This window comes from Neobacillus massiliamazoniensis (assembly GCF_001048695.1).
Lineage (GTDB): Bacteria > Bacillota > Bacilli > Bacillales > Cytobacillaceae > Neobacillus > Neobacillus massiliamazoniensis.
Window position 1 is genome coordinate 1 of the sequence record NZ_CVRB01000002.1, and the last position, 461,373, is coordinate 461,373.

The window sequence follows — 461,373 nt, forward strand, 5'->3', positions numbered from 1 at the left end:
CGTCCTGAGCCAGGATCAAACTCTCCAAGAAAGTTGATTTAGCTCGAAATTTACGTTGGCTTCACATCATTAAATGAAGTGAATTATTATTGTTTGTTGACGTTTTTGTTTGTTTAGTTTTCAAAGAACAATTTCGTTTGTCGCTCCGAAGCGACTTTCTTACTATATCACGAAGTGAATCGTGATGTCAATTACTTTTTTTTGAAACCGTCACTTACGAAAGCTTTTTTAATTTGTTTCGCAGCGACGGTTATTAATATACCAAGTATTTTAAAAAAGGTCAATATGTTTTTTGCTTTTTTACGATAATTTTTTCGTTGCACGATAGTTTCGATGAAATACGCCATGACCTTTCGTTTCAATATTAACGACTTCAACCAAATGTTTTTCGATCAAATATTCAAGCAGTACTGCCATATCAACGGAATATAAACTTAATTCTTTTTCACTCATGATCTCATTGAAAGACCAATATTCTTTTTCGTTTAGAACGTCCAATATATGTGATGCTCCAATATTTGTTCTGGAATGAATCAGGAATTCACTGGCCAAAAATAAAAGTTCGAGCCTCTTTTCAATCGTTTCTTCACTACAAATAAGCTCTTCATATAATTTAAATATTTCAGGCTCAATTTGTTTAACTTGGTGCCAAACCGTTAGTTCAGGATGGAGACCATTCTCAATTACAGCCAATCTAGCTAGGTGATGCAACGAATGAACAACATGATTATATGCATCTAAAAATTGGCGGTTTTCAAATAATGCTTTCCCATCAACATACCGTCGTATTAATTTGGCAAACTCTAAACCCATTTTGATTTTCCGCCCATTAAAAGGAAACTCCCGCAATTCTACTTTCAAATTTTCTACGTAATCGTTCCGGTCAAATAATACTTTTGCATCTTGAATCCATTCAAATATTTTTCGATTGGTACCTAACAAAATCCATTCCTGTAATTGCGTTTGAGTAATAATATGCATGGCAGCCTTTTTGTCATGATAAGAATAATGCTTAATAAATAGTGGTTGCTCTGCTTCTTTTACAATAATCAATAAAATATCATCAAAAGAATCAGTTGAATAACCAGACTTTTGTTTTTTTTCCACCATCAATACTCCGAGAGTAATTGCTTGACTTGCCCTTTCTTGATAGATGGGGCGAAGGATGTCTTCCATTCATCATTCCTCCATTTTTTTCGTTAGACTATATGTTCGACAGTTACGATTAATTTCCTTCTTTCATTTAAGACAAATTTCGACATTTTTTGAATATAGCATTTTTTCCCGGATATGATATAGTTTTTCTAGGAGGGAAACAAATGCCTAAATATTCAAGTAAAATAAATAAGATCCGTTCGTTTGCGCTTGCATTAATTTTTATTGGTTTTTTTGTTATGTACGGTGGAATTTATTTTAGAACCTCACCACTTATTATGTCCATCTTCATGCTTTTGGGTCTACTTTTTATTATTGCAAGTACGGTTGTTTATTTTTGGATTGGAATGTTATCGACAAAATCTATTCAAGTAAAATGTCCAAGCTGTGGTAAGGCCACTAAAATGCTTGGAAGAGTCGATATGTGCATGCATTGCCGTGAACCATTAACCCTCGACCCAATTCTTGAGGGAAAAGAATTTGATGAGAGCTATAATAAAAAATCGAGTAAATAAAAAAAGCCGGTTCCAAAGAATCGGCTCTTACATTAATGTACTTCTTTACTGGAACATTCCGGACAGGAACCGTAAATTTCCATCCGGTGGTTGTCAACTTTAAATCCTGTTACATGTGAAGCAAGCTGTTCCACTTCATCTAAACCAGGGTAGTAAAAATCAACTATTTTTCCACAGTTCTCACAAATTACATGATAATGATTTGTTGTCACAAAATCAAAGCGACTTGATGCATCACCATACGTTAATTCTTTAACTAAACCCACTTCACGAAATACTCGCAAATTATTGTAAACTGTTGCCACACTCATATTAGGGAATTTTCCCTCTAGTGCTTTATATATTTCATCTGCTGTAGGATGTGACATCGAGTTTATTAAATACTCAAGTATCGCATGACGTTGTGGGGTGATTCTTACCCCCGTTTCTTTTAGGGTATCCAACGCTTCTTTTAATTGATTCATCGCCATGCACCTCTTTTCCAAAAATATTCTTAGATTATAATTGTTATAATTAGTTTACTAACTCAATAATACCTTTGTCAATATTGTGAACTCATAAACAGAAGGTTTTATTGATGTAACCCTTGTTCTTTATAGCCCAGTTGATCGTTAACATAGCGTGCCGCTACAAATAATAAATCCGAGAGTCGGTTTAAATAGGCAAGAACGAGAGGATTCACCTCTTCCCCAAGTTCAACTGCACATCTTTCAGCTCTTCTGGCAATTGTCCGTGCTACATGAAAGGCTGCACCGGCTGAATGTCCACCTGGTAAAATAAAATTTGTTAATTCAGGAAGAGATTCGTTCCAATTGTCGATATGTTTTTCCATTTCCTCAATATCTGAAGAAGTTAACGACCACTTTACTTCCTTTCCTTTTGGTGTAGCCAGCTCTGCTCCTACATGGAAAAGGGTTGTTTGTATTTTATGAAATAGTTCCTCAATTATTTCTTTTCCTTGAAAGTTCTCTTCAGTTAAATAGCTTAGAGCGAGTCCGATCATTGAATTGGTTTCGTCACAGGTACCATAGGCTTCAACACGAGCATCCGTCTTGGGTACCCTTTGCCCGTATAGTAAAGAAGTCGTACCCTTATCACCTGTTTTTGTATATATTTTCATTTCTAATCCCCCCAGAGATATTTATTCCGACAATTTACACTATTATTATCATGATATCACCTGTATTAGCCTTTAAGAAACTTAAAATGTTCTCAAGGCATAAAAAAAAGGGTCGATGAACGACCCAAACGTTTTATCTGAGGAGGTATGCCCTAATAAAATGATATTCAAGATGGCTATTATTGCATTGGACAAATGCCTTTGGTGAAAAAAATAGGCTGTAGTGGGCCGAAGCGGTTATTGGATATGATCTTTTATATACATTAACGCTTCTTCCACATGCCCTTTTACCTTAACCTTTCTCCACTCTCTCACGAGTTTTCCATCTTTATCAAGAATAAAAGTAGATCGTTCAATACCCATATATTCTTTCCCAAAGTTCTTCTTTAACTTCCAAACACCATATACATCTGCTGCTTTATGCTCCGTATCAGCGAGCAGCAAAAACGGTAAGCCATATTTTTCAGTGAATTGTTGATGACGATTAATCGGATCCGGGCTTACCCCTAATATTACAGCATTGACTTCTTCAAATTGTTGGATTTGGTCACGAAAATCACATGCCTCTGTCGTACAGCCTGGGGTCATATCCTTTGGATAAAAGTAAAGTACTACATTCTTTCCCCGAAAATCAGATAATTTGACTGTCTCACCATTACTTGCCTCTAATGTAAAATCCGGTGCTAACATTCCTGTTTCAACTGCCATCAATATACACCTCTTTGTTAAATTTGCCTTTATTTCATCTTAGCCTAAATAATCTTGACATCGCAAACGCCAACCTTATTTTTCACGATTTAACATCGCCTTAGCAACGAAGGCGGCCGGCATGGTATAACCAATCAATGCCTCGGTCACAGCGACAAACCTGCCAATACCATTTGGGATCACATCCCCATTCCCTACTGAAAAAAGGGTCATCGCACTAAAATAAAAGCTTGTTTCAAATATATTATTCCGAGTTTGTTCATTCATTTCAATTAAGATCGATTTCCCGATTAAATCAAAAAGAAGATAAATTAGACCATATCCGATAATGACTGTTAAATATACCGTCCCTAAATATAGGAAATTTTCAACCGAAACTAATTTTCCTCTAAGTGTGTTCGGAGTAAAAAGTGTTCTCAAGCTCATAAAGATACAAAATATAACGACGGGCATAAGGAAATAGAACAGCATGAAACCACCTCAAAATTCTACTCATGATATTCTATTTCTATGCATGCTTGGCCGCCAAAATATCAAAAAATAAATGCTAATTCCCTGCACCTCGGTATTTTTTCACACCATGGTTCCATAAAAATACTGAAAGAGTAAAAAAGATGATTCCTATCAATGGTGTAAGAAATGCATATCCAAACCATTCTTTTTTTCCAAGAAAAAAGGAAGCAGGGTACACACCAACAAAGGCAAACGGCAAGATCCATGTTAACACAAAGCGAATGACAGAATTATAAATATCTACTGGGTAGCGGCCATAGTTGCTGATATTATACATCATTGGCATGATAGATGTTCTCGCGTCAGCCCAGAAGCTAATACAGGCAATCATTACGAAAACACCACCATAAACAAGGGCTCCGCCGAAAACAAAGACAAGAAACAGAAAAGGATCGTACCAAGTGATTTTAATCCCTAGTCGACTTCCAGCATAAAACATTACGGCTATTCCAGTGATGGCTCCTACTAACGATTCAAGTTCCATTCTCTCAAGTATGATCTGAAAGAGGCTATGAATAGGCCTTGTTAATATTCGGTCCAGTTCCCCTTTTACGATATATCTTTCATTGAAATCCCAAATATTAAAGAAAGCCGAAAACAAAGCATAGGGAACAAGAAAAAATCCATAGATAAAAATAATTTCATCTTTATTCCATCCGTGTAGCAAGCTAGTGTGTCCAAAAACAATCAATATAAATACAAGGTTTATAGCCTGTGAGAATAAATCCGAGAAAAATTCAACAAATAAATCAGCCCGATACTGAAAGCGTGTTTTTAAATATTGAGCAATATATTGAAAAAACATGGATGTATAAAACAACATCTTACCCCCCTTGAATAATCAATTGCTTTTTGGCAAAATACCATAGCAACTGAATAGGCAGAATAAGAATGATAACCCAAATAAACTGCCCACCAATCGCAGCTACTGCCTGCTCATGGGAAAATCCTTTTGTAAAAATCATACTGGGGATATAGCTAATTCCTTGAAAAGGCAGATATTTCATTGCTGCTTGCGCCCACCCCGGAAAGAAGCTAATAGGAAGAAGCAAGCCCGAAAACAGATCAATTACAACACGCTTCGCTCGAATTAATCCCGCATTATTATATAAGAAGAAAGTGGTGATTCCCGTTAATAAATTTAACTGGGTATTGATAAAAAAGCTGAATAAAATGGAAATGGAAAATAACCCCCATACACTGGGATCCCAGCTTATTTTCACGGGGAAAATAAACGATACAATCACAAAACCAGGTACAGAAAAAAGGAAAAGCCGAAAAATTCCTTCACCAAATCCCTGCATCGTTTTCATAACAAGATAGTTGTAAGGTCTTATTAATTCGGTTGCTACCTTCCCTTCCATAATTTCGAGCGCCATTTCTCGGTCAAGGTTATTAAAATAAAACGCTCGAGCCATCCAGGAAATCGCGACATAAGTAGTCATTTGTGCGACTGAAAGCCCGACTATTTGCTGCTTCTCCCCATAGATCGCTGTCCACAAAAAATAATAAGCTCCGATATTAATACTATAAATAATGATACCTGTATAATAATTAGTCCGATAGGCGAGCATCATTAAAAAGCGGATTCTAATCATTTCTAAATATTTATCCACGCTAGTCTCACCCCTTTATGCCAAACCCTTTTCATAAATATTGCGAATGATTTCTTCAGTAGATATTTCCTTCATTTTAATGTCCTTTATTTTAAATGAAGACACAACTCTTGCAATCACTTGCGAGACAAGCACATCGCTATCCTCTATGGAAGCAACAAATATTTGCTCTTTTTCATCCACTTCCCACTTAACAGGCAAACTGCCGGTTATTGCGACTAGTGAGTTAACATGAACTGGATCAAGAAATTGGAACTGCAGTTCTTTTCCTTCGCCCCATTTCTCTTTTAATTGATGCAATGCCCCATCATAAATAATTTTCCCTTCATCAAGCATAATCACGCGGTCACATAACGCTTCAATGTCAGATAAATCATGGGTTGTCAGTAAGATAGTCGTATTATATTTCTCGTTTATTTCTTTTAGGAATTCACGTATCTTCAATTTAACTAAAACATCTAATCCAATTGTTGGCTCATCCAAAAACAAGAGCGGCGGATTGTGAATCAAAGCAGCAGCAAGTTCGCATCTCATTCTTTGACCAAGTGATAATTTTCGGACAGGTTTATCTAATAGCGGTTCAATATCCAATGTTTTAATCACATGGCCCATATGACTGTTATAATCTGCGTCGGAAACTTTATATACTTTTTTCAAAAGACGAAATGATTCTTGGACGGCAATATCCCACCATAATTGTGACCTCTGTCCAAACACAACACCAATTGTTTGTACAAATTTCTCCCGCTCTTTATGGGGATTCATGCTATTAACCGAGATTTCCCCCGATGTTGGCGTCAAAATTCCTGTCAGCATTTTAATCGTCGTTGATTTCCCTGCTCCATTTTCACCAATATAACCAACCATTTCCCCTTGCCGCACTGAGAAATTAATATCATTCACCGCAGGTACAATCTTATAATTTCGGGTAAAAAGGTCGCGAAACGCCCCCTTTAAGCCTTTTCGGCTTGAATAGGCCTTAAATTCCTTGCGAAGATCTTTCACTTCGATTGCATTTGTCATTCTTATTCCTCCTGAAGCATATCCTAAAGAAATAGTTTAGCTAAATAGTGCTGGTAAAACAAATTTTCTGCATATAATCCATTTTCTCAAATTTTAAAAAAAGAAATTAGCATAATAATAGTGTTAAAATAAGAAAGAACAAAACTTAAGGAGGAAAGATTATGCAGTTTTCTAATTCCGAGTCATTACATAATGAAGCACTTCAGCACATCGTTGGGGGGGTCAACAGTCCTTCCCGCTCTTATAAAGCAGTAGGAGGCGGCTCTCCAGTTGCCATGGAACGAGGACAAGGAGCCTACTTCTGGGACGTCGACGGCAATCAATATATCGATTATCTTGCTGCCTACGGTCCGATTATCACCGGCCATGCCCATCCGCATATTACAAAAGCGATTGTAAAGGCAGCTGAAACTGGTGTTCTCTATGGCACACCTACACCACACGAGGTCAAATTTGCGAAAATGTTAAAAGAAGCAATTCCATCACTTGATAAAGTTCGCTTTATGAACTCCGGAACAGAAGCCGTCATGACAACGATTCGTGTCGCTCGTGCATATACTGGGAGAGATAAAATTATTAAGTTTGCCGGCTGCTATCACGGGCATTCCGACCTTGTCCTAGTAGCTGCAGGATCAGGTCCTTCAACCCTTGGAACCCCTGACTCTGCCGGTGTTCCTAAAAGTATTGCTCAAGAAGTCATCACGGTTCCTTTTAATGATATTGAACCATTTAAAGAGGCCCTTGAGAAATGGGGAGACCAAGTAGCTGGAGTATTAGTGGAACCTATTGTTGGTAACTTTGGTATTGTTGAGCCAAAACCGGGCTTCCTTCAGCAAGTAAATGATCTTACCCATGCAGCAGGCGCACTGGTAATTTACGATGAAGTAATAACTGCTTTCCGTTTTATGTATGGCGGTGCTCAAGATTTGCTTGGTATTAAGCCGGATTTAACTGCGCTAGGAAAAATTATCGGCGGCGGTCTGCCAATTGGCGCATATGGCGGACGGAAAGAGATCATGGAAAAGGTTGCACCACTCGGCCCAGCCTATCAAGCGGGAACGATGGCTGGAAATCCTGCCTCCATCCTTGCCGGTATTGCCTGCCTTGAAGTCTTAAAGCAGGACGGCGTTTACGATTATTTGGACCGATTAGGTGCAATGCTTGAGGAAGGGATTCTATCTTCCGCAAAAGAACATGGTATTGATATTACCATTAATCGCTTAAAAGGTGCTTTAACGGTTTACTTCACAAAAGAAACAATCGAAAATTACGATCAGGCTCTAAACACGGATGGAGAAATGTTTGCTAAATTCTTCAAGCTAATGCTCCACCAAGGTATTAATCTTGCTCCATCAAAATACGAAGCATGGTTTTTGACTATCGCCCATACAGAAGAAGATGTCGAAGCGACTCTTCATGCAGTTAACAATGCATTTTCATCACTTAAATCTGAATAAATATTCAATATTTATACAATAAAAGGGAGTGAATTTTACTCCCTTTTATTTTACGTTTCACTTGAAAACGTTTACAAAATAGTTTTTCTTCATTTTTTCACCGTAATTTACCAGCGCATTTTTTATCCAAAACATTGCATATTTATTTGATTTCTGAAAATTCATATGATACTATTAAATTATTATTTTTATTTTATCCCTTTAACTTGATGCCCCATTAAAGTAATATCCACCATAACAAAAAGTTGCCTATTCCAATAGTTTAATAGGAGGTGAAGCGGCTTAAGAGGTCTTCCTTCTTAGCCGTAAAAATGACACAAAAATGGACCCCTTCCCTTTTCAAAGATTTCCATAAACATGAGCACGATGCCTGTGGAATCGTTGCTTGTCTCGAGAAAAAGAAGCAGCCAACGAGAAAAAATATCTTCAATTGTATTCATGCACTTGTCACAATGAATCACCGCGCAGGCTTTATCGATGGTGAAGGTGATGGTGTTGGGATTCATATTGATATTCCAAGAAAGCTTTGGAAAGAAAAATTACGGACTGCAGGTATTGATACTACCATTGTTGATCATGAAGGCTTTGCAGTTGGTCATATTTTCATCAGCCAAAAAGCAAACTGGAATGAAACAAAAAAAGAATTACTTACAAAACTGGAGAAAAATCATTTTGAACTCGTATTAGAAACGAATCATGTGACAAATCCTTCTGCCCTAGGTCCGATCGCCATTCAGGAAAATCCGGTATTTTGGCAATTTGCCATTCTTTCAGCAAAAAAAGGGCAAGAACTAACAAAAGCACTTTTTGAATGCTTAGTTGATTTTGAAACAAACGAACAAGTCCATGTAGCTTCACTCAGTCAAAATCACGCTGTCTATAAGGTTATGGGAGCAGGCGATATTCTTCCACGCTACTATCAGGATTTAGCAAGCCCACTTGTAGCATCGACAATGACACTTGGACACAATCGCTATTCAACCAATACTCTTTCGAGCTTTTTTCGTGTGCAGCCATTTAGTGTGCTTGGGCATAATGGAGAAATTAATACGATAGCAAAGCTTCGTGATGAAGCCAAAATGATTGGAGTACCGCTTGTAAAAGATGGCAGTGACTCACAGGATTTAAGCAGAACTATAGAAACGTTGATCTGTCGGGATGGCTATTCCTTATTCGAAGCAATGGATGTTCTATTTCCGCCGATTATCAATGAAATAAAGGCCTATCCTGCTCATTTACAAGATTTATATACGTATCTTCGAGAAAGCTGGGGGCATTTTGCACAAGGACCTGCCGGAATTATTTCAAGATTCGGAGATGAAGCCGTATTTAGTGTGGATGCACTAGGCTTACGCCCACTGTGGATGCTTGAGACAGAAAGCTCTTATTTGTTCTCCTCTGAGCCGGGAATTATACCATCAAGTGAATACATGAATGATCCGAAACCGCTTGCACCTGGTGAAAAAGTCGGATTTAAATGGAACGGAGAAGAATTAGTAGTTTATGAGCAAAACCACTACCAGAATGAAGTATATCAGCGTTTTTCCAAGCGAGTAAATCTCCATGAAGCAAGACTCAGACTACAGGTCCCTACCTTAAATAAAGTGATAACGATGAATTATCCTGATAAAATTCATAACGGTCAATATAAAGCATTTGGCTGGGAACGCGATCACATTCAATTAATCGAACAAATGGCTGAAAAAGGTGTCGAGCCGATTCGATCACTTGGGCATGATGCTCCACTTGCGGCTCTTAATCCAGAACGAATCAATCTAGCGGATTACTTAAAAGAAAGTGTTGCGGTTGTTACGAATCCTGCGATTGACCGCGACAGGGAAACTGAACATTTTTCAACACGTGTTATTATTGGAAAAAGACCAACACTGTTCCAAAATGAACCAACTAACACGGTGATTGAACTACTTACTCCCCTTCTGTTGGAAGGAAAAGCCGGATTTAGCTGTTATGAAACGTTGGGACAGCCAAGCTTCGATCAAGTCATTCACTATTTTCAAGAGCAAAAATTAACTGCGTTTATTTCGACTACTTTTAGTAAAAGGGAAACAATTACTGAAGCACTCGAAAGGCTTGCTAAGGAAGCCGTTCAAGCAGTAAAGTCGGGAAAAACGATTCTTGTTCTTGATGATGCTAAAGCTCACCACGAGGATTCTTATTGGATGGATCCGCACCTTGCCACATCAGCGATTGACCAAGCATTAGTCAAAGCTGAATTGCGGCGAGATTGTTCATTAGTTTTACGCTCAGCAGCTATCCGATCACTCCATGACATTGTAACTGTTTTTGGCTTGGGAGCAGATTTGATTAGCCCTTATTATATGTTCATGACTGTGCTCGATGAATCGATGTCACCACTGCTCAATTTGTATAGTGCAGTATCGAAAGGGCTTGAAAAAGTCATTTCTACAATTGGAATTCATGAGTTACGCGGCTATGGCCGACTCTTCTCCAGTATCGGCTTACACGAGGAAGTTGCCGATGTGTTAAATATCGTAAACTTTTTTGGATCAAAAGATATAGCAGCTGATTTTGAAGCCATGAAACAAGATGCATTATCAAGAGCAGAGGATTACCATAACGTAAAAGAAAGGGTAGGGAAAACCTTCCACCTCTTTCCCCGTATTTGGAAGTCGATTAGCGAGGTTGCGGCAACAGGTGATTACAGTGTTTATCGCGATAAAATTACTGAACAAGAGAGGGATAATCCCATCACGATTCGTCACCTGATTCAATTAAAGAAAGGTAATCAATCCATCTCTCCTGAATTGGTTGATATTCGAGTCGGAGAGCATGATTTACCGTTCGTGATTTCTTCGATGTCATTTGGTTCGCAAAATGAAACAGCCTTCAGAGCCTATGCTAAAGGGGCTGATCGCTTGAACATGGTCAGCCTCAATGGTGAAGGCGGAGAGATTAAGGATATGCTTGGAAAGTATCCGAAAACAAGAGGTCAGCAAATTGCCTCCGGCCGTTTCGGAGTTAATGCAGAGCTCTTAAACTCCTCTAATCTGCTTGAAATTAAAATTGGGCAGGGGGCAAAGCCTGGTGAAGGCGGGCATCTTCCTGGCTCAAAGGTAACAGCAAAGGTTGCGGCAGCCCGTAATGCCACACTGGGCTCTGATTTGATCTCACCATCAAATAACCATGATATTTATTCCATCGAAGATTTAGCTCAAATGATTCAGGAATTAAAGACAGCAAATGATCAGGCAAAAATTGCAGTTAAGGTACCGGTCGTTCCTAATATCGGAACCATTGCAGTTGGTATAGCCAAAGCAGGTGCAGACATTATTACTCTCAGCGGCTTTGATGGCGGGACCGGTGCGGCAAGAATTCATGCTCTTCAGCATGTCGGACTTCCGGTTGAGATTGGCGTAAAAGCGGCTCATAATGCCTTGTTAGAAAGCGAGCTTCGCCATAAAGTAGAATTATGGGCCGACGGTGGAATGAAGAGCGCAGTAGACGTCATTAAGGTTATGCTGCTTGGTGCGAATCGAATTGGTTTTGGAACCTTATCCATGCTCGCAATCGGCTGTACGACATGCCGTGGCTGCCATTTAGACACATGCCATGTGGGAATCGCTACCCAAATAGAATCAGAAGCCCAAGCAAAAGAGCATGGACTGCGTCGTTTTGTACCGAGACAATTAGAATTAGCAGTTCAAGGAATTATGAACCTTTATACTGCATTTGGAAACGAAGTAAAGGCGCTAGCAGCATCTTTAGGAATTCGGAACTTACAGGAGGCTGTTGGCCGATCAGATTTATTAGAACAAGTTAATGGTCAGAATCTGCTTGATCTCTCCTACCTGATTAAAACACTGGAAGTTAGCCAGCTATCTAAACCAAAAGGATCAAAAGCGACTGAAGAGGTCCAAATGCAAGTAGCAGTTGGAGCAGAGTATCTCGATGCAAGTATCGAACAATTACATTCCTCACGTGAATTTGTTAGTGTAACATCAGAACAGCGGGTTTTAGGCAGCCGTGTATCCTGTCACCGTGTCCGCGGCAGACTGGACGGCTCCTACATGCAGCTTCCGCATGTTCAGCTTAAATACAAGGAAGGCTCCATCCCTGGAAACGGCTTAGGCGCCTATAATAGTGAAGGAATTGACATCACAGTTACCGGTGGTGGTCAAGACGGTGTTGGAAAAACTTCCTTCGGCGGTACTATTCATATCCTTAAGTCTAAAGGAAAAAATGGTCACTATTACAACGGCTCCGTTGGAAAAGGTTTCGGTTACGGAGCACAAAAAGGTCTCTTAGTCGCACAGGGCAATGCCGATGCCCGTGCAGGAATTCGACTTTCAGGGGCGGATCTGATTATCGGCGGATCTGTGAAAAAACCGATCCCGCATCAAGAATTTGGCAACATTGGCGCTAATGCTAATATTAAAGGATTTGCCTTTGAATACATGACAAACGGCCGCGGCCTCGTATTGGGCGACCCTGGACCATGGATTTGTGCCGGAATGACTGGCGGAGTGGTATACATCCGTCATCAGCCAGAAGTCGGCATGACAAAGGATGCGATTAGAAGAAGGATTGCAAAAGGAGCAAACGTTTCTGTCCTTAACCTAAACGATAAAGGTAAAAAGGATCTAGTCGAGCTATTAAGCAGGTATACTGACTTACTCGAAAAAAGTGGTCAGTCTGAAGAAGCAAGCGAGCTCCGAACCCTTCTAAGCAATCCAGAGGAACACTTTGTGCAAATTCTGCCTGTCAAAGAGCAGGCAGACCCATCCGTTTCAACGGAATAAAAAGAAAAGCGGAAGCGCCTTGATCAGCCCCGACAAGCATAAGACGCTTCCAAAAAGAAGGCGTTTTTTGCCTTCATTTTGGAAGTGGCTTATGACCTCGAGGGGCTAGGCGCTGGAGCTGGACAAACAGAAAAGCGCCTCGGTCGGACAATTTTCGATGTCAAATTATCTCTTTAAAAAGACGTCCACTTTCATTGATGGACGTTTTTTTATTCTTTTTTTAATAAATTGTTCATATAATTATCCTTGATATTATAATTTAATCACTGTATAGTACATTATTATTATTTATGAACATACATAATAAAATTACATTTTCGAAAGGAAATTATTTAATATGAAGCTAGGTGCCCGAATCTTAAAAACGGGAATAGCCCTTGTATTATCCCTTTATTTAGCGCAACTGCTACATTCACCTTCACCTGTATTTGCAGGTATTGCAGCGATATTTGCCATTCAACCGACCATTTATCGGTCCTATTTAACAATTATTGAACAAATTCAAGGAAATATCATCGGTGCAGTGCTAGCCGTCATTTTTGTTCTTCTCTTAGGAAATCATTTTATCGTTATCGGAATAGCTGCTATCATCGCCATTATCATAAATCTTAAGCTTAAACTTGAAAATACGATTGGACTTTCACTTGTTACGTTAGTGTCGATTATGGAAACACAAGGCGGAAATTTTATTCAGTTTGCCGAAATCCGTTTCTCGACAATCATGGTTGGGGTTTTTTCTGCCTTTATTGTCAATCTCTTTTTTATGCCTCCAAAATATGAAAAGAAGCTTTTTTTCAGCATTTCTAGCACAACCGAAGAAATGATTCGTTGGATTCGTATGAGTACTCGCCATGATTTTGGTCATCAAAACCTTAAAAGGGATATTGAAAAATTAAAAAATAATATCAATAAAATGGGGCAGTTTTACATGATGTATAAGGAGGAACGAATTTATTTTAAAAAAAACACTGTGGATAAATCACGGAAGCTTGTTATATATCGACAAATGATTACGGCCAATAAAAAAGGACTGGATACGCTAAGACGATTGCATCGATTTGAAAATGAAATACTACACCTTCCTGAAAAATTTCAGCTTTCAATACAGGAGCAATTAGATTGCCTTATCTATCATCAGGAACATCTTATATTACGATTTAGTGGTAAGATTCCAAATCCACCTGTTGCCGGAGAGGGTATTGTTTGTTTAAATAAAAAAGAATTATTTGACCTCTTCTTAATTCATCAAAAAGAATTCTCAGAACATGAAAACCCGAGCTTGTACCATATGATGCAAATCGTCGCATCCATCATTGATTATGGCGAACAGGTAGAACATCTTGAAACATTGATTTCTAGCTTTCATTCTTTTCATCAAAAGGAAGTATTAATTAAGAAAGATTCTGTGCAATAAATAGACAAAAACCGAAGCAATGATTCTGCTTCGGTTTTCTTTTACTCTAGCCAACGACCCACATCCTCTACCTAACGTCTGTAGGTTAAATACCGCTCATACCAAATATCGATAAAATCGGGTGCGAATGGGCCATTGCGCTGACGAATCCAGCGAATCAGTATGTCCACATTTCGTTTAAGAATTTGGTCGATGACCTCCGGATAGTTCATTTCACGACGATGCCGTTCATACTCATCCTCATCTAATAAATTAAATGTCATGTCCGGAAACACCTTAATATCTAAATCATAATCAATATACTTTAGTGCTTCCCCATCAAAAATAAATGGTGAACTAATATTGCAATAATAATATATGCCATCCTCACGAATCATTCCAATCACATTAAACCAATATTGTGAATGGAAGTAACAAATGGCTGGCTCCCTTGTTACCCACGTTCTTCCATCTGATTCCGTCACAATCGTCCGATCATTTCCACCTATCACTAAATTCTGAGATCCTTTTAATACGGTTGTTTCTTCCCAGACGCGATGGATGTGCCCATTGTGTTTATAGCTATGTATTTGTACTGGTTCACCTTCTAAGGGTACGCCCATGATTCTCCCCTGCCTTTATTCCTGAACGCTTTGCAACCTATCCTAAACATAAATAAACGACAAAAGGCAACAAAGTACAATTCCTATTTTCTATTATTATAACGGTTGAGAGCAGAATTTAAAACAAAAGAGCCATTATTTACATGACTCTTTGTAAAAATTTGCGTATATTTAGTCAAAAAATCTACCTTTTCCAGCTTATAATGATGCTGATAAATTCACATCCCGGTATGAATTAATAACTTCTTCTGTTTGTCGTTCAAAAATCAACTGGATTTCCCTCAACTCTTTTTTCATCTGTTGGATATCATCTTGGATACTTTCAAGGTCGGTTGCATTCTGTAATTTTCTCAGCTCATCTTCAATTTCTTGGCACCGTTCCAGCTCTGCTTGAATGTACAATAATTTTTCCATTGTCTTCATTTGTTCGGAAACTAATCGGTTAAATTGATTCATTTCCCTCACCGCCTTATTATTTTGCTTCACTGAATAGTGACATTACTTCTAAATAAAAAATATTTCTTTACATACTATGTATTCTTTTTACGAACATGATTTTCCTTTGACTACTTATGTAAAAAAAATAGAAGTTTTGACGAAAATGAAAAGCGGTAGCGCCTTCGGAACAAGCACAGCTTGTTTCTGCGAGGAAGAGCTTCGTTTATATATTTCGAAGCTCATTTTCACCTAGAAAAAAAACGGATATGTGCCGTTTTTCGGATTTATGTGCCGTTTTTCGGATTTATGTGCCATTTTTCAAATATATGTGCCGTTTCTCGATTTTATGTGCCGTTTTTAACTTTTATGTGCCATTTGATCCCGAGCACCTTTTTTCACCCTTGAAAAGTGCTCTTTTTATAAATTCCAGAGCTCATTTTCTGGATTTTCACCTAGAAAAAACGGATATGTGCCATTTTTAATTTTTATGTGCCGTTTTTTGGATTTATGTGCCATTTTTCAAATATATGTGCCGTTTCTCGATTTTATGTGCCGTTTTTAACTTTTATGTGCCATTTGATCCCGAGCACCTATTTTCACCATTGAAAAGAGCTCTTTTTATAAATCCCAGAGCTCATTTTCTAGATCTTCCCCTAGAAAAAACGGATATGTGCCGTTTTTCAAATATTGGTTTTATTATTTTAGTAAAAAATCAACAATGAACTTTAACCGAATAAAAAGAAGGCACTCTATATTTGAGTGCCTTCTACATTCCATATGATTAGCTTTGTCCAAATTGGCCTGCGCCTTGGTTTTTTTTAGCTTCTGATTGTTGATTTTGTTGTTTTACCTCTTGCGCATTTGTCTCGCTGCCAAATTCAGTTCCATATTGGCCAGCTGCACCTACAGCTCCTGCACCAGTACCAGCTGATTGAGCGTTTTGTTGTTTTACTTCCTGAATATTTGTTCCAGCAGAAGTTTTGTTAGCTTGTTGATTCATTTTTGCCATCGTCATATCACCTCCACGTGCTTAATGTAACCATGTGCAGTGGAAATTATCCAAAAAATTTTTTAGAAATAAACTATACTAGTAAGGAAATACCACCATCAACAATAATGGTTTGTCCCCTAATCATACTGGATTCATCGGAAATAAGGAACATGATACAGTTTACCATATCATCAATTTCCACCATTTTTCCAGCTGGTGTTTTGTCCTTTGCCTCCTGAAGAATTTCTTCCCGATTTGGAAAATGCTTCAAGGCTTCCGTATCGACAGCACCGCCAGATACCGCATTTACTACAATATTTTTTTGTGACAGTTCAACGGCCAAATATCTTGTTAAGGCTTCAAGAGCTGCTTTTGAAACACCGACTGCCGTGTAATTTTTTAAATAGCGGATGGCACCGAGAGAACTGATGCTGACAATTTTCCCTCCACCATTTTTCTCCATCAGCTTCGCAGCTTCTTGAGCACAAAACAACAGGGCTTTACTATTAATGTTTAACGTCCAGTCCCAATGTGACTCCTCAAGCTCCATTATCGGACGTTGAACGCCGGAAGCAGCATTATTGACAAAAACATCCAAACGACCAAATTCCTCGTCTATTTTCGTAAACATTTCTTTAATTTTATTAACATCACCAACATTGGCTTTCACAATTAACGCTTTTCTGCCTAAAGCCTCTATTTGTTCGGCTGTTTCGAGGGCACCGGACTTACTTCTCGCATAATTTATGACAATATCATACCCAGCTTCTGCCAAGCGCAATGCGGCTGCTTTCCCTATCCCCCTGCTTGAGCCTGTAATCAGTGCTACTTTTTGTGTCATGATTCCCAATCCCTTCTATTTCGAGTAATGTTACCATTTTATCCGTTCCCTGAATAGAAGACAATCAAGAACCATATACTAATGGAAAATTTATCGTTGAAAGGAAGAAAAAAATGTATTCAGGACGGGATATGACAGAGCTTTCGATGATGGCAAAAGCGGATTGGGATAACAATGAATTGAGTTTTTTCCATCAATCCCTTCAGCAAATAGCACCCTATTTAAATAGTGAAGGTCAGACAATCCATCGAGAAATCATTGAAGAAATTGAAAATAGGGGCGGAGTTAAATCAATGAATAAAAATGAACGCCTTTTTTAATGGCGTTCATTTTTTTCCTTATACATTTTAAAGACTTTTTGATAGGGAACCGGAAACGCATAATTCTCCATTTCTTCTAATGAAGCAAGCTTCCATTCCCCATTTCCCGGTTGATGGAATGTCCTTATTTTTCCAGTGTAAACCTTTATGTTCCAGACTAGATGGGAAAATACATGTTCAATTTGACCAATTGCTTTCTCAATCTCGATATCTAGATGATGGGAATCCATGAATAAATCTGCAATTTTCTCCCGTTCAGTTTGCATTGGATGATGAATTTCTATATTCGGACACTCCCACAAATTTGCAAGTAAACCATTGTCAGGACGTTTATGAATTAAAAATTTTCCGCTGTCATCGGTAAGAACCACTGTAGCAAGCTCAATTACCCGTTGTTTATTTTTTTTCGTTTTTACTGGAAGATCATTTTGTACTCCTTCAGAAAACGCTTGGCAATGATCACGTACTGGGCATAATAAGCATGAAGGCGATGTTGGCGTGCAGACCAACGCACCTAATTCCATTAATGCCTGATTAAACTCCGAGGGTTCTTCATGGGAAATGAGTTCACGAACGGCTTTTTCAAAAACCTTCCTGGAAGAAGGCTTAGCAATATCTTCCCAGATGGAAAGAATTCTTGATAAAACCCTCATGACATTTCCGTCGACTGCCGGTTCGGGAAGTCCGTAAGCTATGCTTAAAATCGCTCCTGCCGTGTAGGGACCGACCCCTTTAAGCTTGGCAATTTCATCAGGGGTATTGGGTACTTTCCCCATGTATTTCTCTTTTACTTCTTTAACAGCGGACTGTAAATTTCTAACGCGAGAATAATATCCGAGGCCTTCCCATGCTTTCAATACTTTATCTTCATCAGCGTCGGCCAGTGATTCGATAGTTGGAAACCATTCAATAAAACGATTAAAATAAGGGATAACGGTATCTACTCTTGTTTGCTGAAGCATGATTTCTGAGACCCAAACTTTATAAGGATCCTGATCTTTTCGCCATGGTAAATCCCGCTGCTCCTGTTTAAACCAGGCGATTAAATCTCGTTGAAATTTATTAATATTGATTTTTTCTATTGTTTTTAGTTCAATTAACATTGTAAAGATGCCTCCGTTTTTGCAACAATAACGATTTTGGGAATATAATAAGAACAACTTTTTGTTTTACGATAATCCAACTTTACTTTTTTGACAAGAATTTATTAAAGGAGGTTCCTCCGATTGGATACTGGAACTCATGTTGTGATGGGAATTGCATTAGGAGGTCTTGCTACTTTAGACCCTGTTGTGGCAACGAACCATGCTGTTGCCTCTAGTGTCTTAATAGGCACGATCGCTGGTTCCCAAATACCTGATATTGATACGTTATTAAAATTAAGAAACAATGCAATTTATATTCGGAATCATCGTGGGATTACCCACTCAATTCCAGCTGTCATCTTATGGCCGCTTGTCCTTAGCGCTATTATCTTTCCATTTTTTCCTGGTGCCAATCTTTTTCATTTATGGGCCTGGACATTCTTAGCTGTATTTATCCACGTGTTTGTTGATATTTTTAATGCCTATGGAACACAGGCTTTACGACCTTTTTCTAATAAGTGGGTTGCGCTAGGAGTAATTAATACCTTTGATCCATTTATTTTCGGGATTCACATTCTGGGGATTTTCATTTGGATGGCCGGTGCAAACCCTGGCTACACCTTTTTGGTCATGTATGCCATCATCATTGCTTATTACTTCAAGCGATTTTCCTTGAAGCGCAGTGTACACTTGAAGGTAAAAGCCATGATTCCGGATGCAACAGAAATTATTATCGCACCAACGATGCGGTTTCATCAATGGAGAATTGCTGCCATGAATGAAAAGCAATTTTTCGTGGGAAAGGCTGTTAAAAATCAAGTGGAAATTCTTGATCGCTTTAACCGTGTACCAGTACCTTCAACTCCGGTCATTGAAGCCGCAAAAACAGACAAAAATCTATCCGCGTTTCTTTCCTTTTCCCCTGTTTACCGCTGGGAATTGGATGAATATGATGATTTTTACGAGGTACGGTTTATTGATTTACGTTATCGTAGCAACGGTCATTATCCATTCGTTGCCGTAGTCCAATTGGATTGTGATTTAAAACGAATCAGTTCCTATACTGGCTGGGTTTTCAGCGAGCAAAAATTGCGAAAAAAATTGAGCATCATCCCAAGTTAAAAGAGCATGACTCGTTCATGCTCTTTTCTTAATTCCCATTTTCTTTTAACATAACTAAACCTTTATCATCAAATACTAATTGTACGTGATAAGCATTGAGAAATGCTTGGTTGATCACGGTTTCTCATTTTCCATATTGGAGGTACAACATGAGAAATAAGGAAACGAATTTCCCGAATCAGAATAATAATAAGCTTGAGGGTGAGCCACGAGCAAAAGCTGAGTATGCTTCAAAGCGGGCAGATGGCTCCACCAATACGCATCCACAAGAGCGAATGCGTGCATCTGGTATGCGTGAAAATAATACTCAAAAATAAACTTTTGAGGAGGAAGCATATGGGAAAAAAAATGTTTTTTGAAAACCGTCCATTTTCAACACCATGGGCCAACCCGAAACATGCTCATTCTCAGGTAAATGGCGAGTCCAAGCTTACCCAGGACCTCATCATATTAAAGCACATGACCAGAAAGCAGTCGTAAAAAAAGGGAGGGTGTCAGGCACCATGGTGCCTGACACCCTCCTTTCTTCTCTTATCGAGCTAAACAATTTTCAAAATCAAATACTTTCCTTCTTTAACCCTTTCAAAATGGAAATAGGTACCGCTTCCTCTTTGCCGTCACCTTTTAGGCGATAGCCCCAAGCAAACACCCCATTAAGGTATTCAATTTTAAAATATTGTCCAGGGTCTCCTTCAAGCTCGTATATTTCTCCCGGTATAAATGAATCAGGATTGAGTAGGTAAGCTTGAGCCATTAATACCTTTCTCTCCAAGACCGCAAACTCATTAACCATTCCTAACTGCTCCGCCTTTCTTGCTTGCTCACGGAGCTTGGCAATTTCCTGACGTAATTCATGTTCTGTCAATTGACTATACCGTTTCTCTTGCTGCATTGTAATCCACTCCCTATCGTTCGGTTTTTATCGCTTATTTTAGTATAATGATTATTGAAAAATTAATAAAGAAAAAGGAGGCCCTTTAATGAAAGCAGTGATGATCACAGGTGCTGGTTCGGGGTTAGGGAAGGAATTGGCGTTTTTATTTTCAAAGCAGGGCTATCAGCTATTGTTAATTGGCAGAACGGTGGAAAAATTAACTGCCATCAAAAAAGATATTGAAGCTCTCGGAGGCAATGCAACTATTGTTCCAATCGATATCCGCAATGGCGAACAGGTGAAAGAGAAGATAGAAGAACTTAGCCAAACATATCAACTAATTGGACTGGTAAATAACGCGGGAGTCGGACATTTTGGACCTTTTGAAGAAATCGATGAACAAGAAATTTCATCAATGTTAGATACGAATATTTTAGGCACGATTCTTATGACGAAGGCTGCTTTACCACATTTACTAAAAACCGATGAAGCTAGGATAATGAATATTATTTCAACTGCCGGCTTACGAGGAAAAGTAAATGAAGCCGTATATTGTGCAAGCAAATTTGCGGTAAGAGGCTTTACCGAAAGCCTGCAGAAAGAATATGAAAAAAGTAATATAAAAATCACCGGAATTTATATGGGCGGGATGGACACGCCTTTCTGGGCTGGCACTGACCATATTAAGAACCCTTCTGCGCTTAGGTCACCCAAAGAGGTTGCTGAAATCATTTTTGAGCAGCTTGACCAAGAGTCCATTATCATTGAGTCCAAAAAATCATGACCGATTGGTCATGATTTTTCAATTTCTTGTAAATACTTTTCAATTAAATCAAAGGAAAAACCTTTCTGATATAAAGCTTGTTTCATTTTTTGCTCAAATTCAAAACCGCTGAATTTACTATATTTACGCTGAATTTTGTCACCCTGATAGCGAATAGCTTCCATTTCTTCATCCACATTTTTGATCATGTCCGTTTCATTTATGGCCATATGGATTACTTCATAAGAATATCCTTTTCTCATTAACAGGCTTTCTAATTTTTGTTTCAAGATTCTTGTTGAGTCCCGAGAATTCTTTTGAATAAACTTGTCAGCTATTTTGGCCGCCTTTTCTACTTGAAGCTCTAGTGAATATTCCACAAGGGCAGGTTTAAGGATTCCTTCTCCTATTCCCCTTTCCTTTAATTCTATTCGAATTAATTCCGGTCCCTTATCTGTCGTATTGATTTGCGTCCTTACATATGCATGAGCATATTCCTCATCATTGATATATTTTTGGTCATTTAGTTTATGGATTACTTCCTGGATAACCGGCTCTTCAATTTCTTTTTTGCTTAAGTAATCCCTAATTTCTTTTTCAGACCGCATTCTTTTAGCTAAAAATTGAATAGCTAATTGATACGATTTCCGAATATCATCATGATAGTGGACCTCCATCAATGAAAATTCATCTAGCTCCATTCCTTTTTTTAGATGGAACTTAATGAGGACATCACTATCGACGCTAAAAGCGAATTCTTCCCCTTTACCGTAATCCATAAAAATATTAAAGCGATCCTGATTTTTTTGTTGCGTGGTGATTTTTGTTATTATAGCCATATCGTTCACCTCAACACTACTCTACCATAATCTTCATGTTAAAATAAAAAGAAAAGGGAGGTTTTGAGATGAAAATTGCAGTTGCAGGCGGAACAGGATTTGTCGGAAAAGCACTTGTGAACGAATTAGTAAAAAATCATCATGATGTAGTTATTTTAACTAGGAAAAAAATGATGAACCGTGAAAGCAACAATCAGATTCAATATGTCCAATGGTTAGCTGAAACCTCCAATCCAAGCAAATTTCTCCAGGAAACAGATATATTTATCAACCTTGCCGGTGAATCCATCAATAGCGGCAGATGGACTGCGCAAAGGAAAAAGACAATTCTAGAAAGCAGGCTTGTGGCTGTTAATGAAATGTTGAAGATCCTTAAGGGATTAAACCGGATGCCAAAAGCTTGGATTAATGCAAGTGCAATTGGGTTTTATGGAACATCTGAAGAAGATACTTTTACAGAGGAAGATAAAGGACATAGTAACGATTTCTTATCCGATACAGTCAAGCAATGGGAAAAAGAAGCAGACAAAGCCACGTTGCTCGGGATTCGGACTGTTTTTTGTAGATTTGGCATCATTCTTGATAAAAATGAAGGGGCTTTACCCAAAATTGCATTCCCATATAAAGCATTTATTGGCGGAAATATTGGACATGGGCGTCAATGGATGTCCTGGATTCATATTGAGGATGTCGTAAAAGGAATAATGTTTGTCATTAATAATGAAAATATTTCTGGACCGGTAAATTTTACTGCACCACACCCTGTTTCCATGAAGGAGTTCGGCAAAACTCTGTCACCTATATTACACCGTCCCCATTGGCTTTCAGCCCCAAGCTTTGCACTCAGTTTACTATTAGGTGAAATGAGTACATTAGTACTGGAGGGACAAAAGGTACTCCCGCAAAAATTATTAGAAAACGACTTCCAATTCAACTACCCTGATTTAAACCGCGCATTAAAAAATATATATGCCTAACAAAGTATCATTCCTTTCTCAATAGGTAAAAATGGAATTGTGCTGTCATTTACCATTAGCTTGATGACGATTAACAAAAAAGTTGAAAGGAATGAGCAACATGGCAAATAAAAAGAAAAAGGATACAGACAGAGGCAAATACACCTTAACAAGTATGCAAGAGGTTTCTTACCAGCGCGAATTTAAAATGGCGGACCGCGCCGGCGGTTTTCACGACAAAAAAACTAGGCTGTAAAGATTTTTTTTCCATTCATGGATCCCTTTCGAATGGTAAAAGGTAAGAAGGGAGCACTTGTCTCCCAAAGCGAACTTTCGAAAGGGGTTTTTGGTAATGGGCCGTTCTCGTGGACATAATAATCGTGATAAAAATAAAGCATCGCTTCCACAAGTACCAAAGAATTTGAAAACGGATGGAATTGATGAAGAATATTCTGCTGAACTCGCCGATCAGGCAGATCTTGAGGCACAGGCGAGAGCAAATGCAGCCAACCAACGGGTAAAAAATATAAAACTCTAATGATAAGAAAGAAGAAGCGGGATCTCTTGCTTCTTCTTTTTTGGATACGTTAACCTGTTTAATTTGACCGGGTCGGCGATCTCTCTTCTTTTTTGGGCACGTTAACCTGTTTAATTTGACAGGATCGGCGTTCTTTCTTCATTTTCGGGCACGTTAACCTGTTTAATTTGACCGGGTCGGCGTTCTTTCTTCATTTTCGGGCACGTTAACCTGTATAAAAAAATTATGTGCCCGAAATTTATAAAGCCGCTAATGCTTCTGCTTTATTTTTATTCTTCGTTTCGTAATCACCTAAAATCGAAAAAAAACGAATTGATTCATGTTTAGCAGCAAGCTGTTCCAATTCTTGTTTTGTCGCTTGAATAATAATCGCTTCCTCTGTAATTTGGTCAATCCACGTTATCTGTGAGTTGATCATATTTTCTTTCAATCCGTGAACGAACCACAGCTCCTTTGCATCATCTATTTTCTGTAAATCATGATCATTGTCAGCATGGTACAATTTTAAATTTGAATGTTGATTCTGAACAACATAAACCAAATCTTCAATTACAGCACTTGCAGTTGGAAACATGCCTGCTCCTGGCCCCTGTAATGAAATCCTCCCAACGATGTCCGTTTGCACGCATACTGCATTGTCTACCCCTTCGACATGGTAAAAAGGATGGGATTTCGTAACAAGAGCTGGTTTAACCGACCCAACTAAATGGCTGCCTTCCCTGTTTAGACTGGCAATATGTTTAAACCTTAAACCAAGTTTTTCAGCTGCCTCAATATGATCAATCGAGATAGAAGTAATCCCTTCCCGCTCTACTTCCTCCCAATTTGGCTCAATACCAAAGGCAATTTTGCTTAAGATCATCGTTTTGTAAAATGCATCAAAACCCTCAACATCGTTTGTCGGATCGGCTTCCGCATAGCCATTTTCCTGAGCCTGGACTAAGGCAGCCGCAAATGAATGCTTCTTTTCTCTCATTTCTGTAAGAATAAAGTTCGAGGTCCCGTTAAGGATTCCTTGGATTTGTCGGACTTGGTTGATTTTTAATAACTGCCTGATTGTTTGTATGATGGGGATGCCCCCTGCAACTGTGGCCTCAAATCCAACAGAAACATTATTTTTTTTCGCAAGTTCGAGCAGCTCTTTTCCATGGTGGGCAAACATCTCTTTATTTGCTGTAATGATATGACAGCCTTTAGAAATTGCTTTTTTTAAAAAGGTAAAGGTCGGTTCCTTACCGACAATCGCTTCGACCACGACATCAAGCTGTGGAAGGCTTAAAATTTCTTCAAAATCCGTTGTAATCAGGATATTTTCGCTAATATTTCTTTGCTTCTGCTTGTTTTTGATGAGGACAGCTGCAACCTCTACTTTCTTCCCTAGCACTGCTGTAAGCTCCTCTTCATGGGAATGAATTGTTCGATAAACTCCCTCTCCCACCGTTCCAAAACCCAAAATTGCGACCTTAATGTCAGCCATGTTTTCACCCTCCATTTTATGTTCCATAAAAAAGGAAAACCCTCTTCATAAGAAGAGGGCAGGTTTCCTCCTCTTATCTGTCAGGTTAAAAAACCTGCAGGAATTAGCACCTTTTCAAGAATAATCTTGAAGGTTGCCGGGCTTCATCGGGCCTAGTCCCTCCGCCACTCTGGATAAGAGATTTATTTATGTTTGTATTATTTTCCACAATATAAAATGAATTGTAGCTGACACATTATAAAATGTCAATATTTTTTGAAAATTTATATTATCGTTGCAATTTCGCTTCTGCAAGCTTAATTTGCTCAATAACCTGCTCTGGCGATGTTCCGCCAAAGCTATTTCGAACCGCTACAACATGCTCTGGGGATAGAACCTCATAAATATCTTCAGTAAATAATGGGCTGAAGTCTTTATATTCCTCTAAGCTCAAATCTAATAAAAATTTTCCCATCTGAATTGCATGCAAGACTATTTTTCCAATAATTTCATGGGCTTCACGGAACGGGAGCCCCTTTCGAACCAAGTAGTCTGCAATATCGGTGGCATTGGAAAAGTCGTTGTTGATGGCTTTTCTCATAACATCTTTCTTCACTGTCATTGTCTCAGTCATTGGTGCTAGTAGTTTCAGCGAACCTTCAAGCGTTTCGACCGTATCAAACATTCCTTCTTTATCTTCCTGTAAGTCCTTGTTGTAGGCGAGCGGCAGCCCCTTTAGTACTGTTAACAATCCGATTAAATTACCATAGACACGTCCCGTTTTACCGCGAAGAAGTTCCGGAACATCAGGATTTTTCTTTTGCGGCATAATGCTCGATCCGGTACAGAACGAATCATCGAGCTCTACAAATTGAAACTCTTGACTTGACCAAAGCACGAGCTCTTCGGAAAATCTGGAGATATGGGTCATGATAATCGATGCAGCTGCCAAAAACTCGAGGATAAAATCCCTGTCACTAACGGCATCCATACTGTTAGGATAAATCGTCTCAAAGCCTAATAAATCCGCTACCCGCTCACGATTGATAGGAAAGGTCGTTCCGGCTAAAGCGCCTGCCCCAAGTGGAAGCCAGTTCACCCGCTTCAAGCTATCAGTCAATCTTTCTTTATCCCGTTCAAACATCCAGAAGTAAGCCATTAAATGATGAGCGAATGATACTGGCTGGGCACGCTGCAAGTGCGTGTAGCCAGGAATCAGCGTCTCTACATTCTTCTTCGCCTGCTCTACTAATGCCTGCTGGACATTCTCAATCAATACAATAAGCTCTGTAGTTTTCGTCCGTAAATAAAGATGCATATCGGTCGCTACTTGGTCATTACGGCTCCGGCCTGTATGGAGCTTGCCGCCGACAGGACCGATTTTTTCAATTAAAAGCTTTTCAATATTCATGTGGATGTCTTCATCCTCGACAGCAAACACGACTTCGTTCGCATCGACCATCTTTTTTATTTCAAGCAGGCCATTCTTAATTTTATCAGCATCCTCAATTGGAATGATCCCGCATTCGCCTAACATTTTAACATGGGACAGGCTTCCGGTAATATCCTCTTTCGCCAGCTTTTGATCAAAGGAAATCGAAGCCGTAAACTCTTCCACCAGCTTGTTCGTTTCCTTTGTAAACCGTCCGCCCCAAAGCTTTGACATGATTGAACTCCTCCTTTAACCTAAGAAGATTGCCCTCGAATAATTTCGAGGGCACACCAATTTATTTTTGGCCTTTTCTAAAAGTTTGTTGCTTTTTTCAATCGGAAACGGCTTTTCGCAACTTAAAGTAGCTTATCCGCAACTTTCTCCACTTTAAACGCAACTAAAGTGTGCTTATCCGCAACTTTCCCAACCGAACTTATCTATTTATCATTAACTTCTAATAATTCCTTTTTATTTACCTCTGAATATACCTTTGTAGGCAATCCCCAAATTTTAATAAAACCTACAGCGGCATTGTGGTCAAAGGCATCACCTTTTGAATACGTCGCTAGCTCTTCACTGTAGAGGCTATGCACCGATTTACGACCGACAACCGTATGTGAACCTTTGTGGAGCTTGACACGAATGGTGCCTGACACCACTTTCTGCGTCTCATCAATGAAGGCATCAAGCGCCGCTTTCAATGGTGAATACCAAAGTCCTTCGTATATAATTTTTGCCATTTGCTGCTCTACCTGTGTTTTGAACTGGGTTACCTCACGAGGCAATGTCAAAAATTCCAATTCCTTATGGGCATTGATTAAAATTAACGCCGCTGGATTTTCATACACTTCACGTGATTTAATTCCAACTAATCGGTTTTCGATATGGTCGATTCGGCCGACACCATGCTTGCCGCCAAGTTGATTAAGAGTTTCAATCAACTGCACCAATGGCAGCTTCTCACCATTAAGGGCCACAGGTACACCTTGTTCAAATTCAATTTCAATATACTCCGCAGCATCCGGTGTTGATTCAATTGGGTTCGTCCAGTCAAATGCCGCTTCAGGTGCTTCTGCCCAAGGGTTCTCGAGAACCCCTGCCTCACAGGCACGACCCCAAATATTCGCATCAATAGAAAATGGATTGTCTAAATCAACCGGAATCGGAATTCCATTTTTCTCGGCATACTCGATTTCTTCATCACGAGTCATTCCCCATTCACGGACAGGTGCCACCACTTTCAGATTTGGATTTAATGCTTGGATCGAAACTTCAAAGCGAACTTGGTCGTTTCCTTTTCCCGTGCATCCATGAGCAACAGCAGCAGCTCCTTCTTTTTCCGCAATCTCAACTAATAGTTTTGATATTAAAGGTCGAGAAAGTGCTGAGGATAATGGGTATTTTCCTTCATATAAGCAATTGGCCTTCAAAGCTGGTAAAATATAATCTTTGGCTAGCATTTCTTTTGCATCTACTATATATGCTTTTATCGCCCCAACGTTAAGGGCCTTATTTTTAATAGCCTCTAAATCCTTGCCTTCACCAACATCAAGTCCCATGGCAATGACATCATAGCCGTATTTTTCTTGAATCCATTTCACTGATACGGATGTATCTAAACCGCCTGAATAAGCTAAAACAATTTTTTCTTTTGCCACGTGTATTCTCCTCACATTCCGATGTATTTAAATTCATTCAATAGAATTATTATACATCCTTTCGTAAAAAAATAGCTACTATTTTATTAGTAATTCTTTTAAAATAGCTTTTTGGGCATGGAGACGGTTCTCAGCCTCATCAAAAACAACAGAATGAGGTCCGTCAATAATCTCCGCAGTTACTTCTTCGCCGCGATGGGCTGGAAGACAATGCAAAAAGATAAAGTCGCTTTTTGCATGTTTACAAAGTTCCTTGTTCACCTGGAAGGATTGAAGGGCCTTTATTCTCGCTTCTGTTTCCTCTTCCTGTCCCATACTGGTCCAGACATCTGTCACAACGACATCAGCATCGAGAATCCCTTCTTTTGGATCATTTGTTATCATAATTGTACTTCCCGTTTGGGCTCCGATCTTGATGGCTTTTTCAGTTATTTTTCCATCCGGCATATATCCGGAAGGACTAGCAATGCTGATATGCATTCCTACTTTGGCAGCCCCTTCCATTAATGAATGAGCCATATTATTATTTCCGTCGCCGAGATAGCACAGCTTTAATCCTGCCAATTTCCCTTTATGTTCAAGTATGGTTAGCAGGTCTGCCATCACTTGGCAAGGATGTTGCAAATCGGTTAAACCATTAATGACAGGAACGGTTGCATGGTGGGCAAATTCCTCAATGCCGTTATGCGAAAAAGTCCGGATCATCAAGCAATCGACATAGCGTGACAACACCTTTGCCGTATCAGAAATCGTTTCTCCGCGGCCAAGCTGGATGTCTTTCGAGCTCAAGAAGATTGCTTGACCACCGAGCTGCATCATCCCCACTTCAAAGGATACTCTTGTCCGGGTTGAGGATTTTTCAAAAATCATCCCTAGTATTTTACCACTTAAATAGTGGTGAGGTTTCCCATGCTTTTGCAATGCTTTCAGTTCTTTAGCAACATCTAACAGATAAAGAATTTCATCTGTAGTAAAATCGGAAAGCTGTAAAAAGTCCCTTCCGGTTAAGCTCCCTTGGAAAGAATCATCGGGTTGACTCCATTTAATAGCTTCTAACATTTCCTTACACCTCCAAGTAATTTATAAAATTCACTTACCGTTCGTACATTTGAATGAGAAGAAGATGGACTTTTCCTGATGAAAACCGCCTCTGCCGTGTCTAGGTGAGTAAACACTGGCACTTTGTAACGGACGGCTTGTTCTCGTAGAGTAAAACCGAACCTTTGTTTATTACGACCTTGATTAGGAATATTGATGACTGCCTTCACTTTCTCATTTCGAAATAGATGGTTTACGTCATGAGAATCCTTCACGACTTTTTCCACATGTATTCCATTATTTTGCAGAAATAACGCCGTTCCTTCTGTAGCCGCAAGCTTACAGGATGCTTGCATTAAATGCTGAATAACGGAAAGACTCTTCAGCTTCTCTCGATCCGAAATGGATAGAAAAATAAAGCTGTCACGATCAATTGAAAGAGAAGGAAGCGCCTTATCAAGTGCCTCTTGGAACGTGACCCCCATTCCTAATACTTCACCAGTTGATTTCATCTCAGGACCAAGCACATGGTCGACACCTTTCAATTTGCTTGAAGAAAACACCGGTGTCTTTACTGAAAAATAATGAGGTTCGTCTAATAACCCGAGTTTTGGTGATAAATCCGTTAAATCAACACCTAATTGAACTTTGGTGGCCCACTCAATCATCGGAATCCCTGTCACTTTACTCATAATGGGCACCGTTCGGGATGAGCGTGGATTCACCTCAAGGACATAGACCTGGTTTTCATAAATAACAAATTGAATATTCATGATGCCGATTATCGGCGTTGCTGTTGCGATTTTATTTGCATAATCCATTAGTGTTTCTTTCTGGTCATCTGACAAGGTAATCGGTGGAAAAACTGAAATACTGTCACCGGAGTGTACACCTGCTTTTTCGATATGCTCAAAAATGCCAGGAACGACAATATTGTTTCCATCGCTTATGATGTCAATTTCACATTCCAGCCCGGGTAAGAAACGATCCACTAATAACGGCCACATCGTGTCGTGTGAATTTTCTTCAAGCTGGTTTATATAAAATTTTAGTTCTTCTTCAGAAAAAATCGTAAACATCGCCTGGCCGCCAATAACGTAGGATGGCCTTACTAGAACGGGATAGCCGAGCTTTCCTGCAGCTTCAAGCAGTTCATCAGTATGGCTGACGGTCTTGCCAGCTATATGAGGGATCTTTAGATCTTCAAGAAGCTGATAAAATTCTTTCCGATCCTCTAAGCGGTCTACATTTTCAACTGTAGTTCCTAAAATAGAAACTCCCTCTTCCTGCAATGCATGAGCTAGATTAATCGCCGTTTGGCCGCCAAATTGAATCAGTACGCCTTCGACTTTCTCTTTTTCAATAACCCGGAGAACATCCTCCGCAGCTAGAGGTTCAAAATACAGACGATCGGCCACGGAATAATCGGTGCTAACCGTTTCCGGATTATTATTTATGACTACTGCTTCATACCCCATTTTCTTAATGGCTTTCGCCGCATGTACAGAACAGTAATCAAACTCGATACCCTGACCAATGCGGATTGGTCCGGAACCTATCACAAGAATCTTTTTCTTATTAGTAACCTCAACTTCATCAAAGCCGTTCCAAGTAGAATAGTAGTATGGCGTGATCGCATCGAATTCAGCAGAACATGTATCGACCATTTTATAGCCTGGTTTCCAATTCAGCTCTTTCCATTTTTGACGAATATTCATCTCTGGAATGTTATACATTTTCGAGATCAATTTGTCGGAAATATTATTTCTCTTCGCTTGTTTTAACAATGGACCGGGCACGGTAGCCCAAGTATAGGTTGACAATTCTGTTTCAAGCTGAACAATGGCCGCTATTTTGTATAAAAACCATTGATCAATCTGTGTCAACTGCCGTATTTTTTCAAGCGATATTCCCCTTCTGATCGCTTCCGCTATTACAAACAACCGTTGATCGTTCGCCTGCTCAAGTTTCTCACATAAGCGATTTGTATCCAGCGATTTCATTTTTTCCATACATAATCCGTAAGTTGATGTTTCCATTGAACGAATAGCTTTATTTAGGGCCCCTTCAAAGGTTCGGTCAATCGCCATGACCTCGCCAGTCGCTTTCATCTGCGTTCCAAGCGTTCGGTCTGCCTCGGGAAATTTGTCAAATGGGAAGCGGGGCAGCTTGACAACAATATAATCAATCGCCGGTTCAAAGGAAGCAAAGGTATAACCTGTTATTGGGTTCATAATCTCATCGAGATGATAACCAATCGCACATTTCGCTGCCATCCTAGCAATCGGATATCCCGTTGCTTTCGAAGCAAGTGCTGACGACCGGCTTACCCTTGGATTTACCTCGATGATGTAATACTGATTGGATTCCGGGTGAAGTGCAAATTGGATATTACAACCGCCAATAATCTCTAACTCTCTAATTACTTTTATGGAAACGTCACGGAGCATTTGATATTGAACATCTGTTAAAGTTTGCGACGGGGCGACGACAATCGAATCACCTGTATGGACACCGACCGGGTCCATATTTTCCATGTTACAAACGATAATGCACGTATCATTTGCATCCCTCATGACCTCATATTCAATTTCCTTCCAGCCTTTGATGCTTCTTTCGACAAGCACTTGATGAATCGGGCTGGCTGCTAATCCCTTTTTCAGAACGGTTTCAAGTTCTTCTAACGTTTGGGCGAAACCGCCGCCATCTCCCCCTAATGTATAAGCGGGACGAATGATGACCGGAAAGCCAATTCCATTGACAAATTGTACGCCTTCTTCAAAGCTGTGAATAATCGCTGAATTAGGAATGGGCTCGCCGATCTCAAGCATTAAATTGCGGAATCGTTCGCGGTCCTCGCCTTTTTTAATCGATTCCACCGATGTTCCTAACAAAACTACACCGTACTTTTGCAAAACTTTGTGTTCATATAGCTCAACGGTTAAGTTTAAGCCTGTTTGTCCTCCAAGAGTTCCAATTATTCCATCCGGTCTTTCTTTTGCGATGATATTTTCGATTGTTTCGACCGTAAGCGGTTCAATATACACCCTATCTGCAACGGATTCATCCGTCATGATCGTTGCAGGGTTATTATTGATTAAGACGACTTCAATTCCCTCTTCTTTCAGGGCGATACAAGCCTGAGTTCCAGCATAATCAAACTCAGCTGCCTGACCGATCACAATCGGTCCTGATCCAATCACAAGTACTTTTTTCAGTTTTTTATTTAGCGGCATATAGTGACTCTCCCAATGAAGTGATCTCGTTCACAAACTCTTTTAAAATATGAGCGGTATCGCTTGGTCCCGGGTGGGCCTCCGGATGAAATTGAACCGTCTGGATAGGATAGACTTTATGCTTCAAGCCTTCGATGGATTGATCATTTACATTTCGGTAAGTGACATCAAATGTAGTGCAGTCAATGCTTTCATCTACTACAACATATCCATGGTTCTGAGCTGTGATTTTTACTTTACCTGTTAATAATTCCTTGACTGGATGATTGCCGCCGCGGTGGCCGAACTTTAGTTTTTCTGTTTTTGCCCCGTAAGCCAAGGCGATTAATTGGTGCCCAAGGCAAATCCCGAGTGTTGGATAGTTCTGGCTGATTTTTTTAATTTCAGGAAACCATCTTGAAAGATCCATTGGATCGCCTGGTCCGTTGCTAAATAGAACACCATCCGGATTTAATGCCTTTATTTTTTCATATGGAGTATGATAGGGCACAATTGTTACCGCACAATTTTCCGCTAAAAGAGCGGTTAGAATCGACTTTTTAAAACCATAATCGATTAACACGATATGAGGTCCGTTATTTTTGTAAAATTGCGTCTTTTTCGTTGACACTTGGTCCACCCATAAAGGTTTTTTTCCCTGAGTGGTGACTTTTTTAACGTCAGGATTGGCACTGATGACCCCATTGACTGTACCATGGCTGCGGATTGTCTTAACTAAAAGACGTGTATCAACCCCGGCAAGTCCAGGCACACCTGCACTTTTTAGTTTTTCAGAAAACTTATAAATAGATTGATAATGGCTCGGGATTTCACATAAATCCCCAATAATGACACCAGATAATGAAGGAGTTATACTTTCATCATCCATGGCATTAATTCCATAATTTCCGATAATCGGATAGCAAAACGTGATGATTTGACCAGCATAGGAGGGGTCCGTGATAATTTCTTGGTACCCCGTCATGCTAGTATTAAAAACAACTTCCCCGATAGAATCATTTTCTGCACCTATCAGTACCCCTTCAAACACTTCTCCGGTTTCCAAAGTAAGGTATCCAGTCCCCAAAAAAACTCACTCCATTCTTCATTTACTTTGGAAGGTTTTCTCCAATTTCTCTTTAAATTCGTTTATTTCTTCCTTCGTAGCTGTTAATGGCGGTAAAATTCTTAAGACATTAGGTCCTGCAGTTAATATTAGCAGCTTGTTGCCAATGGCCTTTTTGACAATTTCAGGGGCATCTCCTTCGACGACTAATCCTTTAAGGAGCCCTTTCCCGCGAACTTCTTTTATTAATGGAAACTTTTCCTTTAATTCTTGTAACTGTAAATCGAGGTACTCTGTGATTTCTTTAACGTGAGATAATAGGTTACTTTCCACAATATGGCTGATTGTTGCGACTCCTGCGGCAGAGGCGAGTGGATTTCCGCCAAACGTACTACCGTGGCTGCCCGGATCGAAACCCTTGGCTGCTTTTTCTTTGGCAATGATCGCTCCAATCGGAAAGCCCGAACCAAGTCCTTTTGCGACACTGATAACATCTGGTTCGATTCCGTAGTGCTCGTAAGCAAACAATGTACCGGTCCTGCCAATTCCTGTCTGGACTTCGTCAACCATTAGGAGAATATCGTTCTCCTGACAGATTTGCGCCATTTTTGATACCCAATCCGGATCTGCTGGAATGACTCCGCCTTCACCTTGAACAAGTTCGAGGAGAACGGCAGCCGGCTTGCGGATAGCAAGCTCATTGAGTGCATCAAAGTCATTAAACGGCAAATAGCTAAAACCGGGAACAAGCGGAGCAAATCCCTGCTGGATTTTTTCCTGGCCTGTTGCTGATAATGTGGCTAATGTTCTGCCGTGGAAGGATTGCTTAAAGGTAATTACCTCATAGGATCCTTCGCCTTTTACTTTGCTTGTGTATCTTCTTGCGAGTTTAATTGCTGCCTCATTTGCTTCCGCCCCGCTGTTGCAAAAGAAAACCTGATCACCGCAGCTGTTGGCTGTCAGCAATGCTGCAAGCTTTTCTTGGTTTGGAATATGGTAGAGATTTGAACAATGCCAAATATTTTGCAATTGCTCTTCAAGTTTTTCTTTTACCACATTTGGAACATGACCTAAGTTACATGTGGCAATTCCAGAAGTGAAATCTAAAAATTGATTGCCCTGGTCATCCCATACATAGCTTCCTTTCCCTTTGACAAGTGCTACAGGGAAACGACTGTAGGTAGACATGACAGATGAGATTTGTGAAGTATTTGTTACCATTACGCCGACACCTCTTCTAAAACAATTTTCGTACCAATTATTTTTCCGTTTGAATAATCTATTAAGCTATTTTTTTCGAAGCCATTGATGATGCCCACTTCGGGGATATGATGAACAAGTCCATCAATTGCTGCCGTTACTTTTGGAATCATTCCCCCATATATGGTTTGATTCGCGATTAATTCTTCCACCTCTGCCTTTGAAACTTTATCAAGCTTTGTTTTCTGACCATTTTTTTCAGCTAAAATCCCCGGTATATCACTAATAAAACATAGGTTTGCTTCTAAAGATTTAGCAATCGCACTCGCTGCGACATCACCGTTTATATTGTATCTTTGACCATGCTCATCAATGCCGATTGGCGAGATGACAGGTATATAGCCTTGATTAACAATTCCTTCGATTACTTTACGATTGACAGCTGTCACTTCTCCAACAAACCCTAAAACATCTGAAGCATTGGTTGGTCTTGCTTTTAAGAGGCTGCCATCCACACCACTGATGCCATATGCGCTGCCACCAGCCTCAATTAAGTTTCGGACTACTAGCTTATTAACAGAGCCGCTTAATACCATTTCCACGACATCGAGTACCTGATTGTCTGTTACCCTTAGACCATTTACAAACTTCGTTTCGATATTTAAGTTTTTTAATAGTGATGTAATTAATGGACCGCCGCCATGAACAATTATAGGTGTCCATACTCCGGTTTGATGAAGCGAAATGATGTCCTCATAAAAGGATCTTGGCAAATTATCTAACACACTTCCGCCGCACTTAATTACAATGTATTTCATCTAGTAGGCCTCCTCACGTGCGGTAGGATGCGTTGATTTTTATATAATCATAGGTTAAATCGCATCCATATGCGGTTACGGTGGACTCGCCTTGATGAAGGTCAACAATAATTTTGATCGTGTCGAGCTCTAAATACTCTTTTACTTCTGCTTCATCAAACGGAATAGGTAAACCATTTGCAAACACAGGGTAAGGTCCAATCGCTACTTCTAATGCGTAAGGCTCAACAGCTACACCACTGTAGCCAATCGCTGTCACAATTCTCCCCCAGTTGGCATCTGTTCCGAAAATTGCTGTTTTGACGAGATTAGAAGAAATTATCGACTTACCAACTGCCCTTGCCGCCTCTAGGTTATCGGCGCCATTCACTTGTACTTCAATGAGCTTTGTTGCCCCTTCGCCGTCTCTAGCGATTTTTTTTGCTAGGGATTCACAGACAATCTTTAGTCCATCCACGAACAAATTCCAATCTGGGTGATCCTTTGTAAGCATCTCGTTTTCTGCTAACCCGTTTGCCATAACGAGCACCATGTCGTTAGTGCTTGTATCACCGTCAACCGTAATCATATTAAAGGTTTTGTTGGTTACATCCTTCAGTGCAAAAAGAAGGTCTTCATGGGCAATATTCGCATCTGTTGTAACAAAGCCTAGCATTGTCGCCATATTAGGATGAATCATTCCAGAACCCTTTGCTGCACCACCGATACTGACTGTTTTTCCATCTATTTTTATTTGAACAGCCATTTGTTTGGTACATAGGTCGGTTGTTAAAATGGCTTGCTTGAAATTGGCTTCGATTTCATATTCTGGTTGAAGGATTTGTTTAATCCCGGTGTTGATTTTTTCCATTGGTAAAAGCTCACCGATCACACCTGTTGAGGTGACAGCAACGAGGTGATCCTTAATCCCAAGCTCTGCTGCAAAGCTTTTTTGCATTTCAAAAGCGTCTAATAACCCTTGTTCTCCGGTACAAGCATTGGCATTTCCGGAATTTACAAGGATCGCTTGAATTTTATTCTCTTTCGCGATGCTCTCTTGTGTTACTATTAGTGGCGCTGCTTGAAAAATATTAGTTGTATACACACCAGCAGCGGTTGCTGGAACTTCGGAAACAATAAAGCCCAAGTCTAGCTTTTTCTTTTTCACACCACAGTGGATGCCGCCAGCTTTGTATCCTTTTGGTATCGTGACACTTCCCTCTTCAAGAACAACTATTTTATTACTGAAAGTTGCTTGTATCAATTAAATTTCCCCCTTATAAATCCCGTTCGTTCGTAAAATTTTTTTACGGATATAGTGGTATATCTTGAAGCCCCGTCCATTCGTCCCAGCCATTCATTAAATTAACATTTTGGATCGCCTGGCCCGCAGCCCCTTTGACTAAATTGTCGATAACAGAAATAATCGTTAGACGATTCGTTCTTGTGTCTACATGCAAACCAATATCACAAAAATTGCTTCCTAGTACCTCTTTAGTTGCTGGTACTTTTCCTTCCGGTCTGACTCTGACAAACGATTTATTTTTATAAAATTCGCTGTATATTTCCTGCACTTCTTTTGTAGTCACATTTTCTACTAATTTGACATACGTCGTGCACATAATTCCCCTCGTCATCGGGACTAAGTGAGTAGTGAAAGTAATAGTAATTGGTCTATCACTCTCATCTGATAGGACTTGCTCGATTTCAGGGATATGCTGGTGTTGTCCAAGCTTATAAGCTCTTATGTTTTCATTTATTTCTGCATAGTGAGATGATAAAGATAATCCTCTTCCCGCACCGGAAACCCCTGACTTTGCATCAATAATAATAGACTCGTAATCTGCCAAACTCGTTTTAAGAATTGGCAACAGTCCAAGGGATGCTGCTGTCGGGTAGCAGCCTGGATTGGCGATCAACTTCGCTGATTTTATTTTTTCAGGGTAGATTTCGCTTAGTCCATATGTGGCCTGCTTTAGATATTGATCATCCGCAGGTGAATGCTTATACCAAGATTCATATTCAGTAGCTGACCTTAGCCGAAAATCCCCGGAAAGGTCGATACACTTGATGCCAACTTCCATTAGCTGAGGGATAAGATTGCTGCTTACCCCCGATGGAGTTGCTAAAAATACAACATCATTTTTTTCAGATAAACTTTTCGCATCGAATTTTTCCAAAGGTTGTTCGATGATTTCCGAAAGGTGTGGATAAGATTCACTAATAGAGTTCCCAGCCTGGGAGTTGGATACAACCGAACCAATTTCTAAATAGGGATGTTTATGGAGTATCCTTATCAGCTCAATTGCACCGTATCCTGTACCACCAATGATTGCAGCTTTCATTTCCTTTATCCCCCATGTTTATTACTATTGAATCATTATACATTGGAGTTAATATTTATTCAACAGTTAATTCACCCATTTTTTAATAATTTTAAATTTATCCGCTATTTACCCTGTAAGCGTTTACATTAAACTGGTTTGATATTGAATTTAAATACATTTTATTGCATACAAATACTACTTTTTTTCATCGAGCTAATTCCCGCCCCAAAAAAAAGCTCTTGCAGTTGCAAGAACTAAAATTTTTATAGAAGAATAGCTATAGATTCGAATGTAGAATATCTAAAACCGCTCTTAATTCTTTAACAGCTACCTGACCAGGAGCAGAACCTTTCTTCCCAGCTCCAAACGTCAAGGCTGAGCCAAAAATCTCACCACTCAGCCGGGTAATTACCCCCATCCCCGCCATGGACATCGTAATAATGGGCCGATCTGCAAATTGTTCATTCATAGTATGTGTCGCATCTAAAAGTGTAAAAACGTCAGCAGTATTTTTGGGCATGACAGCAATCTTTGGTAGATCCGCACCTAATTCCTGTGCCCTACATAATCGAGCAATAATTTCCTCTTTTGTTGGAGTCTTATCAAAGTCATGATTGGAAATGATAACAAATATACCTTTAGAATGAGCCTCTTCTACTAATGTTTTAACAGTGTTTTCTTCATTAAATAATTCAACATCGATGATATCCACCTGGCCAGTTTCGATCATCGCTGTATTTAATTTTATGTAAAATTCCGTGCTGACTTCCTTTTGCCCTCCTTCCTTTTTACTTCTAAATGTAAATAGAAGAGGTATATTTGTAAGGATTTCACGAATTTCACTGAGAGCTTCTCTTACCTTTTCAACTTCCTCCACATGTTCAAAAAAATCAACCCGCCACTCAACAACATCCAAATCTAAAGTTTTAAGAAAAATCGCTTCTTCAATTAATTCCTTTACTGTACACCCAACTAGCGGGACACATATTTTAGGGACCCCTTCACCAATGATGACGTCCTTCACTTTTACTACTTTTTTCAAATGTCCCCCTCCTCTGTATGCACTAGGTTTTGAAGTCTCCTGTTCTCGAGTAACTTAATAATTTGATCAGCGATGTCTTCAACTTCCTTGTTATCAGTGTCTATTTTTATATGATGATTTGAATAGATTTCCTGCCGCTTATAAAAAAGTTCCTTCATTTCTTCTATCGACTTGCCATTTAAAACAGGACGACTTTCAATGATTAAATTTATTCGTTCTCTCCATTTTTCGAAGGTCAAGTCTAGAAAAATAACAATGCAGGAAGCTAAGCAAGCATTTCTAATTTCTTCTTGTAAAAATGCCCCGCCGCCTAAGGATACAACTAAATTTTTTTGCTTACATAAGCTGATAATCAAGCTCATTTCTTTTTCTCTAAAAACTTTTTCACCGAATTTCTTAAATATCTCAGATGTAGCTATGCCATATTCTTTTTCAATTTCTTCATCAGTATCAATAAATTTTCGATTCAATTTTTGGGCAACAAGTTGTCCGACCGTCGTTTTCCCTACGCCCATGAATCCTATAAAAATAATGTTTCGATCGTTCAAATTCACTCTCTCCTTAAAAACAAAAGGTCCTAGGACATTTCTGAATTTTTAACAATTATAAGTCAAAAGTCTAAACTTTTAAACATAAAAAATAAGAGACCCTCGAAGGAGTCTCTTGATCATTGCTTCATTTTCGGATCCAGAGCATCTCTCAGTCCGTCTCCCATTAAATTGAATCCAAGCACGGTCAGCATTATGGCGATCCCTGGGAAAAGTAATGTCCATGGGGCTTGTACAAGGTATTGCTTTGAATCAGCCAACATTTTGCCCCATTCAGGAGACGGCGGCTGTGCTCCCAAGCCTAGGAAGCCTAATGCTGCTGCTTCAATGATTGCTGTTGCAATGGCGAGTGTTGCCTGTACAATAACCGGGGAAATACTATTCGGTAAAATATGATGAAAGAGAATACGAGCATCTTTCATCCCAACCGCCCGAGCAGCCATGATAAATTCTTCTTGCTTTACGCTTAACACTCTTGAGCGAACAAGCCGGCCAAAGTTCGGAATGTTGATAACTGCAATGGCGATCAATGCATTTTGTAAAGATGGACCTAGAATGGAAACAACAGCAATGGCTAAAAGGATGCTTGGAAAGGCAAGCATAATATCAAAAATCCTCGATATTATCGCATCTACCCAGCGGCCGTAGTATCCAGCGACTATACCAAGCACCGTCCCAATCACAACTGATCCTAATACGGAGAAAAACCCTACCCATAATGAAATTCTTGCCCCATAAAGGATACGGGTAAAAATATCGCGCCCAAAGTCGTCTGTCCCGAACCAATGTTTAGACGATGGTGGCTGCATTCGTTCTGTCAATATCTGTTCTTTATAACTGTAGGGGGCAATCCAAGGTGCAATGATGGCAATAAAGATAAATAGGACAACAATTCCAAGTCCTGCTAAAGCTAATCGATTTTTATAAAATGCTAGCCATGCTTCCTTCCAAGGCGGTGTCAGCTCTTCTTCAGCAGCCATTACCGGAATGTCTACCGTGTTTTTTACAATTTCCGCCACATTAATTCCTCCTCTCTATTTCGTATATTTAATTCTTGGATCTATAAATACGTATAATAAATCCACAATTAAATTAATCAGTACAAAGATGGAAGCAATAATCAATATTCCGGACTGAATGACTGGATAATCACGGTATGTGATTGCATCATACAAATATCGTCCTATCCCCGGCCAGCCGAAAATCGTTTCCGTTAAAATGGCTCCTCCCAATAGAAGCCCCGTTTGCAGTCCAATAACAGTAAGAACAGGAATAATTGCATTTTTTAGTGAATGCTTATAAACAACCCAAAACATTCTAAGTCCTTTGGCTTTTGCTGTTCGAATGTAATCAGCCTTCATAACCTCGAGCATTGTGGCACGGGTCATCCTTGCGATAATCGCCATCGGAATCGTTGCCAGCGCCATACTTGGTAGAATTAAATGACGAAGCACCACCCCGAATTGGTCAAACCTTCCTTGCATTAGTGTGTCAAGTAAATAAAGATTAGTGATAGCTGAAACAGGATCCCTGACATCCTCTCTTCCTGTTGTTGGGAACCAGCCCAAGTTAATCGAAAATGCCCATTGCTCCATTAATCCAAGCCAGAAAATCGGCAGTGACACACCGATAAGTGCTAGGATCATAGCAACATAATCAAACCAAGAATTAGAAAACCAAGCACTTATAATTCCCGCGTTTACTCCAATGATAACCGCAATTAACATCGCAACTATCGTTAATTCGGCAGTTGCTGCCAAATAAGGCCATATTTCTTCGTTAATCGGACCTCTCGTCCGCAGGGAAATTCCTAAGTCCCCATGTAGTAATGCTTTAATATACTCAAAGTATTGTATGTACCAAGGCCTGTCTAATCCTAATTGTTGCGTTAACGCTGCGACGGCCTCTTTTGTAGCTCTTTGGCCAAGGATTACTTGTGCGGGATTCCCAGGAATCGCATGTATGATGGCAAAAACAACGAGCGTCATTCCTATCAATACGGGTATTAACGAAAAAATCCGTCGGAACGAATAAGTTAGCATTCTGCTTCACCTCTTTTATTAAAAAATTTTCACCTATGCTTACTACACATTTTTTGGATTTAATCGGAAATCACAACCTATTTCCGAACAATTACTACATAAATTTTTGCATTTACTACATAATTTCAGTGATTTACGACATATTTTCCTTCAATTACTACATTTTTTAGAATAAATTGGTAATCTCAACCTATTTCTGAACACTGACTACATATTTTTTGAAAAAAATAAGAAACTGCAACTTATATCTAACTACTTACGTAATATTTTTATTAACACGAAAAAATTATTCCCAAATCTTTTAACAAAAAGGGAGGCAAAGTTACCTCCCCTCATACCGATTATTACTTAAATTCCACTTTACTTAGAACTTCTGAACCAGTTGGATGCGGAATGTAGTTTAGCACGTCTTTAGATGCAGCCAATAGCGGTGTTGAATGAACAAGTGGAACCCATGGAGCATCATCGTGAATGATGACCTGAGCCTGCTTGTAAAGGTCATTACGCTTTGATTGGTCAGGTTCTTGCTGTGCTTTAATTAAAAGGTCATGCACTTGATCATTGCTATAATAAGAATTGTTATTGCTTCCGATGCTGTCTTTGTCTAAAAGTGCATATAAGAAGTTGTCGGCATCCCCGTTATCGCCTGTCCAACCAAGCATGAAAGCGTCAAATTCACCCTTTTTCGCTTTATCCAAATAAGTTGCCCAATCAACAGATTGGATTTTGGCTGTTACGCCGATTTTTCTCAAGTTCTCCTGGATTACCTCTGCCACCTTTTGGGCCTCAGGCATATATGGACGGGCAACAGGCATTGCCCATAAATCCATTGTGAATCCATTTGGATAACCTGCTTGTGCTAATAATTGTTTCGCTTTTTCTAAGTCAAAAGGATAGTCTTGAACGGCATCGTTATATCCTTCAATCGATGGAGGCATTGGGTTTTTGGCCATGACTGCCTGACCTCCGTAGAATGAGTTAATAATTGATTTTTTATCAATGGCATAGTTCATTGCTTGGCGAACAAGCTTATTATCAAATGGTTTACGGGTTACGGTTAAGCCAATATATCCGATGTTCATAGATGGACGTTTGATGATTTGCAGCTTGTCATTCGCTTTAACAGTAGCCTCGTCAGAATTGTTTAAACCATCCATAACATCGATTTCTCCATTTGCAAGGGCGTTAAGACGGGCAGTATTCTCCGGAATCACCCGGAAAATAACTTTGTTTAACTTCGGCAAACCTTTTTGCCAATAGTCTGGATTCTTTTCCACAGTAATCCGGTCGTTCTGTTTCCAATCAACGAATTTAAATGGTCCTGTTCCAACTGGATGTTCTCTATATTTGTCTCCCCATTTCTTAACGGCAGCCGGGCTAGAAATTCCAAATGGAGACATCGCTAAGTTTTTAAGGAACGGAGCTTGAGGTCTTTTTAATACGAATTGAACCGTATTTTCATCTACCGCTTTTACTTCTTTAATAACGTGTCCATCGTCCTTTTTAAAACCACCAAACATTGTGTAGTAAGGGAATTGCTTTTCATCACCGTTCATCCAGCGATCAAAGTTGAAGACAACAGCATCCGCATTAAATGGGGTTCCGTCCTGGAATTTTACCCCTTTTTGAAGATGGAAGGTGTAAGTTAAACCATCTGGAGAAACATCCCACTTTTCAGCAAGTCCTGGATGTAAAGTTGTATCCTGCACTCCGTAGTTTACTAGTGTTTCAAAAATGTTTTGGGTAACCTTGAAGGCTTCCCCTTCTGTAGTAGTGATTGGATCTAAAGAAGTAGAATCGCCACCACGGCCGTAAACAAGTGTATCTTTTTTCGTAGTTTTGCTGCCATTTGAATTGTCATTACTTACATTCTTACTGGTCTGACTATTACATCCAACAAGAAACATACTGATGGCCAAGATTGAAATCACAAGCAATTTCATTCTTTTCTTCATGAATTCTCCCCCATTTTCTTTAAAAATTTATATCATAAACGCTGCATCTTACTCGTTATACAAGTGACATGCCACGTAATGACCATTTAGATTCCGTTCTATAGGTCTTGTCGCTTTGCAAATATCCATAGACTGTGTGCATCTTGTATGAAAGGCGCATCCTGATGGTGGGTTTGCCGGGCTCGGAAGCTCGCCTTCAATGATGATCGTTTTCTTTTTCACATCCGGATCAGGAATGGGAATGGCAGAAAGCAATGCCTGGGTATACGGATGCTTTGGGTTATCATAAAGCTCTTCACCGGCGGCCAGTTCGATTATTCTTCCTAAATACATCACTCCGACGCGGTCGCTAATATGACGGACCACTCCTAAATCATGGGAGATAAATATGTAGGTAAGCTGAAACTCTTTTTGGATATCCTTCATAAGGTTAAGGACCTGTGCCTGAATCGAGACATCGAGTGCCGATACAGGCTCATCAGCAATAATGAGCTTTGGTTTTGTCATTAATGCCTTCGCAATCCCAATCCGCTGGCGCTGTCCTCCACTGAATTGGTGCGGATAACGCTTCGCATGATAGCTGCATAAGCCTACCACCTCGAGCATCTCCTTTACTCGCTTCCTTCTTTCCTCTCTTGTGCCGATTCCGTGGACAATGAGAGGCTCCTCTAAGATTTGTTCGATTGAATGTCTGGGATTCAATGAAGCATACGGATCCTGGAACACCATCTGGATATCTCGGCGAATTTTTCTTAACTCCGATGTTGACAGACTCGTAATCTCTTTATCTTCAAAAACAATTCTTCCGTCACTAGCGTCAATTAAACGCATTAAGAGCCTGCCGGTTGTCGATTTCCCGCAGCCGCTTTCTCCAACAATCCCCAATGTTTCTCCTTTTTTTACATAAAAAGAAACATCGTCGACCGCTTTGACTTCTCCTTTTTCCCTCCCGAAAACGCCACCTGTTATAGGAAAATATTTTTTTAGACTGTTTACTTCAAGAAGAAATTCCGACATGTTTGTCACTCCTTTCCTTCACTGTATGAAGAAAGCATCGGACTTCATGTCCATCTTTTTCAGTTTTCGCTAATTCCGGTTCTTCTACTAGGCATTGACCGAACACTTGAGAACATCTCGGTGCAAACCTGCAGCCCTTTTGAACGGTTCCGGGAGGAGGGACCGTTCCTGGTATACTGTAAAGTCGATCTTTTATATTGGTTAAATTAGGGACAGACTTTAACAATCCCTTCGTATAAGGATGCTTCGGGTCTTTTAAGATCGTTCGAACATCACCTTGTTCGACGATTTGACCAGCATACATCACAATAACCCGTTCACAGATTTCGGCTACTACACCTAAATCGTGAGTGATCAAAATGATAGATGTATTTGTTTTTTCATTTAAATCCTTCATCAATGCCAGAATTTGAGCTTGAATCGTTACATCAAGGGCGGTTGTAGGCTCGTCCGCAATCAACACCTTCGGATTACATGCCATAGCCATGGCAATCATCACTCTCTGTCTCATACCGCCTGATAGCTGGTGAGGGTGCTCTTTAAGAATTCCTTCTGCCCTTGGGATGCCCACGAGTTTCAATAAATCAATACTTCGTGCTCTTGCTTCAGCCTTAGAAAGCTTCGTATGTAATCTAATTGCTTCAATAAGTTGATTACCAATCGTAAATAATGGATTCAATGATGTCATGGGTTCCTGAAATATCATTGAAATCTTATTGCCACGGATTTTCCGCCATTCCATCTCAGAGATATTAGCTAAATTTTTTCCATCGAAAATAATTTCGCCTTTCTCCATTTTTCCTGGTGGGGATGGAATGAGCCCCATTGTAGCTAAGGAAGTGACACTTTTCCCGCTCCCCGATTCCCCTACAATCCCAAGAATTTCACCATGTTTTAATTCAAAGGTAATGCCCTCAACTGCTGGTAAAAGCTTTTTCCCGGATTGAAAGGATACTTTTAAGTCATTGATTTGAAGAATGGGTTCACCGCTCACATTAACACCTGCCTATCTCTATATTGTACCTTTGATTCTTTCTAAAATATTATAATATAATGAATTTTAAGATTATTATGACATAAAAACCAATGATTACGCCATATAAATTTTGACAATTTTGAAATAAAATTATTAATCTGGTGTCAGGCACCCAAAAAAAGAGGTCCAACTCATCACGCTAACGAATTAACGTTTTAGAGACAGACCTCAGATTGGTGTCAGGCACCACACTTTTTATCCGATTTCAGTTAATGCTACTTTCTGGAATGTTTTAAAGAAGGAGTCGCAAAAGGCGTCCCATTCGACTGCCGCTTCCATCGACTCTTTGCTTACTTCTCCTAGAACGGGGCTTTGTAATAACTCTTTAAGTTTCTCGGAAAATAGCCTGATTGTTTCTGGTGAAGCACCTTCAAGCACGCTTTCGACAAAATCGGCTGGGGGATACCATTCTGCTACTCTTTGTAGATCGCGAAAAATTTGGGTTAACAATAGATTCCGTGGGCCTTCCCATTGTTCATTAACTACAACATCACGGAAAATCCTTGGTAACGCAGAAAATTCCTCCATTACACCATGACCCGCAAACACGGAGATGGCCTCCCTTAATATTTCAGCCCCCTCATTGGTGGCACAAATTTTTTGTAATAAAATAAGTTCTCTTAAATTGAATAATCTCTTTCTAATTTCAATTGGTTGGTCTGCATTAATTCCCGGATTAAGCGGTTTTTCAAGCTTTAGGAAAAGATCATAAATTTTAAATGCAGCCGCTGTCGTACGCTGGGCAGCATTTTCAATTCGTTTTAACTTGCTCGCAGCAAGCGGATAATCATTTATTTTTTTACCAAAAACTGTCCGGAAATCACCATAAAGATTTGCTTCTCTAGATGCCCTAAGCATGAATCCTGCACAGGCAATACCAATTTCCAGCCTGGATAATGTAAGAACAATTCCCACTGCAACGGCTATCCCCTTATCCTTTGGCCCGATTGGATAGGCAAGTGCTCCTTTATATTGAATTTCTGCTGTTGGCAGCTCGGCAGTCCCAAGCTTCCATTTAATCCGATTTATTTCGTACCCGTTCCTCTTTTCCTTCTCCTTATCACCCGGGAGCCAGGATGGAACAATAAATGTGGACACCTTGTCAGTACCGGCTATTTTCGCCGTCACTACAGAATAATCAGCATGGGCAGCCGAGCAGAAAAACTTATTCCCGAATAATCGATAGTACTTCCCATCCGGAACCGCTTCCAAAACATTGGCTGGTAAGTCGGAACCACCCTGTATCTCTGACATAAACTGTGCTCCAATGGCAAACTCACCGTTTACCCCCTCTTTTGTGTGCATTAAAATATCACGGAGTTCCGGATACTCTTCATTCGGATACTGGTCAAGGAGGGCAATTAATCCATGCGTACAGGTTAAAGGGCAAGTAACACCTGCTTCACCGATTTGATGGATTAACATTCTTTTCACCAAGCTTTCCCAAGCTGGCATTTTGCTAGAAAAAAGACCTTCACCAAATACTTCACTCTCTAATTGATGGACCTCCATTGGACGTACGATGCGATCAATTCGATGATTAAAGGCATCGTAATGCAGCATGTATGGACGGGCTTCCGGACGAGCAATCTTTTCCGCTAGTTTATTCCATTTAATAGAAACAGTAGGCGAGAAACAGCGTAGCTTTTCATGGAGCTCCTCATAATGATGATGACCAGTAAATTTCTTCATCACTTTTTGCAAAAAGGGCTCATCAAGATACCAATCAAGGTTTTCACGTTTTGCAAGGAATTCCTCAAAGGAATATGTGTTTTCACCTCTTGTTTTCGTCTCTTGGGAAGCTAGGTTCATAGAATAATCACTCCCTGTCAAATTAATTCATAATATTCAGATTTATTTTAAGTTTAAAAGGTATTGACGTCAAATTGCTTTCACTTCATAATTTTAAGGATTCAGAATATAATGGGTGTTGTATTATTTTTTTACTTTCTTAAGGAGGTCATAACTATGTCATTACGACTTAATTATCGCGAGGCTAACCCTGAGTCATTTGAAACCATGATTAAATTTGAATCCTTTATGGCGAAAAGCGGCCTAGATAAAAAGCTTTACGAACTGATTAAAATTCGCGCGTCTCAAATCAATGGCTGTGCATTTTGTTTGGATATGCATACAAAGGATTTACGCAAATTGGGAGAAACCGAGCAACGCGTTCATTTAATCAGCGTTTGGCGAGAAACAAATGATCTTTTTACGGAAGAAGAGAAAGCCGTACTCGAACTGACTGAGGCAGTGACTCTTATTGCAAATAATGGCGTCCCTCAAGAGTTATATGAGAAGGTTCGTACCTTTTTTAATGAAAAGCAATATGTTGATATCGTTATGGCGATTAACACCATCAATAGCTGGAACCGCATAGCTATTTCAACGGGCATGTATCCTGGCTGCTTGTAATCATATAAGAAAAGCGCAAGCGCCTTGTCCAGCCCCGACAGGCATAAGACGATCCCAAAAAGAAGGCGCTTTTTGCCTTCATTTTGGGAGTGGCTTATGACCCGAGGGGCTAGGCGCTGGAGCTAGACAATTCTCAAAGTCAAATTTTATACTTTCTTATCTTTTAAAAATAACGGCAGGAGACCTAAAATCTCCTGCCGTTTTTCAATTTATAAAGAAGAAAACTAACCGTAAGTGTGATTAACGAAAAAAGGATTGCAATGCTTGAAAACGCCAGAACATAAGCATTATATTCTGCGAGTTGACCAATCAACTTATAACTGTCGATATTTAGAAATTTAGCAGCGATGTTAAATAAAACAAGCAAAATGAAAATCATTTGCAGCCCTTTGGCGGAATTTTGGATATCTGCTTTACTTAAAGCAATATGTGAAGAAATCCCGATAGCAAGGATCAGATAAATCCAAAAGGTAGGAGTTTCTAGATTTTGAACGGTAAACAGACTTTTTCCTATTACCATAAGCGCATCTCCAAAATTCTTTAACACGTTCAAATCTAATTTTTCGAATGAAACATGCTGCTGAATTTGAAGTTTAAAGGTTGCAAAGGATTGAGGAACTAGTAGATACAGCCCCAGAATTAATGACCCGATTCCACTGAAAATTGGGCCTAACCCGATAAAAAAATTTCCCACCTGCTGGTAAATACTATTTCGGTTATAAGCATGCTCGACAAACCCCAAGGTTCCATCTGTACTATTTAGCTGCAATAGCTTTATTCTAGTCACCCTATGTCCCCAAAGAAAACACATCAACAAATGACCGATCTCATGAATCGGGGTCCCAATCCATGCTGTTAAAAGAACCCCACGAGGCCCCAAAGCACCATATAAAAATCGATTTGAATACCTTTCCAGCAATCCTAAAAGAAAACCAATAGCAATGATGATACCCAAGAGGTAAAGAAGTTCTACAAAACTTAATAAAATGGTATTGAAAAAAGATAGTAGGATCTCCATCCCTATTTATGTTTCCTTTCGTTATTTTCTGGTGTCAGGCACCATGATAAGAGATTTTTTTATTTTATGACTTTCGGTAAGGTTCGTCCACCATTTTGCATACAGTTTAATAGGGGGGAAATGGATATGTATACATCTTTCAAACTGATACGTTATGTAGTGGCCTATGTATTTATAACTTCCGGATTTATGAAATTAACTAGTCCTGGATTAGCCAGTTCTTTTATTAAGTTAGGATTGCCATATCCACATCTTTTAATAAACGTTGTCATCCTTCTTGAAATAGTTTGTGGGATATTCATTTTATTCAATAAAGGAGTTCAAAATGCTGCAATCCCATTAATAGTAATCATGATTGCGGCAATCATATTAACAAAAGTCCCAACACTACAGGCAGGTCTCCTTTCATTTGCCTTCAACGCCAGACTAGACTTTGTTATGCTCACACTCCTAATCATTCTCTACAACCATGGTGTCAGGCACCGGTAGTTATGTTAACTTCAATGATAGACTAATCCATCGCTTTGTTGATAAAATAAAAGGGAGAATTTTGTAGAAAATTAACAAAAGAGAAATGACTTTAATCATTCATCCTCTGTTTGGTAAATATGGGAAGGAGGTTTTCAAGTGAGAATTAAAAAAGTATTGAATAACAATGCCGCTGTGGTCATTGACCACAATGAAGAAAAAATTGCCGTTGGAGCTGGAGTTGCTTTTCAAAAAAAGAAAAATGACATCATCAATGTGAACAAAATTGAAAAGCTTTTTGTCATGAAAGAAAATGAGAAATTCCAACAACTCCTTCTCAAAATCCCTGAGGAACACTTTACCCTATCTGAAGAGATTATTACCTATGCCGAGGAATACCTTGGTGCCAAATTAAATGAACATATACATATCGCACTTACTGACCATCTATCCTTTGCCATAGAAAGAGTGGAGGATGGCATGAAACTAAATAATAAACTTTTTCACGAGATTAAAGTGCTTTATAAAAATGAATTCGAAATCGGAATGTGGGCCATCAGGCATATTGAAAAGAAAACGCAAATCAAAATACCTGTTGATGAAGCGGCCTATATTGCCCTTCACATCCATACGGCTAAAATTCAAGGCGGGGATATGAAACAAACTCTTCGTCAGACTTCCATTATTGGTGACATGGTCCAAACGATAAAGGAATACCTTAACATAGAGATTGAAGAAGATGATATTTCGTATCAACGATTGATCACCCATCTTCGTTTTGCGATTTCACGAATAAGCGAAAATAAAGGTGACATCATGGATCAAGACATGTTGAAATTGTTAAAAGAGAAGTTCTCTCCATCTTATAACTGTGCAAAAAAAGTCGCCTTAGTACTTTCTCGAAATCACGGGATCCATCTTCCTGAAGAGGAACTTGGTTACATAACCCTTCATATTGAGAGATTGAGGCAGCGGTAATGCAATGAGGTAATCATGTTCTATTGAAAAAACGCTCGGCACTGAAGTGCCCCCATAAAGTTAGACAGGTTATTTAGTTAGGCAGCCTTGAGGGCATGAGTTCTGTATTGCACCGGACTCATGCCTTTAAATTTTGCCTTTATCCTTTTGTGATTGTAATATTCGATATAATTTGCTAATTCTCGTTTAAATTGTTCAATACTTTCAAACTCTTGTGTATATAAAAATTCCGATTTTAAGATGCCAAAGAAGTTCTCCATTACAGCGTTATCATAACAGTTTCCTTTTCGCGACATACTTTGCGTAATGTTATGTTCTTTAAGGGCATGTTGGTATTGGGGCATCCGATAATGCCAGCCTTGATCGGAGTGGATAAGCAACTTGTCCTCATCTGTTAGTCGTTCAAATGCCTGGTCTAACATTGTTTTAACAAGAGAATACTTCGGTCTTGAATCAATAGAATACGCGATAATTTCCCCGTTAAATAAATCTAACATAGGTGATAAATAAAGCTTTTCCCCAAATAATTTAAACTCTGAAATATCCGTTACCCATTTTTCATTCGGCTTTTCTGCGTGGAAATTGCGATTCAAAATATTGGGTGCAGTCTTCCCAATATCCCCCTTATATGAACGATACTTTTTCATACGAACAGTACTTTTTAAGCCTAACTCATTCATTAATCGCTGAACCTTTTTATGGGTTTCCCTATGCCCTTGATTCTGTAGTTCATCCTTAATTCGACGGTATCCGTAACGCCCTTTATGCTCATGATAAATGGTCTCTATTAATCTTTTTAATTCGGTATCTTTGTCTGGACGATCAAATGTATTTACCCAATAATAATAAGTACTTTTTGGAATGCAAGCTAGTTTCAGTAACGCTCTTACTGGAAATTCTAACCTTAGTTCAAAAACTACTTTCACTTTGTCTTGCTTTGTAATTTTTCCTTGCTTTGAACTAAGGCATTCAACTTTTTTAAATAAGCATTCTCCATACGTAAACGTTCTAATTCTGCTTGTAGTGCTTCAACTGATCCTTCAACGGGTGTTGATTTCTTAGTTTCCTTCTTCATAGCTGGACGCCCCTCTTTCTTTGATTCAAGGGCGTCAATACCTTGTGATTCAAACTGAATTCTCCATTTTCGGATTAAAGCAGGAGAAGTTATGTTAAATATCATAGCTGTTTCATTTGGAGACGTCCCATGATTATTCATATAATTAAGTACGTCTAGTTTAAACTGTGAGGAATAACTTGCATAGGATTTTTTAAACAAAGCTTCTACACCATTATGCTCGTATAGCATAACCCAGTTTCTAACCACGCTGTCAGATGTACCAATGGATTCCCCAATCGAAAGATAACTCTCTCCACCTTTTAAATAACGTTGAATAGCTGCTAATTTATCTTCTTCAGTAAATTTAACCATAGAAAAACTGCACCCCTCATTGTCGGATTGATGTCCAACAATTGGGGTGCAGTTCATACTACGCAAAGCGTTTTTCCTTTTAAAGCGATAAAAAAGTATAAATTTTGACTTAGAGAATTGTCCAGCTCCAGCGCCTAGCCCCTCGAGGTCATAAGCCACTCCCAAAATGAAGGCAAAAAACGCCTTCTTTTTGGGAGAGTCTTATGCTTGTCGGGGCTGACCACTAAGGAACCTTCTAAGAATAATCCTCGCAGGAACAAGCTGTGCTTGTTCCGAAGGCGCTTCCGCTTTTCTTATTATTTTTTATTACGAATTTTAACAACTTCGTCAGCGACGAATTGAACATTCGTCCCAACAATTACTTGAATGCTTTGTGGTCCAACAACATTGATTCCTGGCACTCCAGTAGATTTAATTTTCTTTTGGTCTACTACATTCATATCTTTAACTTCTATTCTTAAGCGTGTAATGCAATTGTCAACAGAAGTTACGTTTGCATCGCCGCCTAAACCTTCATAAATTCTTGCTGCCATGACAGCAAATTTATTATCTTCGACTTTTGTTGCAGCTGCTTCTGCAACTGCATCGTCTTCAGAATCGTCTTCACGACCAGGAGTCATGAGGTTGAATTTTACAATCAAGAAACGGAATAAGAAGTAGTAAATAACAGCAAAGACAAGACCTTGTACCAGTAACATATAAGGATGGTTTGCAAGAGGAAGTCTTGAACTTAAAACAAAGTCGACTAAACCAGCACTAAACCCAAAGCCTGCAGTCCAATGGAATGCGGCTGCGATTGCTAATGAAAGACCAGTTAAAGCCGCATGTACCACAAAAAGCAGAGGTGCAACAAACATGAAAGCAAACTCAATTGGTTCTGTTACCCCAGTGAAGAAGGAAGCAAATCCTGCTGCCAACATCAAGGAGGCAACTTGTTTTTTCTTACTGTCTTTTGCCGTATGATACATCGCTAGTGCGGCAGCTGGTAAACCGAACATCATGATAGGGAAGAATCCTGCTTGGTACATACCAGTAGTACCTTTTACTCCCTGACCTGACCAGAATTTACCGATATCATCAATACCTGCGACATTGAACCAGAATACTGAGTTTAGTGCATGGTGCAATCCTGTTGGAATTAACAAACGGTTAAAGAATCCATATAAACCTGCACCAACAGCTCCTAATGTAGAAATACCTTTACCAAATGAAACTAACCCTGTAAAGATAACCGGCCATACGAAGAATAATACTCCCGAAATCACTAACATCGAAACTGCAGTCATAATCGGAACAAGTCGTTTACCACTAAAGAATGCTAATGCATCAGGTAATTTCACATGGCTAAAACGATTAAACATTACAGAAGCGACAATACCTGAAAGAATACCGATAAATGCGTTACCGATTTTTGCGAACGCTGGGTCAACATTTTTTGGGTCTACCCCTTGTAGCAAGGCAACGGTGTTAGTTGATAGCAAAGTTGTAACAACAAGATAGGCAACCAAACCACTTAGTGCAGCAGAGCCGTCTTTTTCTTTTGCCATTCCTAATGCAATACCAAGTGCAAATAGCATTGGAATATTATCAATAATAGAAGATCCTGCTTTAATTAAGAAGGCTGCAACAGCACTATGTGAACCCCAACCGGAAGGGTCAATCCAATAACCGATACCCATTAAAATTGCTGCAGCTGGCAATACAGCAACAGGCAGCATCAATGAGCGGCCAATTCTCTGTAAATATTTCTTCATCTTTTTAAACCCCCTAAAAAAATAGATTGTTTTTTTCCATTTTCTTTTCCTTCTATATAGTCAAGAAGAAAATGGAAGTTCGCGGTCGAATAACCAATTCTTCCTGCTCCAATACTCCTATTCAATGTTTTGGGTTAAAAAAGACTAAATAATAAGTTCTAATATATATTGAAAAGGATTATGAACAGTAAAAATTAGAAATCTCCCTCCACCTGCTAGAAAAAAGGTAAAATCAGTAGAACTATTACCCTTATAAGTTAAACTTCGTTTTAAGCATCACCTCCCTTAATAATAAGAGTATTATTTTGCTTCCGCAGTCATGATAACAGTTTTTCCTGCGATTCCTTCTTTTTCCTCTGATACGGTATATTTTTTAGTGCCTTCATTACTATTTGTGATAACTATTGGCGTAACAATGCTTTTTGCATGTGTACGAATATATTCTAGATCAACCTCAACTAAGATCTGACCAACCGTGATCTTATCACCTGTTTGAACGCAAACGTTAAAGCCTTCTCCTTTTAAGGAAACGGTCTCTAAGCCAATATGAATGAGAATTTCTGTGCCATCCTCAGCTAGAATACCAACCGCATGCTTTGTTGGAGCAACTTGAATAATTGTTCCATTAACAGGAGCATGAATCGTTCCTTCTGTTGGAATGACAGCTATTCCTTCTCCCATCATCTTTTCACTGAAAACGGGATCTGGCACATTCTCAATTGGGATTAATTCTCCATTTGCTGGTGAATAGACTTGTAGTTTAGCTTTTTTAAAAAGATTTTTAAACATTTCTAAAAACTCCTTATTTTATAAAGTAGGGCAACCCATAGAAGTACATAAAAAAAGGCATGGGGGCAGAATAAAAGGTTGAAAAACCTTCTTCTTACCACCATGCCTGATCGTATCAGTAACATGTGATCCTTATTAAATATGCTTTCATAATATCATAAAAAAAATAAGATGTAAACGGTAACATTTATTCCAATACGGAATCCTAAGTCTTTCTTCACTATATGATAAAATAATAGTATATGTCGATTTAGCAACGGGGTTAGTTTACATGAATTTAAAAGAAAAAGTTAAAAACCTCCCCCTATCCCCTGGGGTTTACTTGATGAAAGATTCTCATGGATCGATTATTTATGTGGGGAAGGCAAAGAATCTAAAAAGAAGAGTAGAATCATATTTTCGGACCTCAAAAGCAGATACCGAAAAGGTAAAAAAGTTGAAAAATAGCATTCGTGATTTTGAGTTTTTCCTTACTGATACCGAATTCGAGGCTTTCATGCTGGAATGTAAACTAATCAAAGAAATAAAGCCTTTTTTTAATAAAAAATTGAAAAGCCCTCAAGCCTATTCATTTATCGTATTTCGAATGAATGATGGAATCAGAAGAATGGAGATTTCTAACACCATTGTTGAAAACGACGGTAATCTTTATTTCGGCCCATTCACGAACAAACATACAATAGAAAAAGCGCTGCAAGGACTAAAGGAACTTTTCAAAATTGACTGCTGTAACCATTCCAACAGCAAGACACCATGCTTAAACTACTCTTTAGATTTATGCATCGGCATGTGTTTTAGCAGGGAAGCTCTTGATCATTATCATCAAATTATCAACCAAATCATTGGACTCTTTCAAGGCAGGAATACAGGGATTCTGGAAAAAATAGAGCAAAAAATGGTAACAGCTTCGGAAAAATTTGATTTTGAAACAGCAGCACGAAATCGAGATTATATAGATGCACTTCAGCTCCTTTTAAATAGAGAAAAGGTGATTGATTTCACTGAAGGAAATCGAAATATCGCCACCATCGAAGCCTTAAGTGACAACAACTTTAAACTTTTTCTTATAAAAAGGAACAAAATTCTTTTCAGTGAAATATTTAAGCTTGAGGACCTGGAACAACAATGCAGAATGATTAAAAATCATATATTGACTTACTTTAATTCTGATGGACCTTATGAAAATAAAAAAGTTAGTAAAGACGAAATTGATGAGGCCCAAATCATTTACAGCTTTTTAAAAGGCAGCGGCTCTAGCTATACGGTTTTTCCGGTGAACTGGCTTAAGACTGGGGACAATGCTCTTCTTGAAGATACAATCAATCAATTATTGAAGCAAAATGGAGCCAACTGAGGGCTCCATTTTTATTTATTAAAAATATGCTTTACTGAGTAAACAGGGTGATACAGCAGCATCCACGGGCCGACGTAACGCATTACAGATTTGATTTTTTGGCGATATTCTGGTTTATAGCAATGGACAGAACAGTTGGAGCAGGCGGTTTTCTCTTCCCCAAAACGGCAGTGAGAGAGTCTTTTTAATGCATAGTCTTTTAAGTCCTGACATTCTTCACAAAGTTCATGACGATGATGTTTCTTCAGACAGTACAGCTCAATCATTTTTGTAACGGTCTCTTTTTCCTTTTGAACAACTGGACCTGTGTTTAGTACCTTTTCCATGATTGTAAACCCCTTTTCATAAAAACAGATTTACTTACTTCCTATCATTACGATAACACAGGAATCACAGGAAAAATCTTAACAATTTTCGAACAAATTGGTTTGATGAAACCCATATAAAATTCAACTAGCCGACCTCCGGAACTAGAGGTCGGCTAGTTATCTTTAGTGCTTAGTATACTTCGATGATTCTGCCCCCGGCTGTCTTTGAGGTGCTTTCGCTTTTAAATTGGAAGCCCAAGAAACCCGAGATTCATATCTTTGGGTATATTCCTTGTTGACCAGGTTCTGTAAACGATCTTTGTTCTTCTCAAGGGATTCCTCAATGGATTGCATGCGGCGGTTTGGAAATGGCAGCCCTGCTAGAATGGTTGTTATGGTAGGGTCCGAATCTGTGATATACGTTCCTTCAAATAATTCCAGTGGCTCTCCAATCCTTTCAAAGATGGACGGGACATTAATGAGCTTAGACATATTCTCAGGTCCTTCATAAATGAGACCGGCTCTAATGACACCTGTTGTTTCCACAGGACAGAAAATACTGTTTGCCCATGATTGTTGAATCTTACTGGATACTTCTGAGGTAGTCTTTGCATCTGTGATCGCGGCTGAAGAGATCATCGTTACTCCTCTTGTGCCCAGAATATTCATAAGATCTGTCTCATCAAAGTTGCCATAAAAAGAACTCTTTTTCGTTACTTGAAGTACATTGTTAATGGCCTCCATGACTTGATGATTGGATGAAAGATAGATTTGATGTTTGCTTGATTGCGGGCTAAACTTACGCATTTGATCATTATCTACAAGGAACACTGATGAGATTCCGTCAATTTTGGAAATCTCTTCGATGCACTCAGCTGCATTGATTCGGTTACCCGCTAGCACATTACGATCCGGTACAATTGCAATAGCTCCTACGTTGATTTCAGAAAGTTTGTCTAATAAAAGATCAATTAATAACGGGCTCATACCGGATCCCGTACCACCATCAGTAGAGAAGGCCACCAATAAAAGTTTTATGTTCTTAAAAGATTTCTTTACAAAGTCGATAATTTCCCGATAATGATCTTGAACAGCTTTTATTCCTATTGATCGATCTTGTCCGGCACCATTAAATCCCGGAACAAAATACTTCTTTTCCACCTTCGTGTTCACAAAACCATCACGTTGGTTCGTATTAATTAGTGCAGCTTGAAAGCCGATGTTAGATGCTGCTTCAGCAATATTACCGCCCGCTTGGCCTATGCCTAGTATTCCAATCGATTTCACCAGATCGCCTCCCTTTCTTACTATGATAATACTCATGTTTTATGAAATTAGACTTTTTCATTATAATAATTTTTAATTAACAGTTTCCTTTTCAATCCACAATGGTTCTTTGGATAGTTTGTACCATATGTGTTAACGTTGAAATCGTCTGGTCTTTGGGATGGACGAATCGGATTAATGTTAAACTTGTTCTTAGGTTTGATTGAAATTTCACATACTGATAGAATAATTTGAAACAATATAATGATGAAACTTAATTGAGAAAAAACCATTGTTAAATTTGATGGAATGCAAATAAATGTATGATCATTGTCTGAAATTAAAAAATTCCCACAAGCAGGTGCTGATATGGATATCAAACATTTACATTATTTTATTGAGGTAGCCAATTTTAATAGTTTTTCCCGTGCGGCCGATCATTTGTTTATCACACAGCCAACCATCAGTAAAATGATTAAAAACCTTGAGGAGGAGTTAGGTGTTGCACTTTTTGATCGCTCTCGAAAGCAGTTAACCCTTACTGATGCTGGAAAGATTATCTTCGAGCAGGCAAAACTGATTGATAAAGCATTTAATAATTTAGAAACAGAATTAGATAACCTTTTAGGGTTGAAAAAAGGGCATATTCGTATTGGGCTGCCGCCTATTTTTAATGCCCATTTTTTCTTTAAAATAGTTGGTAGCTTTCACGAAAAATACCCTGGGATAACTTTCGAATTAGTTGAGGACGGATCCAAGAAAATAGAAGAGGATGTCGAAAACAACCTTCTTGATGTGGGTGTTATTGTTCTTCCAACCAGGAAGGACCTTTTCGAATATTTTTCCTTTTTGGAAGAAGACCTTAAGCTCCTACTTCCTCTCTCACATCCATTTGCACATAGAGAGGAAGTTAATTTAGCTGAATTAGCAAATGAATCCTTTATTTTGTTTAATAAAGATTTTGTCTTAAACGATCGAATTATTCTTTCATGTAATAGTGTGGGCTTTGATCCACACATCGTATCAGAAAGTTCACAGCCTGCTTTTATAGAAGAAATGGTTGCGTGGGGGCTTGGCGTTTCCCTATTGCCAGAAAGTATGTGCAATCAATTAAAGGAAGATGTAAAGTCTGTTAAGATTGTTAACCCTCCCATTAGATGGAAACTAGCCATTATTTGGAGCAAAAATCAATACCTATCCTATGCAGCAAAAGAATGGCTGAATTTCACAAAAGAGCATCTAAGCACGGAATAAAGATAAATATACTTTTTCGAAAAAACGATTCATATTAATTGAATCGTTTTTTCAAAATTCAACTATATACACACTGCATAATTGAAAGCATTTACATAGATAGAAGCTATGATATAGATAAAATATAACCATTTTACTTAATTATCAATGCGGCTTACACTTTTATAGGTAAGAAAAACACTTTATTAACATGAGAATAGTATTTCTCATCAAGACTCCAACATGAAAGGAAATACAATATGGAAGCAAAAAAAATGAAAGATAGCCGCATCGTTAATACAGCTCAAGTATTATCATGCGATTTAAATAACTATAATACACTTTTTGGCGGAATATTAATGAAAAAGTTGGATGACGCCGCAACTTTATCTGCACGTAGACATTCAAGAGTAAAAGAATGTGTAACTGCATCTACAGATTCAATCGATTTCTTGTGTCCTATTCATCAAACTGATTCAGTTTGTGTCGAATCGTTTGTAACTTATACTGGTAGAACATCAATGGAGATTTTTTGCAAAGTCATTGCAGAAGATATAATGACTGGCGAAAGAAGAGCTGCTGCTACAGCTTTTTTGACATTTGTAGCCTTAGATAGTAATAAACGTCCTGTGGAAGTTCCTAGTGTCATTCCGGAAACAGAGGAAGAGAAATTCCTCTACAATACTGGTAAAGAAAGAGCAGAAATACGTAAATTTAGGAGAAATAAAAGTAAAGAACTAGCTGAATATATTGCTCTAGAAAAACCTTGGGACAAATAAGAGGAGGCAGAACCTTATGATAACAACAGTATCTAGTATTGATGATTTAAAAGCCACTAATAATGCCATTGCAAATTTAAAAAAAGACTATCCAAAACTTTTTGAAACACTGTTAGAAATGGTTAATCTTACACGGGCGTTTCATTTCAAATATCATTTTATGGGATGCTTAATTATGGAAGAAGATCCTGGAGAATCTACTCCGAATGTGTATGGTTCTGTACTACGCTTGTATAAAAAAGAAATGCAAAAATTAAAAGATGATCAAGATTTTCAAGTATTGCAACAATTGTTTTCTGATTTCAAAGGTACCAGCTATCCAAAAATCTGTCTTTTAGTACTTGGTATGACACCTGAATCTTTAGTTGGTCTATCTTATATTAAGTAAATATAACAAACATTTTTAGAATAGTGTAAAACACTACAAAATTTTCAGAATGGTATCTGGCAACACATGGGGCGCTGTTAAAATTCACGAGATTGACTCCCCCCTTTACGGTTAATTGTAAAAATTAACCTTTATTTTATGCCATTACCATTTCTGGAATCATTGTTTTTTTGGTCAGCTACCACTAATACATCCATATGGCGTACTTCCCTTAACAATCGTTGTGTGACGGAGCCCTTTACGATCTCCTCCCAACGGGTACGAGCTGATTGACCAATAACCACTTGTGTGGCTTTTTTTTTATTCATCTGGCTAACTAATTTTCTAAAGACATTCCTACGATCAGTTGTCTCATACGTTTCAAAAATACCACCAAGCCGTTCAGTCAATTGTTGAATTTTAGTTAAAGTTTGTTTCTCTTCAGCCGTTAATGGATGGTCTTTTACAAAAGAAACATACCAAGAAGCTTTTAAACGATAAGCAATACGAAATCCGCGCCGAATAAGCCTTTCGCTGTCAGGTCTCAAATTTGTACAAACAAAAATAACCTCCTGCTGCCTCCAAGGGCCTCTTAATGTCCTTTTTCTCTCCCACGCCTCTAGCCGTTCATCAACATCATCTGCAACTTCTCTTAAAGCCAACTCACGAAGTGCAATGAGATTACCTGTCTTAAAGAAATGATTTAAAGCCTGATTTACTTTTTCAGCAGCATAAATCCTTCCTTCCGTCATCCGATCGCGCAATGCTTTAGGTGAGATATCAATCAATTCAATTTCATCTGCTGTTCGTAGAATCTGATCGGGAACAGTTTCACGTACTCTCACCCCAGTTATTTGTTCTACGCTATCATTTAGACTTTCTAAATGTTGAATATTCATGGTAGCAATCACCGAGATGCCTGCTTCTAAAAGTATTTCTACATCTTCAAATCGTTTGTGGTACTTGCTGCCTGGCACATTTGTATGTGCTAATTCATCGACTAAGACTACTTCTGGATTACGCTTAATAATCATTTCGGTATCCATTTCTTCTAAAGTTGTTCCCTTATAGAAAATCTTTTTTCGAGGAATAATTTCCAATGATCCTATTTGTTCAAACGTCTCTTTCCTTCCGTGGGTTTCCAATAACCCAATGGCAATATCAATCCCCTTTTTCTTTAGTTCATTCGCTTCTCTTAACATTGTGTAGGTTTTTCCTACCCCAGGTGCTGCACCAATATATACTTTTAACGTACCACGTCGAATTTTATCCATTTCGTTTTCCAATTCTTGAATCGTGAGACGGCGATAAGGATTTGTAGCTTCTTCCTTCCTTTGTTTTGTTGGAATAATACGTTCTCCATCCTTTTCAGCTCGATCCGCCACAATAAATACATCTATATTGCGTGTTTTCCGCAGGATTTTATTGATAATAGAACCATAAACTATTTCCTCCCAACGAGTTCGCTTCGATTGCCCCATCACAATCCTGGTGACATTATGCTCTGTTGCATATTTTACAATTTGATCAGCAACCGAATCGTCTTCCATTGGTAATTCTTCAAAATCTCCTTCCACTTTCTCTACCAGCTTAATAATCGAACGTTTAAAGGTTTGTTCATTCTTAGATAAATTTTTATTGGCAAAGCAAACAACAAGCAATTCTCCTCCTAATCTCTTTGCAATTTGCTGCCCACGTCGAATAAGAATGGACCCATTCCAATGGTATTGTACAGTTACTAAAATTTTTTCAGTTGCTCCCGAGGGACCAATCATTCCATGCTTTTCTCGATATTCATCGAGGGCATCATTTACTTCCCCAGCTAAAAAGCGGAGGGCAAGTTCACGGAGAACAGCTAGATTGCTTCGATGATAGAGGTTTTTTCTTCCACGCTTTTCCTCATGGCTAAGCTTGATCTCTCCTTCTTGGAGCCTGCTCAGGATCACTTCAGGTGTTACATCCAGCAGCCTTACTTCATCCGCTAAGACAAGCGTATCTTCCGGGACACTACAATTGACCCTTACCCTGCCATCTGTTAATTTATCAGCTATCCCTTTAACACCTTCAAGCTCATATATGTTAACTGTTGTGATCACACTGATTTTCTTATTTAATAGATAGTTAATATCATCCAATCGAGTGGACCTGGGAGCTTCCGGTCGATTTTGATGTGATAATTCATCGACTAAAACCACTTCTGGATTACGGGAAATGATTGCATCAACATCAAGATCGTATGTCATTTCCCCCTTGTTTATCCATTCAATAGAAGGAATCGTTTCTAGACAACCAATTTGCTCCATTGTTTTTGGACGGTTTGAAGTACTGACGATTCCAATGACAACATCTATCCCTCGTTTTTTTAAGATATTTCCCTCCTGCAGCATATGATAAGTTTTGCCAGTACCACTTACTGCACCTAAAATAATTTTAAAATGACCTTTTTCTATTTTTTGTATCGACTGCAGAATTTCCTCTGGCGACTTTCTGCGAAACTCCCCTTCCCCCATGAAAACCCCTCCTTTCACTTATTCATTACAGAACAGGAGAGAATAGACTCTCCCCTTTTTATTTTAATTGTTGTAATGCCATGTTTAGCTCTAGAACATTCACTCGTGGTTCACCAAAAATCCCCAATGAACGTCCTTTTGTATGTTCATTGATGAGTGTTTGTAATCGTTCTTCCGAAACACCCATTGCTTTAGCAATCCTTGGTACCTGCGCCATCGCTGCTTCCGGAGAAATATCTGGATCAAAACCAGAACCGGAAGTCGTAACTAAATCTGTAGGAATTGTATTACCTATATTTCCATTTTCCTTTTTTAGTTGATTCACATTGTCTTTTACGGTATTCACGTATTCATTTGATGCAACAGCTGCATTCGTAGCAGCAGAAGCTGTTGCATCATATTTTGCCGCAGAAGCTCTTGGATGAAACCATTGCGGTCCTTTAAAATCTTGAGCTAGAAGCTCTGATCCTTGGACTTTTCCGTTTGTAGTGACAAGACTACCTTCTGCTTGTTTGTGAAATAGTACCTGGGCAACTCCTGTTGTTGCCAAAGGGTAGATTAAACCACATAGTATCATTAAGAACAAAGAGGCTCGCAATGCAACCATAAATGACCTCATCATAATCTCCTCCACATTTCATGAATTAAGCTAAATGTAAAGCCGCTACAATCATATCTATGATTTTAATACCGATAAAAGGAACAACGACTCCACCAAACCCATAGATTAGAAGGTTACGGGTAAGGAGTTTATTTGCAGTCATCGCCTTATATTTTGCTCCCTTCATCGCAATCGGGATGAGGAGAGGAATAATGATGGCATTAAAAATCAAAGCAGACAGAATCGCTGATTTTGGTGATGCCAACCCCATAATATTAAGAGACTGCAATTGTGGTAGAGCGATAATAAACAACGCAGGAATAATCGCAAAATATTTGGCGATGTCATTAGAAATCGAGAAGGTTGTTAAAGCTCCACGGGTAATCAATAGTTGCTTCCCAATGGCAATGACAGATAATAGCTTAGTAGGATCTGAGTCCAAATCGATCATGTTGGCAGCTTCTTTTGCAGCCATTGTCCCTGAATTCATCGCTAATCCAACATCTGCCTGTGCCAGAGCAGGAGCATCATTCGTCCCGTCACCTGTCATCGCAACAAGTTTTCCTTCTTCCTGTTCCTTTTTAATTGCAGCAATCTTATCTTCAGGTTTTGCTTCCGCAATAAAGTCATCGACACCTGCTTCCTTAGCGATAGTAGCTGCCGTCAAGGGATTATCACCAGTACACATAACCGTTTTGATCCCCATTGCTCTTAATTCAGCAAAACGTTCTTTTAGCCCAGGTTTAACAGTATCTTTTAAATAAATGACACCGTAAATCTTATTATTAATTGCAACCGCTAAGGGAGTTCCTCCTGCCTTTGAGATAGTTGTAGCTTTCTCGTCAAGGTCAGCAGGAACACTTCCACTTTTTGCAGTAACATAATTTTTAATCGCATCTACAGCACCTTTTCTTATTTCCGTCCCATCCTTTAAGGTAAGTCCAGACATACGAGTTTCTGCCGTAAATTCGATACTCTCTGCCCCGTCGTATTCTTGTTGATCCCAATGTACGCCTTGTTTATGGGCTAATTCGACGACAGAACGTCCTTCAGGTGTTTCATCTTTTACCGATGCTTTTAAAGCAGCTAACGTAACCTCCTGTTCAGAAACATCGGCTACTGGTACAAATTCACTTGCCATTCTGTTTCCAAAGGTAATGGTTCCTGTTTTATCAAGGATCATAGTATCAATGTCACCGGCAGCTTCTACTGCTTTACCCGACATCGCTAAAACATTAAATTGCGTTACTCGGTTCATCCCAGCTATCCCAATGGCCGAAAGCAATCCCCCTATCGTAGTAGGAATTAAGCAAACGAGAAGCGCAATAAGTGTTGCCACATCTAAATGAACCTTTAAGTAGTCAGCAATCGGCACCAATGTCATAATGACAAATAAGAAAATAAGTGTTAAAACAGCCAAAAGAGTCGTTAAAGCCATTTCATTCGGCGTTTTTTGTCGAGAAGCACCTTCTACTAATGAAATCATCCGATCAAGGAACGATTCACCAGGATCTGTTAAGATTTTAACGATGATATAATCCGATACAACTCTTGTTCCTCCTGTAACGGATGAGAAGTCCCCACCTGCCTCTTTAATGACAGGCGCTGATTCACCTGTAATGGCTGATTCATCAATTGAAGCCAATCCTTCAATAATTTCTCCATCAGAAGGAATCATTTCACCAGTATCTACTCGAACAATATCGCCTTTGCGTAATGATGTAGATGCAATCTCTTTGTATGAACCATCTTTTTGTCTAACCTTGGCGATCGTTTCCGATTTTGTTTTTCGTAGTGTATCTGCCTGTGCCTTTCCCCGTCCCTCCGCTAGCGCTTCGGCAAAATTTGCAAACAGCACCGTAAAGAGAAGGATAAAAAATACGGCTACATTATACCCACGTCCAACAGTACTAACACCAAAAATATCTGGTTTTATTGAAAGAATCAATGTGATAAGTGTCCCTACTTCTACAACAAACATAACAGGATTCTTCATCATCACGAGCGGGTTTAACTTTTTAAATGAATCTGCGATGGCTTGAAAGATAAGATCTTTTGAAAGTGCTTTATTTTGAATGGCCATTTTACATCCCCCTTAATAATTCCCTTCACTACTATTGAAACATCCCAAGATGTTCTGCGATTGGACCTAATGCAAGTGCAGGGAAAAACGTTAATGCACCGATTACTACAATAATCACAATTAAGATCCCAGTGAATAGTGGTGTATCGGTACGAAACGTTCCCGAAGTTGCAGCTGCCACTTTTTTTGTAGCAAAGGATCCAGCTATCGCTAACATCGCAATGATAGAAATATATCGCCCTAACAACATGACTAAACCAATTGCGATATTGTAAAAGGTGGTATTCGCTGAAAGGCCTGCGAAAGCTGAGCCATTGTTTGCTGCTCCAGATGTAAAAGCATACAAGACCTCCGATAATCCATGAGACCCCGGATTTGCTATCGACGAAATAGCACTAGGTGTAACGAGGGCAATCGCTGTTGAGACTAGAATTAAGACAGGATGCACCAGCAAAGCGATCGACGCCAATTTGACTTCTTTCGATTCAATTTTCTTCCCTAAAAATTCAGGTGTTCTTCCTACCATTAAGCCGCAAATAAATACGGTTAAGATGACATAAAGCAATCCGTTTAATAATCCGACCCCTTTTCCGCCAAACACGTTATTTAACATCATTTCTCCAAGGGGAACAAGACCGCCAAGTGGTGTTAATGAATCGTGCATATTGTTAACGGATCCAGTTGTAGCAGCTGTCGTTACCGCCGTAAAAAGGGACGATTCTGATATTCCAAAGCGAACTTCTTTTCCTTCCATATTTCCATGAACACCAAGTGCATTTAATGCAGGTGTACCGTTATATTCAGCTACAAAGACTACGGAAAGAAACACTAAAAACATAATTCCCATCGCTGCGAAAATGGACCAGCCTTGGCGTTTGTTCTTAATCATCACTCCGAAGGCATAAACCAATGCTGTTGGCAGTAGCAGCATACAGAGAATCTCCATCAGGTTTGATAGTGGAGTTGGATTTTCAAATGGATGTGCAGAATTGGTACCAAAATACCCGCCACCATTTGTTCCAAGATGCTTAATCGATTCGAAGGATGCTACAGGGCCTCTTGTAATCGTTTGTTTAACACCTTCTAATGTTGTGGCATCCGCCGCACCATGTAATGTTTGAGGTACTCCTTGAAATACCAAAAATAATGCAACGATAAAAGACAATGGTAACAATACACGTGTAATGGTACGAACCAAGTCAACATAGAAATTTCCAAGATTGTCTCGACGTGCTACTAAACCGCGAATAAAGGCTATTGCCACGGCAAACCCTGTTGCTGCTGAAGTAAACATCGGGAATGTAATAGCAATCATTTGCGATAAATACGAGAGTGAATTTTCTCCGTTATATGCTTGCCAGTTTGTATTCGTAATAAATGAGGCTGCTGTATTAAATGCTAAAGCAGGAGACATATTATCGATCTTATCTGGATTTAAAGGCAAAAACTTTTGGATTCTGAAAATGATATACATTAGCATCATCATAATAAAGTTAGAGAGTAACATGGCAAAAACATATTTTTTCCAACCCATAGGCTCTTTTTCTCTAACCCCTATTAAACGGTAGATAAATCGTTCTACTGGTCCAAAAATCCGGTCTAAACCTGTTGTTTCATAATCGAAAACTTTCACTAGGTAGGTACCAACCGGTTTTACTAATAAAATAGCAATAAGTAATGTAACCACTACCTGTATTAACCCCATCGTCATTTGGATGTTCCCCCTATTTGTTTACATGATTAAAACTTTTCCGGTTTCATTAAGACGTAAGATAAATATATAATCAAAGCAACACCAATCAATCCCGGTATAAGCATCCTCGATATCCCCCTATGCTTTTTTAGTAAATAAAGTAAATCCCCAAAAAAGGGTAAAGGCTAAAATAAACAATCCAACTGTTAAAAAATCATTATTCATTTCAAGTCCCCCTTCTTTCCATAACGTAAAGATAAAAAAATAGACCAATGCATACTCCTTCCCCGTAAACCAATGACAACGAAAACCAAATAGAAATATCCTAAAAAAGATATTCTAAAAAGAAATTTCGCTGAATTGATCTAATCATGGAGAAAAAGTACTCATTGGTCTACCTAACGCCCAGCAAGCTTGATCGCTCTCTTTGCGTTCTGTCTTCCATATTCCTTTTTCTTATTAATAGGCATAATAAAAAGACCTACTATTCATCCTCAAGCTGCCTTCTTGCTGTACAAACAAAAAAGCCCCCTGAATTAGGCGGTCTCTAGACCTCCCTCGCTTTAGCCGACGAAGTTAGCTGACGGGTAGGATGGCGAAAGAGCTTCTCATCCCTTCTACAACTTGTAGAATTAACCCCAAAAAATTGGTTCCTCCGTTCCTGAGTTCCCTCAGGATTAAGCCGGTAGATTAAATTGGTAATTACGATGTAATTGTAAGCTTAAGCCATTATCTTGTAAATAGCTATATTTGGTTAAAAATAGTCTAAATTTAATATTTTATTTGAAAAACACGATCTTTTCGCTATTTTCCTAATCCATTCTCCTTTTTTTATATACCTTTACCTTGTTGACATAACTGTAAAGACATAAGTAATATTAGGTTCATATTTTAATCGGGGGTATTAAGATGGCTTTATCTAAAAAGAAGCTTGAGGCTGAAATTAGCTCATCATTTATAAAATTCCAAAGGGAATTAATTGGGCGAGGACCTCAAGAAGCAAAAACCTATATTGTTCAAGATATGGTAATCACTCGTTTCAAAGGAGTATTGACTACTGAGGAAAAGCATCTTGTAAACCATGATACAGGAAGAAAATTAGTGAAACAGATGCGACAAGTCCTTCGTGAAATGTACAGCCATGAATTTGAAAAAATTGTAGAAAATATTACGCATTGTAAAGTTCTTTCAAGTCACAGTGATATAAGCACGAAGACAGGCGAAAGAATAGAAGTATTTATTGTTGATAAAGATTTAGAAAAATTATTAGAGGATTAGCGATGATTGGAATTCCTCTGATTTCTGGAATGCAGAGTGACTCTTATTTCCCGAAAAATCGAGTTTTCCCCAATTTCAGGAATGTAGAAGCCTTCTAGTTTCCCGTAAAATTGAATTTTACCTGACTTCGGGAATGTAGAAGGCTTCTAGTTTCCCCAAATATTGAATTTTGCCTGATTTCCTGAATGTAGAAGGCCCCTAGTTTCCCCACAAATTGAATTTTGCCTGATTTCCGGAATGTAGAAGGCCCCTAGTTTCCCCCAAAATTGAATTTTGCCTGATTTCCTGAATGTAGAAGGCCCCTAGTTTCCCCACAAATTGAATTTTGCCTGATTTCAGGAATGTAGAAGGCCCCTAGTTTCCCGTAAAATTGAATTTTGCCTGATTTCAAGAATGTAGAAGGCCCCTAGTTTCCTCAATAATTGAATTTTGCCTGATTTCAAGAATGTAGAAGCTTCTTGTTTCGCTCCTAAAACTAAAATTTCCAGATTGGGATAATGTATGTTCTCTTTGAGTAAATCTTTTATTTATTCATAATACATCCCTTATAAATTGAAATTAAAAACAAATACTAAATCCTGACATGTATGAAAACAACTTAGAAATAACAAAAGGAGAAAAAATGCATGAGAAGTGGGAAATGGGCAATTTTCATCTTTGTTTCCTGTGTCATAACCATTGTTTTAACCATTAGTTTACTAAAAGAAAGAAACACAGAAGCTAGGAGATCTGATGAAATATGTTCGCAAACCCAGGATACGAAGTTGATAGATAAACCAGCTTATGATCTCTGGGGTCGCATGATATCTCAAAAAGAGGCTGAAAAGTTAATGAAAATAGAGGAAGGACATGCATTATTAGATCCGAAAAACGGTGCGATTAAAATTGATGAAAACCTGTTGAGATTAGGAAAACAAGCTTTTCGAGAAGAGACCTTTGGTAATGAAGTTTTTTTAACGGATATTTTAGGTTTCGTTAATGGACCAATAACGGTAGAAAAATTGAAAAAAGCGATTAAAGAATTAAATGGAGAAGGTACAACCAACTTAAAGGTTGAATTGGCAAAAACGGTAACAATCGGTGATAAGACATTTATAAAGGGAGAAAAAGTTGATACAGGACTGGATGTTGAAAAAGGTTCAAATAAAATCTTAGGCGTGCCATTTATAGAATCTGAAGGAAAAACAAAAGTGGGAGTTAGTTGTATAGCGTGTCATGCTACAGTTGATCCGAAAACCGGAACGATGATGGAAGGCGCTATAAATACGGATGCAAACTTTGGGCTTCTTTTAGCTTTGAGTTCCAATACAACAGCTTATTTTGCACGAACTGAAATTGAATCTATAAAAAAATTTATTAATGAAAGCAGTAAATCAGTTGTGACAAGTGAAGGAAAAGAAGAAAAATTGCCAATCGCTGAGGCGCTTGAAGCAAAGGTTGATGAAAGTGTTATCAAATGGCCAAAGGGAAACTTTGATATCACAAATGATTTTAAGAATAACCCTGCCCAAATCCCAGATTCATTTACTTTAGGGGATCACCCATACAGTTGGAGTGGTTTTGCTATGGCAGGACCTTTTAAAGGATTAAGTGTCATCAATAACGGTGTTAATATACTCGGTTCAGATTTAACAACACTAGCTGATGCAAGCCCAGCATTGCTAGGAATCGATAAGGAAGTTTATATAGGAACAATTCTTCAAAATGCAGCGAATCCAAAATACCGTTTCGACCCGAATAGTGGAAAAAAACCATCCCAATTTTTTGCTGAAATCGATCCAACTCCTGAAGCACCAGGCATAAACGAAATCGTGAAATTACCGACATATCCAAGGCCTTCTCTAATTTCACCAAACGGGCTACTCGTAAGTTCGCCAGGAACAAAAGTGGGAGAACAAAATAATGGTATGGCGGCCTACCAAAATACACTTGTTCCACCTAAACCTCCTGTAAAAGTCGAGGATAAAGTATTTGGACTTGGAGAAAGAGTTTTTCAACGTGCAGGATGCATTTCTTGCCATGCTGGAACGTATTATACCAATAACAAAATCATTTCTGTGAATGAAATTAAAACGGAGCCAACAAGGGCTAATGGATTAGAGAAAGTTGGGAATTACTTGGTACCGTCAGTCATATATTCACCTGATACACCTGTGCCAATTTCCGGTGATGCACGGCAATTAAAGGTTCCTACCAAACAATTGGATCCTGAACAAATTAAATTGGCATTCGGAAGCGGTATTTCACCAGGTGGATACAAAGTACCGAGTTTATTGGGTCTTTATTGGTCTGCTCCTTACTTGCATGATGGAGGGGTAGCTGTTGGTCCTAATCTGAAAACACAACTAGGTATTCCAGGAACTCTTGATAAAGGTATTCTCCCTGATCCTGTAAACAGCTTGTATGCGTTAATAGATAAAGAAATGAGAGAAAAAGTTATCATAGCGAATCAACCACGAAAGGATGTTCACGTAACTGGTGAAGGTCATGAATTTTGGGTTGATAAATCAACAGGATATTCAAAAAATGAACAGGAAGCCTTGATTAAGTATTTACTTACATTGGAATAAAATTAACATAAAAAAAGCAGGAGAAATTCTCCCGCTTTTTTTAATGTAAAACTTCTTGCTAAAATATGATACTTTCTTTATGTCGATTGTGCTTTAGAACTATAAAATCGGTGAAATAAGCCTAATTATGGATTCCATAATTCTCACAGTCAATGGTCTTTTTATAAACTCTTCTTTAGTTATTTCTCTACAATACTTTATATCCTCTTTAAAGGTATCCTCCAGAACTCTCGTAAATTCACTATTGTATATAAAACTATTAACCTCAAAGTTTAATTTAAAGCTTCTAATGTCCATATTGGCTGTACCAATGCTGCATACAGCGCCATCTGCCATGATCGTTTTAGCATGAATAAATCCTCTTTCATATAAATATACCTTTATATTTACATTTAAAAGCTCCATTATATAAGAATTAGCAGCCCAACCCATAAATTTATGATCTGGGTTTCCTGGTATCATAATTCTCACATCTACGCCCGATAATGCTGAAAGCTTTAAGGATTCTAACAATGTATCATCTGGCACAAAATATGGAGATTGTAAAAATAAATTTTCTTTTGCATTATTTATTATTTTTATATAACCATTTCTTATATACTGTTCTGTATGATCTGGTCCACTTGTAACGATTTGCATTCCTATTTTACTATCCACGAAGTTTTCTTGTTTTGGAAAATATTTCGCTACATCTTTTATCTCACAATTCTTAGCATGGCTCCAATCTAGTAAAAACCTTTCCTCTAGTGAATATACTGCATCTCCAATAATTTTCAGATGAGTATCTCTCCAATAGCCTACTTTTTTGTCTTTACCTAAATACTCATCACCAATATTGAACCCGCCAACAAAACCTATTTCTCCATCTACTATTACTATTTTTCTATGATTTCTAAAATTGACCCTTCTATTTATTAATGGCAGGATCCCTGGAAAAAAAGCTGCATATTCAACTCCTGCACTATTCAATTCATGTAAATGCTTCTTAGTATTTAAGGTATGTGACCCCATTGCATCAAATAAAAACCTTACCTCAACACCTTTTTTAGCTTTACTCATTAAAATATTTAATATCTTTTTCCCTATATCATCTGGACGAAATATATAATATTCAATATGAATAAATTTCTTTGCACTTTCTAAAGCTTTAATAAGAGCATCAAATTTTTCATTTCCTTCAGTATATAAAGTTAAATCATTATTTTGTGTGTACATTGCACCTGAATGCTTATAATTCATCATAATTAAATCTCTATGCTCATATGATGATAAATCATATTTGTACTCTTCCCTAACATGCTCTAAAAATCTCTTTTTAGTTCCATCAGTTAAAATCTTCTTATTAAAAATCTTCTGCCTACTCATGTTCCTTCCAAATAATAAATAGATTAAAAATCCTCCAACTGGAATAATCATAATAATCAATAACCAAGCCCATGTAGTCGATGGATTTCTTCTTTCAAAAAATATCAATACGATAGCTAATAATATGTTTAAAATTAAAACGATCGTGGATACAATTTCTACAGTGTCCAAGCTTTCTCCTCCGTTCAATATATATATATATGACAGATTAATAAATAAATTTCAGTATACGTTTTTTAGAAATCATATTTCTATGAACATCCTTTAAATATATCCCATTATCTTACTTTTTTCATCATATTTTTTTATAAAGAATTTTCCATACTTAAGCTGGCTCTAAATTCTTCTATCTTCTCTTCATTATTATTTACTCTAACTAATTTCTACTTTCTCCATTATTTTAAATATTCTATCTCATAAAAATTAAAGCCTATCATATTTTTTATAACTGCAAAATTTAAATATGATATCTCTAATATTTAATAATTTACATTAATGCATTTTTATTTCTTTATATACTACTACAGTCATAGGGAATTCCTTCATTTTGGATATGGAAATTAGTCCAAAACAATCTAATTTCGACTTTTTATAACAAATATGGACAAAAAAACATACAAAAGACCGAATAGTACAAATGGGGGGGGATTATGGTGTTAGCTTGCATCTAGTAAAAAAGAACGATTTAAGTGTCAACTACAAGTTTGCAGTATAATTATATTCTTGATGGTAATCGTATTATTAAAAATTTTAATGAAGGAATAGGAAAAGATTATTATGACAAAAGAATTATTTGTAAATGATGAATTAACACTTAGTAGGAAAGAAACTTACGGAAAAAGCAAGCAATCAAAGAGTGTACCAGTTTTTACTTCAAGGATGGAAAAACGCGACTATTATAAAGGCGTTAATCATTTTGATATTCGAAATGTAATAGATGTCAAAGGATTCCTGAAAGATATTCGTGAAAATTGGAATACATACGTTTCACATGTTCATCAATGGATTCAAAGAAATCCAGTAAAAAAACTTATCGTGACTGGTATTTTTACCGTTGTTATTGGCGGCTATCTTACAAGCACTGCGAATGCAGCATTTCTTCAAGAATACACATATCAGGTGAAAAATGGTGAAAAAATTGAAAATATCGCTAAGGAACATGGTGTAACCCCACAAGAAATATTACATGCTAATGGGCTAACTTCTATTGACGGAAAAAAAATTCTACTACCAAAAGTAGAAGACAGAACAGTTACTGCCTCAATACTAAATGTTCGGTTAAATCCAAACACTAAAAGTAGCATTATAGCAAAATATAAAAAAGGGGATATTGTTAAAGTTGCATACATAGAAAACGGATGGGCTGGCATTCTAATTAACGGGCAAGTTTGTTTTGTGAGTGCTGATTATCTTGCACCAAAACAAGTAGGTTCACCAACACCAAGCCACCCTACTACAATAGCTAAATCTCAAGTAAAAACAATGTATGTAACTACGTCATCGTTGCGAGTTAGAGAAAAGGCTTCTATGAGCAGTGCTGTATTAGGTTCATTAAAATTAAACAGTAGCGTATCTGTAACATCAACTATGAATGGTTGGGCTCAGATTCAGTTCAATGGCAAAACAGCATTTGTTAGTGAAGCATTTTTAACTAATAACAAACCTACAAACAATGAGCCATTAAAAAACGACAGTACAATAACAAGTTCATCTGTGTATGTGATAAAGAGCGGTGATACTATTACAAAAATCAGTAAAGCATTAGGTGTCTCTGTCTCATCTATTCAAGCACTAAATCCAACAGTAGACCCATCAAAGTTGAAAATTGGACAAACAATCAAAGTCCCTACCACACCTGCATCTACTACTAATCAAATACAAGTAGTAGCTCAACTAGGAGGGGTAGACTCGCAAGGAACCTTTCGTTTTATCACGTCTGATGGAAGCACTTATGCTGCAAAAGCATCAGGTAACATGTTAAATGAATTATATAAACATCAAGGGAAACAAGTAACATTAACACTTGAAGGAAATAGGGGTCAACAAATGACCTTAATATCTCTTCAATAAATCGAAACAATAATATTATTAGCCTCCTTGTGAGGCTTTTTTTGCTAGCTAGATATTTGACATTTTTGGAGTTTCACTGGCACTTAGACAAAAATGAATGAACGGCAGAGGTTTATCCTCTACCGTTCAGTGAAAATCATTTCAATACTCTTATTTTACAGCTTCCGCTCCTACTCTACTTGTTGGAAGAACACTTTCAACTTCAGCGTGTGGACGTGGTATCACATGAACTGAAATCAGTTCACCTACACGTTCAGCTGCAGCTGCTCCAGCGTCAGTTGCTGCCTTTACAGCACCTACGTCCCCTCTTACCATTACGGTTACAAGACCGCCGCCAACATGTTCTTTACCAATGAGATAAACATTTGCTGCTTTTACCATTGCATCTGCAGCCTCAATTGCTCCAACTAAACCCCTTGTTTCAATCATTCCTAATGCATCATATTTCATTTTTCATACCTCCAAAGTTTATTTTTAAAAGTAATAACGGAACGGGAAGAGGTGATCCTCTTCCGTTCAGGGGGAAAGTCAACTCAATGTTTTGTAAATTTAATTATTCCTTTGCTGCACTGCTTGCAGGAAGAACCGTTTCAACCTCAGCATGTGGACGTGGGATTACGTGAACGGAGATTAGTTCACCTACACGCTGTGCTGCAGCGGCTCCAGCGTCAGTTGCTGCCTTTACAGCACCTACATCCCCTCTTACCATCACAGTTACTAGACCGCCACCAACAAGTTCTTTACCCACAAGGTTTACATTTGCTGCTTTAACCATTGCATCTGCAGCCTCAATTGCTCCAACTAAACCTTTTGTTTCAATCATTCCTAATGCATCATATTTCATTTTTCGTACCTCCTAAATGATTATTTTATTAATTTTATTTTTGTTGACGAATTAACACCCATAGCATTTGCTTCTTCAATGTCAATATGGCATTCGAGTATAGAGGCATCATTTGCTCTTATTGCAACATTGTTGAGAATGCCACCGCGTGGACCATTAATTTCGATTGACACGATCTGTCCATCGTGAACACCGAAATGCTTTGCATCTTCTGGTCCCATGTGTATATGCCTTTGTGCAACAATTAGACCTTCGTTTATCTGAACAGAGCCCTTTGGACCAATTAGGGTGATTCCAGGTGTCCCTTGTAAATCGCCTGACATTCTTGTCTGAGTTCCTCGACCAAGCTTAAAGCCATCTCCTTCAAGAATTTCCACCTGTGTCTTACTACGTACTGGGCCAAGAATTCTTACCTTTTCAATGGCACCTTTAGGTCCGCAAATGGTTACTGTTTCCTTACATGCATATTGTCCAGGCTGTAACAAGTCTTTAAGCTTCGTCATCTGATAGCCTTCTCCAAACAGACGGTTTACATCTTCTTGGGATAGATGGATATGCCGATTCGAAACTCCAACCGGAATTTCATATGTATCCTTTTTAACTTCTGTTGGAGTGAGATTCGCTTGTAACGCCTCGATCAAAAGTTTCAGTACATCCTCATGTTTGTCCATTTCTGCTTACCCCCTCTTCATTGCATCGACTAACTCATTGATTAGCTTTAAAAGCTGTTCATTATTAGAGCCGTTTAACATCGATGTTAATGAAGAAGTATTTTCATTGCCACTTCCTATACCATTTTGGCTATCACAGCTATTGCATGTAAGCTCGGGATAGTTGAACGTCGGATCTGAAGATGCTAATGTGCTGCAATCTCTCAATCCGTAAGCCACTCTCTTAACATTAATCAAATGAACCGGGCTAACATTTTCAGAAACAGAGCTTCCGCCCCAAGTTCCGCATCCTAATGTAAATGAAGGCATTAGTCCAGTGCTTCCTCCAGTAGCCCCTTGAGTACTGCCTGTATTCACTAAAATACGGGCCGCCGGTTTCTTAGCAAATTTCATCACCATATCTCTACTCTCAGTATGAATGCTCATACTGTGGCCAATACCGTTCTGAAGCAGCTTAATGCAAAGTTCGCAAGCTTCTTGCCAATCTTTCACTGTATAAAAAGCGAGTACGGTTGTCAGCTTTTCAAAGGATAATGGATAATCAGGACCTACACCTTGCTGTTCCCCAATCAAAACCTTTGTTCCTTCCGGAATGGAAAACCCTGCTGCGGCTGCAATAACCTGCGGCGATCTTCCAACAAACTTGGCATTCATGGCATGGCCATTTTTAAACAACAATCCGCAGACTTTTGCTGTTTCTTCCGGACTCATAAAATAGCCGCCTTGCTGTTTAAGTTCAGCGATTATTTGATCCCGGTTACATTCTTCCACTACCATGGACTGCTCAGATGCGCAAATGGTGCCATAATCAAAGGTTTTACTGGCTAAAATATTCGTTACAGCTTGCTTAACATTGGCAGTTCTCTCAATATAAGACGGACAGTTTCCAGCGCCAACCCCTAATGCAGGTTTACCTGCACTGTATGAGGCTTTCACAAGGCCAGGTCCTCCGGTTGCAATAATCATCTTCACTTCTTTGCTTTTCATCAACTCATTTGTTGCACCCATTGTAGGCATTGAAATGCAACCTACTATGTTGGCAGGACCCCCCGCCTCTTCAGCCGCTTTGTTCATAAGTTCTGCAGCCTTCAAAGTACATTTGGCCGCAGATGGATGCGGAGAAAATACAATGGCATTACGGGATTTAATGGCAATCATTGATTTATAAATAGCTGTTGAGGTCGGGTTTGTCGATGGGATAATCCCCATAATCAAACCAACCGGCTCTGCAACATCCATTACTTTCTCTGCTTCGTTTTCATGAATCACACCAATGGTTTTCATATCTTTTATTGATTTATACAAAATAGTAGAAGCCAAATGATTTTTATAGGTCTTATCGGCAACTTTACCAAAACCAGTCTCTTCCACAGCCATTTTGGCAAGAAGAACTGCATTTTCCGTAGCCACTTTTACCATATTGCGTAAGATTCTATCAATTTGTTCTTCCGTATATTCAGCAATCTGATCAGCCGCAGCCTTACCCATACGGGCGAGGTCTCTTACTTCTTGTATAGATCGTAAATCATAATCAAAATTCTCCATTAGATGATTACTCCCTTCTGTCTATTCATCTAATTTTTTGTTGCTATAATAGTCATTAAACTCTGTAAGCAACGTTTTCTTATCTGCCTTGGAAATCATTCTTCCGGCAATCCCTAACTGTTCATATTCACGAGCTAGATTTCGAAGCTTGGTCACTTTAAAGCTGTTCAGAAGCTCAAGGACTTCTTCTAAACCATGATCAAGAACCTTTTGATCCAGCATAAATTTATTGATTTCTTCAGAATCTAGTTCAATTGAAATCGTTCTTTTGTCTTCAACTACTGAAGTTTCTTCTTTAGGTTCCACTTTTATAGACTTCAAAGTTTGTAGTTTAGCAACCTCCAGTGGTTTTACTGACCCAATCATGTCATCCAATTCCTCGTGAGGACGGGGAATGACATGCTTAGAAACTAGCAATTCACTATTTATTTGTCTCACTGCGGCTGTGCCAGCTTCAACAGCTGCTGTAACGGCGCCTACATCACCGGTTACAGCGATTGAAACAAGACCGCCTCCGACATAGGTCTTTTCAACAAGGGTAACTTCTGCCGCCTTAAGCATTACATCTGCACTCTCAACAGCTGCAAGGAGTCCTCTTGTTTCAATTAACCCAAGTGCTTGCATTTTCCCCTCTCCTTAACTCTACATAAGGTCAGCCCAATTGGCAGGATATGTAGTATAGAATAGTTTAGCCTTATCAGGAGAACCCCAAATTACCTTAGAGCCTGACGGTACATAAATCACATCTCCAGGATATGCAGTAAAGGTTTTTCCATTAATGGTGATTGTTAAAGTGCCTTCAATGATATAATCAATTTCCTCATAGCTTAGTTCCCATTCAAAATTGGATTTTTCTATCGTTAAAAATCCGGCACTCATGGAAGAGTCATTTTTACTAATTAATTCTTGATAAAAAACTTTATTGTTTGGGTTTCCTGTATCAAATGCATCAAACTTTACCGAATTACCACGAACTACCTTTAATCCTCCATCACCGTGTTCAGCAAGATATGGTTCAGTATGGAAGGTATCAAACAATCCTTTTAGAAGTCCTTTATCTACCATTGCTTTGAGCACAGTGTAGATCATATTACTGTCTATTTCACCGCCACAGGGATTTACTGGTTCAGAAGGTTTCACCTCAAAGCTATTATTCTTAAAAGAAAACTCTATTCCGCTAACGATAGCTTCATCCTTAGCTGCAGGAGTAATAATCGTATTGCTATCAATAATCACTACTTTCTGTTCTTGTTTCTTAAAAGCTTCAACATCTTTTACGGATATCAATTTCTTCATCCCTTCACCTCCTCTCAGTGTGAGATAAAAGAGTTTAGTATAAACATGGGATCAGTCTGTCGGATACCGATGCGATAACCTCTGCATTTACGAGCAAACCTTTTTCTTCAGCGATTCCTTTTCCCGCTTCCATACTTGTTTTAACGGCAGCCACATCACCGGTAAAAGTGAAGAATGCCTTTCCTCCCAGTCCATTCCCTAAACGAAGTTCAAGTGCTTGGACATTAGCAGTTTTAAGAATGGCATCCGCAGCTAAGATCATCGTTGCTAAGGAGAAAGACTCTATTATTCCCAACGCCTGAATTCTATCAGGCATTGTGGTTCCTGCAATGGCGGGAAATACTGCAGGACTAACATTAGGGATAATGAGAGAATCAACAAAATATTCTTCCGCCAGCCTTTCACCTATTCCTACTGAATCCTGAACTGCCGCAACATCACCATGAACAATAGCAATATACTTCCCAGGGCAAGTAGAACTAGCTGTAACGATTTCCACATCAGAAATCTTTACCATCTGATCTGCTGCGAAAATACCACGGGCAATGCTTGTAAATTCTACTACTCCTATCGCATTCGCCATTTTAGTCCCTCCTTATTGCAATAAAATCATTTTCTGTTTCTACAACCGTTCCAGAAATGCTTGCATGAATGGCAGCCCCTAAACTGTTTTCAGGAATTTTTCCAATCAGCTGCCCGGCGCTTACATGATCACCAACTGAAACAACTGGTATAGCAGGAGCCCCTACATGCTGGCTTTTTTTAACATAAACAATCTCTGGATTTAGAGTAATCTCTGTCATTGGAGCCGGTTGGTCAAAATGATACAAACCCAATTTGGCAATAAGACGCTTACTAGGGACTAAACGATATTCACGGTTTTTGCGGGCATTGAATGCTGGCTGCGCCGACTGAAAGCGAATATTTTTATCCATTAATTTCTGTTTAATATAGAGATTGTTTGACTTCGGATAAAGTCCAATCGGACATGAGAATAATTCACATAAATTGCACTGGGAGCAAAGATAGGCACTCTTTTGTTCCTCGACAGCATCCAATGCATAGTTTGTTACTCTCATCATCTTATGCGGCTGTAAGTTGTGCCCCAGCAAATAACGCGGACACATGTCGGTACACATACGACATTGCTCACAGGCCTTATTTACTCTCCTTGCCTGTTCCATACTAGTCGTTTTTCTTCTAATCAGATAATGTTGCTTTTTTAATATAATTAACCCCTTTGTTTTCTTTGTAACAAATCCATTTAAATTGCTCATGATAGGTCCCATCATTGGGCCACCATCAATAACGGCATAGTCATCAAAACTCTGTAAACCGCTTAGCTTTAACACATCGATAATCGGTGTCCCCACTGGAACCTTTACAGTTAAGCGGTTAGGGATATCACCGGCAACAGTGATAAATTTTTCTGTAACTGGCACATTCATGGAGGCCTGGTAAATGTTTAAGGCAGTTTCTGAATTTATGACTACACATCCAACTTGAATGGGAATGCCTGCCTCTGGAACCACTCTACCCGTCAGTTCGTACACCAAAATCTGTTCGTCACCTGCCGGATACGCATCCTCCAGTTCTTTTACCTCAACGAAGCCGCCCACCTGAAGTGCTTCAATTCGCTCTTTCAGAATGGAAACCACTTTTTTATGTTTTCCTTTAATACCTATCAGTGCTTTATTTGCGCCCACAAGCTTTCTAGCAGCTTCAAACCCTTTAATGATTTCATCTGGAAAGAGCTCCATCAATTGCTGATCCACTCTTAATAGTGGTTCACATTCAGCACCGTTAAGAAGTATATATTCTGCCTTTGCTTCTAGTTTCACATGAGTAGGGAAGCCTGCCCCTCCTGCACCAACAATACCAGCTTCTTTGACCATTTCTAGAAGACTCAATTTTCCATCACCCTAATCACTTAAACTTACAATCTTCATCTATGATACCGACAACACACGCATCAACCGGAATCGAATCATCACCAAGCATCCTGCGAGCCGATGAGCCAGTAGTAATAATAACCCTATCTCCTATACCTGCACTTATGATGTCTACAACAATCAGGCGCTGTCCCTCATTGCTGCCCCCAATTACTTCTGCAAGCATAAACTTTAACCCGTTAAGTGATTCAGCCTTTCTTGTTGCCCATACCGTATCAATCAGTTTTGCCGTTATCATATGACTATGCCTTCTTCCGACTTGCGTTTAATCTGTTGCATTGCTGCTTCAACAGATGCTGTATCACCAAAAATGGCGATTAAAATCATGTTCTGAGGACAGCTGCCTCTAACATCGGCAACCGTAACACCAACTGCCTTTTCGGCTATATCTGCTGCATAAATCATTTCAATCATTCTCCCCTGCACCAGACCAACCGCATCAGAGCAATCCATTTTTTTATTTGTCCCAAGCCCTATGCGCCGCATAAGAATATCGATTGTACCCTCAGACGGAGATTTAATTATTCGAAATTCCATATTTGCCCCCCGCCTATTCTATAATTTTCTGCCCGCAGCTAAGTGCAATTCCTAAAGGAGTAACAAACATTGGATTTTGCGGCTTATGCGTATATATTCCTGTCTTCTTCTCAATTATTTCTTCAATCCCACTTAAGCAACAGGTTCCCCCAACCAAAGATATTTCCTTTACGTCATAATCTTTAATATGTCTATTGATAATGGATGAAATTTTTTCAACGACAGGCTTTAGTACCGGCAGCAATTCTTTGTGATTCATTGGATCACGTTTATACTTTTCTGCATCTGCAAATGGCAGTTTGTATGCACCGGAAATTACTAGTGAAAAGTGAGTTCCGCCTGTAGGATCATCTGCCACATAAACCACTTTTCCATCCTTCAGAATCGAAATACCTGTCGTGCCTCCACCTATGTCTACAACGGCACCGTTTTCCATTTTGAGGACGCCATTCGCAGCAGTAGATTCATCCAGTAAGTTGGTTAATTCAAAGCCTGCTGCTTGAACAACATTCTTTACTGCTCCTGAATCCAATGCATCTGTTCCAGGTGGAATAGCAGCAGCTGCATACAGCAATTCAGTTCCTAATTTCTCCTCAAGCTCCTGCTTCAATTCTCTAACTATATTAATCGCACCGATGTAATCTACTACCATACCGTCGCGAACGACATCTGCATACCGGTAAGCTCCCGCAACTGGCTTATAGTTTTCATCCAATACAGCTAAAACAACAAATGCTGTTCCTAAATCGACTCCTGTATAGTAAACAGAAGATTTACCCACAATAGGATGTTCGACTGCTTTTTCAAAATCTTTTACAAGTTGATCACAGTATTCAAAAGTCAATTTATTCTTTGACATTTTCCCCCTCCTACCGCTGAGTGAATTAATTGCGAAAGACAGTTAATAATCTGATTAACCTTACCAATCATTTCTTCATACCAGATTTGCTCTTCATTACTGCTGTCACAAAGTTCCAGCATTAGCGGTTCCATTTCCTGCAGAGCACAGCGAAGTCGATGTAATATAACGATCTCCCTGCCCTTTTCGAGCTGCATGTGAAAATCTGTGATTTCAAAACAATCTCCTAAATTACTAGAAAAATTATTTTCGTTAATCCCTGCACATTCATTGCAGCTAAGGTTTTCGACAGGACTATGGTTCTTCACTGCATTTTTTAAAGCAGAGAATTGTTTATAGAGCTTTACTACCATATGTGCCAAACAAACATCTTTCCTCAGCAGCTCTTCTCCTGTTAGAAGAAACAATGCTTCTATTGACTTCATCTTGCTTTGAAACTGCAGATTTTTCCAATTATTCTTGCTCTCAGACTCTTCAGTTTGTTGCTTAGTACTTCCAGTTTTCTTGTTATCGCTGGAATCTACCATTTTGATTCCGCGATCCGTAAGAAACTGGCGTCCTCCAGGTGTAAGTCTTGCTTTCGCTCCTAGTTCATAAGCAGTAAAGGGTTCTTTTTTATATAAATCCCGCAAGTAACTTTCGGTAATAAATTTCATTTTCATTACCTAACTTTCTTTTCAAATAGAAATTCTTTTAATGCGCTAATACCTTCACCACTCGGTACGCTGATTTTAAAATAAGGGTCTGCAGCTCCAATTTTCTTAAGTTGGCGAATGCACAAGTCCTCATTTTCCGGCATTAAATCAATTTTTGTAATCACACCAATAACAGGACACCGAAATACTTTTGCAAAACCGGGTGAATAAACATCGGCGATTTTTGATTGATCAACTAATATCAAAACATGTGATGCATCCTGTACGGCTGATATTAAATATTTGTACATCCAAGTATTTTCAATATAAGAACCCGGAACATCAATGGTATTCTTTCCATAAATTAAATTCTGTGTTTTTCGAATAGGTCCATCCTCATCATTTAAGGCATGAACCAAAGTGGTCTTTCCGCAATTAGTTGGTCCGATGACCATGATTCGTTTTTTTCTCATGTCCGTGTTATTGGGGTTGCCACAAAACCCAGCATATTTTTCAACGTATCATTTACTGCTTCGAGAGCAGTTTCGACACTTTGCACATCACCGCTAATTACAACCGAGCCCGTAAAACGGTCAAGAAATCCAATTTCCACATCAGCCGTCTTTGTGGCAATATCTGCGGCAATGATGGCCGTCTCGTAAGGTGTTAGCGTAAGAATTCCGATTGCTCCTTTTTCATCTATCCCCAACCGTTCATATATATCCGGCATGGGGGAAGCAATGACATGGGCAATCGTCACTTGTTTTCCCGGTACCGATTCCTGGATAATCCGCTCTATCTCTTTTTCACCAAATGCTCCCATCATCATGACCTCAATCTATATTCTTTCGAAACGATTAGTGATTCACTACCTTAACTGGGAAATCATATTTTTTAAACGCATACTCAATCCTTAGCATTTCTTCATCTGTCAGGCTTGGATCTCCGTTGATTTGATAATCTTTCCCGAGCTGATTGTACTTATTGACTCCGAATTTATGATAGGGCAATAAATCGATCCCTTTAAAATTTTTATATTCCCGGTAAGATAATAAAAATTGAATGACTTGATCCATTTCATCCTGACTATCATTGATTCCTTTTAGTAGCGGCATTCTGATTTTCACGTTATATCTGCGTTTAAGAAGCTCTGTCAAATTGTTTAAAATGCGCTCATTACGAACTCCTGTTAATTCAAAATGCCTATCGGAATCCATGTGCTTAATATCAAAAAGGAATAAATCCGTAAACTCAGCCACTTGAAGGACAGCCTCCAATTTTGCATAGCCACTTGTTTCAATTGCCGTATTGATTCCTTCTTTTTTACATGCCATCAGCAGATTTGCGGCTGCCTCAGGCTGCATCAATACTTCACCACCGCCCAAGGTAATACCCCCGCCGGACATTTCATAAAAGGTTCGATCCTCTTCAATGATTCCCAGAAGCTCGGATATCGTTTTGGTTTCTCCCGCAATCGATAAGGCAGATTCAGGACAAACATCGATACATTTACGGCAGCCAATACAGTCCATATCGCGAGTTATCTCAAGTTTAGAGGTTTCTTTTGAAAGATTGAGTATTCCAACCGGGCAGACAGAAACACAGGCACCGCAATCTGTACATAAGCTTCTTTTTAACATGACTTGAACTTTTCGTTCTAATCCTTCAGGATTGGCACACCATTTACAACGTAATGGGCAGCCTTTAAAAAACACGATGGTTCTTACTCCTGGTCCATCGAACATATTGTATTTCTGTACGTTGAAAATGAGTGCTTTTCTTTCAATCATTCCTGCTCTTGTATTGCCCATACCCTTCATTCTCCTGTTTGATTCAACATATTTATGGAAATGGTTTTTCTGCTGCTTGTCCTAAAGGACCATAAAGTCATTCCAACAAGCAGCAAAAAATCGCGTTAAAATGGTAATTACAAGTGATTCAGCATGGTTCTGCTGATAATTTCGTCTTGAACATCCTTACAAAGTTCAACAAAGAATGCACTGTAACCGGCTACACGGACAATTAAGTCACGATAGCGCTCAGGATGTTTCTGCGCTTCAATCAATGTATTGTTATCGAGATAGTTGAACTGCATCTCTCCATTTCCAAGTACGGAAGCAGTCCGTAAAAGGGTAATAATCCCTTCTTCCCCTTCTGGAGTATCAAGTAATCCTGACATTAATTTGAAATTATGAACCATACCGATGTTCATACTATCCGAAGCCATTTTTGAAACGGACTTGATAATTGCTGTCGGACCTTTTACATCAGCCCCTTGAGTCGGACTGATTCCATCGGATAATGGCAGCCAGGCACGGCGCCCGTTGGCAGAAGCACCGGTCATTTGTCCAAATGGCGTGTTGTTTGAAATGGATAAAGTACCATGACTTAAAACAGAGTATAAAGTTTTGTACTTACGATGTTCCATTTCTGTAAAATTAACCAAGTCAGTAGCAATCAAATCTGCATAGTCATCGTCATTACCATACTTAGGAGCATTCAAGCAGTCCGTTCTAATTTGCTCATAACCTTCAAAGTCCGCTTTTAATGCTTCATTAAGCTGCTGTAACGTATATTTCTTCTCTTCGAATACTAATTTTTTGATTGCGGCCATGGAGTCTGTATAGGTTGCTAAGCCGGACCATACAACACCTGGGCCGAAGTTATACATGGCACCGCCTGCAGAAACATCCCTGCCATTTTCCATACAGCCTTCATACATAATTGACATTAGAGACTTAGGTGCGAGCTCTCTGTGAATTCGCTGCGAAATCACGGTAGCAACACTTGACCATTTTGTAATATATTTGATTTGCTCTCTCACAGCATTCTCAAATTCTTCATATGTTTTATATTGGCTAACATCACCCATATCAGGGGTCACTTGTTTGCCATACCAAAGCGGAACACCATGGTTGAGAACCAGCTCAATACAGATTGGCCATTGGGTATAGGCAGTGGAAGTCCACTGATAGAGACGGCCAGACTTCTGCGGTTCAACACAGCCCATTAAACAATAGTCTCGAGCATCTTCAATCGAAACCCCTTTTGCCAGCATCATCTTAATATGTGAATCATCAAAATGACAGGCAGGGAAACCCATACCGGAACGAATAACCTCAACAATTTTCTTTAAGTATTTCTGGGGTGATTTATTATGGATCCTTGCAGCTAGAGAAGGCTGATAAATCTTCACATGACGAACAGCATCCATAAGCAGATAGGTAAGACCATTTGTTGCATCTCGGCCGTCCCTTGTAACGCCCCCAACGCACATATTGACAAATGGCTGATAACCGGCAAAGAACTTAGAACCGCCTTCACTTGTAATCCACATCATTTCAGACATTTTGATTAACATACAGCCGGCAAGCTCAAATGCTTCATAGTCTGTCATTCGGCCAGATTCTTTATCTGCCTTATAGAACGGATACATGTACTGGTCAACACGGCCGATTGACATCCCTGTCTGATTCTCTTCCACAACTAGGAGCGATTCAATTGTCCAAACAGCCTGAATGGCTTCCCAGAAATTCTGCGGTTTATGTGCAGGTACTCTTGCATTCACTTCGGAAATCTTCTGTAATTCAGCTTTACGCTTTGGATTCGTTTCCTTTGCGGCAAGTTCTGCTGCATACTCGGATAAACGCTTGGCATAAATCATGACACCTTCTGTCGTATCAATGACAGATTTATAGAAATAAATTTTTTCAATATCATCAGGGTTTTCGTAATTGAGCTTTGCCAGATGATCCTTTGCCTCCTGCTGAATATCCAGCATCCCCTTCTTCATCAGGATGACATCATAGCCAGGATTGGAATCACCGCCGCCATTTAGTGCATGGTAAGAACAGTCTGAAACGAATGACTCACCCGAAAGTTCCCAGAGACCCGCTTCCCGATATTGATCTTCACAGTACTCATCAACGGATTTACCTTCCCAGAATGGGAACAGTTCTTCTCGCATAATTCTTTTATCTTCTTCAGAAATATAAAATGGATCCTGTGGACGTGTGCCAATCGTATCAATTTCATTCACCATCCATCTCCAGGCAATATCAGGTGAAAATGCTCCAGCACGAGGTGCTCCGTTCGGTGCTCCGACAATCAATTCATCATCTTGGATCACGAGTGGTGCGGTCTCGCAGCAATAGCGGAAACATTTAGCCCGCAGCATAATCTTTGGCATGCCAGGGTTTTCCTTCGCAATCTTCGTAATGGCTCTGGCACGGTAGGTAGTAATGGAAGGAACATATTTCAAATAGTTTTCTTTCAGCCTCTTTAGACGGTCCGTCATCCCATTCGGAATGCCGCCATTATGACTGCATTCCTCAGTAAATTGTTTAGGCTCTTCTTTTGCCATATTCATTGAAACGCCTTCAAATAACTTAATTAAAGACTTTTGCTCTGCTTCAGACATGTTTTTCGTCGCTTCTGCTAATTTGATTGAGAAATCACGAATATCCAAATTTCCTTACCTCTCCTTCTTATAGACTCTAAATCTATCTTTTTATGGGATTTCTTGATACTCCCGTAAAACGATTACACTATCAAAGTCCTTGAATAACATTTTTCAAAATTTGCTGCAGCATCTGCAGATCTTCTAGCTTGTATGTCGGAGACAGTGAGGTATCTCCTGTTGAAGATGGTTTCTCTGCTAACACTCCATTGGCGATTTCTTCTGCCTTGCGTACTCCATAGCCAACTTTGCGAATATAAATGAGATTCATAGGGGACACATTATCAGTCGTGATCCCCACACCCGCTGATCCGCTGCCGAGTGTCATGGCAGGGAATAAATTGGTTGTTGCACCCATACTCCCAAATACAGCAGGGGTATTCACTAGGACTCTGCCTACAGGTTTTTTCAAAGCAAACTGGCGAATTACCGCTTCATCTGTTGAGTGAATGACAAGGGTATGCCCGTTCTTTTCACTAATCAACAGCTCAATACATTTTTCGCATGCATTCATCCAATCGTCTTCTATGTAATAAGCAAAAACGGGACAAAGCGTTTCTTTCGTGAATGGATTCATATCGGATACATATTTTTGCTCTGAAACCAAAACTCTCACGCTGTCCGGTACAGAAAATCCAGCACGTTTGGCCAATTGTTGTGCGGATTTACCAACCATTTCAGATTCAACACTGCCATCTATTCGAAAAAGCTGAGAACTGAGCTTTTGTGATTCTTCTTCTGTCATAAAATAGGCTCCGTTTTCCTGGAACTCGTGTTTTACTTCAGCAGCTATACAGCGATCGACAACAACAGAATGTTCTGCAGCAGATACAACACCGTTATCAAATGTTTTACTCGCCATAATATCCTGCACCGCCTGCTTTATGTCGGCTGTACGTTCAATAAATGCCGGGCCATTTCCATTTCCCCCATAAATGACGGGCTTCCCGGAATTGTTTGCCGCTTTCAGCATACTTGGTACACCGGTATTCATAATTAAAGCAGTGGCAGGATGATTCATTAGTTCAAATGTTCCGCTTGGAGTCACAGTGTGCAAGTAGGCAAGTGCCCCCTCAGGCAAACCGTGTTCTTCAGCTGTACGAATCATAATGTCTAGTGTCTTGCCAATGGTTTTCTTCGCTCTTGGATGCGGTGAAAAAATAATGGCATTGCCAGACTTTATCGCAATCAATGCCTTGTATATAGTAGTTGAAACCGGGCTTGTTGCTGGACAAAGGGCAATAATGACACCAATCGGAACACCGATATCCATCGTCTTGTTTTGTTGATCTTGACTGATCATTCCTACACAAGTCATACCTCTAAGTCTTTCAGGCAAATACTTACAAACGAAACGATTTTTAATATATTTATCTTCCGATTTGCCATAATCGGTTTCATCACTAGACATCATTGCAAGTTCATGTGCATGCTTGTCAATTTCCTCTGCAATAAGTTCAACAATCTCATCCAGCTTTTCCTGTGGAAAAGAGGCGAGCTTTTTTTGTGCTTCGCGGGCATTTTCCACGAGAATTCGCGCTTCTTGGATGGAGAGCAAATCATTATCAATAATATTCATTTCTGACTCTCCTTTTCATTCCAGCCACACATTAACCTAGCAAGTTATCTATGGAATAACGTGCAATGATTTTTTCAATATCTTGATGTGGCCTTGCAATAACGACTGAGCTATAAACTTGAGCACCCATATCTTCTACCGCTTTTACACCGGTCTCTACTGCTGTTTTACATGCCCCGACATCGCCACGGACCAGAACAGAAATGTATCCAGAAGCTACGTTTTCAAACCCAAGCAATTCCACATCCGCTGCTTTACACATGGCATCTGCTGCCTCTAAAACATAAACAATTCCAAATGTTTCAATTAACCCCAAAGCTTCATATCTATTCATTTAGTTAGTCTCCTAACTTATTTTTATTTATCAATGTCATATAATGAAACGATGTCACCAACACTCTTTATCGGCCGAGGCATAACATTTTGTGCTGTTAATTTCCCAATTGCCGCCGCAGCAGCAGCTCCTGCCTCCACAGAAGCTTTTACTGCCGCTACATCCCCCTTTACCATGATAGTAACGAGCGTGGAGCCAACGTTTTCATAAGATACTAGTTCAACATTAGCAGCCTTTAACATTTTATCCGCTGCCTCAATGGCTGGAACCATCCCCACTGTTTCAACAAGCCCCAATGCTTCTTCTCCTTGATACCTCATTGAATTTCCACCTCCTCTTGAAAAAAACAATTAGTCTTTAATGTAGTTATTAATGGTATTTGCACCATCTTCGTGGGCATGATAGTAGATCCTTAAGTCGCCTGCCCGATCCATTTCAAATCTTGATTCTTCAAGAAGACCATTGGCTTCTGCCGTCATTAAAGCTGAAATGACATCTTTTCTATTAAGTGCCTTGAACTTTCCATATTCACCTTTTAAAGTTTCTATAACGTCCTCTGCACAAGCTTCTTTCACTTTTGTAAAGTGTTTTAAAATAGCATAGTTAAGCGGTTTCAAAAAGTCCTCCTCCAATTCCAATGGCTTTTTTAGCTTGCTATTTTTTGTTCTCCTTGCCCTCGGCCTTTTCTGAATAAGTCTAGTGGATTCATCGCGATAATTAAGATACCGAATACCATCATGACAGCAGCAATCCAAACAATCGGAGGTAATGCCCAACCTTTCATACCGGCGAATACCCCAAGGACAATCCAGCAGCAAAATGGTCCCCAAAATGAGTAAGTTCCATTACAAGCCATACCAAGAGCGGCACCACACATACTGTTACCTCTATACCAGCTCATATAGGAAATGAATGCACAAAATCCGGCTATTGCAATCCAAATCATTGCAGGACCACTTGTAAATGCCTGAGTAGCAAGATTAGCTGAAAGGCCAATATTGCCAGCCATTAAAGCAAAAATAGGAAGTAAAATAAGTAAGTTTGAAAGACCAGATATGACCTGACGAATTGTAATCCCAATCTCATAATCAATCATGGATGTACCATAACCAGCTACACATCCTTCAAAGCCCCAGCCAAGTGCAGCGATGAAAGCAATACAAATACCTAGGAACATACCTTTTGGTGCATCACCGGCAATGCTTGTGCTGCCGATCATAAAACTGGAAAGAACACAAATAGCTATACCTAACATCATTCGTTTGTTTAATTGTTGTTTAAAAAGAAGTCTGCCTAGAATCGCACCAATTGCTGGGCAAAGTGCCGTAATTGGTATAACGATGGAACCAGCCATTTGAAGTCCAACAACATAGGCTGTGCTAGAGATAGGACCACCTACAAGAGCTGCTAAAATCATCACACGGCCAGGTTTCGATTTAATTGTTCTAAAGAAATCACCAAGTTTTCCTTTAATGCCTACATTCAGTAAGGCCCAGCCAGCACTGCAAGTATCATTTACCGCACTACCTAGTGCTCCAAGTAAGTAGGTAATTACAAAAGCAGATAAAGCGGCTTTGTTCACACCATACCAATCTGCCCAAACCCCTTTGGACATCCCTAATGTCAAGAATGCTGAATAAAATCCGTACATAACACCTGAAAATAAAGCGATTACAATTCCCTTTTTAAAAAATTGTGATGTTAACTTCTTTTTAGCAGCAACCGCTGATGGATTAGCTACCCTCGCCTCATCGTTCATAGCAGTACTCCTTTCTTTAAATTCATTTTTTTAAACTATATTGAGTGCATTTTCATCATAACTTGTTTAAAGGATTTTATTTGGCACCTTCGGATGTTTTTACTGGATAATATCCTTTAGTTTTTTTATGATATTGTACTTTCGTTACTTTTTTTCCATTGTTTACAGCTTATTTATTTTTTCAGTTGGACTATTAACATAGAAAAATATCCATTTACAAAATGGAAGACGCCTTGATTTCTCAAAGCGTCTTTATTCAATCGTATATATCTATCTATTTCGTTACCATATCGGCAATGGAATAATCTGATGAAAAGGTGATTTCCTTGATATTCTTTCGAAAACGTTCGTATCTAAAGTAGCAGTAGTCGAGAAAATCGTCGCCATGGTAGTGTCGAATCAATGCCCATACCGTCCAAAGCAAATCCTGTGCCAGCATATAGCCTTTTATTTTTAAAACTTCTTCAGGCACAGGTATTTGGCCATAGTAGTCTAAAAGAAAAAAGTTAATGGATTCTTCTGTCAGTTTGGATTCAAGAATATAAGCAGCTATATCCCAGCTTGGATCATTCATTCCGGAATATTCCCAATCTATTAGATAAGCTTTTCCCCTGTCATTCAGGATAAAGTTTTCTGGCACTGTATCGTTGTGACAAGGAAGATAACAAGTATTTTTGATATTTTTGTTTACAAAATCAAGCAACTTTTCCTTCAAAACATCATAATCAAAGAAAAAATCGCCATTAAGCTCTTTAACAATATGTTCATACTTATTTAACTCTGTCTTCCAATCAAAGAAATTAGGAAAATGTTTAGTGCTCGAGTGGGTTTTTTTCAACAGGCTAGCAACTGCTCTCAAGTTTTCGGAACTACATGGATTGGAAACCGCTACATTTTTGCTGTTTTTAATATATGCACTGATTTTAATCCCGCTAATTTCATCGAAATAAACACACTCTGAATTCAAACCGAGCTCTGAGGCGATGCTATTGTTGACTTTTTCAATTCCTCTGTCAATAATCTGATTGGTCATACCTCCCGGTTGCCGGATGATATAATCTGCTCCCTTAATGTTCATTATGTAATTGTAATTCGTCAGTCCGCCTGCAAAACGGGATTTGTCAAAAATAATACTGTCATCATTGAAAATGAGACGCAGTTTTTTTTGTACTAATTCTTCCATTGCCATTCGTAACCCCACCAATGCACATTAAAATAGTTAACGAACTTCAACTGCAGTATAATTCCATTAAATTTACAGGTCAATATACAGAAGTGAATAAACTAGTAATTTTTCCATTTCAAATAACTATTGTCCAAGAAAAAAAAGATTATATACAATGTTAAATTTTATCAGGATACGATAGTCCTATATTATATGGAAAACCTTCAATGATTTGATTATTTTGTATGCTATCTTAAATTTGCACCATTTTTTAAAAACCAAAGCTAATCAAAAAACAAGACAAAAGAGTTGTTTTTAAGCAGCACTAGCTTAAGAATGGGAGGTAAAGATCATAGAAGACCAATTTATCCTGAAAACCAAGGTTTATTGTAGCATTCAATCACTAAAATATTTAAAAAAAATTACCGGTACCCGAGCATTCATAGTCTCGGATTCCATTATGGAATCTCTGGGATATCTACAAGAAGTAGTAGATTACTTGAAAGAAGCAGGGATAAGCTCAACCGTCTTCACTGGTGTTCGCCCTGATCCGGATGTGCAGATAATTGCAAACGGGCTAAAACTTTACAGGGAAAGTGGTGCAGATGTCCTAGTTGCAATTGGCGGAGGCTCTACCATCGATTCTGCTAAAGGAATCCTTTATTTTGCCTGGAAGTTCGGCAGCTTAGAGGGGGCACAAATAAAAAAACCGCTCTTTATCGCGATACCTTCCACAAGTGGAACTGGCTCTGAAGTAACGGACTTTTCCGTCATTACCTCCGAAGGCGAAAAGGTTTGCATCATAGATGAGTTTATTGCACCAGACATCGCCATACTAGACTCAACTTGTATTAAACATGTTCCCGAACGTGTGGTTGCTGATACGGGAATAGATGTTTTGGTTCATGCGATCGAGGCATATGTCTCCTCAAAGGCAACTGATTTTACGGATGCTCTCGCAGAAAAAGCAATCAAACTAATTTTTGAAAATCTTGAGATTCTCTACAAGGACACAAAGAATGACCATGCAAGAGATCGTGTCATGAATGCTTCCTGTTTAGCTGGGATAGCCTTTACAAATACAGGTCTTGGCATCAATCATAGCCTTGCCCATGCCTTTGGCGGGACTTTTCACATTTCACACGGTCGCTCAAATGCACTTCTCCTTAATGCGGTGATTGAATTCAATGCCGAATTAACAGGGAGTGCCAACGGATATGCTGCCGAGCGCTACGCTAAACTGGCAGAGGTTCTGAAGCTTCCAGCCAGGACAAGTCGTGAAGGAACTGTAAATTTAATGACGGCAATAAGCAAACTGAAAAAATCGCTGGGAATCGAAGAGCATATTGGTGCCCTTGGAATTAATCAGGATGAGTTTGAAAAAGAACTTGAACAAATGGCTGAAACCGCGATGATCGATCGGTGCACCCCTACTAATCCTAGACAGCCTTCCAAGGAAGAGTTGATTCGAATTTTTCAAAAATGTTATTAATATAGAAGAAACTTCCCCACCAAAAATAAAGAGAGAGGTGGGGATTTTATATTGACATTAACATTCAACACTAATCTTACAAGTTGAATCATTCTCATTTAAAACATGAGCATATTTTCTATACGTTTGGGGCGTCATGTTCATTTTCGCACAGAATACCCTGTTAAAATAAGACGGGTCTGCGAAGCCGCATTCATATGAAATCCGGTATGCTTGATAATTGGTCGTTTCCAATAATCTACAGGCATATTGTATTCTCAGTTGAATGATATAATCAGTAAAGGCGATACCCATCTCCTTCTTAAACACATGGCTGAAATATTTGGGATTCACAAAAACCTTTGATGCTACCATTTCTAAAGTTAATTTTTCCCTGTAATTCTCTTCGATATATTTTATGGATTCCTCGATAAAGTAGTGGCGGTCATCCTTCGAGTTCATGCTCACAACCTCAGGCTTTTCCTCGACCAAGACATGACCGTTAGATACAGATTTCAACATTTTCCCAAATATCTCTTTAAGGTGATTAGGTTTGATAGGCTTTAGGAGATATTCAAAAACTTGAAGACTGATAGCCTTCTGAGCAAATGAAAAGTCTGAATAGGCGGTCAAAATGGTGATACATGAGTTAGGAAGGAATTTTCTAATCTCCTGTATGGCGTTCAAACCATCCATTTCAGAAATCATCAAATCCATGAAAATAATATTGGGCCGATACTGCTTTGCCAGCTTAACGGCCTCAACCCCGCTTTCACAAGAAAGCAGCATATCCTCCGGATGAAGCTCGTCACGCACTACCATTGTAAGAAATTCTCGTTCAAGCATTTCATCTTCCACAATCAAGACAACATTCATTCCTAGCACCTCCCTATTGGCTGGGTTGGAATCTTGATGGCTACCGTACTACCACTAAAGTCAGATTTCACGATTTCCAATCCGTAACATTCTCCATAGGATCGTTTTAAACGTTTGTCTGTACTTCGAAACCCGAGACCGGACTTATTTTCTGACTGCTGTATTTTATCTAGAACATCCTTTGAGAAACCGTTTCCATTGTCTTCAATCGAAATAACAATTTCCTTTTCAAATTCTTCTGCGTAGATATTAATTTTACCTCCATCACGTTTTGGAGTAATTCCGTGTATGAGAGCGTTCTCAACAATGGGTTGAATAACCATATTAGGGATTCTATATGCCTTAATTTTTTCAGGGACGTCGATGTTATAATCCAATCGGTTTTTAAATCGGACCTTCTGTATGTAAAGATATTTCTCGATGTTATCAATTTCAGAAGCGATGGTGTGCAGCTGATCATTCTGCTTTAAATTGTATCGTAGCAAATCGGAAAGGCAGTAAATAAGCTCCTCTGTTGTATGAGAATGTTCAAAATAAGCAATGCGGGCAATACAGTTCAAGGTATTAAACAAAAAATGCGGATTGATGACCAGCGACATATTTTTAGCTTCAAGTTCGATAATCTTTTTCTCAAGCATTTCCTTCTCAATAGACAGCCTTGCCACATCTGAATCGACATGACTAACACTTTCGGCCAAGTCAATCGAAATATTCTTGGCAATGTGACCGCATATTTGTTCATGTATTTTCATTTTATTTGCTTCTACGGTTTTCAGCGAAGCAATAGACTTGGCGATAAACTCCAATTCTGCATTTTTTTCTTTTTTTAGAGACTGAACATCAATCATATATTTTTGATATTCTGTCTCTTGAGAATATACCTGCATGCCGGCTATGTATCCCAATGTCTCATCATGAAGCTTAATCGGCAAAAAAATGTTTTCGAGGCCATATCGGCAGACAAAACTGCCCTCCTCTTCCGATTTAAATCGACATATGTACTCGGAGCATACCTTGTCTCCCCTTTCCCGGCATATATGGGTGCAAAAATCGGGGGATGGGATTAACTCATGCAAAACATGACCATTTGTATCTACCAAAAACAAGGGAATATCTGATAGGGATAAAATCCCGCTATAGCGGGCATATATATTGGAAGCTATTAATTTATTAAGAGGATTATCTTTTTTTTTCATCCTAATTGTACACCTTCCGATATGCAATTAATGTTGAGTTTTATATATTTTCATGTAATCATCTTGGAAATTCTTTTGAATTTCTTTATTCTTTCAATAATCTTTAACCACTCTTTTAAACATTCTTCCGAAAATTCCTCGATCCACTCTCTCATATTTTTATAATCAATAAGAACATATCAATTCTATTATACAAATTCGTACTTCCTTTTTTTGTTTTAAATAAGAAAATTTTGTGTATTTGCTATACATATACTGTTTTAGTTATTTTCAAAAAACTATTTAAATAACTAAAAATGACGTACCCTCTGCCAAAATGCTCAAAAGATAAGAAGTTCTTATTTCTTGGGTCTCACCAAAAAAACTATCTTACCAGAACTTTATTTTAATGTCTTAGTGTTTTTATGTTGAAACAGAATATTCAAATATTTTCGGACATACAAATTAATTGCAACAACAAGTAAATAATTGTTGCCTAATACAATTTTGAGGAGGACATACTTATGAGTTTACCGCCTCTGCCACAGGGAAAAACAACAAATCAAGAAGGCCCTCAGCTCTCTCATAATGCTATCGGCTTAAAGGAAGTTGTGTTCCAATCTATTACTGGGATGGCACCAGCTGGGGCAGTGGCATTCGCTCTCACATATGTAGCTTCAGCTGCTGGGGGAGCATTACCGCTTGCTTTGATTTTAGCTATGATCCCAAGCTTAATGGTCGCTAGTACTGTTGCACAATTTGCTAAAAAGCTTCCCTCAGCTGGGGGTTATTACACTTATACCTCCCGTGGGCTAAACACGAATGCGGGTTTTATTACCGCTTGGTTTTTCTTGTTTTATGAACCACTTATGCCAGCCACCGTATTCGCTGTAGTTGGATTTCTTGTCCAAACCACTTTTCCAACCGTATTTGGCCTAGCAATCCCCTGGTATGTGTGGTCTATTGTTGGAATCCTGTTGCTTCATTGGATTACCTATAGAAACATTCATGCTTCTACAAGAGTAGCAAATATCCTTGGATTAATTGAAATAGGGGTTTTTTTAGCATTAGCTATTACAATTCTTTTTAATACACCTCACACCCCTGGAATCGTCCCCTTTACCCCTTCTGCTTCATTGAACCATAGTTGGTCAGGTGTGTTGTTAGGAATGGTATTCGGGATATTTACCTTCTGTGGCTTTGAAACGGCAGCCCCGTTAGGGGAAGAGGCACGCAATCCAAGAAAAACCGTCGGAAAGGCTGTTATGCTTGCAGCTTTTATTATTGGTGTCTTTTATATGATCTGTGCATACGCTGGGGTTACAGGTTGGGGACTTAATAAAATGAGTGGTTATGCAGTATCAGACAATCCTTGGAATATCCTAGCAAAACACTATTGGGGCTGGGGCTGGATACTTATTTTCCTCGCACTTATGAATAGCCAAATGGGAAATGGAATTGCGTCTCAAACAGCCTGTACCCGTGTATTATATGCGATGGGGCGGATTGGGGTAATGCCGAAAAAACTATCGACAATCCATCATAAACATAAAATTCCTTCTGTAGCACTAAATGTTCAAACCACGGCTACATTAGTCCTCACGCTTGGGACTGGTTTCTTATTTGGCCCTTTTATGGCAAGCCAGCTAATTGCTGAAATCCTAACTCTTTCCATCATTATGGTATATATTTTGGGTAATATCGCATTAGTTCGTTTTTATCGAAGGGAATATCCAAGTGAATTTTCATTTTGGCTACACGGAGTATTTCCTATTGTTTCGAGTCTATTTCTCGTTGTTGCACTGATCGGTTCCATCTTCCCAGTTCCTTCCTACCCATTAAATTTGAGTCCATATATTGTGTTAGTGTGGATTATAATTGGATTTTCAGTGCTGACCTATCTTCGTCGTAAGCGTCCAGATACCATTGAAGCCGCCAAGCTCATATTTACAGACGACGTAAATAATTTGTAAAAAAAAGAGAGGGACTTCAGCATGCCAACTATTTTTTTAAACTCAAACATTTCCCTTTTTTACGAAACTGCTGGATCCGGGATCCCTGTTGTCTTCCTACATGGAGTGCTCGGGAGCAGCGAATATTTCTTTAAACAAAAAAATAATCCCCTTAAGGGAGCAGCATCGATTTTCCTAGATTTCCGCGGCCATGGAAAATCACAAGCTAGTGATTACGGGCACTCGGTTTCTCAATATGCTTGGGATGTACACGAAATCCTAAAAAAACTCAACATCTCTCGTTTTATACTTGTCGGATGGTCAATGGGAGCACTTGTCGCCTGGGAATATATCCATATTTTCGGCGAAAAAAATTTGGCTGGCTTAGTCATTGTTGATCAATCTCCAAGTGACTTTGCCTTTAAAGGGTGGCCATACGGAACGTTTACACTAAAAGATTTATTGGAAATTCAGAATTCCATATTTGAAAACCCGCAGAAATTAGCGGAAGAAAACGCTAAGAATATCTTCCATCAACCATTTGAAGAAAACCTATCACTTTCAGTTGCAGAATTCTTAAAAGTAGATCCAAAAGCCGCCCATAGTATTTTTACTGACCAAACATTTAGAGATTACAGGCATATTGCCTTAGAGGTTAGCTGCCCTGTCTTGCTTTGCTTCGGGCGCCATTCTACCATGGTACCAAATCAAGCGGGTACGTATCTGCATGAGCATTTGCAGGATTCTGAATTGGTAATATTTGAACATTCCAGCCATTGTCCATTCCTAGAGGAAGCAATAAAATTCAATCAAGTGGTTGAAGCATTTGTAATAAAATGCAGTTAAGGTAGAAAGTAATATCGAAATAAGGTCCAGTCCTCCAACACTTTATAGCGATGGAGGACTGTTCCTTAAACATGTTCTAAAAAATTTCCACTAGGACACCTTTGATTCATTTTTAGCTGCCTCTTTATTTGAGAATATCCAGCCCCCGGCAGCAATCATCACTAATACAAGGTAAAAACTTATCTTCCAAACAGTAGAATGTGCAAATTCTTCACTTATAATAGCAATTGCCGGATGTGATAAAGAATACACGGCAAGCTTGATCCCAACCCAACCTACAATCAAATAAGCGGCTGTTTCCAATCCTGGTTTTTTCTCCAACAGCTGAACAAACTTGTTTGCTGCAAAACGCATAATGACCAAACCAATGAATCCACCGGCAAAAATGACTAAGAATTTTCCCCCGTCAAGTCCGCCGATGTTAGGAAGCTTCGTTTCGGGAAGGACAACAGCCATAGCAACTGCAGCCAAAATTGAATCGATCGCAAACGCAATATCGGCCAATTCAACCTTTAAAACTGTTGTCCAAAAGCCACCTGCTTTCCGAACTGCCTCTTTCTTCTCTTTTCCCCCAGCTTTTCCTTTCAACATTTTTCGGAATAGGTGATTTCCTGCCATAAAGATAAGATAAACAGCCCCGATTGCTTGAATCTGCCAAACATCGATCAGGTAGGAAATGACAAACAATGACCCGAAGCGAAACATAAATGCACCTGCTAATCCGTAAAATAAGGCTTTTTTCCGATCATGTTCTGGAAGATTTTTAACCATCATCGCAAGCACCAATGCATTATCTGCAGCCAGCAACCCTTCTAGAGCAACTAAAACAACCAAAACCCATCCATATTCCAATAACAGTGATAAATCCATTAAAATTCCTCCTTCAAAAATGATTTTTATAATTAAAAAGACCTTTGCCATCAGCGGCAAAGGTCTATGAATATACAAAAAAGACCTTTACCGAAAATGTAAAGGTCTTGCTAACAACATGAATGTTGCCAACAAAGCCGGAGAACCTAGATTCTCGAAATGACGACTTTATTGTAGCAGCTACTCCCCTTTAAAAGGAAAATTTAATTAAATTTACTATATAATAGTTTGGTATATTTGTCAATTAAACACAAAATTATCGATCATCTCAACTTTCTAAAGCAGTAGTGAATGAACATTTTCTAAGAATACCTATACTTTTAAGGCAAGATTCTACTCCTTACCTAAAAATAAATTACGATATACTTGATAAAGAAATTATTCCTGAATATAATTTTATCAAGACTAATATGAATAATCAGTTATTTATTCATTTAAATAAAGGGGAATTTTGGATAAAAATAATATTTTGTTTACTAAACATAAATATTGAAAAAACGAAGAACCAATTGATATTTAACTGCCTAGTAGCTAACTGGTGAAGGGGAAATCGTAATGTATGAAGGTAAAATCATAAAGTTTTATCGAGAAAAATACAAACTAACTCAAGAACAGTTAGGGAAAGATATATGTTCCGTAACACATATTAGTAAAATCGAATGCGCCCAAACAACATACGCACATGATATCATCACTTTATTATCCAAACGCCTTGGTATAAATATGGAGTCCGAAGTAGAAAAACTTAAAAATATTAAACAACGATTATTCAATTGGAATGAAGCAATCATTATGCAATTATTTGACGAAATGGATCAAATTAATAATGAACTCGAGCATGAAGAATTAATTCAAATTTCAGAGTACAATAATATGTATCAGTTACTACGGGCTAGGTATTTATTAATGCAAAATAATTTCGATGAAGCATTTAAGCTCATAAAAAAAATTCAAAAAACAGAAAATAAATTAACACCTTATGATACCAATCTATTAAAACATATTTTAGGTATCTATTATATTTCAACCCATGATTACGTCACAGCCATTCAAATATTAAAAGAAATACAAAATGAGTTTTATCATAATCCAGAATATTACTATTACTTAGCAATGGCTTACCACACTTTAGAATTACCAGTATTAGCTTATTATTATGCTGAAAAATCCCATCAATTTTTTGAAAATATGAATAACTATCTTAGAGTAATTGATGCAGAAATGATTATGATTATTCAAATTAAAGATGGTAATGACTATGATGATATAATAAACCGGTTTAAAAAATTAATTAAAAGTTGTGAAATATGTAATGCCCCTGATCGAAAAGCCAAAGTATTACATAACCTAGCTTATGAATACTTGCGAAGAAAAAATTATGAACAAGCCAGTTTGTATTATAAAGAATCCATGTCTCTAAAAGAAAATGAGTCTCCTTACTACTTACTATCTTTGGAAGGTTATATACGAAGTTCATTTGAGGGCGGTCTTATTCCAAATGAGGAATTAATCCAATATGCACAAAAGGGATTAACTATTGCAATTAATACTAATCAATTATTATATATTCATTTATTTAAACTTTTTCTTTATTTATTAAAATCTAAAGAAAAAGAATATCATCAATATTTATCTAATAAAGCATTACCTATGTTTATTAAATGTGGTTATACTTATTTGATTCAGCGTTCTAAAAAGGAATTATTTAATTATTATTATAAAATGAAGTTAACGGATGAAGCATTAGAAATGGCACAATTATTAATCAACCCAGAAAAACTTCTTCCACAATGATTTTTTTATTATAAACGTGTTTTCTTTGTTAGGTCATAGAAAAACCCGAATAAAGGCACTTTATAAAGAAGCCAGAGTTGCAGCTATAATTTGCAACTCTGGCTTTTTCCTGACGTCCCTCATCCCTCAGGATGGTACCTGCTTAACTAGCTCGCTAATAACCAATAAACGCTGTTTGCTTGAAAACTTTGGATGACAGGTGATTAATGTTACAAGAGATTTATTCGGAATAGGGCGAATAGCTTTAATATCGGTTGGATCAATGATTTTCTTTTGTATTACCCTGTAAAAATAAACTTTATTTTGTGTGGAGATTGTCATCTCATCGCCACTGTCTAGTTCATCTAATCGACTGAAATATTGACCTGTAATATAATTCCTATGTCCTAGAACAACAAAATTATCTCCTATTTTCCCTAATTCCCCGCTTTGTTCTAAATGCCCAACTGCCACCCGAAGTATATCTTCAGAAGTCCCTTCAAAAATTGACTCCTTAAGATTAATTTTGGAAATCTCTAATTGCGGAATTCCATTTGTTTTCTGATTTTTCCCGGATGGGTTCTCTTTTAGCCCAGGAGTTGAAGGCTTATCTTGCAATTGTATTATTTGCTGAATCATTTTTACTTTTTCCTGATGGGCCGAGTACTGTTCGTACCCAATAAAACCAAAAAGAGAGATTCCTATAAAAATTAATACATTGGCAATAATTTTTATCATAAGCGATCCCGCCTAAAAAAGAAGGTAGAAAAACATCATTCTACCTTCCTTCTAAATTAATTCGATTCTTTTTCTCTTTTTCTTCTTCTAAAGAAGTGTAATAATGCACCCATTACTGTGATTATTCCAGCCAATTGAAGAAGAAGGTTTCTGTCCCAAATAGAGCCGGTTTTTGGTAATTGGCTCAGATTGGAAGGAGGCTGCTGTGTTCCCGTATTAGGAGGCTGCTGTGTTCCCGTATAAGGAGGAGGCTGTGTTCCCGTATTCGGCGCCGGGTTTACTTTAACCTTCACCGTAACAATAGCAGAACCGCCTTTTCCATCGGAAACTAACACCTTAAACTCATCGTCGCCTACAAAACCATCATTAGGTGTGTAACTCCAAGAACCATCTGAAGAAACTGTTACAGTACCATGCTGCGGATCCGTTGATTTTGTATACGTCAATGTATCATTGTCAGGGTCTTCGCCGGTTATTTTACCGCTTATAACAGTTTTTTCTGTAGTAGATACTTGAACATCATCCACAACAGGTGAATGATTTATTCCATTTACCGTTACTTTTGCAGAAGCACTTTCATTCCCCGCTGCATCCTTTACAAATACGGTTAACACGGTTCCTGCTTTTTGATTACTTATAGTAATTCGATATGTCCCGTTACTATCAGAAGTTCCTGTACCGATAATCGTATTATTACTCTTAACAAAAACGGTAACGTTTGCTTCAGTAGTACCTGTTACTAAAGTATCACTGTCACTAACACTATTAATGGTTGGAGCATTTGGAGCTGTTTTATCAATGGTGAATTCCACAGTTGTTACATTTCCGGCTTTATCCGTTACGATTAATGTGTAAGTTCCTTCATGACTTATAACTGTTCCACTTGTAAAGGCGTCACCATTTAATGTTGCAGTTCCTTCATTGAATGTAACTGTTACATCATGATTGTAGGAACCATCGTTCGATACTCCAGAAACAACAGGTGCCGTTTTATCAATGGTAAACTGAACAGTTGTTGCGTTCCCAGATGCGTCCGTTACCACTAATGTGTGGTCACCTTCGCTTGTAACCTTTGTTCCGCTTGTGAAATCTTTGCCATCTAGTGTAGCGGTTGATTCATTAAATGTAATGGTGACATCCTTGTTGTAAAGCCCATTGTTTTCTACACCCGCTGCCCATTTTGCGTACAGCCTTACATCACCTGTGACTTTATCTGTCGCAAAATTCCATGCTGTCTTACCTGCAGGATCTTTATACCAGCCAAGGAATGCATATCCTGGTCTAGTAGGTACAGCTGGAGCTGTCGTTGTTGTGTCATAATCTGCTGTCTTACTGTCTACTAAGCTTCCATCTTGATGATCGAACGTAACGCTGAACTTATGAAGTGTCCATTTCCCATAAAGTGTTCTGTCAGAATAGATGGAGTTTGTGAAATCCCAAGGAATTGTACGTGCCTCATCTGCGAACCAAGTTAAATCATAACCGTAAACAACCGGTTGTGTTATTCTGCGTGCTACAATTTGGTCTTTTACTTCAAAAGGAGCATTGCCTTGAACTACGAAATGTACATTATATCCATTGCCCACTTTTTGGATTACGGTTACATCCGCATAATCCTTTGCACTTATACTGATCGTGAAATCTCCTGCTTTTGTAAAAAGACTCTTATCTAACGTAATCGTGTGTGAAGACGTATCTACCTTGTATTTCGTTGCATCTACATTAGACCCGCCAACCGTGATGCCGGTAATGGCTTTTGCCCAGTCTGAATCACTGAAATCAAGTGTCATATCGTTACCAACTACGTTATCTGTCGAATCTGTTGTAACAAGAGATGCAGCTAAAGCATATTTTGCATAGAGTGTGATTGGACTTGTCACAATGCTTGTAAAATCAAATGGTTTCGTTAAAGCTTGATCTGTATACCAGCCGGTAAACTTATAGCCGACCTTAGTTGGATCTGCTGGCTTCGTTGCACTCCGATCGACGATTTGAGGCGCAATCGAATCACCGCCATTTGATTCAAATGTGACCAAATAACCGATCACTTGATCCTGAACGAGTGCATCCACATAACCTTCTGATTTAATCACTACATTTATCTTTTGCCCCGTTGTGAATAGAGAATGGTTAAGGGTGATCGCACCATCGGTAATGGTGTAATCCGTATTCGGAACTAATTTTTTCGAACCAATATCAATTTCTTTAATATTCTTTTGCCATGTTCCGTCATCTGTGAATCTTAACGTAATATCGCTGCCCACCGTGTTTCCAACCACTTGCTTAGAAATGGCAGGAGGGGTTTTAATCCAACATACATAGTACGTTGCATTATCATTTAGCATTACACCGTTCGTTTTTGAAATAGGTGATGCCATTCCACTTGTGCCTGCAGCATCCAGATATAGGGTTAGACTAGCGGATAAAAGTCCATTTGTTATATATTTTGAAGCTTGCGACATATCAGGTACATTGGCTTTTCCATTCACAAGAGTATCAGCAAATGTTAAGTCAGATGGATTTTTTAACGTTCCGCCGTTTAAGTCAATGTGACGTCGATATCCAAGTTTTACATTTGGAATGTCAGTATGTTCGCCCGTCGTCGATGTAACGGTTAACGTATATCCTCTGTAGTCTGGTGCTGCGCTAAAGGCATACTTATTCGTTGGATGTGCCGCTGCATAGCTTTCAGTCGCCGTAGTAAAGGAAAGCGTTCCGCTGCCGTCGCTGTTCGATGCCAAGTTATAGGTGCTTGGATCGATGAGTTCGGTTGTCGTTGTCGTTTCAGATGTTCCGTCACTCTTGAGTTTATAGTACGTTTTTTCGATTTTTGCAATTTTATCCTTGCCCGTTAACCAAGGAATATTCGTTAAATAATCTGGAATGCTGATGTTGAGATTCCCTTCACCAAGCACCCAGCCAATTCCGCTTACACTTCCATTCGTTCCGTCGAACTTCGCACCATTAGGTTTTGTTGCATCAACTGGCGAATAGTTTTGCGTAAAATTCATTTGCCATTTTGCATATACGGTTTGGTCTGAGTTTGCAGTAATTGATGGGTCCCACAAATTCGTACCTGCTTGGTCTTTATACCAACCAATGAATTTATATCCCGGTCTTGTTGTACTTGGATTAATTAAGTTTCCAACATTATTGTAAATATAATCCCCGTTATTATCGGATTTGTTTGGAATGTATCCAACCGATATTGGGGAAACAGGAGCACCACCTTGACTATCGAACGTAATACCGTATCCAACAGCTTGTCCAGCAGCGCCAATATGATTCAAGCCTATGGTTGTAGCCGGGTAAACCGTACCATCAGCACCTGTTGAGTTAATAACAAACTTATAGAGCTGAGGCAGCCAGTTTGTTCCGCCTGGATCTAACGTTGCATTATTATAAGTGGTTGATTTATTAGGATCTAGTGTTGAATTTGTTTTAAATAAATCTGCCTTGAATGTAATTTTTCCTGGTTGGCTTAAATCATAGTATAAGTTACCATTATTATCTTTCAAGGTAGTGATGTCTTTTCCTTTTGATGCCGGACCATTACCAGCCGTGTAAACAATGATATTATTGATACCATTACGCCAATTGGCATCATCTGTAAAGGTAAAGGTTAAATCATTCCCTACATGTGCTTTTGATGGGTCTGTAACCATTGGAATCACAGGCGTCTTAATTGGCGAATCCTTAACAGATAATGGTACCGTTACGTCCTGATAGCCAGAAGCCTTAATGGTAACCGTGTAATTACCGATTGCCGTGAATAAAGAACCAGGCAAGGTAATTTGAGAAGGATGATCTCCTGTTGCATCGGAATATCCTGGTTTGATCGTTACAGAATTTGTTACATCTGTTGAACCGATCAGAATATTCGTAATCGCTTTTCTCCAAACGACATCATCTAGAAATACAGTGCTAGTTGGTATTAATGTAATACTTGAACCATTTTGCAAGTCTTGTAAAGTTGGAAGGGTCCCAACTGAAGTCGTTTGTCTTGGACCTGCAAAATTAAGCTTTTGCATGACTTGCTGTAAGCCATCGCCAGCATTTAACGTAATGGTACCGCCATATTGCGTTGTTATGGTCGTATCCTGATCCACCGTAAGCTGTGGTGTCGGAACCGTCATACCTGCATCGATTGCACTTTGATTTTGTTTACCAAAGTTTTCGAAGAGGTAATAGAAGTCATTATAATCAATTCCATAACCAGCAGTTCCTGGTTTGATCCAAAAAATATCCGCATTTCTGTTGCTGTTAAGGAAAGCAGTTTTGTTTGCTAAAGTGTTGTCTGGATTGTTAAAATTACTAAGGTTCTTATATTGATAATAAGCATTGATTTCAGCTACAAGATCCTTCATGTCAATGACGTTATCCCCATTGACATCTCCACCTAATAGAATCGGAATCAGGTTCGGCATATCGTAGAATGTTCCCGATTGATAACCATAATGGTTATTACCAATCACAGGTGTTGTAGCATATCCCTTGAAATGCCCTGGCATCGATGTCACAACAGAGTATGGCTTGTCACTTACATCCATGGTTACTGCATATTTTCCTTTAAGAAACTGATAATCAACTGTGTTGTTTATAGTGGTTGATGGAGTATCAGTTATATAGGTTTTACCATTTGAATCGGTAACGGTTACCTTAGCACCTGTATCAACCGTCGTATTTGGAAAAGCATTGCCAACATTATTTCGTGCGAAAGCTTCAGCCGCCATACGACCTCGAAGCAAGGATGTTGACTGTCGTACATAAGGATCATTTGTTGGGAACGCCGCAACTTGAGTATCTGCACCTGACATCGTAAGGTTTGATTGTGTTACATCAAAGTTAAACGGTCCAACAATCGGATCACTGCTTGTATAGGTTACATCTGCTTCTAAAATATTCATATCCTTATCAAGCGCACCGGCCGCACCAATTCCAGATATCGTAATATCCGCGGAATTTTCCGTATAAGTACCTTGATCAACGACATGCTGCTGAACGGTTAAAACCTTAGAAGGGTCAATCCCTTTGCTGGTTAGATAGTTTTTATACTCATCTGAAAGCCTAATATTACTAAATGAGTAAACCTTACTATCGATCGTAAATTTACCGTCAGTCATTCCAATTGCATTTTTCGTTGCGATTGTAGTATTAAATGGTTTATTCGCATCCACAACAAGCTTATCTTGATTTCCCGGACCTGCATCCACACCTCCGGAAGCTGTATATGTTACATATGGAGTACCTTTTTTAATGAAATAATAATGTTGTTCACCGGTATTCTCATCCGCTTCACCAGAATAGTCGCTCGGATAGATCATAAAATGACTGCCCAGTGGATTGGTTAAGTCCTCAGGAGTAACTCCAAAATGGAAACGGCCTTTCGCATCTGTATGGAAGGTTACAGTTGGATAAGCATTATCTTGGTAACCCCAGACTATGTTCTGAGCTTGGTCAATCGGTACAGTTTTAAAACTGCTATCTAATAGCGAAGTTTCGCCATTTTTCTTCATGAAGTCGATATTCGAATCATAAACGGTACCATAAAACCCTTTAATCTCTTGTCCTGGTTGATAGCCTGTCGGGTCAATTTCATAAATTCCTGGCTTTGAATCACTGTCCATGGTCATGGTTGGTGCTGTTGTGTCGACATAGACGGTATCTTCTGCTGTGTAGCGTTTACCAGCTGCGTCCGTCGCAATTGCCTCAACGGAATAAGCACCTTCTTTTATAACCGTTAGATCCCCAAGTCCGGAATTATCAAGTGACCCGTTATATGGCTTTGTAAATGGATAATACTGTCCAAGGTAAAGCATTACCAGAGGACGGGATTGAACACCTGGAGCCCAAGTGCTGAGATTATAATAACTAATTAACCCCAAATAATTTCCTTTATTGTCTTTCAATAAAAGATACATGTTTTGCATTGAACTATTGACAGAGAAGGTAAAGCCAGAAGTATAAGCAGGTGTATCATCGTTCCTGTTTCCCGTTATAGTTTCTGGCAGTGTAAAAGCCTTCGTGAGGACTTTAAAATCAATTCCTTTTTCTGCAACAGTAATGGTGAACGGAATGCGGTAAGACTCGGATGAGTCAGCTGCATTTACAAGATAGATATACCCCTCGTACGTGCCATCTAATGAATTTGACGGAACCGAGATGGTGGCTGTTGCTTTAACGGTACTGCCTCCTCCAACATTAAGGGAAGTCACGTTTGAACCACCGGCAGTAAATTCAATCTTCACATCGTTTCCAGTTCCCGGTCCGACCGGATTGGATCCAGCAAATTTTGTTGAAATAAACTTCGTACTGATATTAAATGTTTTATTGCTCGTCCCTTGATTCGTTATGTTAAAGTCTTTTGATGAAACCACATCATCAGAGCCGTTCGTTGCGCCATCTCCTCTGCCTTTAAAACCGAAGAACATGCTTCCTGTAAGGTTATCTACTTGATGAATGGTGCTTGAATCATTTGGGTTATCATTGGTATAAGCCTTATCTAAAACTTGAATTTTAACATCTGCATTAATGGCACGAACAGGATCAACACGTCCAGCACCGACTTGATATACGCTGTACTTATTTGAATCTGTGTTGATATCCTTCGCGGTATTCATTAACGCCGCCTTGACATCTGCAGGAGTATAATCTGGGTGGGCAGCTAAAATCAATGCGGAAATTCCTGCAACGTGAGGCGTTGCCATGGAAGTACCGGACATATTCATATACGAATATTTATAATCGTGTGTTGCAGTGTCTTGTGGATCGTAAACATCATATGGAACCGTGGACATAATGTCTACGCCAGGAGCGACAACATCCGGCTTAATCGTCCAATCTTTAACCGGTCCTGTTGAGCTAAAGTCTGCTAAGGTATCCCCAGCCTTCACGACTGGCGCATCAAGTGTAGACGGGAATGTGATGGTTGCGTTTTTTGGATCTTTCGCAATCGAATCTGAAAGCGCCTGCCCTTGTGCTTGAGTCAAAGAGACAGCATAAATATTGTCCATGCTTATGCCTAAGAAGCTATTGATATATCCTTGGTTCGCACTATCGTCCTGATTATCCCAAATAATCATACCAGCGGCACCTGCATTTTTCGCATTTGCCATTTTTGTTGATAAGTAATCAACGCCACGGTGAACGAGAGCAATTTTACCCGTCATATCATGTCCAATGTAATCTGCAGCACTGCCTAAACCGACATCTACAATTGGAAATGTTTTTCCTTTATAGGTATCATCTGCTTGTGCGAAGTTTTTGCCGAACAAACGAGCTTGAAAGGAACCTGAGCCACCCTTTAATGTCATGACAGCAAGGGTTTCCGGAATGGTGCTTGCACCAACGGTGATGGCTAGCGCCGCCGTTCCTGGAGAACCAACCGTGGCTTTGCCAGGACCAGCATTTCCTGCTGCTACCGCACAGGTCACACCTTGGATTGTAGCATTGTTGATGGCGACACTCGTTGGGTACAACGGATCATTCACCGTTGCTCCAAGAGAAAGATTGATGACATCCATATGATCTTTCACTGCCTGGTCAATACCATTTAACACAGCGGCTGATGTACCGTGTCCACCTGGTCCTAAAACACGATATCCATAAAGATGAACATTTGGCGCTACGCCATTTGCTGAAAAGATTGCATTATTATCTGTTGTGTTTGCCGCAATCGTCCCTGAAACGTGTGATCCATGTTCCGTGATATATTGCTTGTAGTCCGCAGGAGGCGGACCTGCAATTGGATCTGGATGGTCTTTAGCCGCTACCCAATCCGCATAAGTGGTTTCCATTGGGTCATGGTCATCCACAAAATTGATATTGCCGTCCGCATCGACACCTGTATTATTGACAAAGTCATGTCCTCCCCATAGTTGACCAGTAGCTTGGTCATGTGTAGCTTTGTATAAATCAGGGTGATTGTAGTCAATACCGGTATCCACTACACCGACCTTAATTGCTTGGCCAGCACGAGGACCAGTTTTAATAATACCTGTATTGCCATCGGCTTGAAGTTTATCAATACCCAAGTAAGATAGCGCTGATGTAGGCTTTCCGACAGAACCACTTGTATCTGAAGTCTGTGCTGAGCTTTTTTGTTCAGATGCCTCGTATTTTACTTCAGACCAAACAGAAGCAACTTCAGGATTATTTGCAACTGTTTCAACTTGGTTTGCAGGTAAAGATAAAGCTACTCCATTAAATGCATCTGTATATTCTCTAGTAATCCCGATACTAGGTTTAACAGATTTTCCGCCAATGATTTGCTTTGTAGGTTGCGTATTCACAAAACTTTTAAATTTAGCGTGAGAATCTGCAACTTTTTTTTGTGCGTCCGAATATTCGGCAGCAAAAGCTTGGCTATTTAATGTTGCACCGCCTTTAGCCAAAGATTGCTTAATGATTTGTATTTTAGCTGGATCAACATTAAATTGAACGATAACATTAATTTTTCCTGCACTACGCAAATCTTTTTTATCCACATGGATTTTTTGCGTATTATCTGCTCCAGTAAGATTATTAATGTTTGCTTTTTGCTCAGGAGTAAGACCGTCAAGAATACGGTTTACTTCATCTGCATTAAAAGTTCCACTGGACGAACTTTGCTTATTTGGCTTAGCAGCAGCATGTACGAGTGTTACATTCTGAGCTAGTACAATGTTTAAAAACATTGCAATCAACAAAGAGATAGATAACATTCTCTTTATAGGTTTTTTCCTTACCTTCATAATTTCCCCCCTGGTTGAGCAGTTTACTAGATGCTCAAAATCATTTTTATATTTAAGTAGTTACAATTTTCTAAATACTTAAATATATTTAAATAGTAATTGAGATTATTAAATTCGTAAATTGGGGGAAAATATGCCCTTTTTATTTGACGAATTTCGACAAACTTAAAAATAATCACCCATTTTTCTACTAAAAATGTAAACATTTATAATAAAAATCGATTAAATTGCAGGGTATATCCATTTAAAATGGAAATAGATTACTATTTCCACTTGGGGGAATTTTAAAGAATATACAAAAAAATATTATATGAATTTTGGTTGTACTATTATTAATAATCTAGTTATTAGGACAAATTTTGCAGTGAATTAGTAATTGGTTACTAGATACCAAATGTTATTCCAAATTAATCCTAATAAAGGAATATTAACCGATTTAATTTCTTAATAATTAGGATGTGTTAAACTTGCCTGTTGATTTGCGCTCCAGGCGCTTCGCTTTCCGCGGGCGGTTCGTGGAGCCTCCTAGGCGCTTAACTGTGGGGTCTCCCCTGCCCCGTACTCCCGCAGGACGTTGAATTAGCATCCTCGAATCAACACCGCACGAAGGAAATGCGATAGCATTTTCGAGGATCTTGCGCCTTCCGCTCCAATCAACATATTTTTAAAAATCAACAATGACCTTTAACACAGCCAATAATTTAGAAAAAAGGCCTTTTTTAATTAATCTTATAAAAGAGGCTGACTCAAATTAGTCGTTATTTAACGACCATTTGAGTCAGCCTCGATTTCTTGTACTTTAGGGAACTTTATTTTTGCTCATGACGATAAGCTCAGTTTATCTTACATTATTCATGGGAAGCTCTTATAGAAATAGGTAAAGTGATATCGACGACTGTACCCTTGTTGATTTCACTTGTGATGTTGATACTACCTTGATGATCTTTAATAATTTTGTTACTCACAAGTAAACCTAATCCTGTTCCCTTCTCTTTTGTGGTGTAAAAAGGTTCCCCAAGTCTTGGCAGTAGCTCCTTTGAAATGCCACATCCGTTATCAGAAAAGCGAATAAGGACTTGGTTGTCACTTAGAAGTTTTGTTTGAATCCTGATTTCGCCATTCGCTGAGGTGGCATCAAGGGAATTCTTAATAATGTTGATAAATACTTGTTTGAATTGATTTTCTTCACAATTGATCACTATGGATGTGTTTCCGAATTCTTTTATAATTTCAATATTTTTTAAATTAGCTTCAGCTTTAAGCAATTTTTCAACATTATCAATGATACTGTGCAAAAGAATCGGTTTCACATGGAGATTTTGCGGCTTTGCCAAGACAAGCAACTCACCCATGATAAAGTTGATTCGATCTAGCTCAGACAGCATAATATCAGTAAAAGCAGAATTCTCTGAAACCTCCGGTTGTAAGAGCTGAATAAAACCCTTTATTGTGGTAAGAGGATTTCTTATTTCGTGCGCTATACTTGCGGCCAATTCCCCGATGACAGACAGCTTTTCAGTTCTCCGTAAAAGGTCTTCGGTTTGTTTCCTCTCAGTAATATCACGTGTAACGTTGAAAAAGTATTGGCATTCGCCATCAGTGCTGAAAAAAGGAATTCCTCTCGATTCCAAATAAATCCAATTTCCGTTTTCAAGTTTGTAGCGATATTCACAGATAATAGGGGTTTTCGATTGAAGCATGTATGAAAATCGTTCACAGACGAGAGAAGCATAGTCAGGATGGATTTTTTCAAAGTAAATTCTATCAGTGCCTAACTTTTTCAGATGTGAAGGAGAGCTGTACGATACATCTCCATTCTTATCAATCACAGAAATGAAGTCTGCAGTATTTTCAGCAATGAACCTGTATTGTTCCTCGCTCTTCCGCAAAGCTTTTTCTGATTGTTTTCGTTCTGTGATATTACGTGAAACTATCAGATAGCTCTCTATCTCAGAGTTCTCAGATAAGATTGGGACACAACGCGACTCCAAATACACCCACGATCCATTTTTATGTTTTAACCTGACCTCAATTTGAACATTTTTTTTATGGATAGTAATCGATTGACGGAGATCAACTATTGTTTTTACATCATCAGGGTGAATAAAATCAAAAGTACCCGCCTGAAGATATTCATATTGAGTGTATCCCAAATGAAGCTCTATAGAAGGAGATACAAATATTTTTTTCATGTTCGAATCATATGTGCTTATAATGTCGTTCGTATTTTCTACTAGTATCCGGTATCTTGCTTCACTTTCTCGCAAAGCTTCTTCAGCCTTTTTGCGGTCTGTAATATCTCTGGCGATAACAGCAGTACCAAAGATATTCCCTTCTGTATCTCGTATCGGGGAAGCTGTTAGAATTACTTGGACAAGCGTACCATCTTTTCGTTCACGTACAGTCTCATATCCCGAAATTTTCTTTCCAAAGGATTTAATCGGATGAAATATTTCTTTCGTCTCGTTTATTAAATTTTCTGGTACAAGGCAGTAGGGGTCATTTAACAAGTCTTCGTATGTCCAGCCATAAATTTTTTCAAAGGCACTATTTACGAGAAGTATATTTCCATGCATGTCTCTAATAGAAATAGCGTTAGTCGTGGTTTCGACAAGAGACTTAAGCAGTTCTTTCATGTGGATATGCTCTTTACTTTGATTCGTTCGGAGAGTATCTATTTCCATAGAGTTATACCTGCCTTAAATAAAAATTATGATTATATATATATTCCATCTTTCTTGTAAAACTCCTTGAAATGTTCAGTAAAAAATCACTTCCGAACTCCCAGCCAAATCCGCATTCCAGCTTCCCTTTTTTCACGCTATTCCGAGTCAATAAAAAGTAATGGTAAGCCCCATTATCATTGTAAGAAAAGGAAGCTTACCATCTAAAAATTTTTCCAGTATTATGTTTAACCAAAATAAACTCCTCTAATTTCCTCACAAACCCATGAACGGTTACTAACTTATCCTAATTAAGATATTCATAGTAATCTTGAGAATGGTAGCTTCTAAATCCGCATGATTCATAGAGTCCAAGTGCATGTGTATTTTTTGCTTCTACCTCAAGAAAAATAGACAATCCTTTATGATCCTCTATTTTCACCACTTTTGATAGAGCTTTTCTTCCTATTCCTTTCCCTCGGAGTCCGGGAAAAACGACAAAACCATATATCCAAGCTTCACCATTCAATTCGGAAACACGCATTTTCCCGACTGTTTCCCCCTCTACTTCAATAATAAGTCTTTGATCACTGCTGTTTTCCCTAATCCTCCGATTCATCTCGCTTGCTTCACTTTCATTCAGTCCAAAACCTAAGACATCAAGTTGTATTTCCATTTCCAAATCATCATTTGAAAAAGACGATCTTATGGTAACTGAGGAATCCTCCGCCAATTCTGTTCTCTGCCATTTCATTTGATATTCCGCAAACGAAAATGCACATGGAATATTTCTCAAAAACCCCTTTGCAGTATGGGAGTCTGTTGGGGCATTTAATAAAATCGTCCTGATATTTCGCTTCTTTACCTCCTCTAGTCCCATTGTCAGCAGCCTAGAAAATACTCCCCTTCTTCGGTAATCCGGGTGCACCATTCCACAAAGCTCAACTTTATTTCCAAAATCATAACTTCCTAGAAAACCAACAAGCCTGCCATCTTCATAATGAAAGAAATCTTCCTTACAATCTTCTAAACGGTTTTCGAGCATTTCAAAATTCAGTTTCAGGTGAAATCCACCTTCTTTCTCGCAAGCTTCCTGAAGTTCTTTTATTTCAAACAATTCTTTCTCAGTTAACATCCATTTCCCCCCTTTGGCATACTCAAAAAATCACCCCACAAGTAATTTTTACTCTTAGCCTTTTCTTAAAATGTATTCCCTCGATAAAATTTTAATTCTATTATAAATAGTTTGCTGAACTGTTAGCAAACACTCAATAGTTTTTCTTCCATTTGCTGCCTAGGGAGATAGACGGGAAAAATGACATGGTCGACGGAAAATTTTTAAAATAAAATATATTGGGCCAATAATGACTCAATGTTGTTGAGAATACTTCCTATCATGGTATAATTTGTAATGGAGTTTATATGAGTATACAATATTAAAGAAATTTCTGAAATTTTATTTTGACACCTACCAACGGGTCAAACCGTTGATATACCCACATTTTATAAGGAGGAAAAAATTGAAAAAGCTTACAAAAAATCTATTAATCTTTCTATCTGTGTTTTATCTACTTTTCATGACAGGTTGTTCACTAAAATCTGCTCCAGCAAGCTCCAACGGAATTGATAAAAAAGAAAAAAGCAAAACGACGCAAACTTTAAATAAAAGTGACGAAAAGGCAGAGACAAGTAAAGAAAATACAAATGGAGATACGAAAACAGATACTAATTCCAGTGCTGAATCAAATAATACCACCACGAACAATCCAATTGAAATGAAAGATAATACGGAATCTATCCCCGTACTTACCTATCATTCCGTAGGAAATACAAATGGAAATCAGCTTATTATCTCTCCGGAGCTTTTGGACAAGGAGATGCAGTGGCTGAAAGATAACGGATATACCACTCTGACTTTAGCTGAAGCATATCGTTTCTTTTCAGAAAATAAGCCGGTTCCTAAAAAATCCGTAGTTTTGACCTTTGATGATGGATATGTAGACAACTATACGCATATGTACCCTATTCTCAAGAAATATGGATTTAAAGCCACCATCTTTGTCATAACAGATTCAGTGGACAAGAATTCAGCGTACCTTACGTCTACCCAATTAAAAGAATTAGAGTCCAATGGTATTGCGATTGAGAGTCATACTGTCGATCATAAAAAATTGGAAACTCTATCTTATCAGAATCAATTAGAAGAAATGAAAAATTCAAAGCTATTTCTTGAGGGCCTTCTAAAAAAGAAAGTGGATTATATTGCCTATCCATTTGGTACTTACAACGATGCGACCCTTCAGGCAGCAAAAGAAGCCGGTTATACGATGGCCTTAAGTATGGATCAGGGATGGTCCAATAAAAATAATGGAATATACAAACTGCACAGGGTATATATAAGCGCTTTTTATGATATGAATACCTTTGAAAAAAGGGTTACCAATCCTCAATATTAATGCAGAAAACCTTATGAGGAGAATAATGAAATGCGAAAACCTTTTTATTTGAGAATTTGTTTCACGATCGTTTTAACGGTATCAGTTCTTTCGATAGGTGTTTCTTGCAGCAGAAGTGAAGTAAGCACCCAAAGTCAGAACAATGCTAATAAGCAAATGACAACTCAAAATAATAAAAATAATACTAAACAAAAGGCAGAAGCCCTGGCAAAGCATACGGAAGTCCAAAATGCTGAGCAATCGCAAGGGACTGAAGATTCACAAAAGAAAGCAGAATTGGAAAAACAGCTTGAGGCTAAATATCAGGAAGGTTACAATGCCTTTAGAAGCCAGGAGTATTCTACGGCTATTCAAATTGAAGATGAAATTATTCAGCAGGACCCCGCCTTTTATAAGGCCTATAATGTAAAAGGCATTGCCGAATGCTTTTCAGGTAATTTTAATGGAGGCTTGGCAAACATCGATAAAAGTCTTCAATTGAAGCCTGACTATGGATATGCTTTATTTAATAAAGGACTAGCCTATGAACTGTTCGGATATTATGATGATGCCATCACATGGTATAATAAGGACCTTGAAATTGAAAACTATGTTTGGTCCTATTATGGTATTTCGAGTATTTATGGGCGGCGGGGGGACGTTGCCAATACCGTGAAATATTTAAAGCTTGCTCTGAACCTAGAGCCGGCAGTTAAAGACGTGGCAAAAACCGAGAAGGATTTTAACAACGTTCGAAACAGTAAGGAATTCCAGGCTTTAATTTCTAACTAAGTTCTACTGCAGCTTTCGGAGATAGTTGAAACAAATCATTGGTAAAAGGCGACAAATCCTTGGGGCGCCGGTAAGCCTGTTTAGTACAAAAAAAGTAACCGTTCATACTCTTTAAGTATGAGCGGTTACTTTTTTGTGTTATGTAACTTTTCCTTATTCGTCATGATTTCCCCTTTTTCAGCCAAAAGTTGTAGAAAAAGTTCAAGCTTTTTTCTGAGGGAGGTTTTGGAAGAAACCTGTATGCTTAAGACATCAAGTGATGAAGGGGAGATAAGAGATGGAAAATAAAGTAGTGATGATTACTGGGGCCTCCAAAGGTTTAGGAAGAGCGTTGGCATTAGCTTTTGCAAAGGAAGGCGCCAAGCTAGCCATTTGTGCAAGATCCTCGGAAATCCTATTAAAAGTCAAAGACGAAGTGGAGAGCTTAGGTGCAGAAGTATTGGCGGTTACTGCCGATATTTCGAATTCTAGAGATGTTGAACGGTTTGTTGCGATGTCTGAAGAGGCTTATGGTCATATTGATGTTCTGATAAATAATGCCTCTATACTAGGTCCAAGTCCGATGCCGCTGCTGCTCGATTATCCCGAGGAGGATTTTGCTGAAGTGCTAAGGGTAAATACGGTTTCAACCTTTCTCGTTACAAGAAGAGTGATTCCGGGAATGCTTGAACGAAATGTTGGATCAATCATCAATGTGACATCAGAAGCCGGCAACACCGGTTATGCAGGTTGGGGAGCATACGGGATTTCAAAATTTGCTGTTGAGGGTCTTACACAAACATGGGCAGATGAATTGAACGAAACCAATATCCGGGTCAACATGGTCGATCCCGGTGAAATGGACACAGACATGCATCAATTGGCCGTTCCAGATTGCAATTATCCATTAGCTAAGCCCGAAGATGTAGTTGATATATTTTTATACTTGGCATCAGATAAGGCTGTAGGCATTAACGGCCAGCGATTTGCGGCACAGTCCGAGGAGGTGTGAAATATGGCAATTAAAAAGTTGGATTTTTATCTTCCTAACGACCTGAATGCATCCCTTCCACCCGAAAAACGAGGTGTGCGAAGGGACCATGTTCGGATGATGGTTTTAGACCGTACTACTGGAGAAATCAACCATGACCATTTTTTTCACTTATCCCAGTACCTTCAGACTGGCGATCTTGTTATTTTAAATAATAGCCGAACCATCCCTGCAGTTTTACATGCTGAATGGGTCAGAAGCACCGCACAACTCGCACCTAAAGTGGAGGTAAGGCTGGCAAGGCGCCGCGGTGAAGGTACTTGGGAAGCGCTCATTGTCGCTAACCTTGTAAAAACAGGCGATCGTTTGCAGTTTTCCCCTGATTTATCTGCAATGGTACGGGCTGAAAAAGAGAATTCTCCTCTTAAGATCATTGAGTTTACAAAAAAGGGAACGGACCTTTTTAATATGATCTATGCCCTTGGTGAACCCATCCGTTATGAATATATTGAACAGCCATGGGATTTGGATTACTATCAAACAGTTTTTGCGTGCCACCCAGGTTCAGTGGAGATGCCCTCGGCTGGGAGGGCCTTCAGCTGGGAGCTCCTATTTAAATTGAAGTGCATGAACATTCAGCTAGATTTTATCCAGATGCATACTGGATTAAGCTATTTGCTTGATGATCAGTGGCACCAGAGACCTGAGGAGAATGAGGAAGAGTATCAAATAGCTGAAGGTACAATGGAAAAAATTCTTGAAACAAAGGCATCTGGTAAAAGAGTAATTGCAGTTGGGACGACTGTAGTCAGGGCACTTGAAACGGCAGCGATGAACGGAGCCCTATCAGGAATGACAAATTTATATATCGACAAACATTTTCCTTTAAAGATCGCTGATGGGATTATCACCGGTTTTCACGAACCAAAAGCCAGCCACCTCGATATGCTATCTGCCTTTATATCTGAATCACTATTGCTTAATGCATACGATCAAGCAATTAAAGCCGGTTATTTATGGCATGAGTTTGGAGATATGAATCTTATAATATGATAGGAGGCTACCTATGCGATTCCATCACTATGCCCTAGAAGTGAAAAATATAGAAGAGTCGGTCGCTTTTTATAAAAAATACTTGGGCTTTCAGGAAGAATCCAGAATGTATTTCATGGAGGAAGAAATTGTGTTTCTAACTTTGAAGGATTTCAGGTTGGAGTTACTCTCTGGTCATCAGAAAAATGAAAGATTGACTCATCTTTGTTTTGAAGTAAACCACATCCAAGATGTGATGCACCGGTTTGGTGACTATCGAAAAATAGAAGGTCCATATAAACTGGAGAATGGCTGGGAGACCGTTTTTTACGAAGGACCTAATCAAGAAATACTAGAATTTTTGCAGGTAGCCCCCCCTTTACAATAGCAGTCTGAAAATTATAAATAAGCTATAATAAAAATAGCAGCTTCATCGTGGAGGGGAAATGTTAATGTCTGTTGAATCTAGATTTGAGGAAATCGGCATTTTAAAAGAAATAGCAGAGCTTTTAAATGAAGGAACGGATACAAAGGACGTATTGGCGGGAGTTTTAAACAGACTTCTTCAGGTGACTGGACTACAAACAGGATGGATTTTTTTAATAGATGAAAGTGGGGCGTTTCAGCTCGCAGCCGATGAAGCTTTGCCGCCTGCCCTGGCAAGTGAGAATAAGTGGAGGATGTGCCAAGGGACGTGTTGGTGTGTCAATAAATACAACAATCACCAACTGAATAAGGCATCAAATATTATGGAATGTAAACGAATTGAAGAGGTTATTGAAGAGAAGGCTGGAGAAACATGCGGTCTGACTCATCATGCAACCGTCCCGCTCCGTGCCGGTAAGGAACGGTTCGGCATCCTAAATATCGGGTCACCTAACAAAACACATTTCGAGAAAAATGAACTCGCATTGCTTGAAGCAGTAGCCTATCAAATAGGAACGGCTTTAAAACGAATCAAACTGACTCAGCGGGAACAAGAGACCGCGCTTGTAGCCGAGCGGAACCGTCTTGCAAGGGACCTGCACGATTCCGTTAATCAGCTGTTATTTTCCTTAAGTCTTACCGCAAGAGCCGGCATGGAAATGACCAAAAATGATGAAATAAAACAAACCTTCAGCTATATGCAGGATTTGTCCCAGGAAGCGCTTGGTGAAATGCGTGCGCTAATTTGGCAGCTGCGGCCACTGGGATTAGAAAACGGTTTAGTAAGTGCGTTAAGAAGTTATGCGGATATGCTAGGTCTGTCGATTGAAACAAAAGTGACGGGAGCAGCCAACATCCCAGGAAAAGTAGAAGAAGCTTTGTGGCGCATCGGGCAAGAGGCGCTGGGCAATTGTAAAAAGCATTCCCAAGCCACAGAAGCATTTTTATTTTTCCATACTTCCAAAGATGGAGTTACCATGACGATTAAAGATAAGGGATGTGGGTTCCATTATGAAGAACATCTTGATATCCCCTCATTGGGATTAAAAAATATGAATTCACGAACAGCAGCGTTAAATGGAATATTTCAATTAAAAAGCAAACCAGGAAGCGGGACAGAAATCCAGATCCACATCCCGTTCTAGGAGGAAAAGCCGATGAATATTCGTTTATTAATCGTAGACGATCATCACGTTGTCAGAAGAGGCCTTGTCTTTTTTCTTCGTACACAAAAAGGTCTTGATATTATCGGGGAGGCTGCTAATGGGAAGGAAGCTGTTGAACTGGCAGAGTCACTCAAGCCTGATCTAATTCTCATGGATTTAGTGATGCCGGAAATGGACGGCATCGAGGCAACAAGGATCATTAAAAAAGCGCAACCTGACATCAAAATTATGATGTTGACCAGTTTTTCTGATCAAGATCATGTGATTCCTGCACTTGAAGCAGGTGCTTCAGGATTCCAGTTAAAGGACATCGATCCTGATGAACTTGTCTTTTCAATAAAAAAAATAATGAGCGGAGAAAATCAGCTCCATCCGAAAGCCACCTCCCATTTATTGGCTAATTTATCCAGTAAAAACAATCAGAAAAAAAATCTAATTGAGGAATTAACGAAACGAGAATTAGATGTCTTAAAAGAAATTGCAAAAGGGAAAAGCAATAAAGAAATCGCCTCCTCCCTCTTTATCACTGAAAAAACAGTTAAAACGCATGTCTCAAATCTTTTGGCTAAACTTGAGCTTGCCGATCGAACACAGGCCGCCCTTTATGCGGTGAAGAATCAATTAGTAGACTGAAATCAGCTCCCAAAAAGTTCCCTTACAGTAGGTAACTTTTTAGGAGCTGATTTTAAGAATAGTAATGGAAAAATGTGACCGAAACCATCAGGCTTCGTGAGTGCAAGACAGTTTTTTTTCAAACATTCAAGCAATCCTGCAGCTTAATTCACCTATTTGGAATTCTATTTTGCATTCTTATCTGGTTGATGAATTCCAAGTATATTCCCTTCGGTATCAATATAGTATCCTTGCCACGCCATTCCAGGCAGGGCGTATTTGGGCATTGCGACTTTGCCACCATTCTCCAAAATTTTAGTTTCCGTTAAATCGTAGTTTTCCACTCCCATTGTACAAACATATGCGTTTAACGCCTGATTTGTTTCTGGAGAAGCACTTTGACGCTGCATCAAAGCACCATTGATTCCTGGTTCGTTTTCGTTGCCAGTCACTGCTCCAAAGTAAGGCATTCCTGCATACTCACTCCAATCTTGAAATGACCATCCAAATACCTCTCCATAAAACTTCTTTGCCCGTTCCATGTCATTCACATGGATTTCGAAATGAACTAATCTTCCCATAATTACCTCCCAATTTTTTAAAAAATTTCTCCTTAAATCATCTTTTTTTTCGCTTCCAATTCCCTCACTATTATCGTTAGGGATATGGTAAAATATTCAATTATTATAATTATATATTATTTTTAGTTGCGATTACTAGCTTTGCTCTCTATATTGACGTGTGTTTTCTTTCGTCCCATTTATCTAAAACGATGTTTTTTTGGTAAAATATTATCAATAACAAAATAAGAGGTGTGTAAATGATGGAAAAATTGATGTTTATTGAAACAGGGATGGGAATTGATGTTCACGGTCAAAATATTACGAAAGCAGCTATTCGCGCAGTAAAAAATGCCATTCACTTTAATTCGATGCCTGGCATCCGATCTGTCCTTCCGGGAAATAGCTTAGACAATATGGTCGTAAATGTAAAACTGGCAGTTCCTTGTGATAAGGAAAAACTGGATATCGATGCTGTAAAAGAGGCTTTACCTTTTGGAAAAGTAACGGTGGAAGTTATGGACGGAGGAATGCTGACAACAAGCGGAATTGTCCTCGAGGAAAAAGGCGATAAAAATGATTTGATGTATGTCGTTGTCGCATCAGTCGAAGTTGGCTATTAATAGTTAAAAATCATTCAAAAGTCAACTTCTACAGGGGAGTGTCGGCCTACCGATTTAGTGGAATTACATCATCATCTTCAGTAATTTATTTTTAAAAAACTCCTGGTTATGAACTTTTTCTGTATCTCGTTATTGAACCACATAAGCAAACATGCTAGTATAATTAGTAATATTCCTTTTAAATCAGTCCAGAGAGACTGAAAAGGGCGAGTAATCTTGAAATAGGTTTAGTTTGCCCATGCCCTTTTGTCCTCTGTGACAAAAGGGCATTTTTAGTTTTGCGCAGTACTCTTTTTAACGTAGTCCTGTGAGGCTTGAAAAGAGAATGGAAGATTATTCAATTGAATTAACCGATCCATTCCCTTCAAAACATTTGAAAAAAACTGGAGGGCAAAAAATGAACTATCAGAAAAAAACAGTTGTCGCGTCGGTAACAGGTTTAACATTAGAAGGCATGGACATCATGTTTATCTCCTTCGCTATGTCGATGATCATTGCTAATTTTCACATTGACTTAGCTACCGGGGGACTCATTTCTTCTATTACAAATCTTGGAATGCTTGCTGGGGGAATCGTTTTTGGGATTTTAGCAGATAAATTTGGCAGAGTTCGTACTTTCACCTATAGCATTCTTTTCTTTGCCATCGGTACAGCGTTAACAGGGATGGCCACGAGTATTGGACAAGTCTACATTTTTAGATTTATTGCCGGGCTCGGTGCTGGTGGAGAATATGGAATAGGGATGACGCTTGTGGCAGAGGCGTGGCCAAAGGATAAGCAGGGCAGAGCCTCTTCTTATGTAAGTATCGGTGCTCAATTTGGTGTCATTATTGCAGCCGTGCTAAGTGCCATCATTCTTCCTGCCTTCGGATGGAGAGCGTTGTTCTTTGTTGGAATTATCCCTGTCATTTTTGCAATCATTGTATGTAGAAACTTAAATGAATCACCGGAATGGATGGCAGCACAAAAACGTAAAAAAACAGGTAAAGCACACGAGAAAGGTAAACTTCTTCAGTTGTTTGCTACCCCTAGAACATCGATAACAACGATCTCATTAGCCATTATGTCCACCGTTCAAATTGCCGGGTATAACGGTTTGATGATTTGGCTGCCTACCATGCTTCAAAAATCACAAGGACTATCGGTTTCAAGTTCTGCACTGTGGACCATTAGCACAGCTGTTGGGATGTTGATTGGTATGCTGACATTTGGGCAATTCATTGATCGGCTTGGGATGAAGCGTTCTTATGGAATCTTCTTGCTGGCCTCTGCCTCTGCGGTATTTTTATACTCGCAAGCAGCCGGAAGCGCAGCAGTACTTATTGGCGGTGCGATTGTTGGGTTTTTTTCGAATGGAATGTTTGCCGGATATGGTGCATTAATCAGCAGTTTTTATCCGGTCCAAGTTCGCAGTACTGCCACAAACGCGATTTTTAACTTTGGCCGGGCACTAGGAGGACTATCACCAATATTGATTGGCTACATTTTACAAAAATACGATATTACTATGGCAATGACATACCTTGCTGTTTTATACTGTGTATCCTTTATCGTTATGCTTAGTCTTAAGAAAAATCGGAAAGTAGAATCCGTAAAATTAAAGCGCGTTGTTTAAGGAAGCTTAAGAGGTTGTTAATGACATAGTGTTATTGCGTATAGCACGTATAATAGGGAAGCTGGTTACAAACCACGCTTCCCTTCTCATTTTTAACGAAAAGAAAAGGAACCCTCCGAGAAAAAGGGTTCCTTTTTTAAAAACTGCAAATCTATATACTTTACACCTTTAAATTTTAATACACATCACGTTGATAACGCCCTTGCTGTTGCATATCTTTAAGATACGCTTCGGCTGCATCGCGGGTCAGCGCGCCTTCTTTTTCAATCACGCTAATGAGCGCTTCGTTGACGTCTTTCGCCATATGTTCCTTATCTCCACAAACGTAGAAATAAGCCCCATTTTCCAGCCATTCAAATAATTCTTTGCTATTTTCAAGCATTTTATGCTGCACATAAACTTTTTGTGCCGAATCACGTGAGAATGCAGTATCTAGTTTTGTCAGTACTCCATCCTGTTGATATTTTTCCAATTCATTTTGATAAAGGAAATCCGACGCAGCATGCTGGTCTCCAAAGAATAGCCATGACCGGCCAGTTACTTTATTTACTGCACGTTCCTGGATAAAAGAACGGAATGGTGCAATGCCTGTCCCAGGACCAACCATAATAATATCTTTATCTTGGGACTCTGGCAAAAAGAAATGTTTATTAGCTTGAACAAAGACTGGAAGGGTATCTCCTTCTTGAACACGTTCAGCACATAAAACAGAACAAACCCCTTTACGATCGCGTCCATGCGCCGTGTAGCGTACAGCACCGATCGTTAGATGAACTTCATCTGGATTAGCGGTAAGGCTGCTTGCAATAGAATAGAGACGTGCCGTCATTTTTCTTAATAAAGAGACGATGTCTTGGGCAGAAGCCTTCCATGGACCAAAAGCACGTAACATATCAAGCAAATCTCGTCCATAGCAATATTCCTTTAGTTGGCTTGCATTTTCAATCATCACAAGCTTTTGCAGCTCTTCGTTTTCTGTGAATGCTGCTGCCTGTTGTAAAATCTTCTTCGTCAGAAGTGTAATTTCAAGGTAAGTTGTCAGCGCTTCCTTCAACGGCATTGTCTCGCCTTGCTTACCAACTGTTACAACCTCTTCTTCATCCCATTTCATTTCCTCAATAAGGGCAGCCACAAGTTCTGGATCATTTGCAGGGATAACGCCAAGTGCATCACCTGGGACATAAGAAAGGCCTGAACCTTTTAATGATAACTCAATATGTCTTGTTTCCTTGCTAGAGCTTGTCCCATTTAAATTAATATTTTTAAGAACCTTCGCTTGAAATGGATTAGTCCTTGAAAATGGTAGTTTGTCACTTTTGGTATTTTTATTATTTTCCAAAGTAAGTTGCATGTCTTGTAACCTCCAAAAGTAATATATAGCTAGGATAACACAACATTGGAAAATAAGAAGTGTATTTTGACACACAATGGACAATAATTTTTATCCTAGCTGTAAAATGGGGTCTGACTCCCCCAATGATGTAATTTTCATTCATTGCCTTTTCAATCTCTACATCAAGGAAACGATTTTCCATTGATGAAAAATATTGCTTAAACTTTTTCTAATACCTTTGTTTCTACATCCAAAGAATTAACTTGGTTTGGCAAGTTTTCACTTAGACCAAGCGCCAGCGCTGAAGAAGTATAAATTTCGTGGAATAGCTCTGGGCTTTCCACTAGTGACACGCCATAAGAAGGAATCATTTCCATTATTTTCGATTCCCACTCTTCAAAATGTTGTGGGAAGCATTTTTCTAATACCACAAGCATAACGTGAACGGCAGTAGAAGCACCCGGAGAAGCGCCGAGCAATGCAGCTATCGAGCCATCAGCGGCACTAACAACTTCCGTACCAAATTGAAGTGTTCCTTTACCTCCAGCCTCAGTATCTTTGATAACTTGCACACGTTGGCCCGCTACCACTATATCCCAATCCTCACTTTTGGCGTTCGGAACAAATTCTCGTAACTCTTCGATACGTTGTTCTTTCGATAACATAAGTTGTTGGATCAGGTATTTTGTTAATGGAATGTTTTTTGCACCTGCTGCTAACATAGTGAAAACATTATTCGGTTTTACAGAACCTAATAAATCCATATTTGAACCAGTCTTTAAGAATTTTGGTGAGAAGCCAGCAAACGGTCCAAATAGTAATGATTTTTTGTTGTCGATATATCGTGTATCAAGATGCGGCACAGACATTGGAGGAGCACCAACCTTAGCTTTACCGTATACTTTTCCATGATGCTGCGCTACAACTTCCGGATTGTTACATACCATAAATAGTCCGCTTACCGGGAATCCTCCAATATGTTTTGACTCAGGAATACCGGTTTTTTGTAGTAAATGCAGACTTCCGCCCCCACCGCCGATAAAGACGAATTTTGCAGTATGGTATTCGATTTTACCGCTATCGATATCATGCACTTTCACTTCCCACAAGCCGTCGCTAGTACGTTTAATATCCTTAACACTATGCTTGTAGTTTATCTCGACGTTTTTACTCTTTAAGTGGTCAAACAACATCCGTGTTAAAGCACCAAAGTTGACATCCGTTCCAGAGTCAATTTTTGTTGCAGCTACTGGTTCATTCAATGTACGGCCTTCCATGATAAGCGGAATCCATTCCATCAGTTTTTCAGGATCATCGGAAAATTCCATCCCTTGAAACAGAGGATTTTTCGAAAGCGCTTCAAAACGTTTTTTCAAAAACGCTACATTTTTTTCCCCTTGTACTAAACTCATATGAGGTATTGGCATGATAAAGTCCTGCGGATTACGAATCAAATTGTTGTTTACTAGATAAGACCAAAACTGTCTTGAAAGCTGAAATTGTTCATTAATTTTTATAGCTTTCGTAACATCTATAGATCCGTCAGATTTTTCGGATGTATAGTTAAGCTCGCACAATGCAGAATGACCTGTACCCGCATTATTCCATTCGTTAGAGCTTTCTATTCCTGCGTTTGCTAGTTTCTCAAACACTTTGATTTCCCATTCAGGTGCTAACTCTTTCAGTAGTGATCCTAAAGTTGCGCTCATGATTCCGGCACCAATTAAGATAACGTCTGTCTTAGTTTGTCTGTTACTCATTTTTACCATATCCTTTTACCCTAAGATTTGCAGAAAGGATGTAAGCGCTCCCGCGTAAGCATCACAGTAAGCCCAGACGGAACCTAGAAACACACCTTTTCTGTATCAATATATAACCTGATTATAGCATTTCTATATTATTTATAGTATTAATTATCTACTATTTCTTATTATACCATTATTAATCTATCAATTAAATCAAACATATTTTACACCCATATCCAAAGATATACAAAGAAAAAACCATACCTTTTACAGTACAGTATTATAAAAACCTTATTTACTTATGGTACGGTTCACCGTAACGGGCATAAAAGCGATATCCTACTAAACTAAAAAAATTAAAAAGTTCATTCGTAGGATGTTCAAATAGTTTTTCTACATGTTTATTATTCTTGCAGAATTTCGCTCGCAAAAATCACCAAACTAAAAGCTAACGCCCCACATTTTTAACAACTCATTTAAAAGTGGGGTGTTAGCTTATTATTAATCGTTGGAAATTAATTTTGTGACTTATCTTTGTCAATCCAAATATATTGAAGAGGATCTGGTAATACAGGACTAATATAGAAACCGTGTACCCAAGTTTGTGCAGCATAAGTAGTAACCGGATAATACAATGGAACCCAAGGCGCATCCTTCATGATTTGTTCGGTCGCCTGTTTATACAAGTCCATACGTTCTTGTTTATTGGGATCATTTTGCGCTTTATTTAACCACTCATCGACCTGCTTGTTCGTGTACATCGACGAGTTATTAGCAGGTTGTTGGTTAGAGTTAAACAATGTATTTAAAAAGTCAGAAGCATCCGGAAAATCTTCAATCCACGCAAGAGTGAAAACTCCTTGTGTATCTCCCTTTTCGTTTACCGTTAGGAAAGTGTTCCAATCGGTTGAGTTAACTTTTGTATCAAACCCAACAGCGTTCAGATCATTTTGAATAGATTGTGAAATTTTCATTGTATCTGGCTCATTATAGCTATAGAGGGTAATTTGTGTACCCGATTTGATACCAGCCTCTTGAAGCAGTTGCTTTGCTTTTTGTGGATCATACGAATATTGACTATCCGCTGCAAGATCCTTCACATAACCTTCAACTCCTGGTGGCAATGGCTGGTTTGCCACTTGCCCGCGGTCATTCAAGAGCTGTAGGATTTTCTTTTTATTAATGGCATATTCAATCGCTTGGCGTACTTTTGGATTATCAAAAGGAGCAATTTTGCTATTCAGTCCCAAATAGTTAACCGTATTCTGAGCTTGTGAATATACAGTCTTTTTCAGATTAGGATCCGATAAAAATTTTGGGTAAGATGCAGATGGAATACCAGCTGACCCAAATAGGTTACCGATAATCGCTGTTTTTCCCTGTTGGAAGTTCAACGCATCTAATTGACCATTTTTATTAATTCGCATCGTAATTTTATCGAGATACGGCAGTTGATTACCATCTTTATCTTTCATCCAATAACTTGTATTTTTCTTCAATACCATTTGGTTGGTATCGTAGGAATCAAGCTGGAACGGACCTGAGCCCATTGCGGTATTCGAATCGAACGATTTATTTCCAACTTTAGTAATATAAGCCTGGTCAACTGCAGAGAAGAAAGGCATTGCTAATACCTCAAGGAAGAACGGTTGAGGCTTTGTCAATTGTATGACTAGTGTATTGGCATCTGGTGTCGTAATTCCGGAAATCGTTTTGCTAGTGCCCTTGTTGTATTCTGTAGAGCCTTTTACGATTGGATCGATAAAGCCTTCACCTGGTGAAGCTACTTTCGGATCTAATACACGCTGGAATTCATCGACAAAGGATTGAGCAGTGACAGGATCCCCATTCCAGAATTTTACACCTTGACGGATTTTAAATGTATACGTGAGACCATCACTTGAAACAGTATAGCTTTCAGCCAACATCGGCTTTAAATTGGTAGTATTCTTGTCGTATGTGACCAGCTGATCATACATCTCTCCTACAGCTTCATACGATGTCGTGTCATACGAAAGAGCTGGATCCAGATCTTTAAAGTTTGAGACTGTATCCATTAAGATGTTTCCACCTTCGACCGGCTTATTGCTCGTTGTGTTCGAAGCTGTTGCACTTGTTGAAGTAGATTGTGAACTGCATCCAGCTAACACTACTCCCAATGCACTGATTACTGAAATCGCTGCCATCCCCAGTTTGGATTTTTTTTTATGCATTAATATTCCTCCTTAAATACATTTTATTTTGATTTATGCCAAAGTGTGGTGTAGCACACAAATTAGCTGTAGCGGATCCGTGGATCCACAAACGCATAAATAACATCGACAATCAGAGTAAAAACGACGACCACAAGTGCGGTTAATAAAACAGTACCCATGATAACAGGTATATCTGATTGTGGAATGGCTTCATATGACAATACACCGAGACCATTCCAGTTGAATGTATTCTCGATAAGAACAACACCAGTTAAAAGGTATCCAATATCGATACCACCGAATGTAACAACAGGAATTAACGCATTACGAACTACGTGTCGCCAAATAACTCGTCGTTCTGATGCACCCTTAGCTCTAGCTGTGCGTACATAGTCTTGACCCATTACTTCCAACATCGATGCTTTTAATAAACGGGTATAATAGGCAGCACCGGTTATCCCGTACGTCAGAGATGGTAAAATCAAGCTTTGAATTCCACCACTGCCACCAAGCGGAAAAATCGGAAGCTTATAACCAAGCCAATACAATAACAATAATCCTAACCAGTATACTGGTAATGAAATCCCGACAAGTGCAAGTGCACTGACAATATAGTCGCTTTTCTTTCTAGCTCGCCTTGCTGTGTAAATCCCTAGTGGTATGCCTATTACCAACTCGGCAATCCAACATCCAAGCGCTAATAATAACGTTGGTCCAATTCTCTGACTAATTAGAACCGCTACTGATTGGTTGTATATGTAGGACACACCAAAATTCCCATGTAACAGATTCCCTACATAATGAAGGTATTGTAACAACAAAGGTTGATCCAATCCCAGATTATGTCTTATTTGTGAAATTACTTGAGGCGATGCCTTTTGACCGGCAATCATACGTGCTGGGTCAGATGGGATAGCATAGACTAGTAGGAATGTTACGACTGAAATACCAAATACGACAATAAGTGCACCGCCCAAACGGCGAACAATATAGGAAGCCACTCTTATTCCTCCTTCAAACATAGTGCATGTACAGAAACGTTAATGTGTTACATTATGAGGATCTAAAATATCACGAAGTCCATCTCCTAATAAATTAAACCCGAGAACGGAAAGAAGCAGTGCGATTCCTGGATACCATAGAATCCAAGGAGCATACTGGTATGCCTGTAAACCTTCGTTGATCATGTTTCCCCAGCTAGGAGTTGGCGGTTGGATTCCAATTCCAAGATAACTAAGACCCGCTTCGGTTAAAATATTCAGTCCAACATTTAGCATAGACAAAACAATAACAGGCCCGATGACGTTTGGTAAGATTACTTTAAAAAGAATTCTACTATTCGATGCGCCCAAAGCACGTTCTGCTTGTACATAATCAAATTCTTTTAATGAAAGTACCTGACCACGTACCACTCGTGTCATGACTCCCCATCCTAGTATTCCAATTGCAATAAATACGTTGGTTATGCTTGGACTTAAGATGGCCACCAGAGCCATGTTAAAGATTAGAAATGGGAACGCCAACACGGTATCTGTCACTCGCATGATAATCGTATCTACAATTCCGCCGAAATATCCTGAAATAAGCCCCAGCGTTACACCAATCACTAAATTGATCACAGATGCCAAAATCCCGACTTCTAAGGAGACGCGACTGCCATATATGACCCTAGAAAACACGTCACGCCCTAAAGCATCCGCCCCCCAAATAAATTTATGATTGGGAGAAGTAGGCATCCCGTTAGCTGTAATTCCATCGGAAAACTGTTTGGCATACGGGTGAGGTGCAATCCATGGGGAAAACACAGCAAAAACAAATAGGATTAGCACAATGGCAGATCCGATGTAGATCATCGGAAATGTCCGAAATGATTTCCAAGCTCTTTTTCTTAGCGGTGGCTTTGCTTTAGGAACGATCACCACTGAAGAGGTTATGGGTTGAACATCAATCATCTTGCATACTCTCCTCTCTCATTCATATAAATGGCATGCTACATAATGATTTTGTTTTACTTCTTTCCATTCCGGTACCACTTGCGAACAATGCGCAGTTGCTTGCGGACAGCGGGTATGGAATGGGCATCCAGAAGGCGGATTCGCCGGGTTCGGAATATCCCCTTGCAGGAGGATTCGTTCCCTTTTGATATCCGGATCTGGAATGGGCACTGCAGACATGAGTGCTTGGGTATACGGATGAAGAGGTTCAGAGAAAAGAGATTCTACATCTGCCATTTCAGACATTTTTCCAAGATATAAAACCAACACGCGATCGCTGATATGACGGACAACACTTAAATCGTGTGCGATAAAAATGTATGCCAACTCAAACTCTGCTTGCAGATCGATCAGCAAATTCAATACTTGTGATTGAACAGAAACATCCAGCGCTGCCACTGGTTCATCCAAAATCATCAATTTAGGATTAAGAGCAAGTGCCCTTGCAATTCCAATTCGCTGGCGTTGACCACCTGAAAATTCATGCGGATAGCGCCCTGCGTAATCCGGATCCAGCCCGACACGCTCAAGAAGTTGACGGGCTTTTATGCTGCGTTCCTTCGGTGTATACAATTTGTGAATCTCCAGCGGGCTGGACAAAATTTCCTCAACTGAGAAACGTGGATTCAGGGAGGCGTACGGATCTTGAAAAACAATTTGCATTTGTCGGCGTATCACTTGTAGCTGATATTTCGGAAGCTTTAGGATATCCTGTTTATCAAATTCGATTGAACCACTTGTGGGTTCAATCAGGCGCAAAATGCTGCGGCCCATCGTAGATTTACCACAGCCTGATTCACCGACGACACCTAGGGTCTCGCCTTTATTGAGGGTAAAAGAAATCCCATTTACGGCCTGGACTTGCCCTACAACTCGCTGCAAAATGCCGCGCCGAATGGGAAACGATTTTTTTAATTGATTTACTCTAAGTAATGGCTCCGACATGTTAACTCTCCTTCTCATGCGTGTAACCAGCATTTGGCAGTATGTTCTGGTTCAATCTGAATGTGATTTGGCTGCTTTTTACAAACGTCTGTTGCATGTGGACAACGCTGTGCAAACCGACATCCTTCCGGCATATTACGAAGTGAGGGTACGTTTCCTTGGATGGGGGTTAGCCGTGTTTTGAGACCCGTCATCTTTGGAATGGAATTCAGCAGGCCAATGGTGTAAGGATGCTTCGGGTTTTTAAATATTTGGCGAACGGTACCTTGTTCTACAATCTCACCCGCATACATGACTACAACATAATCACACATTTCTGCAACAACGCCTAAATCATGCGTGATGAGAAGAATGGACATATCATTTTCTTTCGCCAGTTTGCGCATCAAATCTAAAATTTGCGCTTGAATCGTGACATCCAATGCCGTAGTTGGTTCATCCGCAATTAATAGCCTCGGATTACATGCCATTGCCATTGCAATCATGACTCTTTGGCGCATTCCACCGGAAAGCTGATGTGGATAATCATCTACGATCTGCTCAGCACGCGGGATCCCAACTATTTTCAGCAGTTCAATTGCCTTTGCTCTCGCCTGTTTTGGTGCAATATTGCTATGTAATATAAGGCTCTCAATAATCTGTACACCGATTTTATGAACTGGATTTAACGATGTCATCGGTTCCTGGAAAATCATGCTGATCTCATCACCACGAATTTTACGCATTTCCGGTTCTGATAAAGATACCAAATCTGTTCCATTCAGTCTGACTTCACCTGTTATGTTAGCGCTTTCTTGCAGCAATCTCATAATCGAAAGTGATGTAACACTTTTACCACACCCAGACTCACCCACGAGTCCTAACGTTTGCCCCTGTTTAATTTGGAATGATACGTTTTGAACAGCTCGATAATATTGTTCATCAATTTCGAATTCTATTTGTAGATCTCTAACATCAAGTAACGGTTCCATTACCTCACCTCATCTTACAATATCGTTCTCTTCTTTTTTCGATATCAATCTAGTAATTTAAACACTATTCTTCAATAATGTATTTTTAATAATATCTAAATCATCTGAATATTTCTTTAAATAATTCATTGAATTTTGTTATAATTCAATTAAAATTTGATTAAATAGTGCTTCAAACTTAAATTAAAAAGAAAATAAAAAAACAGAAGAAGGAATTTTTTCATTTCTTCTTCTGTTCCCTGTAATGATTTTACATAAATTAACTGATATTACCACGTAGTTACCATATAGATTAAAGAAAAATTTCGCTGTTACTTATGATAAGGTTCACCGTAATGTATCTAAATGAGATTTTTTAGATAAGAAAAAAAGTGAAGCCATATTGTGCTCCACTTCAATCTTTATCTTTTTGAGTTTTAAGGCTAACTTATTTTCTTTTGTTTCTGCTTTTCTTTATCATGTATTTTTTCATATTTGCTATACATTAACCAGGCAGCACCTGAGAAAATAACGGGTCCAGCCACACTCCAAATGGTTGTTTGGATATCCCCTTCTAAAGCTGGCTGTACGATACTAAAGAAATTTGCAAGTCCAACTGTTAGAACAACAATCCATGTCCAAAAATTTGCGCTCAATTGCGTTTTATATACGATAAACGGCTTATTGATTTCCACTTTTTTCTTAAAATACGGAAATGCAAGTGCTATAAATACATACGGTATTGTCAAAGCCACGTTAGTCATCGAAACGAGTATGTTAAAGAATGCGGCCATTGTGCTTCCACCGAAAGCGATTAGTGCGATCATTACACAAACAATAGCAGTTGGAATCCACATAGCAGTAACAGGTAGCCCATTCTTTGTTTCTCCGACTTTTCCGGGCCACAATCTCTTAGGCGTTCCTTCAATCATCTGCTTTAACGGTGAAAACATCAAGGTAAAGAACGCACCGGACAGTGCCAGGAACATTGAAAGTCCAATGTATCTTGCAACCCCAAATCCCAAAGCCGTAGCTGTAGCATGGCTTGCTCCAAAAGCGGTACCTATTGAGTAGCCTAAATTGGCCATAACTATATAACTTGCGTTTCCTAGGTTAACATTCGCAATACCCATTACAGATGCCCAGTTTGTGAATATTCCAATTAATAGTATTCCTAATGAATACCCAACAGAGATTATGGCTGCAGAAAAAAGAATTCCTTTCGGAAACGTTTTTTCTGGATTTTCTGTTACATCCACTAATCCGCCTACTGTTTCAATTCCGCCAAAAGCGAAGAGGGCATATACTACAAATGCTAACGAAGCAATAATATCTCCTGCATATTTAGGATTTGGTGTTTGAGTAAATGAATGTAACCCTGTAATCGGCTGCGCCAAATGTCCATGATTACCTATAAGTACTGCTATTGCACCAACCCAAAGAAATACATTCAATAACAAGACTGCAGTACCACCTAAAGAGGTTACTTTCTTAATCTTATCCAGACCCTTTGTTGATGTATAGGTTACTATAAGAATCCATACAATTCCTAAAACCCCAAGAACCTGAGGTCCTCGAAGATTAAATAAAGTCCAGTTTTGTGTTGTATCTTGTCCAAAGATAGCATTTGACACCGGAACCCACATACCGGATGCGACATTAACCATCCAAGTTACATAAGAAAAATACCACATGAACGTTCCTATAAATGCAAATTTTGGACCGATGGATTTTTCCATCCATGAGTAGATACCACCCTTTTCCTCTTTAAAGGCGGAACCAAATTCAGCTACCATTAATGCAAAAGGAACAAAGAAGGTTATAGCTGAAAATATATACCAAGGAATAGCGGCATAACCCATCTTATAAAATGATCTTGGAATGTTGTTGAATCCATAAACAGAAGTAAAAATCATTAATACTAGGGATACTAAAGTCAACTTTTTGGTTATGTTTGTGTTTGACATACATTTTCCCCCCCTAATTAAAGTTATCATATACCTTCAACATAGAATGTTTAATTAGTATTACATAAAATGTTTTTTAAATATCATTTTTGGGGACATGAGAAGGCACCAAAGTCAATTGTAAGCCCACTTCTGCAATTATGTCAGTATCAAAAATAATAGCAACCTCACAACCTATTTTTGTTAAAACTGATATATCGATTCCCCCCTTAATCATATACTTAATACTACTTTTAAAAATAGAGAAGCATTCCTAGCCAACGTAGGTAAACGATGAAATCGCTTTCTTCCCTTACTCTTTTATTATATTGGAATTTTTCTATAGCTACTATAATCCACTGTTACAATCATATGAACAATTTAAATGTTCAAACTGAGATGAAGGGGCTATTTCTAAAAAAATATCTTGGATAATTTCAAGCTCATTTAGGAGTGCAGATTCTCCTAAACGAACACATTCTAATACTAGTAACCTCCCCGAATTCCTTTATATAGGCTTAGCATTTTTTAATTCAACAATGATTTTGTCTTCCTGTTCTTCTCTCTTGACGTTGAAACTAGTCAATAAAAAAACCTCAATTACTTATGGTACGGTTCACCCCTCTTTATCCTAAACAATTTTAATTATCTCAGTAGTCCGACCATGATGATAACCAATGTTCTGTTCAGTGTTTTATTAATAAACATGTTAATAACCAAATAATCCCAATAACAAAAAAAGGCCATCAAATAAAATGGCCTTTTCGGTTTGCCGCCCCTACATTTGAATGGGGCAGGAAATCCTTAAATTTTTCCTGATTCTTCTTATAAAATTATCTACGAGACGTACTCCACATGACTTGACTGCTGATTGTAGAAAACAATTTTATTAAAGATGTAGGTTTGTTCACTTTTAATAATCTACATTTTGTGATCCTATTATTGGCCAATACCTATTCCAGTGTTAGATTTAACCAATACTTCTTCATATTTTTTCACATCAGCTTTTTGGCTGGAGAAAATGGTTCCGAGGTATCCGGCAATAAACCCGAGTGGTATCGAAATAATTCCTGGAGTTGAATATGGGAATATTGGGTTACCAACAAAAATGGCTTTTCCTGCTTCCGGACTAATAACACTCGGACTGATGAGAACCAAGCCGATTGCAGAAATAAGTCCAACTACCATTGCCCATACTGCACCAGTAGTATTAAAACGTCTCCAGTAAATGGTATAGATAATAACTGGCAGATTTGCGCTTGCAGCAACAGCAAAAGCAAGTGATACAAGGAAGGCTACGTTAAGTGTTTGCGCACCCAATGCAAGAATAATAGACACGACTGAAACTCCAATAGCTGCCAAGCGCGCCATTTTTAACTGCTCTTTTTCTGTTGCCTTCCCTTTGCGAAGGATTTCGTTGTAGAAATCGTGTGCAAAAGCAGAAGCAGCTGTCAAAACAAGTCCTGCAACAACAGCTAGGATCGTCGCAAATGCTACGGCAGAAATAAAGGCAAACAGCATGTCTCCACCTAGAGCCTTTGCTAATAGTGGAGCTGCCATGTTACCGGCGGGGTTTGCTGCTACTATCTGACTCGTACCTACAAATGCAGCAGCGCCAAAGCCAAGGAAGATCGTCATAACGTAAAAGATTCCAATAATCCACGTAGCATAAACCACTGACGAGCGTGCTGTTTTTGCATCCTTGACAGTAAAGAAACGAATAAGGATGTGTGGCAGCCCCGCTGTCCCAAGTACAAGTCCCATATTTAACGATATCGTATCAAGCGGGATCTTGTATTTAACACCTGGATTTAAAAATGCTTCTTTTAACGGTGTTGCTGTTTTCATTTGGTCAAACATTTCTGTAATGGACCAGTTAAACTTTGCTAAAACAACTAAGGAGATTGCAAAGGTACCGCCCATTAATAGGATGGCCTTAATGATTTGCACCCAGCTCGTTGCATGCATGCCCCCAAAGATAACGTAAACGGTCATTAAAACGCCAACTATTAAAACAGATGTAGTATAATCCAATCCTAATAATAGTTTGATAAGCGCGCCTGCCCCTACGAGCTGAGCAATCATATAAAAAATAGAAATAGCCATGGTATTCATTGCGGCAAATCCACGAATTTTCTTTGCATCAAATCTAGAAGCAATCATATCAGCAAATGTGTATTTCCCAAGGTTACGCAACGGTTCTGCAACTAAATAGAGAACTACAAGGTAGGCAACCAGGAAACCAATACTATAAAAGAAACCATCAAATCCTGTTAAAGCGACTGCTCCCGCTATTCCAAGAAATGATGCCGCAGACATATAATCTCCAGCGATGGCAAGTCCATTCTGCCAGCCTGTGAGGCCCCCGCCGGCGGTGTAAAATTCACTTGCATTTTTTGTGCGTTTTGAAGCGTAGAAAGTAATAATTAATGTTACAAATACGATACAGAGAAACATAATAAATGCAGTAGTGTTCATTAGTTCTTACCTCCTTCTTTTAAAACCTTTTTAGCTAATTCATCGAATTTGGCTGCCTTTTTGGAGTAAAGAACGCATAAAACCCAAGTCATGACAAATTGTAAAAATGCAAAAACCCATGCCCAAGTAATACTGCCAATAAATGTGTGATTTAATACTTCTGTGTAAGAGGTTAAAATAGGCAATGCAAAATAAAAACAGAAGAAGAAAATGGTGAAAGGTATGATAAATTTTTTCTTTGCTGAGAGTAATGTTTGAAACGAAGATGATTGAACAATCGAACTGTAATCGCTTTCGGAATTGACTTTAATTTCTTTTGTTTCCAAAAGATATTTCCCCCCCTCATAAAAACCGTAAAATATACATTCTAAGGATCAATAATAAAAGACTGAGTCAACCGTTTGTAAACCGAAAATAGTAAAAAGATTGAAATAGCGGATTAATATTAGAAGAAAAAAGGATAATTGAAATCAATCACCATCCTATAAAAATATTTTTCAGAATATTTTAAATTAACTGCTTTTATTATTATACAAATAACGATTTGGGTTTTGCAAGAAAAAATAGTAAAAAAAGGGAGAGATAAATGTTGCTTTATTTAATATGTTCCTCTTTATAAGTGAACTTCCTATTACTAACCTTAAATATTTAGTGAACTGATAAAGATTGGCTTCCATCTCTTGATGCTTCTTTAATTTCCTACAGGTTTGACAAGAGCTTGACCAATCTACCAGAAATACCATTAACAAATCAGCATCATTTTCCTTAAGTTATGATAATGTGAGTCATAAAACAAACGATTTTGACTTGGTTACAGTTCTAGATATTACGTGATTAATTGGGAAAGAAAAATTAACTGATAGAGTCCGTGGATGGAAAAGTGACATTTTTGGAAGAGTAGATTATTATCATTTGGATCTTTACCTATTAAATTGAAGAAAGAAGCTGCACCATCAAGGTACAGCTTCTTTTTCAGGTCTTTATAATTGGCCGGAGACGACTTTTCCTTTAAAAATGACGGCTTCACGTTTTGACGTTCTTGCCACAGCCTCAGCAGAGCATGAGGCATGAACAAGGACAAGGCTTGCTTCATCACCTGCAAGCGGCCAGGTGACCTTACCCTTCCTATTTAATGGTGTCGGTCCCCCAGTCGCATACTTCATTGCTTGGGCAAGCGACCGCTCATCGCTTTTTCTGTATAATTCACAATATTTCGTTACTTTTTCCAGCACATCTCCAGTGCCAAATGGAGCCCAGGAATCATAAAACCCGTCGCATCCCAAAAAAACCTTAACCCCTTTTTTATCCAACATCTCAATTGGCGGCAACGACTTTGTGATTGGAATCGTTGACATGATTGACATCCCAAGGGCGCTGAGCCGATCGGCAAGGTCTTCAGCCTGCTGCATAGGAACTTCACCCAAACTGAAGGCATGGCTGACAGCAGCACGGTTATGCCATTTTGCCTCTTCTACCATTTCCGCAAATTTATCTACCGTATAAAATCCTAAATGCCCGCCATCATGCAGATGAATATCGATATCCGCATTAAATTCTGTTGCCAGATTCATCGTTTCATAAAGTGATTTTTCAATATTACGGTCAATCCCAGCCGGGTCTAATCCGCCGACAAGGGTGGCACCTGATCTCATCGCTTCCTTCATTAACGGAATCACGTTTTCCGTTAACAATCCGTGCTGAGGAAAAGCAACGACTTCATATGTTAACCGATCAGAGTAATCTTCAAGCGCAGCCAAAACCCCCTCAAGATTTTTCAGACCGATATAGGGGTCTATATTTACATGGGTACGAATGTGGGTTGAACCGCTGGACAGAATCAGGTCAATCATCGCACTAGCTCTTTGCTTTGTTGTTGGTTCAAGCTCTTCCAGTTCTAATGCTTCTAAGTAAAGGCGTTCTTTAAGATTTTTAACCGGGATGCAAGATTTCCAGTCAATGGAAAGATAGGTTTTATCCAAGTGATTATGCATTTCTTTAAAGGTTGGGACAGCTAATAGTCCCTTGCCATCCACTTTCACTTCACCTGCTGGAATCTCTTCTCCGTTCTTATGGATTTCAACAATTTTTCCATCTTCTATTTTCAATTGATGCAGTTCGGTTTTTGTTTCATAGACTCCATTTTCATCCTTTATATATCCGGTTTCCAACCGAACATTCGTTAACCAATATACTGATCTCATTTTTATACCTCCCCGCTGTTAGTTTGCCAGTACCGTTTCCAGCTTGATTTCTACTTTTTTTCCTTTAAAATACAAAGCTTCGATGGCAGACCGCCTTGCAATCACTTCAGCAGAACATGTTGCATTTACCAGCATCATCGTTGCATCATCACCAACCTTAGGCCAGACCCGCTCGCCTCGTTCGTTTAATGGAGTAATTCCGCCGGTCCCATACTTTAGGGTTGATGCCAATGAAAATTCATCCACAAAGCGGAAGCGTTCAGCTAGAATGCTTAGTTTTTGGATTGTATTTCCTGTACCAAACGGAGACCAGTGATCGGTGATGCTGTCGTGGCCAGTGGAAACCGCAATTCCAAGCTTATCAAGCGCAGGGATTGGAATCGTTGGCCGATTAACAGGAACAGTTGTAGTAACGTCAATCTCCTGATCTTTTAAAATTGCCACTACTTCATTAAGTGCCTCTCCTTGTAAATCCCCGAGTGCGATTCCATGACTGATCGTGGCTTTCCCTTTCAGACCAGCCTCTTGTGTATAGTGGGCCATTCGCTCAAACGTAAACGCCCCCAATGTGTTCGGATCGTGCAAATGAATATCGACACTCTTGCCTGCTTCAACGGCAATGTCGAAAATCGTTTCAAGCGATTTTTCAATATCTCTGTCCACTGTGGCCGGATCGACACCGCCGACATGAGTCGCCCCGTTTTTCATGGCATCACGGATGAGTTGAACCGAATTACTTCTTAGCAAACCATGCTGCGGAAAGGCAACAATTTCAAAGGTAACCACATCTTTATATTTTTCAAGTGCATTCACGGTTGCTTCGAGGTTTTTCAAACCAATGACAGGATCAACATTACAGTGCGTCCGAATATGGGTATGCCCATTTTTCAGTAACAGCTCAATCATCTTCTCCGCCCGCTCCTGCGCTGTTGGCAAAAGCTTTGGTAGAAGTTCCTTTTCTTCTTCGAGCCGTGTAAAAATCCCTTTTGTCAGTGGAGTGCATGCTTTCCAAGGGCCGCCATAATACGTTTTATCAATGTGAATATGCATATCCCTTAATGAAGGTAAAAGTAGCCTTTCCCCGGCGTCTATCTGAGCTTCTTGGGGAGCAGGTGCCTGATTACTGATTTCCGCAATCTTGCCTTCAGCAATTTTCAGGTGGCAAATTTCCGTCTCCGTGCCGGTAATTCGGCCATTTTCATATTTAAAGCCCTTCTCTAAACGGACATTCTTGATCCAGAATGTGTTCATTCAAATATCCTCCTCTTATTTTTATCTAATGATGGCAAAGAGGCACCAACATGTGTTAAGTGCCTCTTATAAAAAACTTACTTAATAGTTACATCGTTAATCATGAGATAACTTACAGGATTTTCCCAGAAGCCTTCAATCTTTTTGTTGTAAGCAGCCAAGTTTTCATAGTTGCGGATCGGAACATAGACTGCATCTTCCAATTCAGTTTTCATTGCCTTCTCATAGAGCTGTTTGCGTTTTGTTTCATCTGTTTCCTGACGAGCAGCCTCGATGGTTTTGTCCACTACCGGATTGCTGTATCTGAAATTGTTCCCGGCCGGACCAATTGAGGCGGAGTGGAACAAATTGTACTGGTTATAATCGCCGTCACCGGTTGCATTACCCCAGCCGCCGATTTGCATGTCAAATTGGCCTTTACCAAGCGAATCAATATAGGCACCATATTCTGAAACCTGAACCTTCACGTCAATGCCAATTCCTTTTAATTGGGATTGGATAACTTCGGCCATGTTAACTCTTTCTTTACGATCACTGGTCAGCAATGTTAAACTTAAGCCCTTTTCATACCCGGCTTCTTTTAACAATTTCTTCGCTTCATTTAAATCATAATCATAAGGCTTCACATTTTTGCTGTAGCCGAATACTTTCGGGCTCATTGCTGAGTTTGCCAGTGTCCCAACATTGTTGTAAACACCTTTAATAATAGAAGCTCTCTCAATCGCATGGCTGATTGCTCTGCGTACTCTTACATCATCAAGTGGTTTTTTCGTTACATTAAAGCCCAGATATTCAACAGCAAGTCCATCCGTACGGTATAAGCCGATTTTATCGGAGGCATTGATTCTATCAATTTCTGTTACAGGAACTTGATTATTGATTTGGGCTTCACCGGTTTCAAGCATTGCCATACGGGTGGCATCTTCGGGAACAATCTTGAAAACAACACGGTCAATCTTTGCTTTTTTGCCCCAGTAGTTCACGTTTTTCGTTAGTGAAATTTCTTGACCGGATTTCCAAGCTTCAAAAACGAATGGGCCTGTTCCAACCGGATGCTGTGCAAGAGTTTGAGGGCTCTCCTTCAATGCTTTCGGGCTGATGATGCTGCCTTCCTGGCTTGCTAAAATCGATAAAAGCGGATACGGATATTTAAGTACGAATTGAACTGTATTATCATCGATAATTTTTACTTCGTTAATCATGGCAAACTTGGCACGGGATGGGGATCCGGTTTTTGGATCCAATAGACGATCAAAGGTAGCTTTTACTGCTTCTGCATTAAACGGAGCACCGTCTTGGAAGGTTACACCTTTTTTTAGTTTGAATTCCCATTTCGTACCGTCCACTTTCCAAGATTCAGCTAATAGCGGTTGAATCTTCATATCTTTATCCGGTACAACCAATGTTTCATAAACTTTTTCATAGATAATATCTGCAGACGGGATATCTGTAATAAATTGCGGATCGAGCTTCGTTGCATCCGAAGTACGAACGATGGTTAACGTTCCTCCCTCTTTTGCTTTCTCTGGTTTAGCTGCCGTATCCTTTCCAGCATTTGATTTAGTTGAACAAGCTTGTGCAATGACCAGCATTAATCCGATCAATACAAGCAAAATGCTGTTTTTAAATGCTCGTTTCTTCATTTTCTTCTCCCCCTTCTTTATGTTGTAATTAGCTCTAAGCTGTCCCTTTAGTGACTGCTTATCTGCATTATAGAAGATGAATTAATCGAATATTTACAGAATATTTACATCTTTTTAAAAAATATTGACATTCAATTCAAAAAATATTTTATATTGTCGATAATTTTGATAATTTGAACATACTTCTTGTATGCAAAAAAGAAGGAGGGACATTAAGGATTTACCACACTAAATCCTGCCTTATTTATATTGAAAAAATTTTAGGGGGAATTTTATGAACGCAGAAGTAAATGCCGAACAGCAGGTGGAATTGTCGAAAACGGTAAAATTACAAAAATCAGCAAAATGGAGGGAATCACTTTCCGTATTAATGGAAAATAAAGCAGCCATGGCTGGTGGACTTATCATTGTCTTTTATGTATTAATTGCCACATTTGCTCCGCTTATTGCTCCATACGATCCTTATAAGGTTGATTTAGCGAATAAACTCCTGACGCCATCAATGGAACACTGGATGGGGACGGATGATAAAGGAAGAGATATTTTAAGCAGAATTATTTACGGCAGCCGCCTTTCAATGGGCGTCGGATTCGCCGCCGTATTATTTGGCGCCTTTTTTGGAATCATCCTCGGACTGATTGCAGGTTATTACGGAAAATGGACTGATACAATTATTATGCGAACGATGGATGTTTTGCTAGCATTCCCGGGTATCCTGTTAGCTCTTGCGATTGTTAGTGCTCTTGGACCAAGTTTAATCAATGTAACCATCGCGGTTGGCATATTCTCTGTTCCTTTGTTTGCGAGAATCGTCAGGGGATCCACCCTTGAAGTAAAAAGGCTCGAGTATATTGACGCGATTCGCTCTCTAGGAGCAAATGACATTACGATTATTTTCAAACATATATTCCCAAATATTTTATCACCGATTATCGTTCAAGGAACATTGCGATTGGCCACGGCGATTCTTTCGGCTGCAGGCCTATCCTTCCTTGGTCTTGGGGCCCAGCCTCCTTCTCCAGAATGGGGGACGATGCTTAGCAACGGAAGAGATTTCATTTTTTCAGCGCCTTTTATGGCTCTCTTCCCAGGTTTGGCAATGTCCATTCTAGTACTCGGCTTTAATATTTTTGGCGATGGACTAAGGGATGTATTCGATCCTCGCATGAGAAAGTAATCCAGCATTTATAAGGAGGTTAAAAATCAATGTTAATGTTCATTATCCGTCGGCTCTTACAAACCATTCCTGTTATAGTCGGTGTAACCTTTGTTGTCTTTATTATTATGCATCTCGTTCCCGGTGATCCGGCTGTTTTAATGGCAGGGGAGGGTGCTTCGAAAGAAGCAATCCAATCGCTAAGGGAATCGCTTGGATTAGATCGTCCATTATATATTCAATATTTCGATTACTTGATTCATATTTTTCAAGGTGACTTTGGTGTCTCCTTAAAAAACAGCAAGCCGGTTCTCGATGAAATTTTGGTTAGACTACCGATTACAATGGAGCTGGCATTTTACAGTATTTTAATCACCATTGTATTAGGAATGATTGCAGGGATTATTTCAGCTGTTAAACAGTATACCTTGACAGATATCGGTGTTATGATTATTGCCCTGCTTGGTATTTCACTGCCAAGTTTCTGGTTTGGTTTAATGATGATGTATTTATTTTCTGTTAAGCTGCAAATCCTGCCAGTTGCTGGTTGGGAAAGCTGGCAAAATATCATACTTCCGGCTGTCACGCTTGGGGCAGGAGGAGCGGCAATCGTGGCGAGGATGACAAGGTCTAGCATGCTTGAAGTCATTCGTCAGGATTATGTCCGGACTGCAAGGGCCAAAGGGTTGCGCGAGCGGGTCATCATTTATAAACACGCCTTAAGAAATGCGCTTATCCCAGTTATTACCGTAGTTGGCTTACAGTTCGGGGCATTGCTTGGCGGAACCGTTATTGTTGAATCGATCTTTGCGATCAATGGGCTTGGAAGAATGATTGTTGACTCCATCAGAATGAGGGATTTACCGATGGTACAAGGCGGTGTCCTTGTTGCTTCCCTCATCTTTGTGATTGTGAATCTACTTGTTGATATTTTCTATCGCTTCTTTAATAAACGGATTGAATTAAATTAGAAGGTGGTGTTCATCTTGCATGTAAAACAAGAACCTATATTAGAGGTTAATGAGCTAAAAACCCATTTCAATACAAAACGTGGGATCAGCAAGGCAGTAGATGGAATCGATTTTGTCCTCCATAAAGGAGAAACTCTTGGAATCGTAGGTGAATCTGGCTGCGGAAAAAGTATGACCTCCCTTTCCATCTTACGCTTAATCCCGTCCCCGCCAGGCAAAATTGCCGGGGGGTCCATCCTTTATAAAGGAAAAGATTTAGTTACGATTTCAGAAGATGAAATGCGCAAAATTCGAGGAAACGAGATTTCAATGATTTTTCAGGAGCCCATGACTTCGCTCAATCCCGTCATTACCGTTGGCGAACAAATTGCCGAGGCACTGCGGCTGCATCAAAAAATGGGTAAAAAAGATGCGTGGAACAAAGCAGTGGAAATGCTGAAATTAGTCGGTATACCTTCCCCGGAAAAGCGGGCCAAACAAGAACCATTTCAGTTAAGCGGCGGGATGCGGCAACGGGTCATGATCGCGATGGCTCTGGCCTGTAACCCTGAAATATTAATTGCGGATGAACCGACAACAGCGCTGGACGTGACAATCCAGGCACAAATTTTGGAGTTGATCAAGGAACTTCAAATCAAGCTGGGAATGGGTGTGATCATGATCACTCATGACCTTGGAGTGGTTTCTGAAACATGTGATAATGTGGCTGTCATGTATGCAGGAAATATCGTTGAACATGCACCGACGGATAAGATTTTTTCAAATCCGCTTCATCCCTATACTCAAGGGTTGCTGAACTCGCTTCCTAAAATTCATGAAGACATGGACGAGCTCGAAACCATCGAGGGTACGGTGCCAAGCCCATACAATATGCCGGAAGGGTGCCGCTTTGCCTCCAGGTGTCCATTTCGACAGCCACTTTGCATTCAGAAGAAGCCAGACCTGATTGAACTGGACAAAAATGTGAAGGTCCGCTGCTGGAAATATACAGACCTATGGGAAGATCAACCCCAAAAAGAGGAGGTTGTCAAATAATGAAAACAAGTACAGAGAAGAAAGTCCTTTTGCAAGTTGAAAATTTAAAACAATATTTTCCTGTTAAAACCGAATCCTTGTTCCAACCGAAAACATATGTAAAAGCTGTCGATGATATTTCCTTTCACTTATTTGAAGGAGAAACGCTTAGCATCGTTGGTGAATCGGGTTGCGGAAAGTCCACTACGGGCAGGGCGATCTTAAGGCTAGATGAACCAACATCAGGAAAGGTTTATTTTTCCGATGAAAATATTCTTGAATTAAATAAAAGCCAGATGAGAAAATTACGCGGCGATCTTCAGGTAATTTTTCAGGATCCGTTTGCCTCCCTTAATCCGCGGCAAACGATCAAGCAAATTTTAAATGAAGCCATGGCCATTCAACAGGTTGTCCCAAAAGCAAAAAGAATGGATCGGATGCTTGAACTACTAGGGTATGTAGGATTGCCTGTGGAAGCATTGGATCGTTATCCACATGAATTCAGCGGCGGTCAGCGCCAAAGGATTGGAATTGCCAGGGCACTCGCGGTTAATCCGAAGTTAATTATCTGCGACGAAGCTGTCTCAGCATTGGACGTTTCAATCCAGGCACAAATTCTTAATCTATTGAAAAAACTACAAAAGCAGTTTCAGCTGACATTTCTCTTTATTTCTCATGATTTAAGTGTTGTCAGGCATATTTCGGATCGGGTTATGGTGATGTACCTAGGTAAGATCGTTGAAATAGCTGAGAAAAAGGCATTATTTGATTCACCGCTTCATCCCTATACCAACGCACTATTATCGGCTATCCCGGTTCCGAATCCTGAATTGAAAAGGGAGAGAATCTTACTGAAGGGTGACGTTCCTTCCCCACTGAACCCGCCAACTGGATGCCGTTTTCACACCCGCTGCCCGTTTGCTGCAGAGAAATGCAAGTTGGAGGAACCTCCTCTTCGGGAAATCGAGAATAAACATTTTGTCAGTTGCCATTTTGTAGAAAAGCTTTATTTGACTATCTCACATTAAAAAATATTAAAAAACATTTTTTTAAAATTAAAAATTTTGTAGAATAAAGGTAATAGTAATAAGGGGAGTTGAACAACTCTCTTTTTTATATATTTCAAGAGGGAGCGGCATATAATGTTTAGTTTGGACACCTTCTCCTTTTTCATTATGCTTTGCGTGCTGGCACCATTAATTGGGGCATTTATCCTGCTTTTTCTGTTTATTTTTGAAAAGCGGATTGACCTTCTTAATAATCAAAAGCGGGAGATCGCCCTTGAAAGAGAGCTAGAAACTGCAAAGTTTAATCAATTGAATCAAGAAATACAACCGCACTTCTTTTTTAATACACTGAATTCTATTTTAAGCCTGGCAAGACTCGATCGGAAGAAGGAATTAATTAGCTCGATTGAAACTTTATCCAAATTGCTTAAATTCAAGTACCAAAAAAGCGGCTCAATTGTACCGATAGTTGAAGAACTCGCCTACACGCGCTATTATTTGGAGATCCAGAAAATACGCTTCAGGGACAGGCTCCAATTTCAAATTACAATTGATTCTGAAGTGGAAGAAGCAGTGATTATTCCCTTTATGATCCAAACATTTGTTGAAAATGCCTTTAAGCACTCCTTTGAAAAAATTCCGGGAAAAGCAATTCTCAACATTGATATTAGCAAACAGGATCAGGATGTCCGTGTTTCCGTATGGAATAACTCCTCCGAAAGCTCCGTGCAACTTAGTACGGATTCAAGCGGACTTGGTCTGGAAAATCTCAAAAAACGTTTACGATTGTTGTTTCCAAATCAACACACATCCATCCAATTACTAGATGTAGATGGCGGAACCAATGCACTTGCCATCTTTCCATATACTTCAAATAGAAAGGTGGGAGAAAATGATGAACATTTTGCTCGTTGATGATGAGCCTTTGGAATTGGATCAACTAGAGTACCTTATTCATAAAAGATTCCCGGCCTGGGCGGTTTTCAGAGCTAGTGATGCATCTCAGGCACTCAAAATTGCCAGACAGACTACTATTTTTCTTGCATTTTTGGATATTCATCTTCCCGGTAAATCCGGTTTGGATTTGGCGGTAGAGCTCTTACGAAACCATAAAATGGATATTGTGATGGTAACCGCCTTTCAAAATTTCGAATATGCCCGGACATCGTTCAGACTCGGAGTGGTCGACTATATTACAAAACCTGTGATTGAAGATGAACTTAATGAAATTCTCACAAAATATGAACGGATTGCCGGCTTTTCAGAATTAATTAATCATGCGATTCAAATCATTCAAACCGAGTACAGTGAAAAACTAACCTTAAATTATTTGGCATCCAGAATTCATATAAATCCTGCTTACTTAAGTCGAAAATTCCAGGAAGAGGTAGGAATGGGATTTTCTGAATTTTTAAACAACATCCGCTTGAAAGCCGCACAAAAAATGTTAATTCAATATCCTGACATGAGCATCAGCGGTATCTCCGATAAATGCGGCTTTAACAGCCAGCATTACTTTAGTCAAATGTTTCGGAAAGTGACGGGAATATCGCCGCGCGATTATCGTTTAAAGGAGATTTATCATTGAAGAAAGGAAATTATCAATTTTACATGACAGGGGCTGTCAAGCTTGGAGTCGCCTATGGGGTGGTAAGTTTGATTGCCCGATGGGTAACGGGTAATACGATTCTGTCTTCGCCGGAAACGTTAATGAAATACGGACTTACCGGCGTAGTCGGTTATTCACTGATGGGGTCACTCGGGCTTATTTTGTTCGGATTATTAGCAAAAAAAATTCGTGCCGCATCGGATGAGCATCATACGATAGGCGATTTTCTTCATGCTAAATTGTCTATTGCAGGTTATTGGTATATGGTAACCATTCTAATGATCACGAGCCTCTATTCCCTCTTTATCCAAGTAATGGGGGCAGGTATTCTTTTACACCTTATCTATCCTGTTCCCGTTTTCTACGGCTTGTTCATCTTTTTGGCTATTTGTTTTGTAATCAGCGGCATTGGCGGTATGGGCTGGCTGAGCCGTATGGCCGGTGTAAATGTCACAATCATTTTTGGTGCGGTAATTATCATTCCTGTTTATTATTTTATCCATGAGGGTGTTCATCCCGTTTATGAAGGGATCAAGTTATATCATCCGTATTTGCTATTTTATAAAAATTACGACGCAGTCTGGTTTATTTTTACAGCAATTTTAATCGGATTCGGACAAGTGCTAATCGATTGTGCGACATGGCAAAGAGTTTATATTATCCGAAAGGAAAAAGTTCGTGCAACTTTTACACTAGCTGGGCTTATTTGGGCAACTATTCCTTTGGCATTGTCAACACTGGTCATGATTGTTCTCTTCGGGGGGGGCTTTAAAAACATCTATACTTTAATGTTTGAGTTGATTAATGAACTTCAGTCGAGTTTTTTAATTGTCCTATTTGCTCTATTCTGTTTAAGTACCATATCCTCTGCCGCAAGTTCAGAGCTTCATGCAGTAGCTGTGCTTGGAGTCAGGAATATGATCCAATTGTTCCGCATGTTGACGGAAAAGGAAAAATGGAACTGGACGTATTTAATGACAGGCACCATCTGCCTCGTACTACTGGTAATTGTCAGCAGTTTTTCGCCGGACCCGATGGAATTATTGTTTTTCTTCGGCAATATCTATGCCGCAATCATCATTCCAATGATATATATCATCCTCAGCAAAGGTTCCGTTCCAAACGCGATTTCATTCGCATCCCTGGCTGGGATAGCAGGCGGTTTTCTTGTCATCCCATTGATCGGAAGTATGCAATCGATTTGGGTCAGTTTTGCGCTTCCCGGATTGGTTTGTTTATTCTATAGGATTTATGTTCTTCTTTTTAATAGAAGACGTGTTTACCAGGAATAAGTACTGGTTAACAAAGAAAAAGGATTCTCAAAACGAGAGTCCTTTTTCCTTACCCGCTTTATTCAATTAATGAACCCGATACAAGATTACCTTTATAAAACACCGCTTGCCGCTTGGAGCGTCTTGCGACAGTTTCTGCTGAACAGCTTGCGTTTACCAGTACCATATCGGCATCATCCCCCGGCTTTGGCCAAACCTGTTTGCCATCCTTGTCCAAAGGTGTTTTCCCACTCGTAATATACCTTAGAGACTGAGATAAGGAAACCTCATTAGTCCACCTAAAAATTTCAACGAGACGCCCAGCTCTCTCCAAAATATCTCCGTTCCCTGTCGGCCACCATGTATCATAAATATTGTCATTCCCTACTGCTACTTCTAAACCATGCTTACTTAATAGATCAACAGGGGGGATTGCCCTGCCGATTGGGAGGCTCGTCACAATCGAAATGCCGGCATCTTTTAAAATCTCGGCCATTTCGGCTGCTTCCTCTTTCGAAACATCGCCGAGACCAAAGGCATGGCTGATGGCCACCCTTCCTTCCCAACCAGCCTGCTTTGTTAAATGGGCCAGTCGTCTCATTGTGAAAGTTCCCAAATGACCAGGGTCATGAAGATGCAAATCGATTCCGGCATTGCCTTCCACTGCCAGATCCATCAACTGTACCAAGGAAGCCTCAATGTTTTGATCCACCGTTGCCGGGTCGACTGATCCGACAAGTCCGGCACCATTTCGCACAGCTTCCCTAATCAGCTGTGCCGTTCCTTGACGAAGGAGGCCATGCTGTGCAAAGGCAACAATCTCCGAGCTTACCTTGTTGGAATAGTTTTCAAGGGCTTGCTTGACCCCTTCCAAATTTCGAATACCAGCCTCCGGATAAATATCGACATGCGTTCTAACATGAGTTGATCCGGAAGCAAGTAATACATCAAGCAAGTTTTGCGCCCGCTCCTGAGTGCTTAAAGGAATGGATGCCAAAATATTTTTTTCAATTTCACAGCGCTCAATGACACCTGATGCTGGAATACAGGCCCGCCACTTCTCACCCAAAAGATTTTTATCCAAATGAACATGCTTTTCGATAAAAGATGGGAGCAGCAGCAACCCTTTTGCATCTTCCACCGGAAAATCATTTGAAAGGGGTTCACTTTCTTTTACTATTTTTGCAATTTTTCCATCCTCAATCAATAAATGAAATAGCTCCGTTTCGGTGCCTGCTACCCTTTCATTTTCTTTTACGAAACCAACCTCCAAGCGTGCATTCTTAAGCCAATAAGTCTTGTTCATGTTAATTTTTCTCCCTTCTTGAAGTTAACAGACAAAAGGGGTTACCCTTTTGAGATATCCCTTTTGCCATCCTTTATTTAAACCGCACATAGTTTATTTCTAGATAGCCTGATGGGCTGATTGAAAAGCCTTCGATATCTTTGGTCGTGGCTGCGACGTTTTCAATCACCCGCACTGGAATATATGGAACATCCTTCATTTCCAATTCCTGCGCTTCTGCATAAAGTTTAATCCGTTTTTCCGAATCTTTTTCTTTACGTGCTTCATCTATTAAGCTGTCAACTTGTTTATTGCTGTAAAAGAACGTATTTCCTGCAGGCCCCTGTGATGCGGTATGGAATAAGTTGTACTGATTATAGTCGGCATCGCCGGTTGCATTTCTCCAGCTAAGGATGAACATTTCGGAATCGCCTTTATTAACCTGACTAACGAACGTACCGTATTCCATTACCTGCACATTCACCTTGATTCCAATTCCATTTAACTGCGATTGAATGACTTCAGCCAGATTCACCCTTTCCTTGTTGTCCATCGTCTTCAAGGTGATCTCTAAACCGTTTGGATAGCCTGCTTCAGCCAATAATTTCTTCGCTTCATTAAGATTATAGTTATAAGCCTTCAAATCGGCATCATAACCGAAAACCTTCGATCCCATCAATGAGTTTGCTTTTTTCCCGACATTATTATAGACACCTTTAATGATCGAATCCATTTCAATCGCGTGAGCAATCGCTTTACGAACACGGACATCGTTAAATGGTTTCTTTGTCACATTAAAGCCGATGTACTCTGTCCCGAACCCTTCACTTTGATAGACTTCCGCATTGGAAGAAGCTTTCACTGTATCCATTTGAGCTACAGAAAGCGGCTCGGCGATTTGTGCCTCACCTGATTGAAGCATCGAGATTCTAGTTGTTTCTTCCGGCACTACCTTAAACACAACCTTATCTACTTTCGGTTTTTCGCCCCAATAATTCTCATTTTTCGTTAATACAATTTCCTGCCCTGGAGTCCAGGATTTAAAGACAAATGGACCGGTTCCTGAAGGTTCTTGAATAATATTTTTACCATACTTCTCAATAGCTTTCGGACTGATTATTCCGCCTTCATGGTTAGCTAAAATGGATAGCAACGGCGAAAACGGCTCTTTTAAAATGAATTGAACGGTATAGTCATCGATAACTTTCACTTCTTTAACCATTTTAAAAACAACTGCTCTCGGAGAGGCTACATTCGGATCCAGCATCCTGTCAAAAGTTGCTTTTACTGCAGCAGCATTAAAGGGTGTACCATCATGGAATTTTACGCCTTTTCGGAGGTAAAATTCCCATGTCGTATCATCGAGCTGTTTCCACTTTTCAGCCAGCAGAGGCTGGATTTCGGAGTTTTTATCACGTCCGACAAGGCCTTCATAAATTTTCCGATGGGTGATACTCGCGGCATTAATCGTTGACATAAACTGATGGTCAAGATTCTCTGCATCTGATTGGCGGGCAATCACTAATGTGCCACCTTGTTTTCCAGCAGTTCCTTTTTTCTCCGTAATGGTGCCTGCATCCTTACTGGTAGAGCAGCCACTCATCACAATAGCTAAAATCAGGATGACAGTGACAAATTTCCATTTAACCTTCATAGAAACAACCCCCTGAATATTTTTTGCGTTTTTCTAATTATAAAAAATATTCAGACTATTAATTTCTAATATTTTTACCTAATTTTTAAAAATTTCTACTTTTTTATATAGACTCTACAATTCTAAAAGAAGGCGGAAGCAATTCGTTTTCCAGCAGTTGTTGGTAATCCCTTTCCAAATATCCTTTCCGCATTTTATTAAAATATTTTTGTCCCTTTGTCTTGATTTCGTCTAAATCGAGGTTCGGGATTTTTTGATCCTTCATGACCATCCTGCCGTTAATAATCGACAATTTCACATCTCTGCCCGTACCGCTTACCATCATCGTCCGAATTGGATCATCAATAACACCCATATGAAATCCATCAAGGTCAACCGCAATGAGATCTGCTTTCGCTCCCGGTGCAATTCTGCCTAGGTCGTCCCTTCCAAGGAATTCAGCCCCGCCAATAGTTGCGGCCCGATAAAGGTCTGCATATGTTGAATCCTCAACCTCTTTTTCCTGAAGTCTTGAAAGCATGCTGCCGGTTCGGATGTTCTGGAATATATCCGGCGGGAAGGTATCTGTACCGATTGCGAGATTGATACCTGAACGTTTATACTTTGCAAATGTCTCCATAGCAGAACCATGTCTTCCGATAATCAATGGACAATGAATAACGGTTGTTCCTGTTTCCTTTAAAAGGGAAATGTCATCTCCCTCTCCGCCTTCAGCCTCGTTGTATCCAGCAATAAAATGAGCGTGCGGGATTCCTGTCTTTCTGCCCAAAAATCCAAGATCGTATAAATAGCGAATCGGAGTTACACCATAGGTATTGAGTATTGAGTGATATTCAAAGCTCCCTTGGGCAGCATGAAGCTTAATCGGAACTCCCAATTTTTCACTGTAATATTTGGTCTGTTGCAGGCTTTCAGTTGTTTGACATTCAATACGTTCCGGGGCAAGCATCCCTCTAATCAGACCATTGTAAGCACCGTCGAATTCTTCAATAAACTTGACTGCCCGCTCCAATCCAGCTCTCCCGGCTTCTTCATCCCAATATAGTTTAATCGTTCCATCCGGGCAGACGACCCTGATTCCGGATTGATAGCTGGGTCCGACATACAATCTTAGGCCGAGATTTCCGGCATGATGAGCAGCAGCAGCAATTTCTTCGTATGTTTCCGCCCATTTTTTATAAAAAACAGACGTGATTGGCATCGCAGTAGTAATTCCGTGCAGAATGAGCTGGGAATAAGCATATAAAGATTTAAACGCTTCTTCCTCCGCCGTCATAACTTCTTGTTGACCTTTTTCTACATAGTTTGCTGACCAAAGTAAATTCTTAGACCTTTTCGTGCCTGCTTCCAGATGTAAAATATCGTGATCGATATCGCCAAGAGCATTCAAATCGATAAATCCCGGGCTAATGACGGCATTACCGGCATCCATCACTTCATCTACTTCACCTGGGAAACTTTTCCCTACATAGATAATTGTATCATTTTCGTATACGACTTCGGCATCATGGAGGATGACATGGTCGTAGCCATCAAAGCCGATCACATATCTGCCTTTAAGTTTTGTTTTCATTATCATTCCCCTTTCAATCTGGCATAATTGTAATCTTCCTCGGTCCAAAAAGACCATCTAATGCAGCAAACCCCTATTTACATTATAAGAAAAAGATGATTGCTATTATTTTTACAATTAATACTACTTTTTTTAATATTTTTACTATTTTTATGTATTTCAATTTATTAAAAAAAGACCAGGTTATTTGGTCAATGGAAGAAGCAGAAATATAGGAGCCCGCAAAATAAATCTAAACGCGATTCTTCCTATATATATATGCGACCAACATGGTACATGGATTCAGGAAATAACAGGTATTAATCCAACTATAATAAAGAGGATCTCCTCCAGTTTTGATCTATCTATCATATAACTATGGATTATCCGCCAACCTTATTGCTGCACGGGACTAAGGACACAGATGTACCTTAAGAACAATCTGTTTTTATGAGGGCTGCCCTCATAAAAGAAGAAGTAAAAACCAGGTTAATTACAATTCCTAATGTAGAGCATGTATTTGAAAAAGATTTTGATAACCCAATTGTTCAAGCTGCACTTTATCAGGTAAATGAATTTCCTCAAATTCATTTATCCGCATAAAGTGAAAACTTCAATCTCCTTTAAGGGACATACAAGCTCTTGGAAAGAAACATAATAACGCCATTCTACTGTGCTAAGTTCAGTAAGAATGGCGTTATTATATTTTCAAGACATATCTTCAAAGTATGATTTACTTTCTGATGTTCCGGATCTTTACCAAATAAGTTGTTAAGTAATCCCAACCGTCTTCCTTTCAATTTATCCTAAAAAAAATAAACTTTATAACCTAAGTTCTAATAATTTTTACTGGCTAAATTGCATTGCAGCCTTTGTAAATTTAAGAGTTTGCAACAGTGGCACGGATAACAAATAAATTACCTATACCATAGAACACGACTGTAGAGAGAATTCCAAAAATAGCTACTGAATAATTTGGGGCATAATAGTTGAGTAAAAGTGCGATAGCTGAAGCCAATGCCCAGGTAACAAATGGCAACGCTTTCCAACCAATTATAGTAGGGGATTGGCCCTTGAATTTACTGCGTAGAATGAATTGATCCATAATTAATATTGTTCCGATCGGTGGAACAATAACCCCTAGCAGAACTAGCCAGTTATAAAAAACATTATAAATTCCAGAAACAGCGATTATAATACCGATAATACCTATTATGATAGTCACCAATCTCATTTTTTTGCCGGTCATATGTGACCAGCCAACTGCGCCATTATACAAACAATGTGAACCTACAGATCCCAAATTGATAAAGACAAATAGGATAGCCAAGATCGTTAGTAACGGACCATGTCCTGATAATACTCTCATGAAATCCCCACCGTTACTTTGAGGATTTGGAATAACACCAGTGGCGACGACGATTCCACCTACAAGTTCTGCAATGAAATTTCCGATTGGAAAGGCAAAAATGGTTGATAGCAGCCCTTCACGGCCATTTTTTGACCAACGTGTAAAGTCGGCTGTCATCGTACCCGAATCCGCAAATCCAGCAAAAACCAAAGTGATTGCTGCTCCAAAAGACATGGTTCCCGCACCTGCACTAGGTTGATAGTCAAGAATATTTGAATTACCAGTCCTGAATGCGAGAACGATCGCAATAATCGCCATTAAAAAATACATAGGTGTGGCAATCCATCCCAAAATAGACAATGCTTTGATACCGATATAGGTTATGGCTATATACAGGATCCCTCCAATGAGTGTCATCAAGAACAGGTTAGCACCAAAGGATCCATGCATCGTTGCTCCGGTGAGCCCTATCTGAAGAGCAAACCACCCGACTACGACCGTAGAAAGCAATCCTGAAACAACATAATACCCTGAACGTCCAAATGACCTTTGAGCAATCATGGCAAAGTTCATTCCAGTACGGCCAGCTTCGTGGCTTAGTAAGCCTACTACAAGAAACAACAAGAGGTTACCAATCAGCATCGCTAGGGCACCTGCTTTAAATCCAATCGAAGCTGTGATAATTCCACCAATTACTGCACTTGTCAAAACCATCGGAAAACCAAACCAAACCGCTCCTACAGAAGATAAACTTTTTCGATACTCTTTTGGCACAGGAGAGTGTTCGAACTCCGGATCCAATAGTTTGTTATCAACATTATTGTTTGACATACATTTCCTCCTTATGGAATATATTTTTTAATCAAAACTATTTAGCTCTTAACCGTTAACAATGATATTAAATGAAAAATGAAGTCTGGTTTTCTAAAAACTAAAAAACAACTTTAGACATAATGTTGGCTGCTTTTCATAGTTGCTTTAATAAATTATTTAATAATATGAGTACCTGCGTTTTCGTTGATCGCATCTTTCAAGCTTTCTGGATTTGTAATAATGACTCTAGTTCCATTCTTTTCTAAGAAGTTTAGACTTGCCTCGATTTTAGGGAGCATACTTCCGGGAGCAAAGTGGTTTTCCAGGACATATTTTTTTGTTACCTCTACAGTAATTTCTTCTAATGCCTTTTGATCAGGTTTACCGAAGTTGATACAAACTCTTGAAACACCTGTCGTAATAATCAGAGTCTCAGCATTGACTTGTTCCGCTAAAAGGCTTGTAGCAAAATCTTTATCAATGACTGCGTCAATTCCTTCGTACGTGTTATTATCCTTTTTAACTACCGGAATTCCGCCGCCGCCTACAGCAATCACCACATAACCCTCATCAATCAATGACTTTACAGCATCTTTTTCAACGATATCAATTGGTTTTGGTGATGGAACAACTCTTCGATAACCACGGCCTGAATCTTCAATAAAAATCCAGTCTGGATGTTCCTTTTTCATCTCTTCAGCTTGCTCTAGCGTAAAGAATGAACCTACGGGTTTCGTCGGTTTTTTGAAATTAGGATCATCCATGCTAACTTCAACCTGTGTAATGACAGTAGCAACTTTTTTGTTGATTCCTCTTTTTGTAAATTCGTTCGTTAAGGCCTGTTGTATTTGGTAACCAATACCACCTTGGGTGTCCGCTACACAATTAACAAGTGGAATTGCAGGCATACCAGCTACTTCATTTGCAATTTCAGATCTTTGAAGCTCAAATCCGACCTGTGGCCCGTTTCCGTGTGTAACGACAACATTGTAGCCCTCTTGAACCATATCTGCGATATTTACTACCGTTTCTTGTACTGCTTCATATTGGTCTTGAATCGTGTTACGTCCATTTTCTCTTACCAATGAGTTACCACCAATAGCAACAATAACTAATTTCCCCATTATTTTACCTCCAATGTTGATGATTTTATGTTCTTACCTAGCAATTCAGATTGGTTCCTATGCAATTGATATAAAGGATTTGAAAGGGGGTTAATCCAGGGCCAAGACCTATTAATGAAACCGCATGCTGTAATGCATTGGACATTCGATTCTTTAACAGTTCACTAAAAAGCAGATTTGTCCTTTTTTCAAGCAGATTAGACATTTCTTTTTCAATGAGGCTCTGGGATAAAGCTTTCTTAATTCCGCCGCTTTTACCATGAATGTCAATATAACTCTTCATCTTATTTATATTAATTTTCAATATTTTCAAATTGAAAGGGTATTTTGGTAAAATACTCTTCCAATATTCAAACCTTTCTATTGAAATAGCCATTTTATCTGCAATATATAGAATGTGATTGTTACTGTATACCAAGTCGTTTGCCTCTAAATTCAGCTTTTCAAAACGATCTTCTTCTATTACGATCGTATAAGGCCTATTTACCATCTGGCTGCATGAAATGGTATATAGTTCACCATTTTCTCGGCAAAAAATATTAAACGTTCTGTTAAATGTACTATGGACAAATCCGCTTAATTTCGAATTTTTAACTCTTTGGATAAAATCAACATCACCAGATTTTGCAAATATCACTAGACACCTCTGATCTGGAATGAACGTAAATCAAATTCTTTTTTCAGCCATCGCTATTTTCCTAAAAACCCCCTCTTTTATGGAATAATATTTAAGTAAGGCGCAATTCCAACCTAATTTTACCTGTTTTATTATTTCAGGATTTGATATGTTCCGTTAGATTGTTACAATTAAAACAAGTAAAGAAAAGCATTTCTGGTATATTTACAGTTAAACGCTTACACTATATTTATTTTAGATTGAACGCATAATATCCGTCATTGTTTACCTAAACCAAAAAGGCTTAGAACTATTTAGGCTATATGCATAATTAATTTGTCAAAGGTGTGAATCGATTGCTGACAGTAAAAGACTTATTCGAAATAAAAGCATTAGATGGGTTAAAAATAGTGGCAGGTGATAAGGGAATAAATAACATTATTTCGTTTGTCAATATTATGGAGAATCCAGATACTTTCGACTGGCTTTCTCCCAATGAACTCCTTTTATCAACGGGGTATATTTTCAAGGATAATGAAGAATTACAAAATCAAATCATTAAGGAGCTTTCAGAAATTAACTGTTCCGGGCTGGTTATAAAGATGCAACGTTACTTCAAACAATTACCGCAAAACATGATCGACCAAGCCAATAAATATGGATTACCTCTTTTAGAATTGCCCTTCGAATATACTTTATCAAATGTAATTTCAATTATTAATGAAAAGGCATCTGGAAGATATGATTTATTGAACAGAAAAACATTAGATATGCATAATATCTTATTTAGAATCGCACTTGAGGGCGGAGGAATTGAACAGATTTCTTCAATGCTTTCTAAAACTGTAAATAACCCAATCCTTATTTTAGACCAAGATTGGAAGTTACTTCACTACACAGAGCATGTAGATAACAAAGTACCATTAGCTTATTACTTCGACCTAGTTAAAAATAGAACTGCCTTCCATAAAGAATTTATCGATTCGATTCCGATAAATATTAGTGGTATGAATAAGCCTATAAAACGGCTCTATAATTTAGAGAATTTAGATATAAAATGCCGGATTCTCCCGGCCGCAGCTGCAAACAGTATATATGGATATATTGTCGTTTGGGAAACTGTCAGTGAGTTAACAGGATTTAATTACATTGTACTTGAACAAGCTTCAACCATTATGGCCCTTGAAAGGATACGCGCAAAAGAAATTGAGGAAGTAAAGTTAAAAATACGTCAGGAATTTTTTGATGATTTACTAACAGGTAAAATAACATCAAGTGATACGATCCATACCCTTAGCGAAATTCATGGATTAAATTCAAGGTATATGTATTACTGCATTGTTATAAATATTGAATACCCCGAACTTGAACAATATAAGGACATGGTAGCTAGGAAATATAAATCGGAAAATACCGCAAGGAAATGTGTGGATTTAGTTTTTGAGCATGAATGTGAAGCAAGTGGAGAAATTACCTGCTTCCATAGAAATAATCGAATAATCATTTTAATTGGACAAAATGAAAACCGACCACCTATATCTAAAAATAATGCGAAGCATTTTGCAAATGAGGTTTATAAAGCTCTGGATAAACAACTTGATAATACAAGCTTTTTAGTAGGAATAGGCAGACAATACAAAACAATTGATTCCCTTCACAAGAGTTTCTCTGAAGCAAATGAATCCATTCGGTTAATGCAGAAAATGGATAAGAGAGGTGGAATATCTCATTATGAAGATCACACGGTTTATCATTTCTTGGACTCCAATATTAAAGACATGGAATTGGAAGAGTTTTTCATGAAACACTTAGGAAAAGTCTATGAGCATGATAAACTGCACAGGACAAGTTATATTTCCACTTTTGAGAACTATTTTATTAATAATCAAAATATAAGTGAAACAGCAAAAGCGATGTTTTTACACAGAAACACTCTTATTTATAGAATCGAGAAGATTAAGGAATTATTAAACACCGATTTGAAAAACTCAGAGGAATTACTACAAATACAATTGGCTTTAAAGATTTTTAGACTTTTAAATAAAAATCTCTAGGAACACGCGTGATGACTGGCATCTCAATAAACGTAAGAACAGACACCAGATTGGTGTCCTTTTTAAATCGTTCAGCAAACTCTAATAATATAGATAAGAGCACCTCAAAAATTATTTTTGAGGTGCTCTTATCTAAAGGTTTATCAATGTCACGATGCAACTTGTTCAGTCTTCTTTTTAGAAACACTATCATTCTTTGTTACCATACTTACAACAGTCATAACTACTACATTTATAATAAGTGCTATTATCCCTACATTTATATCCCTCACCCACTGAGGAAGTAAAGGAAACAGGGTTCCTAAAGTGCTTTTCGAAAGCGTAATGTATGCTACCGTTATTTCCCCCATAATGATTCCAGCAAATGCTCCTTGTTTCGTCACAAAATTCTTCTTCATTAAGCTAAATACCATAGGTGGAAACAACTGTGTAACCAAGCTAGATCCCATTAATAATAAAGCGACAATCGTACCACTTTTAAACGTAAAAAACAATGAAACAAGAGCAACGACAGGTACTAAATACTTAGCTAAATTTACAATCTGCTTATCAGTAGCAGAAGGCACAAATACACCATAGACATTTTTGGCCAGCAAGGTAGCCGCAGACATTAAGAGCATTGAACCCGGCACTAAAGCTGTAAGTACACCAGCAGCTCCAATCACTCCCATTACCCATGGATCAAAAGCTAGTTTAGATAGACGTAATAAAGATAAATCAACCTCATTCGCCTTCAAACCGGGAATTTGAAGGATAGCGGCAAAACCGGCAAAGAACACAAAGAGTAAGATAAGTTGATATAATGGCATAATGATTGTATTTTTGCGGAACGTTTTCTCGCTTTTTCCAGAATAAATAGCGCCGAATGCATGCGGATACATATAAAAACCAAGAGAAGTTAGCAATACCGTAGAAATAAACCATGATATGCTTAATCCCTGACTAGGCAAAGTTAAAAACCCTGGCTTCGCTTTATCGATCGCTTCAAACATGTGCTGATACCCACCATAATAATGAAGCGGTAAATATATACCTAAGAATACGGTAACTCCTAGGATCATAATATCTTTGACAACTGCTGTCCAAGCAGAACCATGGATTCCTGAGACCATCACATAAATTGTAAGAACAATAACTGCAATCCAAATTGCTACCGTAGGAGAAATCGCTCCGTAAGATGCCTCTGAAACAATACTCCCCAAACCTTTCAATTGAAGAACTAGATAGGGGATGACAGCGACTACACCCACAATTGACACAAGGACACCTAAATATGGACTATTATACTTACTAACGAAGAAGTCCGATTGTGACATAAGCTTCTTTTCTTTTGCATATCGCCAAATAGCTGGAACATACCAATACGACATAATTAATGCTAATGTACCATATATTAATATATAAAAAGTAGGGCCGCCTTTTCCATATGCCCAACCGCTTCCTCCTAAAAAGGTAAAAGTGGAATACGTTTCCCCCGCCATTAACAAAAAGATAAAAACCGTACCAAAACCACGACCTCCAACTGTCCACTGTTCAAGGTTCATATCTTTACCTTTACGCGCTCGAATACCAATGGCAAGTGCAAAAAATATAGATGCAATAATAATAAGAAGTGCTACATTCATGATACATTTCCCCCCCTATTTCTAGGATCTAGTTTAAATATAATAGCCATAATTCCTGATGTAATAACCACCCATAATACAATCCAAAAAAGAAAAAAGGGCATTCCTAAAACATAAGGGTTAACTTTATTAACAAATGGAATCCCGCCAAGAAATCCAATAAAAGGGATTATAGCTAAAATACAGATGAATTTCAAAGTAATTCCTCCTTTTATTCTCCTAAAATATTGTCAAAGCTTATTGATCAGATCTTTAATACGTAAGGCTATCTTTCGGGTCAATATTGATAGATATACACATCGGTATCATCCTCCTTTAACAGGAATCTAATAGCACTCTATCTTTTACTACCATTGATAACACTTTAAAATAAGCATAGAGCACTTATTTATTTTAATTATAAAAAATATTATGATAATTAATTTTTAAAATATTTACCTATATTTAAATTATCTTTACTATGTTAGGAAAGTAATTATATAAGTATTTGTGTATTTTTATGCATAATTTTAAATAAGCGATTGTTTGGAATAGTAATTTATGTGTCAACTGCTTTCTTCATTTAAAGTTTATAGGATATAAGATGGTTGTATTGTGCAGTACAAATAAAATGGTTTACTTTAGGTAAAGCAATACCGCATTTTTTCCGTTGAAAAATGATGCTGTTATAAAAATTGTTTCTAATTACAGGATAAGTTTCTTCGTTTTGTACGAATGTAGTAAATAATTATATATATCTATATAACTTGATCATTTACTCTTTTATTTTCTTTTGGGATTACTCCCTTCTTACTTCCTACCCACTTAACTGATACGAAGCTGCAAAGTGCTTCTTCAAGAAAGCTTTGCGGTCTTTTCATGTTTCTAAGCCTCGTGTCATAACCGTCGATAAAAATCCAGCGTATCAACAGATCATTAAATGCCCATTTTGGCAACTGACTAATTATTGTACATCATGCACAATTGAAACCGATTCTTTTTGGCACTGATATACAATGATGGTGATCCAACAATTCGTTAATATTAAGATTATAGCTATGAATATCAAGACAGGAGATACCTGCATGGATAGCAAAACTAGATATCAGATATTGTTTAACAAGATCAATCAATACAATTCCGGTGAAAAAGGTATTACCAGGATTGCCTATACAAATGAAGAGCAGACTTGTACACATGCTTTTATGCGTATGTGCAAAGTGGAAAATTTAGATATTCGAATGGACCAATGCGGGAACGTAATTGCCAGACGAGAAGGAAGAATGAAAGAGTTGCCGCCAGTTGTTATGGGTTCTCATTTGGATACCGTTTACCAGGGTGGACAGTATGATGGTGTTGTTGGTGTTACAGCTGCACTTGAAGTAATCAAACGTCTAAATGAGAAGAGCATTGTGACTGATCATCCTATTGAAATTATTTCATTTGCTTGTGAAGAGTCTTCTCGTTTTGGTGTATCAACTGTTGGCAGTAAAGCAATGGCGGGTCTAATCGATAAGGAAAAATACAGATATTTAAAAGACCGTGATGGAATCACAATGGAGAAGGCATTTTCTCTTTGCGCTTTGGATTTTAATAGTATTGATGAAGCAAGTAGAGTTAACGAAGAGTTTAAAGCCTTTTTTGAATTACATGTTGAGCAAGGCCCAGTATTAAAAAACAATAACAAAAAGATTGGAATTGTTACAGGTATCGCTGCACCGGTAAGATTTCAGTTAAAAATAATAGGGAAAGCGTCACATTCTGGAACGACCCCAATGAATATGAGACAAGATGCTCTTCTTGGCGCTGCTGAGATCGCTTTGGAGCTTGAGAAGGCGGCAAAACGTGAACTTGAATATGAAACAGTAGCTACTGTTGGTGTTATAGACATCCATTCTGGGGCAATGAACGTGGTGCCAGGAGAGGTGGAAATTAAAATCGACATTCGATCTACTTCCATGGAATCAAGGCAGCGAGTGGTAAACCATTTATTCGAATCGATTTTAGCCGTAAAAAGGAATCGACAGGTTGAGATTGTAAGTGAAGAAATCAGTTCTGAGGAACCAATCTTGCTTTCTTCCGGACTGATGGATACTTTAAAAAATATTTGTATAGAAAAAGATCTATCTTTTCAATTGATGCAAAGCGGAGCAGGGCATGATGCTATGAATATGACGAAACTATGCCGAGTGGGTCTTATCTTTGTTCCTTCAGAAGACGGGCTTAGTCATCATCCCGACGAATATACTGAACTTGACGACATTTTAAATGGTATTGATGTATTAGAGGATGTAGTTCTACATTATTCAAAACTAGAGTAGTCACTTAATAACGGACGCAATCCTGGAACATGGATAAGCGCCATTTTTCATTTTAGGGCCGTTTTCTTGAATAAGATTTATGGTTCTGGTGCAAGAACTCCAAGATAATTGCAATGAATTTCTAAATCTTGGACATACTGATACTATCAGTCTAAAAAAGGATGTATATCAGTATGAAAAATTCAGTAGAATGTTATTGTTATGAAAAGAAATTGGGTTCTGGTGCAAATATGATTTGTTAGAAACATAGAACCTCAATATCCTTTTATCCATGAATTATGATGGTAATCCAAACAACTTATGTATGAACTCAACTTCATTTTGGGCAGACTTCACCCCTTGGTGAACTTGCCCTTTTTTCATCATATCCGTGGCTTCCATGCCACGTACTATTGAAGTAGCAGTTTCATACGTTTTGAATCCCAGCATGGAGCGTACTCTTTTCTTAATGAAACGATGATCTTGTTCTACGATATTATTGAGATATTTCACTTGTCTCATTTGGATGCCTTCAGGCATCTTTTGCTCGTCTTTTAGCTGTTGAATGGCTTGTTCATCATTCTGGTATACTTTATTTCGTTACGAGCGCAGAAATTCTCATATTACTTCTTTGACAGGCGGGAAAACAATAATGAAACATACAGCTATATATAAAAAAAATGACCTCTTTTCCATTAAGGCAGATTTCTATAAGACAAGCCATGACAATGCTCCAGTTGTCGTATATATTCATGGTGGCGGCCTGCTTTGGGGGTCTAGGGAGGACCTCACTGAAGAAATGATACACCTCTACACCAGCAATGGTTTTTCGCTGTTTTCTATCGACTATCGGTTGGCTCCTGAATCGAAACTGCCAGACATCCTTGAGGATGTCCAAGATGCACTTGATTGGTTAGAGAATGAAGGAACGAAACGTTTTTCGATCAACCCCAAAAGAATAGCGATCGTGGGGAGCTCAGCAGGCGGTTTTCTTGCACTTTGTGCAGGAACATTCAAACGAAAACCGAGTGCAATTGTCTCCTTTTATGGATACGGTGATATTAGTGCAAAATGGGCAACAGCTCCAAGCAATTTCTATTGCCAAAAAGACCATGTCCCGAAAGAAATTGCTATGAAGCTTATTTCTGATCAAATTATTATAGATGGAACAGTTGAACAACGCTTTCTCCTCTATTTATATGCAAGACAGACAGGCGAATGGATTGAAACCTTAACAGGGATTAATCCATCAGTAAATAAGGAGGAGCTTCTTAAGTTTTGTCCCATTCACAATATTACTAAAGATTACCCGCCGACATTATTATTACATGGAACTAAAGATGTGGATGTTCCTTATGAACAATCCGTTTTTATGCGAGCTGCCCTGATAAAGGAAGGGATAGAAACGAAGTTAATTACGATTCCTAATGGTGAGCATGTTTTTGACAAGGATTTTCATAACCCCTTCGTTCAAAATGCTCTAAATCAGGTGATAGATTTTCTTAAAAATCAACTAAGTATATAAAGGCTTTAGTGGACATTTGTCCTTAAAGCCTTTTTCTGTTTCCAAAATTGTTCAAGGATGATTGCAAAAAACGTACCTACAATTAAACCATTCCTCCCTAGATTTTGAATGATCGCCTTAAAATCATTGTTGCTTATCTATGAAATGTCAAAATCCGGCACTATAAAAATAGCACCGGATAAATATTTTGGATTTATCAGAAAAGATTTATTTCATTTCGTTTATTTTATGGAAATGCTCCCATAAGTAGTCGCAATCATCTCTATCTTTAACCTTGATCATTTTTAGAACACTTTCATCTTCTCCAGTTAAGTATTTTCGGAGGTGTAGGTCAGTAAAACCGTTTTCATGAGCATCGTCTTTTGTGCTGCAATAGTGTACTTCTTTAATGCCAGACCAAATAATAGCCCCTACACACATTGGACACGGTTCACAAGTCGCATAAATGACACAATCTGATAGATCCATTGTTCCTAATTTTTTGCAAGCTTCTCTGATCGCAACCATTTCTGCGTGTGCTGAAGGATCTGTATCTTTCATCATTGTATTACTTACAGCCACAAGTACTTCATCGTCGCGTACAATAGTTGCACCAAAAGGGCCGCCGTGTTTATTGTCCATACCTTCAATCGTAGCATCAACAGCCATTTTCATGTAATCCATAAAAAAATTCCTCCCCCTACTTTATGAAACTTTTTAAAATCAATTATTCTTGCATAATTAGAAGAACTTAACTTCTTAAACTTGAGATACTAGTTATTCGGTTTACTAAACCTTCCTAGAATACTATACAGGATAAAAGAAACAATCAATCCGCTAAAAAAGGCAAACTCATTCATTTTCACTAAAAATGGTACACTCTTTAAAAAGGCACCTGACATAGGAAGAATAAAGCTAATCCCTAATACCGCCATAGCTATTGGGTTGTACCCGTTTTTATATTCACCATGGCTGCCTTCAGGTACATAGATATTATCGAGATCCAGCTTTCTTTTGCGGTGAATATAGAAACTTGAAAGCATAATCCCAGCAATTGGTCCAAAGATGGAACCGATAAAGCTATAAAGGTAAAACAGTGTTGAAGCGCTTGATACAAGCTTCCATGGCAAAATTAAAGTTCCGACAATTGCAGTCAACACTCCAGCTTTCTTTACAGTAAATACTTTTGGGAATAATGCTGTCATTTGCAATCCTGATGGTAACAGGTTTGCAAATACAACGAATGCAGTAGCCCCTACGTTAAGAGCCAAAATTAATACAACAACAGAGAAAGTGTTTTCAATTTTATCAATTGCATGTACGATATTAAAAATTGGTTCGCCAAATGCAATTTCAGTGCCAGCGATTAAAGCAACGCATGTTATGGCAAACAGCACATATGATAAAATAAATCCTAATGGCAGTCCAATAATTACATCTCTTGGTGATTTAGCTCTTTGTGTAAAGTCTGCCATGTTAACAATTGGACCAGCCCAATTTGATACTAATGCACTTACGCAGGCAACGAATACCAGCGGGCTCGAATTAGGCTTCTTTGGCACGTATTCTAAAATTGGTCCAAATCCTCCTGCCATGTTGATCGCCCAAACTGCAGCCCCAATGATAAACACGTACACGACAGGGGAAGACCAATTGCCAAATCTGCTTAGTACATTCATTCCACCCAGGAATAATAAAACGGTAACAGTCCATAGAACTGCATATGAAATCATTGTTGGGACTGTTAATCCCAAAATATTAAAATCTCCACCTAGAGACATATAATTTGGAATAAATCTTGAGAAAATAACATTTAACGATTCAGCACCAACAACAGTTGTTGTTCCAAAGAAGACTAAACCCGCAACTAGTCCACGGCATAACGCAGGAATAATTGCGCCTTTTACCCCAAATGAATCACGAAGCAGCATTGCAAAGGGAAGCCCATATTTTGAAGCAGAATAGCCATTTAAAACATAAAAGGTTGAAACAATTACAGCTGAAAGCATGACCGCTAAAAGTACTTGCTTCGTGTTCAGCCCTAGGATAAAGAATCCTGCAACTGTCATATAAGACATAATATTATGGACAGCACCCATCCAAAGTGTGATGTAATTCGACATTCCCCAGTCTCTTTGATGAAGCTTTTTTGGCAGCAAATCTTCTAAGTAGCCGTATGAATCATATTGATCATACGACTGATCTATTTTCGCTTGTTCCATGGTAACACTCCTTGCCCGTTTAGGATGATTATCTTGTATTTTTTTGCCTAAAACGAGGATCCAACCGCTTTGGTGGCGTTTTCATTTTATTTCTTTCTAATTATCCGATTGAGTGAATTTTATAGTTTGCAAGATTCTAACTTGCAATAGCCTAAGTAGACTATTAAATTTGACAGCTGTCATTTGCCTTACAAGACTAGTTTAAACATCATGCATCACATCGTCATCATTTATACGAAACAATAAAAGGAGAAGGCAATTATGCATGATAAACAATAAATTGTGTATAATTTATGTCCATAATTTCACAAACAATTACAATAAACTTCATGTATTGCAATCTTATTTCAGCCAACCTCGGATAAAGGCTGGCTTATTTTTGTTATCGATACGTTCAGGCGCAAATAATATGGGTTCCTGCTTTTTCTATAATGGCATCTTTTAAGCTTTCTGGATTTGTAATAATAACTCTAGTACCGTTATTTTCCAAGAAGCTAAGGCTTGCCTCTATTTTTGGCAGCATACTTCCAGCAGGGAAATGGTTTTCAAAGACAAATTGTTTTGTTTCCTTAACGGTAATTTTCTCAAGCGCCTGTTGATTTGGTTTTCCAAAGTTGATGAAAACTCTTGAAACACCAGTCGTAATAATCAGTGTCTCTGCATTTATTTGTTCTGCTAATAGACTAGTAGCAAAATCCTTATCAATAACTGCATCAATACCTTCGTATGTGTTATTACCTGTTTTAACTACCGGTATTCCACCGCCTCCAACAGCGATTACTACGTAGCCGGCTTCAATCAATGACTTGATGGCATCTTTTTCAACAATATCAATTGGTTTAGGAGAAGGAACAACTCTTCTATATCCTCTGCCAGAGTCTTCAACGAAAATCCAATCTGGGTGTTCCTTTTTCATTTCTTCTGCTTGCTCTATTGTAAAGAAAGATCCTACAGGCTTGGTCGGATTTTTAAAATTGGGATCATCAATACTGACCTCAACTTGTGTAATTACTGTAGCCACTTTTTTGTTGATGCCCCTTTTTGCAAATTCATTTGTCAAAGCCTGTTGAATTTGATACCCAATGCCGCCTTGCGTATCTGCTACACAATTTACAAGCGGCAATGGCGCCATTCCTGCCACTTCACCCGCAATTTCAGATCTTCTAAGTCCAAAACCTACCTGTGGGCCGTTCCCATGTGTAACGACAACGTTGTAACCCTCTTGAACCATATCTGCAATATTTACTGCCGTTTCGCAAACAGCTTCATACTGGTCTTGAATCGTGTCGCGTCCATTTTCTCTTACTAAGGAGTTGCCTCCGATAGCAACGATGACTAGTTTTTCCACTGACTTTTCCCCTGCCTTTTATTTATGTGCGTTTTGTTCTATCAACTCAAGAGACTGTTTTTTATGCAATTGATATAAAGGATTTGTCGGGTCATTTTCGATTGCATTTTCAATTGCTTTTATCGCTTCTTTATGCTTACCTAGTGATCTTAAGCTGTTTGCCTTATGAAACGAAAAATCGTATCGGTTCGGCTGAAGCGCTAAGAGCTTATCCATTTCAATAACAGCTTCTTCGTGTCTGCCAAGTTCTCTTAAGTAATTTGATTTATGGTAACGGTAGAACGTCTCATTTGAATCTTGCTCGCATGCTTTATTATATTCGGCTAGTGCTTCCTCAGGCTTGTTCATTAATCTTAAGCAATTAGCTGTATAGAAATAAAAATCAAGGTCATTTGGATCAAGAGCTAATGCCTTTCTGTATTCTCCAAGTGCTTCTTCAAATTTCTTTAATTCCTGCAAACAATAGCCTTTATAGTAGTATAAATCAAGATTATTTTCGTCGATTGCAAGACCTTGATTGATCACAGTGATTGCCTGTTCATAGTGATGTCCTTTATAAAGTTCTTTTGCTGTTTTGATATGTTCATTGTTTTCTTGATATTCTTTATTTAGGATTTTTAAAACCTTTTGCTGATTTAATACTTTCGCATGCTGAATGGATGACTTTCCATCTCGATCAGCTAAATGAACATCCGCACCAGCATCAACAAGTATTTCTGTGATGTTAGAGTACAATCTTCCTCCATTACCTAAAATAACGGCCTCTAGAAGGGCTGACCACCCTAAATTGTTTACATGATTTACTGGAACTCCAGCATCTAAACAAATTTGAACAGTTTTTAAATATCCTTTTTCACTGGATGGCAATAAAGCAGTGCCGCCAAAACGATTTACACTTTTGAGATCTGCCCCAAACTTGAGCATTATGCTTAGGATTTCATGAAATCCGTTTGCTCCAGAGCAAATAAATGGAGTTAATTGCGTATTATCCTTAGTGTTTACGTCACCCCCAGCTTCCAGCAGCAATTTTGCTGCAGCGATTTGATTTTTTTGTGTCGCTGCCATTAAAGCCGTACGGTCGTCCTTATCTTTATAGTCCACGCTGGTACCATCTGCTAAAAGTTGTTTAACTGCTTCAGTATCTCCTCGTTCACTCGCAGAAATAAGTTTCAAATTTAAGGATTGATGATCCATATTGATTCTCTCCTTTAGAAGTTATCATTTTTTACAGAAAATCCTTCGATCCCGACTTTGCGAAGGAATTTTGACGGAAAATCCCTTCCCAGTAGTTTTGTAAACTGGCAGAATGACCAAAAAGTTACAGTAAATATAGATGGAGCACTAGGACCTGAAGGCAATGCCGTTACGTCTAATCTCCCTGTTTCTTTTGATAGCATACGTTCAAAAATAAAATAGCAGCAGCTTGCCGCAAAAATAGCGAGACCAAAACTTGGAACAATTTTTCCATATACATATTCTTTAGGAAAAACTACTACAAAAATTAGCAGTGATACCATAGTTAATAAATTGGTTAGATTGTTTGCGAGTAAGCCAAATTAAGCAGCCTAGTCGCCTTTTTTTCATAATCTTAATGTTTGGTCCATTACAATTCACTTCAAAAAGAGTAATGATGCTAAATTTAGGAATTTTTTATGCTGGTCCTGAAAAGATCAGAACCAGCTTTATTGGGCATTTGATCTGCTTTATTGAATGCTTTCGCTTAGAGCTAGAAGTGCTTTTTCTAATGCTTCAACTGGCGGATAAGTGATACCAGCTCCAATCATTCCAATGCCAGCTTCTTTATGTGCAATGGCAGTATTGATAATTGGCATAATGCCTGTTTGAATTACTTTTCGAACATCAATTCCTGTAGGAATCCCCATAAAGTTCAGCAACGGAATCGTTACATTTGGATTTTCGGTCGTTGTAATTTCTTTCATTTTTGTAGAGAAGCCGATTGCGTCTTCAACAGTTCCTCCTACAAGTGCAACAATTGCCGGAGCTGTTGCCATTGCGAAACCGCCAATCCCATATGTCTCCGTAATCGCACTATCTCCAATATCAAGCCCAGAATCTTCTGGTTTGTAGCCTGCAAACATCGGTCCAACTACTTTTTGTGCTGGTCCAGTAAACCATGTGTTTCCTTCCATGCCGCTTACACGAATGCCAAATTCTACTCCATTGCGTGCCATCGTTGTTACGATCGTACTGTTTTTAATTCCGTGTGCAGCATCAAGAGCGCATTTTGCAAGAGCCATCCATGTTGGACCAGAGAAATAGTCGCTGCTTGCTACAAAATCGAATACATCTTTCTTCTGCTCTGTTGTGAAGTTTGTTTGTAAAATGTACGGAGTCAATGCCTGAATTAAAAGAGTTGTTCCAGCAACATTCCGATTATGACACTCATCTCCCATATGAAGAGCTTGTGCAAGCATTAGACGCAAGTCAATTCCATTTGGATTAAGCTTCATCGCATCTCTTAACATAGGGCCAAATACATCGCGCATCCAAATCAATCGATCAATAACACTTTGATCATTTGCACCCATCCTTAAGATTTTTGAAAGCTGCTCACTTAAATTTGTATAAGCAATGTTCCCATATGTCTTGTTCTCTACAATGTGCATGAACATGGAAGCCGAAGTGACCCCTGCCATTGAACCTACACAATTGTGCTCATGACATGGTGAGAAAGTAATTTCTCCAGATGCAGCAAGTTCGGCTGCTTCCTCTAAATCCTTAGCTAACCCTTCAAATACGAGTGCCCCTGTAACTGCTCCCTTCATCGGTCCGTTCATTTTTTCCCAAGTGATAGGCGGCCCCGCGTGCAGGATCATCTTTTTGGTCATACCAGGTACAACATTGATTGCTTGGTCAAAGCCAATTAATACCGGCTGTGAATTAATAATTCTCTCAACCGCTTCCTTGTTTGCCGCTTCAATTTTTTCTGCAATGATAGGATCTTCTAATTTATCAAGTGCAGCAATTATTTCTGGCTTCCCTCCGCCAGGCGGAGTCCACTCTAAATGAGTTACATTTGCATTTTGCTTTAACATATCCTCTTTAAAAGACTCAATTCCTACGTTTATGACATTTAGTTTACTATTAAAAAGTTCATTGATTTTACTCATGACTATTCTCCTTTCATTACAAACTCTCTAGCCAATAGACCAGCATTTTGACTGCTGCTGGCATGTGTAACACCTGCAGCCAATAATTTATTCACTTGATCCTCAATATCTTGGCTATCTAATTCTGTTCCAAGGACATATCCGATAATTTCTAAATGCCTTCCTTCTTCTTCAGCCAATTGCTTCGCTTCAATGATGGCAGGAAGCATTGCACCAACTGGATCCTCATGAGCACCAAAGCCCAAAACAAAATCCATTACGATAACGCCAACAGATGGATCTTTTGCCTCTTCTATGAATCTAGCAGTTCGGGTAGACGGATCAATCATAGGATGAGGCTTGCCTTGGGTAAATTCATCATCACCGAAATCAATAAATGTATGTTCTTGACTTACATTTTTGTCCTTTAAGCGATACTTCGGATCTCTCTGAATATTGCTATAAACATTATCAAACTTTTCCAGTGCCGTGTGCATAGCTTCATCACAAAGTGTGCCACCGCTAAATAATCCACGAATATATTTTTGTTCAGGTTTTAATTTTGTACGAACTTCTTCGATAAGAGGAATATTTAATGCACGTTTATTTAACTTGCTTTCGTCTGCACCAGCTAATAGTACTGCTTTTAGAGCAGCCTCTTTGGACATTTTTGCAAAATGGCCACCGGCTTCTATTACTTTTTCTTCATCCCCGCCAACAAACCAAACGACAACAGGTTTATTACATTGTTTAATTTGAGCAAGCACTTTCTCTTCAACACTCGGTGCCGGTGGTTTGGATACTAGAACAATAACCTTTGTAGCTTCATCCTCCTCGAGTGCCTTAATGCCATCTAGCATCATGATTCCGCCAACGGCTTCACTAAGATCTCTGCCGCCTGTTCCGATCAGCTGCGAAATTCCGCCTCCAAATTCATGAATGCGAACACTTACTTCTTGGCTTCCAGTTCCTGATGCACCAACGATGCCGATGGTCCCTTTTCTCACTACATTGGCAAAGCATAACGCAACATTTCCAATAATGGCTGTTCCACAATCAGGACCCATCATTAAAAGTCCTTTTTCATGCGCTAATTTCTTTAGTTCAATTTCATCTTCAACACTTACATTATCGCTAAACAGCATGACATGAAGATCATTTTCAAGAGCTTTTCTCGCCTCTCTAGGGGCATAGGCTCCGTTCACTGCAATAACTGCTAGATTCGCTTCCGGGATGCTCTTTGCAGCTGAAGGAATCGTTGAATAGATCACCTCGCTCTTCCCTTTTAAAGAATTCTTTTTCGTAAATAATTCTTCAATGCCATGGAAAGCGCTTTCGCATTCTTCATCAGTTGCTGCCTTTACAACAATAATTAAATCACTTGCCTTTGCTTGTTCTACTTCAGGGGTCATCAATCCCACGTTTTTCATTACTTCTTTATTCATCTCTGTCCCCATAGCGATAATGGCCTGTTCTACGCCTTCAATCTGATTCGCTTTTGTGGAAAGAGACATTAAAGAAACTGAATCAAAATAGGTATTTGGCTTAATTAAAGCTTTTACTTCCATAATTTCCCTCCTGATTTATATTGGCTTCCAATCCGCTGACAAGTCCTAGAGCTATATCCGTTCCGGATGAGGAACCAATGTTTATTACTTGATTTAAGGAAAAAAATAGCTCCTCTTCTTTCCCATAAAACAAGGAATCTACTAAACGAATGATAGACTCTCTTACTTTTCCGACAGATGCTTTTTTCAACGCCATGTAGCTTATATCATTCGTTAGGGCTTTCGCCTTTTCTACCACGTCTTCACAAAATGATTGATGTGAAAAACGAGGACTATTCCTAATGTTAAAAATCGTAAACAATCCAACAAGAAAATCATCGCCAGATGGAGTTAACCCAGGCCCAAGACCTATTAGTGAAACTGCATGCTGCAACGCTTTGGACATTTCGTTGTTTCTCAATGCATTTAAAAGCAAGTTCGTACGTTCATTAAGCATTTTAGACATTTCAACATCGAATGGGCCTCTGGAAATCTTATTTTTTTTCATTCCTCCGCCTTTGCCAAGAATGTTGATGTAATGCTTCATCTTAGTTAAACGTGTTTTTATTATTTCCGTGTCTTTTGGATAAATAGGCAATACAGGTTTCCAACTTTCTACCTGTTCAAGGGTTATAGCAATTTTATTTTCAACGGACAAAATTTTATTTTCAAAATGCACGGTATCATTTACTTTAATATCCATTTCATCAAAACGATCCACATCAATAATAAGAGTATTGGGACCATTATCCATTTCGCGACATGCAATGGTATATAATTCACCATTCTCCAGACAGTGGATATTGAATGTCCGATTAAATGTACTATGAACATAACCACTAAGCTTCGAATCGCTAATTTGCTGAATAAAACTAAAATCACCTGATTTTGCAATTTCCACTAGAGTCACCCCTGTGCTCCGAAGGCTAACTGAATGCGATTTCATTCAGTACAGAAATAAAGTACCTCCTTTTTGAATGTGAATGTTAAATTTGTAAGGCCTAACTTCCACAGTCTCCATGCTTTTTGGTAAATATTTTTTGGGATTGATCTATTCTACTAAATTGACACAATTAAAAATGTGTGTGGAAAAGTATTTTTTGTATAATAAAACATAAAAAGTAATCAAACCTATCTCTGCTTCTTTACATGAAGAAGCATTTGATATTATCACCGCAAATGGTTACTCAATACAAAAATGTTTTCCAATGTTGCAGAGAAGCACTAAGCCTTAACATGTTCATTTTAGTTATAATGCACAAAGAGGTCATCGTTTAATCAAACCAAAAAGCTATCATTTCATTTGTGCATCTTATACAATTAATTATGTTTAAATTATGTCCAGGGGGTGGAAAAGGGTTGCTTACAGTTAAAGACTTATTAGAAATAAAGGTTCGGGTACAAATATGATTTGTTAGAAACATAGAACCTCAATATCCTTTTATCCATGAATTATGATGCTAATCCAAACAACTTATGTATGAACTCAACTTCATTTTGGGCAGACTTCACCCCTTGGTGAACTTGCCCTTTTTTCATCATATCCGTGGCTTCCATGCCACGTACTATTGAAGTAGCAGTTTCATACGTTTTGAATCCCAGCATAGAGCGTACTCTTTTCTTAATGAAACGATGATCTTGTTCTACGATATTATTGAGATATTTCACTTGTCTCATTTGGATGCCTTCAGGCATCTTTTGCTCGTCTTTTAGCTGTTGAATGGCTACAGGATACGCTGGATTTTTATCGACGGTTATGACACGAGGCTTAGAAACATGAAAAGACCGCAAAGCTTTCTTGAAGAAGCACTTTGCAGCCTTTTGGTCTCTTGTTTTGCTTAGGTAAAAGTCAATAGTGTTTCCTTCGGAATCCACTGCACTATATAGAGACATCCATTGACCTTTTACTTTGATATACGTTTCATCCACTCTCCATGAATCATTTGTACGTTTTAGATGACAACGAAGTCGCTTGTCTAATTCAGGACTATACTGATGAACCCAACGCATAATGGTCGAGTGAGCCATCGATAATCCTCTTTCCTCCATCATTTCCACAAGATTACGAAAAAGCTCAAGTTGTACCGTAGGTACCATCTGACAGTAAGAAGAATAATATCGGGTTGATAATGTTTCCACTTGAATAAATTATGATTTATCGTTGGGGCATGAACACCTTCGGTGGCTTGTAATTTAATTTCCGCTTCGAGTCTTAGAATGCGTTGTCCCAACTCTTTTAATTGATGATAATATTCCTGAAAAACCACTCGGAAAGATGAGCTTTCAAATTTTAATGTATCTAGCCATTCACGATACTTTTTGGTCCATTTTCTAACTCCAACTGGTGGTTGAAGATTATTACACACAGCCTTTCAATAAAAAAAGAAACCATTAGATAATGGTTTCTCATTTACTGACATTCAAAACCTTATTTTCTTGGTTAATTTCTACATTTTTACTCCTTAACCACTTGACTGCTACGAAAGTGCTAACTAGTAGCACGAATGCTCCGAACAGATAAGGTAGATTGATATCAATATCGAATAAAAGTCCCGCAAGCACTGGCCCAAAAATTTGTCCGAGACTCATATAGGCATTATTTAACCCTGCTACAAATCCTTGTTCATCTCCAGCTTCCTTCGATAGCAGCGTGTTAATCGTCGGCCGTAATATATTATTAAATGTAAAAAATAACATCGTTACTATTATTACATAAAAGAAGTTGCCCGAGAATAGCAAGAACACTAACGATACAGCAGAAAGCAAGAGCATGCTGCTAACAATTGGCTTTTCCCCAAACCTTTGTGTAAGACGGTTGGTCAGCATTAATTGGTTGAATGTGCCAATCAAGGAACAAACCATAAACATAATGGAAATTTCTCTAGTCGTAAATCCATAGCTCTGAGTAACGAACAGCGGTGATATCGCCTCAAAGTGAGTAAGTCCAAACGTAAGAGCGAATATCATTAATAATAGGATAAAATAACGCGATCTAACCGATTGTACTAGTTGACGAAAAATATTTTCTCTCTTTGGTTTTGATTTCAGACGCATAAGACGAACCTCTACAGATTGGGATTCCGGCAATAATAGTATGCAACAAATCACCGCCAAAAGACCAATACTTGCAGATACAAAAAAGGGTGCCCTTGTTCCGAACTCAGCAAGCAATCCGCCCAAACCCGGACCAATAATAAAACCGGATGACATCGAAGCACCTAAAAACGACATTGCCCTAGCCCGCTGTTGTTCTGTTGTGATATCAACGATATAAGCCATAATGGACGGGACTAAGGCAGCAGAACCCATTCCACCAATTAAGCGTGCAACAACTAAAAGAGAAAAATGTCCTGCAGTGGCAGCCACTAAGTTGGAAATAGCGAACAAGCACAGTCCAACGACAATCATCGGCTTGCGGCCGTATTTGTCTGAGTAATCTCCAGCAATTGGCGAAAATAAAAACTGTGTCAAGCCAAAGGCCGACACTAAATATCCTGCTGCTTTTCCGTCTGCTCCGAATTCTTTTAGAAGGTCAGGGAGAATAGGAATAACAAGACCAATGCCAAGCATCGCAAGAAACATATAAATCAGTAAAAACGGAAACGCAGATTTTGATGGCATGGATAATTCTCCTCTAAAAATCACAAATAGATGTATTTTTTCTTTGTTGTAAATATTTTGAAATTCCATGATTGTAATACAAGTTGAACCCTTTCGCTCAGCTCAAGGCACAAAACGGAATGCATTTTTTGTGCCTGAACGTTTTTTTATTTCATTTAAGGCTATGCTCCAGCTTTTTGTAAGATATTTTCAATTTCTCGAAATCCGCGAGATTGAGCATGTTTCAAGGGTGTAATCCCATCCCGGTCACCAATGTTAACATCAGCCCCATGGTCGACTAACAGTTGAACGATTTTTTGATGCTTATCCCCGCCGTCACCTAGAATGACCGCTTCTATTAATGCTGTCCAATGTAAATTATTAATGTGGTTGACATCAATATCGGAATGAGTAAGTAGTTCTTTAACCACTTCAACATGTCCGCGCTCTGAAGCCGGGATAAGTGCCGTTCCCCCAAACCGGTTCGTAAGTTTCGTGTCTGCACCGGCATCAATCGCAAGTTTTACGATCTCGAGCAGCCCTTTTGCTCCGGCATGCAAGAGTACATTTTCTAAGTTGTTGTCACGAATGTTAATGTCCGCTCCATTTTGGATCAGTGCCTTTACCGTATCTACCTTATTGTTATAAGTCGCTGCCATTACAGCTGTTCTCCCGAGTCCATCTGTTGCATTGATGTTTGCACCTTCTTCAAGCAATTTCAGAACGTTTTCTGTGTCTCCTTTTTCTGCCAACCCAATTAATTGTTGATCCATTACTTTCACCTTCTTTTCTTTCGATTGCGTTTCTTTCTGTAAACTCTGCGAAGAGATCCCATGGCATCCGGTAAGTATAACAACGAATAAAAACACGAAGAGTCGATACACCATTACCAACCCCTTATTTCCTATATAAAAATGTTAACATAGGGATAACTATAGGAAAAATATAAAAAAAATAAGTTTTACTTAAGTTTTCCGTATAATAAAATATTAGCTTTTTCCTTTATTTCTAAAGAAAAACTGGCTTTCTTTCCGATTTTTTTAACCTTCATTTGTGTTGAGATTACAACTCCAGTAATGATTAAGATAGAACCGAAAATTTGTGGTAGTGTGATACTATTTTTTAAAACGATTAATCCGACAATCATAGCAATAAACGGTTCCAAATTCATAAATAGTGATGCCTTTGAAGCCCCTGCCTTTTGTATTTGACTGTTCCAAATTAACGTACAGACTCCATGCATAATGATTGCAGAAACTATTAATAAAATCCATGGCCCTATTTCACTGCTGAACTTAAGGGGAGATTCTGTCATAAGGGCTGCAGGTGCTAAACTGCTAAATCCGATTAAGGTAGAGTATGCAGTTGTAGTAATTGGATGATAGCGGTCTGTAAGCTTTTTAACGAGAATAATTGAGATTGAAAAAGATAGCATTGTAATAAAAATCCATACAATTCCAATTGAAAATCGGAGGCTTTCTCCATTTGTAATAACAAAGAAAACACCCAAAAAAGCAATAATGGATCCCATTGATAACTTCAATGTTAGTTTTTCCTTTAGAAATATGGAAGCTAATAAAGCTGTTGTAATGGGTGTTAAGGCTAGAATTAATGCTGAAGTTGTCGGATGGGCTGTTTTTAGTCCGGCATAGAATGTCCAATGATTCACAAATGTTCCAACTAATCCAAGTAGAATCATCATCAACCAGTCTTTTCTATTTATCCAAACCCATTTTTTTAATTTAAAAGTATATAGCCCAATAAAAATAGTAATAAAAAATAATCTTAACGTTGCAAGAAGCATTGGTGAGAATTCTTTTACCAAAATCGCACCAAAAATAAAATTACTCCCCCAGCAGGTAACACAGATTAGTAAAAGAATGTAGGTTCGAATCATGATTATAACCAGCCTTTATAAGCTCTTTTTGTTAAGGCTCTGTTAATTTTGCATAGTAAAATCATAATCTTCCTCGTTATATCTTTTTTCGTCTACATAGGCACGTGCATGTCCCCAAAAATATTTTGTTGGCTGCATATATTTCTCAAGACCCGCACGCTTGATTGTGGAACGCGCCTCTTCATTGGCATCATTTAAAATCGTGCCTTCATCAACATTTAGAACTTTTCGTCCTTCCATGATTAGTTTTCCATCCACGATTGTATGCTCCACATCATTTCCTACGGCTTGATAGACAAGCCGATGAACATGCATAAATTCAGGAGTCAAGTGGGGCTGATTTAAGTTAACGGTAATGACATCTGCTTTTTTTCCAACTTCCAGCGATCCCAAATCGTCATCCCAGCCAATGCATTTCGCGGCATCGATTGTGACCATTTCTAATAGTTTGCCAGGCGGTAAATAATATTCGTCTCTTAATGCTGCTTGATGAATAAACTGAGTTTTCCTCATTGCTTGAAAAAGATCGAAGCTTGTTGATGGAGAAGTTCCATCAGTAGAAATCGCAACCGTCGCTCCCAGTTCAAGTAATTCGATGATTGGCGTTCGTGCATGTACCTGTGTAAATCCGGGTGACGCACTCACATTTGTACCTGTTTCAGCTAAAATTTTTGCCTCATCAAAAGATATTCCGCGGCAATGCTGAAGGTGAACGTCGGGACCTAAAAGCGCGTTCTCCTTATCTTGGATGGCTAAGTGAATCATTCCGCCAAAGGCATCAGAGTGAATTCGTGTATTATATTTTCTCGCAATCTCTCTAATCTTTTTCGCTTGATAGCGGTCATGCTCCGTTAATCCATAAAGCCGGGCTGGTGAAGTTGGACTGGAAGGATCTACAGAAGTAACGATTACAAATGGTGTAATAAAGGCTCTTGTTTTGTCATGATTAGCATGATTCAATGCTTCAATGACTGCTTCAGCCCCCTTTATCACTTCCTCGTAGGTGACTTCTTTTGTAACTCTTTTTCCATCAACCCAACGGCTGAATAAATGCGGCCAAGGGGGATTGCAAGGACCGGTACAAACCACCTCTCTAACACCAACTTCTGCATAAGCCTTCGCATGATTGATTGCAAAAATCGGATCATCCGACCGCGGCATCGAACCTAAAACGGATACACCTGTCGTGATTCCAGCTTTTAATCGTTCAAGCGCCGAAAGCTTTCCTTCGTAATACCAAAAATCATCTGTTACAAAATGTTTATACGTATTTGTCATAATTGGCATCCAAAAATCAATATTCTCCATTGCAATCGTTTTAAACATCGAATGCCCGCCATGACCATGAACATCAATTAATCCTGGTAAAATACACTGATGGCTGCAATCCAACACTTTTTGCGCTTCAAATTTTCCCATTAGCCTTTCGGTTGTATCTACAGCTACTATTCTTCCATTATTTATTGCGACAGCACCATCTTGAAGAATTCGTCTGTCTTTGTCCATCGTGATCACGGTTCCATGTACAAGCAGTAAGTCAATCATTTAGTTTCCCCTCCTTTTCCTTTCAGACTTGTTCAAGAAATACCCATGAACGAGTACAACACATTTTTTAATTATAAGAAAAAAGGATTGTTTATATTTTCAGAATTAATACTATTTTTTTAAAAATTTTTACTTAATTCTCTCGTTGTATTTACTTTAATTATCGATTTTGATTAAAATTTAATGAAATAACGAAGGCGGCTGATAAAGAAGGGGCTGAAGAAATGAATGCTTTAATTGTCGATGATGAACTATTAGAATTAGAACAATTGGAGTATATGCTTCAATCGGAATGCCCTAATTGGAAGATTTACAAAGCGGCTGATGCAAACCAGGCACATGACATTAATCGAAGTTTTCCTATCCAATTGGCTTTTTTAGATATCAATCTTCCAGGAAAATCAGGTCTGGAATTCGGAGAAGAATTGCGGGAAATCAATCAGGAAGTAGACATTATTATGGTGACAGCCTCTCAGAATTTCAACTATACACAACAATCCATTCGAATCGGAGTATTTAACCAAGCCAATCATCGAAAGTGAATTATTAAGTGTCTTAGCTAAATATAAAGACAAGCAGCCAGCAAAGATCTATTCTAGTCTCATAGATTGTTCACTAAAAATTATTCATGAAGGGTTCAATGAAAAGATCTCCTTATTAGATATTGCGAATAAGGTGCATGTTAACCCAACATACTTGAGCCGGAAATTTCATGAAGAAGTCGGGGTCTTATTTTCTGAATATCTAATCCAATATCGGATTCAAACAGCCAAACAATTTTTAATAACTCACATAAATTGGACGATATCGGATGTTGCCGAAAAGTCTGGATTCAGAAGTCAGCACTATTTCAGTACGTTATTTCGCAAAATAGAAGGAATATCTCCTACAGAATTTCGTGAACGAGAAAATAAATCACTTTCTTCTTCCCAATAATACCGCAGGGATAAGGGAAAGTGATTTATTATGGCAACTTATTCTATCTTTTTGCAACAGCTTAGAATTTCAATTGCTGCAAAGTTTCTTTCGTTTGCATGCTGAAGCGGTGTGACACCTTCAGAATCTGGTATGTTCACATCAGCCCCATGTTCTATTAATAGCTTAATCTTTTCCTGCTGTTTTTTCCCACCGTTATTTAGAACAATCGCTTCCATATATATCTAATGACGTTGAAAACATACTTAAGAAGGAACATGGGGTTTATGATGTTCATGTCCTAAAAGAATGCTCAAATATAAAAACCGCACTGATCGTGCGGTTTTAAAAAACGAGAAGATGTTCTATTTTCTGTGAAAGGATTATGTTTTAAACTTGGTCAAGTCTAAGCGCGTATTATTTTCCCAAATGGATCCTTTTCCGCTAAGCTTAATGTGAATATGAACCTTTAACATCAAGATGCAACTCGTTCAATCTTCTTTTTAGAAACACTATCATTCTTTGTTACCATACTTACAACAGTCATAACTACTACATTTATAATAAGTGCTATTATCCCTACATTTATATCCTTCACCCACTGAGGAAGTAAAGGAACCAGGGTTCCTAAAGTGCTTTTCGAAAGCGTAATGTATGCTACCCCCCATAATGATTCCAGCGAATGCTCCTTGTTTCGTCACAAAATTATTCTTCATTAAGCTAAATATCATAGGTGGAAACAGCTGGGTAACGCGCTCGAATACTAGTATAATGCAACCGATCAATATGGTTTGCACCAAAGAAAATGGAGATATGGTAACCCCTGACACATTCAAATATGCTAGCAGAGTAATTCATTTTAGCTTAGGGATCATGTTTAATTTCCATTCCCTTAGATATACCCATGCAACCACTCTTATCGAAAATGGTGCAAATATCAAAGATTTTCAAACAAGATTGGGTCATACCAAAATCGAAACCACACTTGACACTTACACACGCAACAGAAAAAATGGCTGAACAATCAGTAAAGATATTTAAAAATGCAATCAATCCTAATTTGCCTACCAGATAAAAGTTCCGTTAGCAAATGGTAGGCAAATCAAACCTGATAGATATTATTATTACTCAATAACCTTGATTTTACTGGTTAGAAGACAAACAGTTTCTACATGGGTGGTCTGCGGAAACATATCCACCGGCTGAATATACTTCACTTCATATTTCGAGATTAACAAATTGATGTCCTTTGCCAAGGTAGATGGATTGCATGAAACGTAGATGAGTTTTTCAGGTTTGACCTGTAAAATAGTTTGAATCAATTGATTGTCCATGCCGGTTCGGGGGGGATCGACCACGATGATGTCCGGTTTCCAGCCCTTTTTCACCCATTTTGGCAATACTTCTTCTGCCTTACCTGGGACATATTTAGTGTTGGTGATCCCTTGACGTTTTGCATTTTTCTTTGCATCCTCAATCGATTCCGGGATAATGTCCATGCCGCGGACTTCTGCTGCCTGATTAGCGAGCCATAACCCGATTGTTCCGACACCGCAATAAGCATCCACTACTTTTTCATGACTAGTCAGATCTGCCGCTTTTTTTACTTCATTATATAACTTTACAGTTTGGACCGGATTCAACTGGAAGAAGGTCCGTGCTGACAGCTCAAATTGTAGGTCGCCTAATGTTTCTTGAATAAATTCTTCCCCAGCCAGCTTAAAGGTTTCTTCCCCAAAAATCAGCGATGTTTTTTGCCCGTTGATATTTTGGACGATGGACTTCACATGGGAAAGTCGCTTTTGAATTTCTTCAATAATAAGCTCCTTTTTCGGCAGTTCTTTTTGTGTTGTAATAAAAACAACCTGAAGCTCGCCTGTTTGAACACCTACACGGGTTACAATGGTGCGGACAATTCCTTTTTTTGTTTTTTCATTATAAATAGGAATAGATAACTCCTCTAAAATCTTTTTAACTTTGGCTGTCGCTTCCGTCGTTTGGGAATGCTGGACAGCGCAATGTTCGATATCGATGAGTTGATGAGAATTGAGGCCGTATAGTCCTGCTAGCACTTTTCCGTCCTTTTGACCGAGCTGAAAACTACTTTTATTACGGTATCCCCATGGATCATCCATCCCGATCGTTTCACGAATATCCAGCTTGTTGACTTCTAGCTTCGTGTGCCGTTCAAGTGATTGGATCACAATGTCTCGTTTTTCCTTAAGCTGTTGGTCATAGCGTAAATGCTGAAGTTGACACCCTCCGCATTTTTCATAGACAGGGCAAGGTGGTTGTACCCTGAAAGGAGATTTGATGCGGATTTTTTTTATTTTTGCTTCCGCGAATTTTGGACTTATTTTTGTAGCCTCGACGACAACCTCTTCTCCTGGTAGTGCACCTGGCACAAAGACAACCTGTTTTTTAAAATATCCGACTCCTTCTCCATTAATTCCAATCCTTTTTATTGTTAAAGGAAACGTCTGATGTAATTGAATTTTGATATTTTGTTCTGTTTTCACAGTGTTCACTCCATTTATTCGGTCCTTCCTTACATACAGGGAAGTTTTCCCGTATTATAGCATGATTTACAAAGAAAAGCCGAATTCACTTGGAATCCGGCTTTATTTTTTCATAGGAAAATCATCAAGGCTTTTGAAATGATACCCTCGATTTTTCAAATCTTTTATCACTTTTTCAAGGGCATCGGCATTATCCTTCGAGATTGTGTGTAATAAAAGAACAGCCCCGGGATGAATTTGCCTCATAATATTGTTATATGCGTACTCCGCGCCCTTTTGCTGCTTCACATTCCAATCTACATATGCAAGGGACCAAAATACGTGAGTGTAACCCTCATCTTTAGTAATTTGCAGCGTTCTTTCACTAAAAATCCCTCTTGGCGGGCGAAGGTACTTCATTCCCTTTTGCCCCGTTATTTCTTTTGTCCTCGCTTTAACCTTTTCAAGCTCGTCTTGAATTTTTGCTGCACTTACTGCCGTAAAATCAGGATGACTCCATGAATGGTTGCCAATAATATGTCCTTCTTTCACAATCCGTTTAGACAGCTTCTTCTGTGACTCTAAAAAATGACCTGTTACAAAAAACGTTGCTGGTACTTTTTCCTTTTTTAAAACATCAAGGATTTTTGGCGTATTCCCATTTTCATAGCCACTGTCGAAAGTTAGATAAATGTTTTTGGAAATCGGGTCACCTTTGTAAAAAGCCCCGTATTTTTCAATGATTTGGTCAAGCTTAGCACCTGCCTCAGCCTGATTCTCATTTTCCGCTTTTTTTATACCCCAGTGGATTTGCTGATTGGAGACAGCTCCGTATGTAATACTGGGCGCCAATACAAGCAACATGCCAATAATCCATATTATTCTTTTCATCGATGTTCCCCCTTTTTTTATTATTGTTTGTTTAAAAATGGGAAACATAATTGGAAGATAAAGGTATATTTATGTTTTAGTTAGGGAAGTTGCCACTCGAAGTTTGCAAGATTTTGTCGAATAAATGTTTAAGAATGCAGACGGTATCTAAAGCACACTATAGTACAAGTGGATTTATTAAAATAAAAAAAGGATAAACGCACCACTCACGTCTACCCTCTTTAAAATCAAATTTTATTTAAAAACCGGATCTTTAAACTGCGCTAATTTTTCCAATGAAGATTTGTCTACATCAGCGTGTAGGCTGTTTCCGTGTGAGTCCATTGTTACGACTGCTGTGAAGCCTTCTACTTGAAGGTGCCACATCGCTTCAGGGATTCCGAATTGCATTAAATCTACGCCCTCAACTGATTTGATGCAGTCTGCATAATACTGAGCTGCACCACCGATTGCATTCAAGTATACGCCGCCATGTTCCTTTAGGGCAGCCAATGTTTTTGGTCCCATACCGCCTTTACCGATAACGGCGCGAATGCCAAACTTTTTCATGATATCGCCTTGGTAAGGCTCCTCGCGAATGCTCGTGGTTGGGCCGGCTGCTTTAACATGCCATACGCCCGCATCATCCTTAAGCATAACCGGACCGCAATGATAAATGATCTGACCGTCAAGATTAACTGGTGCATCGTGATCGCTTAAATACTTATGAATTGCGTCACGACCGGTGTACATCATACCATTAATTTTAACCACGTCTCCGACTTTCAATGAACGGATTTGTTCTTCCGTAATCGGTGCTTGTAAAGTGATGAAGTCCTCTGTAGGAGCAGTTTCTTTCTCAGCATCTGTTGCCGCAAAATCAATGAATTCACCCTCTTGGTACATCCACTCATTAATTTCTCCGGTCACTGCATCAATAGCGACACCCATACGGCGGAATGCCCAGCAATTGTAGGCAACGGAAACATAGAAGCTTGCCGGAATTCGGTTCATCACACCAATTTTACAGCCGAGCAGCGTTGCTTCGCCGCCAAAGCCCATTGTACCGATCCCTAGCTTGTTTGCATTTTCCAAAACATACTCTTCCAAACGACGAAGGTCCTCATTAGGATTGACATCATCCACTGAGCGGAATAGCTGCTGCTTTGCTAAGTCGTATCCAGATGAACGGTCGCCACCAATTCCCACACCGATAAATCCGGCGCTGCAGCCTTGTCCTTGAGCCTGGTAAACGGAATGCATGATACATTTACGGATTCCATCTAAGTCACGGCCGGCACGTCCAAGTCCGTCGAGCTCACAAGGCAAGCTGTATTGGATGTTTTTGTTTTCACAACCGCCCCCTTTTAAAATAAGGCGGACATCGATATAGTCTTTTTCCCATTGATCAAATTTAATAACAGGCAAACCTCCCCCAAGATTATCGCCGCTGTTTTCACCTGTTAACGAGTCAACAGAGTTAGGTCGTAATTTCCCTTCCTTTGTCGCAAGGACAATGGCATTTTTAATGGCTTCTTTTAATTGTAATTGGTTCACACCAACAGGAGTTTTAATCTTAAAGGTTGGTAAGCCAGTGTCCTGGCAAATAGGTGATACTTGATCGTCAGCCATTTTGATGTTATTCGTGATGGTGGCAAGGCTCATTGCTGCACGAGTTCCGGCATTCTCTTTGTCCTTTGCAGCCTTCACGGCACGGCGAACGTCTTTTGGTAGTTTAGTAGATGTATCTACTACAAGCTTGTACATGCTTTCTTGAAATTTTGCGATATCCAATTTCATGTTCCCCTTTCCCTTTGTCCCCAAAAAAATCAACATTTTGACTTTCTCATTATACTCCTAACAACCATGGAATTAAAGAATAAGGTTGCAACCGATTACACAAGAAAAGCGGAAGACACCCGTTTAGCGCCGTATGGACTGGAGCGCTTCGACTGAGATAAGGAAAGTAGAAAAGCGGAAGCGCCTGGGTCAGGGGCCACAGGCATAAGACAGGCCGACGTGAAGGGTGGTTTTTAACCTTCATGGCGGATTGACTTATGACCCCGAGCCCCTAGGCGCTAGAGCTAGACAACACGGAGAACAGAGTGACCCTATGTTGACTTATCGTAGGGAGAAGAGCGAAGTACACTAGGCGCTGGGCGTCTCCGCCGAAAAACTCACGTTTTTCGGCGTGCGAGGTATCGCTTCCGAAGCTTACTCTTATGGAGCTGGACAATTCTCGAAGTCAAAATAGCTTTTTCAATAAAAAAAAGCCCGTTTACGAAACAGGCTCGCTTGCTTCACGATTATCGAATTCTCGACATTTTGACTCCATATCATCAAGGATAGATAGTAAGCGGTCAATATCATCAAGGTCTGTTTCTGCCGGATCAATGGCATCGAGAACATCAAGAAACATATTTAGTCGTTGCTTTAAGAAATTCACTTGTGAATTTTTATCAGTGGTTGCTTTGCCCAAAACTGTTCTCTCCTTTCAGTAACGTATCCATCCTATCGAAATAATGTACTATTTGCAATCATTTTTCCACAAAAGTAAAGGAAAGGATGTCCAAAAGGGTCTGACCCCCCGCTTTACAATTGTAGGTTGAGGGGCCTGACACTATGTTTTGAGACATCCTTATCTTGGGCGTTCAGAGGCTGCGAAGCTGAATGACACATAATCCTGAACAGGAATCCAGGCTCCGATACCTTGCGATGTAACATTTTTAACGACAATAAACTTTCTACTTCCTTTTAACATGAGATAAACTTCCCCGTAAGTTACCTTCCCTTTTTCATTGACGCCTGGGCAGAAAGCATATAAGTAACCTAAGCGGTTCGCTGGAATGTTATATACATGATCGTTTTTCGTTCCCCCGCCAATGATGGTTTCAAATGAGAGCGGAAGCTTCGTTTTTTCCATTGCCTTGTGCAGCATCATCTTTTTAACATCTTCTGCATTTGCTACTTTGGCAGTTAATCCGCCACGCACGATTTTTTGTACTTCCTGTACATAGTGAATTTGATAGGGAACATTTCCACCACGGTTATCAAAGTAATTAGTATTAATTTTTTGATACTCCCAATTAGGCGATGTTTCCGTTGATTCATAATTTAATGGCCACTGTCCAAGATAGACAATTGCACGGTAGCCAATAGCAAAAGGGGAACTGTTGATGCTGGATTCATTAAGCATCCGAATTAAATCGGGGTTTTCAATTTTAACTTTTGACGAGTTGATTAATTTTTTCGTTAATTCACTCGGCTGCAAATGTGGAAGGTTTTGGGTTGAATTCGGATACGTATTTTCCTTCGAGATATTTCGAACTGATAACGGAATTTGATAGGTGACGGTTTTTTTCACCGGAGCTTTTTCAGCAAAACCAGTCGGTAAAATAGAGAACATTAATAACAGCGTCATTAGAATTGACAAACATTTTTTCACTCAGTTAAACTCCTTTCACGATTATAGATTAAAGCAGTATGAACATAGTTTTTTCGGAGTTCATAAATATTATCCATTTACCAATTACAAATTTCCTTATCTGCATCATTACTGTAAAAGTAACAAAAATGTAAAAATCAGAATATTTACAAAAATTTAATTTTAGTTTATAATAAACTTAACCTTTTAATAAAGGAGGGCAGTTAATCAATCTGCTAACATCAATTATTAAGGAGGTTGGGATATACGTCTTTTAATATTCAACACTCGTGTTTTACCTATTCTTTTTAAACATGAAGGTTGGTGATTGATGGTCCCAAAGAGAAGCGATTGATTTGACCCGTATTCTTTGAATTAAGCTTTTCAAATAAAGCAGGATGCTCTTTAAGTACATGTGAAATTGTAAAAAAAGAGGATGTTCCAAATGTGTCAACCGCATTTGGAACACCCTCTTTTTATTATGATAAGAAAAATCCAATTCCCATAATGACATAAGCAGCGATTAAGGTTAAGCCTTCAAACCAATTGGATTCACCATCATTTGAAATTACGACCATGAGAAGGACGGAAGAAGCCATAGCTACTAGCTCTTGCCAGCTAAAAATTAAAGGCATCGATTTTTCAAAAAAAAGCGAAATCAATACAAGTACTGGTAAGACAAACATCGCTACCTGCAGTGTTGAGCCAATAGCAATTTCGACTGCAATGTCCATTTTATTTTTATAAGCCATTAGTACTGCTGAGGCATGCTCAGCAGCATTTCCCACAATGGCAACGATGATGATGCCGATAAATAGCTCCGTCCACCCGAAGGTTGAGGCAACAAATTCAAAGGTATGGACAAGGTGTTCGGAAATATACGCGACGATGCTCGTTGCAATGGCAAGGATTGCGATCGCTTTTTCTTTTCCCCACTCCGGTTCTTCACGCTCCTCTGTTTCCCGTTCATGCTGATACACACCTCGATGGGTAACGAGTTTAAAAAATAAAGCTGCTAAGTAAAGAAAGATCAAGATAACAGAAATCCCGATGCTTAATGTAAGAGTTTTCGACTTAGTCAAATTCATCGAAAAAACTTCGGGAATGACAAAAGCAATCATGACAGCAAACATGAGGAGTCCTGAATTGTGCCTTGCATCATAAATATTAAATTCTTGTCGTTTGTATTTTAATCCACCTACAAAAAAGGATAAGCCTGCGACAAGAAGTAAATTCCCGAGGACTGAGCCTGTTAATGACGCAAGCACTACGCCAACCAGCCCTGCCTTTAAGGAAAAAATGGAAATGATCAACTCCACTGCGTTTCCAAAGGTTGCATTCAGCAATCCACCAATCCTTGGCCCCGCCACAATTGCAAGACTTTCCGTTGCTCTCCCCATATAGCTCGCTAGCGCAATAATCGTTATGCAATATAGAAAAAATAAGAGGATATTTGACCAGTTCATCAGTGTTCCGATAATGGATAACGGGACGCCACTGAATGTCATGACCATAAAAATTTTGTTTGTCAACCACATTCCCTCCGTTCTCATTTATCATTCCCAAAACAGAGAAACAATCATACCGTGCCGTTTTTTCTGAATTTTTTGCTTGCAAATATCCCTTTTTCCCGTTACCATCATTTAGGATATGTAATTATAAGACTCGAGGATTAATTTTATGAACAAGAATGCTTTTCGTTTTTGGATACTCGTTAGCATTGTTGCCATTTCAGGCTTTTCACAAGGGATGCTACTGCCGCTTATTGCCGTTATTTTTGAAAAAAACGGTGTTTCGTCATCACTTAATGGCTTCAATGCAACGGCTCTTTATATTGGAATCCTGCTCGTTTCTCCTTTTATGGAGATTCCATTAAGAAAATACGGGTATAAACCGATGATCATTGTCGGTGGAGGAATTGTTATTGCTTCCCTTGCGTTATTTCCGTTGTGGCAATCGTTTTGGTTTTGGTTTTTCCTGCGACTATTTATTGGAATTGGTGACCACACCCTCCATTTCGCGACGCAAACCTGGATTACTGCCTTTTCACCCGTGGAAAAAAGAGGAAGGAACATTGCCTATTACGGCTTATTTTTCGGAATCGGATTTGCAGCCGGACCTTTGTTAACTCCATTGGTACGTGTAAATGAAGCCCTCCCCTTTATTATTTCATCCATAGTTTGCTTATGCGGATGGTTCTTTACGTTCACCCTGAAAAATGAACACCCTGACCAAGAGGTGAAGATTAATTCATTTGTTCAGACGATTAAAAGGTTTAAACAAGCAATGAAATATGGGTGGATTGCCTTTTTACCACCATTATCGTATGGCTTTTTAGAGTCATCACTAAATGGTAGTTTTCCCGTTTATGCCTTAAGAATGAATATGGATATTTCCAACGTGTCACTCGTTTTATCCGCATTTGCCATTGGCACTATTTTGACCCAAGTTCCTTTAGGAATGTTGGGTGATTCTTACGGTCGCAGAAAGGTACTAATAACCGTATTATTCATTGGATTTTTATGCTTTTCTGCCGCGAGCTTTCTCGAACATTCATTTATTGGTTTATGTTTAGTCTTCCTTTTCTCTGGAATGGCTGTCGGCTCAACCTTCTCGCTTGGGATTAGCTACATGACTGACTTAGTTCCGAAAGACTTATTGCCGACTGGAAATTTGTTATGCGGTATCTTTTTTAGCATAGGAAGTTTAAGCGGACCGATTATCGGCGGATTGTTTATTCAATTTTTTCAACATATCAGCTTTTTTTATAATATTAGTACGGTACTTCTCGTTTTATCATTCATGATCTTTACTTTTGGAAAAAACACCAATCGAACCGTAAAGGAACATTATTAATTGTGGAGCATTTTTGTTTAAAGATACATATAATATGTGGTAAACTAAAAAAAATAATATTTCATTTGATTTGTAAAATTTTGCTGTCATCTCTGATGACAGCTTTCGTGTTTTTTAGGGGTAATGAATATGATTCTTTTTATCAATTAGGGGAGAAACGAAACACGGATATTTTTAAGTAAAAAACGGAGGGGAGAAAATGAGTATGGAAGCAAAAACAATCGAAAGAAGCGAAAGAAATATTCAAAATGTTGGATTTATTGAAAAAATCAAGCCTCATGCAGAACTGATTGCTGCTGTACTAAGTGGGGTATTGATTGCAGCTGGCTGGCTCATGGATAAATATAATCTAGAGGCACAATCAATAATTGCTTACTTGTTGGCATTTGTCATCGGTGGATTTGCTAAAGCAAAGGAAGGGATCGAGGCAACGTTTGAAAATAAAGAACTAAATGTGGAAATGCTGATGGTCTTTGCAGCTGTTGGCTCCGCCATTATTGGTTATTGGTCAGAAGGCGCCATCTTAATTTTTATTTTTGCCTTGAGTGGCGCACTAGAAACCTACACTATGAATAAAAGCCATAAGGAGATTTCATCTTTAATGGAGTTACAGCCGGAAGAAGCACTCCTTGTGACAAATGGTGCTGATAGACGGGTAGATGTGTCAGAGCTTCAAATCGGAGATCACATTTTGATTAAGCCTGGGGAACGGGTTCCTTCAGATGGTATCATCATTAAAGGAAATACGAACATCGATGAAGCTGCTATTACTGGGGAATCTCTCCCTGTTTCCAAAGGAAATCAAGCGGAAGTGTTTGCCGGTACCGTGAACATAACAGGTGCGATTACTGTCGAAGTAACAAAGATGAGTACTGACACCCTTTTTCACAAAATTATTAAACTTGTTCAATCGGCCCAAAGTGAAAAATCACCTTCGCAGCTTTTTATAGAACGCTTTGAAGGTACCTATGTGAAAGTTGTGCTCGCAGTTGTCTTCTTGATGTTTTTCATTCCACACTTCTTGCTTGGGTGGAGCTGGCATGAATCATTCTATCGTGCCATGATTTTATTGGTTGTTGCCTCTCCTTGTGCCCTAGTAGCATCGATTATGCCAGCAACTCTTTCAGCAATTTCCAATGGCGCTAAGCATGGGATTTTGGTGAAAGGAGGGGTCCATTTAGAAAATCTAAGTCATTTGGAAGCCATTGCTTTTGATAAGACTGGAACCCTGACAAAAGGAAAGCCTGAAGTTACAGAAATACTTGCCAAAGAGGGACTGAATCAAGAGAACTTATTATGGAAGGTTGCTTCCATTGAAAAACACTCCAATCATCCACTTGCTCAGGCAATTGTAAAGTATGCAAAGCTTCATCTTGAAAAGGAACTTTTTCATCCTGACCGTCTTGAGGATGTCGCCGGGTGGGGCATTATGGCCGAAATAAAAGGTGAACAATGGAAAATTGGCAAAGCTGATTTTGTAGGAAAAGAGGCAGCAGAAGCCTTTGCTGGTGGCAAAGCAAAAAATCTCGCCAGTGAAGGAAATACGCTTGTTTATGTTCAAATCAATGGCGAATTATCCGGAATGATTGCATTGAAGGATGTAGTGCGTTCTGAATCAAAAATGGCCATTGAACAATTGAAAAAGCATGGCATTCATACGGTTATGATAACAGGTGATAATGAAAAAACAGCTAGGGTGCTTGCTGCTGAGAGCCATGTGGATCAGTACTTTGCCGAATGTCTCCCTGAAGAAAAGGTAGAGCATGTTAAAACATTAAAAACCAAATATAAAACAGTGGCTATGGTAGGCGATGGAATCAACGATGCACCGGCTCTAGCCATTGCTAATATTGGGATAGCGATGGGGGAAGGTACCGATGTTGCGCTCGAAACCGCGGATATCGTCCTGATGAAGAATGATTTACCTCGTATTGCCGAAGCGATTAACCTTTCAAAGCGGATGAACAAAATCATTAAACAGAATGTCGTATTTTCCATTTCCGTAATCATGCTATTAATCGCATCCAACTTTTTTCAAGTACTCGATCTCCCATATGGGGTTATCGGTCATGAAGGAAGTACTATTCTTGTTATTCTGAACAGTCTTCGATTACTAAGATCATAAAGACCGGGAGGCTCCCGGTCTTTTTTTATTGGTCTTTAGAACTGTCCAGTTCAAGTGCTAGTCAAACAGCTATTTAATGATACCCGTTAGAGCCGTTTGCAGAACTTGATGTTTTATGTTTTGGATTACTCTTATTTCCTTTTTGTTTTGTGCCGCCATCTTTTTTTGTTTTTTTCGTCATGATGTGAACCTCCCATTAAAAAATAGGGGCATCCCCCAATTATAGTTTGGACAGATCACCTATTTTCATAAAGGGAATAATTAGCAGCCTTTCCGATTCTTTTCACTATAAAAAGCATTAATCTCTCCGCCAATAACAATGATGTAAGCAGATAAATAAAGCCATGTCATTAATACAATAATCGTTCCAATACTCCCATACATAAATGAAAAGTCATTTATTTTCCTTACATAGAAGGAAAGTCCTAATGAAGAGATAATCCAGCCAATAGTGGCAAAAATTGCTCCAGGAAATACACTTTTGCAGCGCAATTTTACATTTGGTGCAATCCAATAAAGCCCTGTAAAAATTAACAATAAAATAATCGCATTAACTAGCCAACTTAATGCGTTCCAAAGCTTTAAGAATTGGGATGAATAACCCAACAATGAAAAAAGAAACACCCCGATTTCCCTTCCAAAAATAGGAATAACAATAGCCAAGATTAACACCAAAATCATCCCAAATGTCAGAAGAATATCCATTCCTCTTACAACAATAAACGAGCGGGTTTCCTTTACATCGTAGGCTTTATTAAACGCTCGAACAATCGCATCAATTCCATTAGAAGCCGCAAAAATCGTGCCGATAATCCCGAATGAAAGTAATCCGCTATTACGGTTGCTCATTATGTAATTTACATTTTTTTCAATTAAATCCAATGCCTCATCAGGTGCAAATCTTTTGATTAAATAAAGCATATCCTCGTGTGGTATCGGGATATATGGAAGAAGCGTAAATAAAACAATAAGAAGTGGAAATAGCGAGAGCAGAAAAAAATAAGCCAATTGGGCACTCAGTCCATTTATGTCATCTTCCTCAATCCGATGCCAAAACAGTTTAATTAAAGAGAAGCGAACTTCCCCTGCTTTTCCCATTTCCACCTCTCCTTTAATGACTTACTTTCTCTTCGTCAAATAGACTCGATTCTTCATTCTTTGTAAAGGTATCTTTTGTTTCCTTCAGAATATCCGTTACCTGGGGGGTTAAATCTCTTAATTCATCCACTTTCTCTGTCATAAAGGATATGTCTTCGCTAATCTGTTCAAAGGTTGCCTTGAAATTTTCGGCAGTTTCCTTTACTTTTTTTGTGACATCTCCAGGATTTTTTACGATGTACGAAATCTTACTAGAAGCTTTGCAAACATTTGTCTTCATTGCCTGACGAGTGCCTTTATCTAATAAGCTTAAAGCACCGCCGGCAATTGCTCCTAGAAGCATTCCACGCCAAAAATGATTTTTCATATGTCTTTTAACCTTCCCTTTCTTATTATTCTCTATTTTTCTGCAGTTTCCATGAATTTTTTAAAAAAATCTTCTCTTCCATTTTGCTTGATGCCACTTTTCCTTGCAAGTCTTTCCCGGAAGAATTCCGATTTTATGAAATCCAATATGTAAAATCAGGTTTGTATTGACATATACTTTTTAACATGAAAAGATTGTTCTATGAAAGAAAAGCGGAAGGCGCCCGATTATCGGCAACAAGCGCAAGACGAGCCGGCCGAAAGGTTGCTTTTTAACCTTTTGGACGGATTGACTTGTGACCTCGAGCCGATGGCGCCTGGAGCTGGACAATTTGGAAAGGGTGATCGGAGTGAATTTATCACAAAAATCAACTGAAAATGTCGAATATATGATTGAAAAAATAAAAGAGAAATTAAAAGTATTAAACCTCGGAGCGATTAAACCATCCCATTTTGACGAAGAAATGTATGAAGAGTTAAAAGAGATTTATGAAATGGTACAAAGAAAAAGCTCCTTTAGCCCAAGTGAAATGCAGGCACTCGTAGAGGAGCTTGGTAGCTTGAGGAAAAAATAAAGATGAAAGAGGGTGTCCCAAATTAAACTTAGGGGCACCCTCCTTTTATTAATGGTCTGTTAAACTTGTCTGTTGATTTCCGCTCTAGTGGCGGTCCGGGGAGCCTCCTCGGCGCTATTGCGCCTGTGGGGTCTCCCCTGCCCCGTACTCCCGCAGGACATTGAATTACATCCATGAATCCGCCCACGCACGAAGGAAATGCGGTAGCATTTTCGAGGAGTCGAGCGCCCTTCCGCTCCAATCAACATTGTGGAAAAAATATCATGAACTTAGTACATATAGTGGTGCCTGTCACCTTATAGGACAGCCACTTTATTTTTTGAAACATTGAACTGGCAGATTGGCAATTTTCCATTTAATCCTGGTTCGTTAGGATCACTGGGCCATCCTTCGTAATTGCAAGAGTATGTTCATATTGTGCAGAGTACTTGCCATCAATGGTTCGTGCTGTCCAACCATTGTCATCCATTTTCGATTGATACCGTCCTATGTTCACCATTGGTTCAATCGTGAAAACCATTCCTTCTTTGATCCGTGATCCTTTTCCAGGAAGTCCATAGTGCGGGACATCTGGCTTTTCATGAATTACCGCCCCTATCCCATGTCCAATAAAATCACGAACGACTGATAATCCTTCGCTTTCAACGTATGTCTGAATGGCATGACCAATGTCTCCGATTCGATTGCCGACAACAGCCTGTTCAATCCCTTTATATAATGCCTCTTTGGTAACCTTCAATAAATGGTCGGTTTCCTCAGAAACTTTCCCAACAGCATAAGTCCAGGCTGAATCTGCTAATGCACCATTATATCTTACCACCATATCGATGGTTACAATATCGCCTTCTTTTAACGGCTCTTTTCTAGGAAAGCCGTGGCATATTTCGTCATTAATACTGGCACATGTTGCGTACTGGTAGCCCTTATAGCCTTTTTGTTCTGGGGTTGCATTATTTTTCTTTAAAAAGTCATCAACAAATTCTTCAATCTCCCATGTTGTAATACCTGGTTTGATCCGTTTTGCAATCTCTCTATGGCAAGCGGCAAGAATTTCTCCCGCCTGTTTCATTGCGTCAATTTCTCGTTGTGATTTAAGTACAATCATTTTCTTCCCAACCTTTATTTTTATTTTTATGAATACAGAACATGAAGGTTCTTTAAATTAGTCTATGTTAAAGCTCATTGTTGATTTTGCCACTATGTTAATTGGAGCGGAAATCAACAGGAAATTTAACAGAGCCTTAAATTAAATATCTAAACAATTTATAGTAATGATTAGAATATACAATATTTATATTATCGCGATTTTGATACTTTTTCAAAGCTCCTGGTTGTAAATCAAAAAGACTTCATTCCAATTGTTCATTTTTGTTATACAATTATCAATTTTGTAATATGGAACTTCCCCAATCTTTTTGGTAAGATTATTATGTAAATACAAAAAAGTAGGTGAATTAGACTCAATGATCGGTGAACGAGTAAAAAAACTACGTTTAGAGAAAAGAATGTCTTTATCAGAACTTGCTGATCAGGCAGGAGTCGCTAAATCATATCTTAGTTCTCTTGAGAGAAATCTTCAACGAAATCCTTCCATTCAGTTTCTCGAAAAAATAGCTTCTGTCTTAAATGTGCCAATTGATTATTTAATTCATGAAAGTATCAATTTAGAGGAATTAGATCAGGACTGGATTAGCATCGTAAAAGAAGCAATGAATTCTGGAGTTTCAAAGGACCAATTTCGGGATTTTCTCGAATTTAATAAGTGGCGTATTCATAACAAGGACTAATAATAAACTATAAAAGCATTCTACAAAGTCGGATTTTTTGTAGAATGCTTTTTAATTTTCCCCCTGCTATTGGGGTTTTTTTCTGATTTTTATTTGCCATTTTGAATTTTCCGTTGTTTCAAATTTCATTATGTATTCACCTTAAGGTTTTTCCATTAAACATTCTGTGGACTGGCTCGTATGTAGATAGTCACGAACTGTTTCCTTCGAAATACCTAGCTCCATAGCTTCGATAATAAGGGCTAGCCATTCCAAGTCCAATCCATCGATTCCATTCGTCGTTTTCATGTTAAAATTCCCCCTAAAATACGTTTTCGTATCCCAGGCAGCCCGGCCATCATAGCTTCGAGTAGAATGCCTTAGATCCGTAGCTTTGCGTCCCTTTTTTTCAAAAGGTTTGCCTTTTTCTGTTGTTTCAAAAGAAACAAACCTCTTAAATTGATAGGCCAAAATCCTTAATCACAATGTATATGTTCATTATATATAGTAAAATTTTAGTAGTGTGTTGTTTTTTGTCATTTTTTTCAATATTTCGAACTATTTTTTTCGACAAAATTCATCAATTTTTATTAATTTTTTCAGATAAATTCACGATTAGAGTGGAGTTATAATGAAAAAAAGAAGGGAAATAAAGTCGAATTCCCTCCTTTTTTACATATTTTTAGTAGATACTACCTAGATTCCTATTTCAAAATACTCTATCTTTGATTCACTTGGAGGCAGAAATACTTCTGAAAGGTTTCAAGAAGAACTTGTTGATTTAATAATGGATTGACTGTTTCATTGGACTGAATGGTAATCATGGAACAAGAAATCCCTATCTTACATGCGTCTTCTGTGCTTAACCCTTTTAAATAACCAAATAAGATGCCTGCAATTAGTGAATCTCCTGCCCCAGTTACATCATGAACAGGAATTTCAGGAGGAAATAATGCGCCTGCTTCTCCTGCTTTCGTGAAATATATTAAACCACTTTCTCCCCTTGTGATGACGACTCTTTCCGCACCTCTTTTTAGAATCATTTCGGCTGCTCTAAAAAAATCTCCCTCTGTCGTGATTTCTATTTTTGCGATTGCTTCCGCCTCTTTTTGATTAGCAATTAGCCACGTGACACCATCAAGAGCTTCAGGCAGTTTTTCAACCTTGGGGGCAGAGACTGTAGCGATACAGACTTGTTTTTTTTCCAGACTGCATCGTTCAATCACCTCAACAATCAAATCCTTTGGAAAATTCATATCAAGTAAAACGATTTCTGCCTTCTTAAGGTGATGCCACTTTTTTTCAATAAATTGTGCTTCTACTTCATCGTAAATCGCCATATCTGCAAAAGCAATGGCCATTTGTCCATCTGGATCAAGTACCGCCGTATAGGTTCCCGTCACTTTCCCCTGAATAATTTCTGTTGGATTTATATCTACGAACTTCTTTGTATGTCTAAGCAGCCATTCCCCTTCAAAATCAGCTCCTACAAATCCCAACAAACCGGTATTTATCCCTAAGCGACCTAAAGTCTCTGCAATATTTCTGGCAACTCCACCGTATGACACCGTGTTAGATGCCGGGTTTGATGTTTCAAATTTTAGCTGATTAATGGTCTGTATTTTCCGATCAACATTTGCTCCACCGATACAGAGAATCTCATAATTCATTTCACTTTGTTTGTTCATGCACATGTCACTCCCATGGTGATATTCAGAGTGCGTTAAAAAATTTTTAACCTTATATATTAGTACGCTACAAAGATAAAAAATCCTTCTTGGAATAAATGGGAGAAAATTCGAGAAGTTTTATAATAGTAATATTTGTCTAAAATGTGACAAATAGCATATAATGTAAACAACATATAAATATACAAAATATTATTAATATTTAGAAAATAATAAAGGAGCTGTTTTATGACTATTATTCATGTTTTAAATTACTCGATTCCAATTGGTTTTATGGTATTTTTCGGTTATCTTCTCGACAGGGTATGTAAACCGGTAAATCCGGAAAAACAAGAAGCTGACAAAGAATGATTTAACATCATCTCGCCAGCTTTTTTATATTTTTGGAAACTATATTTTCAACTTATTTTGTACTTTTAGCTGATAGTTCTTAAATAAGGACGAGTTTGTTTGTACACCGCGCTTTGACATTAATTGATTAAATCGGAGCATCTTTTCATTTAATTTCTTTTGGAGGTCGTCTTTTTCACTGTCATCACATTTTTTCAATAGGCTTTCGATGGTCATCATTTCCTGTCTAAGACTGCTTTCTTCTTCTGTATAACCTGCATTTTTCATCAACTTATACGCCATCCGCAACTCCTCCGGGATCCCGGATAAATCCTCAAGCTGCAAGGGTTTACCATAGCCAGGGAGATGATTAAAATCTCCATCTCTATACGCTTTTTTAATTCGATCTTCTGATACGATGTGAAATAAATCCATTTTCCGCCTCCTTTTTCCTATTTATACTATGATAAGTATATCAAGTTCTACTTTATTAATAAATTTCAAATGTAGGGGAATGCTACATTTGATAACGAAAGGAGTGTTATGTTTGGCGCGTGGAGAACATTTTAATCATAAAATGAAAAACCATCCCGGAGAATTTCCGAAAAACAGCATTTCAAAAAAGCATAATGAGGGTGCACCTGGAGATGAAGAGTTCATCGTTACGAGAGAGGCATTTAAAAATAGATCGGAAGATGAAGAAAGGCGTGATTAATCACGCCCTTTTCACATAGATAGTGTTTGCAAAATCTGAGACATTTCCATTACTTTTAAACCTTCTGCCGCTTTTTCTATATCTTTAGAGAAAATCCGATCCTTATTTATGGTTGGAACCCATTCTCTTCCTTTTTCATAAAATTTCTTCGTTTGACTTGCCATTTTTTCCACACCACGGTATTCCACTGCCTGCATCGCACAAATCAACTCAATCGCCAAAACCTTTCTCGTGTTTTGAATAATTTGGTAGGCATGCCTTGACGCAATCGTTCCCATGCTGACATGATCCTCCTGATTCGCGGAAGATGGAATCGAATCGACACTTGCAGGATGGGCTAATGTTTTATTTTCCGATACGAGTGCGGCGGCGACATATTGCATGATCATCGCACCGGACTGTAAGCCTGGTTCTGGGCTTAAGAATGGCGGCAGATCATTTAGCTGGGGATTTATTAATCTTTCAGTCCGTCTTTCCGATATATTCGCCATTTCTGCAACCGCTATTTTCATAAAGTCCATCGCAAAAGCAATCGGCTGTCCGTGGAAGTTCCCTCCAGAGATGACTTTTTCACCATCTTCAAAAATTAACGGATTGTCGGTAGCTGCATTCATTTCAATCTCAAGTTTTTCTTTCACATAATCAAGCGCCTGCCAAGTTGCACCATGAACCTGAGGGATACAGCGAAGTGAATAGGCATCCTGCACTCTAAGCTCTCCCTGCTGCGTCGTTAACAGGCTATCACTTAAATAACGACGGATTCTTGCGGCTGTATCTACTTGCTGCTGATAGCCCCTAGCCACATGCACTTCTTCAGCAAAGGCATCAATGATTCCATTTAATCCTTCTATAGTCATGGACGCAATTAACTCACTTTCTTGGGCAAGCTGTTCAGCTTCCAAGTAGCCCACTACACCCATTGCCGTCATAGCTTGAGTCCCGTTGATAAGGGCTAGACCTTCCTTTGCCTCAAGAATGACCGGAAGAATTCCTTCCTGTTGAAATGCTTCAAGTGAATCCATTTTCTGCCCCTTATAAAAGACCTCTCCCTCGCCAATCAACACCAATGCCAGATGGGAAAGTGGAGCTAAATCCCCGCTTGCACCAAGTGAGCCTTGTTGAGGAATGACAGGAATTATATCCCTATTTACTAATTCCAGAAGCTTTTCAATGACAAGTGGTCTGATTCCCGAAAATCCTTTTAAAAGTGCATTTGCCCGAAGCAGAACCATTGCTTTTGCAACATTTTCGGGAAATGGTTCACCGACGCCACATGCGTGGGAACGGATTAAATTAAGCTGTAGGTCTTGAACATGTTCTTTTGGAATTAATACATCGCTGAATTTTCCAAAACCAGTTGTTATTCCGTAAACTACTTTTCCTTCAGAAACAATTCTTTCTACTGCTTCACGACTCTTTTGCACCGCTTCCATACTTTTCTCGGAAGCCTTGACCTTTTGGTTATGAAACAAAAGGTCATTCATTTGCTTAAGGGTTAAACTTTCTCCTGTTAATATAATCACCTTTCTCACCTCTACTACTTTAGCATAATAAAGAAAGAGGCCGGATTCCTTATCACATTAGATTTGGAGTCCAGCCTCATTTATAAAAAAATTTGAATATGGAATTGTCCCTGAATGTTTCATTAATCATCATCCCATTTCAGAAAATTCTTATTGTGTTAATTTTATATGTTGAAAAAATATTTTGTCAACTAGTTTTCCAAATTTTAGTGCAATAGCACTTTACCTTAATAATAAATAAAAGCTATTTAGAATCAAACCTGGGCTCTTGACCAGTTAATTGAATTAAAATAGAGGGGCTATTCAAGCCCCTCCCTTAAGTATGGTGTTAATCCAATTTCAACCCTTTTAATGCTTCTGCCAACGCATTATTCACAGGTTCTTCATCTTTGTGCTGGTTTTTCAAATACTTTTGTACAGTACGTTTATCCACTTTACCACCAGATTCTTTTTTACGGCGTTCTTGGAATGAGGATAACTTCTCACGATATCCACAGTTACAGGTAAAAATTTGGCCCTCCCCTTCGCCACGTAGCTCTAGTTTTTTATGGCATTGTGGGCAGCGTGCGTTTGTGACGCGTGCGACATTTTTACGATGTCCACATTCACGATCTTGGCACACAAGCATTTTGCCTTTTTTGCCGTTCACTTCAAGCATTGGTTTTCCACAGTCTGGACAATTTTTTGTAGAAATGTTTTCATGCTTGTATTTTTTCCCACTTGCTTTGATTTCAGCAACGATTTCTTTTGTGTAGTTTTTCATTTCGCTGATAAACACTTCTTTTTTCAACTTGCCATGAGCAATTTGATCAAGCTTTTGTTCCCACTCAGCTGTCAAAGTAGGCGATTTTAGCTCTTCAGGAACTAAATCTAACAATTGACGACCTTTAGAAGTTATATGAATGTCTTTGCCACGCTTTTCGATTAAGAATGAATTGAATAGCTTGTCAATAATGTCTGCACGTGTAGCAACAGTACCTAGTCCACCAGTCGATTTTAACGTGTCTGCAAGTTGTTTATTTTGCGTCTCCATATACTTCGTAGGATTTTCCATTGCCGAAAGCAATGTCGCCTCATTAAAGCGTGCAGGTGGATTTGTTTGACCTGATGTTTGTGCGATTAGTTTCACGTTTAATGTATCGGCTTTTTCGATGCGAGGTAAAATTTGTTCTTTCAGATCATCTGTAGCCTCTTCATCTTCAAAGCGATTTTCATATACTTCTTTCCAACCAATCGCTAAAATGGTTTTTCCTCTAGCAACGAAGTTCTCATCACCGATTTTCGCACGAAGCGTTAATTGATCGTACTCGAATGCTGGGAATAGTACTGCTAAGAATCGTTTTACGACTAAGTCATATATTTTCCGCTCTTTATCTGTGAAGGCTGAGAAGTTTACATAGCTTTCTGTTGGAATGATGGCATGGTGATCTGATACTTTACTGTCATCAACAAATGCTTTAGAAATTTTTATAGGCTTGTTTAAGACCTTATTAGCTAATGAACGATATTCTCCTACTCCACATGCTTTTAAGCGTTCTGGAAGTGTTCCTACAATATCTGAGGAAATGTAACGTGAATCAGTACGAGGATACGTTAAGACTTTATGTTGCTCGTACAGCTTTTGCATAATGTTTAACGTTTCCTTTGCGGAGTAACCAAAGATTTTGTTCGCATCGCGTTGTAATTCTGTTAAATCATAAAGACCTGGAGAAAAAGACTTCTTCGGCTTTTTTTCAATTTCGGTTACAATGGCATTTTGTTTACCTAATTTTTTCACAATCGCATCGATTTTCTCTTTATCAAAGCTGCGACCGTTTCCTTTTGCATCTTGCCATGTAAGCTTTAATTGGTCTGTTGTTTGGGCTTCGATACCATAATATGTTTGTGCTTTGAAGTTTTTGATTTCGTCCTCACGTGCTGCAATCATCGCAACAGTAGGTGTTTGAACACGACCACAGTTTAGCTGAGCATTGAACCTGGTTGTTAATGCACGTGTGGCATTAAGACCGATATACCAGTCAGCTTCTGAACGTGCGACAGCTGAAGCATATAAATTGTCATATGCTTTACCATTCTTCAAATTAGCAAAGCCGTCTTTAATAGCTTTATCAGTAACAGATGAGATCCATAGACGTTTAATAGGTTTATTAACTTTTACTTTGTCAATAATCCAACGTGCGACTAATTCTCCCTCTCTCCCTGCGTCTGTAGCCACGATTATTTCATTGACATCATTTCTAGTCAGTTGACTTTTAACAGCATTAAACTGTTTTCCAGTCTGCTTAATGACTGTCAATTTCAAACGCTCAGGTAGCATAGGTAAATCTTCTAAATTCCACGTTTTATATTTCACATCGTAACTTTCTGGGTCAGCAAGTGTGACTAGGTGTCCAAGTGCCCAAGTAACGATATATTTATCGCCTTCAAGATACCCATTTCCTTTTTTATTACAATTCAATACACGTGCAATATCACGTGCGACAGAAGGTTTTTCAGCAATTACAACACTTTTTGCCATATTAAATACATCCTTTCAAGTTTCCGTATGTTAACTATAGCATACGTCCCAAATGGGTGTCAGGCACACTGGTGCCTGACACCTTTTTTAATTGTTGAAACTTTTTCCATTCCAGTAGTATGATGGTAAGGCACTATGAAAATTTTGAAACGGGGAAAAATTATGAAAATTAGAGATTGGGACCAGAATCTAAAGGTTCGCTTATTTGCCGAAGCCATGATGAATATTACCTTTTGGATGTTTTTTCCATTCTTAACAATTTATTTTGCAGATGAATTTGGTAAAAATAAAGCGGGCATTTTGTTAGTATTTTCTCAAGTGTTTTCTGTATTAGCTAACTTAATGGGCGGCTATTGTGCTGACCGGTTTGGAAGGAAACGAATGATGGTGCTTTCTTCCATCGGACAAGGACTCTCCTTCTTAACCTTCGCTATTGCTAGTTCTCCTTGGTTTCATTCACCATGGATTGGATTCATTTCCTTTGCATTTGCCGGAGTATTCGGCGCCTTTTATTGGCCTGCAAGCCAAGCAATGGTAGCAGACGTGGTCGAGGAAAAAGACAGAAGCCATGTATTTGCGATTTTTTATACATCCCTTAATATTGCGGTTGTCATTGGTCCTATTTTAGGTGCGATATTCTATGTTCGCTATCGATTCGGAGTCATGCTTGTCGCTGGCATTGTCTGTATTTTGCTCGGAATGATTCTATCAAAATGGACCAGAGAAACAGCCCCATTACAAAAGACACTTACTCCTAATGGAAAATGGTATTATTTTTTACAAAACCAGTTTCGGGATTATTCGATTATTATTAAGGACAAAACGTTTCTTCTGTTTATTCTTGCTGGTGTTTTGGCCGGGCAGACATTTATGCAGATGGATTTATTAATTCCGGTTTATATTAAAGACTTTATCAAAAACGAACAGTTATTTTCTATTGGTAACTGGGTATTTACCGTCACTGGTGAACAGGCATTTGGGATTGTACTTGCTGAAAATGGCTTCCTCGTTGCTCTGTTCACTGTTTTCGTGACGAAATGGATGACCAAATATAAAGAACGAAATGTGTTTGTCCTATCTTCCATCATGTATGCGATCTCCATTATTTTCTTTAGTCAAACCCATTGGCTATGGGGACTCATGATGGCGATGGCCATATTCACTTTTGCTGAGTTAATGGCGGCGGGGCTGCAGCAAAGCTTTGTTTCCAAGCTTGCCCCGGAGAATATGAGAGGACAATATTTTGCAGCAGGAAGTCTACGATTTACCATCAGCCGGACCATCGCACCCCTCTCCATTCCGATGACAGTCTGGTTTGGATATGGCTGGACGTTCATCGTCCTCGCTGTCCTCGCACTATGCAGTGCCGGTATGTATTGGGTTATGTATAATTTGTTTGAAAAAAAGCCTACTCTTGGATCCTGTTAAGGGTCCATTTTTTATCTGCGTACAAATATTTTTTGTAATATTGTACTAAAATGTTCATATTTATCTCTTTTAATAATATAATAAATATGTATAGGTTACATTCCCCGAAGGCGGTGGTAATGATGGATTGGTCACAATTTTTTGCTCCAACTTCATTGTCAGGCGTTATAACATTCGTTGCATTATTTTCCGCAGGTGTTTATTTTAATATAAAAGTATACGGTTCTAAGCTACAGTAAAGATGAATATCTTTACTGTATTTTTATTTCTTTGGCTATGTTAAACTTGCCTGTTGATTTGCGCTTCAGGCGCTTGCTTTCCGCGGGCGTTCCGGGGAGCCTCCTCGGCGCTTAAGCGCCTGTGGGGTCTCCCCTGCCCCGTACTCCCGCAGGACGTTGAATCAGCATCTTTGAATTAACACCGCACGAAGGAAATGCGATAGCATTTTCGAGGATCTCGCGTCTTCCGCTCCAATCAACATAGTTTCAAAAATCAACAATGACTTTTAACACAGCCATTTCTTTAATTTTCTTTTTCTTCTAAAAAAAGCTACAATAGACAATGAAGATTTTGGTAAAGGAGACAAAAATATGAGTGATTTTCAAAAGAACTTAGAAAAATATGCAGAGCTTACCGTTAAGGTGGGCGTAAACATTCAAAAGGGACAAATATTATATGTTGGCGCATCCATTGATGCTGCTGAGTTTGTTCGTTTAGTTGTAAAAAATGCATACGAAGCGGGGGCAAGCAATGTCATTGTTGATTGGAATGATGATACTGTGGCGAGAACCAAATATGATTTAGCTCCTGATGAAGCATTTCATGAATACCCTGTATGGCGTGCTAAAGAACGAGATGATTTAGTGGATAAAGGGGCAGCGTTTATGGCAGTTGTTTCGCAAAGCCCTGATTTATTAAAGGGTATCGATCCTGAGCGCATCTCTAATTTCAATAAAGCAGCAGGTAAAGCATTAGCGAAGTATCGTCAGGCAGCTCAATCCGACAAGGTTAGCTGGACAGTCGTCGCTGCCGCCTCACCTGCCTGGGCTGCAAAGGTATTTCCGGATGTTCCTAGCGACCAGCAAGTTGACAAGCTTTGGGATGCTATTTTTAAAGCCACTCGTGCTGACCTTGAAAACCCTGTGGAAGCCTGGAAAAAGCATGATGAAACCCTTCATGAAAAGGTCCATTATTTAAACGAAAAGCGTTATGCAAATCTTCATTATAAAGCACCTGGAACCGATTTAACCATTGAGCTTCCGAAGAACCATATCTGGGTTGGAGCTGGAAGTGTTAATGAAAATGGTATTGAATTTATGGCCAACATGCCAACTGAAGAAGTATTCACCGTTCCATTTAAAACAGGTGTAAACGGAACAGTAGCAAGCACAAAGCCGCTTAGCTATGGTGGAAATATCATCGACCGCTTTTCGGTTACTTTTGAAAACGGAAAAATTGTTGGGGTAAAAGCTGAAGAAGGCGAAGAAATTCTGAAACGTCTTGTTGATACCGACGAAGGATCTCATTATCTTGGTGAAGTCGCTCTTGTTCCGTATGACTCACCTATTTCACAATCAAACATTCTTTTCTTCAACACCCTATTTGATGAAAATGCATCGAACCATTTGGCAATTGGAAGCGCCTATGCTTTCTGTATCGAGGGCGGCAAGAAAATGTCCTCCGAGGAATTACAAGAAAACGGGCTAAACAATAGCCTCACTCACGTCGATTTCATGATTGGCTCAGCTGAAATGGACATCGACGGAATTACAGCTGACGGTAAAGCAGAGCCAGTGTTTAGAAAAGGAAATTGGGCTTTTTAATATATGAGTTTTAAAGAGACCGGTCACTATTTATTTTAGTGGCCGTTTTTTACATTAAAATGTTTTATTTGACCTGATTGGGGGCTTTCGTGTTTTTCTGGCACGTTAAACTATTTAATTTGACCGAGTTGGGGATCTTTCACCTTTTTCGGGCACGTTAAACCATTTAATTTGACCGGTTCAGGAGTTTTTCGCCATTTTCGGGTACGTTAAACTGTTTAATTTGACCGGTTCAGGAGGCTTTCGCCATTTTCGGGCACGTTAAACTGTTTACATTAGCTGCAAAAAATCAGAAAGATACCTCATTCAAGTCAATAAGAATATAGTTAATATCATAAAAGAATTGAAAAATAGTAAGTATAAAGTGTAAAATATCAGATACTTAATAGTTTTGGAGGTAGCACTAGATGTGGGATGAATTTAAGAAATTTGCAATTAAAGGCAATGTCATTGATCTGGCTGTCGGGGTTATTATTGGAGGGGCATTTGGGAAAATCGTTTCCTCGCTCGTAGGAGACGTTCTTATGCCATTGATTAGCTTATTAACAGGTGGAAAGCACGATATCACCAACCTTGCAATAAAAGTAGGAAATGCAAATTTAAAATATGGTGCCTTTCTTCAAAACATCATTGATTTCTTCATTATTTCCTTTTCAATTTTCCTGTTTGTTAAATTTATTAATCGTTTTACAAAGAAGGAAGAAGCGGCACCGGTCGTTGAGAAGATTGACCGAAAAGAGGAGCTTCTCGCTGAAATTCGAGACTTATTAAGAGAAGACAAAGATATTTTTAGAAAAAATGAAACTTCTTGACCACTTCATCGTATATCTTTAATAAGAAAATAATTTGAGGTGAAAAAATTGTATCCACAAACATCAACTGAATTTATGCCATCTGTTTTAAGAACATTTGCGCTTTCGCTTGCTTTTGCATTCCTTGGTACAATGGCTGGGGTATACGTACCGCCTAGTTTATTTTTACCTTTAGCCATTATTGAAACAGTGATGCTCATTGCCGCCTTCATCTTTAGGCGAAAAAAGGCAATCTCATATCCATTCCTATATATCTTTACCTTTGTATCAGGAATCACCTTGTATCCGGTTGTCGCCTATTATCTTGCTACCACCGGGGCAAATACGGTTATCCTCGCGTTTGCTAGTACAACGGTTGTCTTTACAGGCATTGCAATCTATGCAACAAAATCAAAACGGAACTTCTCGTTCTTGGGTGGATTCCTTTTAGCAGCATTACTTGCCATGGTCGCTATTTCTATTTTTAATTTAATCTGGCCATTAAGCTCAACTGGGATGCTTGCTTACTCTTTTATCGGGGTTATGGTATTCAGCGGCTACGTTCTCTTTGATTTTAACATGATAAAGCGTCAAGGAGTTCGTCAGGAAGATGTTCCACTCGTTGCGTTAAGTCTTTACTTGGATTTTATTAATTTATTCCTTAGCATCCTCCGCATTTTTGGGATTCTTTCTAAAAATGATTAAACTAGAAAAAAGGCCGTTACCAACGGCCTTTTTTAATTGCTGCTTTGTTGTTTTTGAATAAAAGAGCTTGAGAATACTCCGATTTTCTTACAGATGGTTAAATAATGCATAAGGGCGATTAATATTGAACTCGTATTCATAGCGATTACTATCCCATCCATCCGCCATTCTGGCTTTGATCCTAATACCCAAATGATAGAAAAAGCAATCACTGTTCCCCAAATGTTATGAATAAACGAATCTTTAATAAGCCCAAGACCAATTAAGATGGCCTGTAGCGGCATGATAAAATAGTGAAATAAGAAGAATGGCCATAGCATTTGCAAAAATACGGAAGCTGTAGATGAATGAAAGAATAACGATGATAATGGATCGGCAAAAATATAGAAGAGAAAAACAGCCGGGACCCCGTATAAGAAAGTCAGCATGATTACTTGGTGGAGCATTTTCTGCATGGTAGGATAATCTTTTTCAGAGTAAGCCTTTGAAACGGCCGGAATCAGGACAATCATTAAGGAATGAGCAATAAAGGCAGGAAAAAATCCTATCGTTATAGCCACTCCCATCAGCATCCCATATTGTTCCGTTGCTATTGTGGCGGTAAGGCCGGACCGAACCAATACTGCTTTGATTAAAAACGGCTGTATCGCACCTGTTAAAGCGGCAAACAAGCGCATTACTGTCGTTGGAATCGAAACAGACATTAAATTTTTGCGGACAACCTTTCGATTTAAGTTAGAAAAAGGATGACGCTTCATCTGCTGAAATTGAATAACGAATTCGAGGATTAAGTATAGAAACACAACGACTTCGCTTCCTATTAATGTTGCTATGGCAATTAATAGTGCCGCTTCTGTATTAAAGTGGAAAAAGCGAAACAACAGGAATAATGCGGCGAGTTGAAATATTTTCCTTAGAAAATTGGAGACAGCAATTTTCCCCATATGATGCACACCCATAAAGTATCCTCTGGCAACAGACATAAAGGTAGTAACTGGAATTAGGATTAGGATGAGCCATCTTAAATAAGGGTGATAAGAATTAAATATCGGAATAAAAGGCATCATCACTGTAGCTACCAGCAATAAACTGCTTGTAAAAACAATCGTGATGGTGATCGCATGATAAAGAATGTTTCGATGAAACCGCTCCTCTTTTTCTGCAATAAATTTCGAAATAGATATGTGCAGCTCAAAGCTCGAGAGGAGAACAATCAAATAAATCGACGGCAGGATGGACATATACATACCTAAGCCATGTTTACCTAACTCCCTCGCCAAAATCATATTGACAAAGAACTCAATCCCTTCTCCTAAAAAAGCAGATGCCGCCAAAAAAAAGATTCCTCTGTAGTAAATCGCCATTTGTTGATTCCCCCAATCCTTCCCTTTAAACCTATGAGACAAGTTCGCTGAATAGTAGGGAATTTTTTCTGGGCATAAAAAAAAGGACTACTATAGCCCTTTTTTACTTCGTCCCGCATTAACGGGCAATAAGATAAGAACCCCACCTCAAGATTGAGAGAGAAGCGAAGAAGATCAGTGGGGGTTAACTGCCCGTAAAAGCCCGATTGGTTCAACTAACCATCAGCCGGGATGAAGTCCCCCACTGATGGAAGTTTCACTTTATCAGAGAATGCTTAAATGCATATATAACTGCTTGGGTGCGATCCTGTACCTGCAGCTTACTTAAGATATTGCTGACATGGGTCTTTACGGTTTTCAGTGCAATAAACAGTTCATCGGCAATTTCCTGATTGGTCTTGCCTTCTGCCATTAACAATAAAATCTCTAGTTCTCTACTTGTCAGTTCCTCATGCGGCAGGTGCTGTGCTTTTTGCCGCATTTTAACCATCATTTTTCCGGTTACTTCCGGTTCAAGGACAGATTGGCCATGATAGGTAGCGCGGACGGCATTGGCAATTTCACTTGCTTTTGAGGTTTTCAGCATGTAGCTAGTAGCGCCAGCCTCAAGTGCCGGGTATACTTTTTCGTCATCTAAGAAGCTTGTTACGATGATGATCTTAGCTTCCGGCCACTGTTCGATGATTTGCCTTGTAGCCTCAATCCCGTCCATTTCTTTCATGACTAAATCCATTAAAATAATATCGGGACGAAGCTTAAGGGCAAGCTCAACACCCTCTTTTCCATCTCCCGCTTCACCGACCACTTCGATATCAGGCTGTGCCGACAAATAGGAAGAAACTCCGATCCGTACCATCTCATGGTCATCAACAAATACCACTCTAATCATTTCCACCATCCCCGTTCATCATAACCGGAACCTTTACCTCAAGCCGAGTTCCTTTATTTTTCACACTAATGATCTTCAGTGTACCACCGACTTCAAGAGCGCGTTCATGCATATTTTGCATTCCGTACGAGCCGGCTTTTGTTTTGTTAACCTCAAACCCAATTCCGTCATCAACAATCCGTAAAATAACTAGGTCATCCCTTTTAATCATCAGCACCTCAAGCTTGTTAGCTTTTGCATGCCTGAGAGTATTCGAGATGGATTCTTGCAGAATACGAAACAGATGGTCTTCAATTCCTTTATCAAGCGGGAAATCTTCAACCTTCCATTGAATATCCATCGTCACCTTTTGAGATAATTCGATTAAAAGCTCTTCAATTCCTACCTTGAGCGATTTATTCTTCAAGGCAACAGGACGCAAATGAAGAAGCAGCGCACGCATTTCAAGCTGTGATTGATGAATCATTTCCTCCACCATTTTTAATTGCTTGTCTTCAAGTGTCTCTGTTGTCTGTTGTTTCGTTTCATTAATGGCTGACATCATCATCGATGCCGCAAATAATTGCTGACTGACCGAATCATGCAGCTCGCGAGCGAGGCGGTTCCGCTCCTGCTCGATAATTTCCTGGATCCTTGCTTCCTGGTCCTCTACTTTTTCGGTAGCTAACCTTTGCGATAATTTGGCTTGTTCTGACATTTGTTTGCCAATTTTCTCGATACGTTTCGCAATAGTTTGGATTTCCGTTATCGTTGGTCTTTCATCGATCTCGGTTTGTTTTCCTTCCTCAAGTTGATGCAAGGACTGGTCAAGAAAAAACAGCTGCCTTCTCCAAAACATGCCGGAAACCGCGCCAATGAAAATACCAACAGTGATACTGAATGCCGGGATAAAAATGATAAAGGGAATCCCCATAAAATTTCGATCCCAAAGACTAGACCAATTAGACAAAGGGAAGACAACAAAAAAAATCGCCGCCACCGCGATGGCAATCACAAAAGACAAGCCGACACTCCACATCATTTGCCGCTGTGTTGTGCTCATATCCGGCTCACCTCTAAATTCCCTACCAAAAGCGTAGTAAAAATTTTTACCTTTTGCTCGGCATTTTCATATCCTGGTGTTTTCAACTGGATTACTTGGTTAAACATTTTCGAAGAATGGTTTTCGAAAACATTCGCGGATCCTACTACACAAGAATGATGGATACTTACCTCTGTTTCATATGGTATGAGAATTTGGATATTTCCGATCATATTCCGAATAAAAATAACGGTTTCCCCTTGTGGAAGCAGTGTATAGCTGAAATCGATGACGCAATCGCCAATTCCTGTCTGAATGTTCACATCATTCCATTCGTAAACACTATTTGGCGTTTTTTGTTGGCCCAAAAAGTGATTTTCAAAAAATGGCTTAGTCGAAATCATCGTTTCCTTTTGTTGTATATGAACTGGTTCTTTAAACTCAGGTTGCATTTTTCGGGGATTTCGCTTTGATTTTAAATATTGAATAAAAAAGTGCAGTAAAATCGCTAACAATATAAATTTAAATGTCAACATATTTAAGATGCTGATTAAAGTAAAGACGATCCCACCGAAAAAGAGTATTTTCCCCCGTTTTTTTGTCAATTTTTTTCGGCCTAAGTAAATCATTGCACTAGAGATAAAAAGGGAAAAGATAAGCCCTCTGTTGAAAAATAGTATTTCAAGGAGGAGAATGATGACACCCATTAACACCATCCATCCGACATAATCATTTTTAGTATTTTTAAACATGGGCTCACCCTCTCCTTTTTTCTCTATGGTCAAAAGGCGTAGGATTCTACGCCTTTTAAAATGATTAGTCAGTACTTCCGCTTTTATTACTATCCAGCTCCAGTGCCTTGCCCCTCGGGTCATAAGCCGTCCTACTTTGGTGGCTGAGAAGCTGCCTCCTCGCAGGTCGTCTTATGCCTTTCGGGGCTGTTCAAGGCACTTCCGCTTTTATTAGAATAACATGTTTTGCTATTAATTGGACTTGGTTTCGTCTAATTTCCTATCTTTTTCTAGCTGAGCGATTTTTGCATCTATGGTGCTCCGATAATAAGAGCTGTTTACTTGATGCTCAAGGCGGTCTAGATAGTTCTCGATTTCTTGGAAGCGCGAGAACGATTTATCGGAATAAGTATGGGAATCTAACACTTGATTCATCCGAATATTGGCGCGGGTTACATTTTCACGACCCATTAATTCCATCCGGCGAATATGCATATCTTTAAGCTTGTGCTTCATTTCTTGATATTTTCTTTCTAACTCCTCAAGCTGAGTCTTTACTTGCTCAAGCGATCCGCTTAAACGCTGCGCACGGTCGACAAATTGCTGGTGCTCGGCTGCTGCAAATTGGGAAAGCTCCATTTCTCCAGCTTGTGAAGCAATTTCTGCTTGTTTCTTTCTTTTTTCAGCAAATTCAACAGCTTGTAAATATTCCCTTGTAAATTCATCCTTAAGCGTATATTGCCGCTCTAAAAGCTTTCTTACTTTTTCAGTTTCCTGTTCACACTCGCGAAGGTATTGATTTAACATCGCAATTGGATTTTTCTTCTCCTTTTGGTCAATAGCCTCGTTAAGATCAGCTAGAATTGTGTTTTTCAATCTTGTTAATAAGTTTGTCATGTTTATTCTCTCCTTTATAAAAATTTGTAATTATTTCCTACAACGAAATCTTAATAATGTTTTAAATTACTCCATTCTTTTTCAAAATTAACAAATGGATCGGACTCTTCCTTTACTGAGGCAGTACGCTTGTTTTCATTCCACTTTTTATATACAAGGTAGAGCACAAATGCTGCTCCGACACCAATGATCGCCGGTGCATTATGGATGGAAGCCATCAAAACAATGAATCCGATGATTCCGAGCCCGATTTTGCCTCCAGTCGATTTAGCCTTTAAAAACTGTTTAAAAATAAAGTAGAGTAACACTAAGCTGACGAAAAACCCTACCATCGGACCAATTGTTGAAAGCAGAACAATAGCTGATATACCACCCGCTAAAAGTAAACCAAATTTTTTCATTTTGTTTATCCTCCTTTCGTTTTCTTGATTTCATCTTACCTTTTTTCAATCTGTTCCAAAATTGCGCCTGAGCTTGATTTTTATATCGGTCCCAAGACGTAGAAAGGGTCAGACTCTAATAAAAAGAGCTGACCCTTTACCTCACATAAGTGTGGCCACTTTGCTTATTTTGAAATAAATTGCTGAACCCAATAATAACCCTGCGATCCACCTTTTGCATATCCACAACCGATGTAGGTGTAATTTGCATTTAGAATATTGGCCCGATGACCTGAGCTGTTCATCCAAGCTTGGACTACTTCAGCAGGAGTAATCTGCCCGGCAGCAATATTTTCAGCAGCGGCACTGTAGACGATTCCAAAATTCCTCATCATCGTAAATGGATCACCATAGGTTGGACTTGTATGAGAAAAATAATTATTGTCTCGCATATCCATTGCCTTATAGCGGGCCACCCTAGAAAGTTGCCAATCCATTGTCAACGGTTTTAACCCAAATTTTGCTCTTTGTTGATTGGTCAACTGGATCACTTGATTTTCAATACTTTTGGTTGCATCAAGGTTTGGAATATTAACCTTTTGACCTGGATAAATGAGATGCGGATTTTTAAATTGCGGGTTTGCACCTATTAGTTCTGATAGACCGACCTGATAACGAACGGCAATTTTCCATAGAGAATCACCAGGCTGAACAATATAAACTTGCTGGGCGAACGAAACATTGGGAATGCAAAAAAGAGACAGAATAAACAGTAAGCCAATCCAAAAAGTTTTTTTCATATTTTCGCCTCCTCCGAATATATATTTTTGATTTCCTGCTCAAAATATACAGGGGATTGAAAAATAAATAGGAACTAACGCTGAGATGATGCGGAGGACAAACGATTGAGGGACCTATCATGGATGACTTATCTCATGTTAATTTTAGCCAGCTACCGATTAACTCATTTAATTGTTTTTGATAAAATTACCGAATTTATCCGAAGACCCTTTGTGAAAAAAGTAAAGGTAGAGACAGATAGCGGTACTGAATCAAAGGAGGTTCCAACCTCGATGTTTGGTTATCTATTGAAATGTTATTGGTGTGCCGGGATTTGGAGTGCGATTTTGCTTGGTACAGCCTACTTGCTTTTTCCAAAGGTTACCTACGTTTTTATTCTCATTTTCTCCATTGCCGGCGGTCAATCAATTATCGAAACGTTTGTCGGAGTGAATATAAAAAAAGTCGATTTTTATGCAGATTTGAAGAAGAAAGACGAATAGAAATCGTAATGCCTGCGAAAAAAAATTCCCCCCCTGCATATATTTTATAAAGGGGGGATTTAATATGGGAGTCTGGTGGGTCACGACCATCGGTTTTGTCCTATGTCTTGGTTTTGTTGGCGCAACTTTTATTCATTTCATAAGAAGAGGTCTAGATTCAGATGATGCAAAACGAATTGACCGAATTAAAGATGAAAAAGAGGAATGATGGCAGTTAGTCAGAATGGGCCAATTGTAATGCCTGTAGGGCAGCTCGCACAAATCCCTGATTCTCAAGATTTAATTCATTTTCCGGTGTCCAAGGATTCGACATCCCTTCTCATCCTTTCATATGAAATAAAGAGCCATGTTTATGACATGGCTTTTTTGGGCAAAAATACTATTTTCCTTCACATTATTTTCTCTTTTTAGGAAAAATTAAACAAGAGTTCATTCTAATGCTGGAGGAATACAAATGAGTTCACCTGAGAATAAATTTCCGAAAACCTATTGGCGTGAGATTGAATTACCCGCCTTTGAGAAATTAAGCGAGGATATAGCTGTTGATGTTGCCATTGTTGGTGCTGGAATCGCCGGGATTACTGCCGCATATCAGCTGTCTAAAGAAGGTTTGAAGGTTGCCCTAATAGAAGCGGGTGCCGTTTTAAATGGGACTACCGGACATACGACTGCGAAGCTGACAGCCCAACATGGCATCATTTACGATGAATTAATAAGCCATTTTGGTGAAGAAAAGGCAAGGCTTTATTATGAATCACACATGCACGCAATTCAGTTCGTCGAAAATAAAGGAATTGACTGTGATTTTAGTCGAGAAGATGCATATGTGTATGCTTCAACTGAACAGTATGCAAGGGATATTGAAACCGAAATGGAAGCATATGAGCAGCTTGGAATCGAGGGAAGCATGAAAGACCTCATCCCCTTTAATATTCAAATAAAGGGCGCAATCTTGATGAAAAATCAAGCCCAGTACCATCCGCTTAAGTTTTTGCGGGGTCTCCTTGAGGAAGCAGTTCACTCCGGCTGCCATGTTTACGAAAATACAACAGCCGTAGACATTGAGGATGAAGAATCCGAGCCGAAAGTAGTGACAAAGGATGGACATAAGGTAACCTGCAAGCATGTGATTATCGCCTCGCATTTTCCTTTCTATGATAAACCCGGGCTCTATTTCGCGAGGATGTACGCATCAAGATCTTATGCAATCGGAGTGAAATGGGATAAAGACTATCCAGGCGGTATGTATATCTCGGCCGATACTCCATCTCGTTCCCTCCGCTATACTCCTTATAATGGCAGTAAATTACTCATCATTGGAGGAGAAACCCACAAAACGGGACAAGGTGTCGATACCTTAACGCATTATCACGCACTCGCTGATTTCGCGAAGGAAGTGTTCGGAACGGGGGACTACCTATATCGCTGGTCTGCACAGGATTTAGTTACCTTAGACCGCGTCCCTTTTATCGGGCAGATGACGGAGAATAAAGAGAGAATATTAGTCGCCACCGGCTTTAAAAAATGGGGGATGACAACCGGGATAATGGCAGGGCATTTATTGGCCGACTATGTATTGAATCGTGATAATCCTTATAAGGAACTTTATTCACCATCGCGCTTTCATGCCGACCCTGATCTAGGAAAAGCCATTACAACGAATGCGGATGTAGCGAAGCATCTTGTAAAGGGCAAGCTTGAGTTTGTTCCAAAAGATCCCGGAGATGTGAAGAATGGCGAAGGCTCCGTAGTGATGCATAACGGTAAAAGAGCAGGAGCTTACCGGGATGAAAACGGCAAGCTTTATCTCGTTGATACAACTTGTACCCATCTTGGCTGCGAAACAGAGTGGAACCATGCCGAAAAAACATGGGATTGCCCATGCCATGGCTCTCGATATGCTTATTCTGGGGAAGTAATCGAAGGCCCGGCGCTAAAAGCACTAGATTTGCTTGAAGAAAAATAAAAGGGTGTCAGGCACCAAAAAAAATGGTGCCTGACACCCTTGTTCATTATTTACTATTCGGACGATTCCGCTTCAGATCTTCTCCTGTTGAAAATTCAACAAGCTCAGAGCTATTCCTCATTGGCTTTTTCACATTGTTGTTGCGCTGGGCATTGGCGTTTCCAAGTTTCTTTCTTCCCACCCAATTCATCTCCTTTTTGAAAAATTCAATGATAGTATGGATGAAAGCATGCAAACTTATTCTTTTGAAGACAGCTCTGTCCGGATTACTTCCGAATTTAGAGTGCAATTTGTGAAAACTTCGGTTTTATTTGCGAAAACTACAGTTTCATTCGCGAAAATCTCGGTTTCATTTGCGAAAACTACAGTTTCATTCGCAAAAACCAGTTTCATTTGCGAAAACTTCGGTTTCATTTGCGAAAACTACAGTTTCATTTGCGAATACTACAGTTTCATTTGCGAAAACCTCGGTTTCATTTGCGAAACCTAGTTTCATTTGCGAAAACTACAGTTTCATTTGCGAAAATCTCGGTTTCATTTGCGAAAACTACAGTTTCATTTGCGAAAACTTCGATTTCATTTGCGAAAACCTCTATTTCATTTGCGAAAAAGTTTACTACCGAGTTAAAAAACAACATCTTCGATTTACAGAGCGTAAAAAAAGACAGTGGATGTCCACTGCCATTTCCATTATCTATTTAACTTTTGGTTTTCTGCTGAAATTTGTCCTTTATAAAAAATTCTTTTATGAAGGGGAATGTTTAATTTGCGGCAGAAAACTTTCAATTCACGTTCTTCTCTTTCGGTAACAAGCGAAATGACCGTTCCTTCTGCTCCCATTCTTCCAGTTCTTCCGCCGCGATGAACGTATTGCGTTACATCCTTGGGAAAATCTATATGGACGACATGGGTAACTCCTTGAATATCCAGTCCTCTTGCGGCAACATCTGTTGCAATGAGCATTTTCATTTTTCCGTCGCGAAATGCCTTAAGCGCCGTTTGCCGCTCTAGTTTTTTCATTTCACTATGTAAAATTCCAATAGAAAGCTCTTTAAATAGTAATTTTTCCTTAAAAACCTGAATTTCACCGATATCATTAATAAACGCAAGGGTTTTGGCATTTTCTAAGCGCACTATTTTTTCAAGCAACTTGATTTTGTCGCGTTGTTCACAAAGAAAATAAATGTGTTCGACCTCTCCTGCAGATGCTATTTCGTCCTTTTGAATTCGAATGACTTCCGAGTCCTTCGTTAGCTCTTTCGCCAATTTTTCCGTTTCTGCTTTTAGTGTTGCTGAAAATAAAATAACTTGTCGGTGGTCAGCCAGTGTCGACTTCACAATGTTTTGAACGGTATTTAGATGCTCAGGAATTAATAGCTGATCCCCCTCATCGAGTACAACCAGCTTCACTTCATGCATTTTCACCTTTTTCTGCTTGATAAATTCATACAAGCGGCCCGGTGTGGCGAAAATGGCATGGGGACGTTTTTTTAATTTTTCAAGTTGTCGCTTTACATTTGCCCCTCCAATGAGCGATGTACCTCGGATTCCGCTTCCTTCAGACCATTTTTGAAATTCTTGATATACTTGCATGACCAGCTCCTGCGAGGACGCTAACACAACGGCTTGCAGGGTCTGCGTATTTGGATCAATTTTATTTAATAATGGTAATAAATAGGCCAGCGTCTTCCCTGTCCCTGTCGGTGATTCCGCAATTACGTCCTTCCCTTCAAGGATAGTTGGTATTGCCGCTGTTTGTATGGCAGTAGTAGCTTGAAAACCGGATTTTTCCCACACATCCTGTAAGAATGGCTTTAGATTATTTAACATAACTTACTCCTTCAATTTATAAATGTACCACTGATACTATCTCATTAAGCTGTAGATGTCTAGATAGGAAAATGATTCATATAAAGAAGAATCCAAAGGATATGATAACAGAGGACTGAAAAATAGATAACACAAGTAGAAACTAAGAGAATCCGCCTCCACCCAATTAATGGACGGAGCCAATACAATCCGATGAGCGCAAGCGGGAGACAAATTTTGATCATGTAAAAAATAACCCAGCTTTTTTCAATGGCTAGCCTCATTATCGGGTTCCCCTCTTCAATTAAACCAAATGTTATGCCAAGATTGGTTAAAACTGCATCCATCAAACCGGCAAACAGCAGAAATAAACAGAGCTTCATGAACTTCCTCCTCAAAAAATGAAAATCTCCTTTCTGCTCATTCATAGTCTGATACTTAAGAGAGTCCCCTCGTTACTTAATGTTTAGAACACCCATTTTTAGGCATGCAAAGCTCATCAAAATTTCAACCAGTTCGTGGAGGCTCGTCGGCAGTTCACGTCCAGTGATAGTCCTCTTCAAGGAACGACTGTTCAAAATATTGTCTTGGATGCGCTCAAATAATATCCTTTTTTATATTATTTTTCAGTTAGGAAAAAATATTACAGCAGCCTGATAGTCATAATAACACATAACGAACAAATTTGTTCTTAATAAATTACATTGTTTTAAAAAAATCCCTTAATAATGCTTCAGATTCATCAAATGTTAGCCACAGTTTTTTTCTTCCTCTTCATAGGAATTTCTATTTTCGAAAGGTGTGTGAACAATGTGTGACAATCAACATATACTCCAATAAATGATGGTAGAATGAACAGCAGTATATAACAATATAACGGAGTTGAATATAGTGACTAGAAAGATCTCAATTTTCGCTTCTCTGTTGTTTTTTCTATTCTGTACAAATGTTTTTGCCCATTCTTATATAAATTCTTCTTCTCCTAGTAAAATCATTAATAAAACTGATCCAATAACTTCAAATAGTAATCAAACCATTGCACTAACAACAAAGAAGAAAGCTGATTTCCCTCCTTTTAAAGCATTTGTTGTGCCTGGAGCGGCGGTGTTATTCATTATTGGTCTTGCAGGCTATTGGTTCGTTTATCGAAGAAGATATAGGTAAAATTTCAATCTTGGAATCAATAGCTCCTTCGGTTGGCCATATTCTTACAATCGTTAATTCGTTTTTATCCAATCGTCAGCATAATCCCAATGGTTCGAAGAATGACTCCTTTTGAGTCAATATACCACCTTGTCACAGCCTATTTTTTAACACTGGTCTGGCCCTCAGTACAACAGATGCCTTCTGCTCCGCATCATGTAAATAAGGATAATAAAACGAATGGTCGGGATGCTCTTTGATTTGTTGTTTATAATAGGCTGCAACTTTTTTAAAATAATAGGGCTCCACATCCTTCGCTAGAATGAACTTCCCTCCATCCCAGCGATATACTTCCACGGTATATGCTTCCCCTTTATCATGAAACCATAAAGCAATTTCTGCTTTTCCGTCTCTGCCACTTAATCCTGGCATATCTTCGACTTCAATTTTGCTAAAGATAAAATCACCATTAAGTTTTTCCTCAATCAGTCCTGGAATTGTCCACTCGTAAATCGACAATTGGGACCAAATTGAAGCAACCTTCCATCCTACCACAATACTTACCTTGTTCTGGCTTTTAATATGGGCAGTTCCAAGATAACTTACTTGATATCCAGGCCCATTTAATATAGAAATGATTCGCAAGTGCCCATAATACTCTTTTAGAGTGAATAGCTGCAGCTGTTGATTTGTACGCATTATGCCGATTGCTTCCAATTTGCCGTCTCCATCTAGATCAACAAAATGGAGAAGAGCTTGTTTAGGATTGGTATCCGTATACAACAATTCTGAACCATAAGGGAGGAAGGATAACACCCATTCTCGCTCTCTATCTAACATCATGGCTCCCCCAGTTTACTTTTTCATATGTATATGAAAAAGTAATGATAATGGCGATTTAAAAACTTGTACAATTCGCACATAAAAAGAGACAAAATAAGACCGAAGCCTAGTTTTGTCTCTTTTTTATTACTTTATTTTAGAATGGTTCTTTAATATTGTACTTGCGTAGAATGGTTTCTATTTTCATTCCCGTTGCAATATTCCCTTTTGCTTTAACCTTTCCAGTCATTAGCGCCATGGTTCCGCTTAGTTTACATAATACAAATTTTTTGAAAGTATCGTATGACAATTGCATCGAAACATCAGGAATGGTTTCTACCCCTTCCTTAATGGTTAATTTACCATCCTTAAAAAAATGCTGATAGATCCCTGTGTCTTCACCGTGAACCTCATATTGAACAACTGCGTTAAAGCCTCGAATTGGCTCAGGATGCTCATTGAATATTTCTTCGATTTTTGTCATCAGTTCAGCTAAAGAATATTCGGCGATTGCTTTTGCCATGTGGATAACCCCTCCTTTGTTTATGGAAAACCAAAGCATTTCTTATAGTTCAATGATACTAATACGTATCAGTATCAATCCAATGAAAGTTTTTTGAACTTTTCGACCATTTTTTTAAAAGGCTGTGTTAAAGGTCATTGTTGATTTTTGAACTATGTTGATTGGAGCGGAAGGCGCGAGACTCCTGCGGGAGTACGGGGCAGGGGAGACCCCACAGGTGCTTAAGCGCCGAGGAGGCTCCCCGGAACGCCCGCGGAAAGCGAAGCGCCTGGAGCGCAAATCAACAGGCAAGATTAACACAGCCTTTTAAAAAAGCATTCACTAATTGGTTAGATTAACAAATGCTCCGATGGCTGCTTTTTTCATGAAAAATTAATGACCAATATCGTTAGCGGTTGGAATCAGTTCTTTCCAATCATTAAAGGAAATGACCGTATCCCAGTGACCGGTAATTTTAGCTATACTAACTACTACAATAAACAGGACAAAAAATGATACCGGTATAAACCATTTATTTACCTTCTTATGTATAACGGTCATATTCAATGTATCTTTAATAGGGCAGGCCTCCACACATGACATGCAAGCAGTACAGTCCGGTGTTGCGACTACCTCTTTTTCATGAACCTTAATTCTTTGCGGACAGGCCTTTGTACACATTTCACAGTTCGTACATGTAGCTTCATTGCGATGAACCTTTGTAATTCTAAAGATAGAACCTAATCCAATCAGTGCTCCATAGGGGCATAGGAAACGGCACCAGAAGTTTTTAAAGAATAATGATAAGACAAACAAAACGAGAATAACCTTTAATGTGAAGCCGCCAAAGTTCAAAAAGAAGAGCAGCATTTTAACATCAGCGATTTTATTATAAGGCTCATTTAGGAAATCCTTTGCCATAAATGTTGGCATATCAATCACAATTATTTTTATAAAGAATAATAGCAGCAAATATTTTAATGGTGTCAGGCACCAAACTAGCCAGCGGGGTATTTCAAAATTCTTTTTGAAGATCTTTTTCCCAAGCATCCCCGTCCACTCACTGACCGTTCCAACCGGGCATATCCAACCGCAAAATGATTTACGAAAGATAATTCCTGAACCGACAAAAAAAGTAAATAACACGAGGCCAGCTGGATGGATTTGATCGAAAGAGCCGCTTGTCAGCCATACCTTCAAAGCGACCAAGGCACTGATTGGCAAAAATCCTTCCACCGCAGACGGGCGTTCAACGAAAGGTGTTTTCCCCGCTGTTTCAAAATATTGATAAAATTGATAAAAGCGAAAGCCAACATATAACAAAAACAATAAAAATACTGCCTGAACCATAAATCGTGTGATTTGCACTGGCTTTCGTTTCAGCTGCTTCACATACCAGTTTTTTGACTTCATCACGATTTCCCCCTTTTTTTACTTTAACTATAAAGAACATACAAAATAGGAAATGTGATGTAAATCATTACCACGAGCATTTTCATTAAGTTGTCACAACCTCTTTCGCAATACGGACAAAATATTTTTTATTATATCAATATAGTCTTTCTATTGAATTAAAAAAGAAAAAGAGGCTTGCAAAACTATTAAAATAGAATATAATTTCTTTATTGAAATTGCTTCAGACTTTTTAAGAAATATAAAAATTAATGACGAGAAGAGTAGCGTATGATGGTACGTTGATCGAAACCCGCAAGATACGCGATTATGCTCGTCCCTTCTATTGGGACGGGCTTTTTATTTTTCAGATAAAAGGAGAAAGTCTAGTGAAAAAGAAAGACATATTTTTTGTCGGATTAATGCTATTTTCCATGTTTTTTGGAGCGGGCAACTTAATTTTCCCACCATTTTTAGGTATGGGTGCAGGGACATCCTTTTGGCCGGCGATTATTGGATTTATTATCACAGCAGTAGGCCTGCCACTTGTCGTCCTTACGGCAATTGCGCTTATAAATGATAGTGCAAACGCGCTTGGAAATCGCGTCCACCCATGGTTTGGAACTATTTTTACCGTTGCAATCTACTTATCAATTGGACCTTTCTTTGGAATTCCGAGGAACGCAAACGTTGCGTTTGAAATGGGCTTCAAATCTTTTGTAGGAAACGTTCCATCCCACCATTCAGCCCTTTTACTAGGTTTTACGGCTGTATTCTTTTTCATTGCCTATCTATTTAGCCTAAATCCATCAAAAATGGTAAGTTATTCAGGACGTTTTATTACACCCACTTTACTACTATCGATTGGTGTCCTTTGTGTCATAGGGTTCCTAAATTTAGATAAACCAATAAAAGCACCCGATGTAAACTATCACACGGCTGCCTTATTTAAAGGCTTACTCGATGGATATTCAACAATGGATGCTCTTGGTTCGCTTGCGTTCGGTATTGTTATAATAACGACCATTCAGCAAAAAGGCGTCAATGATCAAAAACAGTTAACGAAATTCACCATAAAAGCAGGTTTAGTGGCAGGTGCTGCCCTAACTCTTGTCTATATTGCTATTGGCTACCTAGGTGCCAAAATGTCTGCATACGGTACCTTCGATAACGGGACGGCTGTTTTATCAAATGCTGCCACTATTCTGTTTGGTAATGGTGGAAAAATGTTGTTAGGAGCGATCTTTACATTAGCATGTTTTACGGCATGTGTCGGAATTACGATTTCATGTGGAGTATTTTTCTCAAAAATATTTCCAAAGCTTAGTTACCGCCTTGTTGTCACGATTATTATGCTTGCGAGTTTCTTTATTGCCAATCTTGGTTTGAACCAAATTATTGCTTTCTCTGTACCAATTCTTGATATGGCCTACCCTTTAACGATTGTGCTTGTGACCCTTTCCTTCTTGCACCGTTTCTTTGGCGGTTCGCAAAAGGTGTATGCCGGAGCTATGCTACTAACCGGTATTGTAAGCTTGTTTGACGGTCTAAAAATGTTTGGTCTAGACTGGGCTTTTCTAGATTCAATTACGGAGAAACTTCCACTAGCATCGGTTGGGTTCGACTGGATCGTTCCTGCCGTGATCGGAGGTTTGGCCGGATTTATCTTAGAGAAATTCGGAAAGCCATCAACCCCAAAAGAAATTAAAATGGAAAAAATTTCATAAATAAAGAAGGTCAGGAATTCCTGACCTTCTTCTCATTTGGTGAGCGTTATGCTTGTCGGGGCTGCCCAAGGCACTTCCGCTTTTCTATTCCCCATCAAACACAATGTTATTTTGTTTTCTCGCTTCTTCGGTAATTCCAAGAACAATTTTGCTCCAATTTCTTAAAATCTCGTATTCTTTGTCATCTTTTATCCCAATGATTTTTGCCATGTTAATACACTCATAAACCATGTCTTTTTCTTCCTGCTTACCACTTAAGACTTGGCTTTTTTGAGTATGGCTATCATAGAATTTAATTTCAGAGATGGGTGCTGCATCTGCAAGAACAAAGGTCCCCATTTCGCCATGTATCTCACATGGGATCACCGAATGGGCTACTTTTGAGCAAATAATAGTACACACGAATCCATCATACTCTAATACGAGGGTCCCGCTGCCATCTACTCCGGTCCGTAATATGACAGGATGGTAGGCTACTTTTTTCGGAGCACCAAACAACCCTACCGCTAAATAGATGGGATATACACCTAAATCTACAATTGTTCCCCCTGAAAAATGAGGAGAGAAAATATTCGGTTCTTCTCCAGCCAAAAATTTATCATATCGAGATGAATATTGTATGTACGGCAATATCGCGCTTCTAAGCTTTCCTGCCATCGAGAGCTTTTCTTTTAATATTTGAAAGTTTGGAGTATGGATATTGCGAATCGCTTCAAATAAATAAACCCCATTCTCATCGGCAATCCGATATGCCTCCTCTAATTCGCGCAAATTTGAAAAAATCGGCTTTTCACAGATAACATGCTTTTTATTTTTCAAAAAAGTAAGTGCTTGTCCATAATGTAGAGAATTAGGTGAAGCGATATAGACTGCCTGAATGTCAGGACATTTTGCCATTTCATCTAAATCCGTAAAAAAATGGGAGGCATTATATATATCAGCAAGCTCTTTTGCTTGATCTTCTGTACGGGAATAGACTCCGACTAATTGAAATTGTTTGCTATACTGTGCTGCTTTAATAAAAGAATGCGTTATCCATCCGGTCCCGACTGTTGCAAAGTTAACCATTCGATGTTCTCCTCTCATTTGTAGCTTTCCTTAATATTGTAGCTTTTTTAAGCGGTGTTTACCAATTGCTAGTTTGTCGTAAGTCCGTTTATTTTCCACAATTGTCGTAACAAGCAAAAAATGAAGCCAGTAAACGCCTAAAAAATTCCATTCTACACTGTTTTTCCACGGAATAATCAGGTACAATGGAAAAATATCAGTATTTATGTTATGTATAAATAAGTAGATATGATGAAAGAGGTTGAATTGGGTGGAGAATCAAACATCAAATTTTATTAAAGATATCATGATCAAGGACTTAGAATCAGGAAAACACGATAAAATTGTTACACGTTTCCCTCCAGAGCCAAACGGATATTTGCATATTGGCCATGCCAAATCGATTATTATTAACTTTGGTCTAGCTGATGAATTTGGCGGAAAGACGAATTTACGATTTGATGATACAAATCCTTTAAAGGAAGATATCGAATTCGTTAATTCGATTAAAGAAGATGTGAAGTGGCTTGGCTTTGAATGGGACGATCTATTTTTTGCATCGAATTATTTTGAGGAAATGTATAACCGTGCCATCCTATTAATTAAAAAAGGACTTGCCTATGTCGATGACCTTTCGGCTGACGAGATCCGTGAATATCGCGGAACGCTAACAGAACCAGGAAAAGATAGTCCCTTCCGCAATCGTTCAATCGAGGAAAACCTCGAATTATTTGAGCAAATGAGGGCTGGAAAATTTGCAAACGGTGAAAAAGTGCTGCGGGCAAAAATCGATATGGCTTCCCCAAATATTAATTTGCGCGACCCCGTTATTTATCGAATTGCTCACGCAACACACCATAACACTGGCGATAAATGGTGCATTTATCCAATGTATGCCTTTGCCCACCCGCTTGAGGATGCCATAGAAGGGGTGACCCATTCTATTTGTACGGTTGAATTTGAAGACCAACGCCCGTTATATAATTGGATTGTGGAACAATGCGAGATGGTAAGCCAACCCCAGCAAATCGAATTTGGTCGCTTAAATATCACAAATACGGTGATGAGTAAGCGTAAGCTGAAACAGCTTGTGGAAGAAAGTTTCGTCGATGGCTGGGATGACCCACGGATGCCGACAATTTCCGGAATGAGAAGAAGGGGCTATACGCCTGAAGCAATCAGGGCTTTTGTCCGTGAAACTGGGGTTTCAAAAGGTTCCGGTGCGGTAGATTCGCAAATGCTTGAACACTTCGTCCGCGAGGATTTGAAATTAAAGGTTCCAAGAACAATGGGTGTCATTAATCCCTTAAAAGTTGTCATCACAAATTACCCTGAAGGCCAGATTGAATTGCTTGATGCCGAAATCAATCCGGAAAACCCTGAAATGGGCACACGGAAAATTCCTTTTTCCCGTGAAATATATATTGAGCAGGACGATTTTATGGAAGAACCACCGAAAAAATACTTCCGACTTTTCCCTGGCAATGAAGTCCGTCTAAAAAATGCTTATTTCATTAAATGTGAAGAAGTCATTAAAGATGCAGATGGTAACGTAGTAGAGCTTCGATGCACCTATGATCCAGAAACAAAAAGCGGCACAGGCTTTACCGGAAGAAAAGTAAAAGGAACGATTCACTGGGTTGAGGCTGCCCATGCAGTTCCAGCTGAATTCCATCTATACGAGCCGCTCATTTTAGATGAAACGGAAGATCAAAGTGATGAAGGAAAAACATTCCTAGATAACGTTAACCCTCATTCACTAGAAGTATTTCAAGGATTTGTCGAACCAAACATGAAAGAAAGCCGTCCGCATGACAAATTTCAATTCTTTAGACACGGTTACTTCAATGTCGATCCAAAACATACGACTGTTGATAAACTAGTCTTTAACAGAATTGTTTCCTTGAAAAGTTCCTTCAAATTATAAAGAACCAGGCATTCCTGGTTCTTTTTTTCTTGTCCGATATATACTTATCTTAAGTTTATGGATCACCTTTGGAGATATTTTTTTCTCCAGGAATAGAGGAGCAATGAAATACTTATCAACATTTGCAATGAAAATAAAGTGGCATCCCAAAATGGAAGAGAAGCCGGCCCATCTAAAAAACCAGGAAAAACTTTTTTTGAAGCAAACAATAACTGTGGGATATAAAAGCTGATAAAGATAAATAGAGTTAAAAATACCCCTATAAAATAAAAGATAGAATAGGAATACACCATTCTTTTTTCCTCGGCAAAAACGACCTCACCGGTTGTTGCTATTCGTAAAAAAGGAATCCACTTTCTCATTACCTGCTGAGCATTTTCCATCAAGTTATAGCAGCCCGATATATTTTCAATCACGTAATACAAATCGGTTTTCATATAGACGCCGCATTGATAGACCATACGAATGAAAGTATCAAGAACTACCACATGCATAATACTCAAAAAAATCCCTGACCCGTTTGCAAAAATCAACTGACTAAATAACGCTAGAAAAAGGATTACTGTATCAAAACAAATCCCTGCTAAATAAAGGACATTTCGTTCCTTTGATGGTAGTTTCCAAACCGTTGACATATCTGTTTCAATAACAACAATGAATAAACGGTGTCCAATTTCCAACTTAGTCGGAAGATTTTTTGATCTCATGGCTATCACATGACCAAGTTCATGGATTAATACCAAAGCAGCTGTAATGAACATCCATGCCGGAATATTTAAAGCCATAACATTAAAGATAAAAATGTCCTTGTAATGTGGGAATAAAGTAGGATGAGAGATAAGTAGAAAAATATTTACGATAAAAAGTCCAATATAAACGATATAGGTAAACTTATTAAAAAAGAAGGTTCCCAACTGTGGTGGAATTTTCACAAAGCCTAAGCTCTCCTTCTTCTTTTCCTTACCCTCAACTTTGGCACCGTCAATTTCCTCAATCAATTGTAACTCTAAAAGCTGCTCCGCAAAATCAAGGAGGTCAACCTCTTCCTCTGGATACTTTCTCTTAAGATGCGTTTCAATTTCACCTAATAATTCTCCCTTAATCATCAAATTGATGGCATCAATACAAATCATCGGCATTTCATAGAACTCACCTGAGGTGTGATCCTCGACGATATAATTTTTTTTATCTTTACGAATTTCGATTGGGACTAACGAAAGACGTGAATGGAGTGAAAGATTCATTTTAACACCCTTAAAAATTTTTATAAAAGAAGGATGCCAAGCAAATACATGGCACCCTCTTGATACATAATTTGATTACAACCACGCACACCACCAACATGGACCTGTTGCCTTTATTTTTTTAAGCTTACGGATTTTCATGGATTCACCTCCTTTAATTGTAGTGGTTCAATGTTGTTTGATAATTTTTTATGAATTTCTACCCAAATAGGAAATATTTCTTGAAATAAATCTACTAATTCTGGATCAAATTGCGTATCCCTTCCATCTAGTATACGCTTATAGGCTTCTTCAACAGGTAATGCTGATCGATATGACCTCGTTGATGTCATCGCATCAAATGCATCTGCAATTGCTGCAATTCGCGCAAGATAGGGGATCTGTTCTTTTTTCAACTCATCAGGATAACCTTTCCCATCCCAACGTTCATGGTGAGAGCGAATCACATCAATACCATTTTGTAATCCCTCTACCTTTGAAACTGCCTCAGCCCCAACTGTAGTGTGTGATTTTATAATCTCATATTCTTCTTTTGTAAGTTTAGTAGGTTTCATTAGTATTTGATCTGGAATATGTACTTTACCGATATCATGAAGTAAGCAGGCATAATTAAAGGCTCTTAACTCATCAACCGTAAATTTCTTAGTTTCTTTTGCTAAAACATGGGCGTATGAGGCAACACGTTCACTATGCCCCTTTGTGTAAGGGTCTTTAAGCTCTAAGGTTGCAATTACACCTTTTACAATTCCTATAAGCTGATGGTCATAGGATGTTTTTACAGCTTTAACATATGCTTGGAAACGACTTAAAAGGATACATGCAAATACTGACAGAATAGCTATCAATAATAAACTTAATAATGCATTAGGAGCATGAATAATTAATCCAACCAGAAGATATTTCAGAGATAGTCCGACAATAACTACTCTTAAAAATGAAGTATTAACAAAAATTGGGGATAACAAAAGCCATAGGACTTCAACTATATTTCCACTTTTATACATTTCTGGTTTTCCAATATATGTGATAATATCGTTAAGAAAAGTTAAAAATGTATAACAAGTAAAATAAATATATTTTATTTGATAAGTTTTTTGTTTTTTGTATAAGTACCAGGCAAGCGGAATCAGAGCAAACATAACCAAATATATCCAAGTCCGTAGAATGTCGGGGGTATCATCTTTTAATGTTGGAATATATTTTGAAATAAAGGTATAGGAAAAGTCAAACCCAATATAAATAATGTAAAAAAGAACTAAAAACCATTTTACTGTTCTACCTTCTTCATTTATTATATTTGGGTCAATTATTTGTTTTTTCATATAGAGACCTCACGTTATATAAATCCCTTATTCTCACACTTCTATAAAAATTGAGTTTCTATATTGCACTTTTCTACATTATAAATCATTAATTTTATTAGAAGTATAAAAAATTTGAAGATTTATGTAAAATAATAGATTATTTTAGGTTTTTAGGAATTAATTTGAAATTCAATTAAAAGAAAGCTTTTGATTGTTGTAATGGCAGCAAAATTTCTACAGTAGTTCCTTTCTCTGAAATACTCTTGATATTGAGTACACCCTTATGATCTTTAATAATTTGATTTGATACCATTAAACCAAGCCCCGTTCCTTCCTTTTTAGTAGTAAAGAACGGCTCAACTAAATTGGGAATGTTTTCTTCGGGAATTCCGCACCCTTCATCTTCAATAGCAACGTACAGCTTTTGACCTAAAATAGTTTTCAGCTTAATTTTTATCCTTCCTCCTTCACTCATAGCTTCAATTGCATTTTTGATTAAATTAATAAACACTTGCTTCAACTGTTTTTCATCACAATAAATAGGTGGCAATGGTTCTTCAGTAATCGTTTCAATCGTTACACCCTTTCCTTGTGCCTGCTGTTGTGTAATAGATGTGGTATAGGCAATTATTTCTTCAATGTTAGATTTTTCAAATGTAATTACCCTCGGTTTTCCAAGATCCATCAAATCACTGACTATGGAATTAATACGGTCGACTTCTTCAATCATAATTGGATAAAAATCATTTGTATTTGGATAACTTTCCCTTTGCAGTTGTATAAATCCTTTTAATGAGGAAAGTGGATTGCGAATTTCATGACCAATTGCTGTAGACATTTGACCAATAACAGCAAGCTTTTCTTTTTGTAGCAATTCTTCATGCATATCGGTAAGTGTATTTATATAGGAAAAAAATCGATTTAAAATGGTGAATGCAATAGCTGAAATCGGAAGAAGGATAATCATTGGGTAAAGCACGACTTTATCATGTAAAATAAGCCCAATGAAAAAGTATTTCCCAATTATTCCAATTGTAACGGTCCAAAAGTATTTTTTACTAACAAAAACTGGTGAAAAAACTACGAACAAAATTTCAACAATGTTACCAGCTGAAAATGTCTTTGTCGAGCCTAAATAAATTATAAGATTATTAACCGTATCTAAAATTATATATCCAAAAAGGTATAAATATTTAACCGGATAGGGGTTATCTTTTTTTATTAAATAGAATGCAATTGGCAGTAGCCCCAATATCAAAACATAAAGCCAAAGGCCGAGACCTGTGTTTAAAATACCAATTGTCTCTTTTTTTGCATAAATAGGGATTAAAATGTCATAAAATAAATCAAATGAAATATAAAAGATGTAAAATAACCAAAGAAATAATTTAATAGCCTTTTTCTCTTCAAATACTAATTTAGGACTTTTTATCCCTTCATTCATTTTCGAAACGCTCCGTTCCAGACTTATCAATAAAATTTCTGAAAACTATAATTAATTGTTATCTCTTCCTATTGTACCATCTTTTACTAATAAAATTGATATTTTTTTAAAAAAAATCGATTGGAATCGACAAAAAGTCCTACAAATCGACAAAAAGAGCTTGCTTGAAGCAAGCCCTACCTACAAAAGTTCTATCTCCTATCCATTTTCTTCAAATCAATTGCTCTTAACCTTTAATTTACCTGCCTCTTTCAAATGATCCCCATCTATATTCAAATTAGAATGCTTTCGTCCATAACCGAAGTACACGAACAACCCTACAACAAGCCATACAGCGAAGGCAATCCATGTAACTTTAGGCAATTGGATAGCTAAGTAGCCGCAGAAGACAAAAGCAAGAATTGGTATATACGGGACAAATGGAACACGGAATCCCGTCTTTGGTACCTGTTTGTTTTTACGTAGGTATAATATCCCTATCGCTACTGTCATGAAGGCAAATAATGTCCCAAGGTTGGTTAATTCGGCCAATTTGCCAAGAGGAATGAAACCGGAAAAGATAGAGACGAGTAAAGCCGTTATCCATGAATTAATCAATGGCGTTTGCTTCTTCTTATCAATTTTAGACAGAAACTTTGGTAATAAACCGTCACGGCTGATAGCATAGAAAAGCCTAGTTTGACCATAAATCATGACAAGTAATACCGTGGTTATCCCAATAATCGCGCCGAGCGAGATAAAACCAGCGACCCAATCCTGATGGATGTAGGTTAGGGCAAAGGCAACTGGGTTTTTCACATCAAGCTTTTGATAAGGCACAATCCCAGTTAAGATGGCTGAAACCGCAATATATAAAACCGTACAAACAAGAAGTGAAGCAATAATCCCTATTGGCATATTTTTTTGTGGGTTTCTTACTTCCTCAGCAGCAGTAGAAACGGCATCGAAGCCAATGTATGCAAAGAAGACAGTAGCTGCACCTGCTGTTACACCTGAGAATCCAAATGGCATAAATGGTGACCAGTTTACCGGTTTCACATACCAAACACCGACACCGATAAACAATAGAACAACTGCTAACTTAATAGTTACCATAATACTATTTAAGCGAGCTGACTTTTTTACGCCTTGTGTTAATAGAAAGGTAATTAAGAAGACGATTAAGATTGCCGGAACATCAACAAAAGTTCCGTGTGCCGGATCATAGGCACTCGTTATCGCTTTAGGAAAATGGATCCCAAACCCTGCTAACAACCCTTGAAAATATCCTGACCAGCCGCTGGCAACAGCAGATGAGGCAAACCCGTATTCAAGGATTAAATCCCACCCCAAAATCCATGCAAGTAATTCTCCAAATGTTGCATAGCTATACGTATAAGCACTTCCTGATACGGGAACAGTTGAGGCAAATTCTGCATAACATAGGGCTGCAAAAACGCAGGCTAAACCAGATAAGATAAAAGATATAATAAGCGCAGGTCCTGCATGTTCTGCCGCGGCTACTCCAGTTAACACGAATATCCCTGTTCCTATAATTGCTCCAATTCCAAGCATCGATAAATCAAATGCACCCAATTCTTTTTTTAGCGTAACATCTTTTTGGCCTGTTTCTTGGATTAGTTCCTGAATCGACTTTTTCCTAAATAGATTCATATCTACCTCTCCTTTTCTTATTGTCGAAATGTTCTGAATTTAAAAAATTTCTATACCGGTATAATATATCTTCATGGGCAAAAAAGCAATATATTTTGAAAAATAAAATTATTTGAAAATAATGCCAATAGAGGGTAACCCCATTTATAGGCTATAAATTTACTATTCCACAAAAAAATAGCTAACCCAGTCGATAAGACTAGGTTAGCTCCGCTAAATCATGCCATTACTATTTCTTTTTCCTTAAAAAAAGGATTTCTTTGGATTGGAACCCAGTATTCCGATTGTTCCAGTTGGCCTGCAAGAGAAAACAACAGGTCCTCTCTACCTCGTGCCGCCATAAATTGCACGCCAACCGGTAGCCCATCAGAGGAGAGATGAAAAGGAACCGTCATCGCAGGTTGCCCTGTTAAATTAGCAAGCTGCGTGAAGGGAGTTCTTTTTAAATTATTTTCAGCTACTTGCTCGACAATGCCTATCCTCTTTAAGAGGCCACCCATACCAAGCTTTCCAGTTACCTGCATCGCCGCTTTTTCAGATTGGCTAGGCTCAAGCTCGCCGATTTTCGGTGGAGGAAATGCCGTTGTCGGCGTTAAATAAAAATCATAGGTTTCATGAAAAATTTCCATAGAAATGGCGGCTTTATCCCATTCTCTTAAGCTTAAAGCAAATTCTTTGGCAGACGTGGCTTTCCCAACTAAATTCAAAATCCAAGTTGTCGGTTCTACATCATTCATTTTTACCTTACGTCCAATCATTTCCTCAATGGTCGTGATCCATGAGGAAACTTCACCAAAATACATTGTTAAGAAGCTCTTGGCTATTTTTTGACCGTCAACCGGAGCCTGAATCTCTACCACATTATGCCCCATCGATTCTAAAAGATTTACTGTTTTTAAGACAGCTTCCTTACATTCATGGTGAACTTCTGTTCCAAGCGGAGATTGAAAAGAAAAAGCAATTGTATATTTTTCATCTGATGAATTCTGTAGTTGCTGTAAGAATGAGCCTTGATAAGGCATAGCATGAAAAGCAGCGTATTTTTCAAAAATACTAATTTCATCAAGCATCGCTGCACTATCACGGACCGTCCTCGACAGAATATGGTCTATTGCGGCTCCCTGCCAAAGCCTAGCATAATTAGGACCGACCGGAGTTCTTCCCCTAGTTGGCTTTAGACCAAATAAGCCACAAAAAGCACCCGGTATGCGAATCGACCCTCCTCCGTCATTTGCCCCGGCAATCGGCACCATTCCACTGGCAACCGCTGCAGCAGCCCCGCCACTTGAGCCGCCCGGGGTATGGTTAAGATTCCAAGGATTTCTCGTTGGACCATAAAAGGCGGGCTCGGTAATCCCCATCAATGCAAATTCCGGGATGTTTGTCTGACCAACAAACAAGGCCCCCGTCTTCCTCACCTGCTTTACATATTCCGAATCCCTTTCCGCCCGATAACTCTGGAAAACCTTTGAGCCTGAAGTAATCTTTTCTCCTTGTATTTCTTGAGAAATGTCCTTTAAAAGCATCGGTACACTTGCGAAAGTTCCATTTAAATCTAACGTCTCTGCCTCTCTTTCCGCTTTTTCGTAAAATTTATTTATGACGGCATTAAGCTTTGGGTTATGCTCTTCAATTATAGAAATTGCTTCAGCGAGCAATTCTTTTGGCTGGATTTCTTTCTTTTTTACTAATTCCGCTAATCCAAGACCATCATAGCTTTTATAGTCAAAGCCCTCCATCAGGTTGCACCCTCTCCATCGATTTTTACATTATACTTCTCTTAAATATTCAAAATTCCTTTTAAAGGATTCCTCATTGTAATAATAAAAGTGGGAATGTTATTTATGTATGCGTTTTTGAAAGGAGAATCTGGATGGACAATGATCTAACGTTTAAGCAGGCCGTAAACGAAAAAAAAGCAGATAATCTTGAAAAAGGGGCAGCTTCAGGTCTTGCTTGGTGGCAGCTTTCGCTAATTGGGATTGGATCTGTGATTGGAGCAGGTTTCTTTTTAGGAACAGGATTATCCATAAAGACTGCAGGTCCAGCAATATTAATCAATTATCTACTCGTTGGGATAACTGCCTTTTTTGTCTTTAGTGCAATCTCCGAGATGACTGTTGCCGACCCGCAGCCAGGCTCATTTCGAACCTACGCCAAAAAAGCCTTTGGTAATTCAATGGGCTTTGTTTCCGGCTGGGTATATTGGACGGCGGGAATTTTTATTATGTCCAGCGAGGCGGTCGCTTTAGGAACTTTCACTAGATTCTGGTTCCCTCATATTCCTTTATGGATTTTCACGGCTGGTTACGTCGTTATTGCTTTTGGTATTAATCTTCTAGGGGTTAAAAATTTCGGGAAAATCGAATCGTTATTTGCCATAGTAAAATTATCAACCCTCGTCATTTTCATTTTTTTTGGTTTACTTATCTTATTTCATCTAATTTCTCCACAGTCCTTCACTTTTGATGTAAGAAGTTCTATAAGTCCTATGTTTCCTACAGGAATAAAAGGGATGTGGGCGGCTCTCATTTTCGTTTTTTTTACATTTGGAGGAATTGAGGTAATGGGGGTTGCCTCAACTGAATTAAAAAATCAAAATGAAATTCCTAAAGCTGGAATTGCGATGATTATTGCTCTTCTTGCAGTGTACGTCCTGTCTCTTTTTTTTATTCTTTATTTCGTACCCTGGACAAAAATTAATGAGTCGGAAAGTCCTTTTGTGACGGCATTAACCATTTTCCATATTCCATACCTTGATTCTATCTTAAATCTCATAATAATAAGTGCTGCTTTCTCAACTATGGTTGGGGCCCTATTTTCCGTAACCAATATTATGATTTCTTTGGCAGAAGACCGTGATGCTCCTAAAGCACTCGCGAAAAAAAATCAGCATGGGGTCCCGATCCAATCCTTATTTTTAACTGGAATTGCTCTAGCCGTTTCGCTTATTTTCTCGTTTTTTCTACCTGGAAAAATATATGAATACATTACAACGGCCGCAGGGGTCATGCTGATCTTAAACTGGATCATTATTCTATCTTCACAAATAAAATTACGTAAAAAGGAGCTTCCAGGAACCTTTAAAATGTTCGGGTCTCCCTTTACTTCCTTCTTGGGTATTGCTTTTATTCTTGTAACCGTTTTAGGCGGATTGATGACAGCAACACAAAGAATGGGTGTTTTTATCAGCGTTGGGCTAATAGGGGTCATTTTTTTAGCACATTGGCTGTTTGACAGAAAACTTGGGGTTAGCTCAAAAGGCTGAATCATTTGCTGATTCATCTTTTTACATTTTAAGGGACTTTCTTCAATATAAAAGTATCTACAACATTCCGTTCCTTATCAACAAATTTTGTAAACAAATGGAAGATGCATCAACCTATGTTTCACATTCTAAATCAGTTAGCCCAAAATAAAGCCAAATCTTTTCTGAAAAAATTATTGACATCTTACTATTTCTTGTATATAATTTATTATTGTGCTTTAGATTTGTAACTTGGAATCAACAAGATAATGCATCGAGAAAATTTGATGTAAGAATTTTTTCTGGCTTTCTACTAATGTTTTTCGGAAAGACTTATTCACACTGGATCGGCTTCGGAGCCGTAAGGATGTAAGAGAGGTAGGGCTTACATCGTTTAGGTTATAAAACCTTCAGGTGGAAAATTGAACCGCGGCAAATAGATTTTTCTATATAAATTTTTACATTGATCTAGATATTAATAACATATATTCGGGTTACCAATGATAATGAAATAAAGCAACTAGAAGGCAGAGGGATAATAGTTCCTCTGCCTTCGCCAATTTCATTACTATTTTTCCACTCCTATAACTTCCAAACAAACCGATCATAAGTCTATTTATTCCAATAAAAAGCGTGGCAGGACATTTACTCAATCACGATCGCTTGACTACCCATTTGCTCCCATGCTTGGATAAAATCAGCTCGATCTACTTTTCTATTTTTATAGCCATATGGGTCGTTAATATAGATGTATTGATCATCATATCCAGTGATTACCACACTATGTCCACTATAGGTAATCTCGACTTTTCCTTGTGGTGTATTCCACTCTTGTAAATCAGAGACGGGAGAAAACGTGGTCGTTGTGATAATCCAAACAGGGTGACCTTGACTGACTTGTTTTAATAGGTCAGTAAAGGGACTATTTGTTAAGTTCACGGCCCTATCTCCAACATATTGTTTAGCAAGGTCATAAATGGGTCCATTATATACGCTCAATCCTGGACCGTTTTCCATATCACCAACAAATCCAACATTGGGATTTCCATTAAGGCCGTCACTAAAATTTAAAGGGACTTTTGGAATTTTATCTGCTAACTCGTTCTTTGTTACCTTTATGCCATTATAGTTTAGCAACATTGTCAAACTAGTTACCTCACACCCGTTGTATAAATGGGGTTCGTCCATTTGGTTGATCAACGGGACATCCAATTGAAAACTTTCAGGAATGATGGGCTCTTTTTTTTGAAGAGCCGTATCTTTTACACTTAGGTCGTTTCCTTTCCTGCTTGGTAGAGCTTGTGCTTTACCGGAATTTGCTGCTAATGTATTGTCCCCAATCAAAACAGATATCAATAACATAATCATGATGAATAAGATTTTTTTCATAAACATCATATCAGTCCTTTGTTTAGCATTATTTATCTGTGATGATAATGGTCAATCCTTAACTTTGTATTAAAATTTTTCAACACTAAAAAAACCTTTAGCTATGCTAAAAGGTTTTGAGTGGTTTATTTTTTTTTCGTTTCAATTTTAGGAAAATTTGGTTAAGGACTTCGGCAAAAACAAGTCCAAATGCAATCGCACCTGAAAGCATAAGTACTTTCGCGGCAGATGCCACTGCTGAGTTATAATTATTTTCAACAAAATACCTCATGGCATTATAGGCAAGTCCTCCAGGTACTAAAGGGATGATTCCAGCAACGCTATAAATAATTACAGGGGTTTTATATATTTTCGCTAACACATGACTGAGGCTTCCAACAAAAAGGGTTGCCGCAAATGTTGCCGTTACCATATCTTTGCTGTAGCCCTCGATTAGATAATAAAGAATCCAGCCGCCCATACCAATAAGCCCACACTTTACTAGCGTTTGCTTTGGTGCATTGAAAATGATACCAAAGGCACTGGTGGCAATAAAACTGGTGATCAATTGTGCAAAAATATCCATCCTCCGCCACCTCCTTTATTACACAAATGGAAACACGATTGCAATTCCGGAACCGATAGCAAAAGCGGTAAGGAAAGCCTCTGCTCCCTTTGATAATCCTGAGACTAGATGTCCCGCCATCAAGTCCCTTACCGCATTCGTCACTAAAAGACCAGGTACCAAGCTCATCACCGATCCAATGATGATTTTATCTAACTGGTGGCCTAGTCCTATTTTGACAAATAAGAACGACAAGAACCCAATCAAAAATGATGCCAGGAACTCAGAAAAGAACCTAATGGGAACAAAACGATGAAAATAGACAAAGGCAAAATAACCGATTCCGCCGGAAATCATCGCCGGGATGAAATCATTCCAGCCCCCGTTAAACATAATCATAAAACAGCCGCTGGCCAATGATGCAGCAGCAACCTGAATCATGATGGGGAACGATAAATTCAAGGAATCAATCTCGTTCAATTGCTCTAAAGCTTCTTTAAGATTGACTTCACCACTACTAATTTTTCTTGAAATACTATTGACCAACGCAACCTTTTTCAAATCGGTTGAGCGCTCGGAGATTCGAATTAACCTCGTCTTGGCAGGCTCGGGCTCGTCTCCCTCTGCGGAAAAAATAATCCCTGTCGGTGTAACATAGCTATGCGTCTTTTCAATCCCAAACGCTGCGGCCATCCGCATCATCGTATCCTCTACCCGATACGTCTCCCCGCCGCTTTGAAGAATAATTTTACCAGCTAACAAGCAAACTTCCATAATTTCATAAATTTTCAATTCCTGCTTATCCATTGATATCTCTCCAGTTTATTACTCCATATGTTAACTAGTTTAAATCATAACAAAGGTCCTAGGCAATCAGCATATTGACTTAATGCTTTTAGAATAATGTTTTATTTTTGTAAAAGCATATTTTTCAAAAATTATCCCCTAGATTGTAGGTGAATAGACCGAACAACAGCAGCCTGTCATCCTTTTAGATGCAGGCTGTTTTTACTTCTTTGATATAATAATTTCTCTACTTTTTGCTTTTTATTCATAACTGATTTTCTCGGACCTTTTTTTATTGGCTGTGTTAAACTAGCCTGTTGATTTCCACTCAAGAAGCGAGCATCCGCGGGCGGTCCGGGGAGCCGGCGCTTAAACGCCTGCGGGGTCTCCCTCCCCTGCCCCGTACTCCCGCAGGACATTGAATTACATCCTTGAATCCGCCCACGCACGAAGGAAATGCGATAGCATTTTCGAGGAGTCGAGCGCCTTCCGCTCCAATCAACATAGTTACAAAATCAACAATGACCTTTACCACAGCCTTGTTATTAAAAATTCCATATCGTTTTATAAGCCGATTTCCAAGCAAAAATAGTGATGACAACGAGCAAGATTAAGTAAACAAACACTCCGTATGGAATAAAGGTGACAGCAAAATGAAGCCCTGCCAAAATGCCTGCCAACAGTATTGCAAAAATCATTTTGATTCCCGAATTCTGCTGAATATCCTCAAACGACTCTGAAAAAGGGAGTGACCCTTTCAGATAGTTCGAGCAAATTACCGTGTATAAAATAGAGGTTACAAACACTACCAAAAGGTCAGGGATGATCTTTATTCCGAAAATAAACATAAAAATGAAGCTTGAGACCAAAAAGACTGGAAAAAAGAGATTAGAAATAAATACCTTTAAAACTGCGCTGTATAATGGTGCTAGGTTCGAAACGGGTGCCGTTTTATACAACCAAGCACCTTTATATTTCCCAGAGTACTTCAACATCGCGACAGCATTAGGAATCATCAAGCAAGACATATAGATCGCTAAATAACTCTTGCCGGAAGCTAATTCAGCATAAGAATAAATTTGAAGTTGATTAAACAGAATCACGAACGGAAGAACTATGGATAGACCTAATGCCGGATATACTTTTAATCGAAACTCTCTTTCGTTTCGCATCATATTATCTGCAAATCGAAAAAATACTCTCTCTTCAGCACTGCTACAAAGAACACCTGCTAACCAATTTTTCCACTTGCGGTCCTTTCGTCTTCTTTCGCCGCTGTTATTCGTTAATTTTTGTAGATTCTTCTCGAAGGATGGCATCATCTTGTTATACACAAAAATAGAAAGAACCGGAATCACTACGGCTAAGATTGAAAAACCGATAAAATAATTACTGAAATGACGGTTTAGGATTAGCTCAAATGGTGCCCCAAACCAAAAAGGTGGAATAAGAAACTGCCACCAGCTTGGTGAAAAGGTAAATTTCAAATTGACTAAGCTAAAAGCCCTACCTAAAACCTGGTACCCAATTGCAATCGAAACAGATAGACCGATTTGAACATAATTTATAATATCCTTAAGCTTTTCACCATCAAAGAAGCGTAAAATAAAATAATAAATGATAGATGTTAACACAACAATGAATAAATTGACTAAAATGAGCCCGATTATAGCAAGTAGAAAGAATATTAATCCATGCCTAGCTGTCCCGATTGCTACTGGCAATGCAGTGATCGAAGCAGTTAGAAAAAATAGATAGATGGATATATGAACCGTTTTTGCTGCATTGATGGTCTTTTTTTCAATGGGTTTCGTCTGGAGAATTCCCTTGTCCCTGACATCGAGGAGAACATTGGAAAAGTCAGAAATCATCGATGTCATGACGAGAAACATGACCATTCCAAAAAAGGCACTCATTTGATATATATAATTTTCTCCAAAGGTGATAAAAGGAATAAATATGATGCTAATTAAAACATACATAAACAGCGACTTGATAAACCCATTTTCTTCTGGCTTATTTTTATTCTTTTTCTTTGCCTGCTGATTAAAGACTGTAGGGGTCCTGCGTCCGTCCATTGTTAATTTAACCGCCAATATTTTTCTCATGGTAGGATAATCGATGCCAAATCGTTCGAAAAGCACGCGAAATAGATCTAATATTTTTAAAGTTCGGAAGTCTTTCACGGTCTACACCTCTTGAACAATGGACACAAATTCCTCGGCCAGCGCTTGATGTTCATTAAAACCAGTAAGCTGATTAAAAATCTGTTCCAGCGTTCCCTCTTTATTTTGCTCCTTTAATTCTTTGAAACTCCCATCTGCAACGATCTTTCCATCATTGATTAATATAATCCGATTACTTATTTTCTCAACTACATCCATGATATGAGAAGAGTAGAAAATCGTTTTTCCATTAGCAGCAAGTATGTCTAGAATTTCTTTAAACACCATTACGCTATTGGCATCAAGCCCACTTAACGGCTCATCCAAAAACAAGAGGTCCGGATTATGTATCAGACTTGAAATAATTAGTACCTTTTGTCGCATCCCTTTTGAGTAAGAGGCGATGCGGGAGTGGTAAACCTCTTCTAAACCAAAGACCTTCATCAATCTTTGTGCTTTTTCATCTGCTTCCATAAAATCCATTCCATATAATTCACCAACAAAGGTTAAGTACTCCCTCGCAGTAAGATTATCATAGAGCTCGGCAATTTCTGGAACATAACCAATTTTCCTCTTATAGTCGATATTCTTGTCAGTGACTTCTTCCCCGAAAATTTCCACCTTGCCGGAATAATCTCCCTCAAGCCCTAACAAAATCTTTATTGTCGTGCTTTTCCCGGCTCCATTTGGTCCAATATAGCCTATAATTTGGCCGCGATGGACCGTTAAATCAATCCCCTTTAAAACCGTTTTTGTTCCATAGTCCTTTTTTAAATCCTTTAAGCATAATACGACTTCTTGGTTCGTTTCGATGTCAATCACCCTCTTTTATTTAACTATTCTAATAGTAACATATTTTTCCTATTTTTCTATAAAAAACAAAAAAGCTGACGAAAGGGATTCCCTAAAGTCAGCTTTTTGTGTCTCTCAACATCTTATATTTGTATTTCAAATCTAATTTTCGTTTTCTATTAAAAAATACTATTTCTCAGGTTTTTTTCTATTTTCGCACGCATACAAACAAAATCAATATCTTGATAATAACTGTTTTTTACAAGAATATTAGGTCCAAGACATAAAACAGCGGGACAGTGGCAGCTTAATTCCTTCGCAATGCTTGAGTCTATCCACTTTTCGTAGGCAGCTGGCAAGGTGGAAGTTTGAATGTTTCCAAGCGGTGGTGTATCACCAAAATCCGTTACAATAATATCTCCATTAAAAATATTAATATTAAGGCGTGAACGGCCATCAGGAGCATTTCTAACCGTTACATTTTTACTCTGGTACATCCTTTTTAATAAATCTAAATCCTCTTGTTTGGAGCTGCATTCATAGAATGGCAAAGTCCCGAACAGCATCCAAACCTTTTCATCTCGGACATCGAGCAAATGATGAATGGCCGCCATTATTTCTTCAAGTGTTAATCCTTCAAGGTTACTGGCAAAATCGCTTGGGTACATCGATTGTAATGAATCTCCTTACGTTTGACAACCAAAAAAACGTTAGTACTTTATAGCACTAACGCTTCCAAAAAAGTGTTTTGATTCAATTTTCCATGTGTTTCAATAACTACAGCATGCTTACATATGATTATATTCTCATCCAGCTGCTGTGGTCTTCCTATAGCTTTAAAAAGTATCCTTTATTATTGTCAATTGTCCAATCTGAGTCCGTGTAACCTGTTATGATGGAGAGCTCCTCATCCGTCTGATTCGCTTCTTTTTAAAGAAACCACTGGCTTTCGCTCTCCACCTCATATTCATTACCATTCATAAAGATTTCTTATCAAGGCTTTTTCGAATTCGTTCAAATTTTACTTCTGTTTCATTTTCCTTGATAGGTCTGAGACCATTGGACGAAGAGTATCTTTCACTACAGGTAATAAGGCCTTTGAAGCAAAAACAAGTGCTGCGCTAATGACAATGCGGTTTAAATTTCTTTCAAGCACGATAGACCCTCCTTTAGGTAAACTATCCCCTCTTTATTATACCTTTTTATTCCTATGCTATTGCCACAGACAGCCGGGTTTTAGGCTCTATTCTGCGAGGCATTGATATCCATAATCTTGAAACAGCTTTAGCAAGCTTAGCTGAAGCGGTTATCACTAACAGAATCGGAGCCCAGTTCCAAAGAGGGATGGAAACAGTTTTAAATATTGCTGCTAACGGTGGAATATAAATGACACCAAACAATGATAACAACGATATTCCAAGTGCTCCAACTAAGAAACGGTCTTTTGTCCAATCATTTATCGATTCCTGAGATCCAGCCTGCCTCCAAGAAAATGTCTGTATCAGCCTTCCTGTTACTAATGTAGCGAATGCAACCGTTTGGGCAGCAGCTAATGACATACCGGCTCTAAGGCCCCAAACGAATAGTCCAAGTGATCCAATCCCTAATATCACACCCCTGGTTATGACTTGCTTATATAGAGCACTATCTAATATCTCTTGTCGTTTTGTTTCCTTTGTTTTATTGCCAGGATTTACCGCAAGAATAATGGCAGGAAGGGCATCCGTAAGCATATTCATCAGCATTATTTGCACAGGAACAATTGGAAGCGGCAGACCTGCCAAAACAGCCGTTGAAGTCACAAGCATTTCCGCCAGATTTCCGCTTAATAAGCAGCCAATCGCTTTTCTAATATTCCCTATGATCGTTCTTCCTTCTTTAACTCCATCTACTATTGACCCAAAATGATCTTCTTTTAGAACCATATCGGCAGTTTCCTTCGTTACCTGGGTACCCGTTTGCCCCATCGCTATGCCGACATCGGCTTTTTTAATGGCTGGAGAATCATTTACCCCATCGCCTGTCATGGCAACGATATGTCCATTTTCCTGAAGAATGGTGACGATACGAAGTTTATGTTCGGGAGTGACTCTGGCATAAATAGCGATTTCATCAATAATATTTTTTAACTCTTGGTCAGAAAGATGATCCAGTTCTTCTCCTGTAATAATTCTCATACCGTTTTCATAAATCCTGACTTGTTTAGCGATTGATAAAGCTGTTAGGGGGTGATCCCCGGTTATCATAACTGGTCTAATACCCAATTCAATAGCTTCACGAATACTTTTTTCAACCTCAGGTTTCGGAGGATCGATCATACCCGCCATTCCTGCATAGATCATTCCTGAATCTGAATGATCTTCACAATTATGACGGGATTTCTTGTCTAATTCCTGATAAGCAACCCCTAAAACCCTTAGTGCCTGGTTCGCAAGGCTGTTATTCTGTTCTATAATTTGCGTTCGAACCTTTTCAGTTAATTGATACTTCTTTCCGTTTTTCAGATAGTATGAACAATTGTTCAAAAGCTTCTCAACAGAACCTTTAGACATGACAAAACATTGCTCTTTGTCATTTTCATGATGGCAAACAATACTCATCTTTCCACTGTTTGAGTCAAACGGGATTTCCTCCAGACGTTTCCATCCAGTATTGTATTTTGTCAATCCGCCATGTTTAGCGGCAAGTGTAAGCAGTGCTCCTTCTGTCGGATCTCCTTTCACATTCCACCGCCCATCCTCTTGAAGCAATTGAGAATTATTACAGAGCACACCAATTTTTATGATCTGTTCCAAGTCCTCAGAGCTTTTATTAGACAAAATGGTTTCGTTTATATCTCCTTCAGGAATATACCCCTCACCGGTTACTGTATAATCATTCCCTACTGTGAGAATGCGTTTAACCGTCATTTCATTCTTCGTTAAAGTTCCTGTTTTGTCCGAACAAATAACCGTTGTTCTTCCCAATGTTTCAAGAGCCGACAGCTTTCGCACTAGCGCCTTTTTCTTTGCCATTCGAAATATTCCAGCTGTCAGGGCAGAGGTAATGGTTATCGGAAGCCCTTCAGGAATAGCCGATGCTGTTAATGCTACAGATGTCGTCACCATCTCAGTTATAGGTACTCCCCTAATGAGCCCGGTCATAAAGACGAGCGCTCCAATGGCAAGGGCACCTTTCATGAATTTTTTACTTATCTTTGTCACTTGCTTTTGTAATGGTGTTGTTTGGTCCTCTTCTACTGTTAAAAGAGATAGAAGATGCCCCATTTCCGTATGTTTACCTGTTTGAACGACAATTGCCCTGCATTTGCCACGGGTAATGTGTGTGCCCATATAAAGCATATTTGTTCGATCTGCAATTGGCACGTTATCTTTTAATGTCGTTTCCTTCTTAATGACAGGAAGTGATTCCCCGGTCAATGCTGATTCATTAGCTTCTAAATTCCAAGCTTGAAGGATGCGAAGATCGGCAGGTACACGATCACCTGCATTTAACTCCACGATATCACCAGGTACTAAATCAAATGCTGCAATCTCCTTTACATCGCCCGCGCGTAAAACATGGCAGTTAGGAGGTACAAATTGACTCATTGTTTCTACTGCCCGATCAGCCTTTCTTTCCTGAATCGTACTGATTCCGGCATTTATCAGGAGAATCGTACCCATAATGATTCCATCAAACAAATGTCCAGTTACCGCACTAAGAATGGCAGTCGCTCCCAACACTTGTGTGGTAAATTCCTTAATCTGGCCAAAATACGTCTTAGTCCAATTAGAACGCACTTTTGGAACAAGCTGGTTTTTCCCGTATAAGGAAACCGCTTCATTTACTTGCCCGGTACTAAGTCCGAGATGGATGTCATTATTAAAATGTCTAATTATCTCATTTGGACTTTTGGTATGCCATTGGATTCCACCATTTGCACCTTGAACTGCAGATTTCCCGATTAGATTAGAGGTACCAAACCTTCGCTCAGTCCATTTTTTTGCTGAGGACATAAATGTCAACGAAAGGGCATCACTTATGAGATTTACTAGTGGTGCAGTAATAACCATCGGAATGGCTATTGTGGATCCAACTAGATTCCATGCTTTCGTTATCCAAATATTTCGTTTTACTATACGATTTAACTCTTTTCCATTTTGCAGGGTTTTTGCGATATTTGTTAACTGCTCAATAGTGCAGTAAGGATAGAATGAAACCACCTTACTATTTTCAGATACATTATTTTTTACAACAACTAGTACTTCTTCACGTTTCCTTATGTTTAGGTCATTTTGTGAAATCAGGCGGATATTGTATTCACTCAAATCTTTTTCCAGCTTATCTAGGTCATTATTTAACTCATTGTTCACAAACGAAACGTTTCCACCTAGAAATGATGTGAAAAGTGGAATACATTCACTGCGAATTGTTCCATCTTTTGTAATAAGGGAAACGTCCTCAAAAATCACATTCTTTGTTTGAGCTAATTGATAGATTGAACCGTTAGTTGGTATTTCTTGCTTATTTTGCCTTGCGACATGTTCCGCCTGTTTCCAAGTGTATTCCGCTGAAACAGTGATAGGGCGTGGATTTGCTGCAAGTAATACAGCCAGAGAAACGATCGGATTACGAGTTACTGCAAGTGCTGCAGCAGCACCGATAAATCCCAGCTTACTTGCTTTTCGGCTGTAAGCTTCAATTTCCTCTGATACATATTCCTGATCTAGTAATTCAGTGTTAACAGTCTTCATTCTTTTCCAGTTTAAGTACTGTATTAAGCTTAATCCTCCTAATACAATTAAATTTTCCCTTATTAGGGCTAACGTGAGAGCACTTGCTGATAATAAAAGATCTGTATTTAATCTTCCATCATTCTTAAGATTCTTTAATCTCCTTTTTATAAAAGGGTAACCTGTTCCAACAGAAAGAATCGCAGAAATCAAAAAAGGAACAGGATGCCTGGCGAGTGCGGACCTTCCAAAAAATAATTGCTTTATACCTAAAATCCCCAGTCCAGTGACTGAAAGGGCTAACGGCAACGGAACTTTATCGTCTGAAGGCGCACGTGCCCGTTGATTATTTGGAAGCGTACTTAAATAAGAGCTGACAATCTTTTCATAGGAAGTTTCATGACAGATTGCTCCGGTAGATATTGTCGCAGCGGCTTCAGAGAAACTTTCTGATTGAGTGATGACTGCGGCAGATTGCAACTCTTCATTAATCCTAAAGCATTGTTTAAAAATCATTTGTTCAAATTGAGAAATGAACAAACACAACTTGTTTAGGGGGAGAGTAGATTCGTCATATTGGATTAGAATTTTTCCCGTAATTACACTTGCTTCTAGTTGAATAATTCCTTCTATAGAGGAAAACGCCTGCTCAAAATGACAGGCAATTTCAGGATTATCTTTTAAACCATAAAGCTCGGTTCGTAATCTCCCTGAAATTACGTGATAAGACCTTTTCTTTAGTTCGAATTCCACTATGTTTACTCCCCTTGGCTACCGTGTCTAATTTTTTCATATCTTTCATTTTTAACTTCAATTGGAAATCTATTCATCAAAAAATAAAAAAAAGGAACATAAATTTGTTCCTTTTTTTACTGATTTAGAATTACTCTGAAAAATTTTGCTGGAGTTTAAGACTTTCATTATGGGCTAAACGATTATTATGTAACATCTGATTATTAAAAATGATATGACCAGCCTGATAGCCAACGGTATTTCCAAGCCAATTTCCAACCATGCTCCCAATTAATGATCCGATAATTGTTCCTGGCCCAGGTAAAATAGATGTCCCTAAAATGGCCCCGTATTCAATTCCTGCCATCAGTCCTAAACTCCCGGTAACATTTTTAGAGGTTTGAATAGCGTACTCCTTTTTACCCAAATGACCGGATGTCATAGCTTGAGTATCTTTTAATTGTGCCAAACCTCCAGAAATAACACCTGCCCAAAGCGGAACTCCATTAAACATAAAAAAACCTCCTTTTCATGTTAATGTAACCGTTTGAACTTAAAATTATGTTCTGCGTTTTAAAAAAATATCTTTAGGTAAGGGAATTTTTTTTCATTATCGGAACAAAATAAAAAGGTTCCTTAAACTCAATATCAAAAAATCAGTGCATATATTGGATAAAATGACACCTTTTTGCATCGATTTATTTACACCCTTTATGTAATTTAAACCAAATTTAAAAAATCCATTTTAATTAGGAGGAATCTAAATGTCTGAACCTCTAAAAAAAAGGACGAGATGGAAATACAGACGTTTATGCAGAATTAGAAAATTATTTTTTAAACTGGGTTAATTTTTTTTAGTGCAGAACCTTCGGTTATGGATCATAACCCAAGGTTCCGCACTTTTTATTGAAAAGAAAAGCTGTCCATTTACAAGTCTACACTTTTTTTTAATTAAAAAATGAAGCATAAGACAAAATAAAGAAAAAATAATATAAAAATACAACTGTTTATTAAAACAAAAATATCTTAAATGAATAATAAGAGGTGAATTAGGATGACATGGATTAATTCCTTTATTATTGCAAATTTAATTGGTATCGGATCCAATCTTGATAATTCAAGTGTAGGTATGGCGTATGGAATTAAGAATATCAAATTTCCTCATCGGGTAAATTTCATTATTAATGTTGTGGGATTAATAATTTCCTTATTAGGGGCATTCATGGGTACATTTATTTCCCGGTACACCTCAAAAAATACTGCACAATTGGTATCTTGTCTCGTATTATGCGGAGTTGGATTATATATTTTATATACGGCCTATTTACAACCTTTCATTTCAAAAGAAACATCTCAACAATTTAAATTAGAAAACCCTGGCTTTAAACAAGGAATACTCCTTGGATTTGGGTTATCATTTTCAAACTTTGCAGGCAGTTTAAGTGCAACTGTTTCCAATTCTGTATCTTTGTGGACAACAGTATTAAGCATTTCTGCGTGGGGCTATTTTATGATTTTATTTGGCAATTATATCGGGATTGGATTTATCTCCAGATTTCTTGGTAAGTACTCTTCCATGGTTTCAGGATTTTTATTAATTGGAGTAGGTCTTCATCAGCTTATATAATCCAGACAAATAATTTTATTTAGGATAAGTCCTGCTTTTAATTATAATATATGTGAGAAGTACGAAAGTATTGTTAAAACAATGTAAAGTTTCTTTCAATCCAATATTTAATAAATAAAAGATCCCTCTTATGAAGATAGTAGAAATATCCTATCTTACATAGGAGGGTTTTTTTTACTTTATAAAAAACTCTGTTAAACTTGGTTGTTGATTTGCGCTCAAGAAGCGAGCATCCGTGGGCGTTCCGGGGAGCCTCTTCGGCGCTTTGGCGCCTGCGGGGTCTCCCCTGCCCCGTACTCCCGCAGGACATTGAATTACATCCTTGAATCCGCCCACGCACGAAGGAAATGCGATAGCATTTTCGAGGAGTCTCGCGCCTTCCGCTCCAATCAACAGTGTTAAAAAAACAACAATGACCTTTAACACATCCTTATAAAAAGAACTAAATTTTCAGCTTCTATATTCATTGCAAGTTGTATATGTTTGTACAAATGAACACAAAATTATTTATGGTAAATTACTTATCTAAAGTTAATTATTATCTGGAGGAAATAAAATGAATTTGATGCAAATTTTATCTCTGGTGGGAATTGATATTTTACTTTCAGGTGATAACGCTGTGGTTATTGCCCTTGCTGCCAGCAGTGTGCCTAAGCACCTGCAAGGGAGAGCCATTTTCGGAGGCATGTTAGGTGCAATTGTTCTTCGAATTTTAGCTGCAGCTGTATTAATTAAGTTCCTGCAGTATTCATTTGTCCAAGCAATCGGCGGATTAATTCTGTTACGGATTGCTTATCATTTAATTGTACAAAAAGATGAAGAACAACAGGATGCTCCAGTGTCAAAACGCATTTGGAGCGCCATCCGGATTATTGCAATTGCTGATTTCACTATGTCTATTGACAACGTTATTGCATTATCAAGTGTTGCAAGAGGAATTTTACCGATATTTATGGGTATTATTGTCTCGATTCCGATCATCATAATAGGAAGTCGTTTTTTTATGATGCTTATGGAGAAATTCCCTGTCATTATTTATGTAGGTTCCGGCTTCTTGGCATTTGCTGCCGGTAAAATGATTATTGAAGATAAAGGATTGACATTTTTAACAAACCAAATTTCGGACTCCTATAATTTTGTGATTCCACTCGTTTTGGCTATTGTCCTACTAGCTGGGGGATTTGTAAAAAATTATATTAAAGAAGTTAAAATTTTCACATAAAAGCCTCTGTGTCACAATCCACAGAGGCTTTTTCAGTTTCATTTTTTACTTTAAAAAATAGAAAGTCTCTTTTGTTTTTTTAAGTCCACCGGATATTGTACTCCTTACTAGGAAATGTTAAAACTTTTTTAGCCTCTCAAACGAGATTAGATTTAACAAATTGATTTTATGCTCTTTTCCAATGGTCCTTACCTTTCCAAAAAAGGTTCCAAGAAATTCTTCCCAAATATAGCCTATTTCCTTTTGAGAGGAGGGATTTCCCTCTATTGTTTGGATGCTGTCACGTATCGCTTGTTCCATATGCGAAAGTGCCTGCTTGAGATGAAGAATGACCTGACTGTCTTCCTGCTGTTCCATGCTGCCCCTCCTCCTTTACTCCGTCCAATTTATTGAAAAATACGATTTTGCTGTTTTGGTTCATGACTTTCACTTTCGATAAATATATCCTTATCAAGGCTTTTTTTCATTCGTTCAAACTTTATCTCTGCCACGATATCCTCGATTCCTTCTTTGGTAATGACAGCGAAATACTTCATTTGCTTCTTTAAATCATGAGCAATCGGGCGGAATGTGTCCTTAATAACCGGGTACAATGCGGTTGTGACAGCTGCTAAAGCTGAACCAACCACTAATCCTTGCAAACTTCTTCGAAACACACGTTAAACCTCCTTAAAAAATGACATTAGTTTATTTCTTGTCATTTAATCCTTTTTTTATACCCCATTTATGCCACAGACATTCCAGGTTTATGAACAACTTGCCGTTGGCGTGAAATCCATAAATTCGATACCGGTTTTGAAAGTATGGCAGAGGAAGCAGAAACTAACAGAATCGGTCCCCAGTTCCAAAGCGGAAGAGCAACAGTCTTAAAGATTCCTGCGAGAGGCGGGATATAAATAACGCCTAACAATGATAACCAAGATATTCCCAAGGCTCCAACCAGGAAGCGATCTTTTTTCAGATCATGAATGGTTTCACCAGACCCAGCTTGCCTCCATGAGAATGTCTGAATCAACTGACCTGCCACAAGCGTTGCAAAGGCAACTGTTTGGGCAGCAGCAAGCGTCATCCCTAATCTTAAACTCCAGACAAATAGTCCAAGTGATCCTGCCCCCAAGATGACACCACGTGTAATTACTTGCTTGTATAACGTGCTATCGATAATTTCCTGCCGTTTCGTTTCTTTCGTTTTCTTCCCAGGATTTACAGCCAAAATCATCGCAGGAAGTGCATCTGTCAGCATGTTCATGAGTAAAATTTGAACCGGTATAATTGGCAGCGGCATTCCAGCCAAGACAGAGGCTGCCGAGACGAGGATTTCTGCCAGGTTTCCGCATAACAGGCAACCAATGGCTTTTCGAATGTTCCCAATGATGGATCGTCCTTCTTTCACACCATCCACAATCGAGCCAAAATGATCCTCTTTTAACACTATGTCGGCTGTTTCTTTTGTTACCTGGGTTCCGGTTTGGCCCATTGCAATTCCTACATCTGCCTTTTTTATGGCTGGGCAATCATTGACACCATCACCGGTCATCGCCACGATGTGCCCCTTTGCCTGAAGTGAGGTCACGATCCGAAGCTTATGTTCCGGTGTCACTCTCGCATAAATCGCGATATCCTCGATAATAGCTTTCAATTCTTCATCCGAGAGTTGATCCAGTTTTTGACCTGTTATCACTTTCTTTTGATCATCATAAATTCCAATTTGCTTCGCGATCGCAAGGGCGGTTAATGGATGATCCCCGGTAATCATGACCGGTTTAATACCCAGTTCGACTGCTTCTCGAATGCTTTTTTCCACTTCCGGTTTTGGCGGGTCAATCATCCCTGCCATTCCAACAAAGACTAAGTTTTTGTCAATACCTTCCATTCCCCCGTCAAATTTACCCAATTCACGGTAGGCAAATCCTAAAACCCTTAAAGCTTCACTTGCAAGAGCATCATTTTTGTCCTTAATTTTCTTACGCATTTTTTCTGTTAATGGATGCAGGTCACCATTTTTTTGATAATGGGTGCAATACTTTAAAAGTTGCTCGACTGAACCTTTCGACATAAGTACACATTGTTCTTCTTGATTTTCTTCGTGACAAACGACACTCATCTTACCAATAGAGGAATCAAACGGAATTTCTCCGGCCCGATTCCAATGCTTGTAATGTTCTTTAAGCACTCCATTTTTTGCTGCAAGGGATAAAAGAGCTCCCTCGGTTGGGTCACCTTTTACACTCCAATTTCCTCCATTCTGATAAAGCTGCGCATCATTACAATGGATAGCGATGTTTAAAAGCTGGGTAACATCTTTATTATTTGGGCCTAAACCGATAATGGCTCCTTCAGGATTATACCCATCGCCTGTTACTTCAAATTCTTGATCCATTGTGACAATCCGCTTCACGGTCATTTCATTCTTTGTCAGAGTACCGGTTTTATCGGAGCAAATGACGGTGGTCCGGCCCAATGTTTCGAGAGCGGACAGCTTGCGCACCAGCGCTTTTTTGTTCGCCATACGGAAAATACCCGCAGTTAGGGCGAAGGTGATCGTGATGGGGAGCCCCTCCGGAATTGCAGAAGTTGTTAAGGCAACTGAGGTAGTCACCATTTCCGTGATCGGAATTCCTCTTATTAATCCGGTTAAAAAGACGATACCGCCAAGCACAAAAGCCATTTTCATAAACCTTTTACTTATTGATGTTACTTGCTTTTGAAGTGGTGTGGTATGATCTTCATCTTCAGACAATAGTGCATATAAATGCCCCATTTCTGTACCTCTGCCGGTTTGAACGACAATCGCCCTGCATTTTCCCCGGGTAATATGAGTGCCCATATAAAGCATGTTCGTCCGATCAGATATTGGTGTCTCCTCATGCATTACAGCTGCTTTCTTCTCAACAGGGAGAGACTCACCTGTCAATGCCGATTCATTTGCTTGTAAGTTCCATGCTTGAAGGATGCGGAGATCCGCTGGAATTCGGTCTCCTGCTTCAAGCTCAACAATGTCTCCGGGAACTAAATCATAGGAAGCAATTTCTTTCAGAGCGCCATCCCGAAGCACACGGCAATTTGGAGGCACAAATTGACTCATCGTCTCTACTGCACGATCGGCTTTTCTTTCCTGGAACGCACCAATCCCGGCATTGAAAAGAAGAATGGAGCCCATGATGATTCCATCAAATAAATGCCCGGTAAACATGCTTAGAAGGGCAGTTGCACCCAGCACTTGTGTCGTGAATTCCTTAAATTGGCCAAAATAGGTCTTCATCCAATGCGAATGTGCTTTTGAACCCAATTGATTTTTCCCATACAAAAGAAGTGCCTGATTTGCTTGCTCCTGGCTCAGGCCATGATGGGCATCCATTTTATAGTGTTTTAAAATGTCTTCCGCGTCTTTTGCATGCCATGGAATACTGCTCCCACCGCCTGCAAAGGCTACCTCCTGCTTTCGCCCACTTGGAGCAAACCTTCTCTCGGCCCATTTTTTTGAACTGGACATAAACATAAGGGAAAGAGCATCACCGATCAAATTGATAAGCGGTGCAGTAATAACCATTGGAATAGCAATCATGGAACCTGCCAAATTCCAAACTCTGGTTATCAACATGTTTCGTTTTATTTTTTTTCTCAAATCCATACTGTTTTCCATTGTATTGGCAATTCTGTTTAATTGGCCAATTGTACAATAGGGATAAAATGAAATCACATTATTCTTTTTCGTCATTTGATCCTTTACGACAACAAGTACTTCTTCGCGCCTTTGAATGTTTAATTCTTGATGCGAAGCTAATTGAACTTCGTACTCCGATAAGTTTTTTTCAAGATTATTAAGGTTAATGTTCAATTCATTGTTAACAACAGCTATTTTCCCATTCGTTAGGTTTGCTAATAATGGGATGCATTCTTTACGGATCGTTCCGTTGGCAACTAAAAGCGATGCATCCTCAAACACTGCACATTTTGTTTGTGCCAATTGATAAACAGAACCATTGATCGGCAGCAATTGCTCGCCTTTTGAAGCAACATGCTCGGCCTGCTTCCATGCATATTCCGTAGATACAGTTATCGGCCGCGGGTTGGCAGCAAGTAAAATCCCTAAAGATACAAGTGGATTACGGGTAACTGCTAACGCAGCCCCAGCACTTATAAAACCTAATTTTGCCGATTGCCGGCTGTAGGCCTCTATTTCTTCTGAAACGAATTCCTGATCCATTAGTTCATTTTTTATGGAGGTTGCTCTTTTCCAATTCAAGTATTGAATCAAGCTCAAGCCGGCCAGAACAATTAGATTTTCTCTGACAAGGGCCAGTGTAAGCGCACTTGCGGACAACAGTAAATCGACATTTAACCTTCGATCTTTTGATAATTTTTTAAGACCCTTTTTAATAAAAGAATAGCCGGTCCCAATTGACAATGCCGCAGCTATATAAAAAGGGACTGGATGTCTTGCGAGAATGGATCTTCCGAAAAATAATTGCTTAATCCCTAATCCTATTAATCCTGTCACCGAAAGAGCAAGAGGCAATGGAACTTTCTCGTCTGAAGGTGCCCTGGCAAACTTGTTCTTTGGTAAATATCTTAAAATGGAACCAACAATACCTTGTGATGTTCCTTGTCCTCTGACGCCTTTCGGAGAAAAATCAATTGTTGCGGCAACCTGTGAAAATGTCTCAGCTGCAGTCTCTTCATCCTTACCCGCTTCATTGAAGCCGTAAAATTGTTTAAAAAGCTTCTTTTCAAATTGGGCAATATGAATACATACTTCTTCAAGAGAAATAACTTTTTCGTTATACAATAAGAGAATTTTCCCTGAAAAAATGTTTGTTTCAACTGCAACAATACCTTTAATGGAAATGAATACCTGCTTAAAATGGAGGGCCGTTTCAGGATTATTTTTTAAGCCATATATCTCTGTCCTCAATCTTCCAGAGATTACATGAAAGGATCTTTTCTTTATATCTAGCTCCATGATGTTTCAGACCTCCTGGATTTTACAATGCACCTTAATGCATATCTTTTATTTTTATCCGAACTGAGGAAACTATTCGTTTTATTTCACATAAAATTAATGCCCTGAGGATATTTTTTGCCTTTTTTGGAAATGATTTAATAAGTAAAAATGAGGAGGGTTATGGAATGTTTAAGCGTTTTTTTTCATTAAGCAATCCGTTGGGGATTGCATTCACTGCTGCCGCTCTTTTCCTTACGTTTAGCCCTGAGGCCAGAAAAGGAACAAGGAAAATGCTGGTTAAGGGAACCGCCGCTTTACTTTCAGTGGGTGATCAGATGAAGGGGTTAACCGTTGGGGCGAGAAAAGAAATAGGGCACATCGTCGAAGAGGCCAAGGTAGAAAAAGAACAAATGGTCCTCCCTGACTTTTCAGAAATGATAAAAAACTCAGGAGATGCTACAAAAACAAAAGTGAATCACATTTTTGACGATATGAAAGTTGATGGGGGACAAACAGCGCCAAGCTTTGCCCATGCCATGGAGATGGGGGAAGAAATGATGGGAGATTCTCAAGCCAAAACCCCGGTCCCGAAAAAAGTAACGAAAAGTAAGATGAACAAAAATATCGCCTTAAACAAACAGGTACCAAATGTTCTAAGTAATAAGGAATATAATTCCATGTTAGGAAAACCACCTTTTTAACTTATTGCAAACTTATTACAAAGAGGAATTCACATGAATTCCTCTTTTGTATTTTCGAAGTTTTGGCGCTTTTTCACACGATAAGCGATTATTTATAACAAGCTTAAATCATGTTAACCCCGGCAAAGGATTGACTGCCAATTCGGCTTGATTTTCTGCTGCTTCATATGCCAATTTAAAAAAAGTCATTTGACTGTCAATATTTTCTTCATCCTGCCGTTTTTCTACATAGGAATAATATCCATGTTGGTCTTGTTCACGCGCTTTGACATTGTCCTGAAGGAATATGGAAAGAATCTGGTTAATCCACTCTTTAAGGGCTTTATTATAAATGGGAAAAGCTATTTCCACCCGCTTTTCAATATTCCTTGTCATTAAGTCCGCGGACGCAAGATAGATCTTTTGCTCCCCATTGTGATGAAAATAATAGATACGGCTATGTTCTAAAAATCGTCCAACAATGCTACGGACCCGGATGTTTTCACTTACTCCCACAATCCCCGGCCGGAGGCAGCATATCCCGCGAACAATAAGGTCAATCTTTACTCCTGCCTGGGACGCCTCGTAAAGCTTCATGATTAAATGCTTTTCCGTAAAAGAATTCATTTTGGCAATGATTCGGCCATTACCGAATTGTTTATGGTACTTTATTTCATCGTCAATAAACTGAATAAAATCATCACGGATTTCCATTGGTGACATCGAAAAATGGTGAAATTGCGGCCTTTCCATAAACCCGCTTAAATAATTAAAAAAATTGGTGGCATCGATTCCAAATTCCTCATTGGAGGTGATAAGACCAAAATCGCTATAAATTTTCGCGGTTTCTTCATTATAATTGCCTGTGCCAAGATGAACGAACCGCTGAATTTGGCCATTCTTTTTTCGAACAACCAATGTAATTTTGCTATGGGTCTTTAAAAATGTCTTACCGTAAATAACAAGGCAGCCGGACTCTTCCAGCTCTTTTGCCCAGTGAACATTATGCTCCTCATCAAATCTGGCTTTTAATTCGACAAGGACCAGCACTTGTTTCCCATTTTCCGCCGCCTTCTTCAAAGCTTCTATGATGGGGGATTGGCGGCTAACCCGGTAAAGAGTTTGTTTAATCGCCAGGACGTTCGGATCCCCCGCAGCACAATGTACAAAATCAACAACGGGCTCGAATGATTCATATGGATGATGCAGCAGTATGTCCTTTTGTTCCGCAGCATCAAAAATATTCAGTTTTTTCCATCGATTATTTAGAAGAAGATCCCTTGGCGGCTGAGGGATTAATGGTTCAAAAATATACTGCTCCATAAAAGGAGCATGTTGCTTATAAAAATTAAATAAAAACGTGAGATCAAGGGGTCCGTCTATAAAATAAGCATCATCCTTTTGAATTTCCATCTCATCCACTAAATAAGTAAACATATCGTGATCAATCTGTTTATTGGACAACTCCAGTCGAACGGTTTCCCCCCATTTTCGCATTTTCAATTCTTCTTCAATTTCTTTCAAAAAATCGGTTGCATTCTGTTCATGAATTTCTAAATCGGCATTCCTAGTAATCCGAAATTGGGTGACAGAGTGAACCTTCAAACCTTTAAACAGCTTATAAACAAAGTGGCTGATGAGGTCTTCAAGAAACACATAATATTTTCGATTACTGCGATCATTCCTGGGAACTTCAACATATCGATCAAAGCCTCTTGGTATTTGAACGATGGCCATTTTCTTATAAATGGGCAGACATTCATGGTGATTACATAGAGAAACTGCAAGATTCAAGCTTTTATTGGCCAATAGCGGAAATGGACGATAGGCATCAATGCCCATTGGAGTTAATACAGGAAAAATCACCTCATCAAAATGCTGTTCAAGCTTTGTTAATTCTTGCTTTGATAAATCATCAATAGACAGAATCGAAATCTGGTCTTCTATTTTGGTTAAAAGCAGTTTGAATGTATTGTAATGCGTTTGAACTAACTCCTGAGTCAGTTTGGAAATTTCGCGGATTTGCTCCTTTGGAGTTAATCCGGATTTATTTTCAGGTTTTGTATATCCGGCTTGAATTTGGTCCTTTAGCCCGGCCACACGAACCATAAAAAACTCGTCCAAATTGGAGCTGAAAATGGCTAAAAATTTCAGCCTTTCAAGCACGGGATTACGCTCGTCCATTGCTTCCTCCAATACCCGCTTGTTAAAGGCCAGCCAGCTAAGTTCACGGTTATTGTAATAAGCATGATTATTTAAATCAATGTACTCTTCCAATTTAAGTCTCACATCCTTAACTAAGTGGTTTCTATTCAGCATTTCCTTATTCGAATTTTAAGTGGTTTTCATAAGATTCCCCAATATGCTCTTTTTAATATGCAACAGAAATGATTCATACAAAAGTTCATATAAAAAAATAAAGGGTTATCTCAAAAGTTTTTTCCTTTCAAGATAACCCTCATTTTTTTAATAATCTTCTCATTTAAGTTCTTTATCAATCCATAATTTCAAAAAGAATTTTGGCAATATCACTATTTTCCATTCTTCCACTAAACAAATGCCTATTTAGACCATATGCATAGATTGGAACATCCTCGCCCGTATGTCATTTTGTTGTCCATCCTGTACTGGAATAGTGATTGATAGTATTGATAAGAGCTTACCGGGTGTCCTCAGCTTCCATTTCTAACGTAGCTTCTATGTTTTTTTAATCCTCATCATAAAGAGTAAAGTTCATGTAGCTCCTTAAAGATGATAAATCTTTCGTTTGATGCAATTTAGTGGAAATGAAATAAGGCGTTGCTGACTTCCTTCCACCAACAGAAAAAAGCCTTTTGGACAAGTATGTGCTTGCTCTTTCTCCACTCCTGAACAAATTCGACATTAATATAAAGAAACGCCCCAAACGAGGCGCTTCGGTTATATTAAATATGACGGTCGTGTTCCTCAGACCGGATGTTTGCAGCCCGCTTCTACATTTCACGGCAGACGCACATGCGTTAAGCTGAATATTTCTTCTGCATTCATGGCTCGTGACTTTCACCCTATTGACCATGACAAACGGCATTTAAAATAGCGGTATATCAAGCCCGCCATTTTGGAATCTACAATGACTTTTAAATTTTCGCCTTCTCAATAGTAAAATCCTTATTTCGATAATAACTATTCTTCACTAATATGTTAGGTCCTAAGCAGGCAACCTGCGGACAATGACAGCTCAATTCCTTTGCTATATTTGAGGATTGCCATGTTTGATAGGCATCAAGCAAAGCAGTCGTTTGAATGTTCCCAAGCGGTGGTGTATCACCAAAATCGGTAACAATAATATCTCCATTAAAAATATTAACATTAAGACGTGAACGGCCATCAGGATCATTTCTAACCGTTACATTTTTACTCTGGTACATTCTTTTTAATAAATCTAAATCCTCTTGTTTGGAGCTGCATGCATAGAATGGCAGAGTCCCGAACAGCATCCACACTTTTTCATCTCGGACATCGAGCAAATGATGAATGGCCGCCCTTATTTCTTCAAGTGTTAATCCTTCAAGGTTACTGGCAAAATCGCTTGGGTACATAGGGTGAACCTCATGACGCTGGCATTGCATTTCGTCTACTATTTGACGGTGTATTTTTTCTAAATACGGCAGTGTGCGCTTATTTAACATTGTTTCGGCGGACACCATTACTCCAGCCTTTACAAGTTCACGACTATTTTCTATCATTCTTTCAAAGTATTTTGCACGTTGATGATATTCAGGCTTCTTTTCCATTCTTGCAAAGCCGGCCTCGACAAATTCATCAACTGTTCCCCAGTTGTGTGAGATATGTAATACATCTAGATAAGGAATGATCGCTTCATAACGAGCGATGTCAAGCGTTAAATTAGAATTAAGTTGGGTATAAATACCCCGATCATGAGCATATTTTAAGATTGGGACAACATAGTTATTAACAGAGGAAAGTGAAAGCATAGGTTCTCCCCCTGTGATGCTTAGCGATCGGAGAGCAGGTATTTCCTCCAGCCTTTTTAATAGCAGATCAAGTGGGAGCGCCTCCGGATCCTTTGTCTGGAGAGTATATCCAACTGCACAGTGCTCACAACGCATATTACAAAGAGTAGTAGTTGTAAATTCGATATTCGTTAGCTGCTGCTTTCCGTACTGTTCAATATCTAAATATGCTTCCCATGGATCAAAAGACGGGGAAATTAGTTTTTTGGTTTTCATAACAAACTCCTTAAAATTAATTTTGAAAACCTTACTATTATAGCTTATTTCTAGGTTTATGGCATGCAAATTAATATATGCATCATTTTTATACTATTTAAATCAAAAAAAACAAGAGGCTGTACCAAAAGGTGTCAGGCACCACTAGTACAAAGTTCATGATAATTTTTCCGGAACGTTGATTGGAGCGGAAGGCGCTCGACTCCTACGGGAGTAGGAGACCCCACAGGGGCAGTAGCGCCGAGGAGGCTCCCCGGACCGCCCGCGGAAAGCGAGCGTCTGGAGTAGAAATCAACAGACAAGTTTAACAGGCCATTAATAATAAAGGGGTGCCCCAAAAAGTTTTGGGACACCCTCTTGTTATTAGTTTTTTATTCGATTTTGTTTTTGCTTAAATAATAAACATATACTTTAATCATAAAATAGCTTATTTCATCCGGCAGGAGCTCTTTAATTGGCTTTAGGCGGTTACGGCCGGCCTCATTTACTGCCTTTTCCAAAAGCGGAATGTACTCAGCAGGAATAAGTGAAGGAAAGTCGACATTTAAGCCTTGTTGTGCGCATTGAATCAAGTGGTTTTCCACCGTGCTGATAGCCATTTCACGCTTTTCGGCAATTTCTTTAACAGTTAACTGGCTTTGGTGCATTGAAAGAGTCTCTAAATGGGAATCATTGACCCCTTTTTTAGATGCCTTTTTCGGAGCTGCCGGCTCTGCTTCGATTTCGCTCTGATAATCAGGATTGCTCTCACAAAAGGTGCGAATCTCTTGGATAAAATCAAGGCCATATTTTTGTAGCTTGTGTTCTCCGACACCGCTCACTTGTAAAAATTCTTCGCTTGTTTTCGGCAGCTTAGCCACCATATCCTTAAGCGAGGCATCGGAGAAAATGACAAATGGCGGTACTTTTTCCGCTTCGGCAATCCGCTTCCTCACTTCTCTTAATTCTTCAAATAAAGGGTCATTCTTTGAAACTTGTTTAACCTGGACAGTCTCTCTACGATAGACCTGCTGTTTACCTAGCAGAATGTCTTTCCCTTTAGGGGAAACATAAAGAGTTGGAAAGGTGCCTTGTTCGATCGCGATTAACTCTTGTGAAATTAAAAATTCAATAAAATCACTGACTTCCTTAGCACCTTGGTCCTTCATAATCCCATATGTTGTAAGTCTCTCAAAGCCCAGTTCAGCAACTTTTTTATTTTTCGAACCTGTCAGCACCTGAGCAATCAGTGTTTTCCCAAACCGCTGTCCCATCCGAATCACGCAAGATAACACCATTTGTGCTTCCTTTGTCACATCGATGCTCACCCGTGCATCCGTACAATTCCCGCATCTTCCGCAAGGTTCTGTTTCCATTTCGCCAAAATAGCGCAAAATAAATTCCTGCAAGCAGCTTTCGGTATGGCAATAATCCACCATTTGCTGAAGCTTTTCCAGCTCTTGTGTCATCCGGCTTCGATCGCTGGATTGATCGATTAAGAAGCGCTGGATTTGTACATCCTGTGGGGAATAAAGGAGTAAACATTCACTCTTCAGTCCATCACGTCCGGCACGGCCTGCTTCCTGATAATAGCTCTCCATGTTTTTCGGGAGTTGAAAGTGAAGGACATAGCGGATATTCGATTTATCTATTCCCATCCCAAACGCAGAGGTAGCGACCATTACGGATGCATTGTCTTCTAAAAATCGTTCCTGCTCACGATTCCTCTCTAAGTCCCCCATCCCGGCATGGTAACGAGCCACGTTGATATTTTCCTTCCGAAGCCGTTCATAAAGCTGGTCGACATTCTTCCGTGTTGCCGCATAAATGATCCCCGCTTCATGATGATTGTTTTTTATGAAATCTAGTAAAAACTTCAGTCGGTCTTGGCCTTTTATTACCGAAAAAGATAGATTTTCTCGTTCGAAGCCTGTAATAACCGTGCTTTCCTCATCAATTTTTAATAGATTACATATATCTTCGCGAACTCTAGGGGTTGCAGTAGCTGTTAAGGCAAGTACGATGGGTGTTTGCGAGAGGCTTTTGACCAAACTGTGAATTTGGCGGTAGCTTGGACGAAAATCATGCCCCCATTGTGAAATACAGTGAGCTTCATCGACAGCAATCAAAGGAATGTTCATGTGTTTTAGGTCTTCGATGAATTCCTGCGACTCCAAACGTTCGGGAGCTATGTACAGTAACTTGTACCTTCCCTTCTTAGCATCATTTATTCGTTGGTTCGCTTCACTGAAAGTTAATGAGCTGTTAATAAAAGTAGCTGGAATACCGACTTGTTCAAGAGCATCGACCTGGTCCTTCATTAAGGAAATCAGTGGGGATATAACAATCGTTGTACCTGGCAGAATTAAAGCGGGGATTTGATAGCAGATTGATTTTCCGCCGCCTGTTGGCAGAACACAGATCGTGTTTTCTCCTTGTAATACAGAACGGATGGCCTGTTCCTGACCTGGACGAAAGGTCCTGTAACCAAAATAGGATTCTAATAATGGTTGTGCTTTTTCAAACAAAATTATGCCTCCTTTCAAAAGGTTATCTTTCACCCCATTATACCGCTTTTGCATTGATTTTGAAAAAGTAGATTTGAGGTTTTTAAATAAGTAGAATTAATCAATTAGTATTTTATTTTTGAAAAATAAAGTATATAATTACCCAATTCTACCAGTTATAATAAAAATAGTAGACTTAATATCAAAGAAAATATTCGGGGGCAATATGAAACGACTCACTTTCTACTCTTTTTTATGCGGTGTTGTACTTTTATCAAGCTGTAGTCTGCCTTCAACGAAAACTCAAAAAGAAATCAAGCAGTCCTCTTCACCTAAGCCCAATACCACCCAAGAAATTCCACAAATAGCCCCCCCTGCTAAGTCAGTCATTACCGATGATGAACTAAAACAAAATTTGATAACAACCTATCAAGCCCCTAATAAAGAATGGGGAGAAAACGTAACCGGAGTAAGGACGCGGCTTAATACCACTGATAAGGTAATTGCTCTTACCTTTGATGCTTGTGGAGGAAAAAACGGCAACGGTTATGATGTTGACTTAATTGATTATTTACGGGAGCAGCAAATTCCGGCAACTCTATTTATCAATAGCAGTTGGATTGATGCGAATTATGATACGTTTTCACATTAGCAAAGGACCCTCTATTCGAAATAGAAAATCACGGGACATTCCATAAGCCCCTTTCGGTTAACGGAAAATCAGCATGGGGAATTAAAGGGACTGAAAATGTAGGAGAGGTCGTCGACGAGGTGCTCGGCAATCATCGGAAACTAGAAAAAATCCTTGGGTCCCCACCGCACTTTTTTCGCTCTGGAACTGCCTTTTATGATGAAGTAGCCGCAAAGATTGTCAATGATATTGGAGAGGAGCCCGTAAATTTCGATATTCTCGGCGATGCTGGTGCAACCTTCAATCGCAACCAAATAAGAAACGCCCTTTTAAAGGCTAAACCGGGGTCGATCGTTATATGTCACATGAACCATCCGGAAAAAGATACAGCTGAAGGGATCAAATTAGTCGTACCGGAATTAAAGCAGATGGGTTTCCAATTTGTTAAATTAATTGACTATCCTCTACAGTGACAACACTTAAATAACAATGAAAAAAGAGGTTATCCCAAAAGTAACTTTGGAGACCCTCTTTTTTTCATTGTGTATTGGTGCCTGACACCCAAAATTACTGTTTTTGGATGGAGATAGATCCTGCGCTTGATTTTAGCTGAACCATAGGTCCACCGGTGCCGATTGAACCGATTGCGTTTTGATGTTCCTTTATGCTAAAAGATGCACCTGGCAATGCTACATCTACGTTTCCTGCTGATGTATGGAGATCCATCTGCAAGTTTTTTGGTTCCTGCTCGGTAACGATTCGTACAGACCCAGCGCTGCTTTTCGCCCTAATATCATGTAAAATAGATTTCACTTTAATATCGATAGAGCCGGCACTGTCGGTAAGGTCTAGCTTCCCGTCCATATTGATTAACTTAATGCTTCCTGCTGATGAATGCGCCGTTAAATCGCCCCTTGAATTTTCAACAGTAATACTCCCTGCTGATGAGTGCAAATCAAAATGGTCTGCAGCTACTTGTTCCATGGTAATACTTCCTGCAGATGAATGGGCTTGGAACTGGTGATATGTTTTTTTCGGAATTTCTAAATCTATTTTGAGGTCATTGAATGAGAAAAAGGTTATCATGTATTCCTTTTTTGGCCGAACTTCGATTACGGCAGTATTACCATTTGCTTGTGCGGTGAGTTCAACATCCTTTCTATTAGTTCCACCGTGAAGATGGGCGGTAATTTTATCTGAATCTGTAGGATAAATATGAACACCCGCTAACCTTGCATCAAATTTTATACTATTAATATCCTTTACATTAATGGTCTTCGTTTCATCAATTTTATAAGTTGCTAAACCACCATGGATAGAAGCATAGGTTGCAACACCTGTGACACCGAAAACTAAACCAAATAGAGCAACGATGATTGCTAATTTTTTGTTCACTCTTAGTTCCCCCCTTTTACAAGCTTCACATTAAATTTCCAATATCGATGCATGATGTTTACAAAACCTTTACCAAGGAAATGTGTCAAAAGGAAGAATAAATATCCAAATGAACCAGTAGCAAGAACAATGAAAAAGGCAAGGGTTAAGGGAATTTCCTGGGTGAAAATATCAATAATGAATGCAATTGGTGAAATCAGAAAAACGAATGATGACACATAAAAGCCGATTAAGGCCCCAGCAATCCCGGCAACTGGTCCCACGATGAAAATTAAATTAAAGAGGAGAATCATAGAAAATACAAATATGCCGCGTCCCATATTTGAGTCCGGTTTTCTCTCCACCAAATCCTTTACAGGCCCTTCTGATTCTTTAGACATTGCACTTAGTAAATCACTTGCAATTGCTTGTGGAGAACCTAAGTCTAAAACAGCTTCTTCCTCCGTTTTTCCATTTTCCATTGCAGACTGGATATGCAATTCGTAATCATACAAAATATCATTTCGTTCGGTTTCAGGTAACTGTGCTAACAGACGATTTAATTCATGTAAAAATTGTAACTTAGTCATGTGTCCATCCCCTCCTCAATAATTTCATTTACACTTTTTGAAAACAAATTCCAATCACTGACTAACTGATCCAAATATTCGCGTCCTGCGTGTGTCAATTGATAATACTTTCTAGGTGGACCTTCATTTGATTCCGCCAAGTAAGTAGCAAAGTATCCTTCTTTTGTTAAACGGCGCAGGATGGGGTATATCGAACCTTCTGCAATTTGGATTTTATCGGAAATACTATGAACCAATTCATATCCATATCGATCTTTTTTCAATGTATAGATCAACACACATAATTCAAGAATCCCCTTTTTAAATTGAACATTCAACGATTCCACCCCCTATTGGATATTACCCAGTACTATATAATGTATAGTAGCTAAGCGGATTAATATCCCAATTCACCTATAATATACCATTAGCTATTAATTAATGCAAGGTAGTGTTTTTTGTTTTGTATTGGTTAATGTTTAAATTATGAATAAGTTAATCCATTTGTGATGATGAGTAAGAGTATTTTAGTCACAGAATTTTAAGAGATGGTATCGATACCATCTCTTTTTATAGTTGATTTTCTATAAGAACGGTTCTGCTAATTACTAAATATTACCACATTTTTTAGCCAATCTTTTTTAAGCAGCATTATATTTCTTTTGTGTCTTTGCTTTAAATAGCCACTTCATCATTGGCGGCGTAGCGATAGTTGTAATTAGAACCACCACAACAATCACCGTGAACAGTTCTTGACTTAAGAGTTTTGATTCTAATCCAATAGATGCAAGAATCAATGCTACTTCACCACGTGAAACCATTGCTGCACCTATCCCAAATGAACTATTCCAACCAAATCCAGCAGCTCTTGCCCCAATAGCAGCACCAATCAATTTTGAAGCAATGGCTAAAATACTAATAATCGCAATAAGGGCTAAATTTTTCGTTATACCAGAAAACTCAGCTGTGATACCGATGGAGGTAAAGAAAATTGGGACAAAGATGGAATAACTGATCGTTTCAACCTTTTCAAAAACTTCCTGTTTAAAGTTTGTTACACTTATAGCAACACCTGCAAAATAAGCTCCAATGATGGAAGCAACCCCCGTGTATTCGGCAAAATAGGCAAAAACAAAACAAATAATAAGGGCAGAAGAAATGACCGTTTCCGAAACTTTTAATGTCACAAACTTATTCAAAAACCAAGGAACTACCTTCCAGCCAGCAAGAATGGCTCCTGCAAAGAATAATACCTTCTGTAAAATGACTGTAGTTAAATGAACATCTTTACCGGAAAAACTCATTAAGAAAGCTAGAGCAATAATAACCACCACATCATCAATTACAGCTGCTCCTAAAATGGTCGTCCCTTCAGGCGTTTTTAACCGATTCATCTCTTTAAGTGCTTGAACGGATATACTTACACTCGTTGCAGAAAGCAGCAGACCTAAGAACCAAGATTGTATCGTATTTAGATGTAACAAGTTTCCTGCAAAATACCCTAAAACAAGCGGAACAATAATACCACCAAAACCTACAAAAGTAGAGGCCTTCCCCGTTCGTTTGAATTCATCAAGATCTGTTTCCAATCCAGCAATAAACATCAGTAAGATTACACCTATTTGACTCAATTCTGCCAAGGTTTCTGTCTCATTCACTAGGCCTAAAACCGTTGGCCCTAGGACTATTCCTATAAGGAGCTTCCCAAGAACAGAGGGCTGGCCCAATCTTACACTTATGCTCCCTGCTATTTTCGATGCAATTAAAATAATGGCGATTTGTAATATTAGCACTAAATTTCCACCTTTCTTTAAAAAAGACAAAAAAAGCCTGTCACCAAAGGACATACTAATCCCTTGGTGACAGGCTCCTCCAAGTATACTTCATATTTTAATACCTTAATAATACCATATTTTCATGTTAATTACACTTTTGAAGAAAAATGTTGACTTATCATTGGGTATATTGCCTATGGGCGCTAGAGTTTTGCATTCTTTTTTTGTGGTTTTGAGTCACTTGACATTTTACGTGACCGTAGGCGCTCTTTTTTGCCATTTTAGGTCCTGTATTTCTTTTTACGTGACCGAGTTCTCTATTTATTGCCGGTTTCGGGTACGTATATCTTTTTACGTGACCGACTTCGCTATTTTTTGCCGATTTAGGGCACGTATATCTTTTTACGTGACCGACCTCGCTTTTTTTTGCCGGTTTCGGGTACGTATATCTTTTTACATGCCCGACTTCTCTATTTATTGCCGGTTTCGGGCACGTATATCTTTTTACATGCCCGAGTTCTCTATTTATTGTCGGTTTCGGGTACGTATATCTTTTTACGTGACCGACCTCGCTCTTTTTTGCTAATTTGGGGCACTATTTCTTTTTTTAGTGACCGTGCTCGCGATTTTCTTCCCGCTTCGGGCACTATTTCTTTTTTAGTGACCCAGTTCGTAATTTTCTCTCTGCATCGGGCTTATCTTCCCTGTGAGAGAATGTCTTCAAGCTGCTTTCTCAGAATAAATTTTTGAATTTTACCGCTGGCATTTCGCGGCAGTGCCTCACAGAATACGTATTTTCGCGGACGTTTAAAATTCGCCAGCTGATTGCTGTTTTTGCAGAATTCATCTAGCTCTTGTTCCGAAATATTTTGATCTTTTTTTACAACAAAAGCAGTAACCGTCTCTCCCCAACGGTCATCAGGCTCTCCAACAACTGCAACATCAAGGACTCCTTGGTGGGAATGCAAGACATCCTCCACTTCCCTTGGGTAAATATTTTCCCCGCCACTGATAATCATGTCATCTACCCGATCATTAACCCATAAGTAGCCTTCTTCATCCAGGTAACCGATATCCCCTGAATGATACCAGCCTTTATACATTGCCCTTTCTGTCGCTTCCTCTCTGTTAAAGTAGCCGGTCATCATGCAGGAACCTTGAACAATGATTTCACCCGTTTCGCCCGCCGGTACAACATCATCGGGCTCTGATGGGCCATCCTCTCTAGTGCGGACGATCCGGATATCATGATTTAAGCAGGCCTGACCAGCAGAGCCAGCCTTTCTAAGCTGATCATATTCCGACAAGAACGTGATGGCGGGGCCCATTTCTGTCATCCCATATGCCTGCACTAACGATATCCTCAACCGGTCGTGGCAAGCACGAACAAGCGACGGAGCCATTGGCGCAGCACCATATAAACCAAGCTTCAGGCTAGAAATATCATATTGGCTTAAGTCCTCCTGCAGGAGCATGTTCCACATGGTTGGTGCGGCAAAAAACTTCGTGATTTTCTCTTGCTCAATCAGTTGGAGGACTTTCTTAGGATGAAATTGATGGAGAATTACATTCCTTGCACCGACATGGACGCGTGGAAGGGTAGCACAATGGAGCTCGGCGCAGTGGAACATCGGTGCAGTGACTAACCCCACATCCGTCGCTTCAAGTTTTGAAGTACCGATGACCATTAAGCTTTGATCCACCATATTTCGGTGGCAGTGCATGACTCCTTTTGGTCTTCCAGTCGTTCCGCTTGTGTACATAACCGCATATAGATCATTTTCATTGACCTCTGCTTTTACTTCTTCTGAAGATGATGAGGATATTTTTTCATGGTAGCTTTTAGCGTAGGTAGGAGCTTCTTCATCGATGTACCAGAAGGAGATTGCTGGAAAGCGATTTTCAATCGCTGATACTACTTGCTCCAATGCTTTTTCAAAAAGAACAACCTTTGGAGATGCATCCGCTAATATAAAGGAGACTTCCTCTGAGGTTAAGCGGAAATTGATGGGATTAAAAGCGGCGCCGATTTTTGCACAGGCGAAAAAGGTAGTTGCTAATTCTTCGGTATTAAACAGGAAGGTGGAAACACGGTCGCCCTTTTTGACACCTTCTTGTAAAAGGGCATTGGCAAGGCGGTTTACCTGTTCGCTCCACTCTTTATAGGTGAAGCGAATATTTTTTCTTACATCATAAACAGCTTCTTTGTTTGGAAACCTTTTTACTGATAAATCAAAAATTTTGCCAATCGTCGTACCCATCGAATCGCCTCCAATAATAGGCAATCGGCTATTAACCGATCGCCATTTATTATTTCAACCTTTATTGTCATTTTGAGGTTCCTGAGGTTGTTTCCTATACGTTCCCTTTATGAATCTAACCGTTCGATAATCGTGGCATTGGCCATTCCGTGCCCTTCACACATCGTCTGTAATCCGTATCGACCGCCAGTACGTTCAAGCTCGTGCATCATCGTCACCATTAGACGGGCCCCACTTCCTCCCAAAGGATGGCCTAAGGCAATGGCACCGCCATTCGGATTTAGCTTAGCCGGGTTTGCACCGGTGTCCTTTAGCCAGGAGAGCGGAACTGAAGCGAACGCTTCATTTACTTCAAACACATCAATGTCATCGATCGATAAACCCGCTTTTTCCAGAGCCTTTTGTGTAGCTGGAATAGGTCCTGTTAACATTAAAGTCGGGTCAGAACCGACGACCACACGGGTATGGACTCGAAAACGAGGTTTGAGGCCCAGTTCCTCTGCTTTTTCACGGGACATGAGCAAGACAGCCGCTGCTCCATCACTGATCTGGCTGGAGTTGCCTGCATGAATCAGCCCTTCGGGTAAAAATGATGGCTTTAGACCTGCCAAAGCCTCCATGGATGTTTCTTTTCTCGGACCAGAGTCCTCTTTGATGACAGCAGTCGTTCCGTCTGACAGTGTTACCTCTATCGGAAAAATTTCTCGATCAAAATACCCTTCTGCTTGTGCTTTTAAGGCTTTTTGATGGCTTTCAAGCGAGAATTGATCCTGCTCTTCACGAGTAAGACCATAGTTTTTCGCAATTCGTTCGGCCGATAGCCCTTGGTGGATCATTTCATATTTCTCTCTCAATTTGGGGCTGAAAGGTTCTGCTGCCCCCTGATAGTTCGAGCCCATCGGCACACGCGACATGCTTTCAACACCACCGGCTATTACCACATCCATATCTCCTGCCAAAATCGCTTGGGCGGCAAAGTGGACGGCCTGCTGGGACGAGCCGCATTGACGATCAATCGTGGTGCCTGGCACCTCAATAGGGAATCCGGCAATCAACGCTGCTACCCTGGCGATATCTCCCGCCTGTTCTCCTGCCTGCGTCACACAACCGAGGATGACATCTTCCACAATTGCTGGATCGATGCCCGCTCTGTTTACAAGTTCTTTTAATGTTAGTGCAGCCAGATCATCTGGCCGGATATCCTTTAAGACGCCGTTTCTTCTTCCTACTGGTGTACGAACACCCTCAACAATGACTACTTCACGCATTTTCATCTTCCTTTCTTTAAAGCCCCAGATTTTTTGCGATTATTGTTTTCATAATTTCATTTGTGCCTGCATAAATACTTGCTACAGGAATATCTCGGTAGCGTCTTGCAATCTCGTATTCTTCCATATATCCATACCCGCCATGAAGCTGCATACATTCAGCTGCAATCTTCTTTGCATTTTCTGTAAGCTTCCATTTAGCCATTGATACCTTCGTTACGACATTTTTACCTTCTATATGTTCCGCTATTAATTGGTCCAAAAACGCTCGGCCCATTTCGATGTCTGTTGCCATTTCGACAATTTTAAACTGCGTATTTTGGAACTGACTTATTGGCCTGCCAAATGCTTCACGGCTTTTCACATAATCAGTCGTTAACTTGAGCATAACCTCAGCCGCCGTTTGTGCCGCAATCGCAACAAGTAGCCGTTCCTGTTGAAGCTTCTCCATTAAATAGTGGAAGCCTTTTCCCTCTTCCCCGAGCAAATTTTCCCTCGGGACACTGCAATCTTCAAAAATTAACTCAGCCGTATCCTGTGCGTGAAGACCAACTTTGTTCAGCTTTCGTCCTCTTGAAAAACCGGGAGTGTCACTTTCAATGATTAGTAAGCTTACACCTTTATGTTTCGGAACTGCCTGTGGGCCCGTTTTTACCGCAACCAAAATAAGGTCTGATTGAATACCATTTGTTATAAACGTCTTTTGACCATTAACAATATAGTGGTCACCATCTAGCTTTGCAGTTGTTTTAATATTGGCAAGGTCGGAGCCTGTGCCCGGTTCTGTCATCGCAATAGCCGTAATCAACTCTCCAGTTACACATTTAGGAAGCCAGCGCTGTTTCTGCTCCTCTGTTCCATAAGAGGTGATATAGGGAACAACGATATCATTATGTAGTCCAAATCCGACTAGACTTGAGCCTACTCTTTCAAGCTCTTCATTAATGACAACGGAAAATCCCCAATCAACCCCGCTGCCCCCATATTTTTCATCTATATCAGGGCATAGAAATCCCTGCTCCCCCATCTTTCTCCAAAAGGAGCGGGGAATCATTCGATCCTCCTCCCATTGTTCATAAAAGGGATACGCTTCTTTTTCTAAAAATTTTTTTAATGACTTACGAAAAATTTCATGATCTTCATTTAAATAGGGATGCTTCACTTTATTATCTCCTCTCTCTTTGAATGAAAAGGCTTACGATTTTGTGATTTGAAGTTTTACTACATTATTCTGGTCCATTACGACAAATTTCTGCAGATTTACTACCTAATTTGGGTTATTTACTACATATTTTTAGAACTTTACGACATAATTTGAAATTTTATAGAAATCCACTATCATATACGACCAATTTTCTCTCCATTACAACAGATTTTTGGCCATTACGACAGATTTCAACAACATTACTACATTATTTGGAAAAATATCACTTCCGACTTTTCTACAAATCGCCTACCAAATTCATTTTCTCCCGCAGTTGATATTTTAGTATTTTTCCAGAAGCGTTTCTTGGGAGCTGCTCCTCGATAAACATTCTCCTAGGAATCTTATAACCAGCTAGCCTCTGACGGCAAAAGCTGCGCAACTCCTTTTCATCGATAACCGCCCCTTCCCTTGGAACAATCACCGCGCAAACTACTTCGCCCCATACCTCGTCAGGCAGCCCAATTACGGCTGCGTCAAGAACATCAGGATGCTCAAACAAGGCACCTTCAACTTCCACAGAGTACACATTTTCTCCTCCGGTGATAATCATATCCTTCTTACGGTCAACCAGCGTAATATAGCCTTCCTCATCCAGCATGGCGAGGTCGCCAGTATATAGCCAGCCATTCTTCAAAGTGCTCTTTGTTTCTTCGGGTTTTTTATAATATTCCTTCATGACCATCGGACTGCGCAGGATAAATTCGCCCACCTCTCCAGGCCGTACATCCATCCCCTTTTCGTTAACAACTCTCGCCTCAGTTAAAAAAATCGGTTTTCCGCCCTTGCCGAGATGAAGCTTGTGACCTTCCGGATCTAGGAGAATTCCACCAGGTCCTCCTTCCGTCAGGCCGCATAAATTATAAAACTGGTCGGTCTTGAAAAGCTTGATGCTCCTTTTAACAAGCTCTGGAGCCATTGGAGCTGCCCCGTAGCCACATCTTTTAATCGAGGATAAATCATAGTCGGCAACATTGGGAACTTGAAGAAGGAAATTATACATGGATGGAACGGCAAAAAGATGGGTGATTTTATGCTCTTGAATAGCTTGAAGTGCTTTAACTGGATGGAAATCGCGATGAATGATATGAGTTGCTCCAAGTGCAACCCCTGAGATGAGAAATAGATTAAGCTGTGCAGAATGAAAAAGCGGTGCAAGATGTAGAATACGTTCGTGCTGGCCGATCCCCATATTAATGACAACGGAGATACCTACTTTAAAAATTCGGTCATGATCAAAAAGGGCACCTTTCGGACTACCAGTGGTTCCGGATGTATATAAAATTTCTAAATCATCCTGTTCAGAGAGCTCGATATCCGGCTCGGTTTTGTTTTCTGATAAAATACCATTATATGAATAATACCATTCAGTCTCTGGTTCCCCGACAGTAACCACAAAGCGGACATCTGTACCAAGAATGGCATCTTCAATTAATTTTTCAAATTCCTTGTCACAAATAACGAGGGCAGCGTCAGATTGCGCTAAAATATATTGAACCTCTGAAGCAGTCAAGCGAAAGTTTATCGGAACGACCACAGCGCCAATTTTTGCTGCAGCAAAAAAGCTAAACACGAAGTGATCTGAATTCTTCATCATTAGTGCAAGTTTGTCGCCTTTGTTTACTCCCCGTTGCAACAGCCCGTGGGCAAGTTTATTCACTTCCTCATTAAATCGGCGGTAACTATAGCTTCTTCCCTCACATTCAATCGCTAGCTTCTCTGGAAACTTCCTAGCAGTTTGCGTTAATAGGCTTCCAATGTTCATTTAGGGGGTCCCCTCCTTTTTTTAAAAATTACAAGCCATATCAGCTCATATAGTGTTTATTATACCAAAAATATAGAATATTTAGAATTTTAATTTCTACAAAAATAGATATAGGTATTTTGGCGTAAATTGTAGAATTATAATTATTGAATTTTCGGAATTTTGTTGATTATAATAGATTGTGCTTCTAAACATTTGCATAGGGGGGAATAATATTGAAGTTTAAAAGATTATCGGTTTTATTTGCAATCATACTAGCTCTAAGCACCTTCTTTTCATCGTTTGCGTTTGCAGAAACAAACACTAAAAAGAACCTAGTTGCATTGGGAGATTCTATTACATTTGGATGGAATCTTGCTCAAGATCATACAATACCATCTACTTCGGCATTTCCGTATTTAATTGATAGCGATCATTACAATGTAACAAAAAACATTAGCTTTCCTGGATGGACTTCTAAGCAGTTGTTAGATGCGATTCAAGCCCCTGAAAACCAGGATGCCATTAAAAATGCCGATGTCTTTACATTAGATATTGGAAGTAATGACATATTACAAACCCCAGAAATTGCGCAAATTTTAAAAAATCCTACCGTGCCACCAACTCAAGACCAGATAAATGCCGTAACCCAAGCAGTAGAGAAAACTGCTTATGATTTAGAACAGACACTAGAAACGATTGTAAACACAATCAACGACATCAATCCTGATGCTCCTATTATTCTTTACAACCTATATAACCCTTTTGGAAGTGACAATCCTACTTTCCATGCTTTAGGAGAACAAATTATTCCGCAAATAAACGAAGGGATTAATTCTGTTGCTATTAAGTATGATTTTTTGGTGGCTGATGCCTATACCGCCTTTAATGGTCATCAATCTGAATACATTTTACCGAATGATATTCATCCAAATTCTACTGGTCATCATGTACTTGCTTCTTTAGCAAATGATATTCTTACAGAAATAGAACCACTTACTATCGATTTAACGCCATCTACTACCGACCAAACGAAAGACCCTGTAACTATTAAGGTTTCTACCAACTCAAAAAAAGTAGCTCAAATGAAATGGCTGCCTGGTGAAAAGACTGCAGAAGATTTCATGGATGCAGGTACACCTGTTATGGACAATCAGTTCCAAGTAACTGAAAACGGAAAGTATACTGTTTATGTTATGGATACTTGGGAATACGGAGCAGTCAAAACGATAGAGATTACAAACATAACGAAGGATAATGGCAATCCAACTCCTAACCCAGGGGACAATGGAAATCATAATGTAACACCAACACCAATAACAACAACATCAACTCCTACTCCTACTGCTACCACTCCTAGTGGAAGTGGACATGCTTTGCCAAACACAGCTACATCAATGTTTAACTATGTAGCTATTGGTCTAGTATTGGTTTTAGCTGGTTTAGCCTCTATGAAACTTCAACAGTATAGAAGAAGAGAAAACGAATAATTTAAAATAGGCCAGGCTCCATTTTTATGAGAGTCTGGCTTTTTTGCTACTAAAAAATTCATTAATATTGATTTACAAAGATAATCCCATCGTTTGACCACTGCAGTATTATTTCATTAATATTTTCATTAAACTGTCAACTTCTTCTAACCAATTAGCTTCGGAATGTACGCCCTGTAGTATAAGGCCAGAAATGACTGAAAAGTAGAGGAGCAACAGCCTAAATGGGTCACCTGCACAGAATTCTCCAGTTTGTTGCCCTTTAATTAAGATGGGAAGTAGTTGGTCTATTGTATCTTTTGAGGAATATTGTTCTAAAACCTGTTTCGTCCTTTCTGGTACTCCTTCCGAAGTTTGCGCTTGCTGGACCAACAAGAAATAATGTTTATGACTCTCATCAAGCATAATTTTTGTCAATGCACGTATTTGTTCAGTTGGCGTACTTGGAAGATGGTGGATGTTCTTAATTGCGCTTTGGGATTCATCCATTGCTTCCTGAATAAGTTCAGTGAAGAGTTCTTCTTTTGAGTTGAAATAACGATAGGTAAGGCCTTGACTAATACCCGCTTCATCAGCAATCATGCTCATTTTTGTTCCGGTAATTCCCCGATAAGCAAACAGTTTAAGGGCTGCCCTCTTAATTTGTTCTCTACGTTCATCATAAATATGTTCGGTTTGATTTTCATTTACTTTCATCAAAGGTTATTCACTCTCCTAAATTATTAAACACGAGTCTCCGAGTACCGAATCTGTTCCTCACTTACTTCCCACAATCGCTTTGCGGCATCCATATTTTGAGCATGAATAGTTGGAATTGTAACTTGCATATCTGTGTAGTAATGGCCATTGTGATCAGCAATTTCGTCTGTGTCCGCTAACCATACCAAAGTTTCAGCCCCTTTTTCAGGACTGCGGGAGAAGGGCTTCATCCCCGCCATCGTCATACGGGCCAATAGTCCGTTGTTCTGGTTAAAGTTTGTTGACACTAACCCCGGATCAAAGCAGTGGGCTGTGACTCCGCTTCCCTTAAGACGCTCTGCCAATTCAGCGGTGAAGAGGATGTTGGCAAGCTTTGTTTCCGCATAACGTAAAGTAGGGCCACCTACGATTTTTTTTGGAAAACTGTAGAGACGCTCAGCGCTTAGATCATCAAAATTTATCCCATTTTTGATCATCTTATGGCCATGGGATGCGGTTGTAATGACACGGGAATGCTCGTTTTCCTTTAGCCGATCCATAAGCAATTTCGTAAGTAGGAATGGAGCTAGATGATTAACAGCCCAGGTCATCTCCAAGCCATCTTCAGTAAGTTTTCTGGATATAAACATAGCTCCGGCATTGTTGATTAGGACGTCTATTTTTGAACATTTGGCCAGAATTTCGGCAGCAACATTGCGTATGGATTGCTGGGATGCCATGTCTGCTATGAACACATCAACATTGGTTCTACCACCTGTTGAAGCCATGATTTGAGCCGCAACTTCATTCGCTTTGGCCAGATTCCGTGCAACGATTCCAAGGTTGGCTCCCCGGGCAGCTAGTTCTTTAGCAGCAGTTTGCCCAATTCCACTGGTTGCACCGGTAATCACTACGTATTTGTCTTTTACTATCCAATTTGATGTTTTCATTTTAACATCCATCCCCTATGCCTGAATTATGAATGAATGATTCATTCATTTAATAACATTGTATGAATAATTTTGAAAAACTTGAACAGTTTTTTACTCAATATCTGATTTATTTTAAAAATAAAATAGACCGCCTTATGGCGATCCGAAATTTAATTTTCTTTTTTATTGCATATGCCCAGCTTTAAATGGATGAAGATCTGTATTTGTAATGCCAGATTTGACAAGGGGATCATTTTGAAACATTTCGAAAGCTGATTCATATGACTCCGCTTGGTAAATTATTATTCCCATTGCTCCATCTGTACAAGCCCCGCTGAAAAATATCTTCCCTTCCGAAAATAACTGATTAACATAAGCAAAATGTTGAGCCATAACGGCCTTTTCTTCTTCCGTCATGTTCTGTAACCAGTTTTCTTTTTTCGGTATTGCGGTCTCCAAAAAATATAGTTGTTCCATTTTAATTTCTCCTTTACCTTTTGATCTGTCATGTATTATTAATAAAAAAAGCTTTACTTATTATTAAAAGTAAAGCACCAGATGTTTTCATATTCAACTTTAATCTTGATCTTTTTCGTATGCAATTACTACTACTTCCTTGTTAGCTTGTTCACTTAATTTTTCTTCTAATGATTTGATTTCACTTACCAAATTAGACGAAAGCTCGGCAGCAATATATTGATTTTCTGGATTCATTTTCATCTCTCCTTTTTCGTATTATTTCTTGTCCCAGACTTCTCTATTCATATTACCGAGTTTCATTTTGGCTAGAGAACAAGATGAAGTGTCTAAAAATTCATAAGCACAGGTTTTACGTTCACGAAAACGAGAAAAAAGTGGGGATCAGTGAACGTAGATGAGTTCTACGTTCACGAAAAGGAGTCCAAAGCGGGGTCCTGTTCACGTAGACGGGTTTTACGTTCACGAAAGGGAGTTCAAAGCGGGGTCCTGTTCACGTCGACGGGTTCTACGTTCACGAAAATGAGTACAAAGCAGGAACCTATACACGTAGACGGGTTCTACGTTCACGAAAAGGAGTCCAAAGCGGGGTCCTGTTCACGTAGACGGGTTCTACGTGGACGAAAATGAGTACAAAGCAGGGACCTATACACGTAGACGGGTTCTACGTTCACGAAAATGAGTACAAAGCGGGGACTTGTGCACGTAGACAGGCTCTACGTTCACGAGAACTAGAAAAAGTATACCAACCGTGAACGTAAAGCGTCTGCAGATCGAAAACTGGAAAATAGATAAAACCCGGTCACGTAAATTTACACACTCATAGGTTTCGGACACGATCACCCCATCTTCGCCCCATAAATCCATCAAAAAAAGGAAGATGACAGTCATCTTCCTTTCTCGGGTCTATTAATAAACTGTCTGCATACCTTTCCCTGCCACAGTCATCCATTCAAATTGGCGCAGTCTTACCTCGAACAGTGTTAACGGGTCGCGGAACAGTTCGGGATTGGTGTTCATCTTGCTAAGCATTTCCTTATTATTCGAGATTTCTATCCTTGCCTCGTCAGCTGCTTGATTTAACACTTTTAGTGGCTGTCTGAAAAATAGGGTTGTGTCCCTATCCAGTGCCCTTTCAAACAATTCAAACTGCTGGAAAAAGCGTTTGTTGACCTCTGAGACAGCTTCCGAATAATCCTCGTTTTCAACAAAGGCTTGGTATTTATGGAACAGCATGGTTTTATTTTGCGATAGGGCTCCAAGCAGCCTTCCTGCACTTTTTAGCAGGAATTGCGATGGAGTTCGCCGCATCATAATATTGACTGGGTCGAATGGGATACTCGTTGTCATCCGGTCGGTGTCGCGACTCCAATCATCAAGTACCTTGTAGTCACAATCCGGACTGATTCGCTCTGCCCCGTACATATTATTAAGCCCTTCACTCATCTCAACTAAAAAGGCTTGGCTATCGTCAAATTCCCCTTTTGCTTGCTGAATCCAGCCTTGAAGAGCGGTAAAATATTTAGGTAGAACATCATTGTTCAAGTGGTCTTGAATTCTCTTGTTCATTTCATCATTCAGTTCAATATGGATTTTACTAAAATCGCTCTTTTCACTGATTAATTTTGAACATTCCTTTAGCATATTTGGAATGACGTCAGAAATCTCTTTTTGCAGGGAATCTTTAATGGAGCGATAGGCCTTTGTAATCGACGATGTTTTTTCTGACTCGATATCCTTCAGCTGATTGATGGCACCATTTAACCTCATTAACAGATCCTCGTTCCAACGAACCGATTCTATTAATTGGTTTTCCACGTCAATTCGCTTCTGCAAAAGACTCGTAATCGTGGTTCGAATGAAATAGAGTAATTTTGATAGCCTTTTATCTTCGATATTTCTCATCTGTTTAATAGACGAAACAAAACCCTTTAAGTCCGCTAATGACTGGCCGTTATTCTTTTTCGACGAAAAAGCAAAGACTTTAGCGTTCGGCAAAATAGAAGCTATTTCCCTCTTTGTTTCCTTAACTATATAGGCAGCATCCTGTTCATTTGCAATGGTGTCCATTTTATTCAAGAGAAAATGAATCGGAATATCTGGAGCAAGAGTCTGCATTTGTGAAACAATTTCCTGCTCTTTATCTGAGAATGGGTCATTGGCATCGAGCACAAAAAGAATCGTGTCCGCTACATGCAAATAATTAAAAATATCTTTTCGGTCATAATGACTTCCATTAAAACCTGGAGTATCAAGAATCGCTAATTGATTTTCGTATAAAAATGGTGTTGGTTGTCTAAATTCAATCATCGACTCAAGAGCATTCCGGCGCCGATCCATTCTTGCCTGGAATTCGGCGAAACCTGAAAGGTCCGTTATTCCTTGATCACTTATTTCTGAAATTTGAAGCTCTTCACTGTCACTAAACATCACCATCGATGTGGTTGGGCTATCCTGCAGTTCTTCACCAATGATCATGTTAATGAATGAGGACTTGCCGCTACCACTGTACCCAGTGACAAACAGGTGATGGGAATCGAAATCAATTAATTGATCAACAATCCAAATTAGGCGATTATGCTCACCCATATCATGCGCCACTGCCCACTTCATTATCGCTTCAAACAGTGTCAGGCACTCCTCCAGTTCATCGAAACTGTGTTCCGTTTGAGCAATTAGCTTGTCGGCCTCCTCCACAATTGCGACGCTGATACTTACTGGAAAAAGCTCATTCCATGATAAGACAGCTGCTCCTGCAACTACAGAATCGCTTAACCTTAGCCAATTCGTTAATAGGTCAGGAATAAACTCCTCCACCTGCTTAATCAAATACCTTCCATCTATGAACTGATCATATGTTTCTTTATGAAGACGAGAAAGCTCTGGCCAAGCCTCCTCATGGTTCATCTCAAAATTTAATAGAATATAATTAATCTCTTTTAACCAGGCAAAAAAGGATCCTTCATATTCGTAGCTCCTCCATAAGGAAGAAGCAAGTCCCTCAAACTCCAATTGATCAACGCTAAACAATTCGATTAAGGCCTGGGAAAAATAATTTGGTGCGTGATTTTTCGTAACGCCCTGATCCACATATAAATGTAAAATTTGAAACCAATTTAACGATCCTGTACGTTTTGCTTCATTGACCGCTAGTTCAATCGCATTTTCCCAGTCATTCTGCTCTTCAAAAAAGGCCCTGGCCCTTTCGGTGACATTTGGATAGTCCGGATTGGAGACTATCGTTTTTTTAATGATTTTCACAGCTGAATCAACTTTTCCTCGTGCGATATATAAAGAAAACAGCTTTAGGGCTACTTCCGTCTGTAAAGTAAGGTTATCAGTATCAATCGCTAAATAAAGATCTTCGGCGTTTGGCAAAATACCTGATTCATAATAAGCATCAGCGATATTTTTCTTCGCCCAAGGTGATAGTTCATTGGTTACATTTTCCCATTTAAAAATCGCTGCTTCATAATCTTTATGATGAAAATACACTTCTCCCTGTGCAAATCGGATCGGTGATAAGTCAGGAATATCCTTTTGGAGTTCCTCCTGATAGGCATCGCCAATAACATGAATAGGGTGGATCCCTTCATGTTCGTTTATGAACATTTTATAGTATGTCTTGCCGATGAATTGCTCTTCTATTGTCATTGTTTTCCCCCCTCACAACCACTTCTTTGTCATCATATGGAAAATAGGCATATTTATTCCTTATACCATTCGAGTCATGGTTATATTTTTAGTCCTAATATATCAATTTTAACAAAGCACTTTTTTAAAAGGATGTCAGATTTATTTCATTTTGTAAACAATTTGTCTTTATTATAAAAAAACCTCCTAAAACTTTACAGATACTTCCGTTTTTAACCTTTTGTAAAGTATAATAGGATCAAATACATAAGGAGTTTTTAATGTGGAAAAAGATCAAGCTGAATTCTTATCCAATTGCATTGAAAAAACAGATTCACCTACATATGAGATAAAGAAATTAAAAACGGTTGGCGGCAGCTTGCCAAAATTCCATCAGTGGACCAATAGAAAACAAACCTTATCAGCCTATGAGGTCAAACGAATTGATAGCGATACAAGCTATTTCTTTCTATTCATTGATTGGCATCGTAATGATAACTATTATTTAGTAATTTATGCTCATGATAAAACAACGACAATTGCCGAGATTCGGCCAATCAAGGAAATTGAAGGGATCCCCCACCTTGTGTGGACGTACAAGCCATTTAAACGAGACGGGAAAAATGACCAACGAAAGGCCTACTTTAAACAAATGTTTGGTTCGACAACTGTTGAAATTAAACTGCCATCATCAAGCTCGGAAGTGGAAGGTTTTTTCAATCAGTTGTTTCAGCTCTGTCAAAATCGGATAAAAGCGGACCGAATTGTTGAAGTATTTGATTTTGATTAAAAACAAAGGAGGAGGCTAGAACAGCCTCCCCGACGTTTATAAAACTTTGCTTAAAAATGCTTTCGTACGCTCTTCTTTCGGGTTTTCGAATAGATCTTTCGGGATATTTTCTTCAACAATTAGGCCGTCGTCCATAAAAATAACACGGTCCCCTACTTCTCTCGCAAACCCCATTTCATGGGTTACCACAATCATCGTCATGCCTTCTTTGGCTAATTGCTTCATTACCTCTAATACCTCACCTACCATCTCCGGGTCAAGTGCCGATGTAGGCTCATCAAAGAGCATAATCTTCGGTTCCATCGCAAGGGCTCTCGCAATCGCAACCCGCTGTTTTTGCCCACCTGATAAGGAATCCGGAAAGGCTTCCGCTTTTTCCTCTAACCCAACTTTTCTTAAAAGCTCCAAACCTTTTAGCTTCGCATTTTCTATTGGGACATTTCTCACTTTCATTGGTGCAAGCATAATGTTTTCCATGACCGTTTTATGGGGAAAAAGATTGAACTGTTGAAATACCATTCCAACTTCAGTTCGGATTTTATTGATATTCGTCTTTTTATCTACTACGTCAATCCCTTCAATGTAGACATGCCCATCTGTAATTGTTTCTAGCATATTAATGCAGCGGAGAAAAGTAGACTTTCCAGAGCCTGATGGTCCAATCACTACGACTACTTCCTGGGGCTTGACCGACAGATTAATATTTTTAAGAACCTCATTTGTACCAAAGGATTTTTTTAAACCTTTCACTTCAATCATTCAGTCGCTAACCTTCTTTCAAATCGAGATAACAAGTAGTTTAATGATAGTGTTAACAAAAGATAGATCACCGCAGTAGTAAGATACGGCTCCCATGGGCGATAATACTGCCCCTGCATCGCCCTTCCCCAATACATAAGCTCCGGGGCTGCAATAATAGCTGCTAGCGAAGAATCTTTAATTAAAACAATAAACTCATTACCTAGCGGCGGAATCATCCTTTTAAAGGCCTGTGGTAGAATGACATACCGCATCGCCTGGACATGCGTCATTCCTAAGGAACGGGCAGCTTCCATTTGCCCCCTATCAATAGATTGAATCCCCGCGCGAAAAATTTCCGCCACATAGGCTGCTGAGTTTAAGGAAAGCGCGACAATTGCAGCCAGAATCGCATTTGTTGTCCCTATTAACAGTGGGATGACACCGAAATGAATCAATAATATTTGAACCAATAATGGGGTACCGCGAAATATATTAATATACCATTTAAATGGCAGCGCAGCGATTGGCCTTTTCATCATTTTACCTAATCCAATTAACAGGCCAAGAACAGTTCCGAAAATAATCGCTGCAATGGAAAAACCAATAGTAAGTAATGTTCCCTTTGCAAAAAAAGGAGCATACTCAGCTATCAAATCCCAACGAAAATCCATTATGAGATCCCCCTAATAAATAATCCTTTGAGTTATTTGGTATCATGTTTAGATTGAAAAAAATTGCGTAACTACTTATGTTTAAGAGTTACGCAATTGTAATTTTTTGAAGATAGTATAAGACTTTAACTTCGAGAATTGTCTAGATCAGACGCCCAGCGATTAATGGACTTCTCTAAACGGGAGCCTTCTGCTTTTCTCACTATTGATGTTCTTTTAAAGTTTTTAAATCCAGCTTCGTATTAAGCCATTTCTTATATATTTTTTCATAAGTTCCGTTCTCAACTACTTTTTTAATAGCCTTGTCAAAATCAGCTTTTAGCTTGCTTCCCTTTGGTAACAGGATGCCATAGAACTCTTTTTGAAATGTAGTATCGTCTTCAATGAATTTGAAATTGTCCTTTGGATTATTTTTAATATAAGTTTCAATTACTGTATTATCGGATACGACAGCATCTGCCCCGCCACCTTTTAGTTCAAGAATAGCAAGATTGTTACTTTCGAATTTTTTAAGTTTATTATTGTTTTTGCCAATAAGTGCTTCAACCGCATCCTGACCTGTCGTACCATTTTGCACGGCAATCACTTTACCCTTCAAATCTTGTGCGTTCTTAATATCGCTTTTCTTAGGCACCATAATTTCGTTTTTAGATAAAAAGTATGGGATAGTAAAATCATAAGTTTGTTTTCGATCATCTGTGATGGTGATGGAAGAAATGGCAGCATCCGCTGTTTTCCCTTTAATTTCAACAAATAACGGATCCCAGCCAACGTGCTCAACCTTTACATCATACCCTGCTTCCTTTGCAACAGCTTTAACGAAATCAACATCAAATCCTACTACTTCTCCTTTATCCTGGTATTCAAACGGGGCATACGTTGCATCGGTAACGATTCTTAAGGTCTTCTTTTCACCGCTACCACTTGTAGTACTTGTACCACATGCTGAAAGAACAAAGAGTAATGAAAAGACAATCATCGTTGTGACAATTTTAAACTTCTTCATTTTTGACCCCCTAATTCTTTTCTTGTTATTTTTTGAATTTTATCAATATTTCGATTATAATATATTTGCCATATTATTCAATATTTTAAATCTATTACTAAATTAATATGGTAAATAAATATATAATTATTATTTTTTATGTTATTTTCACTTCTATTATTCTATTTTTTTAATTCCAATATTTTCAAGTATTATTAATATAAGAGTTTCGAATTGACTGAACAAAGTAAAAAAATCGTGTGAACTTTCCTAACAAATAAAATGACAAAATTTAAATTCTTGGATACTTTAATCTATAAATAAAATGAAATATTAGTTCAAAAAAATGATATAAAATCTAGGGATAACAGGGTGTGGTGAAGGGAGAAAATGAAAAACGATTTATCTTATAAAGATAAAAAAGTGATTACAATTGGAATCGTTAGAGAACTTACTGGTCTTTCCGATAGACAAATACGCTACTACGAAGAGAGAAAACTGATTTTTCCAGAAAGATCCCTAGGAGGAAGCCGGAAATATTCATTTTCAGATGTCGAGCTATTGATGGAAATCGCAAATAAAATTGAAGACGGAATTCAAACACATGAAATTAGAAAAGAAATGCTGCGAGAACAAAAGAAACAATCCGATGCAGAAGTTAAAACGAAAATGATCCAAGGACAGCTCAATGCCCATTTCGGGATGAGAAAAGTGTAATTTCCATATCCATTAAAAAAGTCCTGTATTTGAAGCAGGGCTTTTTCCTTTTTCATTTCCTCCGGTTTTTCTCTAAATTTTAAAATCAATGTTAGATTTCTTGACATGTTTATAGAAATGTTTTTACAAACATGTGAAAATACAGCTATTCATAATGTTAAATAATTTCAAGGAGGTAAACTGATGAATACTTTATTCTTAATGAACAGTCTTTGGGTAATGGTTAGTGCAGTGCTAGTAATTCTTATGATTGGGGGTTTTATCCTCCTTGAAACCGGTTCGACTAGGATGAAAAATGCCGGTCATATTGCTGCTAAGACGATTCTAACCTTTAGCATTGGATCGATCATTTTTTGGGCTGTTGGATATGGTTTATCCTTTGGCAAAGGAAGTGCGCTTATTGGTTTTTCCAACTTCTTTTATTCCGGTTATGATGTAAAAGGATTATCACTCTCGGGTGCTGTTTTCTTTTTATTCCAATTGGCATTTGCCGGTATATCGTTAACGATTGCGTTTGGTGGATTTGCTGAAAGGGCAAAATTAACAGTCTATCTAGTGTTTTCTGTACTCTTCTCGATACTTGTGTATCCACCTATTGCTCATTGGATTTGGGGTGGCGGCTGGCTTGCTGAGCACGGAAAACAGGATTTTGCCGGTTCAACAGTAGTTCATTTAACTGGAGCGATGGCAGCACTCGCAGCTACTATTCTATTAAAACCTCGGATTGGAAAATATAACAAGGATGGATCCGCTAATAATTTGGCAGGACATAATCAAGTATTTACCGCATTAAGTGTCTTACTACTATGGGTGGGTTGGTTTGGTTTTAATGCAGGAAGCACGTTAGGCATTAACAAAGCATTCTTTGGATATGTCGCCGTTAATACAAACCTGGGCGCCGCAGCCGGTACCGTTGCAGCGCTGATGATTTCTTGGATCATGATGGGCAAAGCTGATGTATCAATGATGTTAAACGGAGCGTTAGCTGGCCTCGTTGCAATTACCGCTTCCTGTGGTTTTGTGGATACTTGGGCAGCTGTTGTCATCGGTTTTATCGCTGGAATTCTTGTATTCTATAGTATTCGTTTCTTTGAAAAATTGAAAATTGATGATCCCATTGCCGCCCTATCCGTTCACGGAACGGCTGGAGTTTGGGGGACATTATCCAATGGACTTTTTGCAACAAAGGAACTGGCTACAATCGGCAAACCGGGTTTATTTTACGGGGGCGGCTTGCATCAGTTAAGTGTTCAGGCAATGGGTGTTGTTACGTGTGCCGCCTACGCATTTCTTGTTTCATTTTTTCTTCTTTTAATCCTGAAGGTATTGATGAATGGGCTTCGCGTAACTGAAAATGAAGAAATTACTGGTCTTGACCTAAGTGAACACGGAAGTTACGGATACCCAGAATTGGTAAAGTTAGAAACAAAGCTTAAGGCCCAGTAAAAATTGATGGTGGTCAATCCCTTACTTGGGATTGCTCCACCATAGTTTTTTTAAAAAAATATTTCCTGAGAAAAATAGCGATTTTGGGAATCTATTTTTCAATGTCCTAATATGGGCAAAATTAGAATTGGTTTACTTCTCATGAGAGTATTCCAACAATAATCCCCCCTCCTATTCCTCCCATTCTTACCTGCTTCAAGTTCCCTTTTAAATTTTTTGAAAAATATTTTTTTCTGAACAAACCCTATTAAACCAATAATGAAAACGCTATCAATTATTTTGATTGTTTTGAATTATCAGATTTCTCTATTGACCATTGTTTGGATTAGTTGTATGATATCGACAATATCAATTATCTAAGATGTTCACATTGCCTTTTTTCATTCCTTAAGGGATGGGGTAAGGCAATTATTTTATAAAAGATTTTTAACCGTTTAAAGCGGTTCATCATTAAAGAGGAGTGGTTAAGTTGGGTAGTCAATGGATTTTCCTTGGCGGCCAGTTCGTCAAGAAAGAGGATGCTGTCATTTCAGTATATGATCATGGCTTTTTATATGGGGATGGAGTCTTTGAAGGCATTCGTGTCTACACCGGTAATGTCTTTAGGCTCGATGCTCACCTGAAAAGGCTATATGAATCAGCACAATCCATTATGCTCCAGATTCCATACACAAAGGAAGAAATGACTCAATTGATCGTTGAGACAATTAGAAAAAATCAACTTGAAAGCGCCTATATTCGTGTCGTTGTTTCCCGTGGTAAAGGCAATCTCGGACTGGACCCTTCCTCCTGCTTAAATCCAAATGTCATTATAATCGCTGAAGAATTAGCGATGTTTCCAAAAGAGTTCTACGAGCACGGAATCAAGATCGCCTCCGTTGCAAGCCGGAGAAATCGGCCGGATGTTCTTAGCCCTCAGGTCAAATCGCTAAATTATTTAAATAATATCCTTGTAAAACTTGAAGCAAACCAAGCTGGGGTCCAAGAAGCCTTGATGCTCAATGACCAAGGCTATGTTACAGAGGGTTCCGCAGACAATATCTTTATCGTTAAAAACGGTATTGTATATACTCCTCCCGTTTATCTTGGCGCTTTAGAAGGGATTACCCGGAATGCGATTCTTGATGTAGCAAGGGCACAAGGTTTTGAAGTGAGAGAAACTCCATTTACCCGACATGATGTCTACGTTGCAGATGAGGTCTTCCTTACCGGAACTGCCGTTGAAGTCATAGCCGTTGTTGAAGTAGATGGGCGGATCATTAAGGATGGTAAACCTGGAAACGTAACAAACCAACTGTTAGAGGAATTTAGAAGGATTGTTACAACAGACGGAGTGGCTGTTTACCCGTCAGAAACAAATCACGTAAATGTCAGTTAGGAGGCGCCTTTCATGCGCAGCGATATGATTAAAAAGGGGATTGATCGTGCCCCCCACCGAAGTCTTTTATACGCAACCGGGGTCAAAACCAGTGACTTAGATAAACCATTCATTGGTGTCTGTAACTCCTATATCGACATTATTCCCGGGCATAGACACCTAAACTCCTTCGGTGAAATTGTCAAAGAAGCTATCCGCGAAGCCGGCGGTATCCCGTTTGAGTTTAATACGATCGGTGTTGATGATGGTATTGCGATGGGACATATTGGGATGCGCTATTCCCTGCCAAGTCGTGAAATCATTGCCGACAGTGCCGAAACAGTTATCAATGCTCACTGGTTTGACGGCGTTTTTTACATCCCGAACTGTGACAAAATTACACCGGGAATGTTAATGGCAGCAGCCAGGACCAATGTTCCATCTGTATTTGTTTCAGGCGGGCCGATGGAAGCAGGTGTATCTTCAACGGGTAAAAACCTCTCCCTTACTTCTGTTTTTGAAGGAGTTGGAGCGTATCATAAAGGATCGATGACTCAGCAGGATCTGCTTGATCTTGAAACGAATGCCTGTCCTACCTGCGGTTCATGCTCAGGAATGTTTACTGCCAACTCAATGAACTGCCTTATGGAAGTTTTAGGGATGACGGTTCCTGGTAACGGAACGATTGTTGCCACTTCTGAAGAAAGACACGAGCTCATTCGTCAAGCAGCTAAACATTTGCTTGAATTAGTGAAAAACGATATTCGACCGCGTGACATCATGACAAGAGAAGCATTCGATAATGCTTTTGCTTTAGATATGGCCATGGGTGGTTCTACTAACACGGTTCTTCATACATTAGCCATCGCTCATGAGTCCGGTATTGAATACGATTTACGCGATATTAATAAAATTGCTGAAAAAGTTCCTTATTTGGCAAAAATCATGCCGGCATCCGATTATTCGATGCAAGATGTCCACCGCGCAGGCGGAGTAAGCGCCATTTTAAATGAGCTTTGTCAGGTGGAAGGTGCACTTCATCATAACTGCCTTACCATTACCGGGAAAACTATAGCTGAAAATGTGAAGGATGCAACAATCCTTGATGAAAGGGTTATTCGTCCTAGGGAAAATCCATATAGCCCTGTTGGCGGACTATCCATCCTTTACGGAAACCTCGCTCCAGACGGGGGTGTCATTAAAGTAGGGGCTGTTGACCCTTCTATAAAAACCTTCCTTGGTGAAGCCATTGTTTTTGATTCCCAAGAGGAGGCACAAGAAAACATTAATAATGGTCATGTTAAAAGCGGCCACGTTGTTGTTATTCGCTATGAAGGTCCAAAAGGCGGCCCGGGAATGCCGGAAATGCTTGCTCCAACATCTGCGATTGCCGGCCGCGGTTTAGAAAAAGAAGTTGCCTTGATCACGGACGGTCGCTTCTCAGGTGCCAGCCGTGGAATCTCAATTGGACATATTTCACCTGAAGCTGCAGAAGGCGGCCCCATCGCCTTCGTCGAAAATGGCGACAAAATTTTGATTGATTTACAAGCGCGCTCGCTTGAACTTCTTGTTGATGACGAGGTTCTTGCAGAAAGACGGCGCTTATGGATGAAGCCAGAACCTAAGATCAAAACTGGTTATCTCGCAAAATATGCAAAGCTCGTTACCTCTGCCAACACTGGCGGAATCATGAAAATATAGGATTATTTTAAAAAAATATTGATAAATCAATGACGGGAATAAAAGAATAAGAATTCGTATTTACAGAGAGCTGGGGTTGCTGGAAGCCCAGTAATACAACTTATTCTGACATCGTCCCTGAGTGTTGTGCCGAACAGTCATTTCTAAGTAGGCTCAATCAGGTGTTTCTACTTAAGCACCTGTTACCAAAAGAAGCGCATCTTTCCTTTAGTATTCGCTTCCTAAGGCAGTATTCGTGAGGATACTGTAAAAACCGGGTGGTACCGAGAAAATGAAGACCCTTTTCTCCCCGATTAATCTGCTATGTAACTTATCAACTGCAGTTTATTTGGGGAGAAAAGGGTCTTTTTATATTTGGATTAAGGAGTTTTGGGGTTAGATTGGGATACCTACAAATTTAACAAACTTATCTACAAATTTTGGATTTTTTTTACACCCCCAAGTTTCACGAGCTGATTATTTACAAATAACCAAAACTCTTTCGTTTTATCAACACACAGCCCTAGGCTGAGTTTTTCAAATATTCAAATATTCATAAGGAGGGATTACGACGTGAATGTAAAAGTAAAACTGGAATTTCAAACCAGTAACGCACCAAAAACAGGTGCAGATCTTCTTATCGACCTATTGATCAAAGAAGGTGTCGACACAATATTTGGGTACCCTGGTGGTGCTGTCCTGCCAATTTACGATGCGATTTATCGAGCACAAAATTCAGTGCAGCACCTCCTTTTCCGGCACGAGCAAGGCATGATTCATGCTGCTGAGGGCTTTGCACGAATAACCGGAAAACCTGGAGTCGTGATTGCAACCTCAGGTCCCGGGGCAACGAACCTGGTTACAGGGATTACAGATGCAATGATGGATTCCTTACCACTGGTCATTTTTACTGGGCAGGTTGCACGCAGTGTCATTGGAACCGATGCTTTTCAGGAAGCGGATATTATGGCAATTACGAGCCCGATTACAAAGCACAACTACCAAGTGCAATCAATTTCAGATCTGCCAAGAATTGTGAAGGAAGCTTTTCATATTGCTTCTACCGGCCGTCCGGGACCTGTTGTCGTCGATATTCCAAAAGATATATCAGCTGGGGAACTATACTTCGAACCTAAAGAAGTCAATATTCACTTACCAGGCTATCAGCCAACAACAAAGCCAAATCCGTTGCAAATAAAAAAATTAGCAGAATCGATTGGAAAAGCAAAAAAACCTGTTGTACTTGGGGGTGCAGGAGTCCTGCATGCAAAAGCAGCTTCTGAATTAACAGCCTTTGCCGAAAAACACAAACTTCCTGTTGTCACTACCCTTTTAGGGTTAGGTACCTTCCCTGCAGATAACCCCCTCTCTTTAGGGATGGGAGGCATGCACGGTACTTACGCTGCAAATATGGCATTGTACGAATGTGATTTACTTATTAATTTTGGTGCCCGGTTCGATGACAGGTTAACAGGAAACCTAATTCACTTTGCACCACAAGCTAAGGTCGCACATATTGACATCGATCCAGCTGAGATTGGAAAAAATGTCCCGACACAAATTCCAATCGTTTCCGATGCAAAAGAAGCATTAATCGAATTATACAATCAACCAATAGATTCGCCTGAACGCGAAGAATGGTTAGAAACACTAAAAAGATACAAAGAAGATTACCCGCTCTGGTATGAACATAGCCAGAATGGAATGAGTCCACAATGGCTCATTGAAGCGGTTCACAAGGTGACCAATGGAGAAGCAATCGTAGCGACAGATGTCGGCCAGCATCAAATGTGGGCCGCACAATACTATACCTTTAACGAGCCGCATCGCTGGATCACTTCAGGAGGACTTGGAACAATGGGGTTTGGCTTCCCAGCCGCAATCGGTGCCCAAATCGCCTCACCGGATCGTACAGTGGTCGCTATTGTTGGGGATGGCGGTTTCCAAATGACGCTTCAGGAATTATCAGTTGTCTATGAACGGAAGCTCCCAGTAAAAATCATTATTGTTAACAATGGAGCACTTGGCATGGTGCGTCAATGGCAGGAGCTATTGCACGGGAATCGGATTTCAGAATCCATCCTCCATACACAGCCAGATTTTGTAAAGCTTGCTGAAAGCTATTCCATCCGCGGGTATAAGGTTGATAACCAGGAAGAACTCATTCCAATTCTGTCTGAAGTATTTGCTTATGACGGCCCAGTTCTAGTAGACTGCCGCGTTCTTCAGCAGGAAAAAGTCTTCCCGATGATTGCTCCGGGAAAGGGAATTCATGAAATGATTGGGGTGAAACCATGAAGCGAATCATCACAGCAACCGTTCAAAACAGAAGCGGTGTCCTAAATCGGGTAACCGGTTTATTACAAAGACGTCAATTCAATATTGAAAGTATTTCCGTCGGTCAAACTGAAATTGAAGGCATCTCAAAAATGACTCTTGTCGTTGAGGTGGAAGACGAACAGCGGCTTGAGCAAGTAACTAAGCAGCTAAATAAACAGATTGATGTTTTAAAAGTTTCGGATATTACTGATAAAGCGATTGTTGTCAGAGAACTTGCCCTGATTAAGGTGGCCAGCTGCAGTCAGCTCCGTAGTGAAATAAATGGAATAATCGATCCATTCCGTGCCTCCATCATCGATGTAAGCAAGGATAGCCTATCTGTTCAAATTACAGGTAAGCCGGAAAAAATCGATGCCCTAATTGAGCTGCTTCGCCCATACGGCATTAAAGAAATATCGAGAACAGGGGTAACCGCCTTTTTACGTGGCTATCAGCCACAGGTAACCGAATTAAACACATATGTTTTATAACACAAATTCAAATAAATCAAAATCAAATTCAGAAAGGAAGATAAAATCATGGTAAAAGTACTTCATCACAACAATATTAACGAGGAAGTTTTACACTCTAAAAAAATTGCTATCATCGGCTATGGCTCTCAAGGCCATGCTCACGCTCTTAACTTAAAGGAAAGCGGTTTTGACGTGGTTGTCGGCTTAAGAGGAGGTAAATCATGGGATAAAGCAGTTGAAGATGGTGTCGATGTCTGTTCTGTCGCGGAAGCAACTGCTGCTGCAGATATTATTATGGTTCTCCTTCCGGATGAACATCAGCCAAAGGTTTATGAAGAGAGCATTAAGCCACATCTTCAACCTGGAAATGCCCTTGTTTTTGCCCATGGCTTTAATATTCATTTCAGCCAAATTGTCCCTCCTGCAGATGTTGACGTCTTCCTCGTTGCTCCTAAAGGACCAGGTCATTTAGTTCGTCGAACCTATACTGAAGGTGCCGGAGTTCCAGCCCTTTATGCTGTTTATCAAGACTACTCCGGCCAGGCACGTGAGCTTGCCCTTGCCTATGCCAAAGGGATTGGCTCTGCTCGTGCGGGAGTATTGGAAACTACTTTCCAAGAGGAAACAGAAACCGATCTTTTCGGAGAACAAGCGGTCCTTTGTGGCGGGGCGACAAGCTTAATCAAAGCCGGATTCGAAACGCTTGTAGAAGCAGGTTATCAGCCAGAGGTTGCCTATTTTGAATGTTTACATGAATTGAAATTAATCGTTGACCTGCTTTATGAAGGCGGCTTGTCAAACATGCGTTATTCCATCTCTGATACCGCGCAATGGGGCGATTTCGTTTCCGGTCCGCGCGTTGTCAACGAAGATACAAAAGCCCGGATGAAAGACATTTTAAAAGATATCCAAACAGGAGTCTTCGCCAAAGGCTGGATCCTAGAAAACCAAGCAAATCGCCCGCAATTTAACGCCATCAATCGCAATGAAAATAACCATTTAATTGAACAAGTTGGCCGTGAGCTTCGTGCTTTAATGCCATTTATTAAAAAGCCTGTAAATGAAAAGAAGGAAGTGGTGGTAAATGGTTCACGTTAACATCTTTGATACGACATTACGCGATGGAGAACAGTCCCCAGGTGTGAATTTAAACCAGCTTGAAAAATTAGAAATCGCTAGACAGCTTGAAAGGTTTGGCGTTGACATTATGGAGGCCGGGTTTCCGGCTTCCTCTCAAGGTGATTTTGAAGGAGTCAGAGCCATTGCCCGGACGATCAAAAACGCTTCCGTTACAGGCCTTGCAAGAGCGACAAAATCGGACATTGACATTGCGTGGGATGCCTTAAAAGATGCACAAGAACCAAGATTGCATATTTTTCTTGCCACCTCCCCCATCCATATGAAGTATAAACTGATGAAAACACCAGAAGAAGTCACACAACTTGCCATTGACATGGTTTCATATGCTAGGAGAAAGTTCCCTCATGTGGAATGGTCAGCAGAGGATGGTTCCCGGACAGATCTCGATTTTCTTTGTAGGATTATCGAAAAAGTAATTGATGCAGGTGCAACTGTTATCAATATCCCTGATACCGTCGGCTATGCCACACCTGAAGAATATGGCCGTATTTTCCGTTACGTCAGAGAACATGTCCCGAATATTCATAAGGTGACGCTCTCAGCCCATTGCCATGACGACCTCGGGATGGCGGTTGCCAATTCCCTTGCAGCGATCGAAAACGGGGCTACCCAAGTGGAAGGAACGATTAACGGCATTGGCGAACGCGCTGGCAACGCATCGCTTGAAGAAATTGCTGTGGCCATGAGTATCCGAAAAGATCAATATCCATATACCACGAATCTTGTTTTAAAAGAAATTAAACGGACGAGTGATTTGGTAAGCCGCTTTACCGGAATGGTCGTTCCAGCTAATAAGGCCGTTGTTGGAAAAAACGCTTTTGCACACGAATCAGGCATTCATCAAGATGGCGTTTTAAAGCATGCTTCAACATATGAAATTATCACTCCAGAGCTCGTGGGGGTTAGTTCGAATGATTTAGTACTGGGCAAACACTCCGGCCGCCATGCATTTAAAGATAAAATTGAGCAAATGGGCTTCCAATTATCTTCAGAAAAACTTAACGAAGCCTTCACCTCTTTTAAACAGTTAACCGACCGGAAAAAAGAAGTCACCGATGAAGATTTGTTTACCATCTTAACAGATATTCAAACGAACATTGCCGATGTGAAGAAATATGAACTTGTTGCATTCCAGGTCCATTATGGTTCAGCAAATCTTCCTACCGCAACCGTCGCTCTAACGACTCCAGAAGGGATTAAGGTTGAAACGGCCTGCACAGGAAGCGGCAGTGTCGAAGCTCTTGTTAATACATTAGACGCATTAGTAAAAGAAGAAATTCATCTCACTGATTTTAGACTTAGCTCTGTCGGTCAAGGACGTGATGCCCTCGCAGAAGTCCACGTCAAAATGACCGTGAACGGCACCCCTGTCAGTGGAAGAGGCTCGGCACAAGATGTGCTCGAAGCTTCAGCAAAAGCGTTTTTAAACGCTGTAAATCGGATGTTTTTTACACAGAAGGCGGAACTAAAGGAAACAGCTTTAAGATAATAAATAAATTTAAGGGGGCAATTTTATGAAAAAACATATTGTCTTACTTCCTGGTGATGGGATTGGTAAGGAAGTGATCAATTCCGCAAAAGATGTTTTAAGTGCCATTGCCGAAGAATACAATCTCACTTTTAGCTTCGAAACCCATGAAATCGGTGGGGCAGCCATTGACCTTTATGGAACTCCTCTGCCGGATACTACTTTAGAGGCATGTAAACAGGCGGATGCTGTTCTGCTTGGCGCTGTCGGTGGACCAAAATGGGATCAGAACCCTTCCCATTTACGCCCTGAGCGAGGCTTGCTCGGCATTCGCAAAGCTCTAGATTTATATGCAAACTTAAGGCCAATAAAAGGCTTTAAGAACCTACTCCACTCTTCTCCTCTTAAGGAAGAAGTGGTTTCCGGAAGCGACCTGCTGATTGTCCGTGAGCTAACCGGCGGTCTCTATTTTGGTACTCCGAGTGAACGCCGTGAAAACGGCCAGATAGTAGTAGATACTCTCTATTACTCTCGGAAAGAGATTGAAAGAATTGTAGACAAAGCTTTTCAGGCAGCCCGGCAGCGAAGAGGTCACCTCACATCTGTTGATAAAGCAAATGTCCTTGAATCCAGTAAGCTTTGGAGAGAAATTGTTGAAGAGAAAAAAGCGCAATATCCTGATGTGGTTGTGGAGCATGTATTAGTTGATGCCGCTGCAATGAAGCTGATTACGAACCCGTCTCAGTTTGATGTCATCGTTACGGAAAATATGTTTGGCGACATCTTAAGCGACGAAGCGTCTGTGTTAACCGGATCACTTGGAATGCTCCCATCTGCAAGTTTACGTGAAGACGGCGTTGGCCTTTATGAACCTGTTCATGGTTCCGCTCCCGACATTGCCGGTAAAGGAGTAGCAAATCCGGTTGCCATGATTTTATCAGCAGCCCTAATGCTAAGGTATTCGTTCCAATTAGATCAGGAGGCGAAAGTAATCGAAGATGCTGTCGAAGCCGTACTTGATTCAGGGTTCCATACCGCTGATCTGCAGGTTGCTGGTGGGCGCCGTGTCGGCACATTTGAAATGACAAAGCTGATTGTCGACTATATTAAAACGCAAAATGCTTCTAAGTGTATTATGAGTTGTTATGCTTAATAGATTGGGTTGTTTTTAAGTTTACTCGCGGGTCTTTGGAGTTTACTCGCCGGGATTTGAGGTTTACTCGCGGGTTTTTGAAGTTTACTCGCGAGTTCTTCAAATTTAGTCGCGACTTTTGGCTATTTACTCGCGAGTTTAATAATTTCGAATCCATTCTATATTCGGAGGAGGGAAAATGGTGCAAACACCAAAAAACATCGTTCAAAAAATTTGGGAACAGCATGTTGTCTATCAGGAAGAAGGCAAGCCGGATTTACTTTATATCGATTTGCACCTCGTTCATGAAGTGACCTCCCCTCAGGCTTTTGAGGGGTTACGTATGAATGGGCGCAAGGTTCGCCGCCCTGAACTAACCTTTGCAACAATGGACCATAATGTTCCTACTGTTGAACGTCATATTATCAAAGATCTAATTTCAAAAACGCAAATCGATACATTGAAAAAAAATTGTGATGAATTTGGGGTTCCGCTTGCTGATATTCATCACCCTGATAACGGAATTGTTCACGTAATCGGTCCTGAACTTGGCTTAACACAGCCTGGAAAAACAATCGTCTGTGGGGATAGTCATACCTCTACTCACGGGGCATTCGGTGCTCTCGCTTTTGGAATTGGTACAAGTGAAGTGGAGCATGTCCTCGCAACGCAAACACTTTGGCAGGCACCTCCAAAAACAATGAATATAAAAGTAAGCGGAAAGCTTGGAACAGGTGTAACCGCTAAGGACTTAATCCTCGCGATTATTGGGAAATTTGGCGTTCAGTTTGGAACAGGCTATGTCATCGAATATACTGGTGAAGCCATTCGTTCACTTTCAATGGAAGAACGAATGACCGTATGTAATATGTCCATTGAGGCTGGGGCAAGAGCCGGATTGATTACACCGGATGAAACGACCTTTGAATATTTACGAGGTAGACGACATGTCCCTAAAGGGGCTGCTTTTGAAGAAGCTGTTACAAAATGGCGCTCGCTTGCCACTGATGAAGGTTCCAGCTATGATTCAGTTGTTGAAATCAACGCTGAGGAGATTGAGCCTCAGGTTACGTGGGGAACAAACCCTGGAATGTGTCTTCCCATCAGTGCCTCCGTCCCTACCCCAGATGAAGCCATGAAAGAAAGTGAAAAGGATGAAATCAAACGAGCACTTGCTTACATGGGCCTAGAAGCCGGCCAGCCCATTTCTAATGTAAAAATTGACCATGTCTTTATTGGATCTTGTACGAACTCGAGATTGAGCGATCTTCGGAAAGCAGCTGAGGTTGTTCGTGGCCGGAAGGTGGACCCTTCGGTAAAGGCAATTGTCGTTCCCGGTTCATTTAGCGTTAAACTTGCCGCAGAAAAAGAAGGACTCGATCAAGTCTTTAAAGAGGCCGGATTCGAATGGCGCGAAGCAGGCTGCAGTATGTGCCTAGCAATGAACGATGACATTATTCCGTCGGGTGAACGCTGTGCTTCAACCTCAAACCGGAACTTTGAGGGCCGTCAAGGTAACGGTGCTCGTACCCATCTTGTCAGCCCAGAAATGGCAGCCGCCGCAGCAGTAGCAGGTCGTTTTGTTGATGTCCGCCAATTCACTGCCAAGGAGGTTGGGTAAAGGATGGAACCATTACGTATTCATAAAGGGTTTGTCTGCCCACTAAATAGAACGAATATCGACACAGACCAGATTATTCCGAAACAATTTTTGAAACGCATTGAGCGCACTGGTTTTGGCCAATTTCTTTTTTACCATTGGCGTTTTGACGACGACGGCAATCCACGTCCGGATTTTCCATTAAATGACCCAAAATATAAGGGTGCCTCCATTTTAGTGGCAGGTGAAAACTTTGGCTGCGGTTCATCTCGTGAACACGCTCCTTGGGCTGTTCAAGACTATGGCTTTAAAATCGTGATTGCCCCTAGTTTCGCTGATATTTTTAAAAATAATTGTGTAAAAAATGGCATTCTCCCTATTCAGATTTCTGATGAGCAAGTCCAAACCATTATGAAAAAAGCAGAGTCTAAAGACTATCAATTAACAGTGGACCTTGAAGAACAACTCGTTTATGATCACGAAGGCTTCGAGGTCGAATTTCAAATCGCACCTTATCCTAAACAGATGCTTCTCAATGGCTGGGATGAAATTGGAGTTACCTTAACTTACGAGGATAAAATTAAAGTGTATGAACTTGAACACAGTTAAAAAAATGAGTCTGGATTTTTCCAGGCTCATTTCTTTGACGGCTAATGTCCAATGATAAAAATTAAAAAACTGAGTGTCATCCACTCAGTTGTCTCTTTCTAGAACTCAGGTAATTGATCCAGATTATTTTCTTTAATACCGTCTGGCTCGCTGCGAATGATATCTCTTCCATATTTATGAAAGACATCCACATGAGCGAGTTTGCCGGCCTTTGCCTCATCTAATGCCGTTAAATAATCCAATTCACGTCCGCAACTGGTCCTAAAAGCAATAATATCACCGTCATCGTTTTTCTTAACGGCCACAATTTCCTCTTTTCCATCACTGTTTCCTGTACTGCCATCCACTTCAACTTGCTGCTTGTATTGATCATAAATTTTTTCAAAATCCTTCTGTTCCATCTCATTCACCTCCAACCATTTGTTAGTATTTTTCTTTTTTTTAAAATTAAGCTTAATTGTCAAAAACTTTTCAAATTAGCCCCTTGAAAATAGATTTCAGCCATATTTTTGAGTGTTATAATTTACCTGATTGGGGGGCAATCAAGTGGAACCGAATGAAAGTACAATCTGGTTTTATATTCGCGATCATCAACAACAAGGACCTATAGGTTTATTTGAATTAAATAAATTGTTTGAACACAGAGTCCTAACAGGTGAAACTTATATTTGGATGAAAGATATGGATTGTTGGCAAACGGCTAAGACTCTAGACCTTTTTCCAGATTCAATCACTACGCCAAATGAAGAAGTTCCAAGAAATTCTACCAGCGAATGGGAGGAAAGGAAAAAGGAGATCTATCCAACCGGAAGACCAATTATTCGATATTTGGCAAGACTCTTTGATTTGTCTTTATTTTCATTAATCCTTATTACATTAGTTTCTATTTTTAAGTCACAATTTATTATGGAATCTTCAGCTATTTTTATCTTTATGTTAAGTCTGATCCTCTATATTTTAGTGGAATCAGCGATATTAACAATATTCGGAAATACTTTAGGGAAGTCATTGTTGAATACTCACCTTAAAACCGTAGACGGCGAACGAATTCATTTTCTTACCGCCCTCAAGCGAAGCATTTTTGTAAGTGCTGCGGGAATGGGATTCGGTATTCCGATTATTAATTTCATTTGCTTCTGTTTTTCCTATTTTAATTTAAAAAAGAATGGAAATACGACATGGGATAAACAAATCGGGACGGTTGTGTTATATGGAGAGGTTGGTTTGGGGCGAATTCTGTTCGTAAGTCTTTTCCCAGTTTCCTTATTAATTGCAGGATTTATTATTCATTAAAAAAGCGATTTGAATCTATCTGATCCTACCGCTCAGATAGATTCGAATCGCTTAATATTATTTTATGGGAAAAGGCTGTAAGATTGTCCTGCTATTTTAAAATGCAACAGCGTCTCTGTAGATGTCAAAAATTATTTTTGACGTTTTCCTTCATTTTCAATTGGAATTTGATCGATTAGTCTTTCGGCAACTCTTCTATATAAATTACTCATATGAACAAGTGAGGAGATCATCAGAACCTGTTCAAGATACTCAGAATGCTCTTCTTTTATCTCCGAAATCTCTTCAGTTACCTCTCTTACCCTTTCATCAATGTCAACTTTGAAGTCGTCGACATTTTTAAGAGTGAGATTTAAATAACTTGAGTAAAAAGAGTCTAAGTCGATATCTTCCTTGATTATTCTTTTGTTAATCCCACTGAGCATTACATTAATATCATTGATGGATAGTGCTCCTTTTAACTGATAAATCATGCTGATTAAAATAAGATGCTCTTTTGAATATTTTTTGTTTTTTATAGGAAAAATGAGCTTTCCTTTCGCATAGTTGTTAATCATTGTTTTCGTTAAGATTTTTTCATCTTCATTTCGCTTTGTTTCAGCAAGTTTATTTTCAAACAATTGAATGACCTGGTCCATATATAAATCGATTTTCGGTATTTCTTCTAGTGTTAAACTAGTATCCAAACTAATCTGTTTCATAATTTGATTGATCGTTTTCATCGAATAACCCCGTTTTTATTTTTATTATATCAAAAAGAAATAAGCATTGACTACCTTTCATTTTGTTAGTATCATTATAAGTAGTTATCAATACTACATAAAGTGTAAGGAGGTCATAATATTGAATAATTACATGCGTGAGCCTATTAATGGATTAACCCATTTGGTGGGAGCTTTTTTATCATTTATCGGTCTTCTTGCGATGGTCATCAAAGCTTCGATGACGACTCCATCAGCACTTACCATTACAGCGGTGATTATTTTTGGAGTGAGTATGATCCTTTTATATTCTGCATCGGCAACCTATCACATGGTGATTGCTCGTGATAAGGTGATTGCATTTTTAAGGCGGCTCGACCACTCGATGATTTTTGTACTAATTGCCGGTACGTATACGCCTTTTTGCTTCATAAGTTTACACGGAAAAACTGGAGCAATTCTATTTTCGATTATCGCTTCTGTCGCCATTGCCGGAGTTGTTTTTAAAATGGTCTGGTTTAACTGCCCGCGCTGGATTTCTACGGCATTGTATATTGCTATGGGTTGGATGATTGTTTTCGTTTTCTCACCGCTTATGAGCAGTTTAAATTCTTGGGGATTGTTTTTGTTGATTCTTGGCGGGATTTTCTATACCGTTGGCGGGGTCATTTATGGGGCGAAACCCAAGTTTTTAAAATTTAATCATTGGGGCTTTCATGAAATTTTTCATATTTTCATCTTGCTTGGCAGCTTGGCACATTTCCTAAGTGTATTTCTTTACGTAATATGAGGAGATTAAACGCCTGTTGAAAAGGCGTTTTTTATTTTACTAAACATTTATTAATTGACTAAGACTATCATGTATAAGCTAAAAATAATTGAGGTGTCTAACTTGTTCCGTTTACTGTTTCAATTTATTGGTATTGGACTTTGTTCCATCCTTTTCGGTTTTGCCTTTAATGACTTTCTCATCCCACATAAATTAACTTCAGGCGGTGTTACCGGTATTGCTTTTTTCATCCACCATTTTTTAAATGTAAATACCGGTTGGATTGTTTTAATCATGAATATTCCTTTATTCATTTTAGGTTTAAAATATTTAGGAAAAAGATTTATTTCGTTAACGATATTCTCAGTTATCGTTTTATCTTTTAGTATGAAATTTATTCCAATCCATGCCATTAGTAATGATATTCTTCTCTCATCGATTATTGGCGGGGCACTTTACGGGATAGGAGTCGGTCTTATCATTCGAATGGGCGGCTCGACTGGTGGAACTGATATTGTAAGTCTCATTCTTTCTTCAAAAAAGAACCTACAAGTTGGCTTTTTGAATATTTGTATGAATCTTTTAGTTGTCGGCTTTTCAGGGCTGATTTTTGGATGGAATATCACCTTGTATACGATTATCGCTATTTATGTGGCTGGTCGAGCCGTTGATATGGTTTACACCACACAGACTAAATTGACGTTAACGATTGTAACAGATAAATATCAAGAACTTAGTGATGCCTTAATCCATTTACATGCTAGAGGAATCACCATAACAGATGCAGAAGGGGCATATACCCATAAGCCGAAAAAAGTTCTAACTACTGTCATTACAAAATTCGAACTAAACGAAACAAAACATACGATTAAAACGATTGACCCCCAAGCATTTGTCAACATTATGCAAACGTTAGAAGTGATGGGACGGTTTAGGAAGAACTAAGTACAGTGATACGAAGGTTTTTACGAATTACTTAATTCTACAACAAAGAGGGTGTCCTAGGACATCCTCTTCATTTTATCCACAGGGGTGTCAGGCACCCAAATGGATTAGTCTTCATCTTTAATATCCACATCTTCTGGAACTGGCTCATTCGCCAATTCCTCCACCAACTTTCTATATTTCTCAAGCTGTTCAAAATGTGTCTTGAACTGATCCTTGTAGATTAAAACTTCACCGTCACCGTCACGCAAAACTCGTATTTTTCCTTGTAAAATTAGACTCTCTACATATGGGACAGACACTGATAAATAATCAGCCGTTTCCTCTACTGTTAAATACATTTATTTCGTCACTCCTACTAGTATTTTTATAGTGCTAATTATAGCTTATTTTAGCAGGAGTTACTTATTTCTTCTTTTTGATACGGTGACCCCCAATAGGAGAGTATTTCTTAATTTTATAAACTTTATTGCAAGTACCATTTGATAAGAAATATTAGATTTACATACAAAAGTCGATTTCTCAAGAAGGTTTATATACATCTACAGATGGATTGTAATTAAATCAAAATCAACCTAAAAATGGATTTATTTTATTAATTTTTAATTTAAACTTTTCATTGAAAATTATAAAATTTAAAGTGAGGGAAAATCATGATTGACTATCTAATTATCATTATCATCATTAGTCTCCTAATGCTAAGAGAGAAACAAATAAGACCATCTAGAATGTGGATTACACCCGTTTTGTTAATTTTGTTAACCGTTTCAAATATCTTACATTCAGTTAATTTAACACTATTAAGTTTTATTATGTATTTCATTTGTTTAACGATTGGTTTGGGTTTAGGAGTGTGGCGAGGAAAACTTGAAAAAATTCGTGTTAACTCTGGTACAGGAATGGTGACCTCACAAAGCTCTATCGTTGGAATTATCCTTTTTATGGGGATTATACTTTTGCGTTTGATTGGAGGTTATTGGGGGAAAGAGTATGGTGTGATAGCATTAACTAATGCTCTTATTTTTATACCACTTGGTAGTATATGTGCACGTCGTTATATTATCTATTTGAGATACAAACAACTTAAGGGTGAGTGAAAAAAATAAAAATTAAACCTTTTTTTAAACAAATTATACAAAGAGCACCTAATCGAACATGGACTATTATTTTAAGTTTCATATTATTAAGCTTGTTAATAAAAAATATAAACGTCAATACCTTCCCCAAGGCAACACCTGTCATCCTTATCTTCACTATATATTTAGCAGTTTTTTGGTTACCTAATCATATATGGGACAATACAAAACGTATATTTGCTGTAGTAGGAATTTGGGCGTTAACAGCATTTTTCTGGATAGCATTTGGAGAGAGTCAGACATCAATTGTCCTAATGTCCTTTCTTATTGGATTTATTGCCTTTCGACTACCTCATAAAATATCCTTGATTTTAGCTGCTTCGGTAATTGCTGTGAACATGGTAATCTTTCTTATAATTGAACATAAGACTTTTAATGAAGTATATACCTATTCAATGGTTTATTTAGTGTTGTATGTACTTTTTTGGAGTACTCGAATAAAACGTGAAGCGAATGAAATGAGTGCTCGTCACTTAAAAGAATTAGAAGAAATTCATGTTAAATTAAAATCCACACATATTGAACTTCAACAAGCGCATAAAGAATTAGAAGAATCTACAGTTCAATCGTTACGATATGCAGTATTAGAAGAGCGAACTAGGATTGCAAGAGATATTCATGATAGTATTGGACACGGACTAACCTCCATCATTGTTCAATTACAAGCGTTACCTTATATGGTAAAAGCGGAATCTTCAAAAATGGATAATACTTTACAAACGGTATTGGATACAGCTCGTGATTGTTTGAAGGAAATTCGTTCTGTTGTACATCAAATGGTGATAGATGATGAAGGAATTGGTTTGATTGCTTTACAAAGTCTTATAAAACGAGTTCAGGAGCAAAGTGGACTAAAAGTCAAGCTTACTATTACTGAACAAACTCCCCAGTGGAAAACTGACATTTTTGAACTATTGTATCGAATTCTTCAAGAGGCATTGACTAATGTAATTCGGCATGCTGAAGCATCAGACGTTGAAGTTACTATTTCTGAGGAAACAGGGAATTTAATAATGACTATAATGGATAATGGTATAGTTACAGAAGATACCCAACTCTTACCTGGATTTGGTTTGTCAGGAATACAGGCACGGTGTCAAAGAGTGGGAGGTTCTTGTATAATGCAATCTCGTAAACCTCATGGATTAGCTTTAATTGTAAGGATACCACTTCATAGCATGCAATCGAAAGGTGAATCATTATGAAGAAAAATCTTATTCGAGTAGCAATTGCGGATGATCAACGGTTAATACGGCATGGATTAAGTTACATTATTAATGCTCAAGAGGATATGGAGATCGTAGGTGAGGCTGCAAATGGGCATGAGGCTGTTAATCTGATCAAGCGAACTGTTCCCGACGTTGTACTTATGGATGTTCAAATGCCAGAATGCAGTGGAATTGATGCAACACGTGAAATTTTGTCTATATATCCAAACATAAAAGTGGTCATACTTACAACCTTCGAGTTAGAAGAATATGTATATGATGGTATTCGTTCAGGAGCAGTTGGGTATTTACTCAAAGACGCAACACCAGATGAACTTATTGATGCCATTAGAGCTGCATATCGTGGAGAAGCCATTTTTCGTACGGCTATAGCTGCTAAAGTTATTGAAAAGGCTTTTAAACCAAAGGATCCAGCTTTCAATATTAAAATACCAAAAATACAGATGCTTGAAATGTTCACTGAGAGAGAGCTTGAAGTTCTCCAACAAATGGCTTATGGATGGCGAAACGAAGAAGTTGCCAATATACTGCATATTAGTGAAAGTACAGTTAAAACGCATGTTCATCGTATCTTACAGAAAATTGGTGCCGAGGATCGAACACAAGCTGTTGTATATGCAATTCGGAATGGGATTGTTTCGTAGTCAACTAGAATAGAAAGATGAAGGGGTAGCTCCAACATTTTGACGTAAAACCAACGCTAATACATTTTATCGAAAAGAAAAGACGATTTGCCCTACTCTAAGGGGGAAAATCGTCTTTTTAGAAGACTCTCTTTGTAAAATCCGTTATCTGCACCATAATGCTATGAATTTTTAATTACTAGGCTGTGTTAAACTTGGCTGTTGATTTGCGCTCCAGGCGCTTCGCTTTCCGCGGGCGTTCCGGGGAGCCTCCTCGTCGCTTAAGCGACTGCGGGGTCTCCCCTGCCCCGTACTCCCGCAGGAGTCTCGCGCCTTCCGCTCCAATCAACATAGTTTCAAAATCAACAATGCCCTTTAACACAGCCAATTACTAAAACAGAATAGGTTTTTTAAAACTAAATGTGTGACATAGCTTCTTTAATATAATTACTATTCCTCCCCATCTGAAGGCCCATTTCCCGAACCTTTATCGTCCAATCCCTGGCCTATGTTCAAGGAAGTTTTGGTAGGCAAATCCCCTAACCTCATCTTCAGAAAAATGCTTAAGCAAATCATTTATGAGATTTTGGCTTTTCGAGGAGTCTTCCAAATTAGTTATAAAAGATGAAATACCGTCAAAATCTGAACCAAAGCCTATCTGCTTTACACCGCCCAATGAACAGAAATGATCAATATGTTTCACTAAATCTGAAATGGTCGCTTTTCCTTCTTCTTTTACAAATGGAGGACAATAAACGACATGAATCAGCCCGCCTTTTTCAAACATCGCCGTCGCTTGTTCATCGGTTAAATTACGGCGATGATTGCAAAAAGCCTTCGCATTGGAATGGCTCGCTATCGGATATCGTGCAATGTCCATAACATCCCAAAATGCTCGTTCGCATAAATGTGACACGTCGGTCAGCACTCGATTTTCATTATTTAATTGAACGATTTCTTTCCCGAGAAGCGTAAGCCCCCCACCACGCGGCTCCCCCGCTCCATCAGCTGCAAGATTGGCATTGTTCCAGGTTAGCCCTACTGATCGCACACCAAGCTGATAAAGAATTCTTAGTTTTGCTAAATCATTGCCGATCGCATCGACTCCTTCAAGGGTTAACATTGCTCCGATTTGTCCCAGCTTTAACTGGTCAAAATCCGACCATTCCTTTATATGAATCATGTCAGGATTTTTTCCAAGCACTTCTTTGTAAAAATAATCAATTTGTTCAAGTGCCACCTGAAATTTTTGGTCAGAAGGAATGTCCGGCTCAATAAAGATCGCAAAGCTCTGAACCTTAACTTGCCCTTGCTGCAAGCGGGTTTTATTGCATTCAAGCTCTGGCGCATCGGCAAACCTTAGCTTCCCTTTTCCTTCCCAAAGTTTAAGCAATGCATCACAATGAAGGTCAATGATATTCATTTATTAAATACTCCTTTTTATAAAAAGAGCCAGGACATCCCCAGCTCTGTAAGATTATATTATTTTTCAGCAAGCATTTTTATTTTTGGAAGAACTTTATCCCAGATTCCTGCACTTGCATCTCGGTATATTTTTCCGTCAGTCATTACGGAAAAATCCCCTTGTAGTATATGTAGTGTTGTGACACCATGCTCCTCGGACAACTTGAAGGTGATCCCGTCTTCTTCTGACACGTCTAGTCTCGCCGAGCTTCTGACATCAAAAACAGTAAAACGAAGCAGTTTATTCATCTCTAATGCTGTCACATTTCCTTCGACTATGACAGTGCCGTCCTTGCCTTTCCAGTAAACTGGGCTGCCAAGCTCCCAGCTCGATTCTATGTGAAATTGCGGCCCGCCGCTCGAAAACTCAAGCGCCCACTCATCGGTATTTTTACGCTTGGTTATTGCATCCCACACACTAGAAACTGGAGCATTGATTTCAATTGTTTTATCGACAAAAAGCTTTTCCATCGTACACCTCCAAATTGTATTATTTTCATTATACTCTATGGAATTTTCCCTCACAAATATTCATTCATTAGGTTAAAATAGCTCTTTTAACAAATAAACAGGTTAATAGTTCATCTATCCTACGATTTATTACAATGGTTTCTTTTTGGCTGTATTAAACTTGCCTGTTGATTTGCGCTCCAGGCGCTTCGCTTTCCGCGGGCGTTCCGGGGAGCCTCCTCGGCGCGCTTAAGCGCCTGTGGGGTCTCCCCTGCCCCGTACTCCCGCAGGACGTTGAATTAGCATCCTTGAATCAACATCGCACGAAGGAAATGCGATAGCATTTTCGAGGATCTCGCGCCTTCCGCTCCAATCAACATAGCTTCAAAAATCAACAATGACCTTTAACACAGCCTTCTTTTTTAATAGACATTAATATCAATTTACTCGCGAGATTTTCTGGTTTACTCGCCAACCTACAAAAAATAAAAAATCCCTCTCACCTTAATGAGAAGGAATTTTTTTATTGCGAAAGATAACATGTTCAAGCAATAAGCATAAAATCAAGCCGACAAGAAGACCATTTGCTACGATGTTTCGAAGCCATGGAGCTACACTTTCAAAGGCGGTGGCCGGCAGGAACATTATGCCGATACCTACCATTAAGGAAAGACCAATCACCAATAAATTCCTTGAGGATGGTTCTTGGCCCATCAAATCGCGAATGCCAAACCCGAGCATTTGTGAAAAAGGAATAAATAAGGAAGCATAGGCAACCTCCAATGGGAGAGTTGAGAAAAATTCGCTAATATAAGGGAAAAAGCTAATCACGATAATGAGGATAGCACCAATTACCAACGGACGCTTTTCTTTTATACCCGTTGTGGTGATAAATCCACTCGAAACGGATAGAGGCACAACGCCGACAACGGAGAATAGTCCGGATACTAGTAAGCCGAGACCATTACCTAAAATACCTTTTTGATATTGTTTAAGCTGAATTTCTTTTTCAAGGGCAATTCCCACCACTAAAATGCTGGCAATGACATTGGAAATTAAGACAATGGATGTAATGATCGAAGTTAATACAATTCCAATATCAAATTGTGGGGCACCCCAGCTGAAAAGCTTTGGAATCGTAAACCAAGTGGGCGGAACATATGTCTTTTCTGTATGGATTAAACCGAAGAAATGGAACAAACTCCAACCGACAACAATACCGATTAGCGGCCCCATGCTTTTCCAGATCCCCTTTGTTTTCAGTGAGAAGAGTAAAATAATCAGAACCTCCACGAGACAAATTCCGATAATTTTTCCGTCTAAGTGATTTGTCTCGGTAACGCCCAGCATACTATTAAAAAATGAGCCACTCATTTGACTAACTAGCAGAATTAAATACACACCAGTCACAATCGGGGTAAATAGATCTCGGATTTTTTCAATAATCGGCAGGCAACCTAAGATTGCTAAAAATAAACCTGCGATGAGGAGACCCATTTCTAATTGTTGCAGCACAAGTCCTCTACTCCCAGGCGCACTCATCGTGCCAAGCAAAACAAAGATGGCCCACCACATGCCGGCTGCGCCCTCAACAACTGGTAGGCGATGGCCGATGAATATTTGAAATATAGTGGCTGCACCACTTACGAACAGCATGCGCTGCATAAAGGTGGAAATGTCAGCAGGTGACATATGAAAGGCAGCTCCGACCACAACAGGAACTGCAATGATATTGGTAAGCATAAACACAGCCCACTGAATGCCTTGCACACCTGATAAAAAGCTATTTCTTTTATTCGTTAATTCATTCATTTTTGAACCCCCTTTGTTAAAAACTTACTTAACAAACATATCAAAAAAACGAGATACATAAAAGCAAATACCCATTGTGACCAAAATACACAAAATGGCATACGGTATAATGCCTTGTGTTTTATTTGGAAGGAGAGTTAAGATGTATTATCATTCTTTTCATAATCCAATCCATCCTACAATACTGCCTTACCCCTCATACATGATCAATCATCCGACATTTAGACAATACCCTCCAGTGGATACAAAAGAATTTTTAAATTCTTTAAAAGCGTTTCGATTTTTGATGGAACAAGGAACTATTTTGCAGAATCGCTTAAGTGATAGCGGCTTTGCCCATAAATTAATGACTGCTGCACAGGAAGGGAAAAAAGCGGAGGTTGACCGTTTAATCAAATTGATAGGCCTCAAGGTGCCCGTGATAACGAAATATACTCCATCCCACGTGAATTTTCAGCTAGTCACTTTAGCCAGCCAGCAACACCCGGAAAGCTGCTGCACGTTAACCTTCTCCATGAAATGGGGGAAATAGATAAAAGCATGAAAACCTACTTACGTCATGTGAGTAGGTTTTTTTAATCCCCCTTCTGTACTGCGTATGTTTAAAACAAGCGTTTTGTTAATATGATGGATTGAATAATTTTAATTAGGGTGTAAAATATTTTAATAGGTTAATAGGAAAAAGGAGAATGATTTTTGGAGGAACAAACAAACAAGTACCAGGAACAAACACTTTTCAGCATTACATGGCCACTCTTTATAGAGCTAGCCTTACATATGGGAATGGGAATCATAGCGACCCTTATGCTGGGGCATTATTCCGACAAGGCTGCTGCTGGAGTGGGGGTAGCCAATCAGTTGCTGAACATGTTTATATTAGTTTTTAACGTTACTTCCATTGGCGGGACGGTTTTAATCAGCCAAAATCTTGGAGCTGGAAAGCTGCAGCATGCCAGAAGGTTAGCCCGTTCTGTATTTAGACTTAACTTTTGGTTTGGAATTATTGTAGCAATCCTTGTCTTTCTTTTTGGTGAGCAACTTTTACAGCTCTTTAATATCCAAGGAAAAGTTTTCGATTATGGGCTGATATTTGTTCGGATTTGCGGAATTTCCCTCTTCTTTGAATCCCTGTCTCAAGCATTAAGTGCAATCCTCCGCAGTCATGGATACACAAAAGAATCAATGGCCGTCACCGTGGTCATGGATTTAATCAGTGTCGGTGGAAATATCATCGCAACCACCGGTATTTTAGGGATGCCGATTACAGGTGTAACGGGGGTTTCCTGGGCGATTGTTACCGCACGTTTCTTTGCTGTATGTGCGCTTCTTTATTTCATTTATAATCGTCTTTCATTAAAACTAGGAATTAATGATATTTTTAAAGCCAAAAAAGAGGATATTCGAGGACTTTTATCCATCGGGATACCATCAGCGGGAGAAAATCTATCTTATCAATTTTCACAGCTTATCATAACAAGCATTGTTGTTTCACTCGGGACTGCCTCCCTTGCTGCTCGTGTCTATATTTTAAATCTTAATATGATTTGTTATTTGTTTACTTTAGCGATTGCACAAGGCACTCAGCTTCTTGTCGCACGATACATCGGCGGCAGGCAATTTGACCGGGCATTTAAACGAGGAATTTCCACGTTAAAAATTGCGATCGTTTCTTCCACGTTAACGTCATTAGCGATGGCTCTCTGTGGATCCTCAATTTTGAAGCTATTTACCAATGATCCAAGTATTATTGCAGTCGGCCTCCCTGTTCTTTGGGCAATTGTTTTCGTTGAACCGGGTAGGGCCATGAATATTGTCCTGATGAGTTCACTCAAGTCGGCTGGAGATGTTCGTTTTCCCGTCATGATTGGAATGATTTCGATGTGGGGCGTTGCTGTTACTCTAAGCTATCTGTTGGGTGTTCATTTTGGTCTTGGACTTATCGGCATTTGGCTGGCTCAAGGGACAGATGAATGGCTAAGAGGACTCTTTGCAATCAGACGCTGGCTCATGAAGCCGTGGGAACACAAAACAAAAGTAAGTGTTAGTGCATAAAAAAGCGGAAGGCGCTAGGCGCTTCCGCTTTTCTTATTGTCTAGCTTCTGCGCCTAGCCCCTCGGGTCATAAGCCACTTCCAAAATGAAGGCAAAGGAGCGCCTTCTTTTTGGAATCGTCTTATGCCTGTCGGTGCTGATCAAGGCGCTTCCGCTTTTCTTATAAACGATAGACTCTTGTTTCGTATGGTTTTAATGAAACTTGTTTCAATGGTTCATGCATTGGAACTTCATAGTTTTGCAGCAGCAATTGATTGTATCGTAAAGTCTCTTCCTGCCCCATCTTCAATTCAGCCGGTTGAACAGAAAGATTAGCAACCACGAGTACCTTTTCACTTTCAAACGTCCGGGTATAGGCAAAAATTTGCGGATCATCCTTTAGCAGCAAATCATAAGTGCCGTATGTGAATACCTCGTTAGCCTTCTTCAACTGAATCATTTTTTTGTAAAAATTCAATATGGATGAGGCATCGTTTTGTTGTACTCTGACATTGATTTCCATGTAATTTGGGTTTAGCTTCAGCCAAGGCTTTCCTGATGTAAAGCCGGCGTTTTCTTCACTTGACCACTGCATCGGTGTACGGGAATTATCACGACCTGATGCCCAGATTATCTCCATAATTTCATTGTGCGATACTCCTGCTGCCCGCTTAAGATGATACATATTTTTGGCAGAAACATCATCATAATCATCAATTGAATTGAATTGTACATTCGTCATCCCAATTTCTTGACCTTGATAAATGAATGGTGTTCCCTGCATGAGGAAATACATGGTTCCAAATGCCGTCGCACTTTCCCGCCAGTACTCCTTATCATTTCCCCAAGTCGAAACAACTCGGGCTTTGTCATGATTTTCAATAAACAGAGCATTCCAGCCTTTTCCTTCAAGCCCTTTTTGCCAACGGGATAATACATCTTTTAACTCCACAATATCCAACACTTTTTTCTTTTCCGCATCCCAAAGGTTAAGATGCTCAAATTGGAACACCATGTTAAACTTGCCTTGTTTTTCGCCGACCCATTGCTCAAGATCTTCGGCATCATCCACTGTAACCCCGTTCGCCTCACCGACCGTCATGATATCGTATTTAGCAAAGGTTTCTTCCTTTAGTTCTTGTAAAAACGGATGAATTCCTTCGACATTCATCATTTTTTTAAAACAGGAAACATAGCTCAGTCCCTTTGGATTTGGCATGTCTTGAAGCCCGGCTTCCTTTTTGATATGGCTGATGGCATCCACACGGAACCCATCTATTCCCTTATCAAGCCACCAATTAATCATCCCGTAAAGTGCTTTTCGAACTTCTTCATTTTCCCAATTAAGGTCCGGCTGTTTCCTTGAGAAGATGTGCATAAAATACTGGTCAGTCTTTTTATCATATTCCCATGCCGAACCGCCAAAAATACTTTCCCAGTTATTCGGTTCATTTCCGTCCTTCCCGTCGCGCCAAATATACCAATCGCGCTTTGGATTGTCCTTAGAGGAGCGGGATTCGATAAACCAAGGATGTTCATCACTTGAATGGTTAATCACTAAATCAAGGATTAATTTCATTCCACGACGATGGGTCTCTTCTAATAGAAGGTCAAAATCAGCCATCGTGCCGAACTCGGCCATAATTTCTTGATAATTGCTAATATCATAGCCATTATCATCATTCGGTGATTGAAACATTGGGCACACCCAAATGACATCAATTCCTAATTCCTTTATATAATCAAGCTTAGAGATGATTCCCTTAATATCGCCAATTCCATCCCCGTTTGAATCCATAAAGCTTCTTGGGTAAATTTGATAGGCGACCGCTTCTTTCCACCATAATTTCTTCATGTTAAATCCTCTCAACTTCCTACTATTATTCAAGCTTCTCGGTATTGGGCCGGCTACATGATAATCGTTCAATCAAACGGTGAGAAATAATCAGGCGCTTCGTTGGCTCGTTACTGTTTTCAACCATTGTAATTAAATTTTTCGATGCCTGATAACCAAGCTCAAAAATATTAATATCTACAGAGGTTAACGGGGGTTTTGCCATTTCCGCAAGAAGAACATTATTAAAGCTAACGATCGAAATATCCTCAGGAACTCTAATTCCTAATTCATCCAAAGTATTGAGAACGCCGAGCGCCATAAAGTCGTCAGCCACAACCAGCCCTGTGGGAGGAGTCCTTAGCTTCATGATTTCACGAACGGCCTCCTGCCCTCCTTCACGCAAAAATTCCTGATGAATAATATACTCTTTTTTTAAATCGATACCAGCTTCGATTAAAGCACGTTCATAACCGTGCAGTCGATCAGCCGTTACCATAAGCTCCATACTTCCACCGATAAAGCCGATTTGTCGGTGCCCCAGTTGAATTAAATACTCAGTCGCGTCTTTCATAGCCCGAATATTATCATTATCAACATGGGTAATTTCTTCAATATCTTTATAGGGTTTTCCAATTAGAACAAATGGAAAATCCCTTTCTTGTAAATATGAAATAACCTTATCCTCTACACTGGAGTAAAGAAGAACAACCCCGTCTACTCTTTTACCTTGCACCATTTGAATGACTGCTTCGAGAATTTCTTTTTTCGATTTTCCTGTTGTCATATGCAATGCATAATTTTTTTCATGGGCTCCTTCACTAATCCCCTGTAATACCGTTGGGAAAAAAGGGTTTTGAAAACCAACATCTTTTGAACTCGGCATGACAAGCCCGATTGTTTGGGTTGACTGACTAGCAAGATTCCTGGCATTCTGATTAGGATGGTATCCTAGCTTCTCCATTGCTTTTTTGACTTTTTGCTTTGTTTCTTCACTTATTCGCGGACTATCCGCAATGACTCTAGAAACCGTTGATGGTGCAACATTCGCAATCCTAGCAACATCTTTAATCGTTACGGCCATTAAATTCAACCCCTCAAAAGAACCTAATTACTCTATAAAAATATTCTATTCTTAACCTTTCGTTCCTCCTGCCGTTAATCCAGATACAAAGAAGCGCTGGAAGGAAAGGAAGAGAATCGCAATGGGAACAGCGATTAATACGGCACCAGCAGCAAAGGTCGTAAATTCGTTCCCAAACTGTTTCGCTACCATATCGTAAAGACCTACAGCTAATGTATAATTTTTTTCCGTCCGAAGCAGGATGCTCGCAATAATGAAATCGCCAAATGGTGCAATAAAAGCGAACAAGGCTACGACAGCTATAATCGGCTTTGCAAGCGGCATGATAATTTGGAAAAAGATACGCAAATGTCCTGCCCCGTCAATTTTAGCTGACTCATCCAATTCTTTCGGAATCGTATCTAAATATCCTTTCATCAACCAAGTATTCATCGGAATTTGCCCACCAACATAGACACAGATCAGACCAAAGTGAGTGTCGAGCAAATGGGTAAGAGTTGCTAAAATATAGATTGCAATTAATGCGGCAAAGTTTGGAATCATTTGCAAAATCAAAAAGGTAACTAATCCATTTTTTCTCCCAACAAAGCGATACCGGGAAAAAGAATAGGCGGTTAAGCTAACAAGGATTACGGTAAAAAGCATCGTTAACACACTGATTTTAAGCGAATTCAAATACCAGTAAACATAATTACTTTTGTTCGTATCAAACAAGAACTGGTAATGGGCAAATGTGGCATGCTTCGGAATAATGCTTGAACCAGATAAACTCTGCCCTGGGTTAAACGATGAACCAATTACCCATGCTAAAGGATATAAAATAATGACAAACATCATCAAAATGACCAAATAAGTTAACGTCAGTCGTGTGTATTTCTGTCTTTTTATACTCATTTTACATCATATCCTCTTCTTGGAATGCTTTCGTTTTTCTAAACTGCCAAATAGCTACTGTCACAACAATGAGTGATAACAGCATGGTTAACGTTGCCGCCTTTGAGTACTCCGCTGAAGTCATCGTTAGACGGTAAATCCAAGAGATTAGAATATCTGTACCGCCGGCATTCTGTCCAGGTACTGCAGGTCCGCCGCCGTTAAATAAATAGATGAGGTTAAAGTTATTAAAGTTAAACGTATACTGTGTAATTAACACAGGTGCTGTTGCATATAACACAAGCGGCAATGTAATGTTTTTAAACTTTTGGAAATTCGATGCGCCATCAACGGTAGCTGCCTCATATAGATCCTGCGGAATCGATTGCAAGACACCGGTTGTCATCGCGAAAATGAATGGGAACCCTAACCAGCTTTGAATGATAATCAAGGCGATTCTTGTAAACAGCGGATTCGTCATCCAAGGCAGACCGCTAATTCCTAAAAATCCGAGGATATCTCTGTTAATCGTACCAAATGATTCATTGAACATCCCAGCAAATACAAGGATTGATACAAATGCAGGAACAGCCCAAGGTAAAATAAATACAGTACGAATGATGGCCTTACCTTTTACTTCCTTCTGATTGACAATAATCGCTAGGAAAATCCCTAAAGCAACCTGGAAGGTCGTGGCCACAAACGTCCACACTAACGTCCAAGCCAAAACTGAGAAGAAGGTATTCCGCCAAATATCTACTTGAAAAATTTCTAAAAAGTTTTTAAAGCCGACCCATGATACAAGCTTCGCCGGAGGAGAATGATAAAGGTCGTAGTTAGTGAATGCTAGTAAAAGAACAAAGATAATCGGAAAAATAACGACAAACACTAATAGTAAAAAGCCAGGTGACATGATCAAATAAGGAAAACCATTATCAACAAGATTACGATACTGACCTTTCAACGTGCTGACTGGTTCATGACGATCACGTTTTTCTCCCACCTTATAAGCATCACGCAAATTAAATAGATAAAAACCTAAACCAAAAATAAGGACAATAATTGCTAAAATTCCATATACCATGAGAAAAATTGAATGATCTTCAAACGGAATGGTTCCCAATGTTACAATGCCCCATAATCCATAGTTGATTAAATCTTTAAATACCAAAACAAATGAGGCACTTAGGATGAGAAAGGCGATCCCTTTTAAAAATTGCTTGTTATACAGTTGACCTAGCCCTGGAATAACGGATAGCATCAACGCCTTCTTACGATGGCTGGTTAAATAGGATTGTTCATTAGACATCCTACATTCCCCTTTCTTAATAACAATTTAATGCTTTAGAGGCTTTATCAAAAGAAAAGCTTTACTAACGAATAAGCTCATTCAATAAGAAACAGTAAACATTTGAAATGGAATAAACACTTTCCTCCCTCATAAAGCATCTAAATTAGAATGGATTGGGGGCAGTACCTCACTACAGAGGTAAGGTACTGCCGATAAACATTATTTTGTAGACTTGATGTTTGATTTAATTTGGGTTACAGCGGAATCGAGTGCTGCTTTAGGTTGTGCTTTTCCAGTGACAACTGTTTGTAAAGAATCCGCCATTGGTTTCCAAACTTGTCCCATTTCTGGAATGTTTGGCATTGGAACAGCGTATTGAGATTGCTCAGCAACTGCTTTTGCACCTTCGTTATTTTTAATAGCCGGATCGTTAAGCAATGCTTTGTTTGTTGGTACTTCAGCTGTTTGCTCAAAACGATATTTAGCGTTTTCATCATTTGTAATAAATTCAACGAATTTTGTTGCCCATTCTTGATTTTTAGAATAAGCAGAAACTAACCAGCTTTTTACACCCATGAATGTTTTTACATGTTCGCCATTTGGAAGAGTTGGAAGTGGTGCAACTCCAATTTTGATACCTGCTTTTGTATATGGATCAAATGACCAAGGTCCATTCATAACAGAAGCAACTTTTCCTTCAGTGAATAGGCCGTCTAAAGCAGATCCGCCATTTTCACCAATGATTCCTTTAGGGAATAAACCTTCTGTATACCATTTTTGGATATATTCAGTACCCTTTACTGCACCTTCGTTATTTAAACCGATGTTCGTTGGATCAAGTTTTCCATCGTTATTATTGAAAACATAACCGCCCATACCGCCTAGGATGCCGTATGCAAAATAGAAGTTATCAAATAATGCTAAGAAACCGTATTTACCATCTTTTGTGTTGCTTTTTGCAAAAGTATAAAGATCATCCATCGTTTTTGGAGGCGTTGACATTAACGCTTTGTTATAAATAAATACAGGAGTTTCCGAAGATTTTGGAAGTCCGTAAAGCTTGCCATTGTAAGTTTCAGCATCAATTGAAGATTGAGAGAATCGATCTGTTACACTTTTGTCAACTTTGAGCTCAGCAATTAAACCTTCAGTTGCAACTTGCCCAATTTGGTCATGTGGTAATGTTACAATGTCCGGTCCTTTTCCTGCTGGGCCGTCAAGACGTAATTGATCACGTTGTTTAGTAGCCATTTCAACTTCTTTGTACTCAATTTTAACGCCGTATTTTTTTTCAAAGTCAGCTCCTACTTTTTTAAGCCAGCCAGTTTTGTCCTTATCTTCCCAGACAACAAGCTTTGCTGGTTTTTTTGCATCCTGTTTTTCAGTGCTGCTTGAACTGTCTCTTTTTGGACCACAGGCTGATAATACACCAAGCATAAGAACGAACATCAATAGAATTGAAAGTGCTTTCTTCATTTTTTCCCCTCCTGAAAATATAGAAATGATTTTTTTGATGTAACCAACCGCCATCTTTGGAAAAGCGCTTACAATTGCGAAAACGGTTGCACAACTTATTTTCATTATAATGCTAATATTGATTTTTACAACTATTTTTTTTGAAAATATTTCGAACAAATATAATAGTTTTAATAGAACCTAATTTCTAGTAAAATAACTTTAAATAATATATCAAAATGAAATGGGTGACTATATTGTTTAAAGAAGCGATCTACCATCGTCCAAAAGATAACTATGCATACGTTTGCACAAACGGCGAACTACATATTCGGCTACGTACCAAAAAAGATGATGTCAAGGAAGTGAGTCTCGTTCATGGTGATCCCTATGATTGGAATGGAAAACAGTGGCAGATAAAAACAACCATAATGAAAAAAAGTGGGTCCGATCAGTTGTTTGATTATTGGTTTGCAAGCGTTACCCCTCCATTTAAGAGACTTCGCTATGGTTTTATCTTAAAAAATGATAGAGAATCGACTTGCTATACAGAAAAGGGTTACTATCCGGAGCCTCCAGTCGATGACACTGCCTATTATTTCTGCTTTCCGTTTTTGAATAATGCAGATATCTTCCGTGCACCGGACTGGGTGAAAGATACGGTTTGGTATCAAATTTTTCCTGAACGGTTTGCTAATGGGAATAAGAACATCAACCCTGAAGAAGCACTTCCCTGGGGCAGTACAGCTCCATCTCCGACCAACTTTTTCGGGGGTGATATTGAAGGAGTTATGAAAAGGATTCCTTATCTTGAAGATTTAGGAATCAGTGGGATTTATTTCACTCCTATTTTTAAAGCCTATTCCAACCATAAATACGATACAATTGACTATTTGGAAATTGACCCGCAATTTGGAACAAAGGAAACATTTAAGGAATTGATTGATGTTTGCCACAAAAATGGCATAAAAGTTATGCTCGATGCCGTATTCAATCATAGCGGCTTTTACTTCCCTCAGTTTCAGGATGTGCTGATGAATGGGGAGCATTCTCGTTTTAAAAATTGGTTCCATGTTCATGAATTTCCGTTAGTTACTGAACCGAAACCAAACTATGATACCTTTGCTTTTACTCCTTTCATGCCGAAGTTAAATACGGAAAACCCTGAAGTGAAGGAGTATTTATTGGAGGTTGGACGTTACTGGGTTAGGGAGTTTAATATTGACGGCTGGCGTCTCGATGTCGCCAATGAAGTAGACCATGCTTTTTGGCGAGAGTTCCGCCGCGAAGTGAAGGCCATTAAATCAGATTTGTATATCCTCGGAGAAATTTGGCACGATTCGATGCCATGGCTGCGCGGCGATCAATTCGATGCTGTTATGAACTATCCGTTTACGACGAATATCCTTAACCTGTTTGGACGGCAGACGATTACTTCGAAGGAATTCGTCGAGAATATGACCAACGTAATTCATATGTATCCCGCGAATGTAAATGAAGTATCCTTTAACCTTGTCGGCAGCCACGATACACCAAGGATTTTAACAGAATGTGGTAACGATATTGACCGAGTTAAGCAGGTTTTCGCTTTGCTTTTGAGTTTCATCGGGACACCATGTATTTATTATGGAGATGAAATTGGCTTGACAGGTGCTCAGGATCCAGGCTGCCGAAAATGCATGGAATGGGATGAGAACAAGCAGAATCGCGATCTTTTTGAACATATTCAAAAATTAATCCGGCTGCGTAGAGAAAATCCATTGCTTTCGAATGAGGGCAAGATTTCTTTCATTTCTCCTGAATACCATGAGAAATGTCTCGCTTTTGTGAAGTCAAATGGGAAAAGTAGCATTATCGTTGTATTGAACACATGCAGTGAAAAAGTGGAATACACGATTCCGTTCGATTTCAAAGGAAAAACTGTTAAAAGTCTTTGGAATGATGAAGAAATTTCTTTAACAGATGAGGATTTAACGATTCAGATACAGGGTAATGGATTTGCGATATTAAAATTCTAAAAATAGTTCGATTAGTGCCTGATCTCCGTGAAATTTTGCATGGTCGGGCACTATTTTTCTTTTTGTGACTGAACCCCGGGATATTCAAAGCCTTCGGTCACTAAAAGATGAATCATAAATAAATAGCCCAAAAGGTCTTATATTGGACCTTTTGGGCTATTTCGTTTCATTCTTATATTTTTGCAACTATTCCTTAAAACCGAGTTTCCAAAATACAGGTGTTTTACCCCACTATTTTTTTAAAACCACAGCTTCGTATGGACGAAGAATACCTAGTTTGTTGTCTTCATAATTTGACAGAATCACTTGATATCCATCCATCTCCACTTCGTCTTTTATGGTTACTTCATCCCCACTAAAATTGCATAGAACTAGCAGGCTTTCGTCCTTCCAGCAACGCTCATAGGCAAACAATGCCGGATCGTCTTTTAAAAGCAAGTGAAAATCACCTTCGACGATGATCTCCATTTGTTTTCGAAGGGAAATCAGCTTTTGGTAGTAATAGAAAATCGATTGTGGATCCTCTAATGCATTTTTAGTATTGATCTCTTTATACCTTGGATTAACCGTGATCCACGGTGTTCCGGTCGTAAAGCCACCGTGCTGGGAAGCATCCCATTGCATAGGTGTTCTGGCATTATCTCTTCCCTTCGCGTAAATCGAGTTCATGATTTCCTCATGGGTGTATCCTAAATCTTTTCTTTCGTGATACATATTAATTGTTTCGATATCGCGATAATCATCAAGGGAGTCAAACTTCACATTGGTCATGCCAATTTCTTCGCCTTGGTAAATATATGGTGTACCCTGCATAAAATGAAGGCAGGTCGCCAGCATTTTGGCTGATTCTACCCGGTATTTTTGATCATCGCCAAAACGTGATACAATTCGCGGTTGGTCGTGATTGTTCCAATATAAGCTGTTCCAGCCTTTGTCATGCAACGCCGTTTGCCATTTCGTAAGGTTTTCCTTCAAATCAACTAAGCTTAGTGGCTTTAGATTCCATTTCCCACCGGGTGCACTGTCTAAATCCATGTGTTCAAAAGTAAATATCATATTGACTTCATTTCTGTCCGGGTCTGTGTAAAGAATAGCATCTTCGGTTTCAGCCCCCGGCATTTCACCAACAGTTATAATCGGATATTTAGAAAGTACTTCCTTATTCATTTCTTGTAAAAATTCATGGATTCTTGGTCCATTTATAAAATAAGGGCCTCCGTCTCCGTATAATTGACCTTCTTGAAGTTTTCCGTCAGGTAATCCAGGCTGCTTTGAAATCATGTTAATGACATCCATCCGAAAGCCATCGATTCCTTTGTCAAGCCAGAATTTCATCATCTGATAAACCTCAAGGCGCAGTTTGGGATTCTCCCAATTAAGGTCAGGTTGCTTTTTCGAAAAGAGATGTAAATAATATTCTTTCGTGTTTTCATCATATTCCCAGGCAGGTCCCCCGAAAACGGAACCCCAATTATTCGGTTCTTTTCCGTCTTTTCCATCACGCCATATGTAATAATCCCGGTACGCATTTTCTTTGGATTTTTTCGACTGAACAAACCATTCTTGTTCATCAGAGGTATGATTCACGACTAAATCCATGACCAACTTCATGTCCCGATTATGGACTTCCGCTAACATCTGATCAAAATCAGCCATTGAGCCAAACTCATGCATAATTTCTCGGTAATTGCGGATATCGTAGCCATTGTCATCATTTGGCGAATCATAAACAGGGCTTAACCAAATCACATCTACCCCGAGTAATTTTAAATAATCTAATTTCGCAATAATTCCTTGAATATCACCCATTCCGTCCCCATTTGAATCATTGAAGCTTCGCGGGTAGATTTGATAAACGACACTTTTCTTCCACCATTTTTTATTCATTTTTACACCTCTTTTACTTTTCTGTTATGCTAAAACCTTACTTATTTGATTACATCATATATTGTGAATCTACAAATAAACATAGATGATATAATTAAAACATCTACTATTTAGCTATTATCTTTTAGAATAGAGGAAGATTATGACGTTAAATATATTTTTTTGCGGCTATTCCTATCACACAAATAGATATCATTCTCAGTATAAATCAGGGTATCCGAGCTATCTTTTCCGCCTGCAAACAGAGGGACTCTGTGAAGTGGTGGTGAAGGGAAGAAAAATGGAGCTCGAGAAAGGAGATCTTTTGCTTATTAAGCCTGGAGACCACTATGAACTATTAGTCAATGAGGGGCAAAATAGCGGAGACTATCACTTAGGCTGCGAGGGCGCCTGGATTGACGAATGGTGGAGCCGTTCCGAGAAGCCACCAGTTTCCCGAATCGATCTTGATGAAAAGCTCTTGTCTATATGGCGCCATATTATGATTGAAAAACGCCGTCCACTGCACAGCCAAAACGAAGAGCTCGCAGGCTATTTGCTACGAGCGCTCTGTTTAACTTTAGAACGAGCCGTTAACGAAACGGTTCCTTCCTCCCTGCACCCGTATACAGTGACACGGATGATGCGATACATTGAAGAGCATGCTACATATCCATTAAAAGTGGGGGATGTGGCAAGGCATGCTGGCCTCAGCGTCTCCAGGTCTGTTCACTTATTTAAAAGCAGTATTGGGAAGACGATTATGGAATATGTGCAGGAAATCCGCTTGTCTGCGGCCATTGAGCGAATGAAATACACTACCATGACCCTAGAGCAGATTGCTGTAGATTGCGGCTTCGGGACATATCCTTATTTTCATAAAGTATTTAAAAAGAAGTACGGCATGGCCCCAGGTGCATACAGACGAATAGAATAAATGTTAAAAAGGCCTTTTTTTATTCCTTATCCGGGCTATTTACCATTATCTGGGCCACTTGTGTTAATCGATCATAAAAAAACTGACCTGCTGGAAATTGATCAAGTCCAATTTCTTGAAACGCTTCTTTCATGCAGCGGAGCCATGCTTTTGCTCGTTTAGGTGTGACCTCGAACGGGAGATGACGGGCTCTCATAGCCGGTGCTCCAAATTCTTGGCTATAAAGAGCTGGTCCCCCTAAAAATTGCGTCAGGAACATTCGCTGTTTTCGTTTGATCTCTTCCATATCCCCCAGAAACAATGGCGCTAGTTCTTCATTAGCATATACTCTTGGGTAAAAGGCATCGACAAGCTTATCAATTGTTTCCTGCCCACCTATTTCTTCATACCATGTTTGTAATCTCTTTTCCAAATTTCTCACCATCCATTTAATAATTCCCCAATTACATTTTATTATAACGTTATGGAAGATCTAGTTTCATGATTTACATCACATTCTTTATCATAAACAAAAGTTACCAATAACAATAAAATTAAAACAGATTTCCAATATTTTTATCACTATTTAATAATTTGCTTTAAGTAAAATATCTTGTGTATAAGTATTCCAACATCTGGAGTATTCCATGAAAAAAAAGCAAAGAGCAAGCGTCACTAGATGCTTGCTCTTTGCTTTGACCGTTTTATTATAAAAGCTACCAACAAATACGATTTCAATTTAGAGAAATCTCATTGCTTATAGAGTTAACCCACCATCTACAAGTGCAATTGATCCGGTCATATAGCTTGCTTTGTCTGATGCTAAGAATGCAACCATTTCAGCAAGCTCGTTCGGATCAGCATAACGACCCATTCTCATATGTGGAAGCTCTTCTGGAACGTAACCGCCCTTTTCAAACTGTTCAGCAACACTAGCTGTTAAAGCGGTTTGAACACCGCCTGGGCAAAGTGCATTAATACGAATTCCTTTATTCGCATATTCTAAGGCAGCACCTTTGGTTAAACCGATAACCGCATGTTTGCTTGCAGAGTATACTGCTACACTATGTTCAGAACGAATTCCAGCAGTCGAAGCAGTGTTAATAATAGATCCGCTTCCTTGCTCTTCCATTACTTTTAGCACATATTTCAATCCAAGGAAGACCCCTTTTACATTGATGGACATAATGCGATCAAATTCGGATTCTTCTACTGTAGTGAAAGGTGCGAACTTTTGGATAATACCTGCATTATTGAAAAATATATCAATACGTCCATAGGTTTCTACTGCTTTATTTACATAGTTTTGCACATCATCACTTTTCGATACATCGGCTTGAACGAAGATGCCTTCTCCGCCTTGCTCTTTCACAAGTTTTAATGTTTCTTCTCCTGTTTCTTTATTGAAATCAACTAAGACAACTTTTGCACCATTGCTGGCAAGCTTCAAGCTGCTTGCTCTTCCTATGCCACTTCCTGCACCAGTGATTACGGCAATCTTATTTGCTAATTCCATGTTCATTTCCCCTTTGTTTAAGATATCTTACATCCCCTATTTTATTGCTGATAAAAAATGAATTATTGTATTATCTTACGGATAATAGTATTTTCTTAATGTCAATAATATATTCATGTAACCGATTTCAAAAAACGAATGGGGTAGATGAAATAAATGGAAATATCCAAAGAGGATTTACAATATATTTGTCAGCTTATTTCAGAAGTTCATGGATTATCTGTTTATTATGTCAATCAATTCGGTGAGTTCGAATACGAATTTTCAAGAAGTGACCTACGGAGTAATCCCTATTATGCCCCGTTCAAGGAGCGTATAAGTGTCTATACTTATAAAGAGGATCCCTGTGATTTTCCTATCTTTTTTTCAAATTCAAATTTGAATTTTTTCTTTGTTAATCTTATAAAATCGAACCATTTTTTAGGAACTATTATTGTTGGACCTGTACTTGATTCAGAAATATATGAAGAAAATATTACCAAGATCATGGATGCTTTTAAAGGAAACGTTAATAAAAGAAATCTTATTGAATACTATCGAGCCGTCCCTATTATTAATCATCATCGGCTCCTAACGATTAGTTTATTGGTTTATTATTTGATTTATCATAAAACGTTAGATAAAACGTTTGTCCTAGAAAACAATAAAGCGTTAGACCTCGTCGTAATTGAATCAGAGAATTTGGATCTTGAGCTTTCAAAAGGAAGGAGAAATTTCATTTTTCATTCCAATCTTTCATATGAACGGATTTTGATTGATTATGTAAAAAACGGCCGGATCGATAAATTAAAGGATATCTTCGATTACTCCATTGTCGGTGAGGCAGAATTAGGATTATTGTCGAGACGGAATAGCTTACGAAGTGAAAAAAATTTAATGATAACTGGAATTACCCTTGTTTGCAGAGCTGCTATTGAAGGGGGATTAAATGAGGAAACGGCCTTTACTTTAAGTGATTACTATATTCAACAACTCGAGGAATTAGGAAACTTAAAAGCAATATTAAGATTAACAGAGAAGGCAATAAGTGATTTTACTCATCGTGTTTACAGATTAAATGAAGAGAAATATTCTACCCCCATAACCACTTGTCAACATTATATTTATAACCATCTTTATGGCGATATTACACTCGATCACCTTGCAGAAATGTGTCGTTTAAGTCCAAATTATTTATCATCTCTATATAAAAAAGAAGTGGGTATTCCTTTAAGTGAATATATTCAGCGACAACGAATTGACGAAGCAAAAAAACTGTTGGTTTTAACAAATTATTCAATTTCAGATATAAGTACATGGCTAAATTTCAACGATCAAAGTTACTTTATAAAAATCTTTAAAAAATACACAGGTTTAACCCCTAAGGAGTTTAGAAATAATCAATCTTCTGATAATACTTCAACATGAATGCAGTTGATTGGAAGTGACAGGCCAAACTCTATAAGTAGATGACGACTCTATCATATACTCAGTTAGCATAGTGTATGAATCTTCATAAGGAACAGAATTCGATTAGGGTGGACAATTAAATTCAATAAAAAAATCGAGTATAAAACCTACCCGATTTCATACTCGATTTCTTAAATTATCACCTTAGTCGTCCACAGAAATTTTCGATTTTCGCTTTCCCCCGATTTGCTTCCAAGCAAGGACTACGGCTAATGTGACAATGGTGCCGACAATAGCTTCTGGAATACCGCTTGTTAACGCAACGGTCCACGCTACCCCCGGAGTCATATAGTTTCTTAAGACTGCCATCAATAGAACAAGGGCGGTATTTGTTAACGTTCCCAAAAATGCAGCTGCCGCCACAGCGAAGTATTCACTCTTGCGGCGAATCCCAACATAAACTAGCCATGCAACCACTCCGATAAACAGGCGCGGTAGAATCGATACTAATGGATCTTTAAAAATCACGTTCGTGGCATTTAGGAATGAAGAAATCCCAAAAATAGCCCCAACGATCATCCCCACAACTGGTCCCTGCATGATTCCGCCGATAATGGCTGGAATATGCATGATCGTAGCGTTACCGGCAGCAGTTGGAACAGGAATAAACCCTAATCGAGTGACACCAAGCAAAATGGATACTGCACCAAGCACCCCAGCAATCACGATATTTCGAACCGTTAATTGATTTTTCATTATTTCTCTCCCCCTATTTAATTTTGAAGCTTAGTAAGGAAATGGATAAAAGAATAATATAATAGACAGTAAAATTCCAATTAATAAAGCTGTATAATCTTTTGTTCGTACCTGATATACCGAAAAGGAAGTACGCTCATCACCCGGTGTATAGCAGCGTGATTCCATTGCTAGAATAAGATCCTCCGCTCTTGTAAAAGCAATATTAAATAAAGGAATAATAATTGGAAACATATCCCTTGTCCTTTGAATGATTCTCCACCAGCTTCCAGTACCGAAGTCTGCTCCCCTTGAAGCTTGGGCCTTCATCATTTTCTCCATTTCCATTGCAAAAGTCGGCACGAAACGAATCGCAATCGTGATAATCAGTGAAATTTCATGAACAGGAAATTTTATTTTTTTCAAAGGACTTAATAGACTTTGAATCGATTGCGTTAACTCTGTGATGGAAGTCGATAAAGTTAGGACGCTACTTAGAAAGATAATTTCAATAAAACGAACCGCCGAAACAATGACTAACCGAATACTTTCACTTGTTATTAAAATGAAACCATAGTGAAAATACACTGTTCCACCTGAAAAAGCAGATCCTTGGAAAAGTAGCTGTAATATGGCCAAAATAATGATAAACGGAATCGCTGGTTTGACTCCCGATAACCCGTAGCTAAACGGTATTTTTGATGCCCAGAAAAAATAAATAGAGATAATAAGACCTATTGCATTTCCTAAATAAGACGTATTAAGGGCAATCGCTAATACAAGGACAATAAAAACAAATAGCTTTACTCTCGGGTCTAAACGATGAATAAAGGACCCAGTTGGGATATATTGGCCAATGGTAATATGTCGGGTTAACTCAAATTCGCTAGCCATGCTGCACCCCCTTATTACCGGATAAGACTTTCAAAATTTCTTCCGATGCCTCTGAAATGGTAAAAGCAGCAGTATTTACGTCAAACCCTAGGTCAGTCAAGCGATAGAGAGCTTGTACCGTTTCCGGTGTACCAATTTGATAGCGCTCCAGCTTATCTTTATCGGTAAAAATTTCTTTCGGTGTACCTGTTAAAACATCCTTTCCACCTGCCATCACATAAATACGGTCAGCTAAATAAGCCACTTCCTCCATATTGTGCGACACAAATACAACCGTTAATTTCTCTTCTTTATTTAAAAATTTTATTTTATCAAGCAGATCATTTCTTGAGCGCGGATCAAGGCCAGCGGTCGGTTCATCGAGCACTAAAATTTTTGGTTTTAATGCCAAAATGCCAGCTAAGGCAACCTTGCGTTTTTGCCCGCCGCTTAAAGCAAACGTCTGCCGGTCCTTCATTTCTTTAAAATCCAAACCAACTGTCTCCATCGCCCATTTAACCCGCTCCCTTACCTCCTTTAAAGGTAAGCCTAATTTAAACGGTCCATAGGAAATATCATCACCAATAAGTTTTTCAAAAATTTGATCCTCAGGATTTTGAAAAACCAGTCCGACCTTTCGGCGTAAAGATTTCAAATCGACTCTTTTCTTTGATAAATCCTCCCCATCAATGATCACACGACCAGATTCCGGCCTAATTAAACCATTGAAATGCTGAATAAGAGTTGATTTTCCCGAGCCCGTATGTCCGATGATCGCAATGCACTCGCCTTCCTCAACAAACATGCCTGCGCCCTTTAAGGCGACATGCTCCATCGGAGTCCCTTTCATATAGGTATGCGTTAAATTTTCTATTTCAATAATCGGCATTAAATCTCCCTCTTCGCGCCTTCTAACCTTTTTATTTCTTTAATAAGCTCATCTTCATGAATAATATCTTTTGAAAAATCTGAAAAGTTGTCGTGAACGTTTTCTGCCATTTGACTGACAGCCGGTACATCAAGCTGAAGTTCGGCAAGCTCTTGTTTATGTTTAAAAATCTCCCGCGGTGGTCCATCCATCACCATCCGACCATCCTCCACTACAATAATCCTGTCCGCCTCAGCCGCTTCAGTCATACGGTGCGTGACCGTGATGATCGTTATGCCCATGCTATTCATTTTCCTCATGACCTGAAGAACTTCTTTCCTGCCAAAGCTGTCTAGCATGCTCGTGGATTCATCGAAAACAATACAGTCAGGCTGCATGGCAAGGACCCCGGCGATAGCGACCCGTTGTTTCTGTCCTCCCGACAGATGATGCGGCGGACGATTGCGAAACTCAGCCATTTTGACAACATGAAGAGCTTCATCTATTCTTTTTACCATTTCACCCCTTGGGACTCCAAGATTTTCAAGTCCAAACGCCACATCTTCCTCAACGATTGTTGCGACGATTTGATTATCAGGATGCTGAAAAACCATCCCAACTGCTTTCCGAATGTTTCTCTTATTTCGTTCATCTTTCGTATTCAAACCGTGAACCCATACATCTCCCGAATCGGGATGCAAGATTCCGTTAAAATGCTTCGATAGTGTCGATTTTCCCGAACCGTTATGCCCGATAATCGCAACATATTCTCCTGGAAAGATGGAGAAAGAAATATCTTTTAAAACAGGACTTATTGTTTTTTCATTTATTTTATAGGAAAATGACACATTTTCCATGCGAATAATCGGATCCATTTTTCCTCTTCCTTTTTAGGTCATTCTTTACACGCTTTATGATTTTATCAAGGAAAATAAGAATTAGGAAGTTATTCCTTGACCAAGTCTTTAATTCTTCTAATTTTATCTCCTTGAATAGGATTTCGAAAATCTCCGTCGATTCTTACGGCAGAGCCAAAATGATATTCAGATGCATGAAGTTCTTGGTGAATGGTTTCGATATTCGCCGGAGAAAGTCCTGAACCTGGCATAATCACTGGATAATTTGAAGAATGCTGCGATTCTTTTATCATTCTTTGCAATGTTTCAATCCCCTCCATGGCAGTAGGTTCGCCACCAGAGGTCAGAACTGAATTCACTTTAAATGGTGATTGACAGAGCATTTGATAAAGCGTAAGAGCATTAGGCTGGTCAATAGCCCGGTGAAACGTGACATCAAGCCCCTTTGCTTCTTCCAGGACCATTGCCAGCATGTCAAAATCAATCGCCTTTTTTTCCGTAATAGCACCAAAAACGATCCCTGCAGCCCCAAGCTCACGAATCACCCGAATATCCTCTCTGATCGCCATCCACTCTTGTTTTCCATAAACAAAAGAATAGCTGTGCGGCCGGACCATTACCATGACTGGAATGTTCACAGCATTAACCACCGTTTTAATCGTTCCAAAGCTTGGCGTCAGCCCGCCTTCCCCCATTGCTGAAACCAATTCAAGGCGGTCAGCACCATTGGCCTCAGCTATTCTTGCATCTTCGTCATTTAACACAATTATTTCAACTAAACTCATTTCATTTCCCTCTTTACATTTGTTGTACCAGAAATTCTCTGGCAGCCATCTTGTGCTAATTATATCAATTGAGTGAGAATGAACACAAATTGAGTTTGATTAGATTTTTTTTGCGATAAACGTGGTAAGACCCTCAATAGAAATGGCAAATATAATAGATTGACGCTGCGTCCACCATAGATTAAAATACATCTTTGTGAGTATTAAACGTGGTTCGAGAACCTCCCACGGAAAAAAACTAAGGAGAACTGAATATGAAAATCAAAACTATTGTTGGAAATGGAATTGTCGCGGCACTATACATTGCCATTTCAGCGATCATTCAGCCGTTTGGCTTTACGAATATCCAATTCCGTGTTTCCGAGATGTTTAATCATCTCATCGTTTTCAATAAAAAATATTTTTATGGAATTATATTAGGTGTTTTTCTCACAAATCTATTCTTTTCACCAATGAAAGCATATGATCTGATTTTTGGAGTTGGTCAATCCATTATTGCGCTGCTCATTTCAATAGTAGCCGCCCGCTTTATCAAAGGTATTTGGACTCGAATGGCCATCAATACTTTAGTCTTTACAGCAACCATGTTTTTCATTGCACTTGAGCTTCATTTGGCGTTTGGTTTACCTTTCTTATTCACTTGGTTAACGACAGCAATTGGTGAATTTGTCGTCATGGCAGTCGGAATGCCAGTTATGTATTATATCAATAAACAAGTAAATTTCGAAAAAATAGTTTAGCTTAAAAAGCACGCTGATCGATTTGATCAGCGTGCTTTTGTTTGTTGCATTTATTTTAGTATTAATTCCTAACCTTGATAGAGGCTGTTATTCCGACTCCTTCAGAAAACGACAAATCTACTTGCAAATCCTCTGGAATGAATTGATGATAGTCTCGCAAATAGACAGCAATCGCATCAATCACGTCTTGCTCATTGTATCTAATTTTCCGACCATAGAGGTCAGCAGTGGCAGCGAAGCCGTGAGAAGGATGAAACTCTAAATCCACATCCACTTGTTCTGGGCGTGCATTTTCCCTAATGCCAGTAAAAACACAAACACTATCTACAACGTCTTGTTCATTAAATAATAGCTCCATCGTTTACCACCTTAATATCTTCTTCTTGTGAAGATCCTTTTTATTATAGAGATAATAATCACGATCATGAGAATATCTACCAAGAGCCCCAAAAAGGAAAAGCCGTAGGAACCATAATATCCAGATGGTCCATAATAGTGACCGCCAAATGGATGGAACATATGTCCAACAAATGTCCCTGCCCCAAATGCCGCAGCGTGACTCCAAAAACTTCCACCACGGGAAGGTTGGTTGTAACCGTTTGTCTGATAAGAATTGGACGGTGTTCTTTTCACACTGCTTGATGGTGATTTATAGCCAGAATGGTACGACCCGGAATTGCTATATGAACTGGTCCTGCTATGTGAACTAGTACTGGAGCTATGCCCACTAAACCCACTTGCACTAGCAAAACTCGGTAAAACGAGTGAAAACATAAGCATGAAAACCAAAAATAATTTTTTCACGAATAAAACTCCTTTCTTTTTGAAATATCACTATTATATTACAAAAAACAAAAAAAGGTACAAAATAAACATTTTGTTAATATCTATTTAATAAATCCGTTAAAATTTATTAACAATTCGATGTGAATTTACACTAATTAAGAAACTTTTTTACATTTTGGAGTTAAATCTCAAAATGGCGGAATGGCATTTTGGCTTGGGAATATTGCTACGGCAGTCATCTTTGCACTTGCTCATTTGCCGGCAATTTTTCAAATGAAAATAAAGGTCACAAATACAATTCTGATTTATTCCAATAGCATGAACATTATGGTAGGATTATGCTGTGGTTGGTTGTATTGGACTCAAGGGTTTGCTGCAGCCGTTCTGTGCCACATACTATTTCATCTTGTTTGGTATGTTTTTGAAAAAAGAAATAAGGCGACTGGACCCTACACGATTCATTTAAGTGAGGACTGACGCCGAATAATTGAAGGGAGAGAAATCATGCTGCAACGTCCAAATCAAAGTGAGTATCCTGAGTATTATGTTCCCTATCTTAGCTTAGTGCAGGAAGGAAACCTCCTACAGATTCTAGAGGAGAATCTTACTGAGATTGAGGAGCTTTTTAAAGGGATATCAGAAGAAGATGGGCAATTCCGTTATGCTCCAAATAAATGGAGCATCAAAGAAGTACTCTGTCATATGGCAGATACTGAAAGAGTCATGGCCTACCGCCTGTTACGAATTGGCCGAGGAGATCAGACTCCATTGGCAGGTTTTAACGAGGGACATTTTGTCGAAGGATCTCAAGCGAGTCAACTTCCGATTCAAAACATTCTCGATGACTTTGTTGCAGTAAGAAAAGCCAGCATCACTCTCATCCAAAACATGCCTAATGAAGCTTGGACAAATATAGGCCAGGCAAATCAAAAAGAAACCACCGCCCGTGCTTTCGCCTACATCATCGCTGGGCATGCTATGCATCATATGAAACCGTTGAATGAAAGATACTTTGTCAATTTAAAATGAGAAAGTCGTTAGGGGAACATCACCTTTTTCGATATTTTTTACTTGCAAACATACGTTCTATTATATATAATAATATTGTTGGCAATAATTAAAGATGTGCCAAGAGTAAAAAACACTAAAAAACAAGGAGATGTTTATTTATGTCATTGCGTTTGATTCCCTATTTAGTGATGGACGGAAATGCAAAAGAAGCAATTCATTTTTATGAAAAAGCATTAGGTGCCCAAGTACTCTTTGCTCAGTCTTTTGGAGAAATGCCAGAAAACCCTGAATTTCCTATACCAGCAGATGCAAAGGATCGTGTATCCCATGCAACACTTAAAGTGGGTGAAACAGAATTAATGCTTTCTGATACATTCCCAGGTCAACCGTCTCAAAGCGGAACCCAGGTGACTATCTGCATTACTACGAACGATGCTGAAAAAGCAAAACAAATGTTTGAAGCATTAACTGATGGTGGCCAAGTGACAATGCCGCTTCAAGAAACCTTCTTTAGCCCAGCTTACGGTAATTTAATCGACAAGTTCGGTGTAAACTTCCAAGTATTCACTGAAGGTCAACATAAATAAAATGAAAAAACAAAAACCGCTCCTGAAGCAGCATTTGCGACATGGGCGGTTTTTTTTCAGACTTCTATAATCGATAGTTTGAAATGAATTTTAAAAACTCTTTTTGCTTGGAATGATCATACTTCATAACGGCATATGTATTGGCTTCAGGCAAGTTGATGGAGTGACAATTTACCTCTAACAATCTACCTTCTAATAACTCCCTTCTGACCGTTGATGTTGGCAGGAAAGATACGCCTAACCCCTCCGCAATAAACCTTTTCGTGATGTGAACTTGGGATACCTTCATCATTCGTACACTTGGGTACCTACTTTTTATAGCTCTACACAGATTATCCCAATACCCTGGATGATTGTGGGTTAAAAGATAGTTGGTGGTCAATACTTCTTCTTCATCTAATGGAGGAGCTGACTCAGCATCTTGGCCGTCATGTGTGGTAACCAAAATGACTGAATCCTTATATAAAAGCTCACAAATCAAGTCTGGATTACTGCTATTTAGGCAGGATAGGCCTAAATCGACCTCTTCCCTTAAAACGGCTTGTTCAATATCAATCGATTCAATGATTTTGATTGTAATCTCAACATCTGGATGTTGGTTTGTATAGCTTTTTAAAACGAAAGGTAAGATGGTATCTGCGATAAGGGGTGAAATCGCAAGCGATAATTTGCTTGTATAGCCTTGACTAAAGGAATGTAAATCCTCAAGACCATTTTGATAAACCTCTAGCAATCTCTTAGCATGAACTAAATACCGTCTACCCTCTTCGGTTAGTTTTATTTTTTTCCCATCCCGATGAAATAACTGGACTCCAAGCTCTTTTTCTAATTGTTTAATATGCACGGTCACGGAAGGCTGTGAAATATATAAAAGCTCGGCTGTTCTCCGGAAATTACCGCAATCCGCAGCTGTTATAAACGTATTTAGCCACTGAAATTCCATTTTCTCCTCCTTATTAATAATATTAAACAATTGCTTTAAAAATATTTAATTTTCTTAATTGTGTTTATTTTATAAAATTACATCAAGAATTGAAAGGGGAGATTTTAATGATTCAGAAAGGCTTAAAAGGAATTGTTGCAGCAGAAACATTGATTAGTCATATAGACGGGGAAAATGGTCAATTATTTTATCGGGGTTATGAAATTAAGGAAATAACGAAGAGTTTTTCTTTTGAGGAAATCGCTTATCTGCTCTGGTTTGGTAATATTCCTGGCGAAAAACAAGTGAAAGTTTTAAAAGATCAATTAAAGTGCAACCGTGATTTACCGGAAAATATGAAGATGATTATGGACCAATTTCCAACAAACATGGATTTCATGAGCGTCATTAGAACGGCTGTTTCGGCTGAAGGTGGTAATGCCGATTATATCTGGAAGCCGACGACTTCCCAGGCGATTAGGTTAACCGCCCTGGTGCCAACCATTATCGCCTATCGAAAAAGACAATTAGAGGGGCAACCATTCGTTCCCCCACGAAATGATTTAGACCATGTCGCAAATTATCTTTATATGTTAAATGGGGAAGTGCCTTTGCCTGCACATGTAGAAGCACTAGAAACGTATATGATTTTGACCCTTGAACATGGCATGAACGCTTCCACCTTTTCGGCAAGGGTAACGGCTTCCACTGAGTCAGATATAGTATCCGCTGTCACTTCAGCCATTGGGACAATGAAAGGACCACTCCACGGCGGAGCTCCATCAGGAGTTATAGAGCTTTTAGATGAAATTGCTTTAGATGGCGATGCTGAAAAAGTGATGAATGAAAAATTAATGAGGGGAGAAAAATTAATGGGATTTGGTCACAGAGTTTATAAAACACGTGATCCAAGGGCCATTTCTTTAAAAGTAAAAATACAGGAACTGGTTGGGGAGGATCCATGGCTTGACCTCGCCATAAATGTAGAAAACACCGCAGTCACCTTATTAGAGAAACATAAGCCCGGCCGCTCCCTTTTCACCAATGTAGAATTCTATGCCGCAGCCATCATGAAAGCAATAAACATGGATGCAGAACTATTCACACCAACCTTTACCGCAAGCCGAATGGTCGGCTGGACAGCACACGTCCTAGAACAAGCCGAAAACAATACCCTCTATCGCCCACAATCAAAATATATTGGAACTTTTAAATAAATTTGGTGTCAATTTTGGTGTCAGGCACCGTTCGTGGACATTTGTACACGTGCGGTGGACAGTCAGAGTCACAGGCGCATGAAGAGCACCTGTGACTCTGTTTTTCAGCCCATCTTGGTTCGCGATGTTGCCGGCTGGTATTTTCTCATTGGACTATTTTCAAGAACTTCTTGCAGGTATAGATTGCCTTTCGGACTGGTTTTCTTAAGTAGTTCCATCAAGTATGTAATATCATCCATGGCTCTATGGGTTTGATAGTTCGTGATTTGATGAGCTTCCAAAAGGGTAAGAAGTTTGCCGTTTGGAAAACCATATTGCTTCCACGGGACATTTCTCATCGTACAATACCATTTCAAATCATTGACCTCAGGATACATATGGTAAAGAAAGCTGCGGTCAAAGGAGGCATTATGGGCAAACACAGATTCTGCGCGATGGAAATAGGTTTTTATTTTTGTATCATAAAAGCTTTTTCCTCTTACCAACTCGTAAGGAATACCGTGCACTCTATAGGCACGGTCGTAATTTCTTTTTGCCGAATCTGAAAGCGGCTCGCGTAAGAATGAATCCTCTTCAAGAATATCGAGTATCTCACCGGAATCCGTACGATACGAAAAAAGCTTTAACGCCAGTTCAATCACTTCATCTGATGTGGGTCCTAAACCAGTCGTTTCTACGTCCAAAATCAAACCTAATTTATCTGGTTTCCGCAAATTAATCACCTTTTTATCCTTAAGTTTGTACATATTATAACAAAGCTTAACTTAATAAAATATCACTGTCTTCCTTTAAAGCTCAACTTTCTCTAAATGGGACAACAATTGATTATGTAAGTTTAACAGTTGGTTAACATCTTTATCTTCCATTTTCTCCAACGCTAAAATCATTGCGCGATAGGAATAGGCATTTTTTATGGATTTATTTGAAACTTCTATTCCTTCAACGGTCAAAAACAGATTTACTTCTCTTCGGTCGTCACTTGATGGCTGACGTTTTACGTATCCAATCTCTACCAGTCCGTCGACATTTATACTGACGGTGCTTTTGGATGATTGCAGCTTTTGCGTTAACTCTTTTAGAGTTAATCCAGGGGTAGAATTAAGGTGATTTACTATTCCTAACTGCAACAATGAGAGGCCTAAGCTTTCTGCATTTTGCTGTGTGAATTTTGTCGTTGTTTTGGTTACAGCTAAAAAGGATTGCAATACTTCTACTGCCTTTTTTACATTTTCATCATTGTAATCCATTAGAATGTCAACTCCCTCTTGTTCAATTGTTCATTATCGAACTGTTCATATATGAACTAATTTATCAAAAGGGAGCTATTTAAGTCAAATTAAAGCAATGATGAGTACAACTAATTAAGTTTTTCACTGTCTTCTAGATTTCAGATCGCTTAGAAATTCTAAGCGACCGGTTTTTGTTTTCTATCAGTTTTTGGTAGATTATAAGCTTCTTATATAGATAATCAATTTTGCAGTTTTTCTATTTTGAGTGACATGAACCCTTTTAAATCAACCTTTTTTATTTCTTGGGAAGTACATAGTGTGTTGAATATTGTCTCTCCAAGTATGGACTGCCTGTTTTTGAAAAACGCAACCGGCGCTTTGGTCCTTTCCCCCACGACATATAGGTTGTAATCGAAGGCTTCAAATTTTGTTCTTGAGCATACTTCCGCAGTGCAGAGAGGATTTTATTCAATTTTGAGAGGTTCCCAATCGTCACTCTTTCCAAATTTGTAATTCTATTAAAGCGCCAGTCCTCTACTTGCTTCGGGGTTAACCGTTCCATTTTCACTAAGAGGTCTACAGGACTTAAATAGCCTTTTTCATGTAGTAGCTGTGCAGCACAGGAATAAACTCTATTTTCTATGTCTTTTGTTGTCATTTCGATTCCTTCTGTTTTTTTAATTTATGCAGCAATTCCCTTCAAAAAAGCCCTCATTACAATCTCAAGACTTTCATCCAAATCCAATGATAACTTAAATCCCCCTCGTTGTTCTAATGATGAAAATCCATGTAAAATACTGCGGAACCCTCTAACGGCATGTAATGAGTAATCCCCTTCTAAGTTGAAAGCCTTTAGCACACGAATGGTTAAGTTAACGATTTTCGCCCCAGCACGCTGGACGTCCTCATCCTCTGGGTCGGGCGCAAATAATGTCGCCTCATAAATTCCTGGATGCTTCCTAGCAAAATTTACATAGGCTTTACTAATAGCAATTACAGCTTCGGTGCCTGACACCCCAATGGCTGCATTTGCTAATTCCTCATTGATCCGTTCTATAGCGTAGATGGCCAACTGCTTCCTCAATCCTGGCAAGCCGTCAAAATGGTTATATAATGAAGGCGGGCGGATCATTAGTTTTTTTGCTAGGTTTGCCAGGGTGACCTCTTGCATTCCATATTGATCGGCCAGTTCCCCCGCCGTTTCTAGAATCGTTGCTAAATCGAGTCCAACTTTAGGTCTAGGTGACATTACTTTAACTCCTTTAATTTTTGCTCAAAATTTGCGATTGCTTGCTCCATTACCGCAACGGGATTTTCAATCATTTCTCCATGACCGACGGCGAGAAGCTCAGGCTGATAGCTAACCAATTTTCTAGCACTCTTTACCGCCGTTTTCTTACTCCAAGTACCGAACGCCGGAAATGGAAACCACGGTTTTACGTCTCCCGCTACGGCAATCCCTCCTCTAGTTTGCATCGCATCTCCGGCAATGAGGGCATTGGTTCGTGTATCAAAAAATGACATCGAACCAGGAGTGTGCCCAGGTGTTTCGATTGCCTTCAATGAACCAACCTGATCCCCTTCATTCAACAATATATTAGCTCTTGTTTTTACTTTTTTCGGAACGGCGCCTTTAATCGGTACTTGATCCTCATTTGTATCAAGCGAACGATCGCCGTTCATAAGCCGGTTATCCCGAAGTGAAATATATACTGGTACATCGGGAAATGTTTCTTTGATCGCATCAAGTGCTCCGACATGATCCTCGTGAGCATGTGTCAGAACAATTTTAGTAATTGGTTTGCCAATTTTTTCAGCCGCCCCCAAAATTCCCTTTGCACTAAAGCCAAGAGCCGCGTCAATCAAGGTTAACCCATCCTCTTCCTCGACTAAATAGCAATTAACCGGAAAAACATTAGCCATGAACGTTACTTGATACAAAAAACCTTTTTTAATCAATCTCATTATCATCCATCCCCTTTTAACTAATGTTGTTAGTTTTATTATAACTAATGATATTAGTTATAACAAGAATTTTTTTCCATAATTTTAAAAAATATTTGTACTCCATGGATGTAATAAATTGTTCATATCTTTTTTGCAAATATGTGAATTAATGTATAATTTACACTAATTTAAAAATTAGTTTGTTATATTAATAGTGTAATAAATATTTAAAACTTATTTACTAAGGGGTGTTTCAAATGGTAGTGAATTGGTTAAGACAAAGCAAAGTTTCCGCTGGTATTTTAACTGTCCTTCGGTTATATCTCGGGTATGCTTGGTTAACAGCTGGTTATCATAAGCTGGCGGGCGGATTTGATGCAACAGGATATTTAAAAGGAACTATTGCCAATCCAGTCAAAGGGCCTGACGGCAGCATCCTTTTTGGTTGGTATGTAGATTTCTTAAAACATTTCGCTTTGCCAAATGTAGACATCTTTAACATAATTGTACCTGTTGGAGAATTCTTAGTTGGTTTAGGCTTGATCTTTGGATGTTTAACAACTGCAGCCATGTTCTTTGGACTCCTTATGAACTTCGCTTATTTATTTGCCGGTACCGTTTCTACAAACCCAATGGATATTTTACTAGGTGTTATCATTCTATTTGCAGGTTATAACGCCGGCCGCATCGGTCTTGATCACTGGGTAATCCCATTCCTTCGTAAAACTCCTTTTAATGATAAGGATATTAATGATAAGAATATTAATGGTAAGAAACCAGTCAATCAATTCAGCTAATCACATTCAAAACCGTCTCAAACTCTTCAAGAGATTGAGGCGGTTTTTTGTATTATTTTGTAGAAATTTGAAGAATTATTGAAATTATGCTCCTATAATTTGTATAATTAATTATTACGGATCATTTTTTAAAGAAATAGATATGGGGGTGGATACCATGACAAACGATGTCATTATTCAATTTAAAAATGTGACGAAACAATACGATAACGACCCACCTGTTCTTGGTGATGTAAGCTTTGAGATTGAGCGAGGGAAATTCTACACCCTGCTTGGGCCTTCAGGGTGCGGCAAGACGACGATTCTAAGGTTAATTGCCGGATTTACCGAGCCATCAATTGGAGAGATTTATTTTAACAATAAAAATATTAACCATGTGCCAGCAAATAAACGCCAAGTGAATACAGTTTTTCAAGACTACGCCCTCTTTCCTCATTTAAATGTGTTTGAAAATGTGGCGTTCGGGCTGCGAATCAAGAAATTAAAAAATGCGGAAATAACAGCGAAAGTAAAAGAAGCGCTCAGCTTTGTCAATCTTGCAGGCTATGAAAATCGCGAAATCCGCGAAATGTCTGGCGGTCAGAAACAGCGTGTAGCCATTGCCAGGGCGATTGTTAATGAACCAGAGGTCATTCTCCTCGATGAGCCATTGTCTGCGCTCGATTTAAAGCTGCGGACAGAAATGCAGTATGAATTGCGGGAGCTGCAACGCCGCCTTGGAATCACTTTTATCTTTGTCACTCACGACCAAGAGGAAGCACTGGCGATGTCCGATGAAATTTTTGTCATCAACGAAGGAAAAATCCAGCAAAGCGGCACGCCGACAGACATATATGATGAACCAATCAACCGTTTTGTCGCTGATTTTATAGGGGAGTCAAATATTGTAAAAGGTAAGATGATGAACGATTACCTTGTTGAATTTGTTGGCAGAGAGTTTGAATGCGTCGACAAAGGCTTTAACGAGAATGAAACAGTCGAAATTGTCATCCGGCCTGAGGATTTGGAGATCACTGCTTTGGATCGCGGCAAGCTGCAAGTAAAGGTTGATTCTCAACTGTTCCGCGGAGTTCATTATGAAATTTGTTGCTACGATAAGGACGGAAATGAATGGCTTGTCCATTCCACGAAAAAGGCAGCCGTTGACACTGAAATCGGGCTGTATTTTGATCCCGAAGCAATCCATGTCATGCGCCTTGGGGAGACAGAGGAAGAGTTTGACCGTCGTTTAGAAACATATGTGGATGGGGCTTCACACCATGGAAAATAAGCTAACCCGCCACCTATACAAAATCCCTTATTTGCTTTGGATTCTTCTTTTTGTCATTGTGCCAATTTTTCTCGTACTCTATTATTCTTCCTTCGATATTGAGGGGAAATTTTCGTTCGTCAATTATCAAAAGTTCTTTACGCCTGTCTATTTACAAATGACGCTCAGCTCATTTTGGTATGCATTTCTCATTACGGCGATTTCGTTGTTGATTGCCTACCCAACAGCCTACTTATTAACGAAAACACAGCATAAGCAGTTATGGCTGTTACTTATTATTCTGCCTTCTTGGATTAATTTATTGTTAAAAGCTTATGCCTTCATCGGTATTTTTGGTACATATGGGTTGGCGAACAGCTTTTTAAAAGTAATCGGCATCGGTCAGCAGCAAATATTATTCACCGATTTCAGCTTTATATTTGTCTCAGTTTATATTTTTATTCCCTTTATGATTTTGCCGATTTTCAATGCGTTAGATGAATTGAACCCAACCCTTTTAGATGCGGCCAATGATTTAGGTGCTTCCCAGTGGACGACCTTTCGCCGAGTAATTTTTCCATTGACGATTGACGGAGTGAAGTCGGGTTGCCAGGTCGTGTTTATTCCAGCACTTTCATTGTTCATGCTGACGAGATTAATCGCAGGGAACCGGGTCATTACGCTTGGCACAGCGATTGAACAGCATTTTCTCGTGACACAGGACTGGGGCATGGGTTCAACAATTGCCGTCTTTTTAATCATCATTATGGTTCTTTTTATGATTGTGACGAATACCCGAAAGCGAGGTGTGTAAAGTGGATAAGAAAATTTCACCTTTATCGAAACTATTTTTGTTTATGATTTTTCTAGTCCTTTATGCACCGATTCTCTTTCTAGTATTCTTTTCTTTTAACAGCGGGGATACGATGTATAGCTTTAAAGGTTTTTCGTTAGAATGGTACAAGGAGCTTTTTCATGATACGAGAATCCTTATCATTGTTCTAAATACAGTGGTGGTAGCACTATTATCGGCCCTTTTTTCCACTATCTTCGGAGTAATCGGTGCTTTAGCCATCCATTCGGCGAAAAAAAGAAAAACAAAGAATACTTTGTTATCATTAAACAATGTCCTAATTGTCAGTCCAGATGTCATTATCGGGGCCTCATTTTTAATTTTATTCACGATGGCTGGAATTAAACTTGGATTCTATTCGGTGTTATTGTCCCATATTGCTTTTTGCATTCCAATTGTGGTCTTAATGGTCCTTCCAAAATTAACTGAGATGAGTCCGACACTAATAGACGCAGCCCGGGACTTGGGAGCAAGCAGCTGGAGCGTATTGACGAAGGTTGTTTTACCGTTCATTACACCCGGCATTTTCGCTGGCTTCTTCATGGCGTTAACCTACTCGTTTGATGATTTTGCTGTGACCTTTTTCGTAACCGGTAATGGCTTTACAACTCTCTCGGTTGAAATTTACTCGATGGCACGGCGGGGAATTTCCTTAAACATTAACGCTTTGTCTACAATACTATTCCTATTTACAATGCTGCTTGTGGTGATTTACTACTTTATTTCCCAGCGCACTAAGCTTACTGGAATGGGGGCGAGAAAACGATGAACAATCTTGTCCGTTTTTTTCTGATTATTGCACTGACATCGGCTGTGCTCCTTTATTCGATTTCTCGGTTAAACACCTCACAGGGCTATTCCAGCGGTAATACACTGACAGTTTTTAACTGGGGTGACTATATTGATCCTGATTTAATCAAACAGTTTGAAAAAGAAACAGGAATTAAGGTCATTTATGAAACATTTGATTCCAATGAGGCGATGTTGACAAAGATCGAGCAGGGAGGAACGACTTACGATATTGCGATTCCTTCTGAATATATGATTGATAAAATGAAAAAGGAGAATTTGCTCCTTCCATTGGATCATTCTAAACTGCCAAACTTAAAAAATATTGATGATCGTTTTATGGATCTTCCATTTGATCTTAAAAATAAGTATTCGGTGCCTTACTTTTGGGGGACGGTGGGAATCGTCTATAATTCAAAAATGCTCCACGGGAAAAAAATTACGAGCTGGAATGACCTGTGGAGCCCTGATTTAAAAAATGAAATTCTGTTAACTGACGGTGCCCGCGAAATCATGGGGATGGGACTAAACAGCTTAGGCTATTCTTTGAATGATACCAATAAAGAGCATTTACTAGAGGCAAAGGCAAAGCTCGACCAGCTTACACCTAATGTAAAAGCGATTGTCGGGGATGAAATCAAGATGCTGCTTGCCAACCAAGAAGCCTCCATTGGAATTGTTTGGTCAGGAGATGCTTCAACAATCATGTCACAGAATAAAAATTTGGATTATGTCGTCCCTAAGGAAGGTTCGAATCTGTGGTTCGATAATATGGTTATCCCAAAAACGGCCAAGCATATCGATGCAGCACATCAATTCATCAACTTCATGCTCGATCCAAAGGTGACTGCGAAAAACACCGAATACGTCGGCTACTCCACACCTAATAAGGCAGCCCTTAAATACATGCCAAAGGACGTCGTGAACGATGAGCGGTTCTACCCAGCACCAGAACTAACAAAAAAACTAGAAGTCTACAAAAACCTTGGCAAAAAGAACCTAGCCTACTACAACGAACTCTTCCTGCAATTCAAAATGCACAGAAAATAGGGTTTATTTCGTTGGTGTCAGGCACCGTCCGTGTACATTTGTATGCGTGAAGTGGACAGTCTCGATTTTTCAGTTATAAATAGAAAAAAGCACCTCAATCCTCGGGCTGTTTCCGTGGATGATACGCTCCCCTTAAGGTAGACAGGTTAAAAAATAAAACCTTGTTTATCTTAGGGGGAGTTTTTGTGTCCAAAAATAAATTCTCTAAAGAATTTAAATTAGCCATTATCAATTCTTGTAAAGAAGGAAAACTTTCTATTAGAGAAATCGCTTCTATGTATAGTGTGAATCGTAAAACAATATATGAATGGGTATATAGGTATGAGAATTACGGGATCGAGGATCTTGAACAATCTAGATCATGGAAATCATATTCTAAAGAGTTAAAACTATCAGCTATACATGATTACTTATCTGGGCAGTACTCTCTTAGAGAAGTGACGAGGAAATATAAATTATCTAGTAATTCAATTTTGAGATTATGGTTACGAAAGTATAATAGTCATAGAGAAATAAAAGATACTTCGAAAGGAAAGACGATCTCTATGACAAATGGGAAAAAAACTTCACTAAACGAGCGAATCCAAATTGTTTTATATTGCTTAGAACACAATAAAAACTATCAAATGGCGGCAGAAACCTATGAAGTTTCTTACCAACAAGTCTACCAATGGGTTAAAAAATATGAAGCTGGTGGCGAAGAAGCTTTAAAAGACAAACGAGGAAGAAATAAGGAAGAACAAGAATTAACACCAGAAGAAAAGTTCAAACTTGAAATGAAGCGACTTGAAAGTGAAAATGAACGATTGCGAGCTGAGAATGCATTTTTAAAAAAGTTAGAGGAACTCGAAAGGAGGAGACTTTAAGCCAAATTCGATCAGCTGATAAGTACATTGTGATTCAAGAACTACATGAAAAAGAGAAGTTCTCCATTTCACTTCTATGCAAAATTGCTGGAATTGCCCGCTCAGCTTACTATAAATGGGTACATCGTACCCCTACTGCTAGAGAATGTGAAAATGAAGAAATCATCAAAGAAATGAAAATCCTTCATATGCAAGTAGAAGGTATTTATGGTTATCGCCGAATGAAGTTAAACATTAATCGTAAGTTTAATCAACGTTTTAATCACAAAAGAATTTATCGCTTAATGAAAGTTGTTGGGTTACAGTCGGTTATTCGTAGAAAGAGAAAGCGATATATTCATTCAACGCCTCAACACGTCTCTAAAAATATATTAAACCGTGAATTTAAAGCGATTAAGCCTAATGAAAAATGGGTTACAGATGTGACCGAACTGAAATATGGAGCTTCTAAGAAAGCTTATTTAAGTGCAATTTTAGACCTTTACGATGGTTCAATTGTTAGCTATGTAATGAGACATTCAAACAATAATGAACTAGTGTTTAAAACATTAGATCAAGCAATTACTGCCCTAATTGATGAGCAGCCATTAATTCATAGCGATCGAGGGTATCAATATACATCACATGGCTTTAAGAGAAGAATTGATGAAGCGAATATGACACACAGTATGTCACGTGTGGGAAAATGTATTGATAATGGCCCCATGGAGTCTTTTTGGGGAACATTCAAATGTGAAAAATATTATCTACATAAGTATTCATCTTTTGAGGAATTAGGTACTGCGGTTGATGAGTACATAAAGTTTTACAATCATAAACGTTATCAAGAACGATTAAACGGCCTTAGCCCTATGGAATATAGGGCCAAAGCCGCTTAATCAATTTTTATTATTTCCACCGTCTACTTGACAGGGAGCAGTTCAGGATGGAGGTGCTTTTTCACTTTTATGGAAACTGTTTTAGTCTATTAAATCTACGGAACTTCCGCTAGTTTCTGACTGTCAATAAACTAGTAAAATTATTAAACACAATTGTCCGTTCACAGCAAATAATTGTATGAAATAATTGCTTCAAGTGCGGTGATGATTTCCTTTTCTTCCCCATGCTTGCTTGCGGCTTCCTTTTCGACGTAATGATTGATTCCCTCTTCTAATTCACCTTCTTTTTCGACAACGACATTTAATATGGACGCGGTCTTGATCCCATTTAATCCCCCGATCACAAAAAGTGACGCCGTCTCCATGTCAGATGCCAAAACCCCTTTTTCTGACCAGTACTTGTCAATGTCCCGTTCTTTATCAGTATAAAAACTATCATGACATCTGACAATGCCTGTGTAATGTTTGGCTCCGTTTCTTTTTGCTGCCTTTATGACATGAAACAACAAATCAGTGTCTGGGATTGCCGGATATGCTTTGTTAATATAGGCATAAGAGGCTCCATCATTTCTTACGGCACCAGATGCAATGACCAGGTCACCTAAGCGTAAGTGTGGTTGCAACGCACCACAGCTACCGATTCGGATCATTACTTTCACACCGACATTCTTAAGTTCCTCCACCGCGATACCGGCAGATACCCCGCCAATTCCTGTCGAAGTTACAAGTACGGGGACTCCTTTATACGTTCCTTTGATCGTTTTATATTCTCTGTTGTAGGCAAGTTCTCTAGGTTTCTCTAAAAATTTGGCCACTTCATCTACTCGGCCCGGATCTCCAGGCAGTAAAGCGTACGGTGCACTATGTTCATTTCCAATTCGGATATGAGGCTGTAAACGATTCTCCATTTTCATTCCCCTTTTTTCAATAGTTTCTGAAATGTAATTTAGGTAGAACAATAGAAAATGAGCTTATTTATTTACTTTATTTTATCAAAATAAAAATATTCAGTCATTTATTTTATGGAAATATTGGGTTTATATGGTTCTGATAACTCGAAGTGCCTGACACCCATTTTGGGTGTCAGGCACCTTTATTGTTATTTGATCCTTATTTTTTCTTGCCCATTGATCCAGGCAGGGAAAAAAGCTATTTCAAGGGAAAGTGGGTTTGCAATGTTTTGAAGGTCCTGAATGTGAATTCCAATATCTAATGATTTTACATCGATATTTGAACTAGACTCTTTTCTAAGTTGATTTACTTCTTTACCGTTTCCATCCTTAATTGTCCCAATAGGATCAAAGTAATCTTTTCCAATTATTCTCATTTTTAAGTTTATTTGATCTTTACCCACATACAACGAGCTAAATAGATTCTCGTTAGGCTGCTTGAGAATTTTCTGGTTTTTCGTATCAATGACCACCATAGCTTGATCCTTGTCAAGGGCTTGAATCTTATTAAGAACCAAATACAGTTCTTTCGGCTCACGGAAATAATTACTTTGCAAATAGATGATGGATTCATCATCAGATATCTTGCTGGCTGTTATACCGTTCGCAATTTTATTCCACGTTTCCCCATTTTCATCGACCAGACAGATATCGTCAAAGTTTAAAAGTTTTTTCGTATTATTCTGGTCCATTTTTACATGGACTGCGATTCTAATCGGATAGATGGTTGCGTCAATAAAGGTTATTTTCTGCCCTTCAATGGTAACTGCTTTATTTATTTGGTAGGTCTTTGTCTCCTTTATCTCTTTTTTAAGCTCGAATGGAATGGCAAAGGATTCTGTCTGTTCAGCCCCTCTAACTTTGGCTTTAAGCTCTAATGTTTTGGTTTGTAATGGACTTTCAAAAGATAATTCTAGTGATCCATTAAAGGTGGATTTTCCATCCTTAGAGGTTTGGACTCCCCTTCCATCGTCAGAAGCTGTACCCCAATTGATCTTTTCACCATCCTTTCCAAATAGCTTTGGATCTTCGACTCGAAAAGTATTAACCTTTTCTTTCGATTCCAGCTTGTAAAATAGAACTAAATTTTTTTCATCGGCAATCGCTCCTTCAATTGTGAATTTCATGCCATTTTTTTCTTGAGAAACGCCGATTTTTTCATAGTAATCATTTTCAATCGCAAGCATCTTTCCTTTATCGTCTCGAATGAGATCGACGATTTTTTCCATTCCGGGAATGACTTTAATATAGTCCGCAAAGGCGGGAGAGAGACGAATGGTTGTGAAAAATCCAACAAGAACAACGGCCGCAGCTAGTAAACTAATGATCCACTTTCTCCTTCGATACTTGCGTTTTTCTTCTGCTTTAGCTTTTTGAAAACCTGCTAAAATTGCATCGTCTAACGCCTTATCCGGAGTTTCAAGGTGATCAAACAAATTTTTATAGTCGGCAAGCTTTTCCTCTTCCTTTTCAAACATGGATGTCACCACCTTTATCTTCGAGTTTATCGCGAAGTGCTTTTAATGCTTTGTTCAGCCACGTTTTAACCGTACCTTCAGGACATTGCATCGTGCTGGCAATTTCCTTAATTTTCATGTCATTAAAATATTTTAATGTCAATATTTCACGGGACCTGTCATCCAGGCCCAGCATCGCATCCTTTAATTCCATTCGAGTGTGATTTTCGGATATCCCTTGAATATTAATAATTTCTTCATTTACAACAACCTGCTTTTTCTTTTTCAGCTGATCATTGCAATAGTTAATCATGATGCGAATGAGCCAGGTTTTGAAATAGGCGGATTCCTGAACAGTTTGTATATTTTTATATGCTCGATAAGTTATCTCTTGGATCGCCTCAATCGCTTCTTCTTCATTTCGTAAAAAAGAAAGGGCTGTTTTATATAAATCCATTTTATAGAGCTGGATCAGCTGCAAAAAAGCCTGGTCATTACCGTTAATGGCCTCCTCGACTAATTGTTCATTAGAATTCACGCATACATCCCCCCTGACTCCTTTCTATCTACCTATTAGACTTAGGAAGAGGCAAAAAGTTTTCAAAATTTGGCATTTTTATGAAAATACTTAGTTTCATTTGCGAAAACTCCGGTTTTATTTGCAAAAAAGCATAGAGCGACTTTACTGTCGTTTAGTTGAATAAGAAAAAACCTTATATGTACGTTTTTATCCATCTTTTATAGTAATGTTTATATAATCTGCGTATGACGATGATCAAATTAAAAAAACCTTGACACCCATAGGTGCCAAGGTTAATTCTTGTTTCAATTATTAAAAATAACAAATTTTCTATAACTATTACTAATGTCCTTAGCGGTCATCGTTGTCAGGGCCGTGGAAATTATGCTTCGGCGCAGGATACGGGACGTTCGGTCCCTTGACTGCCCTCCAGATCTCCTCGTTGAGCTTCTGCGGATCGACCGAGTCAGGCTGTCCGACCATGTTCTCGGGCTTCATGACAGACTGTTCGCTCACTGCCGACTGCGTGCTCACCGATGGATTCGTTGGTTGCGCCGTCCCTGCCGTTTGGGACGACGTTCCTGCTTTAAATACATTTATCTCTGCTGCCGATGCCCATCCGTTGAAGGCTGCCGTAGCTTCCAGCTTGACATACGATGCGCTTACCTTCGGAAATGTTGCGATTTTCTCATCATGGCTACTTGACCATGTTCCGCTTGTGACCTTTGTAAAGTTTGTTCCGTCTGTACTTACATATATATTGTATCCTGTAATAATCCCATTGTCGCCTGTCTGTCTTGGCAAATACGCTAACTTGTTAATGTCGTAGGTTCCTCCGAGGTTTAATGTGATTGACTGTGGAAGAACATCGGATTTATCCCACTTTGTATGCCAGAATGTCGACGGGTTGCCATCTATTGCTTGGGATGCGGCATCATTTTCTCCTACCAATTCCTCGCTTGTTGCTGTCGCTTTCATTTGCGATTGTGGAATCATATTGGCGTCAGGTACCGAGACGGTAACGTTGGCCTTTGACGATGCGGTGCTTTTCCCGTAGACTGGGTAATCCACTTGGACTGTAAGCTGCTGTCGTCCATACTGCGCTGAAGCCGGTGCGGTGACTGTCCAGCTCAAGTCGGTGCTTGCCCCAGGTGCCATGGTTCCGAGCTTGATGGTGCTAGGTGTCGCCGTCCAGCCGTCCGGTGTGACCATCCGCGCCGTAGCGCCTGACAATGGCATGTTGCTCGGGTTAGTAACCTTAGCGGTAACTGTGACACTCTCGCCTGGTTTGACAACAGGATTGGAGACAGACGCATTCACCGTAGGAGGCATAACTGTGTCATAAGCCGTGTAGTTCGGCTTGTTCCCGAAAGAGTAGATCATCGGCATAGCCGCAGCATCGTATTGGGTAAGTGGTTTCATACCAACAAGCAGTTCCATCGTTCTCAGCATCGACACTTGGCTGTAGAAGTGCGAGTCGACGATACCCCGTTGCGTGTAAGGGCTGATCACCTGAGCGATCGTGCGGTGACCGTCGACATGATCCACGCCGCCCTGCGCGTCGTCCTCGACTACGAAGATCGCAGTATCCTTCCAGTACTTCGAGTGCGATACCGTATCAACGATTTTGCCCAGTGCCATATCATTATCCGCGACCAGTTCTTTCGCCGTTGCCCCGCCAGCGGTGTGGTCTCGCGGCAGGTCGATGAACTGGAAGGTCGGCAGGTTGTTATTGGTGATGTACTGCTGGAATTCCTTATTCCACTCTTCATACCTCTTCATATCAGGGATCCACATGTCAAACCACGGGTAGTTATGGTCGGTATTGTCGTTGAGCAGCGGCTCGTAGGCGCAGTACTGGCCAGGTTGACACTTCACCTGATTGTTCGGGCCGAACCAGTTCGAAGGCAACGAATGCATGCCATAGTGCCGGAAAGTCTTACCGGCCGCTGCAGCCGCGTCCCACAAGAATGCGCGGTTCGGGTCCGCATTGCCTGCCGTTACCTGCGAATCCAAATACCCGGAGGAGTCGTACTCTGAACCGTTGCCGGCATAACCCTGATGCGTGGCAAGCTGGTTATACGGGTTGGAGTTGGCCTCTGTGGCCCAGTCCCAGCCGTCTTGACTCACTTCGCCATCTGCGTAGAAGTTGTCGAGCGTCACAAACTGCTCGGCGAGTTTATGCTGGTTCGGGGTGACATCCTTGCCGAACAGAGTCAGTGAAGGATCCCCGTTCCCCTTCCCGAGGTCACCAAGCACCTGATCGTAGGTCCGGTTTTCCTTTACGACGTAAATGACGTGCTTGATAGGTGACTCCTCACCGGGGTGACGCGGTATGATGGTTTCTGCGTCATCGGATTCCTTCACCTTACCCTTCTCGTCGAAGCCGTTGTTCTTCTGCACCATTTCAGTGTACTTCTCAAGTTGAGACTCGCTTGGGGCCGGAATGATCGACATGTAGCCCTGCAGCAGGCTCTCGATGTAAGGGCCGTTTTGCGGATTAGCGGGGTCTTTGCCCTTGTTCGATCCGGTGCCGAGTCCCTTTGCACTGGTAACGAGCAGCTTGCCGTCAGGAGCGACCTGCACGCCGGTCGGGTACCAGCCAGTCGGGATAAGTCCTTTGATGCGGCCGTAGTCTCCTTTGTCGTCGCCTTTACTGTCACCTTTGCCGTCGCCTTTGTCAGAGACGTTTACTACGGCAACGTCGTTGTTACCGGAGTTGGTGACATACAAAGTACTGCCGTCAGGCGAAAGCGTCATGTTAGTCGGTGAGGATCCCGTAGGCGCGCCCTTGTAAGGAGCAAGCGAAATCGTATGTACGATTTCATTGTTCAAAGTGTTAACAACGGACACTGTATCATTGTCGCCATTAGAGACATAAAGTTGATTCCGTTTTGCGTCCAGCAGCATGCTGTTCGGGTGGGTCCCAACGGTGATCTTTTTCTGCGGCGTTAGCGTAAGCCCGTTCACAGAGAGGATCGAGATCGTGTTCTCAGCCTGATTCGTGACGTACGCCGTATGTCCGTCCGCCGACAGCGCCACACCGTACGGATAGGAGCCTACCGATGCCTGCGCGGTATTCCCGGAGGCTACATCGATGGCGTTGATGTTGTTTTTGTACTGACCAGTCACATACAGAGTCTTGTCATCAGGTGAGATCGCGACATCCGCTGCGTACGTGCCACGCGGCAGATTGAGTGTCCGGTTCAGCTTGAGCTTTCTCGCAGAGGCGTCCCAGTCGAATACGAGGACCGAGTCCTTGTTGGCCGTGGCGAGATAGACGTTTTTGCCGTCGTGGCTGAAGATCAATCCAGGGCTCGTGCCTTGACGGACACTACTGTCATCTGGGTTAAGCTCAAACTCCTGAATAACACTGCCGTCCTTCGCATCCAATACGTTCACCGCTTGCTTGTTGTTAGCATTCCTAATGACGTTTGGAACAAGGACTGCTTTGCCGTCCGGCGAAAGTACGGCGTTGGCCGGATAGAAGCCAGCAGGCTTCGTCACACCAGCGGGCGTTACCTTCCAGCCGGCGGGCGTGTAGGCGGTCCCGTTTCCCTGAGGTCCTGCTACGATATTATAGCCGGCATAGGCGGATCCTGTTCCCAAAGCGAATATGGCTAAAGCGGTTATCGATAATTTTTTACTTAATTTCTTAAATTTCACCCTTATTACCTCCAGATAAGATAAGATAGAAATTTACTCTTCGTTGCTCACTCTTTCACCAGGGGTTTTCTCTAAGATAATACTGAGCACTCCCCAATCCGACGTTCACGGCGATACCTGCGGATACGCTTTTTGCATATCGTCATTCGCGACCCGATTAACGTCCTTTCCCCCGAGACAATTCTTACAATGACGAATAGGATAAATAATGACAGGATAGAAAAAGGCTGATGCGATAATTAAAGGTCATTTATATCCGTAAGCATCACCTCCCCAAATTTCTCTCATCCCCGCAAAAAACAACTTTCATATCGAAAGCGAAAAAGAACGACTCGTTTAATGCTTGGTGATGTCGAGCATTGGCTCAAATTATGTACAAAATTAATTGTAATACTCAACTATTTCCAATAGGTGAAATTCATGTAAAGCTACAATGAAGATTCTGTTAATTAAAAGTATTTAGGAAAAAAAGTAAATTATGTTTGCCCGTGATTGCAGGCAAACAAAGGAAAAACAAGGGGAAAAGTACCTATATTTGCACAAGTCATAGAACAAGGGAAAAAGGAAGCTGTGTTTCATGGAGTATCCCGTGGAAACTGTACAATTTCTTCTGGCAGTGTCCCACGAAAAAAAGCTATCCGCATTGGATAGCTTTGATAACTCTGCCTTAATAGGCAACTTCCCTTATTTATGAATTGCTTCCCACTCTATTCGTAAAATGCCCATTACAATAATATCGTATCTTTTTCCATCTCGATAAACAGCTGATCTCTTTCTGCCTTCCTGTTGAAAACCGACCTTTTCGTAAGCCCGTATTCCACCTTTATTGTATTCAATTACTTCCAAACCGACCCGATCTAAATTTAATTCGTGGAATGCGTACCGAAGGATCAATTTCAACGCATCCGTTCCATACCCTTGGTTACGATTTGAAGAATCTCCAATTCCAATTGCCAAAAGACCAGCGCGATTGTTCCATTCTATTTTGTGGATGGCGACAAATCCGATTAATTGATCACCCTCAATCGTTCTCAGTCGGAAATACACAGTGTTTCCACCATTTTTTCCTTCAGCAGCAAATTGTTCTTTCGTCTTAGGCTGGGCGATGTCAGTATCAACATTCCTTAGATAATCGGCATCTTCTCCCCATTTCACCATTATTTCTGCATCTTCTTCTCTAGCTGACGATAGTTTTAATCGTTCACCGTTAAAAAGCTTTGAATTAATTGTTGTCATTTGAATCTCCTTTGTTTAAGTTCTATTTTTCACCTCAATCTCCTTTGAAAAACCGTTAACCGTCCGCAATAACCTCAGCTCCTTTAGTTTCAATTATTATAATTTTAAAATTTTATATAATTCACTGCAATAACAAAATTCTGTATAGTCAAAATTCAATACATTCAGTTATAATTAATAGGAAATATTTGGGGGCTGTTTTAATCAAATCAAAGAAGGTGAATTCCGAATGAATAACTGGTTTAAAAACGCTAAAGGACAGGTCAGGAGTGGGTGGAAAATCGCTTTGGCATTTGGGCTTATGGCTATTATGACAGTTTTTTTCTCGTTTATTTTTATACTTGTACTGATTATTTTTGAAGGAACCACTTCCTTAGACGAATTGATGAAGAATCAGAATACAAATGTGCTTTTGATGTTGTCACAGCTATTAGCTGTTGTCGGGACGATTACGATTTTTTTAGCAATTGAGAAAAGGAAATGGAAGGATATTGGTATGACTTCTTTGCGTAATCAAGGAGGCCATCTGTTATTTGGATTGTTCCTCGGCGCAGTTTCGATTGTTTTCATTGCCCTGATTATGATGGCAACACGGCAAATTACAATCGAACCAGTAAACGTCACTTCTCAGTTGTTAACGGAAATTGGACTGTACTTCATTGGTTTTATTTTTGTTGCAATTAATGAAGAATTATTTTTTCGAGGATATATCGTTTCTACCTTAAAACAAACTAAATCCATACCTATCATGTATATAGTCTCTAGCATCATTTTTGGGCTCGCCCATATTGCAAATCCAAATGTACATTTATTGGGAATTGTAAATATTTTTCTGATTGGTCTTTTATTTGCCTATATGTTTATTCAGACTAAATCACTCTGGATGACAATGGGATACCATTTCACTTGGAACTTCTTTCAGGGAAATATTCTTGGATTTAATGTCAGCGGTGAAGATGGAAATGGTTTCTTTCATATCAAAAGTGCGGATAACATTTGGACAGGTGGTTCTTTTGGAATTGAGGCCAGCATATGGACTACCGTGTTCATTGTGCTTGGTTTTTTAATTACTAAGTTTTACATTGGCAAATTCGATGCCAGTCCTTCATATGATCAACGTGCTTAAAGGAAAGGGGTGGGTTTATTCCAGCTCCATCCTACTGATCATTTTTTCACTTACATTCAAAAAGAAAAAGGGCTGCGTCAAATGCAGCCCATTATTATTCTGTAGGTCTAATATCTGAGAAAGGGAAAAAAACGAATTCACTTTGCCCTACTATATCTTCTTTTTGGATGTAACCTAAGCCATTGCGACTATCCTTGCTGTATAAGCGATTATCACCCATAACAAAGAATTTGTTTTTAGGTACAGTAATCGGTCCAAAATCACCTGTTAATTTACTACCCATTTGCTCAGCTAATTTGCGATTTTGCGAAAGATAGGATTCTTCGAAAAAAACTCCATTTATATATAATTTATCATTTTTCACTTCAACCTTATCTCCAGGGAGACCAATAATTCTTTTAACATAGTTTTCTTCTTTTCCTTTAATAATGATAATTTCCCCTCTATTAAAACGATCTGTCAAATTAAATTTATTCACCATAATTTTTTCCTGATTATGTAATGTCGGCTCCATTGATGCACCCTCTACAATATAAGGGGAAAATAGAAATGTTCTTACAACAAACGCTATTCCAAATGCAATGAATAACGATTTGCCCCAACTCTTCAATTCATTTTTTGTTTTTAAATTCATCACTTCACCAGCTCCTCTACTTTATAGGTATTTTAATGCACTTTTTCTTTTTGAAAGAAAGCTGTGACCGTTAGCGCAATAAATCACGAATTAAAACTAAAAAGACAAAAGCGGCAGCAATGATGGAAACAAAACCAATTGATTTTCTTTTTTTATATAGTTCAGAAATACCCATAACCAATGACATGATCCCTAAGAAAAACATCATAAAAGGAAGGATTGCATTATTATCAGTGGTTAGTCCATAAATTCCCAATGCAAATACAATTATTCCAGAGACTATTCTCATCACTTTTAACAAATAGATCACCCTCACTATCTATTGCCATAAAATATTCTCCAAACAATTCCATCTATTTCTTCACCCATATATGTATTTCGACACCTTTAATAATTATTCCTCGTTTTACCAATTTTCTAAAAAAATAAGCTGCAATAAAAATCTTTTCTATCTGAACCCATATTCTTAGAGCATCAAAAAAACAGCCCCGAAAAGGCTGTTTTTACATTAGGGCAAAAGCCCAAGATTAATTTCAAAAATTTATACTAAGAATGCTCCTAAAGCTACCATTGCTTTCTTTAGTGCTTGATCATATGCTTTATCTTTACCAATAACTGTACGGAAATCAGACATATCTCGAACAGTTGAACGTCCTTCTATTTCATAACCATTATTAAAAATAAGAAGACATATTGTTGATTTATCGCTCATACGGTGAAATTTTTTCTCAACAATCATATCCTCTAATTTCTTACGTTTATCATCTCTAATTGCACTAGTTCTAGAATAAGGGATTACTATATGATCATACATATGATTGTTCTTACAAGTTACTAAAAGAATTCCCTCTCCGTTATGTTCTACGTTATTAATCTCTCCACATTTAGGACAAATGCTTTCAATCATCATAATGATTTCTCCTCTCCAATTCCCATTTACCAGATAATAATTCAACGACATAGAAGTAATATTGCACAGTCCCAAACATTCGTGCTTGAGGTATTATTGGAGTCTTTCTAAAACCCCTCAACAATTAAGAGAATACTTTAATACATCAAATTAATTGTTCACATTTCTTTCGAAATTTCTCTTATTTTATTATTAATTTTTATAACGGTCAACAAATAAATTTTTCTTCAATATTTTACTAAAGTTGGAGAAAATTTCGCTCCCGATTGTGGAATAGCAGTTTCCTATTTTACAAGATTCAACAAGAACCGAATGTTATTAATGATCCATACAAGTCAATCATTTTTTCTTCGAATTCTTCATTTACAAGGGAAGGTTTGATGTTTGATAATAATAAATACAATATTCAAAAAATAAGGAAGGTGTTTTTATTGAATAAAAGCGAATATGAATGGGTCAAAGAGACGCGAGAAATCCTTCTTGATTTTTGTAGAGAAGTAAAACCGGATGACTTTACTCGCCAATTAAATGGGTTTGGCTTCCAAAGTATGCGAGACACACTGGTACACATAGCTAACTGCTATATCGCTTGGCTTGGCTCATTTGTTTTAATAAAAACAAAGAAGCCACTCACTCCAAAAGAAGATGTACCTCAGTTTGGGCTAGACGAAATTAAAGCACGCTTTGAACAGGCTGATTCTTTCGTAAATGAGGTGTTTGAAGGACTCGCGAATAATATGGATAAGCCGATTCGGAGGGCAATTCCTTGGCGAGATGGTTCAGAAGAAATTTCAATGACACCTGGTAAATTGCTTATGCATACAGTTACTCACGAATTCCATCACAAGGGACAAATTGTCGCCATGGCACGCCATATGGGCTATGAGCCTCCTAATACTGATGTGTTAGGAACAAGTAACTAAGGTAACACAAGTAAGGGAATGTGCTACAAAATAGAAAACACATGTTAATTAACAAGCTAAATCAATTGTGAGTCATACCACATTAAGCGTTGAAAAAAGAACTTGGAAATATTCCAAGTTCTTTACATTTTAACACCCAATCTTTTAACAACTAATAAAGTTTAAAACATTTAATGCACTTTTTTCATTAAATTACTTACTGTTTTATATTCTTTGTCATTCCAATGGAAAATTTCTTAAATCCAATAGTTTCATAGTAGGACTCCAAACTTTCTACACACATAAGTTGAGGAATTACTCTATTTTGCTCACAATGTTCAATGATTCGATTCAACATTTCTTTGCCGATTCCTTTAGACTGATAACTTGGAAGTACACACACTCCACATATAATTCCAGTAATTACACCATCTGAAATAACACGTCCCATCCCCACAAGTTGTTGGTCATCAAAAGCATAAATTGCATACCAACTTTGTTTGCACATTTGTTCCAAATCATTAACTGTTAAGTTAAGGGAATTCCATCCTAAAGATTCATATAAGGTTAGTAATTGCTTAAAATTTTCAGGGGGAACTGTCGTATAATTAATAATTCTTTCCACATTTGTACCTCCAATTTTTTATATCTTATCGCTTCCTAATTTTGTTTTCTGATTTATAACCGTTCACTTTTCAACTAAAGATTAGTTGAAGAAATAAGTCCTTACATTTTTAATTATAATGTCCTGAACAAATAAAATAATCATCCAGCCACCTATTCCTAAACCAATCGATATAAATAGTGGAACAGATTTCTTCAATGCTAAATAAACGATAATTAACAAGACAGCCGTTGCTGGAAACCCACACAAGACCCCTAAGGCAAACTTGCTCAATGTAGTATTTTCTTCCCCTTGTACATACAGCCAGATTATACTAAGCAAACTTACCAATGGAAGTGCAGCAATTATTCCTCCATAAGAAGGAAATCTCCTGGATATTTCTGTAACAATACCAATGATGATTGCTGAAACGATGATTTTCACTATCACATACATGTTTTTGTACGTTCACTTAAGATTTTTAAGGCCTGCTCTACTAAAAGTTTTTCATTGTCAGATAGTTCATTTAACACTTTTTCTAATTTTTCTTCATCCAGACTCGTATTTCTTCGTAAAACTTCTTTACCAATTTCCGTTAAACAAAGAATGACTTTTCTTTCATCTTGGGGATCTCTCGTTTTTATTAAATAGCTCTTCTCGATCACTCTTTTAATATGTTCTGAGGCTGTATTATGCGAAACTTGCAGTAAGGCTGCAACTTCAGTTACTCCTATATGTTCCTGTTTATCGACAAGTTGAAGAATACGGATCGCTTGATGCGAAATTTTTTCTTTATGGTGATAATGCAAATGAAAATAAATATCTGTCCAATATTGGTTAAGTAGCTCAATTTTACTATTCAAAAAATCCACCTCTTTGTATCTATATGTACGATTATATCGTTTGTAACGATACAAAACAAAAGATTTTTTTGAATATAAAAATGGTTACCGTACCACAGCAAAAAAAGCTGCTAAGGTAGCAGCTTTAAACTAATTTCTTTGTCATTTATTATTGCGTTTCTAGCTTCTTAACAAAGAATGGTAGATTATCGACTCCGACCATTCTTGCGTAAGTAAACAATTGACCTTTATGGTGAATTTCGTGGTCTTTTGCCATGGATATCCATAAACTTCCCTTACCAATATAGTTATTAAAATTCAATTCTTTTTCTAACTGATCATCAGTTAATGAAAGCAAATCTTCTTTTGTTACTTCTGTTAATTGAAAAATAATGTCTCGAACCTCATCCATTGTTTGAAACTCATTTTTGGTTCTCGGAGGTGCAAATACCCCATTTTTAACGGCTTTTACGAACATATCCGTTGCACTTGCTGTATGTACCGCTAAGGTCCCCATTGAAAGTGCTTTGTCCCATGGCTTGAAATTAACGTGTTGATTATCAATTAATTCAACTAATTCGTGTAATACCAATCGATGTCGCAGCCATCCTTGAAGGAAATTCTCTACTTTCATCCTTTTACCTCCAAAATCAAAATTATAAACAATTTTTTTCGTTTTGGAATTTATTAATCCCACTAAAAATTGTATAAATTTTCGTGAAATTTATTACATCTTTCTCAGTGACCGTTTTCACTTTTTTAGGAAAAAGGGCGTTGATCCGGTCTCTCAATGACTGTTCTATCTCTTTTTCTCTCTTTCTCACGGAAAATGGTCGTTGATCCACCCTCTCAACGACTGTTTTCACTCTTTACTATGGAAAATAGGCGTTGATACGGTCTCTCAACGACCGTATTCTCTCTTCCTCACGGAAAATGGGCGTTGATTCACCCTCTCAACGACTGTTTTCACTCTTTACTATGGAAAATGGGCGTTGATTCACCCTCTCTAACGACTGTTTTCACTCTTTACTATGGAAAATGGGCGTTGATACGGTCTCTCAATGACCTTTTTCTCCCTTTCTCAAGGAAAATGGGCGTTGATCCAGTCTCTCAACGACCTTTTCTCTCTTTCTCACGGAAAATGGGCGTTGATTCACCATCTCAACGACTGTTTTCACTCTTTACTATGGAAAATGGGCGTTGATCCGGTCTCTCAACGACCATTTCGTGTAAAAAAATATTTTGAGGACATATGTCCTTCACAATTTACCCCGATATATTTTTTAATAAAACTAAAGAATTTTATATTGAGGAGAGAACATAATGAAAGGAAGTTTATTTGCATGTTTAGGCGGGGCTTTAATTACCTTGCAAGGTGTGGCCAATACTCGGATTAGTGAGGATATTGGCACTTGGCAAGCGGCAACGATTACCCAGCTAACTGGATTCATTGTAGCCCTAATGCTCATGATGCTTGTCCGAGATAAACAGTGGAAAAGGTTTAAGCGAGTGAAACCATTGTATTTGAGTGCCGGCTCCTTCGCTGCACTTATTATATTCACTAATGTCACATCTATTCAAAGTATCGGGGTTACCCTTACGATTGCTGTAGTATTGATTGCACAACTTGGTTTAACCTTTTTAATTGATAGTAACGGATGGTTCGGTGTAGTGAAACAGAAGATGGGTCTGCCACAATTTATTGGTATCGGGATGATGATAGCGGGTGTGCTTATCCTAAGTCTTTGATAATATTAGGATAGGAAAGTGACCAGTAAATTGCTGGAGGGAACCCAAGTCATGAAAGAAATAAAAGATCGTGAGCTATTGAACCATTATTTGCATTTTCATCAAATTGATAACATATTTCCTGAACAATTAATTCCGCATTTGTCGCTATACAGCTTTGATCAAGGAGAGTTGATCTGTTCCCAAGGAGATACTTCACAGTTTTTGTACGTACTGGTGAAGGGCAAGGTTAAAATCTATAACACTTCTGCGGAAGGAAAAACACTTATTCTCTCCTTTAAGACCCCGCTTGAGGTGATTGGAGATATTGAATACGTAAGAGGGATTGAGATTATCAATACTGTTGAGGCCATATCGTCAGTCTGTATGATCGGTGTTCAACAACGTTGGTTGAAAAAATATGGAAAAGATTATGCTCCGCTACTGCAATTTTTACTGGAAATTATTACACTAAAGTTTTACCTTAAATCCAATTCTATGAGCTTCAATTTGATGTATCCGGTTGAAGTGCGATTGGCAAGTTATCTATTGTCTGTCTCCTTTGATGAAACTGATTCACTAAATAACCGTCAACTAAAAATCAGTATAAAGGATGCAGCAAACTTTATTGGAACTAGCTATCGACATCTGAATCGAGTTATTCAGCAATTCTGTACTGAGGGTTTTATTGAGCGGAACAAAGGATTCATTCTTGTTAAGGATCGGGTAGGATTAAGTGCACTTGCTGGTCATAATATCTACGAGTGATTGCATCTTCAAAATTGAATGGGAGAGGAAAGAATATGATTCTAGGACTACTATTAGCACTTTTCGCTGGTGCACTAGTCGGTTTGCAAAATATTTTCAACAGTAAAGTGAATGAACAATCGGGATTCTATGCAACCACAACCTTAGTATTAGGTTTAGGGTTCCTGGCTTCCTTAACGTTCGGCCTCATCTTTGAAGGGACACATCTATTTAACTTACAAAATATGAAAACGTGGTATTGGTTTAGCGGTTTGCTAGGCGTAGGAGTGGTTATCTGTCTTGTGCAAGGGATTAAGCTGCTTGGTCCTACGTACGCCATCTCGCTTGCTCTGACAACACAGCTCGTGGTTGCGTTATTGAGCGACTCAACAGGCCTGATGGGGTTGGAAAAGGTTCCTTTTACTCCAAAACAGTTGATAGGTGTACTGGTCATCGTCGGTGGCATCTTTGTATTTAAATTCGTCGGTGGAAATGAGAAACAACAGGTGTCATCAAAAGTGAGTTAGTATGTTTTGATTAAGAAATAGCAGAAAATGGAGAGATCATGTTGAAGAAATACAAAACTTTATTTTTTGATGTAGATGATACACTACTAGATTTTGGTGCAGCAGAAAAAGTAGCATTACGCTTGCTTTTTGAGGAGCAAAAAATTCCCCTCACAACTGAAATCGAAACCCATTATAAAAAAATAAATCAAGATCTCTGGAAATCCTTTGAAGATGGAAAATTAACTCGTGATGTGGTCGTGAATACTCGCTTCTCCATTTTATTTAAGGAATACGGTCAAGAGGTTGATGGAGCTTTACTGGAGAAGAAGTATCGCAGCTACTTAGAAGAAGGACATGAGTTTGTGAATGGGGCCTTTGAATTGATCACAGACCTTCAACACCAATATGATTTATATATTGTTACGAACGGGATTTCCAAGACACAGGATAAACGATTACGTGACTCAGGATTATTTCCGCTATTTAAGCGTATTTTCGTTTCAGAGGACACTGGCTTCCAAAAGCCAATGAAGGAATTTTTCGATTATGTCTTTGCACGAATTCCAAATTTTTCTGCGGAACAAGCATTAATTATCGGAGATTCTTTAAGTGCCGATATTAAAGGGGGGCAATTAGCTGGTTTGGACACATGCTGGTTCAACCCTGAAATGAAACCAAATAAAACGAAATTGATTCCAACCTATCAAATTCAAAAGCTTGAAGAGCTCTATCGTATTTTAGGTGTTAAAAGTGATTCGGTTGCTGTTAGCTAAAGTTTTTCTTGAATAAAGCTGTTGCTTTACTATCGGATGCGGTGACTTTACTGTCGCATAGCCCCTCTTTTCTGTCGGATGTGGTGACTTTACTATCAGATAGCTCCTCTTTACTGTCGGATACGGTGACATTACTGTCGGATAGCTACCTTTTACTAGCGAAAAGCAACCCATTTTTACGAAAAGAGCTTAAACAAAAGACCTCGACTGATGAGGTCTTTTTCAATTAATCACCTTTTAAAGTATAGGTGAAATTGGCCATCAGTTATTCCTATAGTTAAGCAATTCCGACACACTCACAAATTGATACCCTTGTTGTTTGAGCACAGGAAGAATGGTTTTTAATGCTTCAATGGTTTGTTTGCGATCTCCACCACCATCATGTAATAAAACAATATCACCACTCCTTGCATGGCGAATAACATGATCAGCAATGACTTGTGCTCCAGGTAAAGACCAATCCTTAGTATCCTGATTAGTTGACCAAAGGACTACTTTATACCCGTTCTGTATCGATTCTTGCAGTAACAAATTGTCTATATATCCACCAGGAGGTCGAAATAATTTCGGCTTGTTTTGTTGGTACTTTTGTATAACTTTGTCAGCTCGAATTAATTCTGATCTCATCCTTTCGAACCCCACTCTATCCTCATATGAATGTGTCATGGAATGATTCCCCAGCTCATGTCCTTCTTGTACAACTCGTCTGACAATTTGAGGGTATCGTTCCATTTGATATCCAATGGAGAAAAAAGTAGCAGTGGCTTCGTACTGTCTCAAAAGGGCAAGGATCTGGGGAGTGTATACTGGATTAGGACCATCGTCAAATGTCAAAGCAATGACCTTTTTTTGTGTTGGGACTTCCCAAATGACTTTCCCGGTTGGCTCCACTTGCTTTCGCCGGATCATCTCTGTAGAGGCATTTGCATGCAAAACATCCCAAAAACTGAAACACACGGGAACTAGACATAACCATAGATAAATGATAATTGTCCTCTTATTAGTTATCATTGAGCCAATAAGGGACAAAATGGATTGGAAATATACTAATAAGGAATAATTTAAATAGTTCATCATTTTTTAGTCCTTAAATGTATTTTCCTTTAGCATAATCATTTGTTAAATGATTATGTATTGTAGTAAACGAAAGAAAAGCATAAACTCGTCTTCACAAATTCCACATAACTTCCTTATAAGTTCTACATAAGTTTTATTTATTATAAAAGTAACTTAATTTAAGAAATTAGTTTGAGAAACTCATTTCTTAAAACTTCCCATAATTTGGATTGACGCCGATGTCAATCTCTTTTTTTTTGGCTGTGTTAAACTTGTCTGTTGATTTGCGCTCAAGAAGCGAGCATCCGCGGGCGTTCCGGGGAGCCTCCTCGGCGCTAAGCGCCTGTGGGGTCTCCCCTGCCCCGTACTCCCGCAGGACGTTGAATCAGCATCTTTGAATCTACACCGCACGAAGGAAATGCGATAGCATTTTCGAGGATCTCGCGCCTTCCGCTCCAATCAACATAGTTTCAAAAATCAACCATGACCTTTAACACAGCTTTTTTTAAAAAATAATCTTCATAAATTCCACATAACTTCTCTATAAGTTCTACAAAAGTTTTATTTATTATAAAGGTAACTTAATTAAGAAATAAGTTGAAGTAACTCATTTCTTAAAACTTCCCATAATTTGGATTGACATTGACGTCAGTCTCTTTTTTTTGCAAAAAAATCGATAAAGATTGGTGTCAGGCACCAATCTGTCCTTTAAGCCGACGGGTAGCCGACGGCTTTTTTTATTTCATTTTTTCTTCCAACATATTTTTTAAACGAACGCCCACACTAAAAATTGTGGTTCATTTACTACAAAGGGAGTTGGTTTAATTGAACTGGCAAATGAGGCTTTTATCTATGATCCAAAAAAGAGCAGACAAAAAAATCGCGCTTGCCGTTGATACTTCTACTGCCGAGGTAAGGACGATCCTAATAAACAACATTGTAAAATTATTTGAAGAAATAAAGCCGGAAACCTTACTAGTCCAGGCAGACTTCAAAATTCGCAGCATCACTCCGGTAAAAGCAGATACGATAAAATATTATAAACACGGAAAATCATCCTATACGGAAGTATTAGAATGGGCCAAAAACGAAAAAATCGATTCCTTATTCTATATTACCGATGTGACAGGTTATATCTACGAAGAAATCACAAATGTCGATTATGAAATGTTTTGGTTAGTTCCCGACGACTACTTACCAAAGGTTCCTTTCGGGAAGGCAATTAAGGTTGCTTAAATACAGGCTTCGTTAAACTTGCCTGTTGATTTGCGCTCAAGAAGCGAGCATCCGCGGGCGTTCCGGGGAGCCTCCTCGGCGCTTAAGCGCCTGTGGGGTCTCCCCTGCCCCGTACTCCCACAGGACGTTGAATCTTCATCATTGAATCAACACCGCACGAAGGAAATGCGATAGCATTTTCGAGGATCTCGCGCCTTCCGCTCCAATCAACATAGTTTCAAAAATCAACAATGACCTTTAACACAGCCAAATAAAAAAAGGAAAGCGGGTTCTATCCGCTCTCCTTTTATTTTATGCTGCTATATTCTTTTCTTTCATGTCAACCTTATGGCCTTCCCATTTGGCTATAACGAGGGCAGCCAATGAGTTCCCTACAATATTGACGCAGGTTCTTGCCATATCGAGGATTCGGTCAATACCTGCAATAAACGCTAGACCTTCTACTGGTAGTCCAACACTTCCTAAGGTTGCTAGTAGGACAACAAAAGAAACACCTGGAACCCCTGCGATTCCTTTTGATGTCATCATCAAGACAACGACTAAGGTAATTTGATGGGCGATACTTAAATGAATACCGTACATCTGAGCAATGAACAGAGCCGCAATGGCTTGATATAATGTGGAACCATCTAAGTTAAAGGAATATCCAGTTGGAATTACAAACGAAGAAATCGCCTTTGGACAGCCGAGTCTTTCCATTTTCTCCATGATTCTTGGAAGGACGGTTTCTGAGCTTGCCGTGGAATATCCTAATAATAATTCGTCCTTTAAATACTTTAATAGTTTAAAAATATTAATTCCAGCTAATTTTGCCACAAATCCTAGGACGACTAAAACAAAGAATATCATGGATCCATAAACGACTAGCACTAGCTTTCCAAGTGGAATTAGTGAGCTTAAACCAAATTTTGAAACGGTTACACCAATTAAAGCAAAAACACCAAATGGAGCAACCTTCATGATCTGGTTCGTGACGTAGAACATGGCTTCAGACGTTCCCTTAAAGAAATTGATAATCGGAGTTCCTTTTTCCCCAATAGCTGCGACTCCAAGTCCAAACATAACTGAGAAGAAAATAATGGCTAACATATCACCATTAGCAAGTGACTGAATGATATTTGTAGGGACAATATTGACAAAGGTGTCGACCATCGAATGGGTTTGAGTTGTTTTTTCTGTTTGAACATACGAATTAATATCCGTTTTTGTTAATTGAGATCTGTCAACACCCGTACCAGGATGGAATATATTACCTGCCAATAACCCAACTACTATAGCAATCGTTGTTATGATCTCAAAATAAAGGAGTGTCTTACCACCGAGCTTTCCTAACGACTTCATATCGCCAACGCCTGCTACTCCCACAATCAGACTTGAGACAACGATTGGGATTACAATCATTTTTATTAAACGGATAAAAATATTGCCAATTGGCTGAAGATAATCTGCCACGTGCGGATTTCCAAAAAAGAAAGCGCCTACAACAATACCAAGAACTAAACCAATAAAAATTTGCCAAGCAAGACTAAGTCTCTTCAAATACCTCTCCCCTTTTAAAAAAAATCGTGATATATATCAACAGATATTTATCTACTATTTGTTATACTACTATTATTTTAGTGCTAATGATATAATTTCACAATAAGAAATTTTTCACAGATAAATTTAATCCAGAATTCATTAAGGTCAATTGTAATATATCAAATTTCTTAATGCAAATGAAGTCCTACTAATCGATTCAAAAATAGGATGAATAAATGAAGTGAGTAAAACCTTTAGAATAAGGCATTTTGAGGAGTACAAATATGAAAGAATTGTTGCATAAACCTCTTTTTGAATTGTATTTTTTCAAATGGAATCTCATTATCGCTTGGGTAAATTCTCTCATAAATCGGGGAAATAAAAGAAGATAAAAAAATACAGTTGACAGAAATGAACGTGTCAACTGTTTTTACAATAATGTTTTGTGATTCTACTAATAAATTTTTCTATATTTTCTTCGCTTTTGTATAAAAATAAAGGAACCACACTGCATGGTTTTGCTCATCTGCTGCAGCACGGCGAAAGGCCTTTTTGATATGCTGATCCGTTGCATAATCCGAAATCTCCAAATAAAAATCAACGGTTTTCTGCTCATCTAAGAGTGCAAATTCCAATCCATTCACATATTGGTTAGGACATTGTTCAACAACCTTTGGCTTCGGCTGTTTGCCGGTAAGACGAACATACATCTGCTCAAAAGTTTGCAGGTGCTTTATTTCATCCTGACGAATTTCTAGAATCTGCTTCCGCTCCCTTTCATCTGTAGCCATACGAGCTATTAGTGCATAGCAATGAATAGCACTATACTCTCCATTGATTGCCTTTTCAATATCGCTCACCAATTTGTTAGGCTGCCTATATGCGGCATCATAATAATTTGTATAATGATACATCCCAGTAAACCTCCCCATTTTTCTCTTACTATCTTATGGGGAATCATGGGTCAGAGTGCATATGCTTAATATGTTGTATAGCTTCTCTTACAATCTTAATTCGTTTCTTAAATCATCTATTGCTTTCATCACCTTATGTAAATTTTCCTCATGATTCATTTCGTTCCGTGCATGGAGTAAAACAGGCCTGACCGATTCAACCGAACGGCCGAATTCATACATCCATTCGTATCGTGGAACCATCCATGTATGGAAATGGTGAGTCGTATCTTCATTGTAAAAATAATAAACATTCTCAATCCCTAAGACATCGCGTTGAGCCTTTCTAATCTTTGTTAAAATATGTATATAATCTGCTTTTTCTTCCTCGTATAATTCATCAAAACACTTTATATGCCGCTTTGATGCTAAAATCATTAATCCAGGTATCGGATAGGCTACATCCTGATGGGCATGGAAATAGTCCGTTTCAACAACCGTCCCCCCATCCGGTTCAATAAGGCCGCTCGTTACTGCACAGCTTAAACACTCAACCTCCACTGTTTGTCCATTTGATAAAGTGATTTTCCGCAAATCCTCTCCCCCTCCGATCGGTGTCAGGCACCCAACTTCTTTTACTAAATTACATGAAAATTATGATAAAATAAAGGAAAATTGTTCTAGAAAATAGGTGTTCGACCTTGTTAGAGAAATTTCAAGTTTATATGACTGCATTTAACCAGGAAAGAAGAATTACAGTTTACTTGCCCAAGAGCTATAACCAATACGAGAGACACTATCCTGTATTGTATATGCATGATGGACAAAATGTTTTTGAGGATGAAGATTCTATTCGAGGGACATCCTTGGGACTGAAGGATTACTTAGATGAAATAGACTTGGAGATCATTGTCGTTGGAATTGACCTTAACACCACAGGGGAAGAACGCGTCAACGAATACTGTCCATGGATAAATGGTAAGCTTAGCAAAAAAATATTAGGTTATGAGAGTCCTACAGGCGGAAAAGGAGAAGCCTATTTAGATTTCATTGTCCATGAGCTTAAACCGCTAATTGACCAAAAATACAGAACACTTAAAGACCATACCTCAATGGCTGGCATTTCGTTAGGCGGCCTGATTACAACTTATGCCGTTTGCCGCTATCCGAAAATTTTTAAACGAGCAGCAGCTATTTCCCCTGCCTATTATCGAAATCAAGAAGAAATAGTAAAATTCATAAAAAGCGTTGATTTAATTGCTGTTGAAAGGTTTTATATGGACTGCGGTACGAAGGAAGCCGGGAAAGAAGAGGAAATAAGTAAGATCTTTTTAGACTTGAGCAGTGAAGTATATAAAATTCTAAAAGGAAAGATAAAGAATACTAAGTTTCATATCATTGAAGATGCTGAGCATGACTATGCTTTTTTTAAAAAACGAATTCCTGAAATCATGTCTTTCTTATTCTTATAAGAAAAGCGCAAGCGCCTTGTCCAGCCCCGACAAGTACAAGACAAGCCGGCATGAAGGTTGCTTTTTAACCTTCTTGACGGATTGGCTTGTGACCTCGAGGGGCTAGGCGCTCCGCCGAAAAACTCACGTTTTTCGGCGTGCGAGGAATCGCTTCCGAAGCTTACTCTTATGGAGCTGGACAATTCTCGAAGTCCATTAATATAAATTTAAAGGTATGGCTTTGCTAGAGCCATACCTTTATTCTATCAAAACGGTTTTAAGATCATCAGGGTAATAATGATGATAAAAATAGCATTCTCAAGATTTTCATAGCGGAAAAGAATTTTTGATAGCTCGTAGTACTCCTCCGGAATGTCATCGCCTTGATGAGAAATTAATAAGGCTTTAATAGGTTTTGACCGTGGTGATAGGACGATTGGTCCAATTGCAAGAGCGGTCAGAAAGAGAACGAGGCTTGTATCGTACCATCCCATCCGGAAAAGGCTTGGATTTAAAAACCCCATTGTTAAACCCGTGATCAATAAAAGAGTGCCGCCAACCATGACAAAAATATGCAACGTATTTCTAAGCCTATAGGAATGCCTTAATTCCGTCATATTATTCCCTGACTTGACAACAGTCGTTAAAATAAATCCGGGTCCCATTCCGATAATAGCTGAAAAAATATGGATAAAAACAATGATTTTATAAAATGTATCCACTATAGCAACCTCCCTTTCCTCCACGCCCATTTTATCATAAATGCCCGAATCCAACTTTGAAATATATATGACGATGAGTCCAGATCTTTATAGCTTTGTGAAGGCATAGTGAAATAAAGGGACGAAACAAAACTCCACATTTCCCATATGATGAACATTATAAATGATACACAAAAGCATGCTAATAAATGTTGTGCTTTAAGTTCATTCCTGCTAAAATTAATTCACAGTTAACTTATAGGAAATGGAGGAATTAAGATGGGGAGAGAATTTAATGAGCTTTTTAATGAATGGGCCCAATCTTATGATCAAACCGTTACCGGACATGACCCTGAATACGAAGAGGTTTTCATAGATTACGATAAAATACTTTCGACAGTAGCTGAAAAATCATCGGGAACGACGATAGAATTTGGTGTAGGTACTGGAAATTTAACAGCTATTTTAAATAATAAAGGACTTAATGTGATTGGAATTGAACCTTCTGAAGGCATGCGTGAGATTGCAAAGCAAAAGTTAAAAAACATTACCATTCTTGATGGAGACTTTCTTGATTTTCCCCAGATCGATTTAGAGATTAACACCATTGTCAGCACATATGCCTTTCATCATTTAACAGATGGAGAAAAAGATTTGGCTATTCAAAAGTATAGTAAACTGCTAAAAGATAAAGGCCGTATCATTTTTGCAGATACTGTTTTTCCTACAGAGGAGGCAAAGCAGGAAAGAATTCGGGATTCACGTAATAAAAACTTTAATAGACTTGCTGATGATTTACAGAGAGAATACTATACTACCATTCCGGTATTACGAAATATATTTGAAAAACACAGATTTACAGTGGATTTTATCCAACTGAATCCTTTCGTGTGGTTAATGGAGGCAAAAAAAGAGGAGAGATCTTGACTATGACAGCACAAAAGAAAATGAATGTGGAGAGCTTTAATTTAGACCATACACTTGTGAAGGCACCATTTGTCCGTTTAGCGGGTGTTAAAGCAGGCATCAAGGGAGATGTAATCCACAAATATGATATCCGTTTCTGCCAGCCTAATAAAGAACACATGGAAATGCCAGCACTACATTCATTAGAGCATATGATGGCAGAATTTAGTCGAAATCATACAGATAAAATTGTTGATATAAGCCCAATGGGTTGCCAAACAGGTTTTTATTTATCACTAATCAATCATGATAATTACAAGGAAGTAATGGAAATTATTGAAAAAACATTACGTGATGTTCTGACAGCAACAGCAGTACCAGCATGTAATGAGGTTCAGTGCGGCTGGGCAGCAAGCCATAGCTTAGAAGGTGCACAAGAAATTGCACTAAAAATGCTTTCTAAAAGGGATGAGTGGACAGAAATTTTTGCATAAAAAGCAAAAAAAAAAAGAGCCTCAAAAAGCTCCCATTTGTACAGCCGATTTATATTTACAAAAATCGAATGCCTGATTTATCAGGTATTCGATCCAGCTAGCTATTTTAAGTGCAAAACCATTTGTTCATCATCATAATATTCACCATTTATTTTGAGCGCTTTTTCCTCATAGCCAAAGACTTTAAATCCTAGTCGGGTATAGAGATTCTTCGCTTTTTCATTACCGGCAGTGACGGTTAGATTTATTTTTTCAATATAATCAAAGGTTTTCGCTTTATTTATAGCCTCAGTTAATAATGCTTTTCCAACACTTTGCCCCTGCTTTGTTGGTGTTACATACATCGCAAAAATATTTGCCTTGTGCCGAATCTTTATGGGGCTTTCTTGTAATAACGTAACCATTCCAATCAGTTCGTGATCTTCAAACGCTCCAAACGTATAGTTACCTTCGGTTTGGAAGTTCCGGGCTGTTTGTTCAATTGGATTTTCTCTTGTAATCGCTTCTTCATAGCTTGATGCAAATGCCTCAGGATTGTTCATTAGTGCTTCTAATCGCAATGCCCAATACTTTTCGGCATCCACTGGGTTTAGCAGTCGAATTTCCATTTTAATTCCCCCTATTATAAAAATAACCGACTGACTTCTCTTTTTAATTCTTCAAGCAACGCAAATGTTGATTGGTTCCCCAGACTTTCTACAATATTAGTATAATACCAACCTTGTTGTGCCTTTCCCCGTTTAAACCTAGACCAAACCGCTTCGCCATTTTGTTCATAGTCATCGATGATAGACTTAATGTTATGTAATTTATCGGCACAAGCAACAGCACGAATATCGCTTGAGGCAGTTTTTAAAAATTCTATCGTATGTTCCTTCCGCTTCTCCCATGAAAGAGATTTATTTGGTTCCGAGCAGCCTGCGACGATTTCAGCAACTTTTGGTCCAAATTCCCGCTCGATCTCTTCTATTGTTAAATCGGTATCTTCCACCGTATCATGTAGGATGCCCGCTGCGACGATTTCATCACTGTATCCAGCTTTCATTAAAATCATCCCAACTGCTATTGGATGAGCAATATAAGGGATTTGCGTGCCTTTCCGAAACTGCCCATTATGCGCTTGGCTCGCTATTTGAAGTGCTTTTTCAATCATATCCATTTTTATGCCCCTTTCCAGATTAACGAAGCTTTTTCAAGAACGTAGCACTATTTTATTCTTTGGTAGAGTGGAAAATTCCTCTAATCATTGGGATTAAGAATAGCCAGTACTTGATGATCCTCCCACTTTCCATTAATCTTAACATTTTTCAATGCAAGGCCTTCTTTATGAAAGCCTGATTTCTCTAACACCCGAATCGATGCTAGATTATGAGGCATAACCCCCGCTTCAATCCGATGTAATTTCAATTCATTGAATGCATACTCCACAATCAGCTTAGCTGCCTCAGTAGTATAGCCTTTCCCATTATGCTTTTCGTCTAAAAAATAGCCAATGAAGGCGCTTTGAAGAGAGCCGCGCAAAACTTGAAATAGACTAATGCTGCCAACTAAGACGCCGTCATTTGTAAAAATCCCAAAATTATAAGACAAATCGTTTTTGCTATCTTCCTCATATCTTATGATTCTCTTAAGATGGGCCTCCATCGTGTAAAAGTCCGTATTTCGTTCCTCGGCAAACTGCTCGAAAAAATCACGGTTCTCATTTTGTAATTCATGCAGCGCTCCCGCATCCCCTATGGTAAATGGTCTTAAAAAAATAGTTTCGCCTTTTATCATGCTTCTCTTCCCTTCCTTCCCCCGCCATTTTGGCCAAGTTTTCTCTTTTTCCGTTTTTGGGGCTTCTACATACCTGAAATATGGAAAAAATCATTTTTTCGGGAAACTAGAAGCCCTTTACATTCACAGGTCATCTATTATTTCTTGCTTTCATAAACGTGGAACATATCTACCTTCACAGATGAACGCTTTTTTCTCGTTTTCGTGCACCTAGAACCCGTCTACGTTCACATGTGACCGTTTTTTTCTCATTTTCGTGCACGTAGAACACGTCTACGTTCACAGGTGACTGCTTTTTTCTCGCTTTCGTTCACGTAGAACCCTTCTACGTTCACAAGTGAACGCTTTTTTCTCACTTTCGTGCACGTAGAACACGTCTACGTTCACAGGTGAACGCTTTTTTCTCACTTTTGTGCACGTAGAACACGTCTACGTGCACAGGTGACTGCTTTTTCCTCAATTTCGTATACGTAGAAACGATTTTTTGTGACCAGGTTCACTCTTTATTGGATCACAAAGAGCCCCGTATCAGGACTCTATGTGACTTAAAACAGATAGTAAATCAAATTTCGTACACCTAGTTGAGCTCTACTATACGTCCAAAATAAATTTCAATCTCTTTCCACCTTAATTGTTTTCACCTTTTTAAGGTTAATCCAACGGGTCTTTTTAAAACCATTTAACATTTCTTCAGGCTCTTTATTTAAAACCGGATCGGAACTAACTAAGATTTCATTACTAAGAGTTGTGGTGAATACACGTTTCGCAAGTACTTTTCCACTATTTAATTCAATCGTAATTAGCTGACTAAACTTTAGTTCATCCAAAATGGGGAATTTAGTTAAAAAGTATTGTTTATTTAAGTGATCAATTTTCCTATCTATGAGGTAAATACCCACAAAAAACACGCATGCAAAAACGATCCATAACCACCAGGCAACATCATTCGAGAATGCTTTGCTCATAATTGTAACGAAAACAAACAATACGATTTTTATGAACCAAAGTAAAAGTTTTAAAATATCCTGCCTTCTAACATTTCGTCCAAGCTTTTTCAAATTCCAAATGACTGTTCTCATATTTTTCTAAATTACGCCTCTTCACTTTTATTCATTACAGTTGCTCCCTTGAAAAGTGGCACAAGGAAAAGCACTCCTACAATAAATAATAACGCCGAACCCTCATACATAGCCAGCAATGAGAAGGTTTGTTTCAGCCATCCACTTGCCGTCATCGTAATAACCATGGTTCCCATAAACAACGGATTTAAAATCCCATTAACACGTCCGATAAAAGCAGCCTCCGTGTTTTTCAAAATCATAGTATTGATTCCAATTTGAATGCATGGCATAAACAGACCGCTAAAGAATTCCGCAGTTAAGGTCAACCAAAACAGCTCAGAAAGCCCCATCACAAAAAATCCAATCGCACTAACAGTCATACCCAGCGCAAGCAGGATTTGCGGCGAAATTTTTTTAGCAGCTCCAAGCGTAAGACCGCCCCCTAAAATCATTCCGGCCCCAAATGCCGCCATCAGCCACTGCAGCTGCTCTTTCGGTAGACCAAGCTGTTCTGTAACGAGAAAAACACCCAGCGGCTGCGTCAGGCCTAAAGCCAATCCTGCTGCGGCAAAGCAGCCACCTAGCAACGTCAATGCGCGGCTGTTCCAAACATAGCCAATGCCAGCCTTCATTTCTTGAATAATGGTTGATTTTTCTTCCTTCTTCTCTTCCTCATAATCTGATGGAAGTCTAAATAAAATCCCAGCGGAAAGTAAAAAGGCAACCCCCATGATTCCAATCGCAGCATCAATGCCGTAGTGCTGGTAAACAAATGTTCCAAGGACTGGGCCGAGAATCATAAACAGAGCAAATAATGTTTGATAAATTGACATCCCCATCTGAATAAGCTCTTCCTTTACATGAAGCTTAAACAGCTTCATACCTGAAGGCTGTGAAAACTGCGAGAGAATCGAAGAAACAAGCGTCGCGAAGAAAATTACCTTCCAGCTTCCTAAAATAAGTGAAAGCAATACAACAAAAATCGAAACGGCACTCAAGAAGTCACACCATATCATTGTCCGTTTCGGCCGCCATCTGTCCGCAAAAGTTCCTCCAATAAAGGAAAACAGAAAAATTGGTGCAAATTCTGCAACAGATATGAGCGACACTGCCACTGGATTTTCTTTCGTCTTTTCAACGACAAACAATAAAATGGAGTAGTTACGCACCCAAATACCGATTTGCAGGAAAAAAGTCGAAAGCAAAATGGTTTGAATCACACGATTACGAAACAAAGCCCCAATGGTAATATCTGAATTAGTTTTTTCCATAAAAAAACCTCCTTATCCTTCATCTGGATAGGAGGCAAAATAAGCATAAAAGGTTACCGCACATCATGTACCATAATACCTTTTATGTAAAAAAGCCCATACGTATCCTATCCAGAAATATGTTCGTTTTTATACGAATAGTTTCTAAAATAGGATTAGTTGATCATTGGCTTTTTGGTCACCCTTCCGTTTTAACGTATTTTAATAGTACTTTATTTATTTTTAAGAATCAAGGAAAAAATGTAATTTAGTGGAAAGACCCATTTCCCCTCAAAACTTAAATATTTTCGCCAGAGCTTTCATTGAATCTGGAGAGCAGAAATTAGCAAAATGGTTTTTCAGCTTGAGTTTTGCTTCTTCGATGTCGATATCAAGTTCCTCCACATCATGGTTGCTCGTCCAATATGTCATCGTTTCAAACGAAGTGCTGCTCCATCCATTCTTTTCCCCTAGATCGTTTGTTTTCACCTTTGTACCGGAGACCACAATCTCTAACAACCCCTGCAATTCCAATAAAGCGTGATCAAAGGTCTTTTTCTTTTCTTTTTCCTTCATACCTGCTTTTGCTCTCAAAAGCCTCGTATCAATACCTTCTTCCTCGTGAATCAACTTAAACAGCTCTAATGCTTCCCTCGAAACAAGCCCATCATGATACCGCTCTTCCAATGTTAGCTTTGATCCTAGTACAACGTTCACGAATGGCAGTATTTCACTCGAGATGAAAACGGATTTCTTCTTTACGAATTTCCCATAGGCACCGACACCGTCACCCGCAAATTTTACCCGCCATAACCATGGATCCAAATCCGTGTCGGTATGCCAATGCTCCTTAGGCGTGATGCTGTTGAGAGAAGGATATTGAGGAATTAACGGAGCAAGCGGCAAAAAACCTATTTCTTCAATTACTTCAACTGCTTCTTTATATGTATTGATATGATATTCTTTCAATCCAACCCATCTCCCTTTCATCTCTTTTTCACTACTATTCTAACTGAATTCTATGTATATTAAACTAAAATTTTTCAATATTAGAGCAATTGCCGGATCAAATCATTAACTTGAATCATATATATGGTAATATTAGGTAAAGTTAGACAAGCAGGGGGTGTTATGATTGGAACCAAAATGGCTGGATTGGGCTAAACAGCTGCAATCCATTGCACAGGTTGGATTAACGTATTCAAAAGATGTTTATGACTTGGAGAGATTTGAGTTAATCAGAAAGCTAAGTATTGATATTTTAGCCCATCATACAGAATTGGATAAGACAATCATCCGCGATTTATTTGCTAACGAAACCGGTTATGCTACGCCTAAAGTGGACGTTCGTGCTGTTGTTTTTCAAAATGGAAAAATATTAATGGTTCGGGAAAATTCAGATGGGAAATGGGCGCTGCCTGGCGGCTGGGCCGACATTGGACTAGCCCCAAGTGAAGTTGCCGTTAAAGAGGTTAAGGAGGAATCTGGTTTCGATGTAAAAGCAGACAAGCTGTTGGCTGTCATCGATATGAAGTGTCATCCCCATCCCCCTTCTCCTTACCACGTTTACAAGCTGCTCATCCAATGCGAAATAATAGGCGGGCACGCAACAGAAGGGATTGAAACGAGTGGAGTTGGTTTCTTTGCCGAAAACGAACTACCGCCACTCTCAACAGCTCGAAATACAAAATCACAAATTGAGTTGGCTTTTAAATACTTGAAAAATCCTCAGGAATCCGTTTATTTTGATTAAATCTTGATTCTTTCTGAGTTTCATATAACAGCGGAATTGATCTATTAAATACGAAATTAGTAAGTTTATCAGTGAATCAAAAAATCTTCTAAAAAAAATTTGAGTTATTTAAAGAAAAACACCGTTCATTAAAAAGCATAGCTAATACTATTAGGGACAAACTAATGAACAGACCGCCTAATTCATTTTTACAAGCGATAGATTGGAGGAATCTGTTCATATGACGGATATTTTAGAATCAAACGAGTACTCTACAGGCACTTCCATTCAATCTTTTAACATCATTGAAACGAGTGCCAATGCTGCAGGATTTGAAGTTCTTTTGGATATTGATTTAGACAGTGGTTACCAATTAGAGAGTGTTAAACTGAAAATTACACATGAAGACATGGAAGCGTATGAAACAAATGATATTCACGAAGGCGTGAAATATGCTTTAGGATTTTTTGATGATTAATGAGTGCTATCGTTTAGTCCTGGATTTTCATCATTAGGAGGCAATGGCTATGAAAGAATACGAAAAGGCAAATGAAAAAATAAAAAAGAGCAGTAAGCAGAGTCAAGCTGAGGTAACTTTAAAATCAAAAAACAATGTTAAAGGAGATGACCGCCTTTAATGGGGCATCTTCCTTCTTATGTTTATAAGAGTTTTGCCATAGAGAATTCATCAACAAATTCCCCGTCAATTCTAAGCGAATGCCTTTTTGTACCTTCAATCTCAAATCCCATTTTCTTATACAGTGCTAAGCCTGCTTCGTTCCGGGTTACCACCGTTAATTCTAATCGGTGTATTTTATGTTCAATCGCCCACGAATATAATTTTTCAAAAAGATTTGTCCCGATTCCCTGGCCTCTAAAATTTTTTAAAATTCCAATTACAATATAGACCGAATGTTTGACTCTTCTTGCTGTGCCGCCAATCGCAAACAAGTATCCAGCCAATTGATTACCATCTTCCGCTACGAATATGGCGGAGTTCTCACTTTTTTCGAATGTTTCTATCCTTTGTCTTTGTTGTTCGGGGGTAATTTGTCTTTCGCCGGCTTCCATCAGCATGAATTCTGACTCTTCCTCAACCTGCTTTATAAGCCGCACCAAGTTTTCCGCATCCGCGATTCTACTTTTCCTAATGTTCACTTAGAATCTCTCCCTAATACCAACAAAATCATTCATTCGGCCCAAATACTCTATTCCGAATATCCGGAGTCTCCCTTTTCTCCAATCTTTTCATCAAAGTTTCTCGGAATTTCGGTGCAAGTAATTCGCATTCAGAAAGTTCTTGCATAGCCTCAAAATCTTGATTTTTTGAATGAATGATTTGATTGCATCTTTCAACTGTCCATTGCAGAAATGGGCGTTCCACTAATGTAAAGGTTTGGCCTTCCTCCACAAAACCCTCTTGTAAAACGCGATAATACCAGCCGGTTTTCCCTGTATTTTGCAATAGCAACGCCAGGTTTTTCACCCGAAAACGGCGAGCAGGCTTCCAGCACGGCAGCCGTGGCTGCGCAACTTGAACAATGGCTTCGCCAATTTGAAAGGTATCCCCGATCGAAATCGTTTCTTCTATAATATTATTCATGACAAAATTCTCACCCATTCCGCCGGATGAAATTTGATCGAATCCAAGTTCCTTTTGCCAGTAGGTATAGTTCGCAAACGGATAAGCAAAAACGGCTTTTTCAGGACCACCATGGTGCTCGCGATCTGCTTGCCCGTCTCCTGTTAATCCTGTTTTGCCGACCCAGATAGGTCCTTCAATAGGCTCTTTGAAAATGGCGCTTGTCCATTCCCGTTCCATTGGATTTGTAGCTTCTTTGTTACCTACCGTTTTCGGCATACCGACAAAAACCTTTTTAAGTAAAATATGCATTATGATTCCTCCAGAAAAATTTAAGACCTCTAATGTCGTGGTGCCCAAAGAATGATAGAAGCACCAATAATGCAAATGATCGCGCCAATCCAGTCATACATATCTGGTGTCTTCTTATCAACTACCCAACCCCACAAAACCGACAAAAGAATAAAGACACCGCCATAAGCCGCATATACCCTGCCAAACGAAGGAAATGACTGAAATGTAGCGATAACACCGTACAATGCTAGAATGAGTCCGCCAGCTAGTCCCCAGTAAAGAGGTTTTCCATCTCTAAGAGATTGCCATATAAGATAACCTCCGCCTATTTCTGCTATTCCAGCAAGGATGAATAAAATAAATGCTTGTATAATATTGACCACACCTTAAATACTGTTTTATAAAAATAATGTTACCACAAAATAAATCTCGTTTGGATTAATTTCCAATGTCTTCTATAAAATCCTGCATGTTGTCTTTTATTTCCTTCATGGAGTCAATTGTCGCTCCAATATCCCCTTTTATTTCCATAGAGTGGTCAGCATTCGGAATAACCACTACGCGCACCAGTTCATTTTTCTCTAGTAAAGAAAGCCGCTCCTTTATATAGTGAGGATCTTGGTCCCCGATCACACAAAGAGAAGGAAGTTCTGTATTTAAAATAGAATGGCAAACATTATCATCTTTTAAAAGGGGTGTCAACCAGACTCCAACAGAATGATGGATAAAGTTTTTTTGTCTCCACTCAAAGGCCATCGGGATCGTTCCGATTGATTTACTCAACCAAATTTGTTGCTCATATTCTGATTCTTTAAGAACTTCATCGACTACAACCTTCACATCTTCGTACATCCATGCATCTTGCTCTGCTCTTGAGAGTGCTGCAAAATGTTCATTTTTATTGAAATGATAATTGATATGAAGAACATCCATATTTCCCTCTATAGACATGCTTGTTGCATAATGAAAAAGAGGCCGCTGCGTTGAGTAACCTAGTCCTGGTAACATGATGCAAATACTTTTATTTGGACTTTTACTACGAATCCACGTATATGGGATGGTTGAATGTTCATTTCTAACCACTTGTTTTTCAATTAATTCATACATTCGATTTACCTCTCTTCTTTAATACACGCTCTGACCTTGTCCAAACCGACAAAATCACTATTCCCATTCATTCGCTAAAATTCCATAAACCACATGGTCAACGTAATGATCGTATAACCATTCCGCTTGTCTGATACATCCTTCATTTTTAAATCCTAATCTTTCAGGAATACTCCTGCTTTTTTTGTTCTCCACAGCAGCCCTAATTTCAACCTTATTTAGTCCTAACTCAATAAAAGCATATTCAGTTAATGCCTTTGCTACTTTGGTCATAATTCCATTTCCTTGGAACCCTTCGCCAAGCCAATAACCTATGTATGCTGTTTTGTTTGACCAATTAATATTATTAAAACCAGCTACACCCACGATTTCGCCTTTAAACAGAATAACCGTATTCAAACTTTTATTTTCAGAAAAACCCTTTAAACACATTTTTATAAACTCCACGGTGTCTTCAGGTTTTATTGTAAAATCCAGCCAAGGAAGCCATTCTCGTAAATATTCCCTTGATTCATTTGTTAACTTAAAAATCCAATCTGCATCCTTTAATTCCATTAATTTTAAAGATAAATCCTCATCAATTTTGTGCACGAACATTGAGATACCTCCTATCGGTTATTTGCTTTCACTTTTCAGCAATGATAATTTCTATTTATAACTTCTACCATGCTGACTTCTTTATCTTCCTGGCAACAGATCGTATTTAATTTCCTTACGATAGAAGGAATTTGTGCCAAATCCTCAATTATGAAATCTGCTTCCACATCGTTCCACTGGGAGTCTTTTTTCCAAATTCCTTTCATTTCTACCGTTTGTGCAGCTTTTACATCATTTACTGGATGGTCTCCTACAAATATACTTTCTTTAGGTGAAACTTGAAGTTGTTCCAAGGCTCTTAAAAATATTTGAGGCTCAGGCTTTTTCAATCCTTCCCATTCAGATACTAAAATAGTATCAAAATAATGTTCAATTCCTAACGCCCTTATATTATCCATTTGGAACTGCCCTCTACCGTTTGTAATCATGCCAAGCTTAAGATTGTCCCTTTTCAATTCTTCCAACATGCTATGAAGATTCGGAAAAGGAACACAGTTTTTCTGAAATTGACTTATGTAATATTGTAGTAAACCTTCCCAGGTAGTCCCCGCAATTTCAAATTCATCTACTAATTGTTGATACACTTTATCCTTCCAAACATAGCCACGGTTATCTAGCTCTATGAATCTTGCTATGTAAATCTCTTTTGGGATATGCCCTAACCAAGTTTTCAGTCGGACGTATTGATTCTCAATAAATTTTTTAACCGATTCATCTCGATTTAACAATGTTCCATCTAGATCAAATAGGACAGCCTTAATCATTCTGCACGTTCTCTTCCTTAAAATCATCAAGAAATCGATTAAATTCCTTCTTAAACAAGTCAGATTCCTCCAAAAACGGGTAATGATTACTTTTATAAAAAATAATAAGTCTAGAAATTGATATGAGCTCATTCATTTCTAATGAATATGTCAATGGACATTGGACATCATATTTTCCACATATGATTAAAGTTGGTGTTGTTATAAGCTTTAGTTTTTTTGTTACATCAAATAGCTGTATTTCCCTACTAAAATAGTTCATTCTGGATGCTGACATTTTCTTGCTAACATTTAATACAAATAGTTCTTGATACCTTTCAGGATTAAATAAAGATAGTTTTGTCCTTTCAATCGAAAGTTCTTTTCTTTTTTCTTTGGATAAATCAGACCGTTTTAGTGCTTCAATTAACTCTTGCATTTTCCCAAATTGGGGATGTTCTGGATGATAAATACAATCAGGGGAAAAAGTCATATACTCTCTTGCGGCTGCTCCTACGATCACATTAAATAGCAAACTATTAGAACAATAAATCCCATAAATAATTCCGATCATTCCACCGGTTGAATGACCCGCAAATCCCCACTTTTCAAAACCTAATGCTTCTCTGATCGCCTCTAAGTCAAATACTGTTTCCAGCATACTTAGTTGATAAGGATCTGAAGCCTTTTCTGAATTTCCAGCTTCTCTTAGGTTTACTAAATATACTTTGTTAGTGTTTATAAACGTCTCTGCAAAATAATCGCCTGTCTCATTAAATTCAGAGTAATTGTGTGTTATACAAAGAGGCGCGCCTTCACCTTTTATAAATACTTCAAAATTCCCACGAGAAGTGTGTATTAAATTTTTATTCCAGCCGGTCATAACAGCTCTCCTTTTCATCATTTAATTCCATGCATCCATACCTCTTGTTTTTCTTGGGTGTGGTGATACATTACTGCCGGATAGCTATCTAACCACCTGCGACTTTTCTACGATGACGTAGAAAATTTGATTTCAGCAATTTTTCCTTTTTTCAAAAAACCAATATTTTGATACACCTTATTGGATGTGGGATTTTTAATATCAGCATAGAGCATCGGCACTAGTTTTTCAGTTTCTATGATGCAGCATAGCTCAGCAACGAGCGCACTTGCATAGCCCTTTTTACGATGTTCGTCCGGAGTATAAACGGTATTAATCCGTGCATGTCTTGGCGAGCGGTGAGAGATATTCGCCATCGAGACTGGCTGATCATCCACCATCCAATGATACAAACCACCTGCATCTACCATTGTTTTCGCCTTATCTAACTGGGTATTCGGCTCCACTTTGGTACCTAATGCATCATTTAAGAAGCCTGCCAAGTATTCAGCAATAACCACTACGTTTTGCTGGGTTGCTTTTTGGAGTTTGCCAGTTACATTTACTGGTTTGATCACTTTCGGACAATGGTAAGCCTCTAACGTCATATCTGAATAGAAGGGAATGCCATTTCTATTTGAAAAAACTTCTGCAAACATTGCTGTAATCTCAGGTTCACTCGAAATTCCTGGTAATGAAACTCCTTTTAAATGGATAGCTAATTCTTCGATCATCGATTTTCGTTCCACTTTTGCCACTTCTCTTGAAATCCATAGCCATCCATTGTGTCCAGGTGTTTGGGCAAAAATCATTTTTCCATCAAAAGTTTTCAAACATAAAGAATCGTTGCTTTCACTTATAAGGTGAATAAGATTGTATTGAACCTCATCAGAAAAAAAAGAAGTTCCTGCTCCTATTGCTGCATCATTTGGATCAAGTCTCGTAAACATACCCTATACCTCCAGGAATTTTTTTCTACTTAATTCTCTATAGAGGATGAACATACCTTCTTGTGAATGTTTGATTTTTCATTTAGGCTTTGTTAATAATCATTGTTGATTATTTACTCAAAAAATTAATATCAACAGTGGTATCCAAAAAGAGGTTAGAACCTATTTAAACTACCGTTTTTCGTTTTCATTCTGGTTTCGGTCACTTAGAACCTTATAAGCTACCGTTTTCTCGTTTTCAGTTTGATTTCGGTCGCTTAGAACCTCTATAAGCTACCGTTTTTCCGTTTTCATTCTGTTTTCGGTCGCTTAGAACCTCTATAAGCTACCGTTTTTTCGTTTTCACTTTGTTTTCGGTCGCTTAGAACCTCTATAAGCTACCGTTTTTCCGTTTTCATTCTGTTTTCGGTCGCTTAGAACCTCTATAAGCTACCGTTTTCTCGATTTCACTTTGTTTTCGGTCGCTTAGAACCTTTATAAGCGACCGTTTTTTCGTTTTCATTCTTTTTTCGGTCGCTTAGGACCTCTATACGCTACTGTTTTTTCACTTTCCCTCTATTTTTGGGAGTTTAACATGAGTACCGTGCAATGATCATAAAGGTAGTCCAAAGAATCCAATAATTGACTGAAAAATTGTTCGGTGATAGATTAGTAAAAAAACAAACTTTTGATCTCAAATACTTATCTATCTTTAAGAGGAATTTCGGAAGCAAAGGGGGAGCACGTATTGTTCGAGGACCAAGATTATCCAAATCCAAAACGTGACAATAGTCGTAGTAATTTGCATGCTGACAGTGAGAACTGCTTCGGCTTGTGTTGTGTTGCACTTCCTTTCGCAGCTTCGGCAGATTTTGCGATCGATAAAGATGCTGGCAAGCCCTGCCCTAATCTGCAATCAGACTTTCGTTGCAGCATTCATAAAAGCCTCAGACAACAGGGGTTTAAAGGATGTACCGTTTTTGAATGCTTTGGCGCAGGACAAAAGGTTTCCAAGGTCACCTTCGGAGGCGTCGACTGGCGTGAAGATCCAGAAATGGCGTCGGAAATGTTTAATGTGTTCCCAATTATGCACCAGCTACATGAGATGCTCTGGTATCTGACTGAGGCTCTATCTTTAAAAGCGTCTCGTCCGATTCACAAAGAGCTTAGCTACGCGCTTGATGAGACAGAACGTCTTTCTCAACTTAGTTCTAATTCACTCATGGAACTAGACGTTCCATCACACCGAGCAGCTGTAAATGCACTACTTTTAAGGACAAGCGAACTAGTGTGGACAGAGTCATGTCGCCAGCAGAAAAATTCCAAAAGAAGTAAGAGAATCGACCATCAAAGAGCTGATCTTATCGGTGCCAATCGTAGAGGAGCAGATCTCAGAGGCGCCAACCTAAGAGGAGCATACCTTATTGCTGCTAACCTTCGCGGCGCCGACTTGAGAGCTGCTGACCTTATCGGTGCAGATTTACGAGATGCCGACCTTAGAGGCGCAGATCTCACAGAGAGTATTTTTCTCACTCAAGTTCAAATTAACTCGGCGAAGGGCGATGCACACACAAAATTACCTTACTTACTTTCTCGTCCGACACACTGGTCTGCTTTGAGCAAAAAACAAATTTAATAACTTAAAAGAATCCCAATTTCTCTGAGATTGGATTTTTTTATAAAGAAGTTCCTTTATCTAATTAAATTAACTTTTTTACAAATAAAACTCTGTCCTGATTCGGCCCATCGTAGTTTGTATGAGCGAAAACATCGTCTAGTTTTTTATCTCCATCATCAATTACAAAACCCATCTTGGTATGATAGGCAATTGATCCTTTGTTCACAGGGGACGTTACACAACAGACAATCTTTCGATTATATTGTTTAATGATCTCGAAAAAATGGTTATATAGATTTTTTCCAACATGCTTCTCGCGATGTTCGGGATGAACACCCACAAAATGGATGTATGCCTCGTTTGAATATGTTTGTGATAGGAATCCAATTAGGAAACCTATTATTTCTCCATTCTCTTCAGCAACGAAACTTGTATCTGAAAAGTGGTCAAAAAATAATTTTGGTAACTTATCAGCCATTTGCCTTCCACCCCACCACTCGTTAATAAGTGGGGAGATGGTGTAGTAATCTGAACTCTTTACTGAACGAATTTCCATTGAAACCTCCTACACAACCGTAATTTATTTTTGAATTAACTCTTCCACAACTAAATTTTTCCATGGTATAATATTGACAAAATAGATGCTGAAATTCACATAATTGTAAAACATTATCATCTATTGTTCGTATGATTAATAAACCATTCCAAAAGGAGGAGGTAATATGGATATCGGTGTAACTATCATCATTTCTGTACTAGTTGCTTACTTTTTGGTTATGATTTGGTTTCAGTATAAGAATATTGCCGAAACAAAGATGAGAATGAAGAAAACAAAGCAATCCCACAATGAAATGTATGAAAAAATGTCCTTTGAAGAACAGGAGCTCCAATATAATCTACAAGGGAGTCTCCTTAATCTGCCATCCAATATTGTCGCCATGATTCTTTACAAAATCCTCCATTGGCATAAAAAATAGCAATCAATGGCATGATCACCCGATTGGATGTCATGCCATCTTGATTAATTTATTTAAACAGCTTTTTGATCAATTTAAAAATATCAAATGTGGTTCGATTGTAGACTTTATTATAGGCATACTTTTTGGGATTCCTAATCCACCCATAACCTCTAGGCATTTTCAGTCCCGCCCGATGGACAACCTGTCTTTTTATGCTTGTTCTAGCTGAAATTCTCTTCTTTAAGCTTGGCTTTCGCATTCCGATTTTCATGAGAACGTCCCCTTACGCTTTTGTATATATCTTCCTTTCTATATTATAAGTTTTTCCAATCTAACTTACAGCGTTTTTCAGCATTCTGTTGCAAGATCTCACTCCTGCCCTTATCTCGCAGGACAAACTAAACTTTTAGCTTGATGATATTTATAAATTTAATAATGATCCTTAGGATTATATAAAGTAGCAAAATACAAAAAATAAAAGCTAGAATATTAAATTCAGTTTTTACAAAATAGCTAGGAAAAAATAAAAGGAATCGGTTATGAGGAATTGGCTCGTAACTTCTAAACCATATAAAATTCAGAGGAAATCCTATCGAATAAGTGTGATTATTAATTTGTTTCGCGGGGCTTAGAAAAATGGATAAAACAGAAATAAATAAACTTAAAAATAATAATTTATTTTTTAACACCAAACTTCTTCCCTTCTTTCCCTTAGAATTTTACAACACAATTAAATGTTATGCATTTTTTCTCAATTCAATGAATCTACTTATATTGTAAGAATAAAAATTTGGGAGGTTGACTAATGAAGAAATTATTAGCTCTTGTTTTTAGTTTCTGTCTGATGTTTTTGCCATTTATTAGTGTAGAAGCAGCGTCAAATCCAACTTCCAAAGACCTTCAGGCCAAATTTAAAGTTTTACAAACAAAGTATAATATTGAACAAGTTGACATCCAAACAATTCCAAAGGATAAAATACTCCATTTTAACAGCATGGAAGAATTTCAAAACTTTGTCGAGGACTTAAAAAGCCACCCTAAAGATTTCAGCAAAGAAATTTCAGTAAGTACTGAAAAATCACCCAATTTAGGAATTCCGTTTTCTATTAACCAGAATACTGTAACTCCGATGGTCACAGCTAATTATTATGATTCTGACGCTATTTCCTGGTGGGCACCCTTTTCAGGATGGGGAATGACTGGGTTAGCATGCTGGCATAATGTTGCATTTGATTATCAGTGGTATTGGTACTATGGCCATCCAAGATTTCAGGATAGTAGTGTTGCAAATATCGATTCATATTTAACTGGTTTAAATGTTGCATGGTGGCAACAGACAAGTAAGAGTTATAATCTTACTACTACGTACTACACGAACGATACTGCTAGATTCAGGATATATGGTAACTATGTTCTTGGTGTTGATATCAGTGGGTTTACACTCGGCGCTAAAATCTCAGACAGCTGGACTTGCAGCTTACGAATATATTGATATGTAAATAAAATGATAAACAAGGAGGGGGTCCCAAAAGTTTTAAGGGCACCTCCTTTTTATTAATGGTCTGTTAAACTTTGTACATATAGTGGTGCTTGTCACCTTTTGGGACAGCCTCTTTTGTTTATCTCGCTCATCATTATAAATAGCACTTGAATTTTTGCCATTCATGATGCCGAGTTTGATTCCACTTTCCTAACGTAAAATCCCTTGCAGTGTCTTATCTTCATCCAAAAACTGCAGTGCTTTCTTTCGATAAACTTCATCGTGTAAAAAGGTGTATCGATTCGGTTTGATTGAAGGAGCCATTTCAATAGCTTTACGGAATTCCTCTTTTTTCAAGTCAAGCCCTTTTACATAATCAAAAAAGCCTGTCCTCGTAAAGATTTTCATCATCCGCTCCGCCCGATGCTCCTGCACATTGGCCATAATATAGGTTGCCATTCCTACCTGGATTCCGTGCATTTGCGGTTGCACAGCAATTTTATCAAGGGCATGGGAAATAAGATGCTCAGATCCGCTGATTGGGGAACTGTTCCCGCTAATGACTGTTGAGATTCCGCCTAGCGTGAGAGAGCTGATTAGTTCTTTTAATAAAATAGGGTCTTTAATATTAGACATGGGCGTGCGAATAAAGCTATTTACTGCTTTTTTGCTAAGCATATAGGCGAAATGATTCACCCGTGTCGCTTCATGTTTCTCCTCAAACTCCCAATCATAAAGCGCTGTGATATTAGACATTAAATCACCAATCCCAGCCAGGATAAAGCGCTCGGGAACATGTTGAATAATATCCAGATCAGCAATAATCCCATATGGAACCTGAGCTGGAACTGTCGTTTTCTTTTTATTCACAACAAGGGAGCAATTGCTGCTAGCAAAACCATCATTGGAGGCAGCAGTTGGAATGCTAAGAAACGGACTGCGGCGTGAAAAAGCTATATATTTTCCATAATCAATAACTGTCCCACCGCCCATGGCAATCACCACATCAAAACGCTCCATTTCAAACGCTCTTTGAATCAAGTCCTGAATATCTAAATCTGGCGGCATTAAGATCGGCTTGATTGTCGCTATAGAAATAGAGTCAAGAATATCCTGCCGATAGGTTTCATAGGTAAAATCATCGAATAGAAACACGACATTGCTAAAGCCATGCTGCTTCAATAATCGATCAAGATTATAAATAGAACCTTTACCAATCTCCAAAATGGCAGGAATCGGGACACTTGTTACAGGTGCCATCATTCAGAAAGCACCCCTTTTTCTACCATGAAAGTTTCCACTTCTTTAAAATCATCAACGGGGATAAATGGCACTTTTTGTTCACGAAGCATATCTTGCAAACCATTTTTTGCAAATGTGAAATCCGCATATCTAGCAGGATGGGAGTCTGGCTCACTATCACCACAAAAATAAACGACTTCATATTCTTCCTTTAATTTTTGAATAACCTTGGCTTTGTCAATTCCATAGCGTTCAGAGAAATGCCACTCATTTGGATCAATGTCCATATGGACGTTTCGATCACGGAAGGCACCTCTGTTGGAAAAAACCTTTACGTTTTCCACTCCATATTTTTTTAATATATGTTCAATATAATAGTTGGTACCTGCACTTAAAATATAGAAGTCCGCTCCGGCCTTTTGGACCTTCTTGATAAAATTCGGCACGTATTCATCGATGGGAATGGCTAAAATATCCTCAATCAATATTTCTTCCTCTTGATTAATCGATTTGAAAACTGTCGCCAAAAAATCAATATCTTTTAGCTCGCCTGCACGCCACTTTTTAAAAAGCTCTCTGCCTTCAGGGAAATATTTATCCATCATCACTATGTAAAAGTCCTGCTTTGAAATCGTTCCATCAAAATCGGAAACAAACGCCCATTTTTTCACTGGCTATTCCTCCATTACCATCATTTATCTTTTTTATTTTGCCCGAGAATGTGTTAAATAGCACTTCTCTGTTATTTAAGGCTGCCATGGTGTGGTTAAGGAAACGCAATAGCAAAAATTAAAAAAAAAGCAGAAAATAGGCAAATGATGACCCGCCTGTTTTCTGCTTAAACGTGAACCTAAAAGATTCAGCAACGACCAAGTCTAAAGTATGTCCACTTCAATTTAATTGAGGTTACTTACCATCCCTGTCTGCTGCACAATGAAGTAATATGGGCAAGATGGTGCTTGCCGTGCCAAGCATATATGCCAATGTTGATCCCTACTGAAAGTTCGCCCAAATCCGGATGGAAGAACGTTTTTTTCATATCAGCATGACTTAGACTTCTTAAAAGCGTGACCCAACGCTGATGTAATGCATCAAGCATTAAAAGTGAAACTTCAATCGGTAATTTGGAGTCAGGTAGCTCTGCCCACTTTTCTTCATCATATGTCTTAATGGTAGGATTCTCTTCCGAAAGAGCCAGTTTTATACGTATATAGGCATTCATATGGCTATCAGCAAGATGATGAACTACTTGTCGAATCGTCCAGCCTCCTGAACGATAGGGGGTATCCAATTGCTCCTGATTCAGCTTTTCTACAGAAAGTCGTAGTAAATTAGGTAATTCTTCAACCTCTTGAATCCAATCCGTCGTTACTCGGTCGGTAAGCTCCCCATCAAACTGAAATTTCCCTATTGGATATTTCTCCTCCATCCTTAATCCCCCAAACTAAAATGATTTAATCTAAATTTTCCAACTATATTTGATTATAACAGAATCACTGCTTTTTAGTGTGAAGATAGTATAAGGATAATTGTAAATTCATGCTTAAAAAAATATATAAAATTAGGAATGACGCACTTCTATGTTGACAAGTTCTTTGTGATTGGAATTACAGAAGAAATGATGTTTAGGGAGCTTATCCTTAAAGAAATAAATAGAATGATGTCGTTTTGGAAAGCAAATGTTATTACATCATTATTGTTTTTATTGATACATTATCCAGATTGAATTCACAATGATGAATTCTTTATTATTTCAAATCATCTAGGTGTTTAAAGCCGAAATGACATATGCTTTGACTTAGCTATATGGTATTAAAAAAAGCAAAAATCGCCACAGTATTGGCGATTTTTCCTCATTATTTATCTTGAGATTCAAAGGCATTGGAGTCGTTTTAGTTTAATTCAACTTCTTCAACAACTAAAAATGACACTACTGGAACTAATAATTAAAACGTCATTCATCATTCCATATTTCTTCAAATACTCTGTATGTGGGGATAACAGAGAACACAGCACAAATAATAACATTTTCAAGCATATTATAAGGAGAGTTTAGAAGAAGAGCAAATACACTGATTAAAGTGAAGCTGAAAATATAATCCCTCAAATAGGACATGATGATGACAATTCCTAAATACGCTTTTTCTTCATCCATTATTTTTTCCCCCCATTTGTATTCGATTCCATTGTAGTTTGGATTATGGGTATAAAGAAATAGGAAAAAAGTAAATGAATTGTTAAGTTGTTGTAAATGAAAACTTTTAGAATTGTTTTATGTTCATTTACGGAATCGATTGTAAGAATAATGGACCTGTGGAAAAACAGTCTACGAACTCTTCCTTAATATGCACTTTCTAGAATGTTGTGCTTATACAAGTAAACTTTCCCTTCATTACAACAATAAAAAAGACCATCACTTAGACGGTCAAGCTTCTTTAAGCTTCAATTCGGAAAAATGCACCAGTTTAACTAAATGATTGGTTTTTTCAACCTCGACAATCTCACAGTAACCAGATGCGTATTGAATATCATCACAGGGTGTTATTTAGGTAATGTTGCCATCATCGGATAAGATTCCATTGTCATTATTCCTGCAATAACGGCGGGATCTTCTGCGATGAGTTTTGGAACTTGAGCTTCACTCTCAACTTCGATAATTGCGAGTCCATGTGGGGCTTTAGGATTTAGAACTGGTCCGAAAACCAAAGCAATCCCCTGATTCTGCTTGTCCGTCCAATAGACGATGTGTTGTAGCATGATGTTCCTTTCTTCTTCAGTCATGTCCTGATGAAAAGTTGTTCTCGGCGGAGTGGATTTTAACATAAAGTGTATTTTTCCTGTATTATTGCTTGAGACGTTATTCGACATTTGGAATCTCCTCCATCAGTTTGGAATTATATTCATACATACGTAGTGAATTTCAGTCACTCCTTATAATTAGTATAGATCCATCCTACTAATCATAAGAAGAAGTGTATTGTAAAAATGAGAACTATCATTCTTTATAAAAGATGGTCCCAAGTTTGTTGTTTTTCATTATGTACTCTTTAGGTGGAAGTCCTGTGAATTTCTTGAACTCTTTGATAAAATGGGACTGATCGTAATACATTTCGTAAAGTTCATTGTCTTCTAAGCTCATCAGATTCATTTTTCTATAAGCTTCTTGAAATTTAATCACGCTTGTTAATTCCTTTGGGCTTAAACCGACATTTTCGGAAAACTTCGTCGCAAGATATCTTCTGGAATACCCCATTTTCTCGCTTAACTCTGACACCGTAATTAAACCTTTACTCTTCGTGATCTGATTAACTGCGTATTCCGTTATTGGATCTGATTTGTTCAGCAAAAGCATCTGTCTACATAGAAATTGTTGGACAAAACGGACCTTTTCATCAATGCTAATCATTTCTTTTAATTTCTCTTGAAGTTTCTCTCCTTCTTTGTTGAATATATCCTCGGCAGTATATATTTGATTTTTTAACTCGTTTAGAGCAACATTGAAAAACCTATATGCACCCAATGGTTTAAATTCAACACATATATTTCCGTAGTCAGCGTCACATTCAACCACTGTAGCATGAGTAGACAAACCGAGAATAAACCATGTTGACTCCTTATGTTCTCTAATACAGTTTCCTATAATACTTCTCATATTGTTTTTAAAAGGAATAACCAGCTTCATAGAGCTGTTTGGGACAGTGATGCTAAAATCAGTTTTGGACAGACCTGATTTCGTTTCTAACACAAAAATAGTTTTTACATACGGTCGAAGTGCTGGAACAGGAGAAAAAGTCTTATACACAATATCCTGCAAGTAAAAAACCCCCTTAAATCCTTAATCAGAATGATAGCACAAGCCCCCACTCCAATTCCCAGGATAAGAAATATTTACGTTTCACCATAACTTGTATGTTTATTATCCCTTCCATAAGGATACCAATCCCAGAAAAAGTTGTCCTTATGCCTTTATACGTGAGGTGTTGTTCATTTTAGAAGAAATTCAAATCTTCAAGATACACCTTACTACTGTACAACTGCTTCCAAAAACCTTGAATGTATTCGCTTCTTCAGTTAAACTGACCGTTATAGAAAAGAGCTGCTGCAGCAACTCATTTCAAGTTGCTTAGAAATCACTACTTATATCGAAATAAGATATAATTATTAAAAAATACTTGAGGTGAATATTCATTGGATTTTCATTCAGAGTCAGACCAACGAGTAGAAAATGTTAATAATGAAGAATATAAAGAAAGAAGTTACACTACTAGGCAGGAAGCAAAAAGGGAACTAGAAGAAAGAGGATATAAACAATGGTTGTTGGGCAGGAAAAAGAAAAAATCAGATGAAGAGGGTGAAGCGGGAGTAAACTCGCCGTCCAGATCCCAATCGTCAAAAAAGATAAAGAAAGTGGAAATGTTCTGGGTAAAACTAGTCTTTAAGATTTTAGTAATAGGAGCTGTTTATTACAATTTCAAATTCATTTTGAACTTTATGAAAGAACCTGTAAGTAATTTTACGCATACATTATTTGTAGTTGGAATGTGTGTAGGAATTAATTTTATTGCCGTTTGGATTCTTTTTTATAAAAGTTCATTTATGAGATTTTATCTTTCCTTATTTGCAATTTTAGGATCATTTGGATATTACTCCTACGTAAATTATACAAATAATTCCTTTTTAGGGAATAACATCATAACTTCATTGCTTGTTATTATATCAGTTTTGATGGTCATTAATCCTAAAGTAAATTATTATGTGAAAAGTATCCTACTTCTGTTGATACCTATTTTAGGAATATATTTTAGTGGTAATCAATTCGCACTTGTATGGACTCTAATGTTTAATGCCGGATTGATCCTGTTCTTTAGAATGTCTAAATTAAATAAATCTAAAACAAATAAAAAGGAAGCACGAATAAGAAGAAACAAAAAGCAATCAGCCTAATATTAGCTACTTGTATAAGCAATTAAAAAATGACGTATGCCAATTCATACGTCATTTCTTGTGTCATTTATTCAAAAAGCACCTCAAAACGGAACCCTTTAGAAAATTATCCAAGCGTTTTTATGTACTAAATATTGTGTTAAATTGGATACTAAAGTTAACGTGAATTGGTTTGAAAATTAAGCTGTTATTTCGTATTCGCTCCACATTATCAGAACTACTTAGGGCATCCGCACTCCTCTTTTTTTGAACATAATCAGCTACTGCTGCTCGAGTTGCTAGATGCCACGGCCGCTGCGGTCATGCTTGCCGTCATGGCGGCTTGCTGTGCCTGGATTAGCGTCTCAATGGATATATTTAACCCCGTTCTTGCTGCCTCGCCCACTGCTGAGAATTGATTCATCAAAAACAGCACACTCATCATAAAATTAACATCTTTATTCCATTTAAATAGCTTATCCTTATTTAAATCCTCATTAATCGCAACTAGACTTTCGAATTCACCTATCGTGTTTTCTAAAAAGCTGAGCATGCCAATATAAGGGTAATAAGCGCTTTTTGTTTTAAGATTGGCCTTTTTGAGCATGTCTCTTATCATCAGACATTGATCAGCTTTCTCCTCAGGCCGATGGCTCGTTTCTATTGCGAGAATATGGCTTAAAAATTGCAGATCGTTCCCTAAATAAAAGCCTTTTTTATGTAGTGTCTGGTAATAGTCCTCTACATTACGGACAATGATGTCTGAATCTAATTCGCGTTGAGCAAGGATGGTGGCGAGCGGATAATCACCCGGGTTCGTTAGGAAAAAATGATTTTTTCTCATACCTTTATAAACTTCGTGAGTTTTCTGGACGATTTCATCGATGCGATTCGGTTCCACTTTTAACAATGTTCCAGCAGCAATATAGGAAAAAGCATTCCGAGTGAAGCCGTTTTCAATCAGCTTATCGTAGATTGAGATAAATTGATGAAAACTTTCTTTAGGATCCTCTGACGTCGTATCCAATGTCGCCGCAATTGTAAAACGCTGGGTAGATTTCAAATATGAAAACATTCCAACATGGTCTTTAATATAGTCCGCTATATCTATAAATCTTTTTAAATTAAATTCCTTTGCATTTGTAACATACATAGCAGCAATCAGCATAAGTGAGTGTTTATCCACTTTCCATTTTAATGCTGAATACAGCTCTGAATAAGTGTCTTTATAAAGGCTAATACTTTCGTTTACGGTTTGCTCCTTCATTTATCCATCACCCTTCTCAATTGTACGTATCTACTATACGTGAGAAGTTCTAAGATGGTTTCATTGTTTATGGTAGATTCTCTTCAGTAAAAGAGTCTAAAACCATACATCCTGCTCCCTGCGCGACGATGTTGTAAGCTGTAGTCGATCTATACATCCGGACATTACTATTAGAATAATGCTTCACGCGATTAAGTGCAGTTTCAGATGCCGCTTCGTAAAAAAGCGGTTTGGGTACCAAGGTTCCGCCGCAGATGACGATATCTGGTCGTAACAGAAAAATGAGGTTCGAAAGTCCAATACCAAAATAATAGGCTGCTTCCTTCACGACATCAAGAACCAAGGTATCTTCCCTCTCAAGCGCTTCTAAAATATGAAAAAAATCAACCTCTTCCACAGCACCCACCTTTTCTTGAAGAAAAGAGTCATGACCACGTTTCAATCTGCGAATGACTTCGTTGCGAATAGCCGGCAAGCTGCTGAATGCCTGCAAACAGCCATATGAACCACAGGAACAACGTGGTCCATGGACATCTATGATCATATGTCCAAAAGCATCCGCCATTTCGTTTTGATTCGTAATCAATCTACCTTGGAAGATCATGCTGCTGCGAATGCCCATATCATTTGAGACAAACACAAGATTATCCGTTTCTTTCCAATAATTTATGCGATATTCAGCTAACGCCGCTAAGTTTGTTCCATTTTCTAAGAAAACAATTGTATTATTTTTTTGACTTAAATAATCAACAATGTTTAGATCCTCCCAGCCATCTGAGGTAAACAAATGGGGTTGGATGATCACGCCTCGTTCCTGATCAATCGGACTAAGAACACCAATGCCAATACCGAGTAGTTTTTCCCTAGGAATGCTTTGTTTAGCCAGAAGCTCATCGACACATCTAGACACAAAATCTAATGTGTATCTCCCCGTACATTGGGAATCCATTTTTAGTTTTTCTGCCCCTATGATCGTTAATTGAGCATCAAGAAGGAGCACCGTCGTGTATAGATTCGTGATTTCCACACCAATTAAATAGTGGGCATCAGGATTGATCACATACATTAACGGTTTCCGTCCACCACTTGACTCCCCTAAACCACTATCTTGTATGAGTTCAGCCTGCACAAGCTCGTCTACCAAACGGGAACAAGTAGCATGCTTATAGCCCGTCATTTCAGATAATTCTTTAATTCTGACAGGGCCAAATTTACGAATGAAACTATATAAAAGCTTTAAGCTTTTCACCTTTGGCGATATTAAGCCCACAAATTGCCTCAGCATAAAATTCCTCCAAAATCTTTCTTTTTAACTAATACTAGTTTACTCGATTTATTCGAAAAGGAAAAATGCTCTTTTTATCATTTTGGAGTAAAGTTTCTATTTTTTTATAATTCGGTCTTTAAAATACAATTAATTTCTTATTACTTTTTTTCAAAATGAAATTAACTTATTTACAATGATCAAAGAATCCAGTAAACTTTTATTGTTAATAATTCAGAAAAATTTCCTATGGAGGAGTTAACTATGCACAAAATCCAAGATATTTTAGATGCAAAAAATTATATTATGAGCAAGACTGACCTTCGTCCGACGATTGGCATGATTTTAGGCTCAGGTCTAGGAACTCTTGCTGATGAAGTTGAAAATGCTGTCATGATCCCTTATAGTGAAATTCCCCATTTTGCAAAATCAGAAGCAGTGGGCCACGCCAACGAATTAGTCATTGGTGAACTAAAAGGAAAAACCGTTGCAGCCATGAAGGGGCGCTTTCATTATTATGAAGGTTTTACTTTAGATGAAGTAACCTTTCCCGTCCGTGTTTTGAAAGCTCTTGGTGTTGAGAATCTAATTATTACAAATGCCTGCGGAGCGATTAACACAAGCTTTAACCCAGGAGATTTAATGTTAATTACCGATCATATAAATCTAGTTGGGACAAATCCATTAATTGGACCTAATAATAATGAATTAGGAACCCGTTTCCCTGACGTTTCTCAAGTATATAATCTTGGCTTGCGCAATATTGCTACTGAGGTAGCGAAAGAACAAAATATGAATCTGCAACAAGGTGTTTATGCTTGGTGGAGTGGCCCAGCCTACGAAACTCCTGCAGAAATTCGAATGATTCGTATATTAGGTGCAGATGCTGTAGGAATGTCAACAGTTCCTGAAGCCATTGTCGCCACCCATGGATCAATGAAAGTACTAGGCATCTCCTGCTTAACTAATATGGCATGTGGAATTTTAGATCAACCATTGAGTCATGATGAGGTCATCGAAGTGGCAGGTAAAGTTAGATCCAAATTTGTTCAATTAGTAAAAGGGATTTTAGAAAAAATAGATTAAGAATACTGAAAGCGGCTGGGGATTAACCAAGCCGCTTTTTTGTCGACTAGACTGAACCTCTCCCATAATTTAGGGGGATTTGTTATAATCAATATAGAATATTTTTAAGGGGGTGCTTAAAAATGGAGAATCAATCTAGATTGTCTGGTACTTCCGCAACTCATGCAAAGCCTGGAATAGGAAAGGCGATACTTTGCATGGGGCGGAAATTAAACTAAAAGAAATCGCCCAACATATGCATTACGTCATTTCTACGATCTGGCTTTGCGCCTTATTTTCTCTCAATACAAAAAATAAGGGGCTGACAGAAGTGAAATATGTAAATGCAAACAATATTTTACCAGCTACGCTGATTACGGAAATACAAAAATATGTACAGGGAGAAACCATTTACATTCCCAAACCGGTAACGGCTTATCGAAAATGGGGAACCTGTTCGGGCGGAAGAAAGCTGATTGATAAAAGAAATTCTGCCATAAAAAGCGCCTTTATTAGTGGCTGCAGTATTCAACAGTTAGCCGAGGAGTATTTCCTTTCAATCGAAACCATTAAGAAAATTGTCTATTCAAATAAGTGATAAGATAGCAGCACGGATGATTTTTTAGAAAAATTGTCCGTGCTTTTTATGTATAAATCGTTTCATAAATGTTTTCTGCATTTTAAATTGGAGAGGGAATTCTTAAAATGAATGTAGGAGGTAGAAAATGATGTATGATAAATTCATAAAGAATGATCAATTTAATTTTATAAAAAAACAAGTCAATTTAATAAAAGATAGTTACAAAAAGCATGCGGATCCGACCGTTATTCACGCAGTGAAAGACTTAGCAAATGCTAAGATCATGGAGCTTTTCCTAACGGCAACTTTCGAGCAAAAGGAAATGTTAGATCTATCAGGATTGAAAACAGATCCTGAGTTTGACCACTATATTCAACAGCTTTCTCCCTTTTTGTTACCATTCCCAAAAATCACGGAACAACAATTAAAAAAGATGTTTCCAAAGAATAAGAAATTAAAGCTGCCTGACCTTTCCAAAATCAATCATGAACAGTTAACCTTTTTAAGCTGGACGGACATCAGTACGAATAAGAAGTTCATTGTATATGAACATAATGAGAAACTAGTTGGTATTGAGTGTAAATACACCATGTTAAATAAAGATAATATTTGTTCCTTCTGTAATCGTTTCGGCAAGGTTGCCTTTATTTCAACCGTAACAAAAGCAAAAAAAGCAAAGAATCCAGATTACTATAAGGCCATAGGCAACTATATTTGCTTTGATAGCTCGGAATGCAATAAACAAATAACGAATGTAGATTATTTAACCACCTTTTTAATAGACTCCTTGGGAGAGAAATAGGCTGCTGACATTGTCAACAGCCTATCTTTATCTTTCCTATTATTTACCAATAAAATCCTGAGTCCAGTAATTACCCTGTGCCACGTAACCGACACCAATATAATTATAATTCGGATTCAGGATGTTCGCGCGGTGGCCTGCACTATTCATCCATCCATTGACGACTTCCTCGGGAGTTTTTTGCCCCATGGCAATGTTTTCACCTGCATATCTATAGGTAATCCCATATTGTTTCATCATATCAAATGGTGAACCGTATGTCGGACTAGTGTGGCTGAAGTAACCATTCGCAGACATATCTCGGGATTTTTCATGTGCCATTTTGCTAAGTGTTAAATCGACTTTAAGGGGTGGCAAACCATTTTTTGCACGTTCCTGATTGGTTAGATCCACTACCTTTTGCTCGTAAGCACTTAAGGTGCTAGTTGTTTGCTTCGCTTTCGGATGTACAGATTTTACAGGCTGATGCTGTACTGGGTTTGTCGTAGGAGTTTGCTGAATTCGATTTGGTTGTTTCTGGACTGTCTGCTTTACTGAATTAGTTGAGCTAAAGTCGCTTTCATTTTTAGTAAAAAAGTTTTCTAGTATTCTATTTATCTCATTCACATCTGTGCCATGGTATACATAAGCATTTTCCTGCATGTTAGAATTATTAGCTGCCGCTTGTGCTTTATATGAATGTGGATTTGCCCCCACTAATGCTGCGACGGCTGCTACCGAAAGAATTGCTTTACTCAAGATCATCTTCCATCCTCCTGAATTAGAAATTATCCGCTCCTGGACAATTTCATCGTAACATATGGTTTTTGACATATTTCAGGAAGGATTTCACAGCCTAAATTCTACTCTATTTATTTAGGCCTTATGAGACCATAAGGTATATGGATTTCATCCGCTTAACTAATTATCATAATTTCTATTAGATTCTTGAAAAATTACCAATATTTATTGTAGAAAAGGATATTGACAGTTTCCAAAGTAGTCGTGATTTTTAACAAATATTTCAGAAAAGTGTCGAAACTTACATTCATTTTAAGCAAAGCAAAACTACTAATTTGCCTTATTCTCTCCACTTTTTTTGGAAATAATAGAGAGAAAAACAATTCATTAGTAAATGCTACATGGTAGAATAAATCTGTTAAAACAAAGCAAAAAATGACAGGATATCGTTTAATGCGGCTGTTACAATCTAATTAAGGAGTGAGTGCAATGGGATGGGTCGAATCATTACAAAAGGCCATTGACTATATAGAGGAACATTTGCTAGAAAATATAACAATCGAAAATATAGCCAAACAAGCTAATGTTTCGCCCTTTCATTTTCAACGTACTTTTTCAATTTTAACGGATATCTCAATTGGTGAATATATTCGCCGTAGACGATTGTCCCTTGCTGCACAAGAACTAGCGCATACAAGCAGCAAAATTATCGAGATTGCCCTGAAGTATGGGTACGACACTCCCGAAGCATTTACAAAAGCATTTCGCCGACAGCACGGAATAACTCCCAGCCAAGTGAGAAATTACAGTGGAATGCTGAATTCATACAACCGCCTGATGATTCAGGTGAGTCTGAAAGGAGCCGAACCAATGAAATACAAAGTACTCGAAAAAGAGAGTTTTCAAGTTGTAGGTGTTAAACGAGAGTTTTCAGGTGCCAATGGTGAGAATTTAAGTGGGATTCCAAAAATGTGGGATGATGTTCATGCGGATGGAACAAACGATTTATTAGTAAGTTTGAACAATGGGGAAATTAAGGGAGTGCTTGGAGTTTGTGTTGGTAAGCCGAATACCCAACCACAATTAATCGATTACTGGATTGCTACAGATTTTAAGGGCGACGTACCCGAAGGCCTATTACAACTTGAAATTCCAGCAGCAAAATGGGGAGTTTTTGAAGTTCACGGAGCAATGCCAGATGCCATGCAAAAAGCTTGGAAACAAATCTTTTCAGAATGGTTCCCTTCCAGTCATTATGAGCATGCCGGCTCCCCAGAATTAGAAGTCTATTCCGATGGAGATCCATGGAGCCCAGACTATTATTCTGAAATCTGGATCCCGGTAAAATAAAGGGGAAACCAGCAGTTTCTAATGGACGAGAAAGCTCTTTACGTGGGGAAATTTTACTTTCCCCGCGTTTCACGACGGACAACGGGCACTACTTCCGTTGCCAAACGCTCGATGTTCTGAGCCACTTTTTTAAACGGCATACCGCCAATGTCCATTTGAGAGATAAATCGCTGATGCCCGAAAAGCTCGAATTGATGAAGAATTTTTTCAATAATCTGCTGGGAGCTTCCAACAAACAATCCTGTTTCGGGAGCTGCCAACTTTTCAAAATCAGATCTAGATCGCTGACGATTGAGGTATCCCCAATAATTTGCATGATAAGGATAGAATTCTTCTTTAGCCTGCTGAGTCGTTTCTGCAATATAGGTGTGCCCTGTTACGCCCACCTTCAAAGCTTCAGAAGCATGACCAGCTTCATTTGCCTCCTGTCGGTAAAGGTCCACAAGCGGTTTAAAGTTTATCGGATTCCCTCCAAGGATTGCTATGACTAAGCCGGCCCCTAATCTCCCCGCTCTTGCTGCACTTTCCGGAGTACCGCCTACTCCAACCCAAATCGGAATATTACTTTGAATAGGCCGCGGTGCAATTTCGGCATTTTTCAGCGGAGAACGAAAACGGCCATTCCAGGTAACCTTCTCTTGAGCATTCAATTTCAGAAAAAGTTCGATGTTCTCTTCAAACAACTCGTCATATTGTTTCACATCATATCCAAAAAGCGGGAACGATTCTATAAAAGCTCCGCGCCCCGCAATGATTTCAGCCCGACCGTTTGACAAGATGTCGAGTGTTGCAAAATCCTCAAATAAACGGACCGGGTCCACTGTGTTTAATACGGTGGTGGCACTGGTAAGTTTGATTCGCTTAGTAACTTGTGAAATGGCGGACAACACAATTGGGGGTGCCGAAACGGCATAATCCAAACGGTGATGCTCCCCGACACCAAATACGTCCAATCCTGCTTGATCTGCCATTTTCGCTGCTTCGATAATTTCTTCCAGCCGTTGCCTTGTATTGATTGTTTTTCCGGTACGAGGATCTGGACCTAAATCTGCTAATGTATAGACCCCAATTTCCATACCTTTATGTTCATCTTGCGGATTCATCAAATTCACCCCTATATTATTAATCGAATTTGATTTCCTGATGGGTCACTGGTTACGTAGTAATCTGCTTCTTTTCGTATAGGTGAACCTAACTGTTGCAGCCGATTCAACGCGTTATCTCTTGATACCTGATCTGGGAAGACAATCGTGTACCAATGTAACCCGACACTATTTTCCGGAGGGGTAGTAGCTCCTGCCCCCTGCCAAGTATTGATTGCAATATGATGGTGATACCCTCCTGACGAAAGAAATTCAGCTTGAGGATAATAACTAACAATATCGAAGCCAAGTCCTTTTGTATAAAATTCCTCTGCTTTTTTCAAATCGGATACATGTAGGTGAATATGGCCCATAATCGTCCCAGCAGGCAATCCACTCCACTCTGCATCGCTTTCCGCTAGAATCCCTTCTCCATCGAGCTGCTCCGTGGCCATTTCAACTTTGCCATTTTTCCACTTCCACTCATTTGCTGGACGGTCCCAGTATACTTCAATCCCATTTCCGTCCGGGTCGGTGATATACAGCGCCTCACTGACATAATGATCTGCTGCTCCTAGAGGGTAGCCCGTTTGAAGTAAATGCCGAAGAAAAACAGATAAATCAGCACGAGTAGGCAGTAAAATAGCAAAATGATATAAGCCTGTCGTACGTCCTGCTTTTGGAATGACATCTTCAGGCTGCTCAAGCGTTACTAACGCTGTTTTCCCGTTAGTCGTTAACACTGCTTTACGATCTGTTTTTTCTAAAACTTGAAATCCAATAATTTGTTGATAAAAAGCTAACGCATCATCCAAGTTTTTTACTTTAATATCAACCTCTCCGACATATACATTTGGTATTTCATGAAATTTCCCCATTTTATTTGTTCCCTTCAATAGTTTATTCGTAACTGTTCTTTTTGTTAGCATTGGATTGACTTAGAATTTATCTTGAATTAAATATATTTTATTTCAAGATAATCAGATTGTAAATACTTTTTATTAGAAAACCTATGTTAAGATGATTAAAAAGACAATTTTTCAACTATTCTAGTATTGTCATCACGATTCTTGATATAATCACAAAATAGAAATAGAGCTATTCGACAATCGACCTCACTGTAGAAAGGAAATTGATGATGATTGAAACTTGGATCATACTTTTGGCCATTGCGGTCGGAGTGGCTTTCATCGCTGAAAAAATAAAGCAGCCATACCCGACCCTCCTTGTCCTAGCGGGGCTTATCATTGGATTGCTGCCGATTCGAATTTTAGATGATGTTAAGCATTACGCTACCAGCGATACCGTTTTTCAAACTGCCATTATCACTATCTTTTTAGCAGCATTACTTGGAGATGCCACACTCAAATTGCCATTCGGAGAGCTACGAGAGAACAAAAAGCCAATCTTATGGCTATCACTAGGGGGCACTTTTCTTACGTTTATATTTGTTGCCACTTGTTCTTTCTTCTTTTTACATCTAACACTTCAAGAATCACTCATCTTTGGTTCAGTCATGGCAGCGACCGATCCCATTTCGGTTCTTACTATTTTTAAATCCATGAAGTTAAACAAACGCTTATCTATTATCGTGGAAGGAGAAAGCTTAGGAAACGACGGGGTCGCAGTAGTTCTTTTTAAGATTGCCCTTGTGACCACTGTTTTATCGACTACTGGAGCACTTCATGGTTTTATCGAATTCCTAAGAGTCGTTTTAGGTGGACTACTAGTCGGTGCCATCTTTGGGTTTGCTGCTTCACGAATAACAAGCTGGATCGATCAGCATTTAATCGAAATCGGGTTGTCGATTGTTCTTTTTTACAGTGCATACCAACTTGCAGAACACTTTCATTTTTCAGGTGTTATTTCAGTAGGTACTGCTGGATTGATTTTTGGTAATTATGGAAAAAGAATTGGAATGTCGGAACAAACACTTCGTGAAATGGATTCTTTTTGGGAAGCCATCGCCTTTCTTGCCAATGCCTTGATTTTTTTCATGGTTGGATTAGAGGTAGCGCGAATTGGATTTGAAGGAAAATGGGGAGTTGTTTTAGGAAGTATTGTCATTGTGGTTCTTTCACGGATAATTGCCGTGTTTGCCAGCTTAACTTTCGATAAAACCATTCCGTTTTCTTGGAAAAGCGTCATTGGCTGGGGAGGACTAAAAGGCTCTTTATCGGTTGCCCTCATCCTATCGATCTCACCCGATTTCCAAGGAAAAGATTTATTATTAGCAATGACCTTTACCAATGTTTTGTTTTCTTTGCTTGTACAGGGGACGACGATTAAATTATTAGTTAATTGGCTAAAAATCAAATAGTGATCCACCGATTCCGGTCGCTTAACAATCTCTCTTAGCGACCATTTTTTTTTTGCAAAACGGGCGTTGATCATCTGTTTTATTTGCGAAACTACAGTTTCATTTGCGAAAAATACAGTTTCATTTGCGAAAACATCGGTTTCATTTGCGAAAATATCGGATTGATTCAATCGCTTGACAAAATTTATTAAGAATAATATCATTATCTCGAATTAAGCATATATTAATTAAAGATACTTGAATTTTTAATATATACATCTTAAGGCGGTGTAGAAATTGGGTTTTTTAGGAAGAATATTTAAAGGTTCAACTAAGGAGGAAGAAAACATGACAAACTCAAAATTAAAAATAGGTATTATTTTAGGAAGCACACGACAAGGACGCGTTAGTCCACAAGTTGGCCAATGGGTAAAAGGCATTGCAGATAAACGCGAAGATGCAGAATATGAAATCGTCGATATCGCAGACTTCAAATTGCCATTTTTAGGGGAAGGCACAGGCCAAGAGCCTGGGCTACAAGCTTGGAACGAAAAACTTGCAAGCCTAGATGGCTTCGTATTCATTGTTCAAGAATACAACCACAGCATCACAGGTGCTCTAAAAAATGCTCTTGATTCAGCACGTGAAGCATGGAACAATAAGGCAGCGGGTATCGTTAGCTATGGTTCAACAGGCGGTGCCCGTGCAGCAGAACATTTACGTGGAATTTTAGGAGAATTAAAGGTAGCGGATGTTCGCACACATCCAACATTGTCCTTATTTACAGATTTCGAAAACTACAGTGTGTTCAAACCAGCTGAATTGCATCTTACAAATATGAATGCAATGCTTGATGAAGTAATTGCTTGGAGCGGCGCATTAAAAACGATACGATAAACTCACAAATAAAAGAATAATAAACATAGAAAACAGTTCTTTCATGAGGTGCCCTTTAAAAAAGGGCAATCTATTTGAAGCAGTTAACAAAATGGGAAAAGAGTCTCAGCTCTTTTCCCATTTATTTCTGCTTGCAGTCTATGTAAGATCTTCAATGAATCTGCTTCAAAAGTCAGCTATTTTGTTTGTTGTTCTGATTTTGCTGCCTCTGCTATATTTTCTTTTTCATCTTCTACCAGTTCTTTTGTTGAATTCTTAAATTCTTTTAATGATTGGCCTACTGCCCGTCCTATTTCTGGCAGCTTCTTTGGTCCGAATATTATAAGGGCAAGAACTAAAATTAAAATTAAACCTGGCATTCCAATATTGGATAACATACTTATACACTCCTTTAAATTTACGATATGTATGGGGAAAGAAATCCGTTGGTGCATGTAGTACATTTTTCTCCATAATCATGAAATGAATCATATACTTGATTACAAATGCTGCATTTCCTTTTATAAATAGGATAATGAATATCCTGAACCTTTGATATTTTCTCTTCTAAAGAAATAGCTTTTTCCGGGCAGATTTCTACACATAGCCGGCAAGATGAGCAAGCCTGTGCAGCAATCGAAAAGCTGGAGTCAGTGATATTTAGACATTTTTTTTCGCAAAGAACCTCACAAGCTTTACATAACGTACATTTGTCTGGATTTAAAGTTATTTTTGTAAATTGATAATCTGGATAGTATTTTGCTACATCTAAATCTTTATGATTAAAGCGCCATTTTGCCGGGGCAAATTGTTTCACTAAAGTTTGGCTTTCCTTTTTCCATTGAGTAAAGAGTTCTCTTCGGGAATAAACTTCTTCTGTTTTTTCAAAAGCTTTATCGGAAACGTTAAAAGAATCTTCACCTAGTTGATGAAGTATTGAGTTTGCTTCCTTAATTACTTGCTGCCAAGATTCCGTCAGTGAAGAATCTTCACCAATTATTTCGCTTACACCTTTTTTGTAAAGAACTAGCATTTCCTTAACGGTAGGTAAATGTTCTCCTGTAACCAAAAGTTTATTTTGAATCACAGTTCTTTTTGGAAAAATACCTGCTACTGCTTGAACTGGGCAAGCTGCAATACAAATTCCACACTCGACACACTTATCATTTTTAATAAAGGGTCTATTATTCACACTTGTGATAGCATCATGCTCACAAGCATCAAAACAGCTTTGACAAGTAGAACGAGGACTCTTATACCGAGTACAAGATGTCAATACTTCATATTCATAATCAAGACTCTCTACCCATTTATCCAAAAAGCCCATCCATTCCACCTCATTTAAGATTATTATCTTGATATAATTGACTTTCTTTTTGAAAAGTGATCATTAAATAGCTCCAAATTCATGCCATTCGCAGCCTTCCAGGTTTCCCTGATATCACGATAACCTGTCCTTCCATCATCTTTTATCCTTTAAAACCAAAAAAGCGTTTTTTCTTAAGATCTTAATAATCTTTTTTACCCTTCAGTTATCCAAGTTATGTCCTCTAAAAACTAAAAATTATTTTTAAGAGGGAGGCTGACAAGAACATGGGTCCCTTCTCCTTCTTTGCTCGTCACCCTTATTTTTCCTGAATGGGATTCTACAATCCATCTAGCAATCGATAGCCCTAACCCAGATCCTTCTAAATGGCGGGTTCTAGATTTATCCCCACGGTAATACCGATCAAAAATATAGGGAAGATCGGCCTTGGGTATGCCTATCCCTGTGTCAAAAATATCGATGATCGCACGGGAATTTTTTATACTGCTATTAATTGAAATAGATCCATTTTCCTTTGTGTATTTGAGGGCATTGTCTAAAAGAATAACAAACAGCTGCTTTAACCTCTCTTTATCCCCTACCATTTTTATGGAGTGAATATCAGCAGTTAGTTGGATATTTTTAAGAAACGCGAGCGCTTGAAAATCCTTCTCCACTTGATGGAGGATGACATCTAACTGGATGGGCTCATATATCAATTGCAGTTGATCTGAATCCGAGCGAGCTAATGTTAATAAATCAGTAGTCATTTTTGACATGTAATGAATTTCTTGAATAGCTTGATGAATGGTTTCACTCTCCTGTTCAACGCTATGATCAGGATGGCGAAACAAGTGTTCAAGATTCAGCTTCATCACAGAGAGTGGTGTGCGCAATTCATGTGAGGCATCTGCGACAAATTGCTGCTGCTTCTCCCATGACAATTTAATGGGTATTAATGCCTTATTGGCAAGGTAAATTCCCGCAATGATGGCGATAAACACACTTAATAATGAGCCAAAACCGATGATCATCAATAGATGAGATAACATTTCATTTTCGTGCTTTAGGTTGTAGATAATTTGGATCGTCTGAACAGGTGCATACTGCTTTGCCTTTGATACAGATAGATTTATATAGCGAAAGGACTCTCCCCCGATGGTCGTTGATTGAAGCCCTTCCTTCTTAACTAAATGCGAAAAACTTTGCGAATCGCGATGGGAAACCGAATTTTTGGGGATTACTTGGGATAGCTTATTATCCTTATCATATAGTATATAAACAAGCCGATGATTCTCTTCCTTCTCCGGGCTTAATTCCGTTCCTATCTTCTCCTTTTCGTGGAGGAGATGAGTTTGCTTTTCTAAAATGGTTTGGTCAACTTGGTGATACAAACTATATTGCATATAAAAATAAACCATGGCCCCAAAGGCATTTTGGAGGATAAAAAACACAAGAGCATTGAGGAAAACAAGCCGGCGTTTCGTCTTTTTAAACATATCTTTTACCTACTCCTTCAACATATATCCTACACCACGGACGGTTCGAATCAGATGGTCATAGTTAAAAGAAGCAAGTTTTTTTCGTAAATAATGGATGTAAAGATCTACAATAGCATCTGTCGTTTCCGAGTCAATTCCCCAAACTCTTTGAAAAATTTGTTCTCTCGTTAAAATTTGCTCCTTATTTTGAATCAAATAAAAGAGTAATTCATATTCTTTTATCGTCAATTTTAAACCCTGATGGTTAATAAATCCCTCATGCTGATGGGTGTCTAAGATAATAGGACCATAGCTTATTTTCCCTTCAACCCCTATTTTACCTGCTCGTCGAAGCAAAGACCGAACTCTTGCTAGCAGCTCTTGTGCCGCAAAGGGCTTCACAATATAATCATCCGCCCCTATGTCTAACCCCTGCACTTTATCCTCCATCAGATCCTTCGCTGTAAGAAACAATGTAGGCGTTTGATAGCCTTCTCTTCGTAACTTTCGAAGCAAAGAAAACCCATCCATTTTCGGCAGCATAACATCAAGGGTGATCAAATCGTATTCCCCTGATGTGGCCATGAAATAGCCTTCTTCCCCATCTTCCGCTTGGTCAACCTCGTATTCTTCTTCCTCCAATATTCTGGAAATAATTTTTCTTAATGGTAAATCATCTTCTACGACCAATACACGCATGATTGTCGCCAACTCCCTATTGACATTTACTTAATTAGACATTTTACCATATCTTTGTGTTCGTGATACACCTTGCTTAAGCGAAGATGCTTTTGAAGTGGAGCGTTTATTGAGATAGGTATATAGGTTTCCAGCCAATAACCCAACAAATAAATAGGTTAGTCCGCCGAAAATTCCATAAATAACGATTGACGTAACCGCCGTGAGAATGCCAAAAATGACTTGATTCTTAACTTTAGCCGGTGAAGTCGGTGGATCGGTAAGCATAAAAAAGCCAAAAAATAGAGTCGCATTAATAAATGGCGGCCTCAATGCGTCAGCAGCATTACCGATGTTGAAATAACCCATGAAAAATAATAAAACAAAAAAGATCCCCAAAAACGATAAAACTTGAGGGTATTTATTCACTCGTTCGGTTACGATGTATCCGCCGATCAAGAGAAATAGAATCGTCCACGAAGATAGGTCCCCAAAAGCTCCCCACCAGCTTTGCCCAGATTGAAAAACAAAGACCGATAGAAGTAAGCCAAAGGCGGCAGGATTAAATATCGGTTTCTTTTTGTAGACAAAAAGATGCTTAGACAAGATGGCGATTGCTGCCGTTCCGGCCACGATAATCTTTGGAGTTGTGACACTCAAAATGAGAGAAATGATTAATCCCGTAATAACAATTCCATCCTTACTGCTTTTTCGATTAGTAACCATGCAATAAATGAAATCTACAGCTAATGATACTGCAACAGCGATGGTACTATTCATTATACCCATCATATTTTTTGTTCCTATGGAAGCGATTATTAGATAAAAAACCATGGCAATGGTGACATAGCTTTTAGGTGTTTTGATCCATTTTTTTGCTGACAATTAAATCCCTCCTACTCTGTCAATTTGTAATTCTGGGGTGATAAGGAATCCTTTTAAATTCAATTCTTCCATCATCCTTTTCCCCTTTTGTATACCAATTAGAAATGCGGCAGTTGAAAAAGCATCTGCCATCATCGCAAATGGTGCGATCACACTACAGCTAATCAATTGATTGGGTGAGCGCTTAGTCCTCGGATTCAGTATGTGATGCACATCTGGAATCGTTTGACTCCTTCGTTCGTAACTCCCTGATGTGCAAATCGCTTCATTTGAAATCTCTACAGTTTCAATGATTTTATCCTTTTGCAATGGATGCTGGATCCCTATCTTCCACGGACCTCCATTTTCATCAACACCACCTGCATACAAATCTCCCCCAGCGTTGATAATAAACCCTGGAAATTCCTTCAACTCATTGGCGGCCAAATCGATGGCAAATCCTTTGGCCACAGCTCCTAAATCCAAGACGAGTGGTTTTTTTAACGTTAATGTACGTGTTTGTGGATGTAAGACGATATCACGATACGTAACGGAATCAGCTGAAGAACTCTCCATAAGATTTCCCGTTAAATAATCACGGTTAAATCCTGACTGCTCCATTGTTTTTCCCACCGTAGGATCGAATATTCCGTCGGTCAATTTAGCCATTTCAATTGCAAAGAACAGGGGCTGATATAAAAATGGACTTATTTCCACTGGAGCTCCGACGATTTGGCATGCCTGCATCAGTTCGCTTGAAGAAGTAAAACGACTGCAAGCTTGCTCCACTTTTTGAAAGGCTTGGAATGCACGATTTATTTTTTCTTCTGTTTCTTCCTTTGATATCTTACTGATGACCTGTATATCAACAACGGTATCCATGTACAATTTCGTTTTTCTCATTTTCTTAACCTTTATTTTGGGCTTGATTTAGGGCATCTTGTACTGCATCCTCAAAAGCTTGTGTACTATAGGTTGCACCTGATACATTCAATACTTGTGCACTTTGCTTCTGCAATACCTCATCTGGCAGCCCGACGATGTCACTTTCCGAATAGTGCATGGCAAAATTACTAATTGCCACATCTGTGATTTTATCGTTCTTAATGGTTACCTGAACATCCATTGATCCACGTCTGTTCATCCCTGAACCAGTAAAGGTGCCATCTTTATACAGGCTGTTCTTTTGGGAGCTGCTTGCTTGCGAACCATTTGATGAATCACTATTGGTTTGGCTGCTATTGCTTTGAGATCCACTTGATGATTGCCCTAGTTGCAACCCATTTAATGACTGACTATTTGTTTGGGTATTACTTGCAAGATGTTGTCTCGGCTGTCCCATGGTTGCTTGGGTTTCAGTAGTGAAATAACCAGCTGCATAAACCGCTGCAACGGCAGTGGAACAAAGAAGTACCCACTTTTTATCCGTCTTTTTCATCTAAATATCCTCCTAACACGATTCGTTCTCGTTATCTCTAGACAATAGCAGTATAAAATAGCAATATTAGAATTTTCTTAGAAACACGTATACAAATTTTTTGTAAAAAATGATTAACAAGACCTTAATATATAGGACATATTCTGTTAACAAAATTACTTTATAGTATCTATTAGTGGGGATAGCACGCGTGGCTATCATGGTATATGGCGAAGGTGGAGCCAATACTGCAAGAAAAAGTTACTCTTTGAAAATTTTCTCTATGAACATATAATGACATCTATATCATACGAAGCAAAAATCTCATTGGTATTAATGGGGTTTTTAACTTCATTTATGTACTTTAAGCAAATAAAAGCTTTGTTTTTGAAACCCTTATTCTTTAGGCTGTGTTAAACTTGCCTGTTGATTTGCGCTCAAGAAGCGAGCATCCGCGGGCGTTCCGGGGAGCCTCCTCGGCGCTTAAGCGCCTGTGGGGTCTCCCGCAGGAGTTTCGCGCCTTCCGCTCCAATCAACATAGTGTCAAAAATCAACAATGACCTTTAACACAGCCATTCTTTAAAAAGCCGAGTTTTTGCCGACTCGGTATACATAAATCTTTTCTGTGAAAGCGTTTATTTGCGAATCTTAAGCGCTTATTTGCGAAAATAAAAAGTTTATTTGCGATTTAACCTATTTTATTTGCGAAACTAAACCGTTTATTTGCGAAATCCCCCCTTCTATTTGCAAATTTCGGATTTACTGCCCGTTCCAAATAAAAGAATTCTAAAAGGGAATACTAACGATATTTACATGGATTTGGGGGGACAAAAATATTGGGAACCAACGAAAATACTTTATCCATTTTTGCATTAGGCGGTATAAACGAAATTGGAAAAAACATGTATGTGGTTCAATATTCCGATGACATTGTGGTCATCGATTGCGGCGGTAAGTTTCCCGATGAGAGCTTGTTGGGAATTGATTTGATTATCCCTGATATTACCTATCTTGAAGAGAATCAGGATAAAATTCGGGCTTTGGTTGTGACACATGGGCACGAAGATCATATCGGCGGTATTCCTTATTTTTTAAGAAAACTAAATGTACCTATTTATGCGACACGTTTTACTCTTGGATTAGTTGAATTAAAATTGACCGAGCATCGGCTAAAAAGAGATACCAAACTCATTGCGATTGACTCGGACTCAAAACTCGAGTTTGGTGAAATTGGGGTCTCTTTTTTTAAAGTTAGCCATAGCATTCCTGATTGTCTTGGGATTGTTTTTCAAACACCGGAAGGAACTGTCGTCCATACCGGTGACTTTAAATTTGATTTAACACCTGCTAATAACCAATATGCGGATATTCATAAAATGGCTGAAATTGGCAGGCAGGGCGTCTTGGCTTTAATATCGGAGAGTACGAATGCCGAACGAAAAGGCCTGACCCCATCGGAGCGAATGGTAGGAGGCCATATGAACGAAGCCTTCATGAAGGCTCAGGGGAAAATCTTTATCTCGACCTTCGCCTCCAATGTTAATCGAGTTCAGCAGGTTGTGGATGCAGCCATGCTGACCAATCGAAAGCTGGCATTGGTTGGCCGAAGTATGGTCAATGTTGTTTCAGTTGCGATGGAACGAGGCTATATTCATATTCCTGAAGGGATGTTAATTGAAGCAGGCGAAGTCGATCAGCTGTCTCCGGAAAAGGTTGCCATCCTTTGTACTGGGAGCCAAGGAGAGCCTATGGCAGCCCTTTCCCGTCTCTCTAGCGGTAACTACCGAGATGTTTCCATATACCCTGGGGACACTGTCATTTTAGCAGCATCACCGATCCCTGGGAATGAACGGGATGTTTCAAAAATCATCGACAACTTATATCAGCTCGGTGCTAACGTGATTTATGGCTCTGGAAGCACCACGGGAATGCATGTTTCCGGACATGGCTATCAAGAAGACTTAAAGCTCATGCTGACATTAATGAAACCTACATATTTTATTCCGATTCACGGCGAATATCGGATGCTGCACCATCATCGGTTGTTAGCCGAATCGGTTGGAGTAGAAGAAGGAAACACATTTATCATTAAAAATGGTGATGTCGTCGATATCGAACACTCGATTGCGAGGCAGACTCGCTCGATTCCTTCAGGAGATACGTATGTGGACGGAATGGGTGTCGGCGATGTCGGGGATATTGTATTGCGAGACCGGAAGCAGCTTTCTGAAGATGGAATGCTCGTGGTGGTAATCACCATAAATAAAACGGACCGGAAGATTATTTCCGGACCTGACACCATTACGCGCGGATTCGTGTTTGTCAAAGATTCGGAGGACCTCCTAAAAGAGGTGAATCGACTTGTTAAAAAAACCGTTACCGACTTACAAGACGAAAATATCCGCCAATGGAGCATCATCAAACAAAATATCAAAAAATCAGTAGGTCAATATTTATACGCCCAAACAAAACGGAAACCCATGATACTCCCTATCATAATTGAAATTTAAATTAGGTGTCAGGCACTGGTAGTTATGTAAACCTGGTGCCTGACACCCAAATTCGATGCTTTTATTAAAATTTTTTCATTATCAGGATGGTCTTCGTTCTGAAAACAACCTAGTTTTTGGTATGCTAGGTGTATAAAGTCAATTTTTAATAGGAGGACCAAATGTTTTTATCTTATCCATTGTTGGCGGCTCTATTAGGGATGCTGATTGCCCAATTTGTCAAAATCCCGATTCACTTTTTAACATCAAGAGAAATAAAATGGGATCTGATGTTCAGTACCGGCGGCATGCCAAGTTCTCATACAGCATTCGTTATTTCCTTAACAACCGCCATCGGATTGACCTCAGGGTTTTATTCCAATGAGTTTGCCATTTGCGTCGTTTTTGCCGCAATTGTCATGCATGATGCAACGGGTGTCCGCCGCCATGCCGGTTTTCATGCAGAGATTTTAAATAAACTAATGGCTGATTTCAACAGCCTGATCGAAACGTTAAAAGACCCGGACCTTAAGAAAACAGAATCCGGGAAAAAATTAAAAGAACTATTAGGGCATAAGCCGGCAGAAGTGTTTTTTGGAGCCATTACAGGTATCATTATTGCTTTTTTAACGTATGTATTCTATCCATTCCCACTTCATTAAGAGTTGTTAATAAAAATGATCAGACCCCACATTACCAAGCGTGGGGTCTGATTATTTTCAAATATTATTCTGCTTCAGCAACAACAGTAAATCTTTCGTTCACATGTTGAGGATTTTCAATTTCATCAATAACTGCAATGGCATAATCAGCATAGCTAATATAGCTTTCACCTTTTGCATTGAGCATTAGGTTGTCCTTCCCTGTTTGATAAGAACCTGTTCGTTTACCTTCTGGGTTGAAGAATCCTGCTGGGCTAATATAAGTCCATTTAATTCCAGTTGTATTTTGTAATTCCTCAAGATTTTTACCCATATTTTTCGCAGTTGCAAGGTAGGCTTCAGGGAAATTAGGAGTGTCAAACACTCGTAATGTTTTCTCTTCATCAACAAATAAGCTTCCAGCCCCTCCAACGACAATTAATCTAGTGCTTGGAGCACCTTTTAACACGTCAATTAACACTTTACCAGCTTCTACATGCTGATGTTCTTGCCCTGGAGCAGCATTGAATGCATTTACGACTACATCAAATCCTTTAATATCCTCAGCTACTAGGTCAAAAATGTTTTTCTCCATTACTGCAACCTGCTGATTTTGAACTTTTGCTGCATCTCTAACAATCGCTGTAACTTCGTGACCTCTTTCAACAGCTTCCTTTAAGATTAGTTTACCTGACTTACCACTTGCACCGATAATTCCAATTTTCATGATCTATTTCCTCCAATTAGTGAATTTGGTTTACTTGTAACAGAAATGATTACATGTAATAATATAAGTTACAGGTTTGTTGTTTGTCAACTAAAATCCATCCTAACTTGTAACTGCTTGTATTACATGTTAATTTCTTTATAATTAAGAAGTGAATGAAAGGAAGGCGAAAAAGATGTCGATTAGCAGCCGTTTTGCTGTTGGAATCCATATTCTATCCCTATTAGAGATAAATAAAGACAAAGTGAATACATCTGAGTTTATCGCTTCTAGCGTCAATACGAATCCTGCTGTCATACGAAAGATTACGGGTATGCTGAAAAATGCAGGATTGGTCAAAGTCCGACCTGGTGTTGCGGGTGCGTCTCTGGCAAAGGAATTGACTCATATCACATTACTAGATGTATACAAAGCCGTTAACGTCGTCCAGGATAAAGAGTTATTTGGCATGCATGAGAATCCAAATCCAGATTGTCTTGTTGGGCGGAACATACAAAAGGCAATCGATCCCATTTTCTCTGCAGCTGAACTCGCATTAGAAAAGGCTTTAGGAACAGTAACGATTGCAGATGTGGTAAAGGATATTTTAGAAAAAGAAAAATCAATGTCGTAAGCGATATAATTTTTTTCTTTGGAATAGCGTAGTCTTTCAACAGGCCCGACTTGCCTGTGACACCGAAAAAACCTTGCCAATTTGACAAGGTTTTCTCGGTTTATTGTTTCATATTTTGATTGGTATCACTCATCATTCGTATTGAACGTTTTCTAAACATTCCCCAAAAAATAACTAAAGAGATAGAATTAAAAGCTAGGTAATTAAACTGGTTACTGTGACCGTATTGAAGAAAAATCGCCGAACAGGGGCAAATTAAACTGGTTACTGTGACCGAAATTAAAGATAGATCTCCGAAACGGACAAATTAAACTGGTTAACGTGACCCAAATTGAAGAGTGATCGCCGTAACGGGCAAATTAAACTGGTTAACGTGACCCAAATTGAAGCAAGATCTCCGAAATGGGCAAATTAAACTGGTTAACGTGACCCAAATTGAAGCAAGATCTCCGAAATGGGCAAATTAAACTGGTTACTGTGACCAAAAATGAAAAAGATAATCGAAACGGGCAAATTACGTGACCAGTTTGGAAAAAATGATTGATTTCAGGCATGTAAACTTTTTTACGTACCCGATATCACTCGATATAAAACAAATTGTGTATGTAGATGCTCCCTACGTGCACGTAACAGCGTCGTTTTGTGGAAAATATCTACGTAGAACCTCTCTACGTTAACGAATTGGCACTAATTAGAAAAAAACGTCCACGTAGACCCCATCTACGTGGACGTACCTGCCCCAATCTATATCATCAATATCTCTCGAATATCTTCTTCGGTAAGTGCAGACATGATTTTTTCATCAGAATCGATGATTTCCTCGATGAGATGCCGCTTTTTGTCTTGGAGTTCATTCATTTTTTCTTCGATGGTTCCCCGGGCAACGAGCTTGATGACCTGGACAACATTTTTCTGACCGATACGATGGGCGCGGTCCGCTGCTTGTTCCTCGACGGCTGGATTCCACCATGTGTCATATAAAATAACGGTATCGGCACTCATCAGGTTAAGGCCCGTCCCTCCTGCTTTCAAGGAAATGAGGAATAAATCACGTTCACCACTATTAAATCGTTGGCAGATTTCCAGCCGCTCATCTGCTGGCGTTTGTCCATCAAGGTAAAAGAATCCAAGCCCTTTCGTTGTTAACGCTCGGCCGATGATCTCCAGCATTTTCGTGAACTGTGAAAAAATTAACACCCTTCTTCCGGAAAGCTTTGATTCTTCTATAATTTGCAGTAGCTGCGTAAATTTTGCTGAGTTTCCTTTATAACCATCCACAAACAAGCTTGGGTGACAACAAATCTGTCGCAGGCGAGTCAAACCAGCCAAAATTTTGATCCGATTTTTCCGAATTGTATCTTTATCCAATTGCTTCAACGTGTCGTGTCGTAGTTTCGCTAAATAGGCCGCATACAACTTCTTTTGTTCAGGAAGTAGCTCTACGGTTTCCAACGACTCTATTTTCTCAGGAAGCTCTGAAAGCACGTCTTCTTTCAATCTGCGCAATAAAAATGGGCGAATTCTCCGAGCAATGTTTGCCCTTGAAAGCTGACTATATTCCTTTAACCCGCGAAAAAGTTCAGGAAAGACGACATGAAAAATGGACCAAAGCTCCTCTAACGAATTCTCCACCGGTGTACCAGTAAGTGCAAATTGATGATCTGCCTGTATCTTCTTTACAGCTCTTGCTGTTTGAGTCAAAGGATTTTTAAATGCTTGCGCCTCATCAAAAAACACCGTATGAAAAAATTGTTTGGCAAACCAATTTATGTCCCGGCGTAATAGCGGGTAAGAGGTGATCAACACATCAATATCCGTTATGTCATCAAGCAGCTTCGTCCGCTCCACTTTCGTCCCATCGATGACAACCACATTTAAAGAAGGAGCGAATTTCCTGAATTCACTTAACCAGTTATACGTCAAAGATGATGGACAAACAATAAGAACTGGCAGCTTTTCTTTACGGACAGTAGGAAGCACTGATACTATAAACGCAATGCTTTGAATTGTTTTTCCGAGTCCCATATCATCCGCTAAAATTCCTCCAAAGCCGTAGTAGGCAAGTGTTTTCATCCATTTAAACCCGAGCTTTTGATAATCTTTCAGGATGGGGTCTAAACTCGCTGGCACCTCGAACTCCAAACGGCCAGGATGACGGAGATGATCAAGGAACTGCCGAAAGGATTCCTCTAGCTTGAAGGCATCGTTTACCTCGACAGAATCGAGAAGCTGAAGACACTGTTCGACGGGTAAATCCAAACCATTTGCCAAATCTTTATTCACGACATATGGTGAATGAAGAAAACGCTGAATTTCTTCAAATTCCCTCGTCTGAAGCGATAGCAGTGATCCATTCGGCAAGCGATAATATTTCCGCTTTTCCTCTAATGCCGCCAAAACATCACGGATCTGCTGCTCATTAATGCCATCCATTTCAAATTTGAATTCAAGCCAATTGGTCCGTTCTTTCTTGACCTTCACTCTCACCTGCGGGTGGGCATTCCCTCTAAAAATACGATTTCTTACAGCCGTCGTGGCATAAATTTGGGTAAGCTTTTGGAGCCTCGGAACGATATTGTACAAAAACTCGTACTCGAGCTCCTCATTATGCAAAAAGTAGCCTCCATCCGTCTTGGCAAACGAGCTATCCTCCATAATCTGTAGGATCTCATCCTCCTTGTCGACATCCCTTATCAATATAGAGCCTGGCGGAAGTTCTCTATTCTCCAGTGGATGAATGATCATATGCTCATAGTGAAATTCGAGTCCTGCAAGCAGTCGATTCTTCACACGATCCAAGTAGAGCTTGGCCACAAGTGGTGTGCTTATTAATTGCTTCGTTAACGCTTCAGCTATGGTAACCGTCCCTAGTTTTTTTAACCCTTGCGCCACTTTTTCTAGAAAAAAACGAATTTGTTGTTGTGGAATAGGAATTTGATTCGTACCGGAAGCATCAAGCATTTGAATCAGGTCAGTAAGTCGCTGACTATCCTGAATTTCTAACTGTTTCATTTTTCCATCAAAAAGAACGGATTGATAGGGCTCAAGCACAATCATTCGATGGAAGCCTTCCACCTTCAGTTGATAGCCCTTGCCCTCTGCTTCTGTAAAGGTAAACTGCAACGGCAGCGAATCCTCTGTAACTTGCAGTCCGGAAAAGGTTTGTCCATCATGCTCCAACTTCACCTGAGGTGCTTTTTGCAGTAAAGGCAGGAGTCGTTCCCAAGAAGATACTGGAATGGGGAGCATCCCCGGACAATCTCGGTCTTCACCATCCACATACATCATTTCATCACGAATCACTTGAATTAGCTGCTGAATCACAGCATCAGTTTCTTTTTGAAAGCAATGAAGACGTTGGTCGTACGTGAACGAACTGGAAAGTTTGTATGGATTCCCTTCTCTCACATGCTCTAGGAAAGCGCGAATATTTTCCACTTTGCTTGAACCTAGATGCATTTCAATTCCAAATAAGTAACTTCCAGTGCCTATCGCGACGGGTCTACAGATAAACTCCACATCAAGCACTTTTCTTTTTTCAAAGTGAAGCTGATGACCGCTTGAGCGAACAGGCTGATCAGTGAAAAGAGTCAGTAATCCTTCTGTCAGTTCCTGATTGGTTGTCGGGATAGTTCCTTGCCGTTGATGCTCGTAGATCGCCAATAACACTGCTGCAATATGCTGACAATCCAAATCAAAAGAAGCCAGCTTAGGGCAGCTGCATTCCGTTCGCAACTCTCCATTGGCATCCGTTTCAATCGTTACATGGAACGCTTCATCTCCAGTTACCGTAGCTTGGCAACGGTCAGGAAGATATTGCTGAAATGTTACTTTATTCATACGATAAAAATAATCTCCTCTTTTGAAGGAGACATTGCCGCACATTTCTTTTATGATTTTATGATTAAGTGTAAAGTTCACGGGTCATACTCCTTCACTGAGAGGTCTAGTATTTGAGTTCCTCTATAACCATGATTGTATTATATAAGAGTTCCTTATTTTTGTTAAATACGTATAACCCCATTCTAATTTTAGGATGGGGTTAAAATAAAGTGGTTTAATTTTCGGTGTAAAATACTTCACTGTATTTAAATGGATCTTTCACAATCGAGCCCGATTGCCAAAGATCAATAAAGTTTTCAGAGCTTCTCAGATTAAGAGGGTAAATGGCGATTTACCGGTAATTGTCATGGATTGGTTGAAACAAATCTTCTTGAGTAGTCCGAACAACAGAAAAATTGTCAACATTATAATGACCATGTAGTATTTCATTGTGATGGCTTATTATCTTTTCGGCAGATAGGGTTGAAGAATCTGTCGTCGAATGACCATCTCCAACTAAAGTAACATCAAAATGATTCACCGTTGCAGTTCTAACCGCTGTGTCAATACAGTGTTCTGTTTTACATCCCATGATAACTAGATGTTCAATCTTGTTGTCCTTTAAAAAACCTAATAATGGTGTACCATAGAACGAATTTGTAGCCGCTTTATCAAATATTTTTGCAGTGGTTGGCACCTTTACTTTTGGGTGTATTTGAAACCCTGGACCTTCGCCGTTAGCAACATCTTTATCCCTTATAAAGACGATTAAAACTTGTGATTCTAATGCTTTATTAATAACCAAATTAACGTGATCTAATAATACTTCTTTATTAAGCACACTTTTCATTTCATTATTGCCATCAACTAATTCTTGTTGGACATCAATAATAAGCAAAGCTTGGTTCAATAGAAAAACTCCTTTTCATTATAATTTTTACACATGTTCTCCAAATCTTTCTGAATATTAATGATCATAATACCGCCCCCCTTATCTTTTGAACTAATTTCGTTATAAAACTATAAAATCCTCTTTTTCAACTTGGTATCATTTGATAACTTTTTTACTTTTGTTATTCAACTATATAGCGCTTCGATGGAATAATATTACTGATGTTTTTAAATAAATTTAAAGAGCCTTGCTATATTCATTGTAATAAGGCTCTTACTTTTTTAGGTTTAGGCATTGGGATAGGTTTCTTGTAAAAACTGGACGGATTGCTTAATGAGTGCTTTTAATACAGAAATATCGATGTCTGACACCTTATTGATGTACACACATCCTTTCCCGGTCGTATGTTTACCAAAGTCCTTAAGCAATTCCTCTCGTTTTGTTTCACCAGGAGCAAAATACAAACTAATTTTTGCCTTTCGAGGTGAAAAGCCCACTAGAGGGGCATCCCCTTCATGACCTGATTCATACTTATAATGATAGGATCCAAATCCAATAATACTCGGTCCCCACATTTTTGCTTCATATCCTGTCGCTTCCGTAAATACATCGACTAATTTATAGGCGTCCTCACGTTTTTTCGAGCTTTCGACACTCTCAATAAACTCCACGACACTGTTTTCCGTTTCTTTTGTTTTTTGCTGATAGGTCATTAAAATCTCCCCATTCTCTAAATTAATAGTTTTGACGATAAGTGTTTTTAATACATTATTACTAAAAAGAAGAAACTACAGACTCTTATTGAATAATTCGGTACTTATCTTTTTAATCAATACTCTTTTCATACTGCTTTTCCTGCATTAATTTAAAAATACAATAAAAACACCCCTGTTTAACAAATTGTTATCCAGGGGCCATTCATTTATAGATATTTCTTTAAAACAATGACGGCATTGTGGCCGCCAAAGCCAAAGGAATTGGATAGACCGATTAGCAAGTCTGCCTTGCGCGCATCATTTGGAACATAATCTAAATCACATAATGGATCCGGTTGTTCTTGATTTATGGTTGGAGGAACGATTCCCTCTTGGATACTTTTAACTAATGCAATTGCTTCGGCTCCGCCCGCAGCACCTAACAAATGACCAGTCATCGACTTGTTGGCTGTGATTGGGATCTGATTTGCAATTGGACCAAATAGTTGCTTAATCGCCAATGTTTCTGAACGGTCACCTACTTCCGTACTTGTTGCATGGGCGCTAATAACATCAATTTCTTTCGGAGAAATAGCAGCATCACGTAATGCCGATTTCATTGCCAGATACGCTCCTTTTCCTTCTGGGTGTGAAGCCACTATATGATAGGCATCTGAACTTGCACCATACCCAATTACTTCTGCAAAAATTTGTGCCTTTCTCGCTACTGCATGAGATAACGATTCTAAAATTAAAATTCCTGCACCTTCTGCCATGACAAATCCATCCCGATTCGCATCAAATGGCCGGCTTGATTTTTCAGGTTCGTTATTCCTCGTTGATAAAGCTGTCGCATTTTCAAAGCTTGCTAAAGATACACCATTTACCCCCGATTCAGCTCCGCCGGCAAACATCACATCCGCACTGCCATAGCGAATCAATCGAAAAGCCTCTCCAATCGCCGTATTTCCAATCGAACATGCTGTTACCGGTGCCATGCTCGGTCCCATTGCTTGATATTTTATGCTGATTTGAGCAGCAGCCATATTGGAGATAATTGCGGGCACTAACATTGGGCTGACTTTTCTTGGCCCTCTTTCACGAAACAAATCCACATTATGGATAAGCGTTTCGATCCCACCTACCCCCGAGCCAACATAGACACCAAACCGTTCTGGATCAATCGTATCTAAGTCTAAACCTGATTGCTTCCACGCTTGTTCTGCAGCGGCCATCGCAAAATGACAAAACGGGTCTAATCTTCTTGCTTCCTTTCTTCCTAATAGGGCGTCTGCATCAAAATCCTTCACCAACCCAGCAATTTTCGTCTTATGATGTGTTGTATCAAATGTATTAATAGTAGAAATTCCAGACTTTCCTTCGATTAAATTTCCCCAGAATGTTTCAATGTCATTACCAAGTGGTGAAATAACGCCCATTCCTGTTATGACTACTCTTTCCATGCTCTATCCCTCCTGAAACTTGTTATTACTATTCTTACTTAGTCATTATCCTATTACAAGTTGTAGTTTATACTAGTATTAATACTACTACATTGGAGGGAACGGACATCAATAACCAAACTAGACTGGTTGCACTCTCTGATTTTTTAAAATTAAAGCGTTCAAAAATTAAGCCCGAGACTGTGGGATTACCTGCAGGAATTCGTAGGAGGACCTCTGGTCTTAGAAGAGAGGAAGTTGCCCAATTAGCGGGCGTCAGTACCACTTGGTACACCTGGTTGGAGCAAGGGAGAGATATAAAGGTATCCACGGTTGTATTAGATTGCATTTCTAATGCGTTGCGATTAACTAATGATGAACGAAAATACTTATACGATTTAGCATTGGATACACACGCCATTGCTTCTTCTAAAACAGTGGCACAGCCAAAAATCAGTTCTTCATTGGAAAAAATTCTTAAGGAATTGAAATACTGCCCAACCATTGTGACCGACCGCTATTGTCAGATTATCAGTTGGAATCGCGCTGCCACTCATGTTTTCTTGGATTTCGAACAGGTCCCTGTGGAAGAAAGAAATCTAATTCGCATAGTCTTTGAAAGAAAAGAGTTACGAGCCCTTGCCGTCAATTGGGAGCATTTTGTCAAAGGATTTCTCGCCATTTTCCGTGTTTACTACGGGCAATACGTTGGGGACGATTGGTACAAACAATTTATTGAAAAAATGAGTGTACGCCACCCTGACTTCCAGACCCTATGGCTAGAAAGTCAGGTAAGCACGGCTCCAGAGGTACAGATTGAATTCAGACATGCCAAGGCGGGAAAAATGTTATTTAATTTAACCTCGCTTCAAGTACAAGGAGATACCGATTTACGATGTAGCATCTACACGCCATTGGAGGATTCCTCAACAGAAACGAAATTAAAAAAATTGATGAAAAAAAACGGTGATTAATTCACTTTGGTTAAGTTTTTTCGTGGAATAAATTAATATTTAAAATCACTACTAGCAGTGACCATTATTTTATTAAGATCACTGCTAGTACTCTAGTTGATTCCCCTCAGTGTTATAAATGCCTCAATTTATCCGGATTCCTAACAAAATACAGGTTGTGAACGGTACCTTTCTCGAAATGCATGATGACAACGGTATCGATCCTATCCCCTTCATGGATAACAAGCCCTATTTGACCATTTATCTCTGTGATCTCCATCTTCATTCCTTCGACTTTCCTCATTAAACCGAAAAGGAACTTGGCGACATGAACACGTGAATGTATTGGATGAACGGCAGTAAATGCTTTGCCCCCTCCGTCCGCAATTAATGTGACGTCCTCTGCAAGAATAGATACAACCGTATCCATATTGCCTTGTTCAAGTGCAGATAGAAACCGTTGAACCCATTCTTTGCTCGCCGTTTCTGCGCAGATCGGTTCTTCAATGGCAATTCCCATCTTTCCTCTTGCACGGCTGACCATCTTGCGACAATTCGATTCACTTTTGCCAATTAGCTCAGCAATAATCGAATATTCAAAGCCAAGGGCCTCACGAAGCACGAATGCAGCCCGTTCCGAAGGAGACAGCCTTTCAAGCAGTACGAGCATCGCATAAGATAACAGTTCACCACGAACAACCAATTCAATTGATTCATCCTCTGATGTAAGGATGGGCTCAGGAAGCCATTCTCCGAAGTACTGCTCCCGCTTCTTACGAGCAGATTTGAGTATATCTAGACAGCGGTTTGTAACCATTTTGCACAAGTAGGCTTTCGGTTCAACCAAACATTCCAGTTCAATGTCATATAACTTCATGAATACATCCTGTACAGCATCCTCGGCATCGGAGGCCGACCCGGTTAGTTGGTAGGCTAGCGTAAAAAGCAGCCCTTTATATTGCTCGTATAACTTTTGCATCTCAACCATTTCCATTCACTTCCACTACTTATCTATTTTCTTTATTTTATTAGACTTGCGACATCCCATGTAAGTTTCCGAATTCGCCAACCTAACTTTCCCGTTAAAATAATGTCTAGACCCCAGTGACGTGTCCACACCAATCCCTGCCCTGGGCCGAGGCCTATGCAGAAAAAGTCCATGTAACTCTTATGCGAAGGAGCAAGCTTCCCTTCCATATCTGCCAATATAATCTTTCCAAGTCTTGACGCTTGAGCGGTTGCTTCCTTGCAAGTTTTCCCGTCCTTCCTTCCGCTAGTAGGATCTAAAATTTGAGCGCAGTCCCCGATACAATATACGCCTTGAAGCCCCTTAACTCGGTAGCTTGAGTCTACGACCACATATCCTTCCTGAGTGAGAGGCAATCCGAGCTCTTCTAGTATTGGATTCGGCAACAGTCCCAACGTCCAGACACATAGTCCAACAGGTATCGTTTTACCACTTGATAAAGTTAAAATTCCTTCTTTCTCCTTTAATGCCTTGCTCCCATGTATAGTCGTTACGCCTTTTTCAGCAAGTGAATGTTCTAGTTTAAGTCCCACCTTGGTTGGCCCCTCTTGAAAAAGCCGATTATGCGCGTTCAAAAGGTATATCTTCACTTCACTCGGATCAAGCCCCATTGCTTTAGCATCTGCACGAACGTGATGTGCCAGTTCAGCTGATGTCTCAATACCGCTTATGCCAGCTCCGGCAACGGCAATCGTCATTAATCTCTGCCGTTCTGCCACATTTGTTTCTTTCATCGCTTTTTTAAAATTAACACGCCACGCCTCTCTAATCTCCTTCGCCGCTTCTAAGTCTGTCAAAGCCATACCACCTTGTGCAGGGTCGGGTTTCCGAACGATACTGCCTGCAGTAAGAACGAGGATATCGTAGTTCAACGGACACTCATTCCCTGCCGTATCTTGATATATCATCCTTTTCTTTCCTGATTCGATTTTTGTTACAGTAGCCTGAACGATTTCAACCCCCTCGGGAAACAATTTTTTAAACAGGATTGTAATCTCTTCATCCCCAACCGCCGGCTTAAATAGCAGCACCTTTCGAAGGTGATAAGGGTTTTTATCGATTAAAATAAGTCGAAGCCTTTTTTTACTAGATTCCTCATGGAAATTTTTTTGAATAGCTTTAACAGCATTAATACCTGCATATCCTCCACCAACGACTACACATGTCAATACGTTCATCATGCTCACTCCTTATCTTGTTTGAAAATATAACGAGATAAGGTGCTGTTTTGTGACAACTGCTTTTTTTCAATTACTGAATTAGTGGCAGATAATCGTGTTCAGCTGGCGGATAGCCACCCATACACCATCGAAAAGAACTTGTAACCATTTTCCAGTTTATTAAAATATATCCTTAACAGCTTCTTCATCTTTTCTTAACATTTGCAGCATATAATTGAATTGTGTAAAACAATACTAATTTTTGAGGAGGGTTAAAATGTTTTTAAAAAAACTGGCTGAGAGGAAAGTGGTTACAATTGATTATGATACAAACGGCACCTTACAAACCTTTAAAGGACGTGTTCATAACCTTAACTTGCGTGAACAAATATTATCTTTAATAGATGACAAACAAAAGACTTACTCCTTTCGTTTATCGGGGATTAGAAAGGTTTATTAACTTTCTTAAAACAATCCAACTGATGTATACTCCTAGAACCTTTCAAATTCCCCTTCGAAATTTTACTCCTCTTCAGGAATCTCAACTTAAAATACTTTTTGGGGCAAAAACAATATATACTTTAGGAATCGAGGATGAACTGTCCTCGATTTTTTATGATAAGGTTGGTTGAGATTAAAGTAATATCGTTAACCTAATAGAGCTTATTGGCGACAAAAATATGAACAATAACGCCTAAAGTGGCGTCAATATACCTTATTAACGTCAAAAACTGGTGCAACAACGCCTAAAGTAGCGTCAATAGCCCTTATTAACTTCAAAAACTGGAGCAACAACGTCTAAAGTGTCATCAATAGACCTTATTAACTTCAAAAACTAGAGCAACCACTCCTAGAGTGTTATCAATAGACCTCATTAACGTCAAAAGCTGGAACATGCTCAGCCAAAGTGTCGTCAATAACGCTTATTAACGACAAAAATAGAGACGCACCTTAATATCGTGGAAATTTTGGTTGGTATTCATATACTTGCCTTCTTTCCTAGAAATTTTATTTCCTTTTGTTTAAGCTCACTACTCACCTGGGAGTAAATTTTTTTCAAACATCACCATATCCAATGCTCTGATTCCATTTTCATAAATAGGTCTTGGATAATTTTTAAAGAAATCCTTTTTAATTTCAACCATCCTGAATCCTACCTTTTGATAAAATGCTAAGTTAGCAATACTTGAATTAGCCGTACCGACAGTCATTTTATGAAATCCTTTAGTTTGATAGAAATTAAAAGCTTCTTTCACTACCAATTTCCCTAAGCCTCTTCCTTGATATTCTTCTACTATAGCAATATTCTTAAGCTTAACGATGTGGCTAGAATGGAAAGTAAATAAAACTACCCCCACTTTTATTTCTTCATAGCAAATCGAAAACATCTCTCCATCATTTATATACTGCTTAACTACTTCATCACTTTCATCTGCTAAAAGCAGATAATCCAAAAACATACTTCTTCTATCTTGGTCCACGGGTTCTAACGAAATGATATTCACAGGTACCTCCAACCTTTTTATTCGTACAAAACTGGTGCCTGACACCAACGCAGCAGTTAATCACGTAGTTTCACACTATAGTGTCTCATTGACTTTGGAATCCCTTTTAATTCAAGAACTCCGTTGTAGATTAGATGCCTGAGTCGATATTCAAAATAGACGTCACCGACAATCTCGTCTATTTGGTGCAAGATTTCCCCAACCACTCTTCCGGCCCTAATGAAATCCATGCTCTCCTGCTTTTGATGCGTCTGTTCAATCGTCTTTAAGATGAATGAATCATAATAGTCTTCAGGTACACTCGTAACTCTCCCTTTCTGCCATACTCGAAGAACATCTTTTGCTTGGGCCAGGGATTCCCATTCTTTTTGATATTGAATTCGTTCCTGCTGCGATAGAGTTTTTTCCACGCTGATATGTTCAAATAGAAGTTTTAACTGAGGTGGCCGAAGCATACTTGAGTGGAACATCGATTGTTTTGAATCATAAGGAGTCATCCAGTAATCAGCAAGGTCAGTCGTGTTGATTACAGTGATTTCATTTGTTTTATCCTTTAATAGATAGAGGAACAAGCGGAGTCCTGTTTGTTCGTTCCCATTATTGGCAACCCAAATATAGATGGGAAGATGGTCAGGAATATCTGCTATTTCTAAAAGCGTATTGGTAAATCTGTTTTCTAATTCATAATCATCCTGTTCAAAATTGATATTCTCATATAGCCATTCATAACGGTAGGCTTGGCCGATTTTACTCTCAAGCTTCCAAATGGGGCCGATTGAAAAAGGGTCTTGAAATCCAATCACTTTCTTTGGCCTGTCTAAACCAACTCTTAAAGAACCGACTGTGGAGGGGGATGAAACAAGATGAACAGTGGGGACTTCCATACCTCTATCCCTTTGGATAATATTCCGCCGGCTTTGTATTAGTTGATTTATTTTTCCAGCCATGAAATGGTATTGATCCCGTTGAAGAAAATAGCCTCGACCTACAAGGGCGACATGCGCTTCATGATTAAAGGTCTCAAATTCATCCTCATTTTTAATCTCATAAGTCTGCCATTCTCCACGTTGGGACAAATCTGAAACTGTTAAATACTCTTCCCCTTCAATCTTATAAACGAAAACGACGTTTGGCTCAGCGAAAAAATAAATAAAAGGATAATTGGTTTTTGTTTTCATGGCACCCGCTCCTTCATTGATCATCTTATCTTTATTACCTCCATGATAAAACAAAAGGTTTATTTTTCCAATATAAAAAGAAACCCCGAATAATGGGATTTCATAAAATAATTAAAGAATATTCTAATTTGCCCTTGGAATGAATAATCACTCAACCAATATCGACAGATACAAAACAAACCTTTGATGCTATTTCCCATTAAATATACAAAATCTTTACAATTTTTTAACAGCAGGTCAAGAAAAAAATGTCCACACTTTAATACAATAAAGTAGAGATATTAATTGAAGGGATTGGATGAAGATTACGTCTACGGAAGGAGGAGATTTTTATGAAAATTGCTATTTTCACTGATACTTTCCATCCTGACATTAATGGGGTTGCCCGAACGCTTAAACAGTTTACTAACTATTTAGATACTCAAAACATATCCTATAAAGTTTTTGCACCAGATTCTTATGGAAACGAATATGTTTCCAACAATATCACCCGATTTAAAAGCTTCTCTTTTTTCTTGTATCCAGAATGTCGTCTAGCTTTTCCTAGCTTTTTTAAAATTAAAGCTGAATTACAAGATTTCTCTCCAGATATCATCCATGTCGCTACTCCATTTAACATCGGACTTTGCGGTATTTATTTAGCCAAAAAGTTAAACATACCGCTTGTCGGCTCCTATCACACCGATTTCGATTATTATTTAAAATTTTATAACCTCCAATTTCTTTCTCGTATCCTATGGAAATATATGCATTGGTTCCATCGACCATTTAAAAAAATATTTGTCCCTTCTAATGAAACGCTTTTGCAGTTAAATCGCCAAGGCTTTGCGAATCTGAAAATTTGGTCTAGAGGTGTCGATTGCCAACTGTTTCATCCTTTTTATGATACAAAGACTGTTCGCGAGCAATACGGCTTATCAAAAAAGTACCTCCTTACCTATGTAGGCAGATTAGCACCTGAAAAAGATGTAAACACCCTCCTTGCTGTTGCAAAAACACTCCCTGCTGAGATCAATGAACAAATTGAATGGCTGATTATTGGTGACGGACCACAAAGGGAGGAACTTCAAAACGGAGCCCCATTGAACATGTCTTTTACAGGATATTTAACCGGAGAACAATTGGCTAAAGTCTATGCAGCATCAGACCTATTTATTTTTCCATCTCCTACTGAAACATTTGGAAATGTTGTTCTTGAAGCCCTTGCAAGTGGAACACCTGCTATTACTGTCAATTCTGGTGGTGTAAAGAGTATTATCTCAGTAGGGGTTACAGGCTATTTGTGTGAACCAGGAAACGTACAGGAGTTTGTACACTCCATTCTTCAGCTTTTAGAAAATGATAGTTTACGGAAGCAAATGGGTCTTGAAGGAAGAAATTATGCTTTATCACAAACATGGGATCACATTTTTTCCAATTTACTCTGGCATTACACTGATGTAATCGAGGAACGAAAGATACAAAAATATGCATGAGTGTTCAACAATCTATAAGGAGTGAACCGCTTGGATACATTTTCTCACATCATCATCGGAGTAGGTATAGGTGCTCTTGCTCAAATCGATCCCACAGTCACAGAAAGTAATGCACTATCACAAGCCGTCATTTTAAGTGCGGTAATTGGTTCAAACGCACCTGATTTTGACTTTATCTATCTGTTGAAAGGAAAGGGAAGCTATTTCCGGAATCACAGAAGCTGGTCACATTCTCTGCCTGCTCTTCCATTGCTAGGCATCGCTGTTTCTTGCTTGATCTACCCACTCTTTCCTAGCTCATCATTTCTTCATCTATTTTTATGGACACTATTAGCGGTGATTTTACATGTGGTTTTTGATTTATTCAATGTCCACGGAACGCAAATCCTGCTGCCTTTTTCCCGAAAATGGATTGCCTTTGATTCGATCCCTTTACTTGATCCCTACATTCTGACGCTCCATTTTCTAGGGTTTGGTTTACTCCCCTTCTTTAAAGCTGGGGAAACCTTTCTAATCATTTATATATTCATATTTTTATATGTAGCAATTCGTACACTTTCAGCAATAGCAACAAAAAGGCACTTACAAAATCATTTCAGGAATGCAACCAGAATAAAACTAATCCCCCGAATGGCTATATTTAATTGGGATGTCATTATTGAGACACAGGAAGATTTCTTGTTTGGCGTTTATTCGGAAAATAATCTTTCGATTGAACACACACTTCCAAAAAAAATCGACTTTCCCGTATTGGTTTCAGACAGTAGAAATGATCCGTCCGTTTCCGACTTTCTTTCATGTACGACATATGCCTATCCATTTGTTCGTGTAAGGAAAAGCGGCTATTTCGTCTATTGGATGGATCTCCGTTTTCGCACTAATAAATTTTTCCCATACCTCGCCATCATGTTCATTTCCTCTGATTTCAAAAGCAAGAATAGCTATGTAGGAAAGATACACTCTTTAAAGGAATACAAAAAGGTGTTAAAAAACTTAAAGGATAGTTATCAATAAAACTAAAAAAGGGATAAGGAACTCTGAAAACACACGTTCCTTATCCTTTAAGCAGGGAACCACCCTGCTTATTTCTTTCATCAAAAATATCGCCAACTAAATTATCAATATCACTTCTTTCTAGGCCTTTTTCTAGATTCTATATACCTTATCAATGTAATTTTTTGGAGGGAAAAATTGACTATATTTTAGATTAAATAAAAAGATCCTCTATTTATTTGAAATTTAGAAGATCTTTAAGGTAATTGTTTCTTAAATTGGTTAATACTAAAATGGAATCTAAGGACGTATGGTACGGTTCACCGCACCTATGAAAGAGGCGGTTTTTACCGCTCCCCGGCACGTTAAAGCATTAGCATATAGGGGCTCAGACAAAATTAATTGTTGATTCTATGCTGATAATTTAATATTTTTTCTTCTTTCTTCCTATATGAATACCAAGTAAATAATAGAATAAACCATAGAGGTGTCAACAATAAGGCCGGACGTGTAGCATCAGCAAACAGCATAATAATGAGAATTATGGCAAACAGTATTAGGACTGCGTAATTAATAAATGGTGTTAATGGTGCTTTAAATTTTGATTTTGCTTCTAAGTCTGAACGTGTTTTCTTATATCTTAAATGACAAATCAGGATGACACTCCAAACCCAAATAAAACAAATGGCACTAATGGTTGTCACGATTTCAAAAGCTTGTTCCGGAATAAGTTTGGTCAAAAGAGCTCCCACCGATAGGACAAGCGTGGATATCAATAACGCGTTACCTGGGACATGATTTTTATTCAGTTTTGCAAAATTAGATGGCGCCTGGTCATTATTACTTAAATAAAAAAGGATGCGGCTTGTTGAAAACATTCCGCTATTACAAGCAGAAGCTGCTGAAGTTAATACGACAAAATTAATAATTCCTGCAGCAATCGGAATCCCGACTAGACTAAACGTTTTAACAAAAGGACTTTCTGCTGCATTTAATTCCGTCCATGGGTTAATACATAAAAGGACAAAAAGCGCACCAACGTAGAAAAATAGAATCCTTAAGGGAATTTTATTTATAGCCGATGGAATATTTTTTTCTGGATTGGATGTTTCCGCTGCCGATACACCTACTAATTCCACACCGACAAATGCAAATACAACCATTTGGAATGAAAGTAAGAAACCTGAGATTCCGTTTGGAAAAAGTCCTCCATGTTCCCAAAGATTTTTAATAGTAACAATACCTGAATCTGTCTTGAATCCCGTCACTAGCAAAATAATCCCAATGACAATTAATACGAGAATAGTTATTACCTTTATTAAAGCAAACCAAAACTCCAATTCCCCAAAAATCTTTACAGTTAATAGATTTAGTCCTAGTAAAATGATCAAACAGACGATTGCAGGTATCCATTGTGGAATATGAAACCAATATTGTACGTAAACACCAACAGCAATCACATCACCCATTGCAGTCATAATCCAACAAAACCAATATGTCCATCCGGTTACAAACGCTAAGCGAGGTCCAAGATAGTCTTCAGCAATGTCTGTAATAGATTGATAACCTGCTTTAGACAACAGGAGTTCTCCAAGTGCCCTCATAACAAAAAAAATGGCGATACCTACGATTAAATAAGCAAGAATGATGGATGGGCCTGCCAGTTGTATGGCTTTACCGGATCCTAAGAATAGTCCGGTACCAATGGTGCCGCCAATTGCGATTAGTTGGACATGCCGATTTGATAAATCCCTCTTTAATTCTTGTTGTGCCAATCCTAACTCCCCCTAAAATTAATTAGTGCTATACAACGAGCAATAAAGTGAACTTCCATCAGTGGGGTTTTCTTCATCCCCCACTGATGGTTAGTCCCGTTCTACTATCTCTAATATCAAGGCTAACGCCTTGATAAAGAGATAGTACGAACCCGATTGGTTCAACTAGGCCGCTGAAGGACGCAGCGGCAAGTTTCACTGTATCTCACCAATCGGGCTTTTACTACAAAAAGCGAAAGGCGTTTGCTCAGGGGCGACCAGCATAAGGCGAAGTCATGGTGAGGCGCTCTTTGCCTCAACATGACTTTGACTTATGACTCGAGCCCCTAACGCCTGCAGCTAGATTAGGCAATGATCCCCCACCTATCTTCCTCACTTCTCTCTCAATCTTGAGGTGGGGGTCTTACTGCCCGTTAATGCGGGATAAGTTAAACCAATAAAAAAAGAGATTGGATATCCTCCAATCTCTTTTCCATAAGAATAATAAATAATATTTTTTATGCTAAATATTATCAGCACAACAAATAAATATTCAGTACTCTTCTGTCCTTTTGCCTGAGATTGTGAACCCTTCGGCGCCGCAAAATTCTTGCGTTCTCTCCAGAAGCTGCTCCTGCTATAGTGTGATCCATAGCAATCATAGCTTGCTAATTATTAATTTTATTAACTATTGCTAATTATTTTTTAATTCTAGTATTAGTTAAATACTTTGTCAACATAAATAAAATCTATTCAAACCGCTCATTCAGAGGAAATTTTACTATTATCCAATAAAAAACCGCCTTTATTTATGGTAAGGTTCACCGTAACTAATCTAAATGAGATTTTATTATTTAACAATGTTTAGTCTTTTAGTAGTAAGTAAAAGTACCTACATAATTACTATGAAATTGAATGATGAAAAACTATAGTTAGGTATTTTATCTCATTATTTAAAATTTTCAGATTAAAGGTCCAAATAATAGATTGAATAGCTTATAATTAAATTGTTTAAATTTTACAGATAATAAGGGGGAAATTAAATGAAGAAGAAACTAGCAGTTCTATCTATTTGTTCGGCTCTATCATTTTCTTTACTAGTTGGGATCCCAACAAATAAAACAAAGGCTGCACCTGAAAAGGAGCATTATGTATTAGCGTATAAAGGGAAATTACCTGGTAATTTCTCAGAAACAATCTCTAAGGCAGGAGGGGCTGTTGAAAGAGTTATACCTGAAATCGGGATTATTGAGGTAGCTTCAGCAGATCCAACCTTCCTTTCAAATGTGAAACAAGATACAAGCATTCAATCGGCTGAAAGAGAACTTGAAGCATACTTAGAAACTGATCCGGATGACGCCGTGAATTTTACTCCTGGTACCCCAAATGGGCAGAAAGTCACTTTGGATTCAAACGAAGCAAGCTATTGGGATAAACAATGGGACATGCAGCGTTTAACACATGAAGGTGATTCTTATAAGTTAAATAAAGGTAATCATAATACGGTTGTAGCAGTTATTGATACAGGAATTGACTTTAGCCATCCAGATTTAAAGGATAATGTCGATTTCGCGGGTTCGAAAACCTTCGTACCGGGCACAAAAGATGCTTGGGATCAAAAGGGCCACGGTACACATGTCGCTGGATCCATTGCAGCTAATGGGAAGGTTAAGGGTGTAGGTCCAGATTTAACGGTCAGAGCATACCGTGTTTTTGGAGCAACCGGAGGAGCACAACAATCATGGATTACCGATGCCATTGTAGCAGCAGCAAACGATGGGGTAGCAGTGATTAATATGTCCATCGGGGGCTGGCGTTGGATGGCTAATAACCTAGATGAGAAAGGTAATTCAGCTTCAATGGTAGCCTATCACCGTGCCATTCAGTATGCAATCCAAAAAGGAGTTACAGTTGTGGTGTCTGCTGGTAATGACTCAAAAAACCTGAGTGATTTACATGATATGCAGGCATATTGGAAGGCAACTTACGGTATAGACATTAAAGGTCCATCTCGTGTCGTACCAGCCCAAATTCCAGGGGTGATTACTGTATCTTCCTCAAATGACTGGTCTGATAAGAGCATTGCCTTCTACTCTAATTACGGAAATGCCATCGACGTTGCCGGTCCTGGTGGGGATAATGGTCCATTATATGATAGTTTATATCGTCAGAACCCAGACGGAAACTATTTAGATAAACGTGATTACACTTATCGAACATTGTCTACTTACCCTACTTATCCGGTTGCAGGTGGGAATGCAACTACGCAGTTCAGTGACGGACAATGGCATGGCTATTCCTATTTACATGGAACTTCCATGGCAGCACCGAAAGTCGCTGGTATCGCTGGAGTGATTAAATCCGCTCACCCTGAGTATAATCCTTCCCAAGTGGCAGCCGCCATCAGACAAAGTGCTATTGATTTTGGTAAAGTCGGGGTAGATCCACTATACGGGTCAGGCGAAGCCAACATTTATAACTTCTTATCAAAGGATAAATCTAAAAAATAATAGTTAGGCCGCTGAGTATAAACTCAGCGGTCAGATTGTAGACAAAAGGCAGCCGAATGAGTTCATTCGGCTGCCTTTTTGTGGTGATTTTCATCATTTGTCCGTCTCCAAATAGGAAAGTATTCTTACCTATAAGAATTTACGAATATTACCAAAAACCTTTAGTTCCATTTATATAGATCAGCAACCCTGTGAGAACCAATTTGCTTAAACAACATCCGCTGGTTCCGATTTATTATTCTTGGTGTTAAATATTTGAAATAGACTGTTTTACCTTCGTTTTTCCAAATCGAAGCCCCATGGAAAAGCTGACTTTATTTTCTCTATGGAGCCATCGATACATGATTGGAATAAGGAGAAGGCTGGAAATGGTTGAACTTATCAGCCCTCCCACAACCACTATTCCCAAGGTTTGAGAGATAACGGTATCAGTGCTTGAAGAGAGCGACAAGGGAATCAAGGTCAAGATGGTCGTAACAGCCGTGGTCAATATCGGCCGGACCCGGGAAAGTGTTCCTTTTAAGATGGCCTCTTCCGCTTCCATTCCGATCCTCATATTTTTTTCAATCTTATCAACAAGGACAATTCCGTTTGTCACAACAATTCCTGTCAACATCAATAATCCCACAAGTGCTGCAAGATTCCATTGTTTACCACAGATAAATAATCCGATAACAGAGCCTGTAAAAGATAATGGGATGCACATTAAAACCGATAATGGCGCTTTCCATCCCCTAAAAACAGCACTGATAATGATGAGTACCAGCAAAATAGAAAAGGATAAGGCAATAGCCATTTCGTAAATCATTTCATTTACCTGTTTAGGCGCACCCGCAAAAGAATATTTTACGCCCTTTGGTAACGGAATATTTCCAAGGGTTGTTTCTACTTGTTTTGTTACTTTACTAATATCGTTCGAAGTTATGCTTGCCGTGACAACCGCGAATGGCTGCCCGTCTTTCTCTTGAATAACTGATGGGTCAGTACTTGGTGAAAGTGACGCAAGCTCACTTAATTTTACCTCTTTTCCTTTACTATTAAGGAAAGTTTCGTTTCCCATCAATTTTAATAGGCTTTGCGAAGGATTATTCCCTGTCGCATTCCCGCTGTTTTGAGAAGCGATATCGGAATGAAACACTAATGGATACTTATTCTTATCAATTGTAATCGATCCGGTTGCTTCTTCAGCCGTATAAAGCTGAATCCGATTTAATATATCTTCCACCTTTATCTCGTTTAACTCAATTGCTTTTCGGTTTAGAGTAATTTGATATTGTGAAACCTGATCCACTTTATCGGCCAATCCTGCAACTGCCAATCCAGGAATTGCTTTTAGCTGATTTGAAATGGTACTGGCCATATATTCCAGTGTATGGCTATCCGAACCGGTAAGATTGATTTTTAATTGTGTATCGTCCCCTGCAAGATTTTGATTTGTGACGGTATAAATGGCTTTACTTGATAATGAATCTAATTGTTCTTTCAACTGAATCATAAAATCATTTATATCTGTTCCAGGCTTTACCGATATAGACAAATTGGCGACATTCGGCTTCTGGATCCATCCGCCTCCCACATCAAATACATCATCTGATTGAGGGGTAAAAGAAGAACCCAAGCCTGATGAAAAAACGTCCACCTTTGGATTATTTTTCAGTAATGCCTCCACTCTTTTTACTTCGGTATCCATCTCAGGCAGCGATGTACTTTGGGACATTTCTACTTGAACACCAATTTGTCCCTTAGGATTTGTCGATGGTAATAAGTTAACGGGAAGAAAGGCTGCTACTGCTGCCGATAGCAAAAATAATATAGCGGTTGTGATCAAAACAAATTTTTTTCGTTTAAATCCCCAATTAAATATTCTTTTAGAGATGGGTTCCAGATGATCCTCAACAGACCGTGGCTGTCCCTTCCATAACAGGTTGTAAAGGGTAGGTACCACCAAGATGGAAACAAATAATGATATAATCAATGCAATGACAACAGACCAGGCAAATCCGGAAAAGGCTGAACTTACCATTCCTCCAATAAGTGCGATCGGAACGTATACGGCAACAGTTGTTGCTGTAGAGGAGACAATGGCAGGAATCATCTCACTGACTGCCATTGATAACCGATGAATGCCTGATATTTCTTTCCCATCTTGGACTTTTCGATTCATATTATCAAGAATAACAATCGAATCATCCACTACTCTTCCCATTGCAACGATGAGACCTGAAACGGTAAGAATGTTTAGACTTATTCCCATTGTTTTTAATATGCCAGTGGTTGCCAATAAACAGATTGGTAGAGAAATGGCGATTAGTAAAGTAGATCGAACTTTACGGAAGAAAAGAAATACAGAAATCATTGAAAATAAACAGCCAAGCAACCCTTCTTTTATGAGCCCCTGTAATGACGAATTTACCTGCTGTCCCTGGTCTAAAATAATGGATAGCTTTGTATCTTTATTTTTAATTTCCGGGATATCCTTCAATTTGCTCTTTATTCGTTCCGTTACATCCGTGATATTGGAAGAAGGAGTTTTCATAACATCTATAAGGACACTGGGAACCCCATTGGTTCGAGAGATCGTTTGCAGGTTCACAATTGAGTTGGTAATAGTTGCAACATCGGAGAGCGGTATGCTTTTTCCATCTTGACGATGAATTTTTAGCTGTGAGAGATCCTGCTGATTTACCGCCCAACCGGAAACTTGTACCGGAATGGACACCTGTTGATTGGAAATCGTTCCTTCTAATCCGGTTACACGGTTCTCCTCAAGTGAGTGTTTTACGTCATCTAGTGTAAATCCTGCATTTTTTAGGTCTTCCATTCGTAGAGTTACGGCATACCCAGGGCTTCCTCCCCCAGTTACAACTACATCCTTTACTCCAGGAACTGTTTTAAGTGCATTCGCAACATCTGATTGTATGTCTGTTCTAAGGGTATTTTCAGTATTATTTGCCGAGGAACTCATCAGGCTCATTCGCATGATGGGCAGGGAATTCGTACTAAGGCGGGTTACCAGTGGTTTTTGAACATCTGATGTCAGTGATACTCCCTCTAATGCCTTGGTAACTTGTGTTTCCGCCTTTTCCATATCATAAGTCATTGGAAAATTCAGACTAATAAGGCAGCCGCCATTGAACGAGTTGCTTTCAACATTCTCCAAACCATCTACTACACGGACTGCCTGTTCAATTTGATTCGTAATATTAGCTTTTACATCTCCAGCTTGATAATGATCTGCATGCACAGTAATGTTTAATGTAGAATTATTTATAGGCGGAAGGTAATCCCGTTGGATTTGCCAAGCGGACATTCCCCCCCAAACCAATAACAAAGCAATAAAAGTGAGAATCAGAATGGAACGCTTCATTGTTGCATCGATTAATCTTTTCATTTGTTGTATTCGAGTAGTGAAACCCGAAATTCCTCCTTATATTAAAACGTCATAAGTTGTAAATGAATTCAGGGTCCAAAGAATTAACTAGGACCCTGACAGATTAAATTTATAGGAGACTATTATATTACCAACCTACTGAAGCATTATTCTTTGAAGCTTGTTCATCGTCAGTACCATTGCCGATTACATTGTGTTGTGGTTCAGGCATACGTACATGCGGCCCCTTGATTGCCTTCCAAATATCTTCATTCAGCTTTTGTGGATCGGCTTGGTCCGGTTGCCCAACCATTTGCGATTGAGTCATAACACTGTTTGATGGAACAGCAGTTTGAGTCGTAGGCGTGAGTGTATTGTATGGTGCCACGCTAGGCGCAAGTGTATTGTATGGTGCAAAATTTGGTTTATCAGTAAATGACCAGATCATTGGCACTGCAGCCGCATCATATTGTGACATTGGCTCTATACCAAGGAAAAGTTCCATTGTCCGTAACATGGAGACTTGGCTATAGAAGTGTGAGTCTACCTTTCCAGTCTGAGTGTAAGGACTGATGACTTGGGCAATCGTTCTGTGTGCATCCACATGGTCCGAACCTGCTTGCGTATCATCTTCTACCACGAAAATGGCCGTATCTTTCCAGTATTTAGAATGAGAAACAGCATCGACAATTTTTCCTAATGCCAAATCATTATCGGCAACTAATTGTTTTGCGGTTGCCCCTCCTGCCGTATGGTCACGAGGCAGGTCGATAAATTGCATAGTAGGCATATTATTATTGGCAACATATGACTGAAAATCTTTATTCCATATATCAAAACGTTGCTGGTCAGACTTACCCATATCAAACCATGGATAATCATGATTCGTATTGTTGTTTAGAATTTTATCGTGGGGATAATATTTTCCTGGCTCAGTCTGAATACCTTCATTTGAATTGATCCAACTACTTGGAACCACAAATTGACCATAGTTGCGGAAAGTTATGTTGTGATCGGCAAGTTTGTCCCATAAATAGGCATCGGCTGGATTTGCACTTCCGGCGGCAACATCCGGATGGTAACCCTCGGAATCATATTGAGAGCCGTTTCCTGCATATCCCTGTGCAGTACCCACTTCATTATAATGGTTGGAACTAGCCTGGGTAGCCCACTGCCAGCCGTTTTGACTTACTTCACCGTCTCCATAAAAATTGTCAAGGGTGACAAATTGCTGAGCAAATTTATGCTGGTTTGGCGTGACATCTTGTCCAAAAAGGGTAATCGATGGATCCCCGTTACCTCGTGGTGTACCATCAGGATTTTTCAGGTCGCCGAGCACCTGGTCATAGGTACGATTCTCTTTGACAATGTAAATGATATGCTTGATTGGTGAAGAATCCCCTACATTATGAGGTACAATGGTACCGGTATCTTTTTCATCAAAACCGCGAACCTTATTTTTTTGATGAAAATCATTATTGTCATTTACTTGTTGCGTATATTTTGCCAGCTGATCTTCAGATGGTGTTGGTAAAACCGCTAAAGTTCCTGCAAGCAGATTTTCAATATACGGATAGCTATTAGGATTGGAAGGATCCGTTCCTTTGTTTGGTCCAGTACCCGAACCTTTAGCGCTAGTGATCAGCAACTGATTATCCGGTGTCACTTGAACTCCGGTCGGGTACCAACCAGTAGGAATCAATCCCTTGATTCGGCCAAATTTTCCTTTATCAGAGACATTCACCACAGCTACGTCGTTATTGCCGCCATTTGTTACATATAAGGTGTCACCATTGGACGATAAAGCTAAATTATTCGGCTGTGTCCCGGCGTGCGCACCGCGGAACGGCTCAACAGAGATCGTGTCGGATACAGTATTTTTAGTCGTATCAATGACGGAAATAGTATCACTGTCCCCATTTGCCACAAACATCCGGTTTTGCTTTGCATCGACTAACATCCGGTTTGGATGAGTGCCAACGGTAATCGTGCTTTTAGGTGTCATTGTTAATCCTTCAACATTAAGGACGGATAATGATTTTTCACCCTGATTGCTGACATATGCCGTCTTTCCATCCTCCGAAATTACAACCGCAAATGGATAAGCGCCCACATCTGCTTGAGAGGTCTGACCTGTTGCAACATCTACTGCAACAAGTTTATTGCTAAGCTGACCTGTTACATAAACGGTACTGTCATCCTTCGAAACCGCTACATCTTGAGGATAAGTTCCTTTTGGAAGCGGGATCGTTTTTTCAAGGGATAATTTATGTACACTGCTATCCCAGCCAAATACGACCACAGTATTTTTATTTGCTGTTGCAAGGTACACATGTGTCCCATCATGGCTAAAAGTAATACCTGGTGCAACACCTTGACCAGCATTTCCATTCAGCTCTACGACTTGAAGTACGCTGCCATTCTTTGCATCCATAACCTGTACAGTCTGCTTTCCATTTTGATCGTGAATAATGTTAGGAACCAATACTGCTGAACCATCTGGTGATAGGACAGCATTGCCCGGAAAGTATCCAGCTTTCTGTTGGGTACCGACAGGGGTAACTTTCCAGCCGGCAGGAGTGATCGAGGTTCCATCCGCTTGTGGACCTGCATGTGGAGCTGTAAACACATCGGCTGCCATTCCGACACCGGATAGTGCAACCACACCTGCGCAGGTAAGAGCTGCAATCGCAGACTTCGAAACAAATTTATGCTTCAATAACTGTTTAAGCTTTTTTTGGTTACCTTTCATACATAACATCTCCTTATAATCGTTTACAATGGGAATAGCATTCAGCAAATTGAAATAGAAATCGTCTGACTCATCTACTCTGTATTCAGCGAACTAAAATTGACATCACCTCCTCTCCTTAAATTGTGATTATCTTGCGTTAGGTCTTTTTCCTTCTGCTATAAGTTTATTAATCTCTTCAATTAACTCTGGAAGTTCACTCATCGTTTTGATCGTAAAATCTGCCCCATTTTTTCTAAAGGACTGTTCTGTTTTAGTGATCAGTGCTTCACGGTCACCTTCGGATAGTGCATTAAATTCTTCTAAATTTAATCCCATTTCAGAGCTTCCGATAATGACACCGACTGACCAAACACCTGCATTAATCCCCTCTTTTATATCAGAGGTCGTGTCACCAACTTTTATAACCTGCCATGTTGCGGATAATTTTAATGCTTCCATGTTTCGGAAAATCATATAGGGATATGGTCTTCCAAGAGAATTCGTTCCATCAGGTGTAATATAAAAATCTGGACCATAGCCTTTTTTCAAAGCATTTGGAACGACGACATCCATCATGGAATCGGTATATCCTGTTGTGGAACCAATTTTTAACCCTTGATTTCTCAACACTTCAACCGTCTCAATCACCTCTGGGATTGGATCGGTATATTCTGATAATGATGCCATGAGGGCAGGTTCAAATTCAGCATATAAATTTTCTACATCCTGTTCATTAAAGGGTACACCGCATTGTCCTTCCCATAATTTGGAGATTCTAGGCATGGACAGCATCGCACGAATGTGGTCGATTTTTAGCATCCCCATTGGTGCTCTTGCTTCTTCCATCGTTACGTTAATACCTGCATGTTTAAAAATATCAACAAATACATTCACTGGTGCAAAACAGCCAAAATCAACAGTAGTCCCAGCCCAATCTAATATTACTCCTTCAATTTTGCTCACTTTGTCACCACTCCTATGTATTCTTCGATAATATTGCATAGTTCGTTAATGTCATCTTCATAAATTTCACCGATATTCCCAATTCTGAAAGTTTCTACATCCGTTAACTTTCCTGGATAGAGGACAAAGCCTCTCTCTTTCATATAGGAATAAAATTCATCAAAATTGAATTGTTCATTTGGGAACAGAAAGGTTGTAATAATCGGCGATTGTTTGTCAGCAGAGATATAGGCATGCACCCCTACTTCTTCAAGCCTTTCTCTTAAAATCCGATTATTATGTTGATAACGGGCAAATCTAGCTGGAATACCGCCTTCATCCATTAATTCATCGATTGCTTTAGAAAAAGCAGCCACAACATGTGTCGGTGAAGTAAAGCGCCATTTCCCGTCCTTCTCCATTGCCTTCCATTGATCATATAAATCTAGTGATAAGCTTCTAGCATTCCCTTCGCAAGCAAGTAGTTTCTCGCGCTTAGCAATGACAAAGCCAAAGCCAGGTACACCTTGAATACATTTATTGGCACTGCTGATTAAATAGTCAATTCCAAGGGAAGGCACATTGATTTCCATTCCACCAAAACTGCTCATCGCATCAATGATTAACGATTTGCCATATTCCTTTGAAAGGTTTGCTACCATATCGAGCGGATTTAAAATTCCTGTCGTTGTTTCACAATGAACCATGATCATATGGGTAATTTCCTGGTCTTTTTCTAATATATCCCTAATATCCGCTTCATTTGGATATTCATCGTATTCTACACAATACTCCTTGAATGAAAGACCGATATATTGCGCCATTTTTACAATCCGTTCACCATATGCACCGTTTGTAATGATTAACGCCTTATCATCATTCGTGATGGCCGAATTCATAACGGACTCAACGGCAAACGTACCGCTTCCTTGCATTAAAACAACGGTGTATTCTTCGTTAGTAGCACCTGCAAACTCAAGCAGCTGTGCTCTAATTTTTTTGGTAATATCCTTATAATCTTGATCCCAAGTACAACGGTCAAAGAGCATTTGCTCTTTAACCGTACTTGTAGTCGTTAAAGGACCTGGTGTTAAAAGTTTATAGTTCTTCATTTCACTTCACTCCTACTAACCTTACTTTGCTGAATTAAAGAATTGTTGGTGCTGCTGTAATAAATCAACTGTTAATGGTTTTTCAAATTTCTTTGAATGGGCAGGTTTATGAACGTCACTAACGGTTTCTCCTTTATAAAGAGCAACTGGATAATCTTTTATTAAATCTTTTCTGCCATCTTTAATAATGACTTCTGCCATTTTCATTGCTAGTTCTGTTGTTGGATCATCTTTTTTAACAACAGCAACGGATTCAGTAAGTGAGAAATTACCTTCAGTCGGATCAATATAATCAATTGGTGCACCTTGTGCTTTCGCATTTACCGCTTGGTGACGAAGTCCAAAACCTGCAGCAACTTCCCCTGCTTGCACTTTCTTAAGCGGACCTGAGCCTGAACTTTCAAGATGTGGACCACAATTCACAATTAAATCGTGAAGAATGGTTTTTCCTTCTTGTTCACCGTATTGAGTAATAATAGCTTGAACTAATAACCAGCCTGTTGAAGAGTCCATAATATTTGGAATTGACACTAAGCCTTTAAATTCTGGTTTCGCTAAATCTTTAATCGAAGTCGGCATTGGTAAACCCTTTTGTTTCATGACTGCTGTATTGACAAAGATGGAACCAGTATTCGCTAAAATCGGCGTATAATAGGATGGATATTGTTCCAATGCGTTTGTAGTAAACGTTAAGTCTTTAAACATAGAGTATTTTTTTTGCGCACTATCAATAAAATACGAACTCATGGTTACTAAATTGGCATCAATTTTATCTCCCTCTGCCATGAGCTTGCCGCCTAATTCAGACGTACCTAAGGACTGAACGACATATTTCCCGTCGTATCCTGCTCCTTTTAATGCTTTTTCCATCGATGCAACTGCTTCGTCATCCGCATTTGTTAAAATCACCACTTTTTTCGCTTCACCTTTTGCTGTTGCATTTGATGTATTGTTACAGGCTGCTAAAGCAAATACTAAACTGAGTGCAACAAGCGATAACAAAATACCCTTAATCTTTTTAAACATACTAATTCCCTCACTTTTAATAGATTTTTATTCAAAAATCGTTTATAAACGATGATTTGATTGTCGTTTTTGAAAAGAATCACAAAGTAACTTAACGAATAAATTGGTAAAAAAGATTAGTATTGATAAAACAAAGATTTCATTGAATTTAGCAAAATGCTGTAATTCTTGAATTTTGCTTGCTACTACTGAAGTTTCCGCTGTAACCAAGAAGATAATTCCACTAATCGTTACCATCGCATTGATAAAATAGTAGCTAATCATTTCAAATACCGTCGATGCTGAGTTTGGTAAAATCACTCTGCGGATGGTTTTGAACCAGCTATCTCCCAATAGTTCTCCAGTCGTTTCCCACGATGGATTCATTTTAGCCAGAGAATTTTTTGCCATTAAATACGGTGTCGTAAAGTAGTGAACAATCGTACATAAAACAATGATGGTGAATGTACCTTTGAAATTACTGTTATTAAAAAGCAGTAAATAGGATAAGCCTAATACCATACCTGGTACCGTATTTGTGATCATTGAAATGAGATCCATGGCTGATTTCCCTTTAATAGGGGTACGCACATTTAAAAGAGCTGCGCAATAAGCAATGGCTGTGCCGAATATGGCCGTCAATGATGCTACCAGTAGTGAATTTTTATAAACATTTACTAAATCAGTCGATTGAAATACATCCGTAAAATGCCTAAAGGTAAACGTAAGATTAAAAGGATAGCTAGTGACGAACGGTGTAACAAACATGACAACAAAAATAGCAATCATGCTTAAAAGTATGACAGCCGAGATCACACCGAAGAAAATATCTCTGCCTTTATTCTGAATCAATTCCATATCGCTGAATTTGTCGTAATGAAAATTAAATTTGTCAAGATAATTTAAAAGGAAGACAGCAAACACGGCCGGAATCAACATGATCACTGCAATCGCCGCGCCATGATTAAAATCTGGAATGGCACCAAGCATTACTTGATATAGTTGAGTGGCTACAACATAATACGTTCCCCCAACTGAGGCCGGTATTCCAAAGTCCGTAAAGCTTAGGATAAAGGAAAGGACGAAAGCTCCTCCTAAAGTTCCCCATAATGGACGAATAATCGTGTTCATTAAACTTCTTACTGTTCCATCACCCATTAGCTTTGAAACAATGATAAATTTCTTATCAATGTACTTAAAGGAATTATTGATCAGAAGAAACGCTGCCGGTAATGTGTAAATGACATATCCGATTAATAATCCGTTAAACCCATAAATTTCAAATAAATTCCGACCAAAAAGTTTTGTAATGAATCCCTGGTTTCCGAAAGAATACATAATCGCAAATCCATATGTAATGGTCGGAAGCAGCATAGGAAGAAGGATTCCCGTTTTAAACACGTTTTTTAATGGACCATAGATTCTAGTACAATGGATAGAATAGGCAAGAATAAATGCCAAAATAGTAGTGATAATAGCCGTTGCACTAGAGACCTTTATACTGTTTCCAATTGACACTATAAGATCATTATTTGACAGTATCGAAAGATAGTTAGATACAGAGAATCCATGACTTGTTTCAAATGAACGAACAAATAAAATAGCTAAAGGCAATACGAGAAAGAGTGCAAATATACATAAAATGATAGGATAAATAATCCGCATTTCCGGTTTTACATTAGGCATATTTTTCACCAAATAAGTTATAAATATTTTGTCTTTTAATCTGTAATTGTTTTAGAATAAATTCTTTTACAAAATCATTACTTGGTTGATTGATAATTTCATGCGGTGTTCCGAACTGCGAAATAGTACCCTGATTAATAATGAGAATTTTGTCTGACATGGTTAACGCTTCTTCAGGATCATGTGTGACAATAATGGTTGTAAGCTTAAATTCCTTTGCAATTGACTTAATGCGTTCCTTAATGGATTCTTTAATGACCCCATCTAATGCACTCAATGGCTCATCTAACAATAATATTTTCGGCTTTGTTACTAATGTTCTTGCGAGTGCAACTCTTTGTTTCTGACCACCTGATAATTCTCCTATTTTCTTTTCTAAATGAGGCCACAGCTCTAAGAAATCAATATAATCATGAAGTTCTTTCTCCGTCACCAATCCCTTCTTATTTCTTAAACCATATACAATATTTTCATAAGCATTTAAATGAGGGAAAAGAGCATAATCCTGGAAAACAATATTAAATCCTCGATTCTTCATTGGTACATGACTCAAATCCACATCATTAAAAATAATTTTTCCCTGATCCATTTTTGTTAACCCCAAGATAATATTCAATAAAGTGGTTTTCCCACTACCACTTGGGCCAAGCAGCGAAACAATTTCTCCAGTGTTAATTTCAAGATTAATATTTTCTAAAACGATCTTATGATCGAATTGTTTGCTTATATTTTGCAATTTCAGCAAACGGTTCACCTCCTTAACACACCCTTAGTATACGAACTATTTGTAAATTGAAGTCGAGATTTATGTAAATTATGTGTAAATTTTGCATATATCTTTACTAACTCGTCACTATTTTATAAGTAACTGTATCCAATATTATCCACGATTTATCAATTATTTATTAGTAAGTATTGAATGTTTTATAGGGACAAAGTAAACTAACATTATAACATTATGATTGTTAAAAAATATGAGAGTAGATGGGTGAAAGAATGTTTCCACTTGAAAGGCAAAAAAAAATCCTCGAATTACTCATGATTAAAAAAGTCCTTAAGCTAACCGAGCTAACAGAAGAACTAAACATTTCTATCGATACGCTGCGCAGAGATCTTAACCACCTTACAAAGCAAGGGAAAATTGAAAAAATTTATGGTGGAGTTAAGCTGGTTGAATCGAAGTTTGGGGAATCAACAATCGCTGATCGATTGATCAGTCATATAGAAGAAAAAGAAAGGATCGCAAAAAAATGCAGTGAATATATTCATGACGGTGATTGTATTTATTTAGATAGTGGCTCGACTACCTTTCAAATTGCGAAATATATTAAAAATAAAAAAAACCTCACTGTGATTACGAATTCCGTCCCTATTGTAAATGAGCTCATGAATGATGATGTCGAGCTCATTATCATCGGAGGAAAAGTAAGACAAAATGAACAGTCTGTTGTAGCTTATGAATATTTATTTAATTTTAATGAATTAAATATTTTAAAAGCCTTTATTGGTGCAAGTGGGATCACAATTGAAAAAGGTATTTCTGACTATAACTTAGAAGAAGCCATCACTAGAAAAAATATGATTGAATTATCAAAAGAAGTCTACGTCGCAGCAGACAGCACCAAATTTGACAAAGATGTAACAATTGGTATTGCTCCCCTTGATAAAATTGATTACATTATTACAGATGGCAACATAAAAAAAGATTTCATCAATAAATTTAAAAAAATAACCACAAGCTTAATTATTTCAGAATAGGAGATATATTTAACATTTATCGATTTTTCTGCCAGTGAAAAGAATTTCATTTCATCATATAGGTGATTTTTCCATCCTAACAACAAAACAGCACCCCTCTAACAAATTAGAGGGTGCTGTTACTTTTTCACATAAACCTCATTTACTTATGGTACGGTTCACCCTATTACAAATAATATCTCCCATATCATATTAAAAGACATAACGTATACGTGTGGAAATAATCATTTATTTTATTACCTTGCTTCATTCTAAATAGCTAATGTTGGTAGTTAATTGATATAAGGGCACTATTCAGTATTATTTTTAGTAGAATGCATTAATACGAAAAAGAAGAAGAAATCCAAAAATCCTTTCTGGTACTAAAATTTTGCGTTGTCTGGTATGTTAGAACAAGCAGCTGTTCAAGGGTATGTATAGACACGCTTTTCACATTTATTTAGAATAACAAATTCATCTAGTTTCAGTTTAATACTTCTAAACTGCCTCATTAGTCTTTGAAATCCCACTTTTTATATTGACATTGATTATCATTTGTTTTAAAGTTACGAATGTAATTGAATAATAAAACTATTTGTTTGTGGACTTTTCTAGAATTATTTCTATTTTCGCCACACAGCTTTTATATAGCTGTGTGGCTTTTTTACGTTTAAAAGAGCCAGTTCACTCAAAAACGGAATAGTTTATCTATCATGTATTTTTATAGAATGAAAGGGGTAGGAGAAATGAAAACTTGGCAATACGCACTTCTTGTTTTTATAGGGGGATGCTGTTATGGAGCCCTATCTACTTTTGTAAAGCTCGCATATTCCGCTGGCTTTACCGTATCAGAAGTAACAGGAAGTCAATTCTTACTAGGAACTTTAATGATCTGGATGGTGGCTCTATTTTCAAAAAAGAAAAAACTTTCTTTATCAAAAATAGGAAAATTACTTATATCAGGAATTCCACTTGGTTTAACAGGAGTTTTTTATTATCACTCACTGCAAACACTCCACGCATCACTTGCGATCATCTTTTTATTTCAATTTGTCTGGATTGGTACTCTTTTCGAGTGGTTATTTTATAAAATCACGCCAACAATGGGGAAGGTCGTTTCAATTGGAATTCTGATCATTGGTTCGATTCTTGCAGCCGGCATTATTTCAGAAGGTGGCGGTGAATTTACATGGCAAGGGACAGTTTGGGGATTATTTTCAGCTTTGACCTATTCCACTTTCATCTTTCTTAGCAGTACTGTGGAAAAAGATACACCACCTGTGCAAAAAAGTGCTCTTTTTACCACTGGCGGTTTGATCACTGTTTTGATCCTGTTTCCGCCAACTGAGTTATTGAATTTACCTGTTTTTATGGGAGTAGCACCGTATGGTCTGTATCTTGGTTTATTAGGCGTTGCCCTGCCCCCGCTTTTATTTTCAATCGGAATGCCGCATATCGGGCCAGGGCTTGGAACCATTTTAACAGCCTCAGAACTTCCCGTTGCAGTTATCTTATCATCGTTAGTCATAGCAGAACACGTTAGCTTGTCCCAATGGCTCGGGGTTGCTTTAATATTAGGTGGAATTGTAGTTGGAAACGTGAAGTTCGTTTCTTTGAAAAGAGAATCAGCATCCTAAAATTAGCTGGGGCGGAGAGCCCGCCCTGTAAAGCAATTTCTTAAGTAACTGTTCGTTAATTTTAAAACGAACAAATGCGGTGTTTCATTACCGGACGCTTCCCATAAAATAAGGACACCACTTACCTCCATTCACGGGTTTTCTTGAAGGGTTATTAAGAGAGGCAGCAAATCGGCCTGAACAACTTATTGCAATATTGAAATTGAGAGCAATGGCTTGAAAAAAACTATCAATTTTAATCGTTTATTCATAATTTGTTCATTTCTAGGGGTTATGATAAAAACATGAAAAGGACATGAATTCTTCATACCCTTTCACCCCCCTTTTAATATATATTTTTTATCCGGCCTATCGCCGGATCTTTTTTTGCCTTCATACTCCACTTCTTACTAACAATTTGGTGACAACTTCTCCAACTTTTCCCTATACTAGCTCGACTCCCAGCTTACCTTTTGCAAATTAGATATTTTCAGCTGCGACAAATGTGGTGAAATTTGTGCTAACGAAGAGAAAGTGGCGGTAAAGAAGCCAGCAGAACTTATTAATGATGATGAACTTCCTTTTTCAATAATGATTAGATAGATCATTTTTTACCTAATAAACAATAAAAATTTTAATCTATTTTTTTAATAGACTTATTGTCGTTTTAAAAGCCTTAATTTCCTTAATCGTTTGCTTCCATTGTTTTAAAGCCTTCATCAAAGAGCGTTTGCAATAACAGGTTGTAGGTATCCCTGCGTTTTTTGCAATCATGGAAATTCTCCGCATATGGAAAGAATTAGAAACAATAACACATGATCCAAATCCCTCTTGCTCCATGATTTTCTTCGTGAATCGTAAATTTTCAACCGTATTTCTTGATTCATTTTCTAACAAAATGCGATTTGGTTCAATACTGTTCTCGATCAGATAATCCTTCATTATCTCTGCTTCAGATTTGATCCAGCCAACAGCACCACCGGAAACAATTACCTTTTTATTCAAGTATTCCTCCATTTGAAGCAGCTGCAAAGCAATTGTTAAACGCTCCTCAAGCAATGGGTCGAGATGATTTCCAGTCGTTTTATATCCAAGCACTAACACAACGTCATTATTGCCAGCTTCAATCGGGGCAGAATGAATCCAAATAAACCAAATGACTATGATTATGAGACAGAAAAATAAAAGTTGAAAAATGAACAATCATTCCTCTCATTCAAAAAATGTCCCCTAACTGTATAATTCTTAGATTTACTAGATCCAAATTTATTTAACTTATAAAAAATATAGCTTACATTCATTGTTAGCCTATTGAGTTAATATTAAGAATTTGTAAAAACAACAGCACTAGGGACTGCCCTTTTTTAAGGGAAGTCCCTTTTTGCTCATTTTTTTAAAAGATTTTTTGCTTTTTTTTCCAAAAAATAAATTGACAGTTACTTTCATTTTAAATAAAATGTCATTAGACACTTACATTCACTTTCAAATTATTTCTAACTCGAAAGGATGGATTACAATGGAAAAGATGAAAACGCGTAGATGGTTAGTTTTAGGTGCTATATCCTTTGCTTTACTTGCCGTTGGACTTGATATGACCGTGCTTAACATAGCTTTACCTACATTAGCTACAGAATTAGCAGCGTCTACAAGCGAGCTTCAATGGTTCGCGAATTCCTATAATCTTGTCTTAGCTGCTTTATTATTGCCAGCCGGGATGCTAGGAGACCGCTATGGCCGGAAGAAAATGTTGTTGATTGCTCTTTTTGTTTTTGGGCTGGGGTCTCTAGGATGTGCCTATGCTGATTCTCCAGAAATGCTTATTGGTATGCGGATTGTTTTAGGATTAGGTGCAGCATTCCTCATGCCATTATCCATGTCCATTCTTCCCGTTCTTTTCTCAGGAGCTGAACGAACAAAAGCAATGATGATTTGGGCAACGGCAAATATGCTGGGAATTCCATTAGGACCAATTGTTGGCGGCTGGCTATTAAAAAATTATCATTGGGGCTCTGTGTTTTTGCTTAACCTTCCGTTTGTCGTGATCGGTTTTCTAGCCATCTCCATATTAATGCCTGAATCTCGCAGTCAAATTCGGGGGAAAATTGACTTTATTGGGGTGTTGACTTCAAGTATCGGATTGGTTTCCATAACTTATGGAGTGATTAAGGCGGGGGAAAAAAGTTGGGGGAACAGTGAAGTTATATTCACCATTCTAGTAGGATTACTCGCTTTATGTTTATTTGTCTTATGGCAGAGACGAACAAAATATCCGTTGATTGATTTAACCTTATTTCGTTCCCCAAGTTTCACTTGGGGGTCGGTACTAGCCACTTTGGTATCCTTTGCGATGTTCGGAATTCTCTTTACTATGCCTCTCTTTTTTCAGGCAGTTGGGGGAATTGACACACTTGGAACCGGATTACGTTTACTTCCCTTAATCGCGGGGTTAATTGTGGGCGCCAAAGTTTCTGGGAAACTAGTATTAAAAATAGGGACAAAAAATAATGTGGCCATCGGATTTCTCTTTTTAGCTGCTGGTTTAGCAATAGGTGCCATGACAAAAGTGGATAGTACGTTAAGCTTTTCAGCATTTTGGATAACGATAACAGGTATTGGTTTGGGGCTGGCACTTCCAACGGCAATGGATTCAGCGCTTGGAGAACTTACAGCGGAGAGAAGTGGCGTAGGTTCTGCCCTTATTATGGCGATGCGTCAAGTAGGGGGAGCATTTGGGGTTGCAATCCTGGGGACAGTCCTTAACTCAAGCTATCACAGCGGGCTCGAGTTGACAGGGTTGCCAGCCAAAGTGGCCAATACTATAGAGCAGAGCGTATCAGCTGGAGTAGCTGTTGCCGAGAAGCTACAATCTAGTAAACTATTAAATAATGTTCGTGGAGCATTTGTAAATGGAATGGATACGATGCTGCTTGTATGTGCAGGAATTGCGATTTTTGGAGTTTTGTGCACGTTGGTATTTCTACCGCGAAAGCAATCAAATCTGGAAGAAAAGGATGCTTAAGGCCAAGGTTTGTGTATAGGTTGATAAAGTTGTAAACTGTATGATAAAGACATTTTATTATACAGTTTTCAACTTTTCATGGAGGTGTTAAATTGTCTTCAGAAAATCAACCAAAGCTGAGTCTTCGAGAACGGAAAAAGGCGAAAACCAGAGCCGTTATCCAGCAAAATGCCTTGCGCTTATTTCACGAGCAGGGATACGCTGATACAACAGTGGAGCAGATTGCTGAAGCTTCAGAAATATCGCCGAGCACCTTTTTTCGCTATTTCCCAACTAAGGAATCCGTCATTCTGTATGATGATTATGATCCCCTCCTTATAGAGGCATTTCAACAACAACCAATAGAGCTAACCACGATTCAAGCATTTCGTAGAGCCGTGAAAGCTGGTTTTGTAAATATTCCAGAAGACGAAAAAAGGGCACTCCAGGAACGGATGCAATTAGTGATGTCCGTTCCAGAGCTTCGTGTTGCATCATTTAACCAGCTTGCAGATACGTCTCAGATGATTATGGAACTCGTTGCAGAACGTGAGGGGCGTGACAAATCAGATCAGGATATTCTCACTTTCGCTAGTGCTCTAATGGGTGCGATTATTTCTTCGCAATTCTACTGCTTTCAACATCCGGAAGTAGATTTAATAGACGCAATAGATAGTGCGCTAGCTTTCCTAGAAGCAGGTTTGCCTTTATCCCAATTTTAAATAGAATCAATTGAAAAGAACTGTAGACAAATGTCTAAAGTTCTTTTTTTACTTCTTAGTGCTTAAGGAATTAAAAATACTTTAAAAACCTCATGTATTGAAATACACCCAAAACGAATTTATTTCTTTCAATATTTTAATGGCTTGTAAATCTATGATGCAGATAACTTATTTGCAAAAAAACAATATTTGTATTTATAATTTTTATATAAAACAATTAGATTAAATTGGAGGATGATTTTATGGCGCTTAACAATTGGGCATATATTTATTTATCTCCGGGATTTAGCCCAGAAAAAAATACAATCACCACTGGAAATCATCAATGTAAATTTACTGCTATTGGAATCGATTTTAATGACAAAGAGCGTGTAATACCAATTTCAAAGCAACTTGTCAAAGATGGGGTACAAATGATTGAGCTATGTGGAGGATTTGGACCTATATGGATTGCAAAAGTAAGCGAAGCTGTAGATAATGCAGTTCCTGTAGGAAGTGTGGCATATGGACCTGAAGCACGTCAACCTATGCTTGATTTACTCGCACCAGATGATATGAAAAAAGAAAATGATTAATATTGTAGATTGTGATATTTGTGAATTCGAGAACTAACCTACATTTGGTTTGTAGAAAGAAGAAAAATCTCACCTAAAATTAAAATAGAATGAATTAAAAAGAACTCTAGAAAAATTTCTAAAGTTCTTTTTTTACCTCTTATTGCCTAAGGAATTAAAAATACTTTAAAAACCTCATTTACTTATGATACGGTTCACCGTAATGCATCTAAATGAGGTTTTCTACTCTTATCTCATTGTTTAAATTTTTGCTGTAAATGACTAATTTCCTCTTTTGTAGGAAGAGAGGAAATAGCTCCCTTTCCGGTTGTAGTAAGTGCACCACTTGCATTCGCAAAGGACAGGATCTCCTGATAATGATGATGAAGAACTTCTTCTAGGTTTTGTTGACTCACATTTTTTTCTAACAATTGATACAAAAATACACCAATAAGCGCATCACCTGCACCCGTAGTATCTTGAACTTCCACTGGATATCCAGTAGACTGATAAGTTTCATGGTCCAAATATAACTCTGCGCCTTGTTCCCCCTTTGTATAAATAACGGCTTTGACATCCCCCGTAAAAAAAAGGTCCACTACATAGGAGTTTTCTTTAACTAGCGGTCTATTCACACATCGGTTCAAATTCACTTTATATTGCAATTCCCTGAAAAATTCTACTAACTTTAAGAAACTATATTTCTAATGAATGTTGAAAACAAAAGAAGAAGATACATATTCGAGCCTTAAAAATCATATTTAGTAACAATTGATGGAAATTAAATTTTGGAGGCTATAATAATGAATGAAAAACATCATAAACAGAGGCAAACTATATTAGAGGAAAGCCATTATGAGAATCGAGACCTCTCCAATGAGCCAGCTAAACTTCATTCCCAGACGATTGGCTCTGGGGGACCTGTACTGGAACAAGATGGTGTACTACACGAAACCTTACAAGAATTTATTCATGAAAAGATTTTAGAAAGACCTGTTCATGCAAAAGGCTTTGGTGCATTTGGTTATTTTCAAACGATATATTCGATGTCCGAACATACAAAACTGAGTTTTTTACAAAATTCTAATCAGAAAGTTCCTGTTATGGTTCGCTTTTCGTTAGCAGTCAGTATGAAAGGAACACCTGATACATCTAGAAATGTACGTGGTTTTGCTACAAAATTTTATACAGAAGAAGGCGTTTTTGACCTTCTATGTAATCACATTCCTGTCTTTTCTATTCGTGATGCGATACGATTTCCGGAATCTATTAAAGCACTCTTACCTTCACCAAAAAATAATTTAATTGACCCTAATAGGTTTTGGAGCTTTGTAGCAAGAGCACCTGAATCGATTCATTTTGTTGTACGTTTATACTCTGATGCTGGTACGGTAAAAAGTCTTCGCCACATTCCAGGACATAGTGTAAATACATATGTTTGGAGAAATGCTCAAGGTATTAGAAAGTACGTTAAATACCATTGGTACCCATTTGAAGGTGTACAATACATTGGTCGCGAAGAAGCAAATAGACTAGCCGCTGAAAATCCTGATTACGCTGGTAAAGATTTATACGACGCGATTGCGGGTGGTAAACCGGTGGAATATGGCTTATATGTCCAGCTCATGGACCCAAAGGATGAAGCAAATCTTTCTTATGATCCCTTAGACGATACAAAAGTATGGGATGAAAAAGAGTATCCCCTAATACCAGTAGGCAAAATGGTATTAAATAAAAATCCTGATAATTATATGGAACAAGTAGAAAAAGTCGCCTTCTCCATTTCTAATTTACTAGACGGCGCAGAATTATCTGATGATAAAATACTGCAGGGCCGTGCCAATATTTATAGTGATTCTCAAAGAAGAAGAATTGGAGCTGAATTTCGTAAATTACCGGTTAACCAACAGCAAAATTGGACACCAGCTAATCAAATTACAAGTGGTGATGGAAGATATGTTGAAGGCAAACTAGAAAGAACTTCCATAACAAAGCAAGACGATTTTAGGCAGGCTGGTGAATTCTATACGAGGTTAACTCAAATAGAAAAAGAACATCTTGTCGAAAATTTAGCTAGCGATTTGAAAGTCATATCTGATGATATTAGAAAGAAAGTTATGAAGTATTTCAATAAAGTATCATCTGACTTGGCAAAGAGAATTGAGATTGAAATGAAAAAGTGATGAGAAGATTAAAAAACGTCATTTTTTTAAAACGGTACATCTTTTTTATAAACAGTACGACTTTATTTCAAAGCTACATTTGGGTGATGATGAAGGAAGAGCATTAAATAAAATAAGTAGCAATAAATTAGAAAAGTGATAAAAAATTTCCTTTAACGAATAATAAAATAAGGTATTCGATAAAAGGATTTTTTTTACAAACAATTTAATAAAAAATAGTTGACTGTAATTTTTTTTCGTGTTAATTTGTATATACAAATGAAAAGAGGGTCTAAAAAGAATGCATGAAGAAGAAAAAGTATTAATTCATTGCTTATATTTTACAGCCAGCCGTTTTGCGCGCAACATGACAAAATTGGCTGAAAAAACATTTGAATTCGGTGACCTTGCTCCTTCTTATTTGTATATGATTATGATTGTTAAATTCCATCCGGAAATTACGCAAAAAGAGTTATGCCATAAGTTATCCATCGCTCCTTCTACCAGTACGAGGTTTATTGATAAACTCGAAAAACTAAAGCTGGTGACAAGAAAAGTGAATGGCAAACAAACATATATTTCATTGACCGAAGAAGGAGAAGAAATTTACAAACAGTTTCGCGTTTCTTTAAAGGAATTGTTTACAGGCTATTCTCAAATTTTAGGACGGGAATTTAGTATGGATTTAAGCAAAATGCTTAACGAAGCGAGCAATAAGCTAGAAGAAAAATTATAAATTTTTTTAGACTTTCATTTGCATATACAAACAAATAGTATTGGAGGTCATATCATGGCAGTAATGGTCATTGTCGGTGCAGGACCAGGAATTAGCTTGAGCACCGCCCGCAAATTTGGTAGGGAAGGTTTCAAAGTAGCACTTATTGCCCGCAATTTAGAGGCTTTACAGCAATATGAAGAAGACCTGAATAGAGAAGGAGTAGAAGCAAAAGGATTCCCGGGAGATGCAGCATCAGAAGAATCTTTAAAAGCGGCAATTGATTCAGTAATTAAAACGTACGGGAAGGTTGATGTTCTTTTATACAATGCGGCCATAATAAAACCAGCTAAGCCTACAGAATTAAGTGCTGATGACTTAATTTATGAATTTAAAATTAATGTTGCTGGAGCACTTACAACGGTGAAAGAAGTCATTCCACATATGGAAAATGGAACGATCCTTTTGACGGGCGGCGGGCTGGCGCTTTTTCCAAATGCTGATCTTGCTTCATTATCTATTGGAAAAGCTGCTATACGCAGTCTTGCATATAGCTTGCATCAAGAATTGAGTCCAAAAGGAATTTATGTCGGAACATTAACGATCAAAGGGTTTGTACAAGAGGGAACATATTTCTCCCCTGAAAATATTGCGAATACATTTTTTAGCATGTACAAAAATCAAATTGAAACAGAAATTATGTTTGAAGAAAAGTAGAGCTTTTTTTAAAAGTACATTTGTATATACAAACAACTAAGAATGAAAGGTGATAAAAATGAAAACATTAGTCATTGTTGCACATCCCAACTTGGAGCAATCGAAAGTAAATAAAACGTGGATGAACCGTCTTCAGCAGGAAGAAAATGTGACAGTGCACAATTTATATGCGCATTACCAAACATTTACGATTGATGTAGAAAAAGAGCAGCAGTTATTATTGGAGCATGATCGCATTGTTCTGCAATTCCCATTTTATTGGTACAGCTCACCAGCTTTATTAAAGGAATGGCAGGATGTCGTTTTAACATACGGTTTTGCCTACGGGTCAAAAGGAAACAAACTCCATGGAAAAGAGGTTATTCTGGCGATTTCATCTGGGGGACCAGCTGAAGCATACCGAGCTGGCGGCTACAATCACTATTCCATGAGTGAGTTAACACGGCCATTCCAAGCAACAGCAAATCTGTGTGGCATGCATTTCTTGCCCTCTTTCCTTTTACAAGGAATGATGTCACTAACTGAAGATAGGCTTGAAGAAAGCACAGAAGAACTTGCTGCTTATGTAACCAATCCAAATTTGCGTGAAGGCCGATAATCGGCCTTCTTTTTTATCTAGAATTGATTAAATTATATCCACGATACATATACTTCAATAGTTAGTATAATATACCATGTATTGATTATTAACCATTGAAGAATAAGGAGGATAATTAATTGAAAAAGAATCCCATACAAGATATGTATGATTACAATGTTTGGGCAAATAAGGAAATTATTAATCGCTTAAAAGAACTTCCGAAGGACATTTATCATCAAGACATACAAAGTGGCTATTCTTCCATTTCACAAGTGTTAACCCATATTTATCTTGTTGAGCAATCATGGTTTGATATTATCGCAGGTCAAACTATGAATGAAGCTCTTGTCTTGGCAGGTCAATTACAAAAACAGATAGAATCAAAAGAGATAGTAGAAATGGAAACCCTCTATGATGACTTATCCCTCAAAAACAAATCACTTCTGGTCAATCAAGAAAATACGGATCAGGTCATTGTCGTTAATAATCCTTATGCTGGGCTTTTGGAAACGTCTATTTCTGAATCAGTTCTCCACGTTGTTACCCATGGAAATTACCACCGTGGTAATATTGCCACAATGCTAAGACAACTGGGATACTCATCAGTAATGCAAGATTATGGGCTCTATTTATATAAAAGAGAAAATGCTAGGGCAAAATAAGATGCTCTAAATGATTAGGAGGCTTAACATTTGAAGATAAATAATACAGCTCAAAGCAAAGATAATTTACGAGGAACGCCTCCAGTCCTTAGCACTCGGGCCTTGAACCGTGCTTTACTCGCAAGGCAAATGTTGCTAACCCGTGTAAATCTGTCGGTATTAGATGCTATTGAGCGTCTTGTTGGGATACAGGCTCAAGATCCGAATTCCCCATATTTCAGTCTTTGGACGCGGCTTAAAGGATTTCGTCCAGAAGACCTATCTAATCTCATTCAAGATAAAAAGGTCGTGCGCCTCGCCTTGATGCGGTCCACCATCCACTTAGTGTCATCCCAGGATGGTATGAGTTTACGCCCCTTAGTTCAGACTGTCCAAGAAAGCGTCTTAAAAAATTCTTTTGGTAAGTACCTTAATGGTTTAGATATTCAGGCCATTGCCGAAGCAGGCCGTGCTTTAGTTGAAACAAAGCCACTTACATTTAGCGAACTTGATAAACTATTAGGTAAACAGTGGCCGAATGTTGAATCGGCTGCTCTCGCAGCTGTCGTTCGGACTTTGGTTCCGCTTGTGCAATTGCCGCCCCGTGGAATATGGGGTAAGAGTGGGCAGGCTGTCCATACTTCAGCTGAAGCATGGATAGGTACTCTACCATTCTCAAAATTGACAACCGAAGATATAATACTGCGTTATCTAGCTGCATTTGGTCCTTCTACCATTCGGGACATACAGGTTTGGTCAGGCCTCACTCGGCTTAATGAAAAAGTAGAACAACTTCTACCACAGCTCATCATTTTCCACGACGACCAAGGAAATGAACTTTTAGACATTCCTAATGCCCCAAGACCTGATCAGAACATTCCAGCTCCACCAAGATTCCTTGGAGGCTTTGACAACATTTTGCTATCCTATGCCGATCGAAAACGAATCATTGATGAGGCCTACCGCAACATAGTATTCACTAAAAACGGAATAATCAGGCCAACCATTCTCATTGATGGCTTCGTCTCTGGAATATGGAAATTTCAGAAAGAAAAAGGGACTGTGAAGCTCATTATTGATCTCTTTAAAAAGCTTACTGATGATGAACACAACGCATTAATGGAAGAGGGAACCCGATTGTTAGACTTTATAGAAGGTAAGGAAAGTCCCCGTGAAATACTGTTTGTATGAAGTATGAGATTTCTAATAAATACAATTAAGATTACTAAGAAATCGTGTACGATTCCCTAACGATAAAAAGACAGGATTAATTTTCCTGTCTTTTTTACTATGGCTTAATTATAATTCCTCTTGCCTACCACATCTACTAAATGAGGCAGTTCGTTTTAAACCGGTATTAATTTTACCTTCTGACCAGGTTTGAGAAAGGAAAGAAGCGGTAAATCGTCTTTCACAACCCTCCCCATAACATTCACGCGCTCATCAGCTGGCAAATCGCAATGGGTGATTTGTAACTCTCCGCGATATCTGCCATAGCGGTCATTGTCTCTTGTAATCGTTCCAAAGGGCCGAGCACACATATTCTCAGGGACTATGGAATCAGTACTCCTTGTGTCCATGAACCTTAGAACGTCCCGGGAAAGATCCGGACGGAGCCGGAACTCTCCTTCAGGTAATCCTTCGATTCGGACCGAAATACAATGATGATGGTCAAAGTCTATTAATCTATTAAGAAGGTAACCGCTTACTTCTGGGTCACCGATATAAACATCTTCGACACCCGATTGAAACAGTTCCAGTGCAGCTATAAATGGATCAACTTCTCGGTGCTTCTCCAATGTTGGTAGTCCCTCGAACAGTGGACCACGTTTTTCCCCATCGCCAGGAATATAGGCACTAACTGGAATTCCATATCGTTTAAACAGGGCATTTTGTGAGTAAAAAAACGATTCTGCTAATCCGGTTTCACGCCTTGGATAAAAATTATGCCAGGCCAGCAGTTGATTCGCCTTTAATCCACCTTCAAACAAGGCATTCAAATCATCCTCAAAGATAATGCTGGCATTCAGTGCAAGTTTGAAATCCTTCCCTAGGTTTAAAATCGTTTCATGGTCGAAAAAATCATCCAACCTTATTCCGACTACCCCCAAGGATTTTAAGTCTTGAAATTGGTTTAATCCTAGATGATCAGGTGTTCTTGCCGATACATCCGCATAAACTTCTATTCCAAATTTATTTGCCGTTTCTAGCAGCAGTTTCGCACGGCTGGCTAAATCCCCAGATTCTTCGGGAATGTGAAGGGAAGTAAACGCTTTCTTTACACCCGTTTTTCCAGCATGTGCGATCCGCTGTTCTGCTAACGGATCATTTAAATAGAATGAAATGCCGATCACTCAAATTCACCAGCCATCTCATCTTTGTAGCCGAATAAATAAGTAAATGCGAAACCTGCCGCATAGGCAATGAGTACCCCTACTAAATAAAGAAGAACTTGACCTGATACAACCAAGAAGGAAAGTGGTAAACCCGATACGCCTATTGCAACCGTTGCCACATGAAAGGCTGCCTGAAACGCTCCTCCGACACCAGCACCTAAACAAGCCGTTAAGAATGGTCGACCTAATGGTAATGTAACACCGAACATAAGCGGCTCACCGATTCCAAGAATTCCTGCAGGCAATGCTCCGCCAATTGCCCTTTTTAAGCCTTTTTTCTTCGTTTTAAAGTAGATGGCAAACGCTGCTCCAACTTGGCCTGCTCCACCCATTGCCAAGATTGGAAGAAGTGGGTCATTACCTAATCTATTAATTAATTCAAGATGTATTGGAGTTAATCCCTGATGTAAACCAGTAATAACGAGCGGAAGGAAGGTTGCCCCAAGGACAAAACCAGCCACTACACCACCAACATTGAGGAGGGAGGTTAATCCTTTAGTAATAAGATCTGAAACGAAACCACCAAGCGGCATAAATACAAGATAAGTAACAAGACCAGTAATCAATAACGCAACCGTTGGTGTTACAAAAAGATCAAGAGATTGTGGAACATATCGACGAACTCGTTTTTCTACAAGGGCAATAAATATAGCTGCAAATAAAACTCCAATTAAGCCCCCACGTCCAGGAAGTAACGCCTCTCCAAACAATTTGATACCCGCAACAGCCGGATTAATGATTAAGATACCAGCAATTGCTCCAAGTGCCGGCGAACCACCGAATTCTTTTGCAGCATTGGTACCAACTAAAATGCCAAGGTAACCAAACAAACCACCACCAATTACAGTTAGGATTATCGCAAGTTGAGAAGTCGCTTGTAACCATCCTGCCTGGATGATCGCTTTTGTTATCCCTGTAATCAAACCTGAAGCCACAAGTGCCGGAATTAAAGGAATGAAGATACTAGAGATTTTTCGCAAAAACAACTTAAATGGTGTGGCATTCTTTTTGTTAATTTCTGCTTTTTTGGCTGCTGCCAATTCTTTTAAATCAATTCCGCCAGCTGCATCTATTAATCTGCCAAACTCTTCAGTTACTCTATTTACCTTTCCAGGTCCAAGAATAATTTGGAGTGTTTCTTCTTCCACAACTCCAAGTACTCCATTGATTTTCTTAATAGCGACCTTATTAATAACTGACTCATCCTTCGGCGTAACACGAAGCCTTGTCATACAATGTGTGTAATTGACAATATTCTCTGGACCGCCTAATTGTTCAAGAATCTTTTCAGCTAAGATTTTATTCTCTCCAGCCATTCTATTTCCCCCTCTTTCTATTATTTATTGGTGATTTAATCATGTGACTTAAAATTCCTAAACAGCGAAAATAGTACCGAAATGATGTTGTCATCACCCCCCGAAATGATTATTTTCCCTCTTTAATGAACCGGATGGCTTCCCTAGTTTGATCAATTGAGTGAATCGTTTCCTCATACTGAACGGTTGCCATGGACAAAAACAAAATATCCATTATATATAACTGTGCAAGACGCGATGATGTGGCCGCACTTCGAAAAGGCGCCTCCCCAGTATAAGAGGTAAACAGCTTTATATCGGCTAAGGATGAAACAGAGGATTGTCCGTATTTCGTTAAACTTATTGTTTTTACGCCGCGCTCTTTCGCTAGTGTCATCACTTTAATTACCTCTGCTGTCTCCCCAGAGTAAGATATTCCAAAAACTACATCATCTTTATTGGCATTCGCAATTAAAGTAGCGACAAGGTGAGTGTCTGTAAAAGCGGTTGCATTTTTATGAATCCGAAGGAATTTCTGTTGGGCGTCGTGTGCAATAATATTAGACGCGCCTATTCCAAAAAAATGAACATTCTGTGCAGGCAATAAGGTATGAACAGCACGTTCCAATTCATCATAATTGAGGATTTCTTCGGAGTCGCGGATGCTTTGGATACTATTGCTTGTTGTCTTTTGAACGATGGAGAAGAAGGATTCTCCAGGTTCGATATCTCGGTATCCTTGTTCCGCAGGCTTCACTAAATCCCCGGCAATTCTAACTTTCAAATCTTGAAAACCATTTAGGCCCAGTGACTTGCAAAGCCTAATAACGGCTGCCCCACTTGTATTTGCTTGATTCCCAATGTCATGGACCGTACTGTTTAAAATACTTTGCGGGTTTTCAAGAATAAATTGGGCTATTTTCCGCTCGGAAGCTGGAAGCTGTTCTAGCATATTTCGAATCATTTTTAATCCGCCGGCTGCCACACCCAAAACCACCTTTTCATCTCATTTATTTTTCAACTTTTTGAATTGCTCTTTTTACATAACCATTTGCGTCTGTTAATAATTTTACGGCTTCCTGTTTCGTTGTATGCGTCTTAATCATGACAATCGCTGTTTTGACTTGTAAGTCCGCATTTTCTAATGCCTCCAAAGCCATTTCATAAGAAACTCCGGTAATTTTGCGAATGATGCTAATTGCACGTTCCTTCAACTTTTGGTTGCTCACATGAACATCAACCATTAAATTATCATAGGCTTTCCCCAGTAATATCATCGAGGAAGTTGAAATCATATTCAAAATCATTTTATGAGCTGTCCCTGCCTTCAACCGAGTTGAACCAGTTAGAACCTCAGGGCCGACAATGACTTCAATGCTTTGATCGGCTTCCTTACTAATTGCCGCATTTTTATTGCACGAGAGGGCGACTGTTTTAGCCCCGATGCTTCGTGCATATCGAAGGCCACCAATAACATAAGGTGTCCGCCCACTTGCTGCGATACCAATAACAGTATCTTCTTTTGTCAATTGCAATTCTTTCAGATCACTAACAGCGAGGTCCGGATCGTCCTCAGCTCCTTCAACTGCTTTCAAAAAGGCACCTTCACCACCTGCAATAATCCCTTGGACCATTTCAGGATCAGTACTAAAGGTTGGCGGACATTCGACGGCATCCAGTACCCCTAGCCTCCCGCTTGTGCCAGCGCCAATATATATGAGGCGCCCTCCCTTTTGAAAAGATTCATATACAAATTGAACGGCTGCCTCTATATCTGGTAAGACATCCTTTACAGCTAAGGCTACCAATTGATCTTGCTCATTCATAATCCGTAAAATATCCATGGGTTTAGCCATATCTATTTGCATGGAATGTTCATTTCGTGATTCGGTTGTTAATAATTCAAGATTTTCCTCCATCGTCATTGTCCTCCTGTTGGTTTTTTCTGAGATGTAAGCGGTTTCTGTTATATTTATTATATTCCCACTAAAATATTAATTCAATATTTTTAACGAAAATTTGAAATGTAATTTTAAAACATACTAAATAACGACCTATAATTCGTCTTTATTCTAGTAAATAACGGCGGATGGCATCAGCAACCCCTGCTTCATTGTTATTCCCAGTCACCTGATCTGCCATCTGTTTCACTTTTTCAGGTGCATTCCCCATCGCAATGCCAAGTCCTGCTATAGAAAGCATAAGGGAGTCATTATAGTTATCACCAATGGCGGCGATTTGCGAAATAGGAATACCTTCCTTCTCAGCAAGCCTTAACAAGGCTGAAGCCTTGGTCACACCACTAGGTGAAATTTCTAAATTAAGATAATTGAGACTGCTGCTAATTTCCAACCCCTCAATCATTTCCCCAATTTGCTTTGAAAAATCAGAAAGCTTTCCGTCATTGTCAAATACGGCGATTTTGGTAATCTTGGGTTGATTCGTTTTAAAATAATCATAAAAATCCTCAATAACCTTTACCTCACATTTGCCCCGAAACCTCTCACAGTCCTTTTGTTTGCCACCTGACTTTGCAAGGGTTGGAATATTATTTTCAATCCAGTTCTCATTCCATTTATTGACCACTGGAACTAGGAGTGTATCCCCTTCATAAAAATGAGCATAGATTCCTTCAGCTTCACATAATTCCCAGAAGCTCAAGAGTGGATCATGCTGAAAAACCACTTGCTCATGTACCTCACCATTTTCATCGAGCATAATGGCCCCATTATAAGCAATGATAGGCTCCCCTGATAAACCAATGGTATTAGCAATCCATCTCGTTGAAAGAGGAGAACGACCACTGCAAATGACTACCTTCCCCCCTCTAAGGCGGTACTCTTGAATTGCTTTTATGGTTTCCCCAGCAATCTCTTTCTGCTCATTTAATAATGTGCCGTCCAAATCAGTTGCTAATAGTCGATATTTCATTATATTGCTCCTATCGAATAAATATTTTATTTTTATTATAAAATTATTGAAATTATATTTCAAAACTAATTGTCATCTACAACAAGTACATGCCATATTTTTAAAAAAAATGGGGGGAAACAACATGCTTTCGAGTGAAGTAAAAATGTATCTTCAATGTCAATAAAAGATCTTATTGAAAAGGTGGAAAAAAACTAACGGTTGGTTTATGGTAAATCTAATAATCCATCCGGATGCAATTGGTAAATAGAGGTGGTTCCATTGCTACAACCCGATCTAGCAGAAAAAATAGTTAAGGAAGTCCAAAAATTAATCGATGAAGAAATTATTGTTGTTAGCACAGAAGGCTATATTATTGCCGGTACCAATCAGGAAAGAATCGGTACTTTCCATGAAGGAGCATTAATCACTTCGCAAAAGCGGAAAAAACTGATCATCACTGAAAAAGATATACCTCAATTAAAAGGGGTAAAGGCCGGGATTAATCTCCCGATTTTCTTTCAACAGGAGGTTATTGGTGTAATTGGGATTACCGGTAACCCCGAAACTGTCACCCCGTTTGCTGAAATCACTCGCAAAATGATTGAGCTATTCATTAGTGAAAATTACTATGCCGAACAGTTTGACTGGCATTCCCGTGCTGTTGAAACCTTCGTGATGGAGTGGCTCCAAGCAAACAAACCAAGTCCTGCTCTATTAAATCAAGCCAGAACATTATCCATTAATCTTGAACTAAATCGAACGGCAGCAATCATTGAGTTTGAACAAAGGAATCAACCTCTTACAAGAGACGTTTGGTCCGCGATATTAACATCATTTTCTCAAAATCAGCATGATGTTGCAGCACGGTCAGGAAATGAGCGACTGATTCTCTTA

The 461,373-nt window shown here is 38.8% G+C and carries 425 protein-coding genes, 8 pseudogenes and 5 riboswitches (1 of these 438 only partly in view); of the genes and pseudogenes, 151 read left to right on the forward strand and 282 right to left on the reverse strand.

The genetic code is table 11. The annotated features are described in order from the left end of the window. Positions 1-300 precede the first annotated feature (300 nt). On the reverse strand, positions 301-1,176 hold the full coding sequence (locus BN1082_RS08090; protein WP_090633258.1) for a nucleotidyltransferase-like protein: 876 nt from the start codon (positions 1,174-1,176) through the stop codon (positions 301-303). Between the two features lie 143 nt (positions 1,177-1,319). Between BN1082_RS08090 and BN1082_RS08095 the strand changes: the two genes are divergently transcribed. Further along, on the forward strand, positions 1,320-1,670 hold the full coding sequence (locus BN1082_RS08095; RefSeq protein WP_090633259.1) for a YgzB family protein: 351 nt from the start codon (positions 1,320-1,322) through the stop codon (positions 1,668-1,670). A gap of 32 nt (positions 1,671-1,702) precedes the next feature. On the opposite strand, the gene perR is transcribed toward BN1082_RS08095, so the two are convergent. The 7 genes from perR to BN1082_RS08130 all read right to left on the reverse strand — a co-directional run bounded on the left by perR (position 1,703) and on the right by BN1082_RS08130 (position 6,650). Next, on the reverse strand, positions 1,703-2,140 hold the full coding sequence (perR, locus tag BN1082_RS08100) for a peroxide-responsive transcriptional repressor PerR (protein ID WP_090633260.1): 438 nt from the start codon (positions 2,138-2,140) through the stop codon (positions 1,703-1,705). 101 nt (positions 2,141-2,241) lie between these two features. Further along, positions 2,242-2,790, reverse strand: coding sequence for a cob(I)yrinic acid a,c-diamide adenosyltransferase (locus BN1082_RS08105; protein WP_090633261.1), 549 nt, complete (start codon positions 2,788-2,790; stop codon positions 2,242-2,244). A gap of 237 nt (positions 2,791-3,027) precedes the next feature. Continuing rightward, a complete protein-coding gene (gene bcp / locus BN1082_RS08110; protein WP_090633262.1) occupies positions 3,028-3,498 on the reverse strand; it encodes a thioredoxin-dependent thiol peroxidase in 471 nt (156 codons plus the stop codon). Positions 3,499-3,573: 75 nt separating this feature from the next. Continuing rightward, a complete protein-coding gene (locus BN1082_RS08115) occupies positions 3,574-3,969 on the reverse strand; it encodes an ion channel (RefSeq protein ID WP_090633263.1) in 396 nt (131 codons plus the stop codon). Between the two features lie 76 nt (positions 3,970-4,045). Beyond that, the gene (locus BN1082_RS08120) at positions 4,046-4,831 is read right to left on the reverse strand and encodes an ABC transporter permease (protein ID WP_090634883.1); all 786 of its coding nucleotides are present in this window, start codon (positions 4,829-4,831) and stop codon (positions 4,046-4,048) included. 4 nt (positions 4,832-4,835) lie between these two features. After that, positions 4,836-5,627 carry an ABC transporter permease gene (locus BN1082_RS08125; protein ID WP_090633264.1) on the reverse strand — a complete coding sequence of 264 codons (792 nt, stop codon included), beginning with the start codon at positions 5,625-5,627 and terminating at the stop codon, positions 4,836-4,838. A gap of 15 nt (positions 5,628-5,642) precedes the next feature. After that, positions 5,643-6,650 (reverse strand): ABC transporter ATP-binding protein, encoded by a 1,008-nt coding sequence (locus BN1082_RS08130; RefSeq protein WP_090633265.1) that lies wholly within the window; start codon positions 6,648-6,650, stop codon positions 5,643-5,645. 161 nt (positions 6,651-6,811) lie between these two features. Between BN1082_RS08130 and BN1082_RS08135 the strand changes: the two genes are divergently transcribed. The 3 genes from BN1082_RS08135 to BN1082_RS08145 all read left to right on the forward strand — a co-directional run bounded on the left by BN1082_RS08135 (position 6,812) and on the right by BN1082_RS08145 (position 14,302). Further along, on the forward strand, positions 6,812-8,107 hold the full coding sequence (locus tag BN1082_RS08135) for a glutamate-1-semialdehyde 2,1-aminomutase (protein WP_090633267.1): 1,296 nt from the start codon (positions 6,812-6,814) through the stop codon (positions 8,105-8,107). 311 nt (positions 8,108-8,418) lie between these two features. Then, the gene (locus BN1082_RS08140; RefSeq protein ID WP_090633268.1) at positions 8,419-12,888 is read left to right on the forward strand and encodes a glutamate synthase-related protein; all 4,470 of its coding nucleotides are present in this window, start codon (positions 8,419-8,421) and stop codon (positions 12,886-12,888) included. A 337-nt stretch (positions 12,889-13,225) separates the two neighbouring features. Further along, a complete protein-coding gene (locus tag BN1082_RS08145; protein ID WP_090633270.1) occupies positions 13,226-14,302 on the forward strand; it encodes an FUSC family protein in 1,077 nt (358 codons plus the stop codon). A gap of 71 nt (positions 14,303-14,373) precedes the next feature. On the opposite strand, the gene ntdP is transcribed toward BN1082_RS08145, so the two are convergent. From ntdP to fabL, 4 genes are all read right to left on the reverse strand, one after another. Next, entirely contained in the window at positions 14,374-14,904 is a 531-nt protein-coding gene (ntdP, locus tag BN1082_RS08150) for a nucleoside tri-diphosphate phosphatase (RefSeq protein ID WP_090633272.1), read from the reverse strand. 198 nt (positions 14,905-15,102) lie between these two features. Then, positions 15,103-15,360, reverse strand: a complete 258-nt coding sequence (locus BN1082_RS08155; RefSeq protein ID WP_090633273.1) for a YgaB family protein — start codon at positions 15,358-15,360, stop codon at positions 15,103-15,105. 763 nt (positions 15,361-16,123) lie between these two features. After that, on the reverse strand, positions 16,124-16,342 hold the full coding sequence (locus BN1082_RS08160) for a gamma-type small acid-soluble spore protein (RefSeq protein ID WP_090634885.1): 219 nt from the start codon (positions 16,340-16,342) through the stop codon (positions 16,124-16,126). Between the two features lie 82 nt (positions 16,343-16,424). Next, positions 16,425-17,174 (reverse strand): enoyl-[acyl-carrier-protein] reductase FabL, encoded by a 750-nt coding sequence (fabL, locus tag BN1082_RS08165; RefSeq protein WP_090633275.1) that lies wholly within the window; start codon positions 17,172-17,174, stop codon positions 16,425-16,427. Between the two features lie 113 nt (positions 17,175-17,287). Here fabL and BN1082_RS08170 point away from each other — a divergent pair, with 113 nt between their 5' ends. Next, a complete protein-coding gene (locus tag BN1082_RS08170; protein WP_090633277.1) occupies positions 17,288-17,494 on the forward strand; it encodes a hypothetical protein in 207 nt (68 codons plus the stop codon). Here the strand turns inward: BN1082_RS08170 and mutY are convergent. Then, the gene (mutY, locus tag BN1082_RS08175; RefSeq protein WP_090633279.1) at positions 17,491-18,597 is read right to left on the reverse strand and encodes an A/G-specific adenine glycosylase; all 1,107 of its coding nucleotides are present in this window, start codon (positions 18,595-18,597) and stop codon (positions 17,491-17,493) included. The genes BN1082_RS08170 and mutY overlap by 4 nt on opposite strands. Positions 18,598-18,720: 123 nt before the next feature. Between mutY and BN1082_RS08180 the strand changes: the two genes are divergently transcribed. The 3 genes from BN1082_RS08180 (at position 18,721) to BN1082_RS08190 (ending at position 20,181) form a co-directional block, all read left to right on the forward strand. Then, positions 18,721-19,701, forward strand: coding sequence for a metal-dependent hydrolase (locus tag BN1082_RS08180; protein WP_090633281.1), 981 nt, complete (start codon positions 18,721-18,723; stop codon positions 19,699-19,701). A gap of 149 nt (positions 19,702-19,850) precedes the next feature. Then, a complete protein-coding gene (locus BN1082_RS08185; RefSeq protein ID WP_090633283.1) occupies positions 19,851-20,018 on the forward strand; it encodes a small, acid-soluble spore protein K in 168 nt (55 codons plus the stop codon). A gap of 19 nt (positions 20,019-20,037) precedes the next feature. After that, entirely contained in the window at positions 20,038-20,181 is a 144-nt protein-coding gene (locus BN1082_RS08190) for a YpzG family protein (protein WP_090633284.1), read from the forward strand. 76 nt (positions 20,182-20,257) lie between these two features. Here the strand turns inward: BN1082_RS08190 and BN1082_RS08195 are convergent, their stop codons facing one another. After that, positions 20,258-20,593, reverse strand: a complete 336-nt coding sequence (locus BN1082_RS08195; protein WP_090633286.1) for a YfhH family protein — start codon at positions 20,591-20,593, stop codon at positions 20,258-20,260. An 88-nt stretch (positions 20,594-20,681) separates the two neighbouring features. On the opposite strand from BN1082_RS08195, the gene BN1082_RS08200 reads away from it, so the two are divergent. Then, positions 20,682-21,359, forward strand: coding sequence for an SDR family NAD(P)-dependent oxidoreductase (locus tag BN1082_RS08200; RefSeq protein ID WP_090633287.1), 678 nt, complete (start codon positions 20,682-20,684; stop codon positions 21,357-21,359). Between the two features lie 8 nt (positions 21,360-21,367). Here the strand turns inward: BN1082_RS08200 and recX are convergent, their stop codons facing one another. Further along, positions 21,368-22,177, reverse strand: a complete 810-nt coding sequence (gene recX, locus BN1082_RS08205) for a recombination regulator RecX (RefSeq protein WP_090633288.1) — start codon at positions 22,175-22,177, stop codon at positions 21,368-21,370. Between the two features lie 68 nt (positions 22,178-22,245). On the opposite strand from recX, the gene BN1082_RS08210 reads away from it, so the two are divergent. From BN1082_RS08210 to BN1082_RS08220, 3 genes are all read left to right on the forward strand, one after another. Continuing rightward, entirely contained in the window at positions 22,246-23,154 is a 909-nt protein-coding gene (locus BN1082_RS08210) for a TIGR01777 family oxidoreductase (protein WP_090633290.1), read from the forward strand. Between the two features lie 100 nt (positions 23,155-23,254). Further along, a complete protein-coding gene (locus BN1082_RS08215; protein ID WP_090633292.1) occupies positions 23,255-23,389 on the forward strand; it encodes a YfhE family protein in 135 nt (44 codons plus the stop codon). Positions 23,390-23,485: 96 nt separating this feature from the next. After that, the gene (locus BN1082_RS08220; protein WP_090633293.1) at positions 23,486-23,671 is read left to right on the forward strand and encodes a YfhD family protein; all 186 of its coding nucleotides are present in this window, start codon (positions 23,486-23,488) and stop codon (positions 23,669-23,671) included. Between the two features lie 238 nt (positions 23,672-23,909). Here the strand turns inward: BN1082_RS08220 and BN1082_RS08225 are convergent, their stop codons facing one another. The 18 genes from BN1082_RS08225 to BN1082_RS08310 form a co-directional block, all read right to left on the reverse strand. Then, positions 23,910-25,148 carry a homoserine dehydrogenase gene (locus BN1082_RS08225; RefSeq protein WP_090634887.1) on the reverse strand — a complete coding sequence of 413 codons (1,239 nt, stop codon included), beginning with the start codon at positions 25,146-25,148 and terminating at the stop codon, positions 23,910-23,912. Between the two features lie 70 nt (positions 25,149-25,218). Further along, a riboswitch (SAM riboswitch) is annotated at positions 25,219-25,328 on the reverse strand. An 88-nt stretch (positions 25,329-25,416) separates the two neighbouring features. Then, positions 25,417-26,793: an argininosuccinate lyase gene (argH, locus tag BN1082_RS08230; RefSeq protein ID WP_090633295.1), complete on the reverse strand. Its 1,377-nt coding sequence runs from the start codon at positions 26,791-26,793 to the stop codon at positions 25,417-25,419. Positions 26,794-26,996: 203 nt separating this feature from the next. After that, positions 26,997-28,217, reverse strand: a complete 1,221-nt coding sequence (locus BN1082_RS08235) for an argininosuccinate synthase (RefSeq protein WP_090633296.1) — start codon at positions 28,215-28,217, stop codon at positions 26,997-26,999. A gap of 78 nt (positions 28,218-28,295) precedes the next feature. After that, positions 28,296-29,276, reverse strand: a complete 981-nt coding sequence (gene argF / locus BN1082_RS08240; protein WP_090633298.1) for an ornithine carbamoyltransferase — start codon at positions 29,274-29,276, stop codon at positions 28,296-28,298. Further along, complete coding sequence (gene carB, locus BN1082_RS08245; protein WP_090633300.1) at positions 29,270-32,491, reverse strand: carbamoyl-phosphate synthase (glutamine-hydrolyzing) large subunit; 3,222 nt, start codon at positions 32,489-32,491, stop codon at positions 29,270-29,272. Before carB ends, argF begins: the two co-directional genes overlap by 7 nt. Beyond that, positions 32,478-33,557, reverse strand: coding sequence for a carbamoyl phosphate synthase small subunit (locus BN1082_RS08250; RefSeq protein WP_090633302.1), 1,080 nt, complete (start codon positions 33,555-33,557; stop codon positions 32,478-32,480). The genes carB and BN1082_RS08250 overlap by 14 nt, the downstream gene beginning before the upstream one ends. A gap of 18 nt (positions 33,558-33,575) precedes the next feature. After that, positions 33,576-34,757 (reverse strand): acetylornithine transaminase, encoded by a 1,182-nt coding sequence (locus BN1082_RS08255; protein ID WP_090633303.1) that lies wholly within the window; start codon positions 34,755-34,757, stop codon positions 33,576-33,578. Further along, positions 34,757-35,554, reverse strand: a complete 798-nt coding sequence (argB, locus tag BN1082_RS08260; protein WP_090633305.1) for an acetylglutamate kinase — start codon at positions 35,552-35,554, stop codon at positions 34,757-34,759. Before argB ends, BN1082_RS08255 begins: the two co-directional genes overlap by 1 nt. Positions 35,555-35,567: 13 nt before the next feature. Further along, positions 35,568-36,794 carry a bifunctional ornithine acetyltransferase/N-acetylglutamate synthase gene (gene argJ, locus BN1082_RS08265; RefSeq protein ID WP_245640402.1) on the reverse strand — a complete coding sequence of 409 codons (1,227 nt, stop codon included), beginning with the start codon at positions 36,792-36,794 and terminating at the stop codon, positions 35,568-35,570. A 46-nt stretch (positions 36,795-36,840) separates the two neighbouring features. After that, a complete protein-coding gene (gene argC, locus BN1082_RS08270) occupies positions 36,841-37,878 on the reverse strand; it encodes an N-acetyl-gamma-glutamyl-phosphate reductase (RefSeq protein ID WP_090633308.1) in 1,038 nt (345 codons plus the stop codon). 259 nt (positions 37,879-38,137) lie between these two features. Continuing rightward, entirely contained in the window at positions 38,138-38,902 is a 765-nt protein-coding gene (gene aroD / locus BN1082_RS08275) for a type I 3-dehydroquinate dehydratase (protein ID WP_090633310.1), read from the reverse strand. Further along, positions 38,899-39,417 carry a shikimate kinase gene (locus BN1082_RS08280; protein ID WP_090634889.1) on the reverse strand — a complete coding sequence of 173 codons (519 nt, stop codon included), beginning with the start codon at positions 39,415-39,417 and terminating at the stop codon, positions 38,899-38,901. Before BN1082_RS08280 ends, aroD begins: the two co-directional genes overlap by 4 nt. A 152-nt stretch (positions 39,418-39,569) precedes the next feature. Further along, complete coding sequence (gene nikC, locus BN1082_RS08285; protein WP_090634891.1) at positions 39,570-40,430, reverse strand: nickel transporter permease; 861 nt, start codon at positions 40,428-40,430, stop codon at positions 39,570-39,572. A gap of 54 nt (positions 40,431-40,484) precedes the next feature. Further along, the gene (locus BN1082_RS08290; RefSeq protein ID WP_090633311.1) at positions 40,485-41,492 is read right to left on the reverse strand and encodes an ABC transporter permease; all 1,008 of its coding nucleotides are present in this window, start codon (positions 41,490-41,492) and stop codon (positions 40,485-40,487) included. Between the two features lie 344 nt (positions 41,493-41,836). Then, a complete protein-coding gene (locus tag BN1082_RS08295) occupies positions 41,837-43,447 on the reverse strand; it encodes an ABC transporter substrate-binding protein (protein ID WP_090633313.1) in 1,611 nt (536 codons plus the stop codon). A 48-nt stretch (positions 43,448-43,495) separates the two neighbouring features. Further along, a complete protein-coding gene (locus BN1082_RS08300) occupies positions 43,496-44,464 on the reverse strand; it encodes an ABC transporter ATP-binding protein (RefSeq protein ID WP_090633314.1) in 969 nt (322 codons plus the stop codon). Beyond that, the gene (locus tag BN1082_RS08305) at positions 44,445-45,458 is read right to left on the reverse strand and encodes an ABC transporter ATP-binding protein (RefSeq protein ID WP_090633316.1); all 1,014 of its coding nucleotides are present in this window, start codon (positions 45,456-45,458) and stop codon (positions 44,445-44,447) included. Before BN1082_RS08305 ends, BN1082_RS08300 begins: the two co-directional genes overlap by 20 nt. A gap of 237 nt (positions 45,459-45,695) precedes the next feature. Continuing rightward, positions 45,696-47,312, reverse strand: coding sequence for an acyl-CoA dehydrogenase family protein (locus BN1082_RS08310; RefSeq protein WP_090633318.1), 1,617 nt, complete (start codon positions 47,310-47,312; stop codon positions 45,696-45,698). Between the two features lie 156 nt (positions 47,313-47,468). Between BN1082_RS08310 and BN1082_RS08315 the strand changes: the two genes are divergently transcribed. After that, on the forward strand, positions 47,469-47,915 hold the full coding sequence (locus tag BN1082_RS08315; protein WP_090633320.1) for a carboxymuconolactone decarboxylase family protein: 447 nt from the start codon (positions 47,469-47,471) through the stop codon (positions 47,913-47,915). A gap of 184 nt (positions 47,916-48,099) precedes the next feature. Here the strand turns inward: BN1082_RS08315 and BN1082_RS08320 are convergent, their stop codons facing one another. Then, positions 48,100-48,933, reverse strand: a complete 834-nt coding sequence (locus tag BN1082_RS08320) for a hypothetical protein (RefSeq protein ID WP_090633321.1) — start codon at positions 48,931-48,933, stop codon at positions 48,100-48,102. A 126-nt stretch (positions 48,934-49,059) separates the two neighbouring features. Between BN1082_RS08320 and BN1082_RS08325 the strand changes: the two genes are divergently transcribed. Both BN1082_RS08325 and BN1082_RS08330 read left to right on the forward strand, forming a co-directional pair. Next, positions 49,060-49,422 (forward strand): DoxX family protein, encoded by a 363-nt coding sequence (locus BN1082_RS08325; RefSeq protein ID WP_245640360.1) that lies wholly within the window; start codon positions 49,060-49,062, stop codon positions 49,420-49,422. Positions 49,423-49,560: 138 nt separating this feature from the next. Further along, positions 49,561-50,379: a PRD domain-containing protein gene (locus BN1082_RS08330; protein ID WP_090633325.1), complete on the forward strand. Its 819-nt coding sequence runs from the start codon at positions 49,561-49,563 to the stop codon at positions 50,377-50,379. A gap of 77 nt (positions 50,380-50,456) precedes the next feature. Here BN1082_RS08330 and BN1082_RS08335 read toward each other — a convergent pair. The 3 genes from BN1082_RS08335 to BN1082_RS08345 all read right to left on the reverse strand — a co-directional run bounded on the left by BN1082_RS08335 (position 50,457) and on the right by BN1082_RS08345 (position 54,351). Beyond that, positions 50,457-51,808, reverse strand: a protein-coding gene (locus BN1082_RS08335) for an IS3 family transposase (protein ID WP_090633327.1) whose coding sequence is annotated in 2 segments (ribosomal slippage) — positions 50,457-51,361 and positions 51,361-51,808 — 1,353 coding nt in all. Because the reading frame shifts where the segments join, the coding sequence is not laid out codon by codon here. Positions 51,809-52,104: 296 nt separating this feature from the next. Continuing rightward, complete coding sequence (gene nagE, locus BN1082_RS08340; protein ID WP_090633329.1) at positions 52,105-53,562, reverse strand: N-acetylglucosamine-specific PTS transporter subunit IIBC; 1,458 nt, start codon at positions 53,560-53,562, stop codon at positions 52,105-52,107. Between the two features lie 300 nt (positions 53,563-53,862). After that, positions 53,863-54,351, reverse strand: a complete 489-nt coding sequence (locus BN1082_RS08345) for a PTS sugar transporter subunit IIA (protein ID WP_090633330.1) — start codon at positions 54,349-54,351, stop codon at positions 53,863-53,865. 271 nt (positions 54,352-54,622) lie between these two features. Between BN1082_RS08345 and BN1082_RS08350 the strand changes: the two genes are divergently transcribed. After that, positions 54,623-55,705: a GIY-YIG nuclease family protein gene (locus BN1082_RS08350; RefSeq protein ID WP_090633332.1), complete on the forward strand. Its 1,083-nt coding sequence runs from the start codon at positions 54,623-54,625 to the stop codon at positions 55,703-55,705. Positions 55,706-55,716: 11 nt separating this feature from the next. On the opposite strand, the gene BN1082_RS08355 is transcribed toward BN1082_RS08350, so the two are convergent. Together BN1082_RS08355 and BN1082_RS08360 are read right to left on the reverse strand one after the other, a co-directional pair. Continuing rightward, entirely contained in the window at positions 55,717-56,031 is a 315-nt protein-coding gene (locus BN1082_RS08355; protein WP_090633335.1) for a nitrous oxide-stimulated promoter family protein, read from the reverse strand. 165 nt (positions 56,032-56,196) lie between these two features. Beyond that, entirely contained in the window at positions 56,197-57,336 is a 1,140-nt protein-coding gene (locus BN1082_RS08360) for an FtsZ/tubulin family protein (protein ID WP_245640361.1), read from the reverse strand. Positions 57,337-57,648: 312 nt separating this feature from the next. Here BN1082_RS08360 and cidR point away from each other — a divergent pair, with 312 nt between their 5' ends. The 3 genes from cidR (at position 57,649) to BN1082_RS08375 (ending at position 59,679) form a co-directional block, all read left to right on the forward strand. Then, positions 57,649-58,533: a cidABC operon transcriptional activator CidR gene (gene cidR / locus BN1082_RS08365; protein ID WP_090633339.1), complete on the forward strand. Its 885-nt coding sequence runs from the start codon at positions 57,649-57,651 to the stop codon at positions 58,531-58,533. A gap of 239 nt (positions 58,534-58,772) precedes the next feature. Continuing rightward, on the forward strand, positions 58,773-59,291 hold the full coding sequence (locus tag BN1082_RS08370) for an acyl-CoA thioesterase (protein WP_090633340.1): 519 nt from the start codon (positions 58,773-58,775) through the stop codon (positions 59,289-59,291). 16 nt (positions 59,292-59,307) lie between these two features. Continuing rightward, entirely contained in the window at positions 59,308-59,679 is a 372-nt protein-coding gene (locus BN1082_RS08375; RefSeq protein ID WP_245640362.1) for a hypothetical protein, read from the forward strand. A gap of 131 nt (positions 59,680-59,810) precedes the next feature. Here the strand turns inward: BN1082_RS08375 and BN1082_RS08380 are convergent, their stop codons facing one another. From BN1082_RS08380 to BN1082_RS28510, 6 genes are read right to left on the reverse strand one after another with little or no spacing between them, the layout of a single operon-like run. Beyond that, positions 59,811-62,168, reverse strand: a complete 2,358-nt coding sequence (locus BN1082_RS08380; protein WP_090633342.1) for a universal stress protein — start codon at positions 62,166-62,168, stop codon at positions 59,811-59,813. A gap of 58 nt (positions 62,169-62,226) precedes the next feature. Beyond that, a complete protein-coding gene (gene kdpC / locus BN1082_RS08385) occupies positions 62,227-62,790 on the reverse strand; it encodes a potassium-transporting ATPase subunit KdpC (protein ID WP_245640363.1) in 564 nt (187 codons plus the stop codon). Positions 62,791-62,812: 22 nt separating this feature from the next. Beyond that, complete coding sequence (gene kdpB / locus BN1082_RS08390; RefSeq protein WP_090633345.1) at positions 62,813-64,852, reverse strand: potassium-transporting ATPase subunit KdpB; 2,040 nt, start codon at positions 64,850-64,852, stop codon at positions 62,813-62,815. Positions 64,853-64,883: 31 nt separating this feature from the next. Then, positions 64,884-66,557: a potassium-transporting ATPase subunit KdpA gene (kdpA, locus tag BN1082_RS08395; protein WP_090634894.1), complete on the reverse strand. Its 1,674-nt coding sequence runs from the start codon at positions 66,555-66,557 to the stop codon at positions 64,884-64,886. A gap of 35 nt (positions 66,558-66,592) precedes the next feature. Continuing rightward, on the reverse strand, positions 66,593-66,670 hold the full coding sequence (gene kdpF / locus BN1082_RS28855; protein WP_090634896.1) for a K(+)-transporting ATPase subunit F: 78 nt from the start codon (positions 66,668-66,670) through the stop codon (positions 66,593-66,595). Positions 66,671-66,683: 13 nt separating this feature from the next. Further along, the gene (locus BN1082_RS28510) at positions 66,684-66,818 is read right to left on the reverse strand and encodes a hypothetical protein (RefSeq protein WP_281177000.1); all 135 of its coding nucleotides are present in this window, start codon (positions 66,816-66,818) and stop codon (positions 66,684-66,686) included. Between the two features lie 277 nt (positions 66,819-67,095). After that, positions 67,096-67,239, reverse strand: a riboswitch (cyclic di-AMP (ydaO/yuaA leader). Positions 67,240-67,454: 215 nt separating this feature from the next. Here BN1082_RS28510 and BN1082_RS08405 point away from each other — a divergent pair. Continuing rightward, the gene (locus BN1082_RS08405; protein WP_090633347.1) at positions 67,455-67,823 is read left to right on the forward strand and encodes a Na-translocating system protein MpsC family protein; all 369 of its coding nucleotides are present in this window, start codon (positions 67,455-67,457) and stop codon (positions 67,821-67,823) included. Positions 67,824-68,449: 626 nt separating this feature from the next. Further along, complete coding sequence (locus tag BN1082_RS08410; RefSeq protein WP_090633349.1) at positions 68,450-70,393, forward strand: electron transport protein; 1,944 nt, start codon at positions 68,450-68,452, stop codon at positions 70,391-70,393. 99 nt (positions 70,394-70,492) lie between these two features. On the opposite strand, the gene cls is transcribed toward BN1082_RS08410, so the two are convergent. Beyond that, positions 70,493-71,929, reverse strand: a complete 1,437-nt coding sequence (cls, locus tag BN1082_RS08415) for a cardiolipin synthase (protein ID WP_090633351.1) — start codon at positions 71,927-71,929, stop codon at positions 70,493-70,495. Between the two features lie 606 nt (positions 71,930-72,535). On the opposite strand from cls, the gene BN1082_RS08420 reads away from it, so the two are divergent. Continuing rightward, entirely contained in the window at positions 72,536-73,828 is a 1,293-nt protein-coding gene (locus tag BN1082_RS08420) for an SH3 domain-containing protein (RefSeq protein WP_090633353.1), read from the forward strand. 150 nt (positions 73,829-73,978) lie between these two features. Here BN1082_RS08420 and eutM (BN1082_RS08425) read toward each other — a convergent pair whose 3' ends face one another. From eutM (BN1082_RS08425) to BN1082_RS08530, 22 genes are all read right to left on the reverse strand, one after another. Then, positions 73,979-74,278, reverse strand: a complete 300-nt coding sequence (gene eutM, locus BN1082_RS08425) for an ethanolamine utilization microcompartment protein EutM (RefSeq protein ID WP_090633355.1) — start codon at positions 74,276-74,278, stop codon at positions 73,979-73,981. Between the two features lie 103 nt (positions 74,279-74,381). Then, positions 74,382-74,672: an ethanolamine utilization microcompartment protein EutM gene (eutM, locus tag BN1082_RS08430; RefSeq protein WP_090633357.1), complete on the reverse strand. Its 291-nt coding sequence runs from the start codon at positions 74,670-74,672 to the stop codon at positions 74,382-74,384. Positions 74,673-74,692: 20 nt separating this feature from the next. Further along, positions 74,693-75,343 carry a phosphate propanoyltransferase gene (locus BN1082_RS08435; RefSeq protein WP_090633359.1) on the reverse strand — a complete coding sequence of 217 codons (651 nt, stop codon included), beginning with the start codon at positions 75,341-75,343 and terminating at the stop codon, positions 74,693-74,695. A 6-nt stretch (positions 75,344-75,349) separates the two neighbouring features. Then, positions 75,350-76,888, reverse strand: coding sequence for an acetaldehyde dehydrogenase (acetylating) (locus BN1082_RS08440; RefSeq protein ID WP_090633361.1), 1,539 nt, complete (start codon positions 76,886-76,888; stop codon positions 75,350-75,352). Positions 76,889-76,909: 21 nt separating this feature from the next. After that, a complete protein-coding gene (locus BN1082_RS28860; RefSeq protein ID WP_090633363.1) occupies positions 76,910-77,512 on the reverse strand; it encodes a BMC domain-containing protein in 603 nt (200 codons plus the stop codon). An 18-nt stretch (positions 77,513-77,530) separates the two neighbouring features. After that, positions 77,531-78,184, reverse strand: coding sequence for a cupin domain-containing protein (locus BN1082_RS08450; protein ID WP_090633365.1), 654 nt, complete (start codon positions 78,182-78,184; stop codon positions 77,531-77,533). 34 nt (positions 78,185-78,218) lie between these two features. Then, positions 78,219-78,767 (reverse strand): BMC domain-containing protein, encoded by a 549-nt coding sequence (locus tag BN1082_RS08455; RefSeq protein ID WP_090633367.1) that lies wholly within the window; start codon positions 78,765-78,767, stop codon positions 78,219-78,221. 1 nt (position 78,768) lies between these two features. Beyond that, a complete protein-coding gene (locus BN1082_RS08460; RefSeq protein WP_090633369.1) occupies positions 78,769-80,094 on the reverse strand; it encodes a 4Fe-4S dicluster domain-containing protein in 1,326 nt (441 codons plus the stop codon). 16 nt (positions 80,095-80,110) lie between these two features. Continuing rightward, positions 80,111-80,374 (reverse strand): EutN/CcmL family microcompartment protein, encoded by a 264-nt coding sequence (locus tag BN1082_RS08465; protein ID WP_090633370.1) that lies wholly within the window; start codon positions 80,372-80,374, stop codon positions 80,111-80,113. After that, positions 80,371-80,673 carry a BMC domain-containing protein gene (locus BN1082_RS08470; RefSeq protein WP_090633371.1) on the reverse strand — a complete coding sequence of 101 codons (303 nt, stop codon included), beginning with the start codon at positions 80,671-80,673 and terminating at the stop codon, positions 80,371-80,373. Before BN1082_RS08470 ends, BN1082_RS08465 begins: the two co-directional genes overlap by 4 nt. Positions 80,674-80,686: 13 nt before the next feature. Continuing rightward, positions 80,687-81,532 carry an ethanolamine utilization protein EutJ gene (eutJ, locus tag BN1082_RS08475; RefSeq protein ID WP_090633373.1) on the reverse strand — a complete coding sequence of 282 codons (846 nt, stop codon included), beginning with the start codon at positions 81,530-81,532 and terminating at the stop codon, positions 80,687-80,689. Then, positions 81,514-82,194 (reverse strand): cobalamin adenosyltransferase, encoded by a 681-nt coding sequence (locus tag BN1082_RS08480; RefSeq protein ID WP_218055144.1) that lies wholly within the window; start codon positions 82,192-82,194, stop codon positions 81,514-81,516. Before BN1082_RS08480 ends, eutJ begins: the two co-directional genes overlap by 19 nt. Further along, a complete protein-coding gene (locus BN1082_RS08485; RefSeq protein WP_090633374.1) occupies positions 82,194-82,640 on the reverse strand; it encodes a EutP/PduV family microcompartment system protein in 447 nt (148 codons plus the stop codon). Before BN1082_RS08485 ends, BN1082_RS08480 begins: the two co-directional genes overlap by 1 nt. Beyond that, positions 82,637-82,996, reverse strand: coding sequence for a BMC domain-containing protein (locus tag BN1082_RS08490; protein WP_425412137.1), 360 nt, complete (start codon positions 82,994-82,996; stop codon positions 82,637-82,639). The genes BN1082_RS08485 and BN1082_RS08490 overlap by 4 nt, the downstream gene beginning before the upstream one ends. A gap of 28 nt (positions 82,997-83,024) precedes the next feature. Beyond that, positions 83,025-83,978 carry a choline TMA-lyase-activating enzyme gene (cutD, locus tag BN1082_RS08495; RefSeq protein WP_090633378.1) on the reverse strand — a complete coding sequence of 318 codons (954 nt, stop codon included), beginning with the start codon at positions 83,976-83,978 and terminating at the stop codon, positions 83,025-83,027. Between the two features lie 116 nt (positions 83,979-84,094). Further along, positions 84,095-86,635, reverse strand: coding sequence for a choline trimethylamine-lyase (gene cutC / locus BN1082_RS08500; RefSeq protein WP_090633380.1), 2,541 nt, complete (start codon positions 86,633-86,635; stop codon positions 84,095-84,097). An 82-nt stretch (positions 86,636-86,717) separates the two neighbouring features. Then, the gene (locus BN1082_RS08505; RefSeq protein WP_090633382.1) at positions 86,718-88,205 is read right to left on the reverse strand and encodes an aldehyde dehydrogenase family protein; all 1,488 of its coding nucleotides are present in this window, start codon (positions 88,203-88,205) and stop codon (positions 86,718-86,720) included. A 31-nt stretch (positions 88,206-88,236) separates the two neighbouring features. Further along, positions 88,237-88,539: a BMC domain-containing protein gene (locus tag BN1082_RS08510; protein WP_090633384.1), complete on the reverse strand. Its 303-nt coding sequence runs from the start codon at positions 88,537-88,539 to the stop codon at positions 88,237-88,239. 23 nt (positions 88,540-88,562) lie between these two features. Next, positions 88,563-88,859, reverse strand: coding sequence for a BMC domain-containing protein (locus BN1082_RS08515; RefSeq protein ID WP_090633386.1), 297 nt, complete (start codon positions 88,857-88,859; stop codon positions 88,563-88,565). Positions 88,860-88,889: 30 nt separating this feature from the next. Next, positions 88,890-89,156: a hypothetical protein gene (locus BN1082_RS08520; RefSeq protein WP_090633388.1), complete on the reverse strand. Its 267-nt coding sequence runs from the start codon at positions 89,154-89,156 to the stop codon at positions 88,890-88,892. A 29-nt stretch (positions 89,157-89,185) separates the two neighbouring features. Then, a complete protein-coding gene (locus BN1082_RS08525) occupies positions 89,186-90,298 on the reverse strand; it encodes a hypothetical protein (RefSeq protein ID WP_090633390.1) in 1,113 nt (370 codons plus the stop codon). 274 nt (positions 90,299-90,572) lie between these two features. Next, positions 90,573-91,487 (reverse strand): choline kinase family protein, encoded by a 915-nt coding sequence (locus BN1082_RS08530; protein WP_090633391.1) that lies wholly within the window; start codon positions 91,485-91,487, stop codon positions 90,573-90,575. A gap of 370 nt (positions 91,488-91,857) precedes the next feature. Between BN1082_RS08530 and BN1082_RS08535 the strand changes: the two genes are divergently transcribed. Continuing rightward, complete coding sequence (locus tag BN1082_RS08535; RefSeq protein ID WP_281177012.1) at positions 91,858-92,955, forward strand: 1-propanol dehydrogenase PduQ; 1,098 nt, start codon at positions 91,858-91,860, stop codon at positions 92,953-92,955. A gap of 57 nt (positions 92,956-93,012) precedes the next feature. Here BN1082_RS08535 and BN1082_RS08540 read toward each other — a convergent pair whose 3' ends face one another. After that, entirely contained in the window at positions 93,013-93,810 is a 798-nt protein-coding gene (locus tag BN1082_RS08540; RefSeq protein ID WP_090633394.1) for a response regulator transcription factor, read from the reverse strand. 2 nt (positions 93,811-93,812) lie between these two features. Further along, the gene (locus BN1082_RS08545; protein ID WP_090633396.1) at positions 93,813-95,006 is read right to left on the reverse strand and encodes a sensor histidine kinase; all 1,194 of its coding nucleotides are present in this window, start codon (positions 95,004-95,006) and stop codon (positions 93,813-93,815) included. A gap of 503 nt (positions 95,007-95,509) precedes the next feature. On the opposite strand from BN1082_RS08545, the gene BN1082_RS08550 reads away from it, so the two are divergent. Both BN1082_RS08550 and BN1082_RS08555 read left to right on the forward strand, forming a co-directional pair. Further along, entirely contained in the window at positions 95,510-96,958 is a 1,449-nt protein-coding gene (locus BN1082_RS08550) for an APC family permease (RefSeq protein WP_090633398.1), read from the forward strand. A 21-nt stretch (positions 96,959-96,979) separates the two neighbouring features. Continuing rightward, complete coding sequence (locus BN1082_RS08555; protein WP_090633400.1) at positions 96,980-97,783, forward strand: alpha/beta fold hydrolase; 804 nt, start codon at positions 96,980-96,982, stop codon at positions 97,781-97,783. Positions 97,784-97,873: 90 nt separating this feature from the next. Here the strand turns inward: BN1082_RS08555 and BN1082_RS08560 are convergent, their stop codons facing one another. Beyond that, positions 97,874-98,653: a TerC family protein gene (locus tag BN1082_RS08560; RefSeq protein WP_090633402.1), complete on the reverse strand. Its 780-nt coding sequence runs from the start codon at positions 98,651-98,653 to the stop codon at positions 97,874-97,876. A gap of 555 nt (positions 98,654-99,208) precedes the next feature. On the opposite strand from BN1082_RS08560, the gene BN1082_RS08565 reads away from it, so the two are divergent. Continuing rightward, a complete protein-coding gene (locus BN1082_RS08565) occupies positions 99,209-100,447 on the forward strand; it encodes a helix-turn-helix domain-containing protein (RefSeq protein WP_090633404.1) in 1,239 nt (412 codons plus the stop codon). 126 nt (positions 100,448-100,573) lie between these two features. Here BN1082_RS08565 and BN1082_RS08570 read toward each other — a convergent pair whose 3' ends face one another. From BN1082_RS08570 to BN1082_RS08585, 4 genes are all read right to left on the reverse strand, one after another. After that, positions 100,574-101,164: a class D sortase gene (locus tag BN1082_RS08570; RefSeq protein ID WP_090633405.1), complete on the reverse strand. Its 591-nt coding sequence runs from the start codon at positions 101,162-101,164 to the stop codon at positions 100,574-100,576. Positions 101,165-101,220: 56 nt separating this feature from the next. Then, positions 101,221-109,896 carry a S8 family serine peptidase gene (locus BN1082_RS08575; RefSeq protein WP_090633407.1) on the reverse strand — a complete coding sequence of 2,892 codons (8,676 nt, stop codon included), beginning with the start codon at positions 109,894-109,896 and terminating at the stop codon, positions 101,221-101,223. Between the two features lie 848 nt (positions 109,897-110,744). Continuing rightward, positions 110,745-112,580 (reverse strand): PAS domain-containing sensor histidine kinase, encoded by a 1,836-nt coding sequence (locus tag BN1082_RS08580; RefSeq protein WP_090633409.1) that lies wholly within the window; start codon positions 112,578-112,580, stop codon positions 110,745-110,747. Positions 112,581-112,866: 286 nt separating this feature from the next. Then, on the reverse strand, positions 112,867-113,694 hold the full coding sequence (locus BN1082_RS08585) for a GNAT family N-acetyltransferase (RefSeq protein WP_090633411.1): 828 nt from the start codon (positions 113,692-113,694) through the stop codon (positions 112,867-112,869). Between the two features lie 385 nt (positions 113,695-114,079). Between BN1082_RS08585 and BN1082_RS08590 the strand changes: the two genes are divergently transcribed. The 7 genes from BN1082_RS08590 (at position 114,080) to BN1082_RS08620 (ending at position 120,013) form a co-directional block, all read left to right on the forward strand. After that, entirely contained in the window at positions 114,080-115,015 is a 936-nt protein-coding gene (locus BN1082_RS08590) for a polysaccharide deacetylase family protein (RefSeq protein WP_090633413.1), read from the forward strand. Between the two features lie 30 nt (positions 115,016-115,045). Further along, entirely contained in the window at positions 115,046-115,786 is a 741-nt protein-coding gene (locus BN1082_RS08595) for a tetratricopeptide repeat protein (RefSeq protein ID WP_090633415.1), read from the forward strand. Positions 115,787-116,063: 277 nt separating this feature from the next. Continuing rightward, complete coding sequence (locus BN1082_RS08600) at positions 116,064-116,777, forward strand: SDR family NAD(P)-dependent oxidoreductase (protein WP_090633417.1); 714 nt, start codon at positions 116,064-116,066, stop codon at positions 116,775-116,777. Positions 116,778-116,780: 3 nt separating this feature from the next. Beyond that, the gene (locus BN1082_RS08605; RefSeq protein WP_090633418.1) at positions 116,781-117,809 is read left to right on the forward strand and encodes an S-adenosylmethionine:tRNA ribosyltransferase-isomerase; all 1,029 of its coding nucleotides are present in this window, start codon (positions 116,781-116,783) and stop codon (positions 117,807-117,809) included. Between the two features lie 13 nt (positions 117,810-117,822). Beyond that, positions 117,823-118,176 carry a VOC family protein gene (locus tag BN1082_RS08610; protein ID WP_090633420.1) on the forward strand — a complete coding sequence of 118 codons (354 nt, stop codon included), beginning with the start codon at positions 117,823-117,825 and terminating at the stop codon, positions 118,174-118,176. Between the two features lie 64 nt (positions 118,177-118,240). Further along, positions 118,241-119,359 (forward strand): GAF domain-containing sensor histidine kinase, encoded by a 1,119-nt coding sequence (locus tag BN1082_RS08615; RefSeq protein ID WP_090633422.1) that lies wholly within the window; start codon positions 118,241-118,243, stop codon positions 119,357-119,359. A gap of 12 nt (positions 119,360-119,371) precedes the next feature. Further along, on the forward strand, positions 119,372-120,013 hold the full coding sequence (locus tag BN1082_RS08620) for a response regulator (RefSeq protein WP_090633424.1): 642 nt from the start codon (positions 119,372-119,374) through the stop codon (positions 120,011-120,013). Between the two features lie 164 nt (positions 120,014-120,177). Here BN1082_RS08620 and BN1082_RS08625 read toward each other — a convergent pair whose 3' ends face one another. Next, complete coding sequence (locus BN1082_RS08625; RefSeq protein WP_090633426.1) at positions 120,178-120,573, reverse strand: VOC family protein; 396 nt, start codon at positions 120,571-120,573, stop codon at positions 120,178-120,180. A gap of 242 nt (positions 120,574-120,815) precedes the next feature. Between BN1082_RS08625 and BN1082_RS08630 the strand changes: the two genes are divergently transcribed. Together BN1082_RS08630 and BN1082_RS08635 are read left to right on the forward strand one after the other, a co-directional pair. After that, positions 120,816-121,175: a Lin0512 family protein gene (locus BN1082_RS08630; RefSeq protein ID WP_090634900.1), complete on the forward strand. Its 360-nt coding sequence runs from the start codon at positions 120,816-120,818 to the stop codon at positions 121,173-121,175. A gap of 397 nt (positions 121,176-121,572) precedes the next feature. Then, the gene (locus BN1082_RS08635) at positions 121,573-122,790 is read left to right on the forward strand and encodes an MFS transporter (protein WP_090634902.1); all 1,218 of its coding nucleotides are present in this window, start codon (positions 121,573-121,575) and stop codon (positions 122,788-122,790) included. Positions 122,791-122,965: 175 nt separating this feature from the next. Here the strand turns inward: BN1082_RS08635 and BN1082_RS08640 are convergent, their stop codons facing one another. From BN1082_RS08640 to BN1082_RS08700, 14 genes are all read right to left on the reverse strand, one after another. Beyond that, complete coding sequence (locus tag BN1082_RS08640; RefSeq protein ID WP_090633428.1) at positions 122,966-124,141, reverse strand: sulfite reductase subunit alpha; 1,176 nt, start codon at positions 124,139-124,141, stop codon at positions 122,966-122,968. After that, positions 124,119-124,325: a hypothetical protein gene (locus tag BN1082_RS27390; RefSeq protein ID WP_176699711.1), complete on the reverse strand. Its 207-nt coding sequence runs from the start codon at positions 124,323-124,325 to the stop codon at positions 124,119-124,121. Before BN1082_RS27390 ends, BN1082_RS08640 begins: the two co-directional genes overlap by 23 nt. 16 nt (positions 124,326-124,341) lie before the next feature. After that, positions 124,342-125,883, reverse strand: a complete 1,542-nt coding sequence (locus tag BN1082_RS08645) for a malate:quinone oxidoreductase (RefSeq protein ID WP_090634903.1) — start codon at positions 125,881-125,883, stop codon at positions 124,342-124,344. 500 nt (positions 125,884-126,383) lie between these two features. Beyond that, positions 126,384-128,081 carry an ABC transporter substrate-binding protein gene (locus BN1082_RS08650; protein ID WP_090633430.1) on the reverse strand — a complete coding sequence of 566 codons (1,698 nt, stop codon included), beginning with the start codon at positions 128,079-128,081 and terminating at the stop codon, positions 126,384-126,386. 62 nt (positions 128,082-128,143) lie between these two features. Further along, positions 128,144-129,064, reverse strand: a complete 921-nt coding sequence (locus BN1082_RS08655) for an ABC transporter permease (RefSeq protein ID WP_176699712.1) — start codon at positions 129,062-129,064, stop codon at positions 128,144-128,146. Positions 129,065-129,103: 39 nt separating this feature from the next. Further along, positions 129,104-130,015 carry an ABC transporter permease gene (locus BN1082_RS08660; RefSeq protein WP_090633432.1) on the reverse strand — a complete coding sequence of 304 codons (912 nt, stop codon included), beginning with the start codon at positions 130,013-130,015 and terminating at the stop codon, positions 129,104-129,106. Positions 130,016-130,033: 18 nt separating this feature from the next. Then, positions 130,034-131,002 carry an ABC transporter ATP-binding protein gene (locus BN1082_RS08665; RefSeq protein ID WP_090633434.1) on the reverse strand — a complete coding sequence of 323 codons (969 nt, stop codon included), beginning with the start codon at positions 131,000-131,002 and terminating at the stop codon, positions 130,034-130,036. A gap of 14 nt (positions 131,003-131,016) precedes the next feature. Next, entirely contained in the window at positions 131,017-131,973 is a 957-nt protein-coding gene (locus BN1082_RS08670; protein WP_090633435.1) for an ABC transporter ATP-binding protein, read from the reverse strand. A gap of 422 nt (positions 131,974-132,395) precedes the next feature. Beyond that, positions 132,396-133,919 carry a glutamate/gamma-aminobutyrate family transporter YjeM gene (yjeM, locus tag BN1082_RS08675; protein ID WP_090633436.1) on the reverse strand — a complete coding sequence of 508 codons (1,524 nt, stop codon included), beginning with the start codon at positions 133,917-133,919 and terminating at the stop codon, positions 132,396-132,398. Positions 133,920-134,837: 918 nt separating this feature from the next. Next, entirely contained in the window at positions 134,838-136,376 is a 1,539-nt protein-coding gene (locus tag BN1082_RS08680) for a solute symporter family protein (RefSeq protein ID WP_090633438.1), read from the reverse strand. Beyond that, positions 136,376-136,702 carry a DUF485 domain-containing protein gene (locus BN1082_RS08685; protein ID WP_090633439.1) on the reverse strand — a complete coding sequence of 109 codons (327 nt, stop codon included), beginning with the start codon at positions 136,700-136,702 and terminating at the stop codon, positions 136,376-136,378. Before BN1082_RS08685 ends, BN1082_RS08680 begins: the two co-directional genes overlap by 1 nt. A gap of 654 nt (positions 136,703-137,356) precedes the next feature. Beyond that, positions 137,357-138,577, reverse strand: coding sequence for an amidohydrolase (locus BN1082_RS08690; RefSeq protein WP_090633441.1), 1,221 nt, complete (start codon positions 138,575-138,577; stop codon positions 137,357-137,359). Between the two features lie 18 nt (positions 138,578-138,595). Further along, the gene (locus BN1082_RS08695) at positions 138,596-139,828 is read right to left on the reverse strand and encodes an amidohydrolase family protein (RefSeq protein WP_090633443.1); all 1,233 of its coding nucleotides are present in this window, start codon (positions 139,826-139,828) and stop codon (positions 138,596-138,598) included. Positions 139,829-139,905: 77 nt separating this feature from the next. Next, positions 139,906-141,471 carry a glutathione ABC transporter substrate-binding protein gene (locus BN1082_RS08700; protein WP_090633445.1) on the reverse strand — a complete coding sequence of 522 codons (1,566 nt, stop codon included), beginning with the start codon at positions 141,469-141,471 and terminating at the stop codon, positions 139,906-139,908. 274 nt (positions 141,472-141,745) lie between these two features. Between BN1082_RS08700 and BN1082_RS08705 the strand changes: the two genes are divergently transcribed. From BN1082_RS08705 to BN1082_RS08735, 7 genes are all read left to right on the forward strand, one after another. Beyond that, positions 141,746-142,648 (forward strand): ABC transporter permease, encoded by a 903-nt coding sequence (locus tag BN1082_RS08705; protein ID WP_090633447.1) that lies wholly within the window; start codon positions 141,746-141,748, stop codon positions 142,646-142,648. Positions 142,649-142,677: 29 nt separating this feature from the next. After that, complete coding sequence (gene nikB / locus BN1082_RS08710; protein ID WP_090633449.1) at positions 142,678-143,598, forward strand: nickel ABC transporter permease; 921 nt, start codon at positions 142,678-142,680, stop codon at positions 143,596-143,598. A 15-nt stretch (positions 143,599-143,613) separates the two neighbouring features. Continuing rightward, complete coding sequence (locus tag BN1082_RS08715) at positions 143,614-144,633, forward strand: ABC transporter ATP-binding protein (RefSeq protein ID WP_090633450.1); 1,020 nt, start codon at positions 143,614-143,616, stop codon at positions 144,631-144,633. Further along, entirely contained in the window at positions 144,633-145,640 is a 1,008-nt protein-coding gene (locus BN1082_RS08720) for an ABC transporter ATP-binding protein (RefSeq protein WP_090633452.1), read from the forward strand. The genes BN1082_RS08715 and BN1082_RS08720 overlap by 1 nt, the downstream gene beginning before the upstream one ends. Positions 145,641-145,754: 114 nt before the next feature. Beyond that, on the forward strand, positions 145,755-146,534 hold the full coding sequence (locus tag BN1082_RS08725; protein WP_090633455.1) for a sensor histidine kinase: 780 nt from the start codon (positions 145,755-145,757) through the stop codon (positions 146,532-146,534). Beyond that, positions 146,515-147,207 (forward strand): helix-turn-helix domain-containing protein, encoded by a 693-nt coding sequence (locus BN1082_RS08730; RefSeq protein ID WP_090634905.1) that lies wholly within the window; start codon positions 146,515-146,517, stop codon positions 147,205-147,207. Before BN1082_RS08725 ends, BN1082_RS08730 begins: the two co-directional genes overlap by 20 nt. After that, the gene (locus BN1082_RS08735; protein WP_090633457.1) at positions 147,204-148,520 is read left to right on the forward strand and encodes an SLC5/6 family protein; all 1,317 of its coding nucleotides are present in this window, start codon (positions 147,204-147,206) and stop codon (positions 148,518-148,520) included. Before BN1082_RS08730 ends, BN1082_RS08735 begins: the two co-directional genes overlap by 4 nt. A 58-nt stretch (positions 148,521-148,578) precedes the next feature. Here BN1082_RS08735 and BN1082_RS08740 read toward each other — a convergent pair whose 3' ends face one another. The 6 genes from BN1082_RS08740 to BN1082_RS08765 form a co-directional block, all read right to left on the reverse strand. Then, positions 148,579-149,805 carry an amidohydrolase gene (locus tag BN1082_RS08740; protein ID WP_090633459.1) on the reverse strand — a complete coding sequence of 409 codons (1,227 nt, stop codon included), beginning with the start codon at positions 149,803-149,805 and terminating at the stop codon, positions 148,579-148,581. Positions 149,806-149,878: 73 nt separating this feature from the next. Then, positions 149,879-151,438 carry a glutathione ABC transporter substrate-binding protein gene (locus BN1082_RS08745; RefSeq protein ID WP_090633461.1) on the reverse strand — a complete coding sequence of 520 codons (1,560 nt, stop codon included), beginning with the start codon at positions 151,436-151,438 and terminating at the stop codon, positions 149,879-149,881. A 103-nt stretch (positions 151,439-151,541) separates the two neighbouring features. Then, positions 151,542-153,011: an amidohydrolase family protein gene (locus BN1082_RS08750; RefSeq protein WP_090633462.1), complete on the reverse strand. Its 1,470-nt coding sequence runs from the start codon at positions 153,009-153,011 to the stop codon at positions 151,542-151,544. Positions 153,012-153,870: 859 nt separating this feature from the next. After that, a complete protein-coding gene (locus BN1082_RS08755; protein ID WP_090633464.1) occupies positions 153,871-155,172 on the reverse strand; it encodes a purine-cytosine permease family protein in 1,302 nt (433 codons plus the stop codon). Between the two features lie 155 nt (positions 155,173-155,327). Then, a complete protein-coding gene (arcC, locus tag BN1082_RS08760) occupies positions 155,328-156,278 on the reverse strand; it encodes a carbamate kinase (protein WP_090633466.1) in 951 nt (316 codons plus the stop codon). A 37-nt stretch (positions 156,279-156,315) separates the two neighbouring features. Then, the gene (locus tag BN1082_RS08765) at positions 156,316-156,768 is read right to left on the reverse strand and encodes a hypothetical protein (RefSeq protein WP_176699713.1); all 453 of its coding nucleotides are present in this window, start codon (positions 156,766-156,768) and stop codon (positions 156,316-156,318) included. A 482-nt stretch (positions 156,769-157,250) separates the two neighbouring features. On the opposite strand from BN1082_RS08765, the gene BN1082_RS08770 reads away from it, so the two are divergent. Continuing rightward, positions 157,251-158,948 carry a PucR family transcriptional regulator gene (locus BN1082_RS08770; RefSeq protein WP_090633469.1) on the forward strand — a complete coding sequence of 566 codons (1,698 nt, stop codon included), beginning with the start codon at positions 157,251-157,253 and terminating at the stop codon, positions 158,946-158,948. A 149-nt stretch (positions 158,949-159,097) separates the two neighbouring features. On the opposite strand, the gene BN1082_RS08775 is transcribed toward BN1082_RS08770, so the two are convergent. The 3 genes from BN1082_RS08775 to BN1082_RS28515 all read right to left on the reverse strand — a co-directional run bounded on the left by BN1082_RS08775 (position 159,098) and on the right by BN1082_RS28515 (position 161,433). Then, the gene (locus tag BN1082_RS08775) at positions 159,098-160,573 is read right to left on the reverse strand and encodes a sodium:solute symporter family protein (protein WP_090633470.1); all 1,476 of its coding nucleotides are present in this window, start codon (positions 160,571-160,573) and stop codon (positions 159,098-159,100) included. After that, positions 160,570-160,770 (reverse strand): DUF3311 domain-containing protein, encoded by a 201-nt coding sequence (locus BN1082_RS08780; protein ID WP_090633472.1) that lies wholly within the window; start codon positions 160,768-160,770, stop codon positions 160,570-160,572. Before BN1082_RS08780 ends, BN1082_RS08775 begins: the two co-directional genes overlap by 4 nt. A gap of 540 nt (positions 160,771-161,310) precedes the next feature. After that, positions 161,311-161,433, reverse strand: coding sequence for a hypothetical protein (locus tag BN1082_RS28515; RefSeq protein ID WP_281177001.1), 123 nt, complete (start codon positions 161,431-161,433; stop codon positions 161,311-161,313). Here BN1082_RS28515 and BN1082_RS26965 point away from each other — a divergent pair. Further along, a pseudogene (locus tag BN1082_RS26965) lies at positions 161,389-161,478 on the forward strand (IS6 family transposase); the annotation flags it as partial. The gene BN1082_RS28515 and the pseudogene BN1082_RS26965 overlap by 45 nt on opposite strands. 159 nt (positions 161,479-161,637) lie before the next feature. Beyond that, positions 161,638-162,873 (forward strand): M20 family metallo-hydrolase, encoded by a 1,236-nt coding sequence (locus BN1082_RS08785; RefSeq protein WP_090633474.1) that lies wholly within the window; start codon positions 161,638-161,640, stop codon positions 162,871-162,873. Between the two features lie 276 nt (positions 162,874-163,149). Here BN1082_RS08785 and BN1082_RS08790 read toward each other — a convergent pair. Then, positions 163,150-163,422: pseudogene (locus BN1082_RS08790) on the reverse strand (DDE-type integrase/transposase/recombinase); the annotation flags it as partial. Between the two features lie 82 nt (positions 163,423-163,504). On the opposite strand from BN1082_RS08790, the gene BN1082_RS08795 reads away from it, so the two are divergent. After that, the gene (locus BN1082_RS08795) at positions 163,505-164,377 is read left to right on the forward strand and encodes an alpha/beta hydrolase (RefSeq protein WP_090633476.1); all 873 of its coding nucleotides are present in this window, start codon (positions 163,505-163,507) and stop codon (positions 164,375-164,377) included. Positions 164,378-164,584: 207 nt separating this feature from the next. On the opposite strand, the gene BN1082_RS08800 is transcribed toward BN1082_RS08795, so the two are convergent. From BN1082_RS08800 to BN1082_RS08860, 13 genes and pseudogenes are all read right to left on the reverse strand, one after another. Next, entirely contained in the window at positions 164,585-165,040 is a 456-nt protein-coding gene (locus BN1082_RS08800) for a nucleoside deaminase (RefSeq protein ID WP_090633478.1), read from the reverse strand. An 89-nt stretch (positions 165,041-165,129) separates the two neighbouring features. Next, the gene (locus BN1082_RS08805) at positions 165,130-166,578 is read right to left on the reverse strand and encodes a cytosine permease (protein WP_090633480.1); all 1,449 of its coding nucleotides are present in this window, start codon (positions 166,576-166,578) and stop codon (positions 165,130-165,132) included. A 394-nt stretch (positions 166,579-166,972) separates the two neighbouring features. Next, a complete protein-coding gene (gene arcC, locus BN1082_RS08810) occupies positions 166,973-167,926 on the reverse strand; it encodes a carbamate kinase (RefSeq protein ID WP_090633482.1) in 954 nt (317 codons plus the stop codon). A gap of 18 nt (positions 167,927-167,944) precedes the next feature. Continuing rightward, on the reverse strand, positions 167,945-169,120 hold the full coding sequence (locus BN1082_RS08815; protein WP_090633484.1) for a tetratricopeptide repeat protein: 1,176 nt from the start codon (positions 169,118-169,120) through the stop codon (positions 167,945-167,947). Positions 169,121-169,134: 14 nt separating this feature from the next. Next, entirely contained in the window at positions 169,135-169,443 is a 309-nt protein-coding gene (locus tag BN1082_RS08820; protein WP_176699714.1) for a hypothetical protein, read from the reverse strand. 186 nt (positions 169,444-169,629) lie between these two features. Next, a complete protein-coding gene (locus tag BN1082_RS08825) occupies positions 169,630-171,057 on the reverse strand; it encodes a YlbE family protein (RefSeq protein ID WP_090633486.1) in 1,428 nt (475 codons plus the stop codon). A gap of 2 nt (positions 171,058-171,059) precedes the next feature. Continuing rightward, on the reverse strand, positions 171,060-172,604 hold the full coding sequence (fdrA, locus tag BN1082_RS08830; protein ID WP_090633488.1) for an acyl-CoA synthetase FdrA: 1,545 nt from the start codon (positions 172,602-172,604) through the stop codon (positions 171,060-171,062). Further along, positions 172,582-173,484 carry an oxamate carbamoyltransferase subunit AllH family protein gene (locus BN1082_RS08835; RefSeq protein ID WP_245640365.1) on the reverse strand — a complete coding sequence of 301 codons (903 nt, stop codon included), beginning with the start codon at positions 173,482-173,484 and terminating at the stop codon, positions 172,582-172,584. Before BN1082_RS08835 ends, fdrA begins: the two co-directional genes overlap by 23 nt. A 551-nt stretch (positions 173,485-174,035) precedes the next feature. Then, positions 174,036-174,742 (reverse strand): annotated as a pseudogene (locus tag BN1082_RS08840) (IS6 family transposase). A gap of 247 nt (positions 174,743-174,989) precedes the next feature. Next, positions 174,990-176,204, reverse strand: a complete 1,215-nt coding sequence (locus BN1082_RS08845; RefSeq protein ID WP_090633492.1) for an MFS transporter — start codon at positions 176,202-176,204, stop codon at positions 174,990-174,992. 161 nt (positions 176,205-176,365) lie between these two features. Then, on the reverse strand, positions 176,366-176,956 hold the full coding sequence (locus tag BN1082_RS08850) for an ankyrin repeat domain-containing protein (RefSeq protein ID WP_090634907.1): 591 nt from the start codon (positions 176,954-176,956) through the stop codon (positions 176,366-176,368). Positions 176,957-177,144: 188 nt separating this feature from the next. Continuing rightward, complete coding sequence (locus tag BN1082_RS08855) at positions 177,145-178,080, reverse strand: DMT family transporter (RefSeq protein ID WP_090633493.1); 936 nt, start codon at positions 178,078-178,080, stop codon at positions 177,145-177,147. Positions 178,081-178,122: 42 nt separating this feature from the next. Further along, positions 178,123-179,625: an amidohydrolase family protein gene (locus BN1082_RS08860; RefSeq protein WP_090633494.1), complete on the reverse strand. Its 1,503-nt coding sequence runs from the start codon at positions 179,623-179,625 to the stop codon at positions 178,123-178,125. A gap of 224 nt (positions 179,626-179,849) precedes the next feature. Here BN1082_RS08860 and BN1082_RS28145 point away from each other — a divergent pair, with 224 nt between their 5' ends. Together BN1082_RS28145 and BN1082_RS28150 are read left to right on the forward strand one after the other, a co-directional pair. Then, the gene (locus tag BN1082_RS28145; protein ID WP_245640366.1) at positions 179,850-180,167 is read left to right on the forward strand and encodes a response regulator transcription factor; all 318 of its coding nucleotides are present in this window, start codon (positions 179,850-179,852) and stop codon (positions 180,165-180,167) included. Between the two features lie 154 nt (positions 180,168-180,321). Beyond that, positions 180,322-180,561, forward strand: coding sequence for a helix-turn-helix transcriptional regulator (locus tag BN1082_RS28150; protein ID WP_245640367.1), 240 nt, complete (start codon positions 180,322-180,324; stop codon positions 180,559-180,561). A 38-nt stretch (positions 180,562-180,599) separates the two neighbouring features. Here the strand turns inward: BN1082_RS28150 and BN1082_RS08870 are convergent. Further along, positions 180,600-180,779 (reverse strand): annotated as a pseudogene (locus BN1082_RS08870) (ankyrin repeat domain-containing protein); the annotation flags it as partial. A gap of 236 nt (positions 180,780-181,015) precedes the next feature. Next, positions 181,016-181,295: pseudogene (locus BN1082_RS28155) on the reverse strand (sodium:solute symporter family protein); the annotation flags it as partial. 16 nt (positions 181,296-181,311) lie between these two features. On the opposite strand from BN1082_RS28155, the gene BN1082_RS08875 reads away from it, so the two are divergent. Beyond that, positions 181,312-181,560 carry a tyrosine-type recombinase/integrase gene (locus tag BN1082_RS08875; protein WP_245640368.1) on the forward strand — a complete coding sequence of 83 codons (249 nt, stop codon included), beginning with the start codon at positions 181,312-181,314 and terminating at the stop codon, positions 181,558-181,560. Between the two features lie 104 nt (positions 181,561-181,664). Here the strand turns inward: BN1082_RS08875 and rlmD are convergent, their stop codons facing one another. The 6 genes from rlmD to cax form a co-directional block, all read right to left on the reverse strand. Next, the gene (gene rlmD / locus BN1082_RS08880) at positions 181,665-183,059 is read right to left on the reverse strand and encodes a 23S rRNA (uracil(1939)-C(5))-methyltransferase RlmD (RefSeq protein ID WP_090633496.1); all 1,395 of its coding nucleotides are present in this window, start codon (positions 183,057-183,059) and stop codon (positions 181,665-181,667) included. Between the two features lie 102 nt (positions 183,060-183,161). Continuing rightward, entirely contained in the window at positions 183,162-183,929 is a 768-nt protein-coding gene (gene pdaA / locus BN1082_RS08885; protein ID WP_090633498.1) for a delta-lactam-biosynthetic de-N-acetylase, read from the reverse strand. 234 nt (positions 183,930-184,163) lie between these two features. Next, positions 184,164-185,702 carry a fumarate hydratase gene (locus BN1082_RS08890; protein WP_090634909.1) on the reverse strand — a complete coding sequence of 513 codons (1,539 nt, stop codon included), beginning with the start codon at positions 185,700-185,702 and terminating at the stop codon, positions 184,164-184,166. Positions 185,703-186,186: 484 nt separating this feature from the next. Continuing rightward, positions 186,187-186,387, reverse strand: a complete 201-nt coding sequence (locus tag BN1082_RS08895) for an SE1561 family protein (protein ID WP_090633500.1) — start codon at positions 186,385-186,387, stop codon at positions 186,187-186,189. A gap of 159 nt (positions 186,388-186,546) precedes the next feature. Further along, on the reverse strand, positions 186,547-187,353 hold the full coding sequence (locus tag BN1082_RS08900; protein ID WP_090633503.1) for a YfkD famly protein: 807 nt from the start codon (positions 187,351-187,353) through the stop codon (positions 186,547-186,549). Between the two features lie 458 nt (positions 187,354-187,811). Next, entirely contained in the window at positions 187,812-188,864 is a 1,053-nt protein-coding gene (cax, locus tag BN1082_RS08905) for a calcium/proton exchanger (protein ID WP_090633505.1), read from the reverse strand. 148 nt (positions 188,865-189,012) lie between these two features. Between cax and BN1082_RS08910 the strand changes: the two genes are divergently transcribed. Further along, positions 189,013-190,188, forward strand: a complete 1,176-nt coding sequence (locus tag BN1082_RS08910) for an MFS transporter (protein WP_090633507.1) — start codon at positions 189,013-189,015, stop codon at positions 190,186-190,188. Positions 190,189-190,387: 199 nt separating this feature from the next. Beyond that, positions 190,388-192,313, forward strand: a complete 1,926-nt coding sequence (locus BN1082_RS08915) for a heavy metal translocating P-type ATPase (RefSeq protein ID WP_090633508.1) — start codon at positions 190,388-190,390, stop codon at positions 192,311-192,313. A gap of 261 nt (positions 192,314-192,574) precedes the next feature. Here the strand turns inward: BN1082_RS08915 and BN1082_RS08920 are convergent, their stop codons facing one another. Together BN1082_RS08920 and BN1082_RS08925 are read right to left on the reverse strand one after the other, a co-directional pair. Further along, entirely contained in the window at positions 192,575-193,411 is an 837-nt protein-coding gene (locus BN1082_RS08920; RefSeq protein ID WP_090633510.1) for a YihY/virulence factor BrkB family protein, read from the reverse strand. Positions 193,412-193,424: 13 nt separating this feature from the next. Continuing rightward, on the reverse strand, positions 193,425-193,778 hold the full coding sequence (locus BN1082_RS08925; RefSeq protein ID WP_090633512.1) for a YtxH domain-containing protein: 354 nt from the start codon (positions 193,776-193,778) through the stop codon (positions 193,425-193,427). Positions 193,779-194,127: 349 nt separating this feature from the next. Between BN1082_RS08925 and BN1082_RS08930 the strand changes: the two genes are divergently transcribed. After that, positions 194,128-194,352 (forward strand): DUF1128 domain-containing protein, encoded by a 225-nt coding sequence (locus tag BN1082_RS08930; protein WP_090633514.1) that lies wholly within the window; start codon positions 194,128-194,130, stop codon positions 194,350-194,352. 355 nt (positions 194,353-194,707) lie between these two features. Here BN1082_RS08930 and map read toward each other — a convergent pair whose 3' ends face one another. Next, positions 194,708-195,457, reverse strand: a complete 750-nt coding sequence (map, locus tag BN1082_RS08935) for a type I methionyl aminopeptidase (protein ID WP_090633516.1) — start codon at positions 195,455-195,457, stop codon at positions 194,708-194,710. A 358-nt stretch (positions 195,458-195,815) separates the two neighbouring features. On the opposite strand from map, the gene BN1082_RS08940 reads away from it, so the two are divergent. After that, positions 195,816-196,139, forward strand: coding sequence for a helix-turn-helix domain-containing protein (locus tag BN1082_RS08940; RefSeq protein WP_090633518.1), 324 nt, complete (start codon positions 195,816-195,818; stop codon positions 196,137-196,139). A 141-nt stretch (positions 196,140-196,280) separates the two neighbouring features. Here BN1082_RS08940 and BN1082_RS08945 read toward each other — a convergent pair whose 3' ends face one another. Both BN1082_RS08945 and BN1082_RS08950 read right to left on the reverse strand, forming a co-directional pair. Next, the gene (locus BN1082_RS08945; protein ID WP_090634910.1) at positions 196,281-196,427 is read right to left on the reverse strand and encodes an anti-repressor SinI family protein; all 147 of its coding nucleotides are present in this window, start codon (positions 196,425-196,427) and stop codon (positions 196,281-196,283) included. A 33-nt stretch (positions 196,428-196,460) separates the two neighbouring features. Continuing rightward, a riboswitch (cyclic di-GMP riboswitch) is annotated at positions 196,461-196,551 on the reverse strand. Between the two features lie 286 nt (positions 196,552-196,837). Next, positions 196,838-197,806, reverse strand: a complete 969-nt coding sequence (locus tag BN1082_RS08950) for a carbohydrate kinase family protein (RefSeq protein WP_245640369.1) — start codon at positions 197,804-197,806, stop codon at positions 196,838-196,840. A gap of 228 nt (positions 197,807-198,034) precedes the next feature. Here BN1082_RS08950 and BN1082_RS28520 point away from each other — a divergent pair, with 228 nt between their 5' ends. Further along, positions 198,035-198,157, forward strand: coding sequence for a hypothetical protein (locus BN1082_RS28520; RefSeq protein ID WP_281177002.1), 123 nt, complete (start codon positions 198,035-198,037; stop codon positions 198,155-198,157). A gap of 39 nt (positions 198,158-198,196) precedes the next feature. Here BN1082_RS28520 and BN1082_RS08955 read toward each other — a convergent pair whose 3' ends face one another. Further along, positions 198,197-198,571 (reverse strand): DnaJ family domain-containing protein, encoded by a 375-nt coding sequence (locus BN1082_RS08955; RefSeq protein WP_090633522.1) that lies wholly within the window; start codon positions 198,569-198,571, stop codon positions 198,197-198,199. Positions 198,572-198,683: 112 nt separating this feature from the next. On the opposite strand from BN1082_RS08955, the gene BN1082_RS27395 reads away from it, so the two are divergent. Beyond that, on the forward strand, positions 198,684-198,851 hold the full coding sequence (locus tag BN1082_RS27395) for a hypothetical protein (RefSeq protein ID WP_176699716.1): 168 nt from the start codon (positions 198,684-198,686) through the stop codon (positions 198,849-198,851). An 11-nt stretch (positions 198,852-198,862) separates the two neighbouring features. On the opposite strand, the gene hutH is transcribed toward BN1082_RS27395, so the two are convergent. Next, positions 198,863-200,374, reverse strand: coding sequence for a histidine ammonia-lyase (gene hutH, locus BN1082_RS08960; RefSeq protein ID WP_090633524.1), 1,512 nt, complete (start codon positions 200,372-200,374; stop codon positions 198,863-198,865). A 328-nt stretch (positions 200,375-200,702) separates the two neighbouring features. Beyond that, positions 200,703-202,892 (reverse strand): DNA topoisomerase III, encoded by a 2,190-nt coding sequence (locus BN1082_RS08965; protein ID WP_090633525.1) that lies wholly within the window; start codon positions 202,890-202,892, stop codon positions 200,703-200,705. A 162-nt stretch (positions 202,893-203,054) separates the two neighbouring features. On the opposite strand from BN1082_RS08965, the gene BN1082_RS08970 reads away from it, so the two are divergent. From BN1082_RS08970 to BN1082_RS08985, 4 genes are all read left to right on the forward strand, one after another. Further along, positions 203,055-204,320: an MDR family MFS transporter gene (locus tag BN1082_RS08970; RefSeq protein ID WP_090634912.1), complete on the forward strand. Its 1,266-nt coding sequence runs from the start codon at positions 203,055-203,057 to the stop codon at positions 204,318-204,320. Positions 204,321-204,910: 590 nt separating this feature from the next. Then, on the forward strand, positions 204,911-206,143 hold the full coding sequence (locus BN1082_RS08975) for an aminopeptidase (RefSeq protein WP_090633526.1): 1,233 nt from the start codon (positions 204,911-204,913) through the stop codon (positions 206,141-206,143). Between the two features lie 407 nt (positions 206,144-206,550). After that, a complete protein-coding gene (mscL, locus tag BN1082_RS08980; protein WP_090633528.1) occupies positions 206,551-206,955 on the forward strand; it encodes a large-conductance mechanosensitive channel protein MscL in 405 nt (134 codons plus the stop codon). A 48-nt stretch (positions 206,956-207,003) separates the two neighbouring features. Further along, positions 207,004-207,639 carry a Bax inhibitor-1/YccA family protein gene (locus BN1082_RS08985; protein WP_245640370.1) on the forward strand — a complete coding sequence of 212 codons (636 nt, stop codon included), beginning with the start codon at positions 207,004-207,006 and terminating at the stop codon, positions 207,637-207,639. A 32-nt stretch (positions 207,640-207,671) separates the two neighbouring features. Here BN1082_RS08985 and BN1082_RS08990 read toward each other — a convergent pair whose 3' ends face one another. The 7 genes from BN1082_RS08990 to safA all read right to left on the reverse strand — a co-directional run bounded on the left by BN1082_RS08990 (position 207,672) and on the right by safA (position 213,721). Then, on the reverse strand, positions 207,672-209,003 hold the full coding sequence (locus BN1082_RS08990; protein ID WP_090633530.1) for an oligosaccharide flippase family protein: 1,332 nt from the start codon (positions 209,001-209,003) through the stop codon (positions 207,672-207,674). Positions 209,004-209,259: 256 nt separating this feature from the next. Further along, positions 209,260-209,892, reverse strand: a complete 633-nt coding sequence (locus tag BN1082_RS08995; RefSeq protein ID WP_090633532.1) for a response regulator transcription factor — start codon at positions 209,890-209,892, stop codon at positions 209,260-209,262. After that, on the reverse strand, positions 209,885-210,934 hold the full coding sequence (locus BN1082_RS09000) for a sensor histidine kinase (RefSeq protein ID WP_090633533.1): 1,050 nt from the start codon (positions 210,932-210,934) through the stop codon (positions 209,885-209,887). The genes BN1082_RS08995 and BN1082_RS09000 overlap by 8 nt, the downstream gene beginning before the upstream one ends. Beyond that, positions 210,931-211,665, reverse strand: coding sequence for a cell wall-active antibiotics response protein LiaF (liaF, locus tag BN1082_RS09005; protein ID WP_090633535.1), 735 nt, complete (start codon positions 211,663-211,665; stop codon positions 210,931-210,933). Before liaF ends, BN1082_RS09000 begins: the two co-directional genes overlap by 4 nt. Positions 211,666-211,896: 231 nt before the next feature. After that, a complete protein-coding gene (locus BN1082_RS09010) occupies positions 211,897-212,541 on the reverse strand; it encodes a PspA/IM30 family protein (protein ID WP_090633537.1) in 645 nt (214 codons plus the stop codon). A 50-nt stretch (positions 212,542-212,591) separates the two neighbouring features. Continuing rightward, positions 212,592-212,942: a lmo0954 family membrane protein gene (locus BN1082_RS09015; protein WP_090633539.1), complete on the reverse strand. Its 351-nt coding sequence runs from the start codon at positions 212,940-212,942 to the stop codon at positions 212,592-212,594. Between the two features lie 164 nt (positions 212,943-213,106). Further along, positions 213,107-213,721 carry a SafA/ExsA family spore coat assembly protein gene (safA, locus tag BN1082_RS09020; protein WP_090633541.1) on the reverse strand — a complete coding sequence of 205 codons (615 nt, stop codon included), beginning with the start codon at positions 213,719-213,721 and terminating at the stop codon, positions 213,107-213,109. Positions 213,722-213,826: 105 nt separating this feature from the next. On the opposite strand from safA, the gene BN1082_RS09025 reads away from it, so the two are divergent. From BN1082_RS09025 to BN1082_RS09035, 3 genes are all read left to right on the forward strand, one after another. Next, positions 213,827-214,204, forward strand: coding sequence for a DUF1360 domain-containing protein (locus BN1082_RS09025; RefSeq protein ID WP_090633543.1), 378 nt, complete (start codon positions 213,827-213,829; stop codon positions 214,202-214,204). A gap of 64 nt (positions 214,205-214,268) precedes the next feature. After that, entirely contained in the window at positions 214,269-214,412 is a 144-nt protein-coding gene (locus BN1082_RS27400) for a hypothetical protein (protein WP_176699717.1), read from the forward strand. A gap of 246 nt (positions 214,413-214,658) precedes the next feature. Continuing rightward, entirely contained in the window at positions 214,659-216,170 is a 1,512-nt protein-coding gene (locus BN1082_RS09035; protein WP_090633546.1) for an FAD-dependent oxidoreductase, read from the forward strand. A 46-nt stretch (positions 216,171-216,216) separates the two neighbouring features. Here the strand turns inward: BN1082_RS09035 and BN1082_RS28525 are convergent, their stop codons facing one another. The 3 genes from BN1082_RS28525 to BN1082_RS09045 all read right to left on the reverse strand — a co-directional run bounded on the left by BN1082_RS28525 (position 216,217) and on the right by BN1082_RS09045 (position 218,362). Continuing rightward, positions 216,217-216,351 carry a hypothetical protein gene (locus BN1082_RS28525; protein WP_281177003.1) on the reverse strand — a complete coding sequence of 45 codons (135 nt, stop codon included), beginning with the start codon at positions 216,349-216,351 and terminating at the stop codon, positions 216,217-216,219. 509 nt (positions 216,352-216,860) lie between these two features. Continuing rightward, complete coding sequence (locus BN1082_RS09040; protein WP_090633548.1) at positions 216,861-218,000, reverse strand: DEAD/DEAH box helicase; 1,140 nt, start codon at positions 217,998-218,000, stop codon at positions 216,861-216,863. Between the two features lie 59 nt (positions 218,001-218,059). Continuing rightward, positions 218,060-218,362 carry a DUF5658 family protein gene (locus tag BN1082_RS09045; RefSeq protein WP_090633549.1) on the reverse strand — a complete coding sequence of 101 codons (303 nt, stop codon included), beginning with the start codon at positions 218,360-218,362 and terminating at the stop codon, positions 218,060-218,062. A 508-nt stretch (positions 218,363-218,870) separates the two neighbouring features. Between BN1082_RS09045 and BN1082_RS09050 the strand changes: the two genes are divergently transcribed. Then, the gene (locus BN1082_RS09050; RefSeq protein ID WP_090633551.1) at positions 218,871-219,143 is read left to right on the forward strand and encodes a hypothetical protein; all 273 of its coding nucleotides are present in this window, start codon (positions 218,871-218,873) and stop codon (positions 219,141-219,143) included. A 132-nt stretch (positions 219,144-219,275) separates the two neighbouring features. On the opposite strand, the gene BN1082_RS09055 is transcribed toward BN1082_RS09050, so the two are convergent. The 3 genes from BN1082_RS09055 to BN1082_RS09070 all read right to left on the reverse strand — a co-directional run bounded on the left by BN1082_RS09055 (position 219,276) and on the right by BN1082_RS09070 (position 221,859). Further along, the gene (locus tag BN1082_RS09055; RefSeq protein WP_090633553.1) at positions 219,276-219,962 is read right to left on the reverse strand and encodes a hypothetical protein; all 687 of its coding nucleotides are present in this window, start codon (positions 219,960-219,962) and stop codon (positions 219,276-219,278) included. A 139-nt stretch (positions 219,963-220,101) separates the two neighbouring features. After that, positions 220,102-220,467, reverse strand: a complete 366-nt coding sequence (locus BN1082_RS09060) for an SCP2 sterol-binding domain-containing protein (protein WP_176699718.1) — start codon at positions 220,465-220,467, stop codon at positions 220,102-220,104. 372 nt (positions 220,468-220,839) lie between these two features. Continuing rightward, positions 220,840-221,859 (reverse strand): 4Fe-4S binding protein, encoded by a 1,020-nt coding sequence (locus tag BN1082_RS09070; protein ID WP_090633556.1) that lies wholly within the window; start codon positions 221,857-221,859, stop codon positions 220,840-220,842. Between the two features lie 368 nt (positions 221,860-222,227). Between BN1082_RS09070 and brnQ the strand changes: the two genes are divergently transcribed. Further along, positions 222,228-223,565, forward strand: coding sequence for a branched-chain amino acid transport system II carrier protein (gene brnQ, locus BN1082_RS09075; protein ID WP_090633558.1), 1,338 nt, complete (start codon positions 222,228-222,230; stop codon positions 223,563-223,565). A gap of 84 nt (positions 223,566-223,649) precedes the next feature. Here brnQ and BN1082_RS09080 read toward each other — a convergent pair whose 3' ends face one another. Beyond that, entirely contained in the window at positions 223,650-224,633 is a 984-nt protein-coding gene (locus tag BN1082_RS09080; RefSeq protein ID WP_090633560.1) for a Gfo/Idh/MocA family protein, read from the reverse strand. A 250-nt stretch (positions 224,634-224,883) separates the two neighbouring features. Between BN1082_RS09080 and BN1082_RS09085 the strand changes: the two genes are divergently transcribed. Next, complete coding sequence (locus tag BN1082_RS09085) at positions 224,884-226,539, forward strand: glutamine--tRNA ligase/YqeY domain fusion protein (RefSeq protein ID WP_090633562.1); 1,656 nt, start codon at positions 224,884-224,886, stop codon at positions 226,537-226,539. 62 nt (positions 226,540-226,601) lie between these two features. On the opposite strand, the gene BN1082_RS09090 is transcribed toward BN1082_RS09085, so the two are convergent. The 5 genes from BN1082_RS09090 to BN1082_RS09110 all read right to left on the reverse strand — a co-directional run bounded on the left by BN1082_RS09090 (position 226,602) and on the right by BN1082_RS09110 (position 233,923). Then, a complete protein-coding gene (locus BN1082_RS09090) occupies positions 226,602-227,783 on the reverse strand; it encodes a hypothetical protein (protein ID WP_090633564.1) in 1,182 nt (393 codons plus the stop codon). A gap of 137 nt (positions 227,784-227,920) precedes the next feature. Beyond that, positions 227,921-229,105 (reverse strand): HD-GYP domain-containing protein, encoded by a 1,185-nt coding sequence (locus BN1082_RS09095; RefSeq protein ID WP_090633566.1) that lies wholly within the window; start codon positions 229,103-229,105, stop codon positions 227,921-227,923. A gap of 175 nt (positions 229,106-229,280) precedes the next feature. Further along, the gene (locus BN1082_RS09100; protein WP_090633568.1) at positions 229,281-230,531 is read right to left on the reverse strand and encodes an ATP-binding protein; all 1,251 of its coding nucleotides are present in this window, start codon (positions 230,529-230,531) and stop codon (positions 229,281-229,283) included. Positions 230,532-230,747: 216 nt separating this feature from the next. Further along, positions 230,748-232,184, reverse strand: coding sequence for a branched-chain amino acid transporter BcaP (gene bcaP / locus BN1082_RS09105; protein ID WP_090633569.1), 1,437 nt, complete (start codon positions 232,182-232,184; stop codon positions 230,748-230,750). A gap of 218 nt (positions 232,185-232,402) precedes the next feature. Continuing rightward, positions 232,403-233,923 (reverse strand): amidase family protein, encoded by a 1,521-nt coding sequence (locus tag BN1082_RS09110; RefSeq protein ID WP_090633571.1) that lies wholly within the window; start codon positions 233,921-233,923, stop codon positions 232,403-232,405. 134 nt (positions 233,924-234,057) lie between these two features. Between BN1082_RS09110 and BN1082_RS09115 the strand changes: the two genes are divergently transcribed. After that, positions 234,058-235,452, forward strand: a complete 1,395-nt coding sequence (locus BN1082_RS09115) for an amino acid permease (RefSeq protein ID WP_090633573.1) — start codon at positions 234,058-234,060, stop codon at positions 235,450-235,452. Positions 235,453-236,076: 624 nt separating this feature from the next. On the opposite strand, the gene BN1082_RS09120 is transcribed toward BN1082_RS09115, so the two are convergent. The 9 genes and pseudogenes from BN1082_RS09120 to BN1082_RS09160 all read right to left on the reverse strand — a co-directional run bounded on the left by BN1082_RS09120 (position 236,077) and on the right by BN1082_RS09160 (position 247,068). Further along, positions 236,077-236,829, reverse strand: a complete 753-nt coding sequence (locus BN1082_RS09120) for a C39 family peptidase (protein ID WP_425412138.1) — start codon at positions 236,827-236,829, stop codon at positions 236,077-236,079. Between the two features lie 97 nt (positions 236,830-236,926). Continuing rightward, the gene (locus BN1082_RS09125) at positions 236,927-237,385 is read right to left on the reverse strand and encodes a threonine/serine exporter family protein (protein WP_090633577.1); all 459 of its coding nucleotides are present in this window, start codon (positions 237,383-237,385) and stop codon (positions 236,927-236,929) included. 18 nt (positions 237,386-237,403) lie between these two features. After that, the gene (locus BN1082_RS09130; protein WP_090633579.1) at positions 237,404-238,171 is read right to left on the reverse strand and encodes a threonine/serine exporter family protein; all 768 of its coding nucleotides are present in this window, start codon (positions 238,169-238,171) and stop codon (positions 237,404-237,406) included. Between the two features lie 524 nt (positions 238,172-238,695). Then, complete coding sequence (locus BN1082_RS09140; RefSeq protein ID WP_090633583.1) at positions 238,696-240,336, reverse strand: hypothetical protein; 1,641 nt, start codon at positions 240,334-240,336, stop codon at positions 238,696-238,698. Positions 240,337-240,339: 3 nt separating this feature from the next. After that, positions 240,340-241,128 carry an ABC transporter ATP-binding protein gene (locus BN1082_RS09145; RefSeq protein WP_425412146.1) on the reverse strand — a complete coding sequence of 263 codons (789 nt, stop codon included), beginning with the start codon at positions 241,126-241,128 and terminating at the stop codon, positions 240,340-240,342. 158 nt (positions 241,129-241,286) lie between these two features. Next, positions 241,287-241,775: pseudogene (locus BN1082_RS09150) on the reverse strand (radical SAM/CxCxxxxC motif protein YfkAB); the annotation flags it as partial. A 353-nt stretch (positions 241,776-242,128) separates the two neighbouring features. Next, on the reverse strand, positions 242,129-242,263 hold the full coding sequence (locus tag BN1082_RS28530; protein WP_281177005.1) for a hypothetical protein: 135 nt from the start codon (positions 242,261-242,263) through the stop codon (positions 242,129-242,131). Between the two features lie 52 nt (positions 242,264-242,315). Further along, positions 242,316-246,575, reverse strand: a complete 4,260-nt coding sequence (locus BN1082_RS09155; RefSeq protein ID WP_090633587.1) for a cation-translocating P-type ATPase — start codon at positions 246,573-246,575, stop codon at positions 242,316-242,318. Between the two features lie 130 nt (positions 246,576-246,705). After that, on the reverse strand, positions 246,706-247,068 hold the full coding sequence (locus BN1082_RS09160; protein WP_090633589.1) for a glycine zipper domain-containing protein: 363 nt from the start codon (positions 247,066-247,068) through the stop codon (positions 246,706-246,708). Positions 247,069-247,608: 540 nt separating this feature from the next. On the opposite strand from BN1082_RS09160, the gene BN1082_RS09165 reads away from it, so the two are divergent. Beyond that, the gene (locus tag BN1082_RS09165; RefSeq protein WP_090633591.1) at positions 247,609-248,181 is read left to right on the forward strand and encodes a manganese efflux pump MntP; all 573 of its coding nucleotides are present in this window, start codon (positions 247,609-247,611) and stop codon (positions 248,179-248,181) included. 556 nt (positions 248,182-248,737) lie between these two features. Then, complete coding sequence (locus BN1082_RS09175; protein ID WP_090633595.1) at positions 248,738-249,403, forward strand: YjbE family putative metal transport protein; 666 nt, start codon at positions 248,738-248,740, stop codon at positions 249,401-249,403. 117 nt (positions 249,404-249,520) lie between these two features. Here the strand turns inward: BN1082_RS09175 and BN1082_RS09180 are convergent, their stop codons facing one another. The 3 genes from BN1082_RS09180 to BN1082_RS09190 all read right to left on the reverse strand — a co-directional run bounded on the left by BN1082_RS09180 (position 249,521) and on the right by BN1082_RS09190 (position 254,366). Beyond that, positions 249,521-249,760 (reverse strand): hypothetical protein, encoded by a 240-nt coding sequence (locus BN1082_RS09180; RefSeq protein ID WP_090633597.1) that lies wholly within the window; start codon positions 249,758-249,760, stop codon positions 249,521-249,523. 29 nt (positions 249,761-249,789) lie between these two features. After that, the gene (locus BN1082_RS09185) at positions 249,790-250,059 is read right to left on the reverse strand and encodes a hypothetical protein (protein WP_090633599.1); all 270 of its coding nucleotides are present in this window, start codon (positions 250,057-250,059) and stop codon (positions 249,790-249,792) included. Between the two features lie 68 nt (positions 250,060-250,127). Next, entirely contained in the window at positions 250,128-254,366 is a 4,239-nt protein-coding gene (locus BN1082_RS09190; RefSeq protein ID WP_090633601.1) for a cation-translocating P-type ATPase, read from the reverse strand. A 167-nt stretch (positions 254,367-254,533) separates the two neighbouring features. Between BN1082_RS09190 and BN1082_RS09195 the strand changes: the two genes are divergently transcribed. Further along, positions 254,534-255,049 carry a hypothetical protein gene (locus tag BN1082_RS09195; protein ID WP_090633603.1) on the forward strand — a complete coding sequence of 172 codons (516 nt, stop codon included), beginning with the start codon at positions 254,534-254,536 and terminating at the stop codon, positions 255,047-255,049. A gap of 108 nt (positions 255,050-255,157) precedes the next feature. On the opposite strand, the gene BN1082_RS09200 is transcribed toward BN1082_RS09195, so the two are convergent. The 4 genes and pseudogenes from BN1082_RS09200 to recQ all read right to left on the reverse strand — a co-directional run bounded on the left by BN1082_RS09200 (position 255,158) and on the right by recQ (position 261,764). Then, positions 255,158-257,347 (reverse strand): RNA degradosome polyphosphate kinase, encoded by a 2,190-nt coding sequence (locus BN1082_RS09200; protein ID WP_090633605.1) that lies wholly within the window; start codon positions 257,345-257,347, stop codon positions 255,158-255,160. Positions 257,348-257,522: 175 nt separating this feature from the next. After that, positions 257,523-257,621, reverse strand: a pseudogene (locus BN1082_RS28865) (hypothetical protein); the annotation flags it as partial. Positions 257,622-258,144: 523 nt separating this feature from the next. After that, entirely contained in the window at positions 258,145-259,257 is a 1,113-nt protein-coding gene (gene yfkAB / locus BN1082_RS09205) for a radical SAM/CxCxxxxC motif protein YfkAB (RefSeq protein WP_090633607.1), read from the reverse strand. Between the two features lie 371 nt (positions 259,258-259,628). Beyond that, positions 259,629-261,764, reverse strand: a complete 2,136-nt coding sequence (recQ, locus tag BN1082_RS09210) for a DNA helicase RecQ (RefSeq protein ID WP_090633608.1) — start codon at positions 261,762-261,764, stop codon at positions 259,629-259,631. 205 nt (positions 261,765-261,969) lie between these two features. Between recQ and BN1082_RS28535 the strand changes: the two genes are divergently transcribed. Both BN1082_RS28535 and BN1082_RS28540 read left to right on the forward strand, forming a co-directional pair. Next, entirely contained in the window at positions 261,970-262,395 is a 426-nt protein-coding gene (locus tag BN1082_RS28535; protein WP_218055146.1) for a polysaccharide deacetylase family protein, read from the forward strand. A 20-nt stretch (positions 262,396-262,415) separates the two neighbouring features. Further along, positions 262,416-262,847, forward strand: coding sequence for a polysaccharide deacetylase family protein (locus BN1082_RS28540; protein ID WP_218055154.1), 432 nt, complete (start codon positions 262,416-262,418; stop codon positions 262,845-262,847). A gap of 94 nt (positions 262,848-262,941) precedes the next feature. Here the strand turns inward: BN1082_RS28540 and BN1082_RS09220 are convergent, their stop codons facing one another. The 8 genes from BN1082_RS09220 to BN1082_RS09255 form a co-directional block, all read right to left on the reverse strand. Next, positions 262,942-263,769, reverse strand: a complete 828-nt coding sequence (locus tag BN1082_RS09220) for a DUF4097 family beta strand repeat-containing protein (protein ID WP_090633609.1) — start codon at positions 263,767-263,769, stop codon at positions 262,942-262,944. A gap of 2 nt (positions 263,770-263,771) precedes the next feature. Beyond that, positions 263,772-264,338 carry an HAAS signaling domain-containing protein gene (locus tag BN1082_RS09225; RefSeq protein ID WP_090633611.1) on the reverse strand — a complete coding sequence of 189 codons (567 nt, stop codon included), beginning with the start codon at positions 264,336-264,338 and terminating at the stop codon, positions 263,772-263,774. Next, complete coding sequence (locus BN1082_RS09230; protein ID WP_090633613.1) at positions 264,335-264,655, reverse strand: PadR family transcriptional regulator; 321 nt, start codon at positions 264,653-264,655, stop codon at positions 264,335-264,337. The genes BN1082_RS09225 and BN1082_RS09230 overlap by 4 nt, the downstream gene beginning before the upstream one ends. Before the next feature lie 303 nt (positions 264,656-264,958). Continuing rightward, a complete protein-coding gene (locus tag BN1082_RS09235; RefSeq protein ID WP_090634916.1) occupies positions 264,959-266,110 on the reverse strand; it encodes a cation:proton antiporter in 1,152 nt (383 codons plus the stop codon). Between the two features lie 677 nt (positions 266,111-266,787). Continuing rightward, positions 266,788-268,353, reverse strand: coding sequence for a fatty acid--CoA ligase (locus BN1082_RS09240; RefSeq protein WP_090633614.1), 1,566 nt, complete (start codon positions 268,351-268,353; stop codon positions 266,788-266,790). 107 nt (positions 268,354-268,460) lie between these two features. Continuing rightward, positions 268,461-269,621 carry a thiolase family protein gene (locus BN1082_RS09245; protein WP_090633615.1) on the reverse strand — a complete coding sequence of 387 codons (1,161 nt, stop codon included), beginning with the start codon at positions 269,619-269,621 and terminating at the stop codon, positions 268,461-268,463. A 16-nt stretch (positions 269,622-269,637) separates the two neighbouring features. After that, positions 269,638-270,783, reverse strand: coding sequence for an acyl-CoA dehydrogenase family protein (locus tag BN1082_RS09250; protein ID WP_090633616.1), 1,146 nt, complete (start codon positions 270,781-270,783; stop codon positions 269,638-269,640). A gap of 280 nt (positions 270,784-271,063) precedes the next feature. Further along, positions 271,064-272,590: a class I adenylate-forming enzyme family protein gene (locus BN1082_RS09255; RefSeq protein WP_090633618.1), complete on the reverse strand. Its 1,527-nt coding sequence runs from the start codon at positions 272,588-272,590 to the stop codon at positions 271,064-271,066. A 215-nt stretch (positions 272,591-272,805) separates the two neighbouring features. On the opposite strand from BN1082_RS09255, the gene BN1082_RS09260 reads away from it, so the two are divergent. Next, positions 272,806-274,059, forward strand: coding sequence for an SGNH/GDSL hydrolase family protein (locus tag BN1082_RS09260; RefSeq protein WP_176699719.1), 1,254 nt, complete (start codon positions 272,806-272,808; stop codon positions 274,057-274,059). 108 nt (positions 274,060-274,167) lie between these two features. Here the strand turns inward: BN1082_RS09260 and BN1082_RS09265 are convergent, their stop codons facing one another. From BN1082_RS09265 to BN1082_RS09280, 5 genes are all read right to left on the reverse strand, one after another. Then, entirely contained in the window at positions 274,168-274,755 is a 588-nt protein-coding gene (locus BN1082_RS09265; RefSeq protein ID WP_090634917.1) for a TetR/AcrR family transcriptional regulator, read from the reverse strand. Positions 274,756-274,781: 26 nt separating this feature from the next. Next, positions 274,782-275,687: an SDR family oxidoreductase gene (locus BN1082_RS09270; protein WP_245640373.1), complete on the reverse strand. Its 906-nt coding sequence runs from the start codon at positions 275,685-275,687 to the stop codon at positions 274,782-274,784. A 165-nt stretch (positions 275,688-275,852) separates the two neighbouring features. Further along, positions 275,853-276,146 carry a YciI family protein gene (locus BN1082_RS09275; RefSeq protein WP_090633625.1) on the reverse strand — a complete coding sequence of 98 codons (294 nt, stop codon included), beginning with the start codon at positions 276,144-276,146 and terminating at the stop codon, positions 275,853-275,855. Between the two features lie 99 nt (positions 276,147-276,245). Then, entirely contained in the window at positions 276,246-276,389 is a 144-nt protein-coding gene (locus tag BN1082_RS27410; RefSeq protein WP_176699720.1) for a hypothetical protein, read from the reverse strand. A gap of 666 nt (positions 276,390-277,055) precedes the next feature. Next, on the reverse strand, positions 277,056-279,800 hold the full coding sequence (locus tag BN1082_RS09280) for a GTPase domain-containing protein (protein WP_090633627.1): 2,745 nt from the start codon (positions 279,798-279,800) through the stop codon (positions 277,056-277,058). A gap of 262 nt (positions 279,801-280,062) precedes the next feature. On the opposite strand from BN1082_RS09280, the gene BN1082_RS09285 reads away from it, so the two are divergent. Continuing rightward, positions 280,063-280,569 carry a hypothetical protein gene (locus tag BN1082_RS09285; protein WP_090633629.1) on the forward strand — a complete coding sequence of 169 codons (507 nt, stop codon included), beginning with the start codon at positions 280,063-280,065 and terminating at the stop codon, positions 280,567-280,569. A 36-nt stretch (positions 280,570-280,605) separates the two neighbouring features. On the opposite strand, the gene BN1082_RS09290 is transcribed toward BN1082_RS09285, so the two are convergent. The 3 genes from BN1082_RS09290 to BN1082_RS09300 all read right to left on the reverse strand — a co-directional run bounded on the left by BN1082_RS09290 (position 280,606) and on the right by BN1082_RS09300 (position 282,987). Then, a complete protein-coding gene (locus BN1082_RS09290; RefSeq protein ID WP_090633630.1) occupies positions 280,606-281,328 on the reverse strand; it encodes an amino acid ABC transporter ATP-binding protein in 723 nt (240 codons plus the stop codon). Further along, on the reverse strand, positions 281,325-281,981 hold the full coding sequence (locus tag BN1082_RS09295; protein ID WP_090633632.1) for an amino acid ABC transporter permease: 657 nt from the start codon (positions 281,979-281,981) through the stop codon (positions 281,325-281,327). The genes BN1082_RS09290 and BN1082_RS09295 overlap by 4 nt, the downstream gene beginning before the upstream one ends. 202 nt (positions 281,982-282,183) lie before the next feature. Next, the gene (locus BN1082_RS09300) at positions 282,184-282,987 is read right to left on the reverse strand and encodes a basic amino acid ABC transporter substrate-binding protein (protein ID WP_090633634.1); all 804 of its coding nucleotides are present in this window, start codon (positions 282,985-282,987) and stop codon (positions 282,184-282,186) included. A gap of 369 nt (positions 282,988-283,356) precedes the next feature. On the opposite strand from BN1082_RS09300, the gene BN1082_RS09305 reads away from it, so the two are divergent. The 11 genes from BN1082_RS09305 (at position 283,357) to leuD (ending at position 296,907) form a co-directional block, all read left to right on the forward strand. Then, complete coding sequence (locus BN1082_RS09305) at positions 283,357-283,683, forward strand: MerR family transcriptional regulator (RefSeq protein ID WP_090633635.1); 327 nt, start codon at positions 283,357-283,359, stop codon at positions 283,681-283,683. Between the two features lie 183 nt (positions 283,684-283,866). Continuing rightward, positions 283,867-285,129 (forward strand): ammonium transporter, encoded by a 1,263-nt coding sequence (locus BN1082_RS09310; RefSeq protein WP_090633637.1) that lies wholly within the window; start codon positions 283,867-283,869, stop codon positions 285,127-285,129. Between the two features lie 469 nt (positions 285,130-285,598). Next, positions 285,599-286,507, forward strand: coding sequence for a branched-chain-amino-acid transaminase (gene ilvE / locus BN1082_RS09315; protein WP_090633639.1), 909 nt, complete (start codon positions 285,599-285,601; stop codon positions 286,505-286,507). 12 nt (positions 286,508-286,519) lie between these two features. Next, positions 286,520-288,187 carry a dihydroxy-acid dehydratase gene (ilvD, locus tag BN1082_RS09320; RefSeq protein ID WP_090633641.1) on the forward strand — a complete coding sequence of 556 codons (1,668 nt, stop codon included), beginning with the start codon at positions 286,520-286,522 and terminating at the stop codon, positions 288,185-288,187. Positions 288,188-288,739: 552 nt separating this feature from the next. Further along, positions 288,740-290,464 (forward strand): biosynthetic-type acetolactate synthase large subunit, encoded by a 1,725-nt coding sequence (ilvB, locus tag BN1082_RS09325; protein WP_090633643.1) that lies wholly within the window; start codon positions 288,740-288,742, stop codon positions 290,462-290,464. Next, positions 290,461-290,976: an acetolactate synthase small subunit gene (ilvN, locus tag BN1082_RS09330; protein WP_090633645.1), complete on the forward strand. Its 516-nt coding sequence runs from the start codon at positions 290,461-290,463 to the stop codon at positions 290,974-290,976. The genes ilvB and ilvN overlap by 4 nt, the downstream gene beginning before the upstream one ends. Before the next feature lie 48 nt (positions 290,977-291,024). Continuing rightward, the gene (gene ilvC, locus BN1082_RS09335; protein ID WP_090633647.1) at positions 291,025-292,056 is read left to right on the forward strand and encodes a ketol-acid reductoisomerase; all 1,032 of its coding nucleotides are present in this window, start codon (positions 291,025-291,027) and stop codon (positions 292,054-292,056) included. Then, the gene (locus tag BN1082_RS09340) at positions 292,043-293,587 is read left to right on the forward strand and encodes a 2-isopropylmalate synthase (RefSeq protein ID WP_090633649.1); all 1,545 of its coding nucleotides are present in this window, start codon (positions 292,043-292,045) and stop codon (positions 293,585-293,587) included. The genes ilvC and BN1082_RS09340 overlap by 14 nt, the downstream gene beginning before the upstream one ends. Positions 293,588-293,612: 25 nt before the next feature. After that, positions 293,613-294,719 carry a 3-isopropylmalate dehydrogenase gene (gene leuB / locus BN1082_RS09345; RefSeq protein WP_090633650.1) on the forward strand — a complete coding sequence of 369 codons (1,107 nt, stop codon included), beginning with the start codon at positions 293,613-293,615 and terminating at the stop codon, positions 294,717-294,719. Positions 294,720-294,897: 178 nt separating this feature from the next. Continuing rightward, positions 294,898-296,319 carry a 3-isopropylmalate dehydratase large subunit gene (leuC, locus tag BN1082_RS09350; protein ID WP_425412139.1) on the forward strand — a complete coding sequence of 474 codons (1,422 nt, stop codon included), beginning with the start codon at positions 294,898-294,900 and terminating at the stop codon, positions 296,317-296,319. 3 nt (positions 296,320-296,322) lie between these two features. Then, on the forward strand, positions 296,323-296,907 hold the full coding sequence (gene leuD / locus BN1082_RS09355) for a 3-isopropylmalate dehydratase small subunit (RefSeq protein ID WP_090633654.1): 585 nt from the start codon (positions 296,323-296,325) through the stop codon (positions 296,905-296,907). 98 nt (positions 296,908-297,005) lie between these two features. On the opposite strand, the gene BN1082_RS09360 is transcribed toward leuD, so the two are convergent. After that, positions 297,006-297,308, reverse strand: coding sequence for a DUF3892 domain-containing protein (locus tag BN1082_RS09360; RefSeq protein ID WP_090633656.1), 303 nt, complete (start codon positions 297,306-297,308; stop codon positions 297,006-297,008). Positions 297,309-297,453: 145 nt separating this feature from the next. Here BN1082_RS09360 and BN1082_RS09365 point away from each other — a divergent pair, with 145 nt between their 5' ends. Next, a complete protein-coding gene (locus BN1082_RS09365) occupies positions 297,454-298,200 on the forward strand; it encodes an RDD family protein (protein ID WP_176699721.1) in 747 nt (248 codons plus the stop codon). Positions 298,201-298,331: 131 nt separating this feature from the next. Here the strand turns inward: BN1082_RS09365 and BN1082_RS09370 are convergent, their stop codons facing one another. Then, positions 298,332-298,922 carry a DUF1836 domain-containing protein gene (locus BN1082_RS09370; RefSeq protein ID WP_090633660.1) on the reverse strand — a complete coding sequence of 197 codons (591 nt, stop codon included), beginning with the start codon at positions 298,920-298,922 and terminating at the stop codon, positions 298,332-298,334. Positions 298,923-299,043: 121 nt separating this feature from the next. Between BN1082_RS09370 and trhA the strand changes: the two genes are divergently transcribed. Together trhA and BN1082_RS09380 are read left to right on the forward strand one after the other, a co-directional pair. Then, positions 299,044-299,691 (forward strand): PAQR family membrane homeostasis protein TrhA, encoded by a 648-nt coding sequence (gene trhA / locus BN1082_RS09375; protein WP_090633663.1) that lies wholly within the window; start codon positions 299,044-299,046, stop codon positions 299,689-299,691. 54 nt (positions 299,692-299,745) lie between these two features. Continuing rightward, a complete protein-coding gene (locus tag BN1082_RS09380; RefSeq protein ID WP_176699722.1) occupies positions 299,746-300,615 on the forward strand; it encodes a YitT family protein in 870 nt (289 codons plus the stop codon). A 107-nt stretch (positions 300,616-300,722) separates the two neighbouring features. Here BN1082_RS09380 and BN1082_RS09385 read toward each other — a convergent pair whose 3' ends face one another. Next, positions 300,723-300,956, reverse strand: a complete 234-nt coding sequence (locus BN1082_RS09385) for an excisionase family DNA-binding protein (RefSeq protein ID WP_090633667.1) — start codon at positions 300,954-300,956, stop codon at positions 300,723-300,725. Positions 300,957-301,268: 312 nt separating this feature from the next. On the opposite strand from BN1082_RS09385, the gene BN1082_RS09390 reads away from it, so the two are divergent. Genes BN1082_RS09390 through BN1082_RS09400 form a run of 3 tightly spaced genes read left to right on the forward strand, consistent with a single transcriptional unit; the run spans position 301,269 to position 303,624 of the window. Next, complete coding sequence (locus tag BN1082_RS09390) at positions 301,269-301,712, forward strand: DUF1453 family protein (RefSeq protein ID WP_090633669.1); 444 nt, start codon at positions 301,269-301,271, stop codon at positions 301,710-301,712. Beyond that, positions 301,709-302,956, forward strand: coding sequence for a sensor histidine kinase (locus tag BN1082_RS09395; RefSeq protein ID WP_090633671.1), 1,248 nt, complete (start codon positions 301,709-301,711; stop codon positions 302,954-302,956). Before BN1082_RS09390 ends, BN1082_RS09395 begins: the two co-directional genes overlap by 4 nt. Further along, positions 302,953-303,624, forward strand: a complete 672-nt coding sequence (locus tag BN1082_RS09400) for a response regulator transcription factor (protein WP_090633672.1) — start codon at positions 302,953-302,955, stop codon at positions 303,622-303,624. The genes BN1082_RS09395 and BN1082_RS09400 overlap by 4 nt, the downstream gene beginning before the upstream one ends. Before the next feature lie 466 nt (positions 303,625-304,090). On the opposite strand, the gene BN1082_RS09405 is transcribed toward BN1082_RS09400, so the two are convergent. The 3 genes from BN1082_RS09405 to BN1082_RS09415 all read right to left on the reverse strand — a co-directional run bounded on the left by BN1082_RS09405 (position 304,091) and on the right by BN1082_RS09415 (position 307,329). Beyond that, entirely contained in the window at positions 304,091-305,026 is a 936-nt protein-coding gene (locus tag BN1082_RS09405; protein WP_090633674.1) for a dipeptidase, read from the reverse strand. Between the two features lie 59 nt (positions 305,027-305,085). After that, a complete protein-coding gene (locus BN1082_RS09410) occupies positions 305,086-305,538 on the reverse strand; it encodes an SRPBCC family protein (protein WP_090633675.1) in 453 nt (150 codons plus the stop codon). A gap of 483 nt (positions 305,539-306,021) precedes the next feature. Further along, a complete protein-coding gene (locus tag BN1082_RS09415; RefSeq protein WP_090633677.1) occupies positions 306,022-307,329 on the reverse strand; it encodes a purine/pyrimidine permease in 1,308 nt (435 codons plus the stop codon). A gap of 142 nt (positions 307,330-307,471) precedes the next feature. Between BN1082_RS09415 and BN1082_RS09420 the strand changes: the two genes are divergently transcribed. Both BN1082_RS09420 and BN1082_RS09425 read left to right on the forward strand, forming a co-directional pair. After that, entirely contained in the window at positions 307,472-307,861 is a 390-nt protein-coding gene (locus BN1082_RS09420; protein WP_090633680.1) for a YuzC family spore coat inner layer protein, read from the forward strand. 164 nt (positions 307,862-308,025) lie between these two features. Further along, entirely contained in the window at positions 308,026-309,381 is a 1,356-nt protein-coding gene (locus tag BN1082_RS09425) for an MATE family efflux transporter (RefSeq protein ID WP_090633682.1), read from the forward strand. Positions 309,382-309,540: 159 nt separating this feature from the next. Here BN1082_RS09425 and BN1082_RS09430 read toward each other — a convergent pair whose 3' ends face one another. From BN1082_RS09430 to BN1082_RS09450, 5 genes are all read right to left on the reverse strand, one after another. Beyond that, positions 309,541-311,214 carry a glycoside hydrolase family 13 protein gene (locus BN1082_RS09430; protein ID WP_090633684.1) on the reverse strand — a complete coding sequence of 558 codons (1,674 nt, stop codon included), beginning with the start codon at positions 311,212-311,214 and terminating at the stop codon, positions 309,541-309,543. Positions 311,215-311,239: 25 nt separating this feature from the next. Next, on the reverse strand, positions 311,240-312,277 hold the full coding sequence (locus tag BN1082_RS09435; RefSeq protein ID WP_090633686.1) for a LacI family DNA-binding transcriptional regulator: 1,038 nt from the start codon (positions 312,275-312,277) through the stop codon (positions 311,240-311,242). Positions 312,278-312,328: 51 nt separating this feature from the next. After that, entirely contained in the window at positions 312,329-313,171 is an 843-nt protein-coding gene (locus BN1082_RS09440) for a sugar ABC transporter permease (protein ID WP_090633688.1), read from the reverse strand. Position 313,172: 1 nt separating this feature from the next. Continuing rightward, positions 313,173-314,459, reverse strand: coding sequence for a carbohydrate ABC transporter permease (locus tag BN1082_RS09445; protein ID WP_090633690.1), 1,287 nt, complete (start codon positions 314,457-314,459; stop codon positions 313,173-313,175). Between the two features lie 201 nt (positions 314,460-314,660). Next, positions 314,661-315,917, reverse strand: coding sequence for an extracellular solute-binding protein (locus BN1082_RS09450; protein WP_090633692.1), 1,257 nt, complete (start codon positions 315,915-315,917; stop codon positions 314,661-314,663). 236 nt (positions 315,918-316,153) lie between these two features. Between BN1082_RS09450 and BN1082_RS09455 the strand changes: the two genes are divergently transcribed. Then, entirely contained in the window at positions 316,154-317,914 is a 1,761-nt protein-coding gene (locus tag BN1082_RS09455) for an alpha-glycosidase (RefSeq protein WP_090633693.1), read from the forward strand. Between the two features lie 231 nt (positions 317,915-318,145). On the opposite strand, the gene BN1082_RS09460 is transcribed toward BN1082_RS09455, so the two are convergent. Next, positions 318,146-319,801, reverse strand: a complete 1,656-nt coding sequence (locus BN1082_RS09460; protein WP_090633695.1) for a glycoside hydrolase family 13 protein — start codon at positions 319,799-319,801, stop codon at positions 318,146-318,148. Positions 319,802-319,943: 142 nt separating this feature from the next. On the opposite strand from BN1082_RS09460, the gene BN1082_RS09465 reads away from it, so the two are divergent. Further along, entirely contained in the window at positions 319,944-320,717 is a 774-nt protein-coding gene (locus BN1082_RS09465; RefSeq protein ID WP_090633697.1) for a helix-turn-helix domain-containing protein, read from the forward strand. A 19-nt stretch (positions 320,718-320,736) separates the two neighbouring features. On the opposite strand, the gene BN1082_RS09470 is transcribed toward BN1082_RS09465, so the two are convergent. Next, the gene (locus tag BN1082_RS09470) at positions 320,737-321,129 is read right to left on the reverse strand and encodes a globin domain-containing protein (protein ID WP_090634919.1); all 393 of its coding nucleotides are present in this window, start codon (positions 321,127-321,129) and stop codon (positions 320,737-320,739) included. A 324-nt stretch (positions 321,130-321,453) separates the two neighbouring features. Beyond that, positions 321,454-322,212 (reverse strand): SDR family NAD(P)-dependent oxidoreductase, encoded by a 759-nt coding sequence (locus tag BN1082_RS09475; protein WP_090633699.1) that lies wholly within the window; start codon positions 322,210-322,212, stop codon positions 321,454-321,456. 156 nt (positions 322,213-322,368) lie between these two features. Here BN1082_RS09475 and BN1082_RS09480 point away from each other — a divergent pair, with 156 nt between their 5' ends. Beyond that, positions 322,369-323,619 (forward strand): helix-turn-helix domain-containing protein, encoded by a 1,251-nt coding sequence (locus tag BN1082_RS09480; RefSeq protein WP_090633701.1) that lies wholly within the window; start codon positions 322,369-322,371, stop codon positions 323,617-323,619. A gap of 186 nt (positions 323,620-323,805) precedes the next feature. Here BN1082_RS09480 and BN1082_RS09485 read toward each other — a convergent pair whose 3' ends face one another. The 5 genes from BN1082_RS09485 to BN1082_RS09505 all read right to left on the reverse strand — a co-directional run bounded on the left by BN1082_RS09485 (position 323,806) and on the right by BN1082_RS09505 (position 327,719). Next, positions 323,806-324,357, reverse strand: coding sequence for an ECF transporter S component (locus BN1082_RS09485; protein ID WP_090633703.1), 552 nt, complete (start codon positions 324,355-324,357; stop codon positions 323,806-323,808). Positions 324,358-324,387: 30 nt separating this feature from the next. Next, on the reverse strand, positions 324,388-325,230 hold the full coding sequence (locus BN1082_RS09490) for an energy-coupling factor transporter transmembrane component T family protein (RefSeq protein WP_090633704.1): 843 nt from the start codon (positions 325,228-325,230) through the stop codon (positions 324,388-324,390). Next, positions 325,223-326,098 (reverse strand): energy-coupling factor transporter ATPase, encoded by an 876-nt coding sequence (locus BN1082_RS09495; RefSeq protein WP_090633706.1) that lies wholly within the window; start codon positions 326,096-326,098, stop codon positions 325,223-325,225. The genes BN1082_RS09490 and BN1082_RS09495 overlap by 8 nt, the downstream gene beginning before the upstream one ends. After that, the gene (locus tag BN1082_RS09500) at positions 326,098-326,952 is read right to left on the reverse strand and encodes an energy-coupling factor transporter ATPase (RefSeq protein WP_090633708.1); all 855 of its coding nucleotides are present in this window, start codon (positions 326,950-326,952) and stop codon (positions 326,098-326,100) included. The genes BN1082_RS09495 and BN1082_RS09500 overlap by 1 nt, the downstream gene beginning before the upstream one ends. 71 nt (positions 326,953-327,023) lie before the next feature. Further along, positions 327,024-327,719 carry a copper homeostasis protein CutC gene (locus BN1082_RS09505; protein ID WP_090633709.1) on the reverse strand — a complete coding sequence of 232 codons (696 nt, stop codon included), beginning with the start codon at positions 327,717-327,719 and terminating at the stop codon, positions 327,024-327,026. A 203-nt stretch (positions 327,720-327,922) separates the two neighbouring features. After that, a riboswitch (PreQ1 riboswitch) is annotated at positions 327,923-327,967 on the forward strand. Positions 327,968-327,973: 6 nt separating this feature from the next. On the opposite strand from BN1082_RS09505, the gene BN1082_RS09510 reads away from it, so the two are divergent. Next, complete coding sequence (locus BN1082_RS09510) at positions 327,974-328,459, forward strand: QueT transporter family protein (RefSeq protein WP_090633712.1); 486 nt, start codon at positions 327,974-327,976, stop codon at positions 328,457-328,459. Positions 328,460-328,520: 61 nt separating this feature from the next. Here BN1082_RS09510 and BN1082_RS09515 read toward each other — a convergent pair whose 3' ends face one another. Together BN1082_RS09515 and BN1082_RS09520 are read right to left on the reverse strand one after the other, a co-directional pair. Beyond that, complete coding sequence (locus tag BN1082_RS09515) at positions 328,521-328,817, reverse strand: DUF2653 family protein (protein ID WP_090633713.1); 297 nt, start codon at positions 328,815-328,817, stop codon at positions 328,521-328,523. 11 nt (positions 328,818-328,828) lie between these two features. Continuing rightward, positions 328,829-329,263: a hypothetical protein gene (locus tag BN1082_RS09520; protein ID WP_090633715.1), complete on the reverse strand. Its 435-nt coding sequence runs from the start codon at positions 329,261-329,263 to the stop codon at positions 328,829-328,831. Positions 329,264-329,446: 183 nt separating this feature from the next. Between BN1082_RS09520 and BN1082_RS09525 the strand changes: the two genes are divergently transcribed. The 3 genes from BN1082_RS09525 to BN1082_RS09535 all read left to right on the forward strand — a co-directional run bounded on the left by BN1082_RS09525 (position 329,447) and on the right by BN1082_RS09535 (position 330,843). Next, on the forward strand, positions 329,447-329,722 hold the full coding sequence (locus BN1082_RS09525; RefSeq protein WP_090633717.1) for a CPBP family glutamic-type intramembrane protease: 276 nt from the start codon (positions 329,447-329,449) through the stop codon (positions 329,720-329,722). A 27-nt stretch (positions 329,723-329,749) separates the two neighbouring features. Continuing rightward, positions 329,750-330,274 carry a DinB family protein gene (locus BN1082_RS09530; RefSeq protein ID WP_090633719.1) on the forward strand — a complete coding sequence of 175 codons (525 nt, stop codon included), beginning with the start codon at positions 329,750-329,752 and terminating at the stop codon, positions 330,272-330,274. A 140-nt stretch (positions 330,275-330,414) separates the two neighbouring features. Then, on the forward strand, positions 330,415-330,843 hold the full coding sequence (locus BN1082_RS09535; protein ID WP_090633721.1) for a VOC family protein: 429 nt from the start codon (positions 330,415-330,417) through the stop codon (positions 330,841-330,843). Positions 330,844-330,907: 64 nt separating this feature from the next. Here the strand turns inward: BN1082_RS09535 and BN1082_RS09540 are convergent, their stop codons facing one another. Next, a complete protein-coding gene (locus BN1082_RS09540) occupies positions 330,908-331,786 on the reverse strand; it encodes a LysR family transcriptional regulator (protein WP_090633723.1) in 879 nt (292 codons plus the stop codon). A gap of 107 nt (positions 331,787-331,893) precedes the next feature. Between BN1082_RS09540 and BN1082_RS09545 the strand changes: the two genes are divergently transcribed. Further along, positions 331,894-332,982 (forward strand): citrate synthase/methylcitrate synthase, encoded by a 1,089-nt coding sequence (locus BN1082_RS09545; protein WP_090633725.1) that lies wholly within the window; start codon positions 331,894-331,896, stop codon positions 332,980-332,982. A gap of 104 nt (positions 332,983-333,086) precedes the next feature. Here the strand turns inward: BN1082_RS09545 and BN1082_RS09550 are convergent, their stop codons facing one another. From BN1082_RS09550 to BN1082_RS09570, 5 genes are all read right to left on the reverse strand, one after another. Beyond that, positions 333,087-333,728: an exonuclease domain-containing protein gene (locus BN1082_RS09550; protein ID WP_245640374.1), complete on the reverse strand. Its 642-nt coding sequence runs from the start codon at positions 333,726-333,728 to the stop codon at positions 333,087-333,089. A 42-nt stretch (positions 333,729-333,770) separates the two neighbouring features. Further along, the gene (locus tag BN1082_RS09555; protein WP_090633729.1) at positions 333,771-334,229 is read right to left on the reverse strand and encodes a MarR family winged helix-turn-helix transcriptional regulator; all 459 of its coding nucleotides are present in this window, start codon (positions 334,227-334,229) and stop codon (positions 333,771-333,773) included. Positions 334,230-334,506: 277 nt separating this feature from the next. Continuing rightward, the gene (locus BN1082_RS09560; protein WP_090633731.1) at positions 334,507-334,869 is read right to left on the reverse strand and encodes a hypothetical protein; all 363 of its coding nucleotides are present in this window, start codon (positions 334,867-334,869) and stop codon (positions 334,507-334,509) included. A 24-nt stretch (positions 334,870-334,893) separates the two neighbouring features. After that, the gene (locus BN1082_RS09565; RefSeq protein ID WP_090633732.1) at positions 334,894-335,460 is read right to left on the reverse strand and encodes a TetR-like C-terminal domain-containing protein; all 567 of its coding nucleotides are present in this window, start codon (positions 335,458-335,460) and stop codon (positions 334,894-334,896) included. Continuing rightward, positions 335,460-336,176: an MBL fold metallo-hydrolase gene (locus tag BN1082_RS09570; protein ID WP_090633734.1), complete on the reverse strand. Its 717-nt coding sequence runs from the start codon at positions 336,174-336,176 to the stop codon at positions 335,460-335,462. The genes BN1082_RS09565 and BN1082_RS09570 overlap by 1 nt, the downstream gene beginning before the upstream one ends. A gap of 239 nt (positions 336,177-336,415) precedes the next feature. Here BN1082_RS09570 and BN1082_RS09575 point away from each other — a divergent pair, with 239 nt between their 5' ends. The 6 genes from BN1082_RS09575 to BN1082_RS09600 all read left to right on the forward strand — a co-directional run bounded on the left by BN1082_RS09575 (position 336,416) and on the right by BN1082_RS09600 (position 342,640). Further along, positions 336,416-336,955, forward strand: a complete 540-nt coding sequence (locus BN1082_RS09575) for a DoxX family protein (protein WP_090633735.1) — start codon at positions 336,416-336,418, stop codon at positions 336,953-336,955. 157 nt (positions 336,956-337,112) lie between these two features. After that, positions 337,113-338,225, forward strand: a complete 1,113-nt coding sequence (locus BN1082_RS09580; protein ID WP_090633736.1) for an ABC transporter ATP-binding protein — start codon at positions 337,113-337,115, stop codon at positions 338,223-338,225. Beyond that, a complete protein-coding gene (locus BN1082_RS09585; RefSeq protein WP_090633738.1) occupies positions 338,215-339,018 on the forward strand; it encodes an ABC transporter permease in 804 nt (267 codons plus the stop codon). The genes BN1082_RS09580 and BN1082_RS09585 overlap by 11 nt, the downstream gene beginning before the upstream one ends. Before the next feature lies 1 nt (position 339,019). After that, positions 339,020-339,826, forward strand: coding sequence for an ABC transporter permease (locus tag BN1082_RS09590; protein ID WP_090633740.1), 807 nt, complete (start codon positions 339,020-339,022; stop codon positions 339,824-339,826). After that, the gene (locus BN1082_RS09595) at positions 339,823-340,896 is read left to right on the forward strand and encodes an ABC transporter substrate-binding protein (RefSeq protein ID WP_090633741.1); all 1,074 of its coding nucleotides are present in this window, start codon (positions 339,823-339,825) and stop codon (positions 340,894-340,896) included. The genes BN1082_RS09590 and BN1082_RS09595 overlap by 4 nt, the downstream gene beginning before the upstream one ends. Positions 340,897-341,081: 185 nt before the next feature. Beyond that, positions 341,082-342,640, forward strand: a protein-coding gene (locus BN1082_RS09600) for an IS3 family transposase (protein ID WP_090633743.1) whose coding sequence is annotated in 2 segments (ribosomal slippage) — positions 341,082-341,724 and positions 341,724-342,640 — 1,560 coding nt in all. Because the reading frame shifts where the segments join, the coding sequence is not laid out codon by codon here. Positions 342,641-342,801: 161 nt separating this feature from the next. Here BN1082_RS09600 and BN1082_RS09605 read toward each other — a convergent pair. From BN1082_RS09605 to BN1082_RS09620, 4 genes are all read right to left on the reverse strand, one after another. Further along, positions 342,802-343,548 (reverse strand): nucleoside phosphorylase, encoded by a 747-nt coding sequence (locus tag BN1082_RS09605; protein WP_090633745.1) that lies wholly within the window; start codon positions 343,546-343,548, stop codon positions 342,802-342,804. Between the two features lie 191 nt (positions 343,549-343,739). Next, the gene (locus BN1082_RS09610) at positions 343,740-345,068 is read right to left on the reverse strand and encodes a DUF4179 domain-containing protein (RefSeq protein WP_090633747.1); all 1,329 of its coding nucleotides are present in this window, start codon (positions 345,066-345,068) and stop codon (positions 343,740-343,742) included. After that, positions 345,061-345,585 carry a sigma-70 family RNA polymerase sigma factor gene (locus BN1082_RS09615; protein WP_245640375.1) on the reverse strand — a complete coding sequence of 175 codons (525 nt, stop codon included), beginning with the start codon at positions 345,583-345,585 and terminating at the stop codon, positions 345,061-345,063. The genes BN1082_RS09610 and BN1082_RS09615 overlap by 8 nt, the downstream gene beginning before the upstream one ends. A 333-nt stretch (positions 345,586-345,918) precedes the next feature. After that, a complete protein-coding gene (locus tag BN1082_RS09620; protein WP_090633749.1) occupies positions 345,919-349,233 on the reverse strand; it encodes a discoidin domain-containing protein in 3,315 nt (1,104 codons plus the stop codon). Between the two features lie 492 nt (positions 349,234-349,725). Between BN1082_RS09620 and BN1082_RS27415 the strand changes: the two genes are divergently transcribed. Continuing rightward, a complete protein-coding gene (locus tag BN1082_RS27415; protein ID WP_176699723.1) occupies positions 349,726-349,884 on the forward strand; it encodes a hypothetical protein in 159 nt (52 codons plus the stop codon). A 33-nt stretch (positions 349,885-349,917) separates the two neighbouring features. Here the strand turns inward: BN1082_RS27415 and BN1082_RS09625 are convergent, their stop codons facing one another. Continuing rightward, entirely contained in the window at positions 349,918-350,469 is a 552-nt protein-coding gene (locus BN1082_RS09625) for a GNAT family N-acetyltransferase (protein WP_090633751.1), read from the reverse strand. A gap of 229 nt (positions 350,470-350,698) precedes the next feature. Between BN1082_RS09625 and BN1082_RS09630 the strand changes: the two genes are divergently transcribed. After that, the gene (locus tag BN1082_RS09630) at positions 350,699-351,595 is read left to right on the forward strand and encodes a CPBP family intramembrane glutamic endopeptidase (RefSeq protein ID WP_090633752.1); all 897 of its coding nucleotides are present in this window, start codon (positions 350,699-350,701) and stop codon (positions 351,593-351,595) included. A 94-nt stretch (positions 351,596-351,689) separates the two neighbouring features. Here the strand turns inward: BN1082_RS09630 and lepB are convergent, their stop codons facing one another. The 3 genes from lepB to BN1082_RS09645 all read right to left on the reverse strand — a co-directional run bounded on the left by lepB (position 351,690) and on the right by BN1082_RS09645 (position 353,139). Next, on the reverse strand, positions 351,690-352,229 hold the full coding sequence (gene lepB, locus BN1082_RS09635; protein ID WP_090633754.1) for a signal peptidase I: 540 nt from the start codon (positions 352,227-352,229) through the stop codon (positions 351,690-351,692). A 70-nt stretch (positions 352,230-352,299) separates the two neighbouring features. After that, positions 352,300-352,521 carry a DUF3953 domain-containing protein gene (locus BN1082_RS09640; protein ID WP_245640404.1) on the reverse strand — a complete coding sequence of 74 codons (222 nt, stop codon included), beginning with the start codon at positions 352,519-352,521 and terminating at the stop codon, positions 352,300-352,302. 249 nt (positions 352,522-352,770) lie between these two features. Beyond that, the gene (locus BN1082_RS09645) at positions 352,771-353,139 is read right to left on the reverse strand and encodes a Gp49 family protein (protein ID WP_176699724.1); all 369 of its coding nucleotides are present in this window, start codon (positions 353,137-353,139) and stop codon (positions 352,771-352,773) included. Between the two features lie 431 nt (positions 353,140-353,570). Here BN1082_RS09645 and BN1082_RS09650 point away from each other — a divergent pair, with 431 nt between their 5' ends. Continuing rightward, positions 353,571-354,062 carry a DinB family protein gene (locus BN1082_RS09650; protein ID WP_090634923.1) on the forward strand — a complete coding sequence of 164 codons (492 nt, stop codon included), beginning with the start codon at positions 353,571-353,573 and terminating at the stop codon, positions 354,060-354,062. A gap of 196 nt (positions 354,063-354,258) precedes the next feature. Here BN1082_RS09650 and BN1082_RS09655 read toward each other — a convergent pair whose 3' ends face one another. The 4 genes from BN1082_RS09655 to BN1082_RS09670 all read right to left on the reverse strand — a co-directional run bounded on the left by BN1082_RS09655 (position 354,259) and on the right by BN1082_RS09670 (position 356,121). After that, positions 354,259-354,666, reverse strand: coding sequence for a GNAT family N-acetyltransferase (locus tag BN1082_RS09655; RefSeq protein ID WP_090633759.1), 408 nt, complete (start codon positions 354,664-354,666; stop codon positions 354,259-354,261). An 81-nt stretch (positions 354,667-354,747) separates the two neighbouring features. After that, positions 354,748-355,101, reverse strand: coding sequence for a DUF3147 family protein (locus BN1082_RS09660; protein WP_090633761.1), 354 nt, complete (start codon positions 355,099-355,101; stop codon positions 354,748-354,750). Then, positions 355,092-355,508: a MarR family winged helix-turn-helix transcriptional regulator gene (locus BN1082_RS09665; protein ID WP_090633763.1), complete on the reverse strand. Its 417-nt coding sequence runs from the start codon at positions 355,506-355,508 to the stop codon at positions 355,092-355,094. Before BN1082_RS09665 ends, BN1082_RS09660 begins: the two co-directional genes overlap by 10 nt. 148 nt (positions 355,509-355,656) lie before the next feature. Then, the gene (locus BN1082_RS09670) at positions 355,657-356,121 is read right to left on the reverse strand and encodes a DinB family protein (RefSeq protein WP_090633765.1); all 465 of its coding nucleotides are present in this window, start codon (positions 356,119-356,121) and stop codon (positions 355,657-355,659) included. Between the two features lie 689 nt (positions 356,122-356,810). Here BN1082_RS09670 and BN1082_RS09675 point away from each other — a divergent pair. The 4 genes from BN1082_RS09675 to BN1082_RS09690 are packed head-to-tail and all read left to right on the forward strand — an operon-like array spanning position 356,811 to position 359,244. Further along, on the forward strand, positions 356,811-357,236 hold the full coding sequence (locus BN1082_RS09675) for a DMT family transporter (protein WP_090633767.1): 426 nt from the start codon (positions 356,811-356,813) through the stop codon (positions 357,234-357,236). Between the two features lie 51 nt (positions 357,237-357,287). Continuing rightward, positions 357,288-357,983, forward strand: a complete 696-nt coding sequence (locus BN1082_RS09680; protein ID WP_090633768.1) for a Crp/Fnr family transcriptional regulator — start codon at positions 357,288-357,290, stop codon at positions 357,981-357,983. A gap of 35 nt (positions 357,984-358,018) precedes the next feature. Next, positions 358,019-358,489: a DMT family transporter gene (locus BN1082_RS09685; RefSeq protein ID WP_090633770.1), complete on the forward strand. Its 471-nt coding sequence runs from the start codon at positions 358,019-358,021 to the stop codon at positions 358,487-358,489. Positions 358,490-358,530: 41 nt separating this feature from the next. Beyond that, positions 358,531-359,244: a YjjG family noncanonical pyrimidine nucleotidase gene (locus BN1082_RS09690; RefSeq protein WP_090633772.1), complete on the forward strand. Its 714-nt coding sequence runs from the start codon at positions 358,531-358,533 to the stop codon at positions 359,242-359,244. 261 nt (positions 359,245-359,505) lie between these two features. On the opposite strand, the gene BN1082_RS09695 is transcribed toward BN1082_RS09690, so the two are convergent. After that, on the reverse strand, positions 359,506-360,255 hold the full coding sequence (locus tag BN1082_RS09695; protein WP_090634925.1) for a polysaccharide deacetylase family protein: 750 nt from the start codon (positions 360,253-360,255) through the stop codon (positions 359,506-359,508). 870 nt (positions 360,256-361,125) lie between these two features. On the opposite strand from BN1082_RS09695, the gene BN1082_RS09700 reads away from it, so the two are divergent. After that, positions 361,126-361,536, forward strand: a complete 411-nt coding sequence (locus tag BN1082_RS09700; RefSeq protein WP_090633774.1) for a vWA domain-containing protein — start codon at positions 361,126-361,128, stop codon at positions 361,534-361,536. Positions 361,537-361,827: 291 nt separating this feature from the next. On the opposite strand, the gene BN1082_RS09705 is transcribed toward BN1082_RS09700, so the two are convergent. The 3 genes from BN1082_RS09705 to BN1082_RS09715 all read right to left on the reverse strand — a co-directional run bounded on the left by BN1082_RS09705 (position 361,828) and on the right by BN1082_RS09715 (position 364,544). Further along, positions 361,828-363,075, reverse strand: a complete 1,248-nt coding sequence (locus tag BN1082_RS09705) for a cation:dicarboxylate symporter family transporter (protein ID WP_090633775.1) — start codon at positions 363,073-363,075, stop codon at positions 361,828-361,830. A gap of 449 nt (positions 363,076-363,524) precedes the next feature. Then, a complete protein-coding gene (locus BN1082_RS09710) occupies positions 363,525-363,971 on the reverse strand; it encodes a ferritin-like domain-containing protein (protein WP_090633777.1) in 447 nt (148 codons plus the stop codon). 87 nt (positions 363,972-364,058) lie between these two features. Then, entirely contained in the window at positions 364,059-364,544 is a 486-nt protein-coding gene (locus tag BN1082_RS09715; RefSeq protein ID WP_090633779.1) for an HIT family protein, read from the reverse strand. 107 nt (positions 364,545-364,651) lie between these two features. On the opposite strand from BN1082_RS09715, the gene BN1082_RS09720 reads away from it, so the two are divergent. Next, positions 364,652-365,422, forward strand: a complete 771-nt coding sequence (locus tag BN1082_RS09720) for an alpha/beta hydrolase (RefSeq protein ID WP_090633780.1) — start codon at positions 364,652-364,654, stop codon at positions 365,420-365,422. A gap of 245 nt (positions 365,423-365,667) precedes the next feature. On the opposite strand, the gene BN1082_RS09725 is transcribed toward BN1082_RS09720, so the two are convergent. Beyond that, the gene (locus BN1082_RS09725) at positions 365,668-366,123 is read right to left on the reverse strand and encodes a DUF2269 family protein (protein WP_090633782.1); all 456 of its coding nucleotides are present in this window, start codon (positions 366,121-366,123) and stop codon (positions 365,668-365,670) included. Positions 366,124-366,381: 258 nt separating this feature from the next. Between BN1082_RS09725 and BN1082_RS09730 the strand changes: the two genes are divergently transcribed. Together BN1082_RS09730 and BN1082_RS09735 are read left to right on the forward strand one after the other, a co-directional pair. Next, positions 366,382-367,029 (forward strand): class I SAM-dependent DNA methyltransferase, encoded by a 648-nt coding sequence (locus tag BN1082_RS09730; RefSeq protein WP_090633784.1) that lies wholly within the window; start codon positions 366,382-366,384, stop codon positions 367,027-367,029. A gap of 2 nt (positions 367,030-367,031) precedes the next feature. Next, a complete protein-coding gene (locus tag BN1082_RS09735) occupies positions 367,032-367,502 on the forward strand; it encodes an S-ribosylhomocysteine lyase (protein WP_090633786.1) in 471 nt (156 codons plus the stop codon). Positions 367,503-367,603: 101 nt separating this feature from the next. On the opposite strand, the gene BN1082_RS09740 is transcribed toward BN1082_RS09735, so the two are convergent. From BN1082_RS09740 to BN1082_RS09765, 6 genes are all read right to left on the reverse strand, one after another. Continuing rightward, on the reverse strand, positions 367,604-368,110 hold the full coding sequence (locus tag BN1082_RS09740; protein ID WP_090633788.1) for a GNAT family N-acetyltransferase: 507 nt from the start codon (positions 368,108-368,110) through the stop codon (positions 367,604-367,606). A 14-nt stretch (positions 368,111-368,124) separates the two neighbouring features. Then, a complete protein-coding gene (locus tag BN1082_RS09745) occupies positions 368,125-368,661 on the reverse strand; it encodes an HD domain-containing protein (RefSeq protein WP_090633790.1) in 537 nt (178 codons plus the stop codon). An 80-nt stretch (positions 368,662-368,741) separates the two neighbouring features. Continuing rightward, the gene (locus BN1082_RS09750) at positions 368,742-369,278 is read right to left on the reverse strand and encodes a GNAT family N-acetyltransferase (RefSeq protein WP_090633792.1); all 537 of its coding nucleotides are present in this window, start codon (positions 369,276-369,278) and stop codon (positions 368,742-368,744) included. A gap of 611 nt (positions 369,279-369,889) precedes the next feature. Next, complete coding sequence (locus BN1082_RS09755) at positions 369,890-370,357, reverse strand: hypothetical protein (RefSeq protein WP_090633793.1); 468 nt, start codon at positions 370,355-370,357, stop codon at positions 369,890-369,892. An 11-nt stretch (positions 370,358-370,368) separates the two neighbouring features. Beyond that, entirely contained in the window at positions 370,369-371,610 is a 1,242-nt protein-coding gene (locus tag BN1082_RS09760) for an MFS transporter (RefSeq protein ID WP_090633794.1), read from the reverse strand. 270 nt (positions 371,611-371,880) lie between these two features. Next, entirely contained in the window at positions 371,881-372,558 is a 678-nt protein-coding gene (locus tag BN1082_RS09765; protein WP_090633796.1) for an AlkZ-related protein, read from the reverse strand. Between the two features lie 166 nt (positions 372,559-372,724). Between BN1082_RS09765 and BN1082_RS09770 the strand changes: the two genes are divergently transcribed. Together BN1082_RS09770 and BN1082_RS09775 are read left to right on the forward strand one after the other, a co-directional pair. Further along, on the forward strand, positions 372,725-373,342 hold the full coding sequence (locus tag BN1082_RS09770; RefSeq protein WP_090633799.1) for an NUDIX hydrolase: 618 nt from the start codon (positions 372,725-372,727) through the stop codon (positions 373,340-373,342). A 202-nt stretch (positions 373,343-373,544) separates the two neighbouring features. Next, positions 373,545-373,799 (forward strand): hypothetical protein, encoded by a 255-nt coding sequence (locus BN1082_RS09775; protein ID WP_245640376.1) that lies wholly within the window; start codon positions 373,545-373,547, stop codon positions 373,797-373,799. Between the two features lie 182 nt (positions 373,800-373,981). Here BN1082_RS09775 and BN1082_RS09780 read toward each other — a convergent pair whose 3' ends face one another. The 8 genes from BN1082_RS09780 to BN1082_RS09815 all read right to left on the reverse strand — a co-directional run bounded on the left by BN1082_RS09780 (position 373,982) and on the right by BN1082_RS09815 (position 379,456). Continuing rightward, positions 373,982-374,479: a GNAT family N-acetyltransferase gene (locus BN1082_RS09780; protein ID WP_090633803.1), complete on the reverse strand. Its 498-nt coding sequence runs from the start codon at positions 374,477-374,479 to the stop codon at positions 373,982-373,984. Positions 374,480-374,507: 28 nt separating this feature from the next. Beyond that, complete coding sequence (locus BN1082_RS09785) at positions 374,508-375,215, reverse strand: MOSC domain-containing protein (protein WP_090633805.1); 708 nt, start codon at positions 375,213-375,215, stop codon at positions 374,508-374,510. A 29-nt stretch (positions 375,216-375,244) separates the two neighbouring features. Beyond that, positions 375,245-375,571 carry a YnfA family protein gene (locus BN1082_RS09790; protein ID WP_090634926.1) on the reverse strand — a complete coding sequence of 109 codons (327 nt, stop codon included), beginning with the start codon at positions 375,569-375,571 and terminating at the stop codon, positions 375,245-375,247. Positions 375,572-375,635: 64 nt separating this feature from the next. Next, positions 375,636-376,304 (reverse strand): hypothetical protein, encoded by a 669-nt coding sequence (locus BN1082_RS09795; protein ID WP_090633806.1) that lies wholly within the window; start codon positions 376,302-376,304, stop codon positions 375,636-375,638. Positions 376,305-376,361: 57 nt separating this feature from the next. Then, on the reverse strand, positions 376,362-376,901 hold the full coding sequence (locus tag BN1082_RS09800) for a GNAT family N-acetyltransferase (RefSeq protein WP_090633808.1): 540 nt from the start codon (positions 376,899-376,901) through the stop codon (positions 376,362-376,364). 35 nt (positions 376,902-376,936) lie between these two features. After that, complete coding sequence (locus BN1082_RS09805; RefSeq protein ID WP_090633810.1) at positions 376,937-377,665, reverse strand: HAD family hydrolase; 729 nt, start codon at positions 377,663-377,665, stop codon at positions 376,937-376,939. Next, on the reverse strand, positions 377,658-378,527 hold the full coding sequence (locus tag BN1082_RS09810) for an alpha/beta fold hydrolase (RefSeq protein WP_090633812.1): 870 nt from the start codon (positions 378,525-378,527) through the stop codon (positions 377,658-377,660). The genes BN1082_RS09805 and BN1082_RS09810 overlap by 8 nt, the downstream gene beginning before the upstream one ends. Positions 378,528-378,634: 107 nt before the next feature. Further along, positions 378,635-379,456, reverse strand: a complete 822-nt coding sequence (locus BN1082_RS09815) for a GNAT family N-acetyltransferase (RefSeq protein ID WP_090633814.1) — start codon at positions 379,454-379,456, stop codon at positions 378,635-378,637. Between the two features lie 727 nt (positions 379,457-380,183). On the opposite strand from BN1082_RS09815, the gene BN1082_RS09820 reads away from it, so the two are divergent. Beyond that, positions 380,184-381,071: a pentapeptide repeat-containing protein gene (locus BN1082_RS09820; RefSeq protein ID WP_090633816.1), complete on the forward strand. Its 888-nt coding sequence runs from the start codon at positions 380,184-380,186 to the stop codon at positions 381,069-381,071. 64 nt (positions 381,072-381,135) lie between these two features. Here the strand turns inward: BN1082_RS09820 and BN1082_RS09825 are convergent, their stop codons facing one another. Then, entirely contained in the window at positions 381,136-381,609 is a 474-nt protein-coding gene (locus BN1082_RS09825) for a GNAT family N-acetyltransferase (protein WP_090633818.1), read from the reverse strand. A gap of 166 nt (positions 381,610-381,775) precedes the next feature. Between BN1082_RS09825 and BN1082_RS09830 the strand changes: the two genes are divergently transcribed. Continuing rightward, entirely contained in the window at positions 381,776-382,030 is a 255-nt protein-coding gene (locus BN1082_RS09830; protein ID WP_090633820.1) for a DUF3949 domain-containing protein, read from the forward strand. A gap of 49 nt (positions 382,031-382,079) precedes the next feature. On the opposite strand, the gene BN1082_RS09835 is transcribed toward BN1082_RS09830, so the two are convergent. Continuing rightward, a complete protein-coding gene (locus tag BN1082_RS09835; protein WP_090633822.1) occupies positions 382,080-382,283 on the reverse strand; it encodes a hypothetical protein in 204 nt (67 codons plus the stop codon). A gap of 534 nt (positions 382,284-382,817) precedes the next feature. Here BN1082_RS09835 and BN1082_RS09845 point away from each other — a divergent pair. After that, a complete protein-coding gene (locus BN1082_RS09845; protein WP_090633825.1) occupies positions 382,818-383,504 on the forward strand; it encodes a hypothetical protein in 687 nt (228 codons plus the stop codon). A 198-nt stretch (positions 383,505-383,702) separates the two neighbouring features. Here BN1082_RS09845 and BN1082_RS09850 read toward each other — a convergent pair whose 3' ends face one another. The 3 genes from BN1082_RS09850 to BN1082_RS09860 form a co-directional block, all read right to left on the reverse strand. Next, complete coding sequence (locus tag BN1082_RS09850) at positions 383,703-384,755, reverse strand: iron-containing alcohol dehydrogenase family protein (RefSeq protein ID WP_090633827.1); 1,053 nt, start codon at positions 384,753-384,755, stop codon at positions 383,703-383,705. After that, positions 384,752-385,405: an MtnX-like HAD-IB family phosphatase gene (locus BN1082_RS09855; protein WP_090633829.1), complete on the reverse strand. Its 654-nt coding sequence runs from the start codon at positions 385,403-385,405 to the stop codon at positions 384,752-384,754. The genes BN1082_RS09850 and BN1082_RS09855 overlap by 4 nt, the downstream gene beginning before the upstream one ends. 239 nt (positions 385,406-385,644) lie before the next feature. Continuing rightward, on the reverse strand, positions 385,645-386,163 hold the full coding sequence (locus BN1082_RS09860) for a YfiT family bacillithiol transferase (RefSeq protein ID WP_090633831.1): 519 nt from the start codon (positions 386,161-386,163) through the stop codon (positions 385,645-385,647). A gap of 138 nt (positions 386,164-386,301) precedes the next feature. Here BN1082_RS09860 and BN1082_RS28870 point away from each other — a divergent pair, with 138 nt between their 5' ends. Beyond that, complete coding sequence (locus BN1082_RS28870; protein ID WP_090633833.1) at positions 386,302-386,460, forward strand: CPBP family glutamic-type intramembrane protease; 159 nt, start codon at positions 386,302-386,304, stop codon at positions 386,458-386,460. A 228-nt stretch (positions 386,461-386,688) separates the two neighbouring features. Here the strand turns inward: BN1082_RS28870 and BN1082_RS09870 are convergent, their stop codons facing one another. The 3 genes from BN1082_RS09870 to BN1082_RS09880 all read right to left on the reverse strand — a co-directional run bounded on the left by BN1082_RS09870 (position 386,689) and on the right by BN1082_RS09880 (position 388,548). Then, positions 386,689-386,889 (reverse strand): hypothetical protein, encoded by a 201-nt coding sequence (locus BN1082_RS09870; RefSeq protein WP_090633835.1) that lies wholly within the window; start codon positions 386,887-386,889, stop codon positions 386,689-386,691. Between the two features lie 386 nt (positions 386,890-387,275). After that, entirely contained in the window at positions 387,276-387,602 is a 327-nt protein-coding gene (locus BN1082_RS09875; protein ID WP_090633837.1) for a YciI family protein, read from the reverse strand. 127 nt (positions 387,603-387,729) lie between these two features. Further along, positions 387,730-388,548, reverse strand: coding sequence for a helix-turn-helix transcriptional regulator (locus BN1082_RS09880; RefSeq protein WP_090633839.1), 819 nt, complete (start codon positions 388,546-388,548; stop codon positions 387,730-387,732). A 374-nt stretch (positions 388,549-388,922) separates the two neighbouring features. Between BN1082_RS09880 and BN1082_RS09885 the strand changes: the two genes are divergently transcribed. Beyond that, a complete protein-coding gene (locus tag BN1082_RS09885; protein ID WP_090633840.1) occupies positions 388,923-389,678 on the forward strand; it encodes a hypothetical protein in 756 nt (251 codons plus the stop codon). A gap of 256 nt (positions 389,679-389,934) precedes the next feature. Here the strand turns inward: BN1082_RS09885 and BN1082_RS09890 are convergent, their stop codons facing one another. Both BN1082_RS09890 and BN1082_RS09895 read right to left on the reverse strand, forming a co-directional pair. Further along, complete coding sequence (locus tag BN1082_RS09890) at positions 389,935-390,924, reverse strand: DUF4003 family protein (RefSeq protein ID WP_090633842.1); 990 nt, start codon at positions 390,922-390,924, stop codon at positions 389,935-389,937. 67 nt (positions 390,925-390,991) lie between these two features. After that, positions 390,992-392,209, reverse strand: a complete 1,218-nt coding sequence (locus BN1082_RS09895; protein WP_090633844.1) for an ROK family transcriptional regulator — start codon at positions 392,207-392,209, stop codon at positions 390,992-390,994. Between the two features lie 243 nt (positions 392,210-392,452). Between BN1082_RS09895 and BN1082_RS09900 the strand changes: the two genes are divergently transcribed. From BN1082_RS09900 to BN1082_RS09910, 3 genes are all read left to right on the forward strand, one after another. Then, positions 392,453-393,274: a purine-nucleoside phosphorylase gene (locus BN1082_RS09900; protein WP_090633846.1), complete on the forward strand. Its 822-nt coding sequence runs from the start codon at positions 392,453-392,455 to the stop codon at positions 393,272-393,274. Positions 393,275-393,584: 310 nt separating this feature from the next. Further along, a complete protein-coding gene (locus BN1082_RS09905) occupies positions 393,585-393,851 on the forward strand; it encodes a CD3324 family protein (protein WP_090634928.1) in 267 nt (88 codons plus the stop codon). Between the two features lie 127 nt (positions 393,852-393,978). Next, positions 393,979-394,635, forward strand: a complete 657-nt coding sequence (locus BN1082_RS09910; protein ID WP_245640377.1) for a FusB/FusC family EF-G-binding protein — start codon at positions 393,979-393,981, stop codon at positions 394,633-394,635. Positions 394,636-394,674: 39 nt separating this feature from the next. Here the strand turns inward: BN1082_RS09910 and BN1082_RS09915 are convergent, their stop codons facing one another. Beyond that, positions 394,675-395,373, reverse strand: coding sequence for a CAP domain-containing protein (locus BN1082_RS09915; protein ID WP_245640405.1), 699 nt, complete (start codon positions 395,371-395,373; stop codon positions 394,675-394,677). Positions 395,374-395,844: 471 nt separating this feature from the next. Between BN1082_RS09915 and BN1082_RS09920 the strand changes: the two genes are divergently transcribed. Next, the gene (locus BN1082_RS09920; RefSeq protein ID WP_090633849.1) at positions 395,845-396,705 is read left to right on the forward strand and encodes an AraC family transcriptional regulator; all 861 of its coding nucleotides are present in this window, start codon (positions 395,845-395,847) and stop codon (positions 396,703-396,705) included. 53 nt (positions 396,706-396,758) lie between these two features. On the opposite strand, the gene BN1082_RS09925 is transcribed toward BN1082_RS09920, so the two are convergent. Together BN1082_RS09925 and BN1082_RS09930 are read right to left on the reverse strand one after the other, a co-directional pair. Continuing rightward, a complete protein-coding gene (locus tag BN1082_RS09925) occupies positions 396,759-397,808 on the reverse strand; it encodes an LLM class flavin-dependent oxidoreductase (protein WP_090633851.1) in 1,050 nt (349 codons plus the stop codon). Positions 397,809-397,819: 11 nt separating this feature from the next. After that, positions 397,820-398,665: a VOC family protein gene (locus BN1082_RS09930; RefSeq protein ID WP_090633853.1), complete on the reverse strand. Its 846-nt coding sequence runs from the start codon at positions 398,663-398,665 to the stop codon at positions 397,820-397,822. A 257-nt stretch (positions 398,666-398,922) separates the two neighbouring features. Here BN1082_RS09930 and BN1082_RS09935 point away from each other — a divergent pair, with 257 nt between their 5' ends. Both BN1082_RS09935 and BN1082_RS09940 read left to right on the forward strand, forming a co-directional pair. Next, positions 398,923-400,107 carry a cation:proton antiporter gene (locus BN1082_RS09935; RefSeq protein ID WP_245640378.1) on the forward strand — a complete coding sequence of 395 codons (1,185 nt, stop codon included), beginning with the start codon at positions 398,923-398,925 and terminating at the stop codon, positions 400,105-400,107. 327 nt (positions 400,108-400,434) lie between these two features. Continuing rightward, the gene (locus BN1082_RS09940) at positions 400,435-400,983 is read left to right on the forward strand and encodes an NADPH-dependent FMN reductase (protein WP_425412140.1); all 549 of its coding nucleotides are present in this window, start codon (positions 400,435-400,437) and stop codon (positions 400,981-400,983) included. Between the two features lie 176 nt (positions 400,984-401,159). On the opposite strand, the gene tatA is transcribed toward BN1082_RS09940, so the two are convergent. From tatA to BN1082_RS09975, 7 genes are all read right to left on the reverse strand, one after another. Then, positions 401,160-401,360, reverse strand: coding sequence for a twin-arginine translocase TatA/TatE family subunit (gene tatA / locus BN1082_RS09945; protein WP_090633857.1), 201 nt, complete (start codon positions 401,358-401,360; stop codon positions 401,160-401,162). A 20-nt stretch (positions 401,361-401,380) separates the two neighbouring features. Further along, entirely contained in the window at positions 401,381-402,289 is a 909-nt protein-coding gene (locus BN1082_RS09950) for a 4Fe-4S binding protein (RefSeq protein WP_090633859.1), read from the reverse strand. Positions 402,290-402,519: 230 nt separating this feature from the next. Continuing rightward, positions 402,520-403,767, reverse strand: a complete 1,248-nt coding sequence (locus tag BN1082_RS09955) for a sensor histidine kinase (RefSeq protein ID WP_090633860.1) — start codon at positions 403,765-403,767, stop codon at positions 402,520-402,522. Positions 403,768-403,776: 9 nt separating this feature from the next. Next, positions 403,777-404,448, reverse strand: coding sequence for a response regulator transcription factor (locus BN1082_RS09960; RefSeq protein ID WP_090633863.1), 672 nt, complete (start codon positions 404,446-404,448; stop codon positions 403,777-403,779). 30 nt (positions 404,449-404,478) lie between these two features. Beyond that, positions 404,479-405,312, reverse strand: a complete 834-nt coding sequence (locus tag BN1082_RS09965; RefSeq protein WP_090633865.1) for an RnfABCDGE type electron transport complex subunit D — start codon at positions 405,310-405,312, stop codon at positions 404,479-404,481. Then, positions 405,313-406,173, reverse strand: coding sequence for an FAD:protein FMN transferase (locus tag BN1082_RS09970; RefSeq protein WP_245640379.1), 861 nt, complete (start codon positions 406,171-406,173; stop codon positions 405,313-405,315). A gap of 25 nt (positions 406,174-406,198) precedes the next feature. Continuing rightward, complete coding sequence (locus BN1082_RS09975) at positions 406,199-406,729, reverse strand: FMN-binding protein (RefSeq protein ID WP_090633869.1); 531 nt, start codon at positions 406,727-406,729, stop codon at positions 406,199-406,201. 815 nt (positions 406,730-407,544) lie between these two features. Here BN1082_RS09975 and BN1082_RS09980 point away from each other — a divergent pair. After that, positions 407,545-409,218, forward strand: a complete 1,674-nt coding sequence (locus BN1082_RS09980) for a ribonuclease J (protein WP_090633871.1) — start codon at positions 407,545-407,547, stop codon at positions 409,216-409,218. Between the two features lie 161 nt (positions 409,219-409,379). Then, positions 409,380-409,859: a divergent PAP2 family protein gene (locus BN1082_RS09985; RefSeq protein ID WP_090633873.1), complete on the forward strand. Its 480-nt coding sequence runs from the start codon at positions 409,380-409,382 to the stop codon at positions 409,857-409,859. A gap of 64 nt (positions 409,860-409,923) precedes the next feature. Here BN1082_RS09985 and BN1082_RS09990 read toward each other — a convergent pair whose 3' ends face one another. Next, complete coding sequence (locus BN1082_RS09990) at positions 409,924-410,565, reverse strand: NAD(P)-dependent oxidoreductase (RefSeq protein ID WP_090633875.1); 642 nt, start codon at positions 410,563-410,565, stop codon at positions 409,924-409,926. Between the two features lie 175 nt (positions 410,566-410,740). On the opposite strand from BN1082_RS09990, the gene BN1082_RS09995 reads away from it, so the two are divergent. After that, positions 410,741-411,178 carry an Rrf2 family transcriptional regulator gene (locus BN1082_RS09995; RefSeq protein ID WP_090633877.1) on the forward strand — a complete coding sequence of 146 codons (438 nt, stop codon included), beginning with the start codon at positions 410,741-410,743 and terminating at the stop codon, positions 411,176-411,178. Between the two features lie 744 nt (positions 411,179-411,922). On the opposite strand, the gene BN1082_RS10000 is transcribed toward BN1082_RS09995, so the two are convergent. The 4 genes from BN1082_RS10000 to fabF all read right to left on the reverse strand — a co-directional run bounded on the left by BN1082_RS10000 (position 411,923) and on the right by fabF (position 418,050). After that, positions 411,923-415,099 (reverse strand): DEAD/DEAH box helicase, encoded by a 3,177-nt coding sequence (locus BN1082_RS10000; RefSeq protein ID WP_090633879.1) that lies wholly within the window; start codon positions 415,097-415,099, stop codon positions 411,923-411,925. 253 nt (positions 415,100-415,352) lie between these two features. Then, positions 415,353-415,910 carry an isochorismatase family protein gene (locus BN1082_RS10005; protein WP_090633881.1) on the reverse strand — a complete coding sequence of 186 codons (558 nt, stop codon included), beginning with the start codon at positions 415,908-415,910 and terminating at the stop codon, positions 415,353-415,355. A gap of 269 nt (positions 415,911-416,179) precedes the next feature. Continuing rightward, complete coding sequence (locus BN1082_RS10010; RefSeq protein WP_090633883.1) at positions 416,180-416,605, reverse strand: DUF1801 domain-containing protein; 426 nt, start codon at positions 416,603-416,605, stop codon at positions 416,180-416,182. 209 nt (positions 416,606-416,814) lie between these two features. Continuing rightward, the gene (gene fabF, locus BN1082_RS10015; protein ID WP_090633885.1) at positions 416,815-418,050 is read right to left on the reverse strand and encodes a beta-ketoacyl-ACP synthase II; all 1,236 of its coding nucleotides are present in this window, start codon (positions 418,048-418,050) and stop codon (positions 416,815-416,817) included. 107 nt (positions 418,051-418,157) lie between these two features. Here fabF and BN1082_RS10020 point away from each other — a divergent pair, with 107 nt between their 5' ends. Further along, positions 418,158-419,003 (forward strand): helix-turn-helix transcriptional regulator, encoded by an 846-nt coding sequence (locus BN1082_RS10020; protein ID WP_090634932.1) that lies wholly within the window; start codon positions 418,158-418,160, stop codon positions 419,001-419,003. A gap of 112 nt (positions 419,004-419,115) precedes the next feature. Here BN1082_RS10020 and BN1082_RS10025 read toward each other — a convergent pair whose 3' ends face one another. Next, the gene (locus tag BN1082_RS10025) at positions 419,116-419,961 is read right to left on the reverse strand and encodes an RNA polymerase sigma-70 factor (protein ID WP_090634934.1); all 846 of its coding nucleotides are present in this window, start codon (positions 419,959-419,961) and stop codon (positions 419,116-419,118) included. 41 nt (positions 419,962-420,002) lie between these two features. Further along, on the reverse strand, positions 420,003-421,187 hold the full coding sequence (locus tag BN1082_RS10030; RefSeq protein ID WP_090633886.1) for an NAD(P)/FAD-dependent oxidoreductase: 1,185 nt from the start codon (positions 421,185-421,187) through the stop codon (positions 420,003-420,005). Between the two features lie 259 nt (positions 421,188-421,446). Between BN1082_RS10030 and BN1082_RS10035 the strand changes: the two genes are divergently transcribed. Further along, a complete protein-coding gene (locus BN1082_RS10035; RefSeq protein ID WP_090633888.1) occupies positions 421,447-421,629 on the forward strand; it encodes a YolD-like family protein in 183 nt (60 codons plus the stop codon). A gap of 571 nt (positions 421,630-422,200) precedes the next feature. Here the strand turns inward: BN1082_RS10035 and BN1082_RS10040 are convergent. Further along, complete coding sequence (locus tag BN1082_RS10040) at positions 422,201-422,674, reverse strand: GNAT family N-acetyltransferase (RefSeq protein ID WP_245640380.1); 474 nt, start codon at positions 422,672-422,674, stop codon at positions 422,201-422,203. A gap of 56 nt (positions 422,675-422,730) precedes the next feature. Beyond that, entirely contained in the window at positions 422,731-423,852 is a 1,122-nt protein-coding gene (locus BN1082_RS10045) for a DUF1835 domain-containing protein (RefSeq protein ID WP_176699725.1), read from the reverse strand. A gap of 332 nt (positions 423,853-424,184) precedes the next feature. On the opposite strand from BN1082_RS10045, the gene BN1082_RS10050 reads away from it, so the two are divergent. Together BN1082_RS10050 and BN1082_RS10055 are read left to right on the forward strand one after the other, a co-directional pair. Then, positions 424,185-425,327, forward strand: a complete 1,143-nt coding sequence (locus tag BN1082_RS10050; RefSeq protein ID WP_090633892.1) for a glycosyltransferase family 4 protein — start codon at positions 424,185-424,187, stop codon at positions 425,325-425,327. 30 nt (positions 425,328-425,357) lie between these two features. Continuing rightward, positions 425,358-426,341 (forward strand): metal-dependent hydrolase, encoded by a 984-nt coding sequence (locus BN1082_RS10055; protein ID WP_176699726.1) that lies wholly within the window; start codon positions 425,358-425,360, stop codon positions 426,339-426,341. A gap of 377 nt (positions 426,342-426,718) precedes the next feature. Here BN1082_RS10055 and BN1082_RS10060 read toward each other — a convergent pair whose 3' ends face one another. Beyond that, positions 426,719-428,095: an amino acid permease gene (locus BN1082_RS10060; RefSeq protein WP_090633896.1), complete on the reverse strand. Its 1,377-nt coding sequence runs from the start codon at positions 428,093-428,095 to the stop codon at positions 426,719-426,721. 533 nt (positions 428,096-428,628) lie between these two features. Next, a riboswitch (glycine riboswitch) is annotated at positions 428,629-428,709 on the reverse strand. A gap of 408 nt (positions 428,710-429,117) precedes the next feature. On the opposite strand from BN1082_RS10060, the gene BN1082_RS10065 reads away from it, so the two are divergent. Continuing rightward, on the forward strand, positions 429,118-430,584 hold the full coding sequence (locus tag BN1082_RS10065) for a S8 family serine peptidase (protein WP_090633898.1): 1,467 nt from the start codon (positions 429,118-429,120) through the stop codon (positions 430,582-430,584). 247 nt (positions 430,585-430,831) lie between these two features. On the opposite strand, the gene BN1082_RS10070 is transcribed toward BN1082_RS10065, so the two are convergent. The 7 genes from BN1082_RS10070 to BN1082_RS10095 form a co-directional block, all read right to left on the reverse strand. Next, positions 430,832-433,975 (reverse strand): efflux RND transporter permease subunit, encoded by a 3,144-nt coding sequence (locus BN1082_RS10070; RefSeq protein WP_090633899.1) that lies wholly within the window; start codon positions 433,973-433,975, stop codon positions 430,832-430,834. A gap of 127 nt (positions 433,976-434,102) precedes the next feature. Then, complete coding sequence (locus BN1082_RS10075; protein WP_176699727.1) at positions 434,103-436,706, reverse strand: bifunctional YncE family protein/alkaline phosphatase family protein; 2,604 nt, start codon at positions 436,704-436,706, stop codon at positions 434,103-434,105. A 129-nt stretch (positions 436,707-436,835) separates the two neighbouring features. Then, entirely contained in the window at positions 436,836-437,651 is an 816-nt protein-coding gene (gene phnX, locus BN1082_RS10080; protein WP_090633903.1) for a phosphonoacetaldehyde hydrolase, read from the reverse strand. Beyond that, positions 437,648-438,742: a 2-aminoethylphosphonate--pyruvate transaminase gene (gene phnW / locus BN1082_RS10085; protein WP_090633905.1), complete on the reverse strand. Its 1,095-nt coding sequence runs from the start codon at positions 438,740-438,742 to the stop codon at positions 437,648-437,650. The genes phnX and phnW overlap by 4 nt, the downstream gene beginning before the upstream one ends. Before the next feature lie 21 nt (positions 438,743-438,763). Then, on the reverse strand, positions 438,764-439,768 hold the full coding sequence (locus tag BN1082_RS27945; RefSeq protein WP_218055147.1) for an extracellular solute-binding protein: 1,005 nt from the start codon (positions 439,766-439,768) through the stop codon (positions 438,764-438,766). Positions 439,769-439,810: 42 nt separating this feature from the next. Then, the gene (locus BN1082_RS27950; RefSeq protein WP_218055148.1) at positions 439,811-441,433 is read right to left on the reverse strand and encodes an ABC transporter permease subunit; all 1,623 of its coding nucleotides are present in this window, start codon (positions 441,431-441,433) and stop codon (positions 439,811-439,813) included. Further along, positions 441,426-442,178 (reverse strand): ABC transporter ATP-binding protein, encoded by a 753-nt coding sequence (locus tag BN1082_RS10095; protein ID WP_090633907.1) that lies wholly within the window; start codon positions 442,176-442,178, stop codon positions 441,426-441,428. The genes BN1082_RS27950 and BN1082_RS10095 overlap by 8 nt, the downstream gene beginning before the upstream one ends. Positions 442,179-442,429: 251 nt before the next feature. Here BN1082_RS10095 and BN1082_RS10100 point away from each other — a divergent pair, with 251 nt between their 5' ends. The 3 genes and pseudogenes from BN1082_RS10100 to BN1082_RS28875 all read left to right on the forward strand — a co-directional run. After that, entirely contained in the window at positions 442,430-443,191 is a 762-nt protein-coding gene (locus BN1082_RS10100; protein WP_090634938.1) for a DeoR/GlpR family DNA-binding transcription regulator, read from the forward strand. 725 nt (positions 443,192-443,916) lie between these two features. Further along, entirely contained in the window at positions 443,917-444,807 is an 891-nt protein-coding gene (locus BN1082_RS10105) for an EamA family transporter (protein WP_090633909.1), read from the forward strand. A gap of 87 nt (positions 444,808-444,894) precedes the next feature. Then, positions 444,895-445,009 (forward strand): annotated as a pseudogene (locus BN1082_RS28875) (histidine kinase dimerization/phospho-acceptor domain-containing protein); the annotation flags it as partial. Between the two features lie 416 nt (positions 445,010-445,425). Here the strand turns inward: BN1082_RS28875 and BN1082_RS10110 are convergent. Then, positions 445,426-445,989 (reverse strand): YdcF family protein, encoded by a 564-nt coding sequence (locus BN1082_RS10110; protein WP_090633911.1) that lies wholly within the window; start codon positions 445,987-445,989, stop codon positions 445,426-445,428. Between the two features lie 313 nt (positions 445,990-446,302). Here BN1082_RS10110 and BN1082_RS10115 point away from each other — a divergent pair, with 313 nt between their 5' ends. The 3 genes from BN1082_RS10115 (at position 446,303) to BN1082_RS10125 (ending at position 449,081) form a co-directional block, all read left to right on the forward strand. Next, positions 446,303-447,805, forward strand: a complete 1,503-nt coding sequence (locus BN1082_RS10115; protein WP_090634940.1) for a DHA2 family efflux MFS transporter permease subunit — start codon at positions 446,303-446,305, stop codon at positions 447,803-447,805. 92 nt (positions 447,806-447,897) lie between these two features. After that, positions 447,898-448,506 (forward strand): acyl-CoA-like ligand-binding transcription factor, encoded by a 609-nt coding sequence (locus BN1082_RS10120; protein ID WP_090633913.1) that lies wholly within the window; start codon positions 447,898-447,900, stop codon positions 448,504-448,506. Between the two features lie 242 nt (positions 448,507-448,748). After that, positions 448,749-449,081 (forward strand): DUF6506 family protein, encoded by a 333-nt coding sequence (locus BN1082_RS10125; RefSeq protein WP_090633915.1) that lies wholly within the window; start codon positions 448,749-448,751, stop codon positions 449,079-449,081. A gap of 233 nt (positions 449,082-449,314) precedes the next feature. Here the strand turns inward: BN1082_RS10125 and BN1082_RS10130 are convergent, their stop codons facing one another. Beyond that, entirely contained in the window at positions 449,315-449,695 is a 381-nt protein-coding gene (locus BN1082_RS10130; protein ID WP_425412141.1) for a carbohydrate kinase family protein, read from the reverse strand. A 168-nt stretch (positions 449,696-449,863) separates the two neighbouring features. Between BN1082_RS10130 and BN1082_RS10135 the strand changes: the two genes are divergently transcribed. From BN1082_RS10135 to BN1082_RS10160, 6 genes are all read left to right on the forward strand, one after another. Further along, on the forward strand, positions 449,864-451,243 hold the full coding sequence (locus BN1082_RS10135; RefSeq protein WP_090633918.1) for a catalase: 1,380 nt from the start codon (positions 449,864-449,866) through the stop codon (positions 451,241-451,243). 280 nt (positions 451,244-451,523) lie between these two features. Continuing rightward, entirely contained in the window at positions 451,524-451,958 is a 435-nt protein-coding gene (locus BN1082_RS10140) for a MarR family winged helix-turn-helix transcriptional regulator (protein WP_090633919.1), read from the forward strand. A gap of 54 nt (positions 451,959-452,012) precedes the next feature. Next, complete coding sequence (locus BN1082_RS10145) at positions 452,013-452,654, forward strand: SDR family NAD(P)-dependent oxidoreductase (protein WP_090633920.1); 642 nt, start codon at positions 452,013-452,015, stop codon at positions 452,652-452,654. Between the two features lie 58 nt (positions 452,655-452,712). Continuing rightward, positions 452,713-453,252: an NAD(P)H-dependent oxidoreductase gene (locus tag BN1082_RS10150; protein ID WP_090633922.1), complete on the forward strand. Its 540-nt coding sequence runs from the start codon at positions 452,713-452,715 to the stop codon at positions 453,250-453,252. 143 nt (positions 453,253-453,395) lie between these two features. After that, entirely contained in the window at positions 453,396-453,896 is a 501-nt protein-coding gene (locus BN1082_RS10155) for a DinB family protein (RefSeq protein ID WP_245640407.1), read from the forward strand. Positions 453,897-453,926: 30 nt separating this feature from the next. Then, a complete protein-coding gene (locus tag BN1082_RS10160) occupies positions 453,927-455,066 on the forward strand; it encodes a winged helix DNA-binding domain-containing protein (RefSeq protein ID WP_245640382.1) in 1,140 nt (379 codons plus the stop codon). Between the two features lie 155 nt (positions 455,067-455,221). Here the strand turns inward: BN1082_RS10160 and BN1082_RS10165 are convergent, their stop codons facing one another. The 5 genes from BN1082_RS10165 to BN1082_RS10185 all read right to left on the reverse strand — a co-directional run bounded on the left by BN1082_RS10165 (position 455,222) and on the right by BN1082_RS10185 (position 460,497). After that, complete coding sequence (locus BN1082_RS10165) at positions 455,222-456,229, reverse strand: MupG family TIM beta-alpha barrel fold protein (RefSeq protein WP_090633925.1); 1,008 nt, start codon at positions 456,227-456,229, stop codon at positions 455,222-455,224. Continuing rightward, positions 456,226-457,587: a PTS transporter subunit EIIC gene (locus BN1082_RS10170; protein ID WP_090633927.1), complete on the reverse strand. Its 1,362-nt coding sequence runs from the start codon at positions 457,585-457,587 to the stop codon at positions 456,226-456,228. The genes BN1082_RS10165 and BN1082_RS10170 overlap by 4 nt, the downstream gene beginning before the upstream one ends. 109 nt (positions 457,588-457,696) lie before the next feature. Beyond that, positions 457,697-458,551 carry a MurR/RpiR family transcriptional regulator gene (locus tag BN1082_RS10175; RefSeq protein ID WP_090633929.1) on the reverse strand — a complete coding sequence of 285 codons (855 nt, stop codon included), beginning with the start codon at positions 458,549-458,551 and terminating at the stop codon, positions 457,697-457,699. Between the two features lie 25 nt (positions 458,552-458,576). Continuing rightward, positions 458,577-459,491 (reverse strand): N-acetylmuramic acid 6-phosphate etherase, encoded by a 915-nt coding sequence (gene murQ, locus BN1082_RS10180; protein WP_176699729.1) that lies wholly within the window; start codon positions 459,489-459,491, stop codon positions 458,577-458,579. 142 nt (positions 459,492-459,633) lie between these two features. Then, positions 459,634-460,497 carry a Cof-type HAD-IIB family hydrolase gene (locus BN1082_RS10185; RefSeq protein WP_090633932.1) on the reverse strand — a complete coding sequence of 288 codons (864 nt, stop codon included), beginning with the start codon at positions 460,495-460,497 and terminating at the stop codon, positions 459,634-459,636. Between the two features lie 261 nt (positions 460,498-460,758). Between BN1082_RS10185 and BN1082_RS10190 the strand changes: the two genes are divergently transcribed. Further along, on the forward strand, positions 460,759-461,373 hold the 5' portion of the coding sequence (locus BN1082_RS10190; RefSeq protein WP_090633934.1) for a CdaR family transcriptional regulator. Its footprint extends 507 nt past the window's final position; only the first 615 of its 1,122 coding nucleotides appear in the window; it begins with the start codon at positions 460,759-460,761; the stop codon falls past the right edge of the window.

Coding starts and splice junctions, on each gene's coding strand:
- BN1082_RS08995 (WP_090633532.1), bottom strand. CDS start 209,892: ATGATTAGAGTGGTATTTGTTGATGACCATGAGATGGTACGGATCGGA.
- BN1082_RS08955 (WP_090633522.1), bottom strand. CDS start 198,571: ATGGATTTATTTCACATCGTATCAGAAGATCGAATTAAAAAAGCGTAT.
- BN1082_RS08170 (WP_090633277.1), top strand. CDS start 17,288: ATGTATTCAGGACGGGATATGACAGAGCTTTCGATGATGGCAAAAGCG.
- BN1082_RS08730 (WP_090634905.1), top strand. CDS start 146,515: ATGAACATTTTGCTCGTTGATGATGAGCCTTTGGAATTGGATCAACTA.
- BN1082_RS08255 (WP_090633303.1), bottom strand. CDS start 34,757: ATGGTAACAAATACTTCACAAATCTCATCTGTCATGTCTACCTACAGT.
- BN1082_RS10010 (WP_090633883.1), bottom strand. CDS start 416,605: ATGACCTATCAGCAAAAAACAAAAGAAACGGAAAACAGTGTCGTGGAG.
- BN1082_RS09805 (WP_090633810.1), bottom strand. CDS start 377,665: ATGATTAAGGCTGTCCTATTTGATCTAGATGGAACATTGTTAAATCGA.
- BN1082_RS09495 (WP_090633706.1), bottom strand. CDS start 326,098: ATGCCGATTATTGAAATAGAAAATTTAACGCATACCTATATGAAAGGG.
- BN1082_RS08615 (WP_090633422.1), top strand. CDS start 118,241: ATGTCTGTTGAATCTAGATTTGAGGAAATCGGCATTTTAAAAGAAATA.
- BN1082_RS09890 (WP_090633842.1), bottom strand. CDS start 390,924: ATGAAGGAGCAAACCGTAAACGAAAGTATTAGCCTTTATAAAGACACT.
- BN1082_RS08920 (WP_090633510.1), bottom strand. CDS start 193,411: ATGGGAAAAGCAGGGGAAGTTCGCTTCTCTTTAATTAAACTGTTTTGG.
- BN1082_RS08595 (WP_090633415.1), top strand. CDS start 115,046: ATGCGAAAACCTTTTTATTTGAGAATTTGTTTCACGATCGTTTTAACG.
- BN1082_RS09305 (WP_090633635.1), top strand. CDS start 283,357: ATGAAAAACGATTTATCTTATAAAGATAAAAAAGTGATTACAATTGGA.
- BN1082_RS09055 (WP_090633553.1), bottom strand. CDS start 219,962: ATGTTAGATAGAGAGCGAGAATGGGTGTTATCCTTCCTCCCTTATGGT.
- BN1082_RS09730 (WP_090633784.1), top strand. CDS start 366,382: ATGGGGAGAGAATTTAATGAGCTTTTTAATGAATGGGCCCAATCTTAT.
- murQ (WP_176699729.1), bottom strand. CDS start 459,491: ATGACGATGGAGGAAAATCTTGAATTATTAACAACCGAATCACGAAAT.
- BN1082_RS09985 (WP_090633873.1), top strand. CDS start 409,380: ATGTTTTTATCTTATCCATTGTTGGCGGCTCTATTAGGGATGCTGATT.
- BN1082_RS10030 (WP_090633886.1), bottom strand. CDS start 421,187: ATGAACGTATTGACATGTGTAGTCGTTGGTGGAGGATATGCAGGTATT.
- BN1082_RS08455 (WP_090633367.1), bottom strand. CDS start 78,767: ATGGCGAATGCGATAGGAGTAGTAGAATTTACAAGCATTGCCCGTGGT.
- BN1082_RS10065 (WP_090633898.1), top strand. CDS start 429,118: ATGAAGAAGAAACTAGCAGTTCTATCTATTTGTTCGGCTCTATCATTT.
- BN1082_RS28860 (WP_090633363.1), bottom strand. CDS start 77,512: ATGCAAGCACTTGGGTTAATTGAAACAAGAGGACTCCTTGCAGCTGTT.
- BN1082_RS08695 (WP_090633443.1), bottom strand. CDS start 139,828: ATGAACACATTCTGGATCAAGAATGTCCGTTTAGAGAAGGGCTTTAAA.
- BN1082_RS08325 (WP_245640360.1), top strand. CDS start 49,060: ATGTATACATCTTTCAAACTGATACGTTATGTAGTGGCCTATGTATTT.
- BN1082_RS08135 (WP_090633267.1), top strand. CDS start 6,812: ATGCAGTTTTCTAATTCCGAGTCATTACATAATGAAGCACTTCAGCAC.
- BN1082_RS09850 (WP_090633827.1), bottom strand. CDS start 384,755: ATGATGGCACCTGTAACAAGTGTCCCGATTCCTGCCATTTTGGAGATT.
- BN1082_RS08910 (WP_090633507.1), top strand. CDS start 189,013: ATGAACAAGAATGCTTTTCGTTTTTGGATACTCGTTAGCATTGTTGCC.
- BN1082_RS09610 (WP_090633747.1), bottom strand. CDS start 345,068: ATGTTTGAAAAGGAAGAGGAAAAGCTTGCCGACTATAAAAATTTGTTT.
- BN1082_RS08820 (WP_176699714.1), bottom strand. CDS start 169,443: ATGGTATCACTGCTAATTTTTGTAGTAGTTTTTCCTAAAGAATATGTA.
- BN1082_RS09750 (WP_090633792.1), bottom strand. CDS start 369,278: ATGATAAAAGGCGAAACTATTTTTTTAAGACCATTTACCATAGGGGAT.
- BN1082_RS09810 (WP_090633812.1), bottom strand. CDS start 378,527: ATGACCGGCTGGAATAAAAATTTAATACACACTTCTCGTGGGAATTTT.
- BN1082_RS09925 (WP_090633851.1), bottom strand. CDS start 397,808: ATGAATCCGCAAGATGAACATAAAGGTATGGAAATTGGGGTCTATACA.
- BN1082_RS08220 (WP_090633293.1), top strand. CDS start 23,486: ATGGGCCGTTCTCGTGGACATAATAATCGTGATAAAAATAAAGCATCG.
- BN1082_RS09920 (WP_090633849.1), top strand. CDS start 395,845: ATGGGATGGGTCGAATCATTACAAAAGGCCATTGACTATATAGAGGAA.
- BN1082_RS10145 (WP_090633920.1), top strand. CDS start 452,013: ATGGCAGTAATGGTCATTGTCGGTGCAGGACCAGGAATTAGCTTGAGC.
- BN1082_RS09245 (WP_090633615.1), bottom strand. CDS start 269,621: ATGCGTGAAGTAGTCATTGTTGAGGGTGTTCGTACACCAGTAGGAAGA.
- BN1082_RS09475 (WP_090633699.1), bottom strand. CDS start 322,212: ATGGAATTAGCAAATAAGATTGCCGTAATCACTGGTGCAGGAAGTGGC.
- BN1082_RS09845 (WP_090633825.1), top strand. CDS start 382,818: ATGAAGAAATTATTAGCTCTTGTTTTTAGTTTCTGTCTGATGTTTTTG.
- BN1082_RS10140 (WP_090633919.1), top strand. CDS start 451,524: ATGCATGAAGAAGAAAAAGTATTAATTCATTGCTTATATTTTACAGCC.
- BN1082_RS09955 (WP_090633860.1), bottom strand. CDS start 403,767: ATGTTTAAAAAGACGAAACGCCGGCTTGTTTTCCTCAATGCTCTTGTG.
- BN1082_RS28520 (WP_281177002.1), top strand. CDS start 198,035: ATGACTATTATTCATGTTTTAAATTACTCGATTCCAATTGGTTTTATG.
- BN1082_RS08660 (WP_090633432.1), bottom strand. CDS start 130,015: ATGATTGATGTTCAACCCATAACCTCTTCAGTGGTGATCGTTCCTAAA.
- BN1082_RS08800 (WP_090633478.1), bottom strand. CDS start 165,040: ATGGATTACATGAAAATGGCTGTTGATGCTACGATTGAAGGTATGGAC.
- BN1082_RS08140 (WP_090633268.1), top strand. CDS start 8,419: ATGACACAAAAATGGACCCCTTCCCTTTTCAAAGATTTCCATAAACAT.
- BN1082_RS09695 (WP_090634925.1), bottom strand. CDS start 360,255: ATGATAACTAATAAGAGGACAATTATCATTTATCTATGGTTATGTCTA.
- BN1082_RS08965 (WP_090633525.1), bottom strand. CDS start 202,892: ATGGCAAAAAGTGTTGTAATTGCTGAAAAACCTTCTGTCGCACGTGAT.
- BN1082_RS08860 (WP_090633494.1), bottom strand. CDS start 179,625: ATGATTGACTTACTGCTTGTACATGGAACCGTGATCACGATGGACAAA.
- BN1082_RS10115 (WP_090634940.1), top strand. CDS start 446,303: ATGGAAAAGATGAAAACGCGTAGATGGTTAGTTTTAGGTGCTATATCC.
- BN1082_RS08145 (WP_090633270.1), top strand. CDS start 13,226: ATGAAGCTAGGTGCCCGAATCTTAAAAACGGGAATAGCCCTTGTATTA.
- BN1082_RS08945 (WP_090634910.1), bottom strand. CDS start 196,427: ATGAAAACGACGAATGGAATCGATGGATTGGACTTGGAATGGCTAGCC.
- BN1082_RS09530 (WP_090633719.1), top strand. CDS start 329,750: ATGCTGCAACGTCCAAATCAAAGTGAGTATCCTGAGTATTATGTTCCC.
- BN1082_RS09225 (WP_090633611.1), bottom strand. CDS start 264,338: ATGACTAAGTTACAATTTTTACATGAATTAAATCGTCTGTTAGCACAG.
- BN1082_RS08210 (WP_090633290.1), top strand. CDS start 22,246: ATGAAAATTGCAGTTGCAGGCGGAACAGGATTTGTCGGAAAAGCACTT.
- BN1082_RS09555 (WP_090633729.1), bottom strand. CDS start 334,229: ATGGATTACAATGATGAAAATGTAAAAAAGGCAGTAGAAGTATTGCAA.
- BN1082_RS09100 (WP_090633568.1), bottom strand. CDS start 230,531: ATGAATGAAGGGATAAAAAGTCCTAAATTAGTATTTGAAGAGAAAAAG.
- BN1082_RS09200 (WP_090633605.1), bottom strand. CDS start 257,347: ATGCTGAATAGAAACCACTTAGTTAAGGATGTGAGACTTAAATTGGAA.
- BN1082_RS09685 (WP_090633770.1), top strand. CDS start 358,019: ATGATTCTAGGACTACTATTAGCACTTTTCGCTGGTGCACTAGTCGGT.
- BN1082_RS09125 (WP_090633577.1), bottom strand. CDS start 237,385: ATGGATATTTTTGCACAATTGATCACCAGTTTTATTGCCACCAGTGCC.
- BN1082_RS08620 (WP_090633424.1), top strand. CDS start 119,372: ATGAATATTCGTTTATTAATCGTAGACGATCATCACGTTGTCAGAAGA.
- BN1082_RS09630 (WP_090633752.1), top strand. CDS start 350,699: ATGAATAACTGGTTTAAAAACGCTAAAGGACAGGTCAGGAGTGGGTGG.
- BN1082_RS08505 (WP_090633382.1), bottom strand. CDS start 88,205: ATGAATATTATTGATAATGATTTGCTCTCCATCCAAGAAGCGCGAATT.
- BN1082_RS09115 (WP_090633573.1), top strand. CDS start 234,058: ATGGACAATGATCTAACGTTTAAGCAGGCCGTAAACGAAAAAAAAGCA.
- cidR (WP_090633339.1), top strand. CDS start 57,649: ATGGATATCAAACATTTACATTATTTTATTGAGGTAGCCAATTTTAAT.
- BN1082_RS09090 (WP_090633564.1), bottom strand. CDS start 227,783: ATGAATCTTTCACTCCATTCACGTCTTTCGTTAGTCCCAATCGAAATT.
- BN1082_RS09080 (WP_090633560.1), bottom strand. CDS start 224,633: ATGGTTAACTTTGCAACAGTCGGGACCGGATGGATAACGCATTCTTTT.
- BN1082_RS09000 (WP_090633533.1), bottom strand. CDS start 210,934: ATGAGCACAACACAGCGGCAAATGATGTGGAGTGTCGGCTTGTCTTTT.
- BN1082_RS09165 (WP_090633591.1), top strand. CDS start 247,609: ATGACATGGATTAATTCCTTTATTATTGCAAATTTAATTGGTATCGGA.
- BN1082_RS08720 (WP_090633452.1), top strand. CDS start 144,633: ATGAAAACAAGTACAGAGAAGAAAGTCCTTTTGCAAGTTGAAAATTTA.
- BN1082_RS09930 (WP_090633853.1), bottom strand. CDS start 398,665: ATGGGGAAATTTCATGAAATACCAAATGTATATGTCGGAGAGGTTGAT.
- BN1082_RS09390 (WP_090633669.1), top strand. CDS start 301,269: ATGATTGACTATCTAATTATCATTATCATCATTAGTCTCCTAATGCTA.
- BN1082_RS08940 (WP_090633518.1), top strand. CDS start 195,816: ATGATCGGTGAACGAGTAAAAAAACTACGTTTAGAGAAAAGAATGTCT.
- BN1082_RS09440 (WP_090633688.1), bottom strand. CDS start 313,171: ATGAGTATAAAAAGACAGAAATACACACGACTGACGTTAACTTATTTG.
- BN1082_RS08565 (WP_090633404.1), top strand. CDS start 99,209: ATGTATGAAGGTAAAATCATAAAGTTTTATCGAGAAAAATACAAACTA.
- BN1082_RS08630 (WP_090634900.1), top strand. CDS start 120,816: ATGGAAAAATTGATGTTTATTGAAACAGGGATGGGAATTGATGTTCAC.
- BN1082_RS08295 (WP_090633313.1), bottom strand. CDS start 43,447: ATGAAGAAAAGAATGAAATTGCTTGTGATTTCAATCTTGGCCATCAGT.
- BN1082_RS10105 (WP_090633909.1), top strand. CDS start 443,917: ATGAAAACTTGGCAATACGCACTTCTTGTTTTTATAGGGGGATGCTGT.
- leuD (WP_090633654.1), top strand. CDS start 296,323: ATGGAACCATTACGTATTCATAAAGGGTTTGTCTGCCCACTAAATAGA.
- BN1082_RS09505 (WP_090633709.1), bottom strand. CDS start 327,719: ATGAGTTTAGTTGAAATAATTGTGTTAAATGACGAAGATGCAAGAATA.
- BN1082_RS08560 (WP_090633402.1), bottom strand. CDS start 98,653: ATGGATTTATCACTGTTATTGGAATATGGATGGGTTTTGGTTGTTTTA.
- BN1082_RS08815 (WP_090633484.1), bottom strand. CDS start 169,120: ATGGATCATCAATCCTTAAATTTGAAACTTATTTCTGCGAGTGAACGA.
- BN1082_RS08640 (WP_090633428.1), bottom strand. CDS start 124,141: ATGCAACTTACTTTGGAAAATAATAAAAATACCAAAAGTGACAAACTA.
- BN1082_RS09430 (WP_090633684.1), bottom strand. CDS start 311,214: ATGAAGAAATTATGGTGGAAAGAAGCGGTCGCCTATCAAATTTACCCA.
- BN1082_RS28870 (WP_090633833.1), top strand. CDS start 386,302: ATGACGCACTTCTATGTTGACAAGTTCTTTGTGATTGGAATTACAGAA.
- carB (WP_090633300.1), bottom strand. CDS start 32,491: ATGCCGCTAAATAAAAAACTGAAAAAAGTACTTGTGATTGGATCAGGA.
- BN1082_RS08480 (WP_218055144.1), bottom strand. CDS start 82,194: ATGAAAATGAAATTTATTACCGAAAGTTACTTGCGGGATTTATATAAA.
- BN1082_RS08755 (WP_090633464.1), bottom strand. CDS start 155,172: ATGTCAAACAATAATGTTGATAACAAACTATTGGATCCGGAGTTCGAA.
- BN1082_RS08200 (WP_090633287.1), top strand. CDS start 20,682: ATGAAAGCAGTGATGATCACAGGTGCTGGTTCGGGGTTAGGGAAGGAA.
- BN1082_RS10025 (WP_090634934.1), bottom strand. CDS start 419,961: ATGCAAAAGTTATACGAGCAATATAAAGGGCTGCTTTTTACGCTAGCC.
- BN1082_RS09935 (WP_245640378.1), top strand. CDS start 398,923: ATGATGATTGAAACTTGGATCATACTTTTGGCCATTGCGGTCGGAGTG.
- bcp (WP_090633262.1), bottom strand. CDS start 3,498: ATGGCAGTTGAAACAGGAATGTTAGCACCGGATTTTACATTAGAGGCA.
- BN1082_RS08765 (WP_176699713.1), bottom strand. CDS start 156,768: ATGGTAAATAGGCCTTATACGATCGTAATAGAAGAAGATCGTTTTGAA.
- BN1082_RS08195 (WP_090633286.1), bottom strand. CDS start 20,593: ATGCAGCAAGAGAAACGGTATAGTCAATTGACAGAACATGAATTACGT.
- BN1082_RS08850 (WP_090634907.1), bottom strand. CDS start 176,956: ATGGATCAACAATTAATTGGGTTGGCAGAAAAAGGAGACACAGAAAAC.
- BN1082_RS09310 (WP_090633637.1), top strand. CDS start 283,867: ATGAATACTTTATTCTTAATGAACAGTCTTTGGGTAATGGTTAGTGCA.
- BN1082_RS08690 (WP_090633441.1), bottom strand. CDS start 138,577: ATGAGATCAGTATATTGGTTAACGAATGTTCGGTTGGAAACCGGATAT.
- BN1082_RS09360 (WP_090633656.1), bottom strand. CDS start 297,308: ATGGAACAGAAGGATTTTGAAAAAATTTATGATCAATACAAGCAGCAA.
- BN1082_RS08435 (WP_090633359.1), bottom strand. CDS start 75,343: ATGGACAAACATGAGGATGTACTGAAACTTTTGATCGAGGCGTTACAA.
- BN1082_RS08095 (WP_090633259.1), top strand. CDS start 1,320: ATGCCTAAATATTCAAGTAAAATAAATAAGATCCGTTCGTTTGCGCTT.
- BN1082_RS08525 (WP_090633390.1), bottom strand. CDS start 90,298: ATGAACGATGAGGCGAGGGTAGCTAATCCATCAGCGGTTGCTGCTAAA.
- BN1082_RS09950 (WP_090633859.1), bottom strand. CDS start 402,289: ATGGGCTTTTTGGATAAATGGGTAGAGAGTCTTGATTATGAATATGAA.
- BN1082_RS08510 (WP_090633384.1), bottom strand. CDS start 88,539: ATGAATAGATATGAAGCTTTGGGGTTAATTGAAACATTTGGAATTGTT.
- BN1082_RS10100 (WP_090634938.1), top strand. CDS start 442,430: ATGTTTCCACTTGAAAGGCAAAAAAAAATCCTCGAATTACTCATGATT.
- BN1082_RS09815 (WP_090633814.1), bottom strand. CDS start 379,456: ATGTTTACGAGACTTGATCCAAATGATGCAGCAATAGGAGCAGGAACT.
- BN1082_RS09580 (WP_090633736.1), top strand. CDS start 337,113: ATGACAAACGATGTCATTATTCAATTTAAAAATGTGACGAAACAATAC.
- BN1082_RS09970 (WP_245640379.1), bottom strand. CDS start 406,173: ATGGATACCGTTGTTGATATACAGGTCATCAGTAAGATATCAAAGGAA.
- BN1082_RS09570 (WP_090633734.1), bottom strand. CDS start 336,176: ATGAGATTGATTAAAAAAGGTTTTTTGTATCAAGTAACGTTCATGGCT.
- BN1082_RS09295 (WP_090633632.1), bottom strand. CDS start 281,981: ATGGATTTTCGTTGGGATTTGATAGCTGAGTATGCTCCTTTTTTTGCA.
- BN1082_RS09480 (WP_090633701.1), top strand. CDS start 322,369: ATGGAAATATCCAAAGAGGATTTACAATATATTTGTCAGCTTATTTCA.
- BN1082_RS08155 (WP_090633273.1), bottom strand. CDS start 15,360: ATGAATCAATTTAACCGATTAGTTTCCGAACAAATGAAGACAATGGAA.
- BN1082_RS09175 (WP_090633595.1), top strand. CDS start 248,738: ATGAATTTGATGCAAATTTTATCTCTGGTGGGAATTGATATTTTACTT.
- BN1082_RS10155 (WP_245640407.1), top strand. CDS start 453,396: ATGTATGATTACAATGTTTGGGCAAATAAGGAAATTATTAATCGCTTA.
- eutM (WP_090633357.1), bottom strand. CDS start 74,672: ATGAAATATGATGCATTAGGAATGATTGAAACAAAAGGTTTAGTTGGA.
- eutJ (WP_090633373.1), bottom strand. CDS start 81,532: ATGTCAAAGAATAAATTGACTTTTGAATACTGTGATCAACTTGTAAAA.
- BN1082_RS08700 (WP_090633445.1), bottom strand. CDS start 141,471: ATGAAGAAACGAGCATTTAAAAACAGCATTTTGCTTGTATTGATCGGA.
- BN1082_RS08190 (WP_090633284.1), top strand. CDS start 20,038: ATGGGAAAAAAAATGTTTTTTGAAAACCGTCCATTTTCAACACCATGG.
- BN1082_RS08130 (WP_090633265.1), bottom strand. CDS start 6,650: ATGACAAATGCAATCGAAGTGAAAGATCTTCGCAAGGAATTTAAGGCC.
- BN1082_RS08300 (WP_090633314.1), bottom strand. CDS start 44,464: ATGTCGGAATTTCTTCTTGAAGTAAACAGTCTAAAAAAATATTTTCCT.
- BN1082_RS09340 (WP_090633649.1), top strand. CDS start 292,043: ATGGTTCACGTTAACATCTTTGATACGACATTACGCGATGGAGAACAG.
- fabL (WP_090633275.1), bottom strand. CDS start 17,174: ATGACACAAAAAGTAGCACTGATTACAGGCTCAAGCAGGGGGATAGGG.
- BN1082_RS09595 (WP_090633741.1), top strand. CDS start 339,823: ATGAACAATCTTGTCCGTTTTTTTCTGATTATTGCACTGACATCGGCT.
- BN1082_RS09460 (WP_090633695.1), bottom strand. CDS start 319,801: ATGAATAAAAAATGGTGGAAGAAAAGTGTCGTTTATCAAATCTACCCG.
- BN1082_RS08280 (WP_090634889.1), bottom strand. CDS start 39,417: ATGGGCGTAGGGAAAACGACGGTCGGACAACTTGTTGCCCAAAAATTG.
- BN1082_RS09045 (WP_090633549.1), bottom strand. CDS start 218,362: ATGAAGCTCTGTTTATTTCTGCTGTTTGCCGGTTTGATGGATGCAGTT.
- BN1082_RS09270 (WP_245640373.1), bottom strand. CDS start 275,687: ATGAAAACATCAAATTGGATAGTAAAAGACAAATACGTAGTGATTACC.
- BN1082_RS08855 (WP_090633493.1), bottom strand. CDS start 178,080: ATGATTCGAACCTACATTCTTTTACTAATCTGTGTTACCTGCTGGGGG.
- map (WP_090633516.1), bottom strand. CDS start 195,457: ATGATTGTACTTAAATCACAACGAGAAATTGACGCAATGAAACAGGCG.
- BN1082_RS09735 (WP_090633786.1), top strand. CDS start 367,032: ATGACAGCACAAAAGAAAATGAATGTGGAGAGCTTTAATTTAGACCAT.
- argC (WP_090633308.1), bottom strand. CDS start 37,878: ATGAAAGCTGCAATCATTGGTGGTACAGGATACGGTGCAATTGAGCTG.
- mutY (WP_090633279.1), bottom strand. CDS start 18,597: ATGTTAATTGAACTAAAAACAATAGAAAAAATCAATATTAATAAATTT.
- ilvC (WP_090633647.1), top strand. CDS start 291,025: ATGGTAAAAGTACTTCATCACAACAATATTAACGAGGAAGTTTTACAC.
- BN1082_RS08725 (WP_090633455.1), top strand. CDS start 145,755: ATGTTTAGTTTGGACACCTTCTCCTTTTTCATTATGCTTTGCGTGCTG.
- BN1082_RS09405 (WP_090633674.1), bottom strand. CDS start 305,026: ATGAATATCATTGACCTTCATTGTGATGCATTGCTTAAACTTTGGGAA.
- BN1082_RS09490 (WP_090633704.1), bottom strand. CDS start 325,230: ATGGCTAGCGAATTTGAGTTAACCCGACATATTACCATTGGCCAATAT.
- BN1082_RS08925 (WP_090633512.1), bottom strand. CDS start 193,778: ATGAAAAATCATTTTTGGCGTGGAATGCTTCTAGGAGCAATTGCCGGC.
- BN1082_RS08625 (WP_090633426.1), bottom strand. CDS start 120,573: ATGGGAAGATTAGTTCATTTCGAAATCCATGTGAATGACATGGAACGG.
- BN1082_RS09370 (WP_090633660.1), bottom strand. CDS start 298,922: ATGAAAACGATCAATCAAATTATGAAACAGATTAGTTTGGATACTAGT.
- BN1082_RS08665 (WP_090633434.1), bottom strand. CDS start 131,002: ATGTCGGAGCCATTACTTAGAGTAAATCAATTAAAAAAATCGTTTCCC.
- argF (WP_090633298.1), bottom strand. CDS start 29,276: ATGTTAGAAGCTATTAAATGGAGTCAACCCGATGATTCTTTCCAAGGG.
- BN1082_RS09120 (WP_425412138.1), bottom strand. CDS start 236,829: ATGATGTTTATGAAAAAAATCTTATTCATCATGATTATGTTATTGATA.
- BN1082_RS10035 (WP_090633888.1), top strand. CDS start 421,447: ATGTTTTTAAAAAAACTGGCTGAGAGGAAAGTGGTTACAATTGATTAT.
- recX (WP_090633288.1), bottom strand. CDS start 22,177: ATGGCTATAATAACAAAAATCACCACGCAACAAAAAAATCAGGATCGC.
- BN1082_RS09035 (WP_090633546.1), top strand. CDS start 214,659: ATGAGTTCACCTGAGAATAAATTTCCGAAAACCTATTGGCGTGAGATT.
- BN1082_RS09300 (WP_090633634.1), bottom strand. CDS start 282,987: ATGAAGAAGTTTAAAATTGTCACAACGATGATTGTCTTTTCATTACTC.
- BN1082_RS10050 (WP_090633892.1), top strand. CDS start 424,185: ATGAAAATTGCTATTTTCACTGATACTTTCCATCCTGACATTAATGGG.
- BN1082_RS08290 (WP_090633311.1), bottom strand. CDS start 41,492: ATGCTAACTTATTCGTTCCGACGGATTTTTTCGTTAATACCCGTATTG.
- BN1082_RS08555 (WP_090633400.1), top strand. CDS start 96,980: ATGCCAACTATTTTTTTAAACTCAAACATTTCCCTTTTTTACGAAACT.
- BN1082_RS09825 (WP_090633818.1), bottom strand. CDS start 381,609: ATGGAAATTCGTTCAGTAAAGAGTTCAGATTACTACACCATCTCCCCA.
- BN1082_RS08600 (WP_090633417.1), top strand. CDS start 116,064: ATGGAAAATAAAGTAGTGATGATTACTGGGGCCTCCAAAGGTTTAGGA.
- BN1082_RS09515 (WP_090633713.1), bottom strand. CDS start 328,817: ATGGAGCTATTATTTAATGAACAAGACGTTGTAGATAGTGTTTGTGTT.
- nikB (WP_090633449.1), top strand. CDS start 142,678: ATGTTAATGTTCATTATCCGTCGGCTCTTACAAACCATTCCTGTTATA.
- nikC (WP_090634891.1), bottom strand. CDS start 40,430: ATGGCTGCTGAAGAAGAGCTGACACCGCCTTGGAAGGAAGCATGGCTA.
- BN1082_RS28535 (WP_218055146.1), top strand. CDS start 261,970: ATGAAACGACTCACTTTCTACTCTTTTTTATGCGGTGTTGTACTTTTA.
- BN1082_RS09195 (WP_090633603.1), top strand. CDS start 254,534: ATGTTTAAGCGTTTTTTTTCATTAAGCAATCCGTTGGGGATTGCATTC.
- BN1082_RS08990 (WP_090633530.1), bottom strand. CDS start 209,003: ATGGCGATTTACTACAGAGGAATCTTTTTTTTGGCGGCATCTGCTTTT.
- BN1082_RS08705 (WP_090633447.1), top strand. CDS start 141,746: ATGAACGCAGAAGTAAATGCCGAACAGCAGGTGGAATTGTCGAAAACG.
- BN1082_RS09740 (WP_090633788.1), bottom strand. CDS start 368,110: ATGGAAATTCGACTGCTAAACCCAGTGGATGCCGAAAAGTATTGGGCA.
- BN1082_RS10135 (WP_090633918.1), top strand. CDS start 449,864: ATGAATGAAAAACATCATAAACAGAGGCAAACTATATTAGAGGAAAGC.
- perR (WP_090633260.1), bottom strand. CDS start 2,140: ATGGCGATGAATCAATTAAAAGAAGCGTTGGATACCCTAAAAGAAACG.
- BN1082_RS09190 (WP_090633601.1), bottom strand. CDS start 254,366: ATGGAGCTAGATATAAAGAAAAGATCCTTTCATGTAATCTCTGGAAGA.
- BN1082_RS09010 (WP_090633537.1), bottom strand. CDS start 212,541: ATGACAAACTTATTAACAAGATTGAAAAACACAATTCTAGCTGATCTT.
- BN1082_RS08915 (WP_090633508.1), top strand. CDS start 190,388: ATGAGTATGGAAGCAAAAACAATCGAAAGAAGCGAAAGAAATATTCAA.
- BN1082_RS09710 (WP_090633777.1), bottom strand. CDS start 363,971: ATGTATCATTATACAAATTATTATGATGCCGCATATAGGCAGCCTAAC.
- lepB (WP_090633754.1), bottom strand. CDS start 352,229: ATGAATTTAAAAACAAAAAATGAATTGAAGAGTTGGGGCAAATCGTTA.
- BN1082_RS09450 (WP_090633692.1), bottom strand. CDS start 315,917: ATGAAGAAAGCACTTTCAATTCTATTGATGTTCGTTCTTATGCTTGGT.
- BN1082_RS09265 (WP_090634917.1), bottom strand. CDS start 274,755: ATGAAAGTAAATGAAAATCAAACCGAACATATTTATGATGAACGTAGA.
- BN1082_RS08570 (WP_090633405.1), bottom strand. CDS start 101,164: ATGATAAAAATTATTGCCAATGTATTAATTTTTATAGGAATCTCTCTT.
- BN1082_RS27945 (WP_218055147.1), bottom strand. CDS start 439,768: ATGTTTAAAAAGATTAAGGGTATTTTGTTATCGCTTGTTGCACTCAGT.
- BN1082_RS09240 (WP_090633614.1), bottom strand. CDS start 268,353: ATGGGTACGACGATTGGCAAAATTTTTGATTTATCAGTAAAAAGGTTT.
- BN1082_RS08970 (WP_090634912.1), top strand. CDS start 203,055: ATGAAAATTAGAGATTGGGACCAGAATCTAAAGGTTCGCTTATTTGCC.
- BN1082_RS10185 (WP_090633932.1), bottom strand. CDS start 460,497: ATGAAATATCGACTATTAGCAACTGATTTGGACGGCACATTATTAAAT.
- ntdP (WP_090633272.1), bottom strand. CDS start 14,904: ATGGGCGTACCCTTAGAAGGTGAACCAGTACAAATACATAGCTATAAA.
- BN1082_RS09995 (WP_090633877.1), top strand. CDS start 410,741: ATGTCGATTAGCAGCCGTTTTGCTGTTGGAATCCATATTCTATCCCTA.
- BN1082_RS09990 (WP_090633875.1), bottom strand. CDS start 410,565: ATGAAAATTGGAATTATCGGTGCAAGTGGTAAGTCAGGTAAACTAATC.
- BN1082_RS08215 (WP_090633292.1), top strand. CDS start 23,255: ATGGCAAATAAAAAGAAAAAGGATACAGACAGAGGCAAATACACCTTA.
- BN1082_RS08845 (WP_090633492.1), bottom strand. CDS start 176,204: ATGCCATCAAAATCTGCGTTTCCGTTTTTACTGATTTATATGTTTCTT.
- BN1082_RS08470 (WP_090633371.1), bottom strand. CDS start 80,673: ATGGAATTTCGAATAATTAAATCTCCGTCTGAGGGTACAATCGATATT.
- kdpB (WP_090633345.1), bottom strand. CDS start 64,852: ATGGCCATTCAAAATAAAGCACTTTCAAAAGATCTTATCTTTCAAGCC.
- BN1082_RS09540 (WP_090633723.1), bottom strand. CDS start 331,786: ATGGAATTTCAGTGGCTAAATACGTTTATAACAGCTGCGGATTGCGGT.
- BN1082_RS08645 (WP_090634903.1), bottom strand. CDS start 125,883: ATGAGTAACAGACAAACTAAGACAGACGTTATCTTAATTGGTGCCGGA.
- kdpA (WP_090634894.1), bottom strand. CDS start 66,557: ATGGGGTTAATACAGGTAGTGGTTACATTACTTATTGCTATTTTATTA.
- argB (WP_090633305.1), bottom strand. CDS start 35,554: ATGAAATACATTGTAATTAAGTGCGGCGGAAGTGTGTTAGATAATTTG.
- BN1082_RS08160 (WP_090634885.1), bottom strand. CDS start 16,342: ATGAATCAACAAGCTAACAAAACTTCTGCTGGAACAAATATTCAGGAA.
- BN1082_RS08225 (WP_090634887.1), bottom strand. CDS start 25,148: ATGGCTGACATTAAGGTCGCAATTTTGGGTTTTGGAACGGTGGGAGAG.
- BN1082_RS09415 (WP_090633677.1), bottom strand. CDS start 307,329: ATGAATGAATTAACGAATAAAAGAAATAGCTTTTTATCAGGTGTGCAA.
- nagE (WP_090633329.1), bottom strand. CDS start 53,562: ATGAAGAAATATTTACAGAGAATTGGCCGCTCATTGATGCTGCCTGTT.
- BN1082_RS09255 (WP_090633618.1), bottom strand. CDS start 272,590: ATGAACATTGGAAGCCTATTAACGCAAACTGCTAGGAAGTTTCCAGAG.
- BN1082_RS08370 (WP_090633340.1), top strand. CDS start 58,773: ATGGAAGCAAAAAAAATGAAAGATAGCCGCATCGTTAATACAGCTCAA.
- BN1082_RS08315 (WP_090633320.1), top strand. CDS start 47,469: ATGTCATTACGACTTAATTATCGCGAGGCTAACCCTGAGTCATTTGAA.
- BN1082_RS09095 (WP_090633566.1), bottom strand. CDS start 229,105: ATGAAAAAACAAATAATTGACCCAAATATAATAAATGAAGAAGGTAGA.
- BN1082_RS27410 (WP_176699720.1), bottom strand. CDS start 276,389: ATGAAAATGAATCCAGAAAATCAATATATTGCTGCCGAGCTTTCGTCT.
- BN1082_RS08575 (WP_090633407.1), bottom strand. CDS start 109,896: ATGAAGGTAAGGAAAAAACCTATAAAGAGAATGTTATCTATCTCTTTG.
- BN1082_RS09795 (WP_090633806.1), bottom strand. CDS start 376,304: ATGTATGAATTAATTGAAAAACAAGTGGTTAGAAATGAACATTCAACC.
- BN1082_RS10150 (WP_090633922.1), top strand. CDS start 452,713: ATGAAAACATTAGTCATTGTTGCACATCCCAACTTGGAGCAATCGAAA.
- BN1082_RS08490 (WP_425412137.1), bottom strand. CDS start 82,996: ATGATGATGGGAGCATTTGGTGAAAAAGAGATAGAGCGGATTATCCAG.
- BN1082_RS09835 (WP_090633822.1), bottom strand. CDS start 382,283: ATGAAAATCGGAATGCGAAAGCCAAGCTTAAAGAAGAGAATTTCAGCT.
- bcaP (WP_090633569.1), bottom strand. CDS start 232,184: ATGAATCTATTTAGGAAAAAGTCGATTCAGGAACTAATCCAAGAAACA.
- BN1082_RS08090 (WP_090633258.1), bottom strand. CDS start 1,176: ATGGAAGACATCCTTCGCCCCATCTATCAAGAAAGGGCAAGTCAAGCA.
- BN1082_RS08750 (WP_090633462.1), bottom strand. CDS start 153,011: ATGAAAACAAAACTTAAAGGCAGATATGTGATCGGCTTTGATGGCTAC.
- BN1082_RS28515 (WP_281177001.1), bottom strand. CDS start 161,433: ATGAAAAGACCGCAAAGCTTTCTTGAAGAAGCACTTTGCAGCTTCGTA.
- BN1082_RS09585 (WP_090633738.1), top strand. CDS start 338,215: ATGGAAAATAAGCTAACCCGCCACCTATACAAAATCCCTTATTTGCTT.
- BN1082_RS08975 (WP_090633526.1), top strand. CDS start 204,911: ATGAGTGATTTTCAAAAGAACTTAGAAAAATATGCAGAGCTTACCGTT.
- BN1082_RS09410 (WP_090633675.1), bottom strand. CDS start 305,538: ATGGAAAAGCTTTTTGTCGATAAAACAATTGAAATCAATGCTCCAGTT.
- eutM (WP_090633355.1), bottom strand. CDS start 74,278: ATGAAATATGATGCATTAGGAATGATTGAAACAAGGGGTTTAGTTGGA.
- BN1082_RS10170 (WP_090633927.1), bottom strand. CDS start 457,587: ATGGCTGGAGAGAATAAAATCTTAGCTGAAAAGATTCTTGAACAATTA.
- BN1082_RS08350 (WP_090633332.1), top strand. CDS start 54,623: ATGAATTTAAAAGAAAAAGTTAAAAACCTCCCCCTATCCCCTGGGGTT.
- BN1082_RS09785 (WP_090633805.1), bottom strand. CDS start 375,215: ATGCATATTTTACTTAAAAAGGTTTTTGTCGGTATGCCGAAAACGGTA.
- BN1082_RS08530 (WP_090633391.1), bottom strand. CDS start 91,487: ATGGCAATGGAAGAATTAGTACAAAAAAAACTGCGTCTCATTTTCAAT.
- BN1082_RS09660 (WP_090633761.1), bottom strand. CDS start 355,101: ATGTATGTGATAGTGAAAATCATCGTTTCAGCAATCATCATTGGTATT.
- BN1082_RS08580 (WP_090633409.1), bottom strand. CDS start 112,580: ATGGAAATAGATACTCTCCGAACGAATCAAAGTAAAGAGCATATCCAC.
- kdpF (WP_090634896.1), bottom strand. CDS start 66,670: ATGCTTATACCGGGATTGATTGGTGTTGCTTTGATTATATATTTATCT.
- BN1082_RS08585 (WP_090633411.1), bottom strand. CDS start 113,694: ATGTTAACTGAGAAAGAATTGTTTGAAATAAAAGAACTTCAGGAAGCT.
- BN1082_RS08450 (WP_090633365.1), bottom strand. CDS start 78,184: ATGAAGAAATTGATATCCGTAAAAGATGTTGAAGCTTTTAAGAAACAA.
- BN1082_RS08740 (WP_090633459.1), bottom strand. CDS start 149,805: ATGAACAAGACTTATTGGCTTAAGAATGCACGCTTGGAGGTTGGTTTC.
- BN1082_RS09550 (WP_245640374.1), bottom strand. CDS start 333,728: ATGTACAAACTTAAGGATAAAAAGGTGATTAATTTGCGGAAACCAGAT.
- BN1082_RS28145 (WP_245640366.1), top strand. CDS start 179,850: ATGAATGCTTTAATTGTCGATGATGAACTATTAGAATTAGAACAATTG.
- BN1082_RS09670 (WP_090633765.1), bottom strand. CDS start 356,121: ATGAAAGTAGAGAATTTCCTTCAAGGATGGCTGCGACATCGATTGGTA.
- BN1082_RS09500 (WP_090633708.1), bottom strand. CDS start 326,952: ATGGATCCGATTATTCGCATGGAAAATGTGTCATTTTCCTATAAAATA.
- BN1082_RS10075 (WP_176699727.1), bottom strand. CDS start 436,706: ATGAAAGGTAACCAAAAAAAGCTTAAACAGTTATTGAAGCATAAATTT.
- BN1082_RS09565 (WP_090633732.1), bottom strand. CDS start 335,460: ATGTCACCTAGACCTAAAGTTGGACTCGATTTAGCAACGATTCTAGAA.
- BN1082_RS08650 (WP_090633430.1), bottom strand. CDS start 128,081: ATGCATAAAAAAAAATCCAAACTGGGGATGGCAGCGATTTCAGTAATC.
- BN1082_RS08410 (WP_090633349.1), top strand. CDS start 68,450: ATGAGAAGTGGGAAATGGGCAATTTTCATCTTTGTTTCCTGTGTCATA.
- BN1082_RS09485 (WP_090633703.1), bottom strand. CDS start 324,357: ATGAAAAATCAATTAACGGTTCGAAATATCGTGATTGCTGGGGTGCTT.
- arcC (WP_090633466.1), bottom strand. CDS start 156,278: ATGGGGAAATTAGTTATTGTTGCTATTGGTGGTAACTCATTGGTAAGA.
- BN1082_RS09290 (WP_090633630.1), bottom strand. CDS start 281,328: ATGATTGAAGTGAAAGGTTTAAAAAAATCCTTTGGTACAAATGAGGTT.
- BN1082_RS08515 (WP_090633386.1), bottom strand. CDS start 88,859: ATGAGGTATCAAGGAGAAGAAGCATTGGGGCTTGTTGAAACAGTGGGG.
- BN1082_RS08485 (WP_090633374.1), bottom strand. CDS start 82,640: ATGAGAAAAAAACGAATCATGGTCATCGGACCAACTAATTGCGGAAAG.
- BN1082_RS09800 (WP_090633808.1), bottom strand. CDS start 376,901: ATGTTCGTGCACAAAATTGATGAGGATTTATCTTTAAAATTAATGGAA.
- BN1082_RS09110 (WP_090633571.1), bottom strand. CDS start 233,923: ATGGAGGGCTTTGACTATAAAAGCTATGATGGTCTTGGATTAGCGGAA.
- BN1082_RS09510 (WP_090633712.1), top strand. CDS start 327,974: ATGAAAATCAAAACTATTGTTGGAAATGGAATTGTCGCGGCACTATAC.
- BN1082_RS08605 (WP_090633418.1), top strand. CDS start 116,781: ATGGCAATTAAAAAGTTGGATTTTTATCTTCCTAACGACCTGAATGCA.
- BN1082_RS09605 (WP_090633745.1), bottom strand. CDS start 343,548: ATGGAGAATCGTTTACAGCCTCATATCCGAATTGGAAATGAACATAGT.
- pdaA (WP_090633498.1), bottom strand. CDS start 183,929: ATGAAAAGAATAATATGGATTATTGGCATGTTGCTTGTATTGGCGCCC.
- BN1082_RS08745 (WP_090633461.1), bottom strand. CDS start 151,438: ATGAAGGTTAAATGGAAATTTGTCACTGTCATCCTGATTTTAGCTATT.
- phnW (WP_090633905.1), bottom strand. CDS start 438,742: ATGAAGAACTATAAACTTTTAACACCAGGTCCTTTAACGACTACAAGT.
- BN1082_RS09160 (WP_090633589.1), bottom strand. CDS start 247,068: ATGTTTAATGGAGTTCCGCTTTGGGCAGGTGTTATTTCTGGAGGTTTG.
- BN1082_RS09875 (WP_090633837.1), bottom strand. CDS start 387,602: ATGTCGAATAACGTCTCAAGCAATAATACAGGAAAAATACACTTTATG.
- BN1082_RS09645 (WP_176699724.1), bottom strand. CDS start 353,139: ATGATGATTGAAAGCATTTGTCCTAAATGTGGAGAGATTAATAACGTA.
- BN1082_RS08405 (WP_090633347.1), top strand. CDS start 67,455: ATGGCTTTATCTAAAAAGAAGCTTGAGGCTGAAATTAGCTCATCATTT.
- BN1082_RS09545 (WP_090633725.1), top strand. CDS start 331,894: ATGATTCAGAAAGGCTTAAAAGGAATTGTTGCAGCAGAAACATTGATT.
- BN1082_RS09910 (WP_245640377.1), top strand. CDS start 393,979: ATGATGTATGATAAATTCATAAAGAATGATCAATTTAATTTTATAAAA.
- BN1082_RS08540 (WP_090633394.1), bottom strand. CDS start 93,810: ATGAATGTTGTCTTGATTGTGGAAGATGAAATGCTTGAACGAGAATTT.
- BN1082_RS08805 (WP_090633480.1), bottom strand. CDS start 166,578: ATGGAACAAGCGAAAATAGATCAGTCGTATGATCAATATGATTCATAC.
- BN1082_RS09755 (WP_090633793.1), bottom strand. CDS start 370,357: ATGAGAACAGTCATTTGGAATTTGAAAAAGCTTGGACGAAATGTTAGA.
- BN1082_RS09860 (WP_090633831.1), bottom strand. CDS start 386,163: ATGGAGGAGAAATATCCAATAGGGAAATTTCAGTTTGATGGGGAGCTT.
- BN1082_RS08875 (WP_245640368.1), top strand. CDS start 181,312: ATGCAACCGATCAATATGGTTTGCACCAAAGAAAATGGAGATATGGTA.
- BN1082_RS27400 (WP_176699717.1), top strand. CDS start 214,269: ATGGGAGTCTGGTGGGTCACGACCATCGGTTTTGTCCTATGTCTTGGT.
- BN1082_RS09070 (WP_090633556.1), bottom strand. CDS start 221,859: ATGAAGTCAAAAAACTGGTATGTGAAGCAGCTGAAACGAAAGCCAGTG.
- BN1082_RS09680 (WP_090633768.1), top strand. CDS start 357,288: ATGAAAGAAATAAAAGATCGTGAGCTATTGAACCATTATTTGCATTTT.
- BN1082_RS09940 (WP_425412140.1), top strand. CDS start 400,435: ATGACAAACTCAAAATTAAAAATAGGTATTATTTTAGGAAGCACACGA.
- tatA (WP_090633857.1), bottom strand. CDS start 401,360: ATGTTATCCAATATTGGAATGCCAGGTTTAATTTTAATTTTAGTTCTT.
- BN1082_RS08345 (WP_090633330.1), bottom strand. CDS start 54,351: ATGTTTAAAAATCTTTTTAAAAAAGCTAAACTACAAGTCTATTCACCA.
- BN1082_RS08550 (WP_090633398.1), top strand. CDS start 95,510: ATGAGTTTACCGCCTCTGCCACAGGGAAAAACAACAAATCAAGAAGGC.
- BN1082_RS08375 (WP_245640362.1), top strand. CDS start 59,308: ATGATAACAACAGTATCTAGTATTGATGATTTAAAAGCCACTAATAAT.
- liaF (WP_090633535.1), bottom strand. CDS start 211,665: ATGTTTAAAAATACTAAAAATGATTATGTCGGATGGATGGTGTTAATG.
- BN1082_RS08610 (WP_090633420.1), top strand. CDS start 117,823: ATGCGATTCCATCACTATGCCCTAGAAGTGAAAAATATAGAAGAGTCG.
- BN1082_RS09975 (WP_090633869.1), bottom strand. CDS start 406,729: ATGAAAAAGACGGATAAAAAGTGGGTACTTCTTTGTTCCACTGCCGTT.
- yfkAB (WP_090633607.1), bottom strand. CDS start 259,257: ATGAAAACCAAAAAACTAATTTCCCCGTCTTTTGATCCATGGGAAGCA.
- BN1082_RS09895 (WP_090633844.1), bottom strand. CDS start 392,209: ATGCTGAGGCAATTTGTGGGCTTAATATCGCCAAAGGTGAAAAGCTTA.
- BN1082_RS09040 (WP_090633548.1), bottom strand. CDS start 218,000: ATGTTAAATAATCTAAAGCCATTCTTACAGGATGTGTGGGAAAAATCC.
- ilvN (WP_090633645.1), top strand. CDS start 290,461: ATGAAGCGAATCATCACAGCAACCGTTCAAAACAGAAGCGGTGTCCTA.
- leuC (WP_425412139.1), top strand. CDS start 294,898: ATGGTGCAAACACCAAAAAACATCGTTCAAAAAATTTGGGAACAGCAT.
- BN1082_RS09960 (WP_090633863.1), bottom strand. CDS start 404,448: ATGCGTGTATTGGTCGTAGAAGATGATTTACCATTAAGAAAAATTATT.
- BN1082_RS08795 (WP_090633476.1), top strand. CDS start 163,505: ATGAAACATACAGCTATATATAAAAAAAATGACCTCTTTTCCATTAAG.
- BN1082_RS08545 (WP_090633396.1), bottom strand. CDS start 95,006: ATGAAAAAAAAAGATAATCCTCTTAATAAATTAATAGCTTCCAATATA.
- kdpC (WP_245640363.1), bottom strand. CDS start 62,790: ATGATGAGGTCATTTATGGTTGCATTGCGAGCCTCTTTGTTCTTAATG.
- BN1082_RS09060 (WP_176699718.1), bottom strand. CDS start 220,467: ATGGCAAAAGCAATCGCCGAATATTCTTTAGCTGAACTGATGACAAAA.
- BN1082_RS08105 (WP_090633261.1), bottom strand. CDS start 2,790: ATGAAAATATATACAAAAACAGGTGATAAGGGTACGACTTCTTTACTA.
- BN1082_RS10070 (WP_090633899.1), bottom strand. CDS start 433,975: ATGAAAAGATTAATCGATGCAACAATGAAGCGTTCCATTCTGATTCTC.
- BN1082_RS09760 (WP_090633794.1), bottom strand. CDS start 371,610: ATGGAAAAAACTAATTCAGATATTACCATTGGGGCTTTGTTTCGTAAT.
- BN1082_RS09275 (WP_090633625.1), bottom strand. CDS start 276,146: ATGGAACAACTATATTTTTTGGAGACCGCAATACCGAAAAAAGAAAAC.
- BN1082_RS09900 (WP_090633846.1), top strand. CDS start 392,453: ATGCACAAAATCCAAGATATTTTAGATGCAAAAAATTATATTATGAGC.
- BN1082_RS08115 (WP_090633263.1), bottom strand. CDS start 3,969: ATGCTGTTCTATTTCCTTATGCCCGTCGTTATATTTTGTATCTTTATG.
- mscL (WP_090633528.1), top strand. CDS start 206,551: ATGTGGGATGAATTTAAGAAATTTGCAATTAAAGGCAATGTCATTGAT.
- BN1082_RS08785 (WP_090633474.1), top strand. CDS start 161,638: ATGGATAGCAAAACTAGATATCAGATATTGTTTAACAAGATCAATCAA.
- BN1082_RS08420 (WP_090633353.1), top strand. CDS start 72,536: ATGACAAAAGAATTATTTGTAAATGATGAATTAACACTTAGTAGGAAA.
- BN1082_RS08310 (WP_090633318.1), bottom strand. CDS start 47,312: ATGAACCTAGCTTCCCAAGAGACGAAAACAAGAGGTGAAAACACATAT.
- BN1082_RS27950 (WP_218055148.1), bottom strand. CDS start 441,433: ATGCCTAATGTAAAACCGGAAATGCGGATTATTTATCCTATCATTTTA.
- BN1082_RS09465 (WP_090633697.1), top strand. CDS start 319,944: ATGACGTTAAATATATTTTTTTGCGGCTATTCCTATCACACAAATAGA.
- BN1082_RS10125 (WP_090633915.1), top strand. CDS start 448,749: ATGGCGCTTAACAATTGGGCATATATTTATTTATCTCCGGGATTTAGC.
- BN1082_RS09420 (WP_090633680.1), top strand. CDS start 307,472: ATGTATTATCATTCTTTTCATAATCCAATCCATCCTACAATACTGCCT.
- BN1082_RS08950 (WP_245640369.1), bottom strand. CDS start 197,806: ATGAACAAACAAAGTGAAATGAATTATGAGATTCTCTGTATCGGTGGA.
- BN1082_RS09400 (WP_090633672.1), top strand. CDS start 302,953: ATGAAGAAAAATCTTATTCGAGTAGCAATTGCGGATGATCAACGGTTA.
- BN1082_RS09015 (WP_090633539.1), bottom strand. CDS start 212,942: ATGAAAAAATTTGGTTTACTTTTAGCGGGTGGTATATCAGCTATTGTT.
- ilvD (WP_090633641.1), top strand. CDS start 286,520: ATGCGCAGCGATATGATTAAAAAGGGGATTGATCGTGCCCCCCACCGA.
- BN1082_RS08355 (WP_090633335.1), bottom strand. CDS start 56,031: ATGGAAAAGGTACTAAACACAGGTCCAGTTGTTCAAAAGGAAAAAGAG.
- BN1082_RS09180 (WP_090633597.1), bottom strand. CDS start 249,760: ATGGAACAGCAGGAAGACAGTCAGGTCATTCTTCATCTCAAGCAGGCA.
- BN1082_RS08185 (WP_090633283.1), top strand. CDS start 19,851: ATGAGAAATAAGGAAACGAATTTCCCGAATCAGAATAATAATAAGCTT.
- BN1082_RS09830 (WP_090633820.1), top strand. CDS start 381,776: ATGGATATCGGTGTAACTATCATCATTTCTGTACTAGTTGCTTACTTT.
- BN1082_RS09385 (WP_090633667.1), bottom strand. CDS start 300,956: ATGTATTTAACAGTAGAGGAAACGGCTGATTATTTATCAGTGTCTGTC.
- yjeM (WP_090633436.1), bottom strand. CDS start 133,919: ATGTCAAACACAAACATAACCAAAAAGTTGACTTTAGTATCCCTAGTA.
- BN1082_RS09445 (WP_090633690.1), bottom strand. CDS start 314,459: ATGTCTAATGAACAATCCTATTTAACCAGCCATCGTAAGAAGGCGTTG.
- BN1082_RS09560 (WP_090633731.1), bottom strand. CDS start 334,869: ATGACAACAAAAGACATAGAAAATAGAGTTTATTCCTGTGCTGCACAG.
- BN1082_RS08360 (WP_245640361.1), bottom strand. CDS start 57,336: ATGAGTATTATCATAGTAAGAAAGGGAGGCGATCTGGTGAAATCGATT.
- BN1082_RS08440 (WP_090633361.1), bottom strand. CDS start 76,888: ATGGAGAATTTTGATTATGATTTACGATCTATACAAGAAGTAAGAGAC.
- BN1082_RS08465 (WP_090633370.1), bottom strand. CDS start 80,374: ATGATAACGGCAAAACTGATTGATACGGTATGGGCAACAAGAAAGGCT.
- fdrA (WP_090633488.1), bottom strand. CDS start 172,604: ATGGAAGTAAAAGCTTTAATTAAGCCAAATACCTATTTTGATTCAGTT.
- BN1082_RS09575 (WP_090633735.1), top strand. CDS start 336,416: ATGGTAGTGAATTGGTTAAGACAAAGCAAAGTTTCCGCTGGTATTTTA.
- BN1082_RS08380 (WP_090633342.1), bottom strand. CDS start 62,168: ATGGGGGAAGGGGAGTTTCGCAGAAAGTCGCCAGAGGAAATTCTGCAG.
- BN1082_RS09675 (WP_090633767.1), top strand. CDS start 356,811: ATGAAAGGAAGTTTATTTGCATGTTTAGGCGGGGCTTTAATTACCTTG.
- argH (WP_090633295.1), bottom strand. CDS start 26,793: ATGTCAAAGCTTTGGGGCGGACGGTTTACAAAGGAAACGAACAAGCTG.
- BN1082_RS09280 (WP_090633627.1), bottom strand. CDS start 279,800: ATGACAATAGAAGAGCAATTCATCGGCAAGACATACTATAAAATGTTC.
- BN1082_RS09745 (WP_090633790.1), bottom strand. CDS start 368,661: ATGGATATGATTGAAAAAGCACTTCAAATAGCGAGCCAAGCGCATAAT.
- BN1082_RS10045 (WP_176699725.1), bottom strand. CDS start 423,852: ATGAAAACAAAAACCAATTATCCTTTTATTTATTTTTTCGCTGAGCCA.
- BN1082_RS09130 (WP_090633579.1), bottom strand. CDS start 238,171: ATGGATAAGCAGGAATTGAAAATTTATGAAATTATGGAAGTTTGCTTG.
- BN1082_RS08680 (WP_090633438.1), bottom strand. CDS start 136,376: ATGAACACTACTGCATTTATTATGTTTCTCTGTATCGTATTTGTAACA.
- fabF (WP_090633885.1), bottom strand. CDS start 418,050: ATGGAAAGAGTAGTCATAACAGGAATGGGCGTTATTTCACCACTTGGT.
- BN1082_RS09535 (WP_090633721.1), top strand. CDS start 330,415: ATGTCATTGCGTTTGATTCCCTATTTAGTGATGGACGGAAATGCAAAA.
- BN1082_RS09435 (WP_090633686.1), bottom strand. CDS start 312,277: ATGGCCGTAACGATTAAAGATGTTGCTAGGATTGCGAATGTTGCACCA.
- BN1082_RS27390 (WP_176699711.1), bottom strand. CDS start 124,325: ATGGAAAATCGTTTCCTTGATGTAGAGATTGAAAAGGCAATGAATGAA.
- safA (WP_090633541.1), bottom strand. CDS start 213,721: ATGAAAAAAACTTTTTGGATTGGCTTACTGTTTATTCTGTCTCTTTTT.
- BN1082_RS08670 (WP_090633435.1), bottom strand. CDS start 131,973: ATGGAACCGTTACTTGATGTTAGAGATCTACAAATAGAATTCGAAATT.
- BN1082_RS09525 (WP_090633717.1), top strand. CDS start 329,447: ATGGCATTTTGGCTTGGGAATATTGCTACGGCAGTCATCTTTGCACTT.
- BN1082_RS08320 (WP_090633321.1), bottom strand. CDS start 48,933: ATGGAGATCCTACTATCTTTTTTCAATACCATTTTATTAAGTTTTGTA.
- BN1082_RS08775 (WP_090633470.1), bottom strand. CDS start 160,573: ATGAATGTAGCACTTCTTATTATTATTGCATCTATATTTTTTGCACTT.
- BN1082_RS09870 (WP_090633835.1), bottom strand. CDS start 386,889: ATGGATGAAGAAAAAGCGTATTTAGGAATTGTCATCATCATGTCCTAT.
- BN1082_RS08825 (WP_090633486.1), bottom strand. CDS start 171,057: ATGAGTAAAATCAATGAACTTTTTAATAGTAAACTAAATGTCATAAAC.
- cutD (WP_090633378.1), bottom strand. CDS start 83,978: ATGGGCAATACAAGAGCAGGAATGATTGAAAGAAAAGCACTCATTTTC.
- BN1082_RS08635 (WP_090634902.1), top strand. CDS start 121,573: ATGAACTATCAGAAAAAAACAGTTGTCGCGTCGGTAACAGGTTTAACA.
- leuB (WP_090633650.1), top strand. CDS start 293,613: ATGAAAAAACATATTGTCTTACTTCCTGGTGATGGGATTGGTAAGGAA.
- BN1082_RS09625 (WP_090633751.1), bottom strand. CDS start 350,469: ATGACAACAATTAATTCAAAGCTTTTTAACGGTGAACGATTAAAACTA.